Annotated in this window: 433 protein-coding genes, 3 tRNA genes, 9 pseudogenes and 1 riboswitch (2 of these 446 running past the window's edge); of the genes and pseudogenes, 225 read left to right on the forward strand and 220 right to left on the reverse strand. The window is 62.6% G+C overall.

Annotated features, from left to right (window positions below; genetic code table 11):
- From KI243_RS12085 to KI243_RS12105, 5 genes and pseudogenes are all read right to left on the reverse strand, one after another.
- Window positions 1–2094: the 5' portion of an FAD-binding and (Fe-S)-binding domain-containing protein gene (locus tag KI243_RS12085; protein ID WP_244861842.1), read on the reverse strand. The gene continues 561 nt to the left of window position 1, outside the view; only the first 2094 of its 2655 coding nucleotides appear in the window; it begins with the start codon at window positions 2092–2094; the stop codon falls past the left edge of the window.
- Between the two features lie 454 nt (window positions 2095–2548).
- Entirely contained in the window at window positions 2549–3589 is a 1041-nt protein-coding gene (locus KI243_RS12090; protein ID WP_177106651.1) for an ABC transporter substrate-binding protein, read from the reverse strand.
- 362 nt (window positions 3590–3951) lie between these two features.
- A pseudogene (locus KI243_RS12095) lies at window positions 3952–4411 on the reverse strand (EamA family transporter); the annotation flags it as partial.
- Between the two features lie 72 nt (window positions 4412–4483).
- Window positions 4484–4810, reverse strand: coding sequence for a phosphotyrosine protein phosphatase (locus tag KI243_RS12100; RefSeq protein ID WP_017128933.1), 327 nt, complete (start codon window positions 4808–4810; stop codon window positions 4484–4486).
- A gap of 60 nt (window positions 4811–4870) precedes the next feature.
- A complete protein-coding gene (locus tag KI243_RS12105; RefSeq protein WP_244861843.1) occupies window positions 4871–5473 on the reverse strand; it encodes a hypothetical protein in 603 nt (200 codons plus the stop codon).
- 1132 nt (window positions 5474–6605) lie between these two features.
- On the opposite strand from KI243_RS12105, the gene KI243_RS12110 reads away from it, so the two are divergent.
- On the forward strand, window positions 6606–6842 hold the full coding sequence (locus KI243_RS12110) for a type II toxin-antitoxin system ParD family antitoxin (protein WP_212811190.1): 237 nt from the start codon (window positions 6606–6608) through the stop codon (window positions 6840–6842).
- Between the two features lie 58 nt (window positions 6843–6900).
- On the opposite strand, the gene KI243_RS12115 is transcribed toward KI243_RS12110, so the two are convergent.
- Window positions 6901–8100 carry a GGDEF domain-containing protein gene (locus KI243_RS12115; RefSeq protein WP_212810862.1) on the reverse strand — a complete coding sequence of 400 codons (1200 nt, stop codon included), beginning with the start codon at window positions 8098–8100 and terminating at the stop codon, window positions 6901–6903.
- 173 nt (window positions 8101–8273) lie between these two features.
- Between KI243_RS12115 and KI243_RS12120 the strand changes: the two are divergent.
- The 3 genes and pseudogenes from KI243_RS12120 (at window position 8274) to dmeF (ending at window position 10384) form a co-directional block, all read left to right on the forward strand.
- A pseudogene (locus KI243_RS12120) lies at window positions 8274–9007 on the forward strand (BPL-N domain-containing protein).
- Between the two features lie 158 nt (window positions 9008–9165).
- Complete coding sequence (locus KI243_RS12125; protein WP_177106648.1) at window positions 9166–9441, forward strand: metal/formaldehyde-sensitive transcriptional repressor; 276 nt, start codon at window positions 9166–9168, stop codon at window positions 9439–9441.
- Window positions 9442–9460: 19 nt separating this feature from the next.
- Window positions 9461–10384 (forward strand): annotated as a pseudogene (dmeF, locus tag KI243_RS12130) (CDF family Co(II)/Ni(II) efflux transporter DmeF).
- 144 nt (window positions 10385–10528) lie between these two features.
- Here the strand turns inward: dmeF and KI243_RS12135 are convergent.
- Complete coding sequence (locus KI243_RS12135) at window positions 10529–10732, reverse strand: hypothetical protein (RefSeq protein WP_017128947.1); 204 nt, start codon at window positions 10730–10732, stop codon at window positions 10529–10531.
- Between the two features lie 209 nt (window positions 10733–10941).
- Between KI243_RS12135 and KI243_RS12140 the strand changes: the two genes are divergently transcribed.
- The 5 genes from KI243_RS12140 (at window position 10942) to chrA (ending at window position 16461) form a co-directional block, all read left to right on the forward strand.
- Window positions 10942–11382, forward strand: a complete 441-nt coding sequence (locus tag KI243_RS12140; protein WP_280529442.1) for an Lrp/AsnC family transcriptional regulator — start codon at window positions 10942–10944, stop codon at window positions 11380–11382.
- Between the two features lie 57 nt (window positions 11383–11439).
- Window positions 11440–12336, forward strand: a complete 897-nt coding sequence (locus KI243_RS12145) for a LysR family transcriptional regulator (RefSeq protein ID WP_177086258.1) — start codon at window positions 11440–11442, stop codon at window positions 12334–12336.
- Between the two features lie 276 nt (window positions 12337–12612).
- Window positions 12613–13923: an MFS transporter gene (locus KI243_RS12150; RefSeq protein WP_042936759.1), complete on the forward strand. Its 1311-nt coding sequence runs from the start codon at window positions 12613–12615 to the stop codon at window positions 13921–13923.
- A gap of 93 nt (window positions 13924–14016) precedes the next feature.
- The gene (locus KI243_RS12155) at window positions 14017–15021 is read left to right on the forward strand and encodes a succinylglutamate desuccinylase/aspartoacylase family protein (protein WP_212810864.1); all 1005 of its coding nucleotides are present in this window, start codon (window positions 14017–14019) and stop codon (window positions 15019–15021) included.
- A gap of 81 nt (window positions 15022–15102) precedes the next feature.
- Window positions 15103–16461 (forward strand): chromate efflux transporter, encoded by a 1359-nt coding sequence (chrA, locus tag KI243_RS12160; RefSeq protein ID WP_212810865.1) that lies wholly within the window; start codon window positions 15103–15105, stop codon window positions 16459–16461.
- A gap of 37 nt (window positions 16462–16498) precedes the next feature.
- On the opposite strand, the gene KI243_RS12165 is transcribed toward chrA, so the two are convergent.
- Window positions 16499–17083, reverse strand: coding sequence for a hypothetical protein (locus tag KI243_RS12165; protein WP_017128952.1), 585 nt, complete (start codon window positions 17081–17083; stop codon window positions 16499–16501).
- A gap of 152 nt (window positions 17084–17235) precedes the next feature.
- On the opposite strand from KI243_RS12165, the gene KI243_RS12170 reads away from it, so the two are divergent.
- Complete coding sequence (locus KI243_RS12170) at window positions 17236–18273, forward strand: alpha/beta fold hydrolase (RefSeq protein ID WP_042936769.1); 1038 nt, start codon at window positions 17236–17238, stop codon at window positions 18271–18273.
- Window positions 18274–18382: 109 nt separating this feature from the next.
- Here the strand turns inward: KI243_RS12170 and KI243_RS12175 are convergent, their stop codons facing one another.
- The 4 genes from KI243_RS12175 to xylA form a co-directional block, all read right to left on the reverse strand.
- The gene (locus tag KI243_RS12175; RefSeq protein WP_017128954.1) at window positions 18383–19519 is read right to left on the reverse strand and encodes a sugar ABC transporter permease; all 1137 of its coding nucleotides are present in this window, start codon (window positions 19517–19519) and stop codon (window positions 18383–18385) included.
- Window positions 19520–21076, reverse strand: coding sequence for a D-xylose ABC transporter ATP-binding protein (gene xylG, locus KI243_RS12180; RefSeq protein WP_017128955.1), 1557 nt, complete (start codon window positions 21074–21076; stop codon window positions 19520–19522).
- 32 nt (window positions 21077–21108) lie between these two features.
- Complete coding sequence (gene xylF / locus KI243_RS12185; RefSeq protein WP_017128956.1) at window positions 21109–22110, reverse strand: D-xylose ABC transporter substrate-binding protein; 1002 nt, start codon at window positions 22108–22110, stop codon at window positions 21109–21111.
- Window positions 22111–22251: 141 nt separating this feature from the next.
- Window positions 22252–23568, reverse strand: coding sequence for a xylose isomerase (xylA, locus tag KI243_RS12190; protein WP_212810866.1), 1317 nt, complete (start codon window positions 23566–23568; stop codon window positions 22252–22254).
- 165 nt (window positions 23569–23733) lie between these two features.
- Here xylA and KI243_RS12195 point away from each other — a divergent pair, with 165 nt between their 5' ends.
- Window positions 23734–24921 carry a XylR family transcriptional regulator gene (locus KI243_RS12195; RefSeq protein WP_017128958.1) on the forward strand — a complete coding sequence of 396 codons (1188 nt, stop codon included), beginning with the start codon at window positions 23734–23736 and terminating at the stop codon, window positions 24919–24921.
- Window positions 24922–24937: 16 nt separating this feature from the next.
- Here KI243_RS12195 and KI243_RS12200 read toward each other — a convergent pair whose 3' ends face one another.
- Complete coding sequence (locus KI243_RS12200) at window positions 24938–26086, reverse strand: aldose epimerase family protein (RefSeq protein WP_017128959.1); 1149 nt, start codon at window positions 26084–26086, stop codon at window positions 24938–24940.
- 17 nt (window positions 26087–26103) lie between these two features.
- Window positions 26104–27051 carry a LysR family transcriptional regulator gene (locus KI243_RS12205; RefSeq protein ID WP_017128960.1) on the reverse strand — a complete coding sequence of 316 codons (948 nt, stop codon included), beginning with the start codon at window positions 27049–27051 and terminating at the stop codon, window positions 26104–26106.
- Window positions 27052–27152: 101 nt separating this feature from the next.
- On the opposite strand from KI243_RS12205, the gene KI243_RS12210 reads away from it, so the two are divergent.
- The 3 genes from KI243_RS12210 (at window position 27153) to KI243_RS12220 (ending at window position 29788) form a co-directional block, all read left to right on the forward strand.
- Window positions 27153–28016, forward strand: a complete 864-nt coding sequence (locus KI243_RS12210; protein WP_177106637.1) for an aldo/keto reductase family oxidoreductase — start codon at window positions 27153–27155, stop codon at window positions 28014–28016.
- Window positions 28017–28338: 322 nt separating this feature from the next.
- Complete coding sequence (locus KI243_RS12215) at window positions 28339–29304, forward strand: alpha/beta hydrolase (RefSeq protein ID WP_244861889.1); 966 nt, start codon at window positions 28339–28341, stop codon at window positions 29302–29304.
- Window positions 29305–29341: 37 nt separating this feature from the next.
- A complete protein-coding gene (locus tag KI243_RS12220) occupies window positions 29342–29788 on the forward strand; it encodes a Rid family detoxifying hydrolase (RefSeq protein ID WP_177058029.1) in 447 nt (148 codons plus the stop codon).
- A gap of 104 nt (window positions 29789–29892) precedes the next feature.
- Here KI243_RS12220 and KI243_RS12225 read toward each other — a convergent pair whose 3' ends face one another.
- On the reverse strand, window positions 29893–30657 hold the full coding sequence (locus tag KI243_RS12225) for a sulfite exporter TauE/SafE family protein (RefSeq protein WP_177086233.1): 765 nt from the start codon (window positions 30655–30657) through the stop codon (window positions 29893–29895).
- Between the two features lie 12 nt (window positions 30658–30669).
- Entirely contained in the window at window positions 30670–31287 is a 618-nt protein-coding gene (locus KI243_RS12230) for an FMN-binding negative transcriptional regulator (RefSeq protein ID WP_177106635.1), read from the reverse strand.
- Between the two features lie 83 nt (window positions 31288–31370).
- Between KI243_RS12230 and KI243_RS12235 the strand changes: the two genes are divergently transcribed.
- Window positions 31371–32855 (forward strand): PLP-dependent aminotransferase family protein, encoded by a 1485-nt coding sequence (locus tag KI243_RS12235; RefSeq protein WP_212810867.1) that lies wholly within the window; start codon window positions 31371–31373, stop codon window positions 32853–32855.
- Between the two features lie 85 nt (window positions 32856–32940).
- Window positions 32941–34653 (forward strand): amidase, encoded by a 1713-nt coding sequence (locus KI243_RS12240; protein WP_212810868.1) that lies wholly within the window; start codon window positions 32941–32943, stop codon window positions 34651–34653.
- Between the two features lie 92 nt (window positions 34654–34745).
- On the opposite strand, the gene KI243_RS12245 is transcribed toward KI243_RS12240, so the two are convergent.
- The 3 genes from KI243_RS12245 to KI243_RS12255 form a co-directional block, all read right to left on the reverse strand.
- Window positions 34746–36665 carry a methyl-accepting chemotaxis protein gene (locus tag KI243_RS12245; protein WP_244861844.1) on the reverse strand — a complete coding sequence of 640 codons (1920 nt, stop codon included), beginning with the start codon at window positions 36663–36665 and terminating at the stop codon, window positions 34746–34748.
- A 96-nt stretch (window positions 36666–36761) separates the two neighbouring features.
- On the reverse strand, window positions 36762–37442 hold the full coding sequence (locus KI243_RS12250) for an NAD(P)H-dependent oxidoreductase (protein WP_212810869.1): 681 nt from the start codon (window positions 37440–37442) through the stop codon (window positions 36762–36764).
- Window positions 37443–37559: 117 nt separating this feature from the next.
- Window positions 37560–38978, reverse strand: a complete 1419-nt coding sequence (locus tag KI243_RS12255; protein ID WP_212810870.1) for a PLP-dependent aminotransferase family protein — start codon at window positions 38976–38978, stop codon at window positions 37560–37562.
- A gap of 124 nt (window positions 38979–39102) precedes the next feature.
- Between KI243_RS12255 and KI243_RS12260 the strand changes: the two genes are divergently transcribed.
- The 4 genes from KI243_RS12260 to KI243_RS12275 all read left to right on the forward strand — a co-directional run bounded on the left by KI243_RS12260 (window position 39103) and on the right by KI243_RS12275 (window position 41878).
- Window positions 39103–39558, forward strand: coding sequence for a carboxymuconolactone decarboxylase family protein (locus KI243_RS12260; protein ID WP_017128973.1), 456 nt, complete (start codon window positions 39103–39105; stop codon window positions 39556–39558).
- A 62-nt stretch (window positions 39559–39620) separates the two neighbouring features.
- Window positions 39621–39941 (forward strand): multidrug efflux SMR transporter, encoded by a 321-nt coding sequence (locus KI243_RS12265; RefSeq protein ID WP_017128974.1) that lies wholly within the window; start codon window positions 39621–39623, stop codon window positions 39939–39941.
- A gap of 114 nt (window positions 39942–40055) precedes the next feature.
- Window positions 40056–41273 (forward strand): MFS transporter, encoded by a 1218-nt coding sequence (locus KI243_RS12270; protein WP_017128975.1) that lies wholly within the window; start codon window positions 40056–40058, stop codon window positions 41271–41273.
- A 125-nt stretch (window positions 41274–41398) separates the two neighbouring features.
- Window positions 41399–41878: an ATP-binding protein gene (locus KI243_RS12275; RefSeq protein ID WP_017128976.1), complete on the forward strand. Its 480-nt coding sequence runs from the start codon at window positions 41399–41401 to the stop codon at window positions 41876–41878.
- A 93-nt stretch (window positions 41879–41971) separates the two neighbouring features.
- On the opposite strand, the gene KI243_RS12280 is transcribed toward KI243_RS12275, so the two are convergent.
- Window positions 41972–42649, reverse strand: coding sequence for a murein L,D-transpeptidase catalytic domain family protein (locus tag KI243_RS12280; protein WP_177116440.1), 678 nt, complete (start codon window positions 42647–42649; stop codon window positions 41972–41974).
- Window positions 42650–42843: 194 nt separating this feature from the next.
- Between KI243_RS12280 and KI243_RS12285 the strand changes: the two genes are divergently transcribed.
- Window positions 42844–44418 (forward strand): L,D-transpeptidase family protein, encoded by a 1575-nt coding sequence (locus KI243_RS12285; RefSeq protein ID WP_212810871.1) that lies wholly within the window; start codon window positions 42844–42846, stop codon window positions 44416–44418.
- A gap of 17 nt (window positions 44419–44435) precedes the next feature.
- On the opposite strand, the gene KI243_RS12290 is transcribed toward KI243_RS12285, so the two are convergent.
- Window positions 44436–46775 (reverse strand): tetratricopeptide repeat protein, encoded by a 2340-nt coding sequence (locus KI243_RS12290; RefSeq protein ID WP_212810872.1) that lies wholly within the window; start codon window positions 46773–46775, stop codon window positions 44436–44438.
- 215 nt (window positions 46776–46990) lie between these two features.
- Here KI243_RS12290 and KI243_RS12295 point away from each other — a divergent pair, with 215 nt between their 5' ends.
- Window positions 46991–47662, forward strand: coding sequence for a DUF3313 domain-containing protein (locus KI243_RS12295; RefSeq protein ID WP_212810873.1), 672 nt, complete (start codon window positions 46991–46993; stop codon window positions 47660–47662).
- 293 nt (window positions 47663–47955) lie between these two features.
- Here KI243_RS12295 and KI243_RS12300 read toward each other — a convergent pair whose 3' ends face one another.
- The 17 genes from KI243_RS12300 to KI243_RS12375 form a co-directional block, all read right to left on the reverse strand.
- Complete coding sequence (locus KI243_RS12300; RefSeq protein ID WP_212810874.1) at window positions 47956–50475, reverse strand: fused MFS/spermidine synthase; 2520 nt, start codon at window positions 50473–50475, stop codon at window positions 47956–47958.
- 69 nt (window positions 50476–50544) lie between these two features.
- Window positions 50545–52131, reverse strand: coding sequence for an arylsulfatase (locus KI243_RS12305; RefSeq protein WP_017128981.1), 1587 nt, complete (start codon window positions 52129–52131; stop codon window positions 50545–50547).
- 78 nt (window positions 52132–52209) lie between these two features.
- A complete protein-coding gene (locus KI243_RS12310; RefSeq protein WP_177109186.1) occupies window positions 52210–53256 on the reverse strand; it encodes an HAD family hydrolase in 1047 nt (348 codons plus the stop codon).
- Window positions 53253–54308 carry a BatD family protein gene (locus KI243_RS12315; RefSeq protein WP_177109185.1) on the reverse strand — a complete coding sequence of 352 codons (1056 nt, stop codon included), beginning with the start codon at window positions 54306–54308 and terminating at the stop codon, window positions 53253–53255. Before KI243_RS12315 ends, KI243_RS12310 begins: the two co-directional genes overlap by 4 nt.
- Window positions 54305–55885: a VWA domain-containing protein gene (locus tag KI243_RS12320; RefSeq protein ID WP_212810875.1), complete on the reverse strand. Its 1581-nt coding sequence runs from the start codon at window positions 55883–55885 to the stop codon at window positions 54305–54307. The genes KI243_RS12315 and KI243_RS12320 overlap by 4 nt, the downstream gene beginning before the upstream one ends.
- Window positions 55885–56877: a VWA domain-containing protein gene (locus tag KI243_RS12325; protein ID WP_212810876.1), complete on the reverse strand. Its 993-nt coding sequence runs from the start codon at window positions 56875–56877 to the stop codon at window positions 55885–55887. The genes KI243_RS12320 and KI243_RS12325 overlap by 1 nt, the downstream gene beginning before the upstream one ends.
- Window positions 56864–57355: a DUF4381 domain-containing protein gene (locus KI243_RS12330; protein ID WP_212810877.1), complete on the reverse strand. Its 492-nt coding sequence runs from the start codon at window positions 57353–57355 to the stop codon at window positions 56864–56866. The genes KI243_RS12325 and KI243_RS12330 overlap by 14 nt, the downstream gene beginning before the upstream one ends.
- The gene (locus KI243_RS12335; RefSeq protein ID WP_178992537.1) at window positions 57352–58302 is read right to left on the reverse strand and encodes a DUF58 domain-containing protein; all 951 of its coding nucleotides are present in this window, start codon (window positions 58300–58302) and stop codon (window positions 57352–57354) included. Before KI243_RS12335 ends, KI243_RS12330 begins: the two co-directional genes overlap by 4 nt.
- A gap of 13 nt (window positions 58303–58315) precedes the next feature.
- On the reverse strand, window positions 58316–59293 hold the full coding sequence (locus KI243_RS12340) for a MoxR family ATPase (RefSeq protein ID WP_212810878.1): 978 nt from the start codon (window positions 59291–59293) through the stop codon (window positions 58316–58318).
- A 16-nt stretch (window positions 59294–59309) separates the two neighbouring features.
- Window positions 59310–59489: a hypothetical protein gene (locus KI243_RS32850; RefSeq protein WP_042936900.1), complete on the reverse strand. Its 180-nt coding sequence runs from the start codon at window positions 59487–59489 to the stop codon at window positions 59310–59312.
- Window positions 59486–59920 (reverse strand): hypothetical protein, encoded by a 435-nt coding sequence (locus tag KI243_RS12345; RefSeq protein ID WP_244861845.1) that lies wholly within the window; start codon window positions 59918–59920, stop codon window positions 59486–59488. The genes KI243_RS32850 and KI243_RS12345 overlap by 4 nt, the downstream gene beginning before the upstream one ends.
- Window positions 59917–60687: a DUF2092 domain-containing protein gene (locus KI243_RS12350; RefSeq protein WP_212810879.1), complete on the reverse strand. Its 771-nt coding sequence runs from the start codon at window positions 60685–60687 to the stop codon at window positions 59917–59919. Before KI243_RS12350 ends, KI243_RS12345 begins: the two co-directional genes overlap by 4 nt.
- Window positions 60688–60699: 12 nt before the next feature.
- Window positions 60700–61725: a hypothetical protein gene (locus KI243_RS12355; protein ID WP_042936902.1), complete on the reverse strand. Its 1026-nt coding sequence runs from the start codon at window positions 61723–61725 to the stop codon at window positions 60700–60702.
- A gap of 21 nt (window positions 61726–61746) precedes the next feature.
- Window positions 61747–62652: a transporter gene (locus tag KI243_RS12360; protein ID WP_017128991.1), complete on the reverse strand. Its 906-nt coding sequence runs from the start codon at window positions 62650–62652 to the stop codon at window positions 61747–61749.
- A gap of 22 nt (window positions 62653–62674) precedes the next feature.
- Window positions 62675–64132: a DUF1254 domain-containing protein gene (locus tag KI243_RS12365; protein WP_212810880.1), complete on the reverse strand. Its 1458-nt coding sequence runs from the start codon at window positions 64130–64132 to the stop codon at window positions 62675–62677.
- 9 nt (window positions 64133–64141) lie between these two features.
- A complete protein-coding gene (locus KI243_RS12370) occupies window positions 64142–64888 on the reverse strand; it encodes a hypothetical protein (RefSeq protein WP_085983806.1) in 747 nt (248 codons plus the stop codon).
- A 252-nt stretch (window positions 64889–65140) separates the two neighbouring features.
- Window positions 65141–65521 (reverse strand): antibiotic biosynthesis monooxygenase family protein, encoded by a 381-nt coding sequence (locus tag KI243_RS12375; protein WP_212810881.1) that lies wholly within the window; start codon window positions 65519–65521, stop codon window positions 65141–65143.
- A 128-nt stretch (window positions 65522–65649) separates the two neighbouring features.
- Between KI243_RS12375 and KI243_RS12380 the strand changes: the two genes are divergently transcribed.
- The 4 genes and pseudogenes from KI243_RS12380 to KI243_RS12395 all read left to right on the forward strand — a co-directional run bounded on the left by KI243_RS12380 (window position 65650) and on the right by KI243_RS12395 (window position 70141).
- A complete protein-coding gene (locus KI243_RS12380) occupies window positions 65650–66528 on the forward strand; it encodes a helix-turn-helix transcriptional regulator (RefSeq protein WP_177086194.1) in 879 nt (292 codons plus the stop codon).
- 66 nt (window positions 66529–66594) lie between these two features.
- The gene (locus tag KI243_RS12385) at window positions 66595–66993 is read left to right on the forward strand and encodes a hypothetical protein (RefSeq protein ID WP_017128996.1); all 399 of its coding nucleotides are present in this window, start codon (window positions 66595–66597) and stop codon (window positions 66991–66993) included.
- Window positions 66994–67222: 229 nt separating this feature from the next.
- A pseudogene (locus tag KI243_RS12390) lies at window positions 67223–68588 on the forward strand (DUF1254 domain-containing protein); the annotation flags it as partial.
- Between the two features lie 59 nt (window positions 68589–68647).
- Window positions 68648–70141, forward strand: a complete 1494-nt coding sequence (locus tag KI243_RS12395; RefSeq protein WP_212810882.1) for a DUF1254 domain-containing protein — start codon at window positions 68648–68650, stop codon at window positions 70139–70141.
- 39 nt (window positions 70142–70180) lie between these two features.
- On the opposite strand, the gene arsH is transcribed toward KI243_RS12395, so the two are convergent.
- From arsH to KI243_RS12425, 6 genes are all read right to left on the reverse strand, one after another.
- A complete protein-coding gene (gene arsH, locus KI243_RS12400; protein WP_212810883.1) occupies window positions 70181–70915 on the reverse strand; it encodes an arsenical resistance protein ArsH in 735 nt (244 codons plus the stop codon).
- A complete protein-coding gene (locus tag KI243_RS12405; protein ID WP_177106352.1) occupies window positions 70915–71385 on the reverse strand; it encodes an arsenate reductase ArsC in 471 nt (156 codons plus the stop codon). Before KI243_RS12405 ends, arsH begins: the two co-directional genes overlap by 1 nt.
- A gap of 248 nt (window positions 71386–71633) precedes the next feature.
- A tRNA-Gln gene (locus tag KI243_RS12410) sits at window positions 71634–71708 on the reverse strand.
- A 178-nt stretch (window positions 71709–71886) separates the two neighbouring features.
- Complete coding sequence (locus KI243_RS12415) at window positions 71887–72990, reverse strand: extracellular solute-binding protein (protein ID WP_212810884.1); 1104 nt, start codon at window positions 72988–72990, stop codon at window positions 71887–71889.
- 1 nt (window position 72991) lies between these two features.
- A complete protein-coding gene (gene aguB, locus KI243_RS12420; RefSeq protein ID WP_177106350.1) occupies window positions 72992–73900 on the reverse strand; it encodes an N-carbamoylputrescine amidase in 909 nt (302 codons plus the stop codon).
- A gap of 4 nt (window positions 73901–73904) precedes the next feature.
- On the reverse strand, window positions 73905–74957 hold the full coding sequence (locus KI243_RS12425) for an agmatine deiminase family protein (RefSeq protein ID WP_212810885.1): 1053 nt from the start codon (window positions 74955–74957) through the stop codon (window positions 73905–73907).
- 133 nt (window positions 74958–75090) lie between these two features.
- Between KI243_RS12425 and KI243_RS12430 the strand changes: the two genes are divergently transcribed.
- Window positions 75091–75993, forward strand: coding sequence for a LysR substrate-binding domain-containing protein (locus tag KI243_RS12430; RefSeq protein ID WP_177106348.1), 903 nt, complete (start codon window positions 75091–75093; stop codon window positions 75991–75993).
- On the opposite strand, the gene KI243_RS12435 is transcribed toward KI243_RS12430, so the two are convergent.
- Genes KI243_RS12435 through KI243_RS12455 form a run of 5 tightly spaced genes read right to left on the reverse strand, consistent with a single transcriptional unit; the run spans window position 75963 to window position 82764 of the window.
- Window positions 75963–77807 carry a dipeptide ABC transporter ATP-binding protein gene (locus KI243_RS12435; protein WP_212810886.1) on the reverse strand — a complete coding sequence of 615 codons (1845 nt, stop codon included), beginning with the start codon at window positions 77805–77807 and terminating at the stop codon, window positions 75963–75965. The genes KI243_RS12430 and KI243_RS12435 overlap by 31 nt on opposite strands.
- Before the next feature lie 11 nt (window positions 77808–77818).
- Complete coding sequence (argH, locus tag KI243_RS12440) at window positions 77819–79324, reverse strand: argininosuccinate lyase (RefSeq protein ID WP_244861846.1); 1506 nt, start codon at window positions 79322–79324, stop codon at window positions 77819–77821.
- A gap of 6 nt (window positions 79325–79330) precedes the next feature.
- Window positions 79331–80947, reverse strand: a complete 1617-nt coding sequence (locus KI243_RS12445) for an ABC transporter substrate-binding protein (RefSeq protein ID WP_244861847.1) — start codon at window positions 80945–80947, stop codon at window positions 79331–79333.
- 25 nt (window positions 80948–80972) lie between these two features.
- Window positions 80973–81836, reverse strand: coding sequence for an ABC transporter permease (locus KI243_RS12450; protein WP_177127590.1), 864 nt, complete (start codon window positions 81834–81836; stop codon window positions 80973–80975).
- A gap of 7 nt (window positions 81837–81843) precedes the next feature.
- Window positions 81844–82764 (reverse strand): ABC transporter permease, encoded by a 921-nt coding sequence (locus tag KI243_RS12455; protein ID WP_017129015.1) that lies wholly within the window; start codon window positions 82762–82764, stop codon window positions 81844–81846.
- Window positions 82765–82956: 192 nt separating this feature from the next.
- Between KI243_RS12455 and KI243_RS12460 the strand changes: the two genes are divergently transcribed.
- Window positions 82957–83940, forward strand: a complete 984-nt coding sequence (locus tag KI243_RS12460) for a LysR substrate-binding domain-containing protein (protein ID WP_212810887.1) — start codon at window positions 82957–82959, stop codon at window positions 83938–83940.
- Here the strand turns inward: KI243_RS12460 and KI243_RS12465 are convergent.
- A complete protein-coding gene (locus KI243_RS12465) occupies window positions 83919–84911 on the reverse strand; it encodes an MBL fold metallo-hydrolase (protein ID WP_212810888.1) in 993 nt (330 codons plus the stop codon). The genes KI243_RS12460 and KI243_RS12465 overlap by 22 nt on opposite strands.
- A gap of 132 nt (window positions 84912–85043) precedes the next feature.
- Window positions 85044–85661: a TetR/AcrR family transcriptional regulator gene (locus tag KI243_RS12470; RefSeq protein WP_212810889.1), complete on the reverse strand. Its 618-nt coding sequence runs from the start codon at window positions 85659–85661 to the stop codon at window positions 85044–85046.
- 221 nt (window positions 85662–85882) lie between these two features.
- Here KI243_RS12470 and KI243_RS12475 point away from each other — a divergent pair, with 221 nt between their 5' ends.
- On the forward strand, window positions 85883–87403 hold the full coding sequence (locus tag KI243_RS12475) for an NAD(P)/FAD-dependent oxidoreductase (RefSeq protein WP_178991002.1): 1521 nt from the start codon (window positions 85883–85885) through the stop codon (window positions 87401–87403).
- Entirely contained in the window at window positions 87396–88559 is a 1164-nt protein-coding gene (locus KI243_RS12480) for an FAD-binding oxidoreductase (protein ID WP_212810890.1), read from the forward strand. Before KI243_RS12475 ends, KI243_RS12480 begins: the two co-directional genes overlap by 8 nt.
- Window positions 88560–88598: 39 nt before the next feature.
- On the opposite strand, the gene KI243_RS12485 is transcribed toward KI243_RS12480, so the two are convergent.
- The gene (locus KI243_RS12485; RefSeq protein WP_212810891.1) at window positions 88599–89414 is read right to left on the reverse strand and encodes an SDR family oxidoreductase; all 816 of its coding nucleotides are present in this window, start codon (window positions 89412–89414) and stop codon (window positions 88599–88601) included.
- A gap of 178 nt (window positions 89415–89592) precedes the next feature.
- Between KI243_RS12485 and KI243_RS12490 the strand changes: the two genes are divergently transcribed.
- The gene (locus KI243_RS12490) at window positions 89593–90540 is read left to right on the forward strand and encodes a GlxA family transcriptional regulator (protein ID WP_212810892.1); all 948 of its coding nucleotides are present in this window, start codon (window positions 89593–89595) and stop codon (window positions 90538–90540) included.
- 80 nt (window positions 90541–90620) lie between these two features.
- On the opposite strand, the gene KI243_RS12495 is transcribed toward KI243_RS12490, so the two are convergent.
- From KI243_RS12495 to KI243_RS12550, 12 genes are all read right to left on the reverse strand, one after another.
- Window positions 90621–91457 (reverse strand): NAD(P)-dependent oxidoreductase, encoded by an 837-nt coding sequence (locus KI243_RS12495; RefSeq protein ID WP_212810893.1) that lies wholly within the window; start codon window positions 91455–91457, stop codon window positions 90621–90623.
- Window positions 91458–91473: 16 nt separating this feature from the next.
- Window positions 91474–92361 (reverse strand): glycosyltransferase family 2 protein, encoded by an 888-nt coding sequence (locus tag KI243_RS12500; RefSeq protein ID WP_244861848.1) that lies wholly within the window; start codon window positions 92359–92361, stop codon window positions 91474–91476.
- A gap of 168 nt (window positions 92362–92529) precedes the next feature.
- The gene (locus tag KI243_RS12505) at window positions 92530–93642 is read right to left on the reverse strand and encodes a glycosyltransferase (RefSeq protein ID WP_212810895.1); all 1113 of its coding nucleotides are present in this window, start codon (window positions 93640–93642) and stop codon (window positions 92530–92532) included.
- Complete coding sequence (gene wecB / locus KI243_RS12510) at window positions 93633–94745, reverse strand: UDP-N-acetylglucosamine 2-epimerase (non-hydrolyzing) (protein ID WP_212810896.1); 1113 nt, start codon at window positions 94743–94745, stop codon at window positions 93633–93635. Before wecB ends, KI243_RS12505 begins: the two co-directional genes overlap by 10 nt.
- 6 nt (window positions 94746–94751) lie before the next feature.
- Window positions 94752–96821 carry a glycosyltransferase gene (locus KI243_RS12515; protein ID WP_244861849.1) on the reverse strand — a complete coding sequence of 690 codons (2070 nt, stop codon included), beginning with the start codon at window positions 96819–96821 and terminating at the stop codon, window positions 94752–94754.
- A complete protein-coding gene (locus KI243_RS12520; RefSeq protein ID WP_212810897.1) occupies window positions 96814–97539 on the reverse strand; it encodes a 2OG-Fe(II) oxygenase in 726 nt (241 codons plus the stop codon). Before KI243_RS12520 ends, KI243_RS12515 begins: the two co-directional genes overlap by 8 nt.
- Window positions 97536–98846 (reverse strand): polysaccharide pyruvyl transferase family protein, encoded by a 1311-nt coding sequence (locus KI243_RS12525; protein WP_212810898.1) that lies wholly within the window; start codon window positions 98844–98846, stop codon window positions 97536–97538. Before KI243_RS12525 ends, KI243_RS12520 begins: the two co-directional genes overlap by 4 nt.
- A gap of 8 nt (window positions 98847–98854) precedes the next feature.
- Entirely contained in the window at window positions 98855–100138 is a 1284-nt protein-coding gene (locus tag KI243_RS12530; RefSeq protein WP_212810899.1) for an ABC transporter ATP-binding protein, read from the reverse strand.
- Window positions 100128–100943: an ABC transporter permease gene (locus KI243_RS12535; RefSeq protein ID WP_244861890.1), complete on the reverse strand. Its 816-nt coding sequence runs from the start codon at window positions 100941–100943 to the stop codon at window positions 100128–100130. Before KI243_RS12535 ends, KI243_RS12530 begins: the two co-directional genes overlap by 11 nt.
- Before the next feature lie 219 nt (window positions 100944–101162).
- The gene (locus tag KI243_RS12540) at window positions 101163–101300 is read right to left on the reverse strand and encodes a hypothetical protein (RefSeq protein ID WP_177086152.1); all 138 of its coding nucleotides are present in this window, start codon (window positions 101298–101300) and stop codon (window positions 101163–101165) included.
- A 102-nt stretch (window positions 101301–101402) separates the two neighbouring features.
- On the reverse strand, window positions 101403–102401 hold the full coding sequence (locus tag KI243_RS12545) for a 3-hydroxyacyl-CoA dehydrogenase (RefSeq protein WP_177086150.1): 999 nt from the start codon (window positions 102399–102401) through the stop codon (window positions 101403–101405).
- A 33-nt stretch (window positions 102402–102434) separates the two neighbouring features.
- Window positions 102435–103541, reverse strand: coding sequence for an NAD(+)/NADH kinase (locus KI243_RS12550; protein ID WP_177086149.1), 1107 nt, complete (start codon window positions 103539–103541; stop codon window positions 102435–102437).
- 142 nt (window positions 103542–103683) lie between these two features.
- Here KI243_RS12550 and gcvPA point away from each other — a divergent pair, with 142 nt between their 5' ends.
- Entirely contained in the window at window positions 103684–105063 is a 1380-nt protein-coding gene (gcvPA, locus tag KI243_RS12555) for an aminomethyl-transferring glycine dehydrogenase subunit GcvPA (protein ID WP_017129033.1), read from the forward strand.
- Window positions 105056–106594, forward strand: a complete 1539-nt coding sequence (gcvPB, locus tag KI243_RS12560; RefSeq protein ID WP_017129034.1) for an aminomethyl-transferring glycine dehydrogenase subunit GcvPB — start codon at window positions 105056–105058, stop codon at window positions 106592–106594. Before gcvPA ends, gcvPB begins: the two co-directional genes overlap by 8 nt.
- Before the next feature lie 58 nt (window positions 106595–106652).
- On the opposite strand, the gene KI243_RS12565 is transcribed toward gcvPB, so the two are convergent.
- Window positions 106653–108056: an aminotransferase gene (locus tag KI243_RS12565; RefSeq protein WP_017129035.1), complete on the reverse strand. Its 1404-nt coding sequence runs from the start codon at window positions 108054–108056 to the stop codon at window positions 106653–106655.
- Window positions 108057–108173: 117 nt separating this feature from the next.
- Between KI243_RS12565 and KI243_RS12570 the strand changes: the two genes are divergently transcribed.
- From KI243_RS12570 to KI243_RS12630, 12 genes are all read left to right on the forward strand, one after another.
- Window positions 108174–109628, forward strand: a complete 1455-nt coding sequence (locus KI243_RS12570; RefSeq protein WP_275936907.1) for an NAD-dependent succinate-semialdehyde dehydrogenase — start codon at window positions 108174–108176, stop codon at window positions 109626–109628.
- A 64-nt stretch (window positions 109629–109692) separates the two neighbouring features.
- Window positions 109693–110487 carry an IclR family transcriptional regulator C-terminal domain-containing protein gene (locus tag KI243_RS12575; RefSeq protein ID WP_017129037.1) on the forward strand — a complete coding sequence of 265 codons (795 nt, stop codon included), beginning with the start codon at window positions 109693–109695 and terminating at the stop codon, window positions 110485–110487.
- Window positions 110488–110870: 383 nt separating this feature from the next.
- Complete coding sequence (locus KI243_RS12580) at window positions 110871–111638, forward strand: SDR family oxidoreductase (RefSeq protein WP_017129038.1); 768 nt, start codon at window positions 110871–110873, stop codon at window positions 111636–111638.
- A 142-nt stretch (window positions 111639–111780) separates the two neighbouring features.
- Window positions 111781–112587 carry a transporter substrate-binding domain-containing protein gene (locus KI243_RS12585; RefSeq protein ID WP_017129039.1) on the forward strand — a complete coding sequence of 269 codons (807 nt, stop codon included), beginning with the start codon at window positions 111781–111783 and terminating at the stop codon, window positions 112585–112587.
- A gap of 54 nt (window positions 112588–112641) precedes the next feature.
- A complete protein-coding gene (locus KI243_RS12590) occupies window positions 112642–113316 on the forward strand; it encodes an amino acid ABC transporter permease (RefSeq protein WP_103032806.1) in 675 nt (224 codons plus the stop codon).
- On the forward strand, window positions 113316–114071 hold the full coding sequence (locus KI243_RS12595; protein WP_017129041.1) for an amino acid ABC transporter permease: 756 nt from the start codon (window positions 113316–113318) through the stop codon (window positions 114069–114071). The genes KI243_RS12590 and KI243_RS12595 overlap by 1 nt, the downstream gene beginning before the upstream one ends.
- Window positions 114046–114720, forward strand: a complete 675-nt coding sequence (locus KI243_RS12600) for an amino acid ABC transporter ATP-binding protein (RefSeq protein ID WP_244861850.1) — start codon at window positions 114046–114048, stop codon at window positions 114718–114720. The genes KI243_RS12595 and KI243_RS12600 overlap by 26 nt, the downstream gene beginning before the upstream one ends.
- A gap of 78 nt (window positions 114721–114798) precedes the next feature.
- Entirely contained in the window at window positions 114799–115296 is a 498-nt protein-coding gene (locus KI243_RS32855; protein ID WP_244861851.1) for a (2Fe-2S)-binding protein, read from the forward strand.
- Window positions 115293–116498 carry an NAD(P)/FAD-dependent oxidoreductase gene (locus tag KI243_RS12615; RefSeq protein WP_212810900.1) on the forward strand — a complete coding sequence of 402 codons (1206 nt, stop codon included), beginning with the start codon at window positions 115293–115295 and terminating at the stop codon, window positions 116496–116498. Before KI243_RS32855 ends, KI243_RS12615 begins: the two co-directional genes overlap by 4 nt.
- Window positions 116499–116674: 176 nt before the next feature.
- A complete protein-coding gene (locus KI243_RS12620) occupies window positions 116675–117610 on the forward strand; it encodes a dihydrodipicolinate synthase family protein (RefSeq protein WP_017129043.1) in 936 nt (311 codons plus the stop codon).
- A 13-nt stretch (window positions 117611–117623) separates the two neighbouring features.
- A complete protein-coding gene (locus KI243_RS12625; protein WP_177118480.1) occupies window positions 117624–118751 on the forward strand; it encodes an NADH:flavin oxidoreductase/NADH oxidase in 1128 nt (375 codons plus the stop codon).
- A gap of 22 nt (window positions 118752–118773) precedes the next feature.
- Window positions 118774–119904 carry an FAD-dependent oxidoreductase gene (locus KI243_RS12630; RefSeq protein ID WP_177109761.1) on the forward strand — a complete coding sequence of 377 codons (1131 nt, stop codon included), beginning with the start codon at window positions 118774–118776 and terminating at the stop codon, window positions 119902–119904.
- Window positions 119905–119930: 26 nt separating this feature from the next.
- Here the strand turns inward: KI243_RS12630 and KI243_RS12635 are convergent, their stop codons facing one another.
- The 7 genes from KI243_RS12635 to KI243_RS12665 all read right to left on the reverse strand — a co-directional run bounded on the left by KI243_RS12635 (window position 119931) and on the right by KI243_RS12665 (window position 126356).
- Window positions 119931–120335: a hypothetical protein gene (locus KI243_RS12635; RefSeq protein WP_212810901.1), complete on the reverse strand. Its 405-nt coding sequence runs from the start codon at window positions 120333–120335 to the stop codon at window positions 119931–119933.
- A gap of 465 nt (window positions 120336–120800) precedes the next feature.
- Window positions 120801–121634 carry a phosphodiesterase gene (locus tag KI243_RS12640; protein WP_212810902.1) on the reverse strand — a complete coding sequence of 278 codons (834 nt, stop codon included), beginning with the start codon at window positions 121632–121634 and terminating at the stop codon, window positions 120801–120803.
- Between the two features lie 25 nt (window positions 121635–121659).
- A complete protein-coding gene (locus tag KI243_RS12645; RefSeq protein ID WP_212810903.1) occupies window positions 121660–122691 on the reverse strand; it encodes an ABC transporter ATP-binding protein in 1032 nt (343 codons plus the stop codon).
- A complete protein-coding gene (locus tag KI243_RS12650; RefSeq protein ID WP_177119458.1) occupies window positions 122688–123482 on the reverse strand; it encodes an ABC transporter permease subunit in 795 nt (264 codons plus the stop codon). The genes KI243_RS12645 and KI243_RS12650 overlap by 4 nt, the downstream gene beginning before the upstream one ends.
- Entirely contained in the window at window positions 123479–124348 is an 870-nt protein-coding gene (locus KI243_RS12655; protein WP_103033119.1) for an ABC transporter permease, read from the reverse strand. Before KI243_RS12655 ends, KI243_RS12650 begins: the two co-directional genes overlap by 4 nt.
- The gene (locus tag KI243_RS12660) at window positions 124349–125353 is read right to left on the reverse strand and encodes an ABC transporter substrate-binding protein (RefSeq protein WP_017129050.1); all 1005 of its coding nucleotides are present in this window, start codon (window positions 125351–125353) and stop codon (window positions 124349–124351) included.
- On the reverse strand, window positions 125337–126356 hold the full coding sequence (locus KI243_RS12665) for a substrate-binding domain-containing protein (protein WP_017129051.1): 1020 nt from the start codon (window positions 126354–126356) through the stop codon (window positions 125337–125339). Before KI243_RS12665 ends, KI243_RS12660 begins: the two co-directional genes overlap by 17 nt.
- Window positions 126357–127094: 738 nt before the next feature.
- Here KI243_RS12665 and mqo point away from each other — a divergent pair.
- Window positions 127095–128744 (forward strand): malate dehydrogenase (quinone), encoded by a 1650-nt coding sequence (mqo, locus tag KI243_RS12670; protein WP_042936924.1) that lies wholly within the window; start codon window positions 127095–127097, stop codon window positions 128742–128744.
- Between the two features lie 177 nt (window positions 128745–128921).
- Window positions 128922–129929 carry an Ldh family oxidoreductase gene (locus KI243_RS12675; protein WP_212810904.1) on the forward strand — a complete coding sequence of 336 codons (1008 nt, stop codon included), beginning with the start codon at window positions 128922–128924 and terminating at the stop codon, window positions 129927–129929.
- A 215-nt stretch (window positions 129930–130144) separates the two neighbouring features.
- Here KI243_RS12675 and KI243_RS12680 read toward each other — a convergent pair whose 3' ends face one another.
- From KI243_RS12680 to KI243_RS12755, 16 genes are all read right to left on the reverse strand, one after another.
- A complete protein-coding gene (locus tag KI243_RS12680; protein ID WP_017129055.1) occupies window positions 130145–131725 on the reverse strand; it encodes an aldehyde dehydrogenase (NADP(+)) in 1581 nt (526 codons plus the stop codon).
- 204 nt (window positions 131726–131929) lie between these two features.
- Window positions 131930–132847 (reverse strand): dihydrodipicolinate synthase family protein, encoded by a 918-nt coding sequence (locus KI243_RS12685; RefSeq protein WP_017129056.1) that lies wholly within the window; start codon window positions 132845–132847, stop codon window positions 131930–131932.
- A gap of 133 nt (window positions 132848–132980) precedes the next feature.
- The gene (locus KI243_RS12690; RefSeq protein WP_103033121.1) at window positions 132981–134009 is read right to left on the reverse strand and encodes a proline racemase family protein; all 1029 of its coding nucleotides are present in this window, start codon (window positions 134007–134009) and stop codon (window positions 132981–132983) included.
- 54 nt (window positions 134010–134063) lie between these two features.
- Window positions 134064–134786 (reverse strand): amino acid ABC transporter ATP-binding protein, encoded by a 723-nt coding sequence (locus KI243_RS12695; RefSeq protein ID WP_017129058.1) that lies wholly within the window; start codon window positions 134784–134786, stop codon window positions 134064–134066.
- On the reverse strand, window positions 134779–135429 hold the full coding sequence (locus KI243_RS12700; protein ID WP_017129059.1) for an amino acid ABC transporter permease: 651 nt from the start codon (window positions 135427–135429) through the stop codon (window positions 134779–134781). The genes KI243_RS12695 and KI243_RS12700 overlap by 8 nt, the downstream gene beginning before the upstream one ends.
- 12 nt (window positions 135430–135441) lie before the next feature.
- Window positions 135442–136107: an amino acid ABC transporter permease gene (locus KI243_RS12705; protein ID WP_017129060.1), complete on the reverse strand. Its 666-nt coding sequence runs from the start codon at window positions 136105–136107 to the stop codon at window positions 135442–135444.
- On the reverse strand, window positions 136100–137869 hold the full coding sequence (locus KI243_RS12710) for an aconitase family protein (RefSeq protein ID WP_212810905.1): 1770 nt from the start codon (window positions 137867–137869) through the stop codon (window positions 136100–136102). The genes KI243_RS12705 and KI243_RS12710 overlap by 8 nt, the downstream gene beginning before the upstream one ends.
- Before the next feature lie 10 nt (window positions 137870–137879).
- Entirely contained in the window at window positions 137880–138698 is an 819-nt protein-coding gene (locus tag KI243_RS12715; RefSeq protein ID WP_177108928.1) for a transporter substrate-binding domain-containing protein, read from the reverse strand.
- Window positions 138699–138944: 246 nt separating this feature from the next.
- Window positions 138945–139694: an AraC family transcriptional regulator gene (locus KI243_RS12720; RefSeq protein WP_017129063.1), complete on the reverse strand. Its 750-nt coding sequence runs from the start codon at window positions 139692–139694 to the stop codon at window positions 138945–138947.
- A gap of 74 nt (window positions 139695–139768) precedes the next feature.
- On the reverse strand, window positions 139769–141025 hold the full coding sequence (locus KI243_RS12725; protein ID WP_017129064.1) for an FAD/NAD(P)-binding oxidoreductase: 1257 nt from the start codon (window positions 141023–141025) through the stop codon (window positions 139769–139771).
- Window positions 141022–141258: a (2Fe-2S)-binding protein gene (locus KI243_RS12730; protein ID WP_017129065.1), complete on the reverse strand. Its 237-nt coding sequence runs from the start codon at window positions 141256–141258 to the stop codon at window positions 141022–141024. Before KI243_RS12730 ends, KI243_RS12725 begins: the two co-directional genes overlap by 4 nt.
- Window positions 141251–142366, reverse strand: coding sequence for an FAD-dependent oxidoreductase (locus KI243_RS12735; RefSeq protein ID WP_017129066.1), 1116 nt, complete (start codon window positions 142364–142366; stop codon window positions 141251–141253). The genes KI243_RS12730 and KI243_RS12735 overlap by 8 nt, the downstream gene beginning before the upstream one ends.
- Window positions 142363–143295 (reverse strand): 4-hydroxyproline epimerase, encoded by a 933-nt coding sequence (locus tag KI243_RS12740; protein ID WP_042936810.1) that lies wholly within the window; start codon window positions 143293–143295, stop codon window positions 142363–142365. Before KI243_RS12740 ends, KI243_RS12735 begins: the two co-directional genes overlap by 4 nt.
- A 109-nt stretch (window positions 143296–143404) precedes the next feature.
- The gene (locus KI243_RS12745) at window positions 143405–144076 is read right to left on the reverse strand and encodes a GntR family transcriptional regulator (protein ID WP_017129068.1); all 672 of its coding nucleotides are present in this window, start codon (window positions 144074–144076) and stop codon (window positions 143405–143407) included.
- Between the two features lie 150 nt (window positions 144077–144226).
- Window positions 144227–144646: a DUF2442 domain-containing protein gene (locus KI243_RS12750; RefSeq protein ID WP_218171733.1), complete on the reverse strand. Its 420-nt coding sequence runs from the start codon at window positions 144644–144646 to the stop codon at window positions 144227–144229.
- Entirely contained in the window at window positions 144630–144881 is a 252-nt protein-coding gene (locus tag KI243_RS12755; protein ID WP_177109467.1) for a DUF4160 domain-containing protein, read from the reverse strand. Before KI243_RS12755 ends, KI243_RS12750 begins: the two co-directional genes overlap by 17 nt.
- Window positions 144882–145261: 380 nt before the next feature.
- On the opposite strand from KI243_RS12755, the gene KI243_RS12760 reads away from it, so the two are divergent.
- The gene (locus tag KI243_RS12760) at window positions 145262–146569 is read left to right on the forward strand and encodes an MFS transporter (protein ID WP_212810906.1); all 1308 of its coding nucleotides are present in this window, start codon (window positions 145262–145264) and stop codon (window positions 146567–146569) included.
- Window positions 146570–146578: 9 nt separating this feature from the next.
- On the opposite strand, the gene KI243_RS12765 is transcribed toward KI243_RS12760, so the two are convergent.
- The 6 genes and pseudogenes from KI243_RS12765 to KI243_RS12790 form a co-directional block, all read right to left on the reverse strand.
- Complete coding sequence (locus tag KI243_RS12765; protein WP_212810907.1) at window positions 146579–147256, reverse strand: glycosyltransferase; 678 nt, start codon at window positions 147254–147256, stop codon at window positions 146579–146581.
- The gene (locus KI243_RS12770; RefSeq protein ID WP_017129073.1) at window positions 147253–147852 is read right to left on the reverse strand and encodes a class I SAM-dependent methyltransferase; all 600 of its coding nucleotides are present in this window, start codon (window positions 147850–147852) and stop codon (window positions 147253–147255) included. The genes KI243_RS12765 and KI243_RS12770 overlap by 4 nt, the downstream gene beginning before the upstream one ends.
- Window positions 147849–148625, reverse strand: a complete 777-nt coding sequence (locus KI243_RS12775) for a PIG-L family deacetylase (RefSeq protein WP_017129074.1) — start codon at window positions 148623–148625, stop codon at window positions 147849–147851. Before KI243_RS12775 ends, KI243_RS12770 begins: the two co-directional genes overlap by 4 nt.
- Complete coding sequence (locus tag KI243_RS12780) at window positions 148622–149662, reverse strand: hypothetical protein (protein WP_017129075.1); 1041 nt, start codon at window positions 149660–149662, stop codon at window positions 148622–148624. The genes KI243_RS12775 and KI243_RS12780 overlap by 4 nt, the downstream gene beginning before the upstream one ends.
- Before the next feature lie 86 nt (window positions 149663–149748).
- Window positions 149749–150318: pseudogene (locus KI243_RS12785) on the reverse strand (DNA polymerase ligase N-terminal domain-containing protein); the annotation flags it as partial.
- Window positions 150319–150565: 247 nt separating this feature from the next.
- Window positions 150566–151366, reverse strand: a complete 801-nt coding sequence (locus KI243_RS12790) for a DUF1460 domain-containing protein (RefSeq protein WP_017129077.1) — start codon at window positions 151364–151366, stop codon at window positions 150566–150568.
- A 183-nt stretch (window positions 151367–151549) separates the two neighbouring features.
- On the opposite strand from KI243_RS12790, the gene KI243_RS12795 reads away from it, so the two are divergent.
- Complete coding sequence (locus tag KI243_RS12795; RefSeq protein ID WP_017129078.1) at window positions 151550–152602, forward strand: GlxA family transcriptional regulator; 1053 nt, start codon at window positions 151550–151552, stop codon at window positions 152600–152602.
- A 123-nt stretch (window positions 152603–152725) separates the two neighbouring features.
- The gene (locus KI243_RS12800) at window positions 152726–154447 is read left to right on the forward strand and encodes a hydrogenase maturation protein (protein ID WP_212810908.1); all 1722 of its coding nucleotides are present in this window, start codon (window positions 152726–152728) and stop codon (window positions 154445–154447) included.
- Here the strand turns inward: KI243_RS12800 and KI243_RS12805 are convergent.
- From KI243_RS12805 to KI243_RS12820, 4 genes are all read right to left on the reverse strand, one after another.
- Window positions 154444–155499, reverse strand: a complete 1056-nt coding sequence (locus KI243_RS12805; RefSeq protein WP_212810909.1) for an ABC transporter ATP-binding protein — start codon at window positions 155497–155499, stop codon at window positions 154444–154446. The genes KI243_RS12800 and KI243_RS12805 overlap by 4 nt on opposite strands.
- Window positions 155496–157040 (reverse strand): iron ABC transporter permease, encoded by a 1545-nt coding sequence (locus KI243_RS12810; RefSeq protein WP_178991981.1) that lies wholly within the window; start codon window positions 157038–157040, stop codon window positions 155496–155498. Before KI243_RS12810 ends, KI243_RS12805 begins: the two co-directional genes overlap by 4 nt.
- Window positions 157041–157109: 69 nt before the next feature.
- Window positions 157110–158126 carry an iron ABC transporter substrate-binding protein gene (locus KI243_RS12815; protein ID WP_178991966.1) on the reverse strand — a complete coding sequence of 339 codons (1017 nt, stop codon included), beginning with the start codon at window positions 158124–158126 and terminating at the stop codon, window positions 157110–157112.
- A gap of 190 nt (window positions 158127–158316) precedes the next feature.
- Entirely contained in the window at window positions 158317–159192 is an 876-nt protein-coding gene (locus KI243_RS12820; RefSeq protein ID WP_017129083.1) for a helix-turn-helix transcriptional regulator, read from the reverse strand.
- 247 nt (window positions 159193–159439) lie between these two features.
- On the opposite strand from KI243_RS12820, the gene KI243_RS12825 reads away from it, so the two are divergent.
- The 7 genes from KI243_RS12825 to KI243_RS12855 all read left to right on the forward strand — a co-directional run bounded on the left by KI243_RS12825 (window position 159440) and on the right by KI243_RS12855 (window position 166655).
- Complete coding sequence (locus tag KI243_RS12825) at window positions 159440–160300, forward strand: hypothetical protein (protein WP_017129084.1); 861 nt, start codon at window positions 159440–159442, stop codon at window positions 160298–160300.
- A 173-nt stretch (window positions 160301–160473) separates the two neighbouring features.
- Complete coding sequence (locus KI243_RS12830; protein WP_042936822.1) at window positions 160474–161739, forward strand: MFS transporter; 1266 nt, start codon at window positions 160474–160476, stop codon at window positions 161737–161739.
- Window positions 161740–161926: 187 nt separating this feature from the next.
- Window positions 161927–162760 (forward strand): dihydroorotate dehydrogenase electron transfer subunit, encoded by an 834-nt coding sequence (locus tag KI243_RS12835; protein ID WP_017129086.1) that lies wholly within the window; start codon window positions 161927–161929, stop codon window positions 162758–162760.
- The gene (locus tag KI243_RS12840) at window positions 162757–163692 is read left to right on the forward strand and encodes a dihydroorotate dehydrogenase (RefSeq protein ID WP_103033122.1); all 936 of its coding nucleotides are present in this window, start codon (window positions 162757–162759) and stop codon (window positions 163690–163692) included. The genes KI243_RS12835 and KI243_RS12840 overlap by 4 nt, the downstream gene beginning before the upstream one ends.
- On the forward strand, window positions 163689–164945 hold the full coding sequence (locus KI243_RS12845) for a Zn-dependent hydrolase (protein ID WP_017129087.1): 1257 nt from the start codon (window positions 163689–163691) through the stop codon (window positions 164943–164945). Before KI243_RS12840 ends, KI243_RS12845 begins: the two co-directional genes overlap by 4 nt.
- Window positions 164942–166288 (forward strand): dihydroorotase, encoded by a 1347-nt coding sequence (locus KI243_RS12850; RefSeq protein ID WP_017129088.1) that lies wholly within the window; start codon window positions 164942–164944, stop codon window positions 166286–166288. Before KI243_RS12845 ends, KI243_RS12850 begins: the two co-directional genes overlap by 4 nt.
- Before the next feature lie 37 nt (window positions 166289–166325).
- A complete protein-coding gene (locus KI243_RS12855) occupies window positions 166326–166655 on the forward strand; it encodes a hypothetical protein (protein WP_017129089.1) in 330 nt (109 codons plus the stop codon).
- Here the strand turns inward: KI243_RS12855 and KI243_RS12860 are convergent.
- Window positions 166628–167740, reverse strand: coding sequence for an AbrB family transcriptional regulator (locus KI243_RS12860; protein WP_042936827.1), 1113 nt, complete (start codon window positions 167738–167740; stop codon window positions 166628–166630). The genes KI243_RS12855 and KI243_RS12860 overlap by 28 nt on opposite strands.
- A 133-nt stretch (window positions 167741–167873) precedes the next feature.
- Between KI243_RS12860 and KI243_RS12865 the strand changes: the two genes are divergently transcribed.
- The 3 genes from KI243_RS12865 to KI243_RS12875 all read left to right on the forward strand — a co-directional run bounded on the left by KI243_RS12865 (window position 167874) and on the right by KI243_RS12875 (window position 169453).
- Window positions 167874–168773: a LysR family transcriptional regulator gene (locus KI243_RS12865; RefSeq protein ID WP_017129091.1), complete on the forward strand. Its 900-nt coding sequence runs from the start codon at window positions 167874–167876 to the stop codon at window positions 168771–168773.
- A 106-nt stretch (window positions 168774–168879) separates the two neighbouring features.
- The gene (locus KI243_RS12870) at window positions 168880–169158 is read left to right on the forward strand and encodes a type II toxin-antitoxin system RelE/ParE family toxin (RefSeq protein WP_017129092.1); all 279 of its coding nucleotides are present in this window, start codon (window positions 168880–168882) and stop codon (window positions 169156–169158) included.
- 13 nt (window positions 169159–169171) lie between these two features.
- The gene (locus KI243_RS12875) at window positions 169172–169453 is read left to right on the forward strand and encodes a HigA family addiction module antitoxin (RefSeq protein WP_017129093.1); all 282 of its coding nucleotides are present in this window, start codon (window positions 169172–169174) and stop codon (window positions 169451–169453) included.
- A 10-nt stretch (window positions 169454–169463) separates the two neighbouring features.
- On the opposite strand, the gene KI243_RS12880 is transcribed toward KI243_RS12875, so the two are convergent.
- From KI243_RS12880 to ehuB, 4 genes are read right to left on the reverse strand one after another with little or no spacing between them, the layout of a single operon-like run.
- Entirely contained in the window at window positions 169464–170255 is a 792-nt protein-coding gene (locus KI243_RS12880) for an amino acid ABC transporter ATP-binding protein (protein ID WP_103033123.1), read from the reverse strand.
- A complete protein-coding gene (gene ehuD, locus KI243_RS12885) occupies window positions 170248–170898 on the reverse strand; it encodes an ectoine/hydroxyectoine ABC transporter permease subunit EhuD (RefSeq protein ID WP_017129095.1) in 651 nt (216 codons plus the stop codon). The genes KI243_RS12880 and ehuD overlap by 8 nt, the downstream gene beginning before the upstream one ends.
- A gap of 16 nt (window positions 170899–170914) precedes the next feature.
- On the reverse strand, window positions 170915–171592 hold the full coding sequence (gene ehuC, locus KI243_RS12890; RefSeq protein WP_103033124.1) for an ectoine/hydroxyectoine ABC transporter permease subunit EhuC: 678 nt from the start codon (window positions 171590–171592) through the stop codon (window positions 170915–170917).
- Between the two features lie 52 nt (window positions 171593–171644).
- The gene (gene ehuB, locus KI243_RS12895; protein WP_017129098.1) at window positions 171645–172520 is read right to left on the reverse strand and encodes an ectoine/hydroxyectoine ABC transporter substrate-binding protein EhuB; all 876 of its coding nucleotides are present in this window, start codon (window positions 172518–172520) and stop codon (window positions 171645–171647) included.
- A 400-nt stretch (window positions 172521–172920) separates the two neighbouring features.
- On the opposite strand from ehuB, the gene KI243_RS12900 reads away from it, so the two are divergent.
- Entirely contained in the window at window positions 172921–174132 is a 1212-nt protein-coding gene (locus KI243_RS12900; protein WP_177086079.1) for an MFS transporter, read from the forward strand.
- Between the two features lie 108 nt (window positions 174133–174240).
- Here the strand turns inward: KI243_RS12900 and KI243_RS12905 are convergent, their stop codons facing one another.
- Entirely contained in the window at window positions 174241–174840 is a 600-nt protein-coding gene (locus tag KI243_RS12905) for an RNA polymerase sigma factor (RefSeq protein ID WP_017129101.1), read from the reverse strand.
- A gap of 372 nt (window positions 174841–175212) precedes the next feature.
- On the opposite strand from KI243_RS12905, the gene KI243_RS12910 reads away from it, so the two are divergent.
- Complete coding sequence (locus KI243_RS12910; RefSeq protein ID WP_017129102.1) at window positions 175213–176139, forward strand: hypothetical protein; 927 nt, start codon at window positions 175213–175215, stop codon at window positions 176137–176139.
- A 190-nt stretch (window positions 176140–176329) separates the two neighbouring features.
- On the forward strand, window positions 176330–177322 hold the full coding sequence (locus KI243_RS12915; protein ID WP_244861853.1) for a catalase family peroxidase: 993 nt from the start codon (window positions 176330–176332) through the stop codon (window positions 177320–177322).
- Between the two features lie 120 nt (window positions 177323–177442).
- Here the strand turns inward: KI243_RS12915 and KI243_RS12920 are convergent, their stop codons facing one another.
- The 7 genes and pseudogenes from KI243_RS12920 to KI243_RS12950 all read right to left on the reverse strand — a co-directional run bounded on the left by KI243_RS12920 (window position 177443) and on the right by KI243_RS12950 (window position 184814).
- Complete coding sequence (locus KI243_RS12920; RefSeq protein ID WP_177086074.1) at window positions 177443–177802, reverse strand: Na+/H+ antiporter subunit G; 360 nt, start codon at window positions 177800–177802, stop codon at window positions 177443–177445.
- Window positions 177799–178077: a K+/H+ antiporter subunit F gene (locus KI243_RS12925; protein ID WP_017129105.1), complete on the reverse strand. Its 279-nt coding sequence runs from the start codon at window positions 178075–178077 to the stop codon at window positions 177799–177801. Before KI243_RS12925 ends, KI243_RS12920 begins: the two co-directional genes overlap by 4 nt.
- The gene (locus KI243_RS12930) at window positions 178074–178562 is read right to left on the reverse strand and encodes a Na+/H+ antiporter subunit E (RefSeq protein ID WP_017129106.1); all 489 of its coding nucleotides are present in this window, start codon (window positions 178560–178562) and stop codon (window positions 178074–178076) included. Before KI243_RS12930 ends, KI243_RS12925 begins: the two co-directional genes overlap by 4 nt.
- Window positions 178559–180238 (reverse strand): monovalent cation/H+ antiporter subunit D, encoded by a 1680-nt coding sequence (locus tag KI243_RS12935; RefSeq protein ID WP_212810911.1) that lies wholly within the window; start codon window positions 180236–180238, stop codon window positions 178559–178561. Before KI243_RS12935 ends, KI243_RS12930 begins: the two co-directional genes overlap by 4 nt.
- Complete coding sequence (locus tag KI243_RS12940; protein WP_003192163.1) at window positions 180235–180579, reverse strand: Na+/H+ antiporter subunit C; 345 nt, start codon at window positions 180577–180579, stop codon at window positions 180235–180237. Before KI243_RS12940 ends, KI243_RS12935 begins: the two co-directional genes overlap by 4 nt.
- The gene (locus KI243_RS12945; RefSeq protein WP_017129108.1) at window positions 180579–183515 is read right to left on the reverse strand and encodes a monovalent cation/H+ antiporter subunit A; all 2937 of its coding nucleotides are present in this window, start codon (window positions 183513–183515) and stop codon (window positions 180579–180581) included. The genes KI243_RS12940 and KI243_RS12945 overlap by 1 nt, the downstream gene beginning before the upstream one ends.
- A gap of 259 nt (window positions 183516–183774) precedes the next feature.
- Window positions 183775–184814 (reverse strand): annotated as a pseudogene (locus tag KI243_RS12950) (DMT family transporter).
- Here KI243_RS12950 and KI243_RS12955 point away from each other — a divergent pair.
- The 12 genes from KI243_RS12955 (at window position 184809) to KI243_RS13010 (ending at window position 196407) form a co-directional block, all read left to right on the forward strand.
- The gene (locus tag KI243_RS12955; RefSeq protein WP_017129110.1) at window positions 184809–185372 is read left to right on the forward strand and encodes an XRE family transcriptional regulator; all 564 of its coding nucleotides are present in this window, start codon (window positions 184809–184811) and stop codon (window positions 185370–185372) included. The pseudogene KI243_RS12950 and the gene KI243_RS12955 sit on opposite strands and share 6 nt — an antisense overlap.
- Window positions 185373–185549: 177 nt before the next feature.
- Window positions 185550–186752: an SfnB family sulfur acquisition oxidoreductase gene (locus KI243_RS12960; RefSeq protein WP_177086064.1), complete on the forward strand. Its 1203-nt coding sequence runs from the start codon at window positions 185550–185552 to the stop codon at window positions 186750–186752.
- Between the two features lie 9 nt (window positions 186753–186761).
- On the forward strand, window positions 186762–187217 hold the full coding sequence (locus KI243_RS12965) for a hypothetical protein (RefSeq protein ID WP_017129112.1): 456 nt from the start codon (window positions 186762–186764) through the stop codon (window positions 187215–187217).
- Window positions 187207–188604, forward strand: coding sequence for an LLM class flavin-dependent oxidoreductase (locus tag KI243_RS12970; RefSeq protein ID WP_177086060.1), 1398 nt, complete (start codon window positions 187207–187209; stop codon window positions 188602–188604). The genes KI243_RS12965 and KI243_RS12970 overlap by 11 nt, the downstream gene beginning before the upstream one ends.
- 260 nt (window positions 188605–188864) lie before the next feature.
- Entirely contained in the window at window positions 188865–189860 is a 996-nt protein-coding gene (locus tag KI243_RS12975) for an acyl-CoA synthetase (RefSeq protein ID WP_212810912.1), read from the forward strand.
- Complete coding sequence (locus KI243_RS12980) at window positions 189857–190633, forward strand: ABC transporter ATP-binding protein (protein ID WP_017129114.1); 777 nt, start codon at window positions 189857–189859, stop codon at window positions 190631–190633. Before KI243_RS12975 ends, KI243_RS12980 begins: the two co-directional genes overlap by 4 nt.
- On the forward strand, window positions 190633–191514 hold the full coding sequence (locus KI243_RS12985) for a branched-chain amino acid ABC transporter permease (RefSeq protein ID WP_017129115.1): 882 nt from the start codon (window positions 190633–190635) through the stop codon (window positions 191512–191514). Before KI243_RS12980 ends, KI243_RS12985 begins: the two co-directional genes overlap by 1 nt.
- A gap of 3 nt (window positions 191515–191517) precedes the next feature.
- Entirely contained in the window at window positions 191518–192567 is a 1050-nt protein-coding gene (locus KI243_RS12990) for a branched-chain amino acid ABC transporter permease (RefSeq protein WP_103033126.1), read from the forward strand.
- 36 nt (window positions 192568–192603) lie between these two features.
- On the forward strand, window positions 192604–193944 hold the full coding sequence (locus tag KI243_RS12995) for an ABC transporter substrate-binding protein (RefSeq protein ID WP_212810913.1): 1341 nt from the start codon (window positions 192604–192606) through the stop codon (window positions 193942–193944).
- Between the two features lie 3 nt (window positions 193945–193947).
- Window positions 193948–194715, forward strand: a complete 768-nt coding sequence (locus KI243_RS13000; protein WP_017129119.1) for an ABC transporter ATP-binding protein — start codon at window positions 193948–193950, stop codon at window positions 194713–194715.
- A 15-nt stretch (window positions 194716–194730) separates the two neighbouring features.
- Window positions 194731–196185 carry an FAD/NAD(P)-binding protein gene (locus tag KI243_RS13005; RefSeq protein WP_212810914.1) on the forward strand — a complete coding sequence of 485 codons (1455 nt, stop codon included), beginning with the start codon at window positions 194731–194733 and terminating at the stop codon, window positions 196183–196185.
- Between the two features lie 148 nt (window positions 196186–196333).
- Window positions 196334–196407, forward strand: a tRNA-Cys gene (locus KI243_RS13010).
- A 101-nt stretch (window positions 196408–196508) separates the two neighbouring features.
- On the opposite strand, the gene KI243_RS13015 is transcribed toward KI243_RS13010, so the two are convergent.
- From KI243_RS13015 to KI243_RS13035, 5 genes are read right to left on the reverse strand one after another with little or no spacing between them, the layout of a single operon-like run.
- Window positions 196509–197576: a tyrosine-type recombinase/integrase gene (locus KI243_RS13015; protein WP_212810915.1), complete on the reverse strand. Its 1068-nt coding sequence runs from the start codon at window positions 197574–197576 to the stop codon at window positions 196509–196511.
- 3 nt (window positions 197577–197579) lie between these two features.
- Window positions 197580–197816 (reverse strand): DUF4224 domain-containing protein, encoded by a 237-nt coding sequence (locus KI243_RS13020; protein WP_054064311.1) that lies wholly within the window; start codon window positions 197814–197816, stop codon window positions 197580–197582.
- 37 nt (window positions 197817–197853) lie between these two features.
- Window positions 197854–198234, reverse strand: a complete 381-nt coding sequence (locus KI243_RS13025; protein WP_212810916.1) for a hypothetical protein — start codon at window positions 198232–198234, stop codon at window positions 197854–197856.
- A gap of 50 nt (window positions 198235–198284) precedes the next feature.
- Window positions 198285–199076, reverse strand: coding sequence for a site-specific DNA-methyltransferase (locus KI243_RS13030; RefSeq protein WP_212810917.1), 792 nt, complete (start codon window positions 199074–199076; stop codon window positions 198285–198287).
- Window positions 199077–199122: 46 nt separating this feature from the next.
- Window positions 199123–199773, reverse strand: coding sequence for a hypothetical protein (locus tag KI243_RS13035; protein ID WP_212810918.1), 651 nt, complete (start codon window positions 199771–199773; stop codon window positions 199123–199125).
- 437 nt (window positions 199774–200210) lie between these two features.
- On the opposite strand from KI243_RS13035, the gene KI243_RS13040 reads away from it, so the two are divergent.
- The gene (locus KI243_RS13040) at window positions 200211–200600 is read left to right on the forward strand and encodes a hypothetical protein (protein WP_212810919.1); all 390 of its coding nucleotides are present in this window, start codon (window positions 200211–200213) and stop codon (window positions 200598–200600) included.
- Here KI243_RS13040 and KI243_RS13045 read toward each other — a convergent pair whose 3' ends face one another.
- Both KI243_RS13045 and KI243_RS13050 read right to left on the reverse strand, forming a co-directional pair.
- A complete protein-coding gene (locus KI243_RS13045) occupies window positions 200601–201107 on the reverse strand; it encodes a DUF4406 domain-containing protein (protein WP_244861854.1) in 507 nt (168 codons plus the stop codon). It lies immediately after the preceding gene.
- 44 nt (window positions 201108–201151) lie between these two features.
- Window positions 201152–203212 (reverse strand): DNA cytosine methyltransferase, encoded by a 2061-nt coding sequence (locus KI243_RS13050; protein WP_212810921.1) that lies wholly within the window; start codon window positions 203210–203212, stop codon window positions 201152–201154.
- A 50-nt stretch (window positions 203213–203262) separates the two neighbouring features.
- Between KI243_RS13050 and KI243_RS13055 the strand changes: the two genes are divergently transcribed.
- The gene (locus KI243_RS13055; RefSeq protein ID WP_212810922.1) at window positions 203263–203694 is read left to right on the forward strand and encodes a hypothetical protein; all 432 of its coding nucleotides are present in this window, start codon (window positions 203263–203265) and stop codon (window positions 203692–203694) included.
- Between the two features lie 5 nt (window positions 203695–203699).
- Here KI243_RS13055 and KI243_RS13060 read toward each other — a convergent pair whose 3' ends face one another.
- Window positions 203700–204464, reverse strand: coding sequence for a phosphoadenosine phosphosulfate reductase family protein (locus tag KI243_RS13060; protein WP_212810923.1), 765 nt, complete (start codon window positions 204462–204464; stop codon window positions 203700–203702).
- A gap of 82 nt (window positions 204465–204546) precedes the next feature.
- On the opposite strand from KI243_RS13060, the gene KI243_RS13065 reads away from it, so the two are divergent.
- A complete protein-coding gene (locus KI243_RS13065) occupies window positions 204547–204834 on the forward strand; it encodes a hypothetical protein (RefSeq protein ID WP_212810924.1) in 288 nt (95 codons plus the stop codon).
- On the opposite strand, the gene KI243_RS13070 is transcribed toward KI243_RS13065, so the two are convergent.
- From KI243_RS13070 to KI243_RS13185, 24 genes are all read right to left on the reverse strand, one after another.
- Window positions 204831–205838 (reverse strand): RNA-directed DNA polymerase, encoded by a 1008-nt coding sequence (locus KI243_RS13070; protein WP_244861855.1) that lies wholly within the window; start codon window positions 205836–205838, stop codon window positions 204831–204833. The two genes, KI243_RS13065 and KI243_RS13070, sit on opposite strands and share 4 nt — an antisense overlap.
- 363 nt (window positions 205839–206201) lie before the next feature.
- The gene (locus KI243_RS13075; RefSeq protein ID WP_212810926.1) at window positions 206202–206558 is read right to left on the reverse strand and encodes a four helix bundle protein; all 357 of its coding nucleotides are present in this window, start codon (window positions 206556–206558) and stop codon (window positions 206202–206204) included.
- A gap of 51 nt (window positions 206559–206609) precedes the next feature.
- Window positions 206610–207230: a DUF1566 domain-containing protein gene (locus KI243_RS13080; protein ID WP_212810927.1), complete on the reverse strand. Its 621-nt coding sequence runs from the start codon at window positions 207228–207230 to the stop codon at window positions 206610–206612.
- Between the two features lie 65 nt (window positions 207231–207295).
- On the reverse strand, window positions 207296–207898 hold the full coding sequence (locus KI243_RS13085; protein ID WP_212810928.1) for a DUF1566 domain-containing protein: 603 nt from the start codon (window positions 207896–207898) through the stop codon (window positions 207296–207298).
- Window positions 207895–208212 carry a hypothetical protein gene (locus KI243_RS13090; protein WP_212810929.1) on the reverse strand — a complete coding sequence of 106 codons (318 nt, stop codon included), beginning with the start codon at window positions 208210–208212 and terminating at the stop codon, window positions 207895–207897. Before KI243_RS13090 ends, KI243_RS13085 begins: the two co-directional genes overlap by 4 nt.
- Window positions 208213–208293: 81 nt before the next feature.
- The gene (locus tag KI243_RS13095; RefSeq protein WP_212810930.1) at window positions 208294–208755 is read right to left on the reverse strand and encodes a hypothetical protein; all 462 of its coding nucleotides are present in this window, start codon (window positions 208753–208755) and stop codon (window positions 208294–208296) included.
- On the reverse strand, window positions 208752–208994 hold the full coding sequence (locus KI243_RS13100) for a hypothetical protein (protein ID WP_212810931.1): 243 nt from the start codon (window positions 208992–208994) through the stop codon (window positions 208752–208754). Before KI243_RS13100 ends, KI243_RS13095 begins: the two co-directional genes overlap by 4 nt.
- A complete protein-coding gene (locus KI243_RS13105; RefSeq protein ID WP_212810932.1) occupies window positions 208991–209635 on the reverse strand; it encodes a lambda exonuclease family protein in 645 nt (214 codons plus the stop codon). The genes KI243_RS13100 and KI243_RS13105 overlap by 4 nt, the downstream gene beginning before the upstream one ends.
- Entirely contained in the window at window positions 209632–210390 is a 759-nt protein-coding gene (locus KI243_RS13110) for an ERF family protein (protein WP_212810933.1), read from the reverse strand. The genes KI243_RS13105 and KI243_RS13110 overlap by 4 nt, the downstream gene beginning before the upstream one ends.
- A 10-nt stretch (window positions 210391–210400) precedes the next feature.
- Complete coding sequence (locus KI243_RS13115; RefSeq protein WP_212810934.1) at window positions 210401–211558, reverse strand: hypothetical protein; 1158 nt, start codon at window positions 211556–211558, stop codon at window positions 210401–210403.
- Window positions 211559–211714: 156 nt separating this feature from the next.
- The gene (locus tag KI243_RS13120) at window positions 211715–211957 is read right to left on the reverse strand and encodes a hypothetical protein (protein WP_212810935.1); all 243 of its coding nucleotides are present in this window, start codon (window positions 211955–211957) and stop codon (window positions 211715–211717) included.
- Window positions 211954–212157 carry a hypothetical protein gene (locus KI243_RS13125; protein WP_212810936.1) on the reverse strand — a complete coding sequence of 68 codons (204 nt, stop codon included), beginning with the start codon at window positions 212155–212157 and terminating at the stop codon, window positions 211954–211956. The genes KI243_RS13120 and KI243_RS13125 overlap by 4 nt, the downstream gene beginning before the upstream one ends.
- Window positions 212154–212339 (reverse strand): hypothetical protein, encoded by a 186-nt coding sequence (locus KI243_RS13130; RefSeq protein ID WP_212810937.1) that lies wholly within the window; start codon window positions 212337–212339, stop codon window positions 212154–212156. The genes KI243_RS13125 and KI243_RS13130 overlap by 4 nt, the downstream gene beginning before the upstream one ends.
- Complete coding sequence (locus KI243_RS13135; protein WP_212810938.1) at window positions 212336–212773, reverse strand: hypothetical protein; 438 nt, start codon at window positions 212771–212773, stop codon at window positions 212336–212338. Before KI243_RS13135 ends, KI243_RS13130 begins: the two co-directional genes overlap by 4 nt.
- A 14-nt stretch (window positions 212774–212787) precedes the next feature.
- Complete coding sequence (locus KI243_RS13140; RefSeq protein ID WP_212810939.1) at window positions 212788–213177, reverse strand: hypothetical protein; 390 nt, start codon at window positions 213175–213177, stop codon at window positions 212788–212790.
- 31 nt (window positions 213178–213208) lie between these two features.
- Window positions 213209–213610, reverse strand: a complete 402-nt coding sequence (locus KI243_RS13145) for a hypothetical protein (RefSeq protein ID WP_212810940.1) — start codon at window positions 213608–213610, stop codon at window positions 213209–213211.
- Between the two features lie 564 nt (window positions 213611–214174).
- Window positions 214175–214951, reverse strand: a complete 777-nt coding sequence (locus KI243_RS13150) for a hypothetical protein (RefSeq protein WP_212810941.1) — start codon at window positions 214949–214951, stop codon at window positions 214175–214177.
- 72 nt (window positions 214952–215023) lie between these two features.
- Complete coding sequence (locus tag KI243_RS13155; protein ID WP_212810942.1) at window positions 215024–215215, reverse strand: hypothetical protein; 192 nt, start codon at window positions 215213–215215, stop codon at window positions 215024–215026.
- A gap of 559 nt (window positions 215216–215774) precedes the next feature.
- Complete coding sequence (locus KI243_RS13160; protein WP_212810943.1) at window positions 215775–216209, reverse strand: hypothetical protein; 435 nt, start codon at window positions 216207–216209, stop codon at window positions 215775–215777.
- Window positions 216210–216276: 67 nt separating this feature from the next.
- Window positions 216277–216492 (reverse strand): hypothetical protein, encoded by a 216-nt coding sequence (locus KI243_RS13165; protein WP_212810944.1) that lies wholly within the window; start codon window positions 216490–216492, stop codon window positions 216277–216279.
- Window positions 216493–216961: 469 nt separating this feature from the next.
- Window positions 216962–217996 (reverse strand): hypothetical protein, encoded by a 1035-nt coding sequence (locus tag KI243_RS13170; RefSeq protein WP_212810945.1) that lies wholly within the window; start codon window positions 217994–217996, stop codon window positions 216962–216964.
- A 121-nt stretch (window positions 217997–218117) separates the two neighbouring features.
- Window positions 218118–218336 carry a hypothetical protein gene (locus KI243_RS13175; protein ID WP_212811196.1) on the reverse strand — a complete coding sequence of 73 codons (219 nt, stop codon included), beginning with the start codon at window positions 218334–218336 and terminating at the stop codon, window positions 218118–218120.
- A 23-nt stretch (window positions 218337–218359) separates the two neighbouring features.
- Window positions 218360–218794, reverse strand: a complete 435-nt coding sequence (locus tag KI243_RS32860; RefSeq protein WP_244861856.1) for a hypothetical protein — start codon at window positions 218792–218794, stop codon at window positions 218360–218362.
- A 3-nt stretch (window positions 218795–218797) separates the two neighbouring features.
- Window positions 218798–219640 carry a LexA family transcriptional regulator gene (locus tag KI243_RS13185; protein ID WP_212810946.1) on the reverse strand — a complete coding sequence of 281 codons (843 nt, stop codon included), beginning with the start codon at window positions 219638–219640 and terminating at the stop codon, window positions 218798–218800.
- A 117-nt stretch (window positions 219641–219757) separates the two neighbouring features.
- Between KI243_RS13185 and KI243_RS13190 the strand changes: the two genes are divergently transcribed.
- The 17 genes from KI243_RS13190 to KI243_RS13270 all read left to right on the forward strand — a co-directional run bounded on the left by KI243_RS13190 (window position 219758) and on the right by KI243_RS13270 (window position 228499).
- On the forward strand, window positions 219758–219955 hold the full coding sequence (locus KI243_RS13190) for a Cro/CI family transcriptional regulator (protein WP_212810947.1): 198 nt from the start codon (window positions 219758–219760) through the stop codon (window positions 219953–219955).
- A gap of 50 nt (window positions 219956–220005) precedes the next feature.
- Window positions 220006–220620: a hypothetical protein gene (locus KI243_RS13195; protein WP_212810948.1), complete on the forward strand. Its 615-nt coding sequence runs from the start codon at window positions 220006–220008 to the stop codon at window positions 220618–220620.
- A 229-nt stretch (window positions 220621–220849) separates the two neighbouring features.
- Window positions 220850–221776 (forward strand): helix-turn-helix domain-containing protein, encoded by a 927-nt coding sequence (locus KI243_RS13200; protein WP_212810949.1) that lies wholly within the window; start codon window positions 220850–220852, stop codon window positions 221774–221776.
- Window positions 221763–222560 carry a hypothetical protein gene (locus KI243_RS13205; RefSeq protein ID WP_212810950.1) on the forward strand — a complete coding sequence of 266 codons (798 nt, stop codon included), beginning with the start codon at window positions 221763–221765 and terminating at the stop codon, window positions 222558–222560. The genes KI243_RS13200 and KI243_RS13205 overlap by 14 nt, the downstream gene beginning before the upstream one ends.
- Complete coding sequence (locus tag KI243_RS13210; RefSeq protein WP_212810951.1) at window positions 222557–222892, forward strand: hypothetical protein; 336 nt, start codon at window positions 222557–222559, stop codon at window positions 222890–222892. Before KI243_RS13205 ends, KI243_RS13210 begins: the two co-directional genes overlap by 4 nt.
- Window positions 222889–223335: a hypothetical protein gene (locus KI243_RS13215; RefSeq protein WP_212810952.1), complete on the forward strand. Its 447-nt coding sequence runs from the start codon at window positions 222889–222891 to the stop codon at window positions 223333–223335. The genes KI243_RS13210 and KI243_RS13215 overlap by 4 nt, the downstream gene beginning before the upstream one ends.
- Before the next feature lie 142 nt (window positions 223336–223477).
- Window positions 223478–224065 (forward strand): DUF1367 family protein, encoded by a 588-nt coding sequence (locus tag KI243_RS13220; protein ID WP_212810953.1) that lies wholly within the window; start codon window positions 223478–223480, stop codon window positions 224063–224065.
- A complete protein-coding gene (locus KI243_RS13225; protein WP_212810954.1) occupies window positions 224062–224331 on the forward strand; it encodes a hypothetical protein in 270 nt (89 codons plus the stop codon). Before KI243_RS13220 ends, KI243_RS13225 begins: the two co-directional genes overlap by 4 nt.
- Window positions 224328–224660: a hypothetical protein gene (locus tag KI243_RS13230; RefSeq protein ID WP_212810955.1), complete on the forward strand. Its 333-nt coding sequence runs from the start codon at window positions 224328–224330 to the stop codon at window positions 224658–224660. Before KI243_RS13225 ends, KI243_RS13230 begins: the two co-directional genes overlap by 4 nt.
- Entirely contained in the window at window positions 224660–225241 is a 582-nt protein-coding gene (locus tag KI243_RS13235; protein ID WP_212810956.1) for a recombination protein NinG, read from the forward strand. Before KI243_RS13230 ends, KI243_RS13235 begins: the two co-directional genes overlap by 1 nt.
- Window positions 225238–225783, forward strand: coding sequence for a hypothetical protein (locus KI243_RS13240; RefSeq protein ID WP_212810957.1), 546 nt, complete (start codon window positions 225238–225240; stop codon window positions 225781–225783). The genes KI243_RS13235 and KI243_RS13240 overlap by 4 nt, the downstream gene beginning before the upstream one ends.
- A 157-nt stretch (window positions 225784–225940) precedes the next feature.
- The gene (locus KI243_RS13245; protein WP_212810958.1) at window positions 225941–226312 is read left to right on the forward strand and encodes a hypothetical protein; all 372 of its coding nucleotides are present in this window, start codon (window positions 225941–225943) and stop codon (window positions 226310–226312) included.
- Window positions 226313–226386: 74 nt separating this feature from the next.
- Window positions 226387–226833, forward strand: coding sequence for a hypothetical protein (locus tag KI243_RS13250; protein WP_212810959.1), 447 nt, complete (start codon window positions 226387–226389; stop codon window positions 226831–226833).
- Between the two features lie 111 nt (window positions 226834–226944).
- On the forward strand, window positions 226945–227184 hold the full coding sequence (locus KI243_RS13255; protein WP_212810960.1) for a hypothetical protein: 240 nt from the start codon (window positions 226945–226947) through the stop codon (window positions 227182–227184).
- Window positions 227185–227502: 318 nt separating this feature from the next.
- Window positions 227503–227874 (forward strand): chemotaxis protein, encoded by a 372-nt coding sequence (locus KI243_RS13260; RefSeq protein ID WP_025856073.1) that lies wholly within the window; start codon window positions 227503–227505, stop codon window positions 227872–227874.
- Window positions 227874–228191, forward strand: coding sequence for a hypothetical protein (locus tag KI243_RS13265; RefSeq protein WP_212810961.1), 318 nt, complete (start codon window positions 227874–227876; stop codon window positions 228189–228191). Before KI243_RS13260 ends, KI243_RS13265 begins: the two co-directional genes overlap by 1 nt.
- 53 nt (window positions 228192–228244) lie before the next feature.
- Window positions 228245–228499: a hypothetical protein gene (locus tag KI243_RS13270; protein WP_212810962.1), complete on the forward strand. Its 255-nt coding sequence runs from the start codon at window positions 228245–228247 to the stop codon at window positions 228497–228499.
- Window positions 228500–228534: 35 nt separating this feature from the next.
- On the opposite strand, the gene KI243_RS13275 is transcribed toward KI243_RS13270, so the two are convergent.
- On the reverse strand, window positions 228535–228981 hold the full coding sequence (locus KI243_RS13275; RefSeq protein WP_212810963.1) for a hypothetical protein: 447 nt from the start codon (window positions 228979–228981) through the stop codon (window positions 228535–228537).
- A gap of 90 nt (window positions 228982–229071) precedes the next feature.
- Here KI243_RS13275 and KI243_RS13280 point away from each other — a divergent pair, with 90 nt between their 5' ends.
- The 27 genes from KI243_RS13280 (at window position 229072) to KI243_RS13410 (ending at window position 253527) form a co-directional block, all read left to right on the forward strand.
- On the forward strand, window positions 229072–229671 hold the full coding sequence (locus KI243_RS13280; RefSeq protein WP_212810964.1) for a hypothetical protein: 600 nt from the start codon (window positions 229072–229074) through the stop codon (window positions 229669–229671).
- 1 nt (window position 229672) lies between these two features.
- On the forward strand, window positions 229673–231160 hold the full coding sequence (locus KI243_RS13285; protein ID WP_212810965.1) for a terminase: 1488 nt from the start codon (window positions 229673–229675) through the stop codon (window positions 231158–231160).
- On the forward strand, window positions 231157–232575 hold the full coding sequence (locus tag KI243_RS13290; RefSeq protein ID WP_212810966.1) for a DUF4055 domain-containing protein: 1419 nt from the start codon (window positions 231157–231159) through the stop codon (window positions 232573–232575). Before KI243_RS13285 ends, KI243_RS13290 begins: the two co-directional genes overlap by 4 nt.
- Window positions 232550–233638, forward strand: a complete 1089-nt coding sequence (locus KI243_RS13295) for a minor capsid protein (protein WP_212810967.1) — start codon at window positions 232550–232552, stop codon at window positions 233636–233638. The genes KI243_RS13290 and KI243_RS13295 overlap by 26 nt, the downstream gene beginning before the upstream one ends.
- Window positions 233639–233753: 115 nt before the next feature.
- Window positions 233754–234518, forward strand: a complete 765-nt coding sequence (locus KI243_RS13300) for a hypothetical protein (RefSeq protein WP_212810968.1) — start codon at window positions 233754–233756, stop codon at window positions 234516–234518.
- Window positions 234519–234530: 12 nt separating this feature from the next.
- Window positions 234531–235493, forward strand: coding sequence for a major capsid protein (locus KI243_RS13305; RefSeq protein ID WP_212810969.1), 963 nt, complete (start codon window positions 234531–234533; stop codon window positions 235491–235493).
- A gap of 46 nt (window positions 235494–235539) precedes the next feature.
- The gene (locus KI243_RS13310; protein WP_212810970.1) at window positions 235540–236106 is read left to right on the forward strand and encodes a hypothetical protein; all 567 of its coding nucleotides are present in this window, start codon (window positions 235540–235542) and stop codon (window positions 236104–236106) included.
- A gap of 57 nt (window positions 236107–236163) precedes the next feature.
- Window positions 236164–236667 (forward strand): DnaT-like ssDNA-binding protein, encoded by a 504-nt coding sequence (locus KI243_RS13315; RefSeq protein WP_212810971.1) that lies wholly within the window; start codon window positions 236164–236166, stop codon window positions 236665–236667.
- 16 nt (window positions 236668–236683) lie between these two features.
- Window positions 236684–237052 (forward strand): hypothetical protein, encoded by a 369-nt coding sequence (locus KI243_RS13320; RefSeq protein WP_212810972.1) that lies wholly within the window; start codon window positions 236684–236686, stop codon window positions 237050–237052.
- Window positions 237049–237705 carry a hypothetical protein gene (locus KI243_RS13325; RefSeq protein WP_212810973.1) on the forward strand — a complete coding sequence of 219 codons (657 nt, stop codon included), beginning with the start codon at window positions 237049–237051 and terminating at the stop codon, window positions 237703–237705. The genes KI243_RS13320 and KI243_RS13325 overlap by 4 nt, the downstream gene beginning before the upstream one ends.
- A complete protein-coding gene (locus tag KI243_RS13330; protein WP_212810974.1) occupies window positions 237702–238118 on the forward strand; it encodes a phage tail terminator-like protein in 417 nt (138 codons plus the stop codon). The genes KI243_RS13325 and KI243_RS13330 overlap by 4 nt, the downstream gene beginning before the upstream one ends.
- 73 nt (window positions 238119–238191) lie before the next feature.
- A complete protein-coding gene (locus tag KI243_RS13335) occupies window positions 238192–238848 on the forward strand; it encodes a phage tail protein (protein WP_212810975.1) in 657 nt (218 codons plus the stop codon).
- A 3-nt stretch (window positions 238849–238851) separates the two neighbouring features.
- The gene (locus KI243_RS13340; protein ID WP_212810976.1) at window positions 238852–239232 is read left to right on the forward strand and encodes a phage tail assembly chaperone; all 381 of its coding nucleotides are present in this window, start codon (window positions 238852–238854) and stop codon (window positions 239230–239232) included.
- A gap of 53 nt (window positions 239233–239285) precedes the next feature.
- The gene (locus KI243_RS13345; RefSeq protein ID WP_178990321.1) at window positions 239286–239552 is read left to right on the forward strand and encodes a DUF1799 domain-containing protein; all 267 of its coding nucleotides are present in this window, start codon (window positions 239286–239288) and stop codon (window positions 239550–239552) included.
- Between the two features lie 27 nt (window positions 239553–239579).
- Window positions 239580–242642 (forward strand): phage tail tape measure protein, encoded by a 3063-nt coding sequence (locus KI243_RS13350; protein ID WP_212810977.1) that lies wholly within the window; start codon window positions 239580–239582, stop codon window positions 242640–242642.
- Window positions 242643–242684: 42 nt separating this feature from the next.
- Window positions 242685–243023: a phage tail protein gene (locus KI243_RS13355; protein ID WP_212810978.1), complete on the forward strand. Its 339-nt coding sequence runs from the start codon at window positions 242685–242687 to the stop codon at window positions 243021–243023.
- The gene (locus KI243_RS13360) at window positions 243020–244183 is read left to right on the forward strand and encodes a hypothetical protein (protein ID WP_212810979.1); all 1164 of its coding nucleotides are present in this window, start codon (window positions 243020–243022) and stop codon (window positions 244181–244183) included. The genes KI243_RS13355 and KI243_RS13360 overlap by 4 nt, the downstream gene beginning before the upstream one ends.
- 1 nt (window position 244184) lies before the next feature.
- On the forward strand, window positions 244185–244529 hold the full coding sequence (locus tag KI243_RS13365) for a hypothetical protein (protein ID WP_212810980.1): 345 nt from the start codon (window positions 244185–244187) through the stop codon (window positions 244527–244529).
- Window positions 244530–244576: 47 nt separating this feature from the next.
- Window positions 244577–245260 (forward strand): phage minor tail protein L, encoded by a 684-nt coding sequence (locus KI243_RS13370; RefSeq protein ID WP_212810981.1) that lies wholly within the window; start codon window positions 244577–244579, stop codon window positions 245258–245260.
- Window positions 245261–245263: 3 nt separating this feature from the next.
- Complete coding sequence (locus KI243_RS13375) at window positions 245264–246028, forward strand: Mov34/MPN/PAD-1 family protein (protein WP_212810982.1); 765 nt, start codon at window positions 245264–245266, stop codon at window positions 246026–246028.
- 38 nt (window positions 246029–246066) lie between these two features.
- Window positions 246067–246486 carry a hypothetical protein gene (locus tag KI243_RS13380; protein WP_212810983.1) on the forward strand — a complete coding sequence of 140 codons (420 nt, stop codon included), beginning with the start codon at window positions 246067–246069 and terminating at the stop codon, window positions 246484–246486.
- A 53-nt stretch (window positions 246487–246539) separates the two neighbouring features.
- Window positions 246540–247118, forward strand: a complete 579-nt coding sequence (locus tag KI243_RS13385) for a tail assembly protein (protein ID WP_212810984.1) — start codon at window positions 246540–246542, stop codon at window positions 247116–247118.
- 61 nt (window positions 247119–247179) lie between these two features.
- Window positions 247180–250257, forward strand: coding sequence for a host specificity protein J (locus KI243_RS13390; RefSeq protein WP_212810985.1), 3078 nt, complete (start codon window positions 247180–247182; stop codon window positions 250255–250257).
- A gap of 303 nt (window positions 250258–250560) precedes the next feature.
- A complete protein-coding gene (locus tag KI243_RS13395; RefSeq protein ID WP_244861857.1) occupies window positions 250561–251421 on the forward strand; it encodes a hypothetical protein in 861 nt (286 codons plus the stop codon).
- 56 nt (window positions 251422–251477) lie between these two features.
- Window positions 251478–252023, forward strand: coding sequence for a glycoside hydrolase family 19 protein (locus KI243_RS13400; protein WP_212810986.1), 546 nt, complete (start codon window positions 251478–251480; stop codon window positions 252021–252023).
- Window positions 252020–252535, forward strand: coding sequence for a DUF2514 family protein (locus tag KI243_RS13405; RefSeq protein WP_212810987.1), 516 nt, complete (start codon window positions 252020–252022; stop codon window positions 252533–252535). The genes KI243_RS13400 and KI243_RS13405 overlap by 4 nt, the downstream gene beginning before the upstream one ends.
- A gap of 491 nt (window positions 252536–253026) precedes the next feature.
- Window positions 253027–253527, forward strand: a complete 501-nt coding sequence (locus KI243_RS13410) for a hypothetical protein (RefSeq protein ID WP_212810988.1) — start codon at window positions 253027–253029, stop codon at window positions 253525–253527.
- Between the two features lie 223 nt (window positions 253528–253750).
- Here KI243_RS13410 and KI243_RS13415 read toward each other — a convergent pair.
- Window positions 253751–254565: pseudogene (locus tag KI243_RS13415) on the reverse strand (IS5 family transposase).
- A 440-nt stretch (window positions 254566–255005) separates the two neighbouring features.
- Between KI243_RS13415 and KI243_RS13420 the strand changes: the two are divergent.
- Together KI243_RS13420 and KI243_RS13425 are read left to right on the forward strand one after the other, a co-directional pair.
- A complete protein-coding gene (locus KI243_RS13420; RefSeq protein WP_212810989.1) occupies window positions 255006–255431 on the forward strand; it encodes a hypothetical protein in 426 nt (141 codons plus the stop codon).
- Between the two features lie 24 nt (window positions 255432–255455).
- Window positions 255456–255656, forward strand: coding sequence for a hypothetical protein (locus KI243_RS13425; protein WP_017129125.1), 201 nt, complete (start codon window positions 255456–255458; stop codon window positions 255654–255656).
- 135 nt (window positions 255657–255791) lie between these two features.
- On the opposite strand, the gene KI243_RS13430 is transcribed toward KI243_RS13425, so the two are convergent.
- Window positions 255792–256106, reverse strand: a complete 315-nt coding sequence (locus KI243_RS13430) for a hypothetical protein (protein ID WP_017129126.1) — start codon at window positions 256104–256106, stop codon at window positions 255792–255794.
- Window positions 256107–256557: 451 nt separating this feature from the next.
- Between KI243_RS13430 and KI243_RS13435 the strand changes: the two genes are divergently transcribed.
- From KI243_RS13435 to KI243_RS13450, 4 genes are all read left to right on the forward strand, one after another.
- Window positions 256558–257028, forward strand: a complete 471-nt coding sequence (locus KI243_RS13435) for a hypothetical protein (protein WP_017129127.1) — start codon at window positions 256558–256560, stop codon at window positions 257026–257028.
- Between the two features lie 153 nt (window positions 257029–257181).
- Window positions 257182–257343: a hypothetical protein gene (locus KI243_RS13440; protein WP_017129128.1), complete on the forward strand. Its 162-nt coding sequence runs from the start codon at window positions 257182–257184 to the stop codon at window positions 257341–257343.
- A gap of 5 nt (window positions 257344–257348) precedes the next feature.
- A complete protein-coding gene (locus KI243_RS13445) occupies window positions 257349–257666 on the forward strand; it encodes a hypothetical protein (protein ID WP_017129129.1) in 318 nt (105 codons plus the stop codon).
- 145 nt (window positions 257667–257811) lie between these two features.
- Window positions 257812–257997: a DUF1737 domain-containing protein gene (locus KI243_RS13450; RefSeq protein ID WP_017129130.1), complete on the forward strand. Its 186-nt coding sequence runs from the start codon at window positions 257812–257814 to the stop codon at window positions 257995–257997.
- A gap of 84 nt (window positions 257998–258081) precedes the next feature.
- Here the strand turns inward: KI243_RS13450 and KI243_RS33070 are convergent, their stop codons facing one another.
- Window positions 258082–258216 carry a hypothetical protein gene (locus KI243_RS33070; RefSeq protein WP_017129131.1) on the reverse strand — a complete coding sequence of 45 codons (135 nt, stop codon included), beginning with the start codon at window positions 258214–258216 and terminating at the stop codon, window positions 258082–258084.
- A gap of 202 nt (window positions 258217–258418) precedes the next feature.
- Between KI243_RS33070 and KI243_RS13455 the strand changes: the two genes are divergently transcribed.
- Together KI243_RS13455 and KI243_RS13460 are read left to right on the forward strand one after the other, a co-directional pair.
- Window positions 258419–259639, forward strand: coding sequence for a putative DNA modification/repair radical SAM protein (locus KI243_RS13455; protein ID WP_177086041.1), 1221 nt, complete (start codon window positions 258419–258421; stop codon window positions 259637–259639).
- The gene (locus KI243_RS13460; protein WP_212810990.1) at window positions 259636–260484 is read left to right on the forward strand and encodes a TIGR03915 family putative DNA repair protein; all 849 of its coding nucleotides are present in this window, start codon (window positions 259636–259638) and stop codon (window positions 260482–260484) included. The genes KI243_RS13455 and KI243_RS13460 overlap by 4 nt, the downstream gene beginning before the upstream one ends.
- A 140-nt stretch (window positions 260485–260624) precedes the next feature.
- On the opposite strand, the gene KI243_RS13465 is transcribed toward KI243_RS13460, so the two are convergent.
- From KI243_RS13465 to KI243_RS13485, 5 genes are all read right to left on the reverse strand, one after another.
- Complete coding sequence (locus KI243_RS13465; RefSeq protein ID WP_177118435.1) at window positions 260625–261527, reverse strand: DMT family transporter; 903 nt, start codon at window positions 261525–261527, stop codon at window positions 260625–260627.
- A gap of 39 nt (window positions 261528–261566) precedes the next feature.
- A complete protein-coding gene (locus KI243_RS13470; RefSeq protein WP_212810991.1) occupies window positions 261567–265112 on the reverse strand; it encodes an amino acid adenylation domain-containing protein in 3546 nt (1181 codons plus the stop codon).
- A gap of 36 nt (window positions 265113–265148) precedes the next feature.
- Window positions 265149–266456: an aminotransferase class III-fold pyridoxal phosphate-dependent enzyme gene (locus KI243_RS13475; RefSeq protein WP_212810992.1), complete on the reverse strand. Its 1308-nt coding sequence runs from the start codon at window positions 266454–266456 to the stop codon at window positions 265149–265151.
- A 92-nt stretch (window positions 266457–266548) separates the two neighbouring features.
- A complete protein-coding gene (locus KI243_RS13480) occupies window positions 266549–267799 on the reverse strand; it encodes an iron-containing redox enzyme family protein (protein ID WP_017129137.1) in 1251 nt (416 codons plus the stop codon).
- A 591-nt stretch (window positions 267800–268390) separates the two neighbouring features.
- Window positions 268391–269047 carry an oxygen-insensitive NAD(P)H-dependent nitroreductase NfsB gene (locus KI243_RS13485; RefSeq protein WP_042936937.1) on the reverse strand — a complete coding sequence of 219 codons (657 nt, stop codon included), beginning with the start codon at window positions 269045–269047 and terminating at the stop codon, window positions 268391–268393.
- A gap of 105 nt (window positions 269048–269152) precedes the next feature.
- On the opposite strand from KI243_RS13485, the gene KI243_RS13490 reads away from it, so the two are divergent.
- The gene (locus KI243_RS13490) at window positions 269153–270070 is read left to right on the forward strand and encodes a LysR family transcriptional regulator (RefSeq protein WP_042936938.1); all 918 of its coding nucleotides are present in this window, start codon (window positions 269153–269155) and stop codon (window positions 270068–270070) included.
- 272 nt (window positions 270071–270342) lie between these two features.
- Window positions 270343–270429, forward strand: a tRNA-Leu gene (locus KI243_RS13495).
- An 84-nt stretch (window positions 270430–270513) separates the two neighbouring features.
- Here KI243_RS13495 and KI243_RS32865 read toward each other — a convergent pair.
- Window positions 270514–270648 (reverse strand): annotated as a pseudogene (locus KI243_RS32865) (integrase); the annotation flags it as partial.
- Between the two features lie 136 nt (window positions 270649–270784).
- On the opposite strand from KI243_RS32865, the gene KI243_RS13500 reads away from it, so the two are divergent.
- Both KI243_RS13500 and KI243_RS13505 read left to right on the forward strand, forming a co-directional pair.
- Complete coding sequence (locus tag KI243_RS13500) at window positions 270785–271021, forward strand: type II toxin-antitoxin system ParD family antitoxin (protein ID WP_017129140.1); 237 nt, start codon at window positions 270785–270787, stop codon at window positions 271019–271021.
- Complete coding sequence (locus tag KI243_RS13505) at window positions 271018–271347, forward strand: type II toxin-antitoxin system RelE/ParE family toxin (RefSeq protein ID WP_017129141.1); 330 nt, start codon at window positions 271018–271020, stop codon at window positions 271345–271347. The genes KI243_RS13500 and KI243_RS13505 overlap by 4 nt, the downstream gene beginning before the upstream one ends.
- Window positions 271348–271648: 301 nt before the next feature.
- Here KI243_RS13505 and KI243_RS13510 read toward each other — a convergent pair whose 3' ends face one another.
- Complete coding sequence (locus KI243_RS13510) at window positions 271649–272545, reverse strand: LysR family transcriptional regulator (protein ID WP_212811199.1); 897 nt, start codon at window positions 272543–272545, stop codon at window positions 271649–271651.
- Between the two features lie 136 nt (window positions 272546–272681).
- Here KI243_RS13510 and KI243_RS13515 point away from each other — a divergent pair, with 136 nt between their 5' ends.
- The 10 genes from KI243_RS13515 (at window position 272682) to KI243_RS13560 (ending at window position 281936) form a co-directional block, all read left to right on the forward strand.
- Window positions 272682–273428: an SDR family oxidoreductase gene (locus KI243_RS13515; protein WP_177106230.1), complete on the forward strand. Its 747-nt coding sequence runs from the start codon at window positions 272682–272684 to the stop codon at window positions 273426–273428.
- Between the two features lie 512 nt (window positions 273429–273940).
- Window positions 273941–274864 carry a dihydrodipicolinate synthase family protein gene (locus KI243_RS13520; protein ID WP_103033127.1) on the forward strand — a complete coding sequence of 308 codons (924 nt, stop codon included), beginning with the start codon at window positions 273941–273943 and terminating at the stop codon, window positions 274862–274864.
- Window positions 274865–274924: 60 nt separating this feature from the next.
- Entirely contained in the window at window positions 274925–276037 is a 1113-nt protein-coding gene (locus KI243_RS13525; protein WP_212810993.1) for an ABC transporter ATP-binding protein, read from the forward strand.
- Entirely contained in the window at window positions 276038–276919 is an 882-nt protein-coding gene (locus KI243_RS13530) for an ABC transporter permease (RefSeq protein WP_212810994.1), read from the forward strand.
- Window positions 276920–276924: 5 nt separating this feature from the next.
- The gene (locus KI243_RS13535; protein WP_212810995.1) at window positions 276925–277713 is read left to right on the forward strand and encodes an ABC transporter permease; all 789 of its coding nucleotides are present in this window, start codon (window positions 276925–276927) and stop codon (window positions 277711–277713) included.
- 171 nt (window positions 277714–277884) lie between these two features.
- Window positions 277885–278928: an ABC transporter substrate-binding protein gene (locus KI243_RS13540; RefSeq protein ID WP_042936851.1), complete on the forward strand. Its 1044-nt coding sequence runs from the start codon at window positions 277885–277887 to the stop codon at window positions 278926–278928.
- Between the two features lie 106 nt (window positions 278929–279034).
- On the forward strand, window positions 279035–280018 hold the full coding sequence (locus KI243_RS13545; protein WP_212810996.1) for an aldo/keto reductase: 984 nt from the start codon (window positions 279035–279037) through the stop codon (window positions 280016–280018).
- The gene (locus tag KI243_RS13550; RefSeq protein ID WP_212810997.1) at window positions 280015–280875 is read left to right on the forward strand and encodes an amidohydrolase family protein; all 861 of its coding nucleotides are present in this window, start codon (window positions 280015–280017) and stop codon (window positions 280873–280875) included. The genes KI243_RS13545 and KI243_RS13550 overlap by 4 nt, the downstream gene beginning before the upstream one ends.
- A gap of 25 nt (window positions 280876–280900) precedes the next feature.
- Window positions 280901–281485: a DUF1349 domain-containing protein gene (locus KI243_RS13555; protein ID WP_177086003.1), complete on the forward strand. Its 585-nt coding sequence runs from the start codon at window positions 280901–280903 to the stop codon at window positions 281483–281485.
- Window positions 281486–281495: 10 nt separating this feature from the next.
- Window positions 281496–281936 carry an RbsD/FucU domain-containing protein gene (locus tag KI243_RS13560; protein ID WP_212810998.1) on the forward strand — a complete coding sequence of 147 codons (441 nt, stop codon included), beginning with the start codon at window positions 281496–281498 and terminating at the stop codon, window positions 281934–281936.
- A gap of 132 nt (window positions 281937–282068) precedes the next feature.
- On the opposite strand, the gene KI243_RS13565 is transcribed toward KI243_RS13560, so the two are convergent.
- On the reverse strand, window positions 282069–283625 hold the full coding sequence (locus KI243_RS13565) for an altronate dehydratase family protein (protein WP_177086002.1): 1557 nt from the start codon (window positions 283623–283625) through the stop codon (window positions 282069–282071).
- Window positions 283626–283821: 196 nt separating this feature from the next.
- A complete protein-coding gene (locus KI243_RS13570) occupies window positions 283822–284739 on the reverse strand; it encodes a LysR family transcriptional regulator (protein ID WP_177086418.1) in 918 nt (305 codons plus the stop codon).
- Between the two features lie 264 nt (window positions 284740–285003).
- On the opposite strand from KI243_RS13570, the gene KI243_RS13575 reads away from it, so the two are divergent.
- The 4 genes from KI243_RS13575 to KI243_RS13590 all read left to right on the forward strand — a co-directional run bounded on the left by KI243_RS13575 (window position 285004) and on the right by KI243_RS13590 (window position 289766).
- Complete coding sequence (locus KI243_RS13575; RefSeq protein WP_244861858.1) at window positions 285004–285816, forward strand: shikimate dehydrogenase; 813 nt, start codon at window positions 285004–285006, stop codon at window positions 285814–285816.
- 33 nt (window positions 285817–285849) lie between these two features.
- On the forward strand, window positions 285850–287097 hold the full coding sequence (locus KI243_RS13580) for a DegT/DnrJ/EryC1/StrS family aminotransferase (RefSeq protein ID WP_177118426.1): 1248 nt from the start codon (window positions 285850–285852) through the stop codon (window positions 287095–287097).
- Window positions 287098–287158: 61 nt separating this feature from the next.
- Window positions 287159–288082 (forward strand): dihydrodipicolinate synthase family protein, encoded by a 924-nt coding sequence (locus KI243_RS13585; RefSeq protein WP_103033128.1) that lies wholly within the window; start codon window positions 287159–287161, stop codon window positions 288080–288082.
- Between the two features lie 97 nt (window positions 288083–288179).
- Window positions 288180–289766 carry an aldehyde dehydrogenase (NADP(+)) gene (locus KI243_RS13590; protein WP_177118425.1) on the forward strand — a complete coding sequence of 529 codons (1587 nt, stop codon included), beginning with the start codon at window positions 288180–288182 and terminating at the stop codon, window positions 289764–289766.
- Window positions 289767–289857: 91 nt separating this feature from the next.
- Here KI243_RS13590 and KI243_RS13595 read toward each other — a convergent pair whose 3' ends face one another.
- The 5 genes from KI243_RS13595 to KI243_RS13615 form a co-directional block, all read right to left on the reverse strand.
- The gene (locus KI243_RS13595) at window positions 289858–291204 is read right to left on the reverse strand and encodes an MFS transporter (RefSeq protein WP_042936848.1); all 1347 of its coding nucleotides are present in this window, start codon (window positions 291202–291204) and stop codon (window positions 289858–289860) included.
- A gap of 209 nt (window positions 291205–291413) precedes the next feature.
- Complete coding sequence (mrdA, locus tag KI243_RS13600) at window positions 291414–293306, reverse strand: penicillin-binding protein 2 (protein WP_103033129.1); 1893 nt, start codon at window positions 293304–293306, stop codon at window positions 291414–291416.
- Between the two features lie 204 nt (window positions 293307–293510).
- The gene (locus tag KI243_RS13605) at window positions 293511–294224 is read right to left on the reverse strand and encodes an ABC transporter ATP-binding protein (protein ID WP_042934884.1); all 714 of its coding nucleotides are present in this window, start codon (window positions 294222–294224) and stop codon (window positions 293511–293513) included.
- Between the two features lie 2 nt (window positions 294225–294226).
- Entirely contained in the window at window positions 294227–295057 is an 831-nt protein-coding gene (locus KI243_RS13610) for an ABC transporter permease (RefSeq protein ID WP_017124993.1), read from the reverse strand.
- 33 nt (window positions 295058–295090) lie between these two features.
- Entirely contained in the window at window positions 295091–296083 is a 993-nt protein-coding gene (locus KI243_RS13615) for an aliphatic sulfonate ABC transporter substrate-binding protein (RefSeq protein WP_017124994.1), read from the reverse strand.
- A gap of 403 nt (window positions 296084–296486) precedes the next feature.
- Between KI243_RS13615 and KI243_RS13620 the strand changes: the two genes are divergently transcribed.
- Complete coding sequence (locus tag KI243_RS13620; RefSeq protein WP_017124995.1) at window positions 296487–297614, forward strand: MFS transporter; 1128 nt, start codon at window positions 296487–296489, stop codon at window positions 297612–297614.
- Between the two features lie 57 nt (window positions 297615–297671).
- On the opposite strand, the gene KI243_RS13625 is transcribed toward KI243_RS13620, so the two are convergent.
- On the reverse strand, window positions 297672–298637 hold the full coding sequence (locus tag KI243_RS13625) for an aliphatic sulfonate ABC transporter substrate-binding protein (protein ID WP_017124996.1): 966 nt from the start codon (window positions 298635–298637) through the stop codon (window positions 297672–297674).
- Between the two features lie 217 nt (window positions 298638–298854).
- On the opposite strand from KI243_RS13625, the gene KI243_RS13630 reads away from it, so the two are divergent.
- From KI243_RS13630 to KI243_RS13695, 14 genes and pseudogenes are all read left to right on the forward strand, one after another.
- Window positions 298855–299985: an AAA family ATPase gene (locus KI243_RS13630; RefSeq protein WP_017124997.1), complete on the forward strand. Its 1131-nt coding sequence runs from the start codon at window positions 298855–298857 to the stop codon at window positions 299983–299985.
- Entirely contained in the window at window positions 299982–300413 is a 432-nt protein-coding gene (locus tag KI243_RS13635; protein WP_017124998.1) for a hypothetical protein, read from the forward strand. The genes KI243_RS13630 and KI243_RS13635 overlap by 4 nt, the downstream gene beginning before the upstream one ends.
- Window positions 300414–300475: 62 nt before the next feature.
- A complete protein-coding gene (locus KI243_RS13640) occupies window positions 300476–302296 on the forward strand; it encodes a hypothetical protein (protein ID WP_042934868.1) in 1821 nt (606 codons plus the stop codon).
- A gap of 10 nt (window positions 302297–302306) precedes the next feature.
- Window positions 302307–305218 (forward strand): annotated as a pseudogene (locus KI243_RS13645) (bpX6 domain-containing protein).
- Window positions 305219–305352: 134 nt separating this feature from the next.
- Window positions 305353–306102, forward strand: a complete 750-nt coding sequence (locus KI243_RS13650; RefSeq protein ID WP_017125001.1) for a GntR family transcriptional regulator — start codon at window positions 305353–305355, stop codon at window positions 306100–306102.
- A 5-nt stretch (window positions 306103–306107) separates the two neighbouring features.
- Window positions 306108–307832: a fumarate reductase/succinate dehydrogenase flavoprotein subunit gene (locus tag KI243_RS13655; protein WP_177116439.1), complete on the forward strand. Its 1725-nt coding sequence runs from the start codon at window positions 306108–306110 to the stop codon at window positions 307830–307832.
- A gap of 158 nt (window positions 307833–307990) precedes the next feature.
- A complete protein-coding gene (locus KI243_RS13660) occupies window positions 307991–308236 on the forward strand; it encodes a ferredoxin family protein (protein WP_017125004.1) in 246 nt (81 codons plus the stop codon).
- A 147-nt stretch (window positions 308237–308383) separates the two neighbouring features.
- Complete coding sequence (locus KI243_RS13665; protein WP_177118423.1) at window positions 308384–309790, forward strand: ABC transporter substrate-binding protein; 1407 nt, start codon at window positions 308384–308386, stop codon at window positions 309788–309790.
- Window positions 309791–309800: 10 nt separating this feature from the next.
- Complete coding sequence (locus KI243_RS13670; RefSeq protein ID WP_042934869.1) at window positions 309801–310595, forward strand: ABC transporter permease; 795 nt, start codon at window positions 309801–309803, stop codon at window positions 310593–310595.
- Complete coding sequence (locus KI243_RS13675) at window positions 310595–311449, forward strand: ABC transporter ATP-binding protein (protein WP_177109313.1); 855 nt, start codon at window positions 310595–310597, stop codon at window positions 311447–311449. The genes KI243_RS13670 and KI243_RS13675 overlap by 1 nt, the downstream gene beginning before the upstream one ends.
- The gene (locus KI243_RS13680; RefSeq protein WP_017125008.1) at window positions 311446–312414 is read left to right on the forward strand and encodes a HEAT repeat domain-containing protein; all 969 of its coding nucleotides are present in this window, start codon (window positions 311446–311448) and stop codon (window positions 312412–312414) included. Before KI243_RS13675 ends, KI243_RS13680 begins: the two co-directional genes overlap by 4 nt.
- Complete coding sequence (locus tag KI243_RS13685) at window positions 312411–312686, forward strand: gamma-butyrobetaine hydroxylase-like domain-containing protein (protein WP_177118450.1); 276 nt, start codon at window positions 312411–312413, stop codon at window positions 312684–312686. The genes KI243_RS13680 and KI243_RS13685 overlap by 4 nt, the downstream gene beginning before the upstream one ends.
- A gap of 115 nt (window positions 312687–312801) precedes the next feature.
- The gene (locus tag KI243_RS13690) at window positions 312802–313548 is read left to right on the forward strand and encodes an SDR family oxidoreductase (RefSeq protein WP_017125010.1); all 747 of its coding nucleotides are present in this window, start codon (window positions 312802–312804) and stop codon (window positions 313546–313548) included.
- Window positions 313549–313670: 122 nt separating this feature from the next.
- Entirely contained in the window at window positions 313671–314252 is a 582-nt protein-coding gene (locus tag KI243_RS13695; RefSeq protein ID WP_017125011.1) for a GNAT family N-acetyltransferase, read from the forward strand.
- A gap of 3 nt (window positions 314253–314255) precedes the next feature.
- Here the strand turns inward: KI243_RS13695 and mapR are convergent, their stop codons facing one another.
- From mapR to KI243_RS13710, 3 genes are all read right to left on the reverse strand, one after another.
- Window positions 314256–315665, reverse strand: a complete 1410-nt coding sequence (gene mapR / locus KI243_RS13700; protein WP_017125012.1) for a GntR family transcriptional regulator MpaR — start codon at window positions 315663–315665, stop codon at window positions 314256–314258.
- A gap of 85 nt (window positions 315666–315750) precedes the next feature.
- The gene (gene ccoG, locus KI243_RS13705; protein ID WP_017125013.1) at window positions 315751–317178 is read right to left on the reverse strand and encodes a cytochrome c oxidase accessory protein CcoG; all 1428 of its coding nucleotides are present in this window, start codon (window positions 317176–317178) and stop codon (window positions 315751–315753) included.
- Window positions 317179–317385: 207 nt separating this feature from the next.
- Window positions 317386–317637, reverse strand: coding sequence for a DUF3203 family protein (locus tag KI243_RS13710; RefSeq protein ID WP_017125014.1), 252 nt, complete (start codon window positions 317635–317637; stop codon window positions 317386–317388).
- A gap of 142 nt (window positions 317638–317779) precedes the next feature.
- On the opposite strand from KI243_RS13710, the gene KI243_RS13715 reads away from it, so the two are divergent.
- Entirely contained in the window at window positions 317780–318286 is a 507-nt protein-coding gene (locus KI243_RS13715) for an MgtC/SapB family protein (RefSeq protein WP_177085980.1), read from the forward strand.
- 7 nt (window positions 318287–318293) lie between these two features.
- Here KI243_RS13715 and KI243_RS13720 read toward each other — a convergent pair whose 3' ends face one another.
- On the reverse strand, window positions 318294–318461 hold the full coding sequence (locus KI243_RS13720) for a hypothetical protein (RefSeq protein ID WP_017125015.1): 168 nt from the start codon (window positions 318459–318461) through the stop codon (window positions 318294–318296).
- A 242-nt stretch (window positions 318462–318703) separates the two neighbouring features.
- Between KI243_RS13720 and KI243_RS13725 the strand changes: the two genes are divergently transcribed.
- From KI243_RS13725 to glgB, 3 genes are all read left to right on the forward strand, one after another.
- Window positions 318704–320701 carry an alpha-1,4-glucan--maltose-1-phosphate maltosyltransferase gene (locus KI243_RS13725; protein ID WP_042934871.1) on the forward strand — a complete coding sequence of 666 codons (1998 nt, stop codon included), beginning with the start codon at window positions 318704–318706 and terminating at the stop codon, window positions 320699–320701.
- A gap of 134 nt (window positions 320702–320835) precedes the next feature.
- Window positions 320836–324174 carry a maltose alpha-D-glucosyltransferase gene (gene treS / locus KI243_RS13730; RefSeq protein ID WP_017125017.1) on the forward strand — a complete coding sequence of 1113 codons (3339 nt, stop codon included), beginning with the start codon at window positions 320836–320838 and terminating at the stop codon, window positions 324172–324174.
- Window positions 324171–326405, forward strand: a complete 2235-nt coding sequence (gene glgB / locus KI243_RS13735) for a 1,4-alpha-glucan branching protein GlgB (RefSeq protein ID WP_017125018.1) — start codon at window positions 324171–324173, stop codon at window positions 326403–326405. The genes treS and glgB overlap by 4 nt, the downstream gene beginning before the upstream one ends.
- Before the next feature lie 110 nt (window positions 326406–326515).
- Here glgB and KI243_RS13740 read toward each other — a convergent pair whose 3' ends face one another.
- The 13 genes from KI243_RS13740 to KI243_RS13800 form a co-directional block, all read right to left on the reverse strand.
- The gene (locus KI243_RS13740; protein ID WP_017125019.1) at window positions 326516–327562 is read right to left on the reverse strand and encodes an autotransporter outer membrane beta-barrel domain-containing protein; all 1047 of its coding nucleotides are present in this window, start codon (window positions 327560–327562) and stop codon (window positions 326516–326518) included.
- A gap of 311 nt (window positions 327563–327873) precedes the next feature.
- Window positions 327874–328632, reverse strand: coding sequence for a PIG-L family deacetylase (locus KI243_RS13745; RefSeq protein WP_103033132.1), 759 nt, complete (start codon window positions 328630–328632; stop codon window positions 327874–327876).
- Between the two features lie 140 nt (window positions 328633–328772).
- Window positions 328773–330932 (reverse strand): glycogen debranching protein GlgX, encoded by a 2160-nt coding sequence (gene glgX / locus KI243_RS13750; RefSeq protein ID WP_017125022.1) that lies wholly within the window; start codon window positions 330930–330932, stop codon window positions 328773–328775.
- Between the two features lie 143 nt (window positions 330933–331075).
- Window positions 331076–331363: a DUF2934 domain-containing protein gene (locus tag KI243_RS13755; RefSeq protein WP_177127508.1), complete on the reverse strand. Its 288-nt coding sequence runs from the start codon at window positions 331361–331363 to the stop codon at window positions 331076–331078.
- A 21-nt stretch (window positions 331364–331384) separates the two neighbouring features.
- Entirely contained in the window at window positions 331385–334138 is a 2754-nt protein-coding gene (locus tag KI243_RS13760; protein ID WP_103033133.1) for a malto-oligosyltrehalose synthase, read from the reverse strand.
- Window positions 334135–336216, reverse strand: coding sequence for a 4-alpha-glucanotransferase (malQ, locus tag KI243_RS13765; protein WP_103033134.1), 2082 nt, complete (start codon window positions 336214–336216; stop codon window positions 334135–334137). The genes KI243_RS13760 and malQ overlap by 4 nt, the downstream gene beginning before the upstream one ends.
- Complete coding sequence (treZ, locus tag KI243_RS13770) at window positions 336213–338018, reverse strand: malto-oligosyltrehalose trehalohydrolase (RefSeq protein ID WP_212811000.1); 1806 nt, start codon at window positions 338016–338018, stop codon at window positions 336213–336215. The genes malQ and treZ overlap by 4 nt, the downstream gene beginning before the upstream one ends.
- A 14-nt stretch (window positions 338019–338032) precedes the next feature.
- Window positions 338033–339598: a glycogen synthase GlgA gene (gene glgA, locus KI243_RS13775; protein ID WP_212811001.1), complete on the reverse strand. Its 1566-nt coding sequence runs from the start codon at window positions 339596–339598 to the stop codon at window positions 338033–338035.
- 498 nt (window positions 339599–340096) lie between these two features.
- Entirely contained in the window at window positions 340097–341050 is a 954-nt protein-coding gene (locus KI243_RS13780) for a D-2-hydroxyacid dehydrogenase family protein (RefSeq protein WP_212811002.1), read from the reverse strand.
- 15 nt (window positions 341051–341065) lie between these two features.
- Window positions 341066–342085: an alpha/beta hydrolase gene (locus KI243_RS13785; protein ID WP_017125027.1), complete on the reverse strand. Its 1020-nt coding sequence runs from the start codon at window positions 342083–342085 to the stop codon at window positions 341066–341068.
- Between the two features lie 107 nt (window positions 342086–342192).
- The gene (locus KI243_RS13790; protein ID WP_017125028.1) at window positions 342193–342639 is read right to left on the reverse strand and encodes a DUF411 domain-containing protein; all 447 of its coding nucleotides are present in this window, start codon (window positions 342637–342639) and stop codon (window positions 342193–342195) included.
- A 164-nt stretch (window positions 342640–342803) separates the two neighbouring features.
- The gene (locus tag KI243_RS13795) at window positions 342804–343268 is read right to left on the reverse strand and encodes an SRPBCC family protein (protein WP_212811003.1); all 465 of its coding nucleotides are present in this window, start codon (window positions 343266–343268) and stop codon (window positions 342804–342806) included.
- A gap of 136 nt (window positions 343269–343404) precedes the next feature.
- Window positions 343405–345399 (reverse strand): methyl-accepting chemotaxis protein, encoded by a 1995-nt coding sequence (locus KI243_RS13800; protein WP_212811004.1) that lies wholly within the window; start codon window positions 345397–345399, stop codon window positions 343405–343407.
- Window positions 345400–345736: 337 nt separating this feature from the next.
- Here KI243_RS13800 and KI243_RS13805 point away from each other — a divergent pair, with 337 nt between their 5' ends.
- The 10 genes from KI243_RS13805 (at window position 345737) to leuD (ending at window position 365380) form a co-directional block, all read left to right on the forward strand.
- On the forward strand, window positions 345737–346261 hold the full coding sequence (locus KI243_RS13805) for a hypothetical protein (RefSeq protein WP_017125031.1): 525 nt from the start codon (window positions 345737–345739) through the stop codon (window positions 346259–346261).
- Between the two features lie 366 nt (window positions 346262–346627).
- Window positions 346628–347155 (forward strand): hypothetical protein, encoded by a 528-nt coding sequence (locus KI243_RS13810; protein WP_017125032.1) that lies wholly within the window; start codon window positions 346628–346630, stop codon window positions 347153–347155.
- A 156-nt stretch (window positions 347156–347311) separates the two neighbouring features.
- Entirely contained in the window at window positions 347312–349018 is a 1707-nt protein-coding gene (locus KI243_RS13815; protein WP_177109258.1) for a ShlB/FhaC/HecB family hemolysin secretion/activation protein, read from the forward strand.
- A 33-nt stretch (window positions 349019–349051) separates the two neighbouring features.
- Window positions 349052–360304, forward strand: a complete 11253-nt coding sequence (locus tag KI243_RS13820) for a hemagglutinin repeat-containing protein (RefSeq protein ID WP_212811005.1) — start codon at window positions 349052–349054, stop codon at window positions 360302–360304.
- On the forward strand, window positions 360301–361068 hold the full coding sequence (locus tag KI243_RS13825) for a hypothetical protein (RefSeq protein WP_177107118.1): 768 nt from the start codon (window positions 360301–360303) through the stop codon (window positions 361066–361068). The genes KI243_RS13820 and KI243_RS13825 overlap by 4 nt, the downstream gene beginning before the upstream one ends.
- Window positions 361069–361403: 335 nt before the next feature.
- The gene (locus KI243_RS13830) at window positions 361404–362069 is read left to right on the forward strand and encodes a CsgG/HfaB family protein (RefSeq protein ID WP_177107119.1); all 666 of its coding nucleotides are present in this window, start codon (window positions 361404–361406) and stop codon (window positions 362067–362069) included.
- 30 nt (window positions 362070–362099) lie between these two features.
- Window positions 362100–362468, forward strand: coding sequence for a DUF4810 domain-containing protein (locus KI243_RS13835; RefSeq protein WP_177082089.1), 369 nt, complete (start codon window positions 362100–362102; stop codon window positions 362466–362468).
- Complete coding sequence (locus KI243_RS13840; RefSeq protein ID WP_177082090.1) at window positions 362465–363127, forward strand: DUF799 domain-containing protein; 663 nt, start codon at window positions 362465–362467, stop codon at window positions 363125–363127. Before KI243_RS13835 ends, KI243_RS13840 begins: the two co-directional genes overlap by 4 nt.
- Window positions 363128–363347: 220 nt before the next feature.
- A complete protein-coding gene (gene leuC, locus KI243_RS13845; RefSeq protein WP_177082091.1) occupies window positions 363348–364769 on the forward strand; it encodes a 3-isopropylmalate dehydratase large subunit in 1422 nt (473 codons plus the stop codon).
- A complete protein-coding gene (gene leuD, locus KI243_RS13850) occupies window positions 364766–365380 on the forward strand; it encodes a 3-isopropylmalate dehydratase small subunit (protein WP_017129737.1) in 615 nt (204 codons plus the stop codon). Before leuC ends, leuD begins: the two co-directional genes overlap by 4 nt.
- A 171-nt stretch (window positions 365381–365551) precedes the next feature.
- Here the strand turns inward: leuD and KI243_RS13855 are convergent, their stop codons facing one another.
- From KI243_RS13855 to KI243_RS13885, 7 genes are all read right to left on the reverse strand, one after another.
- On the reverse strand, window positions 365552–366748 hold the full coding sequence (locus KI243_RS13855; protein ID WP_244861892.1) for a DUF2599 domain-containing protein: 1197 nt from the start codon (window positions 366746–366748) through the stop codon (window positions 365552–365554).
- A gap of 269 nt (window positions 366749–367017) precedes the next feature.
- The gene (locus KI243_RS13860; RefSeq protein ID WP_017129734.1) at window positions 367018–367947 is read right to left on the reverse strand and encodes a LysR substrate-binding domain-containing protein; all 930 of its coding nucleotides are present in this window, start codon (window positions 367945–367947) and stop codon (window positions 367018–367020) included.
- A gap of 190 nt (window positions 367948–368137) precedes the next feature.
- Window positions 368138–369448, reverse strand: coding sequence for a C4-dicarboxylate transporter DctA (gene dctA / locus KI243_RS13865; RefSeq protein ID WP_212811007.1), 1311 nt, complete (start codon window positions 369446–369448; stop codon window positions 368138–368140).
- A gap of 113 nt (window positions 369449–369561) precedes the next feature.
- On the reverse strand, window positions 369562–370437 hold the full coding sequence (locus KI243_RS13870; RefSeq protein WP_178992120.1) for an alpha/beta hydrolase: 876 nt from the start codon (window positions 370435–370437) through the stop codon (window positions 369562–369564).
- Between the two features lie 121 nt (window positions 370438–370558).
- Entirely contained in the window at window positions 370559–371023 is a 465-nt protein-coding gene (locus KI243_RS13875; RefSeq protein WP_017129731.1) for a VOC family protein, read from the reverse strand.
- 129 nt (window positions 371024–371152) lie between these two features.
- A complete protein-coding gene (locus KI243_RS13880; protein ID WP_178992122.1) occupies window positions 371153–372109 on the reverse strand; it encodes a DUF3829 domain-containing protein in 957 nt (318 codons plus the stop codon).
- Entirely contained in the window at window positions 372109–373764 is a 1656-nt protein-coding gene (locus KI243_RS13885; RefSeq protein WP_212811008.1) for a J domain-containing protein, read from the reverse strand. The genes KI243_RS13880 and KI243_RS13885 overlap by 1 nt, the downstream gene beginning before the upstream one ends.
- 236 nt (window positions 373765–374000) lie before the next feature.
- Here KI243_RS13885 and KI243_RS13890 point away from each other — a divergent pair, with 236 nt between their 5' ends.
- The 6 genes from KI243_RS13890 to KI243_RS13915 all read left to right on the forward strand — a co-directional run bounded on the left by KI243_RS13890 (window position 374001) and on the right by KI243_RS13915 (window position 380906).
- On the forward strand, window positions 374001–375017 hold the full coding sequence (locus tag KI243_RS13890) for an AraC family transcriptional regulator (RefSeq protein ID WP_212811009.1): 1017 nt from the start codon (window positions 374001–374003) through the stop codon (window positions 375015–375017).
- A 168-nt stretch (window positions 375018–375185) separates the two neighbouring features.
- Complete coding sequence (locus KI243_RS13895; RefSeq protein WP_212811010.1) at window positions 375186–376832, forward strand: AMP-binding protein; 1647 nt, start codon at window positions 375186–375188, stop codon at window positions 376830–376832.
- Window positions 376833–377011: 179 nt separating this feature from the next.
- Window positions 377012–377779 carry an SDR family NAD(P)-dependent oxidoreductase gene (locus KI243_RS13900; RefSeq protein WP_103032982.1) on the forward strand — a complete coding sequence of 256 codons (768 nt, stop codon included), beginning with the start codon at window positions 377012–377014 and terminating at the stop codon, window positions 377777–377779.
- A gap of 11 nt (window positions 377780–377790) precedes the next feature.
- Window positions 377791–378981: an acetyl-CoA C-acyltransferase gene (locus tag KI243_RS13905; protein WP_177130830.1), complete on the forward strand. Its 1191-nt coding sequence runs from the start codon at window positions 377791–377793 to the stop codon at window positions 378979–378981.
- 8 nt (window positions 378982–378989) lie between these two features.
- Window positions 378990–380117, forward strand: a complete 1128-nt coding sequence (locus KI243_RS13910) for an acyl-CoA dehydrogenase (protein ID WP_212811011.1) — start codon at window positions 378990–378992, stop codon at window positions 380115–380117.
- A 15-nt stretch (window positions 380118–380132) separates the two neighbouring features.
- The gene (locus KI243_RS13915; protein ID WP_017129723.1) at window positions 380133–380906 is read left to right on the forward strand and encodes an enoyl-CoA hydratase; all 774 of its coding nucleotides are present in this window, start codon (window positions 380133–380135) and stop codon (window positions 380904–380906) included.
- Window positions 380907–381798: 892 nt separating this feature from the next.
- Here KI243_RS13915 and KI243_RS13920 read toward each other — a convergent pair.
- Complete coding sequence (locus tag KI243_RS13920; RefSeq protein ID WP_017127573.1) at window positions 381799–382950, reverse strand: acyl-CoA dehydrogenase family protein; 1152 nt, start codon at window positions 382948–382950, stop codon at window positions 381799–381801.
- A 3-nt stretch (window positions 382951–382953) separates the two neighbouring features.
- On the reverse strand, window positions 382954–384060 hold the full coding sequence (locus KI243_RS13925) for an enoyl-CoA hydratase/isomerase family protein (protein WP_178964138.1): 1107 nt from the start codon (window positions 384058–384060) through the stop codon (window positions 382954–382956).
- Between the two features lie 263 nt (window positions 384061–384323).
- Here KI243_RS13925 and KI243_RS13930 point away from each other — a divergent pair, with 263 nt between their 5' ends.
- Window positions 384324–384674 carry a hypothetical protein gene (locus tag KI243_RS13930; protein WP_177082102.1) on the forward strand — a complete coding sequence of 117 codons (351 nt, stop codon included), beginning with the start codon at window positions 384324–384326 and terminating at the stop codon, window positions 384672–384674.
- An 81-nt stretch (window positions 384675–384755) separates the two neighbouring features.
- Here the strand turns inward: KI243_RS13930 and KI243_RS13935 are convergent, their stop codons facing one another.
- From KI243_RS13935 to KI243_RS13945, 3 genes are read right to left on the reverse strand one after another with little or no spacing between them, the layout of a single operon-like run.
- Window positions 384756–385397 (reverse strand): TetR/AcrR family transcriptional regulator, encoded by a 642-nt coding sequence (locus KI243_RS13935; RefSeq protein ID WP_212811012.1) that lies wholly within the window; start codon window positions 385395–385397, stop codon window positions 384756–384758.
- Between the two features lie 7 nt (window positions 385398–385404).
- Entirely contained in the window at window positions 385405–386259 is an 855-nt protein-coding gene (locus tag KI243_RS13940) for a 3-hydroxybutyryl-CoA dehydrogenase (protein WP_212811013.1), read from the reverse strand.
- 12 nt (window positions 386260–386271) lie between these two features.
- Entirely contained in the window at window positions 386272–387453 is a 1182-nt protein-coding gene (locus KI243_RS13945) for an acetyl-CoA C-acyltransferase family protein (protein WP_212811014.1), read from the reverse strand.
- 211 nt (window positions 387454–387664) lie between these two features.
- Between KI243_RS13945 and KI243_RS13950 the strand changes: the two genes are divergently transcribed.
- From KI243_RS13950 to KI243_RS13960, 3 genes are read left to right on the forward strand one after another with little or no spacing between them, the layout of a single operon-like run.
- Entirely contained in the window at window positions 387665–388693 is a 1029-nt protein-coding gene (locus tag KI243_RS13950; RefSeq protein WP_017127568.1) for an AraC family transcriptional regulator, read from the forward strand.
- 42 nt (window positions 388694–388735) lie between these two features.
- Window positions 388736–389134, forward strand: coding sequence for a carboxymuconolactone decarboxylase family protein (locus tag KI243_RS13955; RefSeq protein ID WP_017127567.1), 399 nt, complete (start codon window positions 388736–388738; stop codon window positions 389132–389134).
- A 29-nt stretch (window positions 389135–389163) separates the two neighbouring features.
- Window positions 389164–389586: a VOC family protein gene (locus tag KI243_RS13960; protein WP_017127566.1), complete on the forward strand. Its 423-nt coding sequence runs from the start codon at window positions 389164–389166 to the stop codon at window positions 389584–389586.
- Window positions 389587–389593: 7 nt separating this feature from the next.
- Here KI243_RS13960 and KI243_RS13965 read toward each other — a convergent pair whose 3' ends face one another.
- Window positions 389594–389812 carry a hypothetical protein gene (locus KI243_RS13965; RefSeq protein WP_212811015.1) on the reverse strand — a complete coding sequence of 73 codons (219 nt, stop codon included), beginning with the start codon at window positions 389810–389812 and terminating at the stop codon, window positions 389594–389596.
- Window positions 389813–390099: 287 nt separating this feature from the next.
- Here KI243_RS13965 and KI243_RS13970 point away from each other — a divergent pair, with 287 nt between their 5' ends.
- From KI243_RS13970 to KI243_RS13985, 4 genes are read left to right on the forward strand one after another with little or no spacing between them, the layout of a single operon-like run.
- Window positions 390100–391086, forward strand: coding sequence for a sugar ABC transporter substrate-binding protein (locus KI243_RS13970; protein ID WP_212811016.1), 987 nt, complete (start codon window positions 390100–390102; stop codon window positions 391084–391086).
- A complete protein-coding gene (locus tag KI243_RS13975) occupies window positions 391086–392630 on the forward strand; it encodes a sugar ABC transporter ATP-binding protein (RefSeq protein ID WP_212811017.1) in 1545 nt (514 codons plus the stop codon). The genes KI243_RS13970 and KI243_RS13975 overlap by 1 nt, the downstream gene beginning before the upstream one ends.
- Window positions 392617–393624 (forward strand): ABC transporter permease, encoded by a 1008-nt coding sequence (locus tag KI243_RS13980; RefSeq protein ID WP_017127563.1) that lies wholly within the window; start codon window positions 392617–392619, stop codon window positions 393622–393624. Before KI243_RS13975 ends, KI243_RS13980 begins: the two co-directional genes overlap by 14 nt.
- Window positions 393621–394595, forward strand: coding sequence for an ABC transporter permease (locus KI243_RS13985; protein WP_212811018.1), 975 nt, complete (start codon window positions 393621–393623; stop codon window positions 394593–394595). The genes KI243_RS13980 and KI243_RS13985 overlap by 4 nt, the downstream gene beginning before the upstream one ends.
- Here the strand turns inward: KI243_RS13985 and KI243_RS13990 are convergent.
- The 4 genes from KI243_RS13990 to KI243_RS14005 form a co-directional block, all read right to left on the reverse strand.
- Window positions 394592–395350, reverse strand: coding sequence for a DJ-1/PfpI family protein (locus KI243_RS13990; RefSeq protein ID WP_177119230.1), 759 nt, complete (start codon window positions 395348–395350; stop codon window positions 394592–394594). The genes KI243_RS13985 and KI243_RS13990 overlap by 4 nt on opposite strands.
- Window positions 395351–395435: 85 nt before the next feature.
- On the reverse strand, window positions 395436–396614 hold the full coding sequence (locus KI243_RS13995; protein WP_103032986.1) for an acetyl-CoA C-acetyltransferase: 1179 nt from the start codon (window positions 396612–396614) through the stop codon (window positions 395436–395438).
- Window positions 396615–396628: 14 nt separating this feature from the next.
- Window positions 396629–397288, reverse strand: a complete 660-nt coding sequence (locus tag KI243_RS14000; protein WP_017127560.1) for a CoA transferase subunit B — start codon at window positions 397286–397288, stop codon at window positions 396629–396631.
- Between the two features lie 32 nt (window positions 397289–397320).
- Window positions 397321–398019: a CoA transferase subunit A gene (locus tag KI243_RS14005; protein WP_017127559.1), complete on the reverse strand. Its 699-nt coding sequence runs from the start codon at window positions 398017–398019 to the stop codon at window positions 397321–397323.
- Window positions 398020–398161: 142 nt separating this feature from the next.
- Here KI243_RS14005 and KI243_RS14010 point away from each other — a divergent pair, with 142 nt between their 5' ends.
- The 5 genes from KI243_RS14010 (at window position 398162) to KI243_RS14030 (ending at window position 401969) form a co-directional block, all read left to right on the forward strand.
- Window positions 398162–399064, forward strand: coding sequence for a LysR family transcriptional regulator (locus KI243_RS14010; RefSeq protein ID WP_042936020.1), 903 nt, complete (start codon window positions 398162–398164; stop codon window positions 399062–399064).
- 69 nt (window positions 399065–399133) lie between these two features.
- The gene (locus KI243_RS14015) at window positions 399134–399703 is read left to right on the forward strand and encodes a DUF4174 domain-containing protein (RefSeq protein ID WP_178991499.1); all 570 of its coding nucleotides are present in this window, start codon (window positions 399134–399136) and stop codon (window positions 399701–399703) included.
- A gap of 68 nt (window positions 399704–399771) precedes the next feature.
- Window positions 399772–400542 (forward strand): class I SAM-dependent methyltransferase, encoded by a 771-nt coding sequence (locus KI243_RS14020; protein WP_017127556.1) that lies wholly within the window; start codon window positions 399772–399774, stop codon window positions 400540–400542.
- A gap of 66 nt (window positions 400543–400608) precedes the next feature.
- On the forward strand, window positions 400609–401004 hold the full coding sequence (locus KI243_RS14025; RefSeq protein ID WP_042935958.1) for a GFA family protein: 396 nt from the start codon (window positions 400609–400611) through the stop codon (window positions 401002–401004).
- Between the two features lie 179 nt (window positions 401005–401183).
- A complete protein-coding gene (locus KI243_RS14030; protein ID WP_017127554.1) occupies window positions 401184–401969 on the forward strand; it encodes a sulfite exporter TauE/SafE family protein in 786 nt (261 codons plus the stop codon).
- On the opposite strand, the gene KI243_RS14035 is transcribed toward KI243_RS14030, so the two are convergent.
- Entirely contained in the window at window positions 401951–402871 is a 921-nt protein-coding gene (locus tag KI243_RS14035) for a LysR substrate-binding domain-containing protein (RefSeq protein ID WP_177082112.1), read from the reverse strand. The two genes, KI243_RS14030 and KI243_RS14035, sit on opposite strands and share 19 nt — an antisense overlap.
- A gap of 147 nt (window positions 402872–403018) precedes the next feature.
- On the opposite strand from KI243_RS14035, the gene KI243_RS14040 reads away from it, so the two are divergent.
- A complete protein-coding gene (locus KI243_RS14040) occupies window positions 403019–403723 on the forward strand; it encodes a pirin-like bicupin family protein (protein WP_178991726.1) in 705 nt (234 codons plus the stop codon).
- Window positions 403720–404583 (forward strand): SDR family NAD(P)-dependent oxidoreductase, encoded by an 864-nt coding sequence (locus tag KI243_RS14045; protein WP_177116389.1) that lies wholly within the window; start codon window positions 403720–403722, stop codon window positions 404581–404583. The genes KI243_RS14040 and KI243_RS14045 overlap by 4 nt, the downstream gene beginning before the upstream one ends.
- Here the strand turns inward: KI243_RS14045 and KI243_RS14050 are convergent.
- Window positions 404572–405318, reverse strand: a complete 747-nt coding sequence (locus KI243_RS14050) for an SDR family oxidoreductase (protein WP_017127550.1) — start codon at window positions 405316–405318, stop codon at window positions 404572–404574. The genes KI243_RS14045 and KI243_RS14050 overlap by 12 nt on opposite strands.
- Window positions 405319–405572: 254 nt before the next feature.
- Between KI243_RS14050 and KI243_RS14055 the strand changes: the two genes are divergently transcribed.
- Complete coding sequence (locus KI243_RS14055; RefSeq protein ID WP_280529443.1) at window positions 405573–406460, forward strand: LysR substrate-binding domain-containing protein; 888 nt, start codon at window positions 405573–405575, stop codon at window positions 406458–406460.
- 7 nt (window positions 406461–406467) lie between these two features.
- On the opposite strand, the gene KI243_RS14060 is transcribed toward KI243_RS14055, so the two are convergent.
- The 4 genes from KI243_RS14060 to KI243_RS14075 form a co-directional block, all read right to left on the reverse strand.
- The gene (locus KI243_RS14060; RefSeq protein WP_212811019.1) at window positions 406468–407475 is read right to left on the reverse strand and encodes a nucleoside hydrolase; all 1008 of its coding nucleotides are present in this window, start codon (window positions 407473–407475) and stop codon (window positions 406468–406470) included.
- A 15-nt stretch (window positions 407476–407490) separates the two neighbouring features.
- Window positions 407491–408519 (reverse strand): LacI family DNA-binding transcriptional regulator, encoded by a 1029-nt coding sequence (locus KI243_RS14065; protein WP_177082116.1) that lies wholly within the window; start codon window positions 408517–408519, stop codon window positions 407491–407493.
- A 255-nt stretch (window positions 408520–408774) separates the two neighbouring features.
- A complete protein-coding gene (locus tag KI243_RS14070) occupies window positions 408775–410106 on the reverse strand; it encodes an OprD family outer membrane porin (protein WP_017127546.1) in 1332 nt (443 codons plus the stop codon).
- A gap of 214 nt (window positions 410107–410320) precedes the next feature.
- Window positions 410321–411715, reverse strand: coding sequence for an MFS transporter (locus KI243_RS14075; protein WP_177130871.1), 1395 nt, complete (start codon window positions 411713–411715; stop codon window positions 410321–410323).
- Between the two features lie 526 nt (window positions 411716–412241).
- Between KI243_RS14075 and KI243_RS14080 the strand changes: the two genes are divergently transcribed.
- The 4 genes from KI243_RS14080 to KI243_RS14095 all read left to right on the forward strand — a co-directional run bounded on the left by KI243_RS14080 (window position 412242) and on the right by KI243_RS14095 (window position 414338).
- A complete protein-coding gene (locus tag KI243_RS14080) occupies window positions 412242–412673 on the forward strand; it encodes a hypothetical protein (RefSeq protein WP_212811020.1) in 432 nt (143 codons plus the stop codon).
- The gene (locus KI243_RS14085) at window positions 412670–413224 is read left to right on the forward strand and encodes a DUF4123 domain-containing protein (RefSeq protein ID WP_212811021.1); all 555 of its coding nucleotides are present in this window, start codon (window positions 412670–412672) and stop codon (window positions 413222–413224) included. The genes KI243_RS14080 and KI243_RS14085 overlap by 4 nt, the downstream gene beginning before the upstream one ends.
- A 307-nt stretch (window positions 413225–413531) precedes the next feature.
- Window positions 413532–413723, forward strand: a complete 192-nt coding sequence (locus tag KI243_RS14090; protein ID WP_212811022.1) for a hypothetical protein — start codon at window positions 413532–413534, stop codon at window positions 413721–413723.
- 63 nt (window positions 413724–413786) lie between these two features.
- Window positions 413787–414338 carry an STY4526/YPO1902 family pathogenicity island replication protein gene (locus tag KI243_RS14095; protein ID WP_052328584.1) on the forward strand — a complete coding sequence of 184 codons (552 nt, stop codon included), beginning with the start codon at window positions 413787–413789 and terminating at the stop codon, window positions 414336–414338.
- Between the two features lie 53 nt (window positions 414339–414391).
- Here KI243_RS14095 and KI243_RS14100 read toward each other — a convergent pair whose 3' ends face one another.
- From KI243_RS14100 to KI243_RS14115, 4 genes are all read right to left on the reverse strand, one after another.
- Entirely contained in the window at window positions 414392–415792 is a 1401-nt protein-coding gene (locus tag KI243_RS14100; protein ID WP_178991722.1) for an integrating conjugative element protein, read from the reverse strand.
- A gap of 25 nt (window positions 415793–415817) precedes the next feature.
- On the reverse strand, window positions 415818–416765 hold the full coding sequence (locus tag KI243_RS14105) for a TIGR03756 family integrating conjugative element protein (protein ID WP_212811023.1): 948 nt from the start codon (window positions 416763–416765) through the stop codon (window positions 415818–415820).
- Complete coding sequence (locus KI243_RS14110; protein WP_103033049.1) at window positions 416762–417166, reverse strand: TIGR03757 family integrating conjugative element protein; 405 nt, start codon at window positions 417164–417166, stop codon at window positions 416762–416764. Before KI243_RS14110 ends, KI243_RS14105 begins: the two co-directional genes overlap by 4 nt.
- Before the next feature lie 147 nt (window positions 417167–417313).
- Complete coding sequence (locus tag KI243_RS14115; RefSeq protein ID WP_017127536.1) at window positions 417314–417784, reverse strand: Lrp/AsnC family transcriptional regulator; 471 nt, start codon at window positions 417782–417784, stop codon at window positions 417314–417316.
- 120 nt (window positions 417785–417904) lie between these two features.
- Here KI243_RS14115 and mdeB point away from each other — a divergent pair, with 120 nt between their 5' ends.
- On the forward strand, window positions 417905–420601 hold the full coding sequence (gene mdeB, locus KI243_RS14120) for an alpha-ketoglutarate dehydrogenase (RefSeq protein ID WP_212811024.1): 2697 nt from the start codon (window positions 417905–417907) through the stop codon (window positions 420599–420601).
- Window positions 420602–420680: 79 nt separating this feature from the next.
- On the opposite strand, the gene KI243_RS14125 is transcribed toward mdeB, so the two are convergent.
- Together KI243_RS14125 and KI243_RS14130 are read right to left on the reverse strand one after the other, a co-directional pair.
- Complete coding sequence (locus tag KI243_RS14125; protein WP_017127534.1) at window positions 420681–421430, reverse strand: creatininase family protein; 750 nt, start codon at window positions 421428–421430, stop codon at window positions 420681–420683.
- 306 nt (window positions 421431–421736) lie between these two features.
- Window positions 421737–422627 carry a LysR substrate-binding domain-containing protein gene (locus KI243_RS14130; protein ID WP_212811025.1) on the reverse strand — a complete coding sequence of 297 codons (891 nt, stop codon included), beginning with the start codon at window positions 422625–422627 and terminating at the stop codon, window positions 421737–421739.
- 180 nt (window positions 422628–422807) lie between these two features.
- Here KI243_RS14130 and KI243_RS14135 point away from each other — a divergent pair, with 180 nt between their 5' ends.
- The 10 genes from KI243_RS14135 to KI243_RS14175 all read left to right on the forward strand — a co-directional run bounded on the left by KI243_RS14135 (window position 422808) and on the right by KI243_RS14175 (window position 430344).
- A complete protein-coding gene (locus KI243_RS14135) occupies window positions 422808–423518 on the forward strand; it encodes an ABC transporter permease subunit (RefSeq protein WP_212811026.1) in 711 nt (236 codons plus the stop codon).
- Entirely contained in the window at window positions 423515–424207 is a 693-nt protein-coding gene (locus KI243_RS14140) for an ABC transporter permease (RefSeq protein ID WP_212811027.1), read from the forward strand. Before KI243_RS14135 ends, KI243_RS14140 begins: the two co-directional genes overlap by 4 nt.
- 43 nt (window positions 424208–424250) lie before the next feature.
- Entirely contained in the window at window positions 424251–425099 is an 849-nt protein-coding gene (locus tag KI243_RS14145) for a transporter substrate-binding domain-containing protein (protein ID WP_177130885.1), read from the forward strand.
- Window positions 425100–425141: 42 nt separating this feature from the next.
- Complete coding sequence (locus tag KI243_RS14150) at window positions 425142–426266, forward strand: FAD-dependent oxidoreductase (RefSeq protein WP_212811028.1); 1125 nt, start codon at window positions 425142–425144, stop codon at window positions 426264–426266.
- Window positions 426256–426570 carry a (2Fe-2S)-binding protein gene (locus KI243_RS14155; RefSeq protein ID WP_212811029.1) on the forward strand — a complete coding sequence of 105 codons (315 nt, stop codon included), beginning with the start codon at window positions 426256–426258 and terminating at the stop codon, window positions 426568–426570. Before KI243_RS14150 ends, KI243_RS14155 begins: the two co-directional genes overlap by 11 nt.
- Window positions 426563–427279, forward strand: coding sequence for an FAD-dependent oxidoreductase (locus KI243_RS32870; RefSeq protein ID WP_244861859.1), 717 nt, complete (start codon window positions 426563–426565; stop codon window positions 427277–427279). Before KI243_RS14155 ends, KI243_RS32870 begins: the two co-directional genes overlap by 8 nt.
- A complete protein-coding gene (locus KI243_RS32875) occupies window positions 427276–427938 on the forward strand; it encodes an NAD(P)/FAD-dependent oxidoreductase (protein ID WP_244861860.1) in 663 nt (220 codons plus the stop codon). Before KI243_RS32870 ends, KI243_RS32875 begins: the two co-directional genes overlap by 4 nt.
- Window positions 427939–427957: 19 nt before the next feature.
- On the forward strand, window positions 427958–428311 hold the full coding sequence (locus KI243_RS14165) for a RidA family protein (RefSeq protein ID WP_177130893.1): 354 nt from the start codon (window positions 427958–427960) through the stop codon (window positions 428309–428311).
- A 55-nt stretch (window positions 428312–428366) separates the two neighbouring features.
- Window positions 428367–429425 carry an ornithine cyclodeaminase gene (locus tag KI243_RS14170; protein WP_212811030.1) on the forward strand — a complete coding sequence of 353 codons (1059 nt, stop codon included), beginning with the start codon at window positions 428367–428369 and terminating at the stop codon, window positions 429423–429425.
- A 106-nt stretch (window positions 429426–429531) separates the two neighbouring features.
- Window positions 429532–430344 (forward strand): ATP-binding cassette domain-containing protein, encoded by an 813-nt coding sequence (locus KI243_RS14175; RefSeq protein ID WP_280529444.1) that lies wholly within the window; start codon window positions 429532–429534, stop codon window positions 430342–430344.
- Between the two features lie 72 nt (window positions 430345–430416).
- Here KI243_RS14175 and KI243_RS14180 read toward each other — a convergent pair whose 3' ends face one another.
- The 4 genes from KI243_RS14180 to KI243_RS14195 are packed head-to-tail and all read right to left on the reverse strand — an operon-like array spanning window position 430417 to window position 434350.
- Window positions 430417–431451: an NAD(P)-dependent alcohol dehydrogenase gene (locus KI243_RS14180; RefSeq protein ID WP_177109068.1), complete on the reverse strand. Its 1035-nt coding sequence runs from the start codon at window positions 431449–431451 to the stop codon at window positions 430417–430419.
- Between the two features lie 9 nt (window positions 431452–431460).
- Complete coding sequence (locus KI243_RS14185; protein ID WP_017127531.1) at window positions 431461–432222, reverse strand: SDR family NAD(P)-dependent oxidoreductase; 762 nt, start codon at window positions 432220–432222, stop codon at window positions 431461–431463.
- 23 nt (window positions 432223–432245) lie between these two features.
- A complete protein-coding gene (locus KI243_RS14190) occupies window positions 432246–433211 on the reverse strand; it encodes a C-terminal binding protein (RefSeq protein WP_085983789.1) in 966 nt (321 codons plus the stop codon).
- Window positions 433208–434350 carry a fumarylacetoacetate hydrolase family protein gene (locus tag KI243_RS14195; protein WP_177082121.1) on the reverse strand — a complete coding sequence of 381 codons (1143 nt, stop codon included), beginning with the start codon at window positions 434348–434350 and terminating at the stop codon, window positions 433208–433210. The genes KI243_RS14190 and KI243_RS14195 overlap by 4 nt, the downstream gene beginning before the upstream one ends.
- A 286-nt stretch (window positions 434351–434636) precedes the next feature.
- On the opposite strand from KI243_RS14195, the gene KI243_RS14200 reads away from it, so the two are divergent.
- The 9 genes from KI243_RS14200 (at window position 434637) to KI243_RS14240 (ending at window position 445260) form a co-directional block, all read left to right on the forward strand.
- Complete coding sequence (locus tag KI243_RS14200; protein ID WP_177119238.1) at window positions 434637–436121, forward strand: NAD-dependent succinate-semialdehyde dehydrogenase; 1485 nt, start codon at window positions 434637–434639, stop codon at window positions 436119–436121.
- 3 nt (window positions 436122–436124) lie between these two features.
- Entirely contained in the window at window positions 436125–437639 is a 1515-nt protein-coding gene (gene xylB / locus KI243_RS14205; protein WP_017127527.1) for a xylulokinase, read from the forward strand.
- Window positions 437640–437662: 23 nt separating this feature from the next.
- Entirely contained in the window at window positions 437663–438337 is a 675-nt protein-coding gene (locus KI243_RS14210) for an HAD-IA family hydrolase (RefSeq protein ID WP_017127526.1), read from the forward strand.
- The gene (locus KI243_RS14215) at window positions 438334–439173 is read left to right on the forward strand and encodes a MurR/RpiR family transcriptional regulator (RefSeq protein ID WP_017127525.1); all 840 of its coding nucleotides are present in this window, start codon (window positions 438334–438336) and stop codon (window positions 439171–439173) included. Before KI243_RS14210 ends, KI243_RS14215 begins: the two co-directional genes overlap by 4 nt.
- A gap of 41 nt (window positions 439174–439214) precedes the next feature.
- Window positions 439215–439925 (forward strand): ribose 5-phosphate isomerase A, encoded by a 711-nt coding sequence (gene rpiA / locus KI243_RS14220; protein ID WP_017127524.1) that lies wholly within the window; start codon window positions 439215–439217, stop codon window positions 439923–439925.
- Window positions 439926–440009: 84 nt separating this feature from the next.
- Entirely contained in the window at window positions 440010–441098 is a 1089-nt protein-coding gene (locus KI243_RS14225; RefSeq protein WP_042935953.1) for a sugar ABC transporter substrate-binding protein, read from the forward strand.
- A gap of 73 nt (window positions 441099–441171) precedes the next feature.
- Complete coding sequence (locus KI243_RS14230; protein WP_177130908.1) at window positions 441172–442695, forward strand: sugar ABC transporter ATP-binding protein; 1524 nt, start codon at window positions 441172–441174, stop codon at window positions 442693–442695.
- A gap of 26 nt (window positions 442696–442721) precedes the next feature.
- Window positions 442722–443720, forward strand: a complete 999-nt coding sequence (locus KI243_RS14235; RefSeq protein WP_177082125.1) for an ABC transporter permease — start codon at window positions 442722–442724, stop codon at window positions 443718–443720.
- A 25-nt stretch (window positions 443721–443745) separates the two neighbouring features.
- Window positions 443746–445260 carry an aldehyde dehydrogenase (NADP(+)) gene (locus KI243_RS14240; protein WP_212811031.1) on the forward strand — a complete coding sequence of 505 codons (1515 nt, stop codon included), beginning with the start codon at window positions 443746–443748 and terminating at the stop codon, window positions 445258–445260.
- A gap of 81 nt (window positions 445261–445341) precedes the next feature.
- On the opposite strand, the gene atzF is transcribed toward KI243_RS14240, so the two are convergent.
- The 8 genes from atzF to KI243_RS14280 all read right to left on the reverse strand — a co-directional run bounded on the left by atzF (window position 445342) and on the right by KI243_RS14280 (window position 456100).
- Complete coding sequence (atzF, locus tag KI243_RS14245; protein ID WP_212811032.1) at window positions 445342–447105, reverse strand: allophanate hydrolase; 1764 nt, start codon at window positions 447103–447105, stop codon at window positions 445342–445344.
- Window positions 447102–450713 carry an urea carboxylase gene (gene uca / locus KI243_RS14250; protein WP_212811033.1) on the reverse strand — a complete coding sequence of 1204 codons (3612 nt, stop codon included), beginning with the start codon at window positions 450711–450713 and terminating at the stop codon, window positions 447102–447104. The genes atzF and uca overlap by 4 nt, the downstream gene beginning before the upstream one ends.
- A 183-nt stretch (window positions 450714–450896) precedes the next feature.
- Complete coding sequence (locus KI243_RS14255) at window positions 450897–451523, reverse strand: urea amidolyase associated protein UAAP2 (RefSeq protein WP_212811034.1); 627 nt, start codon at window positions 451521–451523, stop codon at window positions 450897–450899.
- A gap of 10 nt (window positions 451524–451533) precedes the next feature.
- Window positions 451534–452247, reverse strand: coding sequence for an urea amidolyase associated protein UAAP1 (locus KI243_RS14260; RefSeq protein WP_017127513.1), 714 nt, complete (start codon window positions 452245–452247; stop codon window positions 451534–451536).
- Window positions 452240–453028 (reverse strand): ABC transporter ATP-binding protein, encoded by a 789-nt coding sequence (locus tag KI243_RS14265; protein ID WP_177082130.1) that lies wholly within the window; start codon window positions 453026–453028, stop codon window positions 452240–452242. Before KI243_RS14265 ends, KI243_RS14260 begins: the two co-directional genes overlap by 8 nt.
- A complete protein-coding gene (locus tag KI243_RS14270) occupies window positions 453025–453840 on the reverse strand; it encodes an ABC transporter permease (protein ID WP_017127511.1) in 816 nt (271 codons plus the stop codon). The genes KI243_RS14265 and KI243_RS14270 overlap by 4 nt, the downstream gene beginning before the upstream one ends.
- A 14-nt stretch (window positions 453841–453854) precedes the next feature.
- Window positions 453855–454922: a putative urea ABC transporter substrate-binding protein gene (locus tag KI243_RS14275; RefSeq protein ID WP_212811035.1), complete on the reverse strand. Its 1068-nt coding sequence runs from the start codon at window positions 454920–454922 to the stop codon at window positions 453855–453857.
- A 65-nt stretch (window positions 454923–454987) separates the two neighbouring features.
- A riboswitch (guanidine-I (ykkC/yxkD leader) is annotated at window positions 454988–455090 on the reverse strand.
- Between the two features lie 227 nt (window positions 455091–455317).
- Entirely contained in the window at window positions 455318–456100 is a 783-nt protein-coding gene (locus KI243_RS14280; RefSeq protein WP_212811036.1) for a VacJ family lipoprotein, read from the reverse strand.
- A gap of 169 nt (window positions 456101–456269) precedes the next feature.
- On the opposite strand from KI243_RS14280, the gene KI243_RS14285 reads away from it, so the two are divergent.
- Complete coding sequence (locus tag KI243_RS14285) at window positions 456270–456980, forward strand: response regulator (RefSeq protein ID WP_177082132.1); 711 nt, start codon at window positions 456270–456272, stop codon at window positions 456978–456980.
- Window positions 456977–457149, forward strand: partial view of an ATP-binding protein gene (locus tag KI243_RS14290; RefSeq protein WP_212811037.1) — the 5' end (the start) only. It continues 1147 nt past the right edge of the window; the window shows 173 of its 1320 coding nt (coding positions 1–173); it begins with the start codon at window positions 456977–456979; its stop codon lies beyond the right edge, outside the window. Before KI243_RS14285 ends, KI243_RS14290 begins: the two co-directional genes overlap by 4 nt.

A 457149-nucleotide genomic window follows, 5' to 3' on the forward strand; every position in this document is an offset into this window, starting at 1 on the left:
ATAGTAGGGACGTCCGCAGCAAGTCTGTTTTCTCATCAGATGAACCTGATAGCCCAGCTTTTCCAGGACCTGGACCCCGGCCTCGAGTACATCCGGTGTGAAGCCGTTGTTGAAGCTGTCGACCCAGAGCAGTACATCCTTCGTGCCGGTCAAGGCCTGAGCCGTCAGCAGGCGGCGAGCGGTTGGCCCGTGGCGAAAGCTGCGTGCGGCAATCGCAGGGAACTGAACACCCGCGGCCAATCCCAGGCGCTGGCCGAGCAGACGCAGCAGCCGGTTGCTCATGGCGAAGTTGATCAGGGGGGCCAAACGGTAGGCATGTGGCAGCCATTCGCCAATTCGTCCAATCAGGCTATCCATCAACGGGCGACGGCGTTGCTTGTAATGCCGATAGAGGAACTCGGACTTGTAGCGAGCGATATCCACATTCGTCGGGCAATCGGTCTTGCAGCCTTTGCAGCCCAGGCACAACTCCAGCGAGTCCTTGATCTGTTCGTTGTTCCAACCGTCCTCGATCACCTCGCCCTTGAGCAACTCAAAGAACATCCTGGCGCGGCCACGGGTGGAGTAGCGTTCTTCGCGGGTTGCTCGAAAGCTCGGGCACATGGTGCCGCCCTCGAGTGAACGACATTTACCCATGCCGATGCAGCGTTCGGTTTCGCGGGCAAAACCCTGATCGCCCAAGCGTTTGTCATAGGTGAAGAGGCTCGTGACCGGCTTGCGCTGATAGTCCGGTCCCAGGCGCAAATGATGGTCGACGGGCATGGCGTGGATCAACTTGCCCGGGTTCATTTTGTTGCGTGGGTCCCAGGTGTGCTTGAATTCGCCGAATGCCTGCATGATGGCCGGTGAATACATGATGGGCAGGTACTCGCCCTTGGCCTGACCATCGCCATGCTCACCCGATAGCGAGCCGCCAAACTTGACGACCAGGTGGGCGGCCTCATCCAGAAAGGCTCGCCAGTTGTTCACGCCGCCCTGGCTCTTGAGGTCGAAGGTGATCCGTGAGTGGATGCAGCCATCACCGAAGTGCCCGTAGAGGTTTGTCTTGTATCCATAGCTGGTGACCAGTGCCGAGAACTCTCGCAGGTACTGACCAAGGAACTCCGGTTCAACGGCGGCATCCTCCCAGCCCACGACAGGATCCGGTTGGCTGGGGTCCAGACTGAGGGACGTCGCAGAGGCGCCGGTCTCGCGAATGGTCCAGATACGGTTCATCAGGTTGGCGTCGGTAATCAGGCGGGCGCTCGGCGAGCCGGGCAATGCATCCGTCACGTCGATTGCCCGACGGGCCGCTCTGATGGCCGCATCAAGGGAGTCGCCCGCGAATTCGATCATCAACCACGCATGGCCGTTGGGAAGCTCGGCAATATCGGCCAGCTTCATACCGCGCTCACGCAACCCTCCGATAATGCCATCGTCCAGACCTTCCATCGCGATAGGCGTCAGGGGTAGCAATTGGGGGACGGAGTCGGCGGCGAGAAAAATATCTTCGAACCCAAGGACCACCAGGACCCGATGTGCAGGGTTGGTCACCAGGCGTGTTTCGGCTCTCAGAACCGTGACGCAGGTACCTTCGACACCGACCAGGGCACGTGCAATGTTGAAGCCGTTTTCTGGGAGTAGCTGATCGAGGTTATAACCCGAGACCCGGCGCTTGAGTTTCGGAAAACCCTCACGAATGATCGCCTCGTTGGCGTCGACCAGGGCCTTGAGCGATTTGACGATCTCGGCACGGCGACCGCCGGCTTCAAGGTGCTCCTGGTAGGTCGCCTCATCGGTGGGACCGACCCAGAAACGTGCGCCGTCATAGGTGAGCACCTCGAGGCGTTCGATATTTTCGACTGTTTTTCCCGCCATCACCGAGTGCGCGCCACAGGAGTTGTTTCCAATCATGCCTCCGAGTGTGCATCGGCTGTGGGTGGCTGGATCGGGGCCGAAGGTCAGGCCGGACTGTGCGGCCATGGACTTCAACTGATCGCAGATGACTCCCGGCTCGACCCGCGCGATGCTGTGCTGGACATCGATGTGTTCAATGCGGGTGAGGTATTTTGACGCATCGATGATGATGGCAGCGTTGACGGACTGGCCACACATGGAGGTGCCAGCCCCCGGGGCAGTATCGGTAAATCCGCCTCCGCGCACAGGGCGACGGTGGTGACAAGGTCGTCGAGTGTCCGGGGGATGACGACGCCAATCGGCAACTGACGGTAGTTCGACGCTTCGGACGCATAAATCGCCCGTGTTGAAGCATCGAAGCGGATTTCTGCACGGGTCTGTTTCGACAGTTTTTCGCGAAAGGTGAGCAGCGCATTCACGTCAGGTTTGATAAAGAGGTATTGAGTCATGATTGGCCTGTCTCTCGATCATCGAAGCGGTGCCAGTGAGCGAGATGTTGGAGAAGGGGATGCACGGTTTGGCGTTTACAGGCACATGACTGTAAGGATTGCTGGGTGGACTCACTACCTGTGAAGAGTAGGAGCAAAGACGTATTTATTCCTGTTTAAAAACGAAAAAAACGCCAATCCCAGATTGGCGTTAAGCAGGCGTTTCACGGGCGTTTGCTGGTCCAGGCAATGAAACGCTCTTCCAGGCCTTCGCCATACTCCGTCCAGAAATCCACGTCCATTTGCAGGGCGTTTTTCATGTTTTCGGGGGCGGTGGGCAAATCTTTTCTCAGCGCTTGATCGAGGAGGGCGTCTGCCCGCTTATTGGAGGGGCCGTAGGCCATCTGCTCGGTATAGATTTTCTGTTGTTCGGGGCGCATGGCGAAGGCGATGAACTCATAAGCCCTGTCCAGGTTGGGAGTTCCTTTGGGGATGGCCCATTCATCGAATTGGTAAAGATTCTGATTCCAGACCACTTTCAGGTTGGCGTTACTTTTCTGGGCGAAATGAATCCTGCCGTTATAGGCTGAACTCATGACCACATCGCCGGACATCAGGTACTGCGGTGGCTGTGCTCCTGCTTCCCACCACTGGATGTAGGGTTTGAGCCCGTCGAGTTTGGCAAAGGCACGGTCCACGCCGGCGGGTGTCCTGAGCACGGTGTAGACTTCACCGGGAGCAACGCCATCGGCCATGAGTGCAAACTCCAGGGCACCACGGGCGGATTTTCTAAGGCTGCGTTTGCCGGGAAATTTCTCCACATCCCAGAAGTCTTTCCAGTTTTCAGGAGCGATTTTGAGCTTGTTGGCGTTGTAGGCCAGCACGTTCGACCAGACAAAAATCCCGACTCCACATTCGTGTGTGGCACCCGCAATCAGGTCGGCCGAGTTACCTATCCGGCTATGGTCCAATCGTTCGAACAGTCCTTCTTCACAGCCGCGCGCCAGGTCTGTGTCCTCGACGTCCAGGACATCCCAGTTGACACTGTCGGTGTCCACCATTGCCTTGAGCTTGGCCATTTCACCGTTCCACTCACCGGCGATGATGGGGATGCCCGTGAGCTGGCTGTAGGGTTTGTAGAAGGCGTCGACCTGGGCAGTCTTGCTGGCGCCTCCGTAGGAGATGACGGTCAGGCCATCGGCCATGGCCTGTTGGGCAAACACAAGACTGCCGATCAAGGTCAGTGTGAAGACTGATCTGAACATGCGGGTACTCCCGATTGACGTCGATCATTATGGTTTTTGTTATCAGGCAGCGACGGCAGAAGAGGAGGTGTCTGAGGGGCTCAACCTGAACTGCACACCCCGCTGCCCATTCAGGTTAGGCGTGGGCGTGTACCCGGTATCAGCTATGAGGGATAGGAGAGCGGTGCGGGTCTATTCCTACCTTTTTGTCTGCTACAGGCGCTGAGCTGTTCGATTTGAGCGCCAAGGAGGTCGTCTTGCGCCGCTCTTACTATCGAGATCCTGGAACCGGTAGTTAAAAGTCCACCGCTGGCCGGCGGTGCATCGAGCCAGGTGACAGTTTTTTTCCGGTACGGAGTGCCCGGGGAAGTTCAGTGCTTGGGTCAATCCGAAGCTGGTGAGGGTTCTTGCTTCGGCTTGCTCTTGCTGAGAACGAACCACACCGCTAAACAGATAAGCCCGCCGCCGTACAAATGCGCGACCGAAAGACGTTCACCAAGGAGCATCACACCCCACAGCACTCCGAAGGGTGGGATAAGGAAGGTCACGGTCAGTGAACGCACCGGCCCGATATCCGCGATCAAGCGGAAGTACAGGATGTATGCAACGGGTGGCGACTAAACATGCCAACGCGCCCATGACCACGCTCATTGACACGGTGATGGGGCCGGTGCTGGTCAGCAACGTAATGCCCATAAACCCGATCAACACGCCGGCACCTTTTTTTAGTGTCAACGAATCGCTGAAACACATCCAACCGATCAAGACGCCCATCATTGGTGTGGTCGCATTGAAAATTGCTGAATAGCCAGCAGGTAACAGTAGTGCCGCCACGCTATACATCAAAAATGGATATGCGCTTGGGCTTCTCAAAGATATCAGGGTGGGCTTCACGATAACCACCTATCGACGCGCCTAGTCAGATAGATAGGCCGTCACCGTATCCTCAAGCATCTCCACCAACTCTGGATCCATGTAGCGGTAATCGTCAGGAATATCCAGACAGTAAAGCCGCTTGTGTTCAAGCAAGCGGGCGTACTCTGCCTGGAGACGTTGCAGGTGCTTGCGCTCCATCACAAAGATCACATCGGCCCAACGGATATCCGCTGCGCCGATGGGTTTACGCGCATTAGGGCTGGTCCCCGCCGAACGGGCATTGAAGCCTGGGCGACGGCGCCACATCGTTTCCGCAGTCGGGCTACGCCATTGGTTACGGCTACAGACGAACAGGAGGTTGGTCATGCTGGTTCCAACTGGTGGCGAATGGTGCGAATGGGACAGCCCACGCCCAGTTCGCTCCCATTATTCCTGCTTCGCTTGCGCAACTTCTGCAAGCGGAAAGACCACTTCCTTCGTATCCAGGTTTCGAATCTCGGAGTTGATGGTCATGGTCGACATCTCGCGTCCTGGAGGTCCGCTGATATCACTGCGGGTCGAGAAGTCCACGACATAACGCTGGCCTGCACGGAACTCGATATCGCGGGCACCGAAGCCACACTTGGCGCCGCCGGTACCCAGCGCATTCATCGATGCCCAGCACCAGCTCAACGAGTGTTTGCCCGGTGTCAGCCGAAGCGCCTGCATGCCGGAAACGTCGAGAATCGAGCGGCGTCCAGCGCCAGGCAGTGGCTTGTCATCCACCTGTGTTGCCAGCAGCAGTCGGTGGAAGGGCACACCCAGCGCGCGAAATTGTGTAGTCGCGAAATACACAACCGGTGCATCGGCTGTGTTATCGGACAGGTCATAGGGCTTCATCGTCTCCGGCGCCCACTCGCCCTGGTAATCCTTGTAGTGGTAACTGGAACAGGCGGTAGTGAGAGCGGCGGCCAGCAGGGTAGTCGATAGCTTGAGATACGACGAGAATAGCGGTGATCGCATTGTTCTTCCTTGTTGAACGATGTTCATAGGGTGCCGCGTCAGAGGCGGTCGCTACGTAGACAAATGATGATGTCTATATGATATCATTTTTATTCCCGCGAAGGCACACCAGTGCGGTTACGGCAGGTAGCTTTTGGCCAAAGCAGACCTTCGAATGGGTTTAGGAAATGGGGCTGCCCGGTCTGCTGATGCTGGCGCCTCTGGTGAATGTATGTGGGCTGCTGCCCAGTTGTATTCAGATTGAGATTGCTCAGAGGTGCAGGTTTTTATTCTTGCATTTGTTGGGTGAACAGGGTAGCGGTCAGTGGAAGTGACTCTTGCCGCCTGAAATCTAGGCGCTAGATGGCATCATTTCTACATGATGACGCTTGCCTAGCCTCAATCTGATAATTTCATGGAAGCTTTTCTAGAAAACGGGAGACTCTAGTTTTTATGAGCTTTAAAGACAAAGGAAAATGTCCTTTCTGCGAAGAAATTATGACGCCGGAGATTATAGAACTAAATAATATTCGCAGGGATAAGTGTAAGTGCACTAATTGCGAAAGAGACATTTATGTATGTCGTGCCCCTGGCTGCAGAGACTATGCAAGAGGGGGGATCTGTATGATGACGAATTTTGTATTGCGTGCTCCGATAAAATTGCGGAATTTGGAAGAAAAGCAGCTGAAAATTTTGGAACTGCAGTCGTGTTGAGTGGGACTGCTCTAGTAAAAACTTGGCTCGCATCGCAAAGTAAAAAATAATTTATGTAAGTCTTACGAACGCAGGTTGGTCAGGTTGGTGTGAGTCGACTCCACTTTCGTGGATACCTTACAGGACCGCTTCTAGCCAAAAGCGAACGGTCCTCGGCTGAATATTCCGAATCGCTATCGAAGATCATGCGTTATCACCGGGCATGATCTTCATTGGCACGGGAAGCCCAGCTTCCCGTGCCAATGACCAAACCTGTCCATCAGCCGCAAGCAGTAGCAACCTGTCCCTCCAGCACCAAATCCATCCTCAACCGCACCAACTCAATCAAATGCACAACCCCCATCGCCACCTTGCGATTCGAATCGGTCTGGTTGTCGGCATGCTCATATCGATACGTTTTCTACACTGGCGGGGTAGGGCTGGAGATGTATATTTTGGCAAAATTTGTCAAAAAACGGACAAAACCATCGGTGCCATGAACATCTTCCTACCGGACGCCCTCAAGTTCTTTATCGATGATCAGGTCTGTCTGCGTGGCTACAGCACCAGTAGTGAATACATGCGAGAGCTGATTCGCAAGGATCAGGATCGGCAGCATTTGCGTGGCCTGCTGCTGGCCGGGGCTGAGTCGGCTCCCACCACTGTTGTCGATGGTGACTATTTCGAATCCCTGCGCGCCAAGGTGCGTAAGGCTGGGGGATGACCCCGTCATTCCTCGAGCGCTGGCGAGGGCTCCACTGGCTGCTGAAACCTTATTCCTCTTACACTTCATGCAGTGAGATTGGACCGAGAGCCGCTTGCGTCTGCGGCAAACAGGGCGGCGCCAAGCGCAAGGTATTGCGCCCCGACCCCTTGGCCTCGTAAAGCGCCGCATCCGCCCTGGCGAGCAGGGTGGCGATGGTGTCTCCTGCGTCAGGCACCACACAGCAAACACCGATACTGATGCGCAGCGCGATGGTTGACCCAGCATAGTGCGCCGGCGACTCGGCCAACGAGGCCCGCAGTTCATCGAGCACGGCCATGGCTCCCTCGGGGCCAGTGTCTGGCAGCAACAGCAGAAACTCTTCGCCACCATAACGACCGATGCTGTCGGAGTGACGGATTCGCTGGGTGAGATGATTGACGCAGTGACATATCACTTCATCCCCCGCCAGATGACCATGTTCATCATTGATCTGTTTAAAGTGATCGATATCGACCATGGCCACTGCCAGGTAGGACCCGTCCCGGCGTGAGCGCTCCAATTCAGTGGAAAACTGCTCGAGGATCGCTCGGCGGTTGAGAATACCGGTCAGCACATCGCGCAGGGCGAGGTGTTGAAGCAGGGTCTCGCTGCGTTCCTTGGACAACAGGACCAAACCCAGGGAAATCATCATCGCGGTGAACGTGCCAATGCTGACCGAGATGGTCTGCTTGAGGTTGCTGACGTCGTAGCGCATTTGCTCGGCACCTCCGCCGAGCACGGCCACCACCCGCATCCCCAGCCCGATCAGGCTGATACTGGAACCGATGATCAACAGCATGCGTGCGCGACCTTGGGCGGGGATGTGGCGGCGAGTCCAGTAGATGATCAGTGCGCACTGCACCATCAACACTAGCGTGGCGGCGAGCATCCGGGGTTCCAGGGTGTCGATCAGGCTGGCCATCAATACCAGCATCAATGCCGCTGGAGCGAACACCCGCCACCAGCTGACGGGAAGTTCAACAATCCGAAACACGCTGGCCCCATAAAAGGCCAGTGCTACCGCCAGCAGCGTGTTGGCGGCGCCGTAGGTCAACCACAGCGGCGCATGGCCGTAGACGGTGTAGCCGACGTAGGCCAAGGCGTGTGCCAACAAGCCAAAGCCTGTCGTGAGCAGTCCGTCACGCTGGTTGAACTGACCGACCAGGATCAGGCAGAACGCCATGATCGTCGCGACTAAAGCGACACAGGCGAAAAGCGTAGGAGTGTGAGCAATCATGACGTTTCATCTGGCGCTGGCAGTCGCAGCTCTGGGCGTCAGTCTAGTTGATATCAAAGGCTGGGATCACAAGGGGACTTACAACTATTAACGTCTTGAGCGAGACATTCGATATAGGCTTTGCGCTGCGAGGACTGGATCACCCGACCTCAAGTCTCCGATAAGCCCGCCACATGAACCGACACGCTATCGCCGCCACGTTTCTTGCATTCATGACGCCGCTACCATCCCTGGCGCAGGCCGGTGCGCCGGTCACGCACGTGGCGATCTACCGTGGTCCGGCGGGTTGCGATGACTGTTCGGAAAGCGTGAAACAAGCCCTGCAACGTCTCGCCCCCGGTTACCAGATCGACTTTGTCGGCGCCGACGAACCGATCGACATCACGCCACAAACCCTTGCCCGCTACGACCTCTACGTTCAACCCGGAGGAGGCCAGGACATTCCCGGTGCCCTCGACAGCCTGGGCCATGCCCGCGCCACTGCCATCCGTGACTACGTCGCCCACGGTGGCCGCTACCTGGGCTTGTGCATGGGCGCCTATCTGGCGGACAACAGCAACCTCGGCCTGATCCCCAGGACCTGGACTCCGAAGCTGGCCGCCCCGGCTTTGAAGTGAACTCCATCGCCGACGCAGCGGTGCAGGTCACGTGGGACGGCAAGGCCGACAACGTCTTCTACCAGGACGGTCCGTATTTCCCCCAAACCGACTCGGCCTCAAGAACCATCGCGACCTACCGCAACGGCGACGTGGCGGCTGCGCGTTATACCTATGAAAAGGGCGTAGTGGTGCTGAGCGGCCCCCATCCGGAGGCAGGTCGGAAGTGGTTTGAGGATGCCGATATTGCGCTGGACAAGATGCCGCGCGGGAATCTTTTTGCATCGCTGATACGCAGTTTTGAAGAATAGGCCAGGGCCTTCCACCAGACTTCGAGCCAACGACAGGAGAGTCTGTCACCGATACCTTCCTTCGGTGAGGGCTGGACGAGCCTTTTCATCGAATATTTCTTGCATAGGGGTAGGGGGTATACCTATCATGGGACTCATATAGGCAGGGGGGGTATCCCATGGGTCATGTCGCAGCCAACAAAGATGATCTTCTCAAGCGCGTCAAACGCATCGCCGGACAAATCCAGGCTGTTGAACGGGCGCTGGAATCAGATCTCGACTGCGCCAAAACACTGCACCTTGTCGCCGCTACCCGTGGAGCCATCAACGGCTTGATGGAGGAGATCATTGAGGACCACGCCCGGGAGCACGTTGCAAACCCGGCACTCAGCGAAGAACAGCGCAACAAGGGCGTCGAAGAGCTGCTTGAAGCCATTCGCCGTTATTCCAGGTAAAGCGCGCAGGTACGGACTCATGAGCAACACTTCTCTCAACATCAACCACGTACACGACCACATGTTCCTGGGCTCCGCGCACGATGAAAATGCCAGGCGCACGCTTTGGGTCGTGGCGCTGACGGTGGTGATGATGGTTGGCGAGATCGCCGCCGGCTATATCACCGGCTCGATGGCGTTGCTTGCCGATGGCTTTCACATGGCGACCCATGCCGGTGCATTGGGCATCGCGGCGGCGGCTTACGGGTACGCAAAACGCCACGCCTCCAGTCGGCGCTACAGCTTTGGTACCGGAAAGGTTGGAGACTTGGGCGGGTTCGCCTCGGCGCTGATTCTCGGCATGGTTTCCCTGGCAATTGGCGTTGAATCCGTCATGCGCCTCTTGCAGCCAACGGACGTCCAGTTCGGCACCGCGACGCTCATCGCGATTGCCGGTTTGATCGTCAATATCATCAGTGCCTTGCTGCTGGGCCACGGGCACAGTCATGGGCACGATCATGATGATCATGATCATGCCCATCACGGGAACGACAACAACCTGAAATCGGCCTATGTCCATGTCATTGCCGACGCGCTGACTTCGGTGCTGGCCATTGCTGCTCTGCTCGCCGGCCGGTACCTCGGCTGGGTGTGGCTGGACCCGGTCATGGGCATTGTCGGTGCCCTCGTTATCGCACGTTGAGCATGGACCTTGATGAAGGTCACCGCCGCTACCTTGCTGGATCAGACGGATACCCACGTCGCCGAGGAAATTCGTGAACGGGTGGAGAAACCGGGGGATGCCACCATCACGGACTTGCACGTCTGGCGGGTTGGGCCACAGGCTCACGCGGCCATTGTCAGCGTTCTTGGTGAGGTCACCGCGAACGCCGACAGTATTCGTGAACGTCTCCAGCCGGTTCACGAAATCAGCCATCTGACAGTCGAGTTCCGCCCGGCCTGATTCTGTCGATGGGAAAACACTCTGTTGATCCCCTGTCCGTGGAGTGACAGTTGCGCCCGGCAAGCCTGATGAAGTCGGTGCCTCCCATCGAGGCGTTGTGACGGGCCAGGCACAGGATGCCCACCCGGTAGGGGCATCTCGTTGTTACGACGCATAGGGCACCCAGGAGGCTTGAGGCGGGAGGGGCAGCACCGCGGCGGTGTTTTTCCGGGGGCCCTGCACGGCTGTAATCCGGGCCACCTCAAGGCCGTAGCGAGTAATGATGACCTCGGCGCCGCAGATGACTTGCTCGAGGATGAACTCGAGGCTGGTCTGGGCATCGGGCATGTCATATTTCACTTGGCACATGGCGTTTCCTCATGGGACGGCGGCCTTCTCGGCGGGGCTCTGGTGGATCGCACCGGCAGTCCCGCTGCGACCCGGTATAGTCGCGAAGGTATAGGCAGATTCTGATCTGTTGATTGCGGAATGTGCTTCTGTAATTCCGGCACTTGGCGCTAGGATGAGAAAAATCCTTTCGCAGAACTGAGAAAATGCAAAAAAACAATCTTGATGATATGGATCGACGGATTCTCCGGATGCTCAGCAAGGATGGCCGGGCGAGCTTGCAGGAGGTGGGAAAGCAGGTGGGGCTTTCGCCCAGTCCCTGCTGGCAGCGGATCAAGCGCATGGAGGAGTCGGGCGTCATCCAGGGCTACGAGGCCCGTATCGACCTCAATGAACTGGGCTACAACGATGGGCTGATCGTGATGCTCACCCTTGAGCACCATAGCGACGAAATCCTGGAGAAATTCGAGCAGGCCCTGGCCGGGATTCCCGAGGTGATCGAGGCCTACCTGGTATCCGGCGAGTACGACTATTTCATCCGGATCGCAGTGAAGAACACGCGCGACTATGAACGGTTGCTGCGGGAAAAGCTCTACCATATCCCCGGCTTGCGGCACTCGGTGTCGAGCTTCGTGCTACGCCAGCTCAAAGCGGCCAGCGTGCCGCTCTGAAAGCGCTATATTGACTACCCGTTTCGCGGGCACGGCCCGCTTCTACAGGCATCCCCGATGCAATTGGAATGGCTCGAAGACTTCATCGAACTGGCGCGTACGCGCAGCCTGTCGCGGGCGGCGCAAAACCGCTGCGTGACTCATCCGGCCTTCGGGCGCCGTATCCGGGCGCTGGAGGACTGGGTGGGGGCACCCCTGATCGAACGCAAGCAGCCCCTGTCCCTGACCCCGGCGGGCGTGCTGTTCCTCGACGCCGCCACGCAGTCGATGGCGTTGCTGCTGGCAGCCCGCGCGCAGTTCCAGAATATCGGCATGAACCGCGACGAACCCTTGCGCATCGCCACCGGCCGCACGCTGGCGAGCATGTTCTTTCCCGACTGGTATCAATCGCTGCATGAGCGCTTTGGCGCGTTCCCGATTTCGCTGGTCACCGGTGGCGCGCAGGAAGCCATCATGAAACTGTCGGCGGGCGAGGTGGACCTGCAGTTGATCTTCTCCAGCCCCTTGACCCGTATTCTCATCGACAACGAGCGTTTCGACTCACTGGTGCTGGCCCAGGAGGTGCTGCTGCCGGTCAGCGCCCCCGATGCCCGGGGACAGCCGCTGTTTTCCATCGGTGTCGACAGCGATGCGTCGAGCATTGCCTGGCTGGGTTTCTCGCCGACCCTGTCGCTGCGTGGGGTGCTGGCCCAGCACCTGGCCAGGCTGCCGCACCGCTTGGCGCTGCGCATGATTTATCAGGCCGACTCCTATGAGGCGATCCTGGAAATGGCCAAGCGCGGCAGCGGGCTGGCCTGGTTGCCGAAGATGGTGGTCAGGGATGCCCTGGCAGCGGGGCAGTTGGTGATTGCCGGTGGCCCTGAGCTGCACATCGGTTTCGATATCTCGCTACATCGCCTGCGCTCCAATCGCAGCGAACAGGTCATGCGGATCTGGCAAGGCTTGCACCCTTAACGGGCACGCCGTAAAAAAAACTCCGCTCTGGAGCCTGTGCAAACCCCCAGGGCAAAGGCCGCGTGCCGAACAGGCTCAAGCTTGTGCCCAAACAGCAATTGCCGAACCGGGGTTGCTGATTCAACTTGGCGTCGGGCCGGACAGTCACGAAGGCACGAAACCTCGATCACTGTCCGGTTGTTTTCACCCATAACAATGACGACCGTCGGGTCCGTCGGGCGGCCAATGCCCGCGGGCAGATGGCCAACTGTGAAACAGACCCGGAAGCCCTCCTTCATGACCACTCATTCTTCAACCGTGAGCGCAGTATCGGCCACCCCTCGGCGGGGACCGTGGCGAGAGATCGTCGCCGCCAGTTTCGGCAACGCGCTGGAGTTCTATGACCTGCTGATCTATGGCTATTTCGCCGTGGTCATCGGCAAGCTGTTTTTCCCTTCGGATAACGAAACCACATCGCTGCTGCTCGCGGTCGGTTCGTTCGGCATCTCGTTCCTGATGCGTCCGCTGGGCGCCATCGTGCTGGGCTCGTATGCCGACCGGGCAGGGCGCAAGGCCTCGCTGACGCTGTCGATCCTGATCATGCTGCTCGGCACCGCCTTGATCACCTTCACGCCCTCGTACCAGCAGATCGGCCTGGCAGCGCCCTTGCTGATCGTCGTCGCCCGCATGCTCCAGGGCTTTTCCACGGGAGGCGAGTTCGGCGCGGCCACCGCCTTCATGGTCGAGCATGCCGATGCCCGTCATCGGGGGTTCTTTGCCAGCTGGCAGTTGTCGACCCAAGGCCTGGCCACGGTACTGGCGGCCGGTGTCAGTGCGTTGCTGAGCTACCTGCTGAGCGACGTGCAACTCAACGACTGGGGCTGGCGCGTGGCGTTCGGCGTCGGCCTGTTGATCGGCCCGGTGGGCTTCTACATTCGCAGCCAGATCGACGAGACGCCGGACTTCCAGAAACTGGCGGCCAGGGTCGAGCACAATACGCCATTGCGTGACGTACTGATCAAGGGCCATATCAGCCTGTTGCTCGCCATTGGCGTGGTGGCGGGGGCGACGGCGTTCAACTACGTACACAAGTTGTACATGCCGACTTACGCACTGAAACAACTGCAGATCACGGCCACGTCTTCCTTTCTCGGCGCACTGGCGACCGGCATCACCCTGATGATCATGGCGCCGGTGTTTGGCAGTCTGTCCGACCGCTACGGTCGATTCCGCGTGTTGACCATCGCCTTGCTGATCACCGGCCTGTCGTCCTACCCGATGTTCGCCTGGCTCAATCATTTCCCCACCTTCACCACGTTGCTGGTGGTCCAGGCGGTGGTGGGCGTACTGATCGCTGCGTGCCTGGGGCCGATCCCGGCGATGCTGGCGGATATCTTTCCCACGCGCATTCGTGGAACCGGACTGGCCTTGAGCTACAACTTTTCCGTCACCTTGTTCGGCGGCTTCGCTCCGCTGATCGTGACCTGGATGATCGATGCCACCGGTAGCAAGCTGGCGCCGAGTTTCTATGTGATGGCGACCTCACTGGTCAGCGTCATCGCCGTGATCATCCTCGGACGGCGCATGCGTCACAGCAAGCCGGACTGATTCGCTTCCGCTTTTTCTATCCACTATCCGCCTGATTTCGCCGCGCCCCGAACGGCCCCGGCCAGCGTATGCCATTGTCTGTTGGAGACTGAAATGAAGACCCTTGAACAAGTTCGTGCGTCCCTGAAGCCTTACCCGATCGAAGTCGAGTTCCCCGATATCCGGCGCTGGCGGGAGGGCACCGATGGCGTGGAGTACGTGCACAGTTTCGACAGCGGCGTGGCAGGCCCGCACGTCATGATCATGGCGTTGACCCATGGCAATGAGGTCAGCGGCGCGATCGCGGTGGACGCGTTTCTCAAGCACCCGTTGCGCCCACGGCGTGGCCGCCTGACCCTGGCCTTCGGCAATATCGAGGCTTATCGGCGCTTCGACCCGCAGGACATCGATGCGACCCGCTACCTGGATGAAGACATGAACCGGGTCTGGTCGCCAGACCGGCTGGCGAGCGCGGCGGACTCCATCGAGCTGCGTCGTGCCCGTCAGTTGCAACCGATGATCGACAGTGTCGATCTGTTGCTGGACATTCACTCGATGCACGAAGAGGCCCCCCCGGTGATGATGTGCGGCGCCCAACGCAAGGGCCTGGATTTTGCGGCGACGCTGGGCGTACCGCAGACAGTCGTGGTGGACGCCGGTCACCCCAATGGCCGCCGCCTGCGTGATTACGAGGGGTTCAACGATCCGGCGAGCCCGAGGAATGCCTTGCTGATCGAGACGGGCCAGCACTTCTCGGCGCGCAGTCGCGCAGTGGCGCTGGACACCGCTGCACGCTTTCTGGTGACCACCGGCACGGTGCTGAAGGAGGACGTCGCCGAGTTCGTGCAGCCACAGGACCGGCTGCCGCAGCAGTTCCTCGAAGTCACCCGTCCCGTGGTCGCCCGCAGTATGGAGTTCACCTTTGCCGAAGACTTCCGCGGGCTGGAGGTGATCGAAAAGGCCGGCACGGTGATTGCCCACGATGGCGATGACCCGATCGTGACGCCGCACGACAACTGCGTGCTGGTCCAGCCCTCGTTGCGCCACCTCGGGGTCGGCGTGACGGTGGTGCGCCTGGCGAAGATTCTGGATGTCGTGCCCGAGCGTCTCGCGTTTTGATAAGACCAGCAAGCAAATGCAGGGTGCCGCCTGCTCTATTTGATGGTCTACTTGCCGGGTTGGTGAACGAGGAACAACCCAATGAGCAAGGTTGTGGCACCTGCGGGTGACGGGGAGCTGTCGAGGCCGGACACGATCAGCCTGCGTGTGGCGTTCTGGTTCTGGCTGAAGCTGGGTTTCATCAGCTTCGGCGGACCGGCGGGGCAGATTTCGATCATGCATCAGGAGCTGGTGGAGCGGCGGCGCTGGATCTCCGAGCGCAGGTTCCTGCATGCCCTCAACTACTGCATGTTGCTCCCCGGTCCCGAAGCCCAGCAGTTGGCAACCTACATCGGCTGGCTGATGCACCGGACCTGGGGCGGGGTGATAGCGGGAGCCCTGTTTGTGCTGCCCTCGTTGTTTATCCTGATTGCCCTGTCGTGGCTGTACATCGCCTTTGGCGAGGTGCCCGTAGTGGCCGGACTCTTCTATGGCATCAAGCCCGCGGTCACGGCCATTGTGGTGCAGGCCGCCCATCGCATCGGCTCGCGGGCGTTGAAGAACAACTGGCTGTGGGCAATAGCGGCGGCTTCCTTTACGGCGATCTTCTTGTTCAACGTACCCTTTCCGCTGATCGTGCTGGGGGCGTCTTTGCTCGGTTATATCGGCGGTCGCCTGGCTCCGGAGAAGTTCAGGACGGGGGGCCATGGCGCTGCCAGGAAATCCTTTGGCCCGGCCCTGATCGATGACGATACGCCGCCGCCCCGGCATGCCCGTTTCAGCGGGCGCAAGTTGGCGTTGCTGGCCCTTGTGGGGGCCGCGTTATGGGCAGTGCCAATGGGCATTCTGACTGCGCTGTTTGGCTGGGAAGGCCCCCTGACCCAGATTAGCTGGTTCTTTACCAAGGCGGCACTGCTGACCTTTGGCGGGGCCTACGCGGTGCTGCCCTATGTCTACCAGGGCGCGGTCGGTCACTATGGCTGGCTGACCCCGACCCAGATGATCGACGGCCTGGCCCTGGGAGAAACCACGCCCGGGCCATTGATCATGGTGGTGGCTTTCGTTGGCTTTGTCGGGGCCTATGTCCTGCAGGTATTCGGCGCGGATCAGGCATTCCTGGCGGGCGCCGTGGCCGCCGCCCTGGTGACATGGTTCACCTTCCTGCCGTCGTTCCTGTTCATTCTGGCGGGTGGCCCGCTTGTGGAGTCGACCCACAACGAACTCAAGTTCACCGCGCCGCTGACCGCCATTACGGCGGCAGTGGTCGGTGTGATTCTCAATCTGGCGTGTTTCTTCGGTTATCACGTGCTGTGGCCAAAAGGCTTCAGTGGCCCGCTCGACTGGCCCAGCGCGCTGATCGCCATTGCCGCGGCGATTGCCTTGTTCCGCTTCAAGCGCGGTGTCATCCAGGTGCTGATGGCCTGCGCTCTGGTCGGTCTGACGGTGTATCTGTTGCGTTAGGCAACGCAGGCGATCAGCTGGCCGGGATAACGAGGCTTCAACCCTCGTGCTGGCTGGTCACTTTCAGGACGTCGGTATACGTCACCACCACGCTCTGGCCGATCTTCAGCTCCTTCAGCTTTTGCTGGACTTCAGGCTTGCGGACATCGACGACCTTCGATTTGCCGGCGGGCCCTTCAAAGGTCACCTGGTTCTTCTGCAGGTCGATATGGGTGATCTTCAACTGCACTTGCACCTGCCGAAAGGCTTCGCCGCCCGGATTGGGATTATCTGGCGTGGCGCGCACATCGCCGACGCTTTCCCTGGCGCCGGGCAGGCCCTTTTCAATATCGGTGTCGAGGTAGGCCGCCACCGAATGCAGGACCTGCACATTCACCTGGTCGCCAACCTTGAGGTGCCCCAGGTCCTTGGCCTGGTCGGTGAGTTGCACGTGCACCTGATGGCCTTGCGCGCCTTCCAGCACGACCTGATGCCTGGCCGCATCGACAGCCAGCACTTTGGTGACCACCTGATCTTCTTGTACCACGGCCGACAGCGGAATATCCGCGGCAAGAGCACTGAGGCTGAGGCAGGACAAGGCAGTGGCAAGGGCAATACGTTTGGCGAATGGGGGCAGGTTCATGACAACATTCCTTGTTGGGTGATTCGAGAGGGGTGATTCGACAGGGGTAACTCGGGTATGGCGGTGCGTTTAGAGCATAGACACAAAAAATATGCCTGGCGGCGGATTTCAGGTAATGATGACGATCGATCCCATCAAGGAAGATAAAAACATTGAAAACTGCTCTTGGCGCTCTGCTGCTGATCTGCCTCACGACGCCCGTATGGGCTGACGATCAACCTGTCGGCTTCCAGTCCTCCACACTGGTGGACGGGCATAATGAGCGCCCGCTGGAGATGGTCGTCTGGTACCCCGGCGTAACCACCGCCACACCCCAATTGATCGCTGACACTGTCGTGTTTGTCGGTGCCCCGGGCGTGCGCAACGCGCCACCGGCTGGCGGGGAGCATCCGCTGGTGGTGCTCTCCCATGGTTTCGGCGGTAATTGGGGCAACCAGGTGTGGCTCGCCAGTGCACTGGCCCATCAGGGGTATATCGTGGCGGCGGTCAATCACCCTGGCACCACCAGCAAGGACCGCAGCGCCAAAGCCGCGGCACAACTATGGCTGCGGCCTGCTGACGTCAGTCGTGCCATCGATGCGGTCATCGCCCAGCCGAAACGGTTTGGTGCGGTCGCGAAGCAGCAGATTGCCGTGGTGGGGCATTCCCTCGGCGGCTGGACCACCCTGGAAATCGCCGGGGCACGTTTCGACCCCGAGCACTTTGCCCAGGACTGCCAGGTTCACCCGAAACTGGGCGGTTGTTCCGCTTACCAGCAGATGAACCCGGCGAGCAGCCCGGCATCGAAGGCCCAACTGGCCGCCGATCTGCGCGATAAGCGCGTCACCGCCATTGTCTCGCTGGACCTGGGTCTGTCACGCGGGATGACCGATGCGAGCCTGGCGGCGCTGCCTGTACCGACACTGGTGATCGCCGGGGGCGTGCCGTCCGAGGATATGCCCGCCCGGTTGGAGTCCGCCGACCTGGCCAAGCGCCTGCCCCAGGCGACGACGCGCTACGTCGAGATCAGCGACGCCACTCACTTCAGCTTTATGTCGGTCTGCAAGCCTGGCGCGGTGGAGTTGATCGAGAAGGCATCACCAGGCGATGGCATGATTTGCCTGGATGGCGAAGGTGCTCGCCCACGCGAGGTGATCCAGCAGCAGGTCGTATCGCTGATCACCGAGTTTCTGGCGCAGTCGTTTCGCTAGTGACCGGAATCGCGGACTGGGAAAGCTGCGGGGCGAGCCTTGGTCAGCGACCCATCGGCTCAGGCAGCAAGCGGTGCCTCCCTGAGCGGGAGGCCTTGTTGTACCTGGATCAGCGTCGCCCGGTCCGGGTGCTGACATCCACCCACACGGCCAGTACCAGGATGCTGCCTTTGACAATCATCTGCCAATAGCTGTCGACATCAAGCATCGACATGCCGTTGTCCAGGCTGGTGATGACCAGCGCGCCGAGGAGGGCGCCGTAAACCGTGCCGGAGCCACCGCGCATGGAGGTGCCACCGATGAAGCAGGCGGCGATGGCATCGAGCTCGCCCATGTTGCCGGCAGAGGGTGAGCCCGCGGCCAGGCGCGCGGTGTTGACCACGCCGGCAAGGGCGCACATCACTCCCATGATGCCGAAGATCCACAGCTTCACGGCCTGGACATCGATGCCCGACAGGCGCGTGGCCTCCATGTTGCTGCCCACCGAGTAGATGCGTCGTCCGAACACGGTCTGGCTGGTCATGTAGCTGAACACGCCCAGCAGAATCAGCAGGAGCAGCACTGGCACCGGGATACCGTCGTAGCTGTTCAGGGTATGGACGAAACCGGCGAGCACCGCGCCGATCAACAGCACGCGCGACACGTCACGGCCCCATGAGTGGGCCGCCAGGCCATGGAGGGCACGGTTGCGGCGCTGTTTCCAGGTCAGGAAAAGGGTCAGGGCGAACAGCAGCACGCCGAGTCCGGTGCCGACCGTGTGCGACAGATAACCCTGGCCGATGTAGACCAGCGACGGCGAGACCGGGGCAATGGTGGTTCCGCCGGTAATCCCCAGCAGAATGCCACGGAACGCCAGCATGCCCCCCAGGCCGACAATGAACGACGGGATGCGCAGGTAGGCGGTCATGCAGCCGTTCGCCAGGCCAATCACCCATCCGCACAGGATGACCATGCCCAGGTTCGCCCATAGCGGTACGTGGAAGATCACGTCGAGAATCGCTGCCAGGCCTCCGAGCAGGCCCAGCAGGGAACCCACCGACAGATCGATCTCGCCACTGATGATCACCAGGACCATGCCGCAGGCGAGAATACCGGTGATGGACATCTGTCGCAGCAGGTTGGAGAGGTTGCGCGGGGTCAGGAACCCGCCGTCGGTCTGCCAGCTGAAAAACAACCAGATGATCGCCACGGCGATCACCAGCGCGAGCATCTTGTAGCGGGTGAAGAGTTGTTTGAGCTGATTCATCTACGCGGTTTTCCGATCATTATTGTTATGGTCATCGGGATGGCCGAGGGCGGCGCTGAGCACCTGTTCCTGGGTGAGGTCGTGATTGATGAAGTCGCCGCGCAACTGGCCTTCGCCGATCACCAGTACACGGTTGGAAACCCCCAGCACTTCGGCCAGCTCCGAAGAGACCATGATGATCGACACGCCTTCGGCCGCCAGCGCGCCCATCAATTTGTAGATCTCATACTTGGCACCGACATCGACCCCGCGGGTGGGCTCATCGAGAATCAGCACGCGCGGTTGGGTCAGCAGCATCTTCGCCAGCACGGCTTTTTGCTGGTTGCCGCCGGAGAGGCTGGTGATCGGCAGGAATGGACTCGCGGTCTTGAGGTGCATGCGCGAGATTTCCCGGTCGATGCTGCCCAGTTCGGCCTCGGCGTCGATGCGGGTCATCTTCGCGTAGTTGTCGAGGACGGCCAGGGTGATGTTGTGGCCCACGCCCAGGTCCGGAATGATGCCCTGGCGCTTGCGGTCTTCGGGGACCATGCACAGGCCGGCACGGATGGATTTGAGGGGCGTGCGGGTGTCTATCGGTTGGCCGTCCAGCCAGACTTCGCCTTCGTGACGGCCGGGGTAGGCGCCGAACAGTGCCGACACCAGTTCCGTGCGACCGGCGCCGACCAACCCGGCGATGCCGAGGATTTCCCCGCGCCTGAGGACAAACGAGACATCGTCGACCCGCTTGCGCCCGGGATTGTCGACGTCATGGCAGGTGATATGGCGCGCCTCGAAAATCACCTCGCCGATGTCATGGGGGACGGTGGGGTAGAGGGTGTTCATTTCCCGTCCGACCATCTGGGTGATGATCTTCGGGATGTCCATGTCGGCCATGGCGGTGGTGGCGATGTGTTTGCCATCGCGGATCACCGCGATGGTGTCGCACACGGCCGCCACCTCATCCAGCTTGTGGGAGATGTAGACGCACGCGACGCCCTTGCGCTTGAGGTCGCGGATGATGTCCAGCAGCACCTCGATTTCCGATCGGGTCAGCGCCGACGAGGGCTCATCGAGGATCAGCAGGCGCGCCTGCTTGTTCAGCGCCTTGGCGATTTCCACCAGTTGCTGGTGACCGCCGCCATATTGCGAAACCGGTAGCGAGACGTTCATGTCAGGCACCTTGAGCTCACGCATCAGCGCTTCGGCACGATGGATCATCGCCGGGTAGTTCATGCGCCCGCCGCGCAGCGTCAGCTCGTGCCCCATGAAGATGTTTTCGGCCACCGACAGGTCGGGGACCAGGGTCAGTTCCTGGTGAATGATGACGATCCCGGCGGCTTCGGTCTCGCGGATGGAGTGGGCCTTGAGCGGCTGTCCGTCCCAGAGGATCTCACCCTCCCAGGTATCATGGGGATAGACCGCCGAGAGGACTTTCATCAACGTCGACTTGCCGGCACCGTTCTCGCCGCACAGGCCGACGCATTCCCCCGGCCTGACCTTGAGGTCGATGCCATTCAGGGCTTTGACACCGCCAAAGGTCTTGACGATGCCATTCATTTGCAGCAGGTAGTCGGACATGGCGCGATACTCACACTGGACAGCTGGATGGGTCACTGTCCGGCAATCTGCGCCTTGGTGTAGAAGCCGTCCTTTTCCAGCAGGTCAATGTTGTCCCTGGTCAACGGGGTCGGGGTGAGCAGGATGGTATCGACCTTCTTGCTGCCGTTGTCGTATTGCGAGCTGTAGGTGGGTTTCTCGTTGCGCGCCAGTTGCACCGAGAGCTTGGCGGCCTCGGAGGCGATCAGCTTCAGCGGCTTGTAGACGGTCATGGTCTGGGTGCCATCGATGACCCGCTTGACCGCCGCCAGGTCGGCGTCCTGACCCGATATCGGCACCTTGCCAGCCAGTTTCTGCGCGGCCAGGGCCTGGATCGCGCCGCCGGCGGTGGCATCGTTGGAGGCAACGATGGCATCGATCTTGTTGTCGTTGCGGGTCAGGGCATTCTCGACGATGCTCAGGGCTTCGGTGGGGTTCCATTCCTTGACCCATTGTTGGCCGACAATCTTGATGTCGCCCTTGTCGATGGCCGGTTGCAGGATCTTCATCTGGCCTTCGCGCAGGACCTTGGCGTTGTTGTCCGTGGGCGCGCCACCGAGCAGGAAGTAGTTGCCCTTGGGCGCGGCCTTCAGCACGCCGCCGGCCTGCATTTCGCCGACCTTCTCGTTGTCGAAGGAAATATAGGCGTCGATATCGGCGTTCAGGATCAGCCGGTCATAGGACACCACCTTGATCCCGGCTTTCTTGGCTTCGGCGACGGCGTTGGTCAGCACGGTGGCGTTGAACGGCACGATGACGATTACATCGACGCCACGGGAGATCAGGTTCTCGATCTGTGAAATCTGCTTCTGCTCGTTGGCATCGGCCGACTGCACGAAGACTTTGGCGTCCATTTTCTCCGCCGCCGCGACGAAGTAATCGCGATCTCGCGACCAGCGTTCCAGGCGCAGGTCATCGATGGAAAAACCGATCTTCGGGTGGGCGGCATCGGCCATGACCGGCAGCGAGAGCAGGGCGAGGGCGCTGGCGAGCAGCGTGCGTTTCAGGGTGTTCATGATGGTGCGTCCTTTTATTGTTGTTGGAAAGACACTGCCTGACGATGAATCAATCGCCGGTGGAACTGTAGAGGGTTGCCGGGCGCCGCGGGCATGGATTTGTCGTGAGAATGTCACCGCGACGCCAGGGCTGGCCTGCCGTCAGGGGTAGATGAACCGGTTCACCACACCTTCGAGCATCTCCTGCCGGCCGCTGACGGCCTGCGGGTTCAGTTCATGGGCGAAGGCATGTTCGGCCAGCGCTGCGAGGCTGAAGTCACCCGCCAGCACGGCCTGCCCGAACGGTTGCTGCCAGCCGGCGTAGCGTTGTTCCTTGAAGTGCTCGAGCGGATCGTTCTGCAGCATGGCCGCCGCGCGCTCCAGGGACAGGGCGAGCACATCCATGGCGGCGACGTGGCCGTGGAACAGATCGACTTCGTCCAGGCTCTGGCGCCGGACCTTGGAGTCGAAGTTGAACCCGCCATGGGTGAAACCACCGGCCTTGAGGATCTCGTAGGTGGCGAGGGTCATCTCCTCGACGCTGTTGGGGAACTGGTCGGTGTCCCAGCCGTTCTGCGGATCGCCGCGGTTGGCATCGATGCTGCCGAAGATGCCCAACGACACGGCCGTGGCGATCTCGTGATGGAAGCTGTGCCCGGCCAGAGTCGCGTGGTTGGCCTCGATATTGACCTTGATCTCGTTTTCCAGGCCGAACTGCTGCAGGAAGCCGAACACCGTGGCGCTGTCGTAATCGTATTGGTGCTTGGTCGGCTCCTGCGGCTTGGGTTCGATCAGCAGGTCGCCCTTGAAACCGATCTTGTGCTTGTGCTCGACCACCATGCGCATGAAGCGGCCCAGTTGTTCGCGCTCGCGTTTCAGGTCGGTATTGAGCAGCGTCTCGTAACCCTCGCGACCGCCCCACAGGACGTAGTTGGCCCCTTTGAGACGCTGGGTGGCATTCATGGCGCTGAACACCTGGGCGGCGGCACAGGCGAATACTTCCGGGTCCGGGTTGCTGGCGGCGCCCGCGGCAAAGCGCGGGTTGCTGAAGCAGTTGGCGGTGCCCCACAGCAGCTTGATCCCGGTCTGTTCCTGGTGGCGTTCCAGGTGGTCGACCATCTGCGCGAAGTGGTTGCGGTATTCCTTCAGCGAGCCGCCTTCCGGGGCGACATCGGTGTCGTGGAAACTGTAATAGTCGATACCCAGCTTGGAGAAGAACTCGAAGGCCGCTTGCGCCTTGCCGATGGCCAGTTCCATCGGATCCCCACTGCGCTGCCAGGGGCGCTGGAAGGTGCCGACACCGAACATATCGGCGCCAGGCCAGACGAAGGTGTGCCAGTAGCAGGCCGCCATGCGCAGGTGCTCACGCATGGGTTTGCCGAGGACCAGCCGGTCGGCCTCGTAGTGGCGGAATGCAAGGGGAGAGTCGCTGGCGGGGCCTTCGTAGCGAATCTTGTCGACAGTCGGGAAGTACGGCATTAGCGATTTCCTTGTTGTTCTTGGCGTGTCTCGATACTAGCAACGGCCCGGTGGTCGCTGATTATGAAAATCACCAACACGCGGTGCGATTTTGTATATTGAGATTCGTCGTTCCGGCGCCTAGTCTGTGTCCATCGCTTCTGCGTTTACCGGCTCGATAAAACAATGAAAACCGTCCCGCCCGTTCACCGCATCGCGCTGTTGTTCAACGGCAGCAAGATTTACGATCGCGGCATCATCAGTGGTATCGGCAACTACCTGAGCAGCACCCGCGCGTCCTGGGACCTGTTCCTGGAGGAGGACTTCCTCTGTCGCCTGAAAGGGATCGAACGCTGGCAGGGCGATGGGATCATTGCCGATTTCGACGATCCGCTGATCGGCGAGGCGTTGGCCGGGATCAAGCTGCCGGTCGTGGCGGTGGGCGGGTCCTATCAGGATAAGCGCGCCTATCCCAAGGGCATTCCCTATGTCGCCACAGATAATCATGCCTTGATGAAGCTGGCGTACGAGCACCTGATCGAAGCCGGGCTGACACGCTTTGCCTGCTTCAGCCTGCCGGAAGCACAAGCCAATCGCTGGGCGCAGGAACGGGAAAAAGCCTTCAGCCGGCTGCTGCGGCGCGATGGCTTGCATGGCGAGGTCTTTCGCGGCATGGGCACCAGCGCGCCGCTCTGGGACAGCGCCGTCGAACAGCAGGTCGCCTGGTTGCAAAGCCTGCCCAAACCCATCGGCATCATCGCCGTCAGTGACGCGCGTGCCCGGCAATTGCTGCAAGCCTGCCTGACCGCCGGGATTGCCGTGCCCGAGCAGGTGGCCTTGATCGGCATTGACAACGACCCGCTGACCCGCAGTCTGACGCGGGTGCCGCTGAGCTCGGTCATTCAAGGCACCGAAACCATGGGCCGGACCGCCGCGCATCTGTTGCACCAGATGCTGCATGGTATGCCGTCCACGGGCACGCAGACGCTGATCGCCCCGGATGCGATCAACGTGCAGGCTTCGAGCCTGCATCAACCGCTGGGCAATCCCTATGTCATGCAGGCACTGCTCTTTATCCGCCAGTACGCCTGCCAGGGCATCAAGACCGCACAGGTGGCGGGGTATGTCGGGGTGTCGCGCTCATCGTTGGAATCGCACTTTCGCAAGGTGCGGGGCTGCAGCGTGCACGACGAGATACTGCGCTTCAAACTGGCGGCCGCGGCCAACGGGCTGGAAAATACCGATTCGGCGATTGCCGACATCGCCCAGAACTGTGGCTTCAAGTCGGCGCAATACCTGCACACCGTGTTCCGTCGCGAGTTCGGCTGTACACCCCGGCAGTATCAGCAGGGCGCCCAGGCCGCGGTCCACTGAGCGCCGCCCTGCATATTCAATCGACGGAGAACTTCAGCACGGTCTTCTGCGTGTAAGTCTGGCCCGGGTCCAGGCGCGTCGAAGCGAAGCCCGGCTGGTTGGGCGCATCGGGGAAGTGCTGGGTCTCCAGGGTAAACGCACCCCAATGGTGGTAGGTCTTGCCGGCCTTGCCCTTGACCGAGCCATCGAGGAAATTGCTGGTGTAGAACTGCACACCGGGTTCGGTGGTGTAGAGCTGCAAGCGGCGTCCGGACTGCGGGTCGTGCACGTCGGCGGCCAGCTTGCTGATGTCACCCCGGGTATCCAGGGCCCAGTTGAAGTCAAAGCCACCCTGTTTCGGTTCGGCGAATCTGAGCTGGGCGTGATTATCCTTGATGTGTTCGCCGATGGCGGTGGGTTTCAGGAAATCCATAGGCGTGCCGGCCACGGGGGCCAGTTCGCCGGTGGGAATCAGGGTGTTGTTGACCGGCGTGTAGTGGCTGGCGTGCAAGGTGGCGAGCTGTTTGAGCACATCGCCGTTTCCAGCACCGGCGAGGTTGAAGTAACTGTGGTTGGTGAGATTCAGCACCGTGGGCTTGTCGGTGGTGGCCTTGTAATCGATGTGCAGTTCGTTCTTGTCGTTGAGGCTGTAGGTGACCTCGGTTGTCAGGTTGCCGGGAAAGCCCATTTCACCGTCTTTGGACAGGTAGATCAGGGTGACACCGACCGAATCCTCGCCCTTGACCGGCCTGGCTTTCCATACGCGTTTGTCGAAGCCCTGGGCACCGCCGTGCAGCGCGTTCGGGCCATCGTTGAGCGGCACCTGGTAACGCTTGCCGTCCAGTTCGAAGGCGCCGCCGGCCAGGCGATTGCCAAAGCGGCCGATGGTGGCACCGAAGAACGCCGTACCGCCCTGATAGCCCTGGATGTCGTCAAAACCCAGTACCACGTCGTCCAGCTTGCCGTGTTTGTCAGGCACTTTCAGCGACTGCAATACCGCTCCGTAGGTGATGACCGTGGCTTGCACGCCATGGCTGTTGCGCAATATGTATTGCTCGACGGCGGTGCCGTCGCTGGTCTTGCCGAAGGGTTTGTGTTCGCTGGATAGGCCGTTCGCCTGGACGCAGGGGCAGGCCATCGCCAATGAGGTGCCAACGTCGGAAAGCAGGTGCCGGGATTGCCGCATGACTGAGCTACCTTATTTTAAATGGTTGGACTTTTCTTCATCATCGATGGGGGCTGGGTCCAGGGAGTGGCCGACGCCTTGATGAAGTCGACGAAGGCCCTGAGCGGCGAGGGCAGGTAGCGGCGGCCGGGATAGTAGAGAAAGGGGCCGGAGAAGTCCTGCCACCAGGGTTCGAGTACCGGCTCCAATGCGCCGCTTTCCAGATGTGGACGCAGCCAGTCTTCAAACAGGTGAATGATTCCCAGGCCATCGATCGCCGCTTGCACCGCCAGGTCGACCGCCCCACCGATACGCACGACCAACGGCCCGGTGGGATCGAGGCTGATGGTTTCGCCGTTGCGTTCATAGTCCCACAAGGGCATCGCGCCGCTGGGGAACTTGCCGCGCAGGCAGGCATGTTGCAGCAGGTCGCGCGGGTGTTCCGGGCGACCGCGGGCGTTGAGGTAGGCTGGTGACGCCGCGGTGGCGCAGCGTTGCCAGCGTGGTCCGATGGGGATGGCGATCATGTCCTGTTCCAGGCGCTCGTCGTAGCGAATGCCGGCATCGCAACCGGCCGCCAGCACATCAACGAAGCTTTCTTCGGCGATGACTTCGAGACGGATGTCAGGGTAGGTTTGCAGGAACGGGACGATGATCGATGGCAGCACCAGCCGCGCCGCGCTCAAGGGCACATTGAGTTTCAGGGTGCCGGAGGGGCGGTCCCGGTAATCATTGACGACATCCAGTGCCGACTCCACTTCGCCCAGTGCCGGGACGATGCGCTCCATCAGCCGCGCGCCGGCCTCGGTGGGTTTTACACTGCGGGTGGTGCGGTTGAGCAGGCGCACCCCCAGCCCGGCCTCCATGCGCCGCACCGCGTCACTGAGGCTGGAGGCGGATTTCCCGCTCAGCCGCGCCCCTTCGCGAAACCCGCCGGCATTGACCACGGCGATAAAGGCCTGCACATCTTGAATGTCGGTTGGCATTGTTCGTATTCTCGTACAGCCCGTGCCGATTGCAACGCATTATCAGCGAAGTGGTCAACCCATATAGTGAATGTCACCCCCCACTGTACAAGGTCGATGACATGAGCAACGCCAACCAGGCAGGAACCTTTTCACTCGGTGATCGCGCCGTCAACCGCATGGGCTATGGCGCCATGCAGCTCGCCGGCCCACAGGTATTCGGCCCACCCAGGGATCGCGCCGCGGCACTCTCGGTATTGCGTGCCGCTCGGGCGGCAGGGGTCAATCATATCGATACCTCGGATTTCTACGGTCCCCATGTCACCAACCAGTTGATACGCGAAGCCCTGTATCCCTATGACGAGGCCATGGTCATCGTCACCAAGGTCGGCGCCTCAAGGGGGGCAGACGCTTCCTGGAACCCGGCGCACAGTCCCGCCGAGCTGACCCGGGCGGTGCATGACAACTTGCGCAACCTGAATGTCGATGTCCTGGACGTAGTGAATTATCGCGCCTGGGGGACGATGCACGCCCCTGACGACGCCTCCATCGAAGAAGGTTTCAGCACGTTGGCCGAGTTGCAACGCCAAGGCCTGATTCGTCATCTCGGCCTGAGCAACGTGTCGGCCGCCCAGGTGAAGCAGGCACAGGACATAGCGCCGGTGGTGTGTGTGCAGAACCACTACAACCTATCCCACCGCGCCGACGAAGCCCTCATCGCCGAGCTGGCACGACAGGGCATCGCCTACGTGCCGTTCTTCCCCCTGGGCGGTTTCAACCCGTTGCAATCGGAGACCCTGTCCGGGGTGGCGCAACGCCTGGATGCCTCGCCTTTGCGTGTGGCACTGGCCTGGCTGCTGCAACGCTCGCCCAATATCCTGCTGATTCCGGGGACCTCGTCGGTGGCGCACCTGCAGGAAAACCTCAGCGCCAGTGAACTGTTGATTACGCCAGAACTGCTGGTGGAGTTGGATAGGCTGGCATAGCGCTCGAGGAAGCACCGACGCGAACCATCAAGGTGGCTCGGGACTTCATTGGTGGCCGTTGAAGGCGAATCACCGACAACCATGCTCGAATCACAACTGCTTACATTAATAGACCCAGGCGGAGAGGCCACGCCGCCGCCTGCTGTGAAGCAATGTTATTCGCCGTAACATATCTACTTTTGAAATAACTTTCGAAACGGCCTATTTCATCTCCTGGCACTATTGCCCGCTGCCGAGATAGATACGACGAATGAATAATTTTCCAATCCGAAATAAAACCCCTTGTTTGATATTGGTCGGCGCCTTATGTGCCATCAGTGCCATGCCTTCCCTCGTTCAGGCAAAAAACCAACCGGCTTATGGCACTGAACTTGAGGGGTTTACCTACACTTACCCGGTCAAACACTACAGTTTCAGCTCGCAAGGCAAAAGCGTTCGGATGGCTTATGTCGATGTGCCTGCAGCCAAGGGCAGCACAGCAAAAAACCGCACCGTGGTGTTGATGCACGGAAAGTTGTTTTGTGCCGATACCTGGAGCGATACCATCAAGACCCTGAGCCGGGAGGGTTTTCGTGTCATCGCCCCAGACCAGATCGGCTTCTGCAAATCAACCAAGCCCCAAGGTTATCAATACAGCTTTCAACAGTTGGCCAGTAACACCCACGCGTTACTACAAAGCCTGGGCGTCACCCGCAGCACGGTAATCGGCCACTCCATGGGCGGGATGCTGGCTACTCGCTACGCGCTGATGTACCCCGACGCGACAGAACACCTGGCGCTGGTCAATCCACTGGGCCTTGAAGACTGGAAAGCCCTTGGCGTGCCTTACCTGGGCGTCGATGGTTACTACGCGGAGGAACTCGAAACCTCCGCCCAGGAGCTCAAGGCCTATCAGCAACGGGTACATTACAACGGAGAATGGCGGCCAGAATTTGATCGCTGGGTCGAGATGCAAGCGGGGATGTTCAGCGGACCTGGCCTGCCTCTGATTGCGCATCACGCGGCACTGACCTATGACATGATTTTCAATCAGCCAGTATTCTACGAATTCGAGAACTTGAAAGTTCCTGCAACACTGTTTATCGGCCTGACTGACAGGACCGCTATTACTCATGGTGCATCGCCGGCGGCCATTGCTCGATTGGCCAACTATCCCGAACTGGGCAAGTCCGTGGCAAAACGTATTCCCCGGTCGACACTGGTGGAGTTTGATGACCTTGGGCATTCACCGCACTTGCAAGCCCCTCAGCGGTTTTACCCGGAATTGCTCAAGGCAATAAACAAGTAAGTCGCAATAGTCTTCTTTTTTATCCATGGAGTTCAATATGAAAAAGCCACTGTGGTTGTTGCCTCTTTTCGCCTCGCTGATGGCCTTCGAAGCCGTTGCCCAATCGCAACAAAATGTCGAAATCCTCGATTTTGGCAATAATGGCAGTTACCCCTTCTCGGATGCCTCCCGCGTGGGCAACCTGCTGTTTCTTTCCGGTGCGCTTGGTATCGTTCCCGGCCAGCACGAGCTTGTTCCGGGCGGTATTCGCGCAGAAACCAGGCAGGTCATGGAAAACATCAAGGCAGACACCAAAGCCAGTGGCTACCAGATGAACAACATCATCAAATGCACGGTGTTCCTGGCCGATATGTCCGAGTGGGCAGCGTTCAATGAGGTCTACGCCACTTACTTCAGCAAACCTTACCCTGCCCGTAGCGCCGTAGCCGTGCGCGGCCTGGCCGCCGACGCACGGGTAGAGGTCGAGTGCATCGCCGCAAAATGACCCGGCAGATTGCCTGGGGCGACAAGGCCGGCCGGGCCGGTCTGTCGCAGCGCCTGGTGTTCCACCCCTGGGGTCGTCCGGGTGGCGAGCCGCAGCCGTGAGGCTCAGGCGATATACCCGGACACACCGTCCCACAGCAGTTTCATGGCCGTGACCACAAGCAGGCCATAGCACGCGCGGTACATCTGGCGCTGGTCCAGCCTGGCGTGCAACCGCCAGCCTAGCCAGACGCCGCAGGGCACGGCGAGCAGGCAGATCAGCGCCAGGTTCAGCACATTGCCGGTCGGCCTGGCGAGCAGCAGCCAGGGTACGGCCTTGAGCAGGTTGCCGACGGTGAAGAACATGCTGGTGGTGCCGGCATAGACCTGCTTGCTCAGGCCCAGCGGCAGCAGGTACATCGCCAGCGGTGGTCCGCCGGAGTGCGCGACCATGGTGGTGATGCCCGAGGTGACGCCGGCCGCCACTGCCTTGGGCGAGGAGCGCGGGCGTACCCGGACTTGCGCGCCGGCCTTGAACCAGAGGCCGACAAACACCAGGGTGATCGTGGCCATGACGATGGCGACCGCGCGGTGGTCCATCACGCGAAAGAGCAGGTAGCCCACGCCGATGCCGACGACAAGGCCCGGCACCAGCAGGTTCAGATCCGGCTTGGACCATGTCGACGGCTTCCAGTAGCGCAGGCCGAACAGGTCCATGGCGATGAACAGCGGGGCGAGCAGGCCGCCGGCAGTGATCGGGTCCATCACCAGGGACAGCAGCGGGATGCCGACGATGGCAAAGCCGCCACCGAACGCGCCTTTCATGAAGCAGATCAGGAAGACGCCGGCGAAGGTGACAAGGACCGTGGTGGTGGTCAGTTCGAGTTCCAAGGTGCTGTTTTCCTATTCCTGTTGCATGGCCGATACCAGGGCTTCGTGGCCGCGCTCGCGCAGGTGCGAGATCACGGATAGCCGATCGCGGTGGTCCTTGTTCTGGTTGAGTTTGCGCTTGCACTCGAGGCGCAGCGGCTCGATCTCGATGCCGACGATTTTCGCGACCATCTCGTCCAGATAGTCCCGAGGTGCGTCGCCCATTCTCCAGGGCCTGCTCTCACCGGCCTCGTGCTGTCGGGTCAGCAGGGCCAGGGTGCGACGTAGCAGCTTTTCTTCCGGCATCACCCGCAGGACACCCTGCACATGCACCACCTCGTAGTTCCAGGTCGGGACCTGGCGATGGGTTTCATGCTTGGATAGATAGCCGTTGGGCGAGATGTAGCCCTGCGCGCCACGGAAGATCACCAGGACCTGCCTGCCGTCACAGCGCTGCCACAGCGGATTGGCGCGGGCCACATGGGCGCTCAGCAGGCCGTGGGCGCCATGGGCGGTGTCCAGTTCAAAGGGCAGGTGGTCGGCATCCATGGCGCTTTCACCCTGGCTCACGAGGATGCCCAGCGGATTGTCGCGGATGATCCTGTGCAGGTGCTCGGGGCGCCGCTCTGCAAAGTGTTCGGGAATGTACATGGGGAATTCATTTTGGCTGGCTGGGAGGCCATAATCTCGGCCATGACCTGCACAATGAAAAGTGCCAGTTTCGAGGTTTTTCCATGGGCCAGTTTTCTTCTCCGAATGCATCCTCCCGCGGTAGCGAGCGGCGTATCTACGCCAGGCTGCGCCAGCAGATCGAGGACGGCACCCTTGTCGCCGGTGCGAAACTGGTCTCGACACGGGCCCTGGCGGCCGAACTCGGGGTTTCGCGAACCACGGTGACGGCTGCCTACGAGCAACTGGCCGCCGAGGGTTTTGTCGTGACCACGGCGGGGAAGGCGGCGCGGGTCGCGCAGGTGGTCGCTGCCTCGTCCGAGGGCGTCCGTTCAGACCACACGCCGCGCAAAGAATTGCCGCCGGCGCTTTCCCTGTATGGCCAGCGGGTTGCCGCGCTGACGCCCTACACCGTGGCTTCGCCGGGCGCGCGCATCGATTTCAGGTACGGCTCGGTTGCCTCGGGCGATTTTCCGGCCCTGGGCTGGCAGCGTGCCTATCGCGCCGAACTGGTCAAGCGCCAGCCGACCCTCTATTACGGCCAGCCGGAAGGGGAGGAGCGCCTGCGTCGGGCGTTGCAAGGTTATCTGCGACGGGCCCGGGGCCTGACCTGCGAGGCCGAGCAGATTCTGGTGGTGCACGGCTCGCAGCAGGGGCTCGACCTATGCGCCCGGCTTCTGCTCAACCCCGGCGACACCTTCGCCTTCGAGGAACCGGGTTATCGCATGGCCCGCTACTGCTTCGAGGCCACGGGCGCGACGGTGCTGCCGACGCCAGTCGATGCCAACGGGCTGGATACCGGCGCGTTGCCGGAAGACGACCGCGTGCGCCTGGCCTATGTGACGCCGTCGCACCAGTTTCCCATGGGCGCGGTGATTCCCATCGCACGCCGCCTGGAACTGCTGGCGTGGGCGAGTCGGCATCGGACGTGGATCATCGAGGACGATTACGGTGGCGAGTTCCGTTATGGCCAGCGTCCCATCGACGCGCTGCAATCGATGGACACGGAGGCCCGCGTCATCTACGTCGGTACCTTCTCCAAGGCACTCTCGCCGCAGTTGCGGTTGGGGTATCTGGTGCTGCCGCGCGAGCTGGTCCGGGTGTTCCGGGAAGCCAAGCGGCTGACCGATCGACACTCGGCACGCTGGGAACAGAACGTGCTCGCCGCGCTGATCGAAAGTGGCACCTATGAACGTCATGTCCGCCGTTTGCGCCGGGAGAACGAACGACGGCGCCGCGCCTTGCTGGAGGCGGTTGAAGAGCATCTGGCGGGGTGCGGGCAACTGGTCGGCATGGCCGCCGGGCTGCATGGCGTGCTGCTGTTACCGGCACTGCGCGCCGCGGATGAATCCGCATTGCGGGCCACTGCGCTGGAGCGCGGGGTGGGTGTCTATCCGCTTTCGCCGCTGTTCGCCGTTCCCGCGTCAGCCGCACAGGGACGGCCCGCCGGGCTTATCCTGGGCTATGCCGGCCTGACGACCCAGGACATTCACGAGGGCGTGCGGATTCTCGCCGGGGTGATTCGTGAGCTTCCAGGGACGAGCGCCTGAGGTCGTGGCGCCTGTCGACCAAGGCTGGGGTAAGATATCGGCCATTCCAATCACCGCGTCCCCATCAGCAATCGACGGTAACAGCATGATCGAAGTAACCGAGGTTTCCATTGCGCAATTGCGCGCGGCGCTCGAGTCCGGCCAGACAACGGCGGTCGAGCTGGTCCAGGCCTATCTCGCCCGGATCGATGCCTATGACGGCGCCGATACGCCCACCGCCCTCAACGCCGTGGTGGTGCGCAATCCCGCCGCGCTCGAAGAGGCCCGGGCGTCCGATGCCCGTCGGGCCAGGGGCGAGACCCTGGGGCTACTCGACGGCATTCCCTATACCGCCAAGGACAGTTATCTGGTCAAGGGCCTGACCGCCGCGTCCGGCAGCCCAGCCTTCGCCAATCTGGTCGCCTATCGCGATGCCTTCACCATCGAGCGGTTGCGCGCCGCCGGGGCGATCTGCCTGGGCAAGACCAATATGCCGCCCATGGCCAATGGCGGCATGCAGCGCGGGGTCTATGGCCGGGCGGAAAGCCCGTACAACGCCGACTACCTCACCGCACCCTTTGCCTCCGGTTCGTCGAACGGTGCCGGGACGGCAACCGCCGCCAGCTTTGCCGCCTTCGGCCTGGCTGAAGAGACCTGGTCAAGCGGTCGCGGGCCGGCCTCGAACAACGGCCTGTGCGCCTACACCCCATCGCGCGGGGTGATCTCGGTACGTGGCAACTGGCCGCTGACGCCAACCATGGACGTGGTCGTGCCCTATGCCCGGACCATGGCCGACCTGCTCGAAGTTCTCGATGTGGTGGTGGCAGAAGACAGCGACACCCGTGGCGACCTGTGGCGCCTGCAGCCCTGGGTGCCGATCCCGAGCGTGGCCTCGGTACGGCCCGAATCCTATGGCTCGCTCGCCGTCGGTGCCGAAGCCCTGGCCGGCAAGCGCCTGGGCGTGCCGCGCATGTTTATCAACGCCGACCCCGAGGCGGGCACCAGCGAAGCTCCCGGTATCGGTGGCCCGACCGGGCAGCGGATCAACACCCGCGCCTCGGTGATCGATCTCTGGCAGGCGGCGCGCCAGGCGCTCGAAGCCGCCGGTGCCGAGGTGGTCGAGGTCGACTTCCCGCTGGTGTCCAATTGCGAAGGTGATCGTCCCGGCGCGCCGACCGTGTTTACCCGCGGCCTGGTGTCCAAGGAGTTCCTGCACCATGAATTGTGGGACCTGACCGCCTGGGCCTTCGACGATTTCCTCCAGGCCAACGGCGACCCCAAGCTGAACCGCCTGGTGGATGTCGACGGTCCGCTGATTTTCCCCCACGACCCTGGCACCCTGCCCAATCGCGAGGGGGACCTGGCCGCCGGCATGGACGAGTATGTACGGATGGCCGAGCGCGGCATCACGCCATGGAACGAGATCAGCACCGTGCCGGATGGCCTGCGCGGTCTGGAAGAGACGCGGCGTATCGACCTGGAAGAGTGGATGGAGCGCCTCGGTCTCGACGCGGTGCTGTTCCCGACGGTGGCCGATGTCGGCCCGGCCAATGCCGATGTCGATCCGGTGTCGGCGGACATCGCCTGGAGCAACGGTATCTGGGTCGCCAACGGCAACCTGGCGATCCGGCACCTGGGTGTTCCGACCGTCACCGTGCCGATGGGCGTCATGGCGGATATCGGCATGCCGGTCGGCCTGACCTTCGCCGGCCGTGCCTATGACGATTCGACGTTGCTGCGCCTGGCCGCGGCGTACGAGGCCACCGGCAGCAAGCGCCTGATCCCGCCGCGTACCCCGGCACTGGCCGCTGCCAGGTAGCTGTCCTCGAGGGGTTGGGGCCGTTCTGGCTCCCAGCCCTTGCAGAACCTTGTTACGAGTACCTTGGGCTCGCCATCCCTGGCGTCATGACGTCACAGGGTGAACTTGCCCACCAGCATCTGCAGGTGGTTGCCCAGACGCGCGAGCTCGATGCTCGACGAGGCGGTTTCTTCACTGGCCGCCGAGGTCTGTTCGGAGATGTCGCGGACGTTGATCACGCTGCGATTGATTTCCTCGGCCACCGCGCTCTGCTGTTCGGCAGCCGTGGCGATCTGGTGGTTCATCGATTCGATCGCCAGTACCGACTGGGTGATGCCGTTCAGCGAGTTGCCGGCACGGCGGGTCAGTTCGACGCTGCTGTCGGTCAGCGTGCGGCTGCTTTCCAGGCTGATGGCGACCTTGTCGGTGCCGCCTTGCAGGCCGGTGATCAGTTGCTCGATTTCCTCGGTCGAGGTCTGGGTGCGTTGCGCCAGGCTGCGGACTTCATCGGCCACCACGGCAAAGCCGCGACCCGCTTCGCCGGCCCGCGCCGCCTCGATGGCGGCGTTGAGCGCCAGCAGGTTGGTCTGTTGCGCCACGGACTTGATGACGTCGAGGACGCTGCCGATCTTGTCGCTTTCCTGCTTGAGGTCGTTCATCGCCGCCGTGGAGTTGTTCACCTCGCCGGCGAGCTTTTCGATCTGCGCCATGGCCAGGGCCAGCACCTGGTCACCTTCGCGGGCTTCATGGGTGGCGTTGACCGCAGCACTGGAAGCCTGTTCGGCGTTGCGTGCGACTTCCTGGACGGTCGCGGCCATTTCGTTCATGGCGGTGGCGACCTGGTCGGTTTCCAGTTTCTGGCTGTTGACCCCGGCACGGGTCTGCTCGGTGACCGCCGACAGTTCTTCGGCGGCACTGGCGATCTGCACCACGCCATCGCGCAGGCCGCCGATCAGTTCGCGCAGGTTCAGGGTCATGCGTTGCATGCTCAGTTGCAGCATGCCCAGTTCGTCGCGGCGCGAGACCACGGCATCGTCGGTCAGGTTACCGCCGGCCACGCGTTCGGCGCGGCGCAGGGTTTCCATCAGCGGGCTGACGATCAGTCGGGTGATCACCCAGGCGGCGATAATCCCCAGCAGCAATGCGGCGAGGACGGCGCCACCGAGCAGATTGCGGGCATTCAGGACATCGTCGAGGCGCTGGTCGATCTGGTCCTGCGACAACTCCTGGGTCGTCGCGAGCAGGTTCTTGATATCGCCATTGAGCTGCACCTGGGCGCTGTCGGCCTTGGTCTGGGCATCGCTGAACAGGCCGACGGTCGCGCGATAGTCGACCATGGCCTGTTGCAGGCGCTGCACACCGTCAGCTTCGGCGGCGGGCAGCAGGGTGCCGAGGGTCTTGATATAGGCGATGGCCTGGTCGATCGCGTCCTTGGCCGGTTGTTGCAGCTCGGCCTTGAGGCTGTAGCTGTAGCCGCGCAACTGGAAGCGTGCCTGCTGGACCACGGTCTGCGCTTTCACCAGGTCGTCGATCTGGGCCTGGTCGCCGATGGGCGAGGTGGCGATCTCCATGAGCTTTTTCAGTTCGGCCACGGCGTCGTCGGCGTGACCGCCAAACACCGAGCGAGTGGCATCGCGGGCCTGGACCGCCTGGGTGAAATCGTTGAAGTGAGCGCGGTAGCTCTTGACCGTGGTGATTGCCGTTTCGAGGTAGGGAATGCTGACCGGCGAAACAAATACCGAACGGCTGTGGGCCAGGTGGCTGTCGAGGCTGTCCAGCAGTTTGACCACCGCCGCGGCGCGTTCGGCATCCGGGTTGAGGCTGTAGTAGAGGTGACCGTTGCGCATGTCCCGGGCGAGGTCGTTGAGCTTGGCGATATCGAGGATCCGGTCGCTGCGTTCACTCAGCGACTTGATACCCAGCCAGCCGGTTGTCGCGATCAACAGGGTCAGCACCATGACGATCCCAAAGCCCAGGGCGAGCTTGGCTCTGACGCTTATGTTCTCCAGCATCCTGTTAATGGGGGCAAGCATTGAACAATCTCCGCCGGTACGAACCGCTGATAGGAGGGCGCCTGGCCCTCGATTGATTAGGTCACAGCAGAGGTATCGGTCGGGAAAATTGAAACTTTATGTTTCCGGATGGCTGGTTGCGTGTTTCTGTGCGAGGGGGCCTGGAGCCGGCGGCTTGGTGAGATGGTTCAGTACGTGGTGCACCACGGCCTGTTGCGCTTTTTCCCGCCGCAGGTCCAGGGCGTCCGGGTGCTGTGCCGTGCCCTCGACACTGAAAAATGTCACATCGAGCAGGCCGATGGTCGCCAGTACGGCTTTCAGGTAGGGCCGCAGGAAGTCTGGCTGCTGGGCGTTTTCGCTGGAGAAGAGGCCGCCGGAGGCGATGGCCACCAGCACGGGACGGTCGCGCAGAGTGCCGACCTTGCCGGCGGGGGTGATGCGGAAGGTCCGGTCCACCTGGACCACATGGTCGAGCCAGGCCTTCAGCGTCGAGGGCACCGTCAGGTTATGCATGGGCGTGGCGATCACCACGTAGTCGGCACTTTCCAGCTCGCGGATCAACTGTTCGGATTGCAGCAGGGTGCCGCTCACGCCCAGGGTATCGGCAGGTTCCCTGCGTTTGCTCGAAGCCTGTGCATGTGCGCCATCGATATGCGCCAGTGCGCCGACACCCCGTTCGGTGATCACGACGTCATGACCGCGATGATGCTCGATCAGCTCGTTGATCAGGGTTTGCGAAAGCCGCTGGCTTTCCGAGGCGCGGCCCCTGGGGCTGCAGGTCACGTGCAGTACTCTCATGGATGAATCCTTTGCGGGCTGGCTGTCAGAATGGCCATGATGGGGGCTCCCGGCCCCCTGAAGAAGATCCAAGAACCGTCTGTTCGAATAGGCCATGAGCACGCTGGCGGGTCGGCGCTAGAGCAGTTCCAGGATGCGTTTGCCCAGTTGTTCCGCGTGCGCCTGCGAGTCGATGTTGGCGAACCCGAGCAGCAGGGCCGGGCCGGTTTGCCCCTCGATGTTCCATTCGCTCAGGGCTTCGGCGTAGATGCCGGCCTGTCGCAGGCGGGCCACCAGCGCCCGGTCGCACTGCTGCGGCGCCAGTCGCAGGATCAGGTGCATGCCACCCGGCTGGGCATCGATCCGCACCTCCTGGCCCAGGGCCTTGTTCAACCCCCTGACGGTCGCTTCCCGGCGTTCGGCGTAGAGTTTGCGCATGCGCTGGATATGCCGGGCGAAGTGGCCTTCGCTCATGAACGTGGCGACGATGGCCTGGGTGAGCTCCGGGCAGTTGCCGAGAAACATCTGGCCGACCTGTTCGAAACGTTCCACTTGTGCCGGGGGCACCACCAGGTAGGCGATCCGGATGCCAGGGAACAGCACCTTGCTGAAGGTCCCGGCATACAGCACCCGACCCTCGCGATCCAGGCTCTTGAGCGCGGGCAATGGCCGGCTGACGTAGCGGTACTCGCCGTCGTAGTCATCTTCGACAATCCAGGCCTGCTGGCGGCCGGCCCACTCCAGCAGTTCCAGGCGCCGGGGCAGGGACAGCGATACGGACAGCGGGCTCTGGTGCGCCGGTGTGACCACCGCCGCGCGGGCGACGGGCGAGCGTTCGATGCCGTCGCCGACCCGCATGCCATCCTGGTCGACCGCGACCGCGACCGTTTCCATGCGCAGGTACTCCAGCAGTTGTCGGGTCGGTGCATAGCCCGGGTCCTCGACCAGCACGCGGTCTCCCGGTTCGAGCAGGGCATGGGCGATCAGCGCCAGGGTATTGCGATAGCCCGAGGTGACGAATACCTGGGAGGGCAGGCAGGCGATGCCCCGTGCCACCTGCAGGTAGCTGGCGATGGCCGTGCGCAGGGACTCCAGGCCGAGCACCGAGGGGTTGGCCATGTCGGCGATCTGCGTGGCACGCACGCAGCGTGCGCCCAACTGCGCCCAGATTTTCCGGGGAAAGGCGTCCAGGGCCGGCAGGGCCATCTGAAACGGCAGGACCGGTGCCTTGTGCCGGATCGACAGGCCTTCGACCGGGTTGGGTCCCTGGTCCGGATGGCCCTTGAGGACCGGGCTCCTGATGTCCGGTGATACCACCGTGCCGGCCTGGCCCCTGGACTGGATGTAGCCCTCGGCACTGAGCAGGGAATACGCGGTGTCGATGGTGCCACGGGCCAGGCCCAGCTCCTTGGCCAGCGCCCGCGCGGCGGGAATCCGTTCGCCGGGGCTGAGCAGGCCGTCACTGATCGCCCCGCGAAAACGCCAATAGAGCTGACGGTAGACGGGCTCCTTCGAATCGGGATCGAGGGGGGAGAAACGCGGAGTCGGTCGGGTCATGGTCGCTATGGTTCTGGAAGAGAATGGCTCATGGCCTATAACTAAAGGCTAATCATGGATCTTTTTCAATGGGCCAAGTCGTCGCAGGATAGAACCCTTCAAACAGCCAATACAAGGATTCATCATGACTCAACGTCTCGACTACGCTACCGCTTCGCCCGAAGGCTACAAGGCTTTTGGAGGCGTCTATGTGTACCTGCAGAAGTGTGGTTTTTCCGCCGAACTGATCGATCTGGTCTATCTGCGGGTGTCTCAGCTCAATGGTTGTGCCTACTGCATCGACATGCACACCCGTGACCTGCTCAAGCTCGGCGTGGCCGTCGAGAAACTGGTGCTGGTGCCGGTATGGCGCGATGCCGGGGCGCTGTTCAGCAACCGCGAGCAGGTGGCCCTGGCGTGGGCGGAAACCGTGACCCGGGTCGCCGAAAGCGGCGTGCCGGATGCCGACTATGCCGCGGCGGCGGCCGAGTTCAGCGACAAGGAACTCGCCGACCTGACCTATGCCATCGGGCTGATGAACGCCTTCAACCGCTTTGGCGTGACCTTCCGTTCGACTCCCGTGGCCGCCGGCAAGGCCTGATACCCACCCCGTGGCGCCCGACCCCTGGCCTGGCGCCCACCACTTCGAAGGAATTGGCATTTATGGCATGGGCACTGTTGGGCATTGCCGGCATTCTCGAAATCGCCTTCGCCTTCTTCATGAAGGGCTCCGAAGGTTTTACCCGCCTGGTCCCCGGGCTGCTGACGGTTGCCTGCGGCCTGTCGAGCGTCGTCCTGCTCTCGCTGGCGCTGCGCACGTTGCCGGTGGGGACGGCCTATGCGGTATGGACCGGGATCGGCGCGGCAGGCACCGCGATACTGGGCATGGCGTTGCTGGGCGACTCGATGGCGCCGCTGCGCATCCTTTGCATCGGCGTGATCCTGGCGGGGGTTATCGGGCTCAAACTGGTCTCGACAAACTGAACCGGGAGCATGACGGGTTTCGCGCCTTGAGCGATACTGGGAGGCTTTCGCCCCAGGGCGATATCGAAATCAGGTCCGTGCCGGAGTGCGCGGGCCGCAAGGAGCCGGATCAGGATGTTGGCGGTACTCAGGCGTTACCCGACTTCGGTCAATCTGCTGTTGGCTTCTTCGTTGATCCTGACCCTGGGACGGGCCATCACGCTGCCCTACCTGGTGATCTTCCTGTCCTCGCAGTTTTCCCTGGGGATCAGCGAGATCGGCCTGGTGGTCGGCATTGCGCTGGTGGCGGGGTCGCTGCTCAGCGTGTATGGCGGCTACCTGACGGACAAGGGTTCCAGCTTCCACCTGATCCTGGGCTTCACGGCGCTGTTCGTGCTCGGTTTTATCGGCATGTGCATGACCCACCGGCTCTGGCTGTTCTTCATATTCCTGGTGCTGTTCAACTTCGCCTACTCGGTGATCGACGTGGTGGTCAAGGCGACCCTGGGCCGCGTGCTGCCGGAAGCGGAACAGGCCAGCGTGTTCTCGGTGCGCTACACGCTGATCAATATCGGCTATGCGGTCGGGCCGTTTATCGGCGCGGGCCTGGCGCACCTCGATATGCGCTTGCCCTTTGTGGTCTCCGCCCTGTTGGGCGTGGTGTCATTGCTGACCTACTACAACTTCGGTGACCGGCAGCTCAGCCCGGTCGATCGGGCCCGGGCGCCGGTGTCCTTTATCGGTGTGGGCCGGATCCTGCTGCGGGACAAGCGCCTGGTCTGCTTCACCCTGGGCGGCCTGCTCAGCGCCGTGGTGTTCGGCCAGTTCACCGCCTATCTGTCACAGTTCCTGGTGACCACCGGCACCCCGGAGTTCGCCTACAGCATCATCAGTTCGGTGGTGGCGGTGAATGCGGTGGTGGTCATCTGCCTGCAGTTCGTGGTGGGCAAACGCATCAGCCAACAGCACCTGAACCTGTGGCTGACAGCGGGCTTCAGCCTGTTCCTGCTCGGGGTGACCGGATTTGCCCTGTCGAGCACGGTGCTGCACTGGTCGCTGGCCATGGCAGTGTTCACCCTGGGGGAAATCATCGTGTTTCCCGCCGAGTACATGTTTATCGACCGTATCGCTCCCCAGCACCTGCGCGGCATGTATTACGGCGCGCAGAACCTGTCCACCCTGGGCGGTGCGCTGGGCCCGGTGCTCTGCGGTTTTGCCCTGGCCTGGTGGGCGCCGCATTTCATGTTCTACATGCTGGCGGGCTTTATCATCGCCGGCGGCTGTTTCTACCTGATCGGCGCCGCTTATGCACGCCAGCACGATGCCAGTGAGGCAAGCCGCCGGCAGGGGTGACTCGGGAGCGTCGTGGCGACTCAAGGGGCAGGGCCTTATCGGCAGGATGGGATTGTCTGCATCTGTTGTTGCCCGCGTCCCGGTCACTGGGCATTATCCGGGGTTCTGATCAAGGAGTGAGAACCATGGCCCAGCCCCGGCTGCACCTGATGTGCGGCAAGATCGCCTCGGGTAAGTCCACCCTGGCGAGAACCCTCGCCGAGGCCCACGACGCCATTCTGCTGGGCGAAGACCCGTGGCTGGCCACCCTCTATCCGGGGGAGATCGCCTCGGTGGCCGACTATGTCCGTTGCGCTCGGCGAATTCGCGGCGTGCTGGGCCCGCTGGTCACCGGGATGCTGTCGAAGGGCCTGTCGGTGGTGCTGGATTTTCCTGCCAATACGGCCGCTGATCGCCTGTGGCTGCGGGCCCTGGCCGACGAGGCCGGGGCCGGCCACAACCTGCATTTCATCGATCTGGATGATGCCACCTGCCGGGCTCGCCTGCATGAGCGAAACGCCAGGGGCGATCATGACTTTGCGGCAACGGATGCCGAATTCGACCTGATCTCCAGCTACTTCAGCGCCCCTGGGGAAACCGAAGGCCTGGAGATTGTCCGCTATTAGGGCGACTTGCACTCGCCCGGCGGCACGTTATCGACCTGGCGTGGTTCGCCGCAGTGTCAACGGCGGGCCGAGGGCCTGCGGCCTCTCGCGGTTTCAGCCGCCCTGGGTGCTGCTGGCACTGGCCATCTGCTGGGGCTTGCAGTTGAGGTAGGGCGAGGACTTCAGCCAGCGTCGGTCGGGATACCAGGAGAACATGAACTGGCCGTCCTTGAGCTTGTCGACCACCTGTCGCGCCACCTGCGGGCGCACGGCGGGACAGCCCTGGCTACGGCCGATGCGACCTTCGCGCCTGCTCCACAGCGGGCTGACGTAGTCGGCGGCATGAATCACGATGTCACGGTCGCGGGCGAGGTCATTGAAGCCCGGCTCCAGGCCGTCCATGCGCAACGAGTAACCGTGGGTGCCCTCATAGCTTTCCTGGGTCCGGAACAGGCCCAGGCTCGACTGGTAGCTGCCCATCCGGTTGGAGAACCGGGTGGCGAAGTTTTCCCCGGATTTCTGCCCATGGGCGACGAGGTCACGCAGCACCAGGGTTCTCTTGCGCAGGTCGAAGATCCACAGGCGCCGCGCCGTCGAGGGTTGCGAGTAGTCGATCACGGCTAGGCGTTCGGATTGCCCATGGCCCTGATTGATCGCGCATTGCATGGCGTTCAGGGCGCTTTTCAGCACCAGGGGGTTGAGTTCCGGCGCGGCGTGGGCGAGGCTGCCATACAGCGTCGGTTTCGGAGCGCTGGCGGCCAGGGCAGAACTGCCGGGCGCGGCCAGGGTCATAATGAACAGGCTCAGAATGCTCAGGCAGAGTCGGTAGCAAGATGTCAGCATATAGGGAGCGTCTCCGCCGTTGGTGCAGGCCTGCGCATCCCATCGGTCCCGGAACAGCACGATCACGGGCTGCCTTGAGGGCTTGTCGCCTCTGTCGTAACTATAGACCGCCCATGGAATGACCGTGGATTGGAGCCAAGCCTTTGTTCAAAAAACACGCATGTTACTTGAGCATTTGCCTGCTCGTTGCACCGCTGGTCGCGACAGCGGAGGATCTGCCTGTCGAGCCGTCGACGCCGTTGCAATCGGCGCTGGCACAGTTGTCGACCGACTGCCCCGCGCTGGCGGTGCAACTCGATGCGCCGGCACGTCTGCGCCTGCAGGCGTTCTATCTGCAGCACGACAATGTGCCGCTCTGGTCCGGCAATGACCGCTTGTCGGCGTTGCAGGCGCAACTACCGTTGCTGGCCGATGACGGCCTCGATCCGGCACGCTATCCGTTGCCCCGTGACACCGACGCGGGCAATGCGCTGTGCACCGATATCGAGATCAGCCGGCAGTACCTTCAAGTCCTGCAGGACCTGCATTTCGGTCGCCTGTCCCAGGCCCGCTTCGAGCCGGTCTGGCACTCCCAGCCGGCCGCGCAGGACGCGGACGCCCGGTTGCTGATGCTGGCCGCGACCGGGTTGCAGGATATGGCCCGGGGGTTCGCTCAGGCGCGGCCGAATGCCGAGTTGTACCTCAGCCTGCGGCGCATCTACGCGCAACAGCGCCTGCAGCCACTGCTGCATTGGCCAATGGTGGCCGGCGGCCCCTTGCTGCGTCCGGGCATGGAGGACCCGCGGGTGCCGGTATTGGCCGAGCGGCTGTTGGCCGAGGGCTACCTGCAAAGCCTGCCCGGCGGTCCGGAAAAGACCTACGGCGAAGAACTGGCCGATGCGGTCAGGCAATTCCAGCTGCGGCATTCGCTGCAATCCGATGGCGTGATCGGACCGGGCACCCTGACCGAGCTGAATATCAGCCCGGCGCTGCGCCGCGAGCAGTTGCGCATCAACCTCGAACGCTTTCGCTGGCTGGCGCCGGACCTGGAGCCCGAAGGCGTGCTGGTGAATGTCGCGGCGGCGCAGTTGAGCGTCTACCACGAAGGCGCGCCGATCTGGCAGACCCGCCTGCAGGTCGGCCGGGCCGAGCGGCAGACGCCGCTGTTGAAATCGCGGGTCACCCGCCTGACCCTGAACCCGACCTGGACTGTGCCGCCGACCATCCTGCGCGAAGACAAGCTGCCGGCCATCCGCCTGGACCCGGCGGCGTACCTGAGCCAGCAGAACCTGCAAGTGCTGGACAGCGAAGGCCATCCGCTGGCGGCGGACAGCATCGACTGGGAGCGGCCGGGCAATATCCTCCTGCGCCAGGAGGCCGGTCCGCGCAACCCGCTGGGCAAGATCGTCCTGCGCTTTCCCAATCCGTTCTCGGTGTACCTGCACGACACGCCCAGCCAACCCCTGTTCGCCAAGGGGCCCCGGGCCTTCAGCTCGGGCTGCGTGCGGGTCGAGCAACCGCTGCACCTGCGCGACCTGCTGTTGACTCCGGCGGAGCGGACCAGGACCGACGAACTGCTGGCCAGCGGCACCACCCACGAGTTCCGCCTGGCGGCACCGGTGCCGATCCTGCTCGGCTACTGGACGGTCCAGGTCGACGGTGACGGCGCCTTGCTCTATGCGCCGGATATCTATGCACGCGATCCGCTGCTGTTGAAGGCCTTGGGCAGTTCGTCCTGAGGCCGTCTTTCATGTCGCTATTTCAACGCAGGATCCCCCGGATTGAGTTGTTTCCAGGCCTGGAGCAAGACCTGGGCCTTGGGTTCGTGGCCGTTTTCCAGGTAGTACTGGATCAATGAGAGCCGGGCATTGCGCTGGGTCGGCTGGTGCTTGAGCAGCGTTTCCAGTTCGGCGCAGGCGGCCTCGACCTGGCCGCTGTCGTGCAGCGCCACCGCCAGCACATAACCGTACTGGGGATTCCGCGGTTCCAGGCGTGCGGCCTTGCGCAGGGCAGGCAGGGCCTGCGCGGTGTTGCCGGCGCGGATCAGCGCCAGGCCCCGGGCGTGTTGCAGTAACGCGGCATCGGGGTGTTCCTTCAGGGCCTGGTCCAGCCGTTGCCCGGCCTCGCTGCCGCGTCCGTTGGCCTCCAGCCATTGCACCAGGGTCACCAGCGCCGGCAGGAAGTCCGGATCGCGCAGCAACGCGGTCCGCAGCAGTGCCTCGACCTGGGGGCCGCGGCCGGTGGCCTGATACAGCATCGCCAGGTTGAGGTTGGCCTCGGCGCGTTCCCTGAGGTTCGATTGCACCTGTTCGTACTCACCGATGGCCTTGTTCCAGGCCGGCTGGGCGGCGCCCAGGCCGGTGGCCGAAGCACCCAGCAGTTCGCGCGCGGCGCTGATGCGCACGGCCTTGACCGGGTCTTCGAGCAGCGGTGCCAGCAGGGCCGTGCGCTCGGCCGGCGGGACAAAGGCGCTGACGGCGCGCAGGGCACTTTCACGCACCTGCGGTTCACCATGGGCCAGATCCTTGCTGGCAAGTTTCAAGGCCTGCTCACTGGGGTAGGACGGCAATTCGGCCAGCAGGGTGGCGCGCTGGATCGCGGGCAGGTTGCTGCGTTGCAACTGCTGGTAGAGGGCTTCGGCCGCGCCGGGGCGACCGTCACGGATCAACAGCAGGCTCTCGTCGTAACGGGGTGCGGCGGGGGCCGAGCTGTCGTGCCAGAGCTTGAACTGCGCGGTGACCTTGTCGCCCGCCGCGCCCTGGTGACAACCCAGGCAGGCATCCGGCGTGCCGAGGACCCTGGCCCGTTCCGGGTTGGGAATACTGAAGCTGTGGTCATGGCGAAAGTCGTTGCCCATATAGAATTTTCCCGGCATATGGCAGTCGATGCATTGCGCTCCCGGCTGGCCGGGTTGATGCCGATGGTGCTCGGGCGAGTCGTAGTCTTTCGCTTGCAGGCCACGGCCGTCGACACCGGCGACGGCACTCTTGCCCGAGGGGTTGTGGCATTGCAGGCACACGCCATTTCCCGTGGCCTTGAGTTCGCCGCTGTGGGGGTTGTGGCAATCGCTGCAGCGCACGCCCTTGTCGAACATCTTGCTCTGCAGGAACGAGCCGTGCTCGAACACCTCGTCCTTGATCTTGCCATCGAGGGCATAGAGTTCGCGGGTCAGCACGCTGGGCAGGTAGTCGTCCATCAAGCGCTTGCCCACGGTGTAGCCGTCACCCAGCGGGGCACGACGGGCATGGCAGCGGGCGCAGGTCTCGATCTCGACGGTGGCGTACTTGCTGGCGAGGTCGACGGCGAACCCCTTGTGGATCAGGTCGCTCTTTGCGGCTGTCCATTGCAGGTGATTCGACGCCGGGCCATGGCAGGCCTGGCAGCCGACGCCGAGGCTGTTCCAGTGGCTGGCGAAGCGGTTGCCGGCGGCGTCGAAGTTGCGCTGGTAACCGGTGGTATGGCACTCGACGCACATGAAGTTGGCGTTCTGGCTCGGCTTGCTCCAGTGCAGCGGGTTCTTGAAGTCCACGCCCTGGCCGGGGTAGAGGTGGAACCAGCGGTGCTTCTCGGTATCCCAGGCGACGCCGAGGGCCTGCAGGCGGCCACCGGGGGCTTCCAGCAGGTACTGCTGCAGCGGCGCGATGCCAAAGGTATAGGCGACCTTGAAGTCGGCGGCGACACCGTCGGCGCCCTGGGTGTTGACCCAGAAGTCCTGGTCGCGACGAAAGAAGCGGGTCTGCTGCTGTTCCAGGTTCACGCTGACATCGGCGAAGTCGCCCAGTACCGTTTCCGCTGTTGCCGCCTGCATCGCCAGCTGGTGGTGGGAACCTTGCCAGTCCTTGGCCTGGGGCGCGTGGCAGCCCTGGCATTGTTGTTCGTCGACCATTTGCGCGGCGGGAGTCGCAGGGGCCTGGGCCACCGCTGGCGGGCCGGCCGGGGGGGCGGTGGGGAGTGCCCGTACGGGCGTGCTGTCTTGCAGGGACCACCAGATGCCCACGGTCACCAGCAGCAGGAGCGCGGCGGTGACGGGGAGCAGGTAGCGGGACAGGCGCGAAGGGGAAGCGGAGGGTGCGGTTTGTTTTTTTTGCTTGGGCATTGAGACATCCGTTGTCCAACTGCATTGACCCGCCAGGCGAGCATCGACGCTGGGTCCAGCTTTGACGGCGCGGCGGCTCCTGTCAAATGAGCTTTGAGAAATGGCCCACATTGCGCGCGCAATAATCGACATTTTCGGGCCGGCGCGGCGTTCCTTGGCTATACCTACCTTTCCCGTGCCGGCAGCGGTACCGGCTAGCCAGAAGGAGTTTCGGCATGAAGTCAGGATTCATGATCAGTGCGCTGTGTATCGCCTCCCTTGCCGTGGTCGGCTGTTCGAGCCAGTCCGCCCAACCCGATCACTACTCGGGGTATCTCAAGGACTACAGTCGCCTCAAGGAAGAGAAGAGCCCGTCGGGTGTCGAGGTGATGCGCTGGATCGATCCCAAGCTCGACGTGGGCAAATACACCAGTGCCTATATCGAACCCACCCAGTTTTATCCCGCACCACAACCCACCGTGAAGATTCCCCAGGCGACCTTGCAGGGCATCACTCACTACTATGACCAGGCACTCAAGCGTGAGCTGAGCAAATCCCTGCCCCTGGCCAATGGTCCGGGCCCCGGCGTGGTGGTGGTACGCGCGGCAATCACGGCGGTGAGCAGCAAGACCGAGAGCCTCAAGCCCTATGAGCTGATTCCGGTGGCGCTGGTGGCAGCGGCGGTCAGCACCGCATCGGGGATTCGTGACCAGGAAACCACCCTGGGCACCGAAGCCGTGTTCCTCGATGGGCAGAACCAGGCGGTGCTCGCCGAAGTGGTCCGCCAGGGCACCGGCAAGCCGCTGGAAAACGACAGCCAGGTGATGCAACCCTCCGACGTGAAAAACGTGATCGACGGCTGGGCTTCGGACATGCACCAGTCGTATCTCAAACTCAAGAGCCGGTAACAGCTGGCGTGCCGGCGGTGACGTCCGAGAAGTCGATGCAAGACCCCCTGGCCTCATCGCTGGCAAGCCAGCTCCCACCCTGTTCGAGTTGTACCTGATGTTTGTGTAAGGCGAGAAAACCTGTGGGAGCCGGCTTGCCGGCGGTGACGTCCGAGAGGTCGATGCAGGACTTTCTGGCCTCATCGCTGGCAAGCCAGCTCCCACTGTGTTGGTTGTACCTGATGTTTGTGTAAGGCGAGAAAACCTGTGGGAGCCGGCTTGCCGGCGATGGCGTTCGTCTGGGCCGCGGATGACTACCGGGCCTGTCCGCCGAACCAGCGGTAGTACGGATTGCCCGGCTCGTCGCGTATCACCTCGCTCATCTCCCTGGCCCAGGCCTGGCGATCCCCTGCATAGGCGTGCAGGCTGGCGCGGTAGAAACGCATCAGGTTCTGCTGGTAACCCTGCAGGTAATCGGTGAACAGCTTGTCCGCATTCTGCAGGGGCATGGGCTGGCGCAGGTCGAGCAGGGCTGGAAGCACCCGGCTGATTTCTCCGGCACGGACCCAGGGCGCGTATTCGATCGAGGGCCGGTCATCGGTCACGGCGGCTACTTCGCCGGCAAAGCGTTCCAGGCCACTACGGTCGGTGACCCAGGTCGCCAGCAGCGCGCTGGCCGAACTGATGCCCACGTCCTGCAGGGCACTGCGCACCGAGGGCCGGTCGAAGCGTTCGGCGATCCGTGTCGCGTCCAGTTCGATCGGTTGCAGGGAGCCCACCAGGAGCATTTCGTGGAACTCGCTGGTCCACAGCGTGGCATGGGGAAACACGTCGAGGAAACTGCGTACCAGGGCCTGTGAGTCCTCGATGTTCTGCGTCGGCAGCGGCAACCACTGGGCCAGCAGGCCGTCTTTTTCCAGGCGGCTGGCGGCCAGCTGGTAGAAGTCCCGGGAGTAGAGGTTGACCACGCCGACGGCGGAAGGTGGTGGGGGTTCGAGGGTGATCAGGTCGTAGCGTTGCGGGTTGCGCAGCAATTCCTGGCGCCCGTCGCGCAGGCGGATCTGCAGGTTCGGGTCGGCCGTGGCCTGGAAATTACCCTTGAACAACGGCGCGGCGGCGACCACCGTCGGCAGCAGTTCGGCGACGACGCGCTGGTGCAGCGACGGGTACTGCAACAGCGCGCCGGCGGTGATCCCGGTGCCGAAGCCGATCACCAGGGCCGAGTCCGGTTCGCCGCGATGGATCAGCAGCGGCAGCAGGGCCTGGATACGCATGTAACGCAGCGACGGCATGGCGTCGCCGGTGTTCGACACGCCCTGGATATACAGGCGCTGGAACTGCCGCTGGCCACTGCCCTGGGTGACCACGGCGACGGTCCCGCCACGGCCTTCCTGGTAGAACGCCAACTGGCCGTTGCGGGCTCCGGGCAGTAGTTCGGCCAGGCGATCCACGGGTGTCAGCCAGGCCACGGTCAGTGACAACAGGCCGAGGACCACCACGCCCTGACGATTGCCCTTGCGCAACGCACGGCCCCGGCTGACGGCCAGGTAGCCGACCGCGGCGGCGATCAGCGCCAGCACGCCGAGGGTGCGCACCAGCCCCAGCCAGGGAATCAGCACGAACCCGCAGAGCATGACCCCGGCAATGCCACCGAGGGTATTGAGCGCCACCACCTTGCCGACATCGCGGCCGACCTGGCGTTGTTGCACGCCCAGGCGCAGGGCCAGGGGAAAGGCGGCGCCCAGCAGCAGGGTCGGGACAAACACGATGCTCAGCGCGGCCACGGCAAAGCGGCCGCTCATGCCGGCCAGGGGCGTGCCGCCAAGGGCCAGCACCATGGCTTCGGCCTGGGTCTGCAGGAGCACCAGCCAGCGCCCGAGCAGGGCGATCTCCAGCAGGGCAATCAATCCGGCGGCGCTGATCAGCCAGCCGAACACGCCCCAGGGATCGCGCAGGCGGTCGACCCGCCGGGCCATCAGGCTGCTGCCCAGCACCAGCCCGGCGAGGTAGGTCGCCAGCACCACGGCAAAGGCATAGGTGCGGGTGCTCATGAACTGTACGATGGACTGCGACCATACCACTTCATAACCCAGGGCCACGCCACCGGCGACGGCGTACAGCCACATGGCCAGGCGCGCCGTCGGTTGTTCGGCCTGGGCCCGTTCCGGCACTGCCGGCGGCAGCGGGCGCTCGCGACGCAGCAGCCACAGCGCGCCGGCGGCCGCCAGCAGGTTGAGCAGGGCGGCAGCCATGGCGCTGCCGCGCACGCCGAGGCTGGCGATCAACACAAAGGCGGCGAGCAGGGTGCCGACAATTGCCCCGGCGGTATTGGCGGCATACAGACGCGCTCCGGCCCGGCCCAATTGTTGCGGATCGGCGGCCAGCGCACGCATCAGCACCGGCAGCGTGCCGCCCATGAGGAAGGCCGGAATCCCTACCAGGCTGAAGGGCAACAGCCAGGCGGCCAGGCCCAGTTGCTGCTCAAGCCAGGCGAACGGCGCGGCGGCCTGGCCGAGGCTGACAGTGGCGGCGATGCCGAGCACGGCGACCAACAACTCCAGGGCGGCGTACAGCAGCAGCGGCTGGGCCATGCGGTCGGCCCAGCGGCCGAACAACAGGCCACCCAGTGCCAGCCCGGCGAAAAAGCCGCTGATGCCCGTGGTGATCGCATACACCTCGACGCCGACCACCAGCGACAGTTGCTTGATCCACAGCACCTGGTAGACCAGGGCCGCCGCACCGGAAACGAACAGCAGCAGGGCAGGCAGGCGCCAGGTCGTCGCGACGGGGGCGGGCTGGGCCGATGACAGGGTGGCGCTGCGAGGTACGGACATGGTGCGGTTGCCTTGTGCTGGGGGACTCGATAGGGCCGCCCGCCATGGTGGCGGGCGGCGGTCCTGCCATTACTCTTTGGGCTGCGCTTTCATCTTCTCGGCAATCTTTGCATCCACCGCCGCGCGGATCTGGTCGATGCTGAAGCTCGCCGGTTTCTGGCTGGGTGGGTACTCGATAAAGGTTTCGAGGAACTTCGCCGACTTGGTCACCGCGACGCCCGCCAGGTAGACGTTCTTGGTGTTCCAGTCGTAGAACTGGTCGGACACCACGTCTGCCCGCTCATACGGGTCCATCCGCAGGTTGAGGATCTTCGGCACCCGCAGGCACACGAACGGTTCACTCCAGACCCGGAAACCGCCCGGCTCGCGCTGTTCGCAGAACACCACCTTCCAGTTGTCGAAGCGCATCGACACCAGCACCCCGTCGTCGTTGAAGTAGTAGAACTCCTTGCGTTCACCCTTGGGTTGCTGGCCGGTCAGGTAGGGCAGCTGGTTGTAGCCGTCCAGGTGCACCTTGAAGCTGGTGCCGCCGGTCACCGGTGCCCAGCCCTTGAGCAGCTTGTCCTTGACCCCGGCATCGCCGGCAGCCGCCAGCAAGGTGGGGAACCAGTCCATGCCGGAGAACATTTCGTTGGAGACTTCGCCGGCCTTGATCTTGCCCGGCCAGCGGATGATCGCCGGCACCCGGTAGGCGCCTTCCCAGTTGGAGTTCTTCTCGTTGCGGAACGGCGTGGTCGCCGCGTCCGGCCAGGAGAACTGGTTCGGCCCGTTGTCGGTGGTGTAGACCACGATGGTGTTGTCGGCGATCTTCAGGTCGTCGAGGGTCTTGAGCAGTTTGCCGACATCGCCGTCATGCTCGAGCATGCCGTCGGCGTACTCGTTGCCGGGCATGCCGCTCTGGCCCTTCATCGAGTCGCGCACGTGGGTGAACACGTGCATGCGGGTGGTGTTCATCCAGACGAAGAACGGCTTGTCCGCCTTGGCCTGTTTCTCGATGAACGCCTGGGCGGCGGCGGTGGTTTCGTCGTCGATGGTTTCCATGCGCTTGGTGTTCAGGGCGCCGGTGTCTTCGATCTTGCCGTCGGCGAAACTGTGGATCACCCCGCGCGGAGAGTTGGCCTTGACGAACTCCGCGTCGTCCTTGGGCCAGTAGGGGCGTTCCGGTTCCTCTTCGGCGTTGAGGTGATAGAGGTTGCCGAAGAACTCGTCGAAACCATGGTTGGTCGGCAGGTACTCATCGCGGTCGCCCAGGTGATTCTTGCCGAACTGGCCGGTGGCGTAGCCCTGCGACTTGAGGGCCTGGGCGATGGTGATATCGCGCTTCTGCAAACCCACCGGCGCGCCGGGGATACCGACCTTGGACAGCCCCGTGCGCAGCGGTGTCTGCCCGGTGATGAAGGATGAGCGCCCGGCGGTGCAACTGTTCTCCGCGTAGTAGTCGGTGAACAGCATGCCTTCCTTGGCGATCCGGTCGATGTTCGGCGTCTTGTAGCCGACCACTCCCATGGAGTAGGCGCTGATATTGGTCTGCCCGATGTCGTCGCCGAAGATCACCAGGATGTTGGGTTTTTCGGCGGCCCCGGCGCCTGCCGAGAGCCCCATCACTGAAGCCGCCACCAGGGCGAGCTGGGGAAGCCACTTGCGTATGCCAGTCATATGACTTGCTCCTTTTGCGCTAGCTTGAGCCGTCCTGCGACGACCAACGTTTCTACCTTCCTGAGTTACGTTTTCCGCTTACTGCACTTGCTCGGTGGGGGCGGCCTCGAAGGGGTAGACCTTGCGCCAGGCGCTCGCCATGTCGACGACGGTCCAGCCCCGTTGGTTGGCCTCATCCAGGGCCTTGTCCAGGCGTCCTATGTTCGATTGCCGGTCATAGGCCCACTCGCGCCTGGCATCGGTGTGATGCACCAGGCCCATGAAGCGCTTGCCGCCGCCGGCAGCGGTCCATTGCAGCATCTGCAAGTCGCCGTCGGAGTTGCCGAAAGCCAGCAGCGGGCGGCGGCCGATGATCGCGTCGATGCTTTCCGGCTTGCCCGGGCCGTCGTCGTTGTGGGCCAGCTTGGCGGTGCGCAGGATCGACGGCGTGCCGTTGTCCAGCTGAAAGCGGGTGACGAAGCCGGAGCCGATGACCTGCTCTGGTGGAATGCCGTACACGGTCTCGGCGAAGGCACGCATGAACGCGGTATCACCGCCGGACACGATGTAGGTCTTGAAGTCTTCCCGGCGCAGGTAGTCGAGCATTTCCAGCATCGGCTGGTAGATCATCTCGGTGTAGGGCTTGCCGGTCTTCGGGTGCCGGGCCTGGGCCAGCCAGGTTCGGGCACGGTCGATAAAGGCTTCGGTGGTGATCCCGGTGTGGGTGGCGCCGATGATCTTCAGCAGGCCGTCCATGCCGCTGGCGGCCAGGGCCTTCTGATCGTTTTCCAGCACCGCCTTGAACGGTTGCTGGCTCTTCCATTCCGGATGCTGCGGGGCCAGGCGCCGCACTTCATCGAAGGCGAACAGCACCTGGAAATAGGCCGGCTGTTCGCTCCAGAGGGTGCCGTCGTTGTCGAACACGGCGATGCGTTCGGCGGGTTTGACGAAGTCCTTCGAGCCTTGCTCGGTGACGGCCCGGACAAACTCGATGATGGCAGCCTTGGCCGGGCCTTCCTGCCATGACGGCAACGGATCGGCGGCGGCCTGGGCCTGTAACGTGAGGGCCTGTAACGTGAGGAGCGACAACGTGAACAGCAGCGACAGCAGCCAGCCACGACGATAGAGCGGCGATGGACGGGTCATGGGAACTCCTTCTCCAGACGAGGATTGAGCGGGCGCAGGCCCGTTGAGCGATGGGCGCGCCACCAGCGTTGCCAGGCGTGGCCGCCGCGACGGGCCAGGGGCGGACCCAGGCGCACCAGCAACCCCAGCGCCAGCACGGCCAGGCCCCAGGTCAGCCAGTGTCGTGACAGATGGATACGGCCCTGGCGGGCAAGGGCCTGGACGTCTTCGGCGACCGAAAACACCGGGCGATAGTGCGCATTGGCGATGGCGTCGAAACTCACCGCCGGTACTTCGAGGGTGCGTGCCTGCCGGGTGGTGCTATCCCACCATTTGAGTTGCACCGCCGGCAGCTGGAAGTGGCCCGGATGCTCGATGCGGTAGCTGGCCTGGTCGACGCGCTGCCCGCCGTCGAGGTTGCCGCGGCCATCGTCGAGGTTGCTGATCGCGGGTGTCTTCAGGTAGCGGCTCAGGCCCGGCACCTGCTGCAGCTCCGGTGCGGGCAAGGCCATGCCTGGTGTGCCGTCGGCTTGCAGAGTCAGTTCGCGGGTGACGCTGTCACCGACCGCGGGCGGGTCGGATGAATAGGTGATCTTTTGCGAAAGTCGCAGCCCGCGGGCCACCAGTACCGTTTCGCCCGGACCGAAACCCGGCGGTGGGCGGGCGCTGAAGTGCTGTGCCGGGATCTGCGCGCTGAGTTCGTGGCTGGCCTGGCCGGGGGTGGCCCGCACCGTCAGCGCCGGAATGACGAACTCGCCGGCTTGCTGCGGGGTGATCCGGTAGCTGTAGCGCAGGCCGAAGAAGGGCTTGCCCTCCAGCGTCAGGTTCAGGTGCTCGGCTTCGCTGCCCGGCGGCTCGACCTGGGCGCCTGCGAGTGTCAACGCGGGTAGATTCGCGGCACGGGTAAACCAGGTGTCGGTGAGTACATCGACCTGCAGGCTCAGGGTTTCACCGACTACCGCCGTGGTGTCGGGTTGCAGTCGGGCCTGTACCCGCAATTGCGGTTCCTCGGCCAGCACGGGCCAGGCCAGGGCGCAGAGCAGGGCGGTGATCGCCGGCAAGCGGGGGTTCATCGGCTTGCCTCCCGCTGGTCCTGCAGGCTGAATTTCTGGCGCAGGAAACGCGCCGGCGAGGTGCTGAGGTTCTGCAGCCAGAGTTCGTCGCTGGCCGCCTGTGGGGGCTGTACCTGTTGGGTCTTGCCCTTGCCGGCGGGTTTGTCGAACTGCACCTGGTCGGGCTTGACCTCGGGAGCGTTCTGCGCGGCGCTGTCGGTGTCTTTTTGCAGGGCGATGGCCAGGGCCAGATTGGCGCTGGCTTCGGGGAACTGCGCTTGCAACTTCAGCGTCTGGGTGTAGGCGGCGATGGCCTGGTCGAACTTGAAGCGCCGGGTGTAGATATTGCCCAGGTAGAAATACGCGGCGGCGCTGTCCAGGCGGGCAAAGCTGGCCAGGGCCAGGTCGTAGTCGGCGGCCTGGTAGGCGGCGATGCCTTTCCAGTATGGGTCGCTGAAATACGCGGCGGCGGCCGGGTAGTGCTGCTGTTCGAAGGCCAGGCGGCCCTGCTGGTCGGGGGTGAGGAAGGCATCGGCCAGCACCCCGGCGCGAACCGGCGTCGGTGCCAGGCCGGTCGCCAGGCACAGCAGCACGGCGGCGCTCCAGTTCAGGCTCCAACCCCTGCGCAGGGTGAAAAACGCCAGCACTACCAGCGGCCAGCTCAACCAGTAGCCGGCGTCCTTCCAGCGCAGTTGCTGCTGTTCGGCGCTGGCGGCCTGGAAGTGCTGCCGGGCGTGCAACTCGACCCATTCCAGGTCTTTGTCGTCGAGGGTCAGGCTGCCCAGGGGGGCGTCGAGGGCCTTGGCCAGTTGCTGCAATCCGGCGCGGTCGAAGCCCCCCAGTTGCGGACGACCGCTGCTGTCGGTGCGTGGTTGTCCGGAGGCATCGCGCAGGATGCCGCCGTCCTCGCTGCCGACCGCCAGGACCAGCACCTGCAGCAGACTACCGTTGAGTTGCCGGGCCAGCCCCGGCAATTGCGCGGTATCGGCGCCATCGGTGATCAGCAGCAGGCTGCCCGGCACCTGCTCGGCGGCCAGCAGGCGCCTGGCCTCATCGATTACGGCGGCGACGTTTTTCCCCGGGCGACTGATCAGGTCGGTGCCCAGGGCCTGGACAAAGCTGTCGAGCAACGCCGGATCGTCCGTTGGCGGCAGTACCAGATGGGCGCTGCCGGCATAGGCCAGCAACGCGGTCTTCGCACCGTTACGCCGCTGGATCAGTTCATGCAGCTTGTGCTTGACCGCTTCCAGGCGGCTGGGGGGGATATCGCCGGCGTCCATCGACGGCGAAAGGTCGACGGCGATCAGCAACGGCGCGCGGTTTTCCAGGAAGTCCGGCCGGTCCTGTTCCCAGGTCGGCCCGGCGGCGGCGATGGCCCCCAGCACCAGCAGGGCGCTGGCCAGGTGCACCGGGCGCAGGCGGTGCGGGTCGTTCGGGGTCAGTAGCAGGTGGGGCAGCAGGTGTGGGGCGATGGTCCCGCGCAGGCGCCGCTCCAGGCCCCGGCTGCGCCGCCAGAGCAGCGGCAGCAGCAGGCCGAGCAGCGCCAGCGGCAACCAGCCGGGACGAAGGAAATGCAGGGCCGCGAGGTCGATATCCATCAGCCCTCCTGCCGTCGACGAGCCGATTGCAACCGTGGTCGCAGCCAGGCGGCCAGGTGATAGAGCGCCAGCAGGCTGATGGCGGCGGCCACCGGCAGCCAGAACAATTCGCGCTTGGGCTGGTGGCTGAGGGTCTTGACCTGGTGCGGGGTCAACTGGTCCAGGGTGCTGTAGACCTGGTCCAGGGCCGTGCGGTCTTCGGCGCGGAAGAAGCGCCCGCCGGTGACCCGGGCGATCTGCTGCAGGCTGGCGAGATTGACCTTGGCTTCGCCGTCGGCATCCGGGTCGCCGATGCCGATGGTGTGGATGATCACGCCCTTGGCGGCGGCCATGGCCGCCGCGCGCTCGGGGGGAATGGCGCTGCTGGTGTCGTTGCCGTCGGTGAGCAGGATCAGCACTTTTTCGGGTTCATGGGCCTGCTCCAGCAGCTTGAGGCTCAGGCCGATGGCATCGCCGATGGCGGTGTCGGGCCCGGCCATGCCGATGCCGGTGTCCGCCAGCAGGATCGCCAGGCTGGCGTGGTCCAGGGTCAGGGGTGCCTGGGGATAGGCGCCGCTGCCGAACACGATGAGTCCCAGGCGGTCGTCGTGGCGCCGCTGGATAAAGCCTTGCACCACCTGCTTGACGGCGCTCAGGCGATCGACCTGGCGGCCCTCGGCATCGGTGAAGTCACGGGTTTCCATGGACTGGGAAATATCGATGGCCAGCATCAGATCGCGCACCGGTTGCTGGTGCTCGATGGGCGGCTCGATCCACACCGGCCGGGCGAGGGCCAGCACCAGCAGCACCCAGACCACGGCGTTGAGCAGCAATTGCCCGCGGTTGCGGGTGCCGCCGGCAACGTCGGGGACCTGGCCGACAGCCTGGCTCATGGCGGCGAAGAACGGCACCCGCACGGCGCTGCGGGCTTCACGGTAGGTGGGCAGGTAGCGATAGCCGATTCCCGGCAGCAACACCAGCAACAACAGCCAGGGGTAATCAAGCTGCCACATGATGATGCTCCACCCAGTGCCGGCACTGTTCGAGCAACTGTTGCCGTTGCTCCGGTGCCAGGGCCAGCAGGCGGCTGTCCGGGGCATAGGCCAGTTCCGCCAGTTGCCGGCTGAAATCGGCGGGCAACGGATGGCCGCCATGTCTGGCGAGAAAGTCCTGCCAGGGCTCGCCACTGAGCTGGGTGACCGTCGACGCGGGCACGCCGGGCATCGACAGGGCGACGCGCTTGAGCAGTTCGGGCAGTTCGCGTAACGCCGCCGGTTGTTCGAGGTGGAGCGACAAGTGTTCGAGCCGCGCCAGGGCTTCGCGTCGGTAGCGGTTCTGCCGCCAGCGCCAGTAGCGGCACACGCCCCAGGCCAGCAGGCCGACCAGCAGCAAGCCGAGCAGCACGGCCCAGCCCCAGGTCTGCGGCCAATAGCTGACCGGTGCGGGCAGGGCCATTTCCTGCAACTGGTCAAGGCTCGGCGGCGCGCTCATCGCCTGGCACTCCCCTGGCGACCGAGTTCGTTACGCAACTGCGTCGCGGCGGTTTCGGCGGTGCTGAACATCATCAGTGGCACCTGGCTGCGGCGCAGCAACTGGGCCACGTCCCGCAGGCGACCGCCGAGAAATTCGCCCAGGGGTTGATGGACCCGGCGCTGCTCCACGGCCAGCTCGACCTGCAACTGCCCCTGGGTCACCCGCAGCCGGCCCTGGTCGGGGACGTTGAGGGCCAGTGGGTCGTAGACCTGCATGGCGATCACGTCGTTGTGCGCCGACAGTTGCCGCAGCCATTGCAGGGTACGCGGCCCTGCACCGGCGAAGTCGCTGACCAGGCAGATCAGGTGGTCGTGGCCGGCGAGCGCGGCGCAGTGCTGCAGGACCTTGTCCAGTTGGTCCTGGCCCTCGCTGTCGGGATTGCCGGCGTGCAGCGCCTGGTTGTGTTCGACGATCCGGCTGCACAGGGCCTCGATCCGCTGGCGGCTACGCAGCGGGGCGACACTGTCGATACGTTGATCGTTGAACACCAGGCCGCCGACCCGGTCGCCGGCGTTGAACACCATCCACGCCGCCAGGGTCGCCAGTTCGGCGGCGATGGCCGACTTGAAGCTGCGGCGCGAGCCGAAGAACATCGACATGCGCTGGTCGACGACGATCAGCGCCGGGCGGTCGCGTTCCTCGGTGAAGGTGCGCACCACCGGTTTGCCGCTGCGCAACGAGGCGCGCCAGTCGAGGTGGCGCAGGTCATCGCCGGGTTGATAGCGGCGCAGTTCGTCGAAGTTCAATCCGCGTCCGCGCAGGCGCGAGGCATGGTTGCCGGCCAGCAGGCTGGCTCGCGGCTGCCGGGCGAGAAAGCTCAGGTCGCGGGCCTGGGCCTGCAACGCCATCAGTTGCGTCAGCGAGACATAGACCTGGCCATCTGCTTCCCGACGTGGGCTGGACATGGGCTGCACCTGCTCAGGCCGCAATCGCGACTGTGGCCAGCAGCCGGTCCAGCACCTGATCGGCACTGACCCCGTCGGCGACCGCGTCGTAGCTCAATTGCAGGCGATGGCGCAGCACCGGATGGACCACTGCCTGGACATTTTCCGGGGTGACGAAGTCCTGTCCCCGCAACCAGGCGTCGGCCCGCGCGCAGCGGTCGAGGCCGATGCCACCGCGAGGACTGGCGCCGATATTGATCCAGCGGGCCAGGTCGGCGTCGTAGTCGCCTGGGTGCCGGGTGGCGTTGATCAGGTCGATCAGGTAGCGGTCGATGGCCGGTGCCACCTGCACCGCGCTGACTTCGCGGCGGGCGGCGAAGATCACGTCCTGGGCCAGGGTAAAGCCGGCTGTCGTGGCGGTCGCGGCGTGTTGCTGCTCCTCGTTGCGCAGCAGGCGCAGGACCTGGCTTTCGTTTTCCGTGCTGGGGTAGTCCAGCAGCACTTTCATCAGGAAGCGGTCCATCTGCGCCTCGGGCAGCGGGTAGGTGCCTTCCTGTTCGATCGGGTTCTGCGTGGCGACCACGATAAACAGCGCCGGTAGCGGGTGACTGGCGCCGGCCACGGTGATCTGGCGTTCCTCCATGGCTTCGAGCAGCGCCGCCTGGACCTTGGCCGGAGCGCGGTTGATCTCGTCGGCGAGGATCAGGTTGCCGAACAGGGGGCCGGGCTGGAAGCGGATCTGGTTATGCCCGTCGACCTGGTGCAGGACCTCGGCGCCGGTGATGTCCGAGGGCAGCAGGTCGGGGGTGAACTGGATCCGGCTCATGCTCGCGTCCAGGTGGCGGGCCAGGGCCTTGACCGTGCGGGTCTTGGCCAGTCCCGGCAGGCTTTCCAGCAGCAGGTGCCCGTTGGCCAGCAGTCCGAGCAGGATCTGCCGGATCACCGCGTCCTGGCCCAGCACCGCTTCGGCGATGCTGGCCTGCAGGGCGTTGATATCGTTGCGTACTGTCATGGGGTTCTCCCTGGATTCACCATGGCGCCCGGACCACCACGAATTGCACCGAGCTGCCGATGTACTGCGGCTGGTACCAGGTGGCACCGCAGTGTTGATAGGACACGCCGTAGGCGATCACCGAAACGCAGTCCGGCGGCACCTCGCTGACATGGGTGCCGATGGCGATCACCGTGGCCGTGGTGGCACCGATCACCGCCGCCGTGGCCCAGGGGTGATACCAGTCATCGCCGTGGGGGGAGGCGGTGGCGGCGGCGGAGGGGGCGGCATCGGATAAGGATGCGGCGCCGGTCCGGGGCCCGGTCCCGGATAGGGTTGTGGCCCTGGATAAGGATGGGGACCTGGTTGTGGGCCCGGTCCCGGATAAGGATGCGGACCCGGCTGCGGTCCCGGCCCGGGGTAGGGATGCGGTCCGGGTTCGGGATGCGGCTGCGGGCGCGGCTGGGGTTGCGGACGCGGTGCCGGTGGCATCGGTGGGTGCATCGGTTGCAGGGCATGGCCACCGCCATGGGGCACGACGAAGGTGCGGGCGCCACCACCCCCGCGCAGGTTCCAGGCCTGGGCGGCCGGCGGGGCGAGCAGGCCGAACAGGGCGATGCCGAGCAGGCAGGTGCCGACGCTTTTCATGGCTTCGTCTCCAGGCCCGGTTGGGCGGCATCCAGGGCGCGCAATGGCACCGCGAGGGCGCCGGCGGGCGGATTGAATTCAAAGGCGCTGGCCGGGCTCGGGCGTTTCAGGTCCCAGTGGAAATCCACGCTGTGCCGTGGTTGCTCGGCCAGGTCCCGGCGGCTGATCACCAGCCGGCAGGGCAGTGGCTGGTCACCGTCGCGCACCCACAGTTGCCAGTCGATATCGGGTTGGCGGTAGGCGTAGTGGGTGCAGGTTTCACCGTCCACCTGTTCGCTGCCGATATACAGGGCGGTATCGATGCCGACTTCGGCGGCCGTCGTACTGTTCCAGCGAAACAGGTCGGCCAGGGGCAGTTCGATGCCGTAGCGCTCGTTCAACTGGTCCAGCAACTGATCGATGCGCGGAGGGGCCTCGCTGCGGGCAAAATAGCCGTGGCGACTGTTGTAGAGGACAAAGGTCTGGCCGTTGTAGTAGAGGCTGCGGGTCAGCTCGCCATTGCTCACCGTGATCTGCAACTTGTCCGGCTGCACCGCCTGCAACTCGGTGCGGTGGGAGAATTCCAGGGTCTGGCCGCTGTCCAGGACCTGGTCGGTATGGCTGCTGGCACTGATGCGGAAATGCGTCAGGCTGCGCAGGTAAGTGCCCATGCGTTGCAGGGCGCTCAGGGCGTTGGCGTTGAGTTCGCTGTTGGCGGCACGGACCGGTCCGCCGCACAGCATCAGGCCGAGCAAGGTGATCAGAGCATGGCGGTGAAGGCTTGGCATGGCAGCTCCTGCTCAGAACATGAAGGTCGGGATGACGGGAATGAACGACAGGCGAAAATTCCAGCGGCTGCTGATCAGGTCGTCGGGATGGATCACCGAGTACTGCACCTCGCCGGAAATGCGCACCGGCAGCTTGCCGAAGGTGAAGATCCGCCCGGCGCCGAGGCCGATGGGAAAGGTCACCCGGTTGCCGCCGTCGGCTTTCCAGTTGATGGTGACATTGGGCGTCATGCCGACCCGCCACTGCTCGGGGCCGGGAATGGCGCGCTGGATGAAGTACTGGATGTTGGTCAGGCTGACGTCCTTGCGGCGCTCGTCGCCGGCCACCGACCACCAGTGCTGGGGGAACACTCCCAGGGTCCAGTCCGGGCCCAGGTAGGCGGCGACGAACGCCGGCCCCAGGGAGTACTTGCCCGTGCCCAGTACGTCATGCTCGGCGGTGGGGAACATCGCGGTCGGGCCGACGCCCCAGACCAGCTTGCCGCCATTGGCAAAGCGCACCGGCTGCTTGGGCGAGAACACCCCGACATAGGCCAGGTCGCCGAAGCCGCCGGTACGCTCGAACGGGTCCTGCAGCACCGAGGGAAAGTCGCGGTCGGTGAGCACTTCGTAGGGGCCGAGGCCGGCCAGGTTGCCGGCCTTGCGGTTGACCGGGGCGCTGACGTAGCTCACCGGCAGGCGGTTGATCAGGTTCCAGTCCTCACCCAGGGAGACCGGGAAGGTCGGCATGAAGCTGTACTTGCCCAGGTAGCGGGTGCCGTTGCTGTGGGGGCCCTTGAGAGCGGTGTAGTCGAACTGGTTGAACAGCAGCACCAGGTTGCCCACCGGGTTGTCCATCAGCCTGGCGATCTGCTCGGTGGACGGCTCGCAACCGGCCTTGACCACCTGCTTGAGGTCGATCTCGAAGTCCTGTTGCAGTTGCTGGCAGGTCTGCGCATCGGCCTTGGCGCCGGGCGCCGCGCCCAGCTCGGGCAGCGTCGGGCCGGCCTGGGCCATGCCACCGAACAGGGCGCTGCACAGGGTCAGTCCGGTGCGCATCAGGGCCGGGTTCATGGCCGGCTACCAGACGTACTGCAGGCGCAGCGTCCAGGTGTTCACGTCCGGCGAGCCCTTGCGTTCGGAAACCGTGTCGGAGTAGGCGACCATCCCGCCGAACTGCGGCGACAACATGAAGCCGACACTGGCCCCGAGCAAGGCGTTTTCCTGCTTGTTGTCCTGCCAGTCGCCGTCGATCTTCGTCTCGCCGCCCCGACTGTAGGTGGCGTCCAGCGAGGCCCAGAGGGCGCGGTTGATGGTGTAGCTGTAGTGGCCCTCGATGGCGTAGAGCGGTTTCTGTTCCAGCTTGCTGTCGCCGTGATAATCCTTGTTGTCGCCGAACAGCGAGACCCAGGTGTTGATCTCCAGCCAGGTCGGCCCGAAGGGCGTGCCGAAGCCCAGTTCCGGTTTGATCGCCCAGCGGTTGGAACCGATGTTGATCACCCGGTTCTTGTCGTAGTCGCCGGTCGGGGTGGTGATCCACAAGGCCCCGGTGAGAAAGGTCTCCGGCGTCCAGTTGGCGAACTCCTGCTGGGTCAACGCCGGGCCGCCGAAGATGTTGTGCGCCAGCACGATCTGGGTATCGCCCATGCCGCCGTTGTGCTTGGTGCCGGTGAAGAAGCGCGCGTTGTCGAAGGACGCCGAGACATCGGCATAGGGCTGCACGATCTGGATGGCGCTGTTGCGCCCGTCCACCGCGAAAGAGCGGGCCAGGCGCAGGATGTACAGGTCGGCGTTCAGCGACAGGCCATCCAGTGGTAGCGAGGTGTCTATGGGCGTGTTGGTGTCGACGCGGTTGTAGTAGCCGAAGACCATGTTCAGGTCGATCGGGATGTTCTGCCAGTCGCGGGCGTTGTCGGCATGGCCGAGCACCGGGACCAGGGCCAGCGCCGCGGCACTCCATGCACTCAGTCGAAAAGCTGATCCCATGGCATTGCTCCTTCAAGGGTTGTCATTCCACCAGGCTGATGTCGTCGAGCTTCCAGCTTTTGTCGAAGTAGGCTTCGGTCGGCGCGTAGAGCCGGAAATAGCTGAACCAGTGCCGGCCCGGCAGCGTCTGCACCCAGTTGTTTTCGAAACCCTTGGGCGCTTTCGGGCCGAAGTAGAGGTCGACCGAACCGTCGGGGTTTTTCTTCAGGTCCTGGCGCGAGGACAGGTCGGCCTTGCGCTGGGGATTGTCGATCAGGCAGCGGCTGTCGCTGTCGTAGACGGTCATCGACCAGAACTGCCTGGCCGGTGGGTTGGCGGCGACCCTGAGGCGATAGGTGCGGGCACCGTCGAGCCAGTTGCCGTGCTGGTCGGTGTAGGCGCCGAGGTAGGTCTGCCCCAGCCCCGGGGTTTTCGAAACCATGCCCTTGGTGTTGGTCACCGCCTCATAGAACCAGGCGCTGCGCTCCCACAACTGGTCGTAGTACTTCACCCGCTGGGACGGTTCGGCGATGTTCAGCACGGTGTCCCAGTGCCGGTCCTTCCAGTACTGCGCCTGGGGGAAACGCTTGGCGAAGGTGTTGGCCTTGGCCATCAGTTCGCCGACCTGGGCCCCTTGCTCCAGGGCCTGGCGCTGCAGGTCGGAGGGGTGGAAGGGCTGGTCTTTCTCGATGCCCAGGCTGGCCAGCATCGCCATGTAGAAACGATCGCGTTCGTTCACCGGCTCCTTCTGGATGATCTGGTGCAGCCGTTCCCAGTAGGCCATGCCCCGTGGCTGGGTGCCGGACCAGCGCTTGCCGCCCGGGGTCAGCAGGCGGGTCTTGCCCGGTGTGGCGCGCTGGGCGTAGGGGTACATGCGGAACTGTTCGACCAGCGCCTTGCCCTTGGCCGGATCCGGATCGAGCACCCGGAAACCCACCAGCACATTCATGGTCTCCGAGCGGGCCAGGTGGTATTGATCGGCATCCGCCGGTGGCTGGCTGCCCGGTGGCAGCACCAGGTACTTGCCGCCCTGGCCCTTGTCCGGGCCGGTCTGGCCCATGTCGATGATCGCCCGCTGCCAGAAGTCGCCAATGCCGCCGGCGGTAGGGCCGGCCGGCAATTCGATCACCAGTGGCCCGGTCTCGTTGAGGTCGACAAAACCCAGGATGTAGGGAGTGGTGGCGTTGGCGGTGATGACCCCGAGCTTGTCTTCATAGCTGTCGAGCACCATCAGGTCGCCGCTGCGGGCACCGAGCTTGTCGCGGAATTCTTCCTGCCACTGGGCATAGGACACCAGTGGCAGGGCCCACAGGTAGGCCTGGCTGGCCTGCTGGAAATCCAGCTCGGCATACAGCCTGGCAATCGCCTCCGGTGCCGGCAGTTCGCCCTGCATGTTGATCGGGCCGATACGGGTTTCCAGGGGCTGCGCGCCGACTCCGCAACTGACCGCCATGACGCTGACGGCGAAACCGGCAACGCTGTTGCGCATCCATGGATTCATGGGCATTCCTTATTTTCCGAGGGTGACATTGATCCCGGCGAACAGGGTGAATTGCGGCAGGCCGTCACCCTTGCGTTCCACTGTCCATTGCGGTTCGAGGAACCAGTTGTAGATGTTGTGGCCGACCTTGCTGGCCTTGCCGACACCGAAGCCGATGGGGATATAGCGGGTGTCGTTCTTCAGGTCGAAGGTCCAGGTGCCGGTGGAGCGCAGGTACCAGCCCTTGGGCAGGTTATGGATGATGAAGGGTTGCAGGGTGGCGGTTTCCACCCGTTGGCGGTCGCTGTCGCCGGCGAACGAGCTCTGGTACTGCACCAGGGCGCCGAGCAGGCCGCGGGGCGAGGCGTCGATGGCCACCGCGGCCAGGCCGGCCTGCCATTTGCCGGTGCCGAGTTCATCGCGGGCGGCGGTCGGGGCGGTGATCTGCGGGCCGATGCCCAACTGCACGCCTTCGGTCTTGAGCAGGAAGATATCGAACAGGTTCAGGTCGCCGATGCCGGTGCTGTAGCCGCCATGGGGATCGGGGCGGGTGCTGATGGGCAGGGTGGCGCGCAGCAGTTGCGGGACGGGCACGAACTCGCCGGGAGCCACCGGCAGGGTGCCGCGCAGCAACAGGTCGTTGGTGTGGACATTGCTGTCGTAGACCCTGGGTGTGTAGTAGTCCTGCAGGTTCGCACCGGGTGCCAGGTTCAGCGGGTTGTTGCTCTTGTTGGCGGTATCGGCGTTATCGGCAAACACTCCAAATGCGGGTGTCATGGCCAGTAGAAAAGTGGGTAAAAGCAAGGCTCTCGACATCGTATCCCCCCATCCCTGGTGGCTCAACCCCACAAAATACGGGGGTTGCAAGGCCGGCTGCGCGCTTGGCGAGCTACAAATGAACCTAGCAGTTAACTTTTCGTTAGCCAGCCGAATGGATTAATTCGTTGGTTTTTGTGGGATGGATCACTTGATGGCTAATAGCTATAAATCCCGGCCGTGTGTGGCTGCGCAGGGGGGCGAGAGTTTGTATCAAAAGTTTTCCAGAAACGCCGTGACGGCGCAGGGCTGGAGCCTGCGACCTGTCGTGTTGTCCTTCGCCGCGAATGTGCCGAGCCGGAACGTACCGAAGGTGAGGGCACTGGCGAATCGTTCTCTCGCCAGGGCGAACAGCTCCGTCAGGCAGGGCAGTTCGAAATGCGCCTGCATGGTCGTCAGCGCGCTCCAGTAGCCGGTCATGATCCAGACGTCGCGACCTGAAGAGCAGCGGGCCAGGTGGTAGGCAATACAACCGGAGTCGCCCTGCAAGGCTTCGACCAATGCGTGCAGTCGAGCCTGCAAGTCGGCTGAGTGACCTTCCGCGGCCTGGATTTCAACGGTACTGATGGCAACGATGTGGGTGGGGATGTGCATGGGGGTTGTCCCTCCAGATAGGATCAACTCCACGATACTCAGCGTCCGGCTGGACGTCATTGCACAATATCGCCACACTATTGTTCAAACCGGCCAATGGCCTGAGCAGTCGCCGAGGTGTACTTTCCGTGATTCACACGTCAACCGAAGACCCGGCGGGCTCGCGGGAGGTCGATGAGATACCCCGTGCCGTGTACGCCTTGAATGCCTCCCTGGTATCCGATGGCTGGGAACACGCCAAGCACCATCACCGCAAGGCACAGCTGTTGTATTCGGTGCGCGGCATCCTCAATTGCGAGATCGATGACGGGGTCTGGATCGTCCCGCCGCAATGCGCGGTGTGGATACCGGGGGACATGCCCCATGTAGCGCGCAGTTCCGGCGAAACCGAGTGCTACTGCCTGTTCGTCGAACCCGATGCCGTGCCGGGCCTGCCCAGCACCTGTTGCACCCTCGCGGTGTCGCCGCTGCTGCGCGAACTGCTGCTGCGGGCGGCGAGCTTTCCCCAGTTATATGCCGAGGAGGGCCGCGAGGCCCGCTTGATCGCGACCCTGCTCGACGAGCTGTGCGAGGCCCCGGTGGAGGACCTGCACCTGCCCATGCCGCGTGAGCGGCGACTGCGGTTGTTGGCGCAGAAGTTGTTGGCCGATCCCTCGGCGAAGATCCCGATGAGTGAATGGGCCACGCGCATCGGCATGAGCGAGCGGAGCATGAGCCGGCTGCTGATGCAGGAGATCGGCGTGAGTTTCGGCCGCTGGCGCCGGCAGTTGCATATCATCCTGTCACTGCGTCGACTGAGCCGGGGCGAAAGTGTGCAGACGGTGGCCCTGGACCTCGGCTACGAAAGCGCCAGTGGTTTTGTTACCATGTTCCGCAAGGCGGTCGGCAAGCCGCCGGCGCGTTACCTGCTGGAGCGCACGGCCAGCTCGCTGCGGGACGGCGACTTTGCCAGCGTGCCGGGTATCGTGCTGGGCGCGGACGGTTCCAATCACGAGAGGGATACGTGAAAAGTGTCGTTGCAGAGCGCTTTCGATCATCCCTGACGACGAACATGACCTGACAGGAAGACCCTCATGTCACCGCTTCTCGGCCTGCCTTCGTTGCGCGACATCGCCCAGCGCTCAGCCTCCATCAGCAAGACCTGCCAGTGCATCGCCAAATCCCTGGCCGGCTGGGAGGGATGGCCGGTTTCCCTGCGCGAGGCGCAGCTGCGGCAGATCGGGTCGCTGGCCGAACTGGCGGAAGAGGAGGCCACCCTCGATGAATACCATCCGGACGGCACCTCCTACTGGTCGGTCAATGCGCCGATCGCTCCGCTGTACTACCCCTACAACCAGTGCGGCGTCTGGGAGTGCCTGGAATGCGGGCGCGCCTATCTGCGCTACAACGACGATGGCGCCTACCACTCTGAGAGCCGTATCCGCAGTCTTGATCCGCTGCTGATTGTCGACGCGCCCTACGGCAAATCATAACCAATCCATCCGATTGACTGGCTAACAGGATGTTAGCTGCTAGTTTGATCAGTAGTCCGCCAGGGACTGCAACTGATCTTGCAGCCTTCGTATTGCGCAAGGCTGAGCCACCAGGGATGGAGGAAGCACAATGTCGAAAGTCTTTCCGACAGCGGTTTTTCTGCTGGCACTCACCCCCGCACACTGGGCCTTGGCCGATACGGTCGTGCCCACCCTCGCCGAACCCGGTGCCCAGGTCGCCGGACCACAGGACAACGTCAAGGTGACCGAGGCCTATGTGCGCATGATGGCGCGCGAGGCGTATGTCTGGGGCTGGCCGATGGCGAATGTGTTCAATCGCCGGCAGAAGTTCAAGGACCTGCCGGAGTCGGGACTCATGGGGGGGCATCGTGCCCGTGGCACCGATCAATCATCTGACCATGCTCACCGACTACATCGCGCCGGGAGAGCGGCTGGTCGCCTGTCCCAACCAGGACGTGGTCTACGGCGCCGGCAGCATTGCCCTCGATCAGGAGCCGGTGGTGCTGCAGGTGCCCGACTTCGGGCAGCGCTTCTGGGTGTACCAGGTGGTCGACCTGCGCACTGACAGCTTTGCCGAGCTGGGCAAGATGTACGGTAGCAAGCCCGGTTTCTACCTGCTGGTCGGGCCGGACTGGAAGGGCAAGGTGCCGGCGGGCATCACCCGGGTGTTCCGTTCCCCGACCAACACCGGCTTTGTTATCCCGCGGGTCTTCCAGGACGACACGAGCGAGGATCGCCAGGCCATCCAACCGTACCTGTCGGGCATCGACATGTACCCGCTGTCGAAGTACGACGGCAAGGTCAAGCAACGCGATTGGCGCAAGGTACCCAGGTTCCCGGCCGAAGCCCAGGGTGATGGAGAGACCCGCTGGGTGTTGCCGGAAAAATTCTTCGACGAGTTGCCGGCCATTCTGGCGGATGCCCGACCGCTGCCGGGTGAGGCGTCACGTTATGCGCAATTGGCCGCGCTGGCGAAGATCGCCCAGGCTGACCCCGCCATGAAGCAGGTGATGATCGACGAGGCGCAGAAGGCCGACAGCGAGGTGGTCACGCCGCTGCTGCAGTTCCGCAACTACGGCCAGCAATTGCCGCATCACTGGAGCACCATCGGCAACGGTGCCGCCTTCGGGACCGACTACTTTCTGCGCACGGCGGTTGCGCGCTCGAACATCTTCGTCAACAAGTCGATCGAGACCAAGTATTTCTATCAGGACCTCGACCAGGGTGGGGCCCGGCTCAACGGCGACCAGCGCTACACCGTCACCTTCGCCAAGGGCGAGACGCCGCCGGTCAAGGGATTCTGGTCGCTGACGCTGTACAACCCGCAGCATTTCTTCGCCGAGAACCCATTGGGGCGCTACTCGCTCGGTACCAAGAACAAGTCGCTCAAACACAATGCCGATGGTTCGCTGACCCTCTACGTACAGCATGAGAGTCCAGGCGCGGACAAGGAAAGCAACTGGTTGCCGGCGCCCAGGGGCACGGATTTCTCGCTCTATGTCCGCGCCTACTGGCCGCAACCGGCGACCCTGGACGGCCAGTGGACGCCACCGGCGGTGGTCAAGCTCGATTGAGTCGCGAGCCCGGATTCGCGACGTGTCATCCGTACAAACATACCCCACAAGGACTTCATATGAACGGACTGCGCATTACCCTGACAGCCCTGGCCATGGCCGTATCCTTGAGCAGCCTCGCCCAGGCGGATTCGCGTTACGAGGAACTGGCCAACCTGCCGTTCGAGAATGGTTTCCCCACTGAACAGACCTCCCGCAGCCTGGCTGACGAGCTGGTGTTCCAGCGTGCGGTGCAGTCGTACCTGTGGGCGTTGCCGGCGATCAATATCTGGTCGATGAAGGAAGCGTCGGAGAAACAGTTCGGTGCCGGCTACAATATCCTGCCGACATGGAAAAAGCGTATCAACGCCAAGACCCTGGTCACCACGCCGAACTCCGACCTGGTCTACGCCATGAGTTACCTGGACCTGCACAAGTACGGCCCGCTGGTGGTGGAGGCGCCGCCCGGCGTGCAGGGGATGTTCGATGACTTCTTCCAGCGTCCCCTGGTCGGTCCGACGCTCGATGGTCGGACCTGGCGTGGCGACGTCGGGCTGGCCGGGCCCGACAAGGGCAAGGGTGGCACCTATGTGATCCTGCCGCCGGGCTACAGCGGTCCGATGCCCAGCGAGGGCTACGTCTACCGTTCGCGGACCTATAACGTGTTCCTGTTCTGGCGTACCTTCTTCAAGGACCCGAAGGACTTGTCCGTGCCGGTGGCGCAAGTCGAACGGACGAAGATCTATCCCCTCGGCAAGAAGGATTCGGCCCTGCCGATGGAGTTTCCCGATGCCACCAGCGTGCCGGTGAACATGCTGTTTGCGCAGGACGGTCGCTACTTCGAGATGCTTTCGCGTTTTATCGAGGCGGAAGCCGTCGATCCGGCGGATCTGGACATGCGCGGCTTCCTGCACACCCTCGGTATCGAGAAGGGCAAACCGTTCGCGCCGGATGCCGCGCGTCGCCAGTTGCTCGACCAGGCCGCGCGCACCGCCTTCAAGATGAGCAAGGTGATCAGCAACAATCTGCTGGTGAATGAGCCCGGTGGGCTGTACTACAAGGACCGCCAGTTCGTGAACACCTTCGCCGGGGAAAACACCGAGTTCCAGGCCAGCGGAACCTTCACCAACCTCGAACAGCGCGTGGCGTTCTTCACCTCGGCCTACTCCGACAGCCCGGGGATGGTGATGAATCTGGTCGGCGCGGGGGCCAAGTACCCGGCGACCTTGCGCGATGCCGATGGGCATTTCCTCGATGGCGCCAAGGCCTACAAGCTCAATCTGCCGGCCAATGTCCCGGCAGCCCTGTTCTGGTCGGTGACCGCCTATGACGGCCTGACCGCCTCGGGCCTGGACAACGGCCAGCCGTTCCCGTCGCTGAACCAGATGGACAAGCCGGTGCAGAACGGCGACGGCTCCACCGATATCTATTTCGGGCCCGAGTCACCGGGTACGGGCAAGAACTGGATCCGCACGGTCCCGGGCAAGGGGTTCCTGGTGATCGTCCGGCTCTATGGACCCAAGCAGGCGTTCTTCGACCAGAGCTGGAAACCCAGTGACTTGCACAAGCAATAACGGCTCAGGACGGGTTGCCTGCCGCGGCGTCCGGTCAATTCAGATAGCGCGCTGATTGACTCGGCTGGAGAGCGCTTCGGCGCTTTCCCTGCGTTCGGAGTAGCGGTCCACCAGATAGTGCTCGCGACCGCGCAGCAGGAGGGTGAACTTCATCAGTTCTTCCATCACGTCGATCACGCGGTCGTAGTAGGCAGAGGGCTTCATCCGCCCGCTCTCGTCGAATTCGAGGAAGGCTTTCGGCACGGACGATTGATTGGGGATGGTGACCATACGCATCCAGCGGCCCAGTACACGCAACTGGTTCACCGTGTTGAACGACTGCGAGCCGCCGCATACCTGCATCACCGCCAGGGTCTTGCCCTGGGTCGGACGGACTGCGCCGAGCGCCAGGGGAATCCAGTCGATCTGCGCCTTGAACACTGCCGACATGGCACCGTGGCGTTCCGGCGAGCACCAGACCTGTCCTTCGGACCACAGCACCAGGTCGCGCAGTTCCTGCACCTTCGGGTGGTCGTCGGGAACGGCATCGGGCAGGGGCAGGCCATTGGGGTCGAAGATCGCCGTTTCGGCGCCCATGTGTTCGAGCAGACGGGCCGCTTCCTCGGTCAGCAGTCGACTGAAGGAGCGTTCGCGGGTCGAGCCGTACAGCAGCAGGATGCGTGGCTTGTGTCCGGGGTGCTCGCCCTGGGCGAGTTTTTCCGGTGTCGGCAGGTCGAGCAGGGACAGGTCCAGGCTTGGCAGATCGACGGGGGCATCGTTGTTCAAGTCGTTCATCAGAGCGCTCCGATACGGTCCAGTGCCTGCTTCAGTGCTGCCGGGTCGAGGGCTGACAGATCGAGACTGAAGAAGGCCGCGAAACGCAGGCGGATCTGCGCCACCGTGGCATCGAACGCGGCCTGGATCTCTGCGTCGGTGCCGGTTACCTCGGATGGGTCAGCCAATCCCCAATGGCTCTTGATGGCGGGACCGAAGTACACCGGGCAGGGCTCGCCGCCGGCCTTGTCGCAGACGGTGATGACAAGGTCCGGCGGTGTGTCGGCGAAGCTTTCCGAACCCTTGCTGTAGAGCGCCGAAGTGTCTACCCCGAGTGCTTGCAGGGTACTGACCGCCCGCGGGTTGAGGCGCCCGCTGGGGAAGCTGCCGGAGCTGACCGCGCTCATGCCCGCGGGTGCTGTGTGATTGAACAGGCCTTCGCAGAGCACGCTGCGACAGCTGTTGGCCGTGCACATGAACAGGACTTTCATGGTTTTCTCCTCGGAGTGAGTACTCGTCGGTAATATATACGATTATTCGAATATACGTATATCCATATGTTTAATTTTTGAAAACATGCGACAGCTGCCGGGATGCCGACGATATTGGCGAGAAACCGTTCGCGTGCAAGGCTCTGCGGGAGGGGCGCAAGGAAGAGAGAGGGGAGGGTAAAGACAGATATCCCGGACGCTCGGCAAGGGCTGCCGGTTGGGTCATATCGGAATGAACATAAGGAAAATGGCAGGGGCGGCTGGATTCGAACCAACGCATGGCAGGATCAAAACCTGCTGCCTTACCGCTTGGCGACGCCCCTGTAGCTGTTGCGAAGAGTGCCTGGCACTCGGCTCCCGTTGTGGTCAGCCCCGTAAGGGCCATCGCAGGAGTGGGCGGAAATTTATCAACTTTCGCCGCCCCTGGGAAGCCCTTGTGAAAATAAATTTGTTTGAAAACAGCTAGTTAATTCCTGGCTGCTGGGGGGTACAGGCTTTTGCCTACTTGACGGCGGCGGTCTTGAACCTTGTCCAGGTGCGCATCCGGGCGCGCATGTCGGCCTGGGGAATATCCTTGCCGGGAATCAGCCGCTCGAAGGTGGCGTCGTCCGGGTAGATCTGCGGGTTGTCGCGCATCACCGGGTCGACGTTCGCCCGGGCCCTGGCGTTGGCGGTCGGGTAGCCGGTGAAATTGCTGATGGCCGCCATGTTCTGCGGACGCATGACGAAGTTGATAAAGGCGTAGGCGTATTCCGGATGCCGGGCGTCGACGGGGATCGCCATGGTGTCCATCCACACCGTCGTGCCTTCGCGGGGAATGTGATAGTCGAACCGGGTTTGTTTGCCGGCGGCATCGGCGGCCCGTTGTGCCTGGGTCATATCACCACTGTAGCCAAGGGACAGGCACAGGTTGCCGTTGACCAGGTCGGTCACCGGCTGCGACTGGAACTTGCGGATGTACGGCCGCAGCTTGAGCAGCAACCCGCTGGCGGCGGCCAGGTCCTCTGGCCTGGCGCTGCGCGGATCGCGACCGAGGTAGTTGAGCACCACTGCCAGCACCTCGTCCGGTGAGTCGATCATGGAGATGCCACAGTCGGCGAACTTCGCCGCCAGTTCCGGCTTGAACAACAGGTCGAGGCTGTTCACCGGGGCATCGGGCAGGCGCTGGGCGATCTGCCCGGTGTTGTAGGTCAGGCCGATGGTGCCCCAGGTGTAGGGGACGGTGGCCTTGTTCGAGTAAAGGTAATGCGTGCGCAGCTTCTGCAGGCCGGGCTCGATGTCATTCAGGGCGGTGAGCTTCGACGGGTCCAGCGGCTGCAGGCTGCCGGCATGCATCAGGCGCTCGCCCACGGTATCGCCAGGGAAGATCAGGTCATAGCCGCTGCCGCCGGCCATCAGCTTGGCTTCCAGTGTCTCGCTGCCATCCATGACGTCGTAGATCACCTGGATCCCGGTTTCGGCGGTGAACGCGGCGAGGGTGTCCTCGGCGAAGTAATCGGACCAGTTGTACAGTCGCAGGATCTTTTCCTCGGCCCGCGCCGACGACAGGACGGCGCTCAGCGCCAGCCCGAGGGAGCAGAGCAGCCATTTTTGGCTCAGGTTCATGTCATACCTCTTGAGTGTTCCAGCGCGCATTGATGTGCCGACCATCCAGCCCCAGCAGGGCCCCGTACATTTCCGGGCGGCGGTCGCGGTAGATGCCCCAGGTCAGGCGTTCTTCGCGCATCGCGCCCAGGTCCAGGCTGTGCACCAGCACGCCGCTGCTGTCACGGTCGGCCTCGGCGAGCAGCTTGCCCTTGTGGTCGCAGATAAACGACGAGCCATAGAAGCTCATTTGCAGTTGCGCATCGGTGGTCGCCATTTCGCGACCGACGCGGTTGGCAGCCACCACCGGCAGGATATTGGCCGCCGCATGGCCGCGCATGGTCATCTGCCAGTGATCGCGGGAGTCCAGTGCGGCAGCCCCCGGTTCCGAGCCGATGGCGGTGGGAAACAGCAGTACGTCGGCACCGAGCAGCGCCAGGCAACGCGCGGTCTCGGGGAACCACTGGTCCCAGCAGATCCCTACGCCAAGGCGGCCGAATGCGGTGTCCCAGACGCGGAATCCGGTATCGCCGGGGCTGAAGTATTCCTTCTCCTGGTAACCGATGGCGTTGGGGATGTGGGTCTTGCGATAGACCCCCAGCAGGCGCCCGTCGGCGTCGGCCACGCTCAAGGAATTGAAGAAGGCGTTGCCGGCTTTTTCGAACCAGCTCAGCGGCAGCACCACGCCCAGCTCACCGGCCAGCGCGGCAAAGCGCCTGAGCACCTTGCTGTCGCGATATTCCTCGGCCAGCGCCAGGTGCTTGTGATCCTGTTCGATACAGAAATACGGCGTGGCGAACAGTTCCTGCAGCAGGATCACCTGGGCGCCCCGGGCCGCGGCATCGCGCACCAGTTGTTCGGCCTGATCGAGGTTGTGCTTGAGGTCCCAGGAGCAGGGCATCTGGGTCGTGGCAATTTTCAGCGGGGGCATGGCATCACTCCTTGACCGGCCAGGCCGGCTGTTGCTGGGTGATGCAATGCACGCCACCGCCGCCATGGGCCAGGTGGTTGATCCGCACCGGCACCACTTCGCGACCGGGGAACGCCTCTGCCAGTACGATGGCCGCCGCCTGGTCGGCGTCAACGCCATAGGCCGGCATGATGACCGCGCCGTTGGCGAGGTAGAAATTGGTGTAGGAGGCGCAGAACACTTCGGCGTCGCTGTCGACGGCTTCGCTGGCCTCGAACAGGTCGACCAGTTCGAAACGCCGTCCCCGGGCATCGCTGGCCAGTTCCAGGGCGCGACGATTTTCCCGCACCACTTCGGCATACACGGAGTCGCGTTCATGGGTGGCATCCACCAGCAGGACGCCGGGACGGGCGAACGCACAGACGCCATCGACATGGCCGTCGGTCATGTCACCAGTGACATGGTCCGGATCGCCCGGCAGCCAGAGGGTCTTCTTCACCCCCAGCAGGCGAGTGAAGATATCCTCCATCTCGGCCTTGGTCATGCCCGGATTGCGGTTGGAATTGAGCAGCACCGACTCGGTGGTGATCAGCGTGCCTTCGCCGTCGACGTGGATCGCTCCGCCTTCGTTGGCCAGGGACGTGGTGAACCCCTCCAGGCCGAGGTAATCGAGGACCCGCCGGCCCAGGCTCGCATCCAGGTCGTGGGCCGACTTGCCGCCCCAGGCATTGAAGCGCCAGCTGACCCCGGCCAGCCCCTGTTGCGGATGGCAGATAAAGCTCGGCCCGGAGTCGCGGCACCAGCTGTCGTCGACCGCCAGTTCGATCAGTTCGATGTTCGCCTGGCACAGGGCGGCGGCGCTGGCCCGTGCCGAGGGATCGACCACCATTTTCACCGGCTCGAAGCGGGCGATGGCATTGGCGACACGGGCAAAGTCGACCTGCACCTGGGCCAGGGTCACGCCCCAGGCGGACTCCCACAAGGCTTGATTGTGGGGCCAGACCATCCAGGTCGCCGCATGGGGGGCCCATTCCGCGGGCATCGACCAGCCCGTGCTCTGAACGCCATTGCTCTGCATGTTTCTCACCTTTCAGTTAAGTATTATTTATGACTGAAAACCGCTATCGCGGAGTGATACCCATGCTATGGCTTCATAAAAGTCGCAACAAACGATAGATTTAGCGCACAACTGATCAGTAGGGCTTATCGATATGCTGAAGCATTGGCCTCCCTTGAATGCACTGCGCGGCTTTGAAGCCGCTGCCCGCCTGGGCAGTTTTCACAAGGCGGCCGAAGAGTTGCACCTGACCCAGTCCGCCATCAGCCAGCAGATCCGCAGCCTGGAAACCTTTCTCGAACAGCCGCTGTTTTTCCGTAGCGGCCGCAGCGTCAGCCTGACCGATGCCGGGCATGACCTGCACAGTACGACCCAGTCGATGCTGCAGCAGTTGTCCGTCGGGATCCGGCGTCTGGAGCAGTACCGCAAGCCCAACCAACTGGTGGTCAACACCACCCCGGCGTTCGCCCGGCACTGGCTGCTGCCGAGGTTGAACGATTTCCATCGGCAGTACCCCGATGTCGATCTCTGGCTGTTCACCAGCTTCGACGCGCCGGACATGGCGACCCAGACCATCGACCTGACGATCCGCGACGACCTCGGCCCGCAGGCCGAATGCAGCTACCGGGAACTGTGCAACGATCGCTTCTACCCGGCCTGTCATCCCGACGTGCTCGAACTGCCGGTGGAGCAGCGCACCACCTTGCATGGCGAGCGGGAAATGGACTGGAGTCACTGGGTAGTGCAGGGCGGCGAGCACGTCGGCCAGCGCAGCAACGGATTGAATTTTTCCGATCCGGGGCTGCTGCTCGACGCGGCGTGCGCGGGCAGTGGCATTGCCCTGGTCAGTCAGTTGCTGGCGGCGAATGCACGGGCCAATGGCCTGTTGACGCCCTTGAGCGAACAGACGGTTCCGGGGCCCGACTGGGTCTGCCTGATTCACCGCGACAGTGAAAAGAGTTCGCTGACCCGAGGCTTCAGCGAGTGGTTGCAGGCGGCTTTCCGAGCCTCGGTCAAAGCACCGGATCACATCAGGGCGGACGACGCCACAAAATGACCGGGCGCTACTTCCAGGTAGTCCATGCCCGGCGCCTGGTAATCGACATCGTAGATCCTGCTGGGCACCGTCTCCTCCATCAGACTGAACGGTTTCCTGGGTACGTCGAGGTCGGCCGAGGGCACTGCGCTCAACAACCGTTGGGTGTAGGCGTGGTGAGGATTCTCGAAGATCGAGCGGCGCGGGCCAATTTCGACGATGCGGCCATGGTACATCACGCCCACCCGATGGCTGACCCGTTCGACCACCGCCAGATCATGGGAGATGAACAGGAATGCAATGCCCATGTCCCGCTGCAGGTCCTGCAGCAGATTGATGACTTGGGCCTGGATGGAGACATCCAGCGCCGAAACCGCTTCGTCGGCGATGATCAGTTTGGGCGAGAGCGTCAGGGCTCGGGCGATACAGATCCGCTGGCGCTGCCCTCCGGAAAACTCGTGGGGATAGCGTCCGGCATATTCGGCGGGCAGCCCGACCCGTTCGAGCAGGTCGCGTACTTGCCTGCGGGCTTCCGCGCCGCGGGCGATGCCATGGACATGCAACGGCTCCAACAGGCTGTCTTCGATCGTCAGGCGTGGATCCAGGGATGCATAGGGGTCCTGAAAGACCATCTGAATATCCCGGCGCAGGGTTTTCAGGCCGTGCCTGTTCAACGTGGCCAGGTGCTTGCCGCCGAAGACGATATCCCCTCCCTGGATCGGCATGAGGCCGGCAATCGCCCGGGCACTGGTGGACTTGCCGCAGCCGGACTCACCCACCAGCGCCAGCGTTTCGCCCGGATAGATGTCGAAGTCGATGGCTTCGACGGCATGTACGCGACGCCTGACTTTGCCAAGGAGGCCGGCCTTGAGGTCATAGCGAATGGACAACGACTTGACGCTGAGCAGGGGCGGGCTTTCGTAGTCGGGGGCAACCTCAGGGGCCGGCGCCGAGTCCGCCGGGATCGTGCCAGCCAGGTCGTCGATCAACGGGAATTTCGCCGGCAGATGGGTGCCATTCATCGCACCGATCTTCGGCACGGCGGCCAGCAGCGCCTGCGTATAGGGTTGCCGGGGCGCCTGTAGAACTTCCCTCGCGGCGCCGTGTTCGACGGTTTCGCCTTTTTTCATCACCATCACCTGATCGGCGACCTCGGCCACCACGCCCATGTCGTGGGTGATGAAGATCACGCCCATGGCCAGGCTGTCCTGCAGTTCCCTGATGATGCGCAGAATCTGCGCCTGGACGGTGACGTCCAGCGCGGTGGTCGGTTCGTCGGCGATCAGCAAGGTCGGCTCGCAGACCAGCGACATGGCAATCATCACCCGCTGTCGCATCCCGCCGGAAAGCTCGTGGGGATAGCGATTCATGATCTGCTTCGCATCGGGAATACGTACCAGGTCCAGCATGCGCAGTGCCTGGGCTTGAGCCTCTGCCCGGCTGCAGCGCTTGTGCAGGACGATGGCCTCGGTGAGCTGCGAGCAGATCCTGAAGACCGGGTTCAGCGAGGTCATGGGTTCCTGGAAGATCATCGACATGGACGATCCCCGGTGTTGACGCATGACGGACTCGGGAGCGGTGACCAGGTCGATGACCTCGTTGGCGCGGGTCTGCAGGTGCATCGAGCCGGATACGATTCTTCCCCCGGCCCGCTGGATCAGGCCCATCATGGCCATCGAGGTCACGGATTTGCCGGAGCCGGATTCGCCGACGATCGCCAGCGTCTGGCCGCGCCGGACCTCGAAGGACACGTCCCGCACGACAGGCGATGCGTTTGTGGCGGGCCCGAAGGCCACACTCAGGTTTTCGACGCGAGCTACCAGATTTTCGTTCATGGGGCGCTCCTTCAATCGACGATCCGCGCGACGGCGGTATCCAGGTCAGCGCGGGCGCTGGCGAGCTTCAGCTTGTTGGTGGTCACCCATTCGCAGTCCTGCGCCAGTTCGTCCCTGGCGATCGACAGTAGGCGCTTGACTTCGTCCGGGCCCACCCCGCCCGCGGAGACACGGGTTTCAACGAAGCGGCGCGGGTTCAGGGCGTCGCGGACCTGTGCATCCGTGTACTCGAGCGGCGAACCGATGGTTTCCATCGCGGCCTGGTTCAGTGCCGCACTCGTTACCATGGCAGGCGATACACCGGCGAGCAGGCAGTTGCGGACCAGGCGCGCCACGACATGGTGGACCTGGCGGAAGGAGATGCCTTGCTCTCGAACGATGATATCGGCGAGGTTGCTGGCGGTGCACCAGCTCCCGGAGAGCAGGGTCGCCATCCGGTCCTCATGCACCACCAGGGTTTCGATGATGCCGGTGAAGAGGTCCAGCATCCCTTCGGTGATTGCCAGGGCATCATGGATCAATGGCAGGTCACGCATGGCCTGGTCGCCGGTTCCTTCGGACCTGAACGTCGCCAGCGCCGTGCTGAGCCAGGTCACCGAGCCACCGGCGGCCTTCTTGATGGTTTCCAGGCCGCTGGGGTTTTTCTTCTGCGGGAAAATGCTGCTGGTACCACAGTAGCCGTCGTCGCTCTCGACGGTGGCGAACTCGACGCTCGACCAGATATGCAGGTCCGTGGCGAGGTCATTGAGGTCTGCCATGACGAATGACAGGGCGCCGATGGTCTCCGCCGCGTACCATGCTTCACGGCCCAGCTTGGAGTTCTCGACCAGGCTGTCGAAACCGAGCAGGTGCGTGGTACGAGCGCGATCCAGTGGCCAGGATGTACCGGCCAGGCCCACGGCGCCAAGCGGGTTGCGATTGACCCGGCCGTAGGCGTTGGTCAGGCGGCTGAAGCTGTCGTGCAATCTTGAAGTGAAGCTCAGCAGGTAGTGGCCGAAGACCCAGGGCTGTGCATGCTGCATGTGGGTATAGCCGGGCATGATCGTGTCGCCATGCCGCGCGGCCTTCTCGATCAGTGCCACCTGGAATTCATTGATGCGATCCAGCACGGCAAGAATGCGTTTGCGGTCATACAGGCGCCGCACCGTTGCCCCCTGGTCGATACGGCTGCGACCGGTGTGCATCTGTCCTGCCGAATCTTCGCCGATCCTGGAGAACAGGTACGACTCGACCTGAAGCAGGAAGCTGCCTTTCTTCACATCGAAGGGAAAGTCCGCGGGCGACAGGTCCCGGATCAGGCGCAGCTCTGCCAGGATGGCTTGTCCCACCGGTTTGGAAAGGATCTGTTGCTCCACCAGCATCACGGTGTGAGCCAAGTCAACCTCGACAAACTCATGGTACTGACGCTTCTCGGTTTCAAGCGCCGGGATATCGTGATGCCTGACCATGCGCTCGGCCGCAGGTGCGCTCAGGCGGGCGTCGGTCAACAAGCTTTCGTTGTCATGTGCAATGGACATTTCAAATCACCGTTCAATAAGTTCTACACGCTTGAAATCAATGGTCCCTTCGTAATCGACATCCAGGCCATTCAAGTCTTTACGCACACCGATAATCTGCTCCTGGTCAAAGAGAGGCAGATTGTCCGGGTCCTGTTCCCAGAGGATCTGTTGTATCTGGCCGTAATAGGACATGCGTTTGTTCGGGTCCAACTCGCGGGAAGCAAGTTGGAGGAGTTGGTCTACGTGGGGATCGCTATAGCCCGTCAGGTTCTGCGGATCACCGCTGGATAACTTTCGGCGCAGGCGGATATCGGCATCGGAAATACCTGTGCCCAGTAACCACATGTTTGCTTCATTGCTGCCTTTTCCCGTGCCTTTTCCCGAATCGGGCCGGTACAGGTTCTTTTGATAGGTGGCCCATTCCCATACCTTGAACTCGGTCTTGAGTCCGACGGCATTGAGATAGCCTTGAACCACTTCGGCGACCTGGCGGTCCTTGGTATAACGACCTGCCGGCGTCCACATGACGATGGTGCCCGGATAACCACCCGGATAGACTTCATCGATAATCTTCCTGGCAGTCTCCGGATCATATTTCACCGGGGTAAACGCACGTCGTGCCTGTGTGCCTTCGGGAAAGGGGCCGGTAGGAACTTTGCCGTATCCAAGCAGGACCTTGTTGACCAGGGCTTGACGATCAATGGCCATGCTGACCGCCCGGCGGATGCGCGGGTCATCGAATGGCGGCTTCGTCAGGTTCATTTCAAAGAATACCTGGAAGGTACTGGGTATCCGGAGCAATGTTGACTTGTTGAGTTCCTTTAATTCGATAGCAGCTTCGGGTGACAGGTTGGCGGCGATATCGGCATTTCGGGTGCGCAACTCAATGACTCGCGAAGAGTCTTCCCTGACCGGGCGGAATACTATTTTCGCGGGCTTCGCGCTTTCTCCATAATAGGCAGGGTTCTTTTCAATAACCGCCTGGTCATTGGGAATCCAACTGTCAAAAACATAGGGGCCCGTACCGACTGGATGATGTCCATAGGCTCGCCCGTACTTGGCGACCGCTGCCGGACTGTTGATCGACGATGATTGTTTCGCCAGTAGTTCCAGCATGGTCGGCGAAGGGTTTTTTGTCGTGATCCGTACCTGATACGGCGATACCGCTTCCACCGACAAGATATCCGCATAGTAGGAGCGATGCGGTGAACCCAGCTTGGGGTCACGAATCCTGTCCAGGTTGAACTTCACGGCATCCGCGTTGAAGTCGGTGCCATCGTGAAACTTCACGCCCTGTTTCAGGATGAATGTCCATTGTTTGCCATCTTCGGACCTGGACCATGACTCTGCCAGGTCCGGTATGAAGCTGGTGCGATCCTGGCCGTTCCAGGCGATCAATCGGTTGAACAGGTGATCAATCACGTTGAGGGACGGCACACTGCGCGAAATGGCGGGGTCCAGGGTATCGATATCCGATCCCTGCACGAAGGTCAGCTGTCCTATCTCTTTGGCATTGGCTACGGATGGCAAGCCTGCCGACAATCCGATGATGCCCAGGACAGCAAAACTGCGTATGAGTACTGTCAGGCGGTTCAAGCGACCCATAATCTTTCTCGCTGGATAATTCTCGTGGAAACTCATGACGGCTATGCCGTGCCGATCTCGGTCAGGCGTTACGCGATTTCGGATCTATGTAGTCCCGCAGTGCGTCGCCAACAATGTTGAAACTCAGGATTGTCAGGACCAGGGCGAGTCCGGGGGCGAACAGCACATAGGGATGTGTCGTCAGCAAAGGCCGTGACTCGGCGATCATCGAACCCCACTCCGGCGTTGGCGGGGGCGGGCCAAGACCCAGGAAGCTGAGCCCGGAACCAATGAGGATGGCTTCTGCCAGCGATACAGTGGCCTGGATGATCACCAGCGAACCGATGTTTGGCAGGATATGCACCAGCAGCAGTCGTAGATCGCCGACACCGATGGATTTCGAGGCCAGTACAAACTCGCGGTTGCGCAGCGCCATTACCGGTCCGGCAAAAAAACGGACGTAGATAGGAATGCTTGAAATGGCGATGGCCAGTGTCAGGCTCAATATGCTGTTGCCCGCAACGGTAATCACCAGGATCGCCACCAGCGTTCTGGGAAATGCGATCATGGAATCCATGACCCGCATTACCAGGCTGGCGAGGGCATTATTGTAATAACCACAAAATGCACCTGCCGCGATGCCGATAATCATTGCAATACCCACACTTGAAACCGCGACAGTCAGAGTGATGCGCGCGCCCCACAAGACTCGCCCCAGCAAGTCCCTGCCAAGTTGGTCGGTGCCCAGGAAAGAGTCGGTTCCAGGGCTGATAAGCGACCTGGACAGATTGATCCGGGTAACCGAGTCCCAATCAAACAACAGGGGCGCGCATACTGCGGCGGCCACCATTGCCAGAATTACAATAAATGCACCCAGGGCAAACCAGCGCTTGTGGATTACAAGGAAGCTGATAAAACCCGGCCGACGCTTTTTTGCTGTTGGCATATCAGCCTCAGTTGTAGGTGATGCGAGGGTCGAGGATGCCATATACGAGGTCCACAATTAAGTTGATGATAACTACGGCGGCCGCAAAGACGATGACTGTGCCTTGAACTACATAGATATCCCGGGCCATGATCGCATCAATAAGAAGTCGTCCCATGCCCGGCCAGGCAAATACAGTTTCGACAATGACAGCGCCTCCCAGTAGTCGGCCGAAGTCCATGCCGAAGACCGTAACCAGTGGAATGGCGGCATTGGAAAGTGCGTGTTTCAGAATGACCTTGTAGCCGGGAACACCTTTTGCGTACGCGGTACGGATATAGTCTTCCTTCAACACATCCATCATTGTCGAACGGGCCAGCCTCGAAAACGTTGCGACGTAGGGCAGGCCAAGGGTGAAGGCGGGCAGTATCAGGTGCTGCAGTCCGCCTCTGCCGGTGGGTGGGAGCCAGCCCAGATTTGCCGAAAATATCAGCATCAATATGAGTCCCAGGAAGAATCCGGGTATTGATATGCCAAGGACGGCCACCGTGGTTAATGAACTGTCCAGCAACCCCCTGGGTTTCAGCGCGGCGACAATACCCAGCGGAACACCAATGAGGACAGCAAGCAGCATGCCTGCCGCGGTCAGTTCAATAGTGGCGGGTAGCGTTCTGGCAATACTTTCCAGTACAGGGGTAAAAGTCTGGAATGACTCTCCGAAGTCACCACTGGCAATCTTCTTTACATAAATGATGTACTGAGTGGCAAGCGGTTGATCGAGTCCGTAGTTCTTCCGTATCTGTGCTATATCTGCTTCCGTTGCATCGGGCCCGGCGGCTAGTTGTGCCGGATCTCCGGGGATGAAATGCATTACCAGGAATATCACGATGGATACTCCCAGTAGCATCGGTAGCAGGAGTAATAACCTGCGTAGGGTATAATTCAGCACGAGTAATCCTCTTTTTATTTTGCGTCAGCGTTGTCCTGCACTTATTGTGGAACACTGCTGTCAGGTAAAACTACGCAACTGAATCATCGCGCTGTCATACAGTTATGGCAAACCCGTAACATGTTGGACGCACATAACAAAATGTTATACGCTGGTGGAATAGCGACTTCCAACACCCGGACGAGAGCTGCAATGAAATTGAATCCCCGCCAATTGGAAGCCTTTCGAACGGTCATGCTCACGGGTAGCATGACCATCGCAGCTGAAGCGCTACAGATAACTCAACCGGCTGTCAGCCGGCTTATCCGCGATCTTGAAATAGTCCTTTCTCTTCGATTGTTTCGCCGCGAAGGCAATCGCCTCATTCCCGGTGCGGAAGCACAGGTCCTGTATGCGGAAGTCGACAAGTTCTATCAGGGAATCGAGCGAATCGAGCGTGTCGCCGAGGACCTGGCAACACTGCGCACGGGCACGTTGAGAATAGCGTCGATGAGCACTTTGGGGCTGAGCGTGGTGGCTGAAGGGGTGTGCCGTTTCGCGCGAAAACACCCGGACGTCAGAACGTCCCTGGATGTGCGCAACTCGCTGGGCATCCTGGAGCTGACATCGGCCAACCAGATCGATATCGGCTTCGTCCAGATCCCGACTGGAGACTATCCAGGTATCCAGGTGGTGCCGCTGCCGCACGTCAGCGCGGTGTGTGTGATGCCGGTTGACGATGCACTGGCCTCTGGAGATGTCGTCACGCTGGATGACTTGCACGGCCGTCGGTTGATAACGCTGAATACGAACAATCCGTTGCAGCGACGCATCACGTCGGCGATGGAGGCCCGCGGTGTGGCAGGTAGTTCCTCCGTGGAAACCACGGCGGCCCACGCGGCCTGCGGTATGGTTGCGGGGGGACTTGGACTGACGATCTGCGATCCGTTCACGGCGTCCTACTCGAAGTACCCGGGCATTACCTTCAGAAAACTCGATCAGGACATACCCTTCGAGATTTCCATGGTGTTTCCCGGCCACCAGCAACGCTCGCAGTTGACGGCGGATTTCATGCGGGTAATGGAAGGCATCTTCAAGTCGGAGTTCATTTCCATGATTCCCCGCGAGGCCTATCAGGCGGGCCTGGTCGACGTGGCGATCGGGCCGCCTGCGGGTCACTTCAATTCGGTCGAGTAGTTCACCGGCACCCATTGCCACGAGGTGCCGCGAGAGCGCAGATGGCCGAGGCCGGGGAACGAGATGTGTGCCGCCCCGACCAGCGCGCCTTCTTTTGCCGCCAGGGTGAACACCGTCTCGCGGGCCGCTGAGGCGGCTTTCTTGTCCGTGTCAAAGCCGATGGTCACCGACGGATCGGCGAACTGTATCGCGCCGGCATGGACAAGATCGCCAGCGACGATCAGCTTCTGGCCTTTGCTCTCGACGATATAGCTGGTGTGGCCCACGGTATGGCCATAGCTGGACCAGGCCTTGAAGCCCGGCAGGATTTCCCCGCTGCCCTGGAACGGCTGGAATTTTCCGCTGGCGATATACGGGGTGAGCGAGGCCATTGCGTCCCTCACGAATTCCGGCACGAAGCTCTTGGCATCGGCCGAGGCATGATCCAGCGTGGCCTTGGAGAGCCAGTAATCGGCGTCGTGCTGATCGGCGTGGATCGTTGCGTTGGCGAACACCACGGCACCGTTGGCGACGAGGCCGCCGACATGGTCCGGGTGCATATGGGTAATGAGCACGTCATCGACCTGATCCGGTGTGTAGCCGGCGGCCTTCAGGTTGGCGACCAGCTTGCCCAGCGTCGGCCCGAAGAACGCGCCGGCGCCGGTATCGATCAGGACGAGCTTCGTGCCAGTGTTGACGAGGTAGGCGTTGGTCGAGGTTTCGGTCGGTACGCCGAGAAAGGCCTTGTGCAGCGCTGCGGTGGTCTTTGCGGCGGGCTCGCTGAGCAGCTTGTCGAAGGGCGCGTCGATGGTGCCGTCGTTCAGCGCGGTGATCTCGAAGTCGCCCAGCATGATGCGGTAGAAGCCAGGTGCCTGGGTCTTGACCTGGGGCGCGGCGGCAAGGGCCTCAGTCGGGGCGACGAGGGTGCCGAGCGCCAGTGCGGTAGTCAGTACGGTGTAGTGCAGGATGCGGGGAGCGGTGATCTTGAGCATGGCAGGAGACCTTCAGTTCGAAACGAAGGCATCCTATTGAGGCGAATTTTATTGTTGAAATCGATTCTTCATATGCCAGGCATAAGTGGCGTGAGTACCTGCCAGGGAGTGACAGGTTGTGCCCGGTCAGATTCATCGTTTCAACTGGAAAAGCTGCTCGAGCCCTTGCAGCGTGCTGTCGACAAAACGCTCGTCGCTGGTCCCGGCGGGGAAGTGCAGCACGTTGTGGATGACCAGCGAGGCCAGGCCATGGATGTAGGACCAGCTGGCGAGTGAGGCCCGACGCACTTCGGCGCTGTCGACCTCGCAGTCGAGCAGCTCGGCGATGATGCGCTTGAGTTCGCCGAAGGCTTCCTCCCGCGCGCTGCGCAGTTGCGGAATCATCCCGCCGTCGGCGAATTCCGGGCCGAACATCAGCTGGTAGAGCGCCGGGTTGTTCCGGGCGAAACCGAAGTAGGCGAGGGTGGCGTTGCGCAGCCGTTGCCTGCCGGCGCTCTGGGCGTCCTTGATGACCAGGGTTCGCCCCAGCTCATGGAAGCCCTGGGCCGCCAGATGGCCGATCAGTTCGCCGCGATTGGCGTAGTGGTGATAAGCCGCGGTGGCACTCACGCCGACCCTTTCCGATACGGCCCTGAGGGAGAGTCTGGTCGGCCCGACTTCCTCGAGCATTTCCCGTGCGGTCGCCAGCAATTGCGGAGCCAGGTTGCCCACATGGTAGGTGTCGCGCGTTCGGGGAGGTGGCTTGGTCATCGGTGAAGGTACGTCATCAGGGCCTGTAACAGACGGGAATCCTAACATGGGGAAGTATCTTGACAGTGTAAAGATATGCCCTTAACTTGCGCTCCATGACAAGGCCGGAAGGGATCATCCTCGGACCAACAGTCCGAAAAGCGCCGCGCACGGAAGTGCGGTGGCCGCTGCAGGCCGGTTTTTCCAGCTGAATCTTATCGGTGATAAGTTTGAGGTGAATCATGAAGCACTATGACGCCGTGGTAATTGGCGCCGGCAACGCCGGATTGACGGCGGCGACGGCCCTGCAGCGTGGCGGTTGCCGGACGCTGTTGCTCGAACGCCACAATATTCCCGGTGGTTGCGCGACGTCCTTTGTGCGCGGCGACTTCGAATTCGAGGTGGCCCTGCACCAGCTCAGCGGCCTGGGGACCCCGGACAAGCCGTTCATCATGCGCCAGTTGTTCGAGAAGCTGGGGGTGATGGACAAGGTGGCGTTCGTGCAGGAACACGCGTTGTACCGGCTGGTGGTGCCCGGCGAAATCGATATCACCCTGCCGGCGAGCTGGTCGGGCATACGGCGCACGCTGCAGCAGTTGTTCCCGGCCGAGGGCGAGGCTATCGAGCGGTTCCTGCTGGTCTGCGAAAAGGTCACCGTGGAGAGTTTCACCACCTTGCCCCAGGCACGCCGCTCCAACAGTGAAGCGGCGCTCAAGTCGATGTGTCCGTACTTCGTCGAGTATGGCTTTCGGCCGCTGAAGGAGGTGCTCGACGAGTTCTTCGATGACGCCAGGCTCAAGAGCGTCCTGGCGACCTACTGGCTCTACCTCGGCGTGCCGCCGAGCATGCTGCCGTTTTCCGATGTGGCGGCGATGATCTACGCCTATGCGGTGTTCAAGCCCTGGCATATCAAGGGCGGTTCCCAGGCGATGTCCACCGCGCTGGTGGAGTCGTTCCTGGAAGCGGGTGGCGAAGTGCGCTTCAACTGTGCCGTGGAGCGGATCATCACCGCTGAGGGGCGGGTCCGGGGTGTGCGCCTGGAGGGCGGTGAAACCGTCACCTGCGCCGCCGTGGTGTCCAACGCCAGCCCGCTGGTGACCTTCCACGAACTGCTGGATCTCGACCAGCCGCCACCGAGCGTCCAGCAGGATTTCCGCTCCCGGCGCATGGGCACTTCCGCCTTCGTGATCTACCTGGGGCTGGATTGCACGCCACAGGAACTGGGCGTGGAGACGGCATCCAGTTTTATCTACGAGACCCTCGACGAGGAGGCGATCCACCAGCGCATGGGCAGCCTGGAGCCGCCGTTGGGCGGCATGCTCACCTGCTACAACCTCGAGGACCCCGATGCCGCGCCCGCCGGGAAAAGCCAGGTGGTGCTGGTGTGCCTGCAATACGGCGAGGTCTGGAAGTCGGTTCCGCCGCAGCGTTATGCGCAGACCAAGTATGCCTTCGCCGAGAAGCTGATCGGAGTGATCGAGAAGGTCTACCCGAAGGTGCGCCAGTACATCGAGGAAGTTGAAGTGGCCACGCCGCTGACCATGATGCGCTACCTCAACACCCCCGGCGGCGCCATCTACGGTTTCCAGCAGAGCACCCAGGATTCGCCGCTGCTGCGCGAGCGCCTGGATGCGGTGCCGGGGCTTTATATCGCCGGCTCGTGGACTTCCATGGGCGGTTTCCAGCCGACCTACATGGCGGGCGAGTCCACCGCCAGGGCGGTGCTCAAGCAGTTGAAAGTCAAGGAGGTGCGGCATGTCTGAACAGAACCTGATGGACCTGGTCGCCGGCTACCGCGAGGCCCGGCAGGCCAAGCAGGCCCTGGAACAGAGCGGAAGCGACTTCTACGAAATCAGGGGCGAAGTCGGCAACATGGTCGTCCAGTTGCATCCGAAACGCCTGCAACTGGAGGTCGCTGAAATCATCGAGGAGACCTCCAGCACCCGCACGCTGCGGGTGGTCGCCGTCGATCGCAAGGTTCTGCCGCCGTTCCTGGCCGGCCAGTACATCAACCTGTTCGTGGACATCGACGGTGTCGCGACAGCCCGGCCCTATGCGATTTCCTCGCCGCCCTCGCAGCAGGGCTACTACGACCTGACAGTGAAGCGGGCGAGGGATGGTTATGTCTCCAACTACCTGCTGGACCGGGTGGTGGTGGGTCAGCGGCTGCTCAGTTCCGGGCCCATGGGTACGTTTCATCACAACCCGCTTTACCATGGCGATGACCTGGTGTTCCTCGCCGGTGGTTCCGGCTCCGCGCCGGCCCGCAGCATCCTGCAGGATCTGCTCGACCGTGGCCTGGCGCATCGCTTCCATCTTGTCTATGTGAACAGCCATCTTGACGATGTGATTTTCGACGAGGCGTTTCGTGCCCTGGCCCGGCGTCACGAGCACTTCACTCTCTCCCAGGTGATCTCCCGTCCGCCGGCCGATTACCGGGGCCATGCGGGGCGGCTGAACGAGACGTTGCTGCAGGCACTGCTGGGCGACCTCGACGACAAGATGTTCTACATCTGCGGTCCGACGCCGTTCAACGACCACTGCATCGAGCTGCTCACGGCGCTGGGCGTCAAGCGTCGGCGCATCCGGGTCGAGGCCAACGGTGCGCCCAAGGCACCGCACGAGCAACCCGGCTGGCCGGAAGGCGTAACACTGGACGATGAAGTGCTGGTGACCGTGCAAGGTCGTGGCGCTTTCAAGAGCCGGGTGGGAGAGCCGTTGCTCAATGCCCTGGAGCGCAACGGCTATTTCGCCGAGAACGCCTGTCGTTCCGGTGAATGCAGCCTGTGTCGGGTCAAGCTGGTGTCCGGGTCGGTGTTCAACCCCCGGGAGGCGCACCTGCGCAAGTCCGATCGTGATTTCGACTGGTTCTATTCCTGCGTGGCGTTTCCCACCGCCGATATCGAGATCCTTCTCTAGCTCAGCGGTGAGTTGGATGGCCTGTTTTGCCTGTGGGGCTCAGGCCTGCCCGGGCGACAGGGCATAACGTGGAGCGGGCCTGGCGTTGGCGAAGCTTGGCGCCAGCGCGCGGCGATCCGCTTCCCAGCGTGTCCAGTCCGTGTTGTCCTGCAACGTCGGGATGGTCACTAGTTCGCCTTGATCGAGTCCGGCCAGTGCCGCGTCGACCAGATCCTCGGCGGTCATCGTACTGGCCGCCTCTTTCTGTTTGGCGTAGCCCGCCATATCCCAGAACTCGGTGGCCGTCGCCGCCGGCAGGACCGTCTGGATGCGCACGCCCTTGTCGGCGAGGTCGCGTTGCAGTGCGTGGCCGAAGCTCAGGACATAGGACTTCGAGGCACTGTAGACGCCGTTCAGCAGTTCGACGGCGATGCCGACAACCGAGCTGATATTGATGATCGTGCCCGAGCCCCTGGCAGCGAATACCGGCGCCACGGCATAAGTCAGGCGTGTCAGCGCGGTGATATTCAGGTCGATCATTGCTTGCATTTCGTCGACATCGCTATTGAGTATCGAAGCCACCGAGCCGACACCGGCGTTGTTCACCAGCAGGGTGATGCGGTTGTCGTCGCGCAGGACGCTCTCGATGGTCGAGCGTGCGGCCTTGTCGTTGAGATCCGCCGTCAGGGTCTTCACCGAGCGGCCGGTCTGCGTCGTCAGGCGGTCGGCCAATGTCTTCAGGCGATCGGCGTTGCGAGCCACCAGGATCAGGTCATAGCCACGCTTGGCCAGGCGATCGGCATAGACCGCGCCGATGCCGGTGGAGGCCCCGGTGATCAGCGCCGTGCCTTTGGGGGAGATATCGGAGGAAGTCATGGTCGTCTCTCTTTCAGAATGCTTGCCCGACGGGATGTCGGGTCGGTAGTCATTCTGGATTTGACGCGGTGCGTCCTCAATGACATATATGCAATGATTCATGCCATCATGTCTCGTTGCACCGGTCCTTGCAGGGAGTTGCCTGCCGGGCGTCATGAGCTGCGTTTGAGAGACCATCATGCACACTGTCGGACTCGTCGTTTATCCGGATTTCCAGTCTCTGGGGCTCGCCGTTGCGAGCGTTTTCGAATACGTGAATCTCTTGCGCGGCGAGAGGGTCTATCACTTCCGTCTGGTTTCTGAAGGCGGGGGGCCGGTGATGACGTCCCAGGGTTTTTCCGTCAATACCGACCGGCTTCAGGACTCGACCTATGACACACTCATTGTCGCCGGTGCCAATGACTGTCGCCTGCCGGGTGCCAGCCTGCTTGACTACATACGCCAGGCGCCAAGCCGGAGCAGGCGCGTGGCGGCGATTTGCACCGGTGCGTTCGTACTGGCTGCCGCCGGTCTGCTCGAAGGCAGGCGTGCCACGACGCATTGGTTTCATGCCCAGGCGTTCAAGAAGCAGTACCCCGGCGCATTGCTCGATGAAGACCGCATCTTCGTGGTGGATGGGCAAATCTGGACGTCGGCGGGCATGACCGCCGGTGTCGACCTCGCCCTGGCGATCGTTGAAAAGGATTTCGGATTGGAGACTGCCCGCATGGTCGCGCGCAAGCTGGTGGTGCATCAGCGCCGTGGTGGTGGGCAATCGCAATTTTCGGCGCTCCTGGAACTGGATGCAAAGTCCGACCGCGTGCAGATGGCGCTCGCTTATGCAAGAGAGCATCTTGGCAGTGTCCTGTCAGTCGAAACCCTGGCCGAAGCCGCACGGCTGAGTCCGCGTCAATTCAGTCGAGTCTTTCGCGAGGAAACCGGCCAGTCGCCGGCCAAGGCCATCGAGCGCTTGCGCGTCGAGGCCGCACGTTTGCTGATGGAGACGACGCTGCACCCGATAGAAGTCATTGCTCGCGAGACCGGCTTCGGCGACCGGGAACGCATGCGCCAGGCATTTCTCCGGGCATTCGGGCAACCGCCCCAGGCCATACAACGCACTTCGGCGAGGGCTGTGTCGGCGTTGTAAGGGGGCATGACATCCTGGAAAGTCCCTGCGACCCTGATGGATGGGCAGCGCGGCAGGTGTTCTGCCGCGGTGACCATGTCTCATCGCAGGGGCAAGTCTTCGTGTTTCAATTCAAAGGGCCGGGGGTAAAAGCCGAGCTGGTCACTGGCGTCCGCATGGTCGAATACCAGATCCTGGTTCATGCGCTCCACCAGTGCCCCTGAAAGATGCCGGTAGCGTGGCAGGCATCGCAGGAGCCAAACCAGTGCGTGCAATGTCCTGGTGGAGAGCGCCAGCGTGCGTTCCGGGCGTCCCAGGGCCTGGAATATGCGTCTTACCATCGCGTGATAAGGCAGGACTTCTGCCCCGGACAGGTTGTAGGCGCCATGGTGCAACTCCGGAAGGGTCATGGCTGCCAGGCAAGCCTGAACAACATCATCGGCATGTACCGGCTGGCGCAAACCTCTGCTGCCACCGATCAGCGGGAAGAACCCGAAGCGTTGGATGAAGCGGGCGATCTCGGTAATGTTCTGGTCGCATGCAAATCCGTAGATCATTGTCGGTCGCAGGATCACCCATTGGACTTTCCGTTCGATCGCCCACTTCACGAACTGTTCTTCCGCATTGCCCAGGCGCTGCGCCAGTTGCCTTTCCCGGACGTCTGGCGAGGCTTGCTTGGTAAAGCGGCTGGTGGAGGACAAGACGACCACGCGCTTGACCCCGGTGTTGGTGAGGCGCTCCAGATATTCCGGTACAACCCAGATGGGGGCAAGTGACAGGAAGGTGTCCAGTGCCAGCTCATGCCAGTCGTCGACGCTTTGCCAGTTGATGCCCCTGCGGGAAGCCCTGGGCAACTGCCGGGTGAAGGCGGTGACCTGATGGCCTGCCTGCGCCAGGGACAGCAGTGCATGTTCGCCCAGGAAGCTGGAAGCGCCCAATATGCCTATGTGCAATTCAGTTCTCTTTTCCCGGGGACAATCCATTCAACAGCCGGATAACCGCGTGACGGAATACCATCAGGCTGAATCGAAACCAGACCCCGATGACCACCATTATCCAGAGGAAGAGGGAATATCGCTGGCGGAAAAACTTCCGATAGAAACGCAGGAAGCCACGGTGCTTGTGCCACTCGACGAAATAGGGCCGATCACGACTGCAACCACCGAACACATGGGTGACCCGTGCATCCGGCACGAAGAGAACACTCCAGCCTGCCTGGCGGAAACGCATGCACCAATCCAGATCCTCGCAATGCAGAAAATAGTCTTCATCCCAGAGCCCGACACTTTCGATCGCTTCGCGCTTGACCAGCATGCAGGCCCCGGAAATGGCTTCGACGACAATGGGAGCGGCAGGCAGGGGCTCCTTGTGCAATAAAAAATCGGAAAACACGGCCGGGAAAAACTTCGTGAGCCGCGAGAGTCCGAAGGCGCGCATGAAGGCCCGTCTGGGCGTCGGGAACACCCGGCGCCCGCCGGCCTGTTCGGTGCCGTCCGGATTGCACAGGAAACCTCCGACCGCGCCGATCTCCGGTGAGCGGTGCAGCGCCCTTAGCAGGCGGTCCATGGCATCGATGGCCAGTACGGCATCCGGATTCAGGAACAGCAGGTTGGGCGCCGTTGACAGCCGGGCACCCTGGTTGCACGCCACGGCGAAGCCGAGGTTGGCTGTGTTATGCAGTATCCGAAGCGCCTTGCCAGGGGCTTGAGGGTGCTCCAGTTTCATCAGGCTGCCATCGTGGGAGCCGTTATCCACCACGATTACCCGGCAGGCGCCGGCGGCAAATGCCGAGTCGACACAAGCAGCCAATAGTCCCCCTGCGTTGTAATTGACGATGATCACGTCACACTCGTCCTGTAATGAAGACCGGATCCGTTCATCAACGCCGGGCCGTTCTATTGCATTCAATATCGTCACTCCATTTGCCACGCTTGTCTTCTGGTAACGGCGCAATCACGAGTCGGCGATGCCTTGCGGCTCAACTCCACCGCTATCCATGAACCCGGTCATTCAGGGGATGGCCAGGGAGAAACGTGCCCTCCATGAGTTGTCACAGCGAAAACGTCGGGTGTGTTCTTCCGGTTCATCGAAGCCAAGGGCCTGGTCCATGGCCTGGCGTATGTCCTCAGGTCCGTCCAGCAGGAAGGTGCCTGGACAGGCGTTCCTGCCCACCATCTCTCCGAAAGCCGTGCTGATCACCGGCAAGCCCAGGGCGCGATACTCGTAGTACTTGATAGGGTCCACGAACCGCGTCAGGGCATCGCACTTGAACGGGATCAGGCCGACGTCGAAGTCGGCCATGGCGTCCATCGCCGCCTCATGGGAGACCTCGCCAATGAAATGGATGTTGCCGGGCAGATGCGCCGGCAGGCGGGTGTGCACCGGGCCGATCAGGCGTATTTCGGCGTGGGGATAGGCCTTGGCCAACGCCACCACTATTTCCCAGGCAAACCACTTGGCGATGGTGCCGACATAGCCAAGGACCGGGTTGTCCAGGCGTGTACTGCGCTTCTCCCGTCTCTCTGGCAGGCGTTCGGTGGCGCAGGCGTTGCCGAGCAGTCTGACGTTGCCGGACAGTGTGGACATCTGCGCCTGTAGCGCTGACGAGGAGGTCAGTACCATCGAGACTGCCCGGGCCGTCGACTGCTGGCGGCGCTCCATGGCCTTGCGCGACAGGCCCCGGTAAAACTCGGAAAAATTATCCATGGCGTCATAGAAGCTGGCTTCGAAGATCGGCTCTCGCAGCAGTCTGGATGCCAGCCTCGAAGGCTTTCCGATGCCCAGCAACGTGGGGTGTCGAGCGAAGCGACGAGCCTGGACGATGATCGGTTGCCACAGCGGCCGATTGATCCATCCCGAGCCGGGAATGGGTTCTATCGGCAGGGCGCGAGGTCGAAGGACGGTCAACCAGGGCGGCAGCTCGGCCTCTGGCGGGCGTGGGTGCGTAGCGCCTGCCGCTGCCTGGCGTAACAGGCTCAGATCACCGAATGCCGGAAAACGGGTGGGGTAGGGCTCGATCCAGAGCACGGGCTCGCCGGTTTTTTCATGGAAGCAGCGCACCAGTTCATGGGAGCGCTGGCTGAAGCTGTGCCAGGGCATTGGCGAGAGATAGATCAGGCGCATGTCGAAAAGTGCTCCGCCAGTACCTGGACTATCCGCTCGGCGGCCCTGCCGTCTCCATAGGGCGACTCTTGCCTGATCATTCCGGCATAGTGACTGGAGTTATCCAGCAGATGCTGCACCGCCTGCACGATGTCGGCGCTACGGGTACCCACCAGTTTCACCATGCCGTGCTCGATCGCTTCCTGGCGCTCTGTCTCGTTGCGCAGCACGAGGACGGGGATACCCAGCGCGGGCGCTTCCTCCTGGATGCCGCCGGAGTCGCTCAACACCAGGTAGGCGCTTTTCATCATCCGTATGAACCGGTGATAGCCCAGCGGCGGGCAAAGCTCGATCCGCGGGTGCCCGCCCAAAGCTGCCTCCACCGGTACTTTCACGTTGGGGTTGGGGTGCACGGGGAAAACTACCCGGATATCTTCGTTACGCTCCACCAGGCTGCGAATGGCCGCGCAGATGCCGAGCAACGGCGCGCCGAAGCTTTCCCGACGGTGCAGGGTCACCAATAGCAAACGCTGGTCGCCGCGGCTTGCCGGGTCGGCTTCGTGGGGCTGGCCGAGGCTGTGCAGCAGGGCGTCTATCACGGTATTGCCGGTGACATGAATGGCGTGCTCGGCAATACCTTCGCGCAGCAGGTTGTCGCGGGCTTTCTGGGTTGGCGCGAAGTGCCATCGGGCGATTCTGCTGGCCATTGTCCGGTTCAGCTCTTCCGGGAACGGATTGGCCATGTCGCCCGTGCGCAAGCCCGCCTCGACATGGCCGAAGGGTATCCGCAGGTAGAAACACGACAGCGCGACCGCCAGCACCGTGGTGGTATCACCCTGGGCCAGCACCGCATCGGGGCGCCATTCGAGAAGGGTCTCTTCAAAGCGGGTGAGCAGGCGGCTGGTCAATGCGCAAAGGGACTGGTTCGCCCGCATCATGTCCAGATCGAGGTCCGGTTCTATGGCGAACTCCCACAATGCCTGATCCAGGAGTTCGCGGTGCTGGGCCGTGGCGACCACCTGGCAGGCGAACAGTTTCGAGCGCTTGAGGGCATGGATGACCGGAGCCATCTTGATCGCTTCCGGTCGGGTGCCCACCACGACGACTATCCTGCGCTGGCTCATCGACTGTCATCCATGGCGATGGGGGATCCACTTGCCCCACTTGTTCTCGTAGATAGCCTTGTTTCGCTCGAACAGGGCCTCGCGTTCCCGGGTGTCCATCAGGTTGAAGCTGGCGGAGAGGTGATGGTGAACGAAGACATCCCGGGCACAGGCATTGAACAACCCGGTTTGCTCAACGCGCCGGCAGTAGTCGTCGTCCTCGAAGAAACCACGGCCGAAGGCTTCATCCAGGGGACCGACCTGAACATAGGTGCTGCGTCGCAGCATCACGCAGAAGAATGCCAGTGTCGGCAGGCGGAACCATTCGCCGAGGTGCCTGTGGGTATGCAGGCAGGCCTGGCGGGCCATGTCCGGCAACGAGTACTCGATGTCGATCCTGGCCTGGTTGCCGATATTGTTGGTCACGGGACCGATCAGGCCGATATCGGGGTTGCGCTCCAGGTGCTTGCGCAGCGTATCCGCCCAGCCCGGAGTGACCTCGGTATCGTTGTTGAGCAGTACCAGGTAGTCACCAGTCGCGGCGGCGAGGCCCTGATTGTTGGCGGCGGAAAAACCGCGGTTGGTGGTGTTGAGGATGACCTGCTGCCCGTTGTCCGCGGCCCATTGCCGGAGGAACTCCGGCGTACCGTCGTGGGAGCCGTTGTCGACCACGATGATTTCCAGGCCGGCGCCTTGCCCGTTGGCGGTCAGGCTGGCCAGGCACTCCCGGGTGAGGGCCTGGTTGTTGTAGGTCACGACAATCACGCTGACCTCGTTCGTCGCCGGCTGCTTCTCGGTTGCCTCGAGCAAGGTGGCGACGCGCTGTGTCCAGGACTGTTCGGCTGCGAACCCCCGGCGTTGACTGTCATGGCTGCCGGGTTGCTCCGCCAGGCCCAGGGCGATGCCGGCGATGAACTCATCCTCGTCGCGGGCACGATGAACCAGGGTTCCGAACTGCTCGATCTCGGGCAGGTCGACGGCGACCACCGGTTTGCCGGCACTGAGGTATTCGTAGACTTTGACCGGGTTGGTGGCGAGCGTCAGCGGCGTGACCTGGAAGGGCAAAAGGCAGACGTCCATGGCATGCAGGTAGCCGGGAAGCGCGCTGTAGGCCACCTCGCCGGTAAACTTGACGTTGGGGTACTGGCGCAGCTCATGCCGGGCATTGGCGGTATCGGTGCCGATCAGCAAGATCAGGTGCTGTGGAAAGGCCCTGGCGACCGCCGCGACCAGCCGGGTATCGAACCAGTCGGCAATCGCCCCGTAGTAGCCGATGATCCGGCGGCCTGCCGGGTCCTGGTAGACCGAGGCCGGGCGGAGGGAAAAGAACTCGTAGTCGGCGGCATTTCTGACCACCACGCTGTGCCTGGACGGGGTGTGAGCCCATTGCCGGGCGAGCCAGTCGGAGGTATAGACGGTCAGTTGCGCCTCGCGGACCAGTTGCTGTTCGAGCTGCAGAATCCCGGGATCGGTGTTGCTGAAACCCTCGTGGTGATCGATGCAGTCGTAGACCAGGCGGCTATTGGGCGTCGCCTTCGCCACTTCCAGCCAGAACGGATGATGGACCAGTGCGACAACGGCGCGGGGGCGGGTGCAAAGCAGCAGGTCGCCGAGTCCTTTTCGCAATTGGGCGATCTGGTCGCTGCCGGGCACGGTCGAATAGATGGACGGTGCCTGGCTGACGTGCAACTGGATTTCGAACAGATTCCCCTGCTGGTTCAGGGGGGAGATGGAAAATCCAGGGTGTTTCGACTCTTTCAGTGTGCTCGAGACGTAAAACACCCGGCGTCCGCTGGCACTCAGCATTCTGGCCAGTTGTTGCGGCCGCTGATGGCGGAAATGCCAGTCGATGACACCCCAGATGATGTAGTCGGGATATCGGGGTTCTCCCAGCAGGGCCTCGAGGTTGATCTCCGCGAGTGTGTCGTGTTGCTGCAACCGATGACGCAATCGATGCAGGGGCCTGAGCAACGCGCCCCGGTAGATTGCCGACAGGTACCTGCGCAACGGCCGGGGTAGCGGCAGTTGGCGATAGCGTGCGAGCAGGCGCCTGGCCACACTCATCGTTGGCTTGGACTGGTCATCGTTTTCAGCCATATGCGCCGGCCCTGTTTTCGAAGGACGCAGATTTTTGCCGAGGGTAGTCATGCAGTGGCGTGTCGTCGCCCTCGGGCCACATGGAGCTGGTCGAGCCAGGGCGATAGAACGTCACGGTGACGCTGCGACGGGAGACGCTGCAATGGTCGATCACCCGTGACACGGCATGCCACGAGGTGTCGGAGCGGACCAGCACCGCCGAGTTGCCGACGAGGGGAGATATCTCCCTGGCAACGCTGTCGGGATCTCGCGAGTTCAGGATCTGCAGACAGCCACCGTACCGGGGGTCCCAGGTTTCGTTGAAATAGAGGATATGGGTGACCACCTTGTCGGACAGGTCGGGATGGGGCCCCAGGTTCGCGCCGGGACCGTAGTGAAACAGGTTGACCTCCATGGGCGCCTGGCTCAGGTCCACCCCGGTCAATGTTCCCAGTGCCTGCCGGTAGGCCGCTGAGCGCAGATCCCGGGCGAGTTGCCGCCACTGCGGGCTCAAAGCCTGTGGGTTGACCACCTCGCCGTCGGTCATGGCGATCAGTTGCCTGGCTTCGTACTCGTAGTTTTTCTCGCCGCCGTAGCCCTGGACCACCTTGAAGTGATCGTGGGGATAGGTTTCGGCCAGTGCGGCAGCGTCTTCGGCACTGTAGAGGCCACCGATTTCTGCCCAGCGATACGGATGGTGTTGCAACTGTTGCCGGGCGATCTTTTCCAGGTTGATCATTGCGTGCTCCTTGCAAAAAACCTCTTGAACAGATGGTAGAGACGTCGCAGGTCCGACATCGGCAACTGTGCCAACTGCCGTCTGCTGGCCTCCAGCTCAATCCGCTGTACCTGCAGACTCTCGGTCTGTCGTGCCTGCAAGCTTTCGAGCTGCATTGGCAGGGATTGCCAGAAGCGGCTCAGCCCCTCCGGCTCGGCGACGCGGCCGGCGACAACAAGCTCTGCGACCCGGTCCCAGTGCTCGTCCAACTGCGCTGCGGCTTGCCGGGTGGCGGCGGGGAGGGGACGCCTGCCGAGCTGTCGGGCAAACCAGTGAGGGTCCAGCTCCTGGTCGTGGCTCACCTGGAAGACGCGCCCGTAGGCCGGCAACGCCGTGTATTTGCCGTTTTTCAGATCCGCCGAGCAGAACACCGGCAGGCCAAAGGCGATTGCGCTGATTGCCAGGTGATAGCTGTGCCCGACCACGCCGACAGAGTGAGCGATCAGTTCGGCCAGCAGCAGCGGCGAGGGCCAGAATGGCAATGTCACCGAGCGATCCAGCGGCTCTCCCAGCGCTGACGCGTGGTCACCGAGAACCGGCCCGATGGGCACGACCAGAAGGCGCAGATCGGTGAATTCAGCACTGTGACGGCGCCAGAGATCGAGGAAACGCTCCAGGCCCCCGATGGCGTGCACCACCAGATAGGGCCCGTCCAGGCCATATTGGCTGCGAAGATTGTTCAACTCTGCGGACGGGGCTTGCAGATCCAGCAGCCGTGGCAGGCCGAACGCCGTATCGGGCAGCACCTCGATACGGCCGTGCTCGGTCAACTGCTGCAGGGTGGCTTGCGACAGCGCGTCGCGAACCTTGACGTGGGGACTCTGTTCGATGACGAGTTTCAACAGCGGCCTGGCCCACTCCGGCACATCGTTGCAGTGCATGCCGGGGGCGTTCCAGATCAGCGGCACGCCATGTTGCACGGCCATCAGGGCGGGGGTGAGCCAGTAACCGGTCGGGTGATGAATGGAGGGGGAAGGGGGCAGGTAGTTCTCGGCAACGAACTTGTCGAAGCGAATGATAAAGCCACCACCGATCAGGGTCGCATCCAGGCGATGGGCAATCTTCGGCAGCTCGGTCAGCGAGGTCACGGCGTAGGGCCATTGCGCGGCGCTCTTCGCGTGATAGGAGAACCGGTGCATCTGCACCGCACCCAGGCGGCGGGACAATTCTTCTTCGGCAATGACAGGAAACAGCAGATCGCCGTAGTTCTCTACGTCGAAGGTGCCGTGAATCGCTATCTGCCAGACTCTGCTCATGACCTTTTCCACGCTGGGGCTCATCTCCTTTCTGCTTCGGGTTCTGGCAGCGGTGCACTGCTGGTTGCGGGGTACAGCGGCTCGATTCCAAGGTCGACAATGCCGAGGAAGGCGTTGCTCTCCACCAGGGTGTCGAACGTCATCAGCGCGACCTGTTTTTCGATCAGATGGGCACTTTCCTCGGTATGGCCATTCATCAGTTTCAGCGTGATGTGGTATCGGCCGGCGGCGAAGCGCGAGGGGAAGCGGGCCGTGATGGATGCCTTGCGCCAGCCTGCATGGGCGGCTTGCGGTTCGAGTGCCAGGTTGGCGCCGCCGATCACCAGCAGGCGTGGCTCCTGGATGGTCAGGCTGATGCTTGGCAAGGTGATGGATTCACGAATCAGCACCTCAATGCGCACTTCGATCATCTCGCCGTGGACAAAGGTCGAGTGCATCCCCCCGGTATTGGTGAAGCAGGCCGAAAGAATGCGCCCTTCGTCGGTGCCGAAGGCGATGCCGCCCGTGTTTGCCAGATGCTCCTTGGGCAACACCGTCACCGTGTCCCCGCTGGCCCAGCGGCGTTGCTCATCGCGCATGTCCAGCAGATAGCGTTCGGCGACGTCGTCTGGCGGACCGTTGGCCCGGACCTGGCCATCGCGAAGGTAGAGCGCTCGTTTGCAGAAGCGCTTGACCATGCTCATGTCATGGGAGACGAACAGCAGTGTGGTGCCGCGCTGGGTAAGTGCCTCAAGGCGCTGGAGGCACTTGAACTGGAAGGAAGCATCGCCAACCGCGAGTGCTTCATCGACGATCAGGATGTCGGGCTCCACCCAGACGGAAACGGCGAAGGCCAGGCGCATGAGCATGCCGCTGGAGTAGGTCCTGGTCGGCTGGTCGATGAAGTCACCGATGCCGGCGAAGGCGGCGATATCATCGAATCGCTGGGTGATCTCGGCGCGACTCAGCCCCAATATGGCACCGTTGAAAAACACGTTTTCACGGCCGGTGAAGTCGGGGTTGAAGCCCGAACCCAACTCCAGCAACGCTGCGATGCGACCATGGCTGACAACCGTGCCACGGCTGGCATCGAGCGTGCCGCAGATCAACTGCAAGAGTGTCGACTTGCCGCTGCCGTTGCGACCGATGATGCCGATCGCCTCGCCCTTCTCGATGGTGAGCGAGACGTCCTTGACCGCCCACAGTTCGCGGTAACGCGGCTTCTTTCGGGGAGACAGCATTTGCCACAGCCTGTCCTGGGGGCTGTCGTAGATATGAAAGCACTTGCCCAGTCCTGTCACTTGCACCGCGAAATCAGAGGACATCGGCAAATCCCTTGCGCATTCGCTGGAAACACTGGAAGCCCAGCCAGGCTATCGCGAACGCCAGCACCAGGCCGGTCGCCCAGTCCAATGGATTGATCGCCACTCCCCAGAACAGCACATCGCGAACCTGTTCGATGATCAGTGCCAGCGGATTGAGCAGCAGCCATGGCCGATACGCTTCGGGCAAGGCGCTGATCGGATAGAAAACCGCCGAAACAAACAACAGCGCGGTGGTGAAGGCGCCGGTCACCTGGCCGATGTCGCGCAGATAAACGCCCACGGCGGCCAGCAGCCAGGAGATGCCCATGCAAAAGAGCACCAGGGGCAGTAGCACCAAGGGCAGCAGCAGGGCCGTGAGGGGGGGGAGGCCGATGAACAGCAGGTGGAAAACCAGCCAGATCGACAAGCTTGCCATGGCATGCAACAGCACCGAGCCAAGGGTCACCCAGGGAAGTATCTCCAGCGGGAAAATGACCTTCCTGACGTAGTTCGCGTTGGCAGCTATCAGCGTCGGAGCGCGCTGCACGCACTCCGAGAAGATGTTGAACACCAGCAGGCCGGCAAATACCAGCAGGGCGAATTCGCTCCGCGATTCGCTGCCTCCCTGCCATTTCTGCTTGAACATCACACTGAATACCAGCGTATAGACCGCCAGCATCAACAACGGATTGAGGAATGACCACAGGAGCCCGATCATCGAGCCTCTATAGCGTCCCAGTATCTCCCGTTTGATCATTGACAGCAGCAGTTCCCGGTGCTGCCACGGGCTGGAAAAAATTCCGCCCGACGTCCTTGTCACAATCATTGGTCGCCTCCGGATGGCTGTTTTAATTAGTATGATGCGAAAGTTTCGCATTCTGGCCGGCGAGTTTCGTATTATTGCCCGAAGTCCTTTTCCTACAAGTTCTTGATGATATCTCGACAGGCTAATAAAAAGGGACTCTTTACTCCATTTAACGGGTTTCAGTTCTGATACAAATCGACTTGTCTGAAGAAGATATAGTCGAACTGTTTTCAGAATGGTTCATTTTATCTGTTCATCGCGGAAAAACTTCGCCGCCGGCGGCAGCACGACTCTCAGCGTGGCCGCAGTTCGGGCAACTCCCCCCTTTATCTTTTCTGCTGCCGCGAGTATTGAATTGAGTTCAATCAGAGTGGTCATCCATGGTCCCTGATTCAGTGAGAATATCAGGAGACTCCACGTTTATCATGCCGTGGAGGAGGGACCGATAAGTAGGCCAGATGACCCCCTGACGGAGGCTCCCTATGCTTCTGTTTCTACGTGACCTGCACCGTGCTGATCGATGACGTGGCCCTGTTGCCTTTCCCGCTTCAACCGGTCGCTGGCCCGCTCCATCAATGCGCGGTCTCGCCATGCGACCCGTTCTTCCCAGTTTTCCAGCGGCACCAATGCCCGACGCTGTCCTTCGACCATGGCCACCAGGTCGGCGGTCCAGGGATCGTGCTGTCCGCGTTCGGCGCCCATGCGGGCATAGGCCGGGCCCATCTTCAGGGCATGCGAACCGATGCCGCCACGGGTGTTGAGATCGACGGTCTCGAAGGGCCCCATGAATGCCCAGCGCAGGCCCAGGCCCTGGCTGACGACCTTATCGATGTCGGCGACCGAGGTGATGCCGTCGCGCACCAGGCAATAGGCTTCACGCAGTAACGCGCCTTGCAGGCGATTGAACACAAAGCCTTCTATTTCTTTTTGCAGGCGCACGGGCGTCAGGCCCGCTTGCGCGTACAACGCCAGAGCCCGCTCGACAGGCTGCACGGCGGTGAACGGGGCAGGGACGATCTCGATCACCGGCAGCAGGTACGGCGGGTTGCCCGGATGCGCGACCAGGCAACGACTGCGTCCGGGCAGGGTGTCGGCGAAACTGGAAGCCGTCAGGGCCGAGGACGAACTGGCCAGGATCGCGTCGGGAGGGGCCAGGCTGTCGAGTTGACGGAACAGTTCGATCTTCAGGTCGAGCCGCTCCGGGGCGCATTCCTGAATCAGGTCGGCGCCGGCCACCGCGCTTTCCAGATCGCTGCACAGGCTGACCCGGGACACCAGTACGTCGGGCGTTTCCTGCAGCAGGCCGTAGTGAACCAGCTCCGCGCAGCGACTGGCGATTTCCTGGCTGGCCAGTTTCAGGCGTTGGCTGTCCGGGTCCTGCAGGCGCACGCTCCAGCCGGCGCGGGCAAAGACGATGGCGAATGCCACGCCGATACTGCCGGCGCCGATAACGGCGACCACGTGGGAGGATGGGTTCATGGGCTCTCCTGTTGTTTTTTTAGGATGAACAAATCAGTGAACGACGCGCACCATGGCGCTGCGTCCCGGTGCTGTGTGTACCCGGATAAAACCGCTGAGACGGGCGTCGAGTGCCGGATCGCCGCTGTCGACGAACAACTGTCCCTGGGGCAGGGCGGCGATTTTCGCGCTGCTCGCCAATACGTGCAGATGTGCCGGGGCGATCAGGGCGAGAACGGCGGCGCTGATCTGCTGGTTGCCGCGGCCGAACAGGCAACCCTGGCCGCCCGTGAGGCTGACGACCACATGTGCGGGATGGCGTGTGGCGAGTGCGAGCAGATCGCTTTCATTGGCGTCGCGACAAATCAATGTCCGACCGAGGTAGGCGTCGACGCCGAGTAGCGTTGCTTCTCCACTCAGGTGCCTGGCCAGCGACTGGATCGTGCGGCCGGGACCCAGGAAATAGACATGTTCCGGATGCATCCGGGCGGCGAACAAAGCTGCCTCGGCCTCCACGGCGTGGTCCGGATTGGCGCTGCCGGACTTGGCACCCTGCATGTGCCGCGGGTCGGCGGGCACGCGCGCGTAGCCGTAGAGGCGGGTGCTGACACGGTCGTTACGGGAAGCGTTTTCGTCGATATCCAGCAGCTCGGCCTCGCGGCTGCCGACCCCGCCACCGGCACACTGGCGGGCGACTTCACCGGCATGCTCAGGCGAGCGGGCAAACACGCCGGAATACATTTTCACCCCGCAGGGAATACCGAGCAGCAGCGTCGGCGTGGTCGCAGTGGCTGCCGCCACATCGCGGGCGGTGCCATCGCCACCGGCGAACAGCAGCAGGTCGACGGTCTCGGCGAGCAATGCATGACAGGCCTCCACAGTATCGCGCGCCGAGCGCTCGGTGGGTGGGGTGGCGATGACTTGCGCGGGCAAACCGGCCTCATGACAGGCGCGTTCGCCCATTTCGCCGGTCACCGTCACGACCTGCGCATCACCACCGACCAGTCGTCGCAGTGCGCGCACGCAACGCTCATGGGCCTTGGGGCGGGCGCCCAGTTCCAGCGCCAGGGCCACCATGTCGGCGCCGTCGCTGCCCTTCAGGCCAGTGGTTCCGCCGAGTCCGGCGAAGGGATTGATGAGCAGGCCGATCTTGAACGCCATCGATACTCGCCTTCGGGTGATTGAGCAGTTGCGAGTGTCAGCATTGCCACGTAGATTGTGCGCAATACAAACTTAAGTTCGCATTCGTCCTCATATTGCGTCCGGAGGTAAGATGAGTCAACCCAGATCAGCCCATCCGTTTATGGCCAACGCCCTGCCAGATATCAAGCAGGAGATGTTGAATATCCTTGGTATCGAATCTGTTGAAGAGCTTTTCGAACAGATTCCTGAGGCTCACCGATTGCAGGAAAAGCCCGAACTTATGGGCGCTATGCGCTCAGAGGCGACCCTGAGCCGTCATTTGCGCGAGATCCTCGCTCGCAACCGCAATTGCGCCGAAACCCTGAGCTTTCTCGGTGGCGGTTGCTGGCAGCATCATGTGCCCGCCATCTGCAATGAGATTGCCGGTCGCAGTGAGTTTCTGACGTCGGTGTGGGGCACGCCTTCATCCGACCAGGGACGTTGCCAGGCATGGTTCGAGTTCAGCAGCCAGTTGGGTGAACTGGTGGGATGCGAGTATGTCGGCCTGCCGGTCTACAGCTGGGGCTGTGCCGCCGGGCATGCCTTGCGCATGGCCTCGCGCCTGAACGGGCGTCACACCCTGCTGTTGCCGAGAATCATTGATCCGGAGCGGCTGGCGGTGATCCGCAACTACTGCGAACCGAACATGGCCAATGAGTTGCAGCTGGAGTTTGTCGCCGCGGATCCGGTGACCGGCGTGATGGACCTGGAGGACCTCAAGGGCAAACTTGGCAGCCATGTGGCGGCGGTGTACCTGGAGGCGCCCAACTACTTCGGCCTGATCGATGGCGCCGCCGCGACCATTGCCGAGTTGACCCACGCCCAGGGCGCGGAGTTCGTGGTCGGCGTCGACCCGATCTCTCTTGGCGTACTGGCGGCCCCGCCGGATTACGGTGCCGATATCGTGGTGGGCACCATCCAGACGCTGGGCATTCCGATGTACGGCGGCGGCGGCCTGGGCGGCTTTATCGCCACGCGCGACGAAGAGCGTTACGCCCGTGAATACCCCACGCTGCTGATCAGCATCACCACCACCGCGCATCCGGGTGAAGTCGGTTTCGGCCTGTCCCTGGCCGAGCAGTCGTCTTATGGTTTGCGCGAAAACGGCAAGGACTGGACCGGTAACTCGGTGTACCTGTGGGCCATTGCCAACGCGGTGTACATGTCGCTGATGGGGCCGCAGGGATTTGTCGACGTCGGTGAGCTGATCGTTGCCCAGGCCCATCAGGCGGCGCGACGCCTGAATGAGCTGCCAGGTGTTTCGATCCGCTATGGCGACGGTTTTTTCAAGGAGTTCGTGGTGGATTTCAACGCCAGCGGCCAGTCGGTGGCGGCCATCAACCAGGGCTTGCTGGCACGGGGCATCTTCGGCGGGCATGACCTGAGCCGGGAGTTCCCGGAGCTCGGGCAAAGCGCGCTGTACTGCGTGACCGAATTGCATCAGGACGCGGACATCGACCAGTTGATCGACGCCCTTCGCGAGGTACTGAACCATGAGTGAATCCGTCAAGTTACGCCGATACCAGGCCGCCGTGTGGGATGAGCCGGTGGTGATGACCTTGTCGCGTCCCGGCCGGCGTGGCGTGGTGTTTCCCACGGCGGCGGTGCCTTGCGATCTGAGCGTGATCCCGGCGGCGATGCGTCGCAAGACCTTGCCCAAACTGCCGGAAATGTCCGAGCCCGATGTGTTGCGACATTATCTGCACCTGTCGCAGCAAACCTTGGGAATGATGGGGATCTCGCTGTTTGGCACCTGCACGATGAAGTACAACGCGCGGGTCAACGAAGCGATCACCGCGCGCGATGATGTCGCGCAGTTGCATCCACGCCAGCCCGACTCGACCTTGCAGGGCTCGCTGCAGGTCATGCATAATCTGGATCTCAATCTGCGGGCGTTGTCCGGCATGGACCGCTTTGTGTTTCAGGCGGCGGGCGGTGCCGATGCGGCATTTCTGCATGTCTGCGTGACCCGCGCGTATCACGCCGCCCGCGGCGAGCTGGAAACCCGCGATGAGATCATCACCTCGATCCAGTCGCACCCGTGCAATCCGGCGACGGCGGCGACGGCGGGATTCAAGATCATCACCTTGCCGCTGGAGGAGAACGGTTATCCATCGCTGGAAGCGCTCAAGGCGGCGGTGTCGCCGCGTACGGCGGCCCTGATGATCAATAACCCCGACGACATGGGGATCTACAATCCGGATATCGCCGAGTGGGTGCGGGTGGTCAAGGAGGCGGGTGGCCTGTGCTTCTACGATCATGCCAATTTCAATGGTGTGATGAGCAAGGTACGGGCACGGGACCTGGGCTTCGATGCCTGCATGTTCATGTTGCACAAGACCTTCGGCGCACCGAAGGGCGGTGGCGGGCCGGCGGTCGGTGCCTATGGTTGCAGCGAGGAACTGATCCCCTATTTGCCGGGCCCGTTACTGGTCGAGGAACAGGGCAGGTTTCGCCTGGAGGCGGGTGATGAGCTGGGCATTGGCCGGGTGCGCGAGTTCCTTGGCAATCTGCCGCAGATCATCAAGGCATATGCCTGGGTGCGGGCCATGGGTATCGAGGGGATTGCCGAGGCCTCGGATCTGTCGGTTCTGGCCAACAACTACATGGGCAAGAGGCTCGCCGAGATCCGCGGGGTGACCTGTTCGCACCCGCATATCAAGACGTGGCGCCTGGAAATGACGCGCTACAGTCTGGAAACCCTGGAGCGCGAGACGGGCATCAGTGCCTACGACGTGCAGAACCGCATGGTCGACTACGGTGTCGATGCGTTCTGGCTGGCCCATGAACCCTGGGTGATTGCGCAGCCGTTTACCCCCGAGGCCGGCGAGATGTGGTCGAAGGAAGATATCGATTACTGGATCGCGGTGTTGGCGCAGGTGTGCCGGGAAGCCTATGACAACCCGGACCTGGTGCGCACGGCGCCGCATAATCATCCCATCGGTCGCCTTGATACCGGCCCCCTCGAAGACCCGGCCCGCTGGGCGACGACCTGGCGCGCCTATCAGCGCAAGCATCCCGGCACACAATAACCTGTGACGCGCGGTCGGTAGCCGCTGGCGCGACCTGCGCCAGCGGCTGGAGGTTGTCTCAGCCTTTCCAGTGACCTTCGGCGTGCAGTTGGCTGAACACCTTGTCCACTGCACGGCGCGCACGGGCGACCATTTCAACCACTTCGTCTTCGCTGATCACGAACGGCGGCGAGAACGAAATCGAGTCGCCCTGGGGCAGGGCGCGGGTGATCAGGCCTTCTTCCAGTGCCGCGCGGGCGATGCGCGGGGCGACCTTCAGTGCCGGGTCAAAGGCGGTGGCCGGATCCCTGCGGGCGACAAACTCGACGGCACCCATCAGGCCCACGCCACGTATTTCACCCACGGCCGGATGATCGGCAAAGGTTTCGCGCAACAGACGATGCATCAGTTCGCCCCGCGCACCGGCCTGGGCCACCAGGCCTTCTTCCTCGATGATCTGCAGGTTGGTCAGGGCGACCGCCGCGGCCAGGGGGTGGGCGCTGTAGGTATAGCCGTGGGCGAAGGCCCCGTATTTTTCGCCGCCGAGCAGCAGGCCTTGCCAGATCTTTTCGGAAACGATGCAGGCCGACAACGGCACGTAGGCCGAGGTAATGCCTTTGGCGACGGTCATCAGGTCGGGGCGCATGCCCATTTTTTCACTGCCGAACTGGGTGCCCAGGCGCCCGAAGCCGCAGATCACCTCGTCGGCGATCAGCAATACATCGTATTTATCGAGCACGGCCTGCATCGCGGCGTAATAGCCGGCGGGCGGGACGATCACGCCGCCGGCGCCCATCACCGGCTCCATGATCATCGCTGCCACGGTGTCCGGGCCCTCCGCGAGGATCAGGTTCTCCAGGTCGGCCGCCAGGCGTGCGACGAAGGCGGCATCGCTCTGGCCGGGTTCGGCCTGCCACAGGCGGTGCGGCGCCGTGGTGTGCCGGATGAACGGCAGTGGCAGGTCGAAGCCCGCGTGCATGCCGGGCAACCCTGTCAGGCCCGCCGCGACCACCGTCACCCCGTGATAGCCGCGATTGCGCGCGATGATCTTCTTTTTCTGCGGCAAGCCGCGAGCGTTGTTGTAGTACCAGACCAGCTTGACCTGGGTGTCGTTGGCATCGGAGCCGGAGTTGCCGAAGAACACCTTGGACATCGGCACCGGCGACAGCTGGATCAGCTTCTCGGCGAGCAGGATCGGCGTATCGGTGGCCATCGACGAGAACGAATGGTAGTAGGGCAGGCGCATCGCCTGGGCATGCAGGGTGTCGGCGATTTCCTTGCGCCCGTAACCGACGTTGACGCACCAGAGCCCCGCCATCGAGTCGATGTAGCGGCGACCGTTGGTGTCTTCCAGCCAGACACCTTCACCCTTGACCATCACCAGTGGGCCGTTGCGTTCGTGCTCGGCCAGGGCGGTGAAAGGGTGCAGGAAATAACGCCGATCCAAGTCATGCAGATCGGTCGATGGGGTACGTGGATCCATGATCTCTCCAGTTGCTAACCAAGTTTTCGGATGATTATTTGTGCGCATTGCGGTGTTGTGGGCGTTGTGCGAACATAAATGTAGCACCTTAATCCTGCAACGAGGAAACAAATCATGCTGAACTTGAAAGACCCTTCACTGCTCAAGCAAGCGATCTTCGTCAATGGCGCGTGGTCGGTTCCCGAGGGATGCGGCTGGATTGAGGTGACCAATCCGAGTACCGGTGAGCGGGTCGGGCGGGTGCCCAAGGCGGGGCGCGCCGAGACAGTCGAGGCCATCGAAGGGGCGGAACGGGCCTTCCGTCCCTGGGCGGCACGTCCGGCGGGCGAGCGGGCAAAGGTGGTCAAGCGCTGGTATGACCTGATTGTCGAGCATGTCGACGACCTGGCGTTGATCCTGACGGCCGAGCAGGGCAAGCCGCTGGCCGAGGCCCGGGGCGAGATCCTCTACGGCGCGGCCTTTTTCGAGTGGTTCGCCGAGGAGGCCAAGCGTGTCTACGGCGAAATCCTCCCCGCGCCGCAGCAGGGCCAGCGCATGCTGGTCCTGCGCCAGCCGATCGGTGTGTGCGCGGCGATCACGCCGTGGAACTTTCCCATGGCGATGATCCCGCGCAAGGCCGGACCGGCGATTGCCGCCGGCTGCAGCATGGTGCTCAAGCCGGCCAGCGCGACGCCATTTTCAGCCCTGGCGCTGGCCGAACTCGGCCGTCGTGCCGGGCTGCCAGAGGGCGTATTCAGCGTGGTGACCGGGGCTGCCGGTGAAGTGGGCGACGAGTTGTCGACACATCCCCTGGTGCGCAAAGTGACCTTCACCGGTTCGACCGAGGTCGGCCGTTCGCTGATGGCCAAGGCGGCCGGCACCATCAAGAAAGTCGCGCTGGAACTGGGCGGCAACGCACCGTTGATCATCTTTGACGACGCCGATATCGACGTGGCTGTCACGGGTGCCATCGCCTCGAAATTCCGCAACATGGGCCAGACCTGTGTCTGCGCCAACCGCATCTATGTACAGAGCGGTATCCATGATCGCTTCGTCGCGCGTTTCGCCGAGGCCGTGGCGGCGCTGCGGGTTGGCGATGGGCAGGCGGAAGGCGTGCAGCAGGGACCGTTGATCGACGAGGCAGCGGTCCGCAAGGTTCAGGAGCATATAGATGACGCCCTGGCGCAGGGCGCGCGGATTGTCACGGGCGGTCATCGGCATGCCCTGGGACAGACCTTCTTCGAGCCCACTGTGCTCGCCGATGTGACCGCCAGCATGCGCATTGCCGTGGAAGAGACCTTCGGCCCGGTGGCGCCGGTGTTCCGCTTCGAGACCGAAGCCGAGGTGATCGCGGCGGCTAACGACACCGAGTTCGGCCTGGCGGCGTACTTCTTCACGCGTGACAACGGACGGGTCTGGCGCGTCAGCGAAGCGCTCGAAGTCGGCATTGTCGGGGTCAATACCGGTGCGACTTCCTATGAAGGCGCCCCCTTTGGCGGGGTGAAGTCTTCAGGTATCGGTCGCGAAGGTTCGCACCACGCCATCGAGGAGTTCACCGAGCTCAAATATGTATGCGTTGCCCAGGTGAGCTGATATATTCCGGTCTAAACTTCTGTGCGCACGTCGCACAGGCTTTTAATAGGAAATGGTGTCAAAAATGCTCGAATCAGAATCATCGATCGACGACCTTGAGAACCGTGATCGCGATTATGTCGGTTCTTTCGCTCGTGGCCTCGAAGTCATCAAGACGTTCACCCGGCATACGCCGCGGCGGACCCTCAGCGAGGTCGCCGAGGCCAGCGGCATGAGCCGGGCCACCGCGCGCCGGTTCCTGCTGACCCTGGTGCGCGAAGGTTATGCCGACAGTGACGGCAAGTACTTCAGCCTCAAGCCGAAGATCCTCGAGATCGGCTTTTCGGCCTTGTCCTCGATGAATATCTGGGACGTGGCGCAGCCGATCATGAGTGCGTTGTCCGACCGTTTGCAGGAATCCTGTTTCGCCGCCGTGCTGGATGGCGATTCGGTGATCTACGTGGCACGGGCCAACTCGACGCGCGTGGTCAACATCAGCATATCGATCGGCAGTCGTTCACCGGCGCACAGCGTTTCGACCGGGCGGGTGCTGCTGGCGGCGTTGCCCGAGGCGGAGTTCCAGGAATACCTGGACAAGACCACGTTGACCAAATTCACCGAGCATACGGTGACCTCCAAGGTGAAGCTGCGTGAGCTGGTCAACGAAACCCGCTTGCGCGGTTGGTCGATTGTCGATCAGGAACTGGAAATCAGCCTGCGCTCGATATCGGTGCCGATTCGCGATCGTGATGGCAAGGTGGTCGCGGCGCTCAACGTGCCGTGTCCGACCGAACGCGTGACCTTGCAGGACATGAGCACGCGGATACTCACCGAACTGCTGGAAGCTTCGAAAAACATCACGCAGGCTCTCCAGGGATAAGCCCCTGGTCACTGCTCGATAACGCGCTCCGATCCTTGATCGAGCGCGTTTTTTTTGCCCGGGATTTGCCTGGCACGGCTGTTACAAATCCCTTTCAGAATTTTGCGAACACTAGTTTGCAATGCGCACAATTGTGCGATAAGTTAACACTCACATCGACAACAAAAACATTAAGCGATGGAGTGATTCTTATGCACCTGACACCCGCGCGAGGCTTTGTGCCCGCGCTTCCTCCAGCCCCCTGGGCCCTGTCTCGACGCCAGTCCGCCAACACCGGCTGCGCGTTATTTCACCTTTACATCGGCGGTCGGTAATCCGGCCAGACAACCTGTTTGCCCGTGCATAGGAACTGTCGATGCCCGGGCCATTGCATGGAGTCTCTAATGTTTGACCTGAAGGGCAAGACATTGCTTGTCACCGGCGCATCCAAAGGCATCGGCGCGGCTATCGCGACGGCGCTGGGCGAGGCCGGCGCACGGGTGATCGCGCATTACGGCGGTGATCGGGCGGGGGCGGAACAGGCGCTCGCCAATGTGCCGGCCGCGGACAAGCTGTTCCTGCAGGCCGACCTGCATGACCTGGCCTGCGTGGAAACCTTGTGGGACCAGGCGCAGGCCTGGCAGGGCCGTATCGATGGCTTCGTCAACAACGCGGCGATCATGCGCTGGCACGGCGGAATGGCCGCGGACGATGAAACCTGGGACAGCGTCTGGGCTGAAACCCTGGACGTGAATGTGCTGGCTCCGGCGCGCCTGATCCGCCGCGCGGTGAAGCATTTTCACGCCAATGGCGGCGGCATCCTGATCACCATTTCCAGTTGGGCGGCGCAGCGCGGGGTGACCAATCCGGACACCATCGCCTACGCCGCGTCGAAAGCCGCGGTACGGTCGATGACCCAGACCGTCGCCCGGGCTTATGCCAAGGACGGAATCCTCGCCTACATCGTTGCGCCGGGCGTGGTGCGCACGCAGATGTCCGAGTCGTTTGCCCGTACCCAGGGCGGCGAGGAGGGGGTCACCGCGCAACTGGCAATGGGTGAGTGGGTGCCGCCGAGCGACATCGCGGCGCTGGTGGCGTTTCTGGCCAGCGGGCGTTCGCGTCACCTCAGTGGTGCCACGCTCGATGTGAACGGTGCCAGCTACGTTCGTTGAGCCGATTGACTGCAATCAAAAGTGCGCATTGACATCTTTTGTTCGTATTGCGCATTAAATTATTGACATAGATGCGGCGAAGTCAGACATTGAGATTCCAGTCAGCGCTGGCGTCGCCTGTAACCCCAATCAGGAGTTTCACATGCTTAAATTCAAAGCTGTCATTCTCTCGCTGGCCGTTGTTGCCGCGGCCGTGTCTGGCGTCGTGCAAGCACGCAGCCTCGACTCGATCATCCAGAGCGGCACCCTGCGGGTCGGCGTCAACCCGAACTTTCCACCGATGAGTTCCTACAACGACAAGAACGAACTGGTGGGCTTCGACATCGACGCGGCCAACGAAATCGCCCGCAACCTCAACGTCAAAGCAGAGTTCGTGCCAACCGAGAGTGCCCAGCGTGTGCCGTTCCTGCAATCGGATCGGATCGACATCTCCCTCGGCGCCCTGACGCGCAACTCCGAACGCGCCAAGCTGATCGATTTCACCGTGCCGCTGCACACCGAGTCCATGGCGGTGCTGACCACCGACAAGCTCAAGGTCGATAACTGGAAGGATCTCAACAGTCCGGATATCAAGCTGGTCAACATGCGCGGCAACTGGTCGGTCGACTACCTGAAAAAAGAGCTGCCCAAGTCCAACGTCCTGCTGGTGGAAACCATCGCCGATACCGTGCGTGCCGTGGCCCAGGGGCGGGGCGACGCGATTGTCGAGAACATCGACTTCTTCATGAGCTTCACCAAGAACTATCCTGACGTGAAGTGGCGCGTGCTCAAGGACCCGATTTCCGTCGGATACGACTGCATCGGCGTGGCGAAGAACAGCACCGGCCTGCGCGACTACCTGAACGTCGTGCTGTTCGAGATGCACAGCAGCGGCTTCATCAATACCACCTGGCAGAAGGCATACGGCGCGCCGATGCTCAAGCCCGTGGATGCAAACCCGTACTTCTAACCCCCGCGCCGACCCGTACCCCGGTACGGGTCGGCGAAAAGGACGGATAGCCTCGTGGACTACACCTTTCAGTTCTCCAACGTCATCCAGAACCTCCCTTACCTGTTGAAAGGGGCAGGGCTGACACTGGAAATCGCGTTTGTTTCGTTCTGGCTCGGGTCCGCCATCGGTCTGGCGGGCGCCATGGCCAAGTTGCATGGCGGGCGCCTGTTGCGGGGTCTGGTCAGTGTCTACATCACGCTGTTCACCAACACCCCGGCGCTGGTGCAGATCTTCTTCCTGTTCTACGCCTTGCCGGATGTCGGCATCGTGCTGGAGCCGATGACCGCCGTGCTGATCGGCCTGACACTCAACTCCGGTGCCTACCTCACCGACATCCTGCGTTCGGGTGTCGAGTCGGTGCGCAAGGCCGAGATCGAAACCGCCGTGACCCTGGGCATGTCCGGGCTGCAGACCGTGCGCTACGTGATCTTGCCGCACATCGCCAAGACCATTTACGCGCCGCTGTGCAACTTCTTTGTCTGGCTGGTGCTGGGCAGCTCCATCGGGGCCATTTTCGGTGTCGAGGAACTGACCGGCCGGGCCATCAACATTTCGACCGCCAACCTGCGAACGATTGAAACCTTCTCGGTGGTGGCAGCGATATACGTGGCATTGACCTTTGTTGCGTCGATTGCCTTGGGGCTGGTAGGCCGTCACCTGTTCCGCGCAAAAATCAAGGTGTTCTGATGTTTGATCTGATCATTTCCCAGGCTCCGCGATTCTTCACCTGGTACACGCTGGTCTTCGTTCTCGAAGCCATGGGCCGCACGTTGATGATGACGGTGATCGGTTGTTCGGTCGGGGCCGTGGCCGGCTTCGCCATTACCGTCATCCGCAGTACCACCAGCAACTGGATGATGTTGTTCCGGCTGGCGGTGACGGTCTATGTCGAGGTGTTCCGGCGTATCCCGTTCCTGGTGATCCTGTTCATCGTGATGTACGCCTCGCAGGGGCTTGGCTCGAACATTTCGCTGTCGGCGATTGCGACGGTCTCGATCTGCCTGGTTGCCACCGCGTTTCTGTCGGAGATCATCCGCGCCGGGCTCGAGTCGGTGCCGCGGCAGCAGCTTGAAGCGGCCCAGGTGATGAACTTCGGCTTCAGCCGCACGCTGTTCATGGTGCTCCTGCCGCAGTCATGGAAAGTCATCCTGCCGCCGGCCTTCGCCTTCATGGTGATGTTCATCAAGGACACCTCGCTGGCGTCGCAGATGGGCGTCGTCGAGCTGACGTTCACCGGCAAGGTGCTGATGAACCGAGGTTATTCGCCGTTCCTGGTGTACGGCGTCGTACTTGCTGCTTATTTCGTCCTGTCTTACCCACTCAGCCGATTGGGCGCTTACCTGGAGAATCGTCTTGCCTCACCTCAACGTCGTAAATCTGTCCAGCGCGTACGCGCAAATTCCGGTCCTGCAAAACGTGAGTTTGTCGGTCGATCGCGGTGAAGTGATCAGCCTGATCGGGCCGTCCGGGTCGGGCAAAAGCACCTTGTTGCGTGTGCTGATGGGGTTGTTGCCGCCAACGGCCGGACGGGTGCTGATCGATGACGAGCCGCTCGACTACGTGTCGAAAAGCAGCCTGCGTGCCGCGCGGGACAAGATGGCCATCGTCTTTCAGCAGTACAACCTGTTCCAGAACATGGATGTGCTGCGCAACGTCACGATCGCGCCGACCAAGATCAAGAAACGCCCGCGTGCCGAAGTCGAACTCGAGGCCAAGGCGTTGCTGAAGAAGGTCGGGCTTGGGGAGAAATATCACGCCTATCCGGACGAGTTGTCCGGTGGTCAGCAACAGCGCGTGGCGATTGCCCGGGCGCTGGCGTTGCGTCCGCAGATCCTGCTGCTCGACGAAGTCACGGCCGCGCTCGACCCGGAGCTGGTCAACGAGGTGCTCGACACGGTCCGCGCCCTGGCGAAGGAAGGGATCACCATGTTGCTGGTCTCCCACGAGATGTCCTTCGTGCGTGAGGTCTCGACGCGCATCGTGATGATGGACAAGGGCCAGGTCGTCGAGATCGGCACGCCGCAGCAGATTTTCGAGGCGCCTGTCGAGGCGCGCACTCGCGAATTCGTCGGCAAGATCCTGCGTCACTGAGGCTCGAATCGACTCATCCCGTGTTGCTCGCCCTGCCGGTTGCGGGGCGTGCGGACCGACAGCTGTTGGAGACGCTTGATGAAAGGCATTGCTATCACTTTCGAAGGCACCGTGTACACGGCTCGTCCCGGCGAGTCGTTGGCGGCGACCCTGATCGCTGGCGGTGTGCGGCATTTCCGGGAAACCCGCAGCGGTGCCTGTCGCGGTCTTTTCTGCGGGATGGGCGTGTGCCAGGAGTGTCTGGTCGACATCGACGGTCGGCCGAATCAGCGCGCGTGCATGACCAAGGTCGTGGCGCCGATCAACGTCAGGCGCAGCATCGCCAATATGCCGTTGCCGCTGGATGTGGCGCAAAACGTGGTGATCGAGCCGATCCCGGTGCGCACGCCGGATGTCCTGGTGATCGGTGCCGGGCCAGGCGGCCTGTCGGCGGCGTTGGCGGCACGGCAGGCGGGGGCCAGCGTGGTCGTGGTGGACGAGCGGAGCATTGCCGGGGGCAGTATTACAAGCAGGTCAGCGTCGAGGGGCCGGACATCGCGCCGCCCGACCGCCAGCATCGACAAGGCGCCCGGTTGATCGCCGAGGTACGGGCAGCGGGTGTCGAATTGATCGGCGACGCGCTGGTCTGGGGGGCATTCGAACCCGGCGAATACGGTGTCGTGATCAACGGTCATACCCAGCGCTGGAAACCGCGCAGCACGGTGGTCGCCACCGGTGCTTATGAGCGTGGCTGGCAAGTGCCGGGCTGGACCTTGCCGGGCGTGATGACCACCGGCGCGGCGCAGACGTTATGGCGCACCGCCCGACGTTTGCCGGGGCGGCGGGTATTGATCGCCGGCAATGGTCCGTTGAACCTGCAACTGGCGGCCGAGCTGCGGGCGGGCGGGGCGACGGTGGTGGCGGTGGTCGAGGCGGCCGCCGCACCGGGTCTGGCGACACTGGCCAGCCTGGCGCGCATGGCCATCGCCGCGCCGGGATTGATGCTGGAGGGCCTGGCGTATCGCCTGGCATTGCTGCGGGGTAAAGGCCGGATGATTCACCAGGCACTGGTCTCCGGGATCCAGGCGCAGGGTGAGCAACTGATGGTCAGCCTGTGCGATATCGACGGCCTGCCGCTGCCGGATACTTTTGAGGTCGACTGCGTGTGCCTCGGCTATGGCTTCGAACCGGCCAATGAACTGCTACGGGCACTGGGTTGCGGTCACGATTACGATGCCCGGCGCCGACAACTGGTGACCCGCCGCGATGCCCGCGGCCAGACCGACATCGACGGCGTGTTTGCCCTGGGCGACTGCACGGGGCTGGGCGGTGCCCGGGCCGCATTGGCCGAAGGACGCATGGTCGGCCTGGAAGCCGCCGTCTCCAGTGGTTTCAAACTGTCCGGCGAACTGCACGAAAGCAGCCGCGAAGCCGAAGCCGAACTCAATCGGCAGCGTGCATTCCAGAAGGCGTTGTGGACGTTGTACAAGGCCGAGGCAAAACCGCCGGCGGTGACTGCGACGGCGCAGGGCGGATGCCTGGTTTGTCGCTGCGAGGAAGTCAGTTTTGCCACGCTGCAACAGGCGCTGGACGATGGCATCAGTACGACCGGCGCCATCAAGCGGCATACACGGATTGGCATGGGCCGCTGCCAGGGTCGTTACTGCGCGGCCACTCTCGACGAGAAAGTCTGTGAACTCAATGGATCGCAACGCTCGGAGCTGTCCGGCTTCGCTCCACGCCTGCCGGTCAAACCGGTGACCATTGCCGAATTGGCCGGTTCGCTGGAAAAAAATTAAACCGCATAACGCGAACTAATGTTCGCCATGGTAACATTCATTTCAGGATGTACAGGATTCTGTCGCTTCGAATAAGGCTTTTCGAGTGAGTTTTGCAGTAAGAACGTCATTAAATGACATAAATGCGCGAACGTTGATCTTTTCCGCGCACAAACGTACGAAAATCGGAGTCAAGCATGAGCAAAGAATTTCGCGGCAGCTATGGCGTGACAGTGACGCCTTTTACCGCCGATGGCAGCCAGATCGATTACAAGGCCCTGGCCGCGTTTATCGAATGGCAAATCGCCTCGGGTTCGCCGGGCATCATCATTCTCGGTACCACCGGCGAGTTCCTGACCATCTCGGATGATGAGCGCACCCAGTACATCGAAACCACGGTGAAACTGGTCAACGGCCGTATCGACGTGCTGGTGGGCACCATGGACGCCTACACACCCAACGCCGTGCGTTACACCCGTGAAGCCGAAGCGCTGGGCGCCGACGGTTTCATGATCGCGCCGCCGTACTACTACACCCCGACCGAAGACGAAATCTTCAAGTACTACCGGGCGATTTCCGAGTCGACCTCGCTGCCGATCATGCTCTACAACAACCCGGTGACCACCAACGTCGACATGTCCGCCGCGCTCGTCGCGCGCATGACCAAGGCCTTCGACAACGTGCGCTACATCAAGGAGGCGAGCATGGATGTCGGGCGTATCTACGACATCGTCGAAGGCACCGAGGGGGTGATGAACGTGTTTGCCGGCGAGCGTCCGGTCGAAAGCTTTCTGCTCGGTGCGGTGGGGTACGTGAACCCGTATGCCAACTACATTCCGCGGGCGTCGACCCGGCTCTGGGAAGCGCTGGTCGAAGGCAAGCTGCAAGAGGCGGGCAAGATCCAGGCGATGATCAGCAGCTTCGATCACATCATTGCCGAAGGTCACCCCACCTACGGCCATCAGTGCTATTCGAAAGCCCTGGCGGCGTCGCAGGGGTATCCGGTCGGTGATGTCCGCGCACCGTTGACGCAGTTCGCCGAGCTTGGACAGGAAGGCCTGGATCGCCGCGCGCGGATCGTCAGCATCATCGACGACATCAATAGCTACGTTGCCGCCCAAGCGGCGAAGTGATCAGGGAGCAGGGATGAGCCGTCCGCCATTGTTCACGCCTTTCGACTCCCGCGGCGTACGTTTTCGCAATCGCCTGGTGGTGTCGCCGATGTGTCAGTACCAGGCTGTCGAAGGCCTGGTCAACGATTGGCATTACGCCCATCACGCCCGGTTCGCCCTGGGCGGGATCGGCGGTGCGTTGCTCGAAGCCACCGCGGTGACGCGCGACGGTCGCATCAGCCCCGGTTGCCTGGGGATCTGGAGCGACCAGCAGATCTCTGGCCTGCGGCGCCTCGCCGAACTCTATCATCAGCATGACGTGCCGCTGGGCGTGCAACTGGCCCATGCCGGACGCAAGGCCAGTTCGGCGGTGCCGTGGCTCGGCAGTGGTCCGCTGGCGGCAGGCTCGGCAACTCCGGCCTGGCCGACGCTGGCGCCTTCGGCGCTGGCCCATGCCGCTGATTGGCCGACGCCGCAGGCGGCCAGTCTCGAAGATATCCGGCAGGTCGTCCAGGCATTCGCCGACGGGGCCCGCCGGGCGGTTGAAGCGGGGCTGGATTTTGTCGAGATCCACGGGGCGCACGGCTATCTGATTCATGAGTTCTTTTCGCCGTTGGCCAACCGTCGCGACGATGCCTACGGCGGCGACTTTTCCAACCGTGCACGGCTTGCGCTGGAGGTCGTGCGAGCCGTGCGCGCAGTGGTGCCGGCGAGCATGCCGGTGTGGTACCGGGCGTCTTGCGTGGACGACGGCGAAGGCGGGATCAGCCTGGATGACAGCGTGCGCCTGGCCGCGTTGCTGGCGGCCGAAGGCGTTGACCTGGTGGATTGTTCGGCGGGCGGGATCCTTGGCCCGGTCGCACGTTCCGCCACGGTGGCCTTGCCGGGGCACCAGGTGCCGTACGCCGCACGCATCCGTGCCGAAGCCGGGGTGGCGACCATGGCGGTGGGGCTGATCACCGGGGCGCGACAGGCCAATCAGGTGATCGTCGATGGTGCCGCCGACCTGGTGGCATTGGGTCGGGCATTGCTGGATGATCCGAGCTTCGCCTATCACGCGGCGCTGGAACTGCAGGTCCCCGACGCCCATGATCTGTTGCCGAGATCCCACGGTTTTTTTCTCGCCCGCCGTCAGGTACACACGCAGGTGAAAGCCACATGAGTGATGAAGCGGAGTTGTTTCCATGGCCGATGTGATTGTCATCGGCGGCGGCCTGGTCGGCTGCGCCACGGCCTATTACCTGGCCAGGGACGGCGTCGATGTGTTGCTGCTGGAGCGTACCGAACTCAATACCCAGGCATCGGGTTCGAATGCCGGCAGCCTGCATGCGCAGATTCCCCACGACCCGTTCGTCAACAAGGGCCCGGAGTGGGCGCGACGGTTTGCCCCGAGCATCGCGTTGATGGCGCGCTCCATCGCCATGTGGCACGAATTGCCCAAGGAGCTTGGTGTCGATCTCGAAGTCTCGACCAAGGGCGGTCTGCTGGTGGCCACCAGCAAGCAGCAATTGCGTGAAATCGAGGCCAAGGCGACGCTCGAACGCGAGCATGGGCTGGAGATCGACCTGCTCGACCAGAGTGCGGTGCGCGAACTGGCGCCGTATCTCTCGGATCGGGTCCTCGGCGGTGCATTCTGTCCGATCGAGGGCAAGGCCAGTCCGTTGATTGCAACGTTGGCGTATGCCGATGCGGCGAAGCGCCTGGGGGTGAAGTTCCGTCGTCACAGCGAAGTCATCGGCATCGAGCAGGGCCAGCAGAACTTCCGGGTGCGGCTGGCCGGCGAGGACCTGGTGGCCCGGCGCGTGGTCAACGCGGCGGGAGCCGATGCCGGACGAATCGCCGCGATGCTGGGCATCCATACGGACGTGCAGGGCTTTGCGATTCAGGTCGCGGTGACCGAGCAGACCGGACCGTTGATTCCGCATCTGGTGTACTCGGCGGGGGAAAAGCTCACGCTGAAACAGAACGCCATCGGTTCGGTGCTGATCGGTGGTGGCTGGCCGGCGCGCTGGCACGGTCGCGGGCACCCGGTGACCGATCCCGACTCGCTGGCGCAGAACATGGCCCTGGCACTGCAAACCGTTCCGGCGCTGGGGCCGTTGCGAGTCATCCGCACATGGGCCGCCGTGGTCAACGGTACCGACGACTGGCGCCCGATTCTCGGTGAAGCCCCCGGCGTCCCGGGATTCTTCATGGGCTTCTTTCCCTGGATGGGCTTCACCGCCGGGCCCATCGTCGCCCGTATCATCGCCAGCCTGGTACAGGACAAGCCCGTGCCACTGGACATCGACTATCGACCGTTCCTGTGCCAGTGACGATCAGCGGGATTGAGGGCACTACCTTAAGACGAAGCAGACCCATCAAGCAGGGCATCCACGACAGTCCGGGACAATGCCACGGAGTGAATCATTCCCATCAGCAGATCCCGTTCAAAGCCGCTCAGGCGTGGGCAGATTTCATCGGCATTCAGTTCGGCGGACTTGAGCAACTCCGACACCCGAGTCAGCGCGACCTTGGCGGTCACGCCTGGTTGAATAGAAAACAGGGGTGGGACAGATGAGGTGTCGGATTCGACGGTTCTGAAAGCTGTGGTGGCGAGCGTTTCGAGGTGTATCGGTGGGTTCTGCGGATGGTCTGATTCAATCTGGAGCAGCGAGTCGTGCATGACCCTGTTCAGATAGGTCGCTTGTTCCACAAGCGCAGGAGTGCTGCTGGGTGGTGGATCGGGTGTGATTTTCTTGACCATGGAAAGTCTCCTATTCGGCTAAGGAACTCGCCGCTTCCCGCGTTCAAACAAAAGGTGGCGAGCTGTACGCAGGTTGAACGACCGGTGAATAGGAAACCGGCAGGCCGAAGCCTCCTGCGCACAGCCCGCCATGACGCGAGCACAAAAATGCCGCTTTCGCGGCGCTGTGCGCCTATTCACTTCCGGGCGTTCAAACCCGTATCGCTGAATTTGCAGCGACATCGGAACTGTAGACCCGGTGGCAGGCGCACTCAATATTCTCCCATGCTCAAACCGTGTAGGAAACCTGAGTATTTTTGGAGGGCTATTTCCTAGCTTTACCAAATGTTGCCGAGGGGGCACGGCGTCCTTGGCAGGTGCCAACGCCAACGGTCTTCAGTCGATGACGTGTCTGCTACAGGTCTTGCATTACTCTGCATTTTGGAAACAGCGAACAACCCCAGGTATGGGGTATCTCTGGAGAGCTCAATCGATCAACCCGTTCCCGTCATAAAACGGATACGGCCCCGCATACTCGCCGAACACCCCGTTATGGGTTACCAACCCGTGTTGCGGATGCCAGGCATGCAGCAGATACCCCGCCGGTTCCAGATTGAAGTGCGCCGGCGCGGTGTCTTGCAGGTCCAGCACGATCTGATGGGATGTGCCCGGGCAGACACAACTGATGCTTCCCCCGAACCGCCGCTGCATGGGCCGATGCATATGTCCGCACAGCAGTCGTTCGACCTGGGGGTGCCGGGCGATCACGGCCTCCAGCGCCGGGGCGTTTTGAAATGACTCGCGGTCCATATGGCCGATGCCGGTGACAAACGGCGGGTGATGGAGGATCACCAGCGTCGGCACGTCGGGGCGGCGCGCCAACTGCTGATCGAGCCACTCGAGCTGGCTGTCGCGCACACACCCGCCATGGGCGCCTGGCGTGGTCGAGTCGAGGCCGATCAACCTGACCGGATGCTGGTCCACCACCCAGTCCAACGGGCCCTGCGCCGAGCGGGGCAGGTAGGTGTGCTCCGGCAGGCCCGCCAGCAGGTGTTCACGCTCGTCGTGGTTGCCGGGCACCACGTAGCAGGGCATCTGCAAGCGGGCGAGTTCGGGGCGCAGCACGGCGTATTCATCCGGTCGCCCGAAGTCCACCAGGTCGCCGCTGATCACCACGATGTCCGCCCGCGGGATGCTGGCGTTCAACTGGTCGACGGCGCGGCGCAGGGCGCCGAGGGTGTCGACCACGCCGTAGGTCAGGCGCTGGCCGGCCTTGAGGTGCAGGTCGCTGATGTGGGCAATAAGAAACGAAGAATTCACAAAAGCCTCTGGTACGGAGAAATCATCACGAGTGCAGGGTGAACAGCGCCTGCGGTTCGATGGCCAGGGCGATGGTTGCCCCGGTGGTGGGGACCTGCGGGTCGGCGCTGTCCACCAGCAAGGGTTGCGCGCCGCCGATATCCACCAGCAGGCGGCTCTGGGCACCCTGGAAAAACTGCCCCAGCAAGCGGCCGCGCAAATGACCGTCGCCTTCCATCACCCGCAGGTGTTCCGGGCGGCAATAGACCGTGGCGGGCAGGTGCGAGCCGCTCCAGGGCAATTCGCCGCCGCTGACTTTCAGGCCATCGCGGGTACGTTCGAGCACTGCGAAGGCATTGAGATTGCCGACGAAGCCGGCGACAAACGGATTGGCCGGTTTCTGGTAGATCTCCCGTGGACTGCCCAGTTGCGCGATGCGGCCCTGTTCCATGACCAGGATGCGGTCGCCCAGGGCCATGGCTTCGCCCTGGTCGTGGGTGACAAACACCGAGGTGATGCCGAGGCTGCGCAGCAACTGGTCCAGTTCGCTGCGCAAGCGTTCGCGCAGTTGTGCGTCCAGGGCCGCCAGCGGTTCGTCCAGCAGCAGGACCCTGGGACGTGGCGCCAGGGCGCGGGCGAGGGCGACCCGCTGGCGCTGGCCGCCGGACAGTTCGTGAATGCCCCGCCGGCCGTGATCGCCCAGGCCGACCAGTTCCAGCAGCTCGGCGCAGCGCTTGTGGCGCTCGGCCGCGGGCATGCCACGGACCTTGAGCCCATAGGCCACGTTCTCGGCGACGTTGAGATTGGGAAACAGCGCATAGTTCTGGAACACCATGCCGACGTCACGCCGCTCGATGGGGACACGGGTGACGTCCTCGTCGCCGAACCAGATCTGCCCGCTGTCGGGGCGCTCCAGTCCGGCGATCAGGCGCAGGGTGGTGGTCTTGCCGCAGCCGGACGGACCGAGGATCGCCAGGGTTTCCCCCGGTTCGATGGTCAGGTTCAGGTCATGCACGGCGACGGTGCCGTCGGAAAAGGCCTTGCGGCAGCCTTGCAGGCGAATGGTGGTGCCGGTCATCGACGTTCTCCACGGGACAGACGGGCGCTGATGGCCTGCAGTGCAATCAGCAATGGCACGATCAGCAGAAGGAAAATCAGCGTGTAGGCACTGGCGACTTCCAGCCGCGCCGAGGCGTAGCTGTCCGCCAGGCCCACCGGCAGGGTCTTGGTCATCGGGGTGTGCAGCATCCAGGTCAGGTTGAATTCACCCAGGGACAGGGTGACCACCATCAACACCCCGGCGAGAATGCCGGCGCGGCTGTTGGGCACCACCACGGTAAAGAAGCGTCGCAACGGACCGGCGCCCAGGCTGGCCGCCGCTTCTTCGAGTACCGGCAGATGCTGGCGCTGCATCACCGCCATCACCGGCCGCACCAGGAAGGGCAGGGTGAACAGCACGTGGCCCACCAGGATAAACAGCCAGCTGCCACGAAAGGTCCCGAACTGGCCGTAGGTCAGCAGCAGCGCCAGGGCACTGGCCAGGCCCGGCATGGCCACCGGCAGCACCATCAACTCCTCGAAGGCACGACTGAAGCGGTTGTTCATCCGCACCAGGGCATAGGCCGCCGGTACGCCGATGATGCACACGCAGAGGGCACAGGCCAGGGCCAGTTGCAGGGACAGCCAGACGGTGCCGGAATAGGCCTGCCAGACCTGCAGCAGCCAGTCGAGGGTCAGGCCGCTGGAAGGTCCCTGGAAGTAGTTGCGGGTCACTCCGGCGAGCAGGGACAGCAGCACCGGCACCAGCATGAAGGCGCAGACCAGCAGGGTGAACAACAGTTGCCCGAAAAACAGGCCTGAGCGTTTCAAAGGACGGTCCTCGACTGTTTGACCAGGCGCCGCGCCAGCAGCAACACCGCCCAGGTCACGCCACCCAGTACCACGGACAGCGCCGCGGCGACGGCGAAGTTGGCGTAGTTGGTGAATACGTTGTAGATCGCTACCGGAGTGACATTGAGGCGGGTACCGAGGGTGAAGGCGGTGCCGAACGCGCCCATCGAGGTGGCGAAGCAGATCGCCCCGCAGGACACCAGTGCCGGGGCCAGGCCCGGTACGATCACGTCGCAGACCACCCGCCAGTGCCCGGCGCCGAGGGAGTGCGCGGCTTCTTCCAGGCTGCGGTCGAGGCTCTCGCAGGCCGCCATCACCGTCAGGATCACCCGGGGAATGGAGAAATACAGGTAGCCGATGAACAATCCGGTCAACGAGTAGGCGAAGATCCAGCGCTCGCCGGCCAGTTGCAGGCCGAGCTGGGCGAACAGGCCCTGGCGTCCGGCCAGGAGGATCACCAGGAAACCCACCACCACGCCGGGAAAGGCCAGGGGAAAGGTCAGCAGCGCCACCAGCGTCGAGCGGCCGAAGAACTGCTGGCGGGCCAGGAACACGCCGCTGATACCGCCGATCAGCAGCGCCACCAGGGTGGTCAGCGCCGCCAGCAGGCCGGTCTGCACCAGGCTGCCCAGGTACTGCGCACTGCCCAGCACCTGCCAGTAGCCGCTGCCGGCGGTGTCACGGCTTTCTGCGCCGAGCAGGATCAGATGGGCCAGCGGCAGCAGCCAGAACGCCAGCAGCATCGCCATGGCCGGGGCCAGTGCCCAGGTCACCGCCGGCGGCAGGCGCAGCCGCGGCCAACTGCCGGCGGGCACGGCCAGGGCCTTGTCGACCGATGTCGCCACTTACTTCACCTCGTTCAGGTAGCGAGCGGCAAAGGCTTCCTGGACGGCGGCCATGTGCTCGTAGTCGACCACGCCGGCACGGGCGTAATCGCTGTCCGGCAGGAAGCGGGCGGCGACCTCGGCGGGCATTTTCATCTGTCGCACCGGACGCAGATAGGCGTTGGCCCACAAGGCCTGACCCTGGTCGGAAAGGACGAAGTCGAGGACCTTCTCGGCATTGGCCCGATGCGGGGCATTGCCGACCGGGCTCATCACGTACGGCACGCTGAGGCTGCCCTCCCTGGGAATCACGAAGGCCACGTTGGCCTGGTCCTTGTAGCGGGCGCGGTAGGCGTTGAAGTCGTAGTCCACCAGGATCGGCAGCTCACCGGAGAGCACCCGTGCGTAGGCGGTCTGCTTGGGCACGATGGGGGCGTTTTTCGCCAGTTTGCGGAAGTAGTCGATGGCCGGGGCGAAGTTGTCCAGGGTGCCGCCCATGGCCTGGTTGATCGCCACCGCCGAGACATAGCCGACAAAGGCGCTGGACGGGTCGAGGTAGCCGACCATGCCCTTGTATTCGGGTTTCAGCAGGTCGGCCCAGCTTTGCGGCACGGGCAGGCCGCCAAGGGCATCGACATTGACCATCAGGCCGAGGGTGCCGGAGTGGATCGCGAACCAGTGGCCCGCCGGGTCTTTCAGGCCGGCCGGGATCTCGTCCCAGTGCTTGGGCTTGTAGTCGCCCAGGACCCCGGCTTTCTGCGCCTGCAGGCCGAAGGTCACGCCGTAGTAGACGACGTCGGCAACCGGTGCGGCCCGCTCGGCCACCAGCTGGGCCAGGGCCTGGCCGGAGTTCTTGTTGTCCAGTGGCACCTGGACGCCGGTGCTGTCGGCAATCGCCTTGAGCTGCGTACCCCAGTCCGCCCATTCCGGCGGGCAGTTGTAGCAGATAGCGGTTTCGGCGGCGTGGGCCAGGCTGGCGATGCCGCCGAGCAACAGGGCCGCCAGGGTCTTACTGAGCTGGGTCATGACGCATTTCCTCGTAGGGCCGGGTGCTTTCGCCCGGCCGGATATGGCAGGGCAGGCATTGGGAAGTGGGGTTGGCGCCGTTGATGCGCGCCAGCAGGTGTTCGATGGCGGTGTTCGCCAGGGCGGTGATCGGCTGGACCACGCTGCACAGCGTCGGATGCATCTGGGTGCCGATGGCGATGCCGTCGAAACCGATGACCGACAGGCGTTCTGGCACGCCCCAGCCATTGCGGCGCAGTTCGGCGATCAGGCTGATGGCCAGCAAGTCGTTGGAACAGACCAGCGCGCTCGGCGGTTGCGGGCCGCGCAGCAGCGGGGCGAGTGCGGCGAAGTCGGCGCTGGTATGGGCAGGCATTTCAATCACCGGCAGGGGTGTCAGGCCACGTTCCAGCAGGGCATCGCAGTAGCCGGCGTAACGCAGGCGCGCGCGGTCGGATTGCAGGGCCGGGCCGGCGACCATGCCGATCCGCGTGTGCCCGGCATCCAGCAGGTAGCGGGTGGCCAGGGCCATGCCGGCGCGGTTGTCGACCGATACCGCGCAATAGTCGGTGTTGTCCGGCTGGTGGTAGGCCAGTACAAAGGGCGTTTCCTCCTGGGCCAGGCTTTCCAGCAGCGGATTGTCCTCGGCATCGGTCACGGTCAGGATCAGGCCGTCGACCCGCTGGCGCAGCAACTCTTCGACCACCGCGCTTTCGCGGTCGGCGGCGTAGTCGGTGGTCGCCAGCAGCAGGTTGTAGCCCCAGGCGCGGGCCGCGCGCTCCATGGCCTGGAACTGTTCGGCGAACACCGGGTTGAGCAGGTTGGGGACCATCACGCCGATCAGGTTGGTCTGCTGCAGGCGCAGTTGGCGGCCCAGGTGGTTGGGACGGAAACCCAGTTCGCGGGCGGCGGCGAAGACCTGCTCGCGGGTGGTCGGACGCACCACTTCGGGGCTGGCGAAGGTGCGGGCGGCGGTCGCCCGGGAGACGCCGGCCAGGCGCGCCACATCTTTCAAATCGGTCATTGTCGCTTCCTTGAGATCGATCTCATTGGCCAGCGACAGTACGGATCGAAGATGGCGATCAGGTAAAGAAGCGATGACAGTTTGATGTCAGGTGTCGGCTGCATGTGCTGATCGTTCCCACGCTAGAGCGTTTGATCGTTCCCACGCTCTGCGTGGGAATGCAGCCCGTGACGCTCCGCGTCACCTGCAGGGCGGACGCGGAGCGTCCAGTGAGGCATTCCCACGCTGGAGCGTGGGAACGATCGATATGAGCAGGCTCAGCTACCATGATTTGAAAGAAAACGATGTCAGGCTTTAGTCAAAATAAGGTAGGAGTGAGACGCTTTTTTTGACGGATTTGCGCGTCCCGTGGACAATGGCATTTCCGCCACCATTGATGCTGGCCAGTCTCTTCGCTTTTCCCGCGCGAGATTGCAGCCAAGGCCGGGCATTTCGCGACCCCGCGGTCGCCAAGTGGCCTGTTCGTCCCATGGTGTCGGAGTCTGATGGCAGCGATGCCGACAATGTGTGCGACCACGCACCAACAGAATTCATGTCACTCAAGTCAGCTGAAGCCAACAACGATAAGAAGTCAGCGCAGGAGCGACATAAAAAGTGAGGCCTATGCCAGTGATGGCGGCCTTGTGTGCCCATTCTCCAGTTCTTTCGAGTGCGGGAATCCACGGCGTTGTATCAGCCCGGAATCCTGTGTGAGCAAGGGTGGAGGAGCGGATGGCGATCTATCGTAGGTATGACTATATGTTGAAAAAAGTGAACAAGGCGCTGTTGGGCCTGGCCTTGTCGATAGGGGTCACGTCCTCGTTCGCGGCCGAGGCCAAGAAGGTCGATGTGCTGCTGATCGGCGGCGGGATCATGAGTTCGACCCTGGGCATCTGGCTCAACGAGCTGCAGCCTGACTGGTCGATGGAAATGGTCGAGCGCCTCGATGGCGTTGCCGAAGAAAGCTCCAATGGCTGGAACAACGCCGGTACCGGTCACTCGGCCCTGGCCGAGTCGAACTACACGCCGTACGGCAAAGACGGCAAGATCGACATCTCCAAGGCGATCGAGATCAACGAGTCGTTCCAGATCACCCGTCAGTTCCTGTCCTGGCAGGTTCGCCAGGGCGTGCTGAAGAACCCGCACTCGTTCATCAACTCGACACCGCACATGAGCTTCATGTGGGGCGATGACAACGTCAAGTTCCTCAAGGATCGCTACGCGGCCCTGCAGACCAGCCCGCTGTTCAGCGGCATGCAGTACACCGAAGATCAGGAGCAGATCAAGAAGTGGGTCCCGCTGATGATGGAAGGGCGTGATCCGAAGCAGAAGATCGCCGCCACCTGGACTCCGATCGGCACCGACGTGAATTTCGGCGAGATCACCCGCCAGTACGTCGCGCACCTGCAACAGCAGCCTAACTTCAAGCTCAAGCTGTCCAGCGAAGTGCAGGACATCAAGCGCAATGAAGACGGCAGCTGGCGCGTGGTCTACAAGAACCTGAAAGACGGTACTGAAACCCAGACCGACGCCAAGTTCGTGTTCATCGGTGCCGGTGGCGGTGCGCTGCACCTGCTGCAGAAGTCCGGTATCCCCGAGGCCAACGACTACGCGGCCTTCCCGGTCGGCGGTTCGTTCCTGGTCACCGATAACCAGGATATCGCCCTCAAGCACATGGCCAAGGCCTACGGTATCGCTTCGACCGGAGCGCCACCCATGTCGGTTCCGCACCTGGACACCCGCGTGCTGGATGGCAAGCGCGTGATCCTGTTCGGGCCATTCGCGACCTTCTCCACCAAGTTTCTGAAGAACGGTTCGTACTTTGACCTGCTGACCAGCACCACCACCCACAACGTCTGGCCGATGACCCGCGTGGGTATCGATCAGTTCGACCTGGTCCAGTACCTGGGCGGTCAGCTGATGATGTCCGATGACGATCGCTTCAACGCCCTGAAGGAGTACTTCCCGCAGGCGAAGAAAGAAGACTGGCGCCTGTGGCAGGCCGGTCAGCGCGTGCAGATCATCAAGCGTGACGAAGAGAAGGGCGGCGTCCTGAAGCTCGGTACCGAAGTGGTCAGTGCCAAGGACAACAGCATCGCCGGCCTGCTGGGTGCATCGCCAGGTGCTTCCACCGCCGCGCCGATCATGCTGACCATCCTGGAGAAGGTCTTCAAGGACAAGGTGGCAACCCCTGCCTGGCAGGAAAAGCTGCACCAGATCGTGCCTAGCTACGGTACCAAGCTGAACAACAGCCCCGAGGCTGTGCAGAAAGAGTGGAACTACACGGCTGAAGTCCTGCAACTGACCACCCCTCCGGTGATCGGCCAGACCGCAGCGGCACCGGCCGCTCCTGCCGCTGCCGACAAGCCGAAGGCCGAGGACAATCCGAAGGCTGACATGGCGCTGTAAGCAATACCCGCGTCAACGCCACAGGCTGCACAAAAACGCCACTCGCCCGAGTGGCGTTTTTGCATCCGCATCCCCGGTCGCGATGCTGTGCCGAATTCGTCATGCCGGGCAGTCAAACTGATCAAGCCTCGGGCTCGCCCATGGGCAACTCTGGAACCCTTCTTCCTGGAGTGACCTATGACTCGACTGACGCTGGACCAGGCCCATGCCCTGGCCAAACTGATCCTGCTGCACAATGGTTTCAGCCTTGCCCATGCCGATGCCGTGGCCGATACGGTGGCGGCCGGCGAGCGCGATGGTTGTGCCTCCCACGGCCTGTACCGGGTGCTCGGTTGCGTCGCTTCGCTGAAGGCCGGCAAGGTCGAGGCCGATGCCCGGCCCGAGGTGGTCGACCAGGCACCGTCCATCGTGCGGGTCGATGCGGCCGGCGGGTTTTCCCAACTGGCCTTCCAGGCCGGCTTGCCCTTGCTCAAGGACAAGGCCCGGGCCAATGGCATTGCCGCCATGGCCATCAACCGTTGTGTGCATTTCTCCGCGCTCTGGGTCGAGATCGAGCAACTGACCGAGGCCGGCCTGGTGGCGCTGGCCTGCACGCCGAGCCATGCCTGGGTCGCACCGGCCGGTGGTAACCAGCCGGTGTTCGGCAGCAACCCCATTGCCTTTGGCTGGCCGCGCGCGGGTCATGATCCGTTTGTCTTCGACTTCGCCACCAGCGCCATTGCCCGGGGCGAGATCGAACTGCACCGGCGTGCCGGCAAGGCCATTCCCGAGGGATGGGGCGTGGATGCCCAGGGGCAGCCCAGCACCGATCCGAACGTGGTGCTCGACCTGGGGGCGATGCTGACCTTTGGCGGGCACAAGGGCTCGGCGCTGGCGGCGATGGTGGAATTGATCGCCGGACCGCTGATCGGCGACCTGACCAGCGCCGAATCCCTGGCCCACGACGGCGGCAGCAAGTCGTCGCCGTACCATGGCGAACTGATCATTGCCCTTGACCCGCGGCGCTTTCTCGGCGACGCCACGGAACAGCACCTGGCCCGTGCCGAAAGCCTGTTCGAGAGTATCCAGGGGCAGGGCGCCCGGTTGCCGTCGCAGCGGCGTTACGAGGCTCGGGCGCGTAGCCGGGTGGACGGCGTGGAGATTCCCACGGCCTTGTACAACGACCTCAAGGCGCTGTTGGCCTGACAGGGCTCGGCGCCCTGGGGCTGGGTTTGAAGGGTTGTACCTGTGGGAATGGGCCGGCGTGGCAGGCGACTATGTGGGAGGGGGCTTGCCCCCGAAGCTTCTGGCGGCTTCACGGGCCTCATCGCTGGCAAGCCAGGCGCTCCTACAGGGAGCGTGCCGGCCTTGACTGAAGGGCATCAAGGCAAGCCCGCTCCCACAGCTCTCGCGTCCGGAAACTACCAGCTTTCGCGGCTGCTCCGACCGTCCACCAGCCGGGAAATCCCCAGCGGGTTGGCGTTCTTCAGCACATCGGGCAGCAACGCATCCGGGCAGTTCTGGTAGCACACCGGCCGCAGGAAACGGTCGATGGCCAGGGTGCCGACCGAGGTGCCACGGGCATCGGATGTCGCCGGATAGGGCCCACCGTGAACCATCGCCTCGCACACCTCGACCCCGGTCGGATAACCGTTGAACAACACCCGGCCAACCTTCTGTTCCAGTAGCGGCAGTACCTCGGCGTGCGCCTGCAGATCGCCGGGCTCGGCAATCAACGTCGCGGTCAACTGACCGTGCAGTCCTTGCAGGGCGCGTTGCAACTCGGCCCGGTCGGATACCTCGACCAGCACGGTCGTCGGGCCGAACACTTCTTCCTGCAACAGCGGATCGCCGTCCAGCAACAGGCTGACATCGGCCTTGAACAGCTGCGGCAAGGCCTGCCTGCCCTGTTGCGGCAGACCGGCCAGATGGGTGATCCGCGGATGCGCCTGCAGCGCCTGGAGGCCCTTTTCATAGCTGCCGAGGGTGCTGCTGTTGAGCATGCTCTGCGCCGGTTGCTGGCCCATCAAGGCCGCCAGGCTTTCGGTAAAGGCGCTGAACGCCGGCGAGCGCAAGCCGATAACCAGTCCGGGATTGGTGCAGAACTGCCCGCAACCGAGCACCACCGAAGCGGCCAGTTCCCGGGCGATGGTCTCGCCGCGCATGGCCAGCGCCTCGGGCAGGACCAGTACCGGGTTGATGCTGCTCATCTCGGCAAACACCGGGATCGGTTGCGGGCGCGCCGCGGCCATGTCGCACAAGGCCCGGCCGCCCTTGAGCGAGCCGGTGAAACCGACGGCCTGGATCGCCGGGTGCTTGACCAGCGCTTCGCCGACCCCGCCGCCGTAGATCATGTTGAACACGCCCGGGGGCATGCCGGTCTGTTCGGCGGCGCGGATGATCGCATCGGCGACCCGTTCGGCCGTCGCCATATGGCCGCTGTGGGCCTTGAACACCACCGGGCAACCGGCGGCGAGGGCGGCAGCGGTGTCGCCCCCGGCGGTGGAGAAGGCCAGCGGGAAGTTGCTGGCGCCGAACACCGCCACCGGGCCGAGGCCGATACGATATTGACGCAGGTCGGCGCGCGGCAGCGGCTGGCGCTGGGGTTGCGCGCGGTCGATGCGTGCACCATGGAAGTCACCGCGACGCAGGACATCGGCGAACAGGCGCATCTGTCCGCTGGTACGGCCGCGCTCGCCGAGGATGCGCGCGTTGGGCAGGGCGGTTTCACGGGTGACCAGATGGATGAAGTCGTCGCCCAGGGCATCCAGTTGGCTGGCGATGGCTTCGAGGAACTCGGCGCGGCGACTGGCCGGCAGGGCGCGATAAGTCGGATAGGCGCTGGCGGCGGCCCGGGCGGCGGCGTCCACTTCTTGCGGGGTGGCCTGGATAAAGCGATAGGGCAGGGCTTCGTCGCTGCTGGCGTCGTGGCTGTGCAGGACGACACTGCCGGCAGCGCTGCGAGTGCCACCGATGTAGTTATGACCGAGGATCTCGGGCATGGGGAACTCCGATTGACAGGGGCTCGTGTCGAGCTCTTTGGGTTTCCTGTGGGGGCAGGGCCTATTCGCGGACAAGCCCGGCTCCTACAGTTTTGTGTCGTCGACAAGATCCGGATTCGACTCAAGCTCTGTAGGAGCCGGGCTTGCCCGCGAAGGCGTCGGGACAGTCACCGCCACTCTGGCGGGCTGCTCCCAACCTTTTATTCAGAGACCCACATCCGGCAACGCCGGACGATTGGCCATGGCCTTGGCCATGATCTGCTCGACAAATACCCGGTCCGCTTCCGGCAAGGCCAGGCGCGGTGGACGGGTCAGCGCGCTGCCGCGACCGGCAATGGCCTCGCACAGCTTGATGCACTGCACCAGGTCGGCGCGGGCATCGAGGTGCAGGATCGGCATCAGCCATTCGTAGATCGGCATGGCTTCGGCGAAACGGCCGGCCTTGGCCAGGCGGAAGATGGTTTCGCCTTCCTTGGGGAACACGTTGGACATGCCCGAGACCCAGCCCTCGGCACCGACGGCGATGCTTTCCAGGACCACGTCGTCGAGACCGGCGAAGAGCACGAAACGGTCGCCGACTTCATTGCGCACGTCGATAAAGCGCCGGGTATCGCCGGACGAATCCTTGAAGCACACCACGTTGTCGCAGTCGGCCAGGGAAATCAGGATGTCCGGGGTCACGTCGTTTTTGTAGATCGGCGGGTTGTTGTAGACCATCAGCGGCACGTCGGCGTGCCTGGCCACATAGCGGTAGTGCTCGGCGGTCTCGAACGGCTTGGAGCCGTAGACCAGCGCCGGCATCAGCATCACACCATCGACACCGACCTTGCGCACCGCATTGGCAACCTTGGCCGCCTGCACGCTGGTGAACTCGGCAACGCCGCAGATCACCGGCACGCGGCCCCTGGAGGCGTCCACCGCGACTTCGGTCACGGCGATCTTTTCCTCGGCGGTCAGCGAGGTGTTTTCCCCCACCGAACCACACACCACCAGACCCGAGACGCCGTCACGGATCACGTTGGAGATCACTTGATGGGTCTTTTCCAGGTTGATGGAGAAGTCGTCGTTGAATTGAGTGGTGACCGCCGGGAAGACGCCGCTCCAGTTGATGCGCTTGCTCATGATTAACTCCAGTGGTTAAAAGTATTTCGTATACGATATTTTAAGTGAAAAAATTCAGCCAGTGTTTTTTCGCCGGGCGCCGTGCTGGCGCCACCGCGTTGTTGCAATCGGCCGTCAGGCAATGGGTTGTGGTTCAGGCGCCGGGCCAGGTGTCCGACAGCCGGTAGCCCTGCGGCCACGGATCGGCGGGGTCGAGCAGCAATTGGTGGGTCCCGGTGATCCAGGCCCGACCGGACAGGCACGGATAGATCGCCGTGCGACCGGCCAGTTCGGTCATGGAGTCGATGCGGCAGTGGAACTCCGAACCGATGATCGAGCGGCCGATAAAACGGTCGCCGACCTTCAGCACGCCCTTGGCCTGCAACACCGACATGCGTGCCGAGCAACCGGTGCCGCAGGGCGAGCGATCGATCTTGCCGGGGCGGATCACCACGGCGTTGGCACCGGTGGCGACACCGTTCTCGTAGACCACCGGTGCGGCGATCTGGCAGAAGGAAATGTGCGACCAGTCGGGGTTCAGCGGATGGACGAAGCCCAGTTGCTCGTTGGCGGCGCGGGTGATCTTCAGGCCGATCTCGACCATGTCCCTGGCCTCGTCGGGGCGAATCTGGAAGCCCAGGGTCTGTGCGTCGACGATGGCGAAACTGTCGCCGCCATAGGCGGTGTCGACCTGGATCGAACCCAGGCCCTCGACTTCGATCCAGGCATCGAGGCGGTCGGCGAACGACGGCACGTTCTTGATTTCCACCCGCTGGACCTTGCCGTCCTTGCAATCGGCCACGGCTTCGATCAGGCCGCCCGGGGCCTCGAGCACCAGCCGGGTCTGCGGTTCGGTCATTGGCAGGATGCCGCTGTCGAGCAGCACGGTGGACACGCACAGCGAGTTGGAACCGGACATCGGCGGGGTATCGGCCGGTTCCATGATGATCCAGGCCATCTGCGCCCGCGGGTCCTTGGCCGGGACCAGCAGGTTGACGTGACGGAACACCCCGCCGCGCGGTTCGTTGAGCACGAAATTGCGCAGGGTTTCATCCTGGGCGATCCAGCGCGACTGTTCCCACACCGTGGCACCCGGCGGCGGGGCGACGCCGCCGACAATCACATCGCCGACCTCACCTTCGGCGTGGCAGCTGACCACATGAACGATTTTCGATGAACGCATTGATACACCTCCTGTCTGTTCACTCTGTAGGAGCCGGCTCCTACGGGGGAGCGGTTATTTCACGGATTTGAGGAACGCCGCCGTTTCCGGTTGCACGGGATTGCCGATGACCTGGTCGGGCGAGCCGATCTCATGCACCAGGCCGTTGCGAAAGAACGCCACGCGGTCGGAGACATCCCGGGCGAAGCGGATCTCATGGGTGACCAGGACCATGGTCATGCCGTCTTCGGCGAGCATGCGCATGGTGTCCAGCACCTCGCCCACCAGTTGCGGATCGAGGGCCGAGGTGGCTTCGTCGAAGAGCATGTAGTCCGGCGACATGGCCAGGGCCCGGGCGATGGCCATGCGCTGTTGCTGGCCGCCCGAGAGCTTGCCGGGGAACGTCTTGAGCTTGTCGCCCAGGCCCACATGGGTGAGCTGGCGCACCGCCAGTTCCTCGGCCTCCTGCTTGCTCCGGCCGAGTACCTTGCGCGGCGCCAGCATGACGTTCTCCAGCACGGTCAGGTGCGGGAAGGCGTTCCACTGCTGGAACACGATGCCGATCTTCTGCCGCAGGCGGTTGAGGTCGGTGGCCTTGTCGTGGACTTCGATACCGTCGACGCGGATGCTGCCCTTGTGGATCGATTCCAGGCCGTTGATGCACATCAGCAGGGTCGATTTGCCGGAGCCGGAGCCGCCGATGATCGACACCACCTCACCCTTGTTCACCGTCAGGCTGACGCCCTTGACCACTTCCAGGTCGCCGAAGGATTTGTGTACGTTGTCGATCTCAATCATTTTCTTGCCACCTTCTTTCCAGACGAGCGCCCAGGCGTGCGACCACCAGGCTCATGACGTAGTAGATAAGGCCCGCGATGCACAGCACCAGCAGCGGTTCCTGGATGCGGGTGACGATGGTTTGCGAGGCGCGCAGCAGTTCGACGATGCCGATCCACATCACCAGCGCGGTGTCTTTCATGACGCTGAGCACCAGGTTCAGCCAGCCGGGGAACGCGACCCGCGAGGCCATCGGCAGGACGATCCAGCGCAGGTCCTGCAGGTAGCTCAGGCCCAGCGAGCGGCTGGCCCGGCGCACGCTCAGCGGCACCGAGAGCACGCCGCCGCGGACGATCTCGGTGAAGTACGCGGCGGCGTAGATCCCGAGCACGATGCAGCCGACGGTGAAGGCACTGATGTTCAGGCCGACGATGCTCTTGAGCGAGTTGAACAGCACGAACTGGATCAGCAGCGGTACGCTGCGGAACACGTCCAGGACCCAGGCCAGCGGCAGGCTGAGCCGTGGCAGCAGGGCGCGCAGCAGGCCGAACACCAGGCCGGCGACGGTGCCGAGCAGGATCGACCAGACCGTCAGTTGCAGCGTGACCCAGGCCCCGCTGAGCAGGAACAGCAGGTCATTCAGGGTAAGACTGGTGGAAAACATGGAGCAGACCCCTCAGTAACGGAACAGCCGCCAGGACAAGAGCCGGGCTACCGCGACGATCGCCTTGGCGATCAGGTAATACAGCACCGCCGCGATGGCGAAGTATTCGAAGGTGCGGAACGTCTTGACGTTGTAGTCCTGGGTCACCCCGGTCAGGTCGTTGTTGAGGCCGACGATCACCCCCAGCGAGGTCATCAGCACTGCCCAGACCATCTGGTTGGTCAGCGGGTAGAACACCACCCGCAGCAATTGCGGAACGATGATCATCCGGTAGGCCTGGAAGGCGCTCATGCCCAGCGAACGTGCCGCGCGCATCTGGGTGTCGGGCACGGCCTTGAGGCCGCCACGGAAGTTTTCCGCCAGGTAGCCGGCGTTGTTGAAGGTGATCCCGGCCAGCAATGCCAGCCAGGAGCTGACATGCAGCCCCAGGGAGCCGAGGCCGAAGTAGAGGATGTAGATCTGGAACAGCGACGGCGTGTTGCGGGCGATGGACACCCAGCCGTTGGCGATGCCGCTGAGCACCGGCTGTTTCGCCTCGCGCATCACGGTCAGGGTCAGGGCGATCAGCACGCCGAAGATCATCGACAGGGCGGCGGTTTCGAAGGTCACCCAGGCGCCGTTGAGCATGTCGGGCAGGGCACGGAAGGCCGAATGCCACTGGAACGTATAGTCAAACATGCACCGCTTCCTCCTGTGGCAGCCAGGCCGGCAGATTCCCGCTGGCCTGGGCGCTGCAGGCGCTGTCGACACACTCGGCCAGGCTGGCGAAGTGCACCGTGCGTCCGACCAGGCCGGGAGCGTAGTGGGCGTATTTGCCGGAGTTGGTCATCAGTGTCCGGGCGGCCGGCGGAATCACCGGCTCACCGACCATGCACCAGCAGGTATCGGTGATCAGGGTCGCGCCGAAGGCTTCGATCGCGGCGATATGACCGGCGGTACGGGCCTGTTCCAGCACGGCCCTGCCGCAGGTGATCGCCAGCACCACGTCCGGGTGCTTGTGGCGGCCACGGCACAGGCGCGCGAGGTGGGCGAACTCGCTGAGGGAGAAGTGCGGGTTGCCCAGGGAAACCACATCCACTCGCGGTTCGCGAGCGCTGTTGAGTTCGCGCCAGCTACCCAGCAGGTCTTGCGGGCTGATGCGTTGCAGTGGCAACGACTGACCCGGCTCCAGCACCTGCAGCGGGTCGAGGGCCTCCGGGGTGACCCCGGCGATATGGAACAGCGGTGCCGCCGAAGTGGTGGCGAAGGCCGCGCCGAAAGCCTTCAGGTCGTCGAGGCTGGGGTTGGCCAGCTCCAGGCCGCGCACCAGCGGGATACGGCTGCCGGACAGCGCGCCGATGTGATAGCCGAGCAGCGGGTAGAAGGCATCGTCCAGTTCGCCCATGGGCGGTACTTCGATCTCCAGGCGCGCCTTGCGCTGTTCGGCCAGGTGGCAGCCGGTCAGTGGTGCACGGCCGGTCAGGGCGATGCAGATATCCAGGTAGTCGGGGTATTTCTGGGTCCAGGCACCGAGCACGCTGTTGGCATAGACCACGGCGTTGGATTCGGCCCAGACGATTTGTTCGCCGGCTTTCGGCGCACTGTCGAGCAGGTAGGGCGCGCAGGTGTAGCTGAGTTGCGCGCCCATCGCCATGTAGGCCGTGCCCAGGGCACTGGCGGGTTCGCCGAGGGCCGGATCGACCCCCAGTTCACGCCAGCGGCGCTGGTCCACGGAAATCGAATTGAGGGTGGTCGGGACGCGCACGCGCGCCCCCCATTGCACCAGTTGTTCGGCAAAGCGCAGGCTCGCCGGCCCTGTGTAGATGCAGCCGTCGATATGCGCCTGGGTCACGTCCAGCAGGCTGGGCGCACCTTGCAGCTCGGCCATCTGCAGGACGATCTGCATGGCTATCTGGGCCGCCTTGCCGTACTGACCCTCGAGCAGGGCCAGGTCATGTTCGCTGAGTTCGACGCTAGCGGTCGCCGGCCGCACTGGCACCGGCGTGGTCGGTGCCTGCCAGGCGTCGGCGGGCGTTTCGTCGAAGAGTGTCAGGCTGTTGCCCTCGATCCGGGCAAAGGCCTGGCCGCGCAGGGCGGCAAAGGCCTCCCGGCCGATGCACAGCACCGGCAGGGAACGTTCGAAAATCACCCGGGCCACCAGCACGCCCAGGGTCAGGATCTCATCGGCTTCGGCCAGTACCAGCGCAGCCGGGGCATGACCATTGCTGATCAGCTCCATCATCACGCTGCTGCCGGTACAGGAACCGCGGCCGCTGGGCAGCGCCAACACGCGGCCGGCCAGGTGCTCGCCGCTCAAGGGGTGATGGCGGTCGATCACTTCGCCACTGAACGGATCGACACCGCCCCAGAAACTCAGGCCGATATCGGCGAACAGCAGGGAACCTTGGGCGGCTCCCTCGACCAGGCTGCGTCCGGTGAGGGAAGTGGGCGTGCTGGGCATGCGGGTTTCCTCAGTAGTAGACGTGTGGCACAGTCAGGTCGGCCGGTGGGATATCGGTCCCGACCCACTTGGTGAACAGCTCGTTGTAACGTCCGGTACGAACCTGCTGGTTGATGAACAGGTTGAGGTAGTTGATCAGGCCGTACTCGTTGCGCTTGGCACCCAGCGAGACGTAGTCGATCACGTAGGGGGCATTGCCGGCGACCTTCAGGCCCTTGTACTTGCCTGACTTAAGCGTAGCCGCGGCCACGGTGTTGGTGACGACAGTGGCATCGATATGGCCCTGGGCGACGGCCAGGATGGTGTCGTTCTGCGACTGGTAGGCGCGGAAGCTGCCGGTGCCCCAGCTCTTCTGGTCTTTTTCCAGGGCGATGGCTTCATAGGTGCCGCTGGTGTTGCCGACAGGGCGACCCTTGAGGTCTTCGTATTTGCTGATACCGGTGTCTTCGCGGGTCAGCACCACCATCTGGAAGGCGAAGTAGGGAAGGGTCAGGCCGACGGTCTTGGCCCGCTCGAGGGTGTCGGAAGTGGAGGCGACGATCACGTCGGCACGGCCCGAGACCAGCGCGGGAATACGATCCGGGAATGGCGTCTCGACGATCTCGGCATCGACCCCGAGGACCTTGGCCAGGTCGTTGCAATAGTCGACGTCGAAGCCCACCGGCTTGTTGCTGGCATCGCGCGAGCCCATCGGCGGGAAGTCCAGGGTCACCGCGCAGCGCAGCTTGCCGGAGCCGATGATGTCATCGAGCTTGTCGGCCTGGGCCGTGGCGATAAAGGACGAACTGAGAACCACACTGAGCGCTACGGCAAAAACGGGATTTTTCATGGATGCCTCGTTATCGGTAAGTGGTGTTGGCTTTCGTATTATGAATTTCGTATACGATATTATATTAGCAATGACTGTGCCTGTTTCCACGTTGGAACATGAATTCTTCACCGGCCCACGGGTTAGAGGGTTTGTCGGCTGATAAGGGCGTAGATGCCCGCTTTTATCGGGGTGTGGGGTGTTACAGAAGGGAGCACGTTTTGCCGCGCGCGCCCCTTAAAGGAACACGGCGCAGGAACACGGCGATCAGCGATGGGTTTCGCGGTAATGGCTTGGCGACAGGCCGGTGAGGGCGCGGAACTGGCGGCTGAAGGCGCTGTGGTCGGTGTAACCGCAGCGCAGGGCGATCTCGGTGATCGGCAGGTCGGTGTGCAACAGCAATTGCGCGGCTTCTTCCAGGCGGGCCTTGTGGATCATCTGTCGTGGGGTGAGCTGGAAGATCCGCTTGCAGTGACGTTCCAGCTGGGCCACCGACAGGCCGGCGATCCGCGTCAGTTCGGCGAGGCTGATGGGCTGGGCGAAGTGCTCGCGGATGTGCGCGTCCACCGCGGCGACCTTCTGGAAGGACGGGTGGTTCGATTGCGGCAGTTGCAGGTCGCGGGAAATCCCCGCCAGGCCGACGACCCGCCCTTGCGGGTCGCGCAGGGGGACCTTGTGGGTCAGGCACCAGATCGGCTGGTTGCCGTAATAAAGGTGCAGTTCCAACTGGTCGGCCAGCTCGCGCCCGCTGCTCAGCACTCGCCGATCCTGCTCGGTATAGGAGGCACCGAAACGTTCCGGAAAGACCCGGTCGGCGGTCAGTCCCAGCAGCTCGCCGGGCTGCTTGAAACCACAGCGCCGGGCCAGGGTCTGGTTGACGAAGGCGTAGCGCGCCTCGCTGTCCTTGATGAAAAACACCACGTCCGCCAGGGTATCGAGCAGGGGGGCGATGGCACTCAGGCTGTCCAGCAGGATCGGCAGGTCGCAGGGCTTGAAACGGGTAAGCGAGGCATGCATGGCGTCGGGCGTCTGGCGGCAACTCTCGGGATCATAGAGATCCTCCGGCGTCGCCGAAACCCCCGTGCCGCTATTCATGCCGGCGGGGTGTCGTCGAGACACGACAGTGTGTCGATCCGCGCCGGACTGAACGGTGGGCGCGGTGCTGGAAGTTGCCAGCCGAACAGGTGCCGGACCGCGCCGCCACATACCCGGCCCTGGCAGGCGCCCATGCCGCAACGGCTAGCGAGCTTCGCTTCGCGCCAGTCGCGATGACCTTGCAGGGCGGCATAAGTGACATCCTCGCAACGGCATACCAGGGTGTCGGGTTCGGCCAGGGCCTTGAGTCGCGGGTCGAGGGCAAAGGCCTTGTTCAGGGTGTCGGCGAAACCCTGCCAGCGTGCCCGGACCGGCCACAGGCGCCGCGCCGCGTCGCGCTCGCCGACCGCCGCATGGCCGGCAATCGCACCTTCCACCAGGGCCAGTTCGCTGCCGCCGAAACCGGTGCATTCACCGGCTGCGTAATGATCGGCGAGGCTGCTGGTCTGCCAGGTGTCGACGGCCAGGGCGTGGCCGTCGAGGGCATAGCCCAGGGCCTCGCCGAGCTGGGTGTTGGGGATCAGGCCGAAGCCGCAGGCCAGGCGCTCACAGGCCAGCTCGACGATCTTGCCCCGTTGTTGCAGGCGCACACCTTCCAGGCGCTCGCTGCCCAGGGCGGCAAGCACGTGGCTGTCGGTGCGGTAATGCCGGTCGAACAGGCCGAAGGCTTGCAACCCCTTGTGGGGCCAGCGTGGCAACTGCGCGGCAAAAGTACCGACGCAGGTGAGTGAGGCCTGCTCGGCAACTCGCAGGATCTGTGCCCCGGCCTGGCGGGCGGTGGCGGCGCTGGCCAGCAGCAACGGTCCGCTGCCGGCGATCACCAGGCGCTCACCGTCAACCGGCAGGCCGCCCTTGATCAGCGCTTGCAGGCCGCCGGCACCGGTAACCCCGGGCAGCGTCCAGCCGGGGAAGGGCAGCAGCAGTTCGCGGGCGCCGGTGCAGAGGATCAGCTTGTCGTAGCCGATCTGCCAGCCCCGTTGCGAGTCTTCCAGCAGCAGGTGTTTCGGGCCGGTGCTGGCGATCACCCGGGTGCCGGGGTAATGCCGCACATTGTCACAGGCCTGCAGGCGCTGGCGCAGTGCTCGGGCCTGGGGCGGCAACTTGGCCTGCGGGCCGTCGCGCCAGATCTGTCCGCCGGCCAGCGGGTTGTCGTCGATGATGGCGATGCGCGCGCCGCTGGGGGCGGCGGCCAGGGCGGCGGCGATGCCCGACGGCCCGGCGCCGATGATCAGCAGGTCGGCAAACGCCATCATGGTCGGGTCTCCACGTGCATGCCGTCCTGGCAGAGGGTCTGGCAGGCCAGGCGTCGATCGCCATTGATGCTGACCCGGCATTCCTGGCAGATGCCCATGCCGCACAGCGGCGCACGACGCCGGCCGCTGACCGAGGTACGGCTGCAACCGTCACCGCCCAGGGCCAGGGCCGCTGCTACGGTGGTGCCTTCGGCGACGCGCAGGGCGCGACCGTCCAGTGTCAGTTCAGGCATGGATTGGCGCTCCGAGAAAGCGTTGCGGCAGATAGGCGGCGGCAGCCAGGGGCGGCGTTTCGTTGAGCAACTGGGCGACCAGCAGGTCGGCGGTGCCGGGGGCGGTGGTCACGCCCAGGCCTTCATGACCGACAGCCAGCCACAAGCCCTCGCGTTGCGGGTGCTGGCCCACCAGCGGCAGGCCGTCCGGGCTGGCGGCACGCAGGCCGGTCCAGGCGCGGATCGCATTCAGCCGGGCCAACCCGGGCAGGTATTCGACGGCACGCTTGAGCATCTTCGCCAGCATCCAGCCTTCGACCTGCAGGTCGCGGGTGCCGAACTGACGTGAAGCGCCGATAAACAACTGGCCGGTGGGCCGCGGCTGGATATTGCAGGCGACGGAGGGGCCCTTGGCGTTGTGGGCGCTGGTGACATAACCCAGTTCCACCAGGGTATGGGTGACGCTGCCGGGATAACGGTCGGTGATCAGCAGGTGGCCTTTCTTCGGCTCGATGGGCAGTTCCGGGCACAGTTCGTTGGCCTGCACGCCATTGGCCAGGACCACCGCCCCGGCGCTGAGCCAATGACCGTTGTCGAGCCGTACGCGGTTGCCGTCGACTTCGCTGACCCGTGCCCGGCGCTGACGGATACCGGCGGTTTCGAGCATCCAGCGAGCCGTGGCCGGGGCATAGAGAATGCCGTCGCCATGGATCAGCAGGCCGCCTTCAAGGCCTTCGCGCAGCTGCGGTTCGCGTTCGCGCAGGGCCTGGTTGCCGAGCAGTTCACAGGCGATGCCATGGGCCTGGAGGTTGGCGTGCTTGGCCTGGGCCACGGCCATTTCCTCGGCGTTGGCGGCGATCCACAGCGTGCCGTTGTTGCGGTAGGCGCAGCCTTCGGGAAGCTCGGCAGCGACCTCGCGCCAGCGTTGCACGGAGTATTGGCACAGGGCCAACTCCGCCGGGTTGTCGTCGAGTACCAGCAGGTGGCCCATGCCCGCCGCCGTGGCATTGGGCAGGCCGGCATCCAGCACCAGCACGCTCAGGCCCCGCTTCGCCAGGGCCTGGGCACAGGCGGCGCCGACGATCCCGGCACCGATCACGATAATGTCGGCTGCCGTGCCTTCGTTCACAGGCGGATGCCCCAGGCGAACGGATCGTCCTGTTCGAGGATCAGGGTCGTTTCGGCACTGATATGGGCGCGCCCGCGAATGGTCGGCACGATGCGTTCGCCGTCGGCCTCATAGGAACCTTCGAATTCGCTGCCGATCACACTGGCCTGGCGCCAGACCTGTCCCGGCTGCAGCTTGCCATCGGCCGCCAGGCACGCCAGCTTGGCGCTGGTGCCGGTGCCGCAGGGCGAGCGGTCGTAGGCCTTGCCAGGGCAGAGCACGAAGTTGCGGCTGTCGGCCCGGGCGTCGTCGGCGAACAGTTCGACATGGTCGATCAGGCCGCCGTCTTCGCCACGGATGCCTTGTTGTTCCAGGGCCTGCTGCACGGCGAAGGTGTAGGCGGTCAACGCCTCCAGGTTGTCGCTGGTGACGTCCAGGCCATGGTCGGCGATCAGGAAGAACCAGTTGCCGCCCCAGGCGACATCGCCGACTACCTCGCCGAGGCCCGGCACCTGCAGGGCCAGCGCTCGCAGATAACGGTAGGACGGGACATTGCGCACACTGACCGAACGGTCTTCGTGAAGGGTGGCATGCACCGTGCCCACCGGGGTTTCGATGGCGTGGATGCCCGGTTCGATCCGGCCCAGATGCGCCAGCGAGGCGACCAGGCCGATGGTGCCGTGGCCGCACATGCCGAGGTAGCCGGTGTTGTTGAAGAAGATCACCCCGGCGGTGGCTGCCGGGTTCACCGGCTCGCACAACAGCGCGCCGACCAGCACATCGCTGCCGCGTGGTTCGAGGACACAGGCGGCGCGCCAGGCATCGTATTCTTCGGCCAGGCGCTGGCGGCGCTCGGCCATGCTGCCACGGCCCAGGTCGGGAAAACCGGCGGTCACCAGGCGGGTGGGTTCGCCGCCGGTATGAGAGTCGATCACGCTGATTCGTTGCATGGCAGGCCACTGTCGAATGAAGGAGTTCGCAGAGTGGCCTGTGGGAGGGGGGGCCGGCTTGATGCTTTTACCGGACCCTCATGACGAAATCAGCACAGTGATGGCGGGATCAGTGGGCGCGCGGCAGGTGCTCCAGCAACGTCGCGCAAACCCCGGCGATGTGCTCATCGAGCAGTTTCACCGCCTGTTCCACATCACGGGCGCGACAGGCTTCGATGATATCGCGGTGCTCATGGTCGGCGCGTTCCTTGCCGGCGGAGAGGCTCATCTGCAGGCGCAGGTAGCGTTCCAGCTTGTCGTTGACCGAACGGATCAGGCTGACCAGGAACGGTCGTCGCGCCGGTTCGTAGAGGCAGGCGTGGAGTTCCCAGTTGAGTTCGGCCCAGCGCCCGATGTCATTCTCGCCGACGAATTCCTGGCAGATGCGTTCGGCGCGGGTGAAGGTCTCTTCGGTCATGTTCGGGATGGCCAGGCGCAGCACCTTGTCTTCGAGCAGCATGCGCACTTCGAACATCTGCGCCAGTTCGGGTTCGGAGAGGCGCGTGACCATCGCCCCGCGGTTGCGCTGGAACATCACCAGGCCCTCGGCTTCCAGGCGCTTGAGCGCCTCGCGTACGGGAATCTTGCTGACGTTGAACTGGCGGGCGATTTCGTCCTGGCGAATCGGTTCGTCCTCGGCGAAATTGCCGGCGACGATGGCATCGCGCAGGTGCCGGGTAATGATCTCCGAGGTCGAAGGAGCATTGCCCAGGTCCGGGAGGTTGAGCTTGGGTAGGGTCACGGCGCGGTCATTCGAAAGGGAAGAAAGGGATATGGTATACAAAAAACGTTTTGTTTTCCTGTCTTCGATGCAGACGCACGCGCCGATGTCGCAAATGGGCCGGGCAGTGACGCGATGGCGGGGGCGACTGCGCAAGGCGCCCCATCTGCATCACAGGAGCGAGGTTTTCCGTGGGCGTCCGCCCAGCTTGCCGTTTTCCCGGGCGGCGCGGGCCTTGGCTTGCGTCGATTTCGAGCCGCCTTTGCTGCCCAGTTGGCTGGCCATCCACGAGGCACTGCCGAGCACGCCCTGAATCAGCGAGGGCAGGTGGATATCGATGTCCAGGGCCGGAAAGTGCAATCCCTGGCCCGTCGGGCTGATTTCTATCTGAACCAGGTCCGCAGCCTTGGCATCGGCCAGGCCCTCGACCAGTCGCGGCGGGAACGACAGGCTGACCCCGGAATCGAGGCCGATGACGACGCAACCGGTTTCGGTGTCGTAGCCGGCCTTTTCCGCGCGCGGAGCTTTTGCCTGGAACGCTTTTGCGGATCGGTTCGCTTGTTGAAACTCGAGTTCAGTCAAAGTCACCATGGATCTCCTTCCACTGCTTGCATTGATAGGCCAGATCGGCGGCCAACCGGACACTCAACAGCTTCAGTCGCTTGTACGAAAACCCGTGATTTTCTCTCAGTTCCGGCGGACCTTCCGGGCATCTGAGGTAGAACACCGCCTCATCTTCCCGGGTCATGACATGCACATGGCAAGGTCGGTGGTCGTTGGAGTAGATCACTATCCGTATGTCTTCAAATCGAGCTGTTGTGACCATGATTCGAGATTAACCTATCCGTTTGGGTTTTTAGAAAATAACCGATGTACGGCAGCTTTCGGCTGATGTTCTTTGCCGGCCTCCTTGAGGCTAGAGGGCTCAGGACGGGCTGCGTCATCTCAGGTATTTCTCGATATTTGCAGGCGCGATGACCGGGGTGTCAGGCGCCGTGTGGCGGCAATCGGGCGGGTCTTTTTCCGGCTGATAAATGAGTAACCATTGATTACATCGAGGAATGACTCAAAATCCACCATGGCCGTTTATCCGCATCGGAACAGCCAATACAGTGGTTTGCCGGCGCTGTCCGGCACCCGCTGGAGGTGTGGGACTCGCCTCGAGTCGCTGCCCTTGGCCCGACTCCGGACCTGCGAATACTTGCCATGAACCGATCTGAAAACAGCGTTCGACCCACCACCGAGAACCCTTCCCCGTCATCCTCCTACGCACAACGAAATGCCCCGTACTGGCGGCGTAACCTGGCGATCTGTGTATTCGGCTCCTTCACCACGCTGGTCAGCCTGAGCATGCTGCTGCCGTTCCTGCCGTTGTATGTGCAGCAGCTCGGGGCAGAGTCGCCCGCCGCGGTGGTGCAATGGTCGGGGATCGCCTTCAGCGCGACCTTTCTCGGCACGGCGGTGACCGCGCCGCTCTGGGGGCGGCTGGCTGATCGTTACGGACGCAAGGCGATGCTGGTACGGGCGGCGATCGGCATGGCGATCGTGATGTCGCTGATCGGTGTCGCCCACAGCGTCGTCGAGCTGGTGGTGCTGCGCCTGATTGCCGGATTGATCGGTGGCTTTGCCTCGGCATCGATCGTGATGGTCGGCACCCAGGCACCTCGCGAGCGCGCCGGCTGGGCCCTGGGCATCCTCTCTACCGGGGCGCTGGCGGGCAATCTGGTCGGGCCGCTGGTGGGCGGTTTCCTGCCGATCTGGGTCGGCATTCGCGGGACCTTCTTTGTCGGTGGCGGATTGATCGCCGTGACGGCGTTGCTGGTGATCCTGCTGGTGCGCGAGGACTTCCAGCGCGGCGTCGATGGCCGCAAGCTCCAGGCGAGCGGCGACGGTGTATCGACGACCCGGCGTTCAGTCATCGTGGCGTTGCTGCTGACGGCCATGATGGTGCTGCTGGCGAACATGTCCATCGAGCCGATCATCACCGTGTTTATCGCGCAACTGGATGTGCCGGCCGAGCAACTGACCCGGGTGGCGGGCGTGGTGATGGCGTCCTCGGCCCTGGGCAGCGTACTCACCGCCGCACGGTTGGGCGCCCTGGCGGACCGGGTAGGGGCCTGGCCCGTGATCATCGGCTGCCTGTTGGCGACCGGCCTGGTGATGGTGCCGCAGGCCTTTGTCAGCCAGTGGTGGCAACTGGCGCTGTTGCGCGGACTGATGGGGATGACCCTCGCCGGGCTGCTGCCGTCGATTGCCAAGCTGGTGCGCCAGTCCGTCGACGAGCGCGAGTCCGGGAAAATGCTCGGTTACCTGCAATCGGCGCAGTTCACCGGGCAGGTGGTCGGGCCTTTGCTGGGAGGGCAGGTGGGCGCGCATATCGGTTTGCACGCGGTGTTTTTCGTCACCGGGGCGTTGCTGGTGGTGTGTGCCGGGCTCAACCAGGCCGTGCGCCTTGCCGGCAAGGGGCACCGGCGTCAGGTGGGAGACTCCCGGCGAAGTCGGGTAGACAGGTGAGTGTCGGTGTCATGAGTGCGACGGTAGCGACCTGTCTTCGCCCAGTGACTTCAGGTAATCGCCGAAGCCGCCGCGGGCGCGGCTGTCCAGGCGGCTGCTGGTCTTCACGCTGTTGAGGGCGGTCCAGACGATATGGGCGCCGCTGCGTTGCAGGTCTTGCACCAGGTGCACGTCTTCATGGGCGGGCAGGGGTTTGAAGCCGCCGGCACGTCGATAGGCGTCGGCGCGGATGCCCAGATTGGCCCCGTGGATATGCCGGTGGCCTTCTTCGGCGTGATACAGGTGCTGGTAGCGCTGGCGCACCGCGGGGCTGTGTTCTGCCGCCCAGTCGTCGACCCTGACCGTACCGCAGACCGCGTCGGCGTCGAACGCCAATTGGCGCAGCAGCCAGTTCTGCGGCACGGTGCTGTCGGCATCGGTGCAGGCCAGCCAGCGGGCGCCGCGCTCCAGCATGTAGGCCGCGCCCGCGCGCCGGGCGAAGCCGACATTGCCCTGCCTGACCTCAAGGGTGCGTACCCCGCAGGCCTGGGCGATCAGTCCGGAGTCGTCGCTACAGGTATCCAGGACTACCAGGATCTCGACTTTTTCACCGGCATCCCGTGCCTCCCGCGCGGCCGCGGCCAATGACTCCAGGCAGGCCTGCAGCAGGGCTTGTTCGTTGTGCACGGGGATGACAACACCGATCATAAGGTTTCCTCTTCGAGGTCGATGACATAGGGTTCGGTACACCAGTGTTCGAGCAGGAAGTCCGCTTCTTCATGGCGTACCGAGCGATGCAGGGCCGGATGCGATTCCAGCAGGCGATGTACCTGTCGTCCGTCCTGGGGGCAGCCGGCGATGGGGTTCAACCAGTGACAGGCGACTATCGAACCGCCGACGCGGAGGCTGTCGCAGGCCTTGGCAATGACGTGCTGCCAGTCAGCCGGATCAAGGTAGTAGCCGATTTCACTGAGGACGATCAGGTCGAAGCGGCCTTCGGGCCAGTCGCGGGGCAGGTAGCCGTGGCGGACTTCGACGTTGGCCTGGCCTTGCAGGCGCTGCCGCGCCAGTTCGGTGGCCGTGGGGCTGGCGTCCATGCACAGCAGGTGGTCACTGCGCGGCGCCAGGGCGACGCTCAGTTCGCCGTTGGCGCAGGCCGGTTCGAAGACCCGGGCGTAGCGTTGGTGATGCAACGTCGCCAGGGTCAACTGGCGCTTGCGGGTCTCGTACCAGCGCGTACGAAAGGCCCAGGGGTCCTGGCTGGCGCTGAAGAGCTGTTCGAAGTAATCGGCGGGCAGGCTCATCGGAAAAACAACTCGAAGGGTTGCAGCAGGCGTTCCAGCACTGCCGGTGGCAGGATGGCCGTGGCGCCGGTACTGGGGTCGGCGGCGAGTTGGCTGGCATGCGCCTCGATGGCCCGCCTCTTGGCGGCGATGGCGTGGGGGGCCAGGGGGAGTTTGCGGGCCCGTGCCCAGGGCAGCCGTGGATCCTCCGGGCTTGCCCAGTGCCACGCCCAGACCGGGACTTCCAATAGCGTCGCGTGGCAATCCTGCGCCGCTGCCGCGCACGCCCGGCCGACGGCTTCATGGTCGCAGTGGGCATCGTGGCGCCAGGTCGTCAGCAGTTGGTCGCCGGGCCGCAGGATGTCTCGCAGTTGGCGCACCAGGCTGGTTTCGCTGGCCGCGACCTGCGCGTCGGCCAGGCCCAGTCGTAGCCACGGCAGGTGCCGACAATCGATACCGAGCCGCGCCAGGGCCTCGGTACTTTCGCGAGGACGCACCGCCCGCAGGCGAGCGGCAGGCCAGAGCGTCGAGTGTGGATGGCTGCCTTCGCCATCGGTGACCGAGATCAGCAACAGGTCGGCTGGGCTGCTGGCGAGGCTGGCCAGCAGCCCGCCGCACATCAGCACTTCGTCATCCGGATGCGGGGCGACAATCACCAGGCGCCGACCCGGTTCCAGCAATGCTTCCCGGGTGATCGTCGGGACCGAGCGCAAGCGCCGCGATCCCTGCCATTGCTGCAGCGACGTGCCGGGGGCCTGGATGGGATTGGGCACGAGCGGTGCCGGCCGGTTCATAGCTGCCAGTCCCGTGGCGCGCCTTGCGCCGCCAGGCGGCCGAGTTGCGCCAGGTCCCGCTCCGCGTGACTCTGGCGAATGAACACCGGCAGATCGGCACTCAGTCGGGCAAAGCGTGGGCTGCGGCAGAACGGCGTGGCTCCCAACGCCCGGCCGACATGCCACTGCACTTGCTCCACGGCGGCTTCCACGGTGGCCCTGGTCTGCCGTACGCGAAACTCGGCATCCGCATGCGGATGCCCGTCGATCCAGCTGGCGCATTCGCGCAGGGTCGCCGCGGCGCCTTGCAGGGCCGCCTCCACGGCGCCGAGATGAGCCAGCGCGTGAGGATCTTCGCGCGGTCCGGCGCAGTGGGCCCGCAGGTAGTCGGCCAGGGTCCGGGCGGCGCCATACCAGCAGGCGGCGATCCCGGCACCGCCTTGCCAGAAACCCGGCCGCTCGAGGTAGCCGTTGCGGGGGCCGACGCAGCGGCCGAGGCTCTGTTCCAGCTCCACCGTGATGCTGGCCGTGAGGCCCATGCCACAGGCCTGCCAGTCCTCGCGCTGGAAGCGCAACTGCGGTTGCTCCAGGGACAGGGCCACCAGTTGAGGCTGGTCATCTTCATCCCAGGCGGTGATCAGTGCATGGTCGATCTGCAGGGCGCCGGAGCACCAGGCCTTGCTGCCGGCGAGCCGTACCCCGGTGTCATCGCGCGAGACGATGCGTGCTCGTGCCGTGGGCGGTTCGGCGGCCCAGACGCCCCAGATACCGCCGCGGTCCAGAGCCTGCGCACCCAGTTCGGCGAGGATCGCCGTGGCATCCGTATGGCCTTCGTAAAGCTTGGCCAGGGCCAGGTCGATACCGGCGACTCGCGCCAATGAACGCCAGCGTTGCAGGGTATGCCCGCTGCCCGGCAAGGGCAGGTCGGCCTCGCCTGAAGCCAGGCAACGTTGCATGATCTCTTGCAGGTGGGTGTCGAGTTGCAGGGGCTGCTTGCGCTCACCGAAGGCTTCGAGCCATTCGCCGGACGCCGCCAGCTCATCCTTGAAAACCGTCATGGTCATGCTCCTGGAGGTGGCGACTATTTCAGTGCCGAGGGTTTGTCCGTTACCGCGTTCGGGTTCTGGCGCGGCTTGCCATGGGGCCGTTCGACCAGCGTGCGTTGGCTGAGGACGCTGTCCGGCCGCGCCTTCAGCACGTCGTATTGGTCCTGGGAACGGGCGGTCGAGTCCTGGGATTTCACCAGCAGCCACTGTTCCTTCCTGCCCGGCAGTTGTGTGCGGAACAGGGTCCAGCGACCGCCGAGTTTCTCGCCTTGCAGGGTGAAATTCAGTCTGCCCTGGGCATAACCCTGGTGCGGGTCGCCCTCGGGAAGCCACAGGCCACGGTCCCAGACAATCACCTCGCCGGCACCGTAGTGTCCTGGCGGAATGCTGCCCTCGAAGTCGGCGTAGTCCAGTGGATGGTCCTCGACGTGCACGGCCAGCCGGCGCACTGTCGGGTCCAGGCACGGCCCCTTGGGAATCGCCCAGCTTTTCAGCACGCCATCGAGTTCCAGGCGAAAGTCGTAATGCAGATGACTGGCATCGTGTTTCTGGATGCAGAAGCTCAGGGCATGGGCCGCCTGACGCGCCTGTTCACGGGCATCGCCACTGGGCTCCGGCGTGGCAGCGAAATCACGTTTGTCCTGATAGGTCTGCAAGGATCTGCCCATGGCGCGTCTCCGGAACCCGACACGCGAGGGTGCCGATTCGATACCGGGCTGGCGGATAAAGCCTGCCCCTTCCAAGCATTGTGAAAGGTCGCCGATTCAGGAGTTCAATCCAGATCACCGACCGGTCAGAAGGAGCAGTGGGGCGGGGGCGGGGTGTGCCCGAGGGCAGGGCTGGCGTCGATCGCGGCGCAGGGGACAGGTGCAGCCGGGTCGCGGGGCAGGCAGAAAAAGGCCGGGGGCGCTGTGTCTACAACGCCCGCAGCACGACGATCCCCGGGGTTTTCTTCACGTAGGCGAGGAACGGCGAATCCACCACCTTGTAGCTGCTCGACCGTGCGGAGGCGTTGCGCAGTACCGGGCCCTTGTCGGTCATGATGAAGATCCCGGTATGGGTCACGTCCAGGCCATCGGCCGGGGTGTAGATGCCGATGTAGTCACCGGTCTTCAAGCGGCTGATCACCGCGTCGTCGACGAATTCGCTGGGGATGTAGCTGATCGCCCGCGTCACCTGCGCCGCCGACTGGCCGGACTGGCCATTGTCCAGCGGGGTCTTGAGGACCTTGGTGACGGTGGTGGCGGCCGGGCTGGTTTCGCTGGTCACGTCGCGGGCATTGAGGGGCGTGGCGTGGGCCCAGTCGGTAAAGAAGTGCTTGCGCTTGAGGTAGCTGATATCGCCCTGCTCATAACGGGTGCGGACCACGTTTTCGATGAAGCGCGGCACGCTGTCGGACTTGCGCAGCGCTTCGACGTAATCGAGGTAGGTGAAGCAGTCCAGCCCGCGGAAGTCGATCACCAGCTGTTCCGCCGAGGTCGCCGAGCCGACCAGCATGTGCGGCACATAGGGGGTGCCGAGGAAGCTGGCGGAGATCTCGTTGATTCTCTCGCCGGGATCGGTGTGGGTGTCCCGGCCCAACCGCGATTCGATCAGCTTGATCTTGCCCAGGGTGTAGTCGTCCAGCTTGAGCGGGGCATCGACAGACGGCCTGGTGAAACCGGTCAGCATCAGGCCAAGCACCAGGCCCGACAACACTGACATCATCTTGCTCATACAGTCTCCGGTGGGCACGAGGGGGTGCGTGCCGACGGCCATTGTTTTCTTCGCGACGGCGGCTGTCAAAAAAAACTGCAGGTGGACGGGATGAGCGTTTTCCGGACGGCTTTCATCCCACGGGGCGAACGCGATATTCTGGCCGATGCCAGTTTCCCCGGTCTTCCCTGAGCGCCTTCATTCATGTCCGAATCACCCCCGACGGGGCATCGCCAATTCAGTCGCAGCCTCAAGACGCTGAATCTCGCCTATCTGAACGAGGCGGGCCAGGAAAAGGTCGCGCCGGTTCTCGGTCGGCGGATTGCCTTTGTGCTGCTGGACAACTTCTCGATGATGGCCTTCACCGGTGCGTTGGATGGCCTGGTCACCGCCAATCTGCTGGGGCGGGCGGCGTTGTATGAAGTGAAGACCTTCGGTATCGATCACCCGCAGATCACCTGCGACCTGGGCATCACCATTGCCGCCGATGGCTGTATTGCCGACCTGCGTCCCGATGGCGCGGACCTGCTGATCGTCTGCGGCGGCTTGCGCAGCCCGTTGCAGCCGGCTGGCAGGCTGGTGGAGAAGCTGCGCCAGTGTGCCCAGCGTTCCATGCAACTGGGCAGTCTGTGGAACGGTTGCTTCCAGCTGGCCCATGCCGGCCTGCTGGACGACCGGGCCTGCACCGTGCATCCGGAGAACCGCGCCGGACTGATGGAAATCTGCCCCACCGTGCGACTGTTGCCGCAGCCCTATGTCGTCGACGCCGGGTTGATCAGTTGCGCGGGGGCCAACAGTGCCCTTGGCCTGATCCTCAATGTGATTCGCGCGCAGCAGGGCGATGAGCTGGTGCGCGGTATCGAGGCCATCCTCAGTTGCGACCGCAGCGAGCAGACCGACAACATGCCGCTGGCCCGGGTGTCCCGCGATCCGCGCCTGCCGGTGGCCCTGCAAGGACTGCTGGACCTGATGGAAAACAATATCGAGGATCCGCTGGAACTCGACCAGCTGGCCGCCTACGTCAATCTGTCGCGGCGCCAGGTGGACCGGCTGTTCCAGCAGTTCATGCAGAGCTCGCCCAAGCGCTATTACCTGGAACTGCGCCTGACCCGGGGACGGCAACTGTTGCTGCAGACCAACGAATCGGTGATCACCATCGCCACTGCCTGCGGCTTTGTCAGCTCGGCGCACTTCAGCCGCTGTTTCCGCGACTTCTTCGGCCATACCGCCAGCGAGGCCCGCGCCCGCCATCGCTGAACCCCTGGCCTTGACCTCGATCAAGGCCGACTCCCGTGACAGCGCTACTGTAGCCACTCCAGCCGGGCCAGGGATTGCTCGTGGGAGCAAGGGGCCCGGTACACGCTCAAGGAGGAGGTAGTCATGCGTTCATTGAAAATCATTCTGTTGGCGTCGGCGTTCAACGGTCTTACCCAGCGTGCCTGGCTGTCGCTGCGTGAGGCCGGTCATGAACCCAGCGTGGTGTTGTTCACCCATGGGGATGAGGTGTGCCGGCAGATCGAACACACCGGGGCGGACCTGGTGATCTGTCCGTTTCTCAAGGATCGCGTCCCCGAACGCCTGTGGCGCGACGCCACGCGTCCGGTGGTGATCATCCACCCGGGAATCGTCGGCGATCGGGGGGCCAGTGCCCTGGACTGGGCCATCACCCGGCAGTTGCCGCGCTGGGGCGTAACCGCCTTGCAGGCCGCCGAGGAGATGGACAGCGGCGCGATCTGGGCGACTCGCGAGTTCGACATGCCCGAGGAAGTGCGCAGGTCGCAGTTGTACAACGGCCCCGTGGCCGATGCCGCCCTGGCATGCATACACGAGGTGGTGGCGAAGCATGCAACGGACTTTGTGCCGACCCCGCTGGACTACGGCTCGCCGCGGGTATTCGGGCGCCTGCAGCCGAACATGAAACAGAGCGATCGCAGCTTCAACTGGCATGACAGCGCCACCTTCATCAAGCGCCGCATCGACGCCGCCGATGGTCAGCCGGGCGTGCTTGCCAGCCTTCAGGGCGAACAGTACTACCTGTATGACGCTCACCTGGACCGCCGCTGCGGCACGCCGGGCCAATTGCTGGCGGTGCATGATGACGCCGTGCTGGTCGCCACCGGTGATCGCAGCCTGTGGATCGGCGCGTTGCGGCGCAAACCGGCTGCCGGCGAGGAGACTTTCAAGCGCCCGGCCCGGCATGTGCTGGCCGGACGCCTGGACCAGGTGCCGACCCTGGACTGGTCGATCGCCAGCGATCCGCAGTGCGTCGAGGCCTACCAGCCGATTCGTTATCGCCGGGTCGGCGCGGTCGGCGAGCTGACCTTCGAGTTCTACAACGGCGCCATGAGCACCGAGCAATGTCGCCGGCTGGTCAGCGCATTGCGCTGGGCCAAGGCGCAGGACACCCGGGTCCTGGTGTTTCGCGGCGGCCACGGCAGTTTCTCCAATGGCGTGCACCTGAACGTGATCCAGGCGGCCGTGGTGCCGGGGCTCGAGGCCTGGGCCAATATCCGCGCGATCAACGATGTCTGCCGTGAACTGCTGGGGGCCCGGCAACTGGTGATCAGTGGCCTGACCGGCAGTGCCGGGGCCGGCGGGGTGATGCTGGCGCTGGCGGCGGATGTGGTGCTGGCCCGCGACGGCATCGTGCTCAATCCGCACTACAAGACCATGGGCCTCTACGGCTCCGAATACTGGACCTACAGCCTGCCGCGCGCGGTGGGCAGCGAGCGCGCCCTGCAACTGACCCAGGAATGCCTGCCGCTCGGCACCGCCCAGGCGCTGGCGATGGGCCTGGTCCAGGGCGTCGGACCGCGTTGTCCGCGGGCCTTTGGCGAGTGGTTGATGGCCGAGGCCCAGGGCCTGGTCGACAAGCCGCAACTGGCGCGGGAAGACAAGCTCGCACCGGACCTGGAATCGATGGAGTTCTGCCGTGACCTGGAGCTGGCACAGATGCAGCAGGACATGGTGCAGGACCGTCACCACTTCGCCGAGAAGTGCCGCAACTTCGTGCTCAAACGCAGAGCCTGCGACACTCCCGAGCGCCTGATTGCGCCCTGGGCCCGGCCGGCCCGGGCGGCGAGCGGGGTGCTGATCTGTTAACCGGCCCCTAGCACATGGGCATGCCCGAGGGTCGACACCAGCACCTGGCTGCCGACCCTCGGGGCCTGTATGCCCGTGCTGCGCACCAGCAGCGCGCGCTTGTCCGGACTCCGCAGTTCCACCGTCAAGGTGCAGGTGTTGCCGCCGAAATCGCAGTCGGTCACCACGGCGGCACAGGCATTGCCATCGACCTGGCCCGCTCCCGGCGTGCTCAGTTGCAACTGCTCGGGGCGCAACATGATCCGTGCCTCGCCGTGGCTGCCTTCGTCATTCACTGCAATCCGTCCCAGGTCGCAGTCTGCCCAGCCGTTATCGACCCGCGCGGGCAGGATCACCGCATCGCCGAGGAACAGCGCGGTGTCCGCATCGTCGGGGCGCAGGTAGAGATCCATCGGTGGCCCGGCCTGCACCAGCCGACCCTTGCGCATCACCGCCAACTGGTCGGCAAAGGACAGCGCTTCGGCCTGGTCGTGGGTGACCAGGATGGTGGTCACACCGGCGTCCGACAGCAGTCGCGCGACCATCTTGCGCATCGCCGCGCGCAGCCCGGTATCGAGGGCGGAGAAGGGCTCGTCCAGCAGCATCAGCCGTGGTCGTTGCGCCAGTGCCCGGGCCAGGGCGACCCGTTGCTGCTGGCCGCCGGACAGCTCGTGAGGCCAGCGTCCGGCCATCTGCGCGTCCAGGGACACCTGTTCCATCAGTTCGGCGACACGCGGCTGTTTCGTGGCCGGCTTGCCGGAAAGACCGAAGCCGATATTGTCGGCCACCGTCATGTGCGGGAACAGCGCGCCGTCCTGCGGGACATAGCCGATCAGGCGCTGGTGGGCCGGAACCTGGGTCCTGGCGTCCACCAGCGGCTGGCCGTCGAGGAGGATGCTGCCGGCATCGGGAAATTCGAAACCGGCGATCATCCGCAGCAGGGTGGTCTTGCCCGAGCCGGAAGGCCCGACAATGGCCGTGCGGCTGCCGGTGGCGATCGACAGGTTGATGTCTTCCAGGGCCGACTGCGTCCCGAAGGATTTGTAGAGGGAATGGAGTTCCAGAGCGTTCATCGGCCCGCCGTGCGTTTGGATTGGTAGTAGAGAAGCCCGGTCAGCGGCAGTGACAGCAGGATCATGATCAAGGCGTAGGGCGCGGCCCCGGCGTAGTCGATCTCGCTGGTCAGTGCCCAGAAGCCGGTAGCCAGGGTGCGCGTGCCGTTGGGCGCGAGCAGCAGGGTGGCGGTCAGTTCGTTGGTGATCGCCAGGAACACCAGTGCCGCTCCGGCGGCGGCGCCGGGCGCGGCCAGGCGCAGGGTGATCGACCACAGGGCCCGGGCCGGCGAACGCCCCAGGCTGCGGGCGATGTTTTCCAGCTCTACCGGCGCCTGGGCGATACCGGCGCGCAAGCTCACCAGGGCGCGGGGCATGAACATCAGCAGGTAGGCCAGCAGCACGGTGAGCGAGGTCTGGTAGATCGGCCGGGCAAAGCTGATGGTCACCGTGACCAGGGCCAGCGCGACCACGATGCCGGGCAGGGAACTGGTGATGTAGTTGCAGCTTTCCAGCAGGCGGTACAGGCGCCCCGGCGAGCGGATCGACAACCAGGCCACGGGCACCGCCGCACAGGTGGTCAGCAGCGCCCCGGCGGCACCGAGCAGCAGCGTCTGTTCCAGGGCCGGCAGCAATTCGTCCAGTTGCCAGACCTCACGCCCCCCGGCGATCAGCCAGTTGCCAAGGGTGATCAAGGGCACGCCGAGGGCGAGCACGCTGCTGATCAGTGGAATGCTCATGGCCAGTACGGTGGTGGTGCGGTCGAGCCGTACCGTGCGTTGCTGTCGCGCGCTGCCGGAGCCGACCCGGGCATAACGCGCCTTGCCCCGGGCGGCGGATTCGACGGTCAGCAGCAACAGGCAGCACAGCGCCAGGATACCGGCCAGGGTATGGGCTGCCGGGCCGCTGAAGGTCGACTTGAACTGGTCGAAGATCGCCGTGGTGAACGTGTCGAAGCGGATCATCGCATAGAGGCCGTATTCGGCCAGCAGGTGCAGGCCCACCAGCAGCGCGCCGCCGCAGATCGCCAGGCGCAGTTGCGGCAGGACGATGCGGAAAAACACCGCCCGGGGCTTGAGTCCCAGGGACTCGCCGACATCCTCGATGGCCGGGTCGAGACGGCGCAGGGTGGCGGCAATAGGCAAGTAGAGAAACGGGAAATAGGCGATCACCGAGACCAGCACACCGGCGAACAAGCCATGGATCGGTGGCACCAGGCTGACCCAGGCGTAGCTGTGGACGAACGCCGGCACGGCCAGCGGTGCGGTTGCCAGCAACGACCAGGCGCGGCGGCCGGGCAGGTCGGTGCGTTCGGTCAACCAGGCCAGGGCCAGTCCCAGCGCCACGCACAGGGGGATGGTGATGACCATCAGCAACAGGGTGTTGACCAGTAACTCGGCCACTCGCGGGCGCCAGACCAGTGCTTCGAGTGTGGCCCAGCCGGTTTGCCAGGTGGAGAGGATCACGAAGGCGATGGGCAGTAACGCCAGCAAAGACACCAGCAGCGACAGCCCGATGATCCAGGGATTGCCCTGGTGCCCGAAGCGTTTTCTGGAGCGCAGACGCGAAAGCGCCGCAGGCGCGTGAGCGACTGCGGCGGGGTCCAGAGGGGGAATGGACTCCTGGATCAATTACAGGATTCCGGCCTGGGTCATCAGTTCCACGGCCTTCTTGCTGTCGAGCTTCGAGGCATCGACCTTCGGCGCATCGAGATCCTTGAGCGGCACCAGTTTCGCGTTGGACTCGGCGTCGACGCCCACCGCGTATTCGAACGAGTTGCCGTTCTTGAGGACTGCCTGGCCACCTTTGCCGGTGACCCACTTGAGGAATGCCTGGGCTTCTTCCGGGTGCTTGCTGGACTTGAGCACGCCGCCGCCCGAGGTGCTGACAAAGGCGCCCGGGTCCTGGTGCTTGAAGTAGTGCAGGGAGGTGTTCTTGCTGTTCTCGCCGGTCTTGGCCTGGTCGCCGAAGCTGTAGTAGTGATAGATCACGCCGCTTTCGACCTGCCCGGCATTGACCGCCTTGAGCACGGCGCTGTTGCCGCGATAGATCGAGGCATTGGTCTTCATTGCCTTGAGCCAGTCCAGGGTCGCGGCTTCACCCTTGAGCTCCAGCACGGCGGCGACGATGGCCTGGAAGTCGGCACCGGCCGGTGACGCGGCCCAGCGGCCTTTCCACTCGGGCGAGGCGAGGTCGAGCAGGGACTTGGGCAATTGCGCTTCGGTCAGCTTGCTCTTGTTGTAGACGAACACGGTGGAGCGGGCGGCGATGCCGACCCAGTTGCCGTGGGCCGGACGGTAGGCCGCACCGATCTGTTCCAGGGTGGTCGGCGCGACCGGGGCGAACAGCTTGGCGTTGTCCACCAGGACCATGGCCGGGGAGTTCTCGGTGAGGAACACGTCCGCCGGAGACTTGTCGCCTTCCTGCACCAGCTGGTTGCCCATCTCGGTGTCATCGCCGTTGCGCAGGGTCACCTTGATCCCGGTTTCCTTGGTGAAGCCATCGATCCAGGCCTTGGTCAGGCTTTCGTGCTGGGCGTTGTAGACCACGATGCCATCGGCACTGGGCGCCGCGTAGACGTGGCCTGCGTTCAGCAACGCGGTGGCCACCAGGGCGGTCTTGAGAAACGAGGGGAGACGGGAAATCATTGGGAGGAAGCTCCTGCGGTCTTGTTGAATGTGTGGCAGGCGTTGGCAGGTGCGTTTGCGCCCGATTCGCCGGTCCAGTTAAACAATAGGAATCATTCGCATGTTTGTCCGGGCGGGAATGTAGAGCGCGAGATGAGAAAAAAACGTCAAATAAACCGTTAATCGATGTCGTTTGTATTTTGATTGAGACTCAGAGCTTGGCCAGCAGCCGGCTCAACTGGTTTTTCGCGGCGTCACCGCTGTGGGCGCGCTTGAGCAGGCCCTGAGTCATGTTCTTGTACATCGCCACAGCTTCTGGGGAAGAGGTGACGCTGGCGATTCCGGTATGAATATTGGGCAGTTCGCCCAGCCGATAGGGGCTGACGGCGACATAGCTGGTGTGTGCCTGCTGGAAAATCTGGAAGGTCGCACTGGGCAGGGTTTCATCGATCAGGTAGATATTCACGCGGCCGCCGTCGCTGCCGATCTTCTCGATCAGGTGCTCTATCTCACGACGGGCCAGCAGGGCTCTTTCCATTCTCACACTGGTGGGCAGGTCCAGCCGGCCCACCAGGCCGATGTGCAGGTAGCGTTCTATCTGGCGCAGGCTGATGATCGAGTGGACCTCGAAATTCTGTTTGGAGAAGGTTGCCTTGCGCTCGTTGAGAATATCGAGGATCTGCGTCTGCATGGCGTCCTGGCGGGCATCGAAGTCGTTGGGGCGCGCTTCATCGAGCATGGTCCTGAACAGCTCGGAGTACTCGGGTGTGGTCAGCAGATAGGAGAAGGGGTCGAAGTAGGACTGGATGCGGGTGGAGCGAGCTTCGAGCTGGCGCATCCGTTCGAAGTAGCCCAGGGCGTTGTCGAAGTACTCGGTATCCGAACCCAGCAGGCTGTTGAACGAGACGTTCAGCAGTTCGGCCAACCGCTCCAGGGTTTCGAGCTTGACGATCTTGCCCAGTTCCAGGCGATACACCGCCGCCCTGGAAATATCCAGTTTTTCCGCCACCTGGTCGGCATTCATCTGGCGTCCGATCCGGTAGGCCCTGAGGCGCTCGCCGATGGCTTGGTAGTCGATTTGGCTCACTGTGGCTCCGAAAGTCTGAACGCGTCCGTGGGTGGCAGCCAATAGCTCCATCTGTTGCGGTGGCGACCGTCAAGGAAAAGGTCGCGGCACGCACAAGGAAATTTCTTGACCTGTATCGGGCTTGTCTGTATCAATATTTAGACGAGATAAATTTACTCGTCTAAAAAATACAAAAAAGGCTTGGCCATGTCTATCTGATTGGCTCGTCGCGCTGTGCCCATAACTATAAGAAATCGGAGCTCACCCCATGCGTCATGTATTCGCAGTGCCTTCGTTCGTCTCGATTTTGTCCCTTGTCCCCTCGATTTGCCTGCTGGCTCCGCTGGCCTGGGGCGATACGTTGGTCGGCTATCGCTACAGCGCCCATTACACAGAGCCGGGCAATGGCGGAGATGTCGCCAAGCAGATTCTGCAGGTGTCCCATGTGAGCGGTTATTCGCTGGGGCAGAATTTCGTCAACCTGGATGTGTTCAAGTCCGATCGCAGCGATCCGGCAAAGGGTGGCGGCAGCGGCGCCACCGAGGTCTACGTGACTTACCGTAACCAGATGCAGTATGGAAAGGTCTTCGGCACGCCACTGGCGTTCGGTCCGGTGCGGGACCTGGCCCTGACGGCCGGCTTTGACTACAACGACAAGGACAACGCCTTCGGCCCCAACAAGCGCATGCTGGTGTTCGGTCCGACCGTCAAGTTCGCCCTGCCGGCCGGGTTTGTCGACGCCAGCCTCTACTACGCCAGGGAATGGAATCATTGCGGCCTGGATGCGTGCGACAGGCCGGGGAATCACAACGAGATCCTGTTCGCCCCGTATTACCAGTTCAATGTGAACTGGGGCGTGCCCTTTGCCGTGGCCGGGTTACCGCTCAAGTTCCAGGGTTATTACCTGCTCAACGGCAGCAAGGGAGACGATTACCAGCAGCAGTCCACGGCGCCCGAGCAACTGATGCGCGCCTCGCTGATGCTGGATGTCGGCCGACTTGGCTGGGGCGCCAGCAATGTGCTGTGGATCGGTCCGGGCTACGAATACTGGCGAAACAAATTCGGTAATCATGACCGGCCTGGTGTGGGTACCGATGCGCTCTCGGTCAATATCGAGTGGCACTTGTGATTTTTTTTGATGAATCAGTATCAAAAATTAGACATCTCGTCTCATTTGTTCGTAGACTGCGGCACGGCGCTTGCTTCATGAAGCGTGCGTGATGCCAGTAAGGATGAGTCGGGGTAACGGCAAGCTCGCCTCTATCGGCGTACTGCCAACAACATCCAGAAAAACAAGAGGTTATGATCGTGACGGCGCAAAACGATTCGACTGCCGCAAACGCGGCTGCATCACCACGCAAGGCCCTGGTTGCCAGTGTAACGGGATACGCGATGGATGGTTTCGACCTGCTGATCCTCGGTTTCATGTTGCCGACCATCACCCTGGCCCTGGGCCTGAGCAGTTCCGAAGCCGGTTCGCTGGTGACCTGGACCCTGCTTGGCGCGGTGATCGGTGGCCTGGTCTTCGGTCAGTTGAGTGACCGCTATGGACGGGTCAAGATGCTCAGTGCCTGCATCCTGGTGTTCTCCGTGTTTACCGGACTGTGCGCATTGGCCCAGGGTTATTGGGATCTGCTGGCGTATCGCACGCTGGCCGGTTTCGGCCTGGGCGGCGAGTTCGGTATCGGCATGGCGCTGATCGCCGAGACCTGGCCGACCAGCCAGCGCAATCGGGCTTCGTCCTATGTCGGCATGGGGTGGCAGGCCGGGGTCCTGGCCGCGGCGTTGCTGACGCCGTTGCTGCTGCCGCACATTGGCTGGCGTGGCATGTTCCTGGTGGGGCTGGTGCCGGCGCTGTTGTCGTTCTGCATCCGCCATACCATGGGCGAGCCGCAGGCGTTTCTCAAGGCGGCAAGCAATCCGATTTCCTTTACCCGTCGCTTTGCCGAACTGTTCAAGGACGTTCAGACCACCAAGGCCAGCCTCGGGGTCATCGTGCTGACCTCGGTACAGAACTTCGGCTACTACGGCATCATGATCTGGATGCCCAGTTATCTGTCCCGGCAGTTCGGTTTTTCCCTGACGGCCTCGGGGACCTGGACCGCCGCGACGGTAGTGGGCATGGCCTTCGGTATCTGGTTGTTCGGCCAGTTGGCCGACCGTTTCGGGCGCTGGAAGATCTTTCTGCTCTACCAGGGCAGCGCCGCCTTGATGGTGCTGCTGTACGCCAACCTCACCGATCCGCTGACGATGCTGTTCGCCGGGGTGGTGATGGGCATCTTCGTCAACGGCATGATTGGCGGCTACGGCGCCCTGATCTCCGACCTGTACCCGGCCCAGGTGCGTGCCACCGCGCAGAACGTGCTGTTCAACGTCGGACGCGGTGTCGGTGGTTTCGGGCCGCTGGTGGTCGGCGCGATTGCCCTGGCGTATTCGTTCTCGGCGGCGATCATGCTGCTGGCCTCGATCTATCTGCTGGCGATGGCGGCGACCCTGTTCCTGTTGCCACGCAGTCAGGGGGATGAGGGGCAGGCGCCGGCCGCGCCGCTCTCGCCGCAGGAGCAATAGCCGGTAAGGGCAAGGACGCCCGGATATTTGCGAAAGTACCGTATCAAAAATTAGACATGCATGACGAGCTGGCGTAAAGTCAGCTCAGAAGAACAGTGAAAAACAGCGGATACCGCCTTGATCAGAGGAGGTGTCGCATTCTTTTGATTGTTGTGTATCAAAAATTAGACAAGAAGAGGTCCTTCCAATGACTGTGGTCTCCAGCTGCTGCCAGGCTATCGCCGTCACACCGCCCAACGACACGCTGGCGGTGGTGCTGTCCAACGAATGGGTCAATGACGAGTACAAGCGCCTGGTGCTCCAGGCCGGCGGTGCCGCCAGTGAATCCCGGCCCGGACAGTTCTTCAATCTGCTGTGTCCGAGCGACGGCGAGTACAAGCCGTTCTTCCGTCGTCCCATGAGCACCTACAAGGCCGATCCGCTGAGTGGCGAGGTGGAGTTTCTCTACAAGGTGACCGGCAAGGGCACCTATGGCCTGGATACGCTGCGACCGCAACAGACCCTGGAGATCCTCGGGCCCCTGGGCAAAGGCTTCGACCTCGACCCGGACTGGCGTCACATGATCATCGTCGCCCGTGGCGTGGGCCTGGCGACGCTCGCACCGCTGGCGGAAGCAGCCCATGCCCTGGGCATCAGCCTGACGGCGGTGCTCAGTGCCCGCAGCGAAAAAAGCCTGTTGTCCCGCGAGCGTTTCGCTTCGCTGGGAGCCGAGGTCATCAGCGTCCTCGATGAAGATGGCAGTAGCGGGCTGGAGCACATCGAAGCGTTGCTGCGCCGCGTCATCGCTCGCGAGGGCAGCAATGCCCTGTTCACCTGTGGCTCCAGACGCCTGACGCGTCTGCTCAAGCGCCTGTGCGGCGAGTTGCACCTGAGCGGCCAGGTGGCCCTGGAGCAGCAGATGGTCTGCGGCCTGGGCATGTGCCAGTGCTGCGTCGATGTATTTGAAGTCGCAGGGTTGAAGATCGGTAAGCGCGTTTGCCTGGAAGGGCCGGTGTTCGACCTGGCGGAGGTGGTGGAATGATTGATTTGAGCGTGAAGATCGGCGGTTTGCACCTGCGCAATCCGGTGATGCCGGCCTCGGGCACCTTCGCCGAGGAACTCAGCCACCTGCTGGATTTCAACGCCCTGGGGGCGCTGGTGACGAAGACCATCACCACTGAAAAGCGCAGTGGAAACCCGATGCCGCGGGTCTGCGAACTGGCCGATGGGATGATGAATGCCATCGGTATTCCCAGCAAAGGCGCCGACAGTTTTATCGACAAGGTGGTGCCGTTCTATCGCGACTACGACACGCCGTTGATTGTCAGCATTTCCGCGCCCACCGCCCAAGGCTTCGCCGACCTCGCCGCGCGCCTGGGCGATGTGCCGGGCATCGCCGGGATCGAAGCGAATATTTCCTGTCCGAACCTGGAGGCCCACGGCCAGTCATTTGGCATGCAGGCCGACAGCACGCGGCAGGTGGTCCGGTTGATGCGCAAGGCAACGGCATTGCCACTGTGGGTCAAGTTGACCCCCAACAGCGGCGAGATCGTCGAGATCGCCCTGGCGGCCGAAGAGGAGGGTGCCGACGCAGTGGTGGTCGGCAATACCCTGCTGGGCCTGTCCATCGATATCGAGAAAGGTCGTGCCCGCCTGGGCAATTTCATGGGCGGGATTTCCGGCGCCATGATCAAGCCGCTGATGGTCCGTCTGACCTATCAGTGTGCGCAGGCCCTGCGCATCCCGGTGATCGGTTGCGGCGGTATCTCCACCGCCGACGATGCCCTGGAGTTCATCCTTGCCGGTGCCACTGCAGTGCAGGTCGGCACCGCGACTTTCATCCATCCCCGGACCATGAACCTGATGGTCGACGAACTGGACGTGTATTGCCGGCGCAAGGGGGTCAGTCGCCTGAGCAGCTTGATCGGCAGTCTCGACGATGCGCCGGCCGAGCCGTTTGGAGCACTGCCATGAACTCACTGTGGCAGGCCCAGGCCAGCAGGATCTTTGCCGATATCGCCGAGTTGTCACGCGATCCCAAGGAGGGTATTACCCGGGAAAGCTACGGCCCCGGCGAAAGCGCGGCGATTGCCTACCTGTGCGACTACGCCCTGGCGCGCGGGCTTGAGGTCAATCGCGACCGCGCCGGCAATGTGATCTTTCAGCGTCGTGACGATTCCGGCTTGCCGGCCATCTGGTATGGGTCGCACCTGGACTCGGTCCCCCAAGGTGGTAACTACGATGGTCTGGCCGGGGTAGTGGCTGGTCTGTTGTGCCTGTGTCGGCTGGACCAGGAGCAGGTGCGCACCGCATGGCCTTTTCGCGTCCTCGGCTTGCGGGGCGAGGAGAGTGCCTGGTATGGCAAGTCCTATATCGGTTCGCGGGCGGTGATGGGCGGACTCACCGGGGAAGACTTGCAGCGGGTTAACCGCTTCAGCCAAAAAAGCCTGGGCGATGCCCTGCAGTCGGTCGGCGCTGACCTCGACGCGATCCGCCGCCAGCAATGGTTGATCGAGCGCGAGCAGTTCGCCGGCTACCTGGAAGTGCATATCGAACAGGCCGAGTCCCTGGAGAAAGCCGGCCAGGCCATCGGCATTGTCCCCGGCATTCGCGGCAACCTGCGCCACAACCGGGTCCGTTGCCTGGGCGAAGACGGCCATTCCGGGGCGGTGTCCCGCGAGGATCGTCACGATTCGGTGTTCGCCGTCAGCGAGCTGGTGGCGCGGATCGATGAATGCTGGGAGCAATGGCTGGCCGCCGGACAGGACCTGGTGGTGACGGTCGGCACCTTGGGCACCAACAGCGCTCATCATGCGGTGTCGCGAATCCCCGGCGAAGTCAGTTTCAGTCTGGAGATCCGCAGCCTGCAACAGCCGACGCTGGAGCGTTTCCATGCATTGATCCTGCATGAGGTGCGGTTGATCGAAGCGCGGCGCCGGGTGATCTTCGAGTTCGACGAGCGTGTCGACACCGCGCCGGCCGCCATGCATCAACCTTGGGTCGAACTGTTCAGCCGCCTGACCCGCGAGCAGGGCTGGGCCGGTATGCAGACGCCCAGTGGCGCGGGACACGACGCGGCGGTGTTCGCCAACGCAGGGATTCCCAGCGCGATGTTGTTTATCCGGAACCAGCATGGCTCCCATAACCCCCATGAAGCGATGGACGTCGACGATTTCGTCAGGGCGACCGAAGTACTTTATCTCGCCAGCCAGGAGTTGAATCCATGACACAGCAAGGCAATTCGTGGTTGATCCGCAACGCCACCTTGATCAATGAAGGGCAGCGTTTTATCAGCGACCTGTGGGTCCGCGACGGCCGCATCGCACGGATCGCTCCGGTCATCGAGGTGCCTGCCGATACCCCGGTGATCGAGGCAGGCGGCCTGTGGTTGCTGCCCGGGATGATTGACGACCAGGTGCATTTTCGCGAGCCGGGACTGACCCACAAGGCGGATATCGCCAGCGAGTCGCGAGCCTGCGCCGCGGGCGGCATCACCAGCTTCATGGAAATGCCCAACACCCGGCCGCCGGCGCTGGACCAGGCGTCCCTGGAAGCGAAGTACGCGATCGCCGCCGGGTCCTCGGTGGTCAACTACGCCTTTTATCTGGGGGCCAGCAACGACAACCTGGAGGCCATTCGCCGCATCGACCCGCGCAGCACGCCGGGGGTGAAGGTGTTCATGGGGGCCTCGACCGGCAATATGCTGGTGGACGATCCGCAGGTGCTGGACGGGATTTTCCGCGACACACCGGTGATGATCATCACCCATTGCGAAGACACACCGATGATCGACGCCAACCTGGCCCGGGCCACGCTCGAATATGGCGAGGCCATCCCGGCCCGCGAGCATCCGCTGATCCGTTCTCGCGAGGCGTGCATCCAGTCCACCCGGCTGGCCATCGACCTGGCTCGCAAGCATGGCAGCCGCTTGCATGTGCTGCATATCTCCACTGCCGAAGAGCTGGAGCTGTTCGAACCGGGGCCATTGGCGAGCAAGCGCATCACCGCCGAAACCTGCGTGCATTTCCTCCATTTCAATGACCTGGACTACGAGCGGCTGGGGTTCCTGCTCAAGTGCAACCCGGCGGTGAAGAGCGAGACGGACCGCCAGGCCATTGTCCGGGCGCTGGCCGATGGGCGTATCGACGTGCTGGCCACCGACCATGCACCGCACCTGCTGGAAGAAAAGCAGGCGCTCTACACCAAGGCACCCTCGGGTCTGCCGCTGGTGCAGTTTGCACTTCAGGCAGCGCTGGAGCGGGTGTTCGCCGGGGAGTTGAGCCTGGAACGGGTGGTCGAGGTCACCAGCCATGCGCCAGCCCGGTTGTTCGACGTGGTCGGACGCGGCTTTCTGCGCGAGGGCTACGCGGCGGACCTGGTCCTGGTGGATCCGCATTCGCCGCATCGGGTCGAGCGCTCCCAGGTCTTGTCCAAATGCGGCTGGAGCCCGTTCGAGGGCACGACCTTTTCGTCGCGGATTGTCGGCACCTTCGTCAACGGCCAGCGGGTCTGGGACGGTAGCGCCATTGTTCCTGACATTCACGGACAGCGCCTGGCATTCGATCGCTGAAGCCTGCCTTGTATTCAATGACCATAAGGAACGAACCATGAATTTTTCAGCTGTTGTCCAGGAGTTCCGCAATGCCTTGCCGGGCACCGATTCCTTCAAGCGCGTACGGGTGCAATGCGAACAGATCATCCGCACGCTGCCCGAGCAGGCGGCCATCTGTTTTGTCATCGGCGAGTTCTGCCGGGCCTATGTGCTGTTCTATGAAGATCAGGAAGTTCGTCCGGAGTTTGCCCAGCAGATCCAGGCGCAGTTGCTGGGTTACATGGACAGTCTTGACGAAGCCTTGCGCACCGCCGACAGCGGCCTGATCGCCGCTGCCCTGAATGAGGTGGTGGTGGCCTATGCCGGCAGTCGCGGCTTGGTCTGAGCGTCTTGCCCGGCGAAACGGATCACCAGTCGGGCGAAGAAGGCACCGGTGAAGATCACCGCCAGCAGGCGCAGGGTCTGCATTGCCAGGACCAGGCCGATATCGGAATGGGTGTCGACCGCGATGATCGCCATGGTATCCAGCCCGCCGGGGCTGGTGGCCAGGTAGACCGAGAGGAAATCCAGGCCGAGCCACTTCGCCAGGACCCAGGCCGAGGCGGCGCAGAGGGCGATCAGGCTGATGGCGCCGAGGATCATCGTCGGCAGGCGTTTCCACACATACAGCACGGTGGGTCGGTCGAACCGCAGGCCGACGAAACAGCCGATGGCTCCGTACGCGACCGCCAGCAGTCCGGCGGGCAGGGTGATATGCAGCAGTCCGGAAAGCTGCAGGGCCCCGCCGATCAGCAGCGGCACCAGCAGGGCGCCGGCGGGAATGCGCGCACCGAGGACTACGCCGAGCACCGCGGTCGCCAGGGTCAGCCCCAGGTCGACCAGACTGAAACCGTGCAGGACGGCCTCTGTGGCATGCAGTCCGGTGCCATTGGCGGGGGCCTCCAGCACATGGCTCACCAGCGCCCCGATCACCACCACGCAAACCACGCGGACATATTGCATGGTTGCCACGACCCTGCCATCGGCACCGAAATCATCGGCCATCAGGACCATGGCCGATGCCGCGCCCGGTGAGGTGCCCCAGGCGGCGGTGCTGGCCTGGATCCCGCCGAAACGCACCATCGCCAGGCCCACCAGCGAGCTCAGGCACACCGTCAGCACCGTGGCGAACAGCATCAGGTGCCAGGATTCGGCCATCGACGTCAGTACCGCCAGGGTCATGGAGTGGGCGGCGAGCAGGCCGATGCAGCCCTGGCCGAAGCGAAACGCCTGCCGGTGAATGCGGATGTTGGCGCCACTGACGCCAAAGCCGATGGCCACCAGCATTGGCCCGATAAATTGCCCGGCCGGCAGGCTGGCGTGCTTGAGCAGTTGTCCGGCGGTGCCGGCGAGGATGATCAGGGCCAGCCATTGCAATGGGCGGGGCCAGGTGGTCAGGGAGAACCGTGATGACGAGGATGATGCAGGCAAGAAACACACTCCAGAGCGCTGGACGCGCCTGTTGCAGGGCGTTGGGATCGGCGCGGCAGATAAATTATTGATAACGCAATCGATCAAGTCCAGACTCTAATTGTGATGAAACGATAACTTTGGTTGATCAATTATGGATCTGCGGGATCTCACCTATTTCGAAACGATTGCCGAACTGGGGCACCTGGGGCGGGCGGCCGAAAAGCTCAATCGCAGCCAGCCGGCACTGACCAAGAGCATCCAGCGCCTTGAGGAGTCGTTCGGCACCAAACTGTTCGAGCGCGAGGGGCGGCGGATCAAGTTGACACCGGTCGGCATGCTGTTGCAGCAGCGCGGCCGGCAGTTGCAGCAGAGCATTGCCGAGACCCATCGGGAGGTACGCGACTTCGCCAGTGGCGTGCTGGGCAATATCCGCTTGGGCTGTGCGGCGAGCATGGCCGAATACCTGCTGCCGCAACTGACTGCGGCCTTGCTCGAACGGGCCCCGGAGATCACCCTGAACCTGGCGATCGGCCAGGACGACATGCTGCGCGAATCCCTGCGTTCCGGGCGCCTGGACATGGTGATCTGTCCGCTGTTCGACGACTCGCAGTTGCTGTCCCACCCGTTGTTCGACGACGAGGCGGTAGTGGTCGCCAGTCGCAATCATCCGATCTTCGACGGGCCGATTCGTCTGAGCGAGCTGGGGCGCTATCGCTGGGTGCTGCCGGCGGCCGGCGTGTCATCGCGGCGCTGGATCGACAATGTGTTCCTTGCTCACGACCTGCCGCTGCCTTCGGTGCAGATCGAGACCAACACGATTTCCCTGCTGCCGCGCCTGATCGGTCAGACCCGGCTGCTGAGCTTCCTCGCACGCGAGACCCTGGAGGACGTGCGGGGCGCGATGCACCTGCGTGAAGTACGCCTCAAGGAAACCACCATGAAGCGCACCCTGGTGGTTTCCGTACGGGCCGGCGGCTATCTGTCGCCGGCCGCGCAGACCATGCTCGATCTGCTCAAGCGCGATGGCCGGGCGTTTTTCAGTGAGCGTTGACAGCGGGAATTCCTACGCGATGTGTTCTTGTCTGACCACTTAATCGCCGAATCCGCCTACGATCCAGAATATTGTGTTCCGTGAACCATCGGTTCACGCTATAGTCATGATCAAGACTTTCCGACACAAGGGCCTGAAGGCCTATTTTGAATCCGGGACCACCCGGGGGATTCAGGCCGGTCATGCCAGGCGACTGGGGCTCATCCTCGCTGCTCTTGATATGGCCGCGAGTCCAGGCGAGCTCGATCTTCCGGGTTATCGCCTGCATTTGCTCAAGGGGCGGTTGGCCGGGTATTGGTCAATGACCGTCAGCGGTAACTGGCGTGTGATTTTCCAGTTTGTCGGGGTGGACGTCGAGCTGGTCGATTACCTCGACTATCACTGAAAGGAGGCCATTCATGGCCATGCATAATCCTCCGCATCCTGGCTTCATGATTCAGGAGATGCTGCCGGAACTGAACATAACGATCGCTGAGATGGCTCGGCGCCTGCATTTTTCCCGTGAAATGCTTTCACGGGTGATCAATGGTCGGGCACCCATCAGCCCTGATCTGGCTGTGCGCCTGGAGCGCTCCGGTTTGAGCACTGCTCGTTTCTGGCTGGGCCTGCAAATGAACTATGACCTGTGGCAAGCTGAACACCGCGAGCAGCCAGCGGTTGGTCGGTTGGTCGCGGCCTGAAAGGGCGCGGTCAACGCTGCTCCACCCGATTGAGAAAGCGCCGCGTACGCTCGTTATCCGGTTCGACCAGGATCTGCCGTGGCGTGCCGTCGGCGACGATCCGTCCGGCTTCCATGAACAGCACGCGGTCGGCGATGTCCTGGGCGAACTTCATTTCGTGGGTCACCAGCAACATGGTCATCTGGTGTTCGTGGGCGATCGAGCGGATCACCGCCAGCACTTCGCCCACCAGTTCCGGATCAAGGGCCGAGGTCACTTCGTCAAACAGCATCACCTTCGGCCGCATCGCCAGGGCCCGGGCGATGGCTACCCGCTGCTGCTGGCCGCCGGACAACTGGGCGGGATAGGCATCGGCCTTGTGACCCAGGCCAACCATCGCCAGGTAGGCATGGGCGCGCTCCAGGGCTTCCTCGCGGCTGACCTTGAGCACCTGAAGCGGTGCTTCGGTGATGTTCTCCCGCACGGTCAGGTGCGGGAACAGATTGAACTGCTGGAACACCATGCCGACCCGATGTTCCACCGCCGGCTTTTTCGTACCGGGCCAGCGCCAGCCCGAGGCCTTGGCGGTGACGGCCACGCCGTCGACTTCGACACGTCCCTGCTGGTAGGGCTCCAGGCCCTTGATCAGGCGCAGGACAGTGGATTTGCCCGAGCCGCTGGGACCGATCAGCGCGACTTTCTGGCCTTGGGGAATGCTCAGGTCAAGGTGGTCGATCACCCGCGTCGCACCAAAATGCTTGACCACCTGAGTGAGACGGATCTGCGCCGGCGCGGTGCTCGGGAGGTGTGCGATATCAGACATGGCTGCGCCTTTCCAGGTACTTGAACAGCAGGGAAGTCGGAACGCTGATGATCAGGAACAGCACAGCCATCAGCGTGTAGGGTTCGGTGTAGCGATAGGTCATCCCGGCCACTTGCTTGGCGGCCTGGAACAGTTCCGGAATGGTGATCACCGCCAGCAGCGGGGTTTCCTTGAACATGCCGATCAGGTAGTTACCCAGCACCGGTAACATCGGTTTCAGGGCCTGGGGCAGGATGATCCGGCGCCAGGTGGTGGTCGTGTCGAAGTCCAGCGCACGGGCGGCTTCCCACTGGCCCGCCGGCACGCCGTCGATGGCGCCGCGATAGGCCTCGGCGATGTAGGCGCTGTAGTAGAGCCCGAGGCCGATCACCCCGGTGGAAATCGCCGGCAGGGTAATGCCCGCCGAAGGCAGGGCGAAAAACAGCACATAGAGCTGGACCATCAGCGGCGTGTTGCGAAAGAAGCTCAGGTAGCCCTGGCAGAAACGCCTCGGCGCGGCGAAGGGCGAGCGCTGGGCAATCGCCAGGATCAGTCCGAGCAGCACCGCCAGGAGAAAACCCAGCACCACCACCTGCACGGTGACCAGCAGGCCGCGCAGGAGGTCGGGCAGGATCGACCAGGCAAACTCGATATCGAATTCCATGTTGTTCCCGCGTTAGCTATTTCGAGAGCCGGCGCCAGGCCGAGCTGTGTTGTTCGTAGCGCCGCACCAGCCAGGTCAGTGGCCAGGCCATGACGAAATAGCAGACCAGCACGATGCTCCAGATCAGCGTCTGCTGGCCCAGGGTGGTGACCAACTGGTTGCCGGCAAAGGTCAGGTCGCTGAGGGTGATCAGCGACACCAGCGAAGTGGTCTTCATCAGCTCCACCAACTGGTTGCCCAGTGGCGGCAACATGAACGGCAGGGCCTGGGGCAGGATGATCCGGCGCAAGGCGGCGAGCGGGCCGAAATCCAGTGCCCGCAAGGCATCGCGTTGCCCGGCGCTGACATTGACCAGCGCCGCCCGGACGATCTCCGAACCGTAGGCCGAGAAGGTCAGGCCGAGGCCGATCACCCCGGTGGTCATCGGCGACAGGCTGATGCCGAACAGCGGCAGGATAAAGAACAGGTAGAACAGCAGCACCAGTGCCGAGATGCCGCGCAGCAATTCGACATAGGCGGTGGCGAACCAGCGCAGGGCGCGCCAGGGTGACAGGCGCATCAGCGCGATCACCAGGGACAGCACCAGCACCAGCACTTCGGCGAGGAAGGTGATCTGCAGGGTCACCCACGCGCCATGGGCCAGCTGGCGCGCGATGAACAGGGCCGTATCCACGGCCGGGGTATCGATTGGCATGGCCTGTACTCGTGTGGGTTTGAGGCCGTTTCAGCGAAAGCGTGGGCAGGGCTTACTGGCTGCAACGTTGCGCGGCGGTGACGTCCGCGTCGGGCAGTTCGTTTTCGGTGTAGTCGTATTTCTGCAGGATCTTCAGCAGCTCGCCGGAAGCCCGCAATTTGGCCAGTTGGTCATTGAACGCCTGGGCGAAGGCCGGATCGTTTTTCGGCAGGCCATAGGCCTGGTAGTTCCAGCTCGGCTTGCCCTGGGCATCCGGTATCTGGGCGAAGGGCAGGGCGCGTTCGATGGCCGGGTTGGCGGCTTTCTTCAGCAGGCCGATGATCTCGGCATCGGGGAAATACACCACGTCGATGCGTCCGGCTTCCAGGGCCGACAGGGCCTCGGTGTCCTTGTCGAACAGCACCACGTTGGCCGTGGCGATGCCGCTGTCCTTGGCTTCCTGGACCTGGTTGGTGCCGGCCTGGGTGGCCAGGCGTGCCTTGCCATTGCTGGCCACGTCCTTGAGGCTGTGCAGGTTCAGCGGGTTGCCGGCCTTGACGATAAAGGCGCCACCGGAGCGGGTGATCGGGTTGGAGAAACCGATGACCTTGCAGCGGTTGGTATTGATGAACAGGCCTTCGCCGATCAGGTCGAAACGCTTGGCGGTGACACCGGGCACCAGCGAGCCGAAGTCGGTGATCGGGGTCTCCAGCTTGTGGATGCCCAGGGGTTCGAGAATCGCCTTGAGCACATCGACATAGGCACCGGTGACCTTGCCGTCGGTGCCGATGTAGGCGTACGGCTGTTCATTGGCGATCCCGGCGCTGAGGCCCTCGGTACGGCCTTTTTCCAGCAGGCCGGCGGCCATGGCGCTGGAGGACAGGGCGACGTTCAACAAGGCGGCAGAGCACAGCACGGCCGGAAGCGACAGCGATTTGAGGACGTTCATCAAGTAAGCCTGGTATCAAAGAGGGTATGAGGTCGGCGGCTGCATCGGGGGTGACGCAAGCGCGCACGACAGGCGCGATCCCGACGGGGAGCCTGCCTGCCATGGCGTGTCTGGAATGTGGTTATAACTTTATCGTTGCGAATAGAAAGTTATAAATACCATTAAGTCATATGTATATATTTTTTGCGGGGCGCGGATTCAGTCCGGGGCGCCGAAATCCAGCAGCACTTTCATCGCCTGGCTCTTGTCCGTCGCCCGCTCGAACGCCTCGATGGCCCGTGCGAAATTCAACCTGATGACCGAATCGTTTTTCTGATTCTCTTAAAGCTAATTGACTGCTTTAAACCAACTGGTCATATTGGTTCCGAGATTTCCTCCTGCTCTCGTTCGGAACCCCGCCATGACTTCTGCGTCTGTTGGAACACCCGGCTATTCCTCCCTGTTCTGGTTGGCGCTTGGCACCTTTGCCATCGGCACCGAAGGCTTCATGATCGCCGGGTTGCTGCCAGGCATCGCCAGTGATGTTTCGGTGAGTATCGAGCAGGCCGGGCAACTGGTGACCTTCTTTGCCCTGGCCTATGCCATCAGTTCGCCGATACTGACTACGCTGACCGGTCACTTTGACAAGCGAAAAGTGCTGATCTGCTCGATGCTGGCGTTTGTCTTTGCCAATCTCCTGGCCTTCGAGGCCCAGGGTTACTGGACGCTGTTGGGGGCACGGCTGCTGCTGGCCTTCGCCGCCGGGTTGTATGCGCCGAATGCCAATGCCCTGGCGGCCGCGCTGGTGCCGCCGGAAAAACGCGGTTCGGCGCTCGCGGTGGTCAACGGCGGGACCACCCTGGCCCTGGTGATCGGCGTGCCGCTGGGCGCCCTGATCGGCAACCAGCTGGGCTGGCGCATGACCTTTGCCGGCGTCGCGGTCCTGGCGGTGATCGCACTCGGCGGCTTGCTGCTGGGGCTGCACCAGCATGTCGGGCGGGGCATGCCCACCGCCAGCCTCGCGGAACGCATCGCCGTGGCGAAGGATCCGGCAGTGTTGCGCATCATCCTGGTCACCACCTTGTGGACCACCGGCGCGTTCTGCAACTACACCTACCTGGCGTCCTACCTGACCAGGACCACCGGGATTTCCGGTTCGAGCATCAGCGAGGTGCTGTTTGTCTGGGGGATCTCGGCGGCCATCGGCATGTTCGGTGGCGGCTACCTGACCGATCGGCTGGGGCATCGCAAGGTCGGTGTGGCGGCCTTGCTGGTCCTGGTCGCCAGCTTCGCGAGCCTGTCGCTGATCGCCCATTGGCTGCCACCGGGCGAGGCCCTGGTGCCGGTGTTGCTGGTGCTCATGTGCTGGGGACTGGCCGGCTGGGCGTTCTTCCCGTCGCAGCTTTCGCGCCTGGTGGAGGCGGCTGGTCCGCGGGTGGCGCCGGTGGCGCTGTCGCTGAATGCTTCGTTTCTCAACCTGGGGATCTCCCTGGGGGCCGCGCTGGGTTCCTTTACCCTGGTGACCGGGACCTCGGCTGACCTGGGCTGGGTGGCGGCCTGTTGCGAAGTGGTGGCGGTCAGCCTGCTGCTGTATGTCGTGCGGCGGCCGCTGGTGCGTCCAGCCACTGCCTGAAGCGAAGTTGCTCGCGGAGCAGCAACACAATCGACTGCGCGGGGCCTGGGTCGGGGCCTGAATACCTTCAGATCCATCCATCCGGGAGCGGTCGCGTGTCTGTCCGTGTCAGGAGATCGAGGTGCTGCCGGGGTGACTGAACTGCGGTTGCGGCACGGGGCGTGTGCGCAGTGGGGGAGCGCTGCGTTTGGCCGCGGCGGATTTTTCCGCGCCGAAGAGGGCGCCGATGGCCTGGCGGGCACGTGACAGGCGACTCATCACCGTGCCGATGGGCAGGTCGAGAATCTCCGCGGCTTCCTTGTAGCTGAAGCGTTCCACGCCCACCAGCAGCATCACTTCACGCTGGGTGTCGGGCAACTGCTCGACTGCCGTGAGGATCTGATGGTGCAGCAGATCGGTTTCCGGCGTCTGTGCGTTCGGGTCGCTGACGGTCTCGAGAAGTTCGTCGTTCCAGTCCTGGCGCGAGCGGCTGCGCACATTGCGTGAACGCAGCTCGTTGATCCAGGTGGAATGGACAATGGAAAACATCCAGCTCAACACCGAAGTATCCGGCTGCAACTGATGGGCTCGCTCCAGGGCGCGCACGCAGGCCAGTTGCACGAGGTCCTCGGCGTCGTGCCTGTCGCCCGAAATCCGCAGCGCAAATGCCCACAGGCGCGGTAGCAGCCCAGGAAGCAGTGCGGGTAAATCTGCACCGGTGATCGACATATTCCCTCTTTTTATTAACATGCCAGCCTGAAATACAGCGTCGAGTTGCGAGGTCATCCCGTGACCGGTGCCAATCCCTGGGATGTATTACGTACTTCATATTCCGTTGTAGCAGAATGGATACAATGGCGCAGACAAGTATTGTGCCACTCGAGTCGATAAAAACCTACGGTGATACTGCACTGAAAAAAAGACTTATAATGTATCTGAATTGATTTCGGTATTGCTTCAGCATCAGTATGTTATGGCTGTTTTAATGAATGCGATAATGTCAATATAGTGGCAGCTTTTCTACCCGCTCAAGTCGCCCCTCTGGCCCACAAGGCCTGTTCCCCAAAGTGCACAATGAATCTTTAAAGGAGACTCGATTCCATGGTGGTGGATGATGCCCTGCTGATGGCCTACGTTGACGGTGAGTTGTCACCGCAGCAGTGCCAGGAACTGGAGCGTCTCATGGACGCATCGCCGGACCTGGCCGAGCGCGTCTCGCACTTGATGGCTTCCTGCCTCCCCTACGATCAGGCCTTTGCTCGTCAAAGCCTGCCGCCGGTGCCCGAGAGTCTCGTGCACAAGATCGAAGCGTTGACCGGACAGCGTGCCGCTGCTGGTGCGGCGAATCCGTCCCAGGCATTCAAGGCTCAGCCGGTGCCTGGAGCAGACAGTTTTTTTACCCGTGTGTTCGGTCAGGGTCGACCCAGGTTTGCCTGGATGATAACAACATTTGCCGCGGGCGCAGTGTGTTATGGCCTGGTTGCAGAGAGTGGAATTGTCACCGTCTTGTTACATGGCGAAACCGAGTTGCGTGGCCCAACAGTTGTACAGGCATCTCCCTGGGTTCGGCAGGCGGCCAATTATCAGCAGTTGTATACCCGCGATACGGTGAGTTACATCACGCCGGATTCGGAAGTGGTGAAAAAGACCCTCGCCGATATACGTTCGGAAGATGGCCTGTCGTTGCGTATTCCCGACTTGACATCCGTCGGCCTGACGTTCAAAAGAGTGCAGCGCCTGCGTTTCAATGACAAAGCGCTGATCCAGTTGGTCTACCTGCCCGCAAACGGGGCACCCGTCGCCCTGTGCGTGATGAAGGAACTGATGCCCGATCAATCGACTGCGCAACAGCAGGTGTCGGGGATGAACGTTGTGACCTGGCGACAGTCCGAGTTGGGCTACGCGCTGATCGGCGAGCCCAAGGGCGTGGACTTGAATGCCGTTGCGCGGCTGGTCGCCAACCGTAGCACCGGTCAGTTGTTCGCCGGATCCCCCGCGCCGCTATGGATCGCCGCTCTCCAGCAATAATCAGGCGGGAGCGGGCAGGCATTGCGAAACCGATGCCTCGTCATTCCGGGTAGGCTCAATGAATTACCACCACCGCTGGCGTATCGCTCCCCTTGTCGTCGCAATCGTTTGCGTCGGCACCTTGCTCTTTCAAGCCCGTGACTTCGCCTCTACCGCGTCATCCTCCTCGGCGCCGCCGACGGCTGCGCAAATGGTTGACGAGTTCGAGGCGTCCGCCGGCCCGCATCCGGGATTTCGCCGCAACCACGCCAAGGGCACCTGCATCAGTGGTTACTTCCAGGGCAATGGCAATGTCAGCGAGTTATCGCTGGCCAGCGCCTTCAGGCCGGGCGTGGTGCCGGTGATCGGCCGTCTGTCGATCGCTGGGGGTAACCCGACGCTGAACGATGCGCGGGGCGATGTACGTAGCCTGTCCTTGAGCCTGCAGACCGAGAACGGGGAACTCTGGCGCCTGGCGATGAACTCGACGCCAGTGTTTCCGGTACGCACGCCCCGGGCCCTGTTCGAACAGATGCAGGCCTTCATGCCGGACAAGTCCACGGGCCATGCCGATCCGCAAAAGGTCGAGGCGTTCCGCCAGGCGCATCCGGAAGACCGGGCCTTTGCCCGCTGGCTGGTGAACCACCCGCCGTCCTCGGGGTTTGATAACAGCACCTTCTATAGCGTCAATGCCTTTCATTTCATCGACCGCCACCAGCAGGTTCGCGCGGTGCGCTGGGCCATGGTCCCGGAGTCGACCTACCAGCCCGTCAGTGCCGAGCAGGCCGGCGGCGGCGACCCCGATTTTCTTTCCTACGGCCTGTCTACCCGGCTGGCCCAGGGGCCGGTGCGCTGGCACCTAATCGTCACCCTGGCCGAGCCGGGCGATCCGACCGACGATGCCACCCGCCAGTGGCCGGCCCGGCGCACGCATATCGAAGCGGGCGTGCTGGTGATCGACAAGGTCGAGTCCCAGGTCGACGGTACCTGTCGCGACGTCGATTTCAACCCGCTGATGCTGCCGCCCGGCATCGAGCCGTCCAACGATCCGCTGCTGCTGGCGCGGGGCGCGGCCTATGCCGAGTCCCATCGGCGGCGTCTGCTGGAAGGCGGGCGTGTTCCCGCCACTTCCGATCCCGCCGGCGCCCGTGCGGTAGAGCATTGCGAGAACTGCGCGGTAAATATCTACGGCTCTGCGGAGTAAAGTTCGAAGGTCGATGGTTCTCTGCATCGACCTTATTGTGGGAGGCAAGCCCGCTCCTACAGGGGCAGGTGGTGCATCGATAACCCAGGTGCCGCAGGGAAGAGGGGGGTAGTCGACAATTCAGCTGCCGCCTTCGGTACGGCCGCTGCTGACTTCCGCCGGCACATCGTCGCCGGCCATGCGCTTGCGGAACAGTCCGGTACGGGCCAGCAGCAAGGTGGTCACCGGCACCGTGATCGACAGCAGGATCGGGATCAACCAGGCGTGGATCACCGGTTCCGACTTGAGCGCCGAAAAGTACAGGATCGAGGCCAGGGCCACGCACCAGGCGCCGATGGTCGAGGCCAGGGCCGGTGGATGCATGCGCTGGAAGAAGTCCTTCATGCGCAGCAGGCCGATGGCCCCGCACAGGGCAAACAGGCTGCTGAGCACCAGCAGCACGGCCACCGGAATCTCGATCCACAGGGACAATTCGTTCATTCGATCACCTCGCCGCGCAGGAGGAATTTGGCCAGGGCAAAGGAGCCGACAAAGCCGAACAGGGCAATCAGCAGCGCCGCTTCGAAGTAGGTGTCACTGGCATAGCGGATGCCCAGCACCAGCATCATCAGCATGGCGATGAGGTACAGGTAGTCGAGGGCCAGGACCCGGTCTTGCGCCGAGGGCCCCTTGAACAGCCGGACCACGGTCAGGACCAGGGCCACGCTGAAGATGAACAGGCTGAACAGGATCGCGTTGGCGAGCAAGTCACTCATTCGAAGATCTCCATCAGGGGGCGTTCGTAGGTGGCCTTGAAGTGCCGGATAAACGCCGTCTCTTCGTCCAGGTCGAACACATGCAGCAGCAGGACGCTGCGGTCCAGCGCCAGTTCGGACCACACCGTGCCGGGAATCACCGTGCAGATCATCGACAGCGCGGCCAGGCCGTTGGCATCGCGCAGGTCCAGCGGCACCTTGATGAAGGCCGAGCGTGGCGGACGCCGTCCGGCATTCAGCACGCCCCAGCCGACGGCCAGGTTGGAGGCGATCACATCGACTCCCACCCGCAGGAACAGGCGCAGGATCACCCAGGGCCGGCGAATACGGATCGGCAGCGGTCGCAGCGGTGCCATCATCAGTGGCGCACAGAAGCCCAGGGCGGCGCCGAGCAGCAGGTTGCCGGGGCTGATCGACAGGTTCAGCACCAGCCACAGCAGCCACAGCGCCAGGGACAGCCAGGGCGCGGGGAACAGGCGTTTCATGGCTGCACCTCCAGCGCCGCGGCCTGGCTTTGCGGACTGGGCACCGCACGGGTTGCCAGTACCGCCATGACATACTGCTCGGGGTTGTTCAGGCTGTCGGCGGCGGCCTGGGTGTAGCGCAGCAGGGATTCAGCCTTGACCGTCAGCAGGATGCACAGGCCGAGCAGGGCGACGATGGGCAGGCACTCGAAGCGTCGCAGCGTCGGCGACGGACGATCCGCCGGGGTCCAGAAACGTTGCACGCCCATGCGCGAGAAGGCCACCAGCGAGGCCAGGCCGGACAACACCAGCAGCGCCAGCAGGCCCCAGGCCGCCGGCGAGATCGGCGCCTCATGACCCAGGCCCAGCGGGTTGAGCAGGGCGCTGAGCAGGCTCAGCTTGGCGATGAAGCCGGACAGCGGCGGCATGCCGATGATCAGCAGCGCGCAGGCGATGAAACTCAAGCCGAGAAAGGCCATGGTCCACGGAATCACCTGGCCGACCACCACATTCTGTTCGTCGTCGAGGTTGGTGCCGGGGCGTGGATGCAGGGACTCCAGTGGCCGCGGCAGCGGGTCGATATCCTCGTCCAGCGGTAGCTCGTTGGCCGAACGCGAGCGCTCGATCAGTTCGGCCAGGAGGAACAGCGCGCTCAGCGCCAGGGTCGAGCTGACCAGGTAGAACAGCGCGCCCGCGGTCAGGCTCGGCTGGGCGAAACCGACCGCCGACAGCAGGATTCCCGCCGATACCAGGATGCTCAGGCTGGCCATGCGTTCCAGGCGCTGGGCGGCGAGGATCGCCACGGCGGCGCAGGCGATGGTCGCCATGCCTCCGTAGATCAGCCAGTCGCCGCCGAAATACGCCGAAGCCCCGGCCTGGCCGGAGAACAGCAGGGTCCACAGGCGCAGCAGGGTATAGACGCCAACCTTGGTCATGATCGCGAACATCGCCGCCACTGGCGCGCTGGCCGAGGAATAGGCCGGCACCAGCCAGAAGTTCAGCGGCCACATTCCGGCCTTGGCCAGGAACGCCACGGCAAGAATCGCCGCGCCGGCATGCAGCAGGCCGCGATCGGCTTCCGGCACCAGCGGGATCTTCAGGGCCAGGTCGGCCATGTTCAGGGTGCCGGTGACGCCATAGACCATCGCCGCGCCGATCAGGAACAGCGACGAGGCCAGCAGGTTGATCGCGATGTAGTGCAGGCCCGAGGACACCCGTGCCCGGCCGGAACCGTGCAGGATCAGGCCATAGGAAGCCGCCAGCAGCACTTCGAAGAACACGAACAGGTTGAACAGGTCGGCGGTCAGGAAGGCGCCGTAGAGGCCCATCAGCTGGATCTGGAACAGCGCGTGGAAGCTGGCGCCGGCGCGGTCCCAGCGGGCCATGGCGAACAGCAGGGCGCTGACGCCGATAATCCCGGTGAGCACCAGCATCAATGCTGACAGGCGGTCGGCCACCAGCACGATGCCGAACGGTGCCTGCCAGTTGCCCGGCAGGTACACGCCGATGGAGGCCGGCTCCGGGGTTTGCTGTGCGCCGATCAGCAACAGCACGGAAATACCCAGGCCGAGCAGGCTCGACACCAGGTTGATGCGGGCCTTGAGCGGGCGGTGTTTCTCGCCGAGCATCAACATCACGGCTGCCGTCAGCAGCGGCAGCAGGATGGGGGCGACGATCAGGTGCGGCATCAGGTTCATTCCTTGGGCTCCCGGCCGTCGACATGGTCGGTACCGGTCAAACCGCGCGAGGCCAGCAGCACCACGAGGAACAGCGCGGTCATGGCGAAGCTGATGACAATCGCCGTCAGCACCAGGGCCTGGGGCAGCGGGTCGGTGTAGTTGAGCAGGTCCTGGGGCACGCCGTCCTTGATGATCGGCTCCTTGCCGATAAACAGGCTGCCCATGCTGAAGATGAACAGGTTGACCCCATAGGACAGCAGGCACAGGCCCATCACCACCTGGAAGGTCCGTGGCCGCAGGATCAGCCAGACACCGGAGGCGGCGAGCACGCCGATGGCAATTGCAATGACTTCTTCCATCAGGCGGCTCCTGGCGTGGGTTGCGGCTGTGGCCTGGCGTGCGGCAGGGCCAGCTGGCTTGGCCGATGGGCGCGGACCGACTGGTGCGCCAGGGCCGTGAGGATCAGCAGGGTCGAACCGACCACCACCGCGTACACGCCGATATCGAAGAACAGCGCGCTGGCGACATGGATATCGCCCAGCAGCGGCAGGTGCAGGTGCGCGGTGTGGGTGGTCAGGAACGGATAACCGAAAGCCATGGCCCCAAGCCCCGTGACCGTGGCGAACAGCAACCCGGTGCCCATCCAGCGCAGCGGTCGCAGGCTCATCTGGGCCTCGACCCACTGGGTGCCGGCGACCATGTATTGCAGGATGAACGCCACCGACATCACCAGGCCGGCGACAAAGCCGCCGCCGGGCTGGTTATGGCCGCGCATGAACAGGTACATCGAGACCATGAAGGCGATCGGCAGCAACAGCCGCACCAGGACCGCCGGAACCATCATGAAGCCCAGCGCGGTGTCGCTGGCGCTGCGCGGGTTGACCAGGTCGGTGACCACGTCGCTGGCCAGTTGGCGCTGCTGGTTGGGCAACTGCAGGCTTTCCTTGGGTGGGCGGAAGCGACGCAGCAGGGCGAAGATCGCCAGCGCCGTGGCCACCAGCACGGTGATTTCGCCGAGGGTGTCGAAGCCGCGGAAGTCCACCAGCATCACGTTCACCACGTTGCTGCCGCCACCTTCGGGCAGGGCGCGGCTGAGGTAGAACGAGGAAATGTCGTTGGGCGTCTGGCGCGTCAGCATGGCGTAGGACAGCAATGCCATGCCGCCACCGACCAGGACCGACAGCAACAGGTCGCGCAGGCGGCGGATGCGTGCCTTGCGCAGGCTGTTGGGCAGCGGCGAGACCTCTTCGATCCGCCGGGGCAGCCAGCGCAGGCCGAGCAGGATCAGCACGGTGGTCACCACTTCGACCACCAGTTGTGTCAGGGCCAGGTCCGGCGCGGAGAACCAGACGAAGGTGATGCAGGTCATCAGGCCGCAGACGCTGACCATGGTCAGGGCCGCCAGCCGGTGGTACTTGGCTTGCCAGGCGGCGCCCAGGGCGCAGGCGATCGCCAGCAGCCAGAGAGTGACGAAGACGATGGAGCCGGGGATCTTCGGCCGGTCGCCCCAGCTCAGGCTGCTGTGCAGCATCGGAATCATCCCGGCCACCACGGCCGCCAGCACCAGCAGGAACAGCTGCGGTTGCAGGCGCTGGGTGCTGATGCGGCGCTCCAGGCGCCGGGCACAACGCATCATGATCACCAGGCTGCGTTCGAACAGGCGCTTGCCGTTGAAACGGCCGATCAGCGGCGGGCGACTGAAGCGGCCGCGCTTGAGCTGGTTGCGCAGCAGCAGGTAGAGCAGCACGCCGCCGGACATGGCGATCAGGCTCATGATCATCGGCGCGTTGAGGCCGTGCCAGATCGCCAGGCTGTACTCCGGCAGGGTTCCGCCCACCACCGGCAGGGCGGCGCTGGCGAGGATCGAGCCGACCACCTGGGCAGGGAAGATCCCCACCAGCAGGCAGGTAAACACCAGCAGCTCCACCGGCGCGCGCATCCAGCGCGGCGGTTCGTGGGGCGTGTGGGGCAGGTCGGTGGCCGGCGGACCGAAGAACACATCGACGGTGAAGCGCAGGGAGTAGGCGACGCTGAAGGTCCCGGCGATGGTGGCGATGATCGGCAGGGCCATCTCGACCCAGGCGGTGGAGTTGATGAACACGGTTTCGGCGAAGAACATTTCCTTGGACAGGAAACCGTTGAGCAGCGGTACACCAGCCATCGAGGCGCTGGCGACCATCGCCAGGGTAGCGGTGAACGGGATCAGCCTGATCAGGCCGCTGAGCTTGCGGATATCGCGGGTGCCACTTTCATGGTCGATGATGCCGGCGGCCATGAACAGCGAGGCCTTGAAGGTCGCGTGGTTGAGGATATGGAACACCGCGGCGACGGCGGCCAGGGGGCTGTTCAGGCCTAGCAGCAGGGTGATCAGGCCCAGGTGGCTGATGGTCGAATAGGCCAGCAGGCCCTTGAGGTCGTTCTGGAACATGGCGCAGTAGGCGCCGAGCAACAGGGTCGCGGCACCGGCGCCGCCGACGATCCAGAACCACTCTTCGCTGCCGGACAGCGACGGCCACAGCCGGGCCAGGAGAAACACCCCGGCCTTGACCATGGTCGCCGAGTGCAGGTACGCCGAAACCGGGGTGGGTGCCGCCATGGCATGGGGCAGCCAGAAGTGGAAGGGGAACTGCGCGCTCTTGCTCAGGGCGCCGATCAGGATCAGGGGCAGCAGGATCGGGTACAGGGTGTGGGCACGGATCAGGTCGCCCGCTGCCAGCACGGCGTCCAGATCATAGCTGCCGACCACATGGCCGAGGATCAGTACCCCCGCCAGCAGGCACAAGCCGCCGGCACCGGTGACCGTCAGCGCCATGTAGGCGCCGCGGCGGGCGTCGGAGCGGTGGTGCCAGTAGCCGATCAGCAGGAACGAGAACAGGCTGGTCAGTTCCCAGAAAAACACGATCTGGATCAGGTTGCCCGAGAGCACCAGGCCGAGCATCGCGCCCATGAACGCCAGGAAAAACGCGAAGAAGCGCGGCACCGGGTCTTCCGGCGACATGTAGTAGCGGGCGTACAGCGACACCAGCGTGCCGATGCCCAGCACCAGCATGGAGAACAGCCAGGCGAAACCGTCCAGGCGCAGGACCAGGTTCAGGCCCAGGCTGGGCAGCCAGGTGACGGTCTCGTGGATCACGCCGCCATGGGCGATCTGCGGGTAGTACAAGGCCATCTGAATCGTGCCGACCAGGGCAACCACACCGGCCAGGATCGATTCACTGTTGCGTGCGTTATGCGGCAGCAAGGCCGCCAGACAGCTGCCGACAAAAGGCAGAAGCAGTAGAACTATCAGGGACATAGGCTTCTAATCTGCAGGAGTTTGCGAAGGATCATACGTGGCTGGCTCCGGATCACCAACCCACAAGCTGTCGCAGAATCCTACAAGGTAGGCGGTAAATGCCTGATATGCATGGTCGAAATCACTTACATGCAACTGATCGTTCCCACGCGCTGCGGGGGAATGCAGCCTGTGACGCTCTGCGTCACCTCAAGGGCGGACGCGGAGCGTCCAGTGAGGCATTCCCACGCCAACGCCTCGACGTGGGAACGATCAAACACTAGGGGTTGTTCGAGTCCAGCGCCTCGCTCTCGACCTCGTCCTCGGCTGGCTCGGCCGCTTTGCCCTTGGTCTTCAGCTCGCTGACAATCACCGCTGCGACGATCAGGGCCGCCCCGACCAGCGCCAGCCCCGGCAGGCGCTCGCCCGCCAGGCGCCCGGCGATCCCGGCCCAGACCGGCTCGCCGGCATAGATCAAGGTCGCGCGGGTCGGCGAAACACTCTTCTGTGCCCAGTTCATCGCCACCTGGATCGCCGCGCTGGCCGCGCCCAGGCCGACCGCGCTGACCAGCAGCAGCCAGGAAAACTGCGGCAACTGCTCCTGGGTCGGGACGATCATCAGGAACGCCAGCACCGAGGCGGTGCCCAGTTGCACCACGGTGACGCGACGCACATCGACCTTGCCCGCATAGTTGCTGATCAGGATGATCTCGGCGGCAATGGCGATGGCGCTGATGATGGTGGCGATTTCCCCCGGGCTGAACTTCAGCTGGGCGCCGTTCGGCCCGGACAGCAACATCAGCCCGGTAAAGGCCAGCATGATGCCGATGCTCGGCATCAGCCCCGGTCGCTTGCCCAGCACCAGCCATTGCAGCAGCGGCACGAAAGGCACGTAGAGCGCGGTGATAAACGCCGACTGGCTGCTGGGAATGCTCTGCAGGCCCACGGTTTGCAAGCCATAGCCGAGCATGATCGCGGTGCCGATAAAGATCCCGGCCTTCATCTCGAAAGCGGTCATGCCCCGCAGGCTGCGCGCCGAAAACAGGGCGACGATGCAGGCCGCCGCGGCAAACCGCAGGCCGACGAAAAACATCGGCCCGCTGACGGTCATGGCGTTCTGTACCAGGAGGAAAGTGCCGCCCCAGATCATGGTGATCAGGATCAGCACGCACTCGGCTTTGCTGAACCGCAGGGTCGAAGGTAACAAGCTGTTGGATTTCACCGGAGTCATGGCCTTGCGCGCTACCTGGGTGAGACGCACAATGCGCCGGAGCTGGGCAGTATACTGCGCAAACCCACTAAGTGAGCAATATAGTGCACAAAGAAACTTCGCAACGCGCCTCGGTCCTGCAGCACGTCAGTCAGAATGTGCGACGCCTGCGGCATGAGGCCCAGTTGAGCCAGACCGCGCTGTCGGAGAAATCCGGGGTCAGCCGGCGGATGCTGGTGGCCATCGAGGCCGGGGAAAAGAACGTCAGCCTGACCACCCTCGACCGGGTGGCCGAAGCCCTCGACGTGGCCTTCAGCGACCTGATCCAGGCCCCGGAGGCCCGTGACCCGAGCCGCATCAACGAACTGGCGTGGGCCGGACTGATTCCCGGGAGCAAGGCGGTACTGCTGGCGAAGGCGGTGGCCAGTCGCGAGGTGGAACTCTGGGAGTGGCGCCTGGAACCGGGCGAACGCTACCACTCCGAGCCCGACGGCGATGGTTGGAGCGAGCAACTGTACGTTTTCGAGGGATGCCTGACACTGTTGCTCGGCGAACAGGAGCAGCAGATCCATGCCGGCGAGTTCTTCATGTTCGCCAGCAACCAACCCCATGGCTATCGCAACGATAGCGAGGTGGCAGCGCGGTTTGTGCGCAATGTGGTGATCTAGACCGCGGGTGCTGTTGGCCCAGCAACAGTTGATGGACAGTTTGCTGTTTTTTGCTTGTAGTGGTTTCTAGGTTTTAATTGTAACTAGCTGATTTTTATTGATTATTTGTTATGGCATGGCTCCTGCTATGTCCTGTGCATGCGTTTTTCGCACTCACCAGGACTCTGGAGTCGGTCTATGACAACTGCCGCCAAACCCACCTACACCGCCCATGTCATCCGTTCGGATGAAGAGGCGATTGCCGCCGCCAGGACCCTCGCCGCGCGTTTCGCCGTCGAGGCGGGCGTACGCGACCGTGAACGACGCCTGCCCGCTGCCGAACTCGATGAATTCGCCGCCAGCGGCCTGTGGGCCATCACCGTGCCCAAGGCCTACGGTGGTGCCGGGGTGTCCTATGTAACGGTGGCCGAAGTGATCAAGATCATTTCGGCAGCCGACTCGTCCCTCGGCCAGATCCCGCAGAACCACCTCGGCGTACTCGACATCCTGTTGCAGACCGCCAGCGAGGAGCAGAAGCGTCACTACTTCGCCAAGGTGCTGGAGGGCTACCGCTTCGGCAATGCCTTCTCCGAAGCCAAGAGCAAGAATGCCGGGACCTTCGATACCCGTATCCGCTTCGAGGGCGACACGGCCTATATCGATGGCGAGAAGTTCTACTGCACCGGCGCCTTGTTCGCCCATATCGTCCCGGTGGTCGGTCTGGACGAAGCGGGCAACGCACAGATCGCCTTTGTCGAACGCAATGCCCCGGGCCTGACCATCGTCGACAACTGGGACGGTTTCGGCCAACGCACCACCGCCAGCGGCAATGCCTTGTTCGTCAACGTCAGGGTGCCGCGCAGCAGCGTCATCCCGGCCCATCAGGCCTTTGACCAGCCGACCGCCAACGGCCCGATCTCGCAGATCATCCAGGCCGCCGTCGACACCGGCATCGCCCTCGGTGCCCTCGAAGAAACCAAGCGTCACGCCCGCCAGGCCCGGCCCTGGATCGACAGCCAGCAGGAGCATGGCTGGCAGGATCCGTTCAGCCTCGCGGCCATCGGCGACCTGGAATGGCGGGTGCACGGCACCGAAGCGATCCTGGAAAAGGCCGGGCGGGCGGTGGACCACGCGCTCGCACAGCCGAGTGCGGACAGTGTGGCGCAGGCTTCCGTGGTGGTGGCCCAGGCCAAGGTGCTCTCGGCCGAAACCGCCTTGCTCGCCAGCAGCAAGCTGTTCGAACTGGCCGGGACCCGCTCGGTGCTCGGCAAGCACAACCTCGATCGCCACTGGCGCAACGCCCGGACCCACACCCTGCATGATCCGGCGCGCTGGAAATACCACCTGATCGGCAACTACCTGCTCAACGGCGTCAAGCCGGCCCGGCATGCCTGGAACTAGGAGTTCGTGATGAACGCATTGAATCATTCGATTGCCCATGATGCATCGCTGACCCGTGCCGGCGATGACCTGCTGGCGGCCCGCGCCGGGCTCGAGCGTACCCTCGCCGCCGTGCGTGCCCAGCCGCGGCAGGCACAAGACCCGCAGGTGATCGGCCAGTTCGGCGACCTGCAGATTCGCATCGAGGTGGCCACCGCGCTGATCGAGCGCGCCGAGCGCTTTGCCGTCGGCCCGCAGGACGACGCCGAGAAGATCATTGCCGCCACCGAAGCGGCGATTGCCAGTGCCGATGCCCTGCAGCAGGTCGGCAATGTCGAATGGGCGCTGACCGGGCAGCGGGCGCAACTGACGCCCGGCCATGATCCGCTGCAAGACCCCCTGCATCTGAAATACACGCTGATTGGCAACTTCCGCCTCAACGGCGTGGTGCCTGACCGTTCCAGGAGTGCTGTCGATGTCCCGTGAAATCCGTCTCAATGCCTTCGACATGAACTGCGTGGGGCACCAGTCCCCGGGGTTGTGGGCCCATCCACGGGATCGCTCCTGGCAGTACAAGGACCTGGAGTACTGGACCGACCTGGCGAAAATCCTCGAGCGCGGCAAGTTCGACGGCCTGTTCATTGCCGATGTGCTGGGTATCTACGACGTCTACAACGGCAACGGTGACGCGGCGATCCGCCAGGCGGCGCAGGTGCCGGTCAACGACCCGCTGCAACTGATCCCGCCGATGGCGCTGGTGACCGAGCACCTGGGGTTCGGCCTGACCGCTTCGTTGTCGTTCGAGCATCCGTATCCGTTCGCCCGTCGCCTGTCGACCCTCGACCACCTGACCAAGGGCCGTGCCGGCTGGAATATCGTCACCTCCTACCTGGAGAGCGGGGCGAAGAACCTCGGCCAGCGCGCCCAGACCGAACATGACGCGCGTTATGACTACGCCGAAGAGTACCTGGAGGTCTGCTACAAGCTCTGGGAAGGCAGTTGGGAAGACGGCGCGATCCTGCGCGATCGCGAGCGCAAGCTGTTCAGCGATCCGAGCAAGATCCACGAGATCCAGCACTTGGGCAAACACTTCCAGGTGCCCGGCATTCACCTGTGCGAGCCGTCGCCGCAGCGTACACCGGTGCTCTACCAGGCCGGTGCGTCGAGCCGGGGCAAGCAGTTCGCCGCCGAGCATGCCGAATGCGTGTTCGTCGCCGCGCCGTCCAAGGTGCTGCTGAAGAAGGTCGTGGCCGATATCCGTCGGCGCGCGGCCGAGGCGGGCCGGGATCCCCACAGCATCCTGATTTTCAACCTGCAGACCGTGATCCTCGGCGAAACCGACGCCAAGGCCAAGGCCAAGTTCGAGGAATACAAATCCTACGTCAGTTACGAGGGCGCCATGGCGCTGATCTCCGGCTGGACCGGGATCGACTTCAGCCAGTTCAAGCCGGACGAACCGCTGCGGCATGTGCACACCAACGCCATCCAGTCGGCGGTGGAGACCTTTTCCACGGCGGACCCGAATCGGATCTGGACCCCCAACGAACTGGCCGACTGGGTCGGCATCGGCGGTTTCGGCCCGCTGTTTGTCGGCAGCCCGGAAACTGTCGCCGACCTGTTGCAGGAGTGGGTCGAGGACACCGATGTCGACGGCTTCAACCTGGCTTATGCACTGACCCACGAGACCTTTGTCGACGCGGTCGAGCTGCTGGTGCCGGAGTTGCAGAAGCGCGGTGTGTACAAGACCGAGTACGCCCCGGGCACCTTGCGCGAGAAGCTGTTCGGCGCCGGGCCGAAGCTGGCGGATATCCATCCGGGAGCGGGGTACCGGGATCTGGCGGCGCTGCGGGAGAAAGGCTTGCGTTCGGCCTGATGGCGAGGGCGAGCGGGCGGGCCCTTTCGCGGGCAAGCCCGCTCCCACGGGGATCGAGTTGGCCGTGGTTTCAGAGTGGGGCGCCTTCGCGGGTGAGTGGGGCGCTACCTGGCCCGATCACAGGGCCTTCCTGGGGAACTGAGAACCCGTGGGAGCGGGCTTGCCCGCGAATAGGCCGGCAAGCGCACTGACAACTTTACAGATGTATCCATATCCGCCAGCGGACCACCGCACGCCAAACGACTGAACGAGGTGAGCCCATGAGCGTGCACGAACTGAAGCGTCCGCCGCTTATCCATCCGCCCCACGGCGAAACGGTCCCGATCTTTCCCGGTGCGCTTGAGCAATTGCGCCACTGGGCCCAGGTCAGTCCGTTGCAGGGCGCCTTGCGCCACAAGCGCCACGGGCAATGGCACAGCTGGCGCTGGATCGATGCCTTGCGCGAGGTCGAGCGCCTGGCCGATGGTCTGCGCCAGCAGGATTTCACGGCTGATTCGCGCCTGGCGGTCAGCAGTGCGCTGGAGCCCAACCTGTTGTTGCTGGCGCTGGCAGCCCATTCCATCGGCGGTCAGGTGCTGGCCCTCGCTCCGGAACTGGGCGCCGAAGCCCTCGGCCAGGCGTTCTGGCGCCTGCAACCGAGCCACGGGTTTGTCGACAGCCGCCAGCAACTGCTCGACTGGCTGGCTGTCGGCGATTCCGGCGCTGCTCCAGGGGTGCTGATCGGCAATCAGTTGCCGGGGCGCCTGCCGGGTTCGCCACGGCAAACCGTACTGGCCTTCGCCACGCTGTCGGGCGACAGCCAGGAGCCCCGCCCACTGGTGCTGTGGCGCACAGCAGGCACCCAACCGCAGCTGTGGAGCGAGGAGGACACCCGCTGGCAGAGCGGCCTGAGCGTGCTGCTGGAGCAATGGCTGAACACCGGTCACAGCCTGGCTTTTCCGGAAAGCCGCGACAGCGCCAGCCGTGATCGGCGCGAAGTGGCTCCCTCCGGCCTGTTGCTGTCGGCCGAGCGCTTGCAGGCCCTGGCGGACGAGATCGAACAACGCCTGGCTCCCCGGGACAGTTGGCGTCGACGCCTGTGCGAGTGGGCGCTGGCCCATCCCGAGCGGCTCGTGGCCCGTCTGTTCAAGCAGCGGGTGCGGCGCCTGCTGGGCTTCCAGCGGTTGCAATACATCTGGCAACCGTCGAGCCCGTCACAGGTGCCGGCGACCTTCAATCAATGGCGGGTGGATGCCCCCGGACGGAAAAGCGCATGAGTGTGGTTGAGCCGATTCTGCAGGTGCGTGGTGTGTCGCTGTCGTTCAAGGGGGTCAAGGCCATCAATGAACTGTCGTTCGACGTGCGTCGCGGTGAGATCTGCGCCCTGATCGGGCCCAACGGGGCGGGCAAGAGTTCGTTGCTCAACCTGTTGAACGGGGTCTATCGCTTCGACAGTGGCGAGATCGTCTTCGAGCAGCGCCGTTTGCGTCGTATCGATCCCCTGGACGCGGCCCGCCAGGGCATTGGTCGGACCTTCCAGAACAACGCGCTGTTCAAGAAGATGAGCGTGATCGACAACCTGCTGACCGGGCTGTCGCGGCATATGCGCAGCCATTTTCTCGAACAGGCCCTGGGACTGCCCCGCGCCCGCCGCGAGGCCGAGGCCTTTCGCCGCAAGGCCCAGCACATTCTCCAACTGCTTGAATTGCAGGCCCTGCGCGATGTGCCGGTGGGCACCTTGTCCTACGGCCTGCAAAAACGCGTGGAACTGGGCCGGGCGCTGATCGCCGGGCCCACGCTGTTGCTGCTGGACGAGCCCATGGCCGGCATGAACGCCGAAGAAAAACAGGAAATGGCGCGGTTTATCGCCGACGTCAATCGCGACCTCGGCACCACCGTGGTGCTGATCGAACATGACATGGGGGTGGTGATGGGCTTGTCCGATCATGTGGTGGTGCTCGATTACGGGCGCAAGGTCGGCGACGGGACGCCGGCTGAAGTGCAGGGTAATCCCGAGGTGATCGCGGCCTACCTGGGAGCGGTGCACTGATGGGCTTTTTCCTCGAAACCCTGATCGGCGGGCTGCTCGCCGGCACCCTCTATTCGCTGGTCGCCATCGGCTTCGTGCTGATCTACAAGGCCAGCGGCGTGTTCAATTTCGCCCAGGGCTCGATGCTGCTGTTCGCCGCGCTGACCTTTGTCAGCCTGCACGATCAGGGCGTGCCCTTTGCCCTGGCATTGCTGCTGGCGGTGGGGGTGATGGTGATCGGCGCGCTGCTGATCGAGCGCCTGGTGCTGCGGCCGCTGGTCAACCGTTCGCAGATCACCCTGTTCATGGCGACCCTCGGCCTGTCGTTCATTATCGAAGGCCTGGCCCAGGGGCTGATGGGCTCGCAGGTCCGCGCGCTGGACCTGGGCATCGACGACGTGCCGCTGTTTATCCACGGGATGATGCTCAGCCAGTTCGACCTGATTGCCGCCGCCACCGCCGTGGTGCTGGTGGTGGTCCTGGCGCTGCTGTTCAACAAGACCCGCATCGGCGTGTCGCTGCGGGCGGTGGCCGATGACACCACGGCGGCGTTGTCCATCGGCATCAACCTCAATCGCATCTGGCAGATCGTCTGGGCTGTGGCCGGCTGCGTCGGCCTGGTGGCGGGACTGCTCTGGGGTGCACGGCAAGGGGTGCAGTTTTCCCTGTCGCTGGTGGTGCTCAAGGCCTTGCCGGTGCTGATCATCGGCGGCTTCACCTCGATTGGCGGGGCGATTGTCGGCGGGTTGATCGTCGGTGCCGCCGAGAACCTCGCCGAGGTCTATATCGGCCCGCTGATCGGCGGCGGCATCACTCCCTGGTTCGCCTATGTCCTGGCGTTGGCCTTCCTGTATATCCGCCCGGCCGGCCTGTTCGGCGAGCGGGCCATCGAGCGAGTCTGAAGCATGTCTGTTCCTGTGATGAATGAAACGGCGCCCTGGGTGCTGATCGAACGGCGCCTGCCGTGGTCGCTGCTCGGCCTGCTGGTGCTGGCCTTCGGCGTGGTGCCGCTGGTGGGCAACGATTATTGGCTCAGCGCAATCCTGATCCCGTTCCTGGTGCTGTCCCTGGCCGGCCTCGGGCTCAACCTGCTGACCGGCTACACCGGGCAGACCTCGGTCGGCGCGGCCGGCTTCATGGCGGTGGGGGCCTTTGCCACCTACGGCTTGCTGCTACGCCTGCCGGAACTGGGCCTGCCGCTGGCTCTGCTTGGCGGTGGCATCATCAGCGGCCTGGTGGGCCTGCTGTTCGGCCTGCCCAGTTCGCGGATCAAGGGCTTCTACCTGATGGTCACCACCCTGGCCGCGCAGTTCTTCCTGGAGTGGCTGTTCGTCAAGTTTCCCTGGTTCTACAACTACGGATCGTCCGGGACCATTTCCGCGCCGAGCCTGTCGCTGTTCGGGCATGACCTGAACACGCCGCTGGGGCGCTACCTGCTGACCCTGGTCACGGTGCTGTTGCTGACCTGGGTCGCGCGCAACCTGGTGAACAGCCAGACCGGGCGCAACTGGATGGCGATCCGCGACATGGATACCGCCGCCGCGGTGATCGGTATTCCGGTGGCCCGCTACAAGCGCCTGGCCTTTGCCATCAGTTCGTTCTACCTGGGCATCGCCGGGGCGCTGTGGGCATTCGCCTACCTGGGCACGGCGAGCGCCGGCAGCTTCGATATCAACCGCTCGTTCCAGATCCTCTTCATCATCATTATCGGCGGCATGGGCAGCATCGCCGGCAACTTCGTCGGCGCGGCCTTTATCTGCCTGTTGCCGATCCTGCTCAGCCACCTCGGCCAAGCCCTGCTGGGCGGTGCGGTGGATGCCGGGCAGTTGCAGAACCTGCAGAAAATCATCTTCGGCGTGCTGATCATCCTGTTCCTGATCAAGGAACCGGAGGGACTGATCCGCCTGCTGGGCAATACCCGCGACCGCCTGCGGCACTGGCCGTTGCGCTTCTGACTTCCCGACTTCCCATCCCTGGAGAACGATTCCACCATGCGTGCACTTTTCAAACGTTCACTGACCGTCGCGGCCCTGGCCCTGACGGTGCTCGGCAGTACCGCGTCGATGGTCCAGGCCTCGCCCGACCAGCAGTTCTTTCCCCTGGCCACCTACCGGATCGGCGCCTACGCCTCCAGCGGCGTGCAGGTGTGGGCCGGGATGATCGACTACCTCAACTACATCAACGAAGTTGAAGGCGGCATCAACGGCGTCAAGCTGGTGTGGCAGGAGTGCGAGACCGAATGGACGGCGGAGAAGGGCATCGAGTGCTACGAGCGCTTCAAGAACGGCCTCGATGGCGCGCCGGTGGCGGTCTACCAGCCTAACGGCGCGCCGGCGGCCTATGCCCTGAGCGAACGCGCGGAAGTCGACAAGATCCCGCTGATCACCCTGGGCTACGGACGCACCGAGGCCACCGACGGCAAGGTGTTCCCCTACAACTTCCCGGTGATGCTGACCTTCTACAGCGAAGCCTCGACCCTGGTGAACTACATCGCCCAGCGCGAAGGCGGCTTCGACAAGCTCAAGGGCAAGAAGATCGCCACCGTCTACCACGACTCGGCCTATGGCCGCGAAACCCTCGGCCCGCTGAAACTGCTGGCGGAAAAATACGGCTTCGAGAATATCCAGATTCCGGTAGCCGACCCGGGCAACGAACAGTCGGCACAATGGCGGCAGATTCGCCAGCTCAACCCGGACTGGGTGTTCCTGCGTACCTGGGGCGTGTCGACGCCGGTCGCGGTCAAGACCGCTGCGCGCTTCGGCTTCCCGGTGGACCATATCGTCGGCGATATCTGGGCCAGCTCCAGCGAAGACGTCCTGCCGGCGGGCGCCGCGGCCAAGGGCTACCTGGCGTTGACACCGTATCCGGCGGGCGCTGATTTCGAGATCCACAAGCGCCTCAAGCAGTACATCCTCGACAAGGGCAAGAGCGACCTCAAGGACCTGAACAACTTCGGCAGCGTCTACTACAACTCCGGGCTGGTGAACGCGGCGATTGCCGTGGAGGCGATTCGTACCGGCCAGGGCAAGTTCGGCAAGCGGCCGCTGCATGGCGAGGAAGGGCGCTGGGGCCTGGAGCACCTGGATATCGACGATGCGCGACTCAAGGCCATGGGCTTCTACGGCCTGATGCAGAACCTGAAACTGTCCTGCAGCGACCATGAAGGCGGCGGCTCGGCGCGGGTCCAGCAGTGGGACGGCGCGCACTGGAGCCTGGTCAGCGACTGGATCGCGGCGGACCGGGCGCTGTTGCGGCCGTTGATCGACGAGAAATCGGCGGCTTTCGCGGCAGAAAAACACCTGACCCCGCGCACCTGCGCGGCAGGCGAATAAGCCATGGGCCAGCCGGCGGTCGAGGCGGGCGCTGCGCCGCTGTTGCAGGTGACGGACATCGAGGTGATCTACGACCGGACGATCCTCGCGGTGTCCGGCGTCTCTCTGAGCGTGCCCAAGGGCGGCATCGTCGCCTTGCTCGGGGCCAACGGCGCCGGCAAAAGCACGACACTCAAGGCCATCTCCGGGCTGGTGCGGGCCGAGCGGGCGCAGGTCACGCGCGGCAGCATCCACTTCCAGGGGAGGGATAGCCTGGCGGTCGACCCCAGCCAGCGCGTGCGTGACGGCCTGGTACATGTACTGGAAGGTCGCCATGTGTTCGGCCAACTGACGGTGGAGGACAACCTGCGCAGCGGCGGTTTTGTCCGCGGCCTCGGGCGGCGGCAGATGCAGGAGGACCTGGAGCGGGTGTATGCCTGGTTCCCGCGCCTGAAAACCAAGCGCAAGACCCAGGCCGGGCTGACCTCCGGCGGCGAGCAGCAGATGGTCGCCATCGGCCGGGCGCTGATGACCCGGCCTGCTTTGGTCTTGCTCGACGAACCTTCCATGGGCCTGGCGCCTATTATCGTCCAGGAAATCTACGAAATCGTCGCCCAGCTCAATCGCGAACAGCAGGTCAGCTTCCTGATTGCCGAACAAAACATTAACGTAGCGTTGAAGTATGCGACCCAGGCCCATGTGCTCGACACCGGCCGGGTGGTGCTCAGCGGTACGGCGGATGAATTGCTGGCCCGGGGCGACCTGCACGATTTCTACCTGGGCAAGCACTGAACAAGAGAGCGAATGATGAGTGAAACCCTGAGCGGACAGGCGACACACGCCATCCCGGCGGCCGATGTGTTGATTGTCGGTGGTGGCCTGAGCGGTGCGATGCTGGCGGTGCAGTTGCTGCGCCTGCCGGGCCGGCGGCGGATCCTGATCGTCGAGCCGCGTGCCGAGTTGGGGCGGGGTGAGGCCTACAGCGCCACGGAACTGGGCCATACGCTGAACGGCAATGCGGCGCGGATGAGCGTCGACCCGGACAATCCCGATGACCTGACCCAGTGGTTGCAGGCCCATATCGCCGCCGGAGGCTGGCCCGAGTCGGACCGGCAGCATGTGCCGGTCAGCGAGCTGTTTCCGCCTCGCGGGCTTTTTGGCGTGTACGTGCAGCAGCGTCTGGCCGAAGCCCGGGAGCAGGGCGCGACCCGGGGTTCGACGGCCGAGCATGTGCACGGCGAGGTGGTTGATCTGCAAAGCGACAGCGACGGCGTACGCCTGACCCTCGCCGACGGCCAGCAACTGCAAGGCACCCGTGCCGTGCTGGCCACCGGCATGTTCCCGGCGGCGCGCACCCGCCAGAAGCAATCCAGTGGCTTGAACGCGGCGGCGGTGGACCCCTGGGATGTGGCGACCATGTCGCGGATTGATCCGCAAGGCACGGTGCTGATCATCGGTTCCGGCCTGACCATGGTCGATGCCGTGGTGTCCCTGGAACAGGCCGGGCATCGCGGACCGATCCGGGTCATTTCCCGGCACGGACTGCTGCCCCATGTCCGTCGCCAGCCACCGGCCTGGGTGGACTTCCTCGCCGCGGATCATAGTATCCGCAGCCCCCGGCAATTGCTGCGCGAGGTGCGTCGCCAATGCGCCTTGGCGGTGGAGGCCGGGATCGACTGGCAGGCGCCGCTGGACACCGTGCGGGCGCACATCGGTCGGTTGTGGAGCCAGGCCAGCGATGTCCAGCGCCGACAGTTCGTCCGTCACGTCCGTCCGTGGTGGGAGAGCCATCACCACCGTTCGCCGCCCCTGAGCGCCGAACTGGTGGAGCGCCTGCACAGGGAAGGGCGACTGACCATCGAGGCCGCCTCCCTCAAGGGCCTGGGCGAGCCACGGGACGGCCAGGTGAGTATCTCCATCCGGCCCCGGGGCGAGTCGCAGACGCTGACGATCAGCGGCGCGGCCTTGATCAACTCCACGGGCATTGAATATGACTGGCGCCGGGTGGATCGCCCGTTGCCCCAGCAACTGCTGGCACGCGGATTGATCCGCCCGGGGCCGTTGGCCTTGGGCATCGCGGCTGATCCGGGCGGCGCGGTGGTGGATGCCGGGGGCGATACGTCCACGCGTTTGTTTGCCATGGGGCCGCCGCTGCGGGGCCAGTGGTGGGAGAGCACGGCGGTCACCGATGTGGCGAGCCAGGCCAAGGCATTGGCGGCGCGCCTGGCGCACCTGGAGGTTGCGCAGAAAGACCTGGGCTGACCTAAAAATTATTAGAATTCAGGGGGTTGCCAGTGTCATTCAACTAGGACATAATGCGCGCCATCAGCTCGGACGGCAACGTCGCGAACGCTGAAGAATCAAGGAGTTGCGGCAAGCCTGGCTTGCAAGGGCGCTCGATTCGACCTGAGGCCGAGTAGCAAAATGGTTATGCAGTGGATTGCAAATCCATCTACGCCGGTTCGATTCCGACCTCGGCCTCCACTCTTCGAAAGCCCCGTAGATTAGCGTCTACGGGGCTTTTTATTTGCCTGTGATATGGCAATCGCTTCCGCAAGTAAATGCATCGCTTCCGCATCGTTGGGTCATTTGGTTGGGCTGACGATCTCGCCAACGCGGCGATAGACCTTCTTCGTCATCTCTTCCTTCGAGTGCCCAAGCAGTCGACTTGCGCGCCCGATATCCTCGATTTCGCTCGCGGCTTTTGGTCGGATATCCCGGAACTGGAACTTCCTGATCGTCGCTGCCAGCTCTTCGTCGCCATCTGCTCTGGCCATGGAAGCAGCCTTCTCTCGAGCTTCATCCCACCGGTTGCGCAGCATGGGATAGCTCATTCTCAGGCCGGATTGGTTGGTTATCAGAATCGAGTTTTTGATTCCGGAGCGGTTCTTTCTTTCGAGAAGTTCGTCGATGAACCGGCTCAAGGCTGATTCCGACTCGCCATCGTGTAGTCGGATTCGCAGGCGCTTTTCCGTCTTGCCCTGGATAATGCTGAGGAATCCATTGTTCAGGTCGAGGCTCGATGTCTTGATGACATCGCTCGGCCGCTGGCCAGTCAGGTAGGCCAGGTCCATAGCATCCTTCAGCTCCTGCGGCGCCACGGCATAAACTGCATCCCACACAGCCTCGCCGGCATAGAAGTCGCGTGGCACCTCCTTATTGCGGCGCAGGCCCAGGCAAGGGTTTGCCTGCGTCGTGAACCCCCATTCGCGTGCGTGCGTGAAAATAGTGGAAAGCAAGGCAAGTTCGCGGTTTGCCCGAACCTTCGCGGTCCTGCCATCCCTGTACTGAGCTAGCACCTGAGTCGTAATTGCTTCAACTGGTGCGCCGCTGAAAGCCTCCCGCAGTTTCTTCAGGCCTTTCGTGTAGTCGTCGCGGGTCCCCTTCTTCAGGCCAGGCATTACCCTGGCTTCATACTCGTCGAAAAGACGATCCATCAGATGAGCAGGCTTCGGCACGGCCTTCCTGTCGAGCCGAGCCCACTCCACCTTGGCCTCATCGAGGTCCGTCCCCAAAGGAGTCTCGACCCTTTTCCCCTCTGGGGTCTTGCCGCAGTAGTAGTAGCATGTCAGGACCTTTCCGCTTTTCAGCGTTCGTATCCGCCGAATCATTCTCGGCGGCAGGTCTAGATTTGCCGACTTCTTCCTTGCCATCGTTTAACTCACCCTCGAAAGATCCAATGTCCATGTTTCCGCTACGGCGTTTGTTGCTGATGGCTTAACTCCGGCCAGCTTCAGGCGGGCATACACCCGACCGACCACTGGGCGCCTGGCGCCGGTCAGCACGTACTGCCATCCGTTGTTGGCAAGCCACGCAATCTGTTTCCCAGGCAGGTGATACCCAGTGATCGCCGCGAGCTCTTCCTCTGCGAGCGTTTCGCTTTGAATTTCCATGTTTGTCTCCATGCCGCCGGCGGCGGCAGGCTGGTGGTCATTTCTTGGAAGGGAACCACTCGGTGTCGTACTCGAACTGAGTCACCAATTCCGGGGTCAGGCTCGGCAGTCGCCGCTCGAATGCGGGGTATCCGTATGGTTTTTCAATCCAGTCCGGCGCCTCTTCCATAAACTTTTCTTTGTAGATCCGAAGGAGGTGGTCAGCAGCTTTCTCGAATTCCTCTTCGCGATAATTGCCGTCGCAAATGATCCCGTTGCTGACTCGCCATACGGTGCGCCTGGACTGCACCTCGGCCGCTTTGATCTTCTCGGCCATCTGGTCGCGGGCGTAGCGCAACTGATCTAAGGTCAGGGTTTCCACCCACTGGTCAGTACCGATCCGCATAGTGTGGCCGTGTTCACATTTAATTTCAGGCATGCAAATATCCTCGCCCGCCGCTCACCGGCAGGCATGTAGGGGGATTGGGGTTAGGCTGTTGCGAACAGATCGATCTGCGGTACCGGCGCGTCGCGCTCGGTAATTGCGTCGGTGATTCGTTGATGGGCGATATCGAAGTAACCGAGGCGATTGCCTTCCTCGTCGAGATCTCGCTCAATGCCGATGAACTTCCGCCCCAGCTGCATGCACGCGACACCGGTGGTTCCGCTGCCCATGCTGTTGTCCAGGACCACCTGGCCGCGCTGCGTGTAGGTGCTGATCAAGAACGACATCCAGGCCACGGGCTTCTGCGTCGGATGAAAGCTGCCGGACTGCTTGTCGCTGGAGAAGAACTGCACCGAGCGCGGGTACCGCTCTGTCGAGTCGTACTCGGTCAGGGCCAAGGCTTTGCCGTAGCACTCCGAGTTGACCGTCTTTCGCTTCGCCGTCTTGCGTTCATGCCCGCTCGACATCTGCGGGTTGTACACCGGTTGCTTGCGATAGAAGACCTGGGCGCTTTCGTGTGCCCGCAGAGGTTGCTTCTTGGAGTTTAGGAAGCCGGTGGCGTTGCCTTTCTCCCAGATCCATTCGTACTTATAGAGCCTGGGGTTACTCGCCACCAGCATGGAGGCGAACGGCTGGGCCGCGCACAACACGATTGCGGCCTCTGGCTTGGCGATACGCAAGTACTCCCGCCAGAGCGGCTCGAACGGGATGATGGTGTCCCAGGCGCACTGAGTTGAGCCGTATGGCAGGTCGGCCAGCACCATGTCGACGCTGGCGTCTGGTAACTGCTTCATGACCTCCAGACAGTCGCCGAGATATAGCGAGTATTCACTCATGGCTTCGGCCCCTTGTAGATGAGCCAGGCCATGTAGGCGAGGGCGATCATGGCGTCACCCGCTTGAACTCGACCACCCAGACCCATGGGTTGGCGTCCCAGTCGCCACCGGTGCCGATCCAAAGGTCTTGGAACGCAAAGGCAGGTGACTTGAACCCGAACTGATGCCAGTCATCAACGTTGCTCGGATCATGCGGGTGCCAGTGCCAGCCACCACGGACGTGAGGAATGATTCCCTCGGCCAGCGCCTGCTCTTCGCTGATGTCCTGCAGCCGCTCGACGCGCACCTCGGAGATCTCCAGCAGGATTCGGCTGGCCCAGCGCGGCATGTGGATGGATGGTTTCCAGAAGCCGTCGGCGGTGTGCCCATCCGACGCGCGATACCAACACCGATAAATTTCCGGCTCCATTCCTGGCCGGGCCGGGCGCCAGTGTTCATCAGGTGCAGCGTCGTGGGAACCGGACTTATCCGCAAAAGCGAACGTCTCGCGTACCCACAGCCGGTCGCCGGGCTTGCCGTATGGGCAGAGGTCAGCATTGCCAGGCAATGCCAGAAACGCAGGTTCAAACCCAGCAGCCAAGCAATCCAGCGCCGCCTGTTTCTTCACCTCGCGCCGCGTGACCGTCTTCCGGCCTTCCAGGATGGCGCGCACCATCGGCGCCGAGAACAGAATCGGTCTTTCCTTTATTTCAGACATGGTTTCACCATCTGGCGCTTGGCGCCTGCTGTGCTTGATAGGGATAAGTGGCAATATGCTGGCCAGACGATTTGTCTGTTTACATGAGGTTCACATGAAGAAAGTGGTTTTGATGATCTCGCTAGCTGCCTTGGCAGCCTGCAGCTCCAATAAATCGGTTGTTACGTCGACGGATCCCAATTGGCTGCGTATCGGCGATGAGCCTGAAGGCTATCCCAGGACCTTTGTCGAGAAATTGAACGGTAATTGCTCACTGATTACCGAGTCTTGGTCTAAGGGGGCTATCAAAGGCCAAAATATGTGGACTAAAGAGCAGTCTCGGAAACCGGTCGTCTGCCCTTAAACTTGTCGCTATAGCGGCGAGTTTAAGGGGGCGGGGGCAGCGATGCTTAACTGGTGTATTACATGCCGCATATCGCAATGAAAGGACTCTCAGCTTGATCAGATATACTTCTTTTCTACTTCTTCTTCCGGTCTGCTCGGCTGCTGCATACGATCCTGAGCGAGCATCGAATAACCTCGCGCACGAATTTGCGGAGTGTGCAGCTTATTACTCGATAACCTCGGAGATAGTTTCACGTACCAAGCCTGAAGCAGCGAAGCAATTCGATGCAGCAGCTGAAAGTGCTTATGTGGGCGCCCGGACCCTGACGAATAAAAAAGTTTCCGATGCAAGAGTCGAAATGGCGATCAAATCTATGTCCAAGGAAATGGACAATGACATCTCAAACTTTTCAGTCCTCTTAAACAAATACTCAGATAACTGCCAAGAAGCAGTTACTGACCCGGAAGCTCGAATGAATTACTGGCTCAAGAAGGAGAGCTAATCAGCTAGCAATCTCGCTCGCTACCAGATCATGGGCATTCACAACGATCATGCCGAGGCGTTCGGCGATCAGGACTTCCAGCTTGGCGCCTTCTGATTTCTGCCAGCCTGGCAGAAGGGCGATAACGCCGCACAGGCCCAGTCGAGTCAGGTCGTAGGCCATGTAGTCGGCCCACTGCGCACCCTCGACGATGCCGTGGTCTGCCGGATTCTCGACCTCGTAGCCCTGGGCGCGCAGTTGGTCGGCCACAGCGTTGAAGGCCGGGTAGTTGAAGTCGGCGATGCCAGTCATTGGCCCGGCCACGTACACGCGGCTGGCGCGGGCAGCCTGTAGGGTTACGCCTGGCTTGCTGGCGAGCTTCTTGCCGCGATCCAAGCCCATTGCGTAGGCCGCGTCTTGAAACGTCATCAACTCATCCGAGAAGCGCTCGATCTTGCCCACATAGTTCTGGTGCAGGCGCTCGATTTCGGCGTGATCTTCTGGATGGTTGCGGTTTTCTGTAGGCATGGGGAGTCCTTGCCGGGCCATGCCCGGGCGGTGGAGTGGGGGAGTTATGCGGCGCGTGCTTGGCGTTGCTCGGCGCGCCATGGGTCGTTGGCCCTGGCCAGTGCGGCCATCGGCGGCGGGCTGACGCTGTTACCGCACATGTGCACCTGCTGGGTCTTGGTGAACGGCTTGCCGTCTGCGCCGTGGCTGATGATGTAGTCGTCCGGGAAGCCCTGGGCCTTGTACAGCTCAGCCGGTTTCAGCATCCGCAGGCAGATGTCGACGATCACGTAGGGCGTGCCTTTCACCATCACGGTGACCAGGGCCAGCCGATCCTTGGTGGTGATCGTCGGCGCTGGCTCACTGGCGCCGCTGGCACTGTCACCTGTCCCGTAGTAGCTGATCAGGAAGGCGGCGACACGCAGGGCTCCGGCCTCATGCTCTGGCGATAGGGTCAGGGACACCAGTGAACTCTTACCGCCGCCGCCGGCCGTGATCGTCGGTGCCGGATCATCCAGGCCCTGGCCCACGCTGCCACCGAATGCACGCTCCATGAACGCGCTGACAAGCCCGTGGTGCTGGCCGCCGGCGCTGATGGTGTGCAGCGGGTCGTTCGGGTCCCGTGCATCACAGTTGCCACGCATGTGCACCAGGTTCGCCGCCACCAGCTGCTGCTGGCTGCCGGTGTTGGTCACCGTGGTGATTGGGTCGTCGATACTCTTGGCGTCGGTGGTGTTGAAGCCGCCATTCATCTGCGCCATGAACACCGTGGAGATACCCATGGCGTGTGCGGCCCCGGCAGGGCGCTGATAGTTGCCGCCGCTGGTGATGGTTGGCAGTGGTTCGTCCAGCGCCTTGCCCGCGTCATCGAAGCGGAACTTCACCATGTGTGCCGCTGCAAGAGCATGTTTGACGCCGCCAGCAACGACAGTGCCCAGCGGTTGATCCAGCCCAGGCACTCGTGGCTCCTGGCCGGGGCGCTCGCCGTAGCCGGACTGAATCAACGTAGGGCTGATCAGCGTCAGCTCGCCGCGATTCGCGCACGTCACCGTCGGCAGCGGCTCGAGTGGGTCATTGATGCGGTCGCTGCCCTGGTGTGTTGCTGGCGCGATCACCGGGCTGACCACGCTGAAGGCGCCGCCCTTCGGGTAGGAAGTGACGGTGCGCAGCGGCTCACCGGCAGACTGCACCGTTTCCCCTGACCAGTTGGCAATCGGGACAATGAAGGGGGCCGGGTTGTCGATGACGAACTTCTTCATGCCCTTGGCAACGCGGCGCAGTGTGGCCGGGGCCAGGTCTTTCTTGCGACCGAAGATGCTTTTGCCCAGGTCGGTGAAGTCGATGCAGTCAGCCGCGGTTTTCCACTTCTGCTGCCCCTTGACCGGGTTCTTGGCATGGGTCGGCTCCGGCCACACAATCGGCTGACCATCGCAACGAGCGATCATGAACAGGCGCTCGCGGCTGGTCGGCGCGCCGAAGTCGCAGGCCTTGATGACCTTCCACTCGACCACGTAGCCCATGCCTTCCAGCAAGGCGACGAAGCGGCGCCAGGTGCGGCCGCGTTGCTTCGGGTCAGGGATCAGGAACTGCTGGCCCACCGGCACAACTTCGCCAGGTGCAGCAATCTTGCCGTCCAGCTTGACCACGCGGCCCGTGGCCTTGTCGCGCTTGGCGATAAGCCGGCCCCACTGCAGGATCTGCTTCACGTTCTCCAGGCTGATCACCCGGGGCCGTTTCATGCCGGCCCACTTCATGCCGATCCACGACAGGTTGCGGATCTCGCGCTTGCGCGGTTGGCCGCCGGCCGCCTGGCTGTGGTGCGTGCAGTCCGGTGACATGTGGAACCAGCCCACGGCCTTGCCGCCGCATTCGGTGTCAGGATCACCCTCGAACACGTCGGTGGTGAAGTGCTTTGCGCCTGGATGGTTCACGGTGTGCATGCTGATTGCTTGGGGGCTGTGGTTCTTTGCCACGTTCACCGTGCGACCCAGGCCCATTTCCAGCCCGGTACCGGCACCACCACCACCGCAGAAGAAGTCGACAACGATCTCATCGTCCTGAGGGTTGAAGCCGAGTCCGTATTGGGTTTTGAAATCGAAGGGGTGTTTCTTCTGTTGTGCGGACATAGGGGATCCTCGCGACTATAGTTGCGGTTTCAAAATGTTGTGGGGTTGAGATGTTTTTTTATAACTACATCAAGTATCGAGTTGAGCTGCGGAAGCAGAAAAAAGACGCCAAAGAGCTTGAAAAAAAAGCGCCACCTGATTGCGAGCAGGCTTATGAAAGCGGGCAATGGGCGGACTACATGCAGAAAGTTGAGCTGTCAGATCAGTGGAGGTCCTTGCTTATCACCCGGTACCTTGAGCGTGAGGCCGACTCACTCGGCGTGTTTCTTCCAAGTCGATCTAATGCCGAGCTGTATGCGCGGGTCGCATGGGATGATCACCCCGATGAGCCTTACTACTTGCTGCCGCCCGGGCTGAAAGTGGTACGAGATGCCGTGAGGGAAGAGAGAAAGCACCGCCGTGAATTTTGGGGCTTTTGGATAACATCATTCACAGGGCTTGGCGGTGTGATAATCGGCGTGTTGTCACTTTGGCCAAAGTGATTCGCTCAGCCACCGCAGTATCCTGAGTCGCACTGAGCGGGGAACATTTCTATCTGATCGCGGGGCCTGGGCGCTGCCGCCCACTGCACAACGGCGCGAATGCCAACGGCACCTTTGCGGCGCGCCGTGCGAAACATCACACGGGACTTACCCTTCTTGGTGAAGCCCAGGTCTTTTTCTGTGATGTCGATCAGCTGTATTCGGTCCTCGGAAAGAAGCCGGATGTCGTCGATGTTCGCGTTGATGCACGGGTAGCACTCAAGCGATCGGTGCGGCAGAACCTCGAAGCCTGCGCGATGAAGTAGGGCGTCACGCATTGCATCGTCGTGACGCACTAGGGGCTGCCATAGTTCCCGGCCGCCATGCCGCTCTGATTCTACGATGTGCTCCTCTGCGTCCGAACGGTGCCTGCTCTCGCTGCGCCGAACCCCCGTCAGGGCTGTGGCCTCTTTGCACGGGTCGTTGGCATCGAGCCATTCCAAAGCTGGAAGCACCTTCAGCTCAGCGGTGCAGAATTGACCCTGTCCGCCAGCGCCGGGCCAGCCGCGTTTACGCTTTACCAGTTCGAGCATCCCCTCCGATTCGGTGCGGGCAGTTGTGAATCCGTAGGCTTGGGCCAGTGCCTCGCCCTTGGCTACACGGTCGGCCCACCAACTGGCGGACCAGCCAGTGTCTGAATAGAGGCACACAACATCCTTCAGGCCGCGCTCGTGAGCCCACTGGATGAGGGCGATGGAGTCGTTCCCGTAACTGCAGAACAAAACGTGCATAGGGGATCCTCGCCGGCTGGCGTGATTCGTTGAAGTGGGGTATTTGTGTTCTGCCCGGCATGGAGCCGGAAGGGGAGTTGAAATGTTCTATTTGAAGGAGATCTTCACGATTCTTCTGTGCTTTTTCTCCGCTTTGTCCTGTTGGTTCTGGATAAAGTCAGCCCGAGTCACCGTGCCTTATATAGAGGCCGCAGTTGAGGGGCCTCTAAGTGGAGCATTCAAGATCTCGACGGATGAAGGCGGCAGCAAGATAGATGTACTGGCGACTGGAAGAGAGCAGAACAAATGGAACAAATGGGCCGCTGCCAGTGCGGCATTAGCGGCGCTTTTCCAGGTTTTGCAATCAATCCAAAGCTACTTCTCTATCTAGCTCAGATTTTTGCGAAAGGTCTTGGTCAGCGCAGCGTTGACGCTATTGCCGCGCTTGAGCACGACATTCGCCAGGGCCGCCCGGCCTCTCTGGCTGTGGCTAGCCTGCCCGAGCAGCCCGAAATAGCTGTTTGCGGTTTCGCGCAGATCCTCGGCCGGTGCCGCCGCGGTCCTTTTCAGGGCCTGGGCCAGGGATCGCTTCCGAGTCGTGCGCCGCCAGGGCTTGATCACGTGCCCGACGAAATCCACTCCCCTATCGACGGGCTGCAGGATCGTTTTCGACGGGTTCAGCCGTGCGCCTAGGCCGGGTAGGAACGCTTCGACCTGGGCCAGCCATTGATTCAACTGCTGCGGCGACTCGTGCAGAAAAATGAAGTCGTCGACGTAGCGGATGTAGTGCTTGGCCTTGAGTGTGTGCTTGGCGAACTGGTCCAGGGCATCCAGGTACACGTTCGCGAAGAACTGGCTACTCAGATTGCCGATGGGCAGGCCCAGGTGCGCCGGCTGCGAGGTAAGCCGCTTGTGCTGCGGAACCCGGGCGAACAAGTGGCGCGGGCTCCGGGTTTCGTAATCGGTGCGAGGGTCGTGCATCAGCACCTGGTCGGCCAAGGCCAACCACCATGGCTCTTCGATCCGCGCGGCCAGTTGCTGGCGAAGCACGCGCTTGTCGATCGACACGAAGAAGTTCGCGAGGTCGAGCTTCAGGTAGAAGACCGGCTTCGACCAGTTCTGCGTTGCGCTGCGGACCTTCGCCTCAAGCCTGGTTGCGGCGTACAGCGTGCCACGCCCGGGGATACAAGCGCAGGTGTCGGCGATGAAGGTGGCCTCGATGCCTGCCCCGATATGGTTGTACAGCAGGTGGTGCACGATGCGGTCGCGGAAGTCTGCGGCCCACACCTCGCGGGCCTTTGGTCGGGTGACCACGAAACAGATGGATCGGCCTGGGCGGTAATGGCCGCTGAGCAGGTCGTCGTGAAGCGCCGTCAGATTCCGTTCCAGGTTCATTTCGAAAGCCAGCGCTGAATCGCTGTTGCGCTTGGAGCGTCGGCAATCGTAGTAAGCCTGAACCAAGTCGCTGAACGGGTAGGGACCAACAGTCGAATCTGCGGACGGGGCGGGCGCGGAGCTCGTTGTTCTTGTCGTTGTTGTTCTGATTGCCATCATCGAAGTTCATGTTGAATGCGTTGTTGGCGGAGCGCTGCGACCGGTCGTGCTATCTACATCGCCCCGGCGATTGCTCAGCGGGGAAACTGTGCCGGACCTGCTCGGACGCTTTAGACCGTCGGTATCCGTGTGTGCACATGGCGGTGGCCCGAAGGCCAGCGGCACGACCAGATTCAATTCGCACAGACCGGAAAGCCTTGACCTTCAGGTAGCGGGCGCGGTTGGGGAAGTGCGTTTCCAGGCGTTGGCCTGCTTTCCGATTGAGGTTGTAACCTCCATCGTGCCAGCGTGCTGGGTAACGCTGATGAAGCGGTTTTCCTTGAATAGGCGCATGAGCAGTTCGATCACCTGGACCTTCTCAACGAGTGACGTGAGATGTGGTCGCTTATCCTGCGTGGCGTTTGCCCGCGCAATCAAGATCAACACATCGACGCACTCGTCGATAACCCGCCGACCCAATGACTGCTTGAGTTCCCGCGGGATGTTCTTGGTGATGTTGGTAGCCATCTGAAGCAGACCGCTGGCGGCCTTGTAGATCGAAAGCTCAGTATGCATTGCCATGTGTTGCCCCTCCTTGGGCTCCGGCCGCAAGCGGCCGGTTAAATGAATGAATTACTGAATAAGCTCGCTGCGGACGGGGCGGGCGCGGAGCTCGATGCTCTTGTCGATGCTGATCTGACCGCCAACAGCGAAGTTCATGTAGAATGCGAGGTTGGCGGAGCGCTGCGAACTCGACCAGTACCAGGCGTCCTTGAACGCCTCCGGGCCACCTTCGCGGAATGCTTCGTGCACTGTCTGCGCTGGGTCTTCCTCGCTGTAGAGCTTGCCGACCGGCTCACTGTTCGGGTTATCACCGTCGCGCCGGCCTGCCCAGTTTTCCTGTGCCGTCGGTTTGAAGTGGCGATACTGCAGTTCTTGCACGTCACGCGCCGGGATTGCCCAGTCGGTGAAGCCGCCGATATCCAGGGCCAGGACCTGCTGGGCGAGCTTGCTGCCGGCTGCTGCCATGGCTTCGGTGTTCTTCCGACTGTTTGTGAAGCTGTCTGCGCCTTCGACTTTCTCGCCGTACTTGCCCCATTCGCCGGTAAGTTCATGCTCGGCGCCGGCGGTGATGTGCAGGTAGCGCTTCCCGGTTTCCGGATCGCGGGTGATACCCGTCACGAAACCGCCCCCATAGGCCTGGCCGATGACCGGAAGGGTTGCTACCGGTGCTGCTTTTTCAACTGCGCTCATGTGATGCTCCTTTCTGCGGGCAACAAAAAAGGCGCTGATGCGCCCTGGATCAAATGAATGAAGGATCAAATAAAGAATCTGCGGACGGGGCGGGCGCGGAGCTCGTGGTACTTGGCGTAGCTGCCCTGAAGGCCACCACCGAAGTGCATGTTGAATGCGCTGTCGGCGGAGCGCTGCGAAGATGACCAGTAGTAGCAGTCTTGTGCGAAGATCTGCGGGCAGTTCACCCAGCCCTGGTACAGTTCGGTCGCGGCTGGCAGATAGAAGTCGTTGTGTCCGTCTGCGCTGTAGCCTGAGGCCGCACTGGCGGCCGGATGACCACCTTCAGATAGCAGGATCGTCGAGTTCGACATGCCATCGGCCTTGCTGGTTGCCTTCGACTCTTCGCCTCGGCGCCCGTATTCGTGTTCGCCGACGTCTTCATTAGCGAAGATCAGGTAATGAGCCGGTACATCGGCGCGGGCAGGGACAAGACCACCGTTGATGCCGCCTTGCCCAGGCCAATACGAACCAGCTTCCGGAATGTAAGATGCGATACCGTTTGCCGCAACTTGAGCGGATGGTGCAATGTGGCTGACAACGCTTGCAAGCACCAGGCCGGCAACAGTGGACGCTGGCATCTTGATTGTTGCTTCGCCGACTTTCAGAGTGACCACTTCAGGTTTCATGCTGTTTCCTCTTGGGAGATGCGCAGCGCTTCGCGCCGGCAGAAGTTTTCGAGTTTCAGCGCCACGGAATTCGATACGGTGATTTCGTGGCGCGGTGGAGTGAGAAAGGGAAGGGCTCCGGATGGGCCGAGGCTGTGCAGGTGATGAATCATCAGGGTCATCGCTTCGCCCTGTTCAGCCACGCCGGCCCAGGCCATCAATTCCGAGAGGGCCTGTTTAGTCCCTGGTCGAACCTTCAAACGCAGGTCTTCTTCTTGCAGTGCTGCCGCCTTCTTGCGGCGCCGGTCGTCGCGCTCGGCCTGAGCCATGGCCATTGGGAGCCTCCTGTAAGCCGCTGGGCGGCAGGTGGATGTGCAACTGGCTTCGACGCTGCTGCACTCGGTTGTTGATTCGCCTCATGCTGCGACCTTGACCTGGCGCCAGGCGCCGACGGCATCGAAAATGCGGGCAGCGTGCTCCTCGTCGAGCGAAACAGCCTCAGGAATGGCAATCCAGCCTGAGGCCACCATCTGACTTTGGTTGGCTTCGTCGCGCAGCTTCTTGTAGCAATGCTCGATCACTTCTTCCAGGTGGTCGGAGAGGTAGACGCCGTTGGGCGCCACCTCAACTGACTTGCTGTAGCGGTTGCCGCGAGCATCGACGCAAAGCGCGCTAAGGTAGATCGTCCACCGGTGAGGAATGCCGCATACAGCCTGGCCAATCTTTCCCGGCGCGATGTTTTTCAGCGACTTGTAATTGAGCATGCCCTGACGGCCACTGGGGTCTATATTCACCACGGCTACGTGGTTGGTGGCGAGCAGGGCGCGGCACGATCTCTCGATGCGCGCCTTGAGGTTGTGAGGCTTGCGCTTGCTCATAGTGAGTCCGCCATTTGTCGTAGCGTCTGGCGCTCGGCTCGGGTCAATGCCCGCGGTTTTCGCTTGAGCACAGTGCTTGGGTCAATTTTCGTCGAGCGCTCTGGCGGCATGACTTTGGGTGGCGGGCTTTTCAGTTGAGCGATTCGGCCGCCGGCCGCAACGAACTGCGCGACCTGCGCCGATATCGCGTCTGCGCTCTGGCGATGCTGCTCGACCAGGCTGAGGTGATTGCTGATCATGCTGCTCTACTCCGCAGTTTCGCCTCGTACTCGTCCACCAGCAGCTTGAACTGCCAGAGGTCTTCCTCGAGCTTTTCGATGTAGTCCTCGTCGCGCTTGAATTCCTGCCACCAGAGCTGGCGGCCGACCGGCTTCAGGTCCGGGCAGTACATCCCGATGTGCCACCACTTGCGACCGGTGATCCACATGCAGCCTTGGACCTGATCCATGATGTCGCTGGCATCATTGTCGATATGGAAGGAACGCAGCTTCTCGGGAGCCAGGAAGCACTTGTATTCGGACCCGCCATCTTCACCGATGAAACCGTCGGCGCTTGCGCCGAAAACACCGTCATCGGTTTTTACCAGGCCCACCTGGGTGACGATGAGTCCGGTCTGGATTTCGTGCTCCATGCGGGCTTCTGGCTCAAGTTCGTGACCTCGTTTCATCTGCCACGTTTCGAAGCCACCATCCAGTGGTGCACCGCTGATGCGCTCGACGGCCAGGCGAAAGGCGTAGTCCAGCGCCTTTGCGGTCGGCTCGCCCTTGTTCGGACCCGACTTGAGGCGGGCGCGGGCGTCGCTGAACATGCTGGCGGTGATAACCCCGGCTCGCTCCTGGTGCCAGGCATCCGAGCCTTGAGAACAGTGGACGATAATCATTGAGGCGCCTCCAACTTGGCTTTGTGGACGGTGACAGCGGTCTTCACTGTGGAATATCCGTTGCTGTCACCGGATGCCTGGAGGACTTTTAGACTTGCCTGCCAAACCTCCTTCAACTCATCCGGCGTCGTGGTCTGTCCGACACGTTCAAGGATGTCGTCGACGACTTGGGCGCGCATATCCTCCGTTTCTGAGCCGTCGGAGGACTGGCCGTCATCGTCGCGAGTCTCGCCAGTGGTGATGTTCAGCAGAGCGCACATCACATAGCGCTTGCCGTAGGTGGTTGATGATCCTACCGCCTGCACATCGTTGCGGCCTTTGCCGATATCGATTGGAAGGCTCATGGTCGTTTGTTCGCGGTGGCCACCGCGGTGCATCAAGATGCCTGTCACCTTGATCGCCTTGTCTGCGTTTTCAACCTTGAAGGTGATGGCGAACCCATGCTGCTGCATGATCGGCTTTAGGGTGTGGGTGATATCGTCCAGGGTGGCGTAAGAGTTGCCGGTGTGAATGTTTACCGCCCCCTCGAACACCGTGGGGATGTTGCACTGCATTTCGGCCATGGCAGAGTTGAATTCCTGCTCTGCGGTTTTGGCCTGCATGCGTTCGTGCATGGCCAGCAGGCGCTCCATCTTCTCGATGTTGCAGGTTGGATCGGCGGCAGCACGGCTGATGACGGCCATGATGCTGTTATCCGTGGAGATCGGCGCCACTGCCTGGCGCCGCTGTTCGGGAACGATGATTTGGCCGCTCATGCTGGCTACCTCAGAATTGGATTGTGATGTGTGGAACTTCGCGGCGTGCGATCTTCAGGACAATGGCCTTGGCCAGTTCCTCGGTGATGTTCATCGACATCAGCGCCTCTTTGGCTGCGCCCATGATCTTCACCTTGTGGGCCTGATCCGCTTCGCGCGCCTTCTGCTGGCGCTGCGCCTCTTCAGCCTCGGAAGCCTGTCGGGCAATCTCCGCTAGTCGCGCCTGCTCTACAGCCTCTTCCTGTCGGAGAATGGCAGCGAGACGTTCTTGCTCTACGCGCTGCTCGGCGGCGATACGGTTAGCTTCCGCCTGCGCCGCTTGTCGCTCTGCTTGCTCGGCCTGGAGTTGAAGCTGAAGGCGCTGGCGTTCGGCGGCGGCCTCGGCATCCAGTGCAGCCTGTGCGGCGGCGCGCTGAGTGGCGGCGGCCTGATCCAGCAGCTCCTGTTCACGTCGCGCAGCAGCTTCGCGCTCTGCCTGGGCACGCTGTTCGGCTTGGAGCCGGGCCTGCTCGGCGGCGACTCGGGCAATTTCTGCATCGCGGTCGCGCTGGGCCTGTGCTTCGGCGGCGGCGCGCAAGCGGGCAAGCTCTGCCTGTTCGGCCTCGTACTGGGTGCGCTCGGCGTGCAAGGTGCGCAGCTTGGCCAACGTCTGATCCTTCACCTGGGCGGCTTCGGCCAGAAACTCTTCCCACGAATCGTTGATTTCGACCAACTCAAGGTCTGCAATGATCTTGGCGACATGGGCTGCGGCTGGGGTTGCCTCGAAAACGGCCAGGTCCTTGATGCCCTGGATGCCGTCGACGTGCTTGTCTTGCCGGGCGACTTCTTTCTGCTCCCACTCCGTCAGCGGCTGGCGAGTGGCGTCGCGTAAGGCATCCATCTTGGTGACGAACTCGCGCAATTCCGCTTCCACCACCTTCGGCATTTCCTTAAGGCGCTTCAGGTAGTCGCGGCCCGGCTTCTCGACGGCAGATTTGGACTTGCTGACTTTGGCGGCCAGAGAGGCAATGCGCTCACGGCCTTTGCGGGTAGTCAGGTCGGGCACTTCGGCCGTCACTTCGGCTTGCACCGCGTCGTAGAACTGGCCCAGGCCGCCAGTGACGTAAATGACAGGCGCGTTTTCGGCGCTGATGTCGTCGATGGTGATGACTTGCTGTTGTGCGGACATGGGGATTCCTTGCCGCGATGTTCGCAGCGGTTGAAGGTGTTGGTTATTGAGTGATCCGATCAGCCAGAGCACTAATCAGCATCAGGACGGTGAAGAGGGCGATGACAGGGAAGGAGCCGCGCCAGATGAGTAGGCGGCGGGTGCGCTGACGGGCAGTCATGGCGCGCAGTGGTACGCACCACCATGGCCGCGATTGCAGTAGAACCTCCCATCGTCAGCGTTCGGCATGCCGTACTCGCTGCCGCATCCGCAGCGGACCTCAAGGTCCATGTTCTTTTCTGCGCAAAACTGCTCGGCGAGCTCAACGAGATTCGGTACGTGAACGGCGGTTGGCGGTATCGCCTCCCAGGCGCCATCCACAAGCTTGATGCGAGGCTTTAAGTGCACGCGATTACTCATGCCTTCACCTCATAAGCGACTGTCCACTCTCCGCACAGGCAGGCCCGGCCGCTCCACGCGTGAACATTGGGAATGCCAGCGTCATGTGCCAGCGATAGGGCGCCCAGCCACTTGGTGTGGGTGAAGGCCAGGATCATGCGGTCGGCAGGCAGCTCTTCGATCTGCTCGTCGATCAGTGATTTAACCGGTGCAGTAGTCATGCAGCCTCCTTGCGCACAATCTTGTTCAGTCGAGCGCAGTAGTGGTCGAATTCCTTGAGGGTGATGGATTGATCAACGAGGAATTGAGTGATCATCCGTTGGACGATTACGGCTTCATCCTGTGTGCTTGCGGCATGCGAGAGGCTTTCCAGCGCCTCGTCGATGAGGATGTGGGCGCTCATAGATCGCTATCCACGTCGTCTTCCGCTTCTTCACGCTCTGCTGCTACCGCGTCAGCGGCGTAGGGCCTGAGCAAGGCGACAGCGATCTTCTCGACCGCTTCAATGGGATGTTGCTGGCCCAGCAAGTCGGCAGCGTGCGTCCGAGCATCACTCTGGCTGCCAAGGATCGCTGACAGCAGCAAGCGAGCAAATGAGTCACGTTCATCCAGTCCGTCGATCTGGCGTTGGTTCAGATGGCCTTGCAGCACCGTGCAGAAACGGTCGAATGTCACCACCTGTGGTTGGCCGAAGCGGCGCTTCCACTTGATGTCCATGCCGCACACCAACTGCTCGGCCGAGTGCTCCAGCCACTCCTGCTCCGCACTCGCCTCGCTGACCTCAGGAGGCAACTGAGCGTCGTAGATCGACTGGCAAATCTTCAATGCTGCGTTCATGGTCGCCTCCAGGCTCACCTGATTGATTCGTAACCGCCGCCATCGCTGGCCCCGTAGTCCATATCGGAAAGGCCATCCATGGCGTCTTCATATTGATCGCGGTTGTTTTTCTGGAACATGGCTCCAGCCAGCACGCCACGAATCCACTTAGGCGGCTTCTTTTTCTTTTTGCCGGAAGGATTTATCAGGGGCATTGATGGGAGAGCCCCAAGCCTCTGTGAATACCGGGCGATGTTCGGTATTCGCCTCGGTGCCGGTGCGTAGCTGCGGGTAACGCCGAACTCTCTGAACTTGGCAGCGCACGACTTGTTGCAGCACTTCGCCCAGCCGCGTGCACGGTCTGCCGTGCGCGCGGTAAACGTCTCAGCGCACCATGCGCAACTCACTTCAACTGTTGCGCTCATGGCGACCTCCAGTGTTTGGGGTTAGGCGGAATCAGCGGCGCCAGGCGCTTTCGAGTTGCTGATTGAGCGATGCAACTTCGTGCTCAAGCTGCTTGACTCGGGCGCCTACGATTTCAGGGCCCATCAGATCGCACAGCGGCTTCACCATGGCATCCCAACTGCTGAAGCTGATGAAGTGCTCGGCCTGGTAGCTGTCGCTGACCTTGACCATTGAGCCGCCGACCTTCTCGAACTTCCCGGCGATCAAGTTTTTGATTACGCCGGAAACCCGATTGCCGATGTTCGAATCGGTGTCGGTGACTACGTGGGGGAGGTAGTCGCAGTAGAGATCGCCCATGATCCCGTCGATCACTTCCTTGGCCTGGGCCTTGAGCTGATTCATCGCTTGAGTCAGCAACTCTTCGCGCACTTCTTCGTTTGACTTGATTTCCATGACTCTCTCCATTCGTTGGTTCACCTGTATTCGTTCAACACTCATGCCTCCCGCTGGTTGCCGATGGGCGCGGGGGTGGAGTGCTGACGTAATAGAGGCGCAATAAAGAAAGCCCGGTTGGACGTCCGGGCTTTCGGATGCAGTGGTTTGTATTTTTTGGGCGGGACCGTCAGCGCCAGAACGCTGAGAGCCCCGATCGAGAACGCCAGCGCTCTCTGTGCATGCGCACGGGATCGGTTGGCAGGCCGCCATCAGTTGGCGGTTCTGGTCGCGCATGGCTTAGCGCTGCGCCGATCAGGAACAGTAGGAGCATGGTGATCTCCGGTTGGGTTGAGTGATGCAGGTGGGCGGTTATAGGCCGCGATTTCGTCCGCATCGGTGAAGTGATTCGCGAGGAGCTACCTCTGGCATTGCCTGCGCCGCGTTCTGTACGGCGTTCTCAGTGGCTGGCCCCATTACGAGTGGAGTGCCTTGCTTTGCTGAATCACTTCCCGATGCGGCCTGGTGCTGTGGAGTACCAGGGCCTCGGGCAGTTAACGACATGCTGTCGTTGGCGCTGGTTGTTCAGTCGTAGAGTCCGTAGCTCAGATCGTCGGGGTCGCAGTCGATTACCAGAACGGCGTTACCGAAGTACAGGGACGCCAACATGCGCTCCCAGTCAGAACGGATCGACATGTTTATGGCCACTTTCTTGTCGTCGAGCTTGGCCGAATAAACCTCGCCAAGTTCGTCACACTTCCGCCAGTGGTTTTCTGCATCACGCTGACCCGTGATCTTCACGTGCATGCTGTGCTTCAAGGAATAGTTCTCGCGGCGACGGTGGTGACTTGCTCGATCTTCCGGCTCTTCATCAAAGTAGATGTGCATGAACTTGATGCAAGTTCCGTAGCTATCACCTTCTTCGATGCGGATCTCGGGGCGCTCCCAGCTCTCTTCGGCGGCTTTATCTTTGTGGTCGTCGATAAAGGCAGCGAGCAGATTGTGGAGCGACACTTCGCCAGTAATCAGGCCCTTACCGTCCAGCACCTCGGCAATGGACTTGTCGGCCTGCTCGATGATCGTCGAGTGCACGGCGGCTGCCTCCCAGCGCTCGCGCAGGGCATTCGCGACCAAGCCGTTGTAGCGCTGAAGCTCAAAAACATCAGAGACGTTGGCCGGCAGCGCGGCCTTGACAGCCTCCTTGATGGCTCCGCCGAAATCGCCGTAGGAACGGAAGGTGTCGCTAACAACTTCCTTGAACAGCTTCTCGATACCCTCGTCGATCAGCTCGCGCGGGCGGTCTGACTGGGCGTATGCAGTGACGCGCTCGGCAAGCAGCGCTTGAAGGGTTTGTTCGCTCATTTGAGGCTCCATGCTTGATGGGTTATTTTCCCAATGCACCCGGGTAACCAGGTGCATCAGTGAAAAGGCCCGTCATGCTTGCAGCACGCTCAGTTTCTGGCGGCAGTCGCGGACCTCTGCCATGCAGCGAGCGGCTTCCGCCTTGTCGCCGCCGCGGAGCGCTTGCTTGGCCCAGTGCGTCCAGTCAGCAATGAAGCCTTGAAGGTCCGCGGCGAGCGCTTGCTGGGTGCTGACGAACTGACCTTTGTCGTTACGAATAGCCATGGTGAATTCCTCTTGGTTGTCATCCCAAGCAGCCCTCGCAAGAAGGCTGCTCAGTGATGCTTTCCGCCGTGACCCGCTACTGGCTGATCACGGGCAAATCCATTCGTTGGTGCGCATCCGATACAACCTGGCCCTTGTCCAGTTCGCACTCCGTTTTTTCTCCGACCGCGACCCTGTCCGCCGGAAAACTAGATTTGGCGCTTTACGCTGCACGCCCGGGTCAGTTGCCAACCCTCTGAACCGTTTAGGCCGGTTCATCGCTGCCTTTGAATCTGGGCCGGTGGTGATCCGGCAAGGGGTGTCGCTAAAGAGCAGGGCTTTTGAGGGCCTGTCGCTTCGGTGTTTGCCGTTGCGATGAATTAAAATTAGCACTGCTGTTATTGGATGTAAACAGCACTGCTGATATTTTTTCTCGAAGCCGCAAAAAAGCCGCTCAACGACGAGATCGGGTTACCGAAACATGCAGGTTTATTAGGAATGGGGGCGTAGGAGGTCAAGGCGGGGGGAGGGGTGGAACAAAAAAGCCCGCGTTTAGCGGGCTTCCTAGAAGGTGCAGAGATCACATCGTGTCGATCTCGGCTCTCAGCTGGTTAATTGCGGATTCGTAGGCGGCTCTTTCGCGGCTTTCCTCGCCAAATTCCCGAGGCGTACTCAACCAATCCATGTATCCAAGCCATGCGGCGTAAGCTTGTGTGATTGCTGGCTTCAGTTCTGGATTTTTTGTGATTTCATCTTTTACGTATGGCTTCATTTTCGGCTTGCCAGTATCGACACAATCTTTCGACTCCCGGAAAGATTTTTCCACCAATGCCTTGTACTTCTTGCTCCTTTCACCAAAGTCTCTGCGAGCGAGAAACGCATCCAAGCCGGTTGTGCTGCCCACCAGGCTGCATGATGCGGCACCAGCTTCAAGGCGCTCAATAAAAGTCGGCTCAGCCAGAGCGGGCCAAGATAATGCCGCGATAGCCATTCCTAAAAGTACTGTCAGGCGCACAAGAATCCCTCCTAAGTTGATGCCCGCACTTTACCATTCGTGGCGTACAGCCACCATTGGCGGGGCTTCAGTCCGGCTCCAGCGACTTCAGCCTGGCCAGACCTTGCTTGATATGCCCGGCGTTTTCGCCAATCACCTCCAGGGCTCCGCGGACATTGTCGTCGATGTCGACGCCGCCCCGACCCTCAACCCACAGCGTCAGCTCCATGATGGCCGCTTCCAGGGCGAGCTGGTTCTCGTAGATGCGTTCAAGCGTATCGGAGAGGGAGTAGGGCGTAGGCATGGTCATGGCTCCAGGGAGTTCATGACAGAAGCCTAGCAGGGAGGCCTCGGCGCCAGAAGCCTGCGAAGGCGCATAACAAGTCATAGCGTCCTGCCACCACTGGTCGCTCCGTACGCCATCGAACTGAACGCTCCAGCCGACTTAACCTCTACCCCCATACACCATGCGTGGGGGCTCCAATGAGAGAACAGCAGCGAATGTTGGCCATGACCGCCTGGCGCAAACTATTCACTCTGGCCGTTAGCGACATGCGTGCGGAGGAGAAGTATTTCATGCTGTTGAAAAGGGCCGATGACATGGAGCGCGCCGACCTCATCACTAGCGAGGAATGGAGAAAGCTTGTCCAGCAGGCGGGGACGTCTCTTGCTGGGACCGCTGAGTGCATGGGCGGAGCAGGGTAGGGCAGAAACAAGAAGCCCGGTGCTGGGCCGGGCTGTGTTCGAGTGGTTGTGCTGGCTGTAGTTCGACTTCAGCGATCGTCAGGCTTTCGTCGAGGCCTGATAACCTCTGGCGGGTTGCGACGCTCAACGCCAATTACCACGGCACTCTTAATGCTTTCGTCTAGAATTTTGGCGTTTATGCTTAGGTAAACTATTGTTCTTTCCCACTCGGCGTACTGCAAGATTTCTTTCTGTTCCGCATTGAGAGTGATGTCTTCGACAAGCGCCTCAAACTCCGTGCCCGCTCTATGCCTGCGAATCTTTACCTTGAAAGCTTCCGGGTCAGAGGAGTCCACCCTTAATACTCGGTAAAATCCATCCAGGCGCTGCTCGACGGCTCTACGTCGGGCATTTACTACAAGCTCCTGAGCCTCTTCACCAGTAGTTGTGATCCCTGACATCGTTGCCGTGTCGGCCTTTGCAAACCCCTTTAGCATTTCTGTCTTGGAGTCATAGGCCTGTCGCGAGACCTCTTCAAGCTTTGGCTCGCGCACCATCAACTTCGTCATCAGCTCCATTCGCTTCGTTTCCTCTCTTGACGATTCCTTCATCGTTTCGAGAATATTTCGTTGCTCTTCCGTTTTAGCCTCACCAAGCCGCACCTCTTTGCGGTAATCGAGGTACGCGCCATAGGAGGCTTTGCCGACCCACAGAACTCCTAGTCCAATGACGGTGATTGCTATTAGTTCTGGTGACATGGTTTCGGCGGCCTTTTGAGCGAATTTCTCCAAAACACCCTGGAAATCGATTTCAAAAATCGATGACCCCTCTTCTACCTTGATGAGAATCTCAAGCTCTTCGCGCTCGGCGCTCGAAAGCTTGCGGGTGTCGTCTGTATCGTACTGCGCGATCGCATACGATTTATAGACGAGATTTTGAAGTTCTAGAAAGGATTTCATGACCGGAGGTGTAATGGTGGCGTCGAATTTTTCCCCAACCAACCTCACCTCAAGCTTGGGCCACCCAGAAAGTTTTACGTTTCCCTTGAACCCCCCTTCTTGGAGGTATGTTTGAATAGCCTCAAAAGCATCAGATTCATTCCTAATCGTTATATTCTGCGCCACAGCATTTCCCTATGTGTATTTGCGGCGGTATTGCCGCATTGTTGGCATTGGTCTCTACGGACCATTTCGCTATTGGCTCGGAATTCATGTGATTTAGCTTCACAATCGTTCCTCCTTCACCTCATTCTCGCACGCCATAGAAGTGGTTCAGCAGTATCATCTCCACCACAGCCACGAAAACGCAAACCACCACGAATCCAGGACTGAAGACCCGTTTGCGACCGGATGAGTTGCCGTCCGGCCAGGTCGTACCAGTGTAGATCGTGAACACTCCGATGAGTGCAACCAGGGCGTAGGTCCATACCTTGCTCCAGAAGCTCTGGTTTCGCCATGAGGCCATCGGTTTGCCCAGTGCTGAGGGCATCAGAGCACTCCTGAGCTACAAAGCCTATTCGCCACCATCTCGGGACCACCCAATTTTTGCACTATCGGTGCCCATGATTCGCTTTTGGCAGCGGAGAGAACTGCGTCACGTTTGTCGCAACCAAGACCTTCTAAGGCTTCGCGAATGATCAGTAGAAATCTCAAAAAATCGCCACCACTGATTGGGATCTGTCCAATTTCGGAGGCCATAGTTGCGCCATTCTCAAAAAGCCCCGAAAGACGCGTGCAAGGAACCCAAATACCTTGCCATGGCTCCGTAATAAATACCGGGGGAGGGGCCGAGCGATCCCAATAGGTATCATTGTGGCGCTTAAGCACTTCCAAGGGCGTGCGCAGTTGCATCGTGGTGCAGAATCTGAAATGCGTGACAATGTCGCCGCCAGGCCAATCTTGATCTCTAGCGCTGTATTGCATGATTTACAGCATCCCGCCACGCCAAACTACACGGCCAATGATGCGAACCTCGTTGATCTCGTCGTCACGCAGCACTTGGTCACCATAACGAGCCTTGTCCGGGTTATCGCTACGGATGATCCAGCCGTCGAAGTCTGACTTCACCAGACGCTTCACGATCGTCCCCTTGGATTCACTGTGCATGGCGAAGACTTGGCCGTCTCTCGGATCGATCTTCGATTGATCAACGAGAAGCACATCGCCACTGTTGATGGTCGGCTCCATGGAGCCTCCTTCGGCATAGATCACGTCGAGATTCTTCGGGTTGAGGCGGTGGGCGCGCAGCCAGTCAGACTTAAAGGCCAGGACGCCGCGGATCTCGATATGGGGGTTTTCCTCGCCATCGCCTGCAGCAGCTTTGGCTGTGTGCTGGTTTATGAAGCTGTACCGGTCGCCAAGCCCGACAGCCGACGGCGCCTCTTCAGCTACCGCGCTCTTCGTGCCATATGCGTCAACTTTTTCACCAAGAGATGAAGCAGGGGAAATGGTGAGAGTCCCGTAATCAGTCGCCGCTAGAACCTTCAGTCCGCCAGCAAGAGAAGGACTTACTTCGCTCGGCTCGAAATCCAGTACTCGCGCAAGCTTGATCAGTGCGTCCAGGTTGAGTGCGACCTTCCCATTCATATATTGGCTGACTGTGCTTTGGGGTGAGCTCCACCCGCATTGCTCCCCAACCTCCGTTTGCGTCAAGGCTGGCAGGTCGCCCCGCGCCTTGGACTCTCTAGCCCTGACCTTATAGATGTCGCTGAGCCGTCTGGCATCTGCCAATTGCTCGGCACCAAGTGGCGTTCTAGTTGGTTTTTTCATGGATGCGATTTAGTAGCAATGCTGATTTATAGGCAAACAGCACTGCTAATCCTGTTCTTGTTTTTTGTAAAGCAGCAGTGCTAATATTGTGGTGTATTCATTATGAGAGAACCGCCAATGGAGACCGTAACCCTTGGGGAGTACCTGTCATTGCATGGCACTCAGAGCGATCTCGCCAAGGCTCTGGGTATTCAACAGAGCGCCGTGTCCCAGATGTTCAGGTCAAAACGCACCATCACCATCACCTTGATGGATGACGGATCGCTGGAAGCCAATGAAGTCCGGCCAATACCAGCAAAGAAAACCGCCGCCTGACATCCCTGTCCGCCGTTCCATTGAAGCCAGATTAGAAGAGAGCAGTCCCCATGCAAACGTCCAGTTCCAGACACACCGTACAAACCCGTGATCAGGTGCTGGTCGCCCACGCTGCAAACCAGATCGCACGCACCAGCCTGAGCCAGGACGACTTCGCTCAGGCTTTGAGCCGCGAACTGCACCTGTCTATTCCTGATCGCGCCAAGAAGAAAGATGTCCCGGACTTCAATTCTGCGGAGCTGACCGGCGACGTGAATGAATTCGTGAAGGCAACCGGCCGCTGGCTCAAGCGTGTTCAACGCTGGCTTAACGGCGATCAGGAAATGCCGTCCTGGCTGGAAGAGTCGTGGGTGAATGCCCTTGAACCCGAATTCCGCGACCACTGCGTGAATGAGCTTGCGAGCCGCCACGGCCTGACCGGTGCCCGCCAGATGACTAGCGACCAATGCGCAAACAAGAGCTTCGGCGCGCTGATCCGCGCCCTGGGCGATGTGATCGACACCGGCAGCGAAGTGTTCGACGACCAGGTTATGTGCGAACTGGATCTGCCGCACTTACCGGCGTTCGCTAAGCAGTGTCGTCAGGTTGAGGCGAAGGCGGGTGAGTTGCGCCGTAAGGCTGAGGCTCTGCTTAACGGCAAGCCTGCACTGAAATCTATCGCCTGAATTCCTGGCACAAAAAAGCCGACGGAGAAGGTCGGCTGATTCGCAAAACTAGAGAGACCCGATTATGCAGAACCAACCCCTTTCCATCAATACCCCGAACAGTATCGCGCCACGTTTTCAGGGTTCGCAAAACGTGTCGCGCACGTTTGTTTTCCTATCTCGCGCCAGGAAGACCGGACATGCAATACACCGTCACGATTAACCAGGTGAATGCCATAGGTGGTGCGGTATGAGCATGGGTCTTATGGTCGCTGCGATGAAGATCCGCGTCGGCAATCCACTGCGCAAGCTGGTCCTGATAAAGCTGGCAGACAACGCCAGCGATATGGGCGAGTGCTGGCCGTCCTATCAGCACATCGCTGACCAGTGCGAGATCAGCAAGCGCTCTGTGATGAACCACATCACCGCCTTGTGCGAATCGGGACTGCTCCGGAAGGAAATCAGGAAGGGCGGCCCAAAGGGAAACTCGTCGAATGTTTACTTCCTGACTCTCGATGGTGGTGCACCTCCTGCACCAGGGGTAGTGCAGCAGATTCACCAGGGTAGTGCAGCAGGTTCACCCCCTAGTGAATCTCCTGCACCAGGGGGTAGTGCAGGAGCTGCACCCAGAACCAGTCACTCTCTTGAACCAGTCATGGAACCGGTCAATGAACCAATTGCACCCCCGGCTCCCGCCGAGGTTGCGCCGGTCAAGTCCCGCGGCTTGGTGCTGGTGGTTGACCGCACCGATACTCCCCGGGTCGAGATTCCCGCCGATATGCCGGGCCCCAAGGATCAGACCTGCAAAACCTTCAAGGTCTGGGCGAACTACGCCATGGCTTACCGCAAACGCTACAGCGCCTGGCCGGTGTGGAATGCCAAGGTCGGCGGCCAACTCGGCCAACTGGTTGACCGCCTCGGCGCCGATGTCGCCCACCACGTCGCCGCTCACTTCCTGAAAACCAGCGATGCTGCTGTGCTGCGCAAGTGCCACAGCCTCAACGAACTGCTGGCCAACGCCGAGAGCTATCACACCCAGTGGGTGACCGGGCAGCGCATCAACGGCACAACTGCTCGCCAGATGGAGCGGACTGAGGCGAACCATTCCGCGGCCGAGCAGGCCGCCCAGATGGTTCTGGCCAAACGCCAAGCAGGTGACCGCAATGAATACCTTTGAAATGAATGACCAGCAGGTTGCCGGGCTGGCCGCCGCCATCTGCGCTACCGCCGAGGCCATGGGGCAAGAAATGAACCCGGGTACCGCCGCGATGATGGCCGAAGACCTGTGTGCCTACTCGGTGCCAGTCGTCAAAGCCGCCCTGAAGGCCTGCCGCTTCGAGGTGAAGGGCAAGCTGGCTATGGCTGACATCCTGCAGCGCGTCCAGTCCTCCGATGGCCGGCCGGGCAAGGACGAGGCCTGGGCCATCGCCATGACCACCAACGACGAATTTGAAACCGTGGTGCTGACCGACGAGATCCAACTGGCCCTGGCCGCTGCCAAGCCCGTCCTCGACGCTGGCGACAAAGTAGGCGCCCGTATGGCCTTCATCAGCGCATATGAGCGGTTCGTCGGCCAGGCTCGCGAGGATGCCAAACCGGTCTGCTGGCACGTCTCCGTGGGCTTCGACGCTAACCGTCGCGTTCAGGCCGTCACCAAGGCCATGGAGCTGAAGCGCATTCCCCGCGATCACGCCCAGAAGTACTTGGCTGACCTGAGTGTCGAGCCGATCACCGAAGACGGCCGCGCCATCGCGGGGTTGCTCACCGGCACGGCCACCATGCCACAGCCGGCGCTTCGCCAGAAACTCGAACTGGTGAAGAACTCGATGCTGGAAATGCGCAAGGCCAGCGCCGAACGAAAAACAGAAATGCGGATTGAGGCGGCCAATGAATTGGCTGATCGCCGAGCGCTGCTGATCAAGCAGGCTCAGGAACTTGAAGCGAAGAGGGCGGCGCAATGACCGACTACACCGAATTGAAGCGGCTGGCTGAGCATCATCATTCGCTTGGACATGCCTACACGGTAGCAACTCCATCCGCAGTCCTGGCCTTGATCAAGGACCTTGAGAGCCACAAACGCATGCTTCTGGCGGCCGCTTGCGACCTTGGCGCGATTGGCGAAGCGCTTAAGTCCGACATGGACGCCGACGGGGATGAGTTACTTGGAATGGTCATCGACCTGAAAGCCAAGAACACCCGAATGCTGGAATGGCTCAAGGACGTTAGCCGAACATCCGGCGACAAGGGCGCCGTCATGGGCGCGCGCCAACTGATCAAGGAGTTCGCCGAATGAATGATTTCCGCGATTTGAAAGCGATTGCCGAGGCGTGCCATCAGCACCAGCCGCTTCGCTTCATGCGCAGCCACGGCGCGCTATACATCCGCAACGACAACGGCATCGTCTTCGACGTGCATCAGAACCGGTCATTCCCAGAGCTCATGACGCAGAACAAGGATTACGCGGATCTGGTGCTTGCCGCCAGCCCTGTCGTTGTCCTGGCCCTGATCGCCGAGAACGAGCGGCTGGAAGCTGATCATGATCTGCTGATGAGCAACGCTCTTCCTCGTGAGTTCATAAAAATGCGCGCGGATTACGATCAGCTCAAGGCCGAGAACGAGGCGCTGCGCAAGACGCTGGTTGGCCTGCTGGACCTCTACGACACCGACGAAGGCTGCCGAACTCTTCCACAGTACATCGCAGGCCGCGCCGCCATGGGCAACGGAGAGCAGTCATGACTCCAGTTCGCCCTTGCCCAAAATGCCGCGGTTATGACCTTGAACGCCGTTGGTGCGATCTTTGCGGTGGCCGTGGAGTGGTTGAGCCTGATCGTCGCGATGCGGCCGCAGAAGTGTTCAAGCTGTTGCGGGAGGGCAAGTGATGGCTGAGCTCGCCCTTATCCGCACTGCCCAGGGACTTGTGCCCGCCACCGAGGCGGATCGGGAAGTGACCCAGAAATGGAAGCTTGGCCAAGTTGTCCACGGAAAGTTCACTCGTATGCGCAATGCCAAGTTCCACGGCAAGTTCTTCTCCATGTTGGATCTGGCATGGGAGTACTGGGAGCCGGTCGGCGGCCTGGTTCCGCGTCAGGAGATGCGCGGCATTCGTGGGCTGGCAAAGTTCTTCGAGGCCGCCAGCGGTAAAGCGGGCCAACTATCGAATGCCGTGGAGGCCTATATCGCCCAGCTTGAAGCTGAACGCGCCGAGCGGTTTCCTGCCGTAGACAAGTCCCGCGAGGCATTCCGCGATTGGGTGACGATCGAGGCTGGGCACTTCCACCTAGTGCGTACTCCAGACGGCGTGCGCAAGGAAGCCAAGTCGATCAGTTGGTCATCGATGGACGACACCGCCTTCGAGCCGCTGTATCGCGACGTCTTCAACGCGTGCTGGCGGCTTGTGCTGTCTGCGCACTTCGAGAGCGAGGAAGCCGCTCTGGCTGCCGCAGACATGATTGGGAGTTTCGCATGAGCCATAACTTCAAGCCGGGCGACCTGGCACTGGTGATTTCAGGCGGTTGCCTGGGTGAGACCGCGGAACTTGTTCGATTTGTAATGCCTGGCGACCTGATCGTGTCGCCCACCACGGGCAAGCTTTACGAGTTCAGGCCGACTGCCGGGGTTGGCGGATGGCTTTGCAAGTTCGCCTGTATGCACGCAGTCAAGCACGAAAAGAACCTGATGCCCCTGCGCGGCGACTTCACCCATGAGCAGCAGAAAGCCAAGGAGGCTGTATGAAGAGTTTTTTCTGGAGATGGGCGACATCCACGCTTTTCGGAACGCATTACCTCAAGAAGTATTCGCCCGAGTGGGACGCAGCGCTGAATCGGCTGATCGACAAGCATTGGGAGTCAGTGGAGGTTGGTGATCACACAGCAAAACTCGGTGACGCACACGTCTGGATTAGCAATGCATTTTACTCATACGGAACTCAGTTTATGGGGATCGCTGAGTTTCGCCCTTCGGTTCGCACTATGCGTCGCCTGGATAGCCTTGTTCGGTACGTGCAGGCCCAAAAAGAAGAACAGAAGCGCGAGGAATACCTTAAGCAGATGGAGGATTTTTAATGCTCGCCTCCAAGCAACCAAAGCCTAAGAAATGTCGCGTTGCTGCGTGCGGGGCCTCATTCGTGCCTTCGCGCATTGGTCAGGCGGTGTGCAGTCCTGCGTGCGCAATCATCGACGCGCCCAGGCATGAGCCGAAGGCGCGCAAGGCGCTGGCCGACATCGAGCGCAAGGACATCAAGGTCCGCAAGGAGAAGCTGAAGAGCAGGGCGGACCACCTCAAAGACACGCAACAGGCCTTCAACGCCTGGGTTCGCGCCCGTGACGCAGCACTGCCGTGTGTCAGCTGCGGCCGGCACCACCAGGGCAAGTATGACGCCGGCCATTACCGGACCGTGGGGAGCAATCCGGCCTTGCGCTTCGAACCGATGAACTGCCACCGCCAGTGCTCGCCGTGCAACACCCGGCTTTCCGGGAACATCGTGAATTACCGCATTGAGTTGGTTAAGCGCATCGGCGCCGAGGCTGTCGAGTGGCTGGAAGGCCCTCATGAAGCCAAGAAGTACACCGTGGACGACTTGAAGGCGCTGACCGCCAAATACCGGGCAATGACCAGAGAGCTGAAAAAAGGGGAAGCCGCATGACCTATCGCAACGTTGTATCAGCAGTAGTTCGGGCGCTTGCGGCCGAGACTATCAGTTCCGCCGGCGGCTGCGACTTCGAGCCAAAGGTGCAGTGTGTCAAGCAGAAGGGGGAGATCGTCGGCAAAGAGGCGATGTTTCTGCAGGACTGCTGGGTGTTCGGCCGGCTGCGCAAGGCGCTCACTCCGGCGCACTGGCGGGCACTGGTGGCGAAGTACTCCACGCACCAGGAGCGCAAGCACGGCGCGATCCTGGAGCTGCTGAATTCGGTAAAGACGCCGGCGCCGAAACGCTTCCGGGAATGTGCCGTGCTGACCTGGGCCATTCCACAAGTGGCAGGAGCGGAGGGCAAGCGCTCCGCCGCGGTGCTGCCGGCCGCCTGGTATGACATCACTAACTGGGATAACGACGGCAAGCCGGAGTCGACCCGTTACCGGTGGCGGTCTACGATCCGCAAGACGCTGGATGACCAAGTGAATGAGGCTCTGACCGCTGCCCAAGAACTGCTCGACGCCGAGGGTTTAATCGAAAGTTGCGCGGCGTAGCAGATAGCCATTGCAACTAGTGAGAAAGTGAGAGAGTATTTATCCATCCTGTCGATCTTGCGCGTTGAGGTTGCACAGTAAAGCCCGGCCATCAAACCGGGTTTTTTATTTTCCGTAGTCGTGGCAGAGTCCTCCTAACTTCAAAGGAGTGATATGTATGGAAATGTGGGAGCTCGCTAAGCGTATTCTGGCCTCGGCCAACGAGGGGCAATCATTTACTCCCTCTCTCGCTGGGTCTGCGTATCGAAGACATCTCGAAAGTCTTGGAGAGCGTGAGCTCCCGCCAGTAAACGACTTTCACAATTGGGCCGAAACGCTCGCAGCCCAAATGGAATTCGCTGGCCTGATTGAGAAGGCGCCAGCATCTGGGCATGGCCCCGCCATTCTGGGCGTGAAGCGTAAAACCGAATTTGGACATGAGCTTTATTCTGCGCTCCGAGGCCACAACGTGGTGCTGCTCTTCCAGTCCATGCAGGCCACGATTGACGCTGGAGAAATTCGGAGAATCTTGCACCAGCTAGATTCTTGATTTTCACAAATCCTAGACCCAGCCAAGCGCTGGGTTTTCTATGCTAGAAATTTGTTCTAAAGAACGCTCGATCGGTGTCGATAAATCTTTATCGTGCATTCATGGAGCGGATGAATATGTTCGGATTTTTGGCTGACAAGGCAAAGGCATTGTCAGAGGCCGTTAGCGAGACGGCGATCTCAGCGAAGGATGCAGTCCTTAATTCTGTTGGAGAGGGGGCAAACGCAGCGACTGAGTATTTGGAAAAAAATTGGCCACAGATAGAGCGCGTCGTGGTTGATGGCCTGCTTACTGTTACGCATGATCGCATCAAGGATGACGAAGCGTTTTTGCTTGTTGCGGAAAAAGCATTTGAGCTTCTGCCTGCACCTGTACGTCTTTTGCTTCCAAGATCCGCATTCCTCGCGCATACCGAAAAACATCGGGTCTCAATCGTTGAGTTGCTTGAGGAAAAGCGGCAGCAGCGGCTTGCTCTGGAGGCTCCTGCAGCTGTAGTGACTGAAGTGATATCTACAAGCTAAGGGCCCACTACTTAGACTCAAACCCGGCCAATGCGCCGGGTTTTTTATTGCCCAAATGCAGGCGAAAGACCGGAAAGACCCTCCTGCCCATTCGATACAGAGGATATACCGATGCCGCATATCACCCGCTGCAAAATGACTCTCCGCTCTAAAGGTCCTGTTCAGGGCTCAACGGAATCACTGACGCGCCTGCACTTCGGTGCGGTGTGGTCGGCCAATCCGGCAGAAGAAGACGCGATCTACGGCAAGTACACACCCTACGGCGAGTACGTCGTAAACGTAGCTGCTGACCGCGCCGAGCATTTCGAAGAAGGGAAGGACTACTACTTCGATATCTCGCCAGCATTCTGATTTACCTGTAGCCAGGGCAGCCCTCGGGAAGGCCTGGACGTCGATAGCCGGTAGTGCGACGTACGGAAATAACACCGGCAGCCCGTGCACCCTGACCTCACTGTGCTTCCAGGGTGGCGCGAGACTTGAGCGGCGAGATTGATGCATTGGGGGGATGGTCTTTGGCGGACAGCGCGGAAAGACGCGCACACCTATTCAGGGCCTCGACATGATCGGGGCCTTTTCGTTTTCGGTTCCGCCACACCCTTCGCTCTGAGCTGGGAGTGCCGCCGGGGCCGACCTATTACTGGCCAAGGCCATTTTCTTCATGGAGTGACGATGGATCCTACTGACCTCGGCCCAGGCACAGCTACCTGGCTGGGCGGTAGCGCCACCGTTGTACTGGGCGGCCTGCTTTGGCTGCGCCGCTTCCTTTCCAAGGATGCGACCGACCGCGCAATGGATAGCGCCGATATCGGTACGCTGAAGCGCCTGAACGAGCTGCTGAACCAGGAGCGCGCCGCCCGCAAAGAAGCTGAGGCCCGCGCCGATCAGTTCGCTAAAGAGCGGAATGACCTGGCAGCCGCCGTTGGGCGTATGGAAGGCAAGATCGAGGCCCTTACCAGCCAGGTCGCTCAACTCACTGACCGCGTGACGCAGCAGAGCGACGAGATCACTCGCCTGCGCACCAAGCTGGGAGGAATCGCCTGATGGACAGATGCGCATTGGAATTTATCGCCCGCCGCTGGTGGCGTCGGGCCGAGGTCTGGGCTATCGCCATTGTGCTGGTTGGTGGCGGCGCCGTTCTCGGCTACCAGGCTGCCTACTGGTCTCTCGCCGAGAACCAGAGCAATCAGGTCAAGGGCATCCGCGAGGCATACGACACCGCGATGACTGAGCGTGATAAGCGCCTGGAAGAGCTGACCCGCCAGACCGGTACCGCCGCCGACAAAGCCACGAAGGCTGCAACCTCTGCGGCCCAGGCAGTCGACAAGGTGGATGAAGCTCTAAACCGGACAGCCCAGTAATTCGCGCCGCGTTTTCAAATGCGCCAAATCGTGGCGCGCAATAGGAGTAGGGCATGAGCGTGAAGGTGCTGCAGTTCAAGCGTGAAGACTGGCGCGACGCCGCCAAGACCCTGCGCAAGATTGCCGATGACCTCGACGCCGGTGAGCACTCGGAGTGCACCGTGGGCGCGCTGACCATCATCGGGCCAAAAGGCGAGGTAACTGTCTTTGTCCTTGGCCCGAAGTGCGACGACCTTCAGTGCTTGGGTGCGATGCGCCTGGGCGAGCAGAAGCTGATTGATGTGCTGCTGGATGGCGGGGAAGGGTAGGTGTGCCGCAGGTGAGTGCGGCACGGGTGAAATCTTTAAAAAGGTTTTCTGTTGTCGATGATGTGAATGAGTCTTTCCAAGGCGTTGTTGTACCTGTCTTCATGAACCCCTTCTTCAGGCGCTCCGCCGATTGATCGCGGGCCTAAAAAATAATTACGCAATGTTGTCTTGATCTCGCCGTCAATACCGCCATCCCCAGGCTCCACCCATAGATTTTGGTTCCAGTTTACTTTCACAATTGATTCAAAAATGAGTGCAATCAGGTCTCCGGGGTTATGGTTATTGAAAGCGCCGTCCGGACTTAAGTGGAGACTTTGTGGCTCTGGCAGCTGAACGGTGTAGTGAGTTTGTACGTGTTTTCTAACCACGGCTAGCATCTGAACTTCGGTCAATCGGTGGTTTAAATAGCCGTTATTTTTTTGAAGCTCCGGACTCTCGAACAAGTTCTTGGCGTACGCGAGAAGGTTTTTTTCTTGAGGCATGCTGCTGTCCTTGCTGATGAGTTGAAGCTCACCAATACCGGCAACGCGCCACTATTTCAATCCCGCCTTTAGGCGTACCTGAGACAATTTATGACAACCAAGCAACCCGACTGGGAGGCAATCGAACGCGCCTACCGGGCCGGGTCGCTTTCCATCAGGACTATCGCAGAGCGCCAAGGCGTGAGCGACACGGCAATCCGGAAGAAAGCCAAGGTCCAGGGATGGGCGAGAGACCTTTCCGACCAGGTGCGCAAAGAGGTTCGCAGCAAGCTGGTTCGCGGCGAGGTTCGCAATGACCAAGGCGCGAACTGCGAACTTGACGCCGAGATCATCGAAGAGGCCGCAGAAGAAGGCGCCCGGGTGGTTCGCAGCCACCGCCGCGATATTCGCAAGGCGACGATCCTTGCGAACTTGTTGATGGATGATCTGATGACAACCATCCAGCGCCGCGAAGAGATCGAAGACGCGATCATCGACGAGACAGACGAGGACAATAACGGAATGCGCCGGGCCTCGATGCTCGCTGCTGTCGCGCTACCCAGCAATTCAAAAACCCTGTTCCAGCTTTCCTCTGCAATGAAGAATCTGCAAGTTCTGGAGCGTCAGGCATTCAGCCTGGACGAGAAGGAGAAGACGGACGACGCCGACGAGATCTCGAAGATGATGGATGAATTAACACAGGACGCCTGACATGAAGCCCGAGCACATGAAGCTGCTTCGGGATCGGTTCTGGCGACTGAATAACCTCTACTTCATCACCGACAAGCAGGGGAAGAAGGTTCGCTTCCGCATGACGCAGGAGCAGATCGATTACTTCCAGGGTATGCACACCCGAAACATCATCCTGAAAGCTCGTCAGTTGGGTTTTACGACGCTGGTGTGCATCGTCCAGTTGGATGCGGCGTTGTTTGAGGCGGCGAAGTGCGCCTTGATTGCTCACACGCTGAACGACGCCAAGCGCCTTTTCCGCGAAAAGGTGAAGTACGCCTACGACAACCTGCCGAAAGAGCTGCGCGCTGCCAACCCGGCGCGAAATGATGCTGCCGGTGAGCTGGTGTTCAACAAGGGCGGCTCGCTTTACGTCTCTACCTCGTTCCGGGGCGGAACGCTGCGTTATCTGCATGTGTCCGAGTTCGGGAAGATCTGCGCCAAGTTCCCGCACAAGGCGCGGGAGATCGTTACCGGCGCATTTGAGGCCGTAGCTGCTGAATGTTTCGTCACTATCGAGTCGACGGCAGAAGGTCGAGCTGGCTATTTCTTCGATTACAGCCAGTCAGCAGAGCGGCAACAGCTCTCTGGCGTGCCGCTGGGCCTGCTCGACTGGAAGTTCTTTTTCTTCAGTTGGTGGAACAACAAAGCCTACTGGCTTGATCCGTCCGATGTGGTCATCCCGCAGCGCCTGACCGACTACTTCAGCGAGCTGCACGCTAAGCACGGCATCGTCACCAATGACGGTCAGCGCGCCTGGTACGCAGCCAAGGAGAAGACGCTCGGCGACGACATGAAGCGGGAGTACCCGTCGATACCCGTCGAAGCCTTCCAGCAGTCGGTCGAGGGCGCCTACTACGCGCAGCAATTCACCAAGCTTTACGCTGCTCAGCGCATTGGCGCGATCCCGGACAACAAGCACCTGCCCGTGATGACCTTCTGGGACATCGGCGTCGGCGACTCCACGGCCATCTGGTTCGTGCGCCAGGTAGGCGAAGAGTTTCACGTCATCGACTACTACGAAAACAGCGGCGAAGGCTTGCGCCATTACATGAAGGTGCTCAAGGACAAGGGTTACACCTACTCCGAGCACTGGGGCCCGCACGACATCGACAACCGGGAGTTTGGTAGTGATGCCAAGACTCGCCGGGAGCTGGCCCGCGAGGGCTACGAGATCGACGGCCAGAAATACAGCATGACGTTTCAGGTTGTCCCGAAGCTTGGAATCAACGACGGCATTGAGCAGGTTCGCGAGATCCTGCCCAAGTGCGTGTTCGATGAATCGAAGTGCGAGGAAGGCATCGCCTGCCTTGAGAACTACCGCAAGGAGTGGGACGACAAGCGTGGCTGCTGGAAAGACAAGCCGCTTCACGACTGGACCTCTCACGGCTCCGACGGATTCCGGTACTTCGCCGTCTCCAAGAGCGCGAGGAAGCCGGTCACATCAATCAAAATGGGATTCGCCCGATGAGCAACGACGTCTCCTTCAAGCGGGCGGAATACAAGGCTGTGCTGGACCGCTGGGCGACCGTGCGCGACGTCTGCGCCGGGCAGCACCGGGTTGTCGATCGACTGCCGTACATCAACGCCCACGACAAGTCGCCGGAAAACGCAGACCGCAACCGGGCCTACCGCGAGCGGGCAGTGTTCAAGAACGCCACTGGTCACACCCGCAACGGGCTGCTGGGCCTGGCCTTCCACAAAGATCCGACACTGACCGTGCCGAAGAAACTGGAGTACTTGCAGGACAACGCCAATGGCTCCGGCGTGAGCATCTATCAGCATTCCCAGGGCACCTTGGAAAAGGTTCTGGAGGCCGGTCGGCACGGCCTGTACGTCGACTATCACCAGGATGATGGTGTTGGCGGGCACTCGGTGATCCTGTCCTACTGCGCCGAAGACATCATCAACTGGCGCACGGGCATGGTTAACGGCCACAGCGTGCTGACGCTGGTGGTGCTGCGCGAGTCGCCGGAGATCCCTGACGGCTTTGGCTATAAGACGGTTGAGCAGTACCGGGAATTGGCGCTGGAGGAAGACGGCTTTGTCTGTCGCGTTTGGCGCCGATCAGGGCCTGAGAATGGCGGGCCGCTGGTAGTCACCGAAGAGTTCAGGCCTGAGGGTGTCACTGGGCGCCTCAAGGAGATCCCGTTCACCTTCGTCGGAGCGCAGAACAACGACCCGACCATCGATGAGTCGCCGCTCTACGACATCGCCATGATTAACCTGGGCCATTACCGGAACAGCGCTGACTATGAGGACAGTGTCTTCTGGTGTGGTCAGGCGCAACCATGGATCTCTGGCTTGGACGAGCAGTGGCGCGACTGGATGGAGAAGAACGGCATTTACGTCGGCTCCAGGGCGCCAATGATGCTTCCGGTCGGTGGCCAGTTCGGCTACGCACAGCCCACGCCGAACACATTGGTCAAAGAGGCGATGGGCGACAAGAACCAGATGATGATTGAGCTGGGTGCCCGGATGGTTGTTGCGTCTCTGTCGTCCAAGACGGCAACCGAGGCACGCGGCGACCAATCGGCGTCCACGTCGGTGCTTGCGGGTTGCGTGGCAAACGTCAGCGAGGCTTACACCCGGGCGATCATGTGGTGCTGCACCTACATGGGTGTTGCCGACGACAAGGTCGCTTATCAGGTCAATCAGGAGTTCGTCGAGCTGACGGCCGATCCGCAGATGATCTCTGCGCTGGTAGGGCTTTGGCAGAACGGTGGCTTCGCCAAGGCCGACTTGCGGTCTTACCTGCGCAAGTTGGGCCTGATCGCGCCAGAGCGCACGGACCTACAGATCGACAGCGAGTTGCAGGAGCAGGGCGACGGCCTGGGCCTGGACGACGAGGACAACCAAAATGGCGGTAAATCCGGCAGTGCTTGATGCCACGATCCGGCACGCGGTCTTCCTCGAAAAGCTGAAAGCGGGGGAGGTTGGCAAGTTCGCCCCCTTCCTCAAGGAGATTGACCGTTCGATTCGTGACCGGCTAACACAGTCAGACCTGACTGAGTACAACGTCAGGCGCCTTGAGGCTCTGCTGGATGAGGTCGACAGCCTGCTGTTGGGTATCTTCGACCGGTACAGCGCGCAACTGAATCTCGACCTGATCGACATCGCCAACTACGAGGCTCAGTTTGAGGTCGCCAGCCTGAGCCGGTCTAGTCCGGTTGGCGTGTCGCTTGATGTGGCAGCCCCAACAGCTACGGCAATCCGTACGGCGGTGCTGACAAACCCGCTCAGCGTGCGTGGCACCAGCGGCGGGAAACTGCTTAAGGCCTTCATCAAGGGGTGGACTGGCGCCGAGCGCGAGCGCGTTACTGGCACGATCCGCCAGGGCTTCTTCGAGGGGCAGACGAACTTCCAGATCATCCGCAATATTCGCGGCACCAAGGCGGCGGGTTACAAGGATGGCATCCTCGCCACAACCAACCGCAACGCCAGCACGGTTGTGCACACCGCGATTCAGCATGTGTCGTCCCAGGCCCGTATGGAAGTGGCCAAGGCCAACACGGATATCGTTGAAGAGATCCAGATGGTGGCCACGCTGGACAGCAAGACCAGCCAGCAATGCCGCTCGATGGATAAGCGCAAGTTTCCGGTGGATTCCGGCCCAAGGCCGCCGTTTCACCCGAACTGCCGCACCACCTTCATCCTGCTGACGAAGCTCAGCGCGATGTTCGCCAAGGGCGCTACGCGGGCCTCGGTTGGCGCGGATGGCGGTAAGCAGGTAAGTGCCGACCTCGACTACTACCACTGGCTTCAGCTTCAGCCCGCAGCGTTTCAGGATGTAGCCATTGGGCCGGTCCGGGGCAAGCTGTTTCGGGAGGGTGGGCTGTCCGTGGGGCGCTTCGCAGAGCTGCAACTTGATCGCAACTTCACGCCGCTGACACTTCAGCAGATGAAAGGGTTGGAGCCTCTCGCCTTTGAGCGCGCCGGCATCAACTGACCCGCGCCACGAAAGGCCAAACGCGCAAACGTGGCGCACACATTTCACGCCTCGGCATAGCCGGGGCTTTTTTATGCCCGCCAGGCGGGCCAACCAATCCCCAGGGGATCGCACCATGCCTTTTGATTTTGATCCGGCCGCCCATGGCCTGAACCTCGATGAAACCCAAGTTGCCGCACTGAAAACTGCCCTTGGTGGAGAGGTGCAGAAGTACTTGGATACCGAGGTGACGGGCCTCAAGTCCAAGAATCAGGAGCTGATCGGCTCCAACAAGACCATCAAGGGCGAACTGGACAAGCTGAAAGGCCAGTTCGAAGGCCTGGACATCGACGCTGTTCGCGGCCTGCTTACCAAGGCGGGCCAGGACGAAGAAACCAAGCTGCTGACCGAGGGCAAGGTGGATGAGGTGTTCAATCGCCGCACCGAGCGCCTGCGTGGCGACTTCGACAAGCAGTTGAAGGCCGTCACAGGCCGCGCCGAGAAGGCCGAAGCCTTCGCTGCCAAGTTCCAGGGCAAAGTCCTGGGTGACGCAGTGCGCGGCGCAGCGCTGAAAGCTGGCGCGCTCACCGAAGCAACCGACGACATCATCCTGCGCGCCAAAGGCGTGTTCACCCTGAACGAAGAGGGCGAGGCTGTCGCCGTTGACGAGAATGGCCAGACCATCCTCGGCAAAGACGGCAAAACCCCTCTGACTCCGCTCGAATGGGCGGAATCTCTGCGCGAAAGCGCACCTCACCTGTGGCCAAGGGCTTCAGGCACACAAGCCCCGGGCGGGGGTAGCGGCCAGGCTGCATTCAAGCGCTCCGAAATGACCGCCGAGCAAAAGCGCGACTACCAGCGCAAGCACGGCCAAACCGCATATCTCGCATTGCCCAAGTAAGGGGATTCACACATGCCAACGACCGTTAATAGCGACCTGATCATCTACAACGATGAGGCGCAAACCGCATACCTGGAGCGTGTCCAGGACAATCTCGATGTGTTCAACGCATCATCCAATGGCGCCATCGTCCTCGACAACGAGCTGATTGAAGGTGACTTCCGCAAGCGCGCCTTCTACAAGGTCGGCGGATCGCTGGAGCACCGCGACGTGAACTCCACCGGCAAAGTTACCGCCAAGAAAATTGGCGCTGGCGAGGCCGTCGGCGTTAAGGCTCCATGGAAGTACGGCCCGTACCAGACCACCGAAGAAGCTTTCAAGCGCCGCGGTCGCCCGGTTGACGAGTTCTCTCAGATCATCGGTGCCGATGTTGCCGACGCGACCTTGGAGGGTTTCGTTCAGTACGCCACCGCCGCGCTGCGCGCCTCGATTGGCTCCAATGCCAGCATGGTTGTCTCGGCCAACATCGAAACCGACGGCAAGAAGACGCTGACTCGCGGTATGCGCAAGTTCGGCGACAAGTTCGGCCGCATTGCTCTCTGGGTCATGCACTCCAGCGCCTACTTCGACATTGTCGACGAGGCGATCACCAACAAGATCTACGAAGAAGCGGGCGTCGTGATCTACGGCGGCCTGCCGGGCACCCTCGGCAAGCCTGTACTGGTGACCGACACCGCGCCGGCAGACGTGATCTTCGGCCTGCTGCCGAACGCTGTGGTTATCACCGAATCCCAGGCGCCGGGCTTCCGTTCGTACCCAGTGAACGACGAGGAAAACCTCGGTGTTGGCTACCGCGCAGAAGGCACCGTGAACATCGACGTGCTGGGCTATAGCTGGAAAGACGCCGTCGGCGGCGCCAACCCAACTCTGGCCGCCGTCGGCTCGCCGGCCAACTGGGCCAAACATGCCGACAGCAACAAAGTCACCGCCGGCGTGATGATCAACCTGACCTCCACGCCACCTTCCGGTAGCTGATCCCTGACCCTGGATGCGGCCAGCGATGGCTGCTACGGAGAGCCCCATGGAACTGATTTACACGAACCAGCTTGAAGGCTTTGAGCCTGGCAAGCGTTACCGGGACGCGCGCCTGTTTCGCGGCGTTGAGCGTGATGCAACCGAAGTTGTGGTTGTTGGCGACCATCCTGAAATTGTCGCTGCCTACGAGGGTGTCGGCATTGATGTCACCGTCAAGGAGTCGCCCAAAGTGGTTTTGGTGGCAGGCTTTAAGGACGACGGCTTGCGTCGCGAGCTGGAGGCGATCGGCTTGATCGTTGAAGGCTTCGCCAATGGCGAATTGGTGCGCCCTGATGAAGGTGATACTGCGTTGCGCCTGCACCAGGTGCTTGAAGCCGCAAATGCTGGCATCGAAAGCCTGCGCATTGAGCGTGATGGCGAAGCTGAAAAGGTTGCGCAGCTCAAAGCTCAGCTCGTCGATCTTCTGGCCCAGATCGAAGCCTTGAAGGCTGGCGGCACCGAGGCGGAAACCGACGAGCTGAAGGCCAAGCTGACCGCCGCCGGCGTGAGCTTCCGTGCCAACGCCTCGAAAGAATCTTTGGAAAAACTCGTCGCTGACCTGTCCAAGGAGTAATACTTGGCTGCCGGGCCTCCGGCGGCCAATCTTCAAACCATTCCAGCGAGTTGACGCATGACACTCATCATCGAGGACGGCACCGGCAAGCCTGACGCCGAAAGCTATGCGAGCGCGGAGGATCTGGCCATGTATGCCGTGAAGTTCGGCGCGATCATACCAACCGGTGTTCCCGAGCAAGAAGCGCTACTGCGCCGGGCCGCCCTGGCAATGGACGGCATGACCTGGAAGGGGCGAAAGACCAGCAGCGAGCAGGGATTGTCCTGGCCGCGCCGGGAAGTACTGCTGGATCAGGAGATCAAGCCGAACAACTACCTGCCAGCGCGGATTCAGTACGGGCAGATGGCCCTGGCCGCCGAGATCCATCAGGACGACATCGACCCGGTGGAGAAGCGCAAAGGTGCAGTGCTGCTGGATCGTGTTGAGGGAGCGGTGACGCGGCAGTATGCGGCGATCCCGTCCACCAGCAACCGGCTTTTGCCGGCGGCGCCGGATCGGCCGAGCGCAACCCAGTTTGCTGACTACCTACAGAAGCGCGGTCTGTTCGCAGTGCGCGCATAGCTGAAACGGAGCCACCATGGCCTTCTACGACGAAATGGCCGTGATGGCTCTGGAGATGATCTCAGAGTTCGGCCAGCCGGTGACCATCAGCAAGACGGAGCCAGGCGAGTATGACCCCGATACGGGCGGCGAAGCGCCAGGCGCCACCGTCGAGCAAATTGCCCAGGGCATCCTGCTCGACTTCACCGGCCTCGAATTCCAGAACAACAGCCTGATCCGGCAGGGCGACAAGAAGCTCAAGATCGCCGCGCAGGGGTTGGCTTGGGTGCCCGGCCTGCTCGACAAGGTGGTAGCGCAGGGCCGTACCTGGTCAATCGTTCCGCCGCTGAAGGAAGTGAACCCCGCCGGCACGCCGATACTGTACGAACTGCAGGTGCGTTCATGAGCCGGGCGGGCACCGGCCAATCCGGTAGCTTCGCCCTGAGCCTGGCAGAGTTCGCTGCCCAGACCAGTGAAGCCATCGACGCGAGCCTGCGCGAGATCATCATCGAGATTGGTAGCAGCATCATTCGCATGTCGCCGGTGGGCAACCCTGAAATATGGGCTGCCAACGTTGCTCATCGCGAGGCCAATTCCCGCGCTGCCGATGACTACGACTTCAAAGTTGCCGTTCGCAACACGCTCATCAACCTGAACGAGTCTAACTTCACGAAGGCCGGCAATCTCAAGCGAGGCGTGAAATACGCCAAGCCTCTGACGAAGACCGAGCGCGACCAGAATTTCAACGTGAATGGCCTGGTTGCCGGTCAGGACTATGTCGGCGGGCGCTTTCGGGCGAACTGGAATTTCTCCATTGGCTCTGTCGACAACAGCTTCCGTATTCATCCGGACCCAACAGGGGCTGAGGCGACTGCACGGCTTGTGGCGGGTGCAATCGAGTTCAAGGCCGGGCAAACGGCTTTCATCGTAAACAACTTGCCCTACGCGATTCCGCTTGAGTTCGGCCATTCCACCCAGGCCCCCGGCGGCATGGTTCGGGTAACCGTGGCTCGCTTCCAGCAGATCGTGCTGGAGGCCATCAGGAACAACCAGGTATGAGTCACGCAATTATCGCTTCGATCTACGAGGCAAAGCTCATCGCCTGGAACGCTGCCAGGTCGGAGAAGCTCAAGATCGTTTTTGAGAACACGGCCTACACGCCGGCGGCAGGCGAAACTTACCTGAGGGCCTTCACGATCCCGGGCGACACCGCAAGCAACACGCTCGGCGGCGATCACCGGCTGTACACTGGCGTGTTTCAGGTCAGCATCATCGCGCCGGCGGGCACCGGCAAGACCAAGACCAGACCGATCACCACCGAGCTGGTAGACCTGTTCCCGCTATACGCCAGGGACACGAAGGGCTCGGTCACTGTGGTGACCATGTCGCCAGTCGACCCAGGACCCGGCATCACCGGCGATTCCACCTACACCGTGCCGGTCTCGTTCTTGTACCGAGCCGACACGAACTGATCCCGCCCATTGGGCAAACCCAGAGACCCGCCATTGAGCGGGTTTTTTCATATCTGCAAAGAGGAAAATCCCCATGGGCTACAAACTCCCGAACGGCGGCACCTTCCAGCACGCCGCAACCTACGGCGCGGCACTGGCGTTCGCTGCCATCAGCAATGCGAGCGAGGCGGTGGCTACTGTTGTCGGCGGCACGATTGCCGCCGGCGATATCGTTCTGCTCACTTCCGGCTGGAGCAAGCTGGATAGCAAAGTGGTACGCGTGAAAGCGGCCACTGCCACGGCTATTACCCTGGAAGGTATCGACACCACCGATACTCAGGTTTTCCCGGCGGCAGGCGGCGCGGGCACGATGCGCAAGGTGATGACCTGGGTGCAGATCCCGCAAATCTCCGACGTTGCCTTCTCCGGCGGCGAACAGAACTACCTGGATGTGGTGTTCCTCGAGGATGACCAGGGCAAGCAGATCCCCACTGATAAATCGGCAGCAAGCATGGTGCTGACGATTGCAGACGACCCGGCGCAGGCGTTCAACGGGGTGCTTCTGAAGGCGGACGCCGGCAAGCAGATCGAAGCGGCGCGCCTGAATCTGCCCGGTAACGACATGCTGTTGTACGGCACCTATACGTCGTTCTCCAAGCAGCCGGCCGTGTCCTGTAACAACCTGCTTACCCGCACTGTCAGCCTGGCCCTGCAGTCCGAACCGACCCGCTACCTGACTGCGGTGGCGTAACCCATGGCGAAGATCAAAATTGCACAGAACCCAACGTTCAAGGCCTTCGTGCTGATCCCGATTGTTGGCAGTGAGCCCGAAAAGATCGAGTTCACATTCAAGTATCGGGACCGGGAAGAGCTCGCATCGCTCTTCGATGAGTGGAGCGTGAAGCGCGGCGAGATGCGCGAGTCTCTCGGGGAAAATCCGACGCTGTCGCAAATCGTCGCCGCGGACACCGAGCAGCAGGCGCAGCAGATCAAGGACCTGGTATCCGCCTGGGCCTTCGACGACAAGTTCGACGACAAGAGCATCCTGGCACTTGTGAAGTCGTGTCAAGGCGCCACCGAGGCCGTTGTAGACGCCTATCAGAGCGCCTTCAGTCAGGCCCGCCTGGGAAACTGACAGACGCCGCGCGCGCACTGTACGCATCGCCGGCTTCGGCTGAGCTGGTGGGTATGTTCGGTTTGGCGCCCGGCGATCTGGAAGAGGAAACCGAGGTTTGGCCCTGCAACTGGCCAGCCTTCAGTCTCTTCAACCGGATGTCGACACAGTGGCGTGTCGGCGTTGGCGGTGCAATCGGCCTCGACTACGCGTGCATTCGCGATGTCGCGGGCTTCCTTGGCATCAAGAAAAAGAAACTCGCTGAAATCTTCCCTGACCTGCAGGTGCTGGAAGGTGAGGCCCTGCGCGTCATGGCGGAGGAAAGGGAAAACAGCCCGTAACCACGGGCGCTTATTCAAGGTGAGTCGATGAACATTGCAGAACTCGGCGTCAAGATCGACTCGGCCGATGCAATCCAGGCGAAAACAAGCCTGGATGAGATGGCGAAGGCCGGCGGCCGGGCCGAGCAATCTGCCGCCAGCCTGATGAGCGAAATGCAGGCCCTGGAAAAATCGCTTTCCACCAATGCGAAAACCACCCAGGACCTGACGAAGCAGCGAGACGCCCTCACCAAGTTGACGCAGACAGGGGCCTACGGAGAGGCCGAGGCTGCGAAGATTTCGGCCCAGCTCGACAAGCAGCAGGTGGCCCTGGCCAAGTCAGCCCTGGAAGAGCAGAAGGCGCTGAGCAAGCTCCTGGGCGCGATTGATCCAGCCACCGCCGGGCTGTCCAAGCTGGATAGCCAGGTCGAGCAGTTGGGCAAGCACCTGGATGCTGGTCGTATCAGCCAGGAGCAGTACAACAGTGCACTGAGCAAGATCGACAAGGACTATGCGAAGCTCGAAAAGACCGCGACCGGTTTCGACAAGTTGCGCCTCGGTACTCGCCAGGCGCAGGAAAACGTCATTCAGCTCGGCAATGCGCTGTCTTCAGGCGACTGGGGTAGCGGTGTTCGGGCGGTGGTGCAGCTGGGTGCTGGCGCAGGCGCTTCCGCCGCCGGTCTTCTGGCCATGCTTGCGCCGCTCGCACTTGTCACTGCGGCAGTGGGTGGATTGGCCGCGGCCTACTACCAGGGCGGCAAGGAGCAGGACAATTACAACAAGGCCCTGACGCTGACAGGCAACTTCGCCGGCGTGAGCGCCGGTCAGCTGGGCGATATGGCGCGCCAGGTGAGCGCAACGGTTGGCACCACCGGCCAGGCAGCGGCCGTGTTGGCATTGTTGGCCGACAATGGGAAGATCGCCGGCGAGAGTTTCACGGGAATTACCCAGGCCGCCGTGTCGATGCAGGAGGCCACCGGCAAGGCGGTAAGCGAGACAGTCGCTGAGTTCTCCAAGCTGGCTGATGAGCCGGTAAAAGCCTCTGCTGCGCTGAATGAGCAGTATCACTACCTGACGGCCTCGGTCTACTCGCAGATCGCTGCACTGGAAGAGCAGGGCGACCATGCCGGTGCCGTGAAGCTCGCAACTGAAGCGTATGCAGACGCAATCAACGAGCGCACTCCGAAGATACTGGAGAACCTGAGCTTCTGGGAGAAAGGCTACAACGCGGTCGCCCGCGCAGCGGACAATCTGAAGAACATTGGTCGGCCAGATATTGGTGCCGACATCGATCAGGCTCGCAGAAACCTCGCCCAAGCCCAAAAAGGAGAGGTAGGGCTCTTTCAGAACAAGCAGGTAATGGTCGATTACTACCAGAACCAGTTGAACATGCTGGAGGACCAGAAGGCGGCACAATCCGATATCGCCAAGTGGGAGGGCGAACAGGCTAAGGCCCAGGGCGATGCAGTTTCGTCGATGGCCAAGATCGATGCCTTGACCAAATCGTCATGGACGAACGAGCAGAAGCGCACCGAGGCGATCAAGGATTACAAGCGTCAGCTCGACGATATCCGCAAGGTCGCGCCCAACGATCCGCGCCTTGCCCAGGCGACGATCGACAAGAACATCGCGAACATCAACGACAAGTTCAAGGATCCGAAAGCTGCCGCAACCCAGGTCGATCTGACCAGTTTCAACGACGCGAAGAACGATCTTGCGGCCATCACGGCAAACTACAAAAACTACCAGAGGGAACTGGACGCGGCGCAGAAAGCGGGGCTCGTTTCGCAGGCTGATTACCTCCTGCGGCGTGAGGCCCTGATAGGCAACGAGCGCGACCAAGTCACGGCAGCCTATGAGGCCGAGATCGCCGCGCTTGAGGCCGCCAAGGGCAAGAAGACCACTACCGCCGCTCAGAGCATCCAGCTGGACCAGAAGATCGCCGATGCGCGGGCGGCGATGGTCAAGGCGCAGAAGGACTCAGATAGCGAGCTAGCTGTTCTGCAGCTCAAGGAAAAAGAGCGCCTGAAGAACCAGGAAAATGCAGTCAATGCCTATACCAAGGCTTTGCAATTGCAGGTCGACACGCTTCGCGAGCAAGGGCAGCGTGCGGCCGGCAGCCTCGGCCTCGGTGACCGCCAACGCGGCCTGCAGGATCAGCAGAACGCCATCGATGATCGGATCAACCAGCAGAAGCTGGACCTGGCTAACCAGTATGGTGACGGCTCCCGTGGCATGAGCCTCGATGAGTACAACCAGAAGCTGGCAGCTCTCACCGCTACTCAGCAGAAGCTGCGCGACACTGCCGTGAGCAATTACAACGATATGTCCGCGGCCCAGGGCGATTGGACTGCCGGCGCCTCCTCGGCATGGCAGAACTATCTGGAGAGCGCCAGGGACGTCGCCGGGCAGACGAAAAGCCTGTTCACCAGCGCTTTCAGCTCGATGGAAGATGCCATTGCCAACTTCGCCCTGACCGGCAAGCTGTCATTCTCCGATTTCGCGAAGTCGGTGCTAGCGGATATGGCGAAGATCGCCGCGCGGCAAGCCGCCTCACAGGGGCTCAGCGCGCTGTTTGGTATTGCCTCTTCTGCGCTGGGTGCCTACTTCGGTGGCGGCGGGGGGAATGGGCTGGCAGCAGGATCTGCTGGCGCGGCTTCGTCGAATCTCGGCGCATCATCCGCGGGCTACTCGTCGACATACTTTCCGCAGGCATTGGGTGGAGCATGGAGTCGCGGCGTGCAGATGTTCGCCGACGGCGGGGCCTTCACCAACAGCATCGTCAGCAAGCCGACTGCATTCGGGATGGCTAACGGCAAGACCGGGGTGATGGGGGAGGCCGGTGACGAGGCAATCATGCCGCTCACAAGGACCGCGGGCGGCGCTCTTGGTGTGCGCGCCGTTGGAGGCGGGGGCGGATCCAGCAACAACCAGGTGATCATCCAACAGAGTTTTTCTGTTCCGGATGGACAGGGAAACCCCAACGATGCAGATAGCCAGGCGGTGGCCCAGGCCTATGCCAAGTCAGCGAAGCAGGGCGCCCAGGAGCAGATCGCAAGAGACTTGCGGCCCGGCGGCCAGATTTGGGCGGCCATCAACAATCGTTCGTAACCCAAGCCCTGCCGTAGCGGGGCTTTTTCGCCAGGAGAAGTCATGGCAACTGAAACATTCACCTGGACACCCAACAACGACCCGGCGGCGACCATCAGCTTTCGCACGAAATCTGCGAAGTTCGGTGACGGCTATGAGCAGCGGGCCCAGGACGGGATCAATAGCCGGTCACAGTCGTGGCCGCTGACATTTTCTGGAAAGAAGGATCGCATCAAGGAGATCATGGCTTTCCTTGACAGGCAGGCCGGTGCCACACCCTTTTACTGGACTGATCCGCTTGGCGGGCAAGCTCTCTACCGTTGTTCCGAGTACCAGCCCAAGGCCGTGGGCGGCGACGTCTACACCCTGACTGCAACCTTCGAACAGGCCTTCCACCCATGACCATTGAGCAGATCAATATTGGCTCGGCACCGAATGACGGTGCCGGGCAAAATCTTCGGTCTGGCGGCCAAGTCATCAATGCCAACTTCGCGGAGCTGGACACGCGCACTGCTGCCGCCCAAGCGAGGGCGGAAAAAGGGGTTGCAGATGCTGCTACCGCCCAGGCCAAGGCCAATGCGGCTGTGCCGGGTTCGGCGGTTGGCGTGTCAGTCGCGCAACTGGTTGATGGTGTTGTGCCGGCAGCCCAGCTCCCGAGCTTCGTCGATGACGTCCTCGAGTTCACGACCCGCGCAGATTTTCCAGCCACTGGCGAGTCGGGAAAGATCTACATCGCGATCAATGACGGTGACAGCCCGAGCAATCCGACCCGTCAGTGGCGCTGGAGTGGAACCGCGTATGTTGTGATCCCGTCATCGCCGGGATCGACCGACCAGGTGCCGGAAGGCCCGACAAACCTCTACTTCACTGCTGCCCGTGTGCGCTCCACCGTCCTTTCGGGCCTGGGGGCGCTGGTCAATGCGGCGGTCCTGGCCAGCGACACGATTCTTCAGGCCTTCGCAAAGCTACAGGGGCAGATCAATGCGAAGCTGGGTGTTGGCGATACTGCTGCAGACTCTGCGAAATTGAACGGCCAGGCCGCATCCTTCTACACCGCAACAATGACTGGCGCCACCGCCTCGGGTGATGGCGTCAAGGGCCTGGTCCCAGCGCCGCCGGCGGGCGCCGCAGTGCGCGTGCTGAGCAGCTTGGGCACTTGGATATCGCAGGCGAACGGCGGCGTCTGGGGGGCGATCACAGGAAACCTGACCGATCAGGTTGATTTAAAAGCAGTTCTGGACTCTAAGCTAACTTCTTCGGTTGTAAGCTCTCAAACTCCCAAGGATGTTACTGCCAGCAGGGCAATCGGTACGACCTACACGAATACAGATCCGTTCAGGATAGAAGTCGAAGTTATTTTCACTTCAACCTCATCGGGGCAGCTCGCCATGGAGCCCACAACCGACGGGGTCAGCCTGGGGCAGACCCTCATTCCTGTATCTGCATCGGGGTTCCGCTTCTCACGGAGATTTACCGTGCAGCCGGGGAAGAACTATTCAGTATCGCCGACTGGGTCTTCAGCCACTCCAGCGCTCTTTAAGTGGACGGAGCTACGAACCTAATATGAAATATTTTATAAATGAAGCATCTTTAGAGGTTTTTGCTTTCTCCGATGATGGTAGTCAGGACGATTGGATACCCAGTGACGTTAGGCCAATGACTCAGTTCGAAATTGAAAAACATCTGAACCCAGATCCAACTCCTGAGCAACTGGCATATGCAGAACTAGCGTGGCGCGACGAGCAAATGCCTATTGCCCAGCAGACCGTGACCGCCATTGAGTATGGCGAGCAGGATATCCCAGGCACCGCCCAACAGTGGCAAAAGTATTGGCTAGACCTGCGAAAATGGAAAAGCACCAACCCTGATTTCCCCGACAGCAGCAAGCGTCCAGTAGCGCCAGCATAAAACACCGCCGCCCGCTATGAGCGGGCATTTTTGACTGGAGAAACCCCATGCCAATCACGGCAGATATCCAGACCCTGGAGCCTGGCGCGTGGGTGGAGCTTTTCGAGCTCGATGCCACGTCGCTGGGCGCCGAGCTTTACCGGTTCCACGGTTACCCGCAGCAGGCTTCGATCTTCTGGCAGGGCAATGAGTACTCGCCCTGGCCGATCAAGGCCGAAGGCTTCGAGATGACGGGGCAGGGTAGCCAGCCCACACCGACCCTCTCTGTCGGCAACGTCGGCGGCTTCATCACCGCCCTGGTGTTGTACTTCGAGGACCTGGTGGGGGCCAAGCTGATCAGGCACCGCACGCTGGGCAAGTACCTGGATGGCCAGCCCGAGGCCGACCCCGAAGAGGAGTTACCGCCGGACATCTGGTATGTCGAGCGCAAGTCGGGAGAGAGCAACGAAGTGGTGTCGTTCGAGCTGGCCACCGCGCTCGACTTCCAGGGCGTGCAGCTCCCGCGCCGGCAGATCGTTGCCAATGTCTGTTGGTGGCTGAGCTGTGGCGGGTACCGTGGCCCGTACTGTGGCTACAACGGCCCACCGGTCGCCGACGAGAACGACATCATCGTCACCGATGCGGCGAAGGACAAATGCGGCGGCCGGCTGAACAGTTGCAAGCTGCGCTTCGGCGCGAACAACCCGCTTCCATACGGCAGCTTCCCGGCCGCCGGCCTGATCAGGACCTGAATCATGAACAAGTCGACACGCGTCGCGATCGAGCGGCACTCTATCGCAGAGTACCCGCGGGAGTGCTGCGGGCTGGTGATTCGCGAAGGCCGGAAGGAGGTGTACGTCGAGTGCCGGAACACAGCATCGACGCCGAGCGAACACTTCCGCCTGGCGCCGGAGGACTACGCCGCCGCCGAGGACCGCGGCCAGGTGCTGGCGGTGGTGCACAGCCACCCCGACTTTCCGGCGACGCCCAGCGAAGCCGACCGGGTGTCCTGCGAGGCCTCAGGCCTGCCCTGGCACATCGTCGAAGTCCGGAAGGGCGACAACGAACAGGTGCTGGCCGGCGAGCTGGTGAGCTTCGAGCCGGTCGGTTACGAGGCCCCGCTGATCGGCAGGAAGTTCGCCCACGGCGTGCACGACTGCCTGAGCATCATCCTCGACTTCTATCGGCGGGAGATGGGCATTGACCTGGGCAATTACGAGCGCGATGACGGCTGGTGGGAGAAGGGCGGCAATCTCTACCTGGAGAACCTGCCGGCCGCTGGCTTCGAGAAGGTCGCAACGCTGCAACACGGCGACGTCGTGTTGATGCAGATCCGGTCACCGGTGCCGAACCATGCCGGGGTTTATCTGGCTGATGGCGTGCTCAAGACGGAGCCAGGGCACCACGCTGCACCAGGATCGATCCTGCATCACCTGTACGGCCGGAACAGCAAGCGCGACACCTACGGCGGGTACTGGGGCGAGGTGACCGTCAGCTACTGGCGGTACACCAGGCGCTGACGTGCTATGGTCTGCCGATCTCACAAGGAGCGGTAGTGATGCGAAAATTGATTGGCGGGATGATACTTGCCCTGTTGGCCGGTTGTACTTCGAATGCGATCACTGTTCAGCAGGCAGAGAGGGCACCCAGCGATAAGGTTTTTGCTTTTCAGGAAAAGCCTGCAGGCTCCTACGGCACTGTGACGGTGGTTAGGGACAGCGGCATAAATGGATCGGCTTGCGATTTCATTGTTTATATTGATGGAAAGAAAGCGGCTAAGCTCGGGACCAGCCAGAAGGCCTCATTCTTCGTACGCCCAGGATCATTGAATGTTGGCCTTGGACTTGCTGGTGCGGGCCTTTGCGCAGGGAAGGCTACTCAGACTGTCCAGGCTAATTCTGTGGCCGGTCAAGAAACTATATTTCGTGCAAGTTCCGACATGTATGGTTTGTACATCGGGCCGTATGTTGAGTACTAGTTAAAATTACTTATAGACCGCCTCCGGGCGGTTTTTTATTGCCCGGAGGTAACATGGTTGAGAGTGCAGAAAAGATGCAGACGGTCTTGCTGTCTGGGTCGCTTGCAAGGATGTTCGGTCGCCGGCACCGGATGACTACGGCCGGCGGGTTCCGGGACATCATGGGGTACTTCCGGCAGTTCCCAGGATTCGAGAAACACATGGCCGAGAGTTCCCGGAAAGGGATGCGATACGCAATCTTCAACGGAAAAGAGAACATCGGTGAGGACGACCTTGCGAAGCCGACTGGCCAAGATGTGGTCAGAATTGTTCCGGTCATTGCTGGTTCAAAGCGTGCTGGACTACTACAGACAGTCATCGGCGCAGTGCTGATTGTGGCTGGTGCGATCTTCCAGCAGCCGTGGGCAGTGCAGATGGGGGCCGCGCTGGCGATCGGTGGAGCGATTCAGATGTTGAGCCCTCAAGCCAAAGGCCTGGGCACGCAGGACAGCCCCAACAACCGCCCAAGCTACAGCTTCAACGGTCCGGTCAACACCAGCGTCCAGGGCAACCCAGTACCGTTGCTGTACGGCCGCATGATTGTCGGCAGCGCGGTGATCAGCGCCGGCATTTATGCCGAGAACCAGATGTAGCCAGCCACCCGACATTTCCAGGCCCGCCAATCGCGGGCTTTTTTTCGCCTGAAGGAAAGCCATGATCAGTTCACATATCGCCGGCAGCAAGGGTGGCGAGTCTAAGCCGCGCCCGGCAGTTGAGGCCCCGGACAACCTGCAGAGCACCGCCTTTGCGCGCATTCTCGATCTTGTCAGCGAGGGCGAGATCTTGGGCCTGGCCGACAATATGCGCTCGGTCTACCTCGACGAGACGCCGCTGGCCAATGCTGACGGCAGCATCAACTTCAGCGGCGTGACGCTCGACAAGCGCTATGGCAGCCAGGACCAGGACCACATCCCAGGATTCCCCGCAGTCGAAAGCGAGGTCGGGATCGGTGTCGAGTTGCGCTTCGGCCAGCCGTGGACCCGCTCCATCACGAACCTGCAGCTCTCTGCCGTGCGCGTGCGCTTGTCTGTCCCGCGCCTGGCGCAGACCAACACCAGCAACGGCGATACCAACGGCTACACCGTGCAGTATCGGATCGACGTGGCTACCGATGGGGGGCCGTTCGTGCAAGTGCTCACTGCCGCGTTCAGCGGAAAGACCACCACAAAGTACGAGCGCTCGCACCGTGTCGATCTTCCTGCGGCGGCAAGCGGCTGGCAGATCAGGGTAACCCGCCAAACCCCCAACAGCACCAGCGGCGCGATCGCGGACACGACGAACATCGACGCTATCACCGAAGTGATCGACGCCAAGCTGCGCTATCCGGGCTCGGCGGTCGTAGGCCTGCAGTTTGATGCATCTCAGTTCCAGTCGATCCCGACCAGGTCCTTCGACCTCTACGGCCGGATCATCCGTGTGCCGAGCAACTACAACCCGGACACCCGGTTCTACAACGGCATCTGGGACGGCACGTTCAAGTCCGCCTGGACCGACAACCCTGCCTGGATCTTCTATGACCTGCTGCTGCATTTCCGCTACGGCCTGGGTCACCTGCTCAATGCCGGCCAGGTAGACAAGTGGGAGCTGTACCGCATCGGGCAGTACTGCGACCAACTGGTCCCTGACGGCAAGGGTGGTACCGAGCCGCGGTTCACCTGCAATCTGTACCTGTCGGTGCGCGCTGATGCGTTGAAGGTCTTGCAGGACCTGGCGACGACATTCCGAGGCATGGCCTACTGGGCTGCCGGCTCGGTGATGGCCGTGGCCGACATCCCAGAAGATCCTGTCTACACCTACTCGAATGCGAACGTCATAGACGGGAAGTTCGGCTACTTCGGTTCCGCCAAGAAGACGCGCTATACCGTGGCCCTGGTGAGCTGGAACGATCCGGCCGACTTCTACCGGCAGAAGGTCCAGTATGTCGATGATCAGCCAGGGATAGCCCGTTACGGCATCCAGCAGACGGAACTGACGGCGACCGGCTGCACATCGCAGGCCCAGGCCCAGCGCATCGGCAAGTGGGCTCTGCTGACCAATCGATTAGAAACGGAAAGCGTGGGGTTCTCTGTCGGCCTGGACGGCACCCTGGCGCGGCCTGGACAGATCATTCGGATAGCCGACAACGACCGGGCTGGCCGGCGCATCGGCGGGCGGCTGCGCTCGTCGACGCTCGACACCCTGGTCCTGGATGCGGATGTCACCGCATACCCGGGCGACACCATCACCCTGATCATGCCCACCGGCAAGGCCATCTCCAGAACCATCAAGACCGTCGGCTACCCTGTGACCTGGGATGCCAATGGGATCACCTGGGATAATGGGACGATCACGATGGACACCACCGGCTTTCCTGCCGACGTCCAGCAGGTGGTGCTGTCCGAGAACCTTGTCGCCCTGCCGCCGACCCATTCGATGTGGGCCATCGATTCGCCGACCCTGGCAACCCAGTTGTTCCGCGTGATGTCTGTTGCGGAGGACTTCTCCGACACAGAGATCAAGTACACGATCAGCGCTGTGAAGCACAATGCGAGCAAGTTCGCGGCGATTGATAATGGCACCAGGATCGAGCGCCCGCCGGTCACCGTGATCCCGCCGAGCGTTCAGAAGCCCCCGGCTACCGTCAGTGTCAGCAATGACCACTTCGTTGACCAGGGCAGCGCAATCAGCGTCATGACGATCGAGTGGGACCGGCCGGAGGCCGCGATCGCCTTTGAGGTCTACTGGCGCAAGAATGACGGCGACTGGATTTTCGCTGGCCGCACCGGAACCACGTCGATTGACGTGAGCGGTATCTACGCCGGCCGGTACGTGGCCAAGGTGCGCGCCATCAACTCCTTGGACATTGGCTCAGTGTTCGCCACTTCGATGGAAACCGTGCTCAACGGCAAGACAACGCCGCCGCCGGTGGTTTCGTTCCTCACTGCCGAGTCGATCGTGTTCGGCATCAAATTGAAGTGGGGCATTCCTCAGGAGCTGAGTACGGCCGACCTGCAGCGCACGGAGATCTGGTACAGCCAGACCAACCAGATCGGCACCGCGGTGAAGTTCGGCGACTACGCCAACCCGCAAACTGACCTGACAATCATGGGCCTGGCCGCCGGCGTGCGCTTTTATTTCTGGGCGCGCCTGGTGGATCGGATCGGCAACGAGGGGGCGTTCTATGGCTCGGTTACCGGGCAGTCCTCGATCGACGCTGGGCCGATCCTCGACTACCTCAACGACCAGATCACAGAAACCCAATTGAGCCAGCACCTGCTGGAGAAGATCGACTCCGGCGGCGGCGCGCAGATTGAAATCGATGCGCTCAAGACTGAGCTTGCCGCGATGTACAGCATCAAGACCCAGCTCACGGTGGACGGAAAGCCTTACCTGGCCGGCATCGGTATTGGCGTCGAGAACGACGAGGGGATCATCACCAGCCAGGTGCTGATCGCCGCCAGTCGATTCGCGATCATCGATCCCAACACGACCGATGTGTTCTATCCGTTTGTCGTCCAGAACAATGCGGCCTACATCAAGTCTGCATTCATTGAAGACGGCTCAATCACCAATGCGAAAGTTGGCGACCTCAGTTCTACAGGTTATGTATCCGGACTGACCGGGTGGAAACTCGGCAAGGACGGTACATTTGAAAACAACGGTACGAGCAGCAACGGAAGAATGGTTATGAATAGTACGTCGATCAAGATGTATCACGCCAATGGAAACATTGCCATCGATCTGAGCTTGTAAAATGGTAGGGATAACTATCAAGAAGGATGACGGGCAAGTCATCCTTGATATGACAATGAGCATCAGTCAAACGGTTGGTTATGTTGATACAGGTGCCGTCAACGGTAGTATTCAAATACCGCTTCCTCCTCCGGGAAAAATAGCGATACCCATAGTTGTGCCACTGGTTGATATTGCAAGGGAGAAAGGCAAGGCTCCAGCCGTTGCGATATCGGGAACAACGCTTAGCTGGGCATACTCGTACACGACAAATGGCTGGGGATTCTTTTCTGCAAACTGCAGGATCTACTATGGGTATTACTAATGAGCTCTCCTAAGCTTGTTGTCAGCAAGGAAGACGGAAGCATTCTTTTTGATACCAGATACATTGCTTACGGGTTGAAAAAGAGTGGATACCTGCAATATCTGCAGTCTTGGTCGCGCCGCACATTTAAAGGTGGCAATGTCGACCCAGCCTGGGGCGGCAACTGGAACGAGTCGGTTGTAACAGGCCCCAACGCCACATCCGACAATGTCTATGGTTTTACTCTTGTTGGAGCCAAATCACCTATCGTGTTTATTGTTGGGCCTGGTTGCAGGGTTGGTTCTACACGCAACCCTGACGGCAGTATCACTTTCTACTATTGCGGTGTGACCACTGCAGTCAAATACTATTGCTTTGACCTTATGAGTGATGATATTCCGGGTGGTCCTTATCTCAAGACGTATCTGGAGAATGGGGATATCTCCTTTAACTCTTTGCAGCCACCACTGAACGTTGTTCAGTCAATCATGGCACCGCCGCCTTACTTGAGTCTGGAATCGGGTACACCTGCACCATACTTGGGTGGGGGTAAATCTTTCACAGAGTCTCCGCGATCTGCGTACTTTTATTACACATTCTCGCTGACTGCTGGCGTTGAATACGCGGTGCATCTTCCTTGGTCCAGGGGCGGAGGTCTTATCATGGGTACAGAGGCGCCTGGACCTGGCTTTGGTCACAGTACTATCGAAGGTGCATATGGAGGCATTGGCACTGCGACCTTCATGTTTGGTCCAGCGGCCGGGGGGCAGGCATCTCAGAGCCGAAGCGTCTCTCAAACCACTTGGCTAAACACTGCATCAGCTCCACGCCCCAGCGCACTTGTAGTAAATACCGCCGGACTTCCATTTCCATACAACTGAGCAAGCCAAACAAACTGGCCCGCCGCGCGCGGGCTTTTTTTCGCCAGGAGAAAGTCATGCCAATTACTCAGCAGCAGCTGCTGCAGATACTCCCCAGCGCCGGCCAGAAAGCCGGCGTTTTTGTTCCCGCTCTCAACACCGCAATGAGCAAGTACGGAATCGTCGGCCGGCTGCGCGTAGCCGCATTCATCGCCCAGATCGGTCATGAGTCCGGCCAGTTGCGCTACGTGCGCGAGCTGGGCAGCGATCAGTACCTGAGCAAGTACGACACCGGCACCCTGGCCGCCCGCCTGGGCAACACCCCCGAGGCGGACGGCGACGGCCAGAAGTACCGCGGCAGGGGGCTGATCCAGATCACTGGCCGAGCGAACTACGCGGCGTGCGGTGAGGCCCTGGGCCTTGACCTGGTTAATCAGCCGGAGCTGCTCGAGCAGCCACAGTATGCGTGCATGTCTGCGGCCTGGTTCTGGTCGAGCAGGGGGCTGAACACTCTGGCCGACGCTGGCCAGTTCACGAAGATCACGGCCAGGATCAATGGCGGCCAGAACGGCGCCGCAGATCGCCAGGCGCTCTATGACCTGGCATTGAAGGTGCTTCCATGACGCTGCTCGGGCGGATCGCCCCATACCTTGCTGTCCTGCTGCTGGTTGCTGGAGCCCTGTACGGTGCCTATCACTTCGGCTGTAGTGTGACCGATGAGCGCTGGCAGGCCCGATGGAACAAGCGCGACTCCGACGACAACGCCGCAAAGGCTGCTGCAGAGGTCGTCGCGCGCGCGACTGAGCAGGCCCGGCAAAACTCAATCAACAAGGCGGTTCAAGATGGACAACGGAAAATCGATCAAGCAACGGCTGATGCTGCTGGCGCTCGGTCCGCTGCTGACAGCCTGCAGCGGACAGTCGACGACCTCGCCGGGCGTCTCAAGCGTGCGGCCGGCAGCAATTCCTGCACTGCCGCCACAAGCGCGGCAATTGCCCGAACAGCCCTGGTGTTTGCCGACCTGCTCAAGCGCGCTGACGATCGAGCGGGAAAACTGGCAGAGGCTGCTGATCAAAGCCGAAGCAGGGGAGTGACGTGCGAAAGGGCGTATGAAGCGCTGGTGGATCTGAAATAGGGGGTTGTGTTCGTTCGGCAGGACGCCGCAGGAAGGGTAAAATCAGTTCCGCAATCAGGGTGTGACGCCTTGATTTTAAAGGCCTTCAGACATGCTTGAAATTCTTAGTTGCGGAATCAGATTCGTCGTAAGCGGTTGAAAAATAAGGCTAGTGTCGTAGATTGCAAATCCATCTACGCCGGTTCGATTCCGACCTCGGCCTCCACCATTCAAAACCCTGTAGATCAATGGTCTACGGGGTTTTTTATTGCCTGTAGAAAACCAATCATTTCCGCAATTATTGCCATCGTTTCCGCAACTGGGCGTCATTTCGTTGGACTGACGATCTCGCCAACGCGGCGATATACCTTCTTTGTCATTTCTTCTCTCGAATGTCCAAAATATGCGTACGTAGCACTCTGTTACTAGATGCAACAAAGGAATGGTGGCGAATTGATGGTAAATTGGGTATCACAGGAGGGGACGGCATGGGGCCGAACTAGGGAGCTTCAATGAAAATTCGAACGGAACATCAAAACCTTGGCGCTGCGCTAATGCAGATCGCGGAGGATGACAACTTCACGGCCATCAATCCGCTTCGCCTCAAGGGAGATAAGGTCAACAACGCCTTTCTCATCAACGCCGATACCTGCCTGTTTTTGAAGTACAGCCAGGAGCCTAAGGGTGGTGCGCAGGAGTACAAATTCACTTTTTCATCTGACGTACTCGACTCTGTTGAACTTTCTACGGAGTTCTACAAAAAAATCTTTATTGGTCTTGTATGCGTGGAAGATCAAGAGATTTGTTGTATTGACATGGATCAGATGACAGAGATGCTTCAGGCCAGGATCAAATCTGCTGGACAGGAAGAAGAGACTTATCAGGTCCTGGTCACTGTACCAGAAGGGAGGAGTATGCGAGCCTATACCAACGCTTCTGGACGCAAAGGCGTTATTGCGGGCAAGGAAAAAGTCATTTCTCGTAGCCGATTCCCAAGTTGCCTGTTTGCCTGATATAGCGATTATTCATTCATCATGGCAGACCCGCAGCGTCTCGCGATCCCAAGGCTGCTGGTGATTCCTCTCCATAGCCGGCGATCCCGTGATTTCATAGCGCGGAGGGGGGGTAGAGCTGGGCATTGTCAGATTTTTTTTCCTTCAATGTGCTACTACTGAAGTGAAAACAAGCCCTCATTTTCTACAGACTTCTGCTTTTCGCAGAAATACCCTTTATTCTCTAGGCACTGTACGAAAAGAAATATCGTAGACACCGCCGCCAGCAAGCTAGTGTGACCATCGCTACGAAGCTTTCCGCCAGCTTGCAATAGCGTGTTCCCAGGCGGCGGTGTTCCTTAAGCCAACCAAATAACCGCTCTATTACATTCCGCTGCCGATATTTGGGCTTGTCGAAGAGACGCAGCAAGCCGGGCTGTGGCTTGCGCTTCATGTCCCGCAGAGGAATTACTGGCTGCATTCGATAATGATCGCAGTACCGGTGCAGCGAGTCAGCGTCATACCCCTTGTCTGCCAAGAGCCAGCGCCATCGCTTGCGTGGCCTACCTCGACCCGAGGGGATGCGGACGCCATCAAGCAGCGGCTGAACATGTGAAATGTCGCTTGCCTGCCCACCAGAGAGAGTGAAGTGGAGCGATATGCCTTGGGCGTCGCAGACCATGTGAATTTTCGTCGGCAACCCACCCCGACTTCGTCCAAGTGCGTGGTCGGCTGGTTCTTGCGCCACCCTTTTTTGCATGCGCCGGAAGAGGTTCGGGTGGTTTTCACTGCCGTTGAGTCGATGCACTAGGTATCCAGGTCGATCAGGCCCTGTGCATTAAGTTTGACGTGTAGCCGCCTGAGCATCTTGTTGAAGGTCCCCTGGTTTCGCCAGTCTCGAAATCGCTGATAGACCGGCGACCAAGACCCAAATCGCTCAGGCATGTCCCACCATGCTGCACCGGAGCAAGGCACCAACAGCACACCGTTGAGCATCAAGCGGTCGTCGACTCTTGGGCGTCCGGTGCGTCGATGTTCAGCAAAAAGATCAGCGACTATTTGCCAGTCTGCATCGGAAAGTTCGTATCATTTGGGCATGGTAGAGCCCTTCGCCTAAATGGCAAGAACTCTACGGAAACTCAGGCCCTCAGGGGCCGCGATGGAGTTTCAAAGGTTTTCATACAGAACCTAGGAAGCTCAAATGGGCAGACCTGCGTGCGGGCGATTTTTCGTAGAGCGGGCGTAACGTGTGAGGCGGCTGATAGCGAAGCGAAAATGGGGCATCATCGTGATGAGGTATTCGGGGGACAGACCATTATTGTGGTGTGAAATAATCCACCTAAAAAACTCATGATTCCTACAGCCTTTAGGCGTGGGAAAGGTTGTGTGCACCAAATGCCGAGGCTACAGTTTCAAACATTGCTGCAAATTCAGCAATACGGGCGTGGAAACCCGTGAACGAATATGGCGAACTCCTAAATCTGAATAGGGAGGTCACCATGACCAAGAAAATTACGCCCGATCCACCGACTGCTGACAAAGTCCCAAACACCCACGACAAGGATGTGTTCCTGTGTCAGATCCTCAACGACCCTTCGAGGCCTGACGAGTCGGAATTGGCGAACGCACCGCGTTTACTCGATACCCTCACGTTCACATGTTCCAAGCCTGTTACGCCGCAAGCCCCGGATAAACCCTCACTGTTCGCCATCCAACCGGGCATCAATGCCCAGGAGGCACTGACCTACGTTTCCCATCTGCTCGAAGCGGCAGAACTCAACGGTGATGAAATCAGCCTGCACGCCAATCCCGTCGAACGGGCATTGTTCTGGAACATGCTGCACTCGGTGGAGGTGGCGCGTGCGGTAGTGGATGCGCTGCTTGAGGGCTCTTCCTCGTCTGATCAGGCATTGCCCGAGGGCTGATATCCCTCTCCATAGGAAGCCATCATGAGTACTCGACTTTCCCCCGTCGTTTCGGAGTTCGAGACAGAAGAGCAGGCGGCCAGTTATGACCGTTGGTTTCGTGCCAAGGTGCAGGCGTCGCTTGATAATCCGGGTCCTGGCATTCCGCATGACCAAGCGATGGCTTTAGTGCAAGCGGTTCTGGACGAACGCAGGTCGGCTCGTACGAAGCGCTCGCTGGACTAAAAGACCGCCAGTGACCTGGTGGAATCGTTGATTATATTGAGTCGCACAACTGTCCTTATATACGAAAAGGGAGCAGATTTACTTTCGCGATTATTATAGACGCGAAAGTAAAACTGCCCCCTTTTTCTATTGATATCAGCTGTAGTCCTTAAACGTCTTGTCCTGCCATTCGCCGGAGTTGGGGTTGTACACTTTGTCCGGTTTCTGCACTGATCCCGAGGCTCCAGATCCTGTGTAACCCCTTTGGATCGAGGTGATTCCGCTTATTGGGACTTCATTGATCTGGCCGCTGTAGGTCGTCGATTCAAGAAAGGCCTTTCCTGCCAGGGTGTCCACATTCCTCAGCTTGCCCTGTATGCATTGGGACGACATGGCTCCAGGAAATTGCCCCCAGATACGAAGGTATTCACCAGTAGGAATACTGTTAAGTTCTTCAGCGAAATTGCTCATTCTGGTTCCCTCAGAAAGTTATAAAAATAAGCAGGTGCCTGGAAAATATAATCGCTCGATTTTTGGTTGTTAGAATTTTTGATATTTTTGCATATAGCGTTTTATTTTTTGTTGGATGCTGATTATGTGCTATGGGGCGTCTCGATACCTGTAGATGGTTCGCGTGGTGGTGTTTTTCGAGGCGTGTTTATATGTTTAGTTGTTTGTAGCGTTGGGTTGTTTATTGAGCTTTGTTGGTAGGGGCGCCTGTTTCTGTGATTCAACAGCCTGCGCGAAACCAGCTGAAGCTCATCAGCGCCAATGAAATATTTGTTAGTTGTTCCGAATCGCTACGACACGGACCATGGTTCGGAATCAACGGCAATCATGCTATTTCAACACGAGGGAAATCTGTTCCATGCATCAGAGAAAACGCTCACCGCGGCATGCTGTCATCCACAGTCTGTGCGGCATGAGCCTACGTACGGCAGGTGCTGTCGCAATCACCCTGGCGACCCTGGGCGGCGCACAGGCGGCCACTCCCGCCACCGATACCATCAAGGCGTTCAAGTTGTGCACGGGGGTGGATAACAACTCGCACGTGCTGGAGGGAACCATCGACCAGAGCATGCGCAACGGCGTGACAGCTATTCACTTCAAGCAAACCCCGGCACATGCTTCCTATGATTGGCATAAGGACCCGGAGCCCCAGTACGTGATGACGTTGTCCGGCACCCTGGCGTTCGTGACCCGAACCGGCGAGAAGTTCACCCTGCATCCGGGGGAAGTGCTGGTCGCCGAAGACAATACCGGCTCAGGACATCGCTGGAAGCTGGTTGACGATCAACCCTGGCGGCGTGGGTATGTGGTCCTGAAACCTGGTGCGCCGGACTCGTTTATCCCGGACGATGCTGTCGCCGCGAAAGTGTGCAAGGCGCTTTAATCGCGTCATCGCATTCCCCTGGATTGCTTGTTTCAAGGCCGCTTCGCGCCCCAGCGCGGTGGTGCAGCGTTCCGACACAAATTGTTCACAGGAATCAACGCACGTATGATCGGTTCGAGTCGCTGAGACTCGCCCCTTCAAAAGGACAAGAGCATGGAAAAGCACTTCGGTAATTCAGGCCTGTTCAAGGCTGCTTCGTATCACTGCAACGAATCCCTGGATGGCGGCATCGCCGACTGGGAGCTGAAAAACAGTGCGCTGAATACGAAGGAGTTTTTGATATGTCCAAAGAATTACTCGGAGTTTTTGCTCTAGGGCTGATGGTAGTAGGTGAGTTTTGTGCAATCTACAGCGAGGTGGTCACTGCCAGGCTTGCCCAGACGGGCAGCGGTTCAGGGGAGGCTTTCATACTTCCGGTCGTGCTGATGTGCTTCGCAGGCCTTTGCTTGCTGGGTGCCTATTGGCTGGGTTATGTGGCTGTCGGTGACATCTGGATCGTCACTGTGGTTTCCGTGACTTCGTTGCTGATTCTTGAGCCGATCGTGGTCTGGTCCCTGTTCGGTGAGGTACCGGGGCGAGGTGCACTGATCGGGTTCTGCCTGGGGGCTCTGGGAATGCTTTCCACAGTGATGCTGTAGTTGCACGTTCTGGCCTGGCTGTTGGATGCTGGGCCGGGGCCAGCCCGCCCTTGGTGCTACAGTCTCGCTCCCTCCACGCATCATCGGACAAACCCAGGCCAGGTAATCCAGGCAGGTTTCCTTATCCATTCATACAGGTGCAGCCATGCAGAAGACCCCTCCCGAAGGCTTACCCATTTATCGGATCCTGACAGGCAAGGATGACGCGTCATTCTGCCATCGAGTGTCTGAAGCCCTTGCCCTGGGCTACCAGCTTTATGGCTCGCCAGCGGCAACGTTCAACGGCGAGTTTGTGGTGGTGGCGCAGGCTGTCATCTGGCCGGGCAGGTAGGTTTCCTGTCGGACAACAGGCCCCGGGCCGTTCGCCGGGCCTTCTGTATCGGGCAGGCATGAAGCCGCTCGAAAGACCGGGTCGCTACTCCACGGTGCAGACCCAGCGATGGTTGTGCCGGTAGGGGGCCCGGGTAAACGCAACGTCCGCTACCAGTATCATGCCGCGTTCTTGCAGCGCTTCGGTCAGTTGTACGAGTGTCTCTGCTTCGATAGTCATTGCTGTTACCTCGTCAGACTGACTGCGTTCATAATTCCTGACCAGGAGGACAGGCGGCTAATTCAATTTTTCTACCTCGGCGATACAGGCCTCCTTGATCTGGCAGGGCTTTTATCGGTTCGACGCTTGGCTAGCCCGATGACGCTTGCACGCGGACGTATCTCGGAATACTGTATGGATAATCAGTATAGAGATAGATCCCATGCAGCTTATCGCCAAGCTCGGCATCCTCGCCGATGCCGCCAAGTACGACGCTTCGTGTGCCAGCAGCGGCGCACCCAAGCGCAGCTCCCGTGGCCGTGAGGGGATCGGTGCCACCGATGGCATGGGCATCTGTCACAGCTATACCCCCGACGGCCGCTGCGTGTCGTTGCTCAAGGTGCTGCTGACCAATTTCTGCCTCTACGACTGCCAGTACTGTGTCAATCGCCGCTCCAGCAATGTGCCCAGGGCGCGTTTTACGCCGGAGGAGGTGGTGCGCCTGACCCTCGACTTCTATCGGCGCAATTGCATCAGCGGGCTGTTCCTGAGCTCGGGCATCATCCGCTCGGCCGACTACACCATGGAGCAGTTGGTGCGGGTGGCGCGCTTGTTGCGTGAGGAGCACCAGTTCCGGGGCTATATCCATCTCAAGACCATTCCCGACGCCGATCCCCTGTTGATCGAGGAGGCGGGACGTCTGGCGGATCGCCTGAGTGTGAATATCGAGTTACCCACCGAGGCGGGCCTCAAGCTGCTGGCGCCGGAGAAGCAGTTGATCACCATTCGCCAGGCCATGGGTACCATCCACCGCGGCCAGCAGGCGGTGGCCGGCGAGGTCAGGGCGCCGCGCTTTACCCCGGCGGGGCAGAGCACGCAGATGATCGTCGGCGCCGATGCCAGCGACGATCGTACGATCCTGCGCAACGCCGAATCGCTCTATCAGGGTTATGGCCTGAGGCGGGTCTACTACTCGGCGTTCAGCCCGATTCCCGACAGCCCCAGCAGCGTGCCTCTGGCTGCGCCGCCGCTGTTGCGCGAGCACCGCTTGTACCAGGCCGATTTCCTGATGCGCGGCTATGGCTACAAGGCCGGTGAGCTGTTGACCCAATCCACCCACCTGGCACTGGATATCGACCCCAAGCTTGCCTGGGCACTGGCCAACCGCGAGGTTTTCCCGCTGGATGTGAACCGCGCCGAACCGGCGTTGCTGGCGCGTATCCCGGGGATCGGCCTGCGCAGTGTGCAACGGCTGGTGGCGCTGCGTCGCGAGCGGCGTATCCGCTATGACGACCTGATCCAGATGCGTTGCGTGCTGGACAAGGCCCGGCCCTTTATCGTCACCAGCGACTATCGGCCACCCCAGGCGGAGATGCGCAGCGGCCTGTTGCGGGTGCGCCTGCGCGAGCCTCAGGCACCGTTGCAGATGGGGCTGTGGGGATGATCGCGCTGGACTGTGACGACGACTTCGGCACCTGGCGCGATCAGGCCCGCAGACTGCTCGGCCACGGTATCGATCCGGTCGATGTGACCTGGACGCAAGGCCCGATGGATGATCTGCTGGCCGTGCCGACACCGTTGCCGGCGGGGCCGGGGCTGTTCTGCGCGCGAGTCCCGGCGGCCCTGCTGGCCCAGCTCGAACAGGCCGCGCGCTATCGTGGCGAGCAGCGCTGGAGCCTGCTCTACGAGGTGCTCTGGCGGGTTGCCCACGGCGACCGTACCGCCATGCTCGCCGGCGACCGCCTGGGCAGCGAACTGCAGCGGCGGATCCGCCAGGTCAGCCGCGAAGCCCATCACCTGCATGCCTTCGTGCGTTTCGTGCCGTTGCCCGAAGCGCTCGCCGAACGGCTGCAACTGGATCTGGTGGCCTTCCACGAACCGGCCCACGACATCCTGGAAAGTGCCAGCGGCCATTTTGCCGAACGGTTGGGCCGGCAACGCTGGTTGATCGCAACCTCCCGCGACGGCATCCGTTTCGATGGTCAGGTCCTGGACTATCGACGCCGTTGCCCCGAGGAGTGGCGGCAGTGGGCCAGCCATGCCGACGATCCGGGCGCCGAGTTGTGGCTGACCTATTACCGGCACATCTTCAATCCGGCCCGGGTCAACCCCGATGCGATGCGCCAGCACATGCCCGGTCGTTTCTGGCGGCACCTGCCGGAAGGGCCGCTGATTCCACGGTTGGTGGGCCTGGCCCGACAAGGCAAGCAACGCGATGGGCAGGCGCAGGAAGTGGGCCAGCAGAACGGCAAGCGGATTGCGGTCGGGGAGGGAATGACTGGGCAGTAAGGTTGCGTAAGCGGCCATTTCAGTTTCGACTGGAGCGCCTACAACGATCCGCATCGTCGCTACTGAGTTCCTTTCGACGAGCGTCCGACAGCCCCGTGTCATACGGGGTTGTCGGATCATGGCCGGAGCCGGTTTGAGGCTCAGCCCAGGGACGTCCTCTGGGTCTGGCTTCGGTCCCCGATCAGACACAGCACCAGCGAAAGCACGATCGCTCCGATGCTCACATTCATCCATGGAGTGATCTGCTCATCCAGCAACAACGCAGACCACGCAATCCCCGCCGCCAGTGCTGCGAAACTGGCAAACGAAACGTATATCCCACCTGCCCGTCGTACCAGTTCGAAGAAGGACCAGACCTCAACTGCGGTGACGATCACCAGTAGTGCCACTTCCGATCCATGCTGGACGAGGTCCTGGTAGCCCATCTCCGACGTCGATGTAAAGAACAATGGGAGTGCCAACAACGCAGCCAGCACCGACTCATAGGCGGCCATGGTGAACACCCCCAGGCCTTTCGGCCAGGCCGCGGCGACGTACAGGTTGTACAGCGCGTAACTCACCGGGACCCCGATGGCCACCGCCAGCCAAAAGCGGGACGATCCCTGCGGAAGCGCTGCACTGGGCAGCAGGAGCATCATGGCTGCACCAATACCCAGTGCGGCACACAGCACATGCCAGAACGTGACCGTTGCCAGACGAAGCAGAAAGCCCAGGCAAATGCAGAAAACCGGTGTGCTTGTAACGATCAGGGTAAGCAAGGTCGAGTCAATGTAAGGCGCCACCACCAGTTCGAGCCAGATAGGGAATGCATAGCCAAGTACACTGCAGATGATCAGGAAGACCCACCATGACCGGTTGGTGCGCCACGAGCTGCGTGTGACGACCATCATTGCCAGGAACGCGATGGCCACACCGACCAGCGTCGGGAACAGGATCAGGTCTGCATGAACCCCGACGCTGGTGATTTTCTTGACGAGTACGAAGTGGAGCCCCCAGGTGCTGCCCATCAAGGCCAGCAGTAGAAAATTGATGTAGCGCGTCAATTCGGTATCTCCCTTTTAAATGAAACTCGCGGTTCGGCATCATCCATGCGCGACGGTTTGAGCTTGTAAGGATGGGGGAACTGATCCAGCCATCACGGTATAGGCCATCTGCTCCGGCGTGAGGCCTGGAGATTCTTCTTGCCCCCAGCATTCATGTGAGGCGATCGCTTCAGTGATCGTAAGGTCATCCATGCAGTCGGAAAGCGACAGCGACTTCACGACAGCGAACACTCTCAGCGCCGGGACATCCTGCGGGTACGCCAGAATGTGAGCGTTCAGCGTTGCCAGCCATGTTGCCGAGTTCACCAGGACCAGGTCTTTCACCTGCTGACGCATGGCTTGATGGATTTCGTCCATCGTGTAGCTTTTGCTGGAGCATAGATGATAGGTGCTTGTGGCTGTCGAGGGGAGGCTCGCCGGGTTTACTACGCGGGAGGCAATCTGGCCCGCGATGCGATCCGCCGGGCAGACTTCCAGCTGCATGGGCATGATCGGAAATTGTCCGATTCTCTGGCAGACACTCAAGAACTGGAAGACGTAGTCATTGCTGGCTTCACCCACGTTCGTGGTACTGCCCCACAGGCGACCACAGCGATAGATCGTTGCCTTGAGGCCCTCAGCCCGGAGCTGCTCCAGCAACATTTCGATCATCCATTTGCTTTGCAGATAACCGGAGGCCACGCTATCCACTTCCGCCATTTTGGTGCTGGGGGATAGGTGCGCGAGACGCGGTTTGGTGTCAAACAAGGCAAGAGATGAGACAAAGTGGAAGCCGGCGCCGCTTGCAAGAGCCAGGTTGATGAGGTTCAGGCTTCCGAGGACGTTGGTCGTCATCAGCTTCGAATAGGGTGACAACATATGGGTATCGGCGGCGCAATGCACGATATCGGCGACGCTGTGTTGCAATGCGTGCAGACAATCCTCGTCCAAGCCCAGTTGGTCGAGGTTCAGGTCACCCACGATGACATGCAGTCTTTGCCGCTCTTCATGGCGCACGTTAAGCGTTTGCATCAGTTTTCGACGAAGGGCTTCGGGGCTTTCAGCGGTCGAACTGCGAACCAGGCAGTGGATTGGACGTAGCGTTCTTTTCAGCAGGTCCTTGACCACGTGGCGTCCGAGCAGCCCCGTAGCACCTGTCACAAGAATGCCTTCTGCGATACGAGTGGAAGGGGGCGTGCCGACCCGGAGCAACCCCTTGAGCCGATCGAGTTCCGCATCGCGCCAGTCGCGGAAGTGTCGGGCCCTGTGTTGTACATGTACCGATTTACCGGCGTCGGTGAGAATCGTGCGCAGGCTCGCACAATGGTACAGCGTCGATACCGGCCATTCCCGACTGCTGTGCCGTTCCAGAAAGACAGCCAATCGCACGATCTCCAGTGAGTCGGCGCCATTCTCCGCCAGGCTGGCATCCCAGTTCAGTTCGCGTGCGCCCAGTATCGAGCGTATGCCTGCCATGAGCTCGCTTTCTGGTTGTGGGTCGAGATCGGCGTTCTCCCTTGTCCTGGCCATGGCGGTCGCGAGAGCCCGCACCCTGTTGTAATCGATCTTTCCAGCGAGAGTGCGCGGCATTTCGTCGAGCAGGACGAAGCTGTTCGGAACCATATAGGACGGAAGATCCAGGCTCAGCTGGTGACGCAAGTCAGTTTGTGTCACCTCGATACCAGGCATCAGTTGCACGGCGCACAGCAGCTTGGCATTGCTACCTGCGTCGGTCATGAGCACACAGCAATCCGACACTTCGGGCAGCGTTCGGACGATCGACTCGACTTCACCCAGGCTAATCCTGAAGCCCTGGCGTTTCACCACATTGTCCATGCGGCCGTGATACTCCAATGCGCCGTCGGCACCGATGCGTCCCAGATCCCCGCTCTTGTAATAGCGATGCTGGCTTCGATCGCTCTCGACCCGGATGAAGAATTTCTCATCGGTCATTTCAGGGCTGTTCAGGTATCCGGTGGCCACGCCCGGACTGGATATGCATATCTGCCCCATGCCCCCGAGCGGTGCCGGCCGGTCAAACCGGTCGAGCAAGACAATCCTGCTGCCGGCAATGGGGCGACCGATGGAGATAGCGTTTTTTATCTCGTCCCCGGCATAGGGCTGTCGCACGCGCTGGAGGGCTGTGACAACCGTCGTCTCGGTTGGGCCGTAGGAGTTGATCAGGTGTGGACGAGGTGGCGGGAGACGGAACCAGGCGTGGATATCGGATTTGTAGAGTGCTTCTCCGCCAATGACAACCAGATTGACGCTGGGTGGAAAGTGGAGGTTCTCCGATAGGCAGGCCAGACTGAGCTCTCGCCAGTAGCCGGTGGGCAAGTCCAGGAAAGTGATGCGTTGTTCATGCACGAACTGCAGAAACCTGGCAGGTCGCAGATCGACCTTCGAATCACGGATAATCAACGTTCCGCCGGCCATCAGGCAGGGATAGATTTCCTCAACGGAGGCGTCAAACGAGACGGTGGCAAATTGCAGGACCCTGGCATGACTCGTGAGATTGAAGGTGTGCCTGGCAACGCTGGCGTAGTACGAAAGCGATGAGCGTGAAACCATCACTCCCTTGGGGCGTCCGGTTGTGCCTGAGGTGAACAGCACGTACCCGCAACCCGAGTTGCCTTCGGATTCGGTTTCGGCTATCGAGCGAATCCTTGTTATTACCGCATCGCCCTCAATGATCCATCCCGCCCGAGCATCCTCGAGCATCAGTTTGCTGCGCTCGGCTGGCAGTTCGAGGTCTATTGGAATGTAGATGGCATCCAGCGAAAGCAACGCCAGCGCGGCAATGATAAAACCGCTTGAGCGTGGCAGGCGTAGTGCGACACGGCTGCCGGCGGTTACCCCCTCGCGTGCCAGCTCTGTGGCGAGCTTGCGGGCCTGCGCCGATAACTGTCCGTAACTGATCGTTGCGCCGGCATCACAAATGGCTGCTTTTTCAGGGTTCCGACCTGCATGGCTCTCGAATGCCTCCAGCACATCCTGATCCACGACGCCCTGCAGTTTGCCCAGCAACTCGGCGTTCGACTGTACAGGTCTTGCGAACTCCACAAGCTGTTGTGGAGTGAGATGATTGTCACTCTGAAGAGCCATCGCGATGGCCAGCAGCGCATCGAGGATCTCGTGAGCCAGGTCTTTTTCAAGCACCTGCCTGTCGAACAACAATTCGACCGAGGCTTCGCGGACATTCATCTGCAACTGGGCGGCACCGAACAAGCCCTGGCATTGCTCGGTGTCCGACCAGGCCCGTACCTGCCAGGGCGCGTGCTGTGCGCCGGACATGTCGTTCAGGGCTTTTCTGCAATCAGCACGAAGTGCGCTTGCCGATGCCAGCGGATCCACATTCGGGCAGTCGAGATGCCCTGCGCGAGAGACGACAACGCTGCTCACTTCTTCCGCCCAGTTGGCGTACCAGCAAGCGGCTACCAGCCAGGCGGTGAGCAGGCTGGCCTCGAATTCGGCGCCGGTCGTGCCCACGGCGTCCGCTCGCTCCAGGCTGACCGCGGCCTGGCTCACTGTCGAACTTTCGCTTTCCACGCCAGGCACTTGTGTATCGCGCACCGAATCTGTGTGTTCGATTTCATCGAATGTCATCTCTTATAGTCCTTTATGTTTTCGGCTCAATGACAGTTATTTCAGTACTTGCTGGATAACCAGGCAGAGATGATCGATTTGTTCCTGATTGATACACAGCGGGGGCGCGATCTCGATCGTCGGATCGTTGCGGGTGTAGTACAGGGAGGTGATCACGCCATGGTTCAACAAACGATCGCGAATCACCGCGACTTCTTCCGTCGTGGCGGGAGCCGGGGAGTCAGGTGACTTCAGGTGGATGGCCTGGAGCAGGCCCGTCCCGGTGAGGCCGGAGACCTTTGGATGTCCTGCGAACAAACCATGCAGCCTGTCTTTCAGGTAGACACCCATGGACGAGGCGTTCCCGAGCAGTTGCTCGTGGTCGAGAATCCTGATGTTTTCCAGCGCGGCCGCGGCCGCGGCTGGACGACCACCGAAGGTGGCGCCATGGGTGAACATGCTGTCGTTGCCCTGGGCGAAGGCAGAAGCGACACGTTCGCTGACGATTGTCGCCCCGAGGGAGTCGTATCCACTTGTGAGGCCTTTGGCGCAAACGATGATGTCTGCTTCTAGACCATAGTGTTCAGCGCTGAACCAACTGCCCATACGCCCGAATCCGGTAATGACTTCATCGACGATCAACAGGGCGCCGGTCTCCTCGCGCAGCCTGCGCAGCCCATCAAGATACTCGGTGCCGGGCGTCACCATGCCGTTGCTGGTTTCGATGGTTTCCAGCAGTACGCCTGCGACATCCTTGCCACGACCTGGGGTGGCCTTCAGGAGGTCATTGAAGGGATCATTGCTGTCGTGCATCGAAGGAATGGTCGCGGTCATGGGCAGAAGTGGACCGAACTCTTCTTTCAACGATGCAAAACCGCAGACCGACAGCGCGCCCAGCGTAACGCCGTGGTAGGCATGATCGCGGGAGACCAGCCATTTGCGTTGGCTTTCACCACTCTTGACGGCAAAGGCCCGGGCAATTTTCAGCGCGGTCTCTACTGCCTCCGAGCCGCTGTTGGTGAAGAACACCCGTGCATTGGCGCCGACGACGGGGGACGCCAGGTTTGCCAGGGTCTGAGCCAACTGGGTGGAATAGGGGTTGGAAAAACTGAACGGAGAGCAGAATGCTAGCGTCTTGGCTGCCTGGCTGGCGGCATCGACAATCGAGTCACGGCCATATCCGACATTCACACAGTACGCACCGCTGATGGCGTCCATATACTGGCGGCCCTGCGAATCCGTTACGTAGATGCCTTGTGCCTTGACCAAGGACGAGGGAAAAGCATCGGTCTTGCCAAGTTGATCGGAAGGGAAGAAGTGCAGCCAGGTATTGTCGTGTTCAGACAGGGACTTTTCTACAGGCATGGGGAATCCTTGCGCTTGTTATGCAAGCGCTTGTGTCATCAGGTTTCGGTGAGCGCGCGATTGATGGAGGATCAACTGCGCGCCACGTGTTATTAGTTGTAGTACGCGCCGTTGTTGCCGGCTTTGATATGGGCCGCAGTAAAGGGTGGAAGGCGAATCAGTCCATGTTCTGACGAAGTGCTGGCGGCCAAGGGATCAGTGAGGAATAGTTTTCCATCGCCCTGAAGATTGATTAGAAGCTCCTGAGCAGAGAAAAGATGTTCTGTCTGACCGGAGGCGACATGATTCGAAAGTTTAAGGTCCGAGCTTGTCAGTTCCGTGGAGTCAGCGGTTGTGCCTGTCAATATCTGATGGTCAAGCTCCAGCCCGAAAATATCCTGGTAAATCATCAACTCTACAAAACCGCGCAATATATGAGGCGCGGCATCATCACCAAAGCGATCCAGGGCATGGGATATAAGGTTGTCAAGAACCCAGCGACCATGTGCCTGGTCGACCGAAGTGTGAACGTCGAAGTAGTGACAGTCGACTTTTCCGCTGTAGATTTCGCGAACGGATTCACCCAGTTGTTTCTGCCATACAATGAAGCACGCTTCATTGCGGAAGAATGCGCCCAGGTAACGCAGGAACTTACTTTTATCGTGGCAGATCTGGTAGGTATAAGCCGAGACCAGCATGTTGCTGGTGAGGAAGTGGTCCTGGTAGGCATCCGGTGTATCGCTCAGACCAAGATCCACCATCGTCTTCTCATACAAATGGCTGTGTTTGTCCTCAGGGACGCCATTGCCCATCTCGTCCTGGTAGACCCGCAGCAAATGAGACTGCAAGGTGCCGAACGCGCCTGTTGCGTAAAGTCCCATCGGCGCGCCTTCGATAAGGAACTCGATCGAGAACTGCGTCAACAGGCTCCTCATCAGTGCCTGGCCGTTTGGGTCGTTGAGGATGTAGGAAAGCGTAGGGTCAAACTCGCCATTCTTGAGTCGACCAAACTCCTCATCCAGCTGTATGCCGAAGAACGACTTCAACTGCTCTGCCGAAACCGAGAAGTCGACTTTATCCAGTTGCGAACTGATCGGTGCAAATACGACGGCTTCGAGGGTTCTCAGCTCATCCAGGGCTTTCTTGCTTTTATCACGACCATATCGTTCGTCGAGATGCTGCTGGATGTCTCCTTCGATTTCCTTGTTCAGGAATAGCATGTCCTGTTCGTAGCAACCAAGCAGGCGTTTCACATTTTTATTCATGCGAGCGCCCAGGAGTTCCTCTGTTGCAAGATTGAGTTTTACAGTTTTCCCATTGGGGAGCGGATAGGAAAGATGGATAGCATTGTCCAGAAGCTTCATAGAGATCCTTTCATTTTATAGGCGAAACTTTTCCTGCGCTTTATTCCGGCGCAAGTTTCAAGCTAATTGGCGTTGTAGATATTGCACCCGCAAATAATGACATTCGCTGAGTTGAATCTCGGCGGGAAGTCGATGCGAATAGATTTCAGGCATCCATAAGATGCCGCAGTGCGGAGGGATCAGGTACGGTTGTTCCAACTAGGAAGTGTTGCTGAATCGCGTTGCGATGGGGGAATCATGAGGCGATGAAATACACAAAAGGATATGGCGGGGCATTGATTTCATTCCATGAAAGTATCGTGTCCTTGTTTCGAATCATAAAGTCGTAAAGCTGTAACTGTCAATGTGGAAAAGATAATGTTGGTGTTCGATATTATGTTCGTGGTTAGTTTGATTTTAGGCGGGCTGAAACCGGAGACTAGAAAAAAATCAATATTTTCATGGAGTAGCAAAAGCCTCATTGGAGGCGTCAGTAAAATATAATGAACGCAAGGGTTGCCTTGTTAACTCCCGGGCGATGATATCGGCATGGCCGGACCGCCTGCTCACGAGAGTCAGGCAGTCCGCCCCTGTCAAGGACTGCTCAGGTGCTCAAGCCAGGTGGGTAAACAGATAGTCCTGCGGCAGGCGCGACTTGGGCAGGGCGGCATTGAAATCACTGTCGCTGCGATAGCCCAGGCAGGCGATCACGACGCTGGTCAGTCCCTGTTCGTGCAGGTTCAGTTCGGCGTCCAGCGATTTGGCATCGAAGCCCTCCATCGGCGTGGCGTCGATACCCAGTGCGGCGGCGCCGAGCAGCAGGCTGCCGAGGGCCAGGTAGGTTTGTTTTTCCATCCAGTGCTGCAGGTCTTTCTGGTCGTAGCGGTGCAGGTTGACGAAGTGCGAGCGGATCTGCTGCTGGCCACTTTTGGCCGTATCGGTCGAGAAGCGCCCGTCCTGTTCCTCCTGTTTCAGTATCGTGTCCAGGTGCGCATCGCTCATCGCCGTGCGCGTGCACAGCACGATCACATGGGAGGCGTTCAGCACCTTCGGCTCATTGTTGGGGAAAGCCCCCAGGGCACCCTTGGCCAGGCGTGCCTTGCCCTCGGCGGTCGACGCGACAATAAAGTGCGAAGGCTGCGAGTTGACCGAGGACGGCACGTTGCGCAGCAGGGTCAGCAGCTCGTCGATAGTCGCCTGGGGAATGCTTTTCGAGGCATCGAAGGCTTTGGTGGTGTAGCGCTGGGTGGTGATCTGCGCGAGGTTCATCAGGTGCTCCAGGGAATGGGTTGAGGCGTTGGCGGCGATTCTGATCTTCGCGATCAAAGGGATAAAGAGGTAGCATCGGGTAGCTCTTTCACTCTGGGTGTGAAAATGATTCGAATCGATGACCTGGCGCTCTTCGTGCGTTCCGCCGTGCTGGGCAGTTTTTCCAATGCCGCGCGGGAAGTGGACCTGTTGCCTGGTCAGGTCAGCGCGGCGATCCAGCGCCTTGAGCGTGAGCTGGATATCCGCCTGTTTGCCCGATCCACCCGCAGCCTGCGCCTGACCGCCGAGGGCGAGCGCTACCTGCCGTATGCCCGCGGCGTGCTGGACACCTTGCGCGAAGGCCATGAGCAACTGCATGTCGAGCGCCTGGAGTTGCAGGGTACGCTGCAGATGGCGGTGTCTTCCGATCTGGGGCGCAACCTGCTGTCGCCCTGGCTGATCGAGTTTCGGCGCCTGCATCCACGGTTGATTCTGCGGCTGTTCGTGTCCGACCAGGTCTCCGACGTGTTCCGCGATCCGGTGGATGTCGCGGTGCGCTACGGACAGATCAGCGATGCGAGTTTTGTCGCCTTGCCCCTGGCCGAGAATCGCCGGGTGCTGGTGGCGGCGCCGTCCTACCTGGAAGCCCGCGGTCGCCCGCAAAGCCTGGAGGACCTCGCCGGGCATAGCTGTCTTTGTTATGTGTTGCAGGGGCGCTTCTATGACAAGTGGGGGTTCTACAAGGACGGGCAGCGCCGGGAAGTCTCGGTGACGGGCACGCTGTTCAGCGACGATGCCGATGTGGTCCGGCGCTGGGCGGTGGCGGGCGAGGGCATTGCCTACAAGGCCTGGCTGGAAGTGCGGGCGGATATCGCGGCGGGCCACCTGGAGCTGCTTCTGCCCGAGTACCACGGCGAGCATACCCGGCTCCAGCTGGTGTGCCCGCACCGCCGGCAGATCTCGGCGTCGGTGCAGGCCTTGTACCAGTTCCTCAAGGGAAAATTCCTCGAACTGGATCAGAAGGGACCCGTGTTGCCGCCTTGAAAGTGTCGGTGATGGTGTGGGAAAGCACGAATGGCAGTCGGCATGCGTCGCGATATTCCGTCGACTCACCTGAAACAACAGGCAATCCTTTGAAAATCATAAACTTGCGAAATAGGTCGATTGCCGAAAATTGACGCCGGCAAACTTGCTTCAAGGGGAGGGGATGTATATATTCGTCCCCTTGTCGCGCAGGCATCAGGACCGTCAAAAGGTTATGAGGCCATGGGGTTCCCGCCGAGGAGCCGCTGTGTTGACCGCTTCACCGCGCTGCCGCCCGAATGGCGAAATTGGTAGACGCATGGGACTTAAAATCCCCCGCTCGTAAGGGCGTGCCGGTTCGACCCCGGCTTCGGGCACCATATATATCAAGGGCTTACCAGTATTTTTAGCTGGTAGGCCCTTTTATTTTTTTCCGCAATCAGAAAATCTTTTCCGCAATCCGCTCATTTCGTCGGCGTGACCTTTGCACCGCGGCGCTTGCGGATGTACTGCTCTGTCATGCCGACGGTCGTATGCCCGAGCTGGTCTCGGGTCTCACGGACACTACCTGTCTACTCTTCTTTGTCCGTTGCGGCCTTGTCCAGTTGTACCGCAGCCCGAGATAGCGGTCCAGGTCCTGTTCGGCCAACGCCGCCTGAAAATTTAGCGGGCACCAGCGGTAGGCAGTGGTGGAGGTGTATACTTTGGCAAATTTTGTCAAAAGTGGACAAAGTCATGAGCACCATGAACATCTCCCTGCCCGACGCCCTGAAGTCCTTTGTCGATGACCAGGTGAATCAGCGTGGCTACAGCACCAGCAGCGAATATGTGCGGGAACTGATTCGCAAGGATCAGGATCGGCAGCATTTGCGCGACCTGCTGATGGCGGGAGCTGCCTCGGCGCCGACAGCTCCTGTGGGTGGTGATTACTTTGAGTCCTTGCGTGCCAGGGTTCGGACTGCTCGGGGATGAGGGTGAAACCCGTCATTCCGCGAGCGCTGGCTAGGCAGGATGTCGAAGACGCTATCCGCTTTTACCTGGACGAGCAGGCGGAGCAGGCGGCGCTCGGCTTTATCGATGCTCTGGAGCGGGCGTACAGCCTTATCAGTCGCCATCCGGCCTCGGGAGCCTCTCGTTATTCCCATGAACTCGAGTTGCCCGGTTTGCTTTGCTGGCCGCTAAAGCGCTACCCCTATCTGGTGTTCTATGTTGAGCGCGATGACCATATCGATGTCTGGCGCATTCTGCATGGTAGGCGGGACATCCCTGAATGGCTGGTCGACGGTCCGGCCCAGTGAATCCACCGATACACCTCTCCATCGAGCGGCGTTTTCTTGTGCATTTTCCCCTGTGCCATTTGCCGGAAAACTGATCAGTTGCAGGGTATTGATTCGCGCGAAACCCGCGGTATTGAGCATGCCAGACCGTCCAATCCAGATTAGTGCCGGCGGTGAATCAAGGCACTTGAGATACAAACGTTATGTCCCGATGACTATCCAGGCCCGCCGATTGCAACTGTGGTAAGCGTGCATCCGGTCTCACTACAAGGGGCCTTCGTGGTTCTGGTTATCCGTTCGCACGCTGGTCATGGGTTTGAGGCTACCTGAGGCGCTCATGGAATGCAGAGCTTTTTGCAAACACATCCGCCATGAAGTCCATGAAAACGATGGCTCGCTTGCGCAGCAGCCGATTCGCCAGGTAAACGACCTGGATCGGCACCTGTGGTGCTACGTAGTCGCTAAGCAGCAACTGAAGATTGCCACTTCTTAGCCCTTCCTCATAAAGCCATTGAGGGCCTTGCGCGATTCCTAATCCTGCATTGACGTACTCACGTATCGCCTCGGGTGAATTGACCCGCAGGCGACCGGAGACCGGGACATCGATGCCTTTGAACCGCCAGTTAGTACCGGTAGATAGCAGAGTGTAAACAAGGCAGTCGTGTTCCTTCAGGTCATCAGGCGAAGAGGGAGAGCCACGTTTCTCCAAGTACTCGCGGCTGGCCACACACACACGCTCGAACCATGCTAGTGGCCGGGCACGCATTGCGCTGTCCTCCAGGTGGCCAATGCGAATCGCGAGCTCGGCTCCCTCGTCGACCAGATTGACGTAGCGATCATTGATCTGCAGATCGAGCGACACTTCTGGATAGAGCTCCAGAAAGCTAGCCACATGGGGCACGATAAAGGTGTGCGCCAATGCAGTCGGGCATGCGACGCGCAGTAATCCAGACGGTGCCACGCTCCCTCTCAGAGAGGACTCTGACTCTTCTACTGACTCCAGAATACGCCGCGCATCTGCGTAGTACCGCTCACCTTCCGGTGTGAGCGTCAGCTTTCTTGTCGATCGGTGAAGCAGCCTGGTTTGCAGATGATCTTCGAGTGCGGCGACGTAACGGCTGACGTTCGGTTGTCCGAGTCCGAGATCACGTCCCGCAGATGAAAAACTGCCGGTCTCGACGGCGCGTACGAAACAGTTCATCAGTAACAACCGATCCATCACACGTCCTCTTTCATGCAGATTTTGCATGAGATGTATTCTATCTGGCTATCTTATCAGCGCTTTGGCATGAATACATAGTTGCTCTCAGAAGGTCAGTCGTCCGACTGGTCGTCACAAATGAGAGGAAATCTACATGTCCCGTTTACAAGGCAAGCGTACGCTTATCACTGGTGGCACCAGTGGCATTGGTCTGGAGACCGCAAAGCAATTCCTCGCAGAAGGCGCTCGGGTGATCGTCACGGGTGTCAATCCTGAGTCCATTGCAAACGCCCAAGCTGTCTTTGGCAGCGAGGTTCTGGTGTTGCGAGCCGACTCCGCCAGTGTCACAGCCCAGAAGGAGCTGGCCCATGCTGTTCAGTCTCATTACGGGCAGCTCGACGTTGCCTTCCTCAATGCCGGCGTATCCGTCTGGATGCCAATCGAAGACTGGAACGAGGAGATGTTTGACCGCTCCTTTGACATCAATGTCAAAGGCCCTTACTTCCTCCTGCAAGCACTGCTGCCGGTCTTCTCCAACCCTGCCTCGGTGGTTCTTAACACCTCGGTCAGTGCGCACCTGGGCGCCGCGCGTTCATCCATTTATGCCGCAACAAAGGCTGCCTTCCTGAACATGTCGAAAACGCTCTCTAGCGAGCTTCTACCGCGAGGTGTTCGAGTAAATGCGGTCAGCCCTGGTCCGATCGACACGCCGCTGTACGACAAGGCGGGTATCCCCGATGCCTACCGCGAGCAGGTCAACAAAGATATTGCTGCGACCATCCCATTTGGCCGTTTTGGCACGCCTGAAGAAGTAGCCAAGGCGGTGCTGTACCTCGCGTCGGACGAGTCTCGTTGGACGGTGGGAACGGAAATTATTGTTGATGGTGGTCGCTCGCTTTAACGAGATAGGCACGCCTTCGAGTCTGTACATCCCGCTTCCTGCCTGGGAGCGGGAGTTGTCGAAATAACACGAGCGAGTGTTCCAGCTGCAGTTGCCGAAGATTATGCGTCCCGGTTCCGCACGCATCTTCAGCAAGCCAAGGCCATCTTGGTTAGCTGAATCGGGCCACTTTCCAACTGGTTTTTTCTCACTGAGAAGAAGTATTTAGAGACTAGACGCAGCCTGGACCCGGCTGCTTCGTGGAAACCCTGATGGGCAGGGATGATGGTGAACCGAGCCGCTGAAAGGCGAGGGTGTATTAAGGAATCGCCATCCAGTCGTTTGCCCCGGACCATGGACGAGGTCACCCCCGCATCACCCGACCTTGCCGCAAGCGCCTGCTGAAACGCCGCTCCACCCGGGGATAGCCAACGGTTATCGGCGGGGGCGCACTTCTCATTACTCGCTCCGCATGAAGTGCAGTATTTTCAACTCATCCGGTTTCGCGGTGTTAAGTGGAAGAGGTTTTTGCGATGCAAACGACTGGGCCGTACTCGGGGCTGTTTCCTGTTGCCCCAACGCCATTCAGCGATGCCGGCGAGCTCGATTTCGAGGGGCAGGGGCGGGTGCTTGACTGCATGATCGACCAGGGCGTGGATGGCATCTGTGTCCTGGCCAACTACTCGGAGCAGTTTCTGCTCTCGGATGAAGAACGGCGGCAACTGACCGAGTTCTGCCTGGCGCATGTCAAGGGGCGGGTGCCGGTGATGGTCACCTGCAGCCACTTCAGTACCCAGGTCGCCAGCCAGCGTGCGCGCCACGCGGCGGAGCACGGGGCGGCGCTGATCATGCTGATGCCGCCCTATCACGGCGCGGGCATCAAGCTGGAGCCGCGCTTGATCCGCGAGCACTTCGAGCGTGTCGCAGAGGCGTGCCAGTTGCCGATCATGATCCAGGACGCGCCGCTGAGCGGCGTGACGCTCTCCACGGCTTTCCTGGCAGAAGTGGCTCGTACCCTGCCGCTGGTGCGTTACTTCAAGATCGAAGTCCCCGGCACCGCTGCCAAGCTGCGCGAGCTGATCACGCTCGGCGGCAGCAGCATCGTGGGGCCTTTCAACGGTGAAGAGGCGATTACGCTGATGGCCGATCTGGATGCCGGTGCGCGTGGGGTCATGGCCAGCGCGATGATTCCGGACCTGATCCGTCCGGTGATGAGCGCCCATGCCGAAGGCCGTCGCCAGGACGCGATCCAGGCTTATGAGCGGATTCTGCCGTTGATCAACTATGAGAACCGCCAGTGCGGATTGCGTGCGGCCAAGACGGTGATGAAGGAGGGCGGTGTGATCCGCTCCGACAGCGTTCGCCATCCCTTGGAGGCACTGCATCCGCAGACACGTGAGGGCCTGCTTGAACTGGCCAGGGCGGCCAATCCGATTGCCCTGCGATGGGGTAAGTAAGTCGGTAAGGTGGGTGAGGTGAGTTGGTATTTGTCTAAGGCTAGGGTGAGAACAAGAAAAATGACTGTTTTAGCTAATCCTGTTTTGTCCACCGTCACATCGGACTTGATTCGTCTTGTGGGTGTAACGAAGTCATACGGTAGCATCAATGTATTGAAACCCGTTGACCTGGACATCAAGGACGGTGAGTTTCTTACTATCCTTGGCCCGTCCGGGTCCGGTAAAACCACCATTCTACGAATGATTGGCGGATTCACGGCGCCTACATCCGGTCAGATTCTCCTGCGGGGAACCGACATTGTAAGCCTGCCGATATTCAAAAGACCGTTCAATACGGTATTTCAGGATTACGCGCTTTTTCCCCATATGACTGTGGCGAGCAACGTCGGATATGGTCTCCGTATCCGACGCATGCCTGCCGATCAGATCAAGGCCAAGGTCAGGGCCGTACTTGAGACCGTCAATCTGGCGGACAAGGCGGATCGATACCCTGCCGCGCTCTCCGGCGGCCAGCGGCAACGTGTGGCGTTGGCGAGGGCTATCGTCTGTGAGCCGCAAGTGGTCTTGCTCGACGAACCCCTCGCGGCACTTGACGCCGAGCTGCGTCGATCGATGCAGGAGTTTCTCAAGGATCTGCAGCGCAGAATCCGGACGACATTCGTATTCATCACTCATGATCAGGAAGAAGCGATCTCGATGTCGGATCGTATCGCGGTCATGGACCACGGCAATCTTGTTCAAGTTGGAACGCCCAAGGAAATCTACTACAGGCCGAAAAGCGAGTTTGTAGCAAAGTTCTTTGGGGAAAATAATTTACTTCCCACGATCACGGACTCCCAAGGTGGCGCATCCATGATTGAGAGTCCCTTGGGCAGGCACGTGTCACCAGGGCCCAAGGGCAAGGGTTTTCAACTGGCGATCCGGCCTGAAAGTTTCAGCCTGCATGATGGGAGCGAGTGCAAGCCGGATCAGCAGGTCACGACGGCAAAGCTTGAGGGTGTGACATTCCTGGGACCTACCACGCAGTTATCGCTTTCACTGGGAGCAGCGGCGGCGCACCGAATCAAAGTGCGCATACCGACCGCACTGTGGACGAATAATCTCGGCGTTGGCGCAGAGGTCTCGCTGCGCTGGTCGGAATCCGATATCAGCTTCGTGCCGAGAGAATCCTAGATGACAGCCCTGATCCTGAATATGGAAGCCGCCAACCCGAATCGGCTACAGCTCGCCAAGATCATGGTAAAGCTGGTTATCTACGGCGTGCCAACGGTGATGGTTCTGGTCCCGCTGGTGTCCTTCCTGGCCTACAGCTTCCTGGAACAGAAAGGCGGTGTCCTTACCGGCAGCCTGACCCTGGCCAACTACGCGGGCTTTTTTGCAGGTAGTTATCTCAAGGTCTTTCTGGGCACGCTGAAGCTGGCATTTTTCGTTGCGTTTGTCGCCCTGGTTTTTGGCTATATCATTTCGTACCTGATCTGGCGTCTGGAAGGCTCGGCCCGTTACCTGCTGCTTTTGTTCAGTGCACTGCCATTGGTTATGAATTACGTCGTAAAGATTTACGCGATGCGCAGTATTCTCGGCTACAACGGCTTCTTGAATTCGGTTTTGTTGTCCCTGGGAATCATTGATGTGCCCAGTCGGCTTTTTATATTCAACCAGACAGCCGTGATGATTGCGATGGCGGTCATCTATCTGCCTTTTGGCATATTGCCGATATTCCTCGCGCTAGACCGTATTCCACCCTCGTTGATTGCTGCCGCGGCTGATCTTGGGGCCAAGCCTGGCCGGATCTTCATGACGGTCATTCTTCCGCTCAGCCTGCCCGGATCGATTGCCGGGGCGCTATTTGTGATGGTCATTGCCCTGGGCGATTACCTTACTCCGCAAATGGTAGGGGGGAGCGAGGGGTTCACTTTCGGTCGCGCCATCTGGAGTCAGTTCGGCATGGCATTCAACTGGCCGTTCGGTGCGGCACTCGCAGTCGTGCTGCTTGTAGCCGTCATAGCCATCATCGGGCTTGCGTCCCTGATTTCCCGCGCGGGGAGAGTAAAATGACACCCATGGAACGTATCACCGTTGCTGTACTGTGGATCATGGGTATTTTCGCGTTCGCCGTGCTTTATGCGCCGGCAGCGATAGTGGTCACACTCTCGTTCTTCAGTGTCAAGGATCACCAGGTTGATTGGTCTGATTTCAGTTTGCAGTGGTATGGCAAGTTTTCCGAGAACTCCCAGTTGCTGGAGTCGCTCGGGAACTCACTGCTTGTCGGTGCCTGCGCTGTAGTCATCGCGACAATTATTTCGCTGGCCCTTGCGTATTACATGAAGACGGGGGCGCGCAAAGGGCAGAAATATATCGAGTTTGTAATATTCCTGCCGTTCGTGCTGCCTGCGATCATCACCGGTATTTCGTTGTTGGTGGCTTTTCGGGAAGTTGGCCTGGAACGCAGCCTGGTGACCGTCACCATCGGGCACGTCGTGCTGATTCTGGCGGTGATCTATCGGATGATCATAATCCGCCTGGACACACTTGAAAGCTCGCAGATTGAAGGCTCGCTCGATCTTGGCGCGAATGGCTTCGAGACCTTTATCTATATTGTCTTCCCGCAGCTGCGATCAGCGCTGGTGACCAGCTCCTTGCTGGCGTTTGCCCTTTCTTTCGACGAAACGCTGGTGACGTTCTTCCTGGTCGGCGGGGATAGCACACTGCCAATGCGCTTATGGGCAATGATGCGAACCGGTTTCACCCCCGAAATCAACGCGCTGGTCTCGGTGGTGCTCTGTGTGACGCTGGTATTTGCAACGCTAGGCGCGATATCCCTGCGCCAGAGTATCGAGCGCAAGGCATGAGGAGAAAAGAGGGCGTCAACTCAAAAATAAAACCATGATAAATGGACGTGGGAAAACTTTGGAAAATTGCTTCGCGACTGCCGTTCTTGTTGTAGCAACTTAGGATGGGCGGAACATTGCGCCCATGGAATATTGCACATAATAACTTTAAAAATATCGAGAGAGGGCGAAATGAAAAGACGTGACTTTTTGGCTTTGAGCACAGTCGTCGCAGCAAGTGCGCTAATTACTCCGGGTTTTATGCGTTCGGCCAGTGCGGCAGGCAAGGAACTGAGGGTGCTGACCTGGGAAGGTTACGCTGACGACCAATGGGTGAAGGCCTTCGAGAAAAAAACAGGTTCTTCGGTAAGCGTCACTTATGCGGCCAGTGTCGACGAGATCTTCGCAAAAATGACGGCTTCGCAGGGCGCCGATTACGACGTGATCGCCATCGAGACCTCTTCCTACAAGCGTCTGACCCAGGAAAAGCTGATCCAGCCTCTCGATCTGGCCAGGCTCCAGAACGCCAGGAACCTGATGCCCACTTTTCAGAATGTCTCGGCCATCGTCTTTGATGGCAAGACTTACGCGGCGCCCTTCGCCTGGGGCTCCATACCGCTGATTTACAACGCTGATGTATTCAAGGTCGCCCCTGATAGTTGGGCGGTGCTCTGGGACGAGAAATACAAGGGGCGGATGATCATCGTCGATGATGCCAACAACGCTATTGTGACGGCGGCGCTGACCCTGGGAATCAAGGATCCTTTCAATCTGACGGATGATCAATTCGCATTGATCAAGACGAAGTTGTTGGCTCAGAAAGCCAATATCGCCAGCTTTTATTCCGGCTTTGACGATGGGGTCAGCATCTTTGCCCAGGGTGGCATCGATTTGATGATGTCCATGGGCGAGCCCCAGGCCGCGATGCTCAAGAAGCGAAACGTCAATGCGGCGCTCACTATTCCCAAAGAGGGCGCCATCGGCTGGATCGATTGCTGGTGTATCAGCGCCAAAGCCCGCGATAGCGGTCTTGCACACGCCTGGGTCGATGCAATGCTGGAGAAAGATGTCGGCACCTATATCAGTGAAAAAACCGGTTATGGCAACTCTACGAACGAAGCTGCAAATATCAAGATAGGCCTGAACTACTCGGAAAAGCTGGTCTTCCTGCAGGCGCCTGAAGATTTTGGCCGGCGTATCGAACTATGGAATGAAATCAAGGCAACGGCCGTGTAGTGGGGTCGCTGCATCAATAAAGACAAGAAGTCCCCGCCATTATTATTTCCTGCTGTGATGAAAGAAGTCACAGCTGGATGGCTGTGCATATGAGAGGAAAAATTTCATGAAGGAAATATTTGAGGCCGTGCCTCTTGGACTGACCGAGCTTCGAGTGAGCAGGCTGGGAGTAGGCACCACGGCCATTGGTGGTCTCTACTCGCCGACCAGCGCCACCAGTGCCGAAGAAACGCTGGAGGCCGCCTGGGACCTGGGTGTTCGCTTCTTTGACTCCGCCCCGCAATACGGCAACGGCATGGCTGAACAGCGTCTGGGGGCTTTTCTAAAGCGCAAGTCTGGCGATGACTATGTCGTGTGCACCAAGGTCGGCCGTCTTCTGCGGGTGCCTGAAACGCCGGTCGTTGATGGTTACTACAAGGACACACCGCCCGAGCGCCCGGTCTTCGACTTCAGTTATGACGGCGTGATGACGTCGGTGGAGGAGAGCCTGGCCCGACTGGGCCTCGAGCGCATTGACGTATTGCATATCCATGACCCTGACGCCAGTTATCAGCAGGCCATCGAGGGCGCCTATAAAGCGCTCGACCGGTTGCGCGCCGACGGCACCATCGGTGCCGTCGGAGCCGGCATGAACCAGAGCCGGATGCTTGCCGAGTTTGCTCGCAATGGCAATTTCGACTGTTTTCTGCTGGCAGGCCGCTACACCCTCCTGGAGCAAGGTGCCCTTACGGAACTGCTGCCTCTTTGCGTCCAGAAAAACATATCGATCATTATTGGCGGGGTCTATAACAGCGGCATTCTCGCCAATCCGAGTGCCGGCGCGAAATTCAACTACGAGGACGCAGACCGGGCGCTCATAGAGCGGGCGCTGATGCTGGAGAAGGTCTGCCTGAGCCATGGTGTGCCCTTGAAAGCGGCGGCCATACAGTTTCCCCTCGCTCACCCGGCAGTGGCCAGCGTTCTCACCGGGCCCAGAACCGCCGAAGAAATGCTGGAAAACGCCGAGCTGTTCCGCCTGCCCATTCCAGGTGCCTTGTGGCAGGACCTCAAGACCCAGGGCCTGATCTCTGCCGATGCTCCAACAGCATGAAGAAAAGCATGCCGAATCAGATAATCGATACCCACCAGCATTTTTGGGATCTGACCACCGGATCCTATCCATGGATGGCGGGCGATGAAATGCGCGCTCTTCGCCGCAATTTCGCTCCGCACGACCTGCAGCCGCTGTTGGTCGATAATGGCATCGGTTCCACTATCGTCGTGCAATGCCGGCATGATCTGTCAGAGACCCGGGACCTCCTGGCGATAGCCGCGGCCCATGATTTTGTCATCGGCGTTGTCGGCTGGGTCGATCTGCAGTCGGACGACGTGCCGGCGCAGATCGCCGCCTTGCGCGCATTGCCCGGTGGCGACAAGCTCGTCGGAATACGCCATAACGTTCATGACGAGCCGGATCCTGACTGGCTGTGTCGCTCCCGCGTACAGGAAGCGGTTGGCGCGGTCATAGAGGCCGGATTGACGTTCGACCTGCTGGTTCGCACAAGGGAGCTACCGGCTGCGACGCTGCTCGCAAGGCGTTATCCGCAGGGGCGTTTCGTACTTGACCATCTTGCCAAGCCTCCGATCGCCGAAGGGTTCAGCCCCGCCTGGCGCGAAGCGTTCGAGCTTCTCGCCGAAAGCGACAATGTCTGGTGCAAGGTCTCTGGCCTGGTCACCGAGGCGGACGCCGAGTCATGCGCAGCAGAAACCTTCGACTTCTATACACGCACTGCACTGACGGTATTTGGCCCCGGGCGCATTCTATTCGGCTCGGACTGGCCCGTTTGCACCCTGGCGGCTACCTACTCCGGGGTAAAGGCGATCGCCGAGCGACTCGTCGAAACGCACCCCGAGATTGCCAGCCGCTTTTTTGAACTGAACGCCCTCGACGCCTATAACCTGCGTTGAGGCCCTGGAAGAAAAGGATAACCCTATGAGCATCGACCTCGGTACCGGAACCTGGCTGAACCCACCAGCCCATTGGGTGGCGGATGACGCCGGCCTCACCCTGACCACTGACGAGAAAACCGATTTCTGGCGGAAAACGCATTACGGCTTCATCCGCGATACGGGGCACTTTCTCGGCTTCCCGACGGGCAGCGAATTCACCGCGCAGATTCGTATCCAGGGGGCGTTTCGTACGCTTTACGACCAGGCTGGCCTGATGGTGCGGATTGACGAAACGCGCTGGATGAAAACCGGCGTGGAGTTCACGGACGGTGAGTTGTTTCTGAGCACCGTCATCACCGACGGCCAGTCGGACTGGTCGGTTTCCCAACCTTTCAAGGAACTGGAGGACTTCTACCTGAGAGTCACCGTGGCCAAAGGCACGATGCGGATCCAGGCCTCCCGTGACGGTGTCTTCTGGCCGCTGTTGCGTCTTGCCCCATTCCCGGAGGCGGAAAGTTATCAGGTAGGCCCCACCGCCTGCACGCCGGAACGAAGCGGCCTGACCGTGCGCTTTTCAGCGTTCTCCATCGGCCCGGCCACCACCAAAAACCTCCACGACTTGAGCTGAAGGAGTTCCCATGCTGATTGGTATCGATCCTATCCTCAACGCTGACATCCTCTTTGCCTTGCGATCCATGGGCCATGGTGACGAGATCGTCATTGTCGATGGCAGCTTTCCCGCCCAGACGGTGGCCAAACGGCTGATCCGCATGGAAGCGGCGGACCTGCCACGGATGTTGAAGGCCGTGCTCTCGGTCATGCCGATCGATGAGTCCGAACCCGATCCGGTCGTGGGGATGGAAGTAATAGATGAACCCGACACCCTCGTAAGGGCGCACACGGTGATCCAGGACGCACTGAACGCACTGCCCGGCGAATCGCCGAATCTCTGTCGCATTGAGCGCTTTGCTTTCTACGACCGGGCCAAGGAAGCTTTTGCCATTATCGCCACGGGTGAAACGCTGTTCTACGGCAACGTCATCATCCGCAAGGGTACCGTCAACCTGGGCGGAAACTGACGGCGGCAGAGCCCCTCGGATAGACGTTCTGTCACGTCGAGGGGCTCTGGTGGCACCAAGTGTCTTGGTGCATGGGATCTCAAGCTGATCATCCATGCACCCCTTCAACATGGAACAGTGCGTTCCTGCCGCTCAGGTGATCGCGCCAATCTGCCAGGGCACGAACTCGTTCTGCCCATAGCCGTGGCGTTCGCTCTTGCTGCGCTCTCCCGAAGCCACGCGCAGGATCATGTCGAAGATATGGGCGCCCCGATCCTCGATCGTATCGGTGCCGTCGGCGATGCCGCCACAGTTCACGTCCATGTCCTCTTCCTGATGGTTGAACATGTGCGAGTTGGTCGCAATCTTGATCGAGGGGGAGGGGGCGCCACCGAAGGCTGATCCGCGGCCGGTGGTGAAGGCAATGAGGTTGGCACCTCCCGCCACCTGGCCAGTGGCCGAGATCGGGTCATAGCCCGGGGTATCCATGAACACCAGGCCATGGGCGGTGACCGCTTCGGCGTACTCGTAGACATCGACCAGGTTCGTCGAGCCGCCCTTGGCCACGGCGCCGAGTGACTTCTCCAGGATGGTGGTCAGCCCACCGGCCTTGTTGCCGGCCGAGGGGTTGTTGTTGAGCTCGGCATTCATGCGTTGGCAATAGCTTTCCCACCAGCGGATCCGCGCGATGAGCTTTTCACCGACCTCGCTGCTCACCGCGCGGCGTGTCAGCAGATGTTCGGCGCCATAGATCTCCGGGGTCTCGGAAAGGATCGCCGTGCCGCCTGCCGCCACCAGCCGGTCGACCGCATTGCCCAGGGCCGGGTTGGCGGTGATCCCGGAGTAGCCATCCGAGCCGCCACATTGCAGCCCGACGATGAGATGCCTGGCACTGACCGCTTCCCGGTGTACCTGGTTGGCAGTCGGCAGCAGGGCCTTGATCTGCTCGATGCCGTTGGCGATGGATTTCGCCGTGCCGCCGGTCCCCTGGATGGTGAACACACGCAGGTGCGGGCCTGCTTGCAGGTGGCGGGCCTTGAGCAGGTCGTCGATCTGGTTGGTCTCGCAGCCCAGGCCGATCATCAGGACGGAATGGAAATTGGCGTGAACCGCATAGCCCCCCAGGGTTCGCTGCAACATCGCCAGGGCCTCGCCGCCCGGGTCCACGGCACAGCCTATGCCATGGGTCAGGGCTACCACGCCATCGACGCCCGGATACTCTGCGAGGGCCTCGGGATGGATGTCGCGACGGAAGTAGTCGGCGATCGCCCGCGCCACGGTGGCCGAGCAGTTCACCGAGGTCAGCACGCCGATGTAGTTGCGCGTCGCCACGCGACCGTCCGGGCGAACGATACCCATGAACGTCGCTTCCCGATGCGGCGTCTGTCTGGCGTCGATGCCGAACTCATGATTGCGGGAAAAGTGCGCCATGCCGAGGTTGTGACTGTGGACGTGTGCGCCGGCCTCGATCAGGGCCGACGCGACCCCGATGATCTGGCCGTAACGGCGAACGTTCTCGCCGGCCTCGATACGCCGTACGGCCACCTTGTGGCCGGCGGGAATCGCCTGCCGGACAACGACGCCTTCCGCCTCCAGCAACAGACCGGCAGGGAGCGGCTGGCGCGCGATCAGCACGTCGTCATGCGGATCCAGCCGGATCGTGGCCGCCACAATCTGGCTTTGCGCACTTGTTTTAGCAATCAATTCCATTACGGCACCTTACTGGAGGGGAAAGCGGATGCTTTGCTGCAGGGTTCATGGCGCGATCCTAGCGCCGGCCCGGCGGGGCGGGTAATGAAAATCCGGAGGCTTGAGATAACCGAGCGTTATCTGTGTGACCGAATCGAGCGAGGCCAGGCGATATTCAACCCGGTGGCGCTGATATCGGTTGCGTCGACAAGGGGAATTACTTCGTCAGTTCTTCGATCAGCAAGTGGGTCAGTTGCGAGAGTTCCACCTGGGTACGCGTGACGATGGCGAACGGCTCGGTCTTTGGTGTGATGGTGCAGGGCAACTGCGTCAACATGGCCTGCAACAACGGCAGTTCCGCCACGTCGGTAGGCAGTACCGCGACCAGGTGGGGGTCGCTGATCAGCAACAGCAGCGTGGCGAAGGTGGACGAGGTTTCGATGGGGTGGGCCGGAAAGTTCACGCCGGCCTCATGGAACTCGCGCTCCAGCGTCTGGCGCAGCGGCATGTTCGCCGAGAAGATCACCCAGCCGGAATCCGCCAGGTCCTCCAGGGTGAGCGAGGTGTGCCCCACCAGCGGATGCTTGGGGTTGGCCATCACCATCAAGGCTTCGGGTTTCATGCTGATGCTGTCATAGGCCGTGGGGCGCGGGCTCACACTGGGGTAGCACAGCGCCATGTCCAGGCGACCCTGGTCCAGCAGGCTCAGCAGCTTGACGCTGGTGTCTTCGACTATCTCGATGGTCGCCTGGGGTTGACGCTCGCGCAGCCGCAGCAGGCCGGCCGTCAGCAGCGGCACGCCGCCCATGATCGTGCCGACGGTGATGCGTCCGCCATGTCCCTGGAAGATCCCGTGCATCTCCTGCCGAAGGTGGGCCAGGTCGGTCAGGATCAAGCGTGCGTAGCGAATCGCGCAACGGCCCATCGCATTGGCGTTCAGTCCCTTGCTGGTGCGCTCGAACAGCGTCGCGCCGAGGGTTTCCTCTACATCGTGGAGGGCCTTGGTCGCGCCGGGCTGGGTGATGCCGATGATTTCCGCGGCCCGGTGGATGGAGCCGTGATCGTCCAGGGCAATCAACAGGCGCAACTGCTTGAGGCGAAGGCGCGAGGAGATGGTTTCCAGGGTTGGCATCATCGTCAGGGTGCGCTTTTTCAAAGAGATGACCCGCATTAGGCATCAGCAGGCGGGAAAACTCCAGCCGCCTCCGGTCCTGCCGCCAGCCCTTGTGGAAACGCCGCTGCACCCGGCGATAGCCAACGGTTATCGACAGGGGTGTACTTCTCATTACTCGCCCCGCATGAAGTGCAGTACTTTGGGTTCAGCCGGTTTCGCGGTGTTTATTGTTTCGTCATGCAGGCCGCGACGGGATCGGGTTGTTTCAACAGAGGAGCCACGTATATGCCTGACAGGCTGGAAAACAATAAAGAAGTGACGGGCAGAACCCGGGTACTGGGGATTCTTGCTCACCCGACCGAACATGTGAAAGCACCGCCCAAGATCAACAGGATTGCCCGTGAGCGTGGCTGTGACGCGATCATGGTGCCCATGAATGTTGCGCCGGAAGACTTCGAACGTTTCGTCAACAGTCTGCGAACACTGTTGAGTTTCGATGGGGCCATTGTCACGGTGCCTTTCAAGCAGGCCATCTTGCCCTTGTGCGACGAACTCAGTGAACAGGCCGCCGCCGTCGGCGCCGCCAACGTCATCCGGCGCCTGGCCGATGGACGCCTGGTCGGCGATCAACTGGATGGCATCGGTTTCCTGCGCGGGTTGCAGCATGCCGGTATCGAAGTGGCCGGCCAGTCGGTCTACCTCGTCGGTGCCGGTGGCGCGGCGAACGCCGTCGCTTTCGCGCTGGCCCAGGCCGGCATCGCCCGGCTGACCCTGGCCAACCGCAGTGAGCACAAGAGCCTTGAGCTCAAGGAGCGGCTCCTGCGTCACTATCCGGCCCTGGACGTCTCTCTGGGCAGCCGTGACCCCAGCGGCCACCAACTGATTATCAACGGTACGTCCCTGGGTATGCAGGCCACGGACCCCTTGCCGCTGGATGTCGCCGGGCTGACGCCGCAGATGACCGTGGCGGAAGTGGTCCAGGAACCGGAGCGCACCGCGTTGCTGATCGCGGCTGAGGGGATCGGCTGCCGGGTTCACCTGGGGAGCCACATGCTGGAACACCAGGTGCAGTCGATGGCGGACTTCCTTGGCCTGTAACGGGCCGCACTCATTTCACAAGAAGGATTGATGATGAACGAATTAGCCATCCATGGCGGACCACGCGCCATAGACGGGACGCTGCCCAGCTTCCGTGACGCATCCGGGCGCACGTTCGGTGCCGAGGAAGAAAAACTGCTGCTGGAAGTGATCCGCTCAGGCAGCCTGTCCTTCCTGGTCGGCCCCAAGACCCGGCAGTTCGAGCAACGCTTTGCCGAGATCTATGGGGTGTCCACGGCCGTAGCGGTGGCGAACGGCACGGCGGCCTTGCATACCGCGGTGATCTACCTGAATCCCGAGCCTGGCGACGAGATCATCCTGTCGCCGGTGACGGATATCGGTACGGTCATTCCAGTGCTCGCGCAACTGGCGGTGCCGGTCTTCGCCGATGTCGACCCGCTCACGCAGAACCTCGATCCGATCTCCATCGAGAAGAACATCACCCCGCGGACCCGCGCGATCATCGTGACCCACGTGTTCGGCAATCCGGCGGACATGGACGCGATCATGGCGATTGCCCGCAAGCACGACCTGTTCGTCATCGAGGACTGTGCCCAGGCGCACCTGGCCTACTACAAGGGCAAGTTGTGCGGCACTTTCGGCGATGTGGGCTGTTTCAGTTTCCAGCAGTCCAAGCACATGACCACCGGTGATGGCGGCCTGGTGATCAGCAATCGCGACGAATACAACGGTCGTCGCCTGCGCGCGTGCAGCGACAAGGGCTGGCCGCGCGAGCGCGGTGGCCGTGACCACCTGTTCCTGGCACCCAACTACCACATGACCGAATTGCAGGCTGCCGTCGGCCTGGCGCAGGTCGAGAAACTGCATCAGTTCGTCGAGGCGCGCGTTGCCTCGGCCGATCGCCTGACCGGGTTGCTGGACGGGTTGCCTATCCAGCCGGTATTGCCGTTGCCGGACACCCGCGGGGTTTACTTCTTCTATTCGTTCCGCGTGGACACCGCGCAACTGACGGTCCCGCTGCGCGAGGTCATGAAGGCGCTGGTGGCCGAGGGGATCGACGGCTTCATCGGTTACCCGGGCGAGGTGCCGCTCTACAGCTACCCGGTCATCCGTGAACGCAAGACGTTCGGCTCGTCGGGGCTGCCCTTCACCTTGCCGGGCGCGAACCCGCAGGACTTCTCCAGCAGCGTCTGTCCGGTGGCGGAAACGGTTTGCAAGGAAACGGTGTGCATGTGGTGGACCGACCGTTTCGAGGAGAAACACCTGCAAGGCATCGCCCACGCGATCCGCAAAGTGCTGACGGCCTACGGCCGAGGCTGACTCATGTCTGCGGCGGGCCGTTGCCCGGCCTGCCGTTTTCCCAATGGAAGAGGTTTTTGCGATGCAAACGACTGGGCCGTACTCGGGGTTGTTTCCTGTTGCCCCGACGCCATTCAGCGATGCCGGCGAGCTCGATTTCGAGGGGCAGGGGCGGGTGCTTGACTGCATGATCGACCAGGGCGTGGATGGCATCTGTGTCCTGGCCAACTATTCGGAGCAGTTTCTGCTCTCGGATGAAGAACGCCGACAGTTGACCGAGTTCTGCCTGGCGCACGTCAAGGGGCGGGTGCCTGTGATGGTCACCTGCAGCCACTTCAGCACCCAGGTCGCCAGCCAGCGTGCGCGTCACGCGGCGGAGCACGGGGCGGCGCTGATCATGCTGATGCCGCCCTATCACGGTGCGGGCATCAAGCTCGAACCGCGACTGATCCGCGAGCACTTCGAGCGTGTCGCAGAGGCGTGCCAGCTGCCGATCATGATCCAGGATGCGCCGCTGAGCGGCGTCACGCTCTCCACGGCTTTCCTGGCGGAAGTGGCCCGGACCCTGCCGCTGGTGCGTTACTTCAAGATCGAAGTGCCCGGCACCGCCGCCAAGCTGCGCGAGCTGATCACGCTGGGCGGCAGCAGCATCGTGGGGCCTTTCAACGGTGAAGAGGCGATCACGCTGATGGCCGATCTGGATGCCGGCGCCCGTGGGGTCATGGCCAGCGCAATGATTCCGGACCTGATCCGTCCGGTGATGAGCGCCCATGCCGAAGGTCGTCGCCAGGACGCGATCCAGGCTTATGAGCGGATTCTGCCGTTGATCAATTATGAGAACCGCCAGTGCGGATTGCGTGCGGCCAAGACGGTGATGAAAGAGGGCGGTGTGATCCGCTCCGACAGCGTTCGCCATCCCCTGGAAGCGCTGCATCCGCAGACACGTGAGGGCCTGCTTGAACTGGCCAGGGCGGCCAATCCGATTGCGTTGCAATGGGGTAGGTAAACCGGGTGCCCCGGCATGAACAGAGGCCGCCGGGGCGGCTGGGCCTGTTGATTTCATAGGTTTCGGCCAGGCGCCGATGACATAGAGAGAGTTGAAAATGCTTCCTGTACTTGGTCAGCAATTCATCGCGGGCGCCCGCAGCGGCCTCGGCGAGCCCCGTCACCAAAGCTTTGATGCCAGCAGCGGGGAAGCCCTGTCCTGTGCTTTCCACCAGGCCACGCTCGAAGAGGTCGAGCAGGCCGCCCTCGCCGCGAAGAATGCCTTCGGCCCCTATCGGCAACTGAGTCCGGCGCGGCGCGCCGAGTTTCTCGAGGCAATCGCCGAGGAACTGGATGCACTGGATCAGGATTTCGTGGCCATCGTCTGCCGGGAGACCGCACTGCCGGCCGCGCGTATCCAGGGCGAGCGCCTGAGAACCAGCAACCAGATGCGCCTGTTCGCCCGGGTGCTGCGCCGTGGTGACTTCCTCGGTGCGCGCATCGACCTCGCGCTGCCGGACCGTCAGCCCCTGCCACGCGTCGACCTGCGTCAGTACCGTATTGGCGTCGGCCCGGTGGCGGTGTTCGGTGCCAGCAACTTCCCCCTGGCATTCTCCACGGCGGGGGGCGACACGGCCTCGGCGCTGGCGGCCGGCTGCCCTGTGGTCGTCAAGGCCCATAGCGGACACATGGCGACCGCCGACCTGGTGGGCTTCGCCATCGAGCGGGCGGTCACGCGCACCGGCATGCCCGCGGGCGTGTTCAACATGATCTTCGGCCAGGGTGTCGGTGCGGACCTGGTCAGGCATCCGGCGATCCAGGCCGTGGGTTTTACCGGTTCACTGCACGGCGGGGAAGCGCTGTGCCGGATCGCCGCCGAGCGTGCGCAGCCGATCCCGGTGTTCGCCGAAATGTCGAGCATCAATCCGGTCATCCTGCTGCCAGCAGCCCTGGCCGTCCGGGGCGCGGCAATCGCTGGCGAACTGGCGGGCTCGGTGGTGCTGGGAGCAGGGCAGTTCTGCACCAACCCCGGCCTGGTGATTGGCATCCGTGGCGCGGCATTCACGGCGTTCACCGAACAGCTCAGGGAGCACCTGTCGGTACAGGCGCCGCAGACCCTGCTCAACGCGAGCGGCCTGGGCAGCTACCGCAAGGGCGTCGATGCCTTGAGGTCATGCCCGGGCGTCACGCACCTGGCAGGTCAGCCGCAGGAGGGCAGCCAGGCGCAAGCGCAGCTGTTCAAGGCCGACGTCGGCTTGCTGCTGGAGGGACATCCCTTGCTCCAGGAAGAAGTCTTCGGCCCGGCCACCGTGCTGATCGAAGTGGCTGACGACGCGGAACTCGAGCATGCGTTGCTGGCCCTGCGCGGCCAACTGACCGCGACGCTCATCGGTGAGCCGGACGATCTGCGCAAGTATCAATGGCTGGTGCCCCTGTTGGAGGAGAAGGTTGGCCGTATCCTGGTCAATGGCTATCCGACGGGGGTGGAAGTTTGCGACGCGATGGTCCATGGCGGCCCTTATCCGGCGACAAGCGATCCACGGGGGACCTCGGTCGGCAGCCTGGCGATCGATCGGTTCCTGCGTCCGGTCTGCTACCAGAACTACCCGGACGACCTGTTGCCCGCTGCGTTGCAGAACGCCAACCCCCTGCAAGTGAAGCGCTTGGTGAATGGTGAGTGGAGTAGCGAGGCGCTTGTACCTTAGCCCGATTGTTGGGCAAAGGCGCTGGCTGCAGTGGCGTGAAAAAAGCCCCCATTGCGCTGTCGTGGGCAGGCCGTGGGGGCAAAAGGGGAGGTCAGCCGGGGTGACCCGGTCCTGCCTTTGGCTCGGAGATGGTCAGCAAGAGGATGAAGCTGATGAACGAGCCGATTGCCAGCCAGGCAAATACATAACCCCAGCCATAGTTGTCCAGCAGCAGGCCGGTAATGAAAGGCGTGGCCGCGGCGCCCAATTGCCCGATCATGTTCACGATGGCGTTGGCGATGGGGAACGTTTTCTTGGTGGCCAGCCCCATCGGGTAGACCATGTAGGAAGAGAAACCGAGGCTGAGGACAACGCCGGTCAGCATCAGCAGCAGCCCGTAAGGCAGCGGTTCGGCAGGCGAATTGATCAGCAGGTACATCATCAGCGACGTGCCCAGTGCCGACAGTAGCATGCCGGGCTTGCGCCGCCCGCCCAGCAGCCGGTCCGAGCAGAAGCCGCCGATCAGGTTGCCCAGCACCGCGCCTACCCATGGCGCCGCCGATACCAGCCCCATGTTCATGATCGAGAATTGCTTGACGGTCATCAGGTACGTCGGGATCCATGCCAGCAATACGCTGGAGACGCCCAGTTGAAAACAGTAGCTGGTGGCGCAACCCCAGATGTTCCAGGAGGTGAACACCTGCTTGTTGGTTTCCAGGGGCGTTTCATGACGAGCGCGTATGACGCGATCCAGTCTGTGCAGCCAGGCTGGGGTCTGCCGTGGGCGGGTCGGTTGAGCCGTCTGGATGTTGTCGGTTGCTTCGGTGATGTAGTGGAGCTCGGCATTGTTGACGAAGCGGCTACGGGACGGGTGATCGGCAACCATGAAATACCAGACCACCGCGAGGACGATGCCGGGCACGGCGAAAAAGTAGAAGATTTCGCGCCAGCCCCAGACCGAAATAATCACGGCGCAGAGTGGCGGCACGATCACCGGGCCGAATTTGACGGCGGACAGGAAGATTCCCGAAGCCGTGCCCTTTTCCCGTGGGGGAAACCAGTTGTTGATGGTCGTGGTCATGCTGATCGGCAGTGGACCTTCGGCAACGCCAAGGCCCAGGCGGTACAGCTTCAGCGCAAGCAGCGAGCCGGCCGTCCCCACCAGGCCGGTCAGCAGCGAGGTCAATACCATGGCGCCAGGGAGGATCCTGCTGACGCCGAAGCGGCCGAAGGCAAAGCCGGAGGGGATCTGTGCCAAGGCATACGCCAGCAGAAACAGGCTGACCAGGCCACCGGCCTCGGCATTGCTCATGTCGAACTCTTTGCGAATGAAGGGTAGGGCAACACCCAGGTTTGCCCTGTCGGCGGCGGCGATGGTGTAAATCAGGAAAATCAGCGCCGCCACCACCCAGCGGTAATGACTGCGCACGGCAGGTTTTATGACTTCAGGCAGAGACATGAGGGCAGACCTTGTTTTTTTATCGGTGTTGTCCGGCCAAAGTAATGATTGTGAATCTGCAAAAAAAGCGACAAATACTCCGCTCAACAAATCGCTTTTATTGATGGGAGTGCCGCGTTGAATGGGCGCCCTGGAGAATGCGCGGGCATAAAAAAACCGGGCTCTAGGCCCGGTTGGATGGCAACGTGAGTCGCGCGTGCAGCCCTCGATCAGACCTTGGGATCCTCATGGGGCTTGAGTGGGTGCGCATACTGCGGCTTGAGCTTGCCGTCCTTGTCCAGTAACCAGGCATCGAGGATCTCGCGTACCACCGGGCCGGCTACCCGGCCACCGGCTTCGCCGTTCTCGATCATCACCGAAATCACGATCTGCGGATCTTCCGCCGGGGCGAAGCCGACGAAGAGGGCGTTGTCGCGGTTGCGCTCGGAGGTCTTCAGGCGGTCGTAGCGTTCGCCCTGCTTGATCGCCACCACCTGCGCGGTACCACTCTTGCCGGCAATCCGGTACTGCGCGCCGACGGCCGCCGCGCGGGCGATACCGCGCGGGTCATGCATCACCAGTTGCATGGCGTAGTTGACCTGCTCCCACTCCTTGGGGTCGCGCAAGACGATGTTCGGGATCGGGTTCTCGTCCACCGGCGCCACCTGGCCCACCGACTTGGCCAGGTGCGGGCGATTCCACACGCCCTTGTTGGCAATCAGCGTGGTGGCCTGGGCCAGTTGCAACGGGGTGACCTGCATATAGCCCTGGCCGATCCCGAGAATCACCGTTTCCCCCGGGAACCAGGTCTGGCGGCGGGTGGCGCGTTTCCACTCGCGGGACGGCATCAGCCCCGAAGACTCTTCGAACATGTCCAGGGAGACCTTCTGCCCGACCCCGAACTTGTTCAGGTAATCGTGCAGTCGATCGATGCCCAGCTTGCTTGCCAGGTCATAGAAGTAGGTGTCGTTGGAACGCATGATCGCCGCGTTCAGGTCGACCCAGCCGTCGCCGCTGTGGTTCCAGTTGCGGTACTTGTGATCGACATTGGGCAACTGGAAATAGCCCGGGTCGAACACCCGCGTCGAGGGCGAGATCACGCCGCTGTCGAGGCCGGCGATGGCCACTTCCGGCTTGATCGTCGAGCCGGGAGCGTAGAGCCCGCGCAGGGCGCGGTTGAACAGCGGGCGGTCGATGGAGTCGCGCAGGGCCGAGTAGTCCTTGGCGCGGATGCCGGTGACGAACAGGTTCGGGTCGAAACTCGGCTTGCTGACCATCGCCAGCACTTCGCCGGTCTTCGGATCGATCGCCACCACCGAGCCGCGGCGGTCACCCAGGGCGTTCTCGGCGGCTTCCTGGAGTTTGATATCCAGACTCAGGACGATGTTCTTGCCGGGGATCGGATCGGTGTGCTTGAGCACCCGCATGACCCGGCCCTGGGCATTGGTCTCGACTTCCTCGTAACCGACGTGGCCGTGCAGTTCGTTCTCGTAGAAACGCTCGATGCCGGTCTTGCCGATGGACTGGGTGCCACGGTACTCCACCGGGTCGAGCTGCTTGGTTTCCTTCTCGTTGATCCGGCCGACGTAACCCACCGAATGGGCGAAATGGTCGCCCAGCGGGTAATGCCGGACGAACTGCGGTTCGACCTCGATCCCCGGCAACTTGAATTCGTTCACGGCCAGCAGGGCGATCTGCTGTTCGGTCAGTTCGTAGAGCAGGGTCACCGGCTCGAAGGGGTGGCGCGACTGCTTGAGTGCCTTGCCGAACAGGGTCCGGTCTTCTTCCGGCAGGTTGAGGACGCTCATCACCGTGTCCAGCACCTGGCCGACGTCACCGGCGCGTTCGCGGGTGAGGGTCATGTTGAAGCTGGGCTGGTTGTCTGCGAGTACTTCGCCGTTGCGATCGTAGATCAGCCCGCGTTCAGGCGGGATCGGCAGGACATGGACCCGGTTGTTTTCCGAGACCGTGGAGTTGTAGGAGAACTCGGTGACCTGGAGAAAATACAGGCGGCCCACCAGGGCGGCGGCGAGGCCCAGTACCAGCAGGCCACAGGCGATCAGGCGCTTGTTGACCAGGCGTTTTTCGGTCTCGTGATCCTTGAGATGAATGGGATCGGTCATGAGGAACCTGTTTTGTGCAAGAAAAATTGACGATAAAAGGTATGGCTGATAGAAAAAATAAATAGGTAGCTACTTAAATCGGCGCACACGATACCAAGAAGCGCCGGATTTAGGGGCTTTATTGATGGAGGATCCGCCAAAAGGCGTGGGCAAAGGCGGGGGAACAGGGACAGGCTCGGATCCTTCCGGGCCGGCAGGGTGGGACTAGATCACCTGGGCCAGGTGCAACTCGGTCAGCGATTGTGCCTTGAGGGAGGCCAGCACCGGGTCGCGGCGATCACGGGGATGGGCCAGGTCGACCGACAGGGTCTGGCGAATGCGGCTGGGACGGTTATCCATCACCAGCACCCGGTCACTCAGGTACAGGGCTTCGTCGACGTCGTGAGTCACCAGCAGCAGAGCAATGCCGTGGCGCCTGGCCAGTTGCAGGAGCAGGTCCTGCAGTTTCATGCGGGTGAAAGCATCCACCGCGCTGAAGGGTTCATCGAGCAGCAGGATCCGCGGCTTGCTGTACAGTCCCCGGGCGATCGCCACCCGTTGTGCCATGCCGCCCGACAGCGCCTTGGGCAGTGCCTGGGCGAAACCGGCGAGCCCGACTTCCTCGATCAGTTGCGTGACCCAGGCCCGGTCGTAGTGGTCGTCTTCGCTGAAGCCGATATTCTGTTCCACCGTCAACCAGGGCATCAGGCGTGGTTCCTGGAATACGAAGGCGATGGGCGCGGTGCTGTGTTTCAGCTCACCCTGGAAGTCCTTTTCCAGTCCGGCGACGATTCGCAGCAAGGTACTTTTGCCGCAGCCGCTGGGGCCCAGCAGACTCACCGCTTCCCGCTCATGAAGTTGCAGGCTGACCTGCTTGAGTACCGTGGTCTCGGCAAACGCCTTGCGTTCGACATACAGATCCAGCAATGGCTCGCTCATGTTCATGACTCCCGGTCCTGACCGTTGAAAGTGTCGCGCCAGGCCAGCAGGCGTTTTTCCAGGCCGGCCAGCAGGCCGTCGCTGAGTTTGCCCAGCAGCGCCAGGACAATGATGGCCGCCAGCACGATATCCGGACGCGAGGTTTCCCGGCCGTCGCTGAGCAGATAACCCAGGCCGCGGGTGGCGGCGATCAGCTCCGCGGCCACCAGGAACATCCAGGCCAGGCTCATGCCGCTGCGCAGGCCGGTGAACAGGCCGGGCAGGGCGGCGGGCAGGAGAATCCGCCGGACCAGGCGATAGCGACTGAAACCGAGCATCTGCCCGACTTCCACCAGCTTGCGGTCGATATCGCGAATCGCCGCCACGCCGTTGAGGTACACCGGGAAAAACGCGCCGATGGCGATCAGGACGATCTTCGAGGTTTCGTCGATACCCAGCCACAACAGCAGTAGCGGCACCCAGGCCAGGCTCGGGATCGAGCGCAAACCGGCGAAGGTCGGCTCCAGGTACGCTTCGGCTTCCCGGCTCAGGCCGACCCAGGCGGCAAACACCAGGGCCAGGCCGGCGCCGATGGCAAAGCCGCTGAGTACCCGCAGCAGGCTGGCGCTGATGTGTTTCCACAAGGCGCCTTCGGCCAGGTCGCGCAGGGTCAGGACGATTTCGCTGGGAGCCGGCATCTGGTAGGACGGCACCCAGCCGATGCGCACCACGAACTCCAGCAGGACGATGATCGCTAGCGGCACGACCAGTCCCTTGAGGTTGCGCTGCCAACTGCCGGTACGCAGGGAACCGGCCGGAACGACGCGGGGGAGGGATTTACTCTTGCTGGTCATGGACGCTCCTGGCCCGCACGCGGGTTGCCCGGGTCACTGCTTGGCGACGGCGACGTTGTTGAAGCGGGTATCGATCAACTGGTCGATCACCTGGTCGACGTTGACGCCACGACGGACGAGTTCCTCGGACACGAGGATCGGTGCCGCGGCCTTTGATGACACCAGGTCCTGCGGGCCGAGACGGGCGTTGCTCAGGTCGGTGCGCGACAGTTGCAGCTTGGCGACATCCAGTGGCAGGCCGGATTCGGTCGCCAGCAACCGGGCCAGTTCGTCGGGGTTTTTCTGGGCCCACTCACGGGCTTTTTCGTAGGCGCCGAGCACCGTCTCAATGGTCTGCGGGTGTTCCTTGGCGTACGTCTCGGTGACGCTGATCACGCCGTAGCTGTTGAAGTCGGGGTTGCGGTACAGCAGGCGCGAACCGGCCTGGATCTGGCTGGCGGCCATATGCGGATCGAGTCCGGCCCAGGCGTCGACATCGCCTTTTTCCAGGGCGATGCGACCATCCGGGTGTTGCAGGTGGACCAGTTCCACGTCGTCCTTGCCCAGTCCGGCCTGTTGCAGGCTGCGCAGGGTGAAGAGGTATGGATCGGTGCCTTTGGTGGCCGCAATCTTCTTGCCCTTGAGGTCGGCGAGGGTCTTGTAGGGTGAGTCCTTGCGTACCAGCAGGGCCGTCCATTCGGCGCGGCTGTAGACATAGACCGACTTGATCGGGCTGCCGTTGGCGCGGCTCAGCACCGCTGCCAGGCTGGCGGATGAGGCGAAATCGACGCCACCGCTGTTCAGGTATTCCAGGGAGCGATTGCTACCCTGGCTCAGGACCCAGGTCACCTTGCTCTGGGGCAGGGCTTTTTCCAGCCAGCCGAAATGCCGCAGCACCAGGCTTACCGGCGAGTAATAGGCATAATCCAGATGGACTTCGGCCGGGACGGTTTCGCCGGCCTGGGCCAGCGGTTGCAGGCCCAGTACCAGGGCCGTGGCGGCGGCCAGCAGGCGGGCGGCGTGGGTGATGGGGTTGAGGGCTTTCATCGGATGCTCCAGGAGAGGGATGGCGGTGCTTATTTCTGAATAAGCAGTCATGGCTCCGATGAACTGCTTAAATGGAATAATGCAGGCTCTGTGCCAGTTGCCTGTCGAGCGTGACTGATCGTTCCCATGCTCTGCGTGGCAATGCCTCCCTGGACGCTCTGCGTCCGCCGGTGTGACGCGCAGCGTCACGAGCTGCGCTCCCACGCCGGAGTGTGGGAACGATCGACAGGGGGAAGCCGGTCTGTTGGCTGAGCGAGGCTGGTAAGTGTCGTCTTGCGAACACTCTGTTGAAGCACTGTTGCTCCAGCAACATCGGCCGCGGGGCTACAAAAACATTGTCAGAGATTGTTTCAAACCGGCATGCTTACCGGCTCTTGCTCCTCGTCGTAGAGACCCGTCCCACATGCCTGCCGTGGCTGCTCACCCGACCGATTCCGCCTCCCGTCGTTCCGCCATCGTCCTGGCCCTGTGCCTGCCCAGCGATGTCCTGCTTTACCTGCTGCTGCCGATGAACACCGCGGCCTTTGGCGTGACCCTGGCCCAGGCCGGGGTGCTGCTGGCGGCCAACCGCCTGGTGCGGATCTTCGGTTACGGGTACGTGCTGCGTTACTACGCCCGCCACGGCGATCGTTCGACGCTGATGCTGGCGGCCGGGGTCAGTGCCTTGTGCGCCCTGGGCAATTCGCTGATCTCCGGTTTCTTCTGGCTGTTGCTGCTGCGCCTGGGCTGGGGCCTGTCCTATGCGGCGTTGAACCTCTCGACGCAAGTACTGGCGACCCTGGAACCCAGTGGTGCGGCGCGCCGGGCAGGGCGCTCGCGGGCGGTGATCGCCATCGGACCGATGATCGCCCTGGTCGCGGGCGGCTGGTTGAGCCTGCAGTTCGGGCCAAGGCTGATTTTCCTGCTGCTGTGCGCGGCCTCGCTGATCGGCTTGTGGGTGGCGCGTGGCTTGCCGACGGTGGGGCATGAACTGTCGGCACCTTCCGGGCGGCGTTTCAACTGGCCGGACAGTGTGGCGATCTGGTCGTTTGTCGAAGGCGTGGCGCTGGACGGGCTGTTTATCTTCGGGCTGTCGTTGCAGGCCTCCGCCGTGCTGGGCGGTAACGCGGTGATTATCGCCGGGGCGTTGATGGCCCTGCGTTATGTCTCGGAAATGCTCCTCAGCCCCCTGGGTGGCCGGGCCGCCGACAGCTACGGCGTGGTGCGCATGCTGTTGCTGTTCTCGATCCTCAGCGGCCTGGCCCTGGCGGCTTTCGGCAGCCACTGGCTGATCCTCGGGGCCGGATCGGTGCTGATCCTGCGGGCGCTGCAACTGCCGCTGGTGGTGACCCTGGTGGCCCGGCGTAACCCCGGTGCCGGACGGGTCCAGGCCCTGGCGTCCAATGCGGTGTGGCGCGATATCGGTGCCGGGGTCGGGCCGTTGCTGGCGGGTGTGCTGTTGCCGGTGGCCTCGGCCAGCTGGGTCTATGCCCTGGCCGGCCTGGCGATTGCCCTGAGTGCGGTGGGCTGTGCGATGTCGCGCGCCAGGTGACCTTGACCCGCGTCTGCGGATAGCTGTCACCCGACCTCGCGAGTGGTCGTCATTGACTCAGGGCTGCCAGATCCCCACGTCCTGGGTATCGATCTTCTGCGGCAGCAGGCCGGCCGCGAGGAACGCATCGGCGATCTGCTGCTGTTCACCCAGCTGGTCGGCCTTGACCGCCTGCACTTCATAGCTGCGATGGCGGTTGGCGGCCTCGACCGTCGCCGTATCCAGGCCACCCCAGAGCGGCCCCAGAATCTCGGCGGCCTCCTTGGGGTGGGTCTTGATCCAGGTTCCGGATTTCTGCAGTTCGGCGAACACCTGCTTCAGGACTTGCGGGTGGGACTGGGCGTAAGGCGTGCTCGCCAGGTAATAACGCTTGTAGTTCGCCAGGCCCTGGCCGTCGGCGAGGGTGCGGGTCGGCAGTTGCCGCTGGACGCCGCTGAGGAAAGGTTCCCAGGTCACCCAGGCATCGACCTTGCCATTCTCGAAGGCGGCACGGCCGTCGGCGGGAGTCAGGTAGGCGGGGGTAATATCGCTGAATTTCAACCCGGCCCTGGCCAGCGCCGCGATCAGCAGATAGTGGCTGCCGGCGGCCTTGGTCACCGCGACTTTCTTGCCCTTGAGGTCGCCCAGGGTCGTGACCGGTGAATCGCTCCTGACCACGATCGCCTGGGCTTGGGGCGACGCGGCCTCCTGGGCGAAGTAGGTCAATCTGGCTTGAGCCGCCTGGGCAAATACCGGCACCGTATCGGCGACATCCGCACTGATATCGACGTTGCCCACATTCAATGATTCGAGCAGCGGCAGGCCGCTGGGGAACTCGTGCCAGCTGACATCGATATGATCCTTGGCCAGGGCTTTCTCCAGGGTGCCCTGGCTCTTGAGCAAGGTGATCAGGGTCGAGGATTTCTGATAGCCGATGCGCAGGGTCTCGTTGGCGTCGACGCAGGAGGCGGCCAGGGACAACGTGGCGGCCAGGACTGAAAGCAACAGGCGGGAACGGGTAATGCCGGGAACCGGGGCGACCATGAACACCTCGCAGGAACAACAGTGAGAAGGGTGGGGCCGGTGGTCCGGTGGGTGGAGCTTATGAGAGGCGGGGGGCTTTGGTTAAATAACCTCTTCGCATAACCATAGAGTCGACTGCACCCGTGCCTGCCGAAGCAAGGAAAAAGCATGAAGGCGCTTTGCTATCAGCTATGTTTGAGGCAAGATCCGCACTTTTGTTTCGGGAAGGATCCGTCGTATGTTGGCCGCCATACAGCTAGCCGCGCAACACATTCGTCAGGGCGTCAGGGCGGCAACCGAAGGACTGATCGGACGTGAGCAGTTGGCCGAGCTGATCGTGCTGGCCGCCGTGGCCCAGGAGCATCTGCTGGTGGTCGGTCCGCCGGGAACGGCCAAGAGCGCCGTGGTACGTCGCGTGGCCCAGGCCATGGGCGGGCGCTATTTTGAGTATCTGCTCGGGCGTTTCACCGAGCCGTCGGAGCTGTTCGGCCCGGTCGATCTGAAAAAGCTGCGAGAAGGCACGGTCGAGACCGATGTCAGCGGCATGCTGCCGGAAGCCGATATCGTCTTCCTCGACGAGGTCTTTCTCGGTTCTACGGCGATCCTCAATACCTTGCTCGGCGTGCTCAACGAACGCCGCTTCCGTCGTGGGCATACCCAGATCCACTGCCCGCTGCGCATCTGCGTCGGTGCCGCCAACGGCTTACCCGACGACGAAGCGCTGGCTGCATTCGGCGACCGTTTCCTGCTGCATCTGTTTGTCGACGCGGTTGCGGATAATCAGCTCGAGGCGCTGCTCAGTGGCGGCTGGCAATCGGACCGGCTGCCGGTGCGGCAATTGATGAACCTCGGTGAGCTCGACACCCTCAGCCAGGCTGTGCCGCAAGTGGACATGGAGACGGTTCGGCCTGCACTGGCCAACGCGATTCGTCGCTTGCGTGCGGCGGGCATCCAGTTGTCCGACCGGCGCATCGTCAAGTCCCAGCGACTGATTGCCGCCGCCGCACTGCTGGGTGGCCGCCTGCAGGCCAGCGAGGCGGACCTCTGGCCGCTGCTGTATGCGTTGGCGACCAAGGAAGCCCAACAGCATGGCCGTGAGGTGCTGCGCGATGTCCTGCAACTGTCGAGTAATCGCAACCTGTTCAGTGCCGTGGAGGAGGCGACGTTGCAGCCGCTGTCCCGCGCCAGTCGCCTGGTGGAAGCAGCGCAGAATTGCCTGATGCGCGTGGCTTCCGGGCAGGTGCTCGACCCGGCCGAGTCCGAAGCGGTATTGCGCGAGATCGATGCGAACTTCTCACAGGACAGCATGCCTCCCGAACTGCTCGGCCTGCGGGGGCTGCTGGCCAAGCAACTGATGCCGGCGACATGACCTTGTCCTCCCTGGTGACCTGGGGCTGGATTGTGCAACCCGATCCCGCGCCACCGGTTGCCGCGGTGGCCTGGGGGGCCGTCGCCAGGCAACTGCATGCACGCTTGTCGTCGATGAGCGGCGACCAGCGGCGGGGCCTTCAGGCCACGGCCAATCGTGACGTATTGATCGTCAGTGGCGAGGCCTCACGTCTACCCTGGGTCCCGGGTGTCGATTACGCCTGCGCCTGTGAGCATGCCCCGCAGCTCTGGCTGCCCAGCCTGTGGCAGCCGGATGCGGCGCTGGACCTGTTGGCCCAGGCCTTGTTGGCGAAATTCGATCGGCAGCCGCTGCTGGTCTGGCATCAACCGGCAACCTGCGTGCCGCTGGACCGCTTGCTGCCGGTCAGCACCGAGCTGCTGGCACGCATTGATACGTACTGGGGCTAGTGGCATGCCGGTTCTTTTTCTTTCACGCAGTCCCTGTCTTCGTCCGGCGCCATAGGTCTGTCATGCAATTACCCGAATCCTTGCAACCCTGGCGCCAATGGTTGGAGTGGTTTGCCCCGGAACTGGTGCCGACCCTCGGCGCCTTGCTGGGCTGCATCAGCCCTGTGCTCGGGCCCTTCAAGGGCACGCAACAGGGGGGTGTCCCCGAGCCGGATGGCCTGGGCGACCTGCGCCGGCGGGGCTCCTATGAGCGGCTGCTGACCAGTGAGTGGCTGTTGGCCGATGAGTTTGCCGATGAGTTCCTGCGCCGGGCTTCCAGTGGCGAGCACCTGTTTCTCGCGCCGCAACTGCGGGCGCAGCAGGCGTCGCGGCTGATCGTCGTACTGTTCGATGCCGGGCCCCTGCAACTGGGAGGCGCACGGCTGGTTCACCTGGCGCTGATGATCCTGCTGGCCCGGCGGGCGGGCGAGCATGGTGCGCAGTTCCGCTGGGGTGTATTGCAACAGGAACCAGGGCTGTTCGAACTGCATTCGCCGGCGCAACTGCGCCGCCTGCTTGACGCCCGCACCTATGCGACGGTGACCGCACAGCATTGGCAGCATTGGCAGAATTTCTTCGGTGAACAGGAGGAGTCGATAAGCGAGTGCTGGCTGGTGGGCCAGCGCCTGCCTGTGGCGCCGGGCCCGCAGGACCGGGCGGTACGTCGCCTGCAGATCCAGCAGGGCCTGTTCGGCAAGGCGCTGGAGTTGCAGGCGCAGCCTGCGGGGCGTGTGCCGATTGTCTTGCCTCTGCCCGACGAGGCGGCGGCCAGGCGACTGCTCAAGGGGCAGTTCGATCATATCGTGCCGGTGGATGCGCACAGGACCACGACCGCCAGGATTGCCTTGACCTTGCCGCCGATGATTTCCACTACCGGGTCTCATGTGGCTGTGCGCCTGCTCGATGATCCCGGTGTGCTGGTTTTCTCGATTCCCAGGTTCGGGCAGAAGAAAGCCGCGAAGGTCATTCGCCAACTCTGGCCCCGTGAGGCAACGCCACTGGGGATGACCTTTCAGAACCGGCAAATCGGCGCGATCCTGAGTGCGGGCGACCAATTGCGCTTCTGGCAGATACCGCGCATCACGCCGGCCAGCCGGCCTCCGCAGGAAGAACTGTTGGTGCCTGCCGCCACGGCTACGTTGCGGCCTGTCGTGTGGCTGCATTCGTCCAAGAGCAGCCGGGTCTTCCTGTTGACAAGCAATCGCACCCTGGCGTTCTGGATGGCCGCCGAGAAGGATGGTACGCCGGGCTCTTCGGGGAATATCACCCATTACCGTGATCGCGATGTGCTGGGCATGGCGCGGATCGATGACGATACGCTGGTGTATGCCAGTCGCAGTGCGGGCCAGTTGTCTGTTCGTCACGTGACTCTCAACGCAACCCGTTACGAACCCTTCGCCCTGGGCGATGGTCGCGAGGCGACACAGGTACTGTTTTCTCTCCTGCCATTCTGGCGTCGTCGTTTTGGTGCCTGTGCCGTGCAGAATGGTCATGGCAAGCGGGAGAGCTGGACAGTGTTCACTCCCAGCAGCCATCCCCAGCCGATGACCCGCATCGACCTGAGGCCAGGTTATCGGGCCATCGGTCTGTTTCATGAGAACAAGAGCGGGCAATGCGCCCTGGTGGTCAGCGTAGAGGGGGGCACCGGTATCCTCCTGGTCAGTTCCGAAGGGACGGAAACACTCTACGCGGCGACCTCGCGAATCCTGAAAAGCAGTTTCTGCCCGGCTTCCGGGATCCTGGCCCTGATCACCGAAACGCGTGAGCTGGTGGTCTACGACGTGAATGAACGCCAGATACGGCTACAGATACAGACCGCCCGCAAGGAGCTTTCCAATGAGTGAAGTCCTTGCGATGTCCATCCGGCGTCCCGGACTGGTCGGCTGGCAGCCCGTCGATGCGCTGTGGTTTCCCCGTGACTGGTTCGATGAGGCGACGAGCCAGGCGCAGATCGTCCGGCACTGGCAGCCGGGGCCCGTGTCTACCGCTTTGCCGAGGGCGATGTGCTGTGCTTCAAGCAGGCCACGTCGATGGCCTGCGATCGTCTCAGGCCCTGGCCGCTGGTCCGCCAGGGGAGGGCGCTGTGTTCGGCAAGGCTCGAACCGGCTGAAATCAGCGCGCTGCCCCTGGCGGATCTCTGGTTGATCCGCGATGCCCGTGTCCAGGCGTTGAACCTGGCTGACGGGGTCGAATTGCAACCGGGCCAATGGTTCGATATCGATCACTATTCCTTGCTGGAAACCTACGACTGCCGTGAAGTCCTGCCCGAACCGGTGCTGGAGGTCTGGGAGCCGCAGGATATTCACCAGGTGCTGGGCGATGTGATCGGTGCCCCCAGTGCCGAGCGCGATGTGATGGGCAAGGCGCTCAAGGCTGCCGCTGCCGCCAGGGCCAAGATGCCCGCCGTAGCGGCAGGCAAATCCCGTGAACCACGAGAAACGTCCTCGGCGCGGGCCTGGTGGGTACCGGGACTGGCTGTCGTTGCGGTACTGGTTATCTATTGGGAGAGCGCGGTACTTTCCCCGCCTGTCGTGCCTGGCCAGACCGTGCCCATGCGGGTGGTCGAGGCGTCGGCCGGTGGAGGCTTCGACCCGGTCTGGTTTTTTCTCTCGGGTGCGGTGCTGACCTTTATCCTGTGGTTGCTGCGACGCGTGCTCCACGGACGTATCGAAATCGAGCGTCAGGCCCTGGCCGCCCAGGCCCACAAGAAACAGGCCCCGCCGACTGCTCCCGCGGACGACACCCCGGTCCCCGAGCGCAAACCGCCCAATCACCGCAAACCATCGCTTTGGCGCCAGTGGCTGGGCCGGATGGCCATGGCGTCACAGTTGAAGACCTTGCTGGATCGGCGCCAGGCCGCCTACATGCAGCGCATGCTCGATATGTTCGAGCAAGGCGATATCGCCCAGGCCCTGCGCCATGCCATCCCCCTGGACAGCGACCAGCCTTCCGCCGGGCAGGCATTTGGCGCGCCGAAGCCACGGGATGAACTGACGATGGGCCAGTCCAGGGGGGCCACACTGACCTTCAATCTGGCGGAGGATTTCCAGGCTCATCTGCGCAAGCTCTACCGCCAGACCTTCGAGCGCCTCGACCGCCAGGGACGTATCGAAGAGGCGGTGTATGTCCTCGCCGAGCTTCTGCACGTGCGCCAGGAAGCGCTGGATTATCTGGAAAAGCACCAGCGCTACCAGCAGGCGGCGGAACTGGCGTTGACCTGGGATTCACGGCCGGCGGTGATTGTTCGCCTGCTGTGCCTGGCCGGCGACTGGCAGAGGGCGTTGCAGGTGGCCCGTCGGGATCGGGCGTTCGCCGAGGCAGTCCTGAGCCTCCAGGCCCAATGGCCGCAAGCGGCTGAGCGCCTGCGTCTGGAGTGGGCCGATATGTTGGTGGGGCAAGGTGATTGGCTGGACGCCGTGGAAGTGATCTGGCCGCTGTCCGGCGAGCGCGAACGGGCCCGGCAATGGTTGCTCAACGCCGAAGCCGCAGGCGGCACCCTGGCCGCGGCTGCACTGGTCAAGCGAGCAGTATTGTTGCCCGACACCCTGGCGGTCTATGAGTCCTATGTCCGTGCACTGCGTGACGATTGCGAGCGCGCTGACGAGCGTGCCGTCCTGGCCATCGAGCTGATCAGGGTGTCTGCGTCGTCGCCCAGCGTGCGGTCGATGGCGGCGGCGATGGTCCATGGGGTGCTGGCCGATCATGCCGGCGGCCATCCCGGCGTGACGGCAAGGGACCTGAACGCCCTGGTGAAGCTCAGCGGCGACGAATTGCTGAAGCTCGATATGCCCGCCGGGGTGATTACCCCCAATCAATCGAAGGCTTTGCAGTCAGTGATCCCCGTGCCGCATTGGTCGGCACCGTCACCGGGCAGCTATGCACTGTACGACGCCGTCTCGCTGCGTGATGACAATTACCTGGTGGCGCTGGGTGAGTCGGGGGTTGCGGTGGTGGATCGCCAGGGCAGTATCGGTCGACGTTTCACCGTACCGGCCAGTCAGTTGGTGATCGGCAACAATTGCCGGGTCGCCCTGGCACTGATACAGCGCGATTCGGTGTGGCGTATCAGCAAGCTTGACCTGGTGACTGGGACTGCCACGGATCTGGGCGTTCTGCCCCTGGCGCTTTTTGCCAGGCGTTTCGATGGGGTGGCCTGGACCATCGTGACCCATGGGCAGGTGCGAGTGGTGGATATCGACAGGGACTTGGCCACGCTCTGGCATGTCGGCGATCTGCCCGGCCCCCTGGTGTCCCTCGAAGTCACGGCGGACCATGAGTACTGGCTGCTGCGGTTGCCTGACAGCACGCTGGAGCAGTGGACCTACAGCTTGCCCGAGCGCCGGCTGAAGTCCCGTGATCCGCAACCGAAGCCGATCCGGGCGAGTATCTCCTGGCAGTTGTATTGCCTGGGTGAATACATCGAATGCTGGTTCGAATCCCCGGCCGATGATCAACAGGAACTGGTGGTCAACGGCCAGAATCGTCTGCGGCGCTTTCGTTTTCCCGAGATCACCGAGGATACCGAGGCCAGCGTATACGCCGATCAGCACTGGCTGGTGACGGGTTTTTCGGTGTATGGCAAACGACGGCGCTTTCACTTCGTGAACCGCGACACCTCGCAATTATGCGCAATCCTGGATTGGCCCGAGGAAGAGACGCTACGCATCCGCCAGAGTGGCTCGGACTGGATTCTCAGCGACCGCCAGGGTCGGCTTTTCCATGTCAACGTGGCCACCAGCCGGCTTCGCAGCCTGAGCATTCACTGAGGGCTGGCCTGCCCATGACGGGCGGGCCGTTCGGTATTTTCTTCTAACCATATATAAATTGGGTATTTCAGCGGCCAGGGTTATTTCCTATATGGTTCACGCCATATCTTGTTATAACAAGTCAGGACCAGCCCATGGCGCAACTGCTTCCACTGTCTCCCGTCCCGCTCTACAGCCAGCTCAAGGACTTGCTGCGTACCCGCATCCTTGATGGCACCTATCCGCCCCTGGCGCGCATGCCATCGGAGAACGACCTGGGCCAGGCCTTCGGGGTCAGTCGCATCACCGTGCGCCAGGCCCTGGGCGATCTGCAGAAGGAAGGGCTGATCTTCAAGATCCACGGCAAGGGCACCTTTGTCGCCAAGCCCAAGGCGTTCCAGAACGTTTCCACCCTGCAGGGCCTGGCCGAGTCGGTGACGCAGATGGGCTACGAAGTGCTCAACCGGGTGCGCAGCTTCAAGCAGGTGCCGGCCTCGGCACGGGTTGCCGAGCGCCTGGCGCTGCCCGAAGGCAGTCTGGTCAGCGAGATCAAGCGGGTCCGCCTGATCAACCGCGAGCCGGTGTCCCTGGAAATTACCTATCTGCCCCACAGCGTTGGCGAGAAGCTGGAAAAGGCCGACCTGGTCACGCGCGACATCTTCCTGATTCTGGAAAACGACTGCGGTATCGCCCTCGGCCACGCCGACCTGGCCGTCGACGCGGTGCTCGCCGACGCCGAGCTGGGCCAGGCCCTGGACGTGGAGGAGGGCGCGCCGATCATGCGCATCGAGCGCCTGACCCACGATGCCGAAGGCGCTCCGCTGGATTTCGAATACCTCTACTACCGCGGCGACTCCTTCCAGTACCGCCTGCGTATCGACCGTCAGAAGGACGCGCGCCCATGAACCCGATCAATACCCTCGAACAGGAATACGACATCGTCGTCATCGGCGGCGGCACCGCCGGACCCATGGCGGCGATCAAGGCCAAGGAAAAGAACCGCGACCTGCGCGTGCTGCTGATCGACAAGGCCAACGTCAAGCGCAGCGGCGCCATCAGCATGGGCATGGACGGCCTGAACAACGCGGTGATTCCCGGCCACGCCACGCCGGAGCAGTACACCAAGGAAATCACCGTCGCCAACGATGGCGTGGTCAACCAGGCGGCGGTCCTGGCCTACGCCGAATACAGCTATGAAACCATCCAGCAGCTGGATCGCTGGGGCGTCAAGTTCGAGAAGGACGAGACCGGTGACTATGCGGTGAAAAAGGTCCACCACATGGGGGCCTACGTGTTGCCGATGCCCGAGGGCCACGATATCAAGAAGGTGCTGTATCGCCAGCTCAAGCGCGCCCGGGTGCAGATCACCAACCGGTTGATCTCGACCCGCCTGCTGACCGATGCCGAAGGCACGGTGAATGGCGTCATGGGTTTCGATTGCCGCACCGCCGACTTCCATGTGATCAAGGCCAAGGCGGTGATTCTCTGCTGCGGTGCCGCCGGCCGCCTGGGCCTGCCGGCTTCGGGCTACCTGATGGGCACCTACGAGAACCCGACCAATGCCGGTGACGGCTACGCCATGGCCTATCACGCCGGGGCGGAGCTGGCGAACCTGGAATGCTTCCAGATCAACCCGCTGATCAAGGACTACAACGGCCCGGCCTGCGCCTACGTCACCGGTCCCCTGGGCGGCTACACCGCGAACAACAAGGGTGAGCGCTTTATCGAATGCGACTACTGGAGCGGCCAGATGATGTGGGAGTTCCACCAGGAACTCGAAGGCGGCAACGGTCCGGTATTCCTCAAGCTCGATCACCTGGCCGAGGAAACCATCCAGAACATCGAGGAAATCCTGCACAGCAACGAACGTCCGAGCCGCGGCCAGTTCCATGCCGGGCGGGGCACCGACTACCGCCAGCAGATGGTCGAGATGCATATCTCCGAGATCGGTTTCTGCAGCGGTCACAGCGCCTCGGGCGTCTGGGTCAACGAACGCGCGGAAACCTCGGTCAAGGGCCTGTACTCGGCCGGTGACATGGCCGCCGTGCCGCACAACTACATGCTCGGTGCCTTCACCTACGGCTGGTTCGCCGGTTTCAACGCCGCCGACTATGTCGCCGGACGCGATTTCACCGCGCTGGACGACGAGCAGATCGCCAGGGAAAAGGCCCGGGTCTACGCGCCGTTGCAGCGTGAACACGGTCTGCCGCCAGCCCAGGTCGAGTACAAGCTGCGGCGCTTCGTCAACGATTACCTGCAGCCGCCCAAGGTCACGAAAAAGATGGAAATCGGCCTGGAGCGTTTCGCTGCCATCGAGGCCGATCTCGACCAGATGAAGGCCGGCAACCCTCACGAGTTGATGCGTGCCCTGGAGGTTTCGGTGATCCGCGACTGCGCGGAAATGGCCGCTCGCGCCTCGCTGTTTCGCAAGGAAAGCCGCTGGGGCCTGTACCACCACCGGGTCGACTATCCGTTGCGCAATGACGCCGAGTGGTTCTGCCATTGCCACCTGAAGAAGGATGAAAACGGCCGGATGGTCAGCTTCAAGAAGCCGGTCGAACCCTATCTGATCGCCCTCGATGCCGATGAGCAACAAGCCTACAACCGTTTGCGGGTCGCCAACGAAGCGGCCTGAAACACGCAACCTGCAGGAGCCGGCTTGCTGGCGATGGCGGTGGATCAGCTCAGGAAGTTTCAACTGACAGACCGCTATCGCCAGCAAGCCGGCTCCTACAAGGAGTGCATCTCTTCAGGTTGAGCGACTGTTAACAAGAATATAGAGGACACCGTGCCATGGCCTTCCAGCCCCAGGAAATATTCTTTCGCAGCAATGCGCCGGTCACCGTCGACGAAGACAAGTGCATCGCCCACAAGGGCTGCACCGTTTGTGTCGATGTCTGCCCGATGGACCTGCTGGCAATCAATCCGGCGACCCAGAAGGCCTATATGGCCTTCGATGAGTGCTGGTACTGCATGCCTTGTGAAAAGGACTGCCCGACCGGTGCGGTAAAGGTGGAGATTCCCTACCTGCTGCGCTGAGGCGACAAACGACACACTTGCAAGACTCACAAGAAAAAAACGCCACCGGCCCACCACCGGACGCCTGATCCAGCACCCCCTCGTTTCCCACCCCGGTTCCCGGCGGCGGAGACGACTCCATCTTTCATGATTCGAGGGGAAACACCCATGCGTGCACGCATCACTCTTGCCGGCCTGGCCCTGGCCCTGAGCGCCTTTGGCGTCCAGGCCGAGACTATCCGCATCGCCATCGGCACCCAGGACAGCACCATCAACTGCGCCGCTGGCGGCCTGTTGATCCGCGAACTCGGGCTGCTCGACAAGTACCTGCCCAAGGACGGCGCCTACAAGGACGCCCAGTACGATATCCAGTGGAAGAACTTCACCAGCGGCGCGCCGCTGACCAATGAAATGGTCGCCGGCAAACTCGACTTCGGTGCCATGGCCGATTTTCCCGGGGCGCTCAACGGCGTGGCCCATGAGGCGGCGGGCAAGCACAGCCTGTTTATCAGCGTGCTGTCGGGCAGCATCGAAGGCAGCGGCAACGGCATCGTGGTGCCCAAGGATTCGCCGGTGCAGTCGTTCAGCGAACTCAGGGGCCAGACCATTTCCGTGCCGTTCGCCTCGACCGCCCACGGTATGTTGCTACGGGCCATCGCGGCCCAGGGCTGGGACCCGGACAAGGACGTGACGGTGATCGCCCAGCCGCCGGAAGTCGCCGGTTCCGCCTTGCAGGCCAACAAGATCGCCGCCCATGCCGATTTCGTGCCGTTCGCCGAGCTGTTCGAGAACCGTGGTTTCGCCCGCAAGATCTATGACGGCTCCCAGGCCAAGGCACCGACCTTCCATGGTGCGCTGGTGGACAGCGACTACGCCAGGCGCTACCCGGAAATCGTCGTCGCCTACCTGCGCGCCAGTATCGAGGCCAACCAGTTGCTAGCGGCCGATCCGGAGAAGTACAGCCAATTGATCGAGAAGGTTGCCGGGGTCGAGGCCGAGGTCAATTACCTGTTCCATGGCCCGCTGGGCCTGCAGACCCGCGACCTGACCTGGAAACCCGAGTACCGCAAGGCCGTGGCCACGGCCATCGACACCCTGAAATTGCTGAAGAAGGCGGATCGGGGACTCAACACCGACACCTTTATCGATGACCACTTCATTCGCCAGGCCTTCAAGGAGTCCGGTCTCGACTACGACAAGCAACTGGCCAACTACGCCCAGCAGCCGCTGGTTGCCAACGATGCGCTGAGCGGCAAGCCGATCACCGATCCGAAGCAGGTCGCGCAGATCTGGCTCAAGGACGAACCCAAGGTGCGCAGCTACGCCTCGCCCCAGGCGGCGCTCGCCGACCTGGCGAATCTGCAGAAGGCCGGCAAGGCAGTGCGCGCGGTCTATGCCCAGGCCAGTGACAGCGGGATCAAGCTGCTCGCTGCGCAAGCCTGGTTTGTCAGCGATGCCAAGGGCCGCCTGAACGCCTTCCTGCTCAAGGAGCAGGCCCGGCAGTTTGCCCAGGCCCATGGCGGCGAGATTCGGGATTTCGCCGATGCCAGCCGCCAGGCCCTGGCCCAGCGTTGAGGTGAGGAACATGAGTCGCTTGTCTGTCGATCTCGGGCGCCGCTGGACTCTGCGCCTCGCTTCATTGCTGCTCTGCCTGGGAGCCTGGCAGGTGGCGGCGCGCATGCATCTCGATCTCGGGCTGGTGACCTTTCGCAACGTGCCGTCGCCGCTTGAGGTGGTGCAGGCGGCGTGGGCGTTGTTCAACTCCCACGCGCTGCCCCGGCATCTGCTCAGCAGCCTCGGCCGGGTCGCCAGCGGCTATCTGGCCGCGGCCCTGGTCGCGGTGGCGCTGGGCCTGGCCATCGGCCGTTCGAAGTGGGCCGAGGACCTGTTGCTGCCGCCGCTGGAAGTGCTGCGGCCGATTCCGGCAGTGGCCTGGATTCCCCTGGCGATCCTGATGTTCCCGTCCTCGGAACTGTCGATGATCTTTATCACCTTCACCGGTGCGCTGTTCCCGATCCTGCTCAATACCGTGCATGGCGTCGAATCGGTGGACCGGCGCCTGATCGCCTCGGCCCGCAGTCTGGGAGCGGGGCGCCTGGCGATCCTGCGCGAGGTGATCGTTCCCGGCGCCGCGCCAAGCATCGTCACCGGCCTGGCCATCGGCATGGGCACTTCGTGGTTCTGCCTGGTCACCGCGGAAATGATCTCCGGGCAATGGGGCATCGGTTACTACACCTGGGAGGCCTACACCTTGCAGAACTACGCGGACATCATCGTCGGCATGCTGCTGATCGGCGTGCTCGGCATGGCCAGCAGCGGCCTGGTCAAACGTTTCGGGGCGCGGCTGACGCCCTGGTATCGCCCGCAGGAGAAACGCTGATGAGTGTCGCCGAGCGTTTTTCCGCCGCGGGCCGGATCGCCATCGACGGCCTGTCGATTCACCTGGGAAGCGGCCCCGAGGCCTTCGAGGCGGTGCAGGCCCTGAGCTTCGATGTGACACCGGGGGAGTTCGTCTGCATTCTCGGGCCGTCCGGGTGTGGCAAGTCGACCCTGCTCGGCGCCCTGGCCGGCCACCTGGCGCCCAGTGGCGGTTCGTTGCAGGTCGATGGCCAGCCGGTCGACGGTCCTTCGCCGAGCCGGGGCATGGTGTTCCAGCAACACACCCTGTTGCCCTGGCGCCGGGTGCTGGACAATGTTGCCTTTGGCCTGAAGATGCAGGGTATCGGCAAGGCCGAGCGCCAGCGCCAGGCCCGCGAATTCCTCGGCTGGGTCGGCCTGGAGGGCTTTGCCGGGCACTGGCCGAGCCAGTTGTCCGGCGGCATGCAGCAACGGGTGGAGATTGCCCGGGTGCTGATCAACCGGCCGAAACTGCTGCTGATGGACGAGCCTTTCGGTGCCCTCGACGCCCAGACCCGCAGCCAGATGCAGGAATTGCTCCTGGATATCTGGGGACGGATCCAGACCACCGTGGTGTTCGTCACCCATGATATCGACGAGGCGCTGTTCCTGGCCGACCGGATCCTGGTGATGAGTCCGCGCCCGGGCCGGTTTATCGAAGACCTGCGCCTGGACTTCCCCCGGCCGCGCCAGCCGGAACTGCTGACCAGCCCCGAATTCGTCCGCCTCAAGCGCCACTGCCTGGAACTGCTGCGGCACCAGGATGGCCGTCAACTACCGCGCCTGACCCCACTCGGGCTGCCCCTTGAAAACACCCAACCGCGATTTGCCCTATGACCGACCTGATCAGCGACAACCCCGACATTCTCGACCTGCAACCGCGCCTGGAACATGAAGACGCCGGCGTGCGCCGCATCGCCCTGATCGAGCTGGCCGACCTGGAAGACCCGGACGCCTTGCCCTGGCTGATCCACGCCCTGGAGGCCGACCCGGACGGTGACGTGCGCGCCGAGGCTGCGCGCCTGCTGGAAGCCTGGGAAGAACCGCAGGTGGTCAGTGCCCTGTGCAAGGCCTTGCTCGACTGGGACCACAAGGTCCGGGTGGTGGCGGCCCAGAGCCTGAGCCTGCTGAAGACCGAGGAGGCCGGGCACGTGATCCTGCCGTGGGCGGGCCACCCCGATGTGTTTGTCCGCGGCAGCGCCTTGCGGGCCCTGCGCGAGCTGCGCCTGGCTGAAAGTGCTCCCGTGGCCCTGCAAGCGCTGCAGGACCCCGAAGCCAGCGTCCGCCGTGAGGCGGTGGGGATTCTCGGCTGGCTCAAGCAACTCGATGCGTTGCCGGCATTGGCGCACCTGGCCAGTGCCGACCCCGAGCCGGAAGTGCGCCGCGTGGCGGCCGGAGCCCTGGGCCTGGCCAGTGATCCCGCGGTGTTGCCGGCGTTGCAGTCGGCCTTGCTGGATCCGGCCTGGCAGGTTCGCGAAGAGGCGGCGACCACCCTGGGCAAGGTCGGCCTCGGGCAGGCCGGTCCGGCGCTGGAGGCGGCGCTGGCCGACGACTACTGGCAGGTTCGCCTGCGTGCCGCGCGCTCACTGGGGCGCCTGCGCTATGCCGGAGCCCTGGCGGCGCTGATCGAACTGCTCGGTCACAGCATCAGCAACCTGCGCAAGGAAGCCGCCCTGGCCCTGGGCGAGCTGGGGCAGCGCGAAGCGATTGCGCCGTTGCAGGCGGCGCAGCATGACGGTGATCCGGAGGTGCGCAAATCGGTGCGTATCGCCCTGGCCCAGTTGGGCGTCGGTGGCGCCTGATGCAGCCCCTGGCAGTGCGTCATGCGCGCAGTGACGGGCAACTGGTGCTGACCTGGACCGATGGCGAGCAGTCCCTGGCTTATGCCCGCTTGCGTGCCGCATGCCCCTGCGCTCAGTGCCGGGCGGCGCGCCTGCAGGGGCGTATCGAGCTGGTCACGGCCGAGGTGCGCCTGGTCGGGATCAACCCCCAGGGCTATGGTGTGCAACTGGTGTTCGACGACGGGCACCAGCAGGGCATCTATCCCTGGGCGTATCTGCGGGAACTGGGCTGAACGGCCCGGTGGCAGCGCCCGGGTCGGCTCCAGGACGTTTGATGGCTACACAAACCGCGTCCGGCGCGGTTATTCTGGAGGGCACAGGGTTACCAGTTGGCGGGGGAAGGGATCAATGGAAAAAGTCATCGTCATCACCGGCGGCAGCCGTGGTATCGGCGCGGCGACTGCGTTGTTGGCGGCACGGCAGGGTTATCGGATCTGCATCAACTACATGAGCGACGCGGACGCCGCCCATGCGGTACTGGAGCAGGTCCGGGCATTGGGCGCACAGGCCATCACGGTGCGGGCGGATGTCAGTATCGAGGATGAGGTGATCCGCCTGTTCAGCCGGGTGGACGCCGAGCTCGGCCCGGTCACCGCGCTGGTGAACAACGCCGGGACCGTCGGGCACAAGTCGCGGGTCGATGAAATGTCCGAGTTCCGCATTCTGCAAACCCTGAAGGTCAACACCCTGGCGCCGATCCTCTGCGCCAAGCATGCGGTGTTGCGCATGTCGCCGCGCCATGGCGGGCAGGGCGGCAATATCGTCAATGTGTCTTCGGCGGCGGCCCGTCTCGGCTCGCCCAACGAATACGTGGACTACGCGGCCTCCAAGGGCGCGCTGGACACCTTCACCCTCGGCTTGTCCAAGGAGCTGGCGGGCGAGGGCATCCGCGTCAACGCGGTGCGCCCCGGCTATATCTACACCGAATTCCACGCCTTGAGCGGCGACGCGGATCGGGTCAGCAAGCTGGAGTCGGCCATTCCCATGGGCCGTGGCGGCCGCGCCGAAGAAGTGGCCGAGGCGATTGTCTGGTTGCTTTCGGACAAGGCTTCCTATGCCACCGGGACCTTTATCGACCTGGCCGGCGGCCGCTGAGTCGGTTTCGGTCGCCAGGGTGTCGTTCCGGCGCACTCGTCGTTCTGCCCGTATCCTCAGTATGTGACGGCTGAAATTCACCGTCTGCGCTGACTTGCTCAGCCGTCACAGAGGATTGTCCGATGACCGTCACCTTCCGTCCGGCACTACGCACGGATGCCCGCGAGATTGCCCGGCTGTTCCAGATCTCCTCGGAGGGGGCCGCCGACTATATCTGGAGCCGGATCGCCGAGGAGGGCGAGTCGCTGCTGGATGTCGGCGAGCGCCGCTACCGCCGCGAAGGCGTGGAATTCTCCTATGAAAACTGCCTGATGGCGGAGGCCGGCGGCCAGGTCATCGGCATGCTGCACAGCTACCCGATGCTGCACGACCCCGATCCGGCGCCGGCCACCGACCCGGTCCTGGCGCCCTATGCCGACCTGGAAATTCCCGACACGCTGTATATCTCCAGCCTGGCCTTGCACGAAGGCTGGCGCAACCAGGGGCTGGGCGCACGTTTTCTCGCGCTCGCCCGCCAGCGCTGCGCGGCACTGGGGCTCAAGGGCCTGAGCCTGATCGATTATGCGATGAACAGCGGCGCCTGCCGGTTCTACACCCGCCACGGTTTCCGGATTGTCGGTGAATGCCAGGTGGTGCCCCATCCGCTGATCCGGGTGACCGGCGCGGCGTACCTGATGCACTGGTCCGCCGAGGTGCCGGCCTGAGCGTCAGAACGAACGGACGATGCGCCCCAGGGTTTCCATGGCTTTCTCCGAGGCGTCGTCCCAGGGGCTGCCGTAGTTCAGGCGAATGCAGTTCCTGAAGCGCCGGGCCGGTGAAAAGATCGGCCCCGGGGCAATGCTGATGCCCTGGGCCAGGGCCATCTGGAACAGCTTCAACGAGTCCATCTGCTCCGGCAGCTCCAGCCACAGGAAGTATCCGCCGGCCGGCTGGCTGACCCGGGTCTGTGCCGGGAAGTAGCGGGCAATGGCCGCGAGCATGGCGCTCTGCTGTTCTTCCAGGGCATAGCGCAGGCGGCGCAGATGGCGGTCGTAGCCGCCATGTTGCAGGTAGTCGGCGATGGCCGCCTGGGCTGGCATCGAGGCGCAGAGCGAGGTCATCAGCTTCAGCCGTTCGATCTTCTGCGCATAGCGTCCCGCCGCGACCCAGCCGATGCGGTAGCCCGGGGCCAGGCTCTTGGCGAACGAGCCGCAATGCATCACCAGGCCTTCGCTGTCGAACGCCTTGGCCGGCTTCGGGGCCTGTTGCCCGTAATAGAGTTCGGCGTAGACATCGTCCTCGATCAGCGGCACCTGGTGCTCGCGCAGCAGTTCCACCAGTGCCTGTTTCTTCGCCTCGGGCATGGTCGCGCCCATGGGGTTCTGGAAACTGGTCATGCACCACACGGCCTTGATCGGGTGGCGCTCGAGGGTCTGCGCCAGCACGCCGAGGTCGATGCCGTCCCGTGGGTGCACGGGGATTTCCACCGCCTTGAGCTTCAGGCGTTCCAGTACCTGCAGGCAGGCGTAGAACGCCGGGGCTTCGATGGCGACCAGATCGCCGGGCTCGGTGACGGCTTGCAGGCACAGGTTCAGCGCCTCCAGGGCGCCGTTGGTGATCAGCAGTTCCTCCATGGGCAGCATCAGCCCGCCGACCATGTAGCGCAGGGCGATCTGCCGGCGCAGTTGCGGGTTGCCCGGCGACAGGTCGGTGACCACCATGCGCGGGTCCATCTCGCGGCTGGCGCTGGCCATGGAGCGGGCCAGGCGTTGCAGGGGAAACAGCATCGGGCTGGGGAAGGCCGAGCCGAAGGGCACGGTGGTCGGGTCCTTGATCGAATCGAGCACCGAGAACACCAGCTCGCTGACATCGACCTCGGTGGACTCGTGGACCTGGTGGCTGATCACCGGCTCCGAGAACGGGCTGGGTGCATGGGTGTTGACGAAGTAGCCCGAGCGCGGCCGGGCGCGAATCAGCCCGCGGCGCTCCAGCAGGTAGTAGGCCTGGAACACCGTGGACGGGCTGACGCCGTAGGTCTGGCTGGCATAACGCACCGACGGCACCCGCTGCCCGGGCCCGAGGACTCCGGAGCGGATCAGTTCGGCGATATCGTCGGCGAATTTCTCGTAGCGTTTCATGGTGGCTTGGCTCATTCGATGCAGGCACGCAAGTCTTGTTCGAGGGGCGTTCCCGGGGCTTCTCGCGCCCGGGGATTCTATGTCATCAGCGATTCAGCGGGGCGACAAAGCGGGTCTTCGCCACGCTGTAGATACCGGGCTCATCGTCATCGATCACGCGAAAACCGAGTTCGCGGGAGCTGCTCGCCGGTTTGTCGGTGGTCATCGCCACCGAGACGGGGAAGTCGGCGATCTCGCCGGGCGCCAGGCTCAGCTCGGTCTTGCCCTGCAACTGGAAACCCTCGCCGTCGAGCAGTTCCAGACGGTACTGCTGGCGTTGCTGGGTCTTGTTGATGACTTTGAGGCTGTAGATGTTCTCGATCTGCCCCTGGCTGTTTTCCCGGAACAGGCCGCGGTCCTTGCTGACGTCCAGCGACACCATCGGCCGTTCGACCAGCGCCACCACCAGTGCGCCGATCATGATCAGCAGCACCGCGCTGTAGCCGATCAGCCGTGGCCGCAGCAGGTGGGTCTTGCCACCCTGCAACTGATGCTCGGAGGTGTAGCTGACCAGCCCGCGGGCATAGCCCATCTTGTCCATGATCGAGTCGCAGGCGTCGATGCACGCCGCGCAGCCGATGCATTCCATCTGCAGGCCGTCACGGATGTCGATGCCGGTGGGGCAGACCTGCACGCACATCTGGCAGTCGATGCAGTCGCCGAGGCCGACGCTGGCCGGGGCCACCTCACGCTTGCGCGGGCCACGGTTCTCGCCACGAGCGGCGTCATAGGAGATGGTCAGGGTGTCCTTGTCGAACATCACGCTCTGGAACCGCGCATAGGGGCACATGTGCATGCACACCGCTTCGCGCAGCCAGCCGGCGTTGATATAGGTGGCGCCGGTGAAGAACAGCACCCAGAACAGGCTGACGCCGCCGATCTGCAAGGTCGCCAGTTCATGGACCAGCGGCCGGATCGGCGTGAAGTAGCCGACGAAGGTCAGTGCGGTCAGCAGGCTGATGGCCAGCCACAGGGTGTGCTTGGCGGCCCGCCGGGCCAGTTTGTTCGGCCCCCAGGGCGCCGCCTGCAGCTTGATCCGCTGGTTGCGCTCGCCCTCGGTGACTTTCTCGCACCACATGAACAGCCAGGTCCAGGAACTTTGCGGGCAGGTGTAGCCGCACCAGACCCGTCCGGCGAACACGGTGATCGCGAACAGGCCGAAGGCACAGATGATCAGCAATGCCGAGAGCAGGATAAAGTCCTGGGGCCAGAAGGTCGCGCCGAAGATATGGAACTTGCTGTTCGCCAGGTCCCACAGCACGGCCTGGCGCCCACCCCAGTTCAGCCAGACGGTGCCGAAGAACAGCAGGAAGAGAAAGCCCGCGCCGCTCAGCCGCAGGTTGCGGAACAGGCCGGTGAAGCTGCGGGTATGGATCAGGTTGTCGCTGGACTTGGCCTTTATGTTCCTGCGCTGAAAATCGGACGGCAAAGGTTCGAAGGTTTCAACTATCTGGACCGGGATTCGTTCGCTCATGGTCTGTCGCTCGTCAGCCTCCATCAGGCCAGGGCACTATGCCGAGCGAACTGTTTGCATAACAGACTCAGGTATTTGAATAAAAAGCGGATCAGATGGCCGCGAGCGACCACCTGCGACAAGTTGCCTCACCGCCTGCGACGCCACGAACGGCGTGCCCGCCGCCGTTTGGCACAAGGGCGCGGCAGGCACGCTGACACGGGTCAATCAAATCACCGAATCACTGGAAGTGGTCTTCACGTGGTGGCGGCCATCGAATGCACCCGCGACGGTCAACGCATCGGCTTCCTGTTCGGTGATCACGATCGACTGGCCGTCGAGTTCCGCGCGGGACATCCTCAGGGCGTCATCGGTGGTGATGGTCACGTCCCTGGCCGAGCCGTGGACCTCGATAGGGTTTCCTTCATGGTCCCCTTCCAGGGTGCAGGTCTGGCTGCTTGGATCGATCTTCACGGGCATGGTGTTCTCCTTTTTCTCTGGCTGACAGGCATTAGGTCGCCGGGGCCGGCCATCGTTCGTCGCAGCCGATTAGCGGTCATGGACCGAACTGGCGCACTCGCGGGGGTGTCCATCCCTTATCGACCGCAAAGAGGGCAGGATCATGCAGGCCTGGTGGCACACCGTATGGATGACGCTGCAAGCTGAATTCGCCGATATCGGCGATGCCCAGCAGGTGACCCGGATCACCTTGCGCCTGTTGATTGCCGCCCTGCTCGGCGGGGTGCTGGGTTTCGAGCGGGAACAGAAGGGCAAGGCCGCGGGTGTGCGCACCCATATGCTGGTCGCCCTGGGCGCGGCGCTGTTCGTGCTGGTGCCGCAGATGTCCGGGGCCCAGGCCGATGCGATGAGCCGGGTGGTGCAAGGGGTGATCGCCGGCATCGGCTTCCTCGGTGCCGGAACGATCCTCAAGGGCCATGCCGACGAGGAAGGCCAGCACGTCAAGGGCCTGACCACCGCCGCCGGCCTATGGATGACCGCCGCCATCGGCGTGGCGGCGGGCCTGGGGCGGGAGTCGACCGCAGTGCTGAGCACACTGCTGGCCCTGGGGGTGTTCAGCCTGATGCCCCGGGTCGTGCGGCTACTGGAAAAACAGCCGCCCGCGCCCTAGGCGTTGTCTATTCTTGCTGCGCGATCACCGGCGGCATGGTGGTCGGCGGCTCGATCTTCGGCGGCGGGGTGGTGCCGGGCGGTTCTTGCTCCGGCACCGGTTGCGGCTCGGTCGGCGGCAAGGTCGGCTGGTCGATATTGGGATCGGGCGTTTCTGCCGGAATCGGAATATTCATGAAGTGGCCTCTTTTATGCGTGGTCCGGGCCTGCAGGGTCCCGGCACCGTGTGTAGCGGTTGACCCTGTGCATTCGCGGTTGACTGCACTTTTTGGACGAGTGGACGTTCCCGGCAAATCCGTCTGAACTTTTCAGCGGGCCTCCGGCTCCGAACTTGAGCGGCCTTTCAGGATGAAGCCAGTCGCGACGAACCATGATCATGCAGGGTAGAGCGTCCACAGGACGTAAGGAGTGATGCTCGATGACAGCTGATAAATCGTTGGACGAGGAAATCACCGAAGTCCTGCCTTTGTCCCAGGCGCTATTGTTGCCACGCATCGCCATCGAGAACGTGACGCCGTCCGTCGATGGTGGGCAGTTCGCGGTCAAGGCAGTGGCCGGGCAGGAACTCACGGTGAGCGCCAAGGTGTTTACCGATGGGCATGACAAGCTGGCGGTGATGCTGGCCTGGAAGGCCGCCGATGCCGCCGACTGGCAGCGCTCGGTGATGACCGACCAGGGCAATAACGCCTGGCAGGGGCGGCTGCGGGTCGGCGGCCAGGGCCATTATGTGTATCGGATCGAGGCCTGGATCGATCAGTTCGGCAGCTTCTGCTACGAACTGGAGAAAAAATTCGTCGCCGGGGTGCCGATCGACCTGGAATTGCAGGAAGGGCGCGAACATGTGCATCAGGCCATCGAACGCAGCCAGGGCGACCTGGTGCAGCGCCTGACGGCCTTGCATGAGGAACTGTCCCACCTGTCCAACGACGGCCAGGTCGAGTGTTTTCTCAAGCCGGCCACGGCGGTTCTGATGCGTCTGGCGGATCATCATGCCTATCTCAGCCGCAGCTATGATTTTCCCCTGGAAGTCGAGCGCGGCCTGGCGCAGTTCGCCAGCTGGTACGAGTTGTTCCCCCGTTCCGTCACCGACCGTGCGTCGCGCCATGGCACCTTCAATGATGTGCACGCGCGTTTGCCGGCGATCCGCGACATGGGCTTCGACGTGCTGTACTTCCCGCCGATCCACCCCATCGGGCGCCGCCATCGCAAGGGCCCGAACAACGCCCTGACGGCCGGTCCCGACGATCCGGGCAGCCCCTATGCCATCGGCAGCGAGGAGGGTGGGCACGAGGCGATTCACCCGCAACTGGGCAGTCGCGAGGACTTCCGGCGACTGGTGGCCGCCGCCGCCGACCATGGCCTGGAGATCGCCCTGGATTTCGCCATCCAGTGTTCCCAGGACCACCCCTGGCTGCAGCAGCATCCCGGCTGGTTCAACTGGCGGCCGGACGGCACAATCAAATACGCCGAGAACCCGCCGAAGAAATACCAGGATATCGTCAACGTCGACTTCTATGCGGCCGATGCCATTCCCAGCCTGTGGATCGAGCTGCGCGATATCGTCCTCGGCTGGGTCGGGGAGGGCGTGAAGATCTTCCGCGTCGATAACCCGCACACCAAGCCGCTGCCCTTCTGGCAGTGGCTGATTGCCGATGTGCGCGGTCGTCATCCCGAGGTGATCTTCCTCGCCGAGGCCTTCACCACGCCGGCGATGATGGCGCGCCTGGGCAAGGTCGGTTACTCCCAGAGCTACACCTACTTCACCTGGCGCAATACCAAGGCCGAGCTGGCGAGCTATTTCACCGAGCTGAACCAGTCGCCCTGGCGTGAGTGCTACCGGCCGAATTTCTTCGTCAATACCCCGGATATCAACCCGGCGTTCCTGCATGAGTCGGGCCGCGCCGGCTTTCTCATCCGCGCGGTCCTGGCCACCATGGGCTCTGGCCTGTGGGGTATGTATTCGGGATTCGAGATCTGCGAGTCGGCGCCGGTGCCGGGCAAGGAAGAGTACCTGGACTCGGAGAAGTACGAGATCCGCCCGCGGGACTTCAACACGCCGGGCAATATCATTGCCGAGATCGCCCAGCTCAACCGTATCCGCCGCCAGCACCCGGCGTTGCAGACGCACCTGGGGCTGCAGGTCTACAACGCGTGGAACGACAACATCCTGTACTTCGGCAAACGCACCGCCGACCGCAAGAGTTTCATCCTGGTGGCGGTCAGCCTTGACCCGCACAACGCCCAGGAGGCGCATTTCGAACTGCCGCTGTGGGAGTTCGGCCTGCCTGACGATGCCCCGACCCGGGGTGAAGACCTGATGAATGGCCATACCTGGACCTGGTACGGCAAGACCCAGTGGATGCGCATCGAGCCCTGGCACCAGCCGTTCGGGATCTGGCGGATCAGCACGATCTGATGATCAATGATCGTTCCCTCGCTTGGCGTGGGAATGCGGCTCTGGATGCTCCGCGTGCGCTTTGGTAACGCGGAGCGTCATCGGATGCATGCCCGCGAGGAGCGTGGGAACGATCGTCAAAAGAGGAATGAAGCATGGCGAAGAAATCCCGCCCAGCAACCTTTATCAATGACCCCCTCTGGTACAAGGATGCGGTCATCTATCAAGTGCATGTAAAGTCCTTTTTCGACTCGAATAACGATGGTATCGGCGACTTTCCCGGCCTGATTGCCAAGCTCGACTATATCGCCGACCTCGGCGTCAACACGATCTGGCTGCTGCCGTTCTACCCCTCGCCACGCCGCGACGATGGCTACGACATCGCCGAATATCGCGGGGTCCACAGCGACTACGGGACCCTCGCCGATGCCCGGCGGTTCATCGCCGAGGCGCACAAGCGCGGCCTGCGGGTGATCACCGAGCTGGTGATCAACCACACCTCCGACCAGCACCCCTGGTTCCAGCGGGCCCGCAAGGCCAAGCCGGGCTCCAGTGCGCGGGACTTCTATGTGTGGTCCGACACCGATGACAAGTACAACGAGACCCGGATCATCTTTCTCGACACCGAGAAGTCCAACTGGACCTGGGACCCCGTCGCCGGCCAATACTTCTGGCACCGTTTCTACTCCCACCAGCCGGACCTGAACTTCGACAATCCGCAGGTCATGAAGGCGGTGCTGTCGGTGATGCGCTACTGGCTCGACATGGGCATCGACGGCCTGCGCCTGGACGCCATTCCCTACCTGATCGAGCGCGACGGCACCAACAACGAGAATCTGCCCGAGACCCACCAGGTGCTCAAGCAGATCCGTGCCGAAATCGACGCCCATTACCCCGACCGCATGCTGCTGGCCGAAGCCAACCAGTGGCCGGAAGACACCCAGTTGTATTTCGGTGACCAGAAGGGCGACAACGGCGACGAATGCCACATGGCCTTCCACTTTCCGCTGATGCCGCGCATGTACATGGCCCTGGCCCAGGAAGATCGCTTTCCGGTCACCGATATCCTGCGCCAGACCCCGGAGATTCCCGCCAACTGCCAGTGGGCAATCTTCCTGCGCAACCACGATGAACTGACCCTGGAAATGGTCACCGACCGTGAGCGCGACTATCTGTGGAATTACTATGCCGCCGACCGCCGGGCGCGGATCAATCTCGGTATCCGCCGGCGCCTGGCGCCGCTGATGGAACGTGATCGCCGGCGGATCGAGCTGCTCAACAGCCTGCTGCTGTCGATGCCGGGCACGCCGACCCTGTACTACGGCGATGAAATCGGCATGGGCGACAATATCTACCTGGGCGACCGCGATGGCGTGCGTACGCCGATGCAGTGGTCGATCGACCGCAACGGCGGTTTTTCCCGCGCCGATCCGGCCAGCCTGGTACTGCCACCGATCATGGACCCGCTCTACGGTTATCCGTCGGTGAACGTCGAGACCCAGGCCGGCGATCCCCATTCATTGCTGAACTGGACCCGACGCCTGCTGGCGGTGCGCAAGCAGCAGAAGGCCTTTGGTCGCGGCAGCCTGAAAATGCTCTCGCCGGCCAATCGCCGGATCCTCGCCTACACCCGCGAATACACCGGGGCGGATGGCAAGAGCGAAATCATCCTGTGTGTCGCCAACGTCTCGCGTACCGCCCAGGCAGCGGAACTGGACCTGTCGCACTTTGCTGGCAAGGTGCCGGTGGAGATGCTCGGGGGCAACGCTTTTCCGCCTATCGGGCAACTGAATTTCCTGCTGACCCTGGCGCCTTACGGCTTCTACTGGTTCCTCCTGGCTGCCGAGACGCAGATGCCCAGCTGGCATGTGGAAGCCCCCCAGAGCCTGCCGGACTTCACCACCCTGGTCCTGAAAAAGCGCCTCGAAGAATTGCTCGAAGCCCCTTCGCGCACCACCCTGGAGCAGGTGTCGTTGCCCGAGTGGCTGCCCAAGCGGCGCTGGTTCGCCAACAAGGATGCCGCCATCGAACAGGTGCATCTGCTCTATGGCTTGCGTTTCGGCGATGCACAGCAGCCGGTGCTGCTCGGCGAAGTCGAGGTGACGGTCGGCGGCCAAGTCAGCCGCTACCAGATACCCTTCGGTCTGCTGGCCGAAGAGCACATCAACGCCGCGCTGCCCCAGCAACTGGCACTGGCCCGGGTCCGGCGCGGGCGCCAGGTGGGTCTGATCACCGATGCCTTCAGTCTCGAGAGTTTTGTGCGGGCGGTGATCCAGGGCTTGCAGGCCGGCAGCGTGCTCAGCGGCAGCGCCGGCGAGCTGCATTTCCAGGCCAGCGCCGAACTGCTGGCGCAGCCGTTGCCGGCGGATGCCGAGGTGCGTTACCTGTCCGCCGAGCAGTCCAACAGCTCGGTGGTGGTGGGTGAGCGGGTGATGCTCAAGCTGATCCGCAAGGTCAGCGCCGGCATTCACCCCGAACTGGAAATGAGTGCCTACCTGAGTGCCGCCGGCTTCAGGCATATTTCGCCGTTGCTGGGGTCGGTGGTGCGCCGTGATCCGGAGGGCGGGGAAAGCCTGCTGATGATTGCCCAAGGCCTGCTGAACAACCAGGGTGATGCCTGGGTCTGGACCCAGAACAACCTGGAGCGGGCGATCCGCGATGAACTGGCCGACGGCACGGTCGAGCACCCGCAGCCGTTCAATGCCCTCGACGAACTGGCGAACTTCGCCGGCTTGCTGGGCCAGCGCCTGGGCGAGATGCACCAGGTGCTGGCCGCGCCGACCGCCAATGCGGATTTCAGCGCCCAGGTGAGTACGGCCAAGGACAGCCAGGCCTGGGGCAAGCAGATCGGCAGCCAGATGACCCGGGCCCTGCAATTGCTCGAACAGCATCAGGCGCAACTGGCCCCCGCGGACCAGGCCCTGGTCAGGCACCTGACGGCCCGGAAAAAGGCCATCGTCGCCCATGTCCAGGCGCTTGCCGCGCAGGTGCAGGGCGGCTTGCGCATTCGCGTGCACGGCGACCTGCATCTGGGTCAGGTGCTGGTGGTGCAGGGCGATGCCTACCTGATCGACTTCGAGGGCGAACCGGCGCGTTCGTTGCAGGAGCGTCGAGGCAAGCACAGCCCGTACAAGGATGTCAGCGGGGTGCTGCGCTCGTTCGACTATGCCGCGGCGATGGCGCTCGACCGCTCTCACGCCGGCGACTCCTCGCCGGAGGCGCAAGCCGCGCTGCAGCGGGTTGCCGAGCGTTACCTGAAAGATTCGCGCGAAGCGTTTATCCGGGCATATCGGCAGGCAACGACTAGTCTTGCTCATGCATGGCAGGACCCGGCGGGCGCGCAAGCGGCCCTGGCCCTGTTCAGTCTGGAGAAGGCTGCCTACGAAATTGTCTATGAGGCGGAGAACCGTCCGACCTGGCTACCCGTGCCCCTGCACGGTTTGAGCGGGTTGTTGAGTGAGGTGAAATCCTTGTCCGGTGGAGAGCAGCAATGAGTTCAAGTAAGGAACAAGGTAAGACAAAGGCCAGCCTGTTACCCGCCAGCCACGATATCGAAGCGCTGGTGCGCGCCGAACACCAGGACCCGTTTGCCATTCTCGGCCCCCACGACGACGGTGCGGGCGGGCAATTCATCCGTGCGTTCCTGCCGGGGGCGCTGAGCGTCGAGGTCCTGGCCCGTGGCAGCGAGGAGGTGCTGGGCCGCCTGGACAGCAGCGCGGTGCCGGGCCTGTATGTCGGCCGTTTCGCCGATCGCCAGCCCTACCTGCTGCGGATCCAGTGGGCCGGCGGCGAGCAGATCTGCGAAGACCCCTACAGCTTCGGCCCCTTGCTGGGGGAGATGGACCTGTACCTGTTCGCCGAGGGCAATCATCGCGACCTGAGCGGCTGTTTCGGTGCCCAGGTGATGACGGTCGACGGCATCGACGGTGTGCGCTTCGCGGTCTGGGCACCGAACGCCCGGCGGGTGTCGGTGGTCGGTGACTTCAATATCTGGGATGGCCGTCGCCATCCGATGCGCCTGCGCCATTCGAGCGGGGTCTGGGAAATCTTTATCCCGCGCCTGCATCCGGGGGAGGCCTACAAGTACGAGATTCTCGCCGCCGACGCGATCCTGCCGCTCAAGGCCGACCCGGTGGCACTGGCGACCCAGTTGCCGCCGGACACGGCCTCGCGGGTGGCCTCGCCGCTGCGTATCGACTGGCAGGACCAGGAGTGGATGCAGGCGCGCGGCGAGCGGCAACGGCCGGACGCCCCGTTGTCGATCTATGAACTGCACGCCGGTTCCTGGCAGTGCGAGATCGATGAGGTGGGCGAGGTGTCCCGCCAGTACAGCTGGGGCGAGCTGGCCGAGCGGCTGATTCCCTATGTCCGGCAACTGGGCTTCACCCATATCGAACTGATGCCGATCATGGAGCATCCCTTCGGTGGCTCCTGGGGCTATCAGCCGCTGTCGCAGTTCGCGCCCAGTGCCCGGTATGGCACGCCGGACGAATTCGCCGCCTTCGTCAATGCCTGCCACCAGGCCGGTATCGGCGTGATTCTCGACTGGGTCCCGGCGCATTTTCCCACCGATACCCATGGCCTGGCACAATTTGACGGCACGGCGCTGTACGAGTACGGCAACCCGCTGGAAGGCTTTCACCAGGATTGGGACACGCTGATCTACAACCTCGGACGCACCGAGGTGCACGGCTTCATGCTGGCGTCGGCGCTGCACTGGCTCAAGCATTTCCATGTCGACGGGCTGCGGGTGGATGCGGTGGCCTCGATGCTCTACCGCGACTATTCGCGCAAGGCCGGGGAGTGGGTACCCAATCGCCATGGCGGCCGCGAGAACCTTGAGGCCATCGATTTCCTCCGTCATCTCAACGATGTGGTGGCCCTGGAAGCCCCGGGCGCGCTGGTCATCGCCGAGGAGTCGACGGCCTGGCCGGGAGTCAGCCAGGGCACCCAGCAGGGCGGCCTGGGTTTCGCCTACAAGTGGAACATGGGCTGGATGCATGACTCGCTGCACTACATCCAGCAGGACCCGGTGTACCGCGCGCACCACCACAACGAGCTGAGTTTCGGCCTGGTGTACGCCTGGTCCGAGCGTTTCATCCTGCCGATTTCCCATGATGAAGTGGTGCACGGCAAGCATTCGCTGATCGACAAGATGCCCGGCGACCGCTGGCAGAAGTTCGCCAACCTGCGGGCCTACCTGAGTTTCATGTGGGGGCATCCGGGCAAGAAGCTGTTGTTCATGGGCTGTGAGTTCGGCCAGTGGCGCGAGTGGAATCACGACCAGCAACTGGACTGGTACCTGCTGCAATACTCCGAGCACCTCGGTGTGCAGAAGCTGGTGAGCGATCTCAACCAACTGTATCGCGACGAGCCGGCGCTGTACGACCAGGACGATGCCCCCCAGGGCTTCCAGTGGTTGATCGGCGATGACGCGACCAACAGCGTCTACGCCTGGCTGCGCTGGAGCCGCGAAGGGCGACCGCTGCTGGTGGTCGCCAACTTCACCCCGGTACCGCGCGAGGCGTATCGGATCGGCGTGCCTTTTGCCGGGCAGTGGAAGGAGGTGATCAACAGCGACGCGGCGATCTATGCCGGTTCCAATTATGGCAACGGGGGCGGGGCTTTCACCGAGGACCACGCCAGCCATGGACAGGCCACGTCGCTGGTGCTGAACCTGCCGCCGCTGGCGGTGTTGATGCTGCAGCCGCAGGGGCACTCCTGAGGTCGCGATCCTTGTGGGAGCCGGCTTGCCGGCGATGAGGTCCGCGAGGACGCCAGGCGCTTCGCGGCGGCGCGGCGTCCCGACAAGCCCGCTCCCACAGGGGGCGGTGCCTACCAACGCATCCTTACGCCGATATTGCCGATGATCCCATTGAGGCCATTGTCATCGGAGGTGCCGCTGTAGTCCGCGCTGACATACAGGCTGACGGTCGGCGAGACCCTGGCCACCAGGCCCAGTCCCAGTTCCACGGTGGAGGCATTGCGACTGCTGCTGATCTTGTCGACCTGCTCCAGGCTCAAGGTGTTGCCGGTGCCGAAGGTGTGCCAGAAGTTGGTGCGCAGGTAGGGTTCCACCGGCAGGCCACGGACCTCGTAGGCGCCTTTGAGGCGGGCGCCGATCCTGCCGCTCCAGAGCGACTGGTCCGCCGAGGCCTCCGTCAGGCCGGCGACATTGCCGCTGACTTGCTGGTTGACCAGTTGTGCCTGGGGTTCTATGACCCAGTTGTTCCCCAGGCCGATGGGGAAGCCACCTTCCAGGGAAAACGTCTGGCCCTTGGAGGACGTGGCTTGCAGGGTGCCTTGGGGTGAGCGGATATAGGTCGTGCCCTGGTTGTTCATGGCGGTGAGATTGACGTGCCAGCCCTGCTGTCCGGTCAGGCTCCAGAACGCCCCGACATTGTTGCCCGCGGCATTCAGGCCGTCGGCGCGTGGATCGCGGGGCGCCATGACAAATCCGTCAACCTGGTCCAGCGGTCCGCTTTGTCCGGTGAATACCCCGGCCCTGACAGTGTGCCCGCCGCTGCGATTGGCATAGGCGCCGGGGATGATCAGCAGGTCGCCGAAGGCACCGGAAAACAACGGGTCGAGGTTGCCGGCCTCGTTCAGGCCCAGCGCCCGGTCATGGAATCCCGTGTAGGTTTCGGGGTCGCCATTGTTCGCCACGATGGCGGCAAAGCGCGCTCCGGGCAGGCGCTCGCTGTTGTCCAGCGCCCATGGCTGGCCGGCAGGCAGCAGGGAGGGGGTGTTGCTGGCAAGCCAGAGCTGCGGATCGTCCCCGGCCGGGGCCGCCTGCAGTTCCACGGCGGAACACAGCAGGAGGGAAGTCGAAGCCAGATTGACCATTGTCCTCAGGGTGGGGTGGATCATGAACGTTTTCATCGGGTGTTCCTTGCTGTCGCATAGATACCTGCACTGGCGTCTCTCCTACCCCCGAACGAGGGGCGGCCGAAATCATCGGGGCAAACCCTCGGCGACCCGCTCCAGGCGGGCATCCGAGGGCTTGTCCCTTGGGTTTTAAAACCGGGGATAGTCACTTTGTAGCTAAGGAGAGGTGTGGGGTTGCGTCAAGAAAATAGCGAATAAACAGACGGGCTGAATCAGCGGTTTCAACCCATTGATCATAAGGTTATTTAGTCTATTCGCATTGATTCTGAACAGGCCTGAAAAGCGTACTTTTCGGCCCGTTTGACTCAGATGAACACCATCTCGAAGGGCTGCCGCGCCCGTTCGATCAACGCCGGCATCAGGATCGGCTGGATGCCGCGCTCGGGGTCGCCCTGCAACTGGCTGTGATAGGCATGGATCGCGTGCAGCTTGCGCGCCACGCCCCAGGTGTCGACGCGCACCTTGCGTGCCCGGTGCCAGGGGATCAGGCCTTCGTCACGCAGGGGCCGGAACCAGGCCCAGACCGGCAGCTCGACCAGTCGCGCGCCGGTGGCGGTACAGGCCCGGGCGCTGGCACGGCCGACCGCGTCATGATCGGCATCGCCATCTTCCCGCCAGGTGGTGAACACCACGTCATCGGGGCGCAGGTAGCGCCGCAGGCACTGGTAGATGGCATCTTCCTGTTGTTCCAGGGCGCCATGCTGGAAGCCGCCGCGAATCCACTTCAGGCTGTGCAGTTCGATGCCCAGGCGGCGCAGGGCCTCGGCGGTTTCCTGTGGACAGACCACGCTCAGGCGCTGCTCCGACCAGATCCGCGAACCCGGATAGGTGGCGCTGCCATCGGTGATGGAGATCAGTTGCAGGGGATGTTCGAGGGTCGAGAGCATCTGCAGCAGGCCGCCGCAACTGTGGACTTCGTCACCGGGATGGGGGGCGATGACCACCACCCGGCTACCCGGTTCGACCAGGCGATTGAGACTCAGCGTCGGCACCCGGGCCAGTTGCCGCGAAGCGTTCCAGATCAGCGGCGCAGCCTCGTTGCGGGCTGCGGATTGATGTTTCATGTGGCCACGTCCTTGTGTGGTGAGAGTGTGCACGTTGATTCAGACAGCAGGTGCGGGCGCCCCCATCCTGGAGCGCCGACGGCAAGTATCGCTCAAGTTGTCCGAAATGCGACTTTTATTGTTACGGACTCGCCGGCTCCTCAGTCCTCTTCATCGTGTTGCAATTCGAACATCACCAGCGAGCGTCCGGTGAGGGTGTATTCGCTGTTGAACGCGAAGCGCTCCTGGCCCTTGATCACCACGTCGTTGGTATCGACCATGCAGGTCCAGTACATGCCCTGAGGGACTTCGGGCAGGCGGAAATTGACCCCGTCATGGTGGGCATTGACCGCGATCAGCAGGGTGGCGTCGGCACCGGCGCGGCGGATGCCGGAAACCTGCGCCCGCCCGTCGAGCAGCATGCCCAGGCAGCGGCCGTGACCGTCGTGCCATTGCTCGGTGGTCATTTCATTGCCGTCCGGGGCCAGCCAGGTGACGTCCTTGACGCCGATCTCCTCGTTGTAGTCGCCCACCAGGAAGCGCCCCCGGCGCAGGATCGGGTAGGCCAGGCGCAGCTTGACCAGGCGCTTGACGAAGCGCAGCAGGGACCTGCCGTCGTCGTCCAGGTCCCAGTTGACCCAGCCGATCTCGCTGTCCTGGCAATAGGCGTTGTTGTTGCCGTGCTGGGTACGGGCGAATTCGTCCCCTGCGACGATCATCGGCGTGCCCTGGGCCAGCAGCAGGGTCGCGAAGAAGTTGCGCATCTGGCGCAGGCGCAGGGCGTTGATCGCCGGGTCGTCGGTGGGACCTTCGACACCATGGTTCCAGGACAGGTTGTTGTTGCTGCCATCCTGGTTGTTTTCGTCGTTGGCCTCGTTGTGCTTGTCGTTGTACGACACCAGGTCGTGCAGGGTGAAGCCATCGTGGGCGGTGATGAAGTTGACCGAGGTGTAGGGGCGCCGGCCACGCTGGTTGAACAGTTCGCCGGAGGCGGTCATGCGCCCGGCGAAGTCGGCGAGCTGGCCATCGTCGCCTTTCCAGAAGGCCCGCACGGTGTCGCGGAAGCGATCGTTCCATTCGACCCAGCCCGGAGGGAAACCGCCGACCTGGTAGCCGCCGGGCCCGCAGTCCCAGGGTTCGGCGATCAGCTTGACCTGGCGCAGCACCGGGTCCTGGCGGCAGGCGACGAGGAAGCTGTGCCGCTCGTCGAAACCATCGTGATAGCGCCCGAGAATGGTCGCCAGGTCGAAGCGGAAGCCGTCCACGTGCATTTCCGTGGCCCAGTAGCGCAGCGAGTCGGTGACCATCTGCAGGACGCACGGATGGCTCAGGTCCAGGGTGTTGCCGGTGCCCGAGTCGTTGATATAGAAACGCTTGTCGTCCGGCATCAGCCGATAGTAGGAGGCGTTGTCGATACCGCGCATGGACAGCGTCGGACCTTGCTCGTTGCCTTCGGCGGTATGGTTGTAGACCACGTCCAGGAGTACTTCCAGGCCGGCTTCGTGCAGGTGCGCGACCATCTCCTTGAACTCGGCGATCTTGCCGCTGGCGAGGTAGCGCGGATCGGGGGCGAAAAAGGCGATGCTGTTGTAGCCCCAGTAGTTGGTCATGCCCTTGTGCAGCAGGTGCTGGTCATTGACGAAGGCATGGATCGGCAGCAGTTCCACCGAAGAAACGCCCAGCTTGCGGATATGTTCCAGCACGTCATCGACCATCAACCCGGCAAAGGTGCCGCGTACCGCCTCGGGCACGGCGGGATGACGCATGCTGATGCCGCGCACATGGGTTTCGTAGATGATCGTGCGGTCCCAGGGCACGCTGACCCGTTGGTCCTGGCCCCAGGTGTGGGCGGGATCGATGACCTTGCTCTTGGGGACGAAGGGTGCGCTGTCGCGCTCGTCGAAGCTGAGATCGGCGTCCGGGTGGCCGATGGTATAGCCGAACAGCGCCTCGGACCATTTGAGCTGGCCGACCAGTTGCTTGGCGTAAGGGTCGATCAGCAGTTTGTTGGGGTTGAAACGATGACCGTTGCCCGGGTCGTAGGGACCATGCACCCGATAGCCGTAGATCAACCCCGGGTGGGCGTCGGGCAGGTAGCCGTGATAGATCTCGTCGGTGTATTCGGGGAGTTCGATGCGTTCCAGCTCGACCTCGCCCGTGGCGTCGAACAGGCAGAGTTCGACCTTGGTGGCGTGGGCGGAAAACAGCGCGAAGTTGACCCCCAGGCCATCCCAGGTGGCGCCGAGCGGGAAGGGCAGGCCTTCGCGGATGCGTGAGGCTTCGCCATCGGGTGTCGGCGTGGTTTGCTTGGGCTTGGTCATGTGGTGCTCCTGTGCTTTCAGCGACCTGGAGGGCTGTTCGCGGGCGAGCCCGCTCCCACGGTCGATCGCCCTCATGCTCCGTGGGGGGAATGTCTTGTGGCGCGCTTTGCGTCCGCTGCGTGGTGCGCAGCGTCAGCCGCTGCTCAGCTGGCCGGCTTGCGTGGCGCGCGCGGCTTTTTGGCTGCCGGCTCTGCTGCCGGGGTTGCCGGTTTGGCAGCGGCTTTCACCGCCGGCTTGGCGACGCTCTTGGCCGTCGGGGTGGCGGCCTTCGGCTTGGCCTTGGCGGTGGCCGGCTTGCTCGGTGCCAGGGCCTCGGCTTCGGCCAGCTTGCGGGCCATTTCCCAGTGACGGGCTTCCTGGCCGTCGGGCTGTCCCTCCGATTGCCAGATCTGATAGGCAAATTCACGAATGCGTTTTTCGTCGGTACTCATCGCCATGCTCCTGAAGTGAACTCAAGGTTGGATAAAGAGATTGACCGGGAAGTCTCCAAGCGCGTCACCGACCCTCAGTTCTCCCTGGGTTGTGACTGCGCTGGTTGAAAAAAGTCCCTTTAATTTGCCGGTCGGGGCGGTGAACGGCAGTCTGACCCGTGTATCGCCCCAAACCGGTGCCGCTACCCACGGCGGATCGTCAGTGGCCAACAGGGACAGCGCCAGTCTCGGCACGATCACAATGGCCGTTTGCGTCGCTGTCGCGCGACTGAACGCCAACACCTTCCCGGCGTGTTCGCCGGACACCTCCAGGGGTTGATAGTCGCCACGACTGAACAGGCTGGCGTGGCTGGCCCGCAGCGCCAGGGTACGGGCGATCAGCGCCTGTTTGATGCGGCCGCTGCGCCAGTCCGCGAGCAGTGCCTGCGCTGTCGTCGAAGCCTCCAGCGCCGCTTGTCGAACGGCAAAATCCACCGGCCGCCGGTTGTCCGGGTCCACCAGGCTGAAGTCCCAGAACTCATTGCCCTGGTACAGGTCAGGCAGCCCCGGCACGGTCATTCGCAGCAAACATTGGGCCAGGCTGTTGAGCGCGCCGGCGCCGGCGATGAATTGCACGGCGGCAGCGATGGCGCTGCGTAATGCCAGGCCCTCGGGCTTGAGCAGCAGGGTGTCGAGAAAACCGTGGCAGGCGTTTTCATAGGCCTCGTTCGGTGCGCTCCAGCTGCTTTGCAGCTTGGCCTCGCGCAGGGCCTTGCGTTGCCATTCCCGCAGGCGCCCGGCGTACTCGCGCAGCGCGGGCAGGTCATCGGCCGCAAGGTCCAGCGGCCAACTGCCGAGCAGGGCCTGGTAGAGCATCAGTTCGTCGCCCGCCGAGGGCGCCGCCGGGTCATCGCGCAAGGTTGCCGCCTGCGTGCGCCATTGTTCGATCCAGCCGACATAGGTCGCACTGCATTCGCTCAGGACGGCCAGCCGTGCACGGCTGTCTTCTCCGCGCTTGTGGTCATGGGTGGCGGTGGTCAGCAGGTTGTCGGGAAAATCCCGCAGGCGCTGGCGGTTGGCCTCGTGGAAGTCCTCCACGGACGCGCTGAACTGCTCGGTGGAGAAGCCCACGTCGTTGCGTGAGAGCAGCACCGCCGAACGATAGAAAGCGGTGTCCTCCACGGCCTTGGCGGCGGTCGGCGAGGTCAGTTGCTGGAAGCGCACGCAGGCATGCCTGAGCAGCTTGCGCTCGCGGCCTGGCGCGCGCTCACGCCAGCGCTGGCCGCCCAGCCACTGTTGCAGGTAGTCGAGCACCGGCCAGTCGGCTTCGCCGAGGGTGGTGCGGGCGCCGGCGAGGGCCTGCTGGAAAAAAACCTCGTCCTCGTTTGGGCGACCGCAGGCATTGATGTAGGTCCGGTATACCGGGTAATGCACGATCAGTGCCTGCAAGGCGCGGCGAATCGCGCCGAGGGTCAGGTCGCGACTCATCAGGTCGTCGCGGGCTACCTGCAGCAGGGCCTGGGCGACGCTTTCGAAATCGCCGGCCAGCGAGCCGTTGAGCATCTGCTGGCGCGCCAGTCGCGCTTCCTGGGCGAACTCGGCGGGGCGCTCGCTGAGACGGCTCCAGAGTTCGGCCAGCGGCTCGGCGCCACGGGGATCGTGCTGCAACAGCGACAGCTGGTTCATGAACTCGTAGCCGGTGGTGCCGTCGACCTGCCAGTCGCGGTGCAGGTTTTCGCCCTGGCCGAGGATCTTCTCGACATGGATCGACAGGTGCCTGTCCGGCGCCAGGGCATCGACCCGGCGTCGCAGCCGGCGGCAGTAGCCGCGGGGATCGGCGAGGCCGTCGATATGGTCGATCCGCAGGCCGTCCACCAGGCCGTCGCCGATCAGCTGGAAGATCTTCTGGTGCGTGGCCTCGAACACCGCCGGGCGTTCGACGCGCAGGCCGCCCAGTTCGTTGACATCGAAGAAGCGCCGCCAGTTGATGTCGTCGCCGGCGGTGCGCCAGCTGGCAAGGCGGTAGTGCTGGCGTTCGAGCAACCGGTGCAGGCGCTGGAATCCCTCCGGTTCACGGGAGTCGTAGCGCTCGAGGCTGGCCAGCAGCGCCGGGTGACTTTCCGTGCGGCTGGCCAGCGCGGCGCGCAGTTGCCGGGCCTGGCCGTAGGCATCGGGCAGGGTATTGAGGGCCTTGAAGCGCACGGCCAGATCGTCCAGACCCGGCAGGTCGGCGAGAATCTGCCCGTAGTCCCGGGGGCAGATCGGAAAATGGTGCTGGTAATGCTCGACGTGAAAACCGCCGCTCCCGGCATCGAAACGCAGGGGCAGCGTGCCGTCCTGCAAGGCGACGCCATAGTCGCTGCCGAGAAACGGCATCAGCAACTGGCCTTCGAGCAGCGGGTCCGGCGAATGCCACTGGATGTCGAAGAACTCGCCATAGGGGCTGCGTCGCCCCCATTCCAGCAGGTCCAGCCACCAGGGGTTATCGGCACCGCCCACCGCCATGTGGTTGGAGACGATGTCCAGGATCAGGCCCATGCCGTGTTCGCGCAGGGCGGCGACCAGGCGCCGCAGCGCGGGCTCGCCACCCAGTTCCGGATTGACCCGGGTCGGGTCGACCACATCGTAGCCGTGCATCGAACCGGCCCGGGCGCTGAGCAGCGGCGAGGCATAGAGATGGCTGATACCCAGTCGGGCGAAATAGGGGACCCACGCGGTGGCCGCGTCGAGGGGAAAGCCCTTGTGCAATTGCAGCCGCAGGGTGGCGCGCAGTGGCGCTTGTGCCGGGCCGCTCATCGATCCCGCTCGGCGGCCTGGAGACGGGCGCAGGCCAGCAGTTCGAGGCGCCGGGCCGCATCGATATCGTCCAGCAGCCCGCGGCTGTTGCCCGGCAGGCGGCGGCGCCAGTTGGGGTGGCTGTCGATGGTGCCGGGCAGGTTCGGTTGTTCCTCCATCCCGAGGGCGTCTTCCAGCGGCAACAGCACCAGCGGCGCACGGGTATGCCCGAGGAACCGGATGCTGGCATCCACCACCTGGTCGGTCTCGTGGGACTCGTCGCGAAAATTCTGCGGGTCCGCGCTCAGTGCCCGGTGCAGGCCTTCGCGTTCATGCTGGCGGGTCTGGCGCCAGTGGTCGGCGGTCGGGGTATCGATCAGCCCGAGGCGGATATTCCAGTCGATGTCCCGGGCATGCCACCAGCCGTTGAGGGTGGGCAGGTCATGGGTGCTGGTGGTGGCCAGCGCATTGTCCGGCCAGTCGAGTATGGGCTTGAAGCGATGGTCGTACTCCTGTTCGAACAGCAGCACGCGCATGCCGAGGATCGAGCGGGCACTGAGTTTTTCCCGCAGGCCGTCGGGCACCGTGCCGAGGTCTTCACCGAGGACGATGGCCTGGTGTCGCGAGGACTCCAGGGTCAGCAGGCGCAGCAGGTCGTCCACCGGGTAGTAGAGGTAGGCGCCGTCGCTCGGTGGCGAACCAAGGGGAATCACCCAGAGTCGCTGCAGACCCATCACATGGTCGATGCGCAGGCCGCCGGCGTGGGCGAAGTTGGCCCGCAGCATTTCGATAAAGGCGCGGAAGCCATGGCGCTTCAGGCCTTCAGGGGCGAAGGCGGAGATGCCCCAGCTCTGCCCGGAGCGGTTGAGGATATCGGGCGGCGCGCCGACGGTGAGTTCGGCCAGCAGTTCGTCCTGCCGGCTCCAGGCCTGGCTGCCGCCACCATCGGCACCGACGGCGAGGTCGGCGATCAGGCCGATGCCCATGCCGCTGCCCCGGGCCGCGTTCTGCGCGCGTTCCAGGCAACGGGCGATCAGCCACTGACTGAAGGCGTAGAAACCGATTTCCTGCGCCTGTTCCTCGGCGAAGCGGGCGAGTGCCGCGCCGCGTGGATGGCGCCATTCCTCGGGCCAATGGCGCCAGTCGCTGCTTTCGTCGCGAGCGACTCGCCAGGCCTGCAGCGCTTCGAAACGGCAGTGGTTTTCCAGGGCTTCGCCGCCGGCCAGGCGGAAGCTGTTGAAATCCTCGCCGAGGGGATGGTCGCCCAGCCGGAAACCATCGTACAAGGCGCGTAGCAGACGTTGCCTGGCGCGCGCCGCCCGAGGCCAGTCGATCAGCGGCAACTGTTCCAGGGCCTGCAGTTCATCGGCCAGGCCGGCGGTGTCGATGGCCATGCGCAGGGCCCGCTCGCCGAGGATCGCCCCCGGCGCGGCATACAGGCTGTTGAGAAACAGGCGGCTGGAGGGCGAGTACGGGCTGTAGCGTTGCGGGTCGCAACTGAACATCGCATGCAGCGGACTGATGGCCAGGGCATCGGCACCCCGTTCGCCGGCTGCCCGGGCCAGGTCTTCCAGGGCCAGGGTATCGCCGAAGCCACCATCGCCGGGACGTTGCAGGCTGTAGAGCTGGGCGCTCAGGCCCCAGGCCCGGGGTGTCCGGGTATCGGTGGCGTCAGCCATGCTGTGGCAGGCGGCGGGGGCGACGGCCAGGGTGAAATGCTGGCCTTCGATGCTCACGGCCTGGTAGCCGACCGGCACCAGGCCTGGCAGCACCGCGTCCTGGTCCAGTCGCAGATTGAGTACCGCACCGTCTTCCAGATGAATCTCACAAGGTGTATCGGCGCTGAAGTAGCGGGCCAGGTCCAGCCCCTGGCCGAAGTCCGCTGTCAGCAGCGGCGGCAGGTGCTTGTCCTGTTGCACCCGCTGCAGTTCCAGCAGGCTGCGTTCAATGGCCGCATCGTCATCGGCCGGATGGCCGAGACCGGCCAGGACCTTGCGCAGGACCTCGGGCCGGACCTTCTGCGGCCGGCCATTGGCATCGACCCAGTCAACGGCCAGGCCCGCTCGGCTCGCAAGAATTTCCAGCTGCGCATCGTTCATCGGGACTCTCCATCAAGGGACGACAAGTCTTCATCGTTGCTCAGGCTGACCAGGGCGCAATAGGGCGCCAGGCTGCCTTCGTCCAGCTGTCGGGTGGCGCCCGCGGTGCTTTCGAACAACCAGCGGGCGGTGCTGTCGGCGCTATGCGCGACGGGGGAGGCACTGAGGTTGAGGTCGATGCGCAGCAGGCTGCCATCGCCCAGTTGCCAGCGCGCGCTGAGGGCACCCTCGGCCAGCACCTCGGCACCCAGGGCCTGGGCGCCGGGCAGTCGGGGGACCAGTTCGCGGTGACGAATCTCCAGCAACTGCCGGTAGAGCCGCGCCGTGGCCTCGCGGGTGAAGTGGGCGGCGGCGTCGAAGTCCGGACGCGACGCCTCGAAGGTGCTCGGGGCGTTCGGGTCGGGGATATGCGCCCGCCGCTCCGGATCGGCGAAAGCGGCGAATTCGGCAAACTCCGCACGCCGGCCTTCGCGCACGGCATCGGCCAGTTCGCCATGGTGATCGGTGAAGAACAGGAAGGGTTGCTCGGCACCGGTTTCATCGCCCATGAACAGCAGCGGGATCATCGGCGACAACAGCAACAGTACGGTGGCCGCGCGCAAAGCCGGAGCGGGGCAGAGCTGGTTGATACGCTCGCCGAGAGCCCGGTTGCCGATCTGGTCGTGGTTCTGCAGGAACAGGATAAAGGCGGTGGGCGGCAGGTGTGCGCTCGGCTCGCCGCGGCTGCGGCCGTGACGGTTGGGATGCCCCTGGTAGACAAAACCCTGGCTCAGGCAGCGTGCCAGCTTGGTGGTGGTTTCCCGGGCGTAGTCGGCGTAGTAGGACTCGGTTTCGCCGCTCAGCAGCACATGCAGGGCGTTGTGGCCGTCGTCGTTCCATTGGCCGTCGTAGGCTTCTTCCAGCAGGCTGGCCTGGTTGAATTCGTTTTCCACGGTCAGCCAGACATGCCGCCCCGGGTCGACCTGCTGGCGTACCGTCTGGGACAGTTCGCGCAGGAAGGTGCTGTCGTTGATCGCATGCACCGCATCCAGGCGCAGGCCGTCGAAACGGTACTCCAGCAGCCACATCAGGGCGTTGTCGATGAAGAAGTCGCGCACTTCCCGGCGGCGGAAATCGATGGCCGCGCCCCAGGGCGTCTGGCAGTCGTCACGGAAGAAGTCCTTGGCATAGCGGCCGAGAAAATTGCCGTCCGGGCCGAAGTGGTTGTAGACCACGTCGAGGATCACCATCAGGCCATGGCCGTGGGCGCTGTCGATCAGGTGCTTGAGGTCTTCGGGCGAGCCATAGGATGACTGCGGCGCATAGGGCAGTACGCCGTCATAGCCCCAGTTGCGCTCGCCGGGGAATTCAGCCAGGGGCATCAGCTCGATGGCGGTGATCCCTAGCGCGGCCAGGCGCGGCAGATGCTGCTCCACCGCGCGGTAGCCGCCGAGGGCGCCGACATGCAGCTCGTAGATCACCGCGGTATGCCAGGGTCGCCCTCGCCAATCCTTGTGTTGCCAGTGATAGGCCAGGGGATCGACCACCACGCTCGGCGCGTGCACGCCGCCGGCCTGGGCCCGGGAAGCCGGATCGCAGACCTGCAGTTCGCCGTCGATGTTGTAGCGGTAGCGGGTACCGGCCCCGCAGCGGGTTTCCAGGGTGAACCAGCCATCGTTCTGCGGCAGCATGGCCAGTGAGCGGCCATCTTCCAGATCGACGCTGACGTAATAGCTGTCCGGCGCCCACAGCGCGAAGCGGGTATGCTCCGCGTCCAGCATGACAGCACCATGAGGCCAGGTTTCCAGAGTCCGTAACGGCATCTATGAAGACCTCCTCAGTGCTTGCCCGATCTGCTCCGGGAATTCGCCACCAAGGTTTCATACAGTTGTGCGTAGGGTTCCACCGCCTTGCACCAGTTGAACGGCGCGGCCATCGCCCGGCAGCGCATGGCATTGAGCAGCGGCGGGTAGGCGAACACCTTGAAGGCCCGGCGCAGGGCTTCTTCGTAGCTTTCCACGGTGGATTCGTCGAAGAGGAAACCGGTCACGCCGTTCTCGATGGTGTCGGCCAGGCCGCCGGTATTGCGCGCCACCGGCAGGGAGCCGAAACGCTGGGCGTACATCTGGCTCAGGCCACAGGGTTCATAGCGTGAAGGCATCAGCAGGAAATCGCTGCCGGCGAACATCCGCCGTGCATCGGTTTCGTTGAAGCCGATGCGTACGCCGATCTGGCCCGGGAAACGCAGGGCCAGCTGGCGCATGGCCTGCTCTTCTTCCGGTTCGCCACGGCCGATAATCGCGATCTGGCCACCGGCGCGGACGATAAATTCGCTGACCGCTTCGGTCAGGTCCAGGCCCTTCTGGTAGACCAGTCGCGACACCACGGCGAACAGCGGGCCGCTGGAGGGCTCGAGGCCGAACAACTGGCGCACATGGGCGGCATTGGCCGCCTTGCCGTCCCAGTCGCCGATGTTGAACGGGCAGACCAGATGGCTGTCGGTGGCCGCGTCCCAGCTTTCATCGATACCGTTGGGAATACCGCTGAGCAGGCCCTGGTAGGTTTTGCTGGCAAGGAAACCGTCGAGGCCGCAGCCGAACTCCGGCGTGGTGATTTCCTCGGCGTAGGTGGCGCTGACCGTGGTGATATGGCTGGAATAGGCCATGCCGGCCTTGAGGAACGACAGCTTGCCGTAGAACTCCATGCCCTCCTGTTGCAGGGCGTGGGGCGGGATCCCCAGTTCCGGGCAGCAGGCCAGGCTGACCACGCCCTGGTAGGCGAGGTTGTGGATGGTGAACAGCGTCGGCGTACGCTGGCCGCGCCAGTGCATGTAGGCCGGGGCGAGGCCGGCGGGCCAGTCGTGGGCGTGGACCAGGTCGGGGGTCCAGTGGATCTGCGCGAGGTTGGCGGCGATATCGGCGGCGGCCAGGCCCAGGCGCGCAAAGCGGATATGGTTGTCCGGCCAGTCGCGACCGTTGTTGGCGCCGTAGGGCGTGCCTTCGCGCTCGAACAGTTCGGGGCAGATCAGCACGTAGATCACCAGGCCGTCGGGCATGTCCATGCGCCCGATCTTGCAGGGCGGCAAGGCGGCATGACCACCGAGCTCGCCGATGATATGGATCGGGTTGTCGCTGTGCAGCACTTGCGGGTAGCCGGGAATCAGCACGCGGACATCATGCAGGTGGTGCATGGCCCGTGGCAGTGCGGCGGAGACGTCGCCCAGGCCGCCGGTCTTGACCAGGTCGGCGAACTCGGAGGTGACAAACAGCACTTTCTTCTTGTTCGGGTTGGCGGCCACTGTCGGTGACAACGGCTTCCCTCCGGTCAAGGGTGTCGACACGGGGACCGATTCGCTGGCCTGAATCAAACCATCTCCCTGAATTTCCAACGCAGCGCTGATCATGTGTCTCTCCCGTTTTATTTGATCTGATCCCTGCCTTTCACACAGTGTGCCGAAACCACATCCTTTGGTCGGACACACCCGTTCAGGGCGATTGGGCGAATACCGCGCAACGCACCGGAACAAGAAAGGGTGGGAAGCGTCTGTGCCCCTGACACCCGCAACAGACGCCTTACCTTTAACCTGACCGACCGCTGTTTCAGAAGTTTCGACTTTTTTTCGACGAAATGACTGAGTGGTCAGTAGGCCCAAAAAACAGTGTAGGAGAGATGTCGCCCATGCGAAGGGCCTTGTTTAGACGACAAATGGGAAAAAAACACCGGACGGGTATATGGGGCAATGGCTGGCGTTTTTTTGGAACGATCGTTCACGATCGGCTGCACCCGATTGGCGCAGACGGGTGGGGTGGGTGTTCGAGGAGGGGGCGTGGCAGGAGCAAAAAAAGTGCGCGGGCCCGGTGCGGCCGTGCCCGAATGGAGACGGCACGGCCCACCTGATGGTCTAGCCGAGCACGCGGATCGGCTTATCGGCCGCCCACGCCTGGATATCCTCGATCATCTGGCTGTAGAACATCCGGTAGTTGTTCTGGCTGACATAGCCCACATGGGGCGTGGCCAGGACATTGTCGAGGGTGCGAAAGGGATGCCCGGCCGGCAACGGCTCCTGTTCGAACACGTCCAGGGCGGCACCGGCCAGTCGACCGTGCTCAAGCGCGGTGATCAGTGCCTGTTCGTCGACGATCGGCCCGCGAGCGGTGTTGACCAGGTACGCGGAAGGTTTCATCCAGCCCAGTGCCCGGGCGTCCACCAGGCCGCGGGAGCGCTCGCTGAGCACCAGGTGCACGGACAGCAGGTCGGCCTGTTCGAACAGGGCCTGTTTGCCGACGTATTCCACACCTGATTCGGCGGCGCGTTCCGGCGTGAGGTTTTCGCTCCAGGCGATCACCCGCATGCCGAATGCCTGGCCGTAGCGGGCGACTTTCTGGCCGATGCTGCCCAGGCCGAGAATACCCAGGGTCTTGCCATACAGATCGCTGCCCAGGCCCTGCTGCCAATCCCCGGCGCGCAGGGAGTTGGCTTCCTTCAGCAGATTGCGGCTCAGGGCCATGGCCAGCGCCCAGGTCAGCTCCGGGGCGGCGTGCTTGTAGCTGTCGGTGCCGCAGACCTGGATACCCAGGGCGGTGGCGGCCTTGATATCCAGGGCGGCATTGCGCATGCCGCCGGTCACCAGCAGTTTCAGGCGCGGCAACTGGCGCAGCAGCGCTTCGTTGAAGGTGCTGCGCTCGCGCATCACGCAGATCACATCGAAGCCCGCCAGGCGTTCGGCCATGACCCCGTTGTCGGCCGGGTAGTCGTGGAGGAAATGCACCTGGCCGACGCCTTCGAGCGTCGACCAGTCCACCACGTCGCCGGCCACGCCTTGCCAGTCATCGATTACCGCAATCTGCAACGTCATTGCCTGTTTCCTCTTTTATTGTTTGGCGGCCAGCCAGCCGAGCAGGGCCTTGTGGAAGCGGGCCGGCTCTTCCATCTGAGGGGCATGGCCCAGGCCGGGGAATTCCACCAGGGTCGAGTGCGGGATCAGCTTGGCCACCTGCTTGCCGAGCACATCATAGTGACCGATGCGGGCCTTGACCTCCGGCGGCGCGATATCGCTGCCGATCGCCGTGGTGTCGGCAGTGCCGATCAGCAGCAGGGTGGGCATGCGCAGGTCCTTGAACTCGTAGTACACCGGCTGGGTGAAGATCATGTCGTAGATCAGCGCCGAGTTCCAGGCCACCGCGACATGCCCGGGCCCCTTGTTGAGGCCGGCGAGCATATCGACCCAACGGTCGAACTCGGGTTTCCAGTGGCCGGCGTAGTAGGTGTTGCGTTCATAGTTGCGAATGCTTTCGGCGGTCAGCTTCAACTCGCGCTCGTTCCATTGGTCGACGGTACGGTAGGGCACGCCCAGGGCTTTCCAGTCTTCCAGGCCGATGGGGTTGACCAGCGCCAGGCGCTCGACCTGTTGCGGATAGAGCAGGGCATAGCGGGTAGCCAGCATGCCGCCGGTGGAATGACCGAGCAGCACGGCCTTGTGGATGCCTAGATTTTCCAGCAGGGCGTGTGTATTGCTCGCCAGTTGCTGGAAGCTGTACTGATAGTTATCGGGCTTGCTGGACGTGCAGAAGCCGATCTGGTCCGGGGCGATGACCCGGTAGCCGGCGGCGCTCAGGGCCTTGATCGATTCATCCCAGGTGGCACCGCAGAAGTTCTTGCCGTGCATCAGCACCACGCTCTGGCCATTGGCCGGCCCGCTGGGCTTGACGTCCATATAACCCATCTGCAGGGATTTGCCCTGGGACTGGAAGGCAAAGTGTTCGACCGGGTAGGGGTAGTCGAAGCCTTGCAGCTCCGGACCATAGGACGGACCTTCGGCGGCATGGGACAGCACGGGCAGGGAGGCAGCGAGGAACAGGCTGCCGAGGACAAGGGAGCGTGAAGTGGACATGCGGGACCTCCGGAAGAATCTGCCCCCGATGCTGCTCAGGCGCGATTAACCCTGGATTAACGGGCGCGCCTCCTTCGTGCGCCAGGCCCCGTGCCAGGGCCCGCGGATTATCGGGCCGGGTAGTCGGCGATCACCTGGTCGGTACCGTACTTGGTCAGGCCGATCACCTGGAAGGCGTCCTGGCGATCACCCATTTCCATGCCGGGAGAGCCCAGGGGCATGCCCGGTACCGCGATGCCCCGCAGGTCGGCGCGCTTGCTCAGGGCAATGATCTGCTCGGCCGGGACGTGGCCCTCGACGAACTTGCCGTCGATCACCGCCGTGTGACAGGAGGCGAGTCGTGGCGCCACGCCCAGGCGTTGTTTCACGGCGCTCATGTCCGCTTCGACATGGTCGTTGACCTTGAAGCCATTGGCTTGCAGGTGGGCGATCCAGGCTTTGCAGCAACCGCAGCTGGCGTCGCGGTGTACATCGATGGACAGCGGTTCGCCAGCCTGGGCCAGGCTGCTGATGAACAGGGCCGACAGGGCGGCCAGGCGCAAGGAGTTTTTCATGGGGACGTCCTGGGATGCGAAGTGAGAGGCCGTGTATTCTCGCCGATAACACCGTGTTGTCCGGCTTGCGAAACAGTCTGAAACAGTCTTGTGGCGGGCGACGACGGGCAGCCAGGGTGCACCGTCGTGGCTGTCGGCAACCTGAGGAACAGATGACGAATTTGTCAGGCGAGGGTGTGTGGCGAGGTTTCCATCACGCGTTTGAGGTTGTGCATGGCCTGGGTCGAGAGGTCGATCATGCGGCCCTGCAATCCGTTCAGGTTGAGTTCGGTGATGTACTGCAGGGTGCGGGTGAAATGCGTGCCTCGCCCCTGGCGCTGCAACTGGTACTGGATGCAGCCGTCGACGACGGCGGAGGTGAAAGCGGTCTTGAAGGCATGGGGCGGGTCGGCCAGGACCACGCGGTAGTTCATGTCGACCCGCAGTCCCAGCAGATCGATGACCTCGGTGAAACGGTGATCCTTGGGCAGCGAGCCGCGGATGCCGGTCTCGGCGCTGACGGAGGTCGGGTGCCACTCGTGCCAGCGATCCGGCTGCGTCACATAGGCGTAGATCTCCGCGATATCGGCTTCTATATAGATTTCGTTGCTCAGGGTCTTGGCGTAAGTCTGGAAAGAGGGCTGTTCCATGTCGACTCCTGCTGCATTCCTTGTTTGGAGGGCGAAGCAGGAGTCAGCATAGGCGATGCCGGGTGATTCCACCCGTTTGGGTGGCAATCAATCGATGCTCCCCCGTGCGGGGCACGGGGGCAGGGCAGTGCGCGGTTCAACGGACCTTGAAACGGCCCATCAGTACGCTGACGCGGTTGTTGGCTTCCAGCAGGCTGCGGGTGTTGCTGTCGGTGGCATGACCACTGTTCACCAGTTCTTCGACCATGTGGCGGATCTGCACCATGCTGCGGTTGATTTCCTCGGTCACCGCGCTCTGCTGCTCGGCGGCCGTGGCGATCTGGATACTCAGGCTGTTGATATGGCTGACGGAGCCGGCCATTTCATCCAGCCCCGAGTTGACCCGGGCCGTTGCATCGGCGGCGGACTGGCAACTGGCCTGGGTGTTTTCCATGGCCGCCACCGAGGAACTGACGCCCTGGGTCAGGCGGGTCAGCATTTCATTGATTTCCGAGGTGCTGGCCTGGGTCCGGGCGGCGAGGGCGCGGACTTCGTCGGCGACCACCGCGAAACCGCGGCCCTGTTCCCCGGCGCGTGCCGCTTCGATGGCCGCGTTCAGCGCCAGCAGGTTGGTCTGCCCGGCGATGGCCCCGATCACCCCGAGGATCTCGGTAATGCGCTGGGCGTCCTGCTGCATGCTTTCGACCTTGTGGGTGGCGCTGGCCACTTCGTCGATCAAGGCGATCACGCTGCCGGACGCCTCGCCCACCACCACCCGCGAACGGTCGGCGTGTTCACTGGCGCGCTGGGTGAAGGCGGCGGTTTCGGCCGCGTTCTGCGCCACGGTCTCGGCGGTGCTGCTCATTTCGGTGATGGCGGTCACCGTCTGGTCGGTTTCCGAGGCATGGCGGGTCAGGATCTGGTTGGTGTGGGCCGAGGTCTGTTGCAGTTTTTCCAGGCTGCCGGCCATGTCGCCGGTGGCCTGGGTGACTTCGCCGATCATGTTCTGCAGGTAGACGATAAAACGGTTTACCGAATGGCCGATGGCACCCAGTTCGTCTTCGGCGCGGATGGTGATGCGCCGGGTCAGGTCGGCATCGCCGCTGGACAGGGCATCGATATTGGCCTTGAGCGCCTGCATGCGTTGCACCAGCTTGCGGATGGCGTAGATCTGCAGCAGCACCAGCAGCAGGATCATCGGGATCTGCAGCAGGCTGAGGGTCTTGAGCACGTCATCGCGTTGGGCGGTGATCGATTGGGTCGGCAGCGAAGTGGCGAGGAACCATGGCGAACCTTCGATGGGGCGCATGAAGAAGGTGCTGGCGACGCCCTCGTTATCGAACTCGACCCGGCGCCGGCCGTTGTCGCGCTCCTGCAGGCCGGCCTTGACCTGGGCAGCGAAGGGCGAGTTGCCCGCCAGGTCATTGATGTTCTTCAGGACCACTGGGCTGTTGATATGGGTGCTGTTGCTGATGATCTTGCCGTCGGCCTCGACGATCAGCATCTCGGCGCCGAGGTCTTTTTCCTTGCGGGCCACCAGGTCGTTGAAGAAGCCCAGGGTCACGTCGATGGTCGACACGCCGTAAGGCACGCCATTGCGCTGGATCGCCATGGCGCAGTTGGTGCGCGGCTCCTGGCTGGCGTCGTCCTTGTAGGCCGCGGCCCAGGCGCACTGGCCGCGCGGGGTGGCCATGCCGCCCTTGTACCAGGGCTGGTCGTAATAGTTGGGGGCTTCGGCGCTGTTCCAGAAGGTGTTGACCTTCAACTGGCCGTTGGCATCGCGGTGCCAGAAGGTGCTGTGCTTGTTCTGCCCCGGGGTGCGCTGGCCGGGCAGGGGCCAGATGCCCCCGCCGAAGACCTTCAGCTCGCCGTACTGATCCACCAGTCCCGGCAGGACCTTGTCGATGGCATCGCTGTCGAGCAGCGGGATGGTCTGGGTGATGCTGCGTTGCTGGGCCTGGACCTTGTTCAGTTCGCCCTGGATCTGTTCCGCCACTTCGGCAATGCGGTTGAGTGCCACCTGTTCCTCGGTATGCCGCAGTTTCGGCGCGACCAGTTGGCTGATACCAACGACGGTCAGCACGAACAGCAGCAGGATGAACAGGACCAGAAACAGCGTGTAGCGGGCTTGGATCGTACGGAACATGGGCATGGGACCTGTCCTTGCAAAGCGGCTTTTATTGTTCGTGAGCTTTTCAGGGCTTCGACAGGTTATCGGCTTTGTATGGAGGGTCTTTAGGTACGTTCGTACAAGAAGTTCGGAAGGCTCTGGTGCGAGGGATAGCGGCTTGATCGAGGGGGTGGCCATTTTAATGTAATGAAATGTAGATAAATTGTAACTGAATTGGAATATCGGTTGTCCGTCAGATCGATCTGACTAGAATCCGGAGTTCTTATACCTATTGTTCAGGGACGTTTCCTATGACTGCCTCATCAGCAAGTCACCAGCATGATCAGATTTTCAATCGCCTGAGCCAGGGAGTACGGTCATGAGCATGGGAACGGTAGGGTCGTGGGCCTCCGCGGCGGGCCTGAAGATTTTCGTCAAGGATGCCACTCCGGCAGCAAAGTCCAAGATCCAGAGCGACAAGGCCAAGCAGCTCTTGCGCACGATCGGCAAGGATCCGCTGGCGATTGACACCATCAAGATGGCCAGCGCCAAGCTGCGACCGAAGTTCAAGGACTTCAACCCGGAGCAAGTGACGCCGACGCAACTGGGCAAGATCAGTACGTTCCTGAAGGATAACGGCCTGATCGATACCTTCACGGCGAGCCTGATGCTCAATGCCGGCGAGGAGTTCGACAAGTTCGGGGTGCAGAAAAAACCGGACGACAAGTTCAACGCCCTGGAGTATTTCGCCACCCAGATCAACATCATCCAGGATCGCAGCCTGAAGAAGGACGTGTACTCCAACTACATGGTTCCCGCCTACAAGAAGGCCATCAACGTCCTGCAGAACCTGCAGCAGTTCGGCAGCACCGGCGCTGCCGTGACAGTCAACACCAAGGCTTGAAAGGGCTCTTGCCAGCACCCGTTTCGGATTGGAGCGGGTGCTTCGCGGTCTTCGCACCGCCCTCTCGCTGCGACTCGCCCGACCTTTCCCGCCTGATCGACACCCATCTTGTGCCCAGCTTTCCTGGGCGGCTCGGTCGCGCGCGCCTTCATGGCGACGTTGATGACATGGCTGTTTAAGTGTAACTAAATGTAATATTGTGTAGGTAAATTATAGGTCAATTGAAATATAAGCCGCCGTCATGCTGATCCGATCGGGATGCCGGGCGCCTAAATCCAATCGTTCAGGGATACTTTCCATGGTCGTCTCCACCGCACGTCAGCAGCATGGTCGGATTTTCACGCGCCTGGGCCGGGGAGGTCAGTCATGAGCATGGGCGCGGTGGGGGCCTGGGCCACGGCGGCGGGGCTGAGGATCTTCGTTCCGGATGCTGCCAGTCCGGCACAGAAGTCGACGATCCAGAGCGACAAGGCCAAGCAGTTGTTGCAGACGATCGGCAAGGACCCGTTGGCGCTCGACACCGGCAAGATGGCCAGTGCCAAGCTGCGGCCGAGGTTCAAGGACTTCAATCCGGAGCAGGTGAGCCCCACGCAGTTGGGCAAGATCAGTACGTTCCTGAAGGATAACGGCCTGATCGATACCTTCACGGCGAGCCTGATGCTCAATGCCGGTGAGGATTTCGACAAGTTCGGGGCGCAGACGAAGCCGGACGACAACTTCAATGCGCTGGAGTATTTCGCCACGCAGATCAACACCATCCAGGATCGCAACCTGAAGAACGACCAGTATTCCAACTACATGGTCCCTGCCTACAAGAAAGCCATCAACGTCCTGCAGAACCTGCAGCAGTTCGGCAGCACCGGCGCTGCCGTGACGGTCAATACCAGGGCCTGATCAACCTGCCAGAAAGCATCCGTTTCGACTGGAACGGATGCTTTTTCATGTCCGTATCGAGACTGAAATAAATAGCTACATTTGTTGACGCCATAGAGTCGTCTCTCTACCATCGCGCCATTATTTTGATATCAGCTGTATTTCGAGGGATCGATCATGTCTCCACTCGCCTTCGGGACGAGGCTGTGCGCTGCGTTGCTGTGTGTTTCTGCCCTGAATACCGCTCATGCTGCTGATAACCCCGGGGTCACCGACCTGATCCGCGATCGTCAGGACCGCCTCCTCGAAGAACAGCGCCGCCGTCTCGAAGAGCTCAAGGACCTGCCCGGCAAAGCCGCGGCCCCCGTGGCGCCGACGACTCCGGTCGACACCCGCTGCTTCCCGATCAAGACCATCGAACTCAAGGGCGCCGACTCGCTGTCCGAGGGCGAGCGCGAACGTCTGTTAAAGCCTTACATCGGCCAGTGCCTGGGTGTGCCGCAGCTCAACGAGTTGCTCAAGGTCATCACCGACCACTATATCGAGAAAGGCCTGGTCACCAGTCGTGCCTATCTGCCGCAGCAGGACCTGTCCAGCGGCAACCTCAAGGTGCTGGTGGTCGAAGGTCGGCTCGAAGGCTTGAAGGGGGACGAGGGCAGTGGTATTTCCGACCGCCAGTTGGCAATGACTTTTCCGGGCAAGCCGGGGGATCTGCTGAACCTGCGGGAAATCGAGCAGATGGTCGACCAGTTGAATCGACTGCCGTCGAACCAGGCGCAGATGGAGCTGGCCCCGGGCAAGGAGGTCGGCGGCAGCGAAGTGCTGGTCAAGAACACTCCGCAGAAACCCTGGCGGGTCGGGCTGGCCCGGCACAACGACGGCCAGCGCAGCACCGGCGAACAGCAGTGGGGCACCAGCCTCGACTGGGACAGCCCCCTGGGATTGGCCGATCAGCTGTCCCTGCGCGGCGGCCATGATGCCCTCAGCGATCACCAGAAAACCTCGCGCAACGCGATGCTGTATTACAACCTGCCGTTCGGCTGGTGGAACCTCAGCTACACCTACAGCGAGAGCGAATACCGCTCGCTGGCCAAGGCCAGTGGCTTCGATTTCAAGCAGACTGGCGACAGCCAGAACCATCAGTTGAAACTGGAGCGGGTCATCTACCGCGATGCCCTGAGCAAGACTTCACTCAATACCGGCGTGTCCTACCTGCGCACCAACAACTTTATCGAAGACAGCAAGCTGGATGTCAGCAGCAACCGCATCAGCGAAGCCCAGTTCGGCATCAACCACGGTCGGCGGATCGGCGGGGCGTTCGTCAACGTCGATCTGGGCATGCAGGACGGCATCGGTGCGTTCGATGCCCAGGGCAACCACGACCCGAAACCGGGCCAGGCCGATGCCCGCTACCGCAAATACACCGCGACGCTGAGCTACCTGCAGCCATTCAAGCTGTGGGGCGAGTCCTTCAGCTTCAGCAGCCTGATGACCGGCCAGCGCAGCGAAGACGTGCTGTTCAGCTCGCAGCGCATGAGCCTGGGCGGACAGTCGTCGATTCGCGGCTACAAGGACCAGACCCTGTCCGGCGACAGCGGCGGTTACTGGCGCAACGACCTGCGCTGGACCCGGCCGGTGACCCTGGACTGGATGCGTCCGGTGTTCGCCGAGTATGGCACCAGCCTCGGCTACGACCAGGGCGTGATCCGTCGCGACCGCTACAACGCCGAGCAGCACGGGCGCATGACCAGCGACTCGCTGGAACTGTTTGCCCGCGGGCAACACGTGGCGGCCACCGTGACCTTTGCCCATTCCCTGGAAAGACCGGGGCCGATCACCGAGCGTGAAGCGCCGATCTACTTCCGCCTGGATTTCTTCCTTTAATTTTCCGCTGTATCTGATTCGAGATTTTCTGACATGGACGTTCGCCACTTCGCCTTCCTTGCGCGCCAACCTTCTGCTGCCCTGAAAAACCGCGGGCACTTCCTCGGACTGCCCAAGCGCGGCCTGGCGTTCCTGTTGGCGAACGTGATGTTCTGGCAGCCGCTGTGGGCCCAGGCGGACGGTATCGTGGTCAGCGCGCCGGGGACCACGCTCGGTCAGGCGGGCAATGGCGTACCCATCGTCAATATCGCCGCGCCCAACGGCAGCGGCCTGTCCCATAACCAGTTCCACGACTACAACGTCGGGGCCAACGGCGTCATCCTCAACAACGCCACGGCCCGGACCCAGTCCACACAACTGGGTGGGATCATTCTCGGCAACAGCAACCTCAACGGCCGAGCCGCCACCACCATCCTCAACGAAGTCAATGGCGGCAGCCCCAGCCAGTTGCGTGGCTACACCGAAGTGGCGGGGCAGTCGGCCCATGTGATCGTCGCCAACCCTTACGGCATCAGTTGCAGTGGCTGCGGCTTTATCAACACGCCGCAGGCGACCCTGACCACCGGTAAACCGGTGATCAGCAACGGCCAGGTGTCGGGTTATCAGGTCGACCAGGGCAGCGTCTCCATCGAAGGCGCCGGGCTCAACGCCAACAATATCGACCAGTTCGAAATCATCACCCGCTCGGCCCGGCTCAATGCCGAGATCCAGGCGAAGAACCTGGCGATCATTGCCGGCGCCAACGATGTCGATGCCAAGACCCTCAAGGCCACCGCCCGCACGGCCAATCCGGCCAATGCCCCGCAACTGGCGATCGATTCCTCGGCGCTGGGCGGCATGTACGCCGGGGCGATCAAGCTGGTGGGCACCGAAGCCGGTGTCGGGGTCAAGCTCGACGGCAAGATGGTCGCCAGTGGTGGCGATATCCAGCTCGATGCCAACGGTCATCTGAGCATGGTCGATACGGCGGCGAGCGGAGCGGTCAACCTCAAGGCCCAGAGCCTGGAGGCCAAGGGCCCGGTCTATGCTGGCACGACCCTGGAGATGCAAACCCAAGGCGACCTGACCAGCCAGAACAACCTGGTCGCCAAGGACCACATCACGCTGAGCAGCGGCGGCCAGTTAACCAACAACGGCATCATCGAAGCCGGGGTCAATCTCGATAACACCCGCAACAGCGAAGGCGACGTCAGCGTCACGGCGCAGAACCTCACCAACGCCGGCAAGACCATCCTTGCCAGCCGTGACCTGAACATCACCACCACCCAGACCCTGAACAACCAGGGCGGCACCCTGAGCGGCCAGCGGCAGACCACGGTTACTGCCGGCACCCTCGACAACCAGAACAAGGGCCGGGTACTCAGTGCCGACAGCCTGAACCTGACCGCCGACAAGGCACTGAACGGGCAGGGCGGCCTGATCAACAGCGCCAGCCAACTGACCGCCACCCTGGGGCACCTGAACAACAATGGCGGTGAAGTCTCCAGCCAGGACAGCAGCACGCTGGTGCTGGGCTCGATGGATAACCTCACCGGCCTGGTCATGGCCGAGAACATCCTCGACATCACAGCTACCGGCGCGGTGAACAATCAGGGCGGCCGCCTCGGTTCGAACCACACCTTCAGCTTCAAGGGCCAGGCCCTGGACAACACTGCCAAGGGTCGCATCACCGCCCAGCAAAAGCTGGAGCTGACCGCCACTCACCTCGACAACTCGGACGGCTCGCTGATCACCAACGGCCCGCTGACCCTGCGCGCCGACACCGTGGACAACGCCAGGGGACGTGTCTCCAGTAAGGACGACCTGACCGCTACTGTCACGACGTTCAACCAGCAGGACGGTGCCCTGCTGACCGAAGGCAACCTGAGCCTGACCGGTAGCAGCCTGGACAACCGCAATGCCGGCCTGGTCTCGGCGAAACAGCAGTTGACCCTCAACGTCGACCGCATCGATAACCGCGCCGGCGAGATTTCCAGCGTGCAGGCGGTCAACCTGGCCGGCCAGACGCTGAACAACAGCGAAGGCGGCAAGGTCCTCTCCGACACCGCGCTGGGACTCAAGGTCGCGCAGGTGATCAACCAGAGCCTGGGCCAGTTGGTCAGCCAGGGCAGCACCACGCTGACCGGCAGCAGCCTGGACAACAGCGGCGGCAAACTGAGTGCGCAGTCCGGCCTGGTGATCACCCTCGACGGTGCCCTGACCAACCAGCTCGCGGGCCTGATCAGCAGCGAAGGCACCCTGACGGCCCATGCTGGCAGCCTGGATAACTCGGGGGGCAGTTTTTCCACCGCCGGGCAACTGAAGATCACCAGCGATGGCGCCCTGGTCAACCAGGGTGGCCGACTGGTGACCGACAGCGGCATCGAGTTGCACAGCAGCCGTCTCGACAACCGCCAGGGCGGCACGATCAGCGGCCAGGAGGCGGTGTCGATCAACACCGGCGACTTCGACAACAGCCACGGTGGCTTCCTCAGCAGCGGCGATCGCCTGGACCTGACGGCCGCGCAACTGACCAACCAGAATGGCGGGCGCATCGGCGCCGCCAAGGCCCTGACCGCCAGCGTCACCGGCCTGGACCAGCAGGGCGGCCAGCTCAAGGGCGATACCTCGGTCAGCCTGGACCTCAACCACGGTCAACTGAACAACCAGGGCGGGCTGATCAACGCACCGTTGCTGGTCCTGAACAACCTCAAGGGCGTGAACAACCAGGGCGGTGAAATCTCCAGTGCCCAGGCCTTTACCCTGGCAGCCGACAGCCTGAACAACGACACCGGCAAGCTGCTGAGCAACCAGGCCTTGACCCTGCGCATCGATCAGGCGATGACCAGTCTCAAGGGCATGATCGCGGCGGCTGCGCTGGATGTGCACGCCGGCAGCCTCGACAACAGTGGCGGCACCCTGACCAGCCGGGCCGGGCTCGACCTGACCGTGGACGGCCAGCTGAGCAACCGTAACCAGGGCCTGATCAACGCCAGCAACGGCCTGAGCCTCAACAGCGCCAGCCTCGACAACCAGGGCGGCTCGCTGCTGGGCAGTGCGATTGCCATCGACTTCGGTGCTGCCACCGGTGACCTGAACAACGCCGGCGGGCATATCACCACGGCCGGCAACCTGACCGTCGCTCACCTGCGCGACCTGAACAACCAAGGCGGCGAATTCACCAGCACCCAGAGCCTGAAACTGAAGGGGCGGACCCTGGACAACAGCCACGGCGGCAAGTTGATCAGCACCAACCTGCTGGATCTGACGGCCGACAGCCTGATCAACCAGGACGGTGGCCTGCTCTCGGGCTGGGAGGGGGTGACGCTCACGGGCGGCAGCCTGGACAACCGCAACAACGGTACGGTCTCCAGTCGCAACGGCAACGTCGACGTGACCTTGGGTGGTGCGCTGCTCAACGGCAATGCCGGTGCGCTGGTCAGCCAGAAGGTCCTGACTGTCAACGCCGCCAGTCTCGATAACAGCAACCAGGGCATCCTCTCCAGCGCCCAGGGACAGACCCTGACGGTCAGCGGTTTGCTGAACAACGCCACGGGTGGTTCGATCGACAGCGGCGCGCTGCTGACGCTGAAGGCCATGGCCCTGAACAACGGCGGGACGATCAGCGCCCAGCAGGCGCTGGGGTTTACCGGCACCCATCTCGATAACAGCAATGGTGTCCTCACGGGCGCCGCTGGCGTGACCCTGGATCTGCTGGGGACGTTGACCAATACCAACGGCAAGCTGTCCGGCGTTGGCCCGCTGCTGATCCAGCGCAGCGCGCAGATCAACAACCAGGGCGGCGAGCTGTCCAGCCAGGGACTTTTGACGGTGCTGACCGGTGGCCTGGATAACAGCAACCACGGCACGCTCGGTGCCACTGATACGCTTACCCTCACGGCCACCGGCGCCGTGCAGAACGGCAATGCCGGCCTGATCGCCAGCGGTAATGGCGATCTGCAAGTGCAGGCGGCGAGCCTTGGCAATGCCAGGGGATTGTTGCAGGGCAAAGGCGCGGTCAATCTCGACGTCAGTGGCGATATCGACAATCAGAGCGGCAAGGTGATCGCCCAGGAGGGCCGGCTGTTCATCAAGGCTGCCAATCTCGATAACCGTGGCGGTGTGCTTTCCAGCGTCAGGAATGCACTGGAAACCCGCGTTGTCGGTGTCCTGAAAAACGGCTATGACCTGACCAACAATCGCCAGAACGGCAGTATCCAGGCCCAGGGCCTGAATCTCAATGCGTTCGGTGGTATCGACAACTATGGTGGGCGTATTGCCGCTCGCGCCGGGGAGGCGATGCTCACCACCACCAACCTCGACAACCGCAATGGCGGTCTCTACGCCAGCGGCCTGGTCAAGGTCAGTGCGAACAACGTCGACAACAGTGGCGACCTGGGCGGGCAGATTGCCGGGGGCCAGATCGATCTGGGCCTGGGCGGCAGCCTCAACAACCGCAAGGGCATCATCGAGAGCGACAACACCTTGTCGATCAGCGCTACCGGTCTCGACAACCAGACCGGCCAGTTGCGTGCCCTGGGCAGCAATGGCAAGACAGCGTTCCGGATCGGCGGTCTGCTCGATAACCGCAACGGTACGCTGGAAACCCGCAACTTCGACCTTGGCCTGGATGCCGGCAGTTTCCTCAACCAGGGTGGCAGCCTGCTGCACGCCGGCCTTGGCACCTTCGATATCTCCATGGCCAACCTCAGCAGCGCCGGTGGCACGCTGGTGACCCGTGGCGGCCTGACCCTCGGTGCCGACAGCTGGACCAACAGCAGCGTGATCCAGGCCGGGCGCCTGACAATCAATATCAACAACCTGTATCAGACCGGCAGCGGGCAATTGCTGGCGTCCAACAGCCTGACCGGCAACGGTGGCAACTGGACCAACGATGGCCTGATCGCCAGTGACGGCACGGTCAGCCTGAACCTGGGGGGCAGTTATGCCGGCAGTGGCCGCCTTTCCAGCCTCGGTACCCTGGGTCTGCGCGCGGCGCAGTTGAACCTGGGTGGCAACACCAGTATCGCTGGCGGTGGCGATACCACGATCAATGTCGCCGGCGTCTTGAACAACTTCGGTCGCCTGACTTCCGCCGCGAACATGAACCTCAGCGCCGGCGGTATCAACAACTACGGGACACTGGGCAGCGCCCAGCGACTGACCACCACCACGGGCGCATTGCTCAACGACCACGGTCTGGTCTTCAGTGGCGGTGACATGGGGCTGCGCGTCGATTCGTTGAACAACTTCTACGGTAACATCAACAGCCTCGGCAATCTTGCCGTTGACCGCGATGGTCTGGGCAACTGGGCAGGCAGCATCGTCAACCGTTCAGGCTCGATCCAGAGCGATGCCAGCATGAGCCTGGTGGCAGGCTCGATCCAGAATATCCGTGATGTGCTGGTGGTGAACAACGCCGGGTTGTATACCGCGAGCATCACCGAGCTGCCGTGCAACCGTCTCTATGTCGGCGACTGCAGTGGCGGTAACCGCAATGGCCTGTTCGAGGTGGTCCAGCGCAGCAAGCTGGAGGTGATGCCCGGGGCGAGTGCCGCGGCGAGCATGACTTCCGGCGCCAACCTGGTACTGCGCGGTGGCGATTTCCTGAACGCCAGCAGTACGGTCGCGGCCACCGGCAGCCTGACGGCCCAGCTCAACAACCTGGTCAACCAGGGGGTTGAAACGGGGGATACCGAGGACCGCCGTACCTATGTCACCGCCCGTCACGCGTTGGGCGGGCGCCAGCAGGAAGCGGCGACTTTCACCCAACAGTACTGGTATGAAAACCCCGGCTACAATCCCACGGGGCTTGAAGAGGCGCTGGCGCACTTCCTGGGGACGATCGAAAGCGAGGTCGGCGCGCTGCATAGCACGACGCAACTGGCGGTGGGCGATCAGTCCTATGCCGGTATCATGCAGGCCGGTGGTGCGGTGAACATCGCTACCCTGAACAACTTCGACAGCTCTGTCGTGCGACCGGGGTTCAACTATGTAGGCAGCGGTCCGCGCACCAACACCGGTTCCTCGGGCAGCAATTTCTCCACCCACGTCACGGTCAACCAGCAACTGCCGCCGAACCTGGCACAGCAGCAGGTCAACCCGGTGGCTTTGCCCGGATTTACCCTGCCCACCGGCCAGAATGGCCTGTTCCGCCTGAGCGGGCAGGGCAGTAGCACGCCGACAGCCACCGGACCGCAAAGCTGGACCCTCGGCGGAGCCAGTCTCGGCTCCGCCCAACGCCAGCCCGCCCCGGGTGACCTGGCGGCACCGAGCACGATCGACGTGGGCGCGGCGGACCGTGCCCAGGGCAGCCAGAGCACCAGCATCACGCGAGTGCAGGGCTTGCCGGATACCTCGGGTAAATCCAATCCGCAGAAGTACCTGATCGAAACCAACCCGGTACTGACCGACCTCAAACAGTTCATGAGCTCGGACTACCTGTTGTCGAATCTGGGCTATGACCCGGACACCAGCGCCAAGCGCCTGGGGGATGGTTACTACGAGCAGAAGCTGATCCAGCAGGCGGTCGTGGCCCGCACCGGGCAGCGCTTTATCGACGGGCAGACCTCGGACGAAGGCATGTTCAAGTACCTGATGAACAATGCCGTGGCCAGCAAGCAGGAACTGAACCTGCAGTTGGGCGTGACGCTGACTTCCGAGCAGGTCGCGGCGCTGACCCATGACATCGTGTGGATGGAGAATGCCACGGTCAATGGCGAGCAGGTGCTTGTGCCGGTGCTGTATCTGGCCAATGCCAACAACCGCCTGGCCGCCAACGGTGCATTGATCCAGGGCAGTGATGTGACCGTGATTGCCGGCAAGGACCTCAACAACGCCGGGACCCTGCGGGCCAGCAACAGCCTGCTGGCGGCCGCCGGCAACGACCAGGTCAACAGCGGTTTGCTGGAGGCCGGCGATCGCCTCGCCGCCCTGGCGGGCAACAACCTGACCAACAAGGCCGGTGGCATCATCGCCGGACGTGACGTCAGTATCACCGCCGTCAACGGCGACGTGATCAACGAACGTACCGTGACCAGTCACCAGAGCAGCAACGGCTACCGGACCGAGCAACGGGATTTCGTCGACAACGCCGCCCGCATCGAAGCGGCCAACAGCCTCACGGTGAGTGCAGGCCGTGATATCAACAACAGCGGCGGAGTGCTGAAAAGTGCCGGGGATACCCTGCTCAGGGCCGGACGCGACGTCAATATCAGCGCCGCCGAGCAAGTGCACGGCAACAGCCTGGGTGACCATCATCGCGACGAAACGATTACGCAGAACGGCTCAAGCGTTTCCGCCGGACGCGACCTGATGATCAGTGCCGGGCGTGACTTGAGCGTGGTCGCCAGCCAGATCGATGCCAAGCGTGACGTGGCGTTTTCGGCCGTGGGCGACCTGACCTTGTCTTCCGCCGCAGACGAGCAGCATTCATATGGCAAGACCAAGAAGGTCACCAGCCAGGAGGATCATGAACACCAGGTGGGCTCCAGCGTGACGGCCGGCGGTAACGTGCTGATGACGGCCGGCAAGGACCTGGAGCTCGTTGCGAGCAAGGTCGCCGCGGGGGGCGAGGCCTATCTGAGCGCTGGCGCCAACCTGATACTGCAGAGCGCGGCCGATGAGGACTACAGCTTCTACAGCAAGACCAAGAAAAGTTCTTCGGGCAAGAAGAGCCGCCTGGATGAGCTGGAGAGTACGACCAATATTGCCAGCTCCGTCACTGGTGGGACCAATGTCACGCTGGTTGCGGGCAATGACCTGATCGTCAAGGGCAGTGAGGTCGCGGCTGAAAAAGGGCGCGCCCAACTGACCGCTGGCAACGATGTACAGATTCTCGCAGTCACCGATTCCACCAGCGTTCGTCATGAGAGCAGCAACAGCAAAAGTGGTTGGGGTGGCCTCAAGTCCAGCAAGGTCGCTGACAAGGTCTCGGAAACCCAGACCACCGCGGTGGGCAGCCTCATCTCGGGCAATACCGTCGAGGTGAGTGCCAAGCGGGATGCGACCATCACCGGCTCGGCCCTGGTCAGCACCAAGGACCTGACTGTGCAGGCCGGTCGCGACCTGACCATCAACGCGGCGGAAAACACCTTCACCCGCGATGAGATGCACAAGGAAAAGGGACATGACTTCACCGGTATCCTGACGGCCAACAAACTGGGGATCGACGACATCACCGGCAACCAGCACTTGAACATGAGCAGCGGCAGCCATAACGGCCAGGCCACGCAAACGACCCTGACCGGCAGCACCATCGGCTCCAGTGCCGGGAATGTCAGCCTGAGTGCCGGGCGTAACCTCGGCGTGGTGGCCAGTGATCTGGTCAGCACCCGCAACATGAGCCTGACCGGTTCCAACGTGAGCATCGTCGCCGGCATGGAAAGCTCCAGCCAGAGCAGCCAGGACAAGTCCTCGAGCCTGGGCGTCGGTCGAGTGATGGGGGGGGCGGTGATCGGCACGCTGAACACGATCTACAACCTGCGTGAGTCCATCGAAGCCACCAAGAAGATCGATGACCCGCGGCTTCGGGCGGTGAAACAGGCGCAGTTGGCGATGCAGCTCAACGATATCGATCCGGCCGGCATGGCTTCGGACGTCAAGGATGCGCTCTCCAACTATGGTGACAAGAAAGGCGGCAGCGGTTCGCTGATCAAGATCGGCACGGAGCTGGCGAACACCCACAGCAGAAACAGCAGCCAGCAGGACAGCCAGACCGCCAGGCAGAGTTCGATCAATGCCGGCGGAGGCCTGACCATTATCGCCACGGGCAATGCGGCCGGAACGGCTGGTGATATCCATGTGGTCGGCAGTACCCTGAAAGCCACCAGCACGGTGCTGGACGCCAAGAACGACATCACGCTGGAAAGTGCCCAGAACACCACGGACAGTTCCAGCCATGGCAGCAACAGCCGTACCGCCATCGGCGCCAGTTTCAACCTCGGCGCCCAGAACGGCTTCACCCTCGACCTCGGCGCGCAGGTGGGCAAGAACATGGGGGACGGTCATTCGGTCACCCAGGTCAATACCACCCTGGACACCGGTTCCCTGGTGCTGCGCAGCGGCAAGGACACCACGCTGGCAGGGGCCCAGGTCAAGGCTGACAGCATCAACGCGGTGATTGGTGGCAATCTCGATATCAGCTCGCGGCAGGACACCGAGAGCCAGACCAGCAAGCAGAGCAGCGGCGGGATGGGGGCCAGTATCTGTATTCCGCCGTTCTGCTACGGGGCGACGGTCACGGGTTCGGCCAACCTGTCCGCCGGTAACACGAACAGTGACTACAAGGCCGTGACGGATCAGAGCGGCCTGTTTGCCGGCAGCGGTGGCTACAACATCTATGTCGGGCAGAACACCACCCTGCAGGGCGCGGTCATCGCCAGTGATGCCACGGCCGACAAGAACCGGCTCAGCACCGATCGCCTGATCGTCAGCGACATCAAGAACAAGAGCGAGGCCAGTAGCCAGTCGGCGGGCATTTCGCTTTCCTACAGCAGCGGCGGTGATGGTCTCGGTTTCGGCGGTACGATACCGTTGGCACTCAGTGAGTCGGATCAGAGCAAGACCCGCAGCGCGGTCAGCGAAGGGACGATCATCGTGCGCAATACCGCGGGCGCGAATGACCTGACCGGCCTCAATCGGGACACGGCCAACGCCAATGAAAAACTCGACAAGCCGGATGTAGGCGCCCTGCAGACGCGCATGGAGCTGATCCGCAGCTCGGTCGCGTTGACCCAGTCCGTGATTGGCAAGGTCGCCGAAGCCGAGAAAAAGAGTGCCGAGGATCGCGTGAAAAAAGCCACCAACGCGCAGGAACTCGCGGCGGCCAAAGACAATCTGAAAAACGTCAACGAGAGCTGGGCGACCGGCGGCGACAAGCGTGTGCTCGTCGATATCGTCAGCGGCCTGATCGGTGCGGCGCTGGGCGGGGCGGGCGGTGCCACGACCCTGGGTATCGTGGCCAATACCACGGCGGCCGATACCTACAAGCTGATCGGCGACTATGCGAGCCAGCAGCGTGACAAGGCTACCGACAGTGCCACCCGAGCGGCGTGGGACGAAGGCGGCGCGGCGCGGGTGATGCTCCATGCCCTGGCCGGCGGCGTCCAGGGGCTTGCCGGCGGGACGGTCGGCGGCAACGCACTGGGTGCTGGCGCGGCGGCGCTGACGGCCCCCCTGATTGCCGAGAAGGTGGCCCAGATGGATCTGCCGGTGGATGTGAAGAAGTCGCTGATCCTGGGGACTTCCGGCCTGGTTTCCGCGGGCGTCGGCGGTATCAACGGTGCCAGCGCCGGCATGCAGGAAGTCCAGAACAACTATCTCACCCATGAGGATATCGAGGTGCTGTCCCGGCAGTTGGCTGTCTGTGCCGCCGATAACACCGCTTGTCGCATGCGCGTGCAACTTGAGGCCAAGCGGCGAAGTGACCTCAATGATGCCGACCTCATGGCCTGTCAGGACCAGGATTGCCTGAACGCACACATCAAACAGATCGTTGAGGGTGCCAAGAATTTTGGTCAGCTGTATGCCGCTGACCAGGCCCTGGATGCCAAGGACAAGACGGCCTTTGGCGCGATCAGCGATATCGAGACCAACAGCCTGCTGATCGCGGCCAACGTGGCGGCGGGGCTATCTGGCTACAAGGAGTGGGCCGTGAACAACTGCGAGTCGATAGGCGCATCGGCCTGCCAGGGCAAGTTCACCGATGCGGTGAAAAGCGGGCAGTTCATCAACTCGAAAGGCCAGACGGGCGGCGGGATACCCGCCGCATTCGCGGGCTATGAGACCGTGCTGGGCAGTACCAAGCAACCCCATGAGTATGGTGATGTTTCGAGTGGCTGCCTGGTTTCGCTCGGCGGGTGCGGCACATTGGACCAGGAATATGAAGCCCTCAAGCGCAACGCCGGGCCTGGTGGCGACGGTACGAAGGTGGTCGGCAGTGGCGACGTGAGTGAGTTGTACCTGATGGGGCTCAAGCTCGGGTATGTTGCACACTTGACGGATAAAGACAGCAAGAGCGTGATCAACGTGACCCTGCCTGGAATGCATGCCCTGGATCCCGGTTTCGTGGTGCGCACGGTGGTGCCCACGGCGTCGGGTGGCTTCGATATCGAAACCCATGGCTGGGGCACGGGCAGCAGCCCGTTGTTCAACTCCAACAGCTGGATGGCGGGCATGGTCTGGGGCGGTAATACCAAGTTCATTGAAAAGCAGGAGTTCATGAATAACAGCCCGGTCATCAACTACCTCAAGGACACGCCGTTTTTCAACTGGGGCGGTAGTCCTCAGCCCGCGGGGGGGAAATGAGACCCAACGGCGAACTGCGCCTGTGCGCCGTGCTGGTGTGCGGCGGCCTGGTCCAGGCCCTGGTGATGTCGAGTGTCGACGCCCTGAGTCAGACCATTGCGTTCGCCATGCTGCTCTTCGGCGTTCTCGCTTCTGCTGTCGTGGGCATTCCGTTGTTGCTGCTGGGTGACCGTTATTGCCTGACCCTACGCTGGCGCCATTGGGTGAGCGGCCTGATCCAGGGCCTGGTGATCTACCTCTTCTTCGGCGGTTTTTCCGGCGCCTTGCTGAAAGTGGCGGTGGTGGGCGGGCTGGTATTGGGCATGGCGTACAGCCTGGCCATCTATTGGGTGGAGAACTGGCCGTCGAGGAACGGCTCGCCTGCGCGGCGCGGGTGGCGGTCGATCGTTGCCGTGCCGGTCGCGGGAGGCTTGACCCTGGGCACGGTGGCTGTCGTGCTGTTCTTCGGCCAGGGAGAGGTCCTGCCGGGCTTTGTCCTGTTTTTCCTGATCGGAGCACTGCTCAGCATGCTGGTGTGCTGGCCGTTGCTCTGGCTGGTGGAGCGGTTTCTCACCACGGGCTGGCGTTACGTCATCGGCGGTGGTGCCGCCGGTCTGCTGATCTGGATCATAACCGCCATGCCGTCGGTTCTGGAGGTCCGTACGCCAGCGGCCAGGCCACCGCTGTTCTGGGCGGGGATGGCGATTTTCGTCGCTATTGGCCTGGTCGCGGGAGGGCTGTACACCGTCGCCCACTGGCTCGGCAAGCGTCGGCGTGATTCTTGACGCCCAAATCCCGCCACCTTATGATAATGCTATTAAATTGATATCAAATGTATCGAGGGATTGTGCATGTGGGTTGTCACCCTCGGGATGAGGTTTCTCGCGGCCTTGCCGTGCTGTGTTCGCCCCCTTCGAAATACCTCTTTCAAATACCCGGAGCATTCGCAATCGCCCGGGCAATAACGCATTGACCCCCGCTGAATCCAGGCCCTGTCCTTGACTGCGCCCGCGCAGACAAGCCATGCCATGCGCGTGACCAGCCAATCGACTCACCCGTTTCGTAATTCCCCAAGCCCGATTTTCCAGGAGTGTGCTGCGTGAACAAATTGTCGCAGGTGATGGTGTCAGGGATGGCGGCAATCGTGCTGACATCCATCGCCGGTTGTACCACCCAGGAGACTTCCCGGGCGCTGCCGGTGCAACAGGTCGAAAGCGTCAACCGGCCTTATGCCGGTGTACGCACGCCCATTGCCGTCGGCAAGTTCGATAACCGCTCCAGCTATATGCGCGGGATTTTTTCCGATGGTGTCGACCGTCTCGGCAGCCAGGCCAAGACCATCCTGATTACCCACCTGCAGCAGACCAATCGCTTCAGCGTGCTGGACCGCGACAACATGGCGGAGATCCAGCAGGAAGCGGCCATCAAGTCTCAGGTGCAGAAGCTCAAGGGTGCCGACTATGTCGTGACTGGCGATGTCACCGAGTTCGGTCGCAAGGAGACCGGCGACCAGCAGTTGTTCGGCATCCTGGGGCGCGCCAAGACCCAGGTGGCCTACGCCAAGGTCGCCCTGAACATCGTCAATATCTCCACCTCCGAAGTGGTCTATTCCACCCAGGGCGCGGGTGAGTACGCCTTGTCGAACCGCGAGATCGTCGGCTTCGGCGGCACCGCCAGCTACGACTCGACCCTCAATGGCAAGGTCCTCGACCTGGCGATGCGCGAGGCGGTGAACAAAATGGTCGATGCCATCGACAGCGGCGCCTGGAAACCGGGCCAGCACTAATTCATTCGATAACAGGGAGTGCCAGGGGTTATGGGCAAGGTGTTCAGTTCGGTGCGGTTTGTCGCGGTAATGATGGGTGGCGCGGTGTTGGTGGGATGTGCCCAGCAACCCAAGACGCTGTATCAGTGGGAAGGCTACGAGCCTCAGGTCTACGAATATTTCAAAGGCGAATCCAAGGAAGCGCAGGTCGCGGCACTGGAGGCTGATCTGCAGAAGATCAAGTCCACCAACCGCGCCGCGCCGCCGGGTTATCACGCGCAGTTGGGCCTGCTGTATGGCAGCCTGGGCAAGGACGACCAGATGGTGCAGCAGTTCCAGACCGAGAAGGCACTGTTTCCCGAGTCGGGAACCTACATGGACTTTCTGCTGAGCAATGCACAAAAAGGAAGCAAGCCATGAACCTGCGCTTTCTGAGTGTCATGGGTGGGCTGATCATGGTGAGCCTGCTGGCCGGGTGTGCGCACCCGATCAAGAGCCTCGATTATTCCGCCTACAAGCAGGCGCGTCCGCGGACCATCCTGGTCCTGCCGCCCGTGAATGAGTCGCCGGATATCAAGGGGTCGTACAGCCTGTTGTCACAGGTGACGTTTCCGTTGGCCGAGGCAGGTTATTACGTGATGCCGGTGGCGCTGGTGGATGAAACCTTCAAGCAGAACGGCTTGAGCTCGCCTGCTGAAATCCAGAACACCTCGCCGGTCAAGCTACGCGAGATCTTCGGCGCCGATGCCGCGATGTACATCACGGTGACGCAGTACGGCACCAAGTACATGGTGCTCAGCAGCAACACCATTGTGACCGCCAATGCCAAGCTGGTGGACCTCAAGTCCGGCACCACGCTGTGGACCGGCAGCGCGACGGCATCGAGCGAAGAGGGCAACAACAATAACCAGGGCGGCCTGGTCGGCATGCTGATCACGGCGGCGGTCAAGCAGATCATCAACAGCTCCACCGACGCCGGTCACCCGATTGCCGGCCTCGCCAGTCGACGCCTGATGTCCGTGAATCACACTACCGGGCTGCTCTACGGGCCACGTTCGCCGAAATACGGTACGGACTGATAGCCTGCAAGGTTACGGTGCCGGTCGTTTCCAGGCTGGGCCGTACAAATCCATCCGGCGCTTGCGCAACGCAAGCGCCGATCAAACACGATCCATGTTCCTCGCCATCACCGTCCCGCCATTGATGCGTTGCGCCTGCCGCCTATGATTGCCGTGACGCCTGTCGGCTGATTGCCGTGATCCGACAGCCTCGCGTACTTTCATTTCTGCGAGCGCCACCATGACTCCAACAAGAACCCTCTACGACAAGCACATCGATTCCCATACGGTGTGTCGCCTCGACGACCAGGGCCATGTCCTGCTGTACATCGACCGCCAGGTCATCAACGAATACACCAGTCCGCAAGCCTTCAGCGGCCTGCGTGAAGCCGGGCGCGGTGTCTGGCGCGCGGAAACCGCGCTGGCGGTGGTCGATCATGTGAATCCCACCGCGCCCAAGCGCGTTGCCGCCATGCCCGATGCCGGCGGCGCCCGCCAGGTGTCGTACCTGGCCGAGAACTGTGCCGACTTCGGTATCGAGTTGTTCGATGTGCTCGACAAGCGCCAGGGCATCGAGCATGTGATCGCCCCGGAGCAGGGCTTCATCCTGCCGGGCATGGTGGTCGCCGCCGGCGACAGCCATACCACGACCTATGGTGCTCTCGGGGCCTTCGGGTTCGGTATCGGCACGTCGGAAATCGAGCATCTGCTGGCGTCCCAGACGCTGGTGTACAAGCGCCTGAAAACCCTGCGGGTCACCGTCGATGGCGAGCTGGCGCCGGGGCTGACGTCCAAGGACGTGATCATGGCGCTGATCGGCAGGATCGGCGCCTCCGGGGCCACTGGCTATGCCATCGAGTTCTGCGGTTCGACCATCGATGCCCTGAGCGTCGAGGCCCGCATGACCATCTGCAACATGGCCGTGGAGGCGGGCGCGCGCGGAGCCTTCATGGCACCGGACGAGAAAGTCTTCGCCTACCTCAAGGACAAGCCACGGGCGCCCAAGGGTGAGCTGTGGGAGCAGGCAGTGGCCCGCTGGCGTGAACTGAAGAGTGACGTCGGTGCCCGGTTCGACCGTGAAGTGCACCTTGATGCCGGGATACTCGAACCCATGGTCACTTGGGGCACCAGTCCGGACCAGGCCTCGCCCATCGGCGCGAACGTGCCGGACCCGGAAGCCATCAGCGACCTGATCCTGCGCCAGGATATGCGCCGCGCCCTCAACTACATGGGGCTGGAAGCCGGCATGCCGCTGAGCGAGATCGTCATCAGCCACGCCTTTATCGGCTCCTGCACCAACGCCCGTATCGAGGACCTGCGCGACGCGGCCCGTGTAGTGCGCGGCCAGCAGGTGGCCAGGCATGTGCGGGCGATGATCGTGCCGGGTTCCACCCAGGTGCGCGACCAGGCCGAAGCCGAAGGGCTGGCGGCGGTGTTTATCGAGGCCGGCTTCGAATGGCGGCAGTCGGGGTGCTCGATGTGCCTGGCGATGAACGACGATGTCCTGGAGCCCGGCGATCGCTGTGCCTCCAGTACCAACCGCAATTTCGAAGGCCGCCAGGGCGCGGGTGCCCGTACGCACCTGATGAGCCCGGCGATGGTGGCGGCGGCGGCGATTGCCGGACACCTGACCGATATCCGTACCCTGGAGCGACGCCCATGACCCTGCAGCCATTTTCCCAGGTCACCGGCAAGGCAGCGCCGATGCTGGCGGCCAATATCGACACCGATGTGATCATGCCCAAGCAGTTTCTCAAGGGGATTGACCGCAACGGCCTGGACCGTGGGTTGTTCTTCGACCTGCGCTTCCTGCCCTCGGGCGAACCCGATCCCGGCTTCGTGCTCAACCAGCCCGCCTGGAAAGGCGCGAGCTTCATGGTGGTAGGGCCGAACTTCGGCTGCGGTTCCAGCCGTGAACATGCGGTGTGGGGCTTGAAGCAGATGGGGATCCGCGCCTTGATCGGTAGCAGTTTCGCCGGGATCTTCTACGACAACTGCCAGCGCAATGGTGTGCTGCTGATCACCCTCGACGAGGCCACGGCACAGCGCCTGGGGCAGGTGGTGAGCCAGCCGCAAGGCGCCGAGATCGCCATTGACCTGGAGAGCCAGCAGATTCGCTTGCAGGACGGTAGCGTGATCGGGTTCCAGATCGATACCCTGCGCAAGACCGCGTTGATGCTCGGGCTGGATGCGATCGGCAGTACCTTGCAACGACGCGACGAGATCAAGGCGTTCGAGCGGGCGCACCTGGAGGCCAATCCCTGGCTGAGCTGAATATTGCTTGTGGCGGTAGATGAAGCGTCTGTCTGCCTGGGGCTTGTGGCGTTTGTTCCGACGTCTTCGCGGGCAAGCCCGCTCCTACAGTACCGTGTCGATCGCAGATTCTGCGCATGGCACAATCTTGCAGGAGCCGGGCTTGCCCGCGAACAGGCTATCTATTCGCAGTCAGGTGTTGTTGCAGCCCTTGGCGATGGAGTCCTCGTTGGAGGTATAGGGGCGCGACGGTTCCAGGTTCCACTGTGGTTTGTTACGGGCAATGTTGAAGTGGCAGACCAGTTGCCGGCGCATGCTGCCGACCGTGCTGTCACGGTTGTCCGGATTGTTCTTCCAGTTCGCGTCGAGGTAATGGTCCGACGCCAGTTCATTGAAGAAGTTGTTGGTCTGGTTGTCCTGGATCTTGCGTCCGCAATCGGTCGGGGTGATCTCCAGGGTCATGACTTTCTTGCCGAATCCCGGATCATCGCGCTCCACCCACACCGCGCTCTGCACATAGCGGTCGCAGCCGTTGCGTTCGGTGGTGGGGTAGATGACCTGTTTCTTGCTGTCGTAGACGAAGCTCGCATCCTGCTGCGGCGTCTGCGGCAATCTCATGTTGATCATCGGCAGGTAGCGCTGGGTTGCCTGGTACCACTGGATCTGGTTCAGGCGCGCGCCTTCCAGGCCGCTGTCCTCGACGTAGAACAGGGCCAGGATCGACGGCGAGAGGGGTGGCTTCTCTTCCCATTTGGCCAGGCGCAGTTCGTTCTGGGTACCGAAGGATTCGGCGGCGATCTGCCCCATGGCGCGGATGCTCTGGTAGAACGCCGGACCGGCGGAGCTGTTGCGTTCGTCCCTGACGTCGAAGGAGCACTGGCGCGAATGGTCACCGCCGTTCTGCCGATAGTTGGCGCCCCATTGTTCGGCGGTGGTCACGCCGATCTCGTTGCAGAATTTCTCCACGCTACCGGGAGTGCGTCGCGAGTCGGTGCAGCCGGCCTGCTGGCGATCGTCGGTGGCGGCGTCGATGGGGAACGAGCAGAGCACGGCGTAATCCTGGTGGTCCTTGGGATTGCCGAAGATGGTATCGAAGATAAAGCCGCTGGTGAGTCCATAGGCCAGTTTGCGGAATTTCGAGTCCTTGCGCAGGTACGAGGCCGAGACCCCGCCGCTGGCCTGGCTCTTCGGACTGATGCTGTAGAACTGGTAGTCGGTGGACGGCCAGGTTGCCCGGAACAGTACGCCGGAGCAGAGGAAGGCCGGCTTGGACGGACCGCCGCAATCCTGGCGGGTGTCGTTGTAGAGCTGGTTGAGGCGGGCGACGGTGTCGCTGCCCTGGTCGGCGTGGGCGCCGGAATAAAAAGACAGGCCAAGGACAGCCGCCATGCAGGCGATGGGCGCTCTGGTGCTTTTCATCATGCTACTTCCCTGTGGTGTGAAAACGTTGGCCGGTGTCGGCCTGCCTCTCTGGCAATGGCTTGAGAATAGAAGGGAGCACGAAGCGCGGGGGACTTTTTGAAAGAGTTGTGATCGTTCCCACGCTCCGCGTGGGCATGCAACTCCTGACGCTCTGCTTCATACAGCGCGGACGCAGAGCGTCCAACAGGGCGTTCCCGCGCGGAGCATGGGAACGATCCTGATTCGTGTGGCGGGCCTCAGATCGACAACTGGCGGAAATGCTCCTGCAAAAACTCCACGCACACCCTCAGTTTCCCCGAGTAAGCCAGTCGTGTCGGATACACCGCCCAGACATTCGCGCTCTGGGTGTAGTCGTGCAGCACCTGCACCAGCCGACCCTGTTCCAGCAGCGGCTTGACGTCCCACAACGAGCGCAGCAGGATGCCGCGGCCGTCCAGGGCCCACTGCAGGACGATTTCGCCGCTGTTGGACGACAGCGGGCCGCTGACCCGCACGCTGTCCTGGCTGTCATTGCTCTGCCGGTCATTGCGCTCCAGGTTCCAGATGCCGAAGGCGTTGTCGCGTTCCTTGAGCACCAGGCAGTCGTGTTGTTCGAGGTCCGCCAGTTGCAGCGGCGTACCACGCCGTTCCAGGTAGGCGGGCGCGGCACAGAGCACCCGGCGATTGCTCACCAGGCGCCGACCGATGTGCTGGCCGGGAATGTCGTCACCGACGCGGATCTCCAGGTCGAACCCTTCGCTGACGATGTCGACCACGCGGTCGAACAGGTCCAGGCGGATCTCCAGGTCCGGGTAACGCTCGGCCAGCAAGGACAGCGCCGGGGCCACGTGATTGCGGCCGAAACCGAAGCTGCTGCACAGGTGCAGGCGGCCGCTGGGGCTGTCATGGGCTTCGGACAGTTCGTCGTTGAGTTGCTGGAAGTCCTCCAGGATGCGCACGGCCCAGCGTTGCACCCGCTCGCCGTCCTCGGTCAGGGCGATGCGCCGGCTGGTGCGGTGCAGCAGGCGGGTGGCGAGGGTGGTCTCGAGAATCTGGATACGCTTGCTGACGTAGGCGGGCGACAAGCCCAGTTCATCGGCGGCCGCGGCAAAGCCGGCCTTGCGGATGACGGTCAGGAATACACGAAGGTCTTCGGGCAGGGGCACGGTATCTTTCTTTTGGCTCATGGGCGAAGCAACGAACACTGGCGGCAGGAGCCGCCAGAATAGCACTGGCTGGGCGCAACGGAGGATGTCGCGCCATCGCGATCGGTGGCGCGGCAGACATTCCGTAGTTGCCAGGCCTGCCGGCGACGACAGCCGGGCAAGCGACGCCGGGCTTGCGGGCCTCATCGCCGGCAAGCCGGCTCCTGCAGGGTCAAGGGGTTGCCTTGGCATCGGCTTCGGCCTGGGCGGCCAGGGCCTTGCGTCCGCGCTTGAGGGCAATCGGCGCCATCTTGCTGCGATCCAGTTCGCCTTCCCAGGCTGCCACCACCAACGTTGCCACGGCGTTGCCGATGATGTTGGTCAGGGAACGGCACTCGGCCATGAAGCGGTCCACGCCCAGGATAAGCACCATGGCGGCGACGGGCACGGTCGGTACCACCGCCAGGCTGGCGGCGAGGGCGACAAAGCCGGCACCGACCACCGCGCCGGCCCCCTTGGAGGTCAGCATGGTCACCGCCAGCAGGGTCAGTTGCTGCTCCAGCGTCAGGTCGATATTGGTCGCCTGGGCCAGGAACAGCACCGCCAGGGTCATGTAGATATTGGTGCCGTCGAGGTTGAAGGTGTAGCCGGTGGGCACCACGATGCCCACCACACCCTTGGAGCAGCCCAGGCTTTCCAGTTTCTGGATCAATTGCGGCAGGGCCGATTCCGAGGAACTGGTGCCGAGCACGATCAGCAGTTCCGACTTGATGTAGCCCAGCAGGCGGAAAATGCTGAAACCGGCGTAGCGGGCGATACTGCCCAGGACGCAGGTGATGAAGATGAACGCGGTCAGGTAGAAGGTGCCGACCAGCTTCATCAGCGGCAGCAGCGAACCGAGGCCGTATTTGCCGATGGTGAAGGCGATCGCGCCGAAGGCACCGATCGGGGCCACGCGGGCGATCATGCCGACGATCCGGAAGAACACCTCGCTGGCCTGGTGGATCACGGCCACCAGTGGGCGACCCTTCTCACCGACCATCACCAGCGCCAGGCCGAACAGGATCGAGACGAACAGCACCGGCAGGATCTCGCCCTGGGTGAAGGCGTCGAAGAAGGTGGTGGGGATCACATGCAGCAGGAAGCCGATCACCCCTTCGCCGTGCTGGGCCTGGCCGACAAAGTTGGCGATGGCCGAGGTGTCGAGGGTCTTCACGTCGACGTTGAAGCCCGAACCCGGGTGCAGCGCGTGGGCTGCCAGCAAGCCGATCGCCAGCGCCAGGGTGGAGACGATTTCGAAGTACAGCAGGGCCTTGCCGCCGACCCGCCCGACCTGTTTCACGTCGTGCATATTGGTGATGCCGGAGACCACGGTGCAGAAGATGATCGGACCGATGATCATCTTGATCAGCTTGATGAAACCATCGCCCAGGGGCTTGAGGTCGATACCGGTCTGTGGCCAGTGGTTGCCGATCAGCACCCCCAGGACAATGGCGATGATGACCTGCACATACAGGGTTCCCAGCAGTTTTCTGATTGTCATTTTTATTATCTCGAGAGAGTTTCAGGCAAGCCGATCCCGCCGTGGGCCATTGCGGCGGCCCACGGGGAAGGGGTATTTCACGTCAGTGGTTCAGGTCGCTCGGGCCCGGCGGTTCAGCGCAGGAACGGCAGGACCTCGTCGAGCAGCACCCGCGGGATTTCCTCGGCCAGGTAATGGCCACCCGGCAGGGCCTTGCCGCGCACGTCGGTGGCGACCTGCTGCCACTCGTGCAGCGGGTTGAAGCAACGGCCGACGGTTCCTTCGGCGCCCCAGAGCGCCAGCAGCGGCATGTTCAGTTTGCGCCCGGCCTCGAGGTCGGCACGGTCGTGGTCCAGGTCGATGCCGGCGCTGGCGCGATAATCCTCGCAGATACCCCGGGCACTGCCGGGCAGGCTGATGCAGCGGATGTATTCGTTGAAGGCGGCGTCGGTGAACGGCTTGAGCCCGGCACTGCGGCTGCCCATGACACTGCGCAGGTATTGTTCCGGGTTGGCTTCGATCAGGCTTTCCGGCAACGGCGCCGGGCGGATCAGGAAGAACCAGTGCCAGTAGGCGCGGGCGAAGGCTTCGTCGGTCTGGGCGTACATCGACAACGTCGGCGCGATATCCAGCAACACCATGCGCTGCACCGTCTGCGAATGGTCGAGGGCCAGGCGGTGGGCGACCCGGGCGCCACGGTCGTGGGCCAGGACCGAGAACTGGCTGAAGCCCAGGGCCTGCATCAGTTCGACGCCGTCGCGGCCCATCTCGCGCTTGGAATAGTTGAGGTGCTGCTCGTCGGCGGGCGGGCGGCTGCTGTCGCCGTAGCCACGCAGGTCGGCGGCGACCACGGTGAAGTGCCTGGCCAACTCGTCGGCGACCTTGTGCCAGATGACGTGCGTCTGCGGGTGGCCGTGCAGCAGCAACAGGCCTGGCCCGTTGCCGCCGATGCGGTAGGCAATGTCCACACCGTTGACGTGGCGCTGGTCTTTCTGGAATCCGGCGAACATGGAGTGACTCCTTATGATTGTTGCCGACATCCTAAAACTCACAGCGCCAGGGGCAAGGCGCAAAACGTGGTGCGCCTGTTCATGAAGTGTGTTGTGGGCATGGCGGGTGTGGCGCGTGGCTTCAGCCTTTCATTTGCCGGAACAGATCCGCCGCCCGCGTTTCGATCTCGGCCTGCGTCAGGTCTTCCTTGTGGGTGGCCAGGAACCAGACATGGCCGAAAGGATCTTTCAGGGTACAACTGCGATCCCCATAGAACTGATCCTGGACTTCCCGGATAACCTTGGCTCCGGCCGCGGTGGCGGTTTCAAACTGTTTGTCGACATCGGCGACATACAGGTGAATCCCGACCGACGTATGGGCTTCGGGGCTGACGAAAGGACCTTCGTCGCACGGCGTACCGAGCATCAGCGGGGAATCGCCGATCCGCAGTTCGGCATGGCCGATGCTGCCGTCAGGCATTTCCAGGCGCATGATTTCGCTGGCGCCGAAGGCTTTCTTGTAGAACTCGATGGCTTCGGCCGCCTGTTTGACACCCAGGTACGGCGTGATGCTGTGGAAGCCTTGCGGTATCGCTTTGACGCTCATCGTGATGCTCCTTTTCAGTGGCAGTGACCGTGCGGTGTTACCGTCCATTTGACTATAGGTCATGGCCGGCAGGGCCCGGATCGGCCTGACGAGTGTGCTGCCAGCGGCTGTCAGCAAGGTTCCAGGGCACTAGAAGTCGAGGTCCGCCTGTTTGTTGTAGAGGGCCAGCAGGACGTCGTAGCGGTGGGTCACGTTCCAGAAGTCGTCACTCAGCACCCGCGGTTCGGCGTGATTGCGCCAGTCCGCCGCCAGCTGTTCCAGGGCGGACTGGTAGTGTTGCGCAGGCTGCTCCAGCAAGGCCCACAGATCGTGAACCGGACCTCGGCGGCGATTGGCGGGGAGGCTGTCGCGATAGGTCTCGCCTGCCTGTCGGGCCTGGCGCAGGGCTTCGCTGGCGGCGCCGAGCGACGGCAGGTCCAGTTGCCGACTGGCGGCGGCCTCGTCCAGGCGGTTGACGGTCTGGCGGGCCTGGATCATGTAGTTCAGCAGGTACCAGTGCTGGTCGCGGCCCAGTCGCTGCTCCAACTGCTCCAGCTGCCTGGGCCGCAAGTCGAGGTCGAGGGCTTCGAGTTCGGGGCGCAGCGTATCCGAGGCCGCCAGAAACGCTTCGATCTTGCCGTCGTAATACTTGTCGTGAAACTTCATCGCCAACAGGGCGCTGGCCGGGGAGTAGCGTTGCAGCGCCTGGTGACGCATGAGCACGTCATTGAATGCCGAGGTATAACGATTCACCACCGGCTCCATCTGCCGCGTACCCGGGAACATGCTGGCCTTGAAGACGATGCCCGGCTTGCAGAAGTCGCGCCGTATGGCGTCGGCATCCTGACGTTGCAGGTAGGGGAAGTCGTCATGGGCGTCGCTGGCGGCAGCGGTGCTGGTCGTGGCTGCGCGGTCGAGCCGCCAGGGCACATCGGCCACGTTGATGCACCTGATCAAGGGCCGCAGGGCGCTGGCCTCAGCGATTTCCTCGCTGCTGTGGCGGTCGAGCCAGAGGCCGAAGCGGCTCTGCTGCTGTTCGGTGCCGACAGCCACATAGATCAGACAGATCAGCACCACGCCGAAGGTGAGAAACCAGCGCTTATCCATCAGTGGGCCTCCTTGCCGTACCACTGTTCCCGGGTTGCCGGCGGCCGGCAGTCTTCGACGCTGGCCGGCATTCGGCTGCACAGGCGTTCGGGCCAGGGTTGCAGGCCCTGGTTGCGACCGGCGACGGTCAGGCCGTGAGCGACATACAGGGCCAGGGTGGCCAGTGAAACGATCAGGATCAGGCTCCAGGCCAGCCACCAGGAAGTCGGATGGGCCGATGTTTTCTTCGGCTTGGCACGGTTTTTCGCCGGGCGGTCGACCCAGGCCATTGCCAGCATCGCGCCGCCGTAGGCCAGCAGCGGGAGGATGCCGAGCCAGGCACCGATGACCCCGGCCAGCAGCCAGCAGGGCAGCAGCTCACGCAATACCAGCGGTGGCGGCCGGCGCGGGCTGAGTCGGGCCGACAGGCGTTGGCTCAGGCGCTGGTCGAGCGTCCAGAGGCTGTCGGCCATGCCGGGCCAGAACCACAGCAGGACGCCATGCAGCCCGCAGAGCAACAAGGACCAGAGGGCAATGGCGCTGGCGGTTTCGTTCAGCCCGTTACCCGGCAGCAGGTGGTGCTGCACCGCCGCCACGCTACAGGCCAGCATCACCGCAGCGAAGCCGAGCCAGCCGGTGTCATGGGATTCCCATTCGCGCCAGAAAAAGGCGTCGCCGTCGGGCAGCAGGCTTTGCAGTCGCGTGTGGCTTGTCTGTATCGCCCGGGCCAGTTGATGGCAGGCCTGCCAGTCTTCCTTCTGGAAACGGCGGGAGAAGCTGCGGCGCTGGGCCAGGGTCATGTCGGCGAACAACAGGTGCGCGACCCGGTTGTCGGGGGTGTCCGGCGGCAGGTCGAGGCGATGCCGCTGGTTGGCCAGGAAGGTTTCGCTGCGGCTGCGCTCCAGCAGGTGTGTCCAGTAGGGCTCCGGGCAATTCGGCGTGAGGCTGTTGCTGTTCCAGTGATTGAGCTTACAGATGGAGTTGAACAGCTTGGCTGACCAGAACGGGCTTTCCAGCAGCAACTTCGCCAGCAGTTCATTGAGGCGCTCGCGGCGCTCCAGGCCCTTGAGCCAGCCGAGCTGTTCCAGGTTGTAGTATTCGCGCCAGAAACCTTCGACATCCCCACGCCCGAGCAAGCCCGCCAGGGTCTCTTCCAGGGCCTTGAACAGCCGCTGATAGAGTTCGAGCAACGCATGTGGCGACAAGTCGTTGCGCTGCCAGGGGCTCAGCCATTCGAAATGCTCCAGCCCCCAGTGGGCCAGGGCCCAGAAGTCCTGCCCGGGTTCGAGGCAGCGCAGCAGCAGCTGCTCTTCGAACTCGCGCTGGCAGTAATAGACGCTCGCCCGGGCCCAGCGCTCATCGAGCAAGGCCGGGGTGATGCCTTCGAGCAATTCGCCGGCCATCCGTTGCGCGGCCGTGGGGCCGGCGGGAGCGGGAGACAGGCCGGTTTCGGTGGCGTAGATGACCGGTTCGACGACAGGTGGCAACTCGACGACAGGCGCCGGCTCCCATGTCAGCGCGGTCCAGTCCAGGGCCTGCTCGTAGGCTTCGCGCAGCCGCTGGAAACCCTCCGGGTCGTCGTCCGGGCGGGTCTGTTTGAGCAGGATCGCGTATTGGCGCTTGATGCTGCGGGTATCGGCATCCGCCGACAATCCGAGAATTTCCCAGCAACTCATCGGCCGGTCCCTGGCCGCACCGCCGGCGCAGGAGCATTGCCGCTGTTCAACGCTGTTACCACGACCATACCCGATAAAACTCCCTGAAAAGACGACTGCGCGCAGGCGACGGATCATAACAATGCCGAGGCTATCGGCGCCGCCACGGATTTTATGAAGGGATCACGCTGGCTTTTTGCTCGGCGCTGCCTAAGATGGCCGTCACAAGGATCAGCACAAGGCTTGAGTGACGGCCAATGTCGGCAAAAGACACCATCTCCATCCATCTGGTGCGCGAGGCGCTGTTGCAGAGCTGCGCCCCGGGAGCGGCCACCGAAGAGGTCCTCGACAAGGTCGGGATTGCCCCGCGCTTGCTGGAACAGCCCGATGCCCGCGTGCCGGCCAGTGACTATGCCCGGCTGTGGCGCCTGCTGGCGCGGCGCAACGATGACGAGTTCTTCGGCATGGACCCGCGCAAGCTGCGTTCCGGCAGCTTCGCCTACCTGTGTCGGGCCGGCATGGCCCAGCCCACGGTGGCCGCGGGACTGGAGGCCGTGCTGGGCTTTCTGTCGCTGATGTTCGAGCGCCTGCCGGCCCAGCGGGTCACCCAGCAGAGCCTGGCGGAAATCGTCCTGCTCGAGCCCGAGGGCGAGGCGCGCCGGCCGTTCACCTACTTCGCCTACTGGATGATCGTCCATGGTGTTGCCTGCTGGCTGGCCGGGCGACGCATTCCGATCCTGGCCATCGAATTGCGCTGTGCCGAACCGGACTATTGCGAGGACTATCGGGTGATGTTTTCCGAGAACCTGCGCTTTGCCCGGCCACGGACGCGGATGATCTTCGCCGCCGATTGCCTGGACCTGCCGATCAAGCGCAGTCCCCAGGAGTTGCAGCGCTTTCTCGGCCAGGCACCGGCCAATATCCTGGTCAAGTACCGCGACGCCCAGAGCCTGGCGAGCCGGATCAAGCACGACTTGCGGCAGTTGCCCGCCGAGCAGTGGCCGGAAACCGAGGGCCTGGCGCTGCAGTTGTGCATGTCGGCCTCGACCCTGCGGCGCCGGCTGGCGGAGGAGGGGCAGACGTACCAGGGCCTCAAGGACAGCGTGCGCAAGGAGTTGGCGATCGTCTGGCTGGCCGAGCCGTCCATCAGCTTCGCCGAAATCGCCACGCGGCTGGGCTTCGCCGATGCCAGCTCGTTCTACAAGGCCTTCCGCAAATGGTCCGGGTCCAATCCGGGGCACTACCGCAGCCTGATCCTCAACGAAGCGCAATAACCCGCCTTTCGATCCATTGATCGTTCCAGCAGCGTCATTGGCCAAACCAGTCAAGCAGGTTGAAGGCTTTGACCATTGTCCCAAGTCCCTGACGGGGCGACTATTTCCAGGATTTTTCTACGGTTCCTCTTCCTTCTAATAACAAGATAAGACCGAGAGATTCCTGTTATGCGCGACTACCTGACCGCCACCGAGAACTTCAATTATCAGCAAGCGGCCGATGCGGCCTTGAAAGGGACTTTGACGGCGCTCAATGCCAGCGTCGAATGCTGTGACCGGCATGCCTTGCCGGGACGGATCGCGTTGTTCTGGGAGGGCCGCGACGGCAGCAGCGCGACCTATACGTTTACGGACCTGCAGGACAGGGCCGGGCGTTTCGCCAACTTCCTGCTGGCCCAGGGCGTGCGCCGTGGCGACAAGGTTGCCGGCCTGTTGCCGCGCAATGTCGAGTTGCTGGTGACCCTGTTCGCCACCTGGCGCATCGGCGCCGTCTATCAGCCGCTGTTCACCGCGTTCGGTCCCAAGGCCATCGAGCACCGCCTGGGCAGTTCCGGCGCCCGGGTGGTGGTCACCGACGCGGCCAACCGCGCCAAACTCAGCGAAGTCGGCGATTGCCCGACCATCGTCACCGTTGCCGGCCCGCGCGGGCAGGGCATCGTACGCGGTGACTTCAGCTTCTGGGCTGAACTGGACAACTATCCGGCCCATTGCGAACCGGTGATGCTGGACGGCGAGGATCCGTTCCTGCTGATGTTCACCTCGGGCACCACCGGTCCGGCCAAGCCCCTGGAAGTGCCGCTCAAGGCGATCATCGCCTTCCAGAACTACACCCGCGATGCGGTCGACCTGCGTGCGGAGGATGCGTTCTGGAATGTCGCCGATCCGGGCTGGGCCTATGGACTCTATTTCGGTATCACCGGGCCGCTGGGCCTGGGTCATCCGATCACCTTCTACGACGGTCCGTTCACCGTGGAAAGCACCTGCCGGGTGATCGAGAAATACGGCATCACCAACCTCACCGGGTCGCCGACCGCCTACCGTCTGCTGATCGCGGCGGGAGAGGCCTTCTCCGGCAGGGTCAGGGGCCGGCTGCGGGCCGTCAGCAGTGCCGGCGAGCCGTTGAACCCGGAAGTGATCCGCTGGTTCGCGGAACACCTCGACGTGACCATCCTTGACCACTATGGCCAGACCGAGGTCGGCATGGTGCTGTGCAACCACCACGGCCTGCGGCACCCGGTGCATGTCGGTTCGGCGGGCTTTGCCTCGCCCGGCCATCGCATCGTGGTGCTGGATGACGATTATCAGGAACTGGGTGTCGGCCAGCCGGGGATTCTCGCCCTGGACCGCTCCCAGTCTCCGATGTGCTGGTTCAACGGCTACAAGGGTTTCGAAACCAGGGCCTTCGTCGGCCGCTATTACCTCAGCGGCGACACGGTCGAACTGAATGCCGATGGCAGCATCAGCTTTGTCGGTCGCAGCGACGACGTGATCACCACCTCGGGCTACCGGGTCGGGCCGTTCGATGTGGAAAGCGCGTTGGTCGAGCACCCGGCGGTGGTCGAAGCGGCGGTGGTGGGCAAGCCCGACCCCGAGCGTACCGAACTGGTGAAGGCTTTCGTGGTGCTCGGTGCACAGTACCGCGCCGACCCGCAACTGGCCGAAGAGCTGCGCCAGCATGTGCGCAAGCGCCTGGCGGCACATGCCTATCCACGGGAAATCGAATTCGTCGAGGAACTGCCGAAGACGCCGAGCGGCAAGTTGCAACGCTTCATCCTGCGTAATCAGGAAATCGCCAAGGCCCAGGCAGCGACCTGAAGACGAGAACCTGGTGGGGGCCGGCTTGCCGGCGATGGCGGCCTTACAGGCGGTGCCGGTCCTGCGGGGCTCATCGCTGGCAAGCCAGCTCCCACAAAGGTCGGGTACGACAATAGTTGAGGGGCGCCTGCTGGGGGCAACATCAGAATCACTTGCGGTTTTAACGAAGGACATTTGTGATGCATATTCAAGACAAGGTTTTCCTGGTCAGCGGCGGGGCTTCCGGTCTCGGTGCGGCCACCGCCGAAATGCTGGTGGCCGCCGGTGCCAGGGTCATGCTGGTTGACCTCAATGCCGAGGCCGTCGCGGCCCAGGCACAAAAGCTCGGGGCCCGGGCCCACAGCGTGGTCGCGGATATCACCCAGGAAGCCCAGGCCCAGGTCGCGGTACAGGCGGCGGTCACGGCTTTCGGTGGCCTGCACGGTCTGGTCAACTGCGCCGGTATCGTTCGTGGCGAGAAGATCCTCGGCAGGAACGGCCCGCACCTACTGGAGAGTTTCAGTCAGGTGATCAACGTCAACCTGATCGGCAGTTTCAACCTGCTGCGCCTGGCCGCCGCGGCCATGGCCGAAACCGAGGCCGACGCGGACGGCGAGCGCGGGGTGATCATCAACACGGCCTCGGCTGCCGCCTATGACGGCCAGATCGGCCAGGCTGCCTATGCCGCGTCCAAGGGCGCGATCGTCAGCCTGACCCTGCCGGCCGCCCGCGAGCTGGCCCGCTTCGGCATCCGCGTGATGACCATTGCACCAGGCATCTTCGAAACCCCGATGATGGCCGGCATGACCCCGGAAGTCCGTGCCTCCCTGGCAGCCGGCGTGCCGTTCCCGCCACGCCTGGGCAAGCCGTCCGAGTACGCGGCGCTGGTCCGGCACATCATTGAAAACAGCATGCTCAATGGCGAGGTGATCCGTCTCGACGGCGCCTTGCGCATGGCTGCGAAATAGGAGAATCGCACATGAACACTCAAGACCCGATTGTTATCGTCAGCGCCGTGCGCACCCCCATGGGTGGCTTCCAGGGCGACCTGAAGAGTCTCAGCGCGCCGCAACTGGGGGCTGCCGCCATTCGCGCGGCTGTCGAGCGTGCCGGCGTGGCCGCCGACGCCGTCGAGGAAGTGCTGTTCGGCTGCGTGCTCTCGGCCGGCCTCGGCCAGGCACCTGCCCGTCAGGCGGCATTGGGCGCCGGACTGGACAAGTCGACCCGCTGTACCACCCTCAACAAGATGTGCGGTTCCGGCATGGAGGCGACCATCCTCGCCCACGACATGCTGCTGGCCGGCAGTGCCGAAGTGGTGGTGGCCGGTGGCATGGAAAGCATGTCCAACGCTCCGTATCTGCTGGACCGAGCTCGCAGCGGCTACCGCATGGGCCACGGCCAGGTGCTCGACCACATGTTCCTCGACGGCCTGGAGGACGCCTACGACAAGGGCCGCCTGATGGGCACCTTTGCCGAGGATTGCGCCGAGACCAACGGCTTCAGCCGCGAGGCCCAGGACGCCTTTGCCGTGGCGTCCCTGACCCGCGCGCAGCAGGCCATCAGCGAAGGCCGTTTCAGGGATGAAATCGTCCCGTTGCAGGTCACGGTCGGCAAGGAGCAGCGGCTGATCAGCGATGACGAACAGCCGCCGAAGGCCAGGCTGGACAAGATCGCCACGCTGAAACCGGCGTTCCGCGCGGGCGGTACGGTCACGGCGGCGAACTCCAGTTCGATCTCCGATGGCGCCGCGGCACTGGTGTTGATGCGCCGTTCCGAAGCCGAGAAACGCGGTCTCAAACCGCTGGCGGTGATCCATGGGCATGCGGCGTTTGCCGATACCCCGGGTCTGTTCCCGGTGGCACCGGTGGGGGCGATCGACAAGCTGCTGAAAAAGACCGGCTGGTCCCTGGATCAGGTCGACCGCTTTGAAATCAACGAGGCCTTCGCCGTGGTCACCCTGGTGACCATGGGCAAGCTGGAAATCCCCCATGACAAGGTCAACGTCCATGGCGGTGCCTGTGCCCTGGGCCATCCGATCGGTGCGTCCGGCGCACGGATCCTGGTGACCCTGCTTTCGGCCCTGCGCCAGCAAGGCCTCAAGCGCGGGATCGCGGCCATCTGCATCGGCGGCGGCGAAGCCACGGCCATGGCTGTCGAGTGTCTGTACTAGGAGGCCTCATGTTACCGAGCGAAGAGCAACAACAGATCAGCGACGCGGCACGGGCCTTTGCCCAGGAACGGCTGAAACCGTTCGCCGCCGAATGGGACCGCGAACACCGCTTTCCCCGGGAGGCCATCGGCGAGATGGCCGGGCTGGGCTTTTTCGGCATGCTGGTGCCGGAAGCCTGGGGCGGCTGCGACACCGGTTACCTGGCCTATGCCATGGCCCTGGAGGAGATTGCCGCCGGCGACGGTGCCTGCTCGACCATCATGAGCGTACACAACTCGGTGGGTTGCGTGCCGATCCTCAACTTTGGCAGCGAGGAGCAGAAAGCCCGGTTCCTGCCACCCCTGGCCAGTGGCGCGATGCTCGGGGCCTTTGCCCTGACCGAGCCCCAGGCCGGCTCCGATGCCAGCGGCCTGAAGACCCGTGCGCGGCTGGAGGGCGATCACTACGTGCTCAACGGCTGCAAGCAATTCATCACCTCCGGGCAGAACGCCGGAGTGGTGATCGTCTTCGCGGTGACCGACCCGAGTGCCGGCAAGCGCGGCATCAGCGCCTTTATCGTGCCCACCGACGCGCCGGGCTACAAGGTCGCGCGGGTCGAGGACAAGCTTGGCCAGCACGCCTCGGACACCTGCCAGATCCTCTTCGAGGACGTGAAGGTGCCGGTCGCCAATCGCCTGGGCGAGGAGGGCGAGGGTTATCGCATCGCCCTGGCAAACCTGGAAGGCGGGCGTGTCGGCATAGCCGCGCAGTCGGTGGGCATGGCCCGGGCGGCGTTCGAGGCGGCGCGTGATTATGCCCGTGAGCGGCAAAGCTTCGGCAAGGCCCTGGTTGAGCATCAGGCCGTGGCCTTCCGCCTGGCGGACATGGCGACCCAGATCGCCGTGGCACGGCAGATGGTGCACTACGCCGCCGCCCTGCGCGACAGTGGCAAGCCGGCCCTGGTGGAGGCTTCGATGGCCAAGCTGTTCGCTTCGGAAATGGCCGAGAAGGTCTGCTCCTCGGCATTGCAAACCCTCGGCGGTTATGGCTATTTGAACGATTTCCCGCTGGAGCGGATCTACCGTGACGTGCGGGTCTGCCAGATCTACGAAGGCACCAGTGACATTCAGCGCATGGTCATTTCGCGCAACCTGTGATCAAGGACTCTATCGATGAGCTATGAAACCATTCTGCTGGACATCAAGGGCCGTGTCGGCCTGATTACCCTGAACCGCCCGCAGGCGCTCAATGCCCTGAACGCGCAGATCGTCAGCGAACTGAATCACGCGCTGGACGCCCTGGAAGCCGACCCGCAGATCGGCTGCGTCGTCCTGACCGGCTCGAAGAAGGCCTTTGCCGCTGGCGCCGATATCAAGGAAATGGCCGAGCTGACCTACCCGAAGATCTACCTCGACGACCTGTTCAGCGACAGCGACCGGGTGGCTAACCGACGCAAGCCGATCATCGCCGCGGTGGCGGGCTTTGCCCTGGGTGGCGGCTGCGAGCTGGCGCTGATGTGCGACTTTATCCTGGCCGCTGACAATGCCAAGTTCGGCCAGCCGGAAATCAACCTGGGCGTGCTGCCGGGCATGGGCGGTACCCAGCGCCTGACCCGTGCGGTGGGCAAGGCCAAGGCCATGGAAATGTGCCTGACCGGGCGCTTCATCGATGCGGTGGAAGCCGAGCGGTGCGGCATCGTCGCGCGGATCGTGCCGGTCGACGAGTTGCTGGACGAGGCGTTGAAAGTCGCCAGCCTGATCGCCGGCAAGTCGATTCCCATCAGCATGATGGTCAAGGAAAGCGTCAACCGCGCTTTCGAGGTCAGCCTGTCGGAGGGGGTGCGCTTCGAGCGCCGGGTGTTCCACGCGGCATTTGCCACCGAGGATCAGAAAGAAGGGATGGCTGCCTTTATCGCCAAGCGCGAGGCGCAGTTCAAGGACCAGTAGGTCCGCCAGGTCCCGCGTTGGCCGCTAGGCCACCCTCGCCAGCAAGCGGAACACAGCGCCCGGCCACATACTGATCGGGCCAACCGCAAATAGGTGGCCAACCAAAAAACTGTGGGAGTGGGCTTGCCCACGAAGGGGCCCCTGAGGCTTGCAGCGCTCTTGCTGCCGTCTTCGCGGGCAAGCCCGCTCCCACACTGATCGGGTTAACCGCAAATAAGTGGCCAACCAAAAAACCTGTGGGAGTGGGATTGCCCACGAAGAGGCCCTTGAGGCTTGCAGCGCTCTTGCCGCCGTCTTCGCGGGCAAGCCCGCTCCCACACTGACCGGGCCAACCTCAAAAAGGTGACCAACCAAAAAACCTGTGGGAGTGGGCTTGCCCACGAAGGGGCCCTTGAGGCTTGCAGCGCTCTTGCCGCCGTCTTCGCGGGCAAGCCCGCTCCCACACTGACCGGGTCAACCGCAAATAGGTGGCCAACCAAAAAACCTGTGGGAGTGGGCTTGCCCACGAAGGGGCCCTTGAGGCTTGCAGCGCTCTTGCAGTCGTCTTCGCGGGCAAGCCCGCTCCCACACCGATCGGGTCAACCGCAAATAGGTGGCCAACCAAAAAACCTGTGGGAGTGGGCTTGCCCACGAAGAGGCCCTTGAGGCTTGCAGCGCTCTTGCTGCCGTCTTCGCGGGCAAGCCCGCTCCCACACTGACCGGGTCAACCGCAAATAGGTGGCTAACCAAAAAACCTGTGGGAGTGGGCTTGCCCACGAAGGGGCCCTTGAGGCTTGCAGCGCTCTTGCCGCCGTCTTCGCGGGCAAGCCCGCTCCCACACCGATCGGGTCAACCGCAAATAGGTGACCAACCAAACCTGTGGGAGCCGGCTTGCCGGCGATGTTTTCTGGCGTTACACCAGATAGTGCCTGAGTTCCCGGGCGATCAGCATCCGCTGGATCTCGCTCGACCCTTCGTAGATCTGCGTGATCCGCGCATCGCGGTAGTAGCGCTCCACCGGATAATCCTCCAGGTACCCGTAGCCGCCATGGATCTGCATCGCTGACGAGCAGACCTTCTCGGCCATTTCCGAAGCGAACAGCTTGGCTTGCGAAGCCTCCGACAGGCACGGCTGGCCCGCGCTGCGCAGGCGCGCCGCGTGCAGGATCAGCAGGCGCGAGGCGTTGATCCGGGTATGCATGTCGGCCAGCATATTGGCGATGCTCTGGTGCTCGATGATCGGCTTGCCGAACTGCACGCGGTCCCGGGCGTAGGCCAGCGCGGCCTCGAAGGCGGCGCGAGCGATGCCCAGGGCCTGGGCGGCGATGCCGATGCGGCCGCCTTCCAGGTTAGACAGGGCAATCGCCAGGCCCTTGCCACGCTCACCCAGCAGGTTGGCTTCGGGCACGCTGCACTGGTTCAGCGTGACGGCGCAGGTGTCCGAGGCACGGATGCCCATCTTGTGTTCGGTGCGGTCGACGATAAATCCAGGGGTGTCGGTGGGGACGAGGAAGGCGGAAATGCCTTTCTTGCCCAGTTCCGGGTCGGTCACGGCAAAGACGATCGCCAACCTGGCCCGTTTGCCATTGCTGACAAACTGCTTGGTGCCGTTGATCACCCACTGGCCGTCCTTCAGTTCGGCACGGGTGCGCAGGTTGTGGGCTTCTGAGCCGGCCTGGGGTTCGGTAAGGCAGAAGCAGCCGATGGCCCGGCCGGTGGCCAGCTCTTCCAGCCAGGTTTCCTTCTGGGCCTGGCTGCCGTAGTTGAGGATCGGTCCGCAGCCGACCGAGTTGTGGATGCTCATCAGCGCACCGGTGGCACCGTCGCCGGCGGCGATTTCTTCCACAGCCAGTGCGTAGGCCACATAGTCGACATAGGTGCCGCCCCATTCCTCGGGCACCACCATGCCCAGCAGGCCCAGTTCGCCCATCTTGTTGACGAGGCCGTCGTCGATCCAGCCGGCCTTTTCCCAGGCCTGGGCATGCGGCGCGATCTCGCCACGGGCGAAGTCCCGGGCCATGTCGCGGATCATCACTTGTTCTTCGCTCAGTTCGATATCGTGCATGGTTCAGTTCCTGCCCGTGTCGAGGCCGTGGAAAAAGCGGGCGACCTGCTCGGGCCGCAGCGCCTGCAGGGTCGGTGGGTTCCAGCGGGGCTTCTTGTCCTTGTCGATCAGCAGGGCGCGCACGCCTTCCATCAGGTCCCCGTGCTCGAACCACTGGCGGTCCAGGTGCAGTTCCAGGGCGAAGCATTCCTCCAGGCTCAGGTGCCGGCCACGACGGAGCATCTCCAGGGTCACGCCCATGGCCAGCGGTGAACGGGTCTCCAGCAGGTCGGCGGTTTCCCGGGCCCACTCATGGCTGTCGGCGACGGTCACTTCCCGCAACTGCTCGACCATGCTGGGCACGTCGGGCAGGGCGAAGAAGTGGTCGATGGCCGGGCGCAGCTTGTCCAACGGGGCATCGGGCAAGGTCTGCACGCCGAGCCTGGCCAGCAGGCCCTGCAGGTCCTTGAGGGGCGTGTCGTGCCACTCCAGCTGGTCGAGGCGCTGGTCCAGTTCGTTGAGTTTGTCGCTGCTCAGATACCAGTCGGCGAGGCCGCAATACAGCGCATCGGCGGCACGGATCTGGCTGCCGCTGACTCCCAGGTAGAGACCGATTTCGCCGGGAATGCGCGGCAGGAAATAGCTGCCGCCGACATCCGGGAAATACCCGATGCCGACTTCCGGCATGGCCAGCCGGCTGCGCTCGGTGACTACCCGCAGGTCGGCGCCCTGTACCAGGCCCATGCCGCCGCCGAGGACAAAACCGTCCATCAGCGCCAGCACCGGCTTGCGGTAGTGATGGATGCTCAGGTCGAGGGCGTATTCCTCGACGAAGAAATCTTCGTGCAGGCGCCCGCCACTCTGGTAGCTGTCATGGAGCGAGCGGATATCGCCGCCGGCGCAGAATGCACGGTCGCCGGCTCCGCGCAGGGTGACGGCGTGGACATGCGGATCCTCGGCCCAGGCATCGAGCTGGCGTTGCAGCAGGCGGATCATGTCCAGGGTCAGGGCGTTGAGGCCGGCGGGGCGGTTGAGGGTCAGGTGGCCGATATGGTTGCGCACGTCGGCCAGGACGTCGGCCGAGGTGTTGTCGAAATCCGTGGCAGCGGAGGATGAAACCCGAGCAGTCATTACTAACTCCCTGCTTTTATTGTCTTTTTGAGTGCGTTCGGCGGACGAACGATGGTCGATCGTAACAGTGCAAATTTGCCCGATACAACCGGGATAAGTGCAGGTCTTGTCTGCATTTATGCCTGTTCGAGTGGGGCCATGGATAGTCTGGACCAACATGCCGCGGTTGCAACCCGTATCTGAACCATGCGGGTGGAAATCAGATTCGTATTGCGCGGACTCAATGCTAAAGTCGCTTCTTTTTTTCGGAGCAGGGAACGGTCATGCGGATGTTAATCGGGGCGTTGGCGACAGTAGCGTTGGCGGGGTGCATGAGTCCCGGCATGAATCAGACCCGCACCACCGGGCCGACCAAGACCTTCACCTCGGCCAAGGCCGACAATGTCGTCGCCCAGTGCATCCAGTTCTCCTGGCAGGACGAGGCGGTCTTCGACGTGGATGCCGCGGCCTACCTGCAACCGGGCTACAAGGGCGGTTCGACCGTCTATACCCGCGGTTCGGAGTATTTCGTCGATGTCCGCCGCGACGCCGAAGGCACGGTGGTCGACTACTACGCCACCACCAGCAAGCCGATCGGTGCCCGGCGACTGGCGGCGGTCGCGACCTGCCTGTGATGGCCTGATCCGACCGGCAGCCCGCTTCGTCGAAGCGGTTGGCCGTCGTTCGAGGAAGATCTGACGGGTTGTGCCTGAAGGCTAGCGGGGACCGGAGCCTTTGTGTGCGAGCGCGCCCTTTACCGCCCCCAGCGCGATGTCATGCATCAGTGCGCGATAGGTGCCCGGTTCCAGCCCCGCTTCATCGGTCCAGGCCGGCAGGTTGTTCAGCAGGCAGAAGAAGGTGCGCACGGTGGTCAGCGCCAGGGTCTCGTCGGCTGACAGGCCCAGGGGCTTCAGCAGCTTGATCAGGTGGCTTTCATAACGTCGACGCAGCACCAGCACCACGGCCTGGTGCGAGGCCTCCAGGCAGTGGAACTCGTGCTCCGCGACCCGGAAGAAATCGCCCTTGTCGCGATGCAGGTCCAGATGGGCGGCGATCAGTTCGTCCAGGCGCCTTTGCGCCGAGCGCGAGGCCCGCACCGGTGGGGTGACGATGTCCAGCAGGTCCAGGTAGAGGCTTTCGATCAGCTCGAACAGCAGGGCTTCCTTGCTCTCGATATGGTTGTAGATGGAGCCCGCCTGGATGCCCAGGTGTCCCGCCAGTTCCCGCAGGCCGACCTGGGCGAACCCGCGCCGGGCAAACAGCGCCACGGCTTTTGCCCGGGTCTCCAGGTGGCGCGAGGCCCTGGCCGGGATGACTTCTCCCGGCAGCGGCGGGGTGGCGAGGGCGGCCCGGGCCATGGCCGTCTCAGCGCTCGTACGAGTAGAAACCGCGGCCGCTCTTGCGACCCAGGTAACCGGCAGCGACCATTTCCTTGAGCAACTGCGCCGGCCGGTATTTCGGTTCATCGAAGCCCGAGTGCAGGCTCTCCATGATCGCCAGCAGGGTGTCCAGGCCGATCAGGTCGGCCAGGGCCAGCGGGCCGATCGGCTGGTTGCAGCCCAGTTGCATGCCGGCGTCGATATCCGCGGCGCTGGCCAGGTCTTCCTGGAGCACGAAGATCGCCTCGTTGATCATCGGGCAGAGGATACGGTTGACCACGAAGCCCGGGCGGTTGCGCGCGGTGATCGCCGTCTTGCCGATCTGCGTGGCCAGGGCCAGGGCGCTGGCGTGGGTGGCATCGCTGGTCTGCAGGCCGCGAATGACTTCCAGCAGGCCCATCATCGGCACCGGGTTGAAGAAGTGCAGGCCGATAAAGCGCTCGGGCAGGGCGATGGCCGCCGCCAGCTCGGTGATCGACAGTGACGAGGTGTTGGTGGCGATGATGCATGTGTCGTCCACGACTTCGGCGATCTGCTTGAGGATGCGCTTTTTCAGCTCAAGGTTTTCCGTGGCGGCCTCGATCACCAGCTCGGCATCGGCCAGCACCGCGTAGTCGCTGCTCAGGCGGATGCGGCCCAGCGCGGCCTGTTTGTCCTCGGCACTGATCACGGCCTTGCGCACCTGGCGGTCCAGATTGCCGGTGAGGGTTTCCAGGCCCTTGTCCAGGGCGGTCTGGGACACGTCGATGAGGCTGACCTGCAGGCCCGCGACCGCGCAGACCTGGGCGATGCCGTTGCCCATGATGCCGGCGCCGATCACGGCGATACGTTGAATAGTCATAGGTGTTGTCCTTCAGATTCGTTCGAAGATGACCGCGATGCCTTGCCCGCCGCCGATGCACATGGTCGCCAGGCCATAACGCCCGCCGGTACGGTGCAATTCATGGATCAGCTTGGTGGCGATGATCGCGCCGGTGGCACCCACCGGGTGGCCGAGGGCAATCCCCGAGCCGTTGGGGTTGACCCGGGCCGGGTCGAGGTCCAGTTCCTGGCTGACCGCGCAGGCCTGGGCCGCGAAGGCGACGTTGGCCTCGATCACGTCGAGGTCGGCGACGGTCAGGCCGGCGCGCTTGAGGGCCAGGCGGGTGGCCGGGATCGGGCCGAGGCCCATCAGCTCGGGTTCGACCCCGGCGTGGGCATAGGCCACCAGGCGGGCCAGGGGTTTGAGGCCGTTGGCCTGGACCGCCGTACCGGTCGCCAGCAGCAGGGCGGCCGCGCCGTCATTCAGGCCCGAGGCGTTGCCGGCCGTGACCGTGCCGTCTTTCTTGAAGGCGGTGCGCATCTGCGCCAGTTGCTCCAGCGAGGTGGCGCGCGGGTGTTCGTCGACACTGAACAGCTCGGTGCCCTTGCGGCTGCGCACTTCCACCGGGACGATCTGCGAGACGAAGCGACCCTCGTCGATGGCGCGGCGGGCCCGCAGCTGTTCTTCCAGGGCCAGGTCATCCTGCATCTGACGGGTGATACCGTTGCGTTCGGCGATGTTTTCCGCGGTGATCCCCATGTGGATGCCATGGAACGGGTCATGGAGAATGCCGAGCATGTAGTCGATCGCCTGGACATTGCCCATGCGCGCGCCCCAGCGTGCCGATGGCAGCAGGTAAGGGCCGCGGCTCATGGATTCGGCACCGGCACCGATGGCCACTTCGGCATCGCCGAGCAGCAGGGTCTGAGCCGCCGAGACAATCGCCTGCAGGCCCGAACCGCAGAGGCGGTTGACGTTGTAGGCGGGGGTTTCCTTGGGAATGCCGGCGTTCATGGCGGCGACGCGGGACAGGTAGGCGTCCTGGGTGTCGGTGGGGATCACATTGCCCATCACCACATGGCCGACCAGGGCCGGGTCGAGGTCACTGTGTTGCAGGGCGGCCTTGACGGCGGTGGTGGCCAGTTCGCTCAGGACGACATCCTTCAGGGCGCCGCCGAAGGTGCCGATGGCGGTCCGGGCGGCGCTGACGATATACACTTCGGGCTTGGACATGGGGCACTCCTGGTTTGTTGTTGTGATCGACAGGCGGAGCAGGTCGCGACCTTGCAGGAGCCGGCTCCCACGGGGTTCGGCAATCCGCACCTGTCACCCGATCTGAAGTAAGGTTCACCTGGCCGATAAGTCTAGGGCCGGGTGTCGGTCCGGCCTATGCCGAAACTGCTCAGTAAAATTGTTATTTTTTGCCATATGCAGCCTGGGATTCATGAAAGAAAAACATTCGGTGTCGTCGTATTTCGTCAAGGCCCTGCTGGTGCGCTTTCTCGACCGTCCACAGCGGGTCGCCGAGCTGTTGCAGGCGGCGGGTTTCAGCGAGCGTTCCGTGGACGAACTGGGCGAAAGGGTCGCGCCCAGGCTGCTGGCGCAACTCTGGCTGACGGTGATCCGCGAGCTGGGCGATGAGTTTTTCGGCTTCGATTCCCACGGCATGCCCATCGGCAGCTTTGCCCTGATCTGCCGTGGCCTGATCCAGGCGCCGACGGTGGGCAAGGCGCTGGGGCTGTCCCTGGAGTATTTCGCGCTGTTCCTGCGCGATATCCAGGCCCAGGTGCAGGTACGGGGCAAGCGGGTGGTCGTGGTGATGAAAACCGCTACCGGGGATCCCTACTTGCAGGCGGTGATCACCGAAACCTTCCTGATCCTGATCGTCGGGCTGATGTGCTGGCTGGCCGGGCGGCGGATTCCCATCAGCCGCGCGCGGTTTGCCCATGCCCGGCCGCCCCACGGCGACGAACACCTGCTCTGGGGCGCCTACGTGGAATTCGATGCGGCCATCACCGAGATCGAGTTCGACCGGGAGTACCTGCGCCTGCCGGTGTTGCAAGACCGCAAGTCGCTCTATACCTTCCTGCGGGACGCGCCGCAGTCGGTGTTCATCCGTTTCCGCAATCGCGAAGGCTTCAGTGCCCGTGTCCACCAGCGCTTGCGGGCCTGTGGCTACGACCACTGGCCGACCCTGGAACAACTGGCCGGCGAGTTCGGCATCCACCTCGCCAGCCTGCGCCGGGCCTTGCAGCGCGAAGGTTTTTCCTATCAGGAGATCAAGGACGAAGTCCGCCGGGCCATGGCCTTCGAACGGCTGCGCGGCAGCAGCCTGAGCATTGCCGAGATTGCCCAGGAAGTCGGCTTCCGCGAGCCCAGCGCTTTCCACCGGGCCTTCAAGCAGTGGACCGGGGAGAGTCCCGGGAGCTTTCGTTCGCGCGGGCGATGCGGTACATCTGATCCCTCGCTGTAGACCTTGATCATTCACCGGTATCCATTCCCCCGAGGACCGTTCATGTCATCCAAGCATCTGATCGAATACGAAGAAGCCAGCCCCGAAGTGCGGGCGGTGTACGACGACATCATGCAGACCCGCAAGGTCGAGCAGGTCAACAACTTCTGGAAATGCCTGGCGGCCCATCCGCCGACCCTGCGCCGGACCTGGGAAAGCCTCAAGGAAATCATGGCCCCCGGTGCGCTGGATCCGTTGACCAAGGAACTGATCTACGTCGCCGTCAGCGTCACCAACAATTGCCCGTACTGCATCGCTTCCCATACGGCGGCGGCACGCAAGGCGGGGATGACCGAGGCGATGTTCGGCGAGTTGCAGGCGGTGGTCGGCATGGCCAACGAGACCAATCGGCTGGCCAACGGTTACCGTATTCCGCTGGATGATGCGTTCAAGCTCGACTGAGACCGCCAACCCACCCCAGGACGACTGCCATGTTCAGCCATATCCAGCTTGGAGCGCGGGACCTGCCGCGCATGATTGCGTTCTACGAAGCGGTGCTGGCCGAACTGGGCCTGGTGCGCATGGACGATGACCAGGACAACGGCCCCCCCGGCGCCGGCTGGCAGTTGCCGGGGCGCGGCTGGCCGCAGTTCTTTGTCCAGGAGCCGTTCAACGGCCTGCCGGCGACCTGGGGCAACGGGGTGCAGGTGAGCTTTGCCGCGCCGTCCCAGGCGGCGGTGCGGGCCGCCTGGAACCGGGCCCTGGCGCTGGGTGCCAGGGATGAAGGGGCGCCGGGCCTGCGCCCCGATTACTCGGCCGATTATTACGGCGCCTATTGTCGCGACCCGGAGGGCAACAAGTTGTGCTTTGTGCATACGCCGGCCCTGGAAACGCTTCTGTCCGGCGGCATATAGGCGCTCGTCAGTTGGCGTTGCTTTCGTCGATGCGCGCCTTGGCGTCTTCAATTGAACCGAAACCGCCGGTGGAGGCATAAGGGTCCGCATCAGGATCGGCGTCATTGACCAATTGCCCAACTCCTGGTCGCAAGACATAAAAAGGAGCCTTGTTTTTGACCTCCGAGGTGATGGTGTAGCCTTCGTAATAGATTGGATTGTTCTCGCTCGGGCCGTTATCGCTCATGGCATTTCTCCCAAAAGCATCTCAATCGGTGAAAGTGACTGCTGCCGACAATGTGAGCCGTGCCGAGACGGCTGGCTACTGTCAGAAATGACAGTCTTGAATACCTTTCGTCGGTTTCTGCGCAACTGTTGCCAGGGCAACAGTGATTCGACATTTGTTCCCCGGATGTACAGGGCCTGATAATCGGTTGCGTCACAACTTATTGATTTTATTCGTTTAAAATAATGGCATGGGCTCTGCAATACGATCGGGTGAACCCTTTCACCCGTCGCTCAGCGGAGCCCCGTATGCCTTGCACCCGTTCCCTGTTTTCACCTCTTGTCTGGCTCGGCGCAGCGTTGCTGCTGGGCCACGCCAGCGCCTCCCTGGCCGCCGAAGGGGACTACACCGTACCGTCCCTGGCCGGCAAACGCATTGCCGTGAGCATGACCGGCACCAGTCATTATTTCGATATCAAGGCGTTCCAGGCCCAGGTCGACGAGATCAAGCGTCTCGGTGGCACGCCGATCACCCTGGATGCCGGGCGCAATGACAAGAACCTGGTGACCCAGTTGCAGACGGTGGTCACCCAGAAGCCCGACGCGGTCATCCAGACCCTCGGCACGCTCAGCGTCATCGATCCCTGGCTCAAGCGCATCAGCAAGGCCGGTATCCCGCTGTTCACCATCGATGCGCCTTCGCAGTACAGCCTCAACAACACCACCTCGGACAACGTCGCCACCGGCCGCGCCCTGGCCGATCAATTGATCAAGGATGCCGGTGGCAAGGGCCGGATCCTGGTATTCAACGGTTTCTACGGCGTGCCGGTCTGCGCGATCCGCTACGACCAATTGAAGCTGGCGCTCAAGGACCACCCGCAACTGGAGATCATCGAGCCGGAACTGCGCGATGTGATCCCCAACACTGTGCAGGATGCCTACTCCCAGGTTTCCGCCTTGCTCAACAAGTACCCGGCAGGCAGCATTTCGGCGATCTGGGCCGCGTGGGACATCCCGCAACTGGGCGCCAGCAAGGCGCTGATCGACGCCAGGCGCACCGAGATCAAGACCTACGGCGTGGATGGCACTCCGGAGGTGCTGGAGTTGCTGGGCCAGGCGGATTCACCGGTGGGCGCGGTCGTCGCGCAGCAGCCGGCACTGATCGGCAAGACCGCGGTGCAGAACGTCGCCCGCTATCTGGCCGGGCAGCATGACCTGCCCAGGGAAACCCACGTACCGACATTGCTGACCACCGCCAGTAACCTGGCGCAGGTCCAGCAATTGCGGGGTGACTGATGACGGCAGCCCCGGCATTGCACCTGGAGCATCTGCACAAGCGCTTCGGCGCGACCCTGGCGCTGGACGATGCGAGCCTGAAAGTCGAGCGTGGCACCATCCACGGCCTGGTGGGCGAGAACGGGGCGGGCAAGTCGACCCTGATCAAGATCCTGGCCGGTATCCACAAGGCGGACTCCGGGCAGTTGCGCATCGACGGCCAGCCGTATGCCGCGTTGTCACCACGCCAGGTGGAAGCCCTCGGTGTGCAGTTCATCCATCAGGAGCGACTGTTGCCGACCCGTTTCACCGTGGGCGAAGCGCTGTTTTTTGGCCATGAGCTGCGCCGTGGCCCCTTTGTCGACCGGCGCCGGCAGCAGCGCGAGGCCGAGCGCCTGCTGGCGGAATATTTCGACCTGCAACTGCCGGCGGGGGCGCTGGTGGGCGAGTTGAACAGTGCCGAACGCCAGGTGCTGCAGATCACCCGGGCGCTGATCCGCAAGCCGAAGATCCTGGTGTTCGACGAGCCGAGCGTGGCCCTGGTCAAGCGCGAGGTCGACCAGTTGCTGCGGATCGTCAAGCGCTTGCGCGACCAGGGTTTGTCGATCCTCTACATCTCCCATTACCTGCAGGAGATCGACAGCCTGTGCGATCAGGTCACGGTGTTGCGCAATGGCCGGGATGTGGCAGTGGTCGAACCGCGCCAGACCTCCAGCGCGCAGATCGCCCGGTTGATGGTCAATCGCGAGGTCCGCGAGATGTACCCCAAGGTGCCGGTAGAGCCCGGCGAGGTGCTGCTGCGGGTGCGCTCGCTGAGCCTGGCCCGGCGCTATCGGCAGATCGACCTGGAACTACGGCGTGGCGAGATCGTCGGCCTGACCGGGTTGGTCGGCTCGGGCGCCAAGGACTTGCTCAAGACCCTGTTTGGCGTAGTCCGGGCCGACAGCGGCAGTATTCACCTGGAGGACCGTCTGTTGCGTCTGCGGTCGCCGGGCCAGGCCATCGCCGCGGGGATTGCCCTGGTGCCTGAAGAGCGGCGCAGCCAGGGGATCGCCCCGGTTCTCTCGGTGCTGGAGAACCTGACCCTGGCCGGACTCCGACGCTTCAGCCGTTGGGGTTGGCTGAGCCGGCGCGAGGAACAGGCGGAAAGCCTGCGGCTGATCGATGAGTTGGCAATCAAGACGCCGGGGCCCCAGGCCGCGGTCAGTCAGCTCAGCGGTGGCAACCAGCAGAAGGTCGCCCTGGGCAAATGGCTGAGCCGACGTTCGGCGGTGTACCTGCTGGACGAGCCCTGTGTCGGTGTGGATGTCGGGGCGAAGGTGGAGATCTACCGCTTGATCGGGCGCCTGGTGGCAGAGGGGGCCGCGGTGCTGGTGCTGTCTTCGGACCTGCCGGAACTGCTCGGTATCAGCGACCGGATCCTGGTGCTGCATCGGGGCGAGATCGCCGGCGAGTTCCGCGCCGCCGAGACTGACAGCGACCAGTTGCTGGCCTGTGCCACGGGCGCGGTGCGGGCCCGGAGCATCGGCTCGGCGAGCAGGGAGGTGGCGCATGTCCCGGCCTGATGAGTTGTCCCTTGCGAGCACTGCGCCGGGCCTGTCCCGGCGTTTGTGGGTGCTGCTGTTGCGGCGGGGTTCCCTGGGCGTGTTCCTGGTCATTCTGCTGGGGTTTGCGCTGGCGGCGCCGAACTTTCTGTCCGTGGGCAATATAGCCAATGTCTTCAGCCAGTCGGCGATCCTCGGGGTACTGGCCTTCGGCCTGACCTGCGTGATCATCGGCGGCGGCTCGAATGTGCTGGCGGGCGGGCTCGACCTGTCGCTGGCGGCCAACCTGGGGCTGTGCGCGGCGGTGTTCAGCCGGCTCAACAATGCCGGCCTGGATCTCTGGGCAAGCCTGCTACTGACCCTGGGCTGCGGCCTTGCGGTGGGTCTGCTCAATGGCCTGGCCGTGGTGGTGCTGCGCTTGCCACCGTTGCTGGCGACGCTGGCGAGCATGAATGTGCTGGCCGGGCTGGAACTGGTCCTCACCGAAAATACCGTGGTGCCCACCGATTCGCCGTTGCTCGACCTGCTCAGTGGCGGGACCTGGCTGGCGGTGCCGGCGTTGGCCTGGGTGCTGCTGGCGATGGCCGGATTGCTGACCCTGTTGATTCAGCACAGCGCTTATGGACTGCGCCTGCATGCCGTCGGCGAGTACCCCCAGGCTGCGCAGGCGGCTGGGATTGCGGTGACGGCCTACGTGTTTTCCAGCTATCTGCTGTCGGGGCTGTGTGCGGCCGTGGCGGCGTTGTGTTCGGCAGCCTTCTTCAGCGGCAGTACCACCGGCTCCGGTGACATGCTGCTGTCGGTGGTGGCGATTGCCTTTCTCGGCGTGGTGTTTTCCCGGCGGCTGGTGGCGAGTATCCCCGGCACCTTGCTGGCGACCCTGTTGATCGGCTTTCTCATCAACGGCTTTCAGCTGCTGAACCTGTCCAGTTTCTGGGTCAACGGGGTGCAGGGTGTACTGATCCTGCTGGTAGTCGCTGCTTCCAGTGCACTGAATCGAGGTGAACCTTCATGAGGGCCGTGCCTGCATACCCGGTGGCGAGCGTGCGCTCGTTGCTGCCCTTCACCTTGCCCCTGGTATTCCTGGGGATTGTCCTGCTCTTTGCCTGGCTGGCGCCGGGCTTTCTCAGCAGTGGCAACCTGAAGAGCCTGGTGCTGAACAATTTTGTCCTGCTGGCCATTGTCTCTATCGGCATGACCTACGCGGTGGCGGCGGGTGGGATCGACCTGTCGGTCGGCACGGCGCTGGATTTCGCCAGCTTCGCTTTTGTCGTGCTGCTCAATGCCGGTCACGGGCTCGCCGTAGCCGTGCCAGCAGCCCTGGTGGCGGGTTTGCTGGTGGGAGCGGTGAACGCGGGCTTGATTGCCGGGCTGCGGATCAGTCCGTTCCTGGCAACCCTGGGCACCTTGTTTATCGGCACCAGCGCCCAGCAGTTGCTGTCGGACGGCGGTCAGCCCATCTATATCGCCCAGGCCTTCAAGCCGGAACTGGCGAGCCTGAGTCCGTTGGGCCTGCCCTTGCCGTTGCTGATCGTGATCGGCCTGGCCCTGGTCTATGGCCTGGTTCTGGCCCGTGGTCGCCTGGGCCGTGAACTGCTGGCCCAGGGGACCCAGCCGTTGCTGGCGTATTACTCGGGATTGTCGGTGCGACGCATCATCACCAGTGTGGTCCTGGCCGCTGCCCTGGCCTGCGGGTTGGCAGGGATCCTGCTCAGTTCCACGGTCGGCGCCTACGTGCCGCTGTCCGGCAATGCGTTCCTGCTCAACGCCATTGGCGCGGTGTTCATCGGTACTACCTTGAATCGCCAGGGCCGGGCGAATATTCCGGGAGCGTTGCTGGGTGTGCTGTTCATCAATGTCATCGCCAATGGCCTGCTGTTGATCGGCTGGAATTTCTACTGGCAGCAGGTCGCTACCGGCGTGCTGATCTTCATCGTCCTGGGCTTCAGCTTTGTCAGCCGCCGATTGCTGGAACGGCAGGCCTAAGTGGTGCGCGGCTGCTTGAGCATCTGCAGCCATTCAGCGGCAAGGCGATGGCAGTCACCCGGCCAGCGGGCGGTCAGCAGGTTGCCGTCGCGGACCACGAAGCCACGCCCGGGTTTGCTCGCCGAGTCACGCAGCAGTGCCGGTGGCCCGGGGACAAAGTCCTTCGGGCTGGCCAGTGCGGCCTTGATCTCCGCCTCGACGGTTTGCGGGTAGGTGCGATAGTAGCGACCGAGCCAGGGCGCGGTGATCAGCCAGGCCGCCAGTTCCATGCTGGCCGCCAGCAGGCCGGTGACCTTGCGCCCGTACAGCACCGAGCGCCCGGTATCCGGGTCGAGGGTGCGGGCCAGCAGCAGGGGACCGTGGCAGACCGAGGCGAGCGGTTTGTCGGTCTTGAAGAAATGCAGCACGATGCGTTGTGCCGCGTCCGACTCGAGCAGGCTGCGCATGCCCTCGGCATGGCCGCCGGGAACCAGCAGGCCGTCGAACTGAGCGGGGTCGACCTCGGCGTAGGTCTGCGGCTGCTGGAAATGCGGGTCGGCTAGCATCGCCTGGTAGCTTTGCAGATCGGCCTTGCGGGTCATCAGCAACGGGTTCAGCAGGCCGAAACCCTGTTCCACCAGGCGTGGATCGGCATGGGCCGGGGTGCCTTGCGGAGTGGCGAAGCGAACGTCGATACCGGCGCGATGCAGGTATTGCCAGGGCACGCTGCTTTCGGTGGGGTCGTAATCGGAGTGGGGCAGCAGGACAAGAATCATGCGGTTGGACTCGCTCGATGCGCAAAGGGGCATCGATCGAGGATAGCAGCAGAGCGGGCAAGCCCGCTCCGCCCGTACGCCGGGTCTAGCGCTCGATGGCCAGGGCCACGCCTTGACCGCCGCCGATGCACAAGGTCGCCAGGCCTTTTTTCGCATCGCGCTTGATCATCTCGTGCAGCAGGGTCACCAGCACCCGGCAGCCCGAGGCGCCGATCGGGTGGCCGAGGGCGATGGCGCCGCCGTTGACGTTGACCTTGGCCGCGTCCCAACCCAGTTCCTTGCCCACCGACAGCGCCTGGGCCGCGAAAGCCTCGTTGGCCTCGATCAGGTCCAGCTGTTCCAGGGACCAGCCGGCCTTGTCCAGGCAGCGGCGGGTGGCGCTGACCGGACCGATGCCCATGATCGCCGGGTCGACGCCGGCATTGGCGTAGGCCGCGATCTTCGCCAGGACCGGCAGGCCGAGGGCCTTGGCCTTGGCGGCGCTCATCAGGATCACCGCGGCGGCGCCGTCGTTCAGCGACGAGGCGTTGCCGGCGGTGACCGTGCCGTCTTTCTTGAAGGCCGGCTTGAGCTTGCCCAGGGACTCGGCGGTGGTGCCGGCGCGTGGCTGTTCATCGGTGGCGAACGCCAGCGGATCGCCCTTGCGCTGGGGAATCAGGATCGGCGTGATTTCGTCGACAAAACGCCCGGCCTCGATGGCAGCCACGGCTTTCTGCTGCGACGCGGCGGCGAAGGCATCCTGGGCTTCGCGGCTGATCCCGTACTTGTCCACCAGGTTCTCGGCGGTGATGCCCATGTGGTAGTCGTTGAACGCATCCCACAGGCCATCGCTGATCATGGTGTCGACCAACTGGCCATGGCCCATGCGCAGGCCGGTGCGGGCGCCGGGCATCACGTAGTTGGACAGGCTCATGTTTTCCTGACCACCGGCGATGATCACCTCGGCATCGCCGCAGCGTATGGCCTGGGCCGCCAGGTGCAGGGCCTTGAGGCCCGAGCCGCAGACCTTGTTCAGGGTCATGGCCGGTACCGCGTGGGGCAGGCCGGCCTTGATCGCGGCCTGGCGCGCGGGGTTCTGGCCGGCGCCGGCGGTCAGCACCTGGCCCATGATCACTTCATCGACCAGGGCACCGTCGAGGCCGGTCTGGCTCAGCAACTGGCGGATCACCGCGGCACCGAGGTCGACGGCGCTGATGCTGGCCAGCGAACCCTGGAAGCTGCCCACCGCGGTACGGGTGGCGGCGACAATCACTACATCTTGCATCGCTTCATTCCTCATCAGGAAAACTGCATTTCAGGCACGTGGTCGGGAACGATCAGTTTACCCGCGGTCTTGCTGACAATCTCTTCGACGCTGACGCCAGGTGCGCGTTCCTTGAGGACAAAAGCGCCATTTTCGATTTCCAGGTAGGCCAGGTCGGTCAGTACGCGCTTGATGCAGTTGGCGCCGGTCAGCGGCAGGCTGCAGCGTGGCAGCAGCTTCGACTCGCCGTCCTTGGAGGCGTGGGTCATGGTGACGATGATGTTCTCGGCACCGGCCACCAGGTCCATGGCGCCGCCCATGCCCTTGACCAGCTTGCCGGGGATCATCCACGAGGCGATGTTGCCCTGCACGTCGACTTCGAAGGCGCCGAGCACCGTCAGGTCGATATGGCCGCCGCGGATCATCGCGAAGGATTCGGCGGAGGAGAAGATCGAAGCGCCGATACGGGCCGTCACGGTCTGCTTGCCGGCGTTGATCATGTCGGCATCGACTTCATCTTCGCTGGGGAAGGAACCCATGCCGAGCAGGCCGTTTTCCGATTGCAGCATGACTTCCATGCCGGCCGGGATGTAGTTGGCGACCAGGGTCGGGATGCCGATGCCGAGGTTCACGTAGAAGCCGTCCTGCAGTTCGCGGGCGACGCGCTGGGCCATTTGTTCGCGGGAAAGTGCCATTTATTGTTCTCCGTTAGTCGAGGGGCCGGGGCTTACTTGCGCACGGTGCGCTGTTCGATGCGCTTCTCGAACGTGCCGCAGATGATCCGGTCGACGTAGATGCCAGGGGTGTGGATCTGCGCCGGGTCCAGTTCGCCCGGTTCGACGATCTCCTCGACTTCGACCACGGTGATCCTGCCCGCGGTGGCGGCCAGCGGGTTGAAGTTCTGGGCGGTGTGGCGATAGATCACGTTGCCGAAATGGTCGGCCTTCCAGCCTTTGACAATGGCGAAGTCACCGGTGATGGACTCTTCCATCAGGTACGGACGGCCATTGAATTCGCGGGTTTCCTTGCCTTCGGCGACGGGGGTGCCGTAGCCGGTGGCGGTGAAGAAGGCCGGGATCCCGGCGCCGCCGGCGCGCATTTTCTCGGCCAGGGTGCCCTGGGGCGTCAGGACCACTTCGATCTCGCCGCTGAGCAACTGCTTCTCGAACAGGGCGTTTTCGCCCACATAGGAGGCCACGACCTTGCTGATCTGCCGGTCTTCCAGCAGTACGCCGAGGCCGAAACCGTCGACGCCGCAGTTGTTGGAGACCACGGTCAGGTTGCGGGTGCCCTTGCGCTTGATCTCGGCGATCAGGTTTTCCGGAATGCCGCACAGACCGAAGCCGCCGGACAGCACGGTCATGCCGTCTTCCAGGCCGGCGAGGGCTTCCTCGTAGGACGCCACGCGTTTATCGAAACCTGCCATATGCACGATCCTCTTTTGTTGTTCGTGGCCCGAGCGGCCTTTGAGTAGAGTGTTGCTCCGGGAAATATATTTGTTAAGTTGATTTTTAGGTTTGATTGATTGATAAAGCTCAATAATAGCTATTCATGCCGAGACGATGCCGATGACCGTCAAACAGCTTAGGGCCTTTCTCGCCGTTGCCCAGAGTTTAAGCTTCGCGGTGGCGGGCGAACGTCTTTACTTGTCGCAATCGGCCCTGAGCCTGACCATCAAGGCGCTGGAGGAAGGATTGGGCGGCCGCCTGTTCAGTCGCAATACCCGCAATGTCGCGCTGACTCCGGAGGGCGAAGCCCTTGTGCCCCTGGCCCGGCGACTGATCGCCGACTGGGACAATGCCGAGGACGAGCTGCGCCAGCGCTTCACCCTGCAGCGTGGCCGGGTGACCCTGGCGGCGATGCCGTCGTTTGCCGGCAACCTGCTGCCGCCGATCCTCAAGACCTTCCGTGCCCGTTATCCGCAGGTCAATGTCGCGGTGAACGACGTGGTCAACGAGCAGGTGCTGGAGATGGTGGGCGATCGCCAGGTGGAGTTGGGGGTGGCGTTCGAACCGTTGCAGAACTCGTCGCTGACCTTCACGCCGTTGTATGTCGATCGTTTCGTGGCCGTGGTCCCCGCGGATTCGCCGTTGGCCGAGCGCGAGGAGATCGACTGGAACTCGTTGCTCAAGGAGCCCTTTATCACCCTGCAGCGCCCCTCCAATGTGCGGGTGATGCTGGAGGAGCACCTGCGGGCGCGGGATATGACCCTGCCGGTGGAGTTCGAGAGCCATCAGTTGGCGACGGTGGGGCGGATGGTTGCCAGCGGCCTGGGCGTGAGCGCGGTACCGGCATTGTGCGTCGGGCAGATGCGCGAGCTGGGCGCCCGTTGCATCACCTTGCATGATCCGGTGGTGGAGCGGGCCATCGGCGTGCTGACCAAACCAGGCCATGAACTGTCCGCCGCGGCCCAGGCGCTGTTCGATATCTTGTTGGAAGAAAGATCCCGTTACCTGAATTTTGAGAAATAAGTCGGTCTGGCATGGATCTTTTCCTACGATGCGCAATCATTACCCCATGAATATTCAAAGGAGGTGTGTATGTTCATCCGGTCTCTGACCTTCGCTGCGCTGTCGCTGCTCGTGTCCGGCCCCTCGTGGGCGGCCGATATCGATTCTCCGCTGACCCAGGACTACGGGAGAAGCCGGGCGTTGATCGTGATCGCGCCGAGTACGGCGGACCCGACCCTGGTCAGCCTGAAAAAGGCCCTCGACGACCCGGCCAACCAGAAGGCCTTCGACGAACGTCAACTGGTGCTCTACGAAGTGGCGCAGACCGTGGGCAAGCGTGCCAACAAATACATGGAACAACCGACCACCATGGCCCTGATCCGTGGGCTCAAGCTGGGGGTCACGCCCGAGGGCAAGTCCACGGTGATCCTGGTGGGCAAGGACGGCCAGCAGAAAACCCTCGAGCATGACGGGCCGTTGCCGTTGAAGGACGTGTTCAGCGCGGTCGATGCGTTGCCGGCCTCGGAGAAGGAAACCGTGGCCCCGACGCCACCGCCACCACCGGCGGCCGCCGAGGCCAAGCCGGCGAAAGGCGCCAAGCCTGGCAAGGCGGAAAAACCGGGTAAAACGCCGCCTGAGCCCAAGGCGCTGGATGACTGAGCCTGTAACATGAACCGGGTAATATGAACCGGGTAATACCCAGCGGATCAATCTACCAGGGGCTGAGCATGTCGGGCGTTCACAAGGCTGCACAAATCGGTTTCAGCGCTGAAGCAAAAACCTATGCCCAGGGGCGCCCTGACTATCCCGTCGAGCTGCAGTCCTGGCTGCGCGACACCCTGGGTGTCGACGCGCAAGGGCAGGCGATCGACCTCGGTGCTGGCACCGGCAAGTTCACCCGCCTGCTGGTGGCGACCGGCGCCACGGTCACCGCCATCGAGCCGGTCGAGGCGATGCGTGCCGAACTGGCCGCCCGCCTGCCGGCAGTGCGGGCCTTGCCGGGCACCGCCGAGGCCATGCCACTGGAGTCAGGGTTTGCCGACACCTTGCTCTGTGCCCAGGCGTTTCACTGGTTCGCCCACGAGGCGGCGCTGGCCGAGATCCACCGTGTGCTCAAGCCCGGTGGTCGGCTCGGGCTGGTGTGGAATGTCCGGGACGAGTCGGTTGACTGGGTCGCGGCGATTACCCGGATCATCACCCCCTACGAGGGCGACACACCACGTTTCCATACTGGTGCCTGGCGCAAGCCTTTCACCGGTCGCTACTTCTCGGCGCCCGAACTGAGTTGCCTTGGTTATACCCATGTGGGCACGGCCCGGGAAGTGATCATCGACCGCTTCATGTCGGTCAGTTTCATTGCCGCGCTGCCGCCCGCCGAAAAGGCCCAGGTTGGCGGGCAACTCCAGGAACTGATCGACACCCATCCGGCCCTGAGGGGGCGCGAGAGCATTGCCTTCCCTTATCGGACCGAGGCCTATCGCTGCATGCGCGTGGAATAGCGGCTGTCAGTCCCGATGGCGCCACGCTAGGATGGCGCCCCAGTACTGAGGGTGATCGAGGCAGGCATGAAAGGCAGTTGTGCATGTGGAACCGTTGAATACGAGGTCGATAGTCTCGATATGCCCATAGGGCATTGTCACTGTCATACCTGCCGTAAAACCCATGCGGCTGTGTTTGCCCCCACGGCTGGGGTGCGGCGCGAGCATTTTCGCTGGGTCAAGGGCGAGGAGGCATTGACGGTCTTCGAGTCCTCACCTGGCAAGCTGCGGCATTTCTGTTCGCGATGCGGTTCGCACCTGATGGCCGAGCGGCCACACCTGCCACTGGTGATCCTGCGGATCGCCACGCTGGATGATGACCCGGGACTCATTGGTCAACACCATATCTGGGTGTCCCACGACCTGCCGTGGCTGGCGTACGAAGAGGGTGCCCGTTATCCGGAGTGGCAGCCGGGGCGGTGAGCGCAAGCTTGTCGCCCCTGTCTTCGGCCTGCCACCCGCCATTTTCAGTGAGAAAGATCCGGAAACCGTTGGTCCCTGGTTATAACGTTAGATTATATTCTTATAAACGGTCATAACATTAGCCGCTATGCTGCCCGCCAGTTTTTTTGTCGTCTCGCTAGATTCTCCAGGGTGTGCTAATGGATGTCGGTAATTTCGGTTTTGTCGTGGCAGGCTTGGTGGTCGGCTTTATCGTTGGGTTGACGGGTGTCGGTGGCGGTTCTCTGATGACACCGATCCTGCTGTGGTTCGGTATCAACCCGGCGACCGCCGTGGGCACCGATCTGCTGTACGCGGCGATTACCAAGTCCGGCGGCGTGCTGGTTCACAAGAAGAACGACAATATCGACTGGAAGATCACCGGCTGGCTGACCCTTGGCAGCGTGCCGGCGGTGCTCTTGACCCTGTGGTTCCTGAGCAGCCTGCATACCGCGCCTGAAGCCCTGAACAGCGTGATCAAGCGGTCGCTGGGTTTTGTGCTGCTGCTGACGGCGCTGGCGGTGCTGTTCAAGAACAAGCTGCTGGCGTTTGCCCATCGGCGGGGTGTCGATCATTCGCTGATCAGTGCGCCGAAGTTGAACGGGCTGACGGTGCTGACCGGCCTCATCCTCGGCACCATGGTCGCCTTGACCTCCATCGGCGCCGGCGCCCTGGGGACGGTGGCGCTGTTTATCCTCTATCCGTTTCTGCCGACCCGGCGCCTGGTGGGCACGGAGATCGCCCATGCGGTGCCGCTGACCCTGGTAGCAGGTCTCGGGCATGCCAGCATGGGCAACATGAACTGGGAACTGCTGGGCTTTTTGCTGATGGGGTCGCTGCCGGGGATCTATATCGGCAGCCATCTGACCGGGCGGGTATCGGACGGGTTGTTGCGACCGTTCCTGGCGGCGATGCTGTTCTCGATCGGCTACAAGCTGGTGTTCTGAGATCGCTGTGGGTTGAATCCGGCCAGCAGGGCGTCCAGCACGCCGCGCACGGCGGGGACCATGCCTCGCCGGGAAGGGAAGATGGCATGCAGGCTGCCGGCGGGCGATGGGCGCTCGGGCAGGACCGGCAACAGGCGGCCCCGCGCCAGATCGTCCTGTACCAGGTTGGCCGGTAGCTGGGCGATACCGATTCCCCTCAGGGCGGCGGCACGGAGTGTCTCCAGATCGTCGGTGGCCAGCCTTGGCTGGTGGCTGAAGACAACCGGATGCGGTGCCAGGAAATGCCACTGGTATTTGTCGTTGGTGTTGGCCATGGCCAGGGTCGGCATGCCCGCCAGATCGTCCAGGTCAGTGAGGGCAGGGTGCTGCGCCAGCAAGGCCGGGCTCGCCACCAGGATGCGCCGGGAGTCGAGCAGGGGCAGCAATGTCAGGTCCGAATCTTCGAGCGGCAACAAGCGTACCCGCAGGGCGATATCCAACCCTTCCTCGATGATATCCACGCGCCGGTTGGTGGCATCGAGCATGATCCGTACCGCCGGATTGTCCACCATGTACTGCGTCAGAATCTCCCTGGCGCCCATCTGCAGCACGCCCAATGGGGAACTGATGCGTACCACGCCCTGAGGCGAGGCGCGCGTCTGGTCAATGGCGGTCTTCGCCGCCCGGGCTTCCTCCACCAGCGCCACGCAGTGCTGGTAAAACAGCCGGCCGGCATCGGTCAACGAGATCCGTCGCGAGTTGCGATTGAGCAGGCGCACTCCCAGCTCCGCTTCGAGAGCGGCGACGCGCCGACTGAGCTTCGAGGTCTGCAATCCCAGGACCTGCGCCGCCGCGGTGAATCCGCCGTGGTCCACCACTTTGGCGAAGAGGTACATGTTGTTCAGGTCGGTCAGATGATCCATGGCCAATCTCATAGGGTGCGCACCGTTCTATTTTCTACAACCTATCGTTGTTTTTGAAGCTGTTCTTCCGGGTTCATTTCAAATTTATCCTCTTCACATAGGGCAACCGGCCGCCTTTGGCCGTTCATCTACTGTGCAGGCACCGATATGTTGGAGCATCGATTCAAGGCCGATCTCGGCGGCGGCGACTTTGGTTGGCTCAAGGCCCACCATCACTTCAGGGTCAGCGCCGATGGCAATCCCGCCCATCGGCCGCTGGGGGCGCTGGTGGTCTGGAACGATGACCGGATTGCGCCCGGCACCGGTTTTCCCATGCATGGCCATGAAAGCATGGAGATCGTTTCCTATGTGCTGGAAGGCGCGGTGAGCCATCGCGACAGTCTTGGCGGGGAAGGTCGTACCGAGTCCGGTGACGTGCAGGTGATGAGTGCCGGCACGGGCATCCGGCATGAAGAGCGCAATGCCGATGGTGTCCCGTTGCGGCTTTTCCAGATCTGGTTGCGGCCGCGGGAAAAAGGCGGGCTTCCCGCCTGGGGCACGCGGCCTTTTCCCAAGTCTGATCGGGCCGGTCAATGGGTGGTGCTGGCCAGCGGGTTGCCGGGTGATGAAAGCGCCTTGCCGATCCGCGCCGATGCCCGGGTTCTCGGCGCGACGCTCAAGGCCGGGCAGCGCCTGGATTATCGCTGGTCGCCGGCATCCCAAGGCTACCTGGTACCGGCGTTCGGGGCGCTGACGGTCAACGGCGAGCGGGTCGAGGCGGGGGACGGTCTTGCCGTGAACGAGGAGGCCGAGTTGCTGGTCGAGGCGATCGAAGACACCGAAGTAGTGCTGGTCGAGGTGCCTGGCGCATGAATACGATCATCATGACCGGCGGGACGTTCGGCCTGGGGCAAGTGACGGCACAGCGACTGGCTGAGGTCCCTGGCACACGATTGATCATCGGCGGGCGCACGACCCGCCTGCCGCTGGAACTGGCGAGCCTGGACAGCGTCCGGCAGTTCGCCCGGCAAGTGATCGAGTCGCTGGGCAGCACGAAGATCAATGCCCTGGTGCTCAACGCCGGGCTGGGCTTTCCGACCGCGGCGCGCACGGTGGACGGCTACGAGAGCACCTTTGCGGTCAATCACCTGGGCCACTACCTGCTGCTGCGCCTGCTGGCGCCGGCGCTGGCCCGTGAGGCCATCGTGGTGCTGACGACCAGCAATACCCATGACCCGCAGTTCAGTCCGGTGGCGCCGTTTTCCTCCGTCGATGCGCAACAACTGGCCCATCTTGACCTGGGCAAGGCGGTGCGGGGCAGCGTCCCTTTCGAATCGGGATTCCGGGCCTATGCCACCTCGAAGCTGTGCAACCTGCTGACAGCGCGTGCCTTCGAGGCGTTGCCCGAGACCCGCTCGCGCCGGATGCGGGTGATCGCCTACAACCCGGGTTATGTCCCCGGCACCGGCCTGGGGCGCAACCTGCCTTCGGGGGCACTGCCGGCGCCGCCTTCGGCATTGAGCCCGTACTTCGCCGAGGGTATGCGCCTGCAGGCCGGCGAGCTTCTGGCTGACCTGGCATTGGGGCGGATTGTCCCGCCGAAAGGGCGTCTGTACGCGTCCCTGGTGAGAGGCGAGCTGACCTGGCCGGAACCGTCCGAGCTCGCTCGCCGTGATGAGGTGGCCCGGCAACTGTGGCAAGACAGTGCGCGGTTGTGTGCCCTAGAAGTGTGAAAGACCGCCGTCGACAATGATTTCCGAACCGGTCATGAACGACGAGTCGTCACTGGCGAGGAACACCACCGTGCGGGCAATTTCCTCCGCCTCACCAAAACGCCCCAGCGGTACCTGGGACTCGATGCTGGCGGCGACCGCGCTGAGCTCGGACTCCGACAGTCCCAGCTTGCTGTGGAACGGAGTGCTGATCGGGCCGGGGCTGACCGCGTTGACACGGATACCCCGTGGCGCCAGCTCCGCGCCCAGGGTCAGCGCCAGGGAGCGCACGGCGGCTTTGCTGGCCGAGAGGATCGACAGGCCCGGCGCACCGACACGGTTCAGGAACGAGGTGGTCAGGATCACGCTGCTGCCTGTTACCAGCAGGGGCGAGGCTTTCTGGACAGTGAAGAACAGGCCTTTGAAATTCAGCGCGAACTGTTCATCGATCTGCTCTTCGGTCACGGCTTCCAGGGGCGCGGCGGTGCCGGCACCGGCGTTGGCAAACAGCACGTCGATCTGTGCATGGCGGCTGCGGATGGTGTCGATGACACGTGCCAGGTCGGCTGGCTTGCGCAGGTCCGCGCTGATCACCAGGGCCTCGGGGCCGAGTTCGCGGCGGGCTTCTTCAAGGCGGCCCGGATGGATACCGGTGACGATGACCTGGGCACCTTCGGCGCGAAATTGGCGGGCGGTTTCCAGGCCGATACCGGAAGTGCCGCCAGTGATCAGGGCAACTTTGTCGGTCAGTTTCATGGTCGTTCTCCATCGAGGGGTTGAGAGTCTGTGAGGCTGTTCTGGCCTGGGGACCACTATCGTCGCCGGTGAACTGGTCGCCAAATCAGAAGATCTGTGCACCCGGGATAGAAAAACTGTGCTGCCTGAATCCAGGTCCGGGCCGGGCCCCTGGGGCTGAAAATTTTCATTCCTGTTTTCCCGGCGGACGGACACAATGGGACTGGTTTGAACGATCAGGTCCACCTCATGAGAGCCCCCATCATCTGAATGCCCTGCGCGCCTTTGAAGCCGCCGCCAGGCATCTGAGCTACGTCCGTGCCGCCGAAGAACTGAACGTGTCGCCCGCGGCTATCGGGCAGTTGGTCAGGGGACTGGAGGACACCCATGGGGTGGTGCTGTTTCATCGCTCGCGCAGCGGACCGGCGAGACTGGAACTCACCGAGGTGGCGGTATCCGCGCTGGCGGATCTGCAAGCCGGCTTCGATCTGCTGAGTTCGGCGGTAGCCCGGTTCAAGGCCGGCGAACACAGCCCCGGCATCACCGTGACCGTACCACCGGCCTTCGCGGACAAGTGGCTGCTGGCGCGTGTGGAAGGTTTCCAGACGTTGTATCCGCAGTACGAGCTGCGGCTCGATACCAACGGCAGACTGGTGGACTTCGCCACGGACCGCATGGACCTGGGCATCCGCTTCGGCGCGGGACACTGGCCGGGCCTGACAGTCACCTACCTGATGGCTGAAGAGTTCTTTCCGGTGTGCAGTCCGGCGCTGTTGAGCGGCGCGCATCCATTGGCGAGCGCCGCGGATCTTCAGCATCATCCGCTGCTGCACGACGTTTCCATGCGCGGTGTCACGGCGTTCCCCACCTGGGAAACCTGGCTGCGCCGGTCAGGCTTCGAATACGACGATGCCCGGCGCGGCTTGCAGATCAACGACTCGGCGGCGGTGATGCAGACCGCTATTTCCGGGAATGGCGTGGCGCTGGGCAGGCGCAGCCTGGTGGCGGCTGACTTGGCGGCGGGCCGCCTGGTCAGGCCGTTCGGTGATGCACTGTCGTGTGATCTGGCGTACTACATCGTGCAGCGGGAGGGGACCGAGGGTTCGCCGGCGGCCGAGGCGTTCAAGCAGTGGTTGCTGGCGCAAGTGGCGTGCGATCGATAGCGCCGGCTCACGCCGGAGCTGCCGCAGTCGGGCCGGGCCTGATCGACAGATACCTTTCGATGATCTCCAGCAACAATGAGTTGTCCACGGTCTGCAGGATGTTCACCAGGCCACTGGTGGATGGCGCGATGGCCACATCCAGTCGCAGCGGTTGCTTGTAGCGCCAGCTCTTGCCGCGCGTGCGACCGGCACGCAACTCCACTTCCGTGTAGTACGGCGTCGAGGTGGCGACATCGGGATCAAGCAGCCAGGCGATGACCAGGGCGTCATGTATCCAGCAGCCGGTCAGGCTGCGGGTGGCGATCGAATAATCGATCCAGGGCCGGAAGGTCTCGCAGACAAAATCCGCCAGGGGCGTGTCGAGGCGTTCGATACGGTCCAGGTCGTCGTGGGTCATCAGGGTCTGCGTGGTGACATCCAGGGGCACCAGGGTGATCGGTGCGCCGCAATTCAGGACCCGCTGCGCGGCCTCGGGATCGAAGCCGAAGTTGGTGTCCTTGATGTAGTCATCCAGGGCAAACACGCCGCCCATGATCACGATTTCCCGGACCGCCGTGACCATCTGCGGATAACGTTCGACGGCCAGCGCCACGTTGGTCAGCGGCCCGATCGCCACCAGGGTGATTTCCCCGGGGTTGGCGCAGATCAGCTGGCCGATGGCGTCAGCTGCTTCCTGCTCCGGTGGGTCGAACGCGAGGGGCAGGCGTACGTCCTGCCACAGATGGGCCAACTGACGCTTGTGCACGGTATTGTCCAGCGCATCGCGCCAGGGCGCGCCGGGCTCCTGCAAGGCTTGGGTGCTGCCGCGGACCACCGGCAAGGAGCGACCGACCCTGGTCATCAGGTCCCGGGCGACGTTGTAGCCCACGGCGCTGGGCGTATTGCCCGCGACAGTGGTTACCAGTTCAAGGGAGATTTGCGGAGCGGCCAGTGCCAGCGCCAATGCCAGACCATCGTCGACATTCGCACCTGCGATCCCGTTCCCCGGATCGCAATCAATGATTAAACGTTTCATTCCACCTTCTTTTTTTCAGGCTTGCGGTGTTTTCACGACATGGCATCCACAGGACTCACCAATCACCAGGCGATGGGAAAACTCTTGCAGTTTCACCTCGCCATCCCAGGCCAGCAGCATTGCAATGGCGGCCTTGGCCATTTCCCTGACGGGTTGGCAGACGGTGGTCAGTGACGGGGCGTAGAACGCCGATTCTTCGGTGCCGTTGAAGCAGACCAGCGCTACCTGCCCGGGGACTTTCAGGCCGTGCTCCGACAGGGCGCGGATGCAGCCTATGGCCTGGGCCTCGTTGGAGCAGAACAAGGCACGGGGAGGACGACCTTCGGCCAGCATGCGCCGGGTCGCGTCATAGCCGCCCTGGCGTGTGTAGCTCGCGGGGAATATCCATTCGGGACGCTCCTCGATCCCGTTCTCGGTCAATGCGTCACGCCAGCCGTTCAGACGATCCTGGGCGTTGAGCATGTCCAGCGGCCCGGCGATGATGCCGACCTCGCGGTATCCATGGCCCAGCAGGTGCGCGGTGACCTGGCGGGCCGCTGCGCGCTCGTCGACCCGCAGCATATTGACGGCGAGCCTGGGGTCGACCCGGTCGAGCATGACGAACGGCGTGCCGCTGGCCTGGATCAGGTCGATATGCGGATGACGGTCGACGCTGGTGTAGAACAGGCCATCGACACGCTGGCTCAGCAGGCTGTTGATCAGGTTCAACTCGCGCTTGCGGCAGTCGCCCGAGTCACCCAGCAGGATGACCAGGCCGTTGTCCAGGGCCTCCTGTTGCAGGGCATGGGCAAAGGAGGCGATGAAGGTATTGGAGATGTTGGGAACGACCAGTCCATAGGTCCTGGTCTTGCCGGAGGCCAGTGCCTGGGCCACACCATTGGGTCGGTAACCGGTGCTTTTGATGGCGTCCAGCACGCGCTGCCGGGTAGCCTTGGCGACCGGCCGGGGGCCGTTGTTGATCACGTAGCTGACCACCGCCACCGAGGTTCCGGCCTCGCGGGCGACATCGTCCCGGGTCACGCGGCTTGCATTCTGTTTCGTCAAGATTACCTTCCATTTCTTGTGAGCGGACAGACATCCGAAGGCTTCTGGGCAGCGGGTCTACTCGCGTAGATTCCCGCGCCGAAAAAAAACGGAAAAGGGGGCTGGGGTGGATGAAGGGAAGTGGCACTTCATGAGCAGACCATTACCGATGTATGACATAGGACATTATCACTGCTGTTTTATTTCAGTTTGATGACCCCTGGAGGGTTCCCTTGAGCCGCCTGCAGCCCCTTTTCCCGGCCTTGTGTCGACTGATCAGAAGAAGGTGTAGGTGTAACTGAAGATCAGCCGGGCCTGATCGACCGCGGCGACGTTCGGAATGCCGCTGCGGAAGCTGCCTTCGCGCAGCGAGGTGCCGAAACCTTTGAGGAAACCGCTCTGCACCACGTAGTCGATGCGCATGTCACGTTCCCATTCCGAGTAGCGGGAACCGTCGTTGCCACGGATGTGGTCGCCATGAAGATAGAGGGCCGATGCCGAGAGGCCGGGTACGCCAAGTGCCGCGAAGTCATAGGAGTACTGGGCAAAGTTGGTGTTTTCTCCCGCGCGGATGAAAGAGTTATCCATCACGTCGGTAATCAGATAGACACTGGCGCCGCCGTTGCCTTCGTTGTTGCCGGCACCACCGAGCACGCTGCCCTGGTTCAGATAGACCACGCCGCCCGAGTCGGACACCTGCTGGCGCCCCAGCATGAACGCGCTGCCGCCCAGGTAGTAGGTAAAAGCGGCACTCCAGGTGCTGTTGTCGACTTTCCCCGGTTCGCTGGCATAACCGCCGTTGTTATTGAAGAGATAGCCGGTCGTGCCATTCTTGCCTTGGGAAGTACTGTTGAAGTAGCGCAGGTCGGTCTTGAATCTGGAGTTGTCACTGATTCGGGTCGTATTCAAGAGACCGAAGAAGTCCTGTTTGTAATAATCGCTCAGATCGGCGTGGTAGTACTGCAGGGTGGTATCCGGCGTCACTTTCCAGTCCGCGCCGGCATAAGTGAAATGGTTGCTGGCGCGGGTGCCGCCGGCGATCGCCAGTCCCGTGGCATTGGAGGACGCGCGTCCCGTCGAGCGACTCAGTTGCCCGGCGTTGATGGTCAGGTTGTCGATGTCTTTCGATGTCACCGTCACCCCTTCGAAGGTTTGCGGCAGCAGCCGGCCATCGTTGGCCACCAGAATCGGCAGGTTGGGCGACAGTGCGCCGCCGGCGTGGAACTCGGTCTTCGACACCCGCACCTTGGCATTGCCCGCCAGCCGGCTCCAGCTGTCGACCGGGCTGCCGTCGGAATCCACGGGGGCGAATGAGTTCTGCGTATTGGCGTTCGGGTGCTGGATACCCCCGGAGAGGTTGTAGGCCTGCATGGCCTGGACATCGAGGCCGAAGCCGACCGTTCCCTGGGTGAAACCCGAGAGATAGTCCAGTTTGAAACCCTGTGTCACTTCGTCCTGGTCGACACCCGGGGCGTTGGGATTGTCACTGCGCAGGTAGTAAGTGCGCGAGCTGACCGCGGCGGTACTGTCTTCGATAAAGCCTGCGGCCGTTGCCTGTTGGGCCAGGATGCTACTGGTTACCGCCAGTGCGAGAGTGGCTCTTTTCATTACGTTGCTCCTATGAGTTTGCCGATGGACAGGCGTGGTTTTGCCCGGCCAGTCAATAACGGCCGTGCGGGTTTGCGCCTTCTATGAGGCGTTGGAAGTTCTCGGTGATGCAGCGGGTTGTTTCAGTGCCGTGCTGTTGATGCGCAGTGTCATTGCCCGGGTTCATGCAACCGGGGCGGCGCAGTCGGATGAACGGGGGCCAACTGTTGGCCGGTCAGATGGCATCTTCCAGTGCGTTGAGATCGCGGCCCCGGGTTTCCGGCGCGACAAAGGTCGTCAGCAAGCCAATCCCCGCCATCGCGACAAAGTACGTCGCAATCGGCCACCAGTGACCGGTCCAGGACAGCAGCGCGGCGGCGATCAGTGGCGCGGTGCCGCCTGAGAGAATCGAACCCAGTTCCTTGGCCATGGCCAGCTTGGTGTAGCGGTTTTTCACGCCGAACATTTCAACCCCCCAGGCCGCCTGCACGCCGAAGATCCCCAGGGACGCCAGGCCCATGCCGAGCACGATGGTGGCGGTGACGATGGTCGGGTCGCGGGAGTCGAGCAACATGAAGGCGGGGAAGGCATAGAGCATCAGCAGCAGGCAGAACCAGCGGTAGATGATGCGTCGACCAAAGCGATCGGAAAGCCAGCCGGCCAGCGGGATGATCAGGAAACCCAGGATCGAGGCGATCAACACGGCCTGGGTCGCGACCGATTTGTTCACCGCGAGCACCTTCACCACATAGCCGACGATAAACCCCTGGGCCAGATAGGACGGGCCGTTCTCGCCGATACGCAGACCGATCATGGTGAAAAAGGAGCGGCTGCCTTTCCAGAACCCGGCAGGCTGTTCAAGGCTGGCGAGGGAGGCGATGCTGTTGTCACGCTGGGCCTGCAACTCGGCCTTCCTGAGTTCGAACACCGGCGTTTCCCGCAGATTGCGGCGGATCCACAGGGCGGCCAGGGCAATCAGTGAGCTGCACAGGAAGGGAATGCGCCATCCCCATTCCTGCAATTGCTGTTGATCCATTTGCACCACGGCCAGCCAGACCATCGAAGCCAGCAGGGTGCCGCTGTTCGAGCCCAGGGCAATCACCGACGAGACCAGGCCCCGGCGTCTGGCCGGGGCGAATTCGCCCAGCATCACCGTACCCGCAGCCAGTTCGGCCCCGGCACCAAAACCCTGGGTGAAGCGCAGCACCACCAGGCAGATGGGGGCCCAGATACCGATCGATGCATAACCGGGGATCAGGCCGATCAGGGTGGTGGAAGCGCCCATCAGCACCACGGTGGCGATCATCACCACCTTGCGCCCCTTGCGATCGCCCAGCCAGCCGAAGAACAGCGCCCCGATCGGCCGTGCGACAAAGCCCACGGACCAGGTCGCGAACGTGGAAAGCAGGGCCATGGCCGGGCTGACATTGGGGAAAAACACGTCGCCGAAGATAAGTCCGGCGGCCAGGCCATAGAGGGCGAAGTCCGCATACTCCATGGCCGTGCCCAGCCAGCAGGCGAGGGTGGCGCGATACAACTCCCGGCGTCCCTGCGGGGTCATCAAACTTTCATCCGCTGCACCACGCGCCCCGAAGGCGGTGGATCGAGCGGCACTTTCAACTGTGGACATCAAAAAACTCCTGATCTGAGGATGGCCCGCACAGGCCTGTCGAAAGGCTCTGTCCTGGTGTCGATAACCGCGCTGTTGCCGTGTTTTCACGGTTATCTACGCGCGTAGATTCCTATCCTTGAAAATCGGCCTCGGGATACACCTCGAAGGCCGATACGGGTAATCAATTGACCTGAACGCGGGGCGATCTTAGGCAGGGTTGTATTGCAGTCGAATGACAGGTTGCCCGATGGGCCGACGCGGCGCGTGCAGGGCTATCGGCGCGCCAGCGCAAATGGATTGAGCTGCTATGGTAGTCAGGGCCTGGCGTGTGCGTTGACGGCCCCTGCAAGGCGGCAGCCGATGTCCGCGCATTGTTTCTTCCCTGGGGGACCCTCGGCCGATGCAGTTATGTTTTTTCAGCGGGTTGGACCGGATCGAAATCCGCGATCGAACCGAGACGGGCACTGCTCGATCCGGGTCAAGGAATGGGGCCGACGGCGGTGACGCGCCGGCGACGAAAATAGACCTGCGCGAGACATGGCAGGTGGAAAGTTTTGTCCGGCGCTATTTCCAGGGCCCTGGCGAGATCCATCGCGTGCGCACCTTGCTCTCGGGCCAGTTGCCCGTGACCCACTTCCTGGCCGACGAAGAAGTCCTGCGGCAGCTATCGCGCAGGCTGCAGTCCGGCACCTTGTGTGCGTATCTGCTTGCCCGGCAACCGACGGCGCCGGTCCGGCAGCCGGGATCCGCCGTCGGGGCTGCCGCCAGGCCACCGGCACCGCGCCCGACAGGACCTGCCCCCGTCCCCAGGACCCAGATCGAACTGGCGACGGTGGTGTCGGTATCGCGGGAGAGTGTCGACGCCGCACAGGATGTCGAGGCGGCGATGCTGGAGGAGGCGGCCAGAAGTGCGACGCCGTTCTGTGAGGAATGCGAGCGCGCGCGGTTGCAACGCCTGGAGCAGGGGCAGGGATGAACGCCGGCGAACTCGAGCAACTGACCGCACTGTTATGGCTCGATTCTCAGGTGGGTGCCGATCGTCAGGTGTACTGGCTGCTCGATGGCGCGCGCGATCCGGGAATATCCAGAGCGGTGCGCTACGGCTCGCTGAGATTCTGGTGCCTGTACTCCGGGCAGTTGACTCCGCGCCTGCGGGCCGCTGCGCCTTACCTTGTGCAACTGACACGTGGGTCGCCGGCCACCCTGGAACTGCTGGAAAGGGGCTGGGGCAATGCCTGGGGAATCTTCATCGTAGCCCCGGCCTCGCTGGCGATGTCGCGGGTCCGCCTGCACTTCAAGAAGTTTCTGCGGGTACGGACGGAAGACGGCAGGCGCCTGCTGTTTCGCTTCTACGATCCGCGGGTGCTGTCGATCTTCCTGCCCACCTGTACCGACGCTGAATTCACGCAGTTCCTCGGGCCCATGACGAGCCTGTTCGTCGAGTCGGAGCAGGGCACGGCCTATCGACTGTTCGACCGGGCGGATCAGACCCTGCGCATCACTTCAGGACGGTTATCCGGCCCGTAGAGGAACGCTTGCGAACAGAAAGCAACGCCGGCCCGGTGCGATCCTTTTGCCGGATCGACGAAGGTGAAAGCACGCCTCACAAGCGATGCCTGCCTTTTCCCTCCAATCAAGCGCTTTGTCTGACAGAAAGTTCCATGTCGGAAAACTACATAATTAGGACATCACAAACCTGGGCGGTTGTGGAGACGGATGTGGCTGTGAACCTGTGGAATGATTTCGCAGGCCAGCCGAGGAAAGTTCACTTCGGCCGCTCAGCCATCAGCGTCTATCGCGCCTGATGCGATAGCGATCACAGGGAGAACAACAAATGGATTTGAGTCCTGATACCACTGGCGAAGACGTCTGCACCGTCCAACTCAAGCTCAGCACGGAGCAGTCGAGGAACCGGCGCTTTGTCTATGAGCTGGCCTGTCGCATGGAGGGCTGGGCGGGTGTCGAGATACTGAGTGTCGAGAGTGGGGACTATTGCCGGGATGCCGCCGAGCCGAAGGATTGCTGAAACTGACAATGACCGGCCCGAGAACGGGGCCGTTATCTGACACATGGAGTAGTGGAGGTTTATGTGCACGCCTTGAATCTGGCAGTCGCCTTTCAGATCATGAACAACATCAAGAACGGCCAGTTGCGCAATTGCCTGGCCATGGGCCTTGAAGAGAAAGACCTGCAGACCCTGATCGATCCCCATTGCATGGGGGCCCTGGTGAACTCGCCGGTGCCCTGGTTCAAGGTGGTGGTGAATGGTCCGGTCGTCCACCGGCTGCTGAGCCACGTCAAGGACAGCGAGGAGGAGGATCTGATCAGCCGCGCGATCACCCTGGGTGCCAGTTCTCCGATGATCCTCGAGCTTTTCGGCCTGTCGGCCAAGGAAGTCGCCATCCGCCGCACGATGTTGGGCATCCCCCATCGCAAGGGCCGCTGGCCCCAGGTCGGTGCCGAGGAGGAGCTCTGTCTCTGGGAACACTGGGTGCGCCTGACCAAGGAACAGGCGACGGACCCGGGGGATCCGCGAGCGGTGCTGCTCGTCGCCATGGGGATGACCGAATGTGAGCCGGAGTTGAACCTGACCATGGTCTGGAGCCTTGTCCAGAGCTGGATCGAACAAGGGCTGGTGTGACGGCCGGTTGATGGAAGCGCCCCGCGGCAAGATGGCGGCGAGGGCGCGCCTGATCAGGGGCGTGGACTGCCGTGGCCGCTGCCGTTGAGGTTTTTTTCCATCGATTCGAGGCGGTTGGTGTCCGGGTCGCCTTCGTAGATGGTGCGCGAGTTGTCCTTGCGTTCCTGATGACGGGCAATGATGGCGGCGGGGGAGTTGCTGGTGAGCGAACGCCGCAGTTCAAGCTCGGTCCGCAGGTTGGTGATTTCCTGCTGCAAGGCGTCGCGTTCGCCGTCGATGGTCTGCGTGGCGATCTCGTTGGCGGCGACATTGGGTTCCTTGTTGCCGGCCAGCAGGGCGCGTTGCAGCAGCAGGGCCTTTTCCAGCACGCTGGTGACGGCGATTTCCGAAGCCAGGCGTTGCGCCAGCAGTTCCTGATCGGGTTCGTCGCGCAAGGCAGTGATAATGCCGCGAGTGATGGGCATCGAATGGCTGCCGGCCTCGGCCAGATTCTCCAGGCTGGTCGGCTTGCTGCCGGCAATCAGCGCTTGCAGCGCCTGCAGCTTGCTCTCGTACTCTTCCTGGATCAGCGGGGTGAGGCCGACCCCGGCGGTGGCCGTGCTCGGGGTGCAGCCTTCGCAGGTCTGCTGCTGGACTTCCCCGAGAACGCGGTTGGCAAACGCCGCCGCCTCATCCGGGGACTGCCAGGTATCGCACAGCAGGCCGCTGTTGCAGGCGGCGGGCGCGATGCTCGCGGTATCCGTGGCGCTGCGGCCATTGAGCAGATTGTAGCCGGCCCGGGTCACCTCCCCGATCACCTGGATCGGTGGCTGCTGCTTGCCGCCGGCCTTGTCGCCACCCACCCAGGGAACGCCGGTGTTGCCCTTGTCCGATTCGGCCTGGGCGGTCACGGCCACGGCGTCCTGGTTCTGGACAATGGCCTCCTTGAGCGCCTGGCCTTCGGCGAGGGCGCCCCAGCTGCTCTGGTTGCCGGCGACGTTGACCATGCGTTCGGCGATGGCACGGCAACTGGCCTTGGACCGGTCGAAGTCCAGCCGGGCCTGCAGGATGCCGTTGGTGAGCAGGTTGTACAGGCCCGGGTCCGCTCGCTGGATGATCAGTGCCGGCAGCGAGGCGACGGCACCGGTGGCGTTCTGGATGAGGCTGCCCATGATGCTCTGGAAACCGTCGGTGATGCCGTTGAGCTGGTTATGCAGAGTCGTGGACAGGTCCATGTTTCCACACATGAGATTGTTGTTCCAGCCCACGCCGACGCCGATGCTTTGCATGCTGCCGGCACGTCCCATGTTCACCGCATTGCCGCCGCCGATGCGGTACAACACGTCGTCACCGATGACACTGCCGGCACCGCCGAAACCGGGCGGGGCGGCGAGGAGGGGCAGGCTGGCCAGGGCGACGATCAGGACCGGCCAGGGGCTGGGGCAAGGGCGTGGAAAAAGGGATATGCGAGTCATGGCAGTGCTCCGTGATGAAAGACAATCAGTGAGGGCCGGTGCTGCCGAGAAAGGTCTGTCCTTCTCGCTTGCAGCAGGTGTAGGGGCGCCACAGCGACCAGGCGTAGCCGCCATCGATGGCCTGGAGGTGGGGCCCCGGTTCGGGGAAGACCGAACAGGCGGTACTGGCGGTGGGCGTCAACGCCTGCCATTTGCCGGTCTGCGCATCGGACTCGCGCAGCTCCCCGGCAGGCCAGTAGCCCGGACTGGCCGGCGCCAGAAGTGGCCGATAGACATGCGCCTGTCCGGCGCGGGTCACGATGTCGCCCGCGCGCTGGGCCGTCACGGCGGAAGCCTTGTAGTCGTCGGGCTGGTGCACAAAGCCGCTGCGCGGGTAGACACTGCCCCACAGGTTCGACGCGAGCCGGCTGCCGATTTCCCGCAGTCCCGGGATCAGTGACTGCGGGAAGACGCTTTCCGGAATGCCGTGGCGCCAGCCGAGCGTGTCCAGGGTGCTGAGCAGATTGGGCACATAGGGCGTGCCGGCACCTTCGCAGGTGTAGCCCGAGCCGCTGGCAAAGGCATTGAACGCAGCGATTCCGGGATGGCCGATCACGTCGACGTTCTTGAACACCGAGAGATTGTTTTCGTGCGGGGCGCCGCTGGTGCCGCTGCCGCCACCCTGTGCCCCCGGGGTGGCCGCGCTCAGGGCCCGGACTTCGACCCAGGGATTGCGTCCTGTCGAAGAGTAGCTGGAGACCACGGCATCCGGTACGTAATGGCGAACCTTCGAAGAAGTTTTGACCTCGCAGCCGAAGGTGGTGCAACGCAACCAGTAGCACACCCCCACGACCTGGTATTCCAGGCAGCTCGACGACGCGACGCTGGGAACGATGGCCGCAGTGTCCAGGGCCGGGCTCATGGCGCAATAGGACAGCGCCAGCCATGCCGGAAGCCATGACCTGGCAACCCATCGCGGTAAACGATGACTCATGGCTTGCCCCTCCGGAACCGTTCGATCTTCGCCAGTGCCCGCTCCAGATTCGGATCGCCATAGACGACATAGCGGTGATCGACGACAACGGCCGGGATCCGGGTGATCCCCAGGCTCCAGGCGTCCACGATGTCCTGGTGGGCACGACTGATGTCCGCGCTGGATTCGGCGGTCATGTTTTCCTGGAATACCGCCTGTGCCTCTTCAGGGTCGGCGGGAAGGCCCTTGGAAAGCATCACCTCCAGGTGATCGAGGCGATCGAGATGGATCAGGCGGACGTCCGCCGGTACTTCAACGGGATGGGCCGAGTCGGTGATGACCCAGGTGCTGGCGAAGCAGGCTGGAGCAAGAGCCAGCAGGGCGACGGCGCCAACCTGCGGCAGGGAAGGTGAGAGATTCATGGGCAAGATCCGAGTGGCAGAAGCCTGGATCCTCTGCAAAACGGGCCATGGTCACAGCAGGAAAACTGATTTGTGCCCGGGAGTTTCCTGCCGGCACGGGAAGACCCTCGCCCCGTTCCGCAAACGAGGCGGCTGGGGCGAAGCGGCTCAGTGCTCCTTGCTCAACGGCAGGGCTGTCTTGTAGCGCACCTGTTTCAACGACAGGCTGGAGCGGATTTTTTCGACTTCCGGCATCGGCGACAGCCGTTCGATGATGAAATGCTCCAGCGCCTGCATGTCCGCCATGACCACGCGGATCAGATAATCGGCGTCGCCCGTCATCAGGTAGCACTCCATCACTTCGTCGCATTCGCAGATCTGCCGTTCGAAATTCTGCAGCGCCTCGCGTCCCTGCTGTTTCAGGCTGATGGAGATAAACACGTTCAAACGCAGGCCCAGGTGCTCGGGCGCCAGCAGGGCCACGTATTCGCGGATGCAGCCGGAGGCCTCCAGGGCCTTGACGCGAGTCAGGCAGGGCGAGGGCGAGAGATGCACGCGCCTGGCCAATTCCACGTTGGACAGGCTGCTGTCCCTTTGCAGCTCCCGGAGGATCTTCAAGTCGATATTATCGAAGTTCATTCTGCTTCCAGTTTTATTGTTGGCGGACTTTTATGCCGCAAAGCATGCAGTTTTTGCTTCATAACGGTCAAAAAAATTGCCTGGCCCGGCATAGACTAATAAGAAAAAGAGGAGGCGCCAATGAACCGTTTTGACTCTATCGATTCCATTGCACAAGCCACGGCAGACAGCGATGAACTGCAGGAGTGGCGTGACGCCTTGCAGTCGCTGTTGGCCAACAGCGGCCCGCAGAGAACCAGGCAGGTGCTCGACATGCTGGCCGAGATCGCGCGGACCCCGGCAGTCGCCTGGCAGCCGCCCTCCAACAGTCCCTACGTGAACAGCATCGCGGTCGAGCAGCAACCGCGCTTTCCCGGCGACCTCGCCACCGAGGAACGCCTGGCATCGATTACCCGCTGGAATGCCCTGGCCATGGTGGTCCGCGCCAATCGCGCCTATGGCGAACTGGGCGGGCATATCGCCAGTTATGCCAGTGCGGCGGACCTGTTCGAGGTCGGCTTCAACCATTTCTTCCGGGCCCGTGGCGATCGCTTCGACGGCGACCTGGTGTTCTACCAGCCGCACTCGGCACCGGGCATCTATGCCCGCGCCTTTCTCGAAGGGCGCCTGGGCGAACGCGAACTGGAGCACTATCGCCAGGAGATCAGCGCGCGCAAGGCCGGCGTCCAGGGCTTGTCCAGTTACCCGCATCCCTGGCTGATGCCGGACTTCTGGCAGTTCCCCACCGGCTCGATGGGCATCGGTCCCATCAGCTCGATTTTCCAGGCGCGGTTCATGCGCTACCTGCACCATCGCGGCCTGCAGGACACCACCGACCGCCATGTGTGGGGCGTCTTCGGCGATGGCGAAATGGATGAGCCGGAAAGCATGTCGGCCCTGACCCTGGCGGCCCGGGAAGGGCTGGACAACCTGACCTGGGTGGTCAACTGCAACCTGCAGCGCCTGGACGGTCCGGTGCGCGGCAACGGGCGGATCATCGATGAACTGGAGGCGTTGTTCCAGGGAGCTGGCTGGAACGTGATCAAGCTGGTCTGGGGCTCGGACTGGGACGCGCTGCTGGCGCGGGACGATGACGGCCTGCTGGTGCGTACGCTGTCGCAAACCGTCGATGGCCAGTTCCAGACCTTTGCCGCCAAGGACGGTGCCTATAACCGCGAACACTTCTTTGGACAGGACGAAGCCCTGGCCCGGCTGGTTCGAGGCATGAGCGATGAGCAGATCGACCGCCTCAAGCGCGGCGGCCATGACATGCTCAAGATCCATGCCGCCTACCGGGCGGCGAGCCTGCACGAAGGCCGGCCGACGGTGATCCTGGCCCAGACCAAGAAAGGTTTCGGCATGGGGGAGGCCGGGCAGGGCAAGATGACCACGCACCAGCAGAAGAAACTCGATCGGGAAGCGCTGCTGGCCTTTCGCGACCGTTTCCGCCTGCCGCTGTCGGATGAACAGGTGGAAACCCTGAGCTTCTACAAACCGGCTGAAGACAGTGCGGAAATGCGTTATCTGCGCCATCGCCGCGAACTGCTCGGCGGCAGCGTGCCGTCGCGCAACCGCGAAGCCGCGCCGGTGACTGTCCCGACCATCGACGGGTATGCGGGGTTCTCCACCCGGGCCGAGGGCAAGGAGATGTCCACCACCATGGCCTTTGTGCGGATGCTCGGCAACCTGCTCAAGGACAGGCAACTGGGGCCGAGGATCGTTCCCATCGTCGCCGACGAGGCCCGTACCTTCGGCATGGCCAACCTGTTCCGACAGATCGGCATCTACTCCAGCGTCGGGCAGCGCTACGAGCCGGAGGACATCGGTTCGATTCTCAGCTATCGCGAAGCCACCGACGGCCAGATACTCGAAGAAGGGATCAGCGAGGCCAGCGCCATCAGTTCCTGGGTGGCGGCGGCCACCAGCTATTCGGTCCACGGCTTGCGCATGCTGCCGTTCTACATCTACTACTCGATGTTCGGTTTCCAGCGTGTCGGTGACCTGATCTGGGCTGCTGCCGACCAGCGGGCGCGGGGTTTCCTGCTGGGCGCGACCGCGGGGCGCACCACCCTGGGTGGCGAGGGGCTGCAGCACCAGGACGGCTCCAGCCACCTGATCGCCTCCACCATCCCGAATTGTCGCGCCTACGATCCGGCCTTTGCCAGCGAGTTCGCGGTCATCCTCGATCACGGTATGCGCCAGATGATGGAACATGAGGTCGACGAGTTCTACTACGTCACCCTGATGAATGAAAACTACGCGCAACCCTCGCTGCCTGAGGGGGTAGAGTCATCCATCATCCGTGGCATGTACCGTTTGAGCGAGCCGGGGGAACCAACGCCGAAAGGCCAGGTGCGGCTGTTGGGCTCGGGCACGATCCTGCGCGAAGCCCAGGCGGCGGCCGAACTGTTGGCCAGCGACTGGCAGATCGACAGTGAAGTCTGGAGCGTCACCAGTTTCAGCGAACTGGCCCGTGAGGCCCGTGAGGTCGAACGCTGGAACCGTTTGCACCCGCTGGAGCACGCCAGGCAAAGCCATCTGGCCGACTGCCTGCCCAAGGGCGCGCCGGTGATTGCGGTGTCGGACTATGTTCGCGCCTTGCCGCAGCTGATCGGCTCATACGTCGAGTCGCGCTACTGCGTGCTGGGGACCGACGGCTTCGGGCGCAGCGATACCCGGGCGGCGTTGCGCGACTTTTTCGAGGTGGACCGTCATCACATCGTCCTGGCTGCCTTGTCGGCACTGGCCGATGAAGGGCATCTCGATCGCAGCCTGTGTGCCCAGGCTATCGAGCGCTACGCCCTGGCGGTCGACAGCGACAGTGCCTGGACCTGCTGAGCGCCCGGACGGCATGTCCTTCCCGGGGCGGGCTTTGGACGGTCCGCCGCGGGAGTGCGCTCGTGTCTCGGGCGCCGATTCAACCGGGCATCGGTTCCCGGCTGAAGGCATCGAGTTCGCGCACCAGGCTCTGTGCCGCCAGCATCACCAGTTCGCGACCTTTTTCCGGTGTCGCCAGGGCCGGGTCCGAACCCATGCGGCCGTCCGGGTGACGGGCACGGAAGTCGAGGGCTTCGCGGATGGGGCCCGAGGGTGCGATCTGCGGTGAATACTCGGCGGACTTGATGGCTTCCGGATAGGCCCATTGCGTGATCGCAATCTCCGATGGCGTGGCATGGGAGCCATGCCCGGTCGGAAACTGTTGGCGGGCCAGTTCACCGACTCCCTCCAGATCCCACCAGTTGCACAGCTTCAGGGCGAATCCTGCCGGGCGCCGGGCGAAACTGGCTTCGGCGTAAAGCTCCGAGAACGCCGCTTCAATCGAGGCGATATTGCCGCCGTGGCCATTGAGGAAAAGGATTTTCTCGAAGCCATGGCCGGCCAGCGAGCGTGTCCAGTCGCCGATGGCGGCGATAAAGGTCGAAGGCCGCAGGGAAATGGTTCCGGCGAAGCCGAGATGGTGTTGGGCCATACCGATATTGAAGGTCGGTGCGATGAGGATATCGGCGTTTTTCTGCGCCTCATGGGCAATGATCTGCGGGCACATCCAGTCGGTGCCCAGCAGGCCGGTCGGTCCATGCTGCTCGTTGGACCCAATGGGAACCACGATGGTCCGGCTGCGTTGGAGAAATTGTCCGATCTCGGCCCAGGTCGACAGGTGTAAAAGCATGTGGGTTCCTCGTGGGTCTGTGTTTGTTGCCAGTCATGGTGCTCCGGCCTGTCGGTATCAGCAATACCTCGCCCTCGGTGATCGCGCGACTCCGCTGGTATTGGCTGGTATTGACGCCCAGCACATTCGGCATCGGTCGGGCGCTGAAGATGCTGGAGTTCGCCGAAGGGATCGAGGTGCGTCCGGCGTTGCTCAGCAACTCCCTGGCCGCACTCAAGCGCCTGGTGGCATCCGGGGGTGGCTCGTTGTTCAGCGAGCTCGCCGCCTACCGGGAAATCGCCCGGGCAATGTCCTGCGTGAGAGTGATTATCTCAATGCATCCTGCGCGAAATACTCGAGAAACTGCGTCGAGAACACCTCGACCAGTCCCTGGTTATGCGACTCGCTCGAGCGAATCACCAGGAAGCCGGTATCGATTGGCACGCTGAGGGGCCGTATCAGCAGGCCTTGGGCCAGAAAGTCCCGGGCCGTTGGCGGGTCGACGATGCTGATGCCCAGACCCTGGGCCACCAGTGCACAGGCGGTGTAGGTCAGGCTGGCTTCGACCTGGCTGACCCGTGGAACCTCTGACAGCGCCAGTTGCACGCCGGCGGCGAACAACGAGCCGGGCCGCAATCCGATAAAGCGCTGGTGGGCCAGATGCGCGGGCGTCAGAACCGCATGCTCTGCCAGCGGATGGCCGGCGGGCAGGATGACCACGGCCTCCATGGCGACCGCCTGGATATCCAGGCCATGGCGGTTCAACGGCCCTTCGGCGTAACCGATATCGACCTGGCCGGCCGCGACCATCTCCGCCACCTGATGCGACGGGATGCCTTGCAGGCTGACCTGCAGGTCCGGCCGTTGTGCCAGGAAGTGTGCGAGAAAGCGTGGCAGCAAGGTATTGGCCACCGCCGGCATGGCGGCGATGCGCAAGGACCCCGCGGTATTTTCGCGGATGCCGGCGGCGAGGCGGGCGATGCGATCGAGGCCGATAAATGAGCGCTCGACCTCGGGAATCAGGGCGATCGCTTGTGGCGTGGGCAGTAACTGGTTACCGCGTCTCTCGAACAGGGGAAACCCCACCACATCTTCGAAGTCGCGAATCAGTCGGGTGACCGCCGGCTGGGTCACGGCCATCAGATTGGCGGCCCCGGTCATGCTGCCGGTGCGCATCACCGCATGAAACGCTTCGACCTGGCGCAGGTTCAGGCGCATGGATTCTCCATAACATTTGCACATTTCGAATAGTTAATAAGTGATTATGAATTATGAAGGCGCCGTGCGAAATTGGTTTTGAAAATAAATCCTGGGCAGTCAGTCGATGACGGCCCCGGGGCGAGACCGCAACGGTCTTGACCAACACTGATGAGCGCTTGGCGCCTGCGGGGTCCGTTCGTGAATTTCTGGCAAGTAATGGGTTTTGGCGACCAGGGCTGGGCAGCAGACATGCTGCTCGCCACGGCCTCGACCTGCACGATTGCGTTGTGCGGGTTTCTGTTCGGTGGCGTGATCGGCTGCCTGGGCTGCTGGGCGAAACTGTCACGCTACAGGCTGCTGCATATCCTGGCCGATGCCTACACCACGGTGCTGCGCGGCGTGCCGGATCTGTTGGTGATCTATCTGTTCTATTTCGGCAGCAGCATGGTCCTGACCCAGATGGCGCAGTACCTGGGGGTCAGTGGGTTCCTGGGTTTGCCGGCCTTTCTGGTCGGCTTCCTGGCGATTTCGGTGGTCTGCGGTGCCTATCAGATCGAGGTATTGCGCGGGGCCTTCGGTAGCGTGCCGCCCGGCACCATCGAGGCGGGCAGGTCCCTCGGGTTGGGTGGTTTCAAGCTGCTGGTGCTGGTGGTCGCGCCCCAGGCACTGCGTTTCGCGCTGCCCGGACTGGGCAATATCTGGCTGCTGGTGCTCAAGGAGTCGGCACTGATCAGCGTGGTGGGGCTGGTCGAGCTCATGCGCCAGTCGCAGATCGGCGCGGGAGCGACCCATCAGCCCTTCTACTTCTACGCCACCGCGGGCGCCTTGTACTTCCTGATCAGCCTGTCCAGCAGCCACCTGATCGGCCGGCTTGAACGACGCCTGGCATTGCCCATGGGGAGAGCATGATGGACTTCGGTTTTCTTCTCGACTGCCTGCGACGCTTGCTGCAAGGCGTTCCGCTGACGCTCAGGCTGACGCTGTTTTCCTGTCTGATCGGCTTTGTCCTGGCCTGGGTGTTGTGCGCGATGCGCCTGTCGAAGCGGCCTTGGCTGGATTACCCCGCACGGGTCTTCGTCGACGTCTTTCGTGGCACACCGTTGCTGGTGCAGTTGTTCATCATCTACTACGGCCTGGGTCAATTCGCCTGGCTGCGCGAGAGTTTTGCCTGGGTCTGGCTGCGCGAAGCCTATTGGTGCGTGCTGCTGGCCCTCTCGCTGAATACCGCCGCCTATACCAGCGAGATCCTGCGTGGTGGTGTGCTGTCGGTGCCGGGCGGGCAGAAGGAAGCCGCCGTGTCGATGGGCTTCTCTTCGCCACAGATATGGCGATACGTCGTGCTGCCGCTGGCCTGGCGACAAATGCTGCCGGCGTACGGCAATGAAATCATCCTGATGGTGAAGTCCACATCGCTGGCTTCGATCGTCACGCTGATGGAGGTCACGGGCATTGCCGCGCGCCTGGTCTCCGAATCCTACCGGCCGGTGGAGGTGTTCATCTGCGCCGGAGCGTTGTACCTGGCTTTCAATTTCCTGGTCACCCGGGTGGTCATGCTGCTTGAGCTTCGCCTGAGGCGAGGCATGCGGCGCGGTCACTGATTTTGTGAGCTCAACCGTCCTGTCATTTTCGAGGAAGTGCGCCATGTCTCTGAAAGAAGTGTTGTTGGGGTCCCTGTTGTGCAGCGGCTTGTGGGTGTCGGCGAGTTACGCGACTGAAGCCCCAGTTCTGAAGATCGCCACCGAAGGCGCCTATGCACCGTGGAATTTCACCAGGCCGGGCGGCCAACTCGATGGTTTCGAGATCGACCTGGCCCGCGAATTGTGCGACCGCATGAAGGCCCGGTGCGAGGTGGTCGCGCAGGACTGGGACGGCCTGATTCCCTCCCTCAATGCCGGCAAGTTCGACGCCATCATGGCGGGTATGAGCATTACCGAAAAGCGCCAGCAGGTGATCGGCTTCAGTCGGCCGTATGCCGCGCCACTCAACGGTTTCCTGGTCATGGACCAGGGGACCCTGACCGGCTTGCCGGGCGCCGGTCGCAGCGTCGACCTGGATCAGGATGAGGCCGGTGCCAAGGCACTGGTCGAACAGATGAGGCCGTTGCTCAAGGGCAGGGTCCTGGGTGTTCAGGGCTCGACCACCGCTTCGGCCTTTGCCGAGAAATACCTGGCGGACCTGGTCGAGGTCCGCGAGTACAAGACGGTGGATGCCCATAACCTCGATCTGCTCAGTGGCCGCATCGATGCCGTGCTGGCCAATGCCGTGGTGCTCAAACTGGCCACCGAGGCGGCGGATATGCACGGCTCGAAAATGGCCGGGCCGATCTTTGCCGGGGGCGTGTTCGGGCCCGGTATCGGCGTAGGGCTGCGCAAGAACGATGACGCACTCAAGGCCCGGTTCGATCAGGCAATCACTGCGGCGGTGGCCGACGGGACGGTCCGGCGACTCTCGGAGAAGTGGCTCAAGCTTGATGTCACGCCGCTCAAATAAGGTGCCTTGCGTTATGTTCGGATTGTTGTGGAGCGGGATGAAATGAGTGGTGAAACGATCGTCGTCGGCGGGGGCCTGGTAGGCCTCGCCGTCGCCTATGGGCTGGCCCGCGAGGGGCAGTCGGTCAGGTTGCTGGACCAGGGCGATGTGGCGTGGCGGGCGGCCCGGGGCAATTTCGGGTTGGTCTGGGTGCAGGGCAAGGGGTACGGGATGCCGGCGTATGCGCGCTGGACCCTCGGCTCCGCGGCGGCCTGGCCGCGCCTGGCGCAGGACCTGCTCGCCGAGACCGGCATCAATGTGCAGCTGCGTCAGCCCGGCGGTTTTCTGCTGTGCCTGGATGAGGCGGAACTTGCCGAAGAGTCCCGGCGCCTGCATTGGTTGCGTGAGGCACTTGCGGACGACTACCGCTTTGATGTGCTGGCACCGGCGGCGTTACGCCGCCGCCTGCCGGGCGTAGGGCCCGATGTTGTCGGGGCCTGCTACTGCCCGGCGGACGGTCATGTCAATCCGTTGCTGTTACTGCGGGCGCTGACCATGGCGGTCCAGCGTCGCGGCGTGGTGCTGCAGACCGGCTGCGATGTCCGGCGCATCGAGCGCCACGGCGAGGGCTATCGCGTCACCGGGACGGGTGGGCTCTGGTTTGGCGAGCGCGTGGTACTGGCGGCCGGCCTGGGTAACCAGGTACTCGCCGCCCAGGTGGGGCTGAACGTCAAGGTCACACCCAATCGTGGGCAGATTCTGGTGACCGAGCGTCTCGCGCCGTTTCTGCAGCATCCCACCAACTATGTCCGCCAGACCGCGGAGGGCAGCGTGCAACTGGGTGATTCCCATGAGGCTGCCGGACTCGACGACCGTATCAGTGCCGGTGTCGTGGCGTCCGTGGCGCAGCGGGCGGTGCGCTGTTTTCCGCATCTGGCGGGGGTGCAACTGGTGCGTGCCTGGGGTGCCCTGCGGGTGCTGAGCGAGGATGGTTTTCCTATCTACCGGCAGTCCCGCGAATGCCCCGGGGTGTTTGCGGTGACATGCCACAGTGGGGTCACGCTGGCGGCAGCCCATGCCTTTCAACTGGCGCCCTGGATCGCCGGGGCGGCGCCACCGGAGGACCTGGATGCTTTCAGCGATCAACGTTTCCAGCAGATTGCCAGGGAGGCCGGGTATGAGCGCTAAGGCCCTGTTTCGCAGCATCGACCCGGTTGGTCCGCGGGTCACCATCGAATTCGATGGCCGGCGCCTCGAAGTCCCGGCCGACACCACCCTGGCGGCGGCCTTGCTCGACGCCGGGATTCGCCAGAGCCGCCAGACCCCGGTCAGCGGCGCACCGCGCACGGCGTACTGCATGATGGGGGTGTGCTTCGATTGCCTGGTGCTGATCGACGGTATCTCTCGGCAGTCGTGCCAGGTGCGGACTCAACCCGGTCTCAAGGTTCATAGCCATTGTCCCGTGCATATCGAGGGTGATACCGATGCCTGATCAAATTGACGTCCTGGTCCTCGGTGCGGGACCTGCCGGCATGGCCGCCGCCTTGCAATTGCAGGCCTTGGGTATCGAAGTGCGGGTGCTGGATGAGCAGCGCAGTCCCGGTGGGCAGATCTACCGCGAGATCAGTCGCGTGCCTGCGGCGCGGAAAAAACTGTTGGGCGCCGACTATGCGGCGGGCGGTGCAGCCGTCGCCGCGTTCCTCGCCAGCGGGATCGACTACGTGGCGAATGCCTCGGTCTGGCTGATCAGCGCCGAGCGCGAGGTGCACTACCAGGTCGCTGGCCGGGCGCATGTAGTGCGGGCCCGGTGCATCCTGCTGTGTGGCGGGGCCTATGAGCGGCCGATGCCGATTCCCGGCTGGACGCTGCCGGGGGTGATGACCGCCGGGGCAGGGCAGATCCTGCTGAAAAGCTCGGGGCAGGTGCCGAGTGGCCCCGTGGTCCTGGCCGGCAGCGGACCGCTGCTCTATCTGCTGGCCGTCCAGTACCTGCAGGCGGGGGTGCGGGTGACCGCGCTGGTGGATACCTGTACCCGGCGCGACCTGCTTGCCGCGTTGCGCTGGCTGCCCGCGGCGCTCAAGGGCTGGCGCCAGTTGCGCAAGGGCATCGCTCTGATGCACAGCCTGAAACGCGCCGGTATCGCCTGGCATCGCGGTGCGAGCGACCTGCGGGTTGAGGGGGGGAGCAGGCCGAAGCATTGACGTTCAAGGCCGGAGGACGTTCCCATCGTATCGATTGCGAGCTGGTTCTCCTGCATCAGGGCGTGGTGCCCAATACCCAGCCCAGCCTGTCGATGGCGGCTGCGCATCGCTGGGATGACAGCCAGATGTGCTGGGTCGCCGAGCAGGATGAGTGGGGCCAGCTCAGCATTCCCGGATGTTTTATCGCCGGTGACGCGGCGGGAATCGATGGCGCCGAGGCGGCGGCGGTACAGGGCCGTGTGGTTGCCCTGGGCATTGCCTTGTCGTTGCAGCGACTCTCTGCGCAAGCGGCACGACAGCAGGCCCGGCCGTGGCGCCGGCTGCTGGACAGGTACCGCAGTGTGCGGCCGTTCCTGGAACGCCTGTATCGCCCACAACCTTCGCTGTGCCTGCCGGCCGACGAGACCCTTGTCTGCCGTTGTGAAGAAGTGACCGCTGGCGCGATCCGCGAATACGCGGCGCTCGGCTGCCTGGGCCCCAACCAGGCCAAGGCATTCGGTCGTTGTGGCATGGGACCCTGCCAGGGGCGCCAGTGTGGCCTGGCTGTGACCCAGATTCTGGCCGATGCCCGCCGAGTCACGCCGGCGCAGGTCGGCTACTACCGCATTCGTCCACCGCTCAAACCCATCACGCTGGCCGAACTCGCCAGTCAGGATTGACCTTCAGGAAGCTTGAAACATGACTTCAATTGTTCGTCTGGACAGTAACGCCCGACTCAGTCGTGCAGTGATTCACAACGGTGTCGTCTGGTTGGCCGGGGTGGCTCCCGCGGACTGCAGCCAGGATGCCGGCGGCCAGACACGCCAGGTACTGGCGCGTATCGATGAACTGCTGGCCCAGGCCGGTAGCGATCGCGGGCGCTTGCTGTCCGTGCAGATCTGGATGGCCAGGATGGACCTGCACTTCGAGGTGATGAATGAAGCCTGGTGCAACTGGCTGGGCGACGCCGGCCGACCCGCTCGCGCGACCTGCCAGGTAGCGTTCGACGATCCCGATCTGCTCCTGGAAATCATCGTCACCGCGGCTATCTGAGCGCCTGCCGGGCCAGATGTCCGGCCCTGATACAACAAGATAAGAAGGTACTCCCATGACTCGTTATATCGATGTAAGCGACCTGGCCGAACTGGTCAGGGTCAAAGGGCTGCTGCCCTGCCTGGCCGAGATGGCCGACTACATCCGTGAAGACTATCTGCGCTGGGCCGATTTCGAAAAATGCGCACGTCTGGCCAACCATTCGCCGGAAGGCGTTATCGAGTTGATGCCCATTTCCGATGCGACCCTGTACGCCTTCAAGTACGTCAATGGCCATCCGAAAAACACCTTGGACGGAATGCTCACGGTGATGGCTTTCGGCGCCCTGAGCGAGGTCGACAGCGGCATGCCGGTGTTGCTCAGTGAGATGACCCTGATCACCGCGATCCGTACCGCCGCCACCTCGGCGCTCGCCGCACGCTACATGGCCCGCTCCGGCAGCCGCCGCATGGCATTGATCGGCAATGGCTCGCAGAGCGAGTTCCAGGCCCTGGCCTTTCATCATCTGCTGGGCATCGATCAGATCAGTCTGTACGACCTCGACCTTGCCGCCACGACCAAGCTGGCGGCCAACCTGCGTGCCTGGCCGGGGATCAGCCTGCGGATCGCCGGCTCCGTGGCCGAGGCCGTGCGTGACAGCGATATCGTCACTACGGTCACTGCCGACAAGAGCTACGCGACGATCCTGACGCCGGACATGATCGAGCCGGGCATGCACCTCAATGCCGTGGGGGGCGATTGCCCGGGGAAGACCGAATTGCATCGCGATATCGTCGAGCGGGCGCGGGTGGTGGTCGAGTACGAACCGCAGAGCCGGATCGAAGGCGAAATCCAGCAGATGCCGGCCGACTCTCCAGTCATCCATTTGTGGCAGGTGATCAACGGCCAGGTGCCTGGCCGCGAGAGCGACGGACAGGTCACGCTGTTCGATTCCGTCGGCTTTGCGCTGGAGGACTACTCGGCCTTGCGCTACGTGCTGGATATCGCCAGGACATTGCAGATCGGCTCGGATATCCAGTTGGTACCGCGGTTGGAAAACCCGAAGGACCTGTTCGCCTTGCTCGCCCGCGATGCCGTCTCCCGGCAGAAGCTCAGCGCCTCAACCCTCCGATAACCCCCAACAGATCCCGGGTCTGGCAACCGCCCCTGGATCAATGACAAAAAAGAGGGATACCTCCGTGGGACCATTGCACCGTCAGTCTTTCACCTTCGATACGACCCTGGCGCCTGTCGCTGATCACCAGGCACCACGCGGCCCGGCCACTGCTGGCGCGATCAAGTTGCAGATCGAGCAATTGCACAAGCGCTACGGCGACCATGAGGTGCTCAAGGGCATTTCGCTACAGGCACGCAGCGGCGACGTCATCAGTCTTATCGGCGCCAGCGGTTCCGGCAAGAGCACCTTGCTGCGCTGCATCAATTTCCTGGAACAGCCCGACGCCGGAGTGATCGCACTCGATGGCAAGCGCATCGAAATGCGCAACGCCAGGGGCGACTACCAGATGCCTGATGCGCGCCAGTTGCAGAGCTTGCGCACTCGACTGGCGATGGTGTTCCAGCATTTCAACCTGTGGGGCCACATGACGGTCCTGGACAATATCTGCACGGCACCGCAAAAGGTCCTGGGTCTGACCCGCCAGCAGGCCCTGGAACGTGCCTACCGCTACCTGGACAAGGTCGGCCTGGCTCCGCGGGTAGCAGAACAATACCCGGGGTTTCTCTCCGGTGGCCAGCAACAGCGTGTCGCCATTGCCAGGGCGCTGGCCATGGAGCCCGAGATCATCCTGTTTGACGAGCCCACCTCGGCACTTGATCCGGAGTTGGTCGGTGAGGTGCTGAAGGTGATACAGGCGCTGGCCGAAGAGGGCCGGACGATGGTGATGGTCACTCATGAAATGGCCTTCGCCCGCCAGGTCTCCAGCCAGGTGCTGTTTCTTCACCAGGGCCGGGTGGAAGAACAGGGCGACGCAAGCCTGCTGGATGCGCCACAAAGCACGCGGCTGCAGCAGTTTCTGTCGAACCGCTTGAAGTGATCCTGGCATCGTCCTGTCTGTCTCGGGCCGCCCCGACGCAGGCGCGGCCCGATAGCAGGGCTCAGATGCCGCTCATGCGGGGAGGGTGATCTGCAACTTGACGTCCCGTGGCAGCGCCTGGTCGGCGCGCTCGAAGGCTTCGATCGAGCGGTCGAACGGGTAGCTGGCGGTGATCAGCGGCTTCACGTCGATCTTGCCGCTCGCCAGCAGGGCGATCGCGCGTTCATAGACGTTGGCGTAACGGAACACCGTCACCAGGCGGATTTCCTTGACCATCAGCGCGACGATATCCAGGGCCACCGTGGATGCCGGCATGCCGACACAGATCACGGTGCCGCCGGGACGCAGGTGACTTGCCAGATCGACAAAGGCCGCGGCGGCGCCGGAGCACTCGAAGACCAGGTCGACACCGCGCTTTTGCGTCAATGCGGCCACCTGGCCGTTCAGGTCGGGGCCGGTCAGTGCCTCGATTCCCGGGTAGTGTGCGACGTTCTGCAGCTTTTCGGCGGCCGGGTCGAAGATCAGCACACGGGCACAGCCGGCGGCCAATGCACAGAGTGCGGTGAGAATGCCGATGGTCCCGGCGCCCAGCACCAGCGCCACGTCGCCCGGTTGCACGCCGGCCTTGGTGGCAGCCTGCATACCCACGGCCAGGGGCTCGACCATGGCCCCTTCGGCCTGGCTGATGGTGGCGGGCAAGCGATAGACCAGCGTCGCCGGGTGTATCACCTCCGAGGTCAGGCAGCCATGGATTGGCGGCGTTGCCCAGAAGGTCAGCGACGGATCGAGGTTGTACTGGCCGATACGGCTGGGGCGGCTGGAAAAATCCGGGATGCCGGGCTCGATGCAGACCCGATCGCCCGGACTCAGGTCGACCACCTCCGCGCCACACTCCAGCACCGTGCCGGCGGCCTCATGACCCAGGACCATCGGTGCATCGACCACAAAGGGGCCGATACGGCCATGGCGATAGTAGTGAATGTCGCTGCCACAGATACCGACCACATCCATGCGTATGCGCACATCCCTGGTGCCCAGCACGGCGGGCAGTTCGATCTCGCGCAGGGCGAGTTGACGCGGACTTTCGAGAACAAGAGCCTGTGCCATGGTGACACCTCATATGCATGTATAGCCGGCATCGGCCGTGATGATGGAGCCCGTCAGCAGGCTGGCCGCATCCGATGCCAGGAACTGCACCAGGGATGCTATTTCGTGGGGCTGGCCCATGCGCCCGGCGGGCGTCATTTCGAGCCACCTCTCGATCAGCCCGGGCTGGCTTTCCAGCCCTTGCAGCAGGGGCGTCTCTATATAGGTGGGCGCAACGGCATTGACCCGGACACCGCGTGCGGCCCATTCCACCGCCAGGGACCGGGTCAGATGGTGCACCCCCGCCTTGGAGGCGTTGTAGTGACACTGGGGCTGCGGAACATTGACGATCTGCCCGGACATCGAGCCGATATTGATGATCGAGCCGCGCCCGGCCTCGAGCATCCGCCGGCCGAAGCCGCGGCATGTGCGGAACACGCCGCCCAGGTTGACGCCGATGACCTTGTCCCATTCGGCGTCGCTCATGTCTTCTGCCGGGGTATTGGTCACGATGCCGGCATTGCAGACGAGGATGTCCAGCGCCGGCAGCGCGGCGGCCAGGGCATTGACCGCCGTGCTGTCGGTCACGTCGAGGGCCTCGGCCCGGGCCTGGTAGCCCTTGGCGTTGAGTGCCTGCGCGGTGGCCTCGGCGCGTTCGCGCAGGATATCGGTGCAGATCACCTCGGCACCCGTTGCGGCCAGCGCCTCGGCGATCGCCGCGCCGATGCCTTGGCCCGCGCCGGTCACCAGTGCGAGCTTGCCGGTCAGCGATTGTTTTTCACGGTAGTTCATCGTCCGTCCCTCCAGGTCTGCTCTCAGGTCAGCGCACAACGCAACGCTTCGCCGCGCAGGCCGCGCAACGCTTCTTCGCTGGCCAGGCGCTGCAGGGTGTCTACCGAGGCGTCCGAGAAGAACGCCGCGTGGGGCGACATCAGCACATGGGGCGCGGTACGCAGTGGCGAACCGGTGGGCAGGGGCTCCTGCTCGAAGACATCCAGTCCGGCACCGGAGAGGTGGCCGCCGACCAGCGCCGCGCTCAGGGCTGTTTCGTCGATCAGGCCACCCCGGGAGCAGTTGATCAGGATCGTCCCACGAGGCATGCGCGCGATGGCTGCGGCATCGATGACATGGCGGGTTTCGGGCGTCAGTGGCACATGCAGCGACAGCACGTTGGCCATGCTGATGACCTCTTCGCGGGACATCGGCTCGATCCCGGCGGCACGGGCCTGCTGGTGGGTGACATAGGGATCGAAGCCAATGATGCGGCAACCGAACACCGCCATGCGGGTCGCGTAGGCACGGGCAATCCGCCCGAGGCCGATCAGGCCGACCGTGGTGTCGCGCAATGAGCGCACGCCATCGACCATTTGCGCGATCTTCCATTCGCCCTCCCGGATGCCCGTGCCGTAGTGGTCGAGTTTGCGCGCCAGGGCCAGGGTCATGGCGGCAGCATGATCGGCCACTTCTTCGATGCCGTAGTCCGGCACGTTGCACACGCGCACTCCCACTTCCCTGGCCGCGGCGAGGTCGACGTTGTCGACACCGACGCCGTAGCGCACGATCACCGCGCCCGGCGCCATCGCCTGCATCACACGGCGGGTCATCGGCGCAAAGTTGTTCAGTACGGCATGCGCATCCCGTACCGCTTCCAGGGTTTCTTCTTCGGTGCGGCACTGATGCTCGAAGAACCCGGCGCCGGCAGCCTCCGCCGCGGCTTTTTCATGGCGGGTGTTGCCGAAGGCCTGGTCGGTGACCACCAGTTTCATCGTTGTGCGGCTCATAGCAGCCCCCGCTTTGCCAGGTTGCGCATCAGTGCGCGGGTGCCGTAGGTCCAGGGCGCGGCTTCGTCGGAGTAGACGACGGTATTACGCAGGGTGCCCAACAGCGGCGTCGAGATTTCCACCAGGTCACCGGCCTTGTGGGTGAAACCCGAACCCTTTTGTTCACGATCCTGGGTCGGCGCGAACATGGTGCCGAGAAACAGCATGAAACCATCGGGGTACTGGTGCGAGGTGTTGCGGGTCTGCGCCACCAGGTTGGCCGGCTTGCGGCTGATCTCGGCCATGTTCGAGCCTCCCGACATTTCAAAACCGTCCAGGCCGCTGACGGACAGGGTCAGGGTGGCGTTCTCGATATCGTCGAGGGTGAAGTGTTCGTCGAAGAGACGGATGAACGGACCGATCGAGCAGGAGGCATTGTTGTCCTTGGCCTTGCCCAGCAGCAGGGCCGAACGCCCTTCGACATCGCGCAGGTTGACGTCGTTGCCGAGGGTGGCGCCACGGATATTGCCCTGGCTGTCCACCGCCAGCACGACTTCGGGCTCGGGGTTGTTCCATTCCGAGATCCGGTTGATACCGACCTGGGCGCCATAACCGACCGCCGCCATGGGCTGGGATTTGGTGAAGACTTCGGCGTCCGGACCGATGCCGACTTCCAGGTACTGCGACCAGAGGCCTTCGGCGATCAGCGCAGCCTTGATCTCGGCGGCCTTGGGCGAACCGGCCTGGACGTTGGAAAGGCTGTCGCCGATCAGCGAGCCGATCCGTGCCCGCAGCTCATCGGCGCGGGCCGGATCGCCAGCGGTGCGTTCGTCGATCACGCGCTCGACCATGCTGCGGGCAAACGTCACGCCACAGGCCTTGAGTGCCTGGAAGTCACAGGGCGCCAGCAGGCAGGGGCGGTCGGAGTGATAGCCCATCTCGGAGGGGTCGAGGATCAGGTCGGCCAGATCGCCAACCGCTTCGCCGGCCAATGAGTCGAAACGTTCTGCCGGGTTGTTGTCGAGGAAGTCGGCCATCGACACGACCGACTCGGTAATGTCGACCAGCAGGTTGTCCCGCAGGATGACTACCGAAGGACCTTTGCCTGGTAGCCAGACCCGACCGACCAGTTTGGCGTGTTTGAGTGAGGTGGGCAGCATGAGCGGTTTCCTTATTGTTGATATCTAGTAATGCTACGTTTCGATTTTGAGCACGGTCAAGCAGTCTTGCATGAAAGAAATCGGCATTTTCTCGGTTTTTTCCCTTTTTTATAGCTAATATTCTGAATAATAAGGCGAATATTAAGTGTTTCAGGCATTCTCCAGCGATGGCGGTGCGTCACTTGTCCAGGTGATTTTCGAAAGGGCTATTGCAAAAAGCTAGCAATACTATATTTTTGAATCAAGTCAGTGGTTCCACCGCAGAGAAAGGCGACGGAGAAGTCCCATGCATAACAATAATTCTCTCTACGAGTCGATTGCCGCCCTGGAAGGCGCCTTGTTTATCAATGGTGAGTGGCACAAGGGCGCAGGGGCTCGCTTGCCGGTGGAGAATCCGGCGACCGGGGAACTGATCGGTCATATCGCCGCCGCGACTGCACAAGAGATTGAAGCGGCGGTGTCTGGCGCCCATCGCGCCTTTGCTTCCTGGTCCCGCGAGTTACCGAAGACCCGAGCCAGTGCCTTGCACCGCCTGGGCGACCTGATCGCCGCCGATGCACTGAACATGGCGCGGATCATGACCCTGGAACAGGGCAAGCCGGTCAATGAAGCCAAGGGCGAGGTGCTCAAGCTTGCCGAGGCCTGCCACTTTTATGCTGAAGAAGCGAGCCGCGTGCATGGCGAGATCGTGCCCAACGATCAGCCCGGCTTCCAGAGCCTGGTGGTACGCGAGCCGATCGGCGTCGTCGCGGCGATCACCCCATGGAACTACCCGGCCGAGCTGGTGGGCTGGAAGCTGTGCGCCAGCCTGGCTGCGGGCTGCACTATCGTGATCAAGCCCGCCGAACTGACGCCGTACACCGCCCTGATGATCGCCGGCAAATGCGCCGAGGCCGGTATTCCGGCCGGTGTGGTGAATGTATTGACCGGCAAGGGCTCGCAGGTCGGGCAGGCCCTGGTCGAACACCCGCAGGTGAGCAAGGTGGCCTTTACCGGGTCCAGCGCAGTGGGTCTGCATATCCAGCGCAGTTGCCCGCAGGTCAAGCGCCTGTCCCTCGAACTGGGTGGTAATTGCCCCATGGTGGTGACCGCCAGCGCCGATGTGGAAGCGGCGGTGAAGGGCGCGACACGGCGCAGTTTCCGTAACTGCGGACAGATCTGCATTGCCATCAATCGCATCTATGTCCATCGTTCCCTGTATGAGGCGTTCGTCAGCAAGCTGGGCGCGGCCGCTGATGCGCTGACGGTGCGCAACGGCCTGGAAGAGCCTGCTGCCGACCTGGGCGCCATGGCTTCCGCTGAGCCGCTGGCCAAGACCCGTGCGCACCTCGAGGATGCCCTGGCCAAGGGCGCTCGACTGGTCGCTGGCGGCCAGGCACCACAAGGCGCCGAATTTGCCCATGGGCATTTCTTCCGGCCGACGGTGATCGCCGATTGCACGCACCGGATGCTGGTGATGACCGAGGAAACCTTCGGTCCGCTGGTGGGGGTCGCCGCCTTCGACGATCTCGCCGAAGCTATTCAACTGGCCAACGACACGCCTTACGGCCTTGCCTCCTATGTCTATGCCCGGGACCTGACCGACATCCATACCCTGTCGGCGCAACTGGACTATGGCAACGTTGCCATCAATAACGTCGATGCCGGGATCATGAATGCCCCCTACGGTGGGCGCAAACAGAGTGGCGTGGGTTACGAACACGGTCGCGAAGGGTTGCTGGAGTACTTCAACTTCAAGCATGTCCGCCTGCACCATGGCGTCGGGAATTGAGCCATGCAGGCGCTCATTGGCATCGACATCGGCACCTCGGGCTGCAAGGCATTGCTGCTCGACGTCCATGGCGCGGTGATTGCCGCCGATACGGCGACTTATCCGCTCTCGCAACCTCGACCCGGCTGGACCGAACAGGACCCTGAACTGTGGATCGACGGCGCCCGGCGCGCCATCGCCGGTGTGTTGGCCAAGGCCCCAGGCGTGGAGCTGCTCGGCGTCGGGCTCTCCGGTCAGATGCACGGGCTGGTGCCGCTCGATGCGGCGCAGCAGGTGCTGCGCCCGGCGATCCTGTGGAACGACCAGCGCAATGCCGCGGAGTGCGAGTGGATCACCGCCACCGCCGGTGGCCTGGACGGTTTGCTGAAGGCCACCGACAACCGGATGCTGGTGGGGTATACCGGCGGCAAGATCGTCTGGATGCAGCGGCATGAGCCCGAGCTTTTCGCGCGCTTGAGCACTGTGCTCAATCCCAAGGACTATCTGCGCCTGCGCCTGACCGGCGAAATTGCCAGCGAAGTCTCCGACGCCTCGGGCACGGGCCTGTTCAATGTGCGTTCGCGGCAATGGGCGAGCGGGTTGATCGAGCAACTGGGCATCGACCCCGGGTTGTTGCCACCGGTGTTCGAGTCCCAGGTCGTTTCGGGTCGGGTCAGTGCCCGGGGCGCCGCGTTGTTCGGCCTGCCCGTGGGCACGCCGGTGGCCGGCGGCGGTGGCGATTCGGTTATCCAGACCCTCGGTTCCGGCGTGATCGCGCCCGGCGAACTGCAGACCACCATCGGTACGGCGGGCATTCTCGCCGCCGCCCTGGACGAGCCCCGGGACAATCCGGACGGTCGCCTGCAGATTTTCTGCAACGTGGCCGCGGACAAATGGCATTGCATGGGGGTGTCGTTGAACGCCGGCGGCTCGATGAACTGGTTTCGCGACACCTTCTGCGCAGGGGCCAACGGCGTGGTGCCGTCATTCGAGCAGATCGTCGCCGAGGCGGAGAAGAGCCCGGCCGGTGCCCATGGCCTGCTGTTTCTTCCCTATCTGAACGGTGAGCGTTGCCCGCATCCCGATCCGCTCTTGCGTGCTGCCTTCGTCGGCCTGACCGCGCGCCACGACCGCGGCGACATGGCCCGGGCCGTCATGGAGGGGGCGGTGCATGCGCTGGCCGACATGCATGCCCTGATGAAGCCCCTGGGCATCGACGGACACGTGATCAAGGCTTCCGGCGGTGGTGCACGCTCAGCGCTGTGGCGCCAGCTCCAGGCGGACATCTTCGGTTGCGACGTGCTGACCACCGAAGGGGCCGCCGAGGGTGCGGCGTTCGGCGCGGCGCTGGTGGCCGGGCTGGCGATGGGTGTCTGGGCCGATCCGGCGAGTGCGGCGGCGAGCTGTCGCGCCATTACCCGCCAGGCGCCCGATGGCGCGACGGCCGAGGTCTTCGCCCGTGCCCATCGTATCTACCACAGCCTTTATCCGACGCTCCGGGAAACCTTCGTAGCGCTCGGTGCCCCCATTTTCGATTAGTCATTTTTTCTGGAGTCTGATTCATGTCCGTCTATTCCGCGCTTATTTTCGATCTTGACGGGACGCTTATCGACAGCGCATCCGATATCGCGAAGGCCCTGAATGTCGGTTTCGCGCTGAACGACTGGCCTGAACTCGATCCCGCGCATGTCGAGACGTTTCTCGGCAACGGACCGCGGCGCCTGATCGTCGACATCCTCGAGGACCTCGCGATCCCTTATGACGATGCCCAGGTACAGCGGGCCTTCGATGGCTACCTGCATGCCTATATGGAAGATCCTGCGGGGTGCACGCGGTTTTTCCCTCATGTGCGCGAAGACCTCGCGGCTCTGCGCCAGGCCGGTATCCGCCTGGGTATCTGTACCAACAAGAACCACGCCGTCACCGGCAAGGTCCTGGAGCAGCTGGGGCTGGCGGACTTGTTCGAGGTCGCCCTGGGCGCCGATGCGGTGCCGGCGTGCAAGCCGGACCCCGGGCATTTGCTGGCCGTGGCGCAGGCGATGGACCTGGCATCGGACGAGTGGGCCTATGTCGGTGACACCCGTGTCGACCAGATGACTGCGTATGCCGCGGGCGTGCCATTCTTCGTGGTGCCCTGGGGCGGCGGTCCTCATGTGGACATTTCAGCGGAGCAGCGCTTGAACCGTCTGGCCGATCTGTTACAACGCAGCCCACTAATCGCCAAGGAGCGGATATGACCGTCAGTTTGCTGCAACGCATCATTCTTGAAAGCAAAGACATGCACCGGGCCGAGCGTCGGGTCGCCAACTTTGTTTCCACTTCGCCTTCGAAGGTCCTGCAGATGAGCATGGCCAAGCTCTCGGAAACCTGTTCGGTCAGCGACCCGACCGTGATGCGTTTCTGCCGGCGCTTCGGCTTCGAGAGTTACCAGGAATTGAAGCTGCACCTGGTTCAAAGCCTGGTGCCGTCGGCGCCGTTTGCCTACGAGCAGATCATTCCCGATGACAGTATCGACAACATCGTCCGCAAGACCTGCCGCAACTCGCTGAATGCGATCCAGCGCCTGGCCGAGGACCTGGCGCCCGAGCGGGTGGGCGAAGGTGCCCGACTGTTGCAGGCGGCAAGCTGGATCGGCATCTACGCCACGGGGATTTCCGTGGTCAACGCCCTGGATGCCGAGCACAAGTTCCAGCGCCTGGGCCTGCGGTGCCAGGCACTGCTGGGCAGCAAGCGCCAGGAGATGCACGCCGAAGGCGCTCGGGAAGGCGAAGTGGCGCTGATCTTTTCCCAGTCCGGCCACACCCGGCAGATGGTCGATGTCGCCGTGGCTGCCCGCAAGGCCGGGGCCAGGGTGGTGTCCATCGCCGCCGATGACAGTCCCCTGGCGCGGGTTTCCGATGTGCTGATCGCGGTCAAACCCTATGAACATACCGAACTGATGACACCCCTGGCGTCGCGGCTGAACCATCACCTGGTCACCAACATGCTGGTAGCCGCCATCGCCGTTGCCAGTGGCAGCCAGTTCCCCGATCAACTGACCGCCCTCGACTCATGGCGGACCGACAAGATTTGACCCCCATGACCTGTGGGGGAACTGCCCGATAGGAGTAGCAGATGAGCAACCAACAGAACGAAGCGAAGAAGGTCGCCGCCCGCCGGGTGATCGAGGAATTCGTGCGCGATGGCATGAAGCTGGGCCTGGGGTCCGGCACCACCTCGCATTTCTTCGTTCGCGAACTGGGCAAGCATGTCGCCAATGGCCTGCAACTGACCTGCACCACCACTTCCCGTTCGACCAACGATGTGGCGCGGGAAGTGGGCATCGAGATCATTGATCCGAACGAGATCGGCGAGCTCGACCTGACCGTCGACGGCCCGGACGAGATCGACCGCCAGTTCAACATGATCAAGGGCGGCGGTGCCTGCCTGCTCTGGGAGAAGATCATCGCCCATGCTTCCAAACGCATGATCTGTGTGTGTGACGAGACCAAGATCGTCGACTGCCTGGGCCAGTTCCCGCTGCCGGTGGAAGTGGTGCAGTTCGGCTGGAAGCAGACCGAGCGCCTGGTCAAGCGGATCCTGGCCGGGCAGGGCATCAACGAGGTGACGATCATTCGCCGGCTGCGCGATGGGCAGCCGGTGGTTACCGACAGCGGCAACTTCATTCTCGACTGCCATTGCGGACCGGTTATCCGCGATCCGGCGCCGCTGGAAATCGAGCTCAACCGTATTCCGGGCGTGGTCGAGAACGGCCTGTTCACCCGCGAAGCCGTGGGCATGGTCGTAGGTTGTTTCGACGGCTCTTCCTACGTTCGTTTGCGATAACCGGTGCTCCAGGCAAGGCCGCACCTGCGTGAAACAAGGCTGAAGATAGTATTAAACCTACAATAATAAGTCGGAGTTAATCCCATGAAAAAAGTCAATCTATCTAGCGTGAGTCGTCGTAGCGTGTTGGCCGGCGGTGTGGTCCTAGGACTGGGCGCGATGCTGGGACGCAGTGCCTTCGCGCAGACCCCGCTGTCGGTCGCCTACTCCAACAAGAGCCTGGACTACTACTTCTTCGTCATTCAGGAAGAGTCGGTCAAGCGCGCCGTCCAGGCACAATCGGGCAAGTTCCAGGCAACCAACGCCAGCTTCGACACCACCACCCAGCTCGGCCAATGGCAAAGCCTCATGTTGTCCCAGCCGTCGGCGATCATCTCCGACCCGATCGACAGCCAGGCCATTGTCTCGGCCATCAAGCGTTACAACCAGCGCAAGATTCCGGTGGGCATCATCGACACTCCGGCCGATGGCGGCGATGTCGCGATTACCGTGAGTTTCGACAACTTCAAGGGTGGGGTGATGGCCGCCGAGGAAATCGTCAAGCGCCTGGTCGCGAAGTACGGCAGCCCCAAGGGCACCGTGCTCAATTGCTTCGGCGCCCTGGCCTCGGTGGCCTGGCGCCTGCGCAAGGAGGGTATGGACTCGGTGTTCGCCAAGTACCCGCAGATCAAATACCTGGCCCGTCCTACCGAAGGACTGCTGGACAAGATGCAGGCGGTCACGCTGTCGACCCTGTCGGAGTTCCCCGACCTCGATGCGGTACATGCCCCTTCGGATTCTCCCTCGCGCGGTATCGCGGCGGCGCTCAAGCAGAAGGATCGCTGGAAGAAGGTCGGCGAGAAAGGCCATGTCATTTTCATCAACATCGACGGTGAGCCGGTGGCCCTTGACTGGATCAAGGACGGCTACATGGACGCCTGTGTGTCCCAGGACCCTGTGGCCTATGGGGGCATTGCCGTGGAGATGATCACCAGGTATTCCCTCAATGGCCAGGCGGTGCCGCTGGGCACCTACCAGAACAAGGACTACTTCTGGGAATCGGGAGAGATTGTCCAGGGCAAGACCGGTCCGACCCTGATCATCCCGGCCTTTGTGATCAACTCCGACAACATCGACGACAAGCGCCATTGGGGTTATGTCGCGGAAAAAGTCTGGGGCGTTCCCTCCAAGTGACGGTTGCGGTTGTCGCAGCAGAGCGAGGCTCTGCCGCGATGTTCATCCGACAAGCTGATGGTGAGAAAACAACATGACCCTACACGACACCCAGGCCGGGGCAGCGATGGACGACACGATCCTGCGGATCGACAACATCGCCAAGAGCTACGGTCCCGTGCACGCCCTGCGCGGTGTCACCACGCAGATCCGCCGGGGTTCGATCCACGGCCTGCTGGGGGAGAACGGCGCCGGCAAGTCCACGCTGGTGGGGATCATCTCCGGCCAGGTGATCCCCAGCTCCGGACAGATTCTCATGGACGGTCGGCCGCTCAAACAGGTGGACGTCAAGGCCATGGAGCAGGCCGGGGTATTCCTGGTGACGCAGGAACCGATGATCATCGGCAACCTGACGGCCGCGGAAAACCTGATGCTGGGGATCTGGCCGACCCGCAACGGTTTTGTCGACTGGAAACAGCTGGGCGCCGATGCCGCGCGGATGCTCGATGGCTCCGGCATCGACCCGACAGTCCTGGCCGGCCAGCTGGATGCAGTGGCGCGGCGCAAGCTGAACATCCTCCGGGCCATGTTTTCGGGGGGCAAGGTGATCATCCTCGATGAGCCGACGGCGTCGCTGACCGTGGTCGACCGCCGCCAGCTGTTCGACTTCATGCTGCGCCTGAAGGGTGAAGGAGTGACCTTCATCTTCATCTCCCACTACAACGACGAGATCCTCGAGATCTGCGACGCGGTCACCGTGTTACGCGACGGCAGCCTCGCCGGGACTTGCGAGGACATCGCCTCGATGACCTCCGAGCAACTGACTGAACTGGTGATCGGTCATGGCGTCGAGCTGTTCCAGCGCAAGCGCCGCGACCATTCCGGCAAGCCGCCGGCGATTTCGCTGCGCGGCGTACGGGGCAAGTGGCTGTCCCTGGATCGCCTAGACATCGGTCCGGGGGAAGTGGTGGGGTTCACCGGTCTGCCGGGGGCTGGCGCGAAGGAAATGGCCCGCGCGATCTTCGGCCTGCATCCGGCACTGGGTACTCTTTCCATCGCCGGTGAAGCCGAGCGGGTGTTGCCACGCTCCCCGCGTGCGGCGTTCGATGCCGGTATCGCCTATCTCTCCGACGATCGCCGGCGCGATGGCGCGGTGGGACCGATGTCGATCGGCAGCAATATCGCCATGTCGTCCCTGGGCGCGCGGACTCGGCTCGGTTTTATCGATAGCCGGGCCGAAGCGTCGGTGATCGGGCACTACTTTGCCGCGATGGGGGTCAAGGCGCCCAACCCCGACTATCCGGTCAATACCCTCAGTGGCGGTAACCAGCAGAAGGTGTGCCTGGGGCGCGTGCTCGCCACCCGACCACGCTTGCTGATGGTCGACGAGCCGACCCGTGGCATCGACATGGGCGTCAAGCAGGACGTGCTGCGCATCATCGACGAACTCAGCGATGCTGGCGTAGCGGTGATCATCGTGTCCAGCGATACCGACGAACTGGTTCGCGCGGTGGATCGGGTGTGCATTTTCGACCAGGGCACGATCAAGGAAACATTGACGGGAGAGGACATCACCGTCGAGCGCATCCGCGCATCCGTACAGGGATCAGGCAGTTGAACAATAAAAAGAGTGGAGACACGGGTATGAGAACTCTGGCCAGTCCCGGCAACGAGGTGTCGCCTGCCGCGACCAGAATCAACGGCCCGGCCGTATTGGGCTGGGTATTACACAATGTCGTCTGGATCTGGCTCATCGCCCTGGTGGTCCTGTTCGGTGCGTTCAACGAGTTTTTCTTCACCTTGTTCAACCTGCAGAACGTGATGGTTCAGGCGACGGTGCTGGGAACCCTGGGACTGGCGGTGGCGTTGCCGCTGCTGGTGGCCGAGATCGACCTGTCGATTCCGGCCAATGCCGGTTTTTCCTCGGCGGTGGGGGCGCTCGCGTACTCCAGTTGGGGCCTGCCCTGGTTCGTCGCGGTGGCCATCGGCCTGGCGGTCGGCACGCTGATCGGCTTCTTCAACGGGCTGTGCATCACCCGCCTGAAAATGGTCTCGCTGATCGAAACCCTGGCGATGATGATCATTCTGCAGGGCGCCTTGCTGGCGCTGACCCAGGGCACGACCCTGACCAACATGGCCGACGGCTATATCTGGATCGGCCAGGTGACGATCGACGGCTGGCCGCTGATGCCGGTGGTGTTCCTGGTGGCCCTGACGGTGATCGGCGTGGTGCTCAAGCGCACGGTGCTGGGGCGTTCGATCTATGCCGTGGGGGGGAATGCGATCGCGTCGAATTCCGCCGGTATACGGGTCAACCGGGTCAAGATCATCACCTACACGATCTCCGGCTTCCTGGCGGCGCTGGCCGGTTTTCTCCTGGCTTCCTGGCAGATGGCGATCACCTCCAGCCAGGGTTCGAGCTACCTGCTGTATGCCATCGCCGCGCCGATCATTGGTGGCGTCAGCGTGTTCGGCGGGCGCGGCAATGTGAAGGGCGTGCTGGGCGGGGTGTTGCTGCTGACCGTGATCCAGGTCGGCCTGGCCATCGTCAATGTGCCGTCATTCTATGTCGGCATGATCGGCGGGGTGATGATCTTTATCGCGGTCGCTATCGACGCCATTCGCGTGCGCTACTTCGGCTGACTTATCCCAACTTCAGGACAGTGCAATGTCTTTTACTCCGCATGGCAAACACCTTATCGCCGGCCGATGGGTGGCAAGCGACAGCAGCTTTTCCAACACCCCGATCCGCGGGCCGGCCCAGCGCTTTTCGGCAGGCGATGTCGACCTGGTGAACCGTGCGTGCGAAGCGGCGGAGGAGGCCTTCTGCAGTTACGGCCAGGCCAGCCGGGAGTCGCGTGCGACGTTCCTGGAAGCCATCGCCGATGAAATCGAGGCCCGAGCGGCGATCATCACCAGCATCGGTTCGCTGGAAACCGGTCTGCCCGAGGCGCGGTTGCAGGGCGAACGCGGGCGTACCGTGGGACAGCTACGGTCGTTTGCCGCGCATATCCTGGCGGGCGACTACCTTGATCGCCGGCATGACCAGGCGCTGCCGGAGCGCCAACCCGTGCCGCGCCCCGATATCCGCCTGATGCAACGTCCGATCGGACCGGTGGCGGTGTTCGGCGCCTCTAATTTCCCCCTGGCTTTCTCCACGGCCGGTGGCGATGTGGCGTCCGCCCTGGCAGCGGGTTGCCCGGTTGTGGTCAAAGGTCATGAGGCTCATCCGGGGACCAGTGAGATCGTTGCCGAGGCGATCCGTGCCGCCATCGAAAAATGCGCCGTTCATCCCGGGGTGTTCAGCCTGGTCCATGGTGGTTCCCGGATCGTCGGGCAGCACCTGGTCCAGCATCCGTTGATCAAGGCGGTCGGCTTCACCGGCTCGCTGGGAGCGGGCAGGGCGCTGTTCGACCTGTGCGCGAGGCGTTTCGAACCCATTCCATTTTTCGGTGAGCTGGGCTCGGTGAACCCGATGTTCCTGTTGCCCCATGCGGTTGCCGCGCGCGGTACCGAGATCGGCAATGGCTGGGCGGCCTCACTCACCCTGGGGGCGGGCCAGTTCTGCACCAATCCCGGCATCAGTGTCGTGCTCGAAGGTGCCGAGGCCAATGGGTTTGTCGACGCGACGGTCCGGGCCCTTGAACCGGTGGGCGCGCAGGTGATGCTGAGCGATGCCATGGCAGTCGCCTATCGTGCGGGACGTGAGCGGGTGGCGGGCACGGCGGGCGTGCGTGAAGTCCTCGGTTCATCCTGTGACCGGCGTAACGCGACGCCTTGTCTCTTTGTGACGACAGGCCGGGAATGGCTGGCCAACGCCACGCTGGGGCACGAAGTCTTCGGTCCGTTGGGCCTGGTGGTGACGGTGGCCGACGGCGACGAGTTGCTGCAGGTGGCCCGTTCGCTGGAGGGACAGCTGACGTGCACGATCCATATGGACGAGGCCGATACCGGGCTGGCGTCGCAACTGCTGCCGGTGCTCGAACGCAAGGCCGGACGCCTCCTGGTCAATGGTTTCCCGACCGGTGTCGAGGTGTGTGATGCCATGGTCCACGGCGGCCCCTATCCGGCCTCGACCAACTTCGGCGCAACGTCGGTCGGGACCATGGCCATCCGCCGTTTCCTGCGCCCGGTCAGTTACCAGAACATCCCGCTGGCGCTGTTGCCCGAGGATCTGCGTTAGAAGGTGGCGATTGGGCAGGTACTTCGATGATCCTTGTCGCAGACGACTGCCCTCGCTACTACGGGAGTTACCCCGGCTTTTTCAGGACTGAGCGGACAACCAGGCTCGCCAGCCGCCCCAGGCGCTGATATCCGTGGCCCCTTCGAGACCATGGCCCTCGCAGATGAAGCCGGTCTCCCAGCGGCCATCCTCCAGTTGCACCTTGCCCAGCCCGAGCGGGGCCGGGATGCCGGTCAGGAAGGAGCCGAGCTCGCGGCTGGGCAATTGCCAGACCTCGACGGCAATGGCCACGCCGCCCTCGGCGACCCGGACCATGCCCGGACGTTGTACCGGGCCACCGGCCAGGGCATACAGCCGGTAGTCTGCGGAACTGCGGGTGCTTTCCAGCAGCGTCGCGCCGCGCTGGCGCAACTGCCCGTTGAGCGCCAGGCCGTCCAGGTGGGCACCGCACACCACCAGGCGGGCCTGGTCATTGCGGGCCGGCTGCGCGGGTGCCTTGCCGTCCTGGCAGGCATTGGCGAGGCTCAGCAGGTACTGATCGGTGAAGGCGCGGCCGAACAACGTCACGCCCCAGGGCAGGCCGTTGTCCATGAAGCCACTGGGTACGGCCACGGCGGCATAATCCAGCAGGTTCATGAAGTTGGTGTAGTAGCCCAGTTCGGCATTGCGCAGGACCGGTTCCTCGGCCAGCTCGGCCAGGGTCACCGGACGGCCGATGGTGGGCGTCAGGACGCAATCGAGTCCGGCCATCAGGCGGTCGCATTCGGCCTTGAGTGCCTGTAGCCGGTACTGCGCACGAAAGGTCTGCACGCCGCTGACCTGCGGGGCTTTCGCCAGCACGGCGTGGATCACCGGCAGCACCGCTTCCGGGCGGGTCTGCGCCAGTTCGCCGACGACGCTGTAGCGCTCGGCGACCCATGGGCCTTCATAGAGCAGTCGCGCGGCTTCGAGAAACGGCGACAGATCGAGGCTGACCGCTTCACCACCTAGCGCCTGCAAACGCTCGACCGCCGCGGCAAACAGCCCGGGCCCCTCGTCGCAGCCGAAGAACTCCAGGTCCTGGGGACGGGGCAGGCCAAAGCGGAAGGGCCGCACGGCACCGAATGCCAGACCATCGTTCCAGGCCGGATTGGCGCGGCTGTAGTCGTCCTCGGGGTCCGCTTGCGCGGTCAGCGCCAGCAAGCGGCTGGCCTCGGCGGCCGTGGCGGTGAACGTGGTCACGCAATCAAGGGTACGACAGGCCGGAACCACGCCCGCCGTGGACAGCAAGCCCCTGGTTGCCTTGAGCCCCACCAGATTGTTCAGCGCCGCCGGCACCCGGCCCGAGCCGGCGGTGTCGGTGCCCAGGGCAAAGCTGGTCAGGCCCAGGGCCACGGTCAGCGGCGATCCCGCACTGGAGCCGCCGGAAGGATAGTCGGCGAGCACGCTGTTGCGGCAGGCGCCATAGGGGGAGCGTGTGCCGTTGAGGCCGGTGGCGAACTGGTCGAGATTGGTCTTGCCCAGCGGCACCGCACCGAGGTCGATCAACTGCCGGACCAGGGTTGCCGACCGCGACGGGGTATAGGCGAACGCCGGGCAGGCCGCGGTCGTGGGGATCCCGGCCAGATCGATGTTGTCCTTGATGGCAAAGGGCACGCCATATAGCGGCAGGTTATCCAGCGAGGCGGACTCGAGGGTGGCCAGGTAAGGCTCCAGCTCTTCGACACTGAGCAGATGGATAAACAGGTTGAACTCGGGGTTCAACGCTTCGGCCTGTTCCCGCAGGGCCAGGATCAGGCGGCGTGGCGAGCATTCGCCGCTCGCGTAGCGGGCACGCAGAACATCCAGTTGCAGATCGTTTTTCATGGCTTTTCTCCTGTCATGGCGGCGGGCTCGATCACCACCACCCGTTGCCCGGCACGCACCGCCGAGCCGGGCTGCACGCGTACTTCACGAACGATGCCGGCACAGGGTGCCAGCAGCGGAATTTCCATCTTCATCGACTCCAGCACGACCAGTGCGGTGTCTGCCGCGACCCAGTCGCCGACCTCCACCCGGACCTGCCAGAGATTGCCGGCGATGGGGCTTTCCACGCCGGTCTGATGAGGCGGCAGGGCGGCTTCTTCGCTGGCCTCGACGACGGCTTCGCTGCTTTCGAAATGCGCCTGGCCGCTGTCGATCCAGCGCTGGCGTTCGGCGGAAAAGGCCGTTTGCTGGTGGTCACGGAACGCCTGGATGCTATCCGCCTCGTTGGCGAGGAAGGCCTGGTAGTCGGCGAGGCGCAATTGGCTGTGCTCGATGTTCAGGTCGAAGCGCCCCAGGGGGAAATCGCGGCGGATGCGCAGCAACTCCCCGGCGCTGACCGGGTAGAAGCGGATCTGGTCGAAGAAGCGCAACAGCCAGGGTTTGCCGTCGAATGCCGCCACTTCGCGATAACGGTTCCACATCTGCAGCGTACGGCCGACGAACTGGTAGCCGCCTGGGCCCTCCATGCCATACACGCACAGGTAGGCGCCACCGATACCCACCGAGTTCTCGGCGGTCCAGGTCCGTGCCGGGTTGTATTTGGTGGTCACCAGCCGATGCCGGGGGTCCAGCGGTGTCGCCACCGGGGCACCCAGGTAGACGTCGCCCAGGCCCATCACCAGGTAGCTGGCATCGAATACCGTGCGCTGCACTTCATCCAGGTCGGGCAGGTCGTTGATGCGGCGAATGAACTCCAGGTTGCTGGGGCACCAGGGCGCGTCCTTGCGCACGGTGGTCTGGTATTTCTCGATAGCCAGTTGGCAGGCCGGGTCATCCCAGGACAGTGGCAGGTGCACGATGCGCGAGGGCACCTGCAGGTCGCGGGCGGCACAGACCGCGTCCCACTCGCCCGTGACGATCTCCAGCAGTTGCTCCAGGGGCAGTTGCTCGGGTTGGTAGTGCACCTGCAGCGAGCGGATCCCCGGTGTGAGATCGATGACTCCGGGCAATTGCCTGGCTTCGAGCGCCTGCATCAGGGCGTGACCACGGAAGCGCAACACCAGGTCGAGTTCGGCGGCGCCGATTTCCAGCAGCAGGTGGGTATCGCCGGCCAGGCGCGCCACCAGGCGCGTGTCGTCCCGGCCCAGGTCCAGCACCATCGGCGATGGCAGCCGGGTCGGGTCAGGCGCTGGCCGGGGGGCTGCGACGGCTTCGGCATTCAGCGCGGCCGTGGCAAGTCGGCGTGCATGAACGAGGTCACACGGCACGAAGCGCACCTTGTCGCCGGCCTTGAGTTGCCCCAGTTGCCACAGATCGGCCTCGATGACGGTCACCGGGCAGACGAATCCGCCCAGGCTCGGGCCGTCAGGGCCGAGAATCACCGGCATGTCACCGGTGAAGTCCACCGCGCCGATGGCGTAGGGGTTGTCGTGGATATTCGACGGATGCAGCCCGGCCTCGCCCCCGTCGGCCCGCACCCATTCGGGTTTGGGGCCGATCAGGCGCACGCCGGTACGGCTGGAGTTGAAATGCACTTCCCAGTCGGTGGCAAAGAAGGTGCGGATGTAGTTTTCGGTGAAGTATTCCGGCGCGCCATGGGGGCCGTAGATCACCCGGATCGTGCGTAACGTCTCAAGAACGGGTTGCGCGGGGAGTACCGCGCCGACGCTGGTATCCGTCAGCGCGGCCAGGTGCAGCACATCGCCGGCCCGCAGGGCCCGGCCGCCGTGACCGCCGAACTGGCCCAGGGTGAAGGTGCTCTTGCTGCCGAGATAGTCCGGCACCTGCACACCCCCCCGCAGGCAGAGATAGCTGCGGGCCCCGGCACCGGCGATGGTGCCCAGGCTCAGCAGCGAACCGGCCTTGACCGCCAGCGCGGTGTTCATCGCCATCACCACGCCATCGAGCAGCACCGGCAACACTGCGCCGGTCACTGCCACCACGGCATCGGTATTGAAGCGCAGGCTTGGCCCGCTCATGGTGATTTCCAGGCCCGCGCAACCTTCGGGGTTGCCCAGCAGGCGGTTGCCCAGGCGCAGCGCGCGGCTGTCCATGGGGCCTGAAGGGGGAACGCCCACGGCCCAGTAGCCCTGGCGTCCGGGATAATCCTGGACGCTGGTCTGGGTGCCGCCAGCGAGCACTTCGAAGGTCTGCGCATGATAAGCCAGGCCTTCCAGGCAGCGGGTCCAGGGTTGGCCGCTGGCGAACGGGGCATCGAGGAGGATCTGCTGCAAGTAGTCGCGATTGGTCTCGACGCCGTACAGCTGGCTGGCACCCAGGGCCTGGTGCAGGCGCAGACGCGCCTGTTCACGGTTTTCGGCCCAGGTGATGACCTTGGCGATCATCGGGTCGAAGTAGGGCGGTATCTCGCAACCGGCCTCGACCCAGGTATCGATACGCAGTGCCTTGCCATCGGCCGGCGGGAATTCGACCGCCGTCAACAGACCGGGGCTCGGCTGGAAGTCCTTGCCCGGATCCTCGGCATACAGACGGGCCTGCACCGCGTGGCCGCGCGGTTGCAGGCCGGCGCGCAGTTCGGCGAGCGGCGGCAGGTCGCCGGCGGCCAGTTGCACCATCCAGCGTACCAGGTCGACGTTCCAGACCTGTTCGGTAACGCCGTGCTCGACCTGCAGGCGGGTGTTCACTTCCAGGAAGTAGAAGCGTCGCTCGTCGCTGTCGAAGACGAATTCGACGGTGCCGGCGCTGCGGTAACGGACCGCTTTCGCCAATTGCACGGCAGCGGCGCAGAGCGCTTCGGCCATGCCCTCGGGCAGGTTGGGCGCGGGGGTTTCTTCCAGCACCTTCTGGTTGCGCCGTTGCACCGAGCAATCGCGCACGCCCAGGGCCAGGACTTCGCCAGCACCGTCACCGAATACCTGGACTTCCAGGTGGCGGGCGCGCTGGATGTATTTCTCGATAAATACCCCGGCGTTGCTGAAATTGTTCTGGCCCAGGCGCTTGACGGTCTCGAAGGCCTCCTGCAGCGCCTCGGCGGAGCGGCAGACGCGCATGCCGATGCCGCCACCGCCGGCGGTGCTCTTGAGCATGATCGGGTAGCCCACGTGTGCGGCGGCGTGCAGGGCATCGTCGAGGCTGTCCAGCAGGTCGCTGCCTTCCAGCAGCGGCACACCGTGCTGGCGGGCGAGGGCGCGGGCGGTGTGCTTGAGGCCGAACAGCCGCAGTTGCTCCGGCGTCGGGCCGACGAAGGCGATCCCGGCCGCCTCGCAGGCTTCGGCGAAGTCGGCGTTTTCCGAGAGGAAACCATAACCCGGATGGATGGCCTGGGCGCCGCTGGCCCTGGCGGCGGCGAGGATCTTGTCCGTCGCCAGGTAGGTGTCGGCGGCGGCGCCTTCACCCAGGCTCAGGGCCAGGTCGGCTTCAAGGATGTGGCGGCTGGTGATATCCGCTTCGGAATAGACCGCGACTCCCTTGACCTCGAGTTCGCGCAAGGTACGCAGGAGGCGGCAGGCGATGGCGCCGCGATTGGCAATCAGCAGTGTGTCGAACATGACAGGTTCCCTGGAGGCGGCAGGAGTCCGCCTCGGCTGGGGTGCGGGTCGTCCCGCAGTTTTTCGAAAGGGTCCCGGGGTCGTCCCCAGACCGCGATCAGGCCCGCTTGCGCGGCAGGGTCTGGCCCGAACGGCTCTGGCAGAGGATGAACAGCCACTGCCGCAGGGGCTTGCACCAGGTCTTCAGTCCCATATCAGCAACTCCGCCGGAGTGGGGTTGTAGCCATTGCACGGGTTGTTCAGTTGCGGACAGTTGGAAATCAGCACGATCACGTCCATCTCGGCCCGCAACTGCACGTACTTGCCGGGGGCGGAAATACCGTCCTCGAAGGTCAGGGCGCCTGCGGGAGTCACCGGCACGTTCATGAAGAAGTTGATGTTCGGGCCGATATCGCGCTTGCCCAGTCGGCCATCGTGGGCACAGGCGCGCAGGTAGTTGTCGCGACAGCTGTGCATATGGCCCTTGTCCAGGGCATAACGCACGGTGTTGCTTTCCTGGGCGCAGGCGCCGCCGAGGGTGTCGTGGCGACCGCAGTTGTCTTCGACGATGGTCAGCAGCGGGCGGCCGAGGTTCGAGTACAACACGCTGCCGGTGCCCAGGTAGACGTTGTTCTGGCGGCGCAGGGTGCGTTGCACGTCGTAGCGTTCGCGCGGGTTGGCGGCGCTGTAGAACAGGGTATCGACGGCCTGGTTGCCTTCGAGGTCGAGAATGCGCAGGGTCTGCCCGGCCTTCACTTCGGTGAGCCAGGGTTCGCCCGCCGGGACGGTGGCGCGATAGCGGGCCGATTCAGGGTGCAGGTGCATAGTCATGGCGTCTTCCTCAGGCGAACAGGCGATCGGTATTGATGAAGCCGCGCACGTTCTCGGGGCGCGAGGTGCGGCAGTGCTCGGCAACGCCGGCGTCGGCATTCATGAAGGTCAGGTGCACCGGTTTGGGGGCGTACTCCGGCGCGGGGTCCATGGGGTGTTGCAGGGCGGTGATGATGAAGAGGGTGTCCATCGGCGCGTAGAGCTCGATGCAATCGCCGGCCCGGGAGTGGCCCTGGGCAAAGTGCAGTCCGCCGTGGTCATCGACATCGACCCGGCTGAACAGGTTGAGGGTCATGGACAGGTCGGACAGCCCCAGCCCCCACTTGCCCATTTCCACCAGGAGGTTGTCGGCACCGTTGCGATAGAAACCGTTGCGCAGCTCCTGGTAGCGGCCCCGGCCATATTTTTCCTCGACTTCCCCGGCGCAGAGCACGCCACCGATGCTGTCGTTCCAGCCACGGGTATCGCGGGTGATGGCGGCCAGTACCCGGCCCATGTCCGAGTACAGGCAATGGCCGGCGGTGAGGTTGGCGGTGTGTTGGCACTTGAGGCTGTCAGGCAGGTTCAGGCGCTCGGTTTTCTCATGGGCGTTGAACAGCATCAGGCTGACGTTGGCGCCGCCCTGGACATCGCTCAGGCGCAGCAGTTGGCCGCGCTTGAGCACGAAGGACAGGTGGCCGCCACCTGGCAGGCGTTCATCGGCAAAGACAGGCAGGTCATTCATGGGGAAGTTCCTTGTTCGGTTGGAGTGCGTCCGGCAGCGGCGTCGCGCGGGCCTCGCCACGCCGGCTGTTGAGCGGCAAGTCGTAGGTGATGCGCGCGCCATAGGCATTGGGCGCATGGGGATCGATGCGGACCTTGTCGAAGACCATCAGGCGGGTGCCCAGGCTGAAGCCTTCGCTGAGGTCATGGGTGACCATGAACACGGTCAGTCGGGTTTCCCGCCACAGCTCCAGCAGCAGGACGTGCATGTCCTTGCGGATGCCGGGATCGAGGGCGCCGAAGGGTTCGTCCAGCAACAGCACCCGTGGCTTCATGATCAGCGCCTGGGCGATGGCCAGGCGTTGTTGCATGCCGCCGGAAAGCTGTGCGGGGTATTTGTCCAGGGCGTGGCCGAGGCCGACCCTGTGCAGCAGCACCGCCGCCTGTTCGCGTGCGGCGCGTTTACGTGGGCCGAACAGCCGCCCCAGCAGCGGTGCCCGGGGCAACTCCAGGCCCAGGGCGACGTTGTCCAGCACACTCAGGTGGGGAAACACCGAATAACGCTGGAACACCACGCCACGGCTCGGGTCCGGTTCGCTGGACAGCGGTTGGCCGTCGAGCAGGATTTCGCCGCGGCTGGCCCGTTCCTGGCCCAGCAGCAGGCGCAGGAAGGTCGATTTTCCGCAGCCCGACGTACCGACCAGGGTGCAGAACTCGCCTTCGGCGATGCTCAGGTTGAGGCCCTCGAGCACCACATGGTCACCGTATTGCTGCCACAGGTTGTTGACCTGGATAAAGCTCATGGCCGCGCCCCTTCGTACCAGGGAAAGGCTCGCCGGGTCAGGTGCTGCAAGCCCCAGTCCATCAGCCAGGCGAGCAGGGTGATCCACACCACATAGGGCAGGATCACGTCCATGGCCAGGTAGCGCCGGACCAGGAAGATCCGATAGCCCAGGCCATCCTCGGAAGCAATGGCCTCGGCCGCGATCAGGAACAGCCAGGCCGACCCGAGCACCAGCCGCAGGGCAATCAGCAGGCGTGGCAGCAGTTGCGGCAGGACCACCCGCAGGATCAGGGTCCAGGTCGAGGCGCCGAGGGTCTGGGCCTTGATCAGCAGTTCGACGGGAATCTCCCGTGCCCGCTGTTCCAGGTCACGGGCCAGGATCGGGGTGATGCCGATGACGATCAGCATCACCTTGGACAACTCGCCCAGGCCAAGGACGATGAACAGGATCGGCAGGATCGCCAGCGGCGGCACCATGGACAGCACCACCAGCAACGGTGACAGCGGTGCACCGAACAACGGCAGCACACCCGCGGCGATGCCCAGGCACAAGCCCGCCACGGCGCTGATGCCCAGGCCGATGGCCAGGCGCCGCAGGCTCGACGCGCTGTCCTGCCAGAGCACGTAGCCGCCGCTGCGCTTGTCCTCGGTGAAGGCCATGCGCTTGACCGCATCGCCCATCTGCACGGCGCTGGGCAGCAGCTTGTCGTTGGGATTGTCCGTCAGTCGTTGCGCCGAGCCCAGGAAGTAGGCGCACAACAACAGCACGAACGGCAGGATCACCAGCAACAGCCGCGTGGGACGGTCGGGATGACGATTGATCAGGCGCATGGCGCGTCCTCCGCTTACAGCTTGCCGTCGACAGCCATCTGCACATAGCTCGGATCAAAGCGCAGCTTGAGATTGCCCTTGTCCCCGCGAGTCACATCGTGGGCGAAGCTCATGCCGACCGCGCTGCTGTCCTTGGCCCCTTCGCCGAGCAGGCCGTGCTCGAAGGAGAACCCGGCGACCTTGTCCATGGTCTTGGGCAACTGCGCGCTGCCGACGAAGTCCAGCATCTGTTGCGGGGTATGGAACAACTGGGTGGTCGCCAATTGCGCCTTGAAACCGGCCAGGTCGGTACCGGAGGCCTTGGCCATGTGTTCCAGGGCCGTGTCGCTGGCGGCGGACTTGCCGTTCATCAGGGTCACGACCTCGAACCAGGCGCCGGTCAGGGCCTTGCCCAGGGCGGGGTTGTCCTTGAGGGTCTGGGTATTGACCACCATCATGTCGATGATCTCGCCGGGGATCTTGCTGGAGTCGAATACCTGGGTGACTCCCGGCCTGGCCTTGATGTCGGCCAGCATCGGGTTCCAGGTGGTGACGGCCTGGACCGCGTCGGTGTTGAACGCGGCCGAGATGTCGGCGTCGGAGGTGTTGACGACTTTCAGGTCCTTTTCCACGAGGTCGACGCTATCGAGGGCGCGCGCCAGCAGGTAGTGGGAAACCGATAGCTCGACCAGGTTGACGTTCATGCCCTTGAGGTCGGCGACGGTCTTGCCGCTGCCCTTGATGACGATACCGTCGTTGCCGTTGGAGAAATCGCTGAGCAGCAGCGCCGTGCTGTCCACGCCACCGGCGGCGGGGATGGTCAGGGCATCCATGTTGGTCATGGTGCAGCCATCGAACTGGCCGGCGGTGTACTGGTTGATCGACTCGACGTAGTCGTTGATCTGGGTGACCTTGATGTGGATGCCGTACTTGCTGGCCCACTTGTCGACGATGCCCTGGGCCGCGGCATACTCCCAGGGCATCCAGCCCGCATAGATGGTCCAGCAGACATTGAAATCGGTCTTGGCGGCGGCGTGGGAAGACAGGCTGAACAACAGGGCGACGCCTGCGGCGAGGAAAGCGGATAGACGGGGCTTTCGCATGGTAGGACTCCAGTTGAGGGTGGACGGACAGGGAGCAGCGCGACACCCGTATCGATGGGTGGTCTGTCTCCCGGGCTTTTATCCCGCCGTGTAACCTCAACTGGAGGTCGTTGGCTCTCGGACCAGTCACTCGCCTTGCAGCGAGCCGGAACCCTAGCCAACTATTGTGTTGCGCAAATTGTGGTGCACTTGGCTCGCGCTACTCCTGCACATCCGGAGTAATGCCAGAGGCGTGCCAGATCGGTATCTTTTGTTTCATTCGCGGCCGGAGCGGGGATAGAACGGGTCTGTCGGGGAGGGACCCTGCCGTTTTGCCCTGGCGCCATTCCCGGCGTTCGCTCCGAGTTGGGGCGGGTCGCACTCGACTGGTGCGACAGCCCCGTCGGCAGGCGGACTCAGAACTCATCGGTTCCCGGACAATGGCTTGCGTGAGGCGTGGTGGCGCCTTCCTTGCCTTCCAGCACAAACGCAGCCCGGTGTTCGGCCACCACATTACGCAGGGCGCCGTAGTAGTCCGGCAGGCGCTGCAGGCTGTCGGTGAGCGGCAACAGCGAGGCGCGGGTATCCACGGTGCCGCCCACCAGGTTGATGGTGCCGAGGGTCTGCACGGTATCGCTGTCCCCCAGTGGTGCGACCAGGAAGCTCAGTACTTTCCCGGCGGCATCGCGGCTGTTGCCCGTGCCCAGCAACGGCAGCTCGACGATGGGGCCGTTGCCGATCCCCCACACACCAAAGGTCTGGCCGAAGTCGGCGGTGTGCCGGGGGATACCGATTGGATCGGACACGTCGATCAGGCCGACGATGCCCACCGTGGTGTTCACCGCGAAGCGCCCCAGGGTGTTGATGGAGCGGCGTGGATTGCCCTGCAGCAGATCGTTGATAAACACCTTGGGCTCGCTGAAGTTGCTGGCGAAGTTGTGCACGCCCTGCTGGAAGAACTCCGGCAGGCGCCGATAACCGCGTGCCACGGGGGCCAGGGCGTAGTCGTCGACGGCACGGTTGAACGCGAACACGCCACGATTGAGCGGTTCGGCCGGGTCGTACACCGCGGCGGAAGCCGGTGCGCACTGTGTCTCGCCGGGCCTGGCCGGGGGGCTCGTGCAGCCGGCCAGGTAGGATAGGGTCAACAGCAGCGCGGCATGGCGAGCCAGGGTCGGGGAATACGTCAGCGAGCGCATAGGTACAGTCCAGTCTCCGGAAAAGGGAGGCCGATGCTGGCATTGCTCCCTTGCCCGAAGATGTCTGCTTTATTGCGCCATTGACGCTTTATTGCATGATTGAAATATATGACGGGCCGCGTCGAATGGTTTTAGATGGCGCATCGACAAAACCAAGTGATACCCGCCGGTGAGCCATCTTTTAATCGTGGACGATGACCTTGAAGTCCTCGCGCTGCTGAAGAAATTCTTTCTGCAACATGGCTATGCGGTCGAGACCGCGGCCAACGGAGCGCAGCTGTGGGCGGCCATGGCGCTGAACCCCGCTGACCTGATCATCCTCGACCTGATGCTGCCCGGGGACAACGGCCTGTTGCTCTGCCAACGCCTGCGCCAGCAGTACGCGACGCCGGTGATCATGCTGACCGCCATGGGCGAACTCAGCGATCGCGTGGTGGGCCTGGAAATGGGCGCCGATGACTACCTGAGCAAACCCTTCGATGCCCGCGAGTTGCTGGCCCGGGTACGGGCGGTGTTGCGCCGGGCCGGAGAAAGCCGGCCGCCCATTGGCGATGCTTCGCGGCCGTTGATTCGTTTCGCCGGCTGGCAGCTGGACCTGACGCGCCGCGAATTGCGCTCGCCGGACCAGGTGATGATCCCGTTGTCGTCCGGGGAGTTCGATCTGCTGCTGGTCTTCGTCGAACACCCCCAGCGCGTCCTGACCCGCGAGCAGTTGCTGAACCTGGCGCGCGGCCATAGCCATGACGCGTTCGATCGCAGCATCGACGTCCAGGTCAGCCGCCTGCGGCGCAAGCTGGAGTTCGACACCAAGCGTCCGGAGATGATTCGCACCGTGCGCAATGGCGGCTACCAGTTCACTGTCAGCGTGACCCGCTCATGAGCGGCCGTCATCGCCGCGATACCGTGGCCCGCTGGATTGCCCTGACCATTCTGATCGCCATGTTCACCGCGCTGGCCTTCAACGCGCTGTTTGTCCAGCTGGCGGGCGTCTGGGCGCGCCCGCCGTTGAGCGAAACCGGCTTGCTGGACAAGGTGGCCGTGGTTGTCCA

The organism is Pseudomonas sp. Ost2 (assembly GCF_018326065.1).
In the GTDB taxonomy this organism is placed as follows: Bacteria; Pseudomonadota; Gammaproteobacteria; order Pseudomonadales; family Pseudomonadaceae; genus Aquipseudomonas; species Aquipseudomonas gingeri.

Coding starts and splice junctions, on each gene's coding strand:
- KI243_RS12090 (WP_177106651.1), bottom strand. CDS start 3,589: ATGTTCAGATCAGTCTTCACACTGACCTTGATCGGCAGTCTTGTGTTT.
- KI243_RS12100 (WP_017128933.1), bottom strand. CDS start 4,810: ATGACCAACCTCCTGTTCGTCTGTAGCCGTAACCAATGGCGTAGCCCG.
- KI243_RS12105 (WP_244861843.1), bottom strand. CDS start 5,473: ATGAACATCGTTCAACAAGGAAGAACAATGCGATCACCGCTATTCTCG.
- KI243_RS12115 (WP_212810862.1), bottom strand. CDS start 8,100: ATGATTGCTCACACTCCTACGCTTTTCGCCTGTGTCGCTTTAGTCGCG.
- KI243_RS12125 (WP_177106648.1), top strand. CDS start 9,166: ATGGGTCATGTCGCAGCCAACAAAGATGATCTTCTCAAGCGCGTCAAA.
- KI243_RS12135 (WP_017128947.1), bottom strand. CDS start 10,732: ATGTGCCAAGTGAAATATGACATGCCCGATGCCCAGACCAGCCTCGAG.
- KI243_RS12140 (WP_280529442.1), top strand. CDS start 10,942: ATGGATCGACGGATTCTCCGGATGCTCAGCAAGGATGGCCGGGCGAGC.
- KI243_RS12145 (WP_177086258.1), top strand. CDS start 11,440: ATGCAATTGGAATGGCTCGAAGACTTCATCGAACTGGCGCGTACGCGC.
- KI243_RS12150 (WP_042936759.1), top strand. CDS start 12,613: ATGACCACTCATTCTTCAACCGTGAGCGCAGTATCGGCCACCCCTCGG.
- KI243_RS12155 (WP_212810864.1), top strand. CDS start 14,017: ATGAAGACCCTTGAACAAGTTCGTGCGTCCCTGAAGCCTTACCCGATC.
- chrA (WP_212810865.1), top strand. CDS start 15,103: ATGAGCAAGGTTGTGGCACCTGCGGGTGACGGGGAGCTGTCGAGGCCG.
- KI243_RS12165 (WP_017128952.1), bottom strand. CDS start 17,083: ATGAACCTGCCCCCATTCGCCAAACGTATTGCCCTTGCCACTGCCTTG.
- KI243_RS12175 (WP_017128954.1), bottom strand. CDS start 19,519: ATGAATCAGCTCAAACAACTCTTCACCCGCTACAAGATGCTCGCGCTG.
- xylG (WP_017128955.1), bottom strand. CDS start 21,076: ATGTCCGACTACCTGCTGCAAATGAATGGCATCGTCAAGACCTTTGGC.
- xylF (WP_017128956.1), bottom strand. CDS start 22,110: ATGAACACCCTGAAACGCACGCTGCTCGCCAGCGCCCTCGCCCTGCTC.
- xylA (WP_212810866.1), bottom strand. CDS start 23,568: ATGCCGTACTTCCCGACTGTCGACAAGATTCGCTACGAAGGCCCCGCC.
- KI243_RS12195 (WP_017128958.1), top strand. CDS start 23,734: ATGAAAACCGTCCCGCCCGTTCACCGCATCGCGCTGTTGTTCAACGGC.
- KI243_RS12200 (WP_017128959.1), bottom strand. CDS start 26,086: ATGCGGCAATCCCGGCACCTGCTTTCCGACGTTGGCACCTCATTGGCG.
- KI243_RS12205 (WP_017128960.1), bottom strand. CDS start 27,051: ATGCCAACCGACATTCAAGATGTGCAGGCCTTTATCGCCGTGGTCAAT.
- KI243_RS12210 (WP_177106637.1), top strand. CDS start 27,153: ATGAGCAACGCCAACCAGGCAGGAACCTTTTCACTCGGTGATCGCGCC.
- KI243_RS12215 (WP_244861889.1), top strand. CDS start 28,339: ATGCCTTCCCTCGTTCAGGCAAAAAACCAACCGGCTTATGGCACTGAA.
- KI243_RS12220 (WP_177058029.1), top strand. CDS start 29,342: ATGAAAAAGCCACTGTGGTTGTTGCCTCTTTTCGCCTCGCTGATGGCC.
- KI243_RS12230 (WP_177106635.1), bottom strand. CDS start 31,287: ATGTACATTCCCGAACACTTTGCAGAGCGGCGCCCCGAGCACCTGCAC.
- KI243_RS12235 (WP_212810867.1), top strand. CDS start 31,371: ATGGGCCAGTTTTCTTCTCCGAATGCATCCTCCCGCGGTAGCGAGCGG.
- KI243_RS12240 (WP_212810868.1), top strand. CDS start 32,941: ATGATCGAAGTAACCGAGGTTTCCATTGCGCAATTGCGCGCGGCGCTC.
- KI243_RS12245 (WP_244861844.1), bottom strand. CDS start 36,665: ATGCTTGCCCCCATTAACAGGATGCTGGAGAACATAAGCGTCAGAGCC.
- KI243_RS12250 (WP_212810869.1), bottom strand. CDS start 37,442: ATGAGAGTACTGCACGTGACCTGCAGCCCCAGGGGCCGCGCCTCGGAA.
- KI243_RS12255 (WP_212810870.1), bottom strand. CDS start 38,978: ATGACCCGACCGACTCCGCGTTTCTCCCCCCTCGATCCCGATTCGAAG.
- KI243_RS12260 (WP_017128973.1), top strand. CDS start 39,103: ATGACTCAACGTCTCGACTACGCTACCGCTTCGCCCGAAGGCTACAAG.
- KI243_RS12265 (WP_017128974.1), top strand. CDS start 39,621: ATGGCATGGGCACTGTTGGGCATTGCCGGCATTCTCGAAATCGCCTTC.
- KI243_RS12270 (WP_017128975.1), top strand. CDS start 40,056: ATGTTGGCGGTACTCAGGCGTTACCCGACTTCGGTCAATCTGCTGTTG.
- KI243_RS12275 (WP_017128976.1), top strand. CDS start 41,399: ATGGCCCAGCCCCGGCTGCACCTGATGTGCGGCAAGATCGCCTCGGGT.
- KI243_RS12280 (WP_177116440.1), bottom strand. CDS start 42,649: ATGACCCTGGCCGCGCCCGGCAGTTCTGCCCTGGCCGCCAGCGCTCCG.
- KI243_RS12290 (WP_212810872.1), bottom strand. CDS start 46,775: ATGCCCAAGCAAAAAAAACAAACCGCACCCTCCGCTTCCCCTTCGCGC.
- KI243_RS12295 (WP_212810873.1), top strand. CDS start 46,991: ATGAAGTCAGGATTCATGATCAGTGCGCTGTGTATCGCCTCCCTTGCC.
- KI243_RS12300 (WP_212810874.1), bottom strand. CDS start 50,475: ATGTCCGTACCTCGCAGCGCCACCCTGTCATCGGCCCAGCCCGCCCCC.
- KI243_RS12305 (WP_017128981.1), bottom strand. CDS start 52,131: ATGACTGGCATACGCAAGTGGCTTCCCCAGCTCGCCCTGGTGGCGGCT.
- KI243_RS12310 (WP_177109186.1), bottom strand. CDS start 53,256: ATGACCCGTCCATCGCCGCTCTATCGTCGTGGCTGGCTGCTGTCGCTG.
- KI243_RS12315 (WP_177109185.1), bottom strand. CDS start 54,308: ATGAACCCCCGCTTGCCGGCGATCACCGCCCTGCTCTGCGCCCTGGCC.
- KI243_RS12320 (WP_212810875.1), bottom strand. CDS start 55,885: ATGGATATCGACCTCGCGGCCCTGCATTTCCTTCGTCCCGGCTGGTTG.
- KI243_RS12325 (WP_212810876.1), bottom strand. CDS start 56,877: ATGTGGCAGCTTGATTACCCCTGGCTGTTGTTGCTGGTGTTGCTGCCG.
- KI243_RS12330 (WP_212810877.1), bottom strand. CDS start 57,355: ATGAGCGCGCCGCCGAGCCTTGACCAGTTGCAGGAAATGGCCCTGCCC.
- KI243_RS12335 (WP_178992537.1), bottom strand. CDS start 58,302: ATGTCCAGCCCACGTCGGGAAGCAGATGGCCAGGTCTATGTCTCGCTG.
- KI243_RS12340 (WP_212810878.1), bottom strand. CDS start 59,293: ATGACAGTACGCAACGATATCAACGCCCTGCAGGCCAGCATCGCCGAA.
- KI243_RS12345 (WP_244861845.1), bottom strand. CDS start 59,920: ATGAAAAGCGTCGGCACCTGCCTGCTCGGCATCGCCCTGTTCGGCCTG.
- KI243_RS12350 (WP_212810879.1), bottom strand. CDS start 60,687: ATGCCAAGCCTTCACCGCCATGCTCTGATCACCTTGCTCGGCCTGATG.
- KI243_RS12355 (WP_042936902.1), bottom strand. CDS start 61,725: ATGCGCACCGGACTGACCCTGTGCAGCGCCCTGTTCGGTGGCATGGCC.
- KI243_RS12360 (WP_017128991.1), bottom strand. CDS start 62,652: ATGGGATCAGCTTTTCGACTGAGTGCATGGAGTGCCGCGGCGCTGGCC.
- KI243_RS12365 (WP_212810880.1), bottom strand. CDS start 64,132: ATGAATCCATGGATGCGCAACAGCGTTGCCGGTTTCGCCGTCAGCGTC.
- KI243_RS12370 (WP_085983806.1), bottom strand. CDS start 64,888: ATGACACCCGCATTTGGAGTGTTTGCCGATAACGCCGATACCGCCAAC.
- KI243_RS12375 (WP_212810881.1), bottom strand. CDS start 65,521: ATGCACATCCCCACCCACATCGTTGCCATCAGTACCGTTGAAATCCAG.
- KI243_RS12385 (WP_017128996.1), top strand. CDS start 66,595: ATGTCACCGCTTCTCGGCCTGCCTTCGTTGCGCGACATCGCCCAGCGC.
- KI243_RS12395 (WP_212810882.1), top strand. CDS start 68,648: ATGAACGGACTGCGCATTACCCTGACAGCCCTGGCCATGGCCGTATCC.
- arsH (WP_212810883.1), bottom strand. CDS start 70,915: ATGAACGACTTGAACAACGATGCCCCCGTCGATCTGCCAAGCCTGGAC.
- KI243_RS12405 (WP_177106352.1), bottom strand. CDS start 71,385: ATGAAAGTCCTGTTCATGTGCACGGCCAACAGCTGTCGCAGCGTGCTC.
- KI243_RS12415 (WP_212810884.1), bottom strand. CDS start 72,990: ATGAACCTGAGCCAAAAATGGCTGCTCTGCTCCCTCGGGCTGGCGCTG.
- aguB (WP_177106350.1), bottom strand. CDS start 73,900: ATGCCCCCGCTGAAAATTGCCACGACCCAGATGCCCTGCTCCTGGGAC.
- KI243_RS12425 (WP_212810885.1), bottom strand. CDS start 74,957: ATGCAGAGCAATGGCGTTCAGAGCACGGGCTGGTCGATGCCCGCGGAA.
- KI243_RS12430 (WP_177106348.1), top strand. CDS start 75,091: ATGCTGAAGCATTGGCCTCCCTTGAATGCACTGCGCGGCTTTGAAGCC.
- KI243_RS12435 (WP_212810886.1), bottom strand. CDS start 77,807: ATGAACGAAAATCTGGTAGCTCGCGTCGAAAACCTGAGTGTGGCCTTC.
- argH (WP_244861846.1), bottom strand. CDS start 79,324: ATGTCCATTGCACATGACAACGAAAGCTTGTTGACCGACGCCCGCCTG.
- KI243_RS12445 (WP_244861847.1), bottom strand. CDS start 80,947: ATGAGTTTCCACGAGAATTATCCAGCGAGAAAGATTATGGGTCGCTTG.
- KI243_RS12450 (WP_177127590.1), bottom strand. CDS start 81,836: ATGCCAACAGCAAAAAAGCGTCGGCCGGGTTTTATCAGCTTCCTTGTA.
- KI243_RS12460 (WP_212810887.1), top strand. CDS start 82,957: ATGAAATTGAATCCCCGCCAATTGGAAGCCTTTCGAACGGTCATGCTC.
- KI243_RS12465 (WP_212810888.1), bottom strand. CDS start 84,911: ATGCTCAAGATCACCGCTCCCCGCATCCTGCACTACACCGTACTGACT.
- KI243_RS12470 (WP_212810889.1), bottom strand. CDS start 85,661: ATGACCAAGCCACCTCCCCGAACGCGCGACACCTACCATGTGGGCAAC.
- KI243_RS12475 (WP_178991002.1), top strand. CDS start 85,883: ATGAAGCACTATGACGCCGTGGTAATTGGCGCCGGCAACGCCGGATTG.
- KI243_RS12480 (WP_212810890.1), top strand. CDS start 87,396: ATGTCTGAACAGAACCTGATGGACCTGGTCGCCGGCTACCGCGAGGCC.
- KI243_RS12485 (WP_212810891.1), bottom strand. CDS start 89,414: ATGACTTCCTCCGATATCTCCCCCAAAGGCACGGCGCTGATCACCGGG.
- KI243_RS12490 (WP_212810892.1), top strand. CDS start 89,593: ATGCACACTGTCGGACTCGTCGTTTATCCGGATTTCCAGTCTCTGGGG.
- KI243_RS12505 (WP_212810895.1), bottom strand. CDS start 93,642: ATGCGCCTGATCTATCTCTCGCCAATGCCCTGGCACAGCTTCAGCCAG.
- wecB (WP_212810896.1), bottom strand. CDS start 94,745: ATGAGCCAGCGCAGGATAGTCGTCGTGGTGGGCACCCGACCGGAAGCG.
- KI243_RS12515 (WP_244861849.1), bottom strand. CDS start 96,821: ATGGCTGAAAACGATGACCAGTCCAAGCCAACGATGAGTGTGGCCAGG.
- KI243_RS12520 (WP_212810897.1), bottom strand. CDS start 97,539: ATGATCAACCTGGAAAAGATCGCCCGGCAACAGTTGCAACACCATCCG.
- KI243_RS12530 (WP_212810899.1), bottom strand. CDS start 100,138: ATGTCCTCTGATTTCGCGGTGCAAGTGACAGGACTGGGCAAGTGCTTT.
- KI243_RS12535 (WP_244861890.1), bottom strand. CDS start 100,943: ATGATTGTGACAAGGACGTCGGGCGGAATTTTTTCCAGCCCGTGGCAG.
- KI243_RS12540 (WP_177086152.1), bottom strand. CDS start 101,300: ATGACCACTCTGATTGAACTCAATTCAATACTCGCGGCAGCAGAAAAG.
- KI243_RS12545 (WP_177086150.1), bottom strand. CDS start 102,401: ATGAACCCATCCTCCCACGTGGTCGCCGTTATCGGCGCCGGCAGTATC.
- KI243_RS12550 (WP_177086149.1), bottom strand. CDS start 103,541: ATGGCGTTCAAGATCGGCCTGCTCATCAATCCCTTCGCCGGACTCGGC.
- gcvPA (WP_017129033.1), top strand. CDS start 103,684: ATGGCCAACGCCCTGCCAGATATCAAGCAGGAGATGTTGAATATCCTT.
- gcvPB (WP_017129034.1), top strand. CDS start 105,056: ATGAGTGAATCCGTCAAGTTACGCCGATACCAGGCCGCCGTGTGGGAT.
- KI243_RS12565 (WP_017129035.1), bottom strand. CDS start 108,056: ATGGATCCACGTACCCCATCGACCGATCTGCATGACTTGGATCGGCGT.
- KI243_RS12575 (WP_017129037.1), top strand. CDS start 109,693: ATGCTCGAATCAGAATCATCGATCGACGACCTTGAGAACCGTGATCGC.
- KI243_RS12580 (WP_017129038.1), top strand. CDS start 110,871: ATGTTTGACCTGAAGGGCAAGACATTGCTTGTCACCGGCGCATCCAAA.
- KI243_RS12585 (WP_017129039.1), top strand. CDS start 111,781: ATGCTTAAATTCAAAGCTGTCATTCTCTCGCTGGCCGTTGTTGCCGCG.
- KI243_RS12595 (WP_017129041.1), top strand. CDS start 113,316: ATGTTTGATCTGATCATTTCCCAGGCTCCGCGATTCTTCACCTGGTAC.
- KI243_RS32855 (WP_244861851.1), top strand. CDS start 114,799: ATGAAAGGCATTGCTATCACTTTCGAAGGCACCGTGTACACGGCTCGT.
- KI243_RS12620 (WP_017129043.1), top strand. CDS start 116,675: ATGAGCAAAGAATTTCGCGGCAGCTATGGCGTGACAGTGACGCCTTTT.
- KI243_RS12625 (WP_177118480.1), top strand. CDS start 117,624: ATGAGCCGTCCGCCATTGTTCACGCCTTTCGACTCCCGCGGCGTACGT.
- KI243_RS12630 (WP_177109761.1), top strand. CDS start 118,774: ATGGCCGATGTGATTGTCATCGGCGGCGGCCTGGTCGGCTGCGCCACG.
- KI243_RS12635 (WP_212810901.1), bottom strand. CDS start 120,335: ATGGTCAAGAAAATCACACCCGATCCACCACCCAGCAGCACTCCTGCG.
- KI243_RS12645 (WP_212810903.1), bottom strand. CDS start 122,691: ATGACCGGCACCACCATTCGCCTGCAAGGCTGCCGCAAGGCCTTTTCC.
- KI243_RS12660 (WP_017129050.1), bottom strand. CDS start 125,353: ATGACCCAGCTCAGTAAGACCCTGGCGGCCCTGTTGCTCGGCGGCATC.
- KI243_RS12665 (WP_017129051.1), bottom strand. CDS start 126,356: ATGACCGATTTGAAAGATGTGGCGCGCCTGGCCGGCGTCTCCCGGGCG.
- mqo (WP_042936924.1), top strand. CDS start 127,095: ATGTTGAAAAAAGTGAACAAGGCGCTGTTGGGCCTGGCCTTGTCGATA.
- KI243_RS12675 (WP_212810904.1), top strand. CDS start 128,922: ATGACTCGACTGACGCTGGACCAGGCCCATGCCCTGGCCAAACTGATC.
- KI243_RS12680 (WP_017129055.1), bottom strand. CDS start 131,725: ATGCCCGAGATCCTCGGTCATAACTACATCGGTGGCACTCGCAGCGCT.
- KI243_RS12685 (WP_017129056.1), bottom strand. CDS start 132,847: ATGAGCAAGCGCATCAACTGGAGCGGCGTCTTCCCGGCGGTCACCACT.
- KI243_RS12690 (WP_103033121.1), bottom strand. CDS start 134,009: ATGCGTTCATCGAAAATCGTTCATGTGGTCAGCTGCCACGCCGAAGGT.
- KI243_RS12695 (WP_017129058.1), bottom strand. CDS start 134,786: ATGATTGAGATCGACAACGTACACAAATCCTTCGGCGACCTGGAAGTG.
- KI243_RS12700 (WP_017129059.1), bottom strand. CDS start 135,429: ATGTTTTCCACCAGTCTTACCCTGAATGACCTGCTGTTCCTGCTCAGC.
- KI243_RS12705 (WP_017129060.1), bottom strand. CDS start 136,107: ATGTTTGACTATACGTTCCAGTGGCATTCGGCCTTCCGTGCCCTGCCC.
- KI243_RS12710 (WP_212810905.1), bottom strand. CDS start 137,869: ATGCCCAGCACGCCCACTTCCCTCACCGGACGCAGCCTGGTCGAGGGA.
- KI243_RS12715 (WP_177108928.1), bottom strand. CDS start 138,698: ATGAAAAATCCCGTTTTTGCCGTAGCGCTCAGTGTGGTTCTCAGTTCG.
- KI243_RS12720 (WP_017129063.1), bottom strand. CDS start 139,694: ATGCATGCCTCGCTTACCCGTTTCAAGCCCTGCGACCTGCCGATCCTG.
- KI243_RS12725 (WP_017129064.1), bottom strand. CDS start 141,025: ATGATGGCGTTTGCCGACCTGCTGATCATCGGCGCCGGGCCGTCGGGC.
- KI243_RS12730 (WP_017129065.1), bottom strand. CDS start 141,258: ATGCCTGAACTGACACTGGACGGTCGCGCCCTGCGCGTCGCCGAAGGC.
- KI243_RS12740 (WP_042936810.1), bottom strand. CDS start 143,295: ATGCAACGAATCAGCGTGATCGACTCTCATACCGGCGGCGAACCCACC.
- KI243_RS12750 (WP_218171733.1), bottom strand. CDS start 144,646: ATGGTGACTTTGACTGAACTCGAGTTTCAACAAGCGAACCGATCCGCA.
- KI243_RS12755 (WP_177109467.1), bottom strand. CDS start 144,881: ATGGTCACAACAGCTCGATTTGAAGACATACGGATAGTGATCTACTCC.
- KI243_RS12760 (WP_212810906.1), top strand. CDS start 145,262: ATGAACCGATCTGAAAACAGCGTTCGACCCACCACCGAGAACCCTTCC.
- KI243_RS12765 (WP_212810907.1), bottom strand. CDS start 147,256: ATGATCGGTGTTGTCATCCCCGTGCACAACGAACAAGCCCTGCTGCAG.
- KI243_RS12770 (WP_017129073.1), bottom strand. CDS start 147,852: ATGAGCCTGCCCGCCGATTACTTCGAACAGCTCTTCAGCGCCAGCCAG.
- KI243_RS12775 (WP_017129074.1), bottom strand. CDS start 148,625: ATGAACCGGCCGGCACCGCTCGTGCCCAATCCCATCCAGGCCCCCGGC.
- KI243_RS12780 (WP_017129075.1), bottom strand. CDS start 149,662: ATGACGGTTTTCAAGGATGAGCTGGCGGCGTCCGGCGAATGGCTCGAA.
- KI243_RS12790 (WP_017129077.1), bottom strand. CDS start 151,366: ATGAGCAAGATGATGTCAGTGTTGTCGGGCCTGGTGCTTGGCCTGATG.
- KI243_RS12795 (WP_017129078.1), top strand. CDS start 151,550: ATGTCCGAATCACCCCCGACGGGGCATCGCCAATTCAGTCGCAGCCTC.
- KI243_RS12800 (WP_212810908.1), top strand. CDS start 152,726: ATGCGTTCATTGAAAATCATTCTGTTGGCGTCGGCGTTCAACGGTCTT.
- KI243_RS12805 (WP_212810909.1), bottom strand. CDS start 155,499: ATGAACGCTCTGGAACTCCATTCCCTCTACAAATCCTTCGGGACGCAG.
- KI243_RS12815 (WP_178991966.1), bottom strand. CDS start 158,126: ATGATTTCCCGTCTCCCCTCGTTTCTCAAGACCGCCCTGGTGGCCACC.
- KI243_RS12825 (WP_017129084.1), top strand. CDS start 159,440: ATGCGTCATGTATTCGCAGTGCCTTCGTTCGTCTCGATTTTGTCCCTT.
- KI243_RS12830 (WP_042936822.1), top strand. CDS start 160,474: ATGATCGTGACGGCGCAAAACGATTCGACTGCCGCAAACGCGGCTGCA.
- KI243_RS12835 (WP_017129086.1), top strand. CDS start 161,927: ATGACTGTGGTCTCCAGCTGCTGCCAGGCTATCGCCGTCACACCGCCC.
- KI243_RS12840 (WP_103033122.1), top strand. CDS start 162,757: ATGATTGATTTGAGCGTGAAGATCGGCGGTTTGCACCTGCGCAATCCG.
- KI243_RS12845 (WP_017129087.1), top strand. CDS start 163,689: ATGAACTCACTGTGGCAGGCCCAGGCCAGCAGGATCTTTGCCGATATC.
- KI243_RS12850 (WP_017129088.1), top strand. CDS start 164,942: ATGACACAGCAAGGCAATTCGTGGTTGATCCGCAACGCCACCTTGATC.
- KI243_RS12855 (WP_017129089.1), top strand. CDS start 166,326: ATGAATTTTTCAGCTGTTGTCCAGGAGTTCCGCAATGCCTTGCCGGGC.
- KI243_RS12865 (WP_017129091.1), top strand. CDS start 167,874: ATGGATCTGCGGGATCTCACCTATTTCGAAACGATTGCCGAACTGGGG.
- KI243_RS12870 (WP_017129092.1), top strand. CDS start 168,880: ATGATCAAGACTTTCCGACACAAGGGCCTGAAGGCCTATTTTGAATCC.
- KI243_RS12875 (WP_017129093.1), top strand. CDS start 169,172: ATGGCCATGCATAATCCTCCGCATCCTGGCTTCATGATTCAGGAGATG.
- KI243_RS12880 (WP_103033123.1), bottom strand. CDS start 170,255: ATGTCTGATATCGCACACCTCCCGAGCACCGCGCCGGCGCAGATCCGT.
- ehuD (WP_017129095.1), bottom strand. CDS start 170,898: ATGGAATTCGATATCGAGTTTGCCTGGTCGATCCTGCCCGACCTCCTG.
- ehuC (WP_103033124.1), bottom strand. CDS start 171,592: ATGCCAATCGATACCCCGGCCGTGGATACGGCCCTGTTCATCGCGCGC.
- ehuB (WP_017129098.1), bottom strand. CDS start 172,520: ATGAACGTCCTCAAATCGCTGTCGCTTCCGGCCGTGCTGTGCTCTGCC.
- KI243_RS12900 (WP_177086079.1), top strand. CDS start 172,921: ATGACTTCTGCGTCTGTTGGAACACCCGGCTATTCCTCCCTGTTCTGG.
- KI243_RS12905 (WP_017129101.1), bottom strand. CDS start 174,840: ATGTCGATCACCGGTGCAGATTTACCCGCACTGCTTCCTGGGCTGCTA.
- KI243_RS12910 (WP_017129102.1), top strand. CDS start 175,213: ATGGTGGTGGATGATGCCCTGCTGATGGCCTACGTTGACGGTGAGTTG.
- KI243_RS12915 (WP_244861853.1), top strand. CDS start 176,330: ATGGTTGACGAGTTCGAGGCGTCCGCCGGCCCGCATCCGGGATTTCGC.
- KI243_RS12920 (WP_177086074.1), bottom strand. CDS start 177,802: ATGAACGAATTGTCCCTGTGGATCGAGATTCCGGTGGCCGTGCTGCTG.
- KI243_RS12925 (WP_017129105.1), bottom strand. CDS start 178,077: ATGAGTGACTTGCTCGCCAACGCGATCCTGTTCAGCCTGTTCATCTTC.
- KI243_RS12930 (WP_017129106.1), bottom strand. CDS start 178,562: ATGAAACGCCTGTTCCCCGCGCCCTGGCTGTCCCTGGCGCTGTGGCTG.
- KI243_RS12935 (WP_212810911.1), bottom strand. CDS start 180,238: ATGAACCTGATGCCGCACCTGATCGTCGCCCCCATCCTGCTGCCGCTG.
- KI243_RS12940 (WP_003192163.1), bottom strand. CDS start 180,579: ATGGAAGAAGTCATTGCAATTGCCATCGGCGTGCTCGCCGCCTCCGGT.
- KI243_RS12945 (WP_017129108.1), bottom strand. CDS start 183,515: ATGTCCCTGATAGTTCTACTGCTTCTGCCTTTTGTCGGCAGCTGTCTG.
- KI243_RS12960 (WP_177086064.1), top strand. CDS start 185,550: ATGACAACTGCCGCCAAACCCACCTACACCGCCCATGTCATCCGTTCG.
- KI243_RS12965 (WP_017129112.1), top strand. CDS start 186,762: ATGAACGCATTGAATCATTCGATTGCCCATGATGCATCGCTGACCCGT.
- KI243_RS12970 (WP_177086060.1), top strand. CDS start 187,207: ATGTCCCGTGAAATCCGTCTCAATGCCTTCGACATGAACTGCGTGGGG.
- KI243_RS12975 (WP_212810912.1), top strand. CDS start 188,865: ATGAGCGTGCACGAACTGAAGCGTCCGCCGCTTATCCATCCGCCCCAC.
- KI243_RS12980 (WP_017129114.1), top strand. CDS start 189,857: ATGAGTGTGGTTGAGCCGATTCTGCAGGTGCGTGGTGTGTCGCTGTCG.
- KI243_RS12985 (WP_017129115.1), top strand. CDS start 190,633: ATGGGCTTTTTCCTCGAAACCCTGATCGGCGGGCTGCTCGCCGGCACC.
- KI243_RS12990 (WP_103033126.1), top strand. CDS start 191,518: ATGTCTGTTCCTGTGATGAATGAAACGGCGCCCTGGGTGCTGATCGAA.
- KI243_RS12995 (WP_212810913.1), top strand. CDS start 192,604: ATGCGTGCACTTTTCAAACGTTCACTGACCGTCGCGGCCCTGGCCCTG.
- KI243_RS13000 (WP_017129119.1), top strand. CDS start 193,948: ATGGGCCAGCCGGCGGTCGAGGCGGGCGCTGCGCCGCTGTTGCAGGTG.
- KI243_RS13005 (WP_212810914.1), top strand. CDS start 194,731: ATGAGTGAAACCCTGAGCGGACAGGCGACACACGCCATCCCGGCGGCC.
- KI243_RS13015 (WP_212810915.1), bottom strand. CDS start 197,576: ATGGCAAGGAAGAAGTCGGCAAATCTAGACCTGCCGCCGAGAATGATT.
- KI243_RS13020 (WP_054064311.1), bottom strand. CDS start 197,816: ATGGAAATTCAAAGCGAAACGCTCGCAGAGGAAGAGCTCGCGGCGATC.
- KI243_RS13025 (WP_212810916.1), bottom strand. CDS start 198,234: ATGCCTGAAATTAAATGTGAACACGGCCACACTATGCGGATCGGTACT.
- KI243_RS13030 (WP_212810917.1), bottom strand. CDS start 199,076: ATGAGTGAATACTCGCTATATCTCGGCGACTGTCTGGAGGTCATGAAG.
- KI243_RS13035 (WP_212810918.1), bottom strand. CDS start 199,773: ATGTCTGAAATAAAGGAAAGACCGATTCTGTTCTCGGCGCCGATGGTG.
- KI243_RS13045 (WP_244861854.1), bottom strand. CDS start 201,107: ATGCCTACAGAAAACCGCAACCATCCAGAAGATCACGCCGAAATCGAG.
- KI243_RS13050 (WP_212810921.1), bottom strand. CDS start 203,212: ATGTCCGCACAACAGAAGAAACACCCCTTCGATTTCAAAACCCAATAC.
- KI243_RS13055 (WP_212810922.1), top strand. CDS start 203,263: ATGTTTTTTTATAACTACATCAAGTATCGAGTTGAGCTGCGGAAGCAG.
- KI243_RS13060 (WP_212810923.1), bottom strand. CDS start 204,464: ATGCACGTTTTGTTCTGCAGTTACGGGAACGACTCCATCGCCCTCATC.
- KI243_RS13065 (WP_212810924.1), top strand. CDS start 204,547: ATGTTCTATTTGAAGGAGATCTTCACGATTCTTCTGTGCTTTTTCTCC.
- KI243_RS13070 (WP_244861855.1), bottom strand. CDS start 205,838: ATGAACCTGGAACGGAATCTGACGGCGCTTCACGACGACCTGCTCAGC.
- KI243_RS13075 (WP_212810926.1), bottom strand. CDS start 206,558: ATGGCAATGCATACTGAGCTTTCGATCTACAAGGCCGCCAGCGGTCTG.
- KI243_RS13080 (WP_212810927.1), bottom strand. CDS start 207,230: ATGAGCGCAGTTGAAAAAGCAGCACCGGTAGCAACCCTTCCGGTCATC.
- KI243_RS13085 (WP_212810928.1), bottom strand. CDS start 207,898: ATGAAACCTGAAGTGGTCACTCTGAAAGTCGGCGAAGCAACAATCAAG.
- KI243_RS13090 (WP_212810929.1), bottom strand. CDS start 208,212: ATGGCCATGGCTCAGGCCGAGCGCGACGACCGGCGCCGCAAGAAGGCG.
- KI243_RS13095 (WP_212810930.1), bottom strand. CDS start 208,755: ATGAGCAAGCGCAAGCCTCACAACCTCAAGGCGCGCATCGAGAGATCG.
- KI243_RS13100 (WP_212810931.1), bottom strand. CDS start 208,994: ATGATCAGCAATCACCTCAGCCTGGTCGAGCAGCATCGCCAGAGCGCA.
- KI243_RS13105 (WP_212810932.1), bottom strand. CDS start 209,635: ATGATTATCGTCCACTGTTCTCAAGGCTCGGATGCCTGGCACCAGGAG.
- KI243_RS13110 (WP_212810933.1), bottom strand. CDS start 210,390: ATGAGCGGCCAAATCATCGTTCCCGAACAGCGGCGCCAGGCAGTGGCG.
- KI243_RS13115 (WP_212810934.1), bottom strand. CDS start 211,558: ATGTCCGCACAACAGCAAGTCATCACCATCGACGACATCAGCGCCGAA.
- KI243_RS13120 (WP_212810935.1), bottom strand. CDS start 211,957: ATGAGTAATCGCGTGCACTTAAAGCCTCGCATCAAGCTTGTGGATGGC.
- KI243_RS13125 (WP_212810936.1), bottom strand. CDS start 212,157: ATGACTACTGCACCGGTTAAATCACTGATCGACGAGCAGATCGAAGAG.
- KI243_RS13130 (WP_212810937.1), bottom strand. CDS start 212,339: ATGAGCGCCCACATCCTCATCGACGAGGCGCTGGAAAGCCTCTCGCAT.
- KI243_RS13135 (WP_212810938.1), bottom strand. CDS start 212,773: ATGAACGCAGCATTGAAGATTTGCCAGTCGATCTACGACGCTCAGTTG.
- KI243_RS13140 (WP_212810939.1), bottom strand. CDS start 213,177: ATGAGCGCAACAGTTGAAGTGAGTTGCGCATGGTGCGCTGAGACGTTT.
- KI243_RS13145 (WP_212810940.1), bottom strand. CDS start 213,610: ATGGAAATCAAGTCAAACGAAGAAGTGCGCGAAGAGTTGCTGACTCAA.
- KI243_RS13150 (WP_212810941.1), bottom strand. CDS start 214,951: ATGAGCGAACAAACCCTTCAAGCGCTGCTTGCCGAGCGCGTCACTGCA.
- KI243_RS13155 (WP_212810942.1), bottom strand. CDS start 215,215: ATGGCTATTCGTAACGACAAAGGTCAGTTCGTCAGCACCCAGCAAGCG.
- KI243_RS13165 (WP_212810944.1), bottom strand. CDS start 216,492: ATGCCTACGCCCTACTCCCTCTCCGATACGCTTGAACGCATCTACGAG.
- KI243_RS13175 (WP_212811196.1), bottom strand. CDS start 218,336: ATGGCCTCATGGCGAAACCAGAGCTTCTGGAGCAAGGTATGGACCTAC.
- KI243_RS32860 (WP_244861856.1), bottom strand. CDS start 218,794: ATGCAATACAGCGCTAGAGATCAAGATTGGCCTGGCGGCGACATTGTC.
- KI243_RS13185 (WP_212810946.1), bottom strand. CDS start 219,640: ATGAAAAAACCAACTAGAACGCCACTTGGTGCCGAGCAATTGGCAGAT.
- KI243_RS13190 (WP_212810947.1), top strand. CDS start 219,758: ATGGAGACCGTAACCCTTGGGGAGTACCTGTCATTGCATGGCACTCAG.
- KI243_RS13195 (WP_212810948.1), top strand. CDS start 220,006: ATGCAAACGTCCAGTTCCAGACACACCGTACAAACCCGTGATCAGGTG.
- KI243_RS13200 (WP_212810949.1), top strand. CDS start 220,850: ATGAGCATGGGTCTTATGGTCGCTGCGATGAAGATCCGCGTCGGCAAT.
- KI243_RS13205 (WP_212810950.1), top strand. CDS start 221,763: ATGAATACCTTTGAAATGAATGACCAGCAGGTTGCCGGGCTGGCCGCC.
- KI243_RS13210 (WP_212810951.1), top strand. CDS start 222,557: ATGACCGACTACACCGAATTGAAGCGGCTGGCTGAGCATCATCATTCG.
- KI243_RS13215 (WP_212810952.1), top strand. CDS start 222,889: ATGAATGATTTCCGCGATTTGAAAGCGATTGCCGAGGCGTGCCATCAG.
- KI243_RS13220 (WP_212810953.1), top strand. CDS start 223,478: ATGGCTGAGCTCGCCCTTATCCGCACTGCCCAGGGACTTGTGCCCGCC.
- KI243_RS13225 (WP_212810954.1), top strand. CDS start 224,062: ATGAGCCATAACTTCAAGCCGGGCGACCTGGCACTGGTGATTTCAGGC.
- KI243_RS13230 (WP_212810955.1), top strand. CDS start 224,328: ATGAAGAGTTTTTTCTGGAGATGGGCGACATCCACGCTTTTCGGAACG.
- KI243_RS13235 (WP_212810956.1), top strand. CDS start 224,660: ATGCTCGCCTCCAAGCAACCAAAGCCTAAGAAATGTCGCGTTGCTGCG.
- KI243_RS13240 (WP_212810957.1), top strand. CDS start 225,238: ATGACCTATCGCAACGTTGTATCAGCAGTAGTTCGGGCGCTTGCGGCC.
- KI243_RS13245 (WP_212810958.1), top strand. CDS start 225,941: ATGGAAATGTGGGAGCTCGCTAAGCGTATTCTGGCCTCGGCCAACGAG.
- KI243_RS13255 (WP_212810960.1), top strand. CDS start 226,945: ATGCCGCATATCACCCGCTGCAAAATGACTCTCCGCTCTAAAGGTCCT.
- KI243_RS13260 (WP_025856073.1), top strand. CDS start 227,503: ATGGATCCTACTGACCTCGGCCCAGGCACAGCTACCTGGCTGGGCGGT.
- KI243_RS13265 (WP_212810961.1), top strand. CDS start 227,874: ATGGACAGATGCGCATTGGAATTTATCGCCCGCCGCTGGTGGCGTCGG.
- KI243_RS13270 (WP_212810962.1), top strand. CDS start 228,245: ATGAGCGTGAAGGTGCTGCAGTTCAAGCGTGAAGACTGGCGCGACGCC.
- KI243_RS13275 (WP_212810963.1), bottom strand. CDS start 228,981: ATGCCTCAAGAAAAAAACCTTCTCGCGTACGCCAAGAACTTGTTCGAG.
- KI243_RS13280 (WP_212810964.1), top strand. CDS start 229,072: ATGACAACCAAGCAACCCGACTGGGAGGCAATCGAACGCGCCTACCGG.
- KI243_RS13285 (WP_212810965.1), top strand. CDS start 229,673: ATGAAGCCCGAGCACATGAAGCTGCTTCGGGATCGGTTCTGGCGACTG.
- KI243_RS13290 (WP_212810966.1), top strand. CDS start 231,157: ATGAGCAACGACGTCTCCTTCAAGCGGGCGGAATACAAGGCTGTGCTG.
- KI243_RS13295 (WP_212810967.1), top strand. CDS start 232,550: ATGGCGGTAAATCCGGCAGTGCTTGATGCCACGATCCGGCACGCGGTC.
- KI243_RS13300 (WP_212810968.1), top strand. CDS start 233,754: ATGCCTTTTGATTTTGATCCGGCCGCCCATGGCCTGAACCTCGATGAA.
- KI243_RS13305 (WP_212810969.1), top strand. CDS start 234,531: ATGCCAACGACCGTTAATAGCGACCTGATCATCTACAACGATGAGGCG.
- KI243_RS13310 (WP_212810970.1), top strand. CDS start 235,540: ATGGAACTGATTTACACGAACCAGCTTGAAGGCTTTGAGCCTGGCAAG.
- KI243_RS13315 (WP_212810971.1), top strand. CDS start 236,164: ATGACACTCATCATCGAGGACGGCACCGGCAAGCCTGACGCCGAAAGC.
- KI243_RS13320 (WP_212810972.1), top strand. CDS start 236,684: ATGGCCTTCTACGACGAAATGGCCGTGATGGCTCTGGAGATGATCTCA.
- KI243_RS13325 (WP_212810973.1), top strand. CDS start 237,049: ATGAGCCGGGCGGGCACCGGCCAATCCGGTAGCTTCGCCCTGAGCCTG.
- KI243_RS13330 (WP_212810974.1), top strand. CDS start 237,702: ATGAGTCACGCAATTATCGCTTCGATCTACGAGGCAAAGCTCATCGCC.
- KI243_RS13335 (WP_212810975.1), top strand. CDS start 238,192: ATGGGCTACAAACTCCCGAACGGCGGCACCTTCCAGCACGCCGCAACC.
- KI243_RS13340 (WP_212810976.1), top strand. CDS start 238,852: ATGGCGAAGATCAAAATTGCACAGAACCCAACGTTCAAGGCCTTCGTG.
- KI243_RS13345 (WP_178990321.1), top strand. CDS start 239,286: ATGTTCGGTTTGGCGCCCGGCGATCTGGAAGAGGAAACCGAGGTTTGG.
- KI243_RS13350 (WP_212810977.1), top strand. CDS start 239,580: ATGAACATTGCAGAACTCGGCGTCAAGATCGACTCGGCCGATGCAATC.
- KI243_RS13355 (WP_212810978.1), top strand. CDS start 242,685: ATGGCAACTGAAACATTCACCTGGACACCCAACAACGACCCGGCGGCG.
- KI243_RS13360 (WP_212810979.1), top strand. CDS start 243,020: ATGACCATTGAGCAGATCAATATTGGCTCGGCACCGAATGACGGTGCC.
- KI243_RS13365 (WP_212810980.1), top strand. CDS start 244,185: ATGAAATATTTTATAAATGAAGCATCTTTAGAGGTTTTTGCTTTCTCC.
- KI243_RS13370 (WP_212810981.1), top strand. CDS start 244,577: ATGCCAATCACGGCAGATATCCAGACCCTGGAGCCTGGCGCGTGGGTG.
- KI243_RS13375 (WP_212810982.1), top strand. CDS start 245,264: ATGAACAAGTCGACACGCGTCGCGATCGAGCGGCACTCTATCGCAGAG.
- KI243_RS13380 (WP_212810983.1), top strand. CDS start 246,067: ATGCGAAAATTGATTGGCGGGATGATACTTGCCCTGTTGGCCGGTTGT.
- KI243_RS13385 (WP_212810984.1), top strand. CDS start 246,540: ATGGTTGAGAGTGCAGAAAAGATGCAGACGGTCTTGCTGTCTGGGTCG.
- KI243_RS13390 (WP_212810985.1), top strand. CDS start 247,180: ATGATCAGTTCACATATCGCCGGCAGCAAGGGTGGCGAGTCTAAGCCG.
- KI243_RS13395 (WP_244861857.1), top strand. CDS start 250,561: ATGAGCTCTCCTAAGCTTGTTGTCAGCAAGGAAGACGGAAGCATTCTT.
- KI243_RS13400 (WP_212810986.1), top strand. CDS start 251,478: ATGCCAATTACTCAGCAGCAGCTGCTGCAGATACTCCCCAGCGCCGGC.
- KI243_RS13405 (WP_212810987.1), top strand. CDS start 252,020: ATGACGCTGCTCGGGCGGATCGCCCCATACCTTGCTGTCCTGCTGCTG.
- KI243_RS13410 (WP_212810988.1), top strand. CDS start 253,027: ATGAAAATTCGAACGGAACATCAAAACCTTGGCGCTGCGCTAATGCAG.
- KI243_RS13420 (WP_212810989.1), top strand. CDS start 255,006: ATGACCAAGAAAATTACGCCCGATCCACCGACTGCTGACAAAGTCCCA.
- KI243_RS13425 (WP_017129125.1), top strand. CDS start 255,456: ATGAGTACTCGACTTTCCCCCGTCGTTTCGGAGTTCGAGACAGAAGAG.
- KI243_RS13430 (WP_017129126.1), bottom strand. CDS start 256,106: ATGAGCAATTTCGCTGAAGAACTTAACAGTATTCCTACTGGTGAATAC.
- KI243_RS13435 (WP_017129127.1), top strand. CDS start 256,558: ATGAGCCTACGTACGGCAGGTGCTGTCGCAATCACCCTGGCGACCCTG.
- KI243_RS13440 (WP_017129128.1), top strand. CDS start 257,182: ATGGAAAAGCACTTCGGTAATTCAGGCCTGTTCAAGGCTGCTTCGTAT.
- KI243_RS13445 (WP_017129129.1), top strand. CDS start 257,349: ATGGTAGTAGGTGAGTTTTGTGCAATCTACAGCGAGGTGGTCACTGCC.
- KI243_RS13450 (WP_017129130.1), top strand. CDS start 257,812: ATGCAGAAGACCCCTCCCGAAGGCTTACCCATTTATCGGATCCTGACA.
- KI243_RS33070 (WP_017129131.1), bottom strand. CDS start 258,216: ATGACTATCGAAGCAGAGACACTCGTACAACTGACCGAAGCGCTGCAA.
- KI243_RS13455 (WP_177086041.1), top strand. CDS start 258,419: ATGCAGCTTATCGCCAAGCTCGGCATCCTCGCCGATGCCGCCAAGTAC.
- KI243_RS13460 (WP_212810990.1), top strand. CDS start 259,636: ATGATCGCGCTGGACTGTGACGACGACTTCGGCACCTGGCGCGATCAG.
- KI243_RS13470 (WP_212810991.1), bottom strand. CDS start 265,112: ATGACATTCGATGAAATCGAACACACAGATTCGGTGCGCGATACACAA.
- KI243_RS13475 (WP_212810992.1), bottom strand. CDS start 266,456: ATGCCTGTAGAAAAGTCCCTGTCTGAACACGACAATACCTGGCTGCAC.
- KI243_RS13480 (WP_017129137.1), bottom strand. CDS start 267,799: ATGAAGCTTCTGGACAATGCTATCCATCTTTCCTATCCGCTCCCCAAT.
- KI243_RS13485 (WP_042936937.1), bottom strand. CDS start 269,047: ATGAACCTCGCGCAGATCACCACCCAGCGCTACACCACCAAAGCCTTC.
- KI243_RS13490 (WP_042936938.1), top strand. CDS start 269,153: ATGATTCGAATCGATGACCTGGCGCTCTTCGTGCGTTCCGCCGTGCTG.
- KI243_RS13500 (WP_017129140.1), top strand. CDS start 270,785: ATGAGCACCATGAACATCTCCCTGCCCGACGCCCTGAAGTCCTTTGTC.
- KI243_RS13505 (WP_017129141.1), top strand. CDS start 271,018: ATGAGGGTGAAACCCGTCATTCCGCGAGCGCTGGCTAGGCAGGATGTC.
- KI243_RS13510 (WP_212811199.1), bottom strand. CDS start 272,545: ATGGATCGGTTGTTACTGATGAACTGTTTCGTACGCGCCGTCGAGACC.
- KI243_RS13515 (WP_177106230.1), top strand. CDS start 272,682: ATGTCCCGTTTACAAGGCAAGCGTACGCTTATCACTGGTGGCACCAGT.
- KI243_RS13520 (WP_103033127.1), top strand. CDS start 273,941: ATGCAAACGACTGGGCCGTACTCGGGGCTGTTTCCTGTTGCCCCAACG.
- KI243_RS13525 (WP_212810993.1), top strand. CDS start 274,925: ATGACTGTTTTAGCTAATCCTGTTTTGTCCACCGTCACATCGGACTTG.
- KI243_RS13530 (WP_212810994.1), top strand. CDS start 276,038: ATGACAGCCCTGATCCTGAATATGGAAGCCGCCAACCCGAATCGGCTA.
- KI243_RS13535 (WP_212810995.1), top strand. CDS start 276,925: ATGGAACGTATCACCGTTGCTGTACTGTGGATCATGGGTATTTTCGCG.
- KI243_RS13540 (WP_042936851.1), top strand. CDS start 277,885: ATGAAAAGACGTGACTTTTTGGCTTTGAGCACAGTCGTCGCAGCAAGT.
- KI243_RS13545 (WP_212810996.1), top strand. CDS start 279,035: ATGAAGGAAATATTTGAGGCCGTGCCTCTTGGACTGACCGAGCTTCGA.
- KI243_RS13550 (WP_212810997.1), top strand. CDS start 280,015: ATGAAGAAAAGCATGCCGAATCAGATAATCGATACCCACCAGCATTTT.
- KI243_RS13555 (WP_177086003.1), top strand. CDS start 280,901: ATGAGCATCGACCTCGGTACCGGAACCTGGCTGAACCCACCAGCCCAT.
- KI243_RS13560 (WP_212810998.1), top strand. CDS start 281,496: ATGCTGATTGGTATCGATCCTATCCTCAACGCTGACATCCTCTTTGCC.
- KI243_RS13565 (WP_177086002.1), bottom strand. CDS start 283,625: ATGGAATTGATTGCTAAAACAAGTGCGCAAAGCCAGATTGTGGCGGCC.
- KI243_RS13570 (WP_177086418.1), bottom strand. CDS start 284,739: ATGATGCCAACCCTGGAAACCATCTCCTCGCGCCTTCGCCTCAAGCAG.
- KI243_RS13575 (WP_244861858.1), top strand. CDS start 285,004: ATGCCTGACAGGCTGGAAAACAATAAAGAAGTGACGGGCAGAACCCGG.
- KI243_RS13580 (WP_177118426.1), top strand. CDS start 285,850: ATGAACGAATTAGCCATCCATGGCGGACCACGCGCCATAGACGGGACG.
- KI243_RS13585 (WP_103033128.1), top strand. CDS start 287,159: ATGCAAACGACTGGGCCGTACTCGGGGTTGTTTCCTGTTGCCCCGACG.
- KI243_RS13590 (WP_177118425.1), top strand. CDS start 288,180: ATGCTTCCTGTACTTGGTCAGCAATTCATCGCGGGCGCCCGCAGCGGC.
- KI243_RS13595 (WP_042936848.1), bottom strand. CDS start 291,204: ATGTCTCTGCCTGAAGTCATAAAACCTGCCGTGCGCAGTCATTACCGC.
- mrdA (WP_103033129.1), bottom strand. CDS start 293,306: ATGACCGATCCCATTCATCTCAAGGATCACGAGACCGAAAAACGCCTG.
- KI243_RS13605 (WP_042934884.1), bottom strand. CDS start 294,224: ATGAGCGAGCCATTGCTGGATCTGTATGTCGAACGCAAGGCGTTTGCC.
- KI243_RS13610 (WP_017124993.1), bottom strand. CDS start 295,057: ATGACCAGCAAGAGTAAATCCCTCCCCCGCGTCGTTCCGGCCGGTTCC.
- KI243_RS13615 (WP_017124994.1), bottom strand. CDS start 296,083: ATGAAAGCCCTCAACCCCATCACCCACGCCGCCCGCCTGCTGGCCGCC.
- KI243_RS13620 (WP_017124995.1), top strand. CDS start 296,487: ATGCCTGCCGTGGCTGCTCACCCGACCGATTCCGCCTCCCGTCGTTCC.
- KI243_RS13625 (WP_017124996.1), bottom strand. CDS start 298,637: ATGGTCGCCCCGGTTCCCGGCATTACCCGTTCCCGCCTGTTGCTTTCA.
- KI243_RS13630 (WP_017124997.1), top strand. CDS start 298,855: ATGTTGGCCGCCATACAGCTAGCCGCGCAACACATTCGTCAGGGCGTC.
- KI243_RS13635 (WP_017124998.1), top strand. CDS start 299,982: ATGACCTTGTCCTCCCTGGTGACCTGGGGCTGGATTGTGCAACCCGAT.
- KI243_RS13640 (WP_042934868.1), top strand. CDS start 300,476: ATGCAATTACCCGAATCCTTGCAACCCTGGCGCCAATGGTTGGAGTGG.
- KI243_RS13650 (WP_017125001.1), top strand. CDS start 305,353: ATGGCGCAACTGCTTCCACTGTCTCCCGTCCCGCTCTACAGCCAGCTC.
- KI243_RS13660 (WP_017125004.1), top strand. CDS start 307,991: ATGGCCTTCCAGCCCCAGGAAATATTCTTTCGCAGCAATGCGCCGGTC.
- KI243_RS13665 (WP_177118423.1), top strand. CDS start 308,384: ATGCGTGCACGCATCACTCTTGCCGGCCTGGCCCTGGCCCTGAGCGCC.
- KI243_RS13670 (WP_042934869.1), top strand. CDS start 309,801: ATGAGTCGCTTGTCTGTCGATCTCGGGCGCCGCTGGACTCTGCGCCTC.
- KI243_RS13675 (WP_177109313.1), top strand. CDS start 310,595: ATGAGTGTCGCCGAGCGTTTTTCCGCCGCGGGCCGGATCGCCATCGAC.
- KI243_RS13680 (WP_017125008.1), top strand. CDS start 311,446: ATGACCGACCTGATCAGCGACAACCCCGACATTCTCGACCTGCAACCG.
- KI243_RS13690 (WP_017125010.1), top strand. CDS start 312,802: ATGGAAAAAGTCATCGTCATCACCGGCGGCAGCCGTGGTATCGGCGCG.
- KI243_RS13695 (WP_017125011.1), top strand. CDS start 313,671: ATGACCGTCACCTTCCGTCCGGCACTACGCACGGATGCCCGCGAGATT.
- mapR (WP_017125012.1), bottom strand. CDS start 315,665: ATGAAACGCTACGAGAAATTCGCCGACGATATCGCCGAACTGATCCGC.
- ccoG (WP_017125013.1), bottom strand. CDS start 317,178: ATGAGCGAACGAATCCCGGTCCAGATAGTTGAAACCTTCGAACCTTTG.
- KI243_RS13710 (WP_017125014.1), bottom strand. CDS start 317,637: ATGCCCGTGAAGATCGATCCAAGCAGCCAGACCTGCACCCTGGAAGGG.
- KI243_RS13715 (WP_177085980.1), top strand. CDS start 317,780: ATGCAGGCCTGGTGGCACACCGTATGGATGACGCTGCAAGCTGAATTC.
- KI243_RS13720 (WP_017125015.1), bottom strand. CDS start 318,461: ATGAATATTCCGATTCCGGCAGAAACGCCCGATCCCAATATCGACCAG.
- KI243_RS13725 (WP_042934871.1), top strand. CDS start 318,704: ATGACAGCTGATAAATCGTTGGACGAGGAAATCACCGAAGTCCTGCCT.
- treS (WP_017125017.1), top strand. CDS start 320,836: ATGGCGAAGAAATCCCGCCCAGCAACCTTTATCAATGACCCCCTCTGG.
- glgB (WP_017125018.1), top strand. CDS start 324,171: ATGAGTTCAAGTAAGGAACAAGGTAAGACAAAGGCCAGCCTGTTACCC.
- KI243_RS13740 (WP_017125019.1), bottom strand. CDS start 327,562: ATGAAAACGTTCATGATCCACCCCACCCTGAGGACAATGGTCAATCTG.
- KI243_RS13745 (WP_103033132.1), bottom strand. CDS start 328,632: ATGAAACATCAATCCGCAGCCCGCAACGAGGCTGCGCCGCTGATCTGG.
- glgX (WP_017125022.1), bottom strand. CDS start 330,932: ATGACCAAGCCCAAGCAAACCACGCCGACACCCGATGGCGAAGCCTCA.
- KI243_RS13755 (WP_177127508.1), bottom strand. CDS start 331,363: ATGAGTACCGACGAAAAACGCATTCGTGAATTTGCCTATCAGATCTGG.
- KI243_RS13760 (WP_103033133.1), bottom strand. CDS start 334,138: ATGAGCGGCCCGGCACAAGCGCCACTGCGCGCCACCCTGCGGCTGCAA.
- malQ (WP_103033134.1), bottom strand. CDS start 336,216: ATGAACGATGCGCAGCTGGAAATTCTTGCGAGCCGAGCGGGCCTGGCC.
- treZ (WP_212811000.1), bottom strand. CDS start 338,018: ATGCCGTTACGGACTCTGGAAACCTGGCCTCATGGTGCTGTCATGCTG.
- glgA (WP_212811001.1), bottom strand. CDS start 339,598: ATGATCAGCGCTGCGTTGGAAATTCAGGGAGATGGTTTGATTCAGGCC.
- KI243_RS13780 (WP_212811002.1), bottom strand. CDS start 341,050: ATGACGTTGCAGATTGCGGTAATCGATGACTGGCAAGGCGTGGCCGGC.
- KI243_RS13785 (WP_017125027.1), bottom strand. CDS start 342,085: ATGTCCACTTCACGCTCCCTTGTCCTCGGCAGCCTGTTCCTCGCTGCC.
- KI243_RS13790 (WP_017125028.1), bottom strand. CDS start 342,639: ATGAAAAACTCCTTGCGCCTGGCCGCCCTGTCGGCCCTGTTCATCAGC.
- KI243_RS13795 (WP_212811003.1), bottom strand. CDS start 343,268: ATGGAACAGCCCTCTTTCCAGACTTACGCCAAGACCCTGAGCAACGAA.
- KI243_RS13800 (WP_212811004.1), bottom strand. CDS start 345,399: ATGCCCATGTTCCGTACGATCCAAGCCCGCTACACGCTGTTTCTGGTC.
- KI243_RS13805 (WP_017125031.1), top strand. CDS start 345,737: ATGAGCATGGGAACGGTAGGGTCGTGGGCCTCCGCGGCGGGCCTGAAG.
- KI243_RS13810 (WP_017125032.1), top strand. CDS start 346,628: ATGAGCATGGGCGCGGTGGGGGCCTGGGCCACGGCGGCGGGGCTGAGG.
- KI243_RS13815 (WP_177109258.1), top strand. CDS start 347,312: ATGTCTCCACTCGCCTTCGGGACGAGGCTGTGCGCTGCGTTGCTGTGT.
- KI243_RS13820 (WP_212811005.1), top strand. CDS start 349,052: ATGGACGTTCGCCACTTCGCCTTCCTTGCGCGCCAACCTTCTGCTGCC.
- KI243_RS13825 (WP_177107118.1), top strand. CDS start 360,301: ATGAGACCCAACGGCGAACTGCGCCTGTGCGCCGTGCTGGTGTGCGGC.
- KI243_RS13830 (WP_177107119.1), top strand. CDS start 361,404: ATGGTGTCAGGGATGGCGGCAATCGTGCTGACATCCATCGCCGGTTGT.
- KI243_RS13835 (WP_177082089.1), top strand. CDS start 362,100: ATGGGCAAGGTGTTCAGTTCGGTGCGGTTTGTCGCGGTAATGATGGGT.
- KI243_RS13840 (WP_177082090.1), top strand. CDS start 362,465: ATGAACCTGCGCTTTCTGAGTGTCATGGGTGGGCTGATCATGGTGAGC.
- leuC (WP_177082091.1), top strand. CDS start 363,348: ATGACTCCAACAAGAACCCTCTACGACAAGCACATCGATTCCCATACG.
- leuD (WP_017129737.1), top strand. CDS start 364,766: ATGACCCTGCAGCCATTTTCCCAGGTCACCGGCAAGGCAGCGCCGATG.
- KI243_RS13855 (WP_244861892.1), bottom strand. CDS start 366,748: ATGGCGGCTGTCCTTGGCCTGTCTTTTTATTCCGGCGCCCACGCCGAC.
- KI243_RS13860 (WP_017129734.1), bottom strand. CDS start 367,947: ATGAGCCAAAAGAAAGATACCGTGCCCCTGCCCGAAGACCTTCGTGTA.
- dctA (WP_212811007.1), bottom strand. CDS start 369,448: ATGACAATCAGAAAACTGCTGGGAACCCTGTATGTGCAGGTCATCATC.
- KI243_RS13870 (WP_178992120.1), bottom strand. CDS start 370,437: ATGTTCGCCGGATTCCAGAAAGACCAGCGCCACGTCAACGGTGTGGAC.
- KI243_RS13875 (WP_017129731.1), bottom strand. CDS start 371,023: ATGAGCGTCAAAGCGATACCGCAAGGCTTCCACAGCATCACGCCGTAC.
- KI243_RS13880 (WP_178992122.1), bottom strand. CDS start 372,109: ATGGATAAGCGCTGGTTTCTCACCTTCGGCGTGGTGCTGATCTGTCTG.
- KI243_RS13885 (WP_212811008.1), bottom strand. CDS start 373,764: ATGAGTTGCTGGGAAATTCTCGGATTGTCGGCGGATGCCGATACCCGC.
- KI243_RS13890 (WP_212811009.1), top strand. CDS start 374,001: ATGTCGGCAAAAGACACCATCTCCATCCATCTGGTGCGCGAGGCGCTG.
- KI243_RS13895 (WP_212811010.1), top strand. CDS start 375,186: ATGCGCGACTACCTGACCGCCACCGAGAACTTCAATTATCAGCAAGCG.
- KI243_RS13900 (WP_103032982.1), top strand. CDS start 377,012: ATGCATATTCAAGACAAGGTTTTCCTGGTCAGCGGCGGGGCTTCCGGT.
- KI243_RS13905 (WP_177130830.1), top strand. CDS start 377,791: ATGAACACTCAAGACCCGATTGTTATCGTCAGCGCCGTGCGCACCCCC.
- KI243_RS13910 (WP_212811011.1), top strand. CDS start 378,990: ATGTTACCGAGCGAAGAGCAACAACAGATCAGCGACGCGGCACGGGCC.
- KI243_RS13915 (WP_017129723.1), top strand. CDS start 380,133: ATGAGCTATGAAACCATTCTGCTGGACATCAAGGGCCGTGTCGGCCTG.
- KI243_RS13920 (WP_017127573.1), bottom strand. CDS start 382,950: ATGCACGATATCGAACTGAGCGAAGAACAAGTGATGATCCGCGACATG.
- KI243_RS13925 (WP_178964138.1), bottom strand. CDS start 384,060: ATGACTGCTCGGGTTTCATCCTCCGCTGCCACGGATTTCGACAACACC.
- KI243_RS13930 (WP_177082102.1), top strand. CDS start 384,324: ATGCGGATGTTAATCGGGGCGTTGGCGACAGTAGCGTTGGCGGGGTGC.
- KI243_RS13935 (WP_212811012.1), bottom strand. CDS start 385,397: ATGGCCCGGGCCGCCCTCGCCACCCCGCCGCTGCCGGGAGAAGTCATC.
- KI243_RS13940 (WP_212811013.1), bottom strand. CDS start 386,259: ATGACTATTCAACGTATCGCCGTGATCGGCGCCGGCATCATGGGCAAC.
- KI243_RS13945 (WP_212811014.1), bottom strand. CDS start 387,453: ATGTCCAAGCCCGAAGTGTATATCGTCAGCGCCGCCCGGACCGCCATC.
- KI243_RS13950 (WP_017127568.1), top strand. CDS start 387,665: ATGAAAGAAAAACATTCGGTGTCGTCGTATTTCGTCAAGGCCCTGCTG.
- KI243_RS13955 (WP_017127567.1), top strand. CDS start 388,736: ATGTCATCCAAGCATCTGATCGAATACGAAGAAGCCAGCCCCGAAGTG.
- KI243_RS13960 (WP_017127566.1), top strand. CDS start 389,164: ATGTTCAGCCATATCCAGCTTGGAGCGCGGGACCTGCCGCGCATGATT.
- KI243_RS13965 (WP_212811015.1), bottom strand. CDS start 389,812: ATGAGCGATAACGGCCCGAGCGAGAACAATCCAATCTATTACGAAGGC.
- KI243_RS13970 (WP_212811016.1), top strand. CDS start 390,100: ATGCCTTGCACCCGTTCCCTGTTTTCACCTCTTGTCTGGCTCGGCGCA.
- KI243_RS13975 (WP_212811017.1), top strand. CDS start 391,086: ATGACGGCAGCCCCGGCATTGCACCTGGAGCATCTGCACAAGCGCTTC.
- KI243_RS13980 (WP_017127563.1), top strand. CDS start 392,617: ATGTCCCGGCCTGATGAGTTGTCCCTTGCGAGCACTGCGCCGGGCCTG.
- KI243_RS13985 (WP_212811018.1), top strand. CDS start 393,621: ATGAGGGCCGTGCCTGCATACCCGGTGGCGAGCGTGCGCTCGTTGCTG.
- KI243_RS13990 (WP_177119230.1), bottom strand. CDS start 395,350: ATGATTCTTGTCCTGCTGCCCCACTCCGATTACGACCCCACCGAAAGC.
- KI243_RS13995 (WP_103032986.1), bottom strand. CDS start 396,614: ATGCAAGATGTAGTGATTGTCGCCGCCACCCGTACCGCGGTGGGCAGC.
- KI243_RS14000 (WP_017127560.1), bottom strand. CDS start 397,288: ATGGCACTTTCCCGCGAACAAATGGCCCAGCGCGTCGCCCGCGAACTG.
- KI243_RS14005 (WP_017127559.1), bottom strand. CDS start 398,019: ATGGCAGGTTTCGATAAACGCGTGGCGTCCTACGAGGAAGCCCTCGCC.
- KI243_RS14010 (WP_042936020.1), top strand. CDS start 398,162: ATGACCGTCAAACAGCTTAGGGCCTTTCTCGCCGTTGCCCAGAGTTTA.
- KI243_RS14015 (WP_178991499.1), top strand. CDS start 399,134: ATGTTCATCCGGTCTCTGACCTTCGCTGCGCTGTCGCTGCTCGTGTCC.
- KI243_RS14020 (WP_017127556.1), top strand. CDS start 399,772: ATGTCGGGCGTTCACAAGGCTGCACAAATCGGTTTCAGCGCTGAAGCA.
- KI243_RS14025 (WP_042935958.1), top strand. CDS start 400,609: ATGAAAGGCAGTTGTGCATGTGGAACCGTTGAATACGAGGTCGATAGT.
- KI243_RS14030 (WP_017127554.1), top strand. CDS start 401,184: ATGGATGTCGGTAATTTCGGTTTTGTCGTGGCAGGCTTGGTGGTCGGC.
- KI243_RS14035 (WP_177082112.1), bottom strand. CDS start 402,871: ATGGATCATCTGACCGACCTGAACAACATGTACCTCTTCGCCAAAGTG.
- KI243_RS14040 (WP_178991726.1), top strand. CDS start 403,019: ATGTTGGAGCATCGATTCAAGGCCGATCTCGGCGGCGGCGACTTTGGT.
- KI243_RS14045 (WP_177116389.1), top strand. CDS start 403,720: ATGAATACGATCATCATGACCGGCGGGACGTTCGGCCTGGGGCAAGTG.
- KI243_RS14050 (WP_017127550.1), bottom strand. CDS start 405,318: ATGAAACTGACCGACAAAGTTGCCCTGATCACTGGCGGCACTTCCGGT.
- KI243_RS14060 (WP_212811019.1), bottom strand. CDS start 407,475: ATGAAACGTTTAATCATTGATTGCGATCCGGGGAACGGGATCGCAGGT.
- KI243_RS14070 (WP_017127546.1), bottom strand. CDS start 410,106: ATGAAAAGAGCCACTCTCGCACTGGCGGTAACCAGTAGCATCCTGGCC.
- KI243_RS14075 (WP_177130871.1), bottom strand. CDS start 411,715: ATGTCCACAGTTGAAAGTGCCGCTCGATCCACCGCCTTCGGGGCGCGT.
- KI243_RS14085 (WP_212811021.1), top strand. CDS start 412,670: ATGAACGCCGGCGAACTCGAGCAACTGACCGCACTGTTATGGCTCGAT.
- KI243_RS14090 (WP_212811022.1), top strand. CDS start 413,532: ATGGATTTGAGTCCTGATACCACTGGCGAAGACGTCTGCACCGTCCAA.
- KI243_RS14100 (WP_178991722.1), bottom strand. CDS start 415,792: ATGACTCGCATATCCCTTTTTCCACGCCCTTGCCCCAGCCCCTGGCCG.
- KI243_RS14105 (WP_212811023.1), bottom strand. CDS start 416,765: ATGAGTCATCGTTTACCGCGATGGGTTGCCAGGTCATGGCTTCCGGCA.
- KI243_RS14110 (WP_103033049.1), bottom strand. CDS start 417,166: ATGAATCTCTCACCTTCCCTGCCGCAGGTTGGCGCCGTCGCCCTGCTG.
- KI243_RS14115 (WP_017127536.1), bottom strand. CDS start 417,784: ATGAACTTCGATAATATCGACTTGAAGATCCTCCGGGAGCTGCAAAGG.
- mdeB (WP_212811024.1), top strand. CDS start 417,905: ATGAACCGTTTTGACTCTATCGATTCCATTGCACAAGCCACGGCAGAC.
- KI243_RS14125 (WP_017127534.1), bottom strand. CDS start 421,430: ATGCTTTTACACCTGTCGACCTGGGCCGAGATCGGACAATTTCTCCAA.
- KI243_RS14130 (WP_212811025.1), bottom strand. CDS start 422,627: ATGCGCCTGAACCTGCGCCAGGTCGAAGCGTTTCATGCGGTGATGCGC.
- KI243_RS14140 (WP_212811027.1), top strand. CDS start 423,515: ATGATGGACTTCGGTTTTCTTCTCGACTGCCTGCGACGCTTGCTGCAA.
- KI243_RS14145 (WP_177130885.1), top strand. CDS start 424,251: ATGTCTCTGAAAGAAGTGTTGTTGGGGTCCCTGTTGTGCAGCGGCTTG.
- KI243_RS14150 (WP_212811028.1), top strand. CDS start 425,142: ATGAGTGGTGAAACGATCGTCGTCGGCGGGGGCCTGGTAGGCCTCGCC.
- KI243_RS14155 (WP_212811029.1), top strand. CDS start 426,256: ATGAGCGCTAAGGCCCTGTTTCGCAGCATCGACCCGGTTGGTCCGCGG.
- KI243_RS32870 (WP_244861859.1), top strand. CDS start 426,563: ATGCCTGATCAAATTGACGTCCTGGTCCTCGGTGCGGGACCTGCCGGC.
- KI243_RS14165 (WP_177130893.1), top strand. CDS start 427,958: ATGACTTCAATTGTTCGTCTGGACAGTAACGCCCGACTCAGTCGTGCA.
- KI243_RS14170 (WP_212811030.1), top strand. CDS start 428,367: ATGACTCGTTATATCGATGTAAGCGACCTGGCCGAACTGGTCAGGGTC.
- KI243_RS14180 (WP_177109068.1), bottom strand. CDS start 431,451: ATGGCACAGGCTCTTGTTCTCGAAAGTCCGCGTCAACTCGCCCTGCGC.
- KI243_RS14185 (WP_017127531.1), bottom strand. CDS start 432,222: ATGAACTACCGTGAAAAACAATCGCTGACCGGCAAGCTCGCACTGGTG.
- KI243_RS14190 (WP_085983789.1), bottom strand. CDS start 433,211: ATGAGCCGCACAACGATGAAACTGGTGGTCACCGACCAGGCCTTCGGC.
- KI243_RS14195 (WP_177082121.1), bottom strand. CDS start 434,350: ATGCTGCCCACCTCACTCAAACACGCCAAACTGGTCGGTCGGGTCTGG.
- KI243_RS14200 (WP_177119238.1), top strand. CDS start 434,637: ATGCATAACAATAATTCTCTCTACGAGTCGATTGCCGCCCTGGAAGGC.
- xylB (WP_017127527.1), top strand. CDS start 436,125: ATGCAGGCGCTCATTGGCATCGACATCGGCACCTCGGGCTGCAAGGCA.
- KI243_RS14210 (WP_017127526.1), top strand. CDS start 437,663: ATGTCCGTCTATTCCGCGCTTATTTTCGATCTTGACGGGACGCTTATC.
- KI243_RS14215 (WP_017127525.1), top strand. CDS start 438,334: ATGACCGTCAGTTTGCTGCAACGCATCATTCTTGAAAGCAAAGACATG.
- rpiA (WP_017127524.1), top strand. CDS start 439,215: ATGAGCAACCAACAGAACGAAGCGAAGAAGGTCGCCGCCCGCCGGGTG.
- KI243_RS14225 (WP_042935953.1), top strand. CDS start 440,010: ATGAAAAAAGTCAATCTATCTAGCGTGAGTCGTCGTAGCGTGTTGGCC.
- KI243_RS14230 (WP_177130908.1), top strand. CDS start 441,172: ATGACCCTACACGACACCCAGGCCGGGGCAGCGATGGACGACACGATC.
- KI243_RS14235 (WP_177082125.1), top strand. CDS start 442,722: ATGAGAACTCTGGCCAGTCCCGGCAACGAGGTGTCGCCTGCCGCGACC.
- KI243_RS14240 (WP_212811031.1), top strand. CDS start 443,746: ATGTCTTTTACTCCGCATGGCAAACACCTTATCGCCGGCCGATGGGTG.
- atzF (WP_212811032.1), bottom strand. CDS start 447,105: ATGAAAAACGATCTGCAACTGGATGTTCTGCGTGCCCGCTACGCGAGC.
- uca (WP_212811033.1), bottom strand. CDS start 450,713: ATGTTCGACACACTGCTGATTGCCAATCGCGGCGCCATCGCCTGCCGC.
- KI243_RS14255 (WP_212811034.1), bottom strand. CDS start 451,523: ATGACTATGCACCTGCACCCTGAATCGGCCCGCTATCGCGCCACCGTC.
- KI243_RS14260 (WP_017127513.1), bottom strand. CDS start 452,247: ATGAATGACCTGCCTGTCTTTGCCGATGAACGCCTGCCAGGTGGCGGC.
- KI243_RS14265 (WP_177082130.1), bottom strand. CDS start 453,028: ATGAGCTTTATCCAGGTCAACAACCTGTGGCAGCAATACGGTGACCAT.
- KI243_RS14270 (WP_017127511.1), bottom strand. CDS start 453,840: ATGCGCCTGATCAATCGTCATCCCGACCGTCCCACGCGGCTGTTGCTG.
- KI243_RS14275 (WP_212811035.1), bottom strand. CDS start 454,922: ATGCGAAAGCCCCGTCTATCCGCTTTCCTCGCCGCAGGCGTCGCCCTG.
- KI243_RS14280 (WP_212811036.1), bottom strand. CDS start 456,100: ATGCGCTCGCTGACGTATTCCCCGACCCTGGCTCGCCATGCCGCGCTG.